At 42.0% G+C, this 461373-nt stretch carries 325 protein-coding genes, 4 tRNA genes, 5 pseudogenes and 1 riboswitch (1 of these 335 cut by a window edge); of the genes and pseudogenes, 203 read left to right on the top strand and 131 right to left on the bottom strand.

Annotated features, from left to right (window positions below; genetic code table 11):
* Positions 1 to 826, bottom strand: the beginning of a protein-coding gene (locus Bovatus_RS09175; RefSeq protein WP_032843878.1) for a thiamine pyrophosphate-dependent enzyme. Its footprint begins 914 nt before the window's first position; the window shows 826 of its 1740 coding nt (coding positions 1–826); it begins with the start codon at positions 824 to 826; its stop codon lies off the left edge, out of view.
* 236 nt (positions 827 to 1062) lie between these two features.
* Here Bovatus_RS09175 and Bovatus_RS09170 point away from each other — a divergent pair, with 236 nt between their 5' ends.
* The 5 genes from Bovatus_RS09170 to Bovatus_RS09150 all read left to right on the top strand — a co-directional run bounded on the left by Bovatus_RS09170 (position 1063) and on the right by Bovatus_RS09150 (position 7532).
* A complete protein-coding gene (locus tag Bovatus_RS09170) occupies positions 1063 to 1281 on the top strand; it encodes a winged helix-turn-helix domain-containing protein (protein ID WP_004301053.1) in 219 nt (72 codons plus the stop codon).
* 171 nt (positions 1282 to 1452) lie between these two features.
* Positions 1453 to 2478 carry a threonine aldolase family protein gene (locus tag Bovatus_RS09165; RefSeq protein ID WP_052588011.1) on the top strand — a complete coding sequence of 342 codons (1026 nt, stop codon included), beginning with the start codon at positions 1453 to 1455 and terminating at the stop codon, positions 2476 to 2478.
* Between the two features lie 136 nt (positions 2479 to 2614).
* Positions 2615 to 5773 (top strand): ligand-binding sensor domain-containing protein, encoded by a 3159-nt coding sequence (locus Bovatus_RS09160; protein WP_004301051.1) that lies wholly within the window; start codon positions 2615 to 2617, stop codon positions 5771 to 5773.
* A 422-nt stretch (positions 5774 to 6195) separates the two neighbouring features.
* Entirely contained in the window at positions 6196 to 6576 is a 381-nt protein-coding gene (locus tag Bovatus_RS09155; RefSeq protein WP_052588007.1) for a transposase, read from the top strand.
* 35 nt (positions 6577 to 6611) lie between these two features.
* Entirely contained in the window at positions 6612 to 7532 is a 921-nt protein-coding gene (locus Bovatus_RS09150) for an IS3 family transposase (protein WP_004301048.1), read from the top strand.
* Here Bovatus_RS09150 and Bovatus_RS09145 read toward each other — a convergent pair.
* Positions 7514 to 8521 (bottom strand): IS110 family RNA-guided transposase, encoded by a 1008-nt coding sequence (locus tag Bovatus_RS09145; protein WP_004307071.1) that lies wholly within the window; start codon positions 8519 to 8521, stop codon positions 7514 to 7516. The two genes, Bovatus_RS09150 and Bovatus_RS09145, sit on opposite strands and share 19 nt — an antisense overlap.
* A gap of 1292 nt (positions 8522 to 9813) precedes the next feature.
* On the opposite strand from Bovatus_RS09145, the gene Bovatus_RS09140 reads away from it, so the two are divergent.
* From Bovatus_RS09140 to Bovatus_RS09095, 10 genes are all read left to right on the top strand, one after another.
* Positions 9814 to 10389, top strand: coding sequence for a hypothetical protein (locus tag Bovatus_RS09140; RefSeq protein WP_138301332.1), 576 nt, complete (start codon positions 9814 to 9816; stop codon positions 10387 to 10389).
* Positions 10390 to 10690: 301 nt separating this feature from the next.
* Complete coding sequence (locus Bovatus_RS09135; protein WP_105096219.1) at positions 10691 to 11020, top strand: hypothetical protein; 330 nt, start codon at positions 10691 to 10693, stop codon at positions 11018 to 11020.
* A gap of 45 nt (positions 11021 to 11065) precedes the next feature.
* Complete coding sequence (locus Bovatus_RS09130) at positions 11066 to 11566, top strand: hypothetical protein (protein ID WP_004301043.1); 501 nt, start codon at positions 11066 to 11068, stop codon at positions 11564 to 11566.
* Positions 11567 to 11587: 21 nt separating this feature from the next.
* Positions 11588 to 12553, top strand: a complete 966-nt coding sequence (locus Bovatus_RS09125; protein WP_004301042.1) for a TonB family protein — start codon at positions 11588 to 11590, stop codon at positions 12551 to 12553.
* A gap of 169 nt (positions 12554 to 12722) precedes the next feature.
* The gene (locus Bovatus_RS09120) at positions 12723 to 13733 is read left to right on the top strand and encodes a hypothetical protein (protein ID WP_004301040.1); all 1011 of its coding nucleotides are present in this window, start codon (positions 12723 to 12725) and stop codon (positions 13731 to 13733) included.
* 10 nt (positions 13734 to 13743) lie between these two features.
* Complete coding sequence (locus Bovatus_RS09115) at positions 13744 to 14652, top strand: hypothetical protein (RefSeq protein WP_004301039.1); 909 nt, start codon at positions 13744 to 13746, stop codon at positions 14650 to 14652.
* Between the two features lie 148 nt (positions 14653 to 14800).
* Positions 14801 to 16000, top strand: coding sequence for a BamA/TamA family outer membrane protein (locus Bovatus_RS09110; protein ID WP_004301038.1), 1200 nt, complete (start codon positions 14801 to 14803; stop codon positions 15998 to 16000).
* On the top strand, positions 15987 to 17690 hold the full coding sequence (locus tag Bovatus_RS09105; protein ID WP_004301037.1) for a phosphoethanolamine transferase: 1704 nt from the start codon (positions 15987 to 15989) through the stop codon (positions 17688 to 17690). Before Bovatus_RS09110 ends, Bovatus_RS09105 begins: the two co-directional genes overlap by 14 nt.
* Positions 17691 to 17784: 94 nt before the next feature.
* Positions 17785 to 18750 carry a DnaJ C-terminal domain-containing protein gene (locus tag Bovatus_RS09100; protein WP_004301036.1) on the top strand — a complete coding sequence of 322 codons (966 nt, stop codon included), beginning with the start codon at positions 17785 to 17787 and terminating at the stop codon, positions 18748 to 18750.
* A 14-nt stretch (positions 18751 to 18764) separates the two neighbouring features.
* The gene (locus Bovatus_RS09095) at positions 18765 to 19079 is read left to right on the top strand and encodes a chaperone modulator CbpM (RefSeq protein WP_004307142.1); all 315 of its coding nucleotides are present in this window, start codon (positions 18765 to 18767) and stop codon (positions 19077 to 19079) included.
* A gap of 109 nt (positions 19080 to 19188) precedes the next feature.
* On the opposite strand, the gene Bovatus_RS09090 is transcribed toward Bovatus_RS09095, so the two are convergent.
* From Bovatus_RS09090 to Bovatus_RS09015, 16 genes are all read right to left on the bottom strand, one after another.
* Positions 19189 to 19662 (bottom strand): GAF domain-containing protein, encoded by a 474-nt coding sequence (locus tag Bovatus_RS09090; protein ID WP_004301034.1) that lies wholly within the window; start codon positions 19660 to 19662, stop codon positions 19189 to 19191.
* A 7-nt stretch (positions 19663 to 19669) separates the two neighbouring features.
* Complete coding sequence (locus Bovatus_RS09085) at positions 19670 to 24730, bottom strand: DUF4132 domain-containing protein (protein WP_004301033.1); 5061 nt, start codon at positions 24728 to 24730, stop codon at positions 19670 to 19672.
* Positions 24731 to 24768: 38 nt separating this feature from the next.
* Entirely contained in the window at positions 24769 to 25188 is a 420-nt protein-coding gene (locus Bovatus_RS09080) for a hypothetical protein (RefSeq protein ID WP_004301032.1), read from the bottom strand.
* Between the two features lie 7 nt (positions 25189 to 25195).
* A complete protein-coding gene (locus tag Bovatus_RS09075; protein ID WP_044918781.1) occupies positions 25196 to 26950 on the bottom strand; it encodes a rhomboid family intramembrane serine protease in 1755 nt (584 codons plus the stop codon).
* 153 nt (positions 26951 to 27103) lie between these two features.
* Positions 27104 to 28810 (bottom strand): acyl-CoA dehydrogenase family protein, encoded by a 1707-nt coding sequence (locus Bovatus_RS09070; protein WP_004301030.1) that lies wholly within the window; start codon positions 28808 to 28810, stop codon positions 27104 to 27106.
* 6 nt (positions 28811 to 28816) lie between these two features.
* Positions 28817 to 29836, bottom strand: coding sequence for an electron transfer flavoprotein subunit alpha/FixB family protein (locus tag Bovatus_RS09065; RefSeq protein ID WP_004301029.1), 1020 nt, complete (start codon positions 29834 to 29836; stop codon positions 28817 to 28819).
* A 2-nt stretch (positions 29837 to 29838) separates the two neighbouring features.
* Positions 29839 to 30711, bottom strand: coding sequence for an electron transfer flavoprotein subunit beta/FixA family protein (locus Bovatus_RS09060; RefSeq protein ID WP_004301028.1), 873 nt, complete (start codon positions 30709 to 30711; stop codon positions 29839 to 29841).
* A 262-nt stretch (positions 30712 to 30973) separates the two neighbouring features.
* The gene (locus Bovatus_RS09055) at positions 30974 to 31504 is read right to left on the bottom strand and encodes a GNAT family N-acetyltransferase (protein WP_004301027.1); all 531 of its coding nucleotides are present in this window, start codon (positions 31502 to 31504) and stop codon (positions 30974 to 30976) included.
* 8 nt (positions 31505 to 31512) lie between these two features.
* Positions 31513 to 33387 carry an alpha-L-fucosidase gene (locus tag Bovatus_RS09050; protein ID WP_004301026.1) on the bottom strand — a complete coding sequence of 625 codons (1875 nt, stop codon included), beginning with the start codon at positions 33385 to 33387 and terminating at the stop codon, positions 31513 to 31515.
* A gap of 39 nt (positions 33388 to 33426) precedes the next feature.
* A complete protein-coding gene (locus Bovatus_RS09045; protein WP_004301025.1) occupies positions 33427 to 34107 on the bottom strand; it encodes a hypothetical protein in 681 nt (226 codons plus the stop codon).
* Positions 34108 to 34243: 136 nt separating this feature from the next.
* Positions 34244 to 37090, bottom strand: coding sequence for a TonB-dependent receptor (locus Bovatus_RS09040; RefSeq protein ID WP_004301024.1), 2847 nt, complete (start codon positions 37088 to 37090; stop codon positions 34244 to 34246).
* A 23-nt stretch (positions 37091 to 37113) separates the two neighbouring features.
* Positions 37114 to 38472, bottom strand: a complete 1359-nt coding sequence (locus Bovatus_RS09035; RefSeq protein WP_052588005.1) for a DUF4925 domain-containing protein — start codon at positions 38470 to 38472, stop codon at positions 37114 to 37116.
* A 28-nt stretch (positions 38473 to 38500) separates the two neighbouring features.
* Complete coding sequence (locus tag Bovatus_RS09030) at positions 38501 to 39754, bottom strand: DUF4925 domain-containing protein (protein ID WP_004301022.1); 1254 nt, start codon at positions 39752 to 39754, stop codon at positions 38501 to 38503.
* A gap of 296 nt (positions 39755 to 40050) precedes the next feature.
* Complete coding sequence (locus Bovatus_RS09025; RefSeq protein ID WP_004301021.1) at positions 40051 to 42897, bottom strand: TonB-dependent receptor; 2847 nt, start codon at positions 42895 to 42897, stop codon at positions 40051 to 40053.
* A gap of 39 nt (positions 42898 to 42936) precedes the next feature.
* Positions 42937 to 44313, bottom strand: coding sequence for a DUF4925 domain-containing protein (locus Bovatus_RS09020; RefSeq protein WP_224440854.1), 1377 nt, complete (start codon positions 44311 to 44313; stop codon positions 42937 to 42939).
* 33 nt (positions 44314 to 44346) lie between these two features.
* Positions 44347 to 45711 (bottom strand): DUF4925 domain-containing protein, encoded by a 1365-nt coding sequence (locus Bovatus_RS09015; RefSeq protein ID WP_004301019.1) that lies wholly within the window; start codon positions 45709 to 45711, stop codon positions 44347 to 44349.
* A 237-nt stretch (positions 45712 to 45948) separates the two neighbouring features.
* Here Bovatus_RS09015 and Bovatus_RS09010 point away from each other — a divergent pair, with 237 nt between their 5' ends.
* From Bovatus_RS09010 to Bovatus_RS08975, 7 genes are all read left to right on the top strand, one after another.
* On the top strand, positions 45949 to 46800 hold the full coding sequence (locus Bovatus_RS09010) for a helix-turn-helix domain-containing protein (RefSeq protein WP_004301017.1): 852 nt from the start codon (positions 45949 to 45951) through the stop codon (positions 46798 to 46800).
* Between the two features lie 667 nt (positions 46801 to 47467).
* Entirely contained in the window at positions 47468 to 48247 is a 780-nt protein-coding gene (locus Bovatus_RS09000) for a polyphosphate polymerase domain-containing protein (protein WP_004307130.1), read from the top strand.
* Positions 48248 to 48264: 17 nt separating this feature from the next.
* Positions 48265 to 48939, top strand: coding sequence for a DUF4956 domain-containing protein (locus Bovatus_RS08995; RefSeq protein ID WP_004301013.1), 675 nt, complete (start codon positions 48265 to 48267; stop codon positions 48937 to 48939).
* A 4-nt stretch (positions 48940 to 48943) separates the two neighbouring features.
* Positions 48944 to 49723: a DUF2490 domain-containing protein gene (locus Bovatus_RS08990; protein ID WP_004307129.1), complete on the top strand. Its 780-nt coding sequence runs from the start codon at positions 48944 to 48946 to the stop codon at positions 49721 to 49723.
* A gap of 18 nt (positions 49724 to 49741) precedes the next feature.
* Entirely contained in the window at positions 49742 to 51736 is a 1995-nt protein-coding gene (locus Bovatus_RS08985) for a carbohydrate-binding domain-containing protein (protein ID WP_004301011.1), read from the top strand.
* Between the two features lie 98 nt (positions 51737 to 51834).
* Positions 51835 to 53049: a sensor histidine kinase gene (locus Bovatus_RS08980; RefSeq protein WP_004301009.1), complete on the top strand. Its 1215-nt coding sequence runs from the start codon at positions 51835 to 51837 to the stop codon at positions 53047 to 53049.
* A complete protein-coding gene (locus Bovatus_RS08975) occupies positions 53046 to 53774 on the top strand; it encodes a LytR/AlgR family response regulator transcription factor (protein ID WP_004301008.1) in 729 nt (242 codons plus the stop codon). The genes Bovatus_RS08980 and Bovatus_RS08975 overlap by 4 nt, the downstream gene beginning before the upstream one ends.
* A 4-nt stretch (positions 53775 to 53778) precedes the next feature.
* Here the strand turns inward: Bovatus_RS08975 and Bovatus_RS08970 are convergent, their stop codons facing one another.
* The 3 genes from Bovatus_RS08970 to Bovatus_RS08960 form a co-directional block, all read right to left on the bottom strand.
* Positions 53779 to 54963 carry a C1 family peptidase gene (locus Bovatus_RS08970; protein ID WP_004301007.1) on the bottom strand — a complete coding sequence of 395 codons (1185 nt, stop codon included), beginning with the start codon at positions 54961 to 54963 and terminating at the stop codon, positions 53779 to 53781.
* Between the two features lie 134 nt (positions 54964 to 55097).
* Positions 55098 to 56303, bottom strand: a complete 1206-nt coding sequence (locus tag Bovatus_RS08965; protein WP_004301006.1) for a hypothetical protein — start codon at positions 56301 to 56303, stop codon at positions 55098 to 55100.
* Positions 56300 to 57625: a DUF4270 family protein gene (locus tag Bovatus_RS08960; RefSeq protein ID WP_004301005.1), complete on the bottom strand. Its 1326-nt coding sequence runs from the start codon at positions 57623 to 57625 to the stop codon at positions 56300 to 56302. The genes Bovatus_RS08965 and Bovatus_RS08960 overlap by 4 nt, the downstream gene beginning before the upstream one ends.
* A gap of 191 nt (positions 57626 to 57816) precedes the next feature.
* Here Bovatus_RS08960 and Bovatus_RS08955 point away from each other — a divergent pair, with 191 nt between their 5' ends.
* Both Bovatus_RS08955 and Bovatus_RS08950 read left to right on the top strand, forming a co-directional pair.
* Complete coding sequence (locus tag Bovatus_RS08955; RefSeq protein WP_004301004.1) at positions 57817 to 58875, top strand: Kelch repeat-containing protein; 1059 nt, start codon at positions 57817 to 57819, stop codon at positions 58873 to 58875.
* Positions 58856 to 59185, top strand: a complete 330-nt coding sequence (locus tag Bovatus_RS08950; RefSeq protein ID WP_004301003.1) for a DUF4907 domain-containing protein — start codon at positions 58856 to 58858, stop codon at positions 59183 to 59185. Before Bovatus_RS08955 ends, Bovatus_RS08950 begins: the two co-directional genes overlap by 20 nt.
* A gap of 105 nt (positions 59186 to 59290) precedes the next feature.
* Here Bovatus_RS08950 and Bovatus_RS08945 read toward each other — a convergent pair whose 3' ends face one another.
* Complete coding sequence (locus Bovatus_RS08945; RefSeq protein ID WP_004301002.1) at positions 59291 to 59818, bottom strand: hypothetical protein; 528 nt, start codon at positions 59816 to 59818, stop codon at positions 59291 to 59293.
* 184 nt (positions 59819 to 60002) lie between these two features.
* Here Bovatus_RS08945 and Bovatus_RS08940 point away from each other — a divergent pair, with 184 nt between their 5' ends.
* A complete protein-coding gene (locus Bovatus_RS08940) occupies positions 60003 to 62225 on the top strand; it encodes a cation:proton antiporter (protein ID WP_004301001.1) in 2223 nt (740 codons plus the stop codon).
* On the top strand, positions 62206 to 63051 hold the full coding sequence (locus Bovatus_RS08935) for a patatin-like phospholipase family protein (RefSeq protein WP_004301000.1): 846 nt from the start codon (positions 62206 to 62208) through the stop codon (positions 63049 to 63051). The genes Bovatus_RS08940 and Bovatus_RS08935 overlap by 20 nt, the downstream gene beginning before the upstream one ends.
* A gap of 90 nt (positions 63052 to 63141) precedes the next feature.
* Here Bovatus_RS08935 and Bovatus_RS08930 read toward each other — a convergent pair whose 3' ends face one another.
* On the bottom strand, positions 63142 to 64164 hold the full coding sequence (locus Bovatus_RS08930) for a helix-turn-helix transcriptional regulator (protein ID WP_004300999.1): 1023 nt from the start codon (positions 64162 to 64164) through the stop codon (positions 63142 to 63144).
* Positions 64165 to 64388: 224 nt separating this feature from the next.
* Between Bovatus_RS08930 and Bovatus_RS08925 the strand changes: the two genes are divergently transcribed.
* The gene (locus Bovatus_RS08925; protein WP_004300998.1) at positions 64389 to 66269 is read left to right on the top strand and encodes a DUF4980 domain-containing protein; all 1881 of its coding nucleotides are present in this window, start codon (positions 64389 to 64391) and stop codon (positions 66267 to 66269) included.
* Between the two features lie 170 nt (positions 66270 to 66439).
* Here Bovatus_RS08925 and Bovatus_RS08920 read toward each other — a convergent pair whose 3' ends face one another.
* Complete coding sequence (locus Bovatus_RS08920) at positions 66440 to 67312, bottom strand: aldose 1-epimerase family protein (RefSeq protein ID WP_004300997.1); 873 nt, start codon at positions 67310 to 67312, stop codon at positions 66440 to 66442.
* 276 nt (positions 67313 to 67588) lie between these two features.
* Between Bovatus_RS08920 and Bovatus_RS08915 the strand changes: the two genes are divergently transcribed.
* The 8 genes from Bovatus_RS08915 to Bovatus_RS08880 all read left to right on the top strand — a co-directional run bounded on the left by Bovatus_RS08915 (position 67589) and on the right by Bovatus_RS08880 (position 83480).
* Positions 67589 to 70672 (top strand): SusC/RagA family TonB-linked outer membrane protein, encoded by a 3084-nt coding sequence (locus Bovatus_RS08915; RefSeq protein WP_004300996.1) that lies wholly within the window; start codon positions 67589 to 67591, stop codon positions 70670 to 70672.
* A gap of 24 nt (positions 70673 to 70696) precedes the next feature.
* Positions 70697 to 72454, top strand: a complete 1758-nt coding sequence (locus tag Bovatus_RS08910) for a RagB/SusD family nutrient uptake outer membrane protein (RefSeq protein WP_004300995.1) — start codon at positions 70697 to 70699, stop codon at positions 72452 to 72454.
* Positions 72455 to 72476: 22 nt separating this feature from the next.
* Positions 72477 to 73607 (top strand): glycosyl hydrolase family 28-related protein, encoded by a 1131-nt coding sequence (locus tag Bovatus_RS08905; protein WP_004300994.1) that lies wholly within the window; start codon positions 72477 to 72479, stop codon positions 73605 to 73607.
* Positions 73608 to 73644: 37 nt separating this feature from the next.
* Positions 73645 to 75597, top strand: coding sequence for a DUF4960 domain-containing protein (locus Bovatus_RS08900; RefSeq protein WP_004300993.1), 1953 nt, complete (start codon positions 73645 to 73647; stop codon positions 75595 to 75597).
* A gap of 125 nt (positions 75598 to 75722) precedes the next feature.
* On the top strand, positions 75723 to 77570 hold the full coding sequence (locus tag Bovatus_RS08895) for a DUF4980 domain-containing protein (protein ID WP_004300992.1): 1848 nt from the start codon (positions 75723 to 75725) through the stop codon (positions 77568 to 77570).
* A 559-nt stretch (positions 77571 to 78129) separates the two neighbouring features.
* On the top strand, positions 78130 to 79296 hold the full coding sequence (locus Bovatus_RS08890; RefSeq protein ID WP_004300990.1) for an MFS transporter: 1167 nt from the start codon (positions 78130 to 78132) through the stop codon (positions 79294 to 79296).
* A gap of 35 nt (positions 79297 to 79331) precedes the next feature.
* Positions 79332 to 80219, top strand: a complete 888-nt coding sequence (locus tag Bovatus_RS08885) for a carbohydrate kinase family protein (RefSeq protein WP_004300989.1) — start codon at positions 79332 to 79334, stop codon at positions 80217 to 80219.
* A gap of 435 nt (positions 80220 to 80654) precedes the next feature.
* Positions 80655 to 83480, top strand: a complete 2826-nt coding sequence (locus Bovatus_RS08880; protein WP_316929427.1) for a substrate-binding domain-containing protein — start codon at positions 80655 to 80657, stop codon at positions 83478 to 83480.
* 80 nt (positions 83481 to 83560) lie between these two features.
* Here the strand turns inward: Bovatus_RS08880 and Bovatus_RS08875 are convergent.
* Positions 83561 to 84949: pseudogene (locus Bovatus_RS08875) on the bottom strand (LruC domain-containing protein).
* A gap of 83 nt (positions 84950 to 85032) precedes the next feature.
* Between Bovatus_RS08875 and Bovatus_RS08870 the strand changes: the two are divergent.
* From Bovatus_RS08870 to Bovatus_RS08855, 4 genes are all read left to right on the top strand, one after another.
* A complete protein-coding gene (locus Bovatus_RS08870; protein WP_004300985.1) occupies positions 85033 to 85371 on the top strand; it encodes an MGMT family protein in 339 nt (112 codons plus the stop codon).
* A gap of 297 nt (positions 85372 to 85668) precedes the next feature.
* Positions 85669 to 86895 carry a quaternary amine ABC transporter ATP-binding protein gene (locus tag Bovatus_RS08865; protein WP_004300984.1) on the top strand — a complete coding sequence of 409 codons (1227 nt, stop codon included), beginning with the start codon at positions 85669 to 85671 and terminating at the stop codon, positions 86893 to 86895.
* The gene (locus tag Bovatus_RS08860) at positions 86892 to 87716 is read left to right on the top strand and encodes an ABC transporter permease (RefSeq protein ID WP_004300983.1); all 825 of its coding nucleotides are present in this window, start codon (positions 86892 to 86894) and stop codon (positions 87714 to 87716) included. The genes Bovatus_RS08865 and Bovatus_RS08860 overlap by 4 nt, the downstream gene beginning before the upstream one ends.
* Before the next feature lie 23 nt (positions 87717 to 87739).
* A complete protein-coding gene (locus Bovatus_RS08855) occupies positions 87740 to 88606 on the top strand; it encodes a glycine betaine ABC transporter substrate-binding protein (protein WP_032852209.1) in 867 nt (288 codons plus the stop codon).
* A 151-nt stretch (positions 88607 to 88757) separates the two neighbouring features.
* Here Bovatus_RS08855 and nifJ read toward each other — a convergent pair whose 3' ends face one another.
* Complete coding sequence (gene nifJ, locus Bovatus_RS08850; RefSeq protein WP_004300981.1) at positions 88758 to 92306, bottom strand: pyruvate:ferredoxin (flavodoxin) oxidoreductase; 3549 nt, start codon at positions 92304 to 92306, stop codon at positions 88758 to 88760.
* Positions 92307 to 92338: 32 nt separating this feature from the next.
* Positions 92339 to 93517, bottom strand: coding sequence for an ATP-binding protein (locus Bovatus_RS08845; protein ID WP_004311727.1), 1179 nt, complete (start codon positions 93515 to 93517; stop codon positions 92339 to 92341).
* A gap of 162 nt (positions 93518 to 93679) precedes the next feature.
* Between Bovatus_RS08845 and Bovatus_RS08840 the strand changes: the two genes are divergently transcribed.
* The gene (locus Bovatus_RS08840; RefSeq protein WP_004300978.1) at positions 93680 to 94882 is read left to right on the top strand and encodes a hypothetical protein; all 1203 of its coding nucleotides are present in this window, start codon (positions 93680 to 93682) and stop codon (positions 94880 to 94882) included.
* Between the two features lie 10 nt (positions 94883 to 94892).
* On the opposite strand, the gene Bovatus_RS08835 is transcribed toward Bovatus_RS08840, so the two are convergent.
* Positions 94893 to 96449: an ATP-binding protein gene (locus Bovatus_RS08835; RefSeq protein WP_004300977.1), complete on the bottom strand. Its 1557-nt coding sequence runs from the start codon at positions 96447 to 96449 to the stop codon at positions 94893 to 94895.
* Between the two features lie 531 nt (positions 96450 to 96980).
* Here Bovatus_RS08835 and Bovatus_RS08830 point away from each other — a divergent pair.
* The 9 genes from Bovatus_RS08830 to Bovatus_RS08790 all read left to right on the top strand — a co-directional run bounded on the left by Bovatus_RS08830 (position 96981) and on the right by Bovatus_RS08790 (position 118485).
* Positions 96981 to 98180: an AGE family epimerase/isomerase gene (locus Bovatus_RS08830; protein WP_004300975.1), complete on the top strand. Its 1200-nt coding sequence runs from the start codon at positions 96981 to 96983 to the stop codon at positions 98178 to 98180.
* 129 nt (positions 98181 to 98309) lie between these two features.
* Positions 98310 to 102398 carry a hybrid sensor histidine kinase/response regulator transcription factor gene (locus tag Bovatus_RS08825; RefSeq protein WP_004300974.1) on the top strand — a complete coding sequence of 1363 codons (4089 nt, stop codon included), beginning with the start codon at positions 98310 to 98312 and terminating at the stop codon, positions 102396 to 102398.
* 159 nt (positions 102399 to 102557) lie between these two features.
* Positions 102558 to 103976, top strand: coding sequence for an alpha-L-fucosidase (locus Bovatus_RS08820; RefSeq protein ID WP_004300973.1), 1419 nt, complete (start codon positions 102558 to 102560; stop codon positions 103974 to 103976).
* 37 nt (positions 103977 to 104013) lie between these two features.
* On the top strand, positions 104014 to 107256 hold the full coding sequence (locus Bovatus_RS08815) for a SusC/RagA family TonB-linked outer membrane protein (protein WP_004300972.1): 3243 nt from the start codon (positions 104014 to 104016) through the stop codon (positions 107254 to 107256).
* Positions 107257 to 107266: 10 nt separating this feature from the next.
* Positions 107267 to 109039 carry a RagB/SusD family nutrient uptake outer membrane protein gene (locus tag Bovatus_RS08810; protein WP_004321551.1) on the top strand — a complete coding sequence of 591 codons (1773 nt, stop codon included), beginning with the start codon at positions 107267 to 107269 and terminating at the stop codon, positions 109037 to 109039.
* 24 nt (positions 109040 to 109063) lie between these two features.
* On the top strand, positions 109064 to 112045 hold the full coding sequence (locus Bovatus_RS08805; RefSeq protein ID WP_004300970.1) for a SusC/RagA family TonB-linked outer membrane protein: 2982 nt from the start codon (positions 109064 to 109066) through the stop codon (positions 112043 to 112045).
* 12 nt (positions 112046 to 112057) lie between these two features.
* Complete coding sequence (locus Bovatus_RS08800) at positions 112058 to 113746, top strand: RagB/SusD family nutrient uptake outer membrane protein (protein WP_004300969.1); 1689 nt, start codon at positions 112058 to 112060, stop codon at positions 113744 to 113746.
* 16 nt (positions 113747 to 113762) lie between these two features.
* Positions 113763 to 115889 (top strand): heparin-sulfate lyase HepC, encoded by a 2127-nt coding sequence (gene hepC, locus Bovatus_RS08795; RefSeq protein ID WP_004300968.1) that lies wholly within the window; start codon positions 113763 to 113765, stop codon positions 115887 to 115889.
* Between the two features lie 235 nt (positions 115890 to 116124).
* Positions 116125 to 118485: a right-handed parallel beta-helix repeat-containing protein gene (locus tag Bovatus_RS08790; protein WP_004321548.1), complete on the top strand. Its 2361-nt coding sequence runs from the start codon at positions 116125 to 116127 to the stop codon at positions 118483 to 118485.
* 570 nt (positions 118486 to 119055) lie between these two features.
* On the opposite strand, the gene Bovatus_RS08785 is transcribed toward Bovatus_RS08790, so the two are convergent.
* Positions 119056 to 120507, bottom strand: a complete 1452-nt coding sequence (locus Bovatus_RS08785) for a glycoside hydrolase family 10 protein (RefSeq protein ID WP_004300964.1) — start codon at positions 120505 to 120507, stop codon at positions 119056 to 119058.
* 109 nt (positions 120508 to 120616) lie between these two features.
* On the opposite strand from Bovatus_RS08785, the gene Bovatus_RS08780 reads away from it, so the two are divergent.
* Genes Bovatus_RS08780 through Bovatus_RS08770 form a run of 3 tightly spaced genes read left to right on the top strand, consistent with a single transcriptional unit; the run spans position 120617 to position 122764 of the window.
* Positions 120617 to 122047 (top strand): carbon starvation CstA family protein, encoded by a 1431-nt coding sequence (locus tag Bovatus_RS08780; protein ID WP_004300963.1) that lies wholly within the window; start codon positions 120617 to 120619, stop codon positions 122045 to 122047.
* Positions 122044 to 122274 carry a hypothetical protein gene (locus tag Bovatus_RS08775; RefSeq protein ID WP_004300962.1) on the top strand — a complete coding sequence of 77 codons (231 nt, stop codon included), beginning with the start codon at positions 122044 to 122046 and terminating at the stop codon, positions 122272 to 122274. Before Bovatus_RS08780 ends, Bovatus_RS08775 begins: the two co-directional genes overlap by 4 nt.
* 4 nt (positions 122275 to 122278) lie before the next feature.
* Positions 122279 to 122764, top strand: coding sequence for an outer membrane beta-barrel protein (locus Bovatus_RS08770; RefSeq protein ID WP_004300961.1), 486 nt, complete (start codon positions 122279 to 122281; stop codon positions 122762 to 122764).
* Between the two features lie 97 nt (positions 122765 to 122861).
* Here the strand turns inward: Bovatus_RS08770 and uvrA are convergent, their stop codons facing one another.
* Positions 122862 to 125633, bottom strand: a complete 2772-nt coding sequence (gene uvrA, locus Bovatus_RS08765; RefSeq protein WP_004300960.1) for an excinuclease ABC subunit UvrA — start codon at positions 125631 to 125633, stop codon at positions 122862 to 122864.
* A gap of 16 nt (positions 125634 to 125649) precedes the next feature.
* On the opposite strand from uvrA, the gene Bovatus_RS08760 reads away from it, so the two are divergent.
* Positions 125650 to 127236 carry a glycoside hydrolase family 10 protein gene (locus Bovatus_RS08760; protein WP_004300959.1) on the top strand — a complete coding sequence of 529 codons (1587 nt, stop codon included), beginning with the start codon at positions 125650 to 125652 and terminating at the stop codon, positions 127234 to 127236.
* Positions 127237 to 127347: 111 nt separating this feature from the next.
* On the opposite strand, the gene Bovatus_RS08755 is transcribed toward Bovatus_RS08760, so the two are convergent.
* The 4 genes from Bovatus_RS08755 to purL form a co-directional block, all read right to left on the bottom strand.
* A complete protein-coding gene (locus Bovatus_RS08755; RefSeq protein WP_004300958.1) occupies positions 127348 to 127896 on the bottom strand; it encodes a chromate transporter in 549 nt (182 codons plus the stop codon).
* A 118-nt stretch (positions 127897 to 128014) separates the two neighbouring features.
* The gene (locus tag Bovatus_RS08750) at positions 128015 to 128557 is read right to left on the bottom strand and encodes a chromate transporter (protein WP_004300957.1); all 543 of its coding nucleotides are present in this window, start codon (positions 128555 to 128557) and stop codon (positions 128015 to 128017) included.
* Positions 128554 to 132567 (bottom strand): hybrid sensor histidine kinase/response regulator transcription factor, encoded by a 4014-nt coding sequence (locus tag Bovatus_RS08745; protein ID WP_004300956.1) that lies wholly within the window; start codon positions 132565 to 132567, stop codon positions 128554 to 128556. Before Bovatus_RS08745 ends, Bovatus_RS08750 begins: the two co-directional genes overlap by 4 nt.
* 268 nt (positions 132568 to 132835) lie before the next feature.
* On the bottom strand, positions 132836 to 136540 hold the full coding sequence (gene purL, locus Bovatus_RS08740; protein ID WP_004300954.1) for a phosphoribosylformylglycinamidine synthase: 3705 nt from the start codon (positions 136538 to 136540) through the stop codon (positions 132836 to 132838).
* 258 nt (positions 136541 to 136798) lie between these two features.
* Between purL and Bovatus_RS08735 the strand changes: the two genes are divergently transcribed.
* The 11 genes from Bovatus_RS08735 (at position 136799) to Bovatus_RS08685 (ending at position 147069) form a co-directional block, all read left to right on the top strand.
* Entirely contained in the window at positions 136799 to 137452 is a 654-nt protein-coding gene (locus Bovatus_RS08735; protein ID WP_008774798.1) for a LysE family translocator, read from the top strand.
* A 10-nt stretch (positions 137453 to 137462) separates the two neighbouring features.
* On the top strand, positions 137463 to 138008 hold the full coding sequence (locus tag Bovatus_RS08730; protein WP_004300951.1) for a DUF4924 family protein: 546 nt from the start codon (positions 137463 to 137465) through the stop codon (positions 138006 to 138008).
* The gene (rfbD, locus tag Bovatus_RS08725) at positions 138009 to 138869 is read left to right on the top strand and encodes a dTDP-4-dehydrorhamnose reductase (protein WP_004300950.1); all 861 of its coding nucleotides are present in this window, start codon (positions 138009 to 138011) and stop codon (positions 138867 to 138869) included.
* Between the two features lie 76 nt (positions 138870 to 138945).
* Entirely contained in the window at positions 138946 to 140520 is a 1575-nt protein-coding gene (locus Bovatus_RS08720; protein WP_004300949.1) for a peptide chain release factor 3, read from the top strand.
* A 77-nt stretch (positions 140521 to 140597) separates the two neighbouring features.
* Positions 140598 to 141188, top strand: coding sequence for an RNA polymerase sigma factor (locus Bovatus_RS08715; protein ID WP_004300948.1), 591 nt, complete (start codon positions 140598 to 140600; stop codon positions 141186 to 141188).
* Between the two features lie 10 nt (positions 141189 to 141198).
* Entirely contained in the window at positions 141199 to 142038 is an 840-nt protein-coding gene (locus Bovatus_RS08710; protein ID WP_004300945.1) for a FecR family protein, read from the top strand.
* A 975-nt stretch (positions 142039 to 143013) separates the two neighbouring features.
* Positions 143014 to 143274 (top strand): OadG family protein, encoded by a 261-nt coding sequence (locus tag Bovatus_RS08705; protein ID WP_004300941.1) that lies wholly within the window; start codon positions 143014 to 143016, stop codon positions 143272 to 143274.
* A gap of 26 nt (positions 143275 to 143300) precedes the next feature.
* The gene (locus Bovatus_RS08700; protein WP_004300939.1) at positions 143301 to 145136 is read left to right on the top strand and encodes a biotin/lipoyl-containing protein; all 1836 of its coding nucleotides are present in this window, start codon (positions 143301 to 143303) and stop codon (positions 145134 to 145136) included.
* A complete protein-coding gene (locus Bovatus_RS08695; RefSeq protein ID WP_004300937.1) occupies positions 145136 to 146371 on the top strand; it encodes a sodium ion-translocating decarboxylase subunit beta in 1236 nt (411 codons plus the stop codon). Before Bovatus_RS08700 ends, Bovatus_RS08695 begins: the two co-directional genes overlap by 1 nt.
* 103 nt (positions 146372 to 146474) lie before the next feature.
* Positions 146475 to 146738 carry a hypothetical protein gene (locus Bovatus_RS08690; RefSeq protein ID WP_004304421.1) on the top strand — a complete coding sequence of 88 codons (264 nt, stop codon included), beginning with the start codon at positions 146475 to 146477 and terminating at the stop codon, positions 146736 to 146738.
* Positions 146728 to 147069, top strand: a complete 342-nt coding sequence (locus Bovatus_RS08685) for a type II toxin-antitoxin system RelE/ParE family toxin (protein WP_004300933.1) — start codon at positions 146728 to 146730, stop codon at positions 147067 to 147069. Before Bovatus_RS08690 ends, Bovatus_RS08685 begins: the two co-directional genes overlap by 11 nt.
* Positions 147070 to 147176: 107 nt before the next feature.
* Here Bovatus_RS08685 and Bovatus_RS08680 read toward each other — a convergent pair whose 3' ends face one another.
* The 5 genes from Bovatus_RS08680 to Bovatus_RS08660 form a co-directional block, all read right to left on the bottom strand.
* A complete protein-coding gene (locus Bovatus_RS08680) occupies positions 147177 to 148448 on the bottom strand; it encodes a TolC family protein (RefSeq protein WP_004300930.1) in 1272 nt (423 codons plus the stop codon).
* 48 nt (positions 148449 to 148496) lie between these two features.
* A complete protein-coding gene (locus Bovatus_RS08675; protein WP_004300928.1) occupies positions 148497 to 151529 on the bottom strand; it encodes an efflux RND transporter permease subunit in 3033 nt (1010 codons plus the stop codon).
* A gap of 65 nt (positions 151530 to 151594) precedes the next feature.
* On the bottom strand, positions 151595 to 152650 hold the full coding sequence (locus tag Bovatus_RS08670; RefSeq protein WP_004300926.1) for an efflux RND transporter periplasmic adaptor subunit: 1056 nt from the start codon (positions 152648 to 152650) through the stop codon (positions 151595 to 151597).
* 1094 nt (positions 152651 to 153744) lie between these two features.
* Entirely contained in the window at positions 153745 to 154176 is a 432-nt protein-coding gene (locus Bovatus_RS08665; RefSeq protein ID WP_004300918.1) for a hypothetical protein, read from the bottom strand.
* Between the two features lie 733 nt (positions 154177 to 154909).
* The gene (locus Bovatus_RS08660; RefSeq protein WP_004300910.1) at positions 154910 to 155317 is read right to left on the bottom strand and encodes a hypothetical protein; all 408 of its coding nucleotides are present in this window, start codon (positions 155315 to 155317) and stop codon (positions 154910 to 154912) included.
* Positions 155318 to 155510: 193 nt separating this feature from the next.
* Between Bovatus_RS08660 and Bovatus_RS08655 the strand changes: the two genes are divergently transcribed.
* On the top strand, positions 155511 to 156725 hold the full coding sequence (locus tag Bovatus_RS08655) for an ATP-binding protein (RefSeq protein WP_004300908.1): 1215 nt from the start codon (positions 155511 to 155513) through the stop codon (positions 156723 to 156725).
* Positions 156726 to 156805: 80 nt separating this feature from the next.
* On the opposite strand, the gene Bovatus_RS08650 is transcribed toward Bovatus_RS08655, so the two are convergent.
* Positions 156806 to 157060 carry a type B 50S ribosomal protein L31 gene (locus Bovatus_RS08650; RefSeq protein ID WP_004300906.1) on the bottom strand — a complete coding sequence of 85 codons (255 nt, stop codon included), beginning with the start codon at positions 157058 to 157060 and terminating at the stop codon, positions 156806 to 156808.
* A 433-nt stretch (positions 157061 to 157493) separates the two neighbouring features.
* Between Bovatus_RS08650 and Bovatus_RS08645 the strand changes: the two genes are divergently transcribed.
* A complete protein-coding gene (locus Bovatus_RS08645; RefSeq protein ID WP_004300904.1) occupies positions 157494 to 158498 on the top strand; it encodes a class II fructose-bisphosphate aldolase in 1005 nt (334 codons plus the stop codon).
* Positions 158499 to 158682: 184 nt separating this feature from the next.
* Here the strand turns inward: Bovatus_RS08645 and Bovatus_RS08640 are convergent, their stop codons facing one another.
* The 6 genes from Bovatus_RS08640 to Bovatus_RS08615 form a co-directional block, all read right to left on the bottom strand.
* Positions 158683 to 159843 (bottom strand): sodium ion-translocating decarboxylase subunit beta, encoded by a 1161-nt coding sequence (locus Bovatus_RS08640; RefSeq protein ID WP_004300899.1) that lies wholly within the window; start codon positions 159841 to 159843, stop codon positions 158683 to 158685.
* A 1-nt stretch (position 159844) separates the two neighbouring features.
* Positions 159845 to 160276, bottom strand: a complete 432-nt coding sequence (locus tag Bovatus_RS08635) for an acetyl-CoA carboxylase biotin carboxyl carrier protein (protein WP_004300895.1) — start codon at positions 160274 to 160276, stop codon at positions 159845 to 159847.
* 24 nt (positions 160277 to 160300) lie between these two features.
* A complete protein-coding gene (locus Bovatus_RS08630; RefSeq protein WP_032851526.1) occupies positions 160301 to 161221 on the bottom strand; it encodes an OadG family transporter subunit in 921 nt (306 codons plus the stop codon).
* Positions 161222 to 161252: 31 nt separating this feature from the next.
* Positions 161253 to 162806, bottom strand: a complete 1554-nt coding sequence (locus Bovatus_RS08625) for an acyl-CoA carboxylase subunit beta (protein WP_004300890.1) — start codon at positions 162804 to 162806, stop codon at positions 161253 to 161255.
* Between the two features lie 28 nt (positions 162807 to 162834).
* Complete coding sequence (mce, locus tag Bovatus_RS08620) at positions 162835 to 163239, bottom strand: methylmalonyl-CoA epimerase (protein WP_002561104.1); 405 nt, start codon at positions 163237 to 163239, stop codon at positions 162835 to 162837.
* A gap of 175 nt (positions 163240 to 163414) precedes the next feature.
* Positions 163415 to 164413, bottom strand: a complete 999-nt coding sequence (locus Bovatus_RS08615; protein WP_004300880.1) for a GNAT family N-acetyltransferase — start codon at positions 164411 to 164413, stop codon at positions 163415 to 163417.
* A 239-nt stretch (positions 164414 to 164652) separates the two neighbouring features.
* On the opposite strand from Bovatus_RS08615, the gene Bovatus_RS08610 reads away from it, so the two are divergent.
* The 3 genes from Bovatus_RS08610 to Bovatus_RS08600 all read left to right on the top strand — a co-directional run bounded on the left by Bovatus_RS08610 (position 164653) and on the right by Bovatus_RS08600 (position 170590).
* Entirely contained in the window at positions 164653 to 167892 is a 3240-nt protein-coding gene (locus Bovatus_RS08610) for a SusC/RagA family TonB-linked outer membrane protein (protein ID WP_004300879.1), read from the top strand.
* A gap of 24 nt (positions 167893 to 167916) precedes the next feature.
* A complete protein-coding gene (locus Bovatus_RS08605) occupies positions 167917 to 169941 on the top strand; it encodes a RagB/SusD family nutrient uptake outer membrane protein (protein ID WP_004300878.1) in 2025 nt (674 codons plus the stop codon).
* A gap of 106 nt (positions 169942 to 170047) precedes the next feature.
* A complete protein-coding gene (locus Bovatus_RS08600) occupies positions 170048 to 170590 on the top strand; it encodes a beta-class carbonic anhydrase (RefSeq protein WP_004300877.1) in 543 nt (180 codons plus the stop codon).
* Positions 170591 to 170678: 88 nt separating this feature from the next.
* Here the strand turns inward: Bovatus_RS08600 and Bovatus_RS08595 are convergent, their stop codons facing one another.
* Entirely contained in the window at positions 170679 to 170903 is a 225-nt protein-coding gene (locus Bovatus_RS08595; protein WP_004300876.1) for a hypothetical protein, read from the bottom strand.
* A gap of 122 nt (positions 170904 to 171025) precedes the next feature.
* Here Bovatus_RS08595 and Bovatus_RS08590 point away from each other — a divergent pair, with 122 nt between their 5' ends.
* From Bovatus_RS08590 to Bovatus_RS08570, 5 genes are read left to right on the top strand one after another with little or no spacing between them, the layout of a single operon-like run.
* A complete protein-coding gene (locus Bovatus_RS08590) occupies positions 171026 to 171562 on the top strand; it encodes a nitroreductase family protein (protein WP_004300875.1) in 537 nt (178 codons plus the stop codon).
* A 2-nt stretch (positions 171563 to 171564) separates the two neighbouring features.
* On the top strand, positions 171565 to 171900 hold the full coding sequence (locus Bovatus_RS08585) for a hypothetical protein (RefSeq protein ID WP_004300874.1): 336 nt from the start codon (positions 171565 to 171567) through the stop codon (positions 171898 to 171900).
* Positions 171901 to 171907: 7 nt separating this feature from the next.
* Complete coding sequence (locus tag Bovatus_RS08580; RefSeq protein WP_004311403.1) at positions 171908 to 172702, top strand: Rossmann-like and DUF2520 domain-containing protein; 795 nt, start codon at positions 171908 to 171910, stop codon at positions 172700 to 172702.
* Positions 172683 to 173204, top strand: a complete 522-nt coding sequence (locus tag Bovatus_RS08575) for a KdsC family phosphatase (RefSeq protein ID WP_004300872.1) — start codon at positions 172683 to 172685, stop codon at positions 173202 to 173204. Before Bovatus_RS08580 ends, Bovatus_RS08575 begins: the two co-directional genes overlap by 20 nt.
* A gap of 40 nt (positions 173205 to 173244) precedes the next feature.
* Positions 173245 to 173826, top strand: coding sequence for a Maf-like protein (locus Bovatus_RS08570; protein ID WP_004300871.1), 582 nt, complete (start codon positions 173245 to 173247; stop codon positions 173824 to 173826).
* Between the two features lie 183 nt (positions 173827 to 174009).
* On the opposite strand, the gene Bovatus_RS08565 is transcribed toward Bovatus_RS08570, so the two are convergent.
* The 8 genes from Bovatus_RS08565 to pheS all read right to left on the bottom strand — a co-directional run bounded on the left by Bovatus_RS08565 (position 174010) and on the right by pheS (position 184142).
* On the bottom strand, positions 174010 to 176217 hold the full coding sequence (locus Bovatus_RS08565) for a tetratricopeptide repeat protein (RefSeq protein ID WP_004300870.1): 2208 nt from the start codon (positions 176215 to 176217) through the stop codon (positions 174010 to 174012).
* A 7-nt stretch (positions 176218 to 176224) separates the two neighbouring features.
* Positions 176225 to 177409 carry a DUF418 domain-containing protein gene (locus Bovatus_RS08560; protein WP_004300869.1) on the bottom strand — a complete coding sequence of 395 codons (1185 nt, stop codon included), beginning with the start codon at positions 177407 to 177409 and terminating at the stop codon, positions 176225 to 176227.
* A gap of 186 nt (positions 177410 to 177595) precedes the next feature.
* Positions 177596 to 178639, bottom strand: a complete 1044-nt coding sequence (locus tag Bovatus_RS08555; protein ID WP_032856151.1) for a porin family protein — start codon at positions 178637 to 178639, stop codon at positions 177596 to 177598.
* Between the two features lie 24 nt (positions 178640 to 178663).
* Positions 178664 to 179641 (bottom strand): ABC transporter substrate-binding protein, encoded by a 978-nt coding sequence (locus tag Bovatus_RS08550; protein ID WP_004300867.1) that lies wholly within the window; start codon positions 179639 to 179641, stop codon positions 178664 to 178666.
* A 106-nt stretch (positions 179642 to 179747) separates the two neighbouring features.
* Entirely contained in the window at positions 179748 to 181007 is a 1260-nt protein-coding gene (locus Bovatus_RS08545; RefSeq protein ID WP_004300866.1) for a phosphoglycerate kinase, read from the bottom strand.
* A 93-nt stretch (positions 181008 to 181100) separates the two neighbouring features.
* Entirely contained in the window at positions 181101 to 181778 is a 678-nt protein-coding gene (gene nth, locus Bovatus_RS08540; protein ID WP_004300865.1) for an endonuclease III, read from the bottom strand.
* Positions 181775 to 182974, bottom strand: a complete 1200-nt coding sequence (locus tag Bovatus_RS08535; protein ID WP_004300864.1) for an MFS transporter — start codon at positions 182972 to 182974, stop codon at positions 181775 to 181777. The genes nth and Bovatus_RS08535 overlap by 4 nt, the downstream gene beginning before the upstream one ends.
* Before the next feature lie 148 nt (positions 182975 to 183122).
* Entirely contained in the window at positions 183123 to 184142 is a 1020-nt protein-coding gene (gene pheS, locus Bovatus_RS08530) for a phenylalanine--tRNA ligase subunit alpha (RefSeq protein ID WP_004300862.1), read from the bottom strand.
* 120 nt (positions 184143 to 184262) lie between these two features.
* Here pheS and Bovatus_RS08525 point away from each other — a divergent pair, with 120 nt between their 5' ends.
* The 3 genes from Bovatus_RS08525 (at position 184263) to Bovatus_RS08515 (ending at position 187377) form a co-directional block, all read left to right on the top strand.
* Complete coding sequence (locus Bovatus_RS08525; RefSeq protein WP_004300861.1) at positions 184263 to 185279, top strand: energy transducer TonB; 1017 nt, start codon at positions 184263 to 184265, stop codon at positions 185277 to 185279.
* A gap of 890 nt (positions 185280 to 186169) precedes the next feature.
* A complete protein-coding gene (locus tag Bovatus_RS08520) occupies positions 186170 to 187036 on the top strand; it encodes a DNA-directed RNA polymerase subunit alpha C-terminal domain-containing protein (protein WP_004300860.1) in 867 nt (288 codons plus the stop codon).
* A 128-nt stretch (positions 187037 to 187164) separates the two neighbouring features.
* Entirely contained in the window at positions 187165 to 187377 is a 213-nt protein-coding gene (locus Bovatus_RS08515) for a hypothetical protein (RefSeq protein ID WP_004321504.1), read from the top strand.
* 73 nt (positions 187378 to 187450) lie between these two features.
* Here the strand turns inward: Bovatus_RS08515 and Bovatus_RS08510 are convergent, their stop codons facing one another.
* The 9 genes from Bovatus_RS08510 to Bovatus_RS08470 form a co-directional block, all read right to left on the bottom strand.
* Positions 187451 to 188020, bottom strand: a complete 570-nt coding sequence (locus Bovatus_RS08510) for a PepSY-associated TM helix domain-containing protein (RefSeq protein ID WP_004321502.1) — start codon at positions 188018 to 188020, stop codon at positions 187451 to 187453.
* Positions 188021 to 188041: 21 nt separating this feature from the next.
* Positions 188042 to 190249: a S46 family peptidase gene (locus Bovatus_RS08505; protein ID WP_004300857.1), complete on the bottom strand. Its 2208-nt coding sequence runs from the start codon at positions 190247 to 190249 to the stop codon at positions 188042 to 188044.
* Positions 190246 to 192435 carry a zinc-dependent metalloprotease gene (locus Bovatus_RS08500; protein WP_004300856.1) on the bottom strand — a complete coding sequence of 730 codons (2190 nt, stop codon included), beginning with the start codon at positions 192433 to 192435 and terminating at the stop codon, positions 190246 to 190248. Before Bovatus_RS08500 ends, Bovatus_RS08505 begins: the two co-directional genes overlap by 4 nt.
* 44 nt (positions 192436 to 192479) lie before the next feature.
* Positions 192480 to 194045, bottom strand: coding sequence for a DUF6850 family outer membrane beta-barrel protein (locus Bovatus_RS08495; protein WP_004300855.1), 1566 nt, complete (start codon positions 194043 to 194045; stop codon positions 192480 to 192482).
* Positions 194046 to 194136: 91 nt separating this feature from the next.
* Positions 194137 to 195324, bottom strand: coding sequence for a DUF4876 domain-containing protein (locus tag Bovatus_RS08490; RefSeq protein WP_004300854.1), 1188 nt, complete (start codon positions 195322 to 195324; stop codon positions 194137 to 194139).
* Positions 195325 to 195332: 8 nt separating this feature from the next.
* Positions 195333 to 198311 (bottom strand): TonB-dependent receptor, encoded by a 2979-nt coding sequence (locus tag Bovatus_RS08485; protein WP_004300853.1) that lies wholly within the window; start codon positions 198309 to 198311, stop codon positions 195333 to 195335.
* A gap of 23 nt (positions 198312 to 198334) precedes the next feature.
* Positions 198335 to 199405, bottom strand: coding sequence for a FecR family protein (locus Bovatus_RS08480; protein WP_004300852.1), 1071 nt, complete (start codon positions 199403 to 199405; stop codon positions 198335 to 198337).
* Between the two features lie 79 nt (positions 199406 to 199484).
* Complete coding sequence (locus Bovatus_RS08475; RefSeq protein ID WP_004321495.1) at positions 199485 to 200057, bottom strand: sigma-70 family RNA polymerase sigma factor; 573 nt, start codon at positions 200055 to 200057, stop codon at positions 199485 to 199487.
* A 283-nt stretch (positions 200058 to 200340) separates the two neighbouring features.
* A tRNA-Ala gene (locus Bovatus_RS08470) sits at positions 200341 to 200414 on the bottom strand.
* A gap of 115 nt (positions 200415 to 200529) precedes the next feature.
* Between Bovatus_RS08470 and Bovatus_RS08465 the strand changes: the two genes are divergently transcribed.
* The 3 genes from Bovatus_RS08465 to pulA are packed head-to-tail and all read left to right on the top strand — an operon-like array spanning position 200530 to position 203453.
* Entirely contained in the window at positions 200530 to 200832 is a 303-nt protein-coding gene (locus Bovatus_RS08465) for a DUF4286 family protein (protein WP_004300849.1), read from the top strand.
* On the top strand, positions 200829 to 201395 hold the full coding sequence (gene ruvC, locus Bovatus_RS08460) for a crossover junction endodeoxyribonuclease RuvC (protein WP_004300848.1): 567 nt from the start codon (positions 200829 to 200831) through the stop codon (positions 201393 to 201395). Before Bovatus_RS08465 ends, ruvC begins: the two co-directional genes overlap by 4 nt.
* A gap of 51 nt (positions 201396 to 201446) precedes the next feature.
* Entirely contained in the window at positions 201447 to 203453 is a 2007-nt protein-coding gene (pulA, locus tag Bovatus_RS08455) for a type I pullulanase (RefSeq protein WP_004300847.1), read from the top strand.
* 80 nt (positions 203454 to 203533) lie between these two features.
* On the opposite strand, the gene Bovatus_RS08450 is transcribed toward pulA, so the two are convergent.
* Positions 203534 to 207667 carry a hybrid sensor histidine kinase/response regulator transcription factor gene (locus Bovatus_RS08450; RefSeq protein WP_004300846.1) on the bottom strand — a complete coding sequence of 1378 codons (4134 nt, stop codon included), beginning with the start codon at positions 207665 to 207667 and terminating at the stop codon, positions 203534 to 203536.
* A gap of 395 nt (positions 207668 to 208062) precedes the next feature.
* Between Bovatus_RS08450 and Bovatus_RS08445 the strand changes: the two genes are divergently transcribed.
* The 10 genes from Bovatus_RS08445 (at position 208063) to Bovatus_RS08400 (ending at position 226027) form a co-directional block, all read left to right on the top strand.
* Positions 208063 to 211236 (top strand): SusC/RagA family TonB-linked outer membrane protein, encoded by a 3174-nt coding sequence (locus tag Bovatus_RS08445; RefSeq protein ID WP_004300845.1) that lies wholly within the window; start codon positions 208063 to 208065, stop codon positions 211234 to 211236.
* Positions 211237 to 211255: 19 nt separating this feature from the next.
* A complete protein-coding gene (locus Bovatus_RS08440) occupies positions 211256 to 212902 on the top strand; it encodes a RagB/SusD family nutrient uptake outer membrane protein (RefSeq protein WP_004300844.1) in 1647 nt (548 codons plus the stop codon).
* A 41-nt stretch (positions 212903 to 212943) separates the two neighbouring features.
* Positions 212944 to 214320: a glycan-binding surface protein gene (locus tag Bovatus_RS08435; RefSeq protein ID WP_224440855.1), complete on the top strand. Its 1377-nt coding sequence runs from the start codon at positions 212944 to 212946 to the stop codon at positions 214318 to 214320.
* A 24-nt stretch (positions 214321 to 214344) separates the two neighbouring features.
* A complete protein-coding gene (locus Bovatus_RS08430; protein WP_004300842.1) occupies positions 214345 to 216567 on the top strand; it encodes an endo-1,4-beta-xylanase in 2223 nt (740 codons plus the stop codon).
* 332 nt (positions 216568 to 216899) lie between these two features.
* The gene (locus Bovatus_RS08425; protein WP_004304379.1) at positions 216900 to 218558 is read left to right on the top strand and encodes a sialate O-acetylesterase; all 1659 of its coding nucleotides are present in this window, start codon (positions 216900 to 216902) and stop codon (positions 218556 to 218558) included.
* A gap of 16 nt (positions 218559 to 218574) precedes the next feature.
* Complete coding sequence (locus tag Bovatus_RS08420) at positions 218575 to 219990, top strand: MFS transporter (RefSeq protein WP_004300840.1); 1416 nt, start codon at positions 218575 to 218577, stop codon at positions 219988 to 219990.
* A gap of 39 nt (positions 219991 to 220029) precedes the next feature.
* Positions 220030 to 221160, top strand: coding sequence for an endo-1,4-beta-xylanase (locus Bovatus_RS08415; RefSeq protein ID WP_004300839.1), 1131 nt, complete (start codon positions 220030 to 220032; stop codon positions 221158 to 221160).
* Positions 221161 to 221186: 26 nt separating this feature from the next.
* Positions 221187 to 222164: a glycoside hydrolase family 43 protein gene (locus Bovatus_RS08410; protein WP_004300838.1), complete on the top strand. Its 978-nt coding sequence runs from the start codon at positions 221187 to 221189 to the stop codon at positions 222162 to 222164.
* Between the two features lie 165 nt (positions 222165 to 222329).
* Positions 222330 to 224465: an alpha-glucuronidase family glycosyl hydrolase gene (locus Bovatus_RS08405; protein WP_004300837.1), complete on the top strand. Its 2136-nt coding sequence runs from the start codon at positions 222330 to 222332 to the stop codon at positions 224463 to 224465.
* A 107-nt stretch (positions 224466 to 224572) separates the two neighbouring features.
* The gene (locus Bovatus_RS08400; RefSeq protein ID WP_004304375.1) at positions 224573 to 226027 is read left to right on the top strand and encodes an ATP-binding cassette domain-containing protein; all 1455 of its coding nucleotides are present in this window, start codon (positions 224573 to 224575) and stop codon (positions 226025 to 226027) included.
* Between the two features lie 35 nt (positions 226028 to 226062).
* Here the strand turns inward: Bovatus_RS08400 and Bovatus_RS08395 are convergent, their stop codons facing one another.
* A complete protein-coding gene (locus Bovatus_RS08395) occupies positions 226063 to 227883 on the bottom strand; it encodes a PAS domain-containing sensor histidine kinase (protein WP_004311422.1) in 1821 nt (606 codons plus the stop codon).
* Between the two features lie 492 nt (positions 227884 to 228375).
* Between Bovatus_RS08395 and Bovatus_RS08390 the strand changes: the two genes are divergently transcribed.
* The 8 genes from Bovatus_RS08390 to fsa all read left to right on the top strand — a co-directional run bounded on the left by Bovatus_RS08390 (position 228376) and on the right by fsa (position 240459).
* Entirely contained in the window at positions 228376 to 228879 is a 504-nt protein-coding gene (locus Bovatus_RS08390; RefSeq protein ID WP_004300832.1) for an RNA polymerase sigma factor, read from the top strand.
* A gap of 66 nt (positions 228880 to 228945) precedes the next feature.
* Positions 228946 to 230013, top strand: coding sequence for a FecR family protein (locus Bovatus_RS08385; protein WP_004321485.1), 1068 nt, complete (start codon positions 228946 to 228948; stop codon positions 230011 to 230013).
* A 19-nt stretch (positions 230014 to 230032) separates the two neighbouring features.
* Entirely contained in the window at positions 230033 to 233629 is a 3597-nt protein-coding gene (locus tag Bovatus_RS08380) for a SusC/RagA family TonB-linked outer membrane protein (RefSeq protein WP_004300830.1), read from the top strand.
* A gap of 20 nt (positions 233630 to 233649) precedes the next feature.
* Positions 233650 to 235077: a RagB/SusD family nutrient uptake outer membrane protein gene (locus tag Bovatus_RS08375; protein WP_004300829.1), complete on the top strand. Its 1428-nt coding sequence runs from the start codon at positions 233650 to 233652 to the stop codon at positions 235075 to 235077.
* A gap of 19 nt (positions 235078 to 235096) precedes the next feature.
* Entirely contained in the window at positions 235097 to 237601 is a 2505-nt protein-coding gene (locus Bovatus_RS08370) for a zinc-dependent metalloprotease (RefSeq protein WP_004300828.1), read from the top strand.
* Positions 237602 to 237908: 307 nt separating this feature from the next.
* Positions 237909 to 238655 (top strand): 2,3-diphosphoglycerate-dependent phosphoglycerate mutase, encoded by a 747-nt coding sequence (gene gpmA, locus Bovatus_RS25185; protein WP_004300826.1) that lies wholly within the window; start codon positions 237909 to 237911, stop codon positions 238653 to 238655.
* 27 nt (positions 238656 to 238682) lie between these two features.
* Positions 238683 to 239735, top strand: coding sequence for a class I fructose-bisphosphate aldolase (locus Bovatus_RS25180; protein ID WP_004300825.1), 1053 nt, complete (start codon positions 238683 to 238685; stop codon positions 239733 to 239735).
* Positions 239736 to 239802: 67 nt separating this feature from the next.
* Positions 239803 to 240459 carry a fructose-6-phosphate aldolase gene (gene fsa / locus Bovatus_RS08355; protein WP_004300824.1) on the top strand — a complete coding sequence of 219 codons (657 nt, stop codon included), beginning with the start codon at positions 239803 to 239805 and terminating at the stop codon, positions 240457 to 240459.
* Positions 240460 to 240566: 107 nt separating this feature from the next.
* Here the strand turns inward: fsa and Bovatus_RS08350 are convergent, their stop codons facing one another.
* Positions 240567 to 244514, bottom strand: coding sequence for a hybrid sensor histidine kinase/response regulator transcription factor (locus Bovatus_RS08350; protein ID WP_004300823.1), 3948 nt, complete (start codon positions 244512 to 244514; stop codon positions 240567 to 240569).
* 508 nt (positions 244515 to 245022) lie between these two features.
* Between Bovatus_RS08350 and Bovatus_RS08345 the strand changes: the two genes are divergently transcribed.
* The 12 genes and pseudogenes from Bovatus_RS08345 to Bovatus_RS08285 all read left to right on the top strand — a co-directional run bounded on the left by Bovatus_RS08345 (position 245023) and on the right by Bovatus_RS08285 (position 267392).
* Positions 245023 to 246453: a RapZ C-terminal domain-containing protein gene (locus Bovatus_RS08345; RefSeq protein ID WP_004300822.1), complete on the top strand. Its 1431-nt coding sequence runs from the start codon at positions 245023 to 245025 to the stop codon at positions 246451 to 246453.
* Positions 246454 to 246489: 36 nt separating this feature from the next.
* Positions 246490 to 247239 carry a nucleotidyltransferase family protein gene (locus Bovatus_RS08340; protein WP_004300821.1) on the top strand — a complete coding sequence of 250 codons (750 nt, stop codon included), beginning with the start codon at positions 246490 to 246492 and terminating at the stop codon, positions 247237 to 247239.
* Positions 247240 to 247347: 108 nt separating this feature from the next.
* The gene (locus Bovatus_RS08335) at positions 247348 to 249330 is read left to right on the top strand and encodes a hybrid sensor histidine kinase/response regulator (RefSeq protein WP_004300820.1); all 1983 of its coding nucleotides are present in this window, start codon (positions 247348 to 247350) and stop codon (positions 249328 to 249330) included.
* Between the two features lie 808 nt (positions 249331 to 250138).
* Positions 250139 to 250759 (top strand): hypothetical protein, encoded by a 621-nt coding sequence (locus tag Bovatus_RS08325; RefSeq protein ID WP_004300816.1) that lies wholly within the window; start codon positions 250139 to 250141, stop codon positions 250757 to 250759.
* Positions 250755 to 251315, top strand: a pseudogene (locus Bovatus_RS08320) (PD-(D/E)XK nuclease family transposase); the annotation flags it as partial. The gene Bovatus_RS08325 and the pseudogene Bovatus_RS08320, both read left to right, overlap by 5 nt.
* 298 nt (positions 251316 to 251613) lie before the next feature.
* A complete protein-coding gene (locus tag Bovatus_RS08315) occupies positions 251614 to 254820 on the top strand; it encodes a SusC/RagA family TonB-linked outer membrane protein (protein WP_004300814.1) in 3207 nt (1068 codons plus the stop codon).
* 22 nt (positions 254821 to 254842) lie between these two features.
* Positions 254843 to 256657: a RagB/SusD family nutrient uptake outer membrane protein gene (locus Bovatus_RS08310; protein WP_004321470.1), complete on the top strand. Its 1815-nt coding sequence runs from the start codon at positions 254843 to 254845 to the stop codon at positions 256655 to 256657.
* 274 nt (positions 256658 to 256931) lie between these two features.
* Complete coding sequence (locus Bovatus_RS08305) at positions 256932 to 258515, top strand: sulfatase family protein (protein ID WP_004300812.1); 1584 nt, start codon at positions 256932 to 256934, stop codon at positions 258513 to 258515.
* A gap of 18 nt (positions 258516 to 258533) precedes the next feature.
* Complete coding sequence (locus Bovatus_RS08300; protein WP_004300811.1) at positions 258534 to 260858, top strand: glycoside hydrolase family 20 protein; 2325 nt, start codon at positions 258534 to 258536, stop codon at positions 260856 to 260858.
* A 167-nt stretch (positions 260859 to 261025) separates the two neighbouring features.
* Entirely contained in the window at positions 261026 to 264112 is a 3087-nt protein-coding gene (locus Bovatus_RS08295; protein WP_004300810.1) for a glycoside hydrolase family 2 TIM barrel-domain containing protein, read from the top strand.
* A 144-nt stretch (positions 264113 to 264256) separates the two neighbouring features.
* Positions 264257 to 266074: an alpha-L-fucosidase gene (locus Bovatus_RS08290; protein ID WP_004300809.1), complete on the top strand. Its 1818-nt coding sequence runs from the start codon at positions 264257 to 264259 to the stop codon at positions 266072 to 266074.
* 142 nt (positions 266075 to 266216) lie between these two features.
* Positions 266217 to 267392 (top strand): mechanosensitive ion channel family protein, encoded by a 1176-nt coding sequence (locus tag Bovatus_RS08285; RefSeq protein ID WP_004311434.1) that lies wholly within the window; start codon positions 266217 to 266219, stop codon positions 267390 to 267392.
* A 295-nt stretch (positions 267393 to 267687) separates the two neighbouring features.
* On the opposite strand, the gene Bovatus_RS08280 is transcribed toward Bovatus_RS08285, so the two are convergent.
* Entirely contained in the window at positions 267688 to 268887 is a 1200-nt protein-coding gene (locus Bovatus_RS08280; RefSeq protein WP_004300807.1) for an endonuclease/exonuclease/phosphatase family protein, read from the bottom strand.
* Positions 268868 to 270328, bottom strand: coding sequence for an aminoacyl-histidine dipeptidase (locus tag Bovatus_RS08275; RefSeq protein ID WP_004300806.1), 1461 nt, complete (start codon positions 270326 to 270328; stop codon positions 268868 to 268870). The genes Bovatus_RS08280 and Bovatus_RS08275 overlap by 20 nt, the downstream gene beginning before the upstream one ends.
* Before the next feature lie 133 nt (positions 270329 to 270461).
* Here Bovatus_RS08275 and Bovatus_RS08270 point away from each other — a divergent pair, with 133 nt between their 5' ends.
* Together Bovatus_RS08270 and Bovatus_RS08265 are read left to right on the top strand one after the other, a co-directional pair.
* Entirely contained in the window at positions 270462 to 270695 is a 234-nt protein-coding gene (locus tag Bovatus_RS08270) for a hypothetical protein (RefSeq protein WP_004300805.1), read from the top strand.
* 27 nt (positions 270696 to 270722) lie between these two features.
* Positions 270723 to 271325: an OmpH/Skp family outer membrane protein gene (locus Bovatus_RS08265; RefSeq protein ID WP_004300804.1), complete on the top strand. Its 603-nt coding sequence runs from the start codon at positions 270723 to 270725 to the stop codon at positions 271323 to 271325.
* A 100-nt stretch (positions 271326 to 271425) separates the two neighbouring features.
* Here Bovatus_RS08265 and Bovatus_RS08260 read toward each other — a convergent pair whose 3' ends face one another.
* The gene (locus Bovatus_RS08260; protein ID WP_004300803.1) at positions 271426 to 271767 is read right to left on the bottom strand and encodes a hypothetical protein; all 342 of its coding nucleotides are present in this window, start codon (positions 271765 to 271767) and stop codon (positions 271426 to 271428) included.
* A 3-nt stretch (positions 271768 to 271770) separates the two neighbouring features.
* Entirely contained in the window at positions 271771 to 272067 is a 297-nt protein-coding gene (locus Bovatus_RS08255) for an FtsB family cell division protein (protein WP_004300802.1), read from the bottom strand.
* Between the two features lie 156 nt (positions 272068 to 272223).
* On the opposite strand from Bovatus_RS08255, the gene Bovatus_RS08250 reads away from it, so the two are divergent.
* Entirely contained in the window at positions 272224 to 274089 is a 1866-nt protein-coding gene (locus Bovatus_RS08250; RefSeq protein WP_004300801.1) for a DNA polymerase III subunit gamma/tau, read from the top strand.
* On the opposite strand, the gene Bovatus_RS08245 is transcribed toward Bovatus_RS08250, so the two are convergent.
* The 11 genes from Bovatus_RS08245 to rho form a co-directional block, all read right to left on the bottom strand.
* Complete coding sequence (locus tag Bovatus_RS08245; RefSeq protein WP_004300800.1) at positions 274081 to 274458, bottom strand: VOC family protein; 378 nt, start codon at positions 274456 to 274458, stop codon at positions 274081 to 274083. The genes Bovatus_RS08250 and Bovatus_RS08245 overlap by 9 nt on opposite strands.
* Before the next feature lies 1 nt (position 274459).
* Positions 274460 to 274693 carry a PspC domain-containing protein gene (locus tag Bovatus_RS08240; RefSeq protein WP_004300799.1) on the bottom strand — a complete coding sequence of 78 codons (234 nt, stop codon included), beginning with the start codon at positions 274691 to 274693 and terminating at the stop codon, positions 274460 to 274462.
* Positions 274694 to 274932: 239 nt separating this feature from the next.
* Positions 274933 to 275008, bottom strand: a tRNA-His gene (locus tag Bovatus_RS08235).
* A gap of 64 nt (positions 275009 to 275072) precedes the next feature.
* A complete protein-coding gene (locus tag Bovatus_RS08230; RefSeq protein ID WP_004300798.1) occupies positions 275073 to 276221 on the bottom strand; it encodes a CapA family protein in 1149 nt (382 codons plus the stop codon).
* Complete coding sequence (gene folD, locus Bovatus_RS08225) at positions 276218 to 277099, bottom strand: bifunctional methylenetetrahydrofolate dehydrogenase/methenyltetrahydrofolate cyclohydrolase FolD (protein WP_004300797.1); 882 nt, start codon at positions 277097 to 277099, stop codon at positions 276218 to 276220. Before folD ends, Bovatus_RS08230 begins: the two co-directional genes overlap by 4 nt.
* A gap of 156 nt (positions 277100 to 277255) precedes the next feature.
* Positions 277256 to 278578 carry a signal recognition particle protein gene (gene ffh, locus Bovatus_RS08220; RefSeq protein ID WP_004300796.1) on the bottom strand — a complete coding sequence of 441 codons (1323 nt, stop codon included), beginning with the start codon at positions 278576 to 278578 and terminating at the stop codon, positions 277256 to 277258.
* Positions 278579 to 278682: 104 nt separating this feature from the next.
* Positions 278683 to 280005 (bottom strand): MATE family efflux transporter, encoded by a 1323-nt coding sequence (locus Bovatus_RS08215; RefSeq protein WP_004300795.1) that lies wholly within the window; start codon positions 280003 to 280005, stop codon positions 278683 to 278685.
* Between the two features lie 39 nt (positions 280006 to 280044).
* A complete protein-coding gene (locus Bovatus_RS08210) occupies positions 280045 to 282000 on the bottom strand; it encodes a tetratricopeptide repeat-containing sensor histidine kinase (protein WP_004300794.1) in 1956 nt (651 codons plus the stop codon).
* A complete protein-coding gene (locus tag Bovatus_RS08205) occupies positions 281997 to 283847 on the bottom strand; it encodes an ATP-binding protein (RefSeq protein ID WP_004300793.1) in 1851 nt (616 codons plus the stop codon). The genes Bovatus_RS08210 and Bovatus_RS08205 overlap by 4 nt, the downstream gene beginning before the upstream one ends.
* 90 nt (positions 283848 to 283937) lie before the next feature.
* The gene (locus tag Bovatus_RS08200) at positions 283938 to 285404 is read right to left on the bottom strand and encodes a sulfatase family protein (RefSeq protein ID WP_004300792.1); all 1467 of its coding nucleotides are present in this window, start codon (positions 285402 to 285404) and stop codon (positions 283938 to 283940) included.
* 284 nt (positions 285405 to 285688) lie between these two features.
* The gene (gene rho / locus Bovatus_RS08195) at positions 285689 to 287986 is read right to left on the bottom strand and encodes a transcription termination factor Rho (protein WP_004300791.1); all 2298 of its coding nucleotides are present in this window, start codon (positions 287984 to 287986) and stop codon (positions 285689 to 285691) included.
* 236 nt (positions 287987 to 288222) lie between these two features.
* Here rho and Bovatus_RS08190 point away from each other — a divergent pair, with 236 nt between their 5' ends.
* Positions 288223 to 289059 carry a 4Fe-4S binding protein gene (locus Bovatus_RS08190; protein WP_032843782.1) on the top strand — a complete coding sequence of 279 codons (837 nt, stop codon included), beginning with the start codon at positions 288223 to 288225 and terminating at the stop codon, positions 289057 to 289059.
* Here the strand turns inward: Bovatus_RS08190 and tilS are convergent.
* On the bottom strand, positions 289044 to 290324 hold the full coding sequence (tilS, locus tag Bovatus_RS08185; RefSeq protein WP_004300789.1) for a tRNA lysidine(34) synthetase TilS: 1281 nt from the start codon (positions 290322 to 290324) through the stop codon (positions 289044 to 289046). The two genes, Bovatus_RS08190 and tilS, sit on opposite strands and share 16 nt — an antisense overlap.
* Before the next feature lie 145 nt (positions 290325 to 290469).
* On the opposite strand from tilS, the gene feoB reads away from it, so the two are divergent.
* The 7 genes and pseudogenes from feoB (at position 290470) to Bovatus_RS25170 (ending at position 300127) form a co-directional block, all read left to right on the top strand.
* Positions 290470 to 292956, top strand: a complete 2487-nt coding sequence (feoB, locus tag Bovatus_RS08180; RefSeq protein ID WP_004300787.1) for a ferrous iron transport protein B — start codon at positions 290470 to 290472, stop codon at positions 292954 to 292956.
* Positions 292953 to 293168, top strand: a complete 216-nt coding sequence (locus Bovatus_RS08175) for a hypothetical protein (protein ID WP_004300786.1) — start codon at positions 292953 to 292955, stop codon at positions 293166 to 293168. The genes feoB and Bovatus_RS08175 overlap by 4 nt, the downstream gene beginning before the upstream one ends.
* Positions 293169 to 293219: 51 nt before the next feature.
* Positions 293220 to 293291 (top strand) — tRNA-Cys (locus tag Bovatus_RS08170).
* 134 nt (positions 293292 to 293425) lie between these two features.
* Positions 293426 to 295087 carry an IS1182-like element ISBf3 family transposase gene (locus tag Bovatus_RS08165; RefSeq protein ID WP_004296258.1) on the top strand — a complete coding sequence of 554 codons (1662 nt, stop codon included), beginning with the start codon at positions 293426 to 293428 and terminating at the stop codon, positions 295085 to 295087.
* A gap of 242 nt (positions 295088 to 295329) precedes the next feature.
* A complete protein-coding gene (locus tag Bovatus_RS08160; RefSeq protein WP_004300785.1) occupies positions 295330 to 295983 on the top strand; it encodes a hypothetical protein in 654 nt (217 codons plus the stop codon).
* Between the two features lie 200 nt (positions 295984 to 296183).
* Positions 296184 to 299207: a PAS domain-containing hybrid sensor histidine kinase/response regulator gene (locus Bovatus_RS08155; RefSeq protein ID WP_004300784.1), complete on the top strand. Its 3024-nt coding sequence runs from the start codon at positions 296184 to 296186 to the stop codon at positions 299205 to 299207.
* Between the two features lie 40 nt (positions 299208 to 299247).
* Positions 299248 to 300127: pseudogene (locus tag Bovatus_RS25170) on the top strand (DMT family transporter).
* Positions 300128 to 300186: 59 nt separating this feature from the next.
* On the opposite strand, the gene Bovatus_RS08140 reads toward Bovatus_RS25170, so the two are convergent.
* Positions 300187 to 300260 (bottom strand) — tRNA-Thr (locus tag Bovatus_RS08140).
* Between the two features lie 94 nt (positions 300261 to 300354).
* Here Bovatus_RS08140 and Bovatus_RS08135 point away from each other — a divergent pair.
* Positions 300355 to 300957: a TlpA family protein disulfide reductase gene (locus Bovatus_RS08135; RefSeq protein ID WP_004300781.1), complete on the top strand. Its 603-nt coding sequence runs from the start codon at positions 300355 to 300357 to the stop codon at positions 300955 to 300957.
* Positions 300958 to 301101: 144 nt separating this feature from the next.
* Here Bovatus_RS08135 and Bovatus_RS08130 read toward each other — a convergent pair whose 3' ends face one another.
* On the bottom strand, positions 301102 to 301833 hold the full coding sequence (locus Bovatus_RS08130) for a class I SAM-dependent methyltransferase (RefSeq protein WP_004300780.1): 732 nt from the start codon (positions 301831 to 301833) through the stop codon (positions 301102 to 301104).
* Positions 301834 to 301928: 95 nt separating this feature from the next.
* On the opposite strand from Bovatus_RS08130, the gene Bovatus_RS08125 reads away from it, so the two are divergent.
* Positions 301929 to 302114: a hypothetical protein gene (locus tag Bovatus_RS08125; RefSeq protein WP_004300779.1), complete on the top strand. Its 186-nt coding sequence runs from the start codon at positions 301929 to 301931 to the stop codon at positions 302112 to 302114.
* 218 nt (positions 302115 to 302332) lie between these two features.
* Here Bovatus_RS08125 and Bovatus_RS08120 read toward each other — a convergent pair whose 3' ends face one another.
* From Bovatus_RS08120 to Bovatus_RS08095, 6 genes are all read right to left on the bottom strand, one after another.
* The gene (locus Bovatus_RS08120) at positions 302333 to 302710 is read right to left on the bottom strand and encodes a VOC family protein (RefSeq protein ID WP_004304308.1); all 378 of its coding nucleotides are present in this window, start codon (positions 302708 to 302710) and stop codon (positions 302333 to 302335) included.
* A 14-nt stretch (positions 302711 to 302724) separates the two neighbouring features.
* Positions 302725 to 303870, bottom strand: coding sequence for a DUF4468 domain-containing protein (locus Bovatus_RS08115; RefSeq protein ID WP_052588002.1), 1146 nt, complete (start codon positions 303868 to 303870; stop codon positions 302725 to 302727).
* Positions 303871 to 303883: 13 nt separating this feature from the next.
* Complete coding sequence (locus Bovatus_RS08110) at positions 303884 to 304615, bottom strand: MBL fold metallo-hydrolase (protein ID WP_004300775.1); 732 nt, start codon at positions 304613 to 304615, stop codon at positions 303884 to 303886.
* 67 nt (positions 304616 to 304682) lie between these two features.
* Positions 304683 to 305330 carry a pyridoxamine 5'-phosphate oxidase gene (gene pdxH, locus Bovatus_RS08105; RefSeq protein WP_004300774.1) on the bottom strand — a complete coding sequence of 216 codons (648 nt, stop codon included), beginning with the start codon at positions 305328 to 305330 and terminating at the stop codon, positions 304683 to 304685.
* Positions 305331 to 305373: 43 nt separating this feature from the next.
* Positions 305374 to 306078: a pirin family protein gene (locus Bovatus_RS08100; RefSeq protein ID WP_004300773.1), complete on the bottom strand. Its 705-nt coding sequence runs from the start codon at positions 306076 to 306078 to the stop codon at positions 305374 to 305376.
* A 63-nt stretch (positions 306079 to 306141) separates the two neighbouring features.
* A complete protein-coding gene (locus Bovatus_RS08095) occupies positions 306142 to 307143 on the bottom strand; it encodes a 2-hydroxyacid dehydrogenase (protein ID WP_004300772.1) in 1002 nt (333 codons plus the stop codon).
* 209 nt (positions 307144 to 307352) lie between these two features.
* On the opposite strand from Bovatus_RS08095, the gene Bovatus_RS08090 reads away from it, so the two are divergent.
* The gene (locus tag Bovatus_RS08090; protein WP_004300771.1) at positions 307353 to 308723 is read left to right on the top strand and encodes an OmpP1/FadL family transporter; all 1371 of its coding nucleotides are present in this window, start codon (positions 307353 to 307355) and stop codon (positions 308721 to 308723) included.
* A gap of 117 nt (positions 308724 to 308840) precedes the next feature.
* On the opposite strand, the gene Bovatus_RS08085 is transcribed toward Bovatus_RS08090, so the two are convergent.
* Positions 308841 to 310130, bottom strand: coding sequence for a DcaP family trimeric outer membrane transporter (locus Bovatus_RS08085; protein ID WP_004300770.1), 1290 nt, complete (start codon positions 310128 to 310130; stop codon positions 308841 to 308843).
* 163 nt (positions 310131 to 310293) lie between these two features.
* On the opposite strand from Bovatus_RS08085, the gene Bovatus_RS08080 reads away from it, so the two are divergent.
* The 5 genes from Bovatus_RS08080 to Bovatus_RS08060 all read left to right on the top strand — a co-directional run bounded on the left by Bovatus_RS08080 (position 310294) and on the right by Bovatus_RS08060 (position 314075).
* Positions 310294 to 310800 (top strand): RNA polymerase sigma factor, encoded by a 507-nt coding sequence (locus Bovatus_RS08080; protein WP_004300768.1) that lies wholly within the window; start codon positions 310294 to 310296, stop codon positions 310798 to 310800.
* 239 nt (positions 310801 to 311039) lie between these two features.
* Entirely contained in the window at positions 311040 to 311720 is a 681-nt protein-coding gene (locus Bovatus_RS08075; protein ID WP_004300766.1) for a queuosine precursor transporter, read from the top strand.
* Between the two features lie 8 nt (positions 311721 to 311728).
* Positions 311729 to 312388, top strand: coding sequence for a 7-cyano-7-deazaguanine synthase QueC (gene queC / locus Bovatus_RS08070; protein ID WP_004300765.1), 660 nt, complete (start codon positions 311729 to 311731; stop codon positions 312386 to 312388).
* Between the two features lie 558 nt (positions 312389 to 312946).
* Positions 312947 to 313402: a preQ(1) synthase gene (queF, locus tag Bovatus_RS08065; RefSeq protein ID WP_004304260.1), complete on the top strand. Its 456-nt coding sequence runs from the start codon at positions 312947 to 312949 to the stop codon at positions 313400 to 313402.
* A 37-nt stretch (positions 313403 to 313439) separates the two neighbouring features.
* Positions 313440 to 314075 (top strand): HD domain-containing protein, encoded by a 636-nt coding sequence (locus Bovatus_RS08060; protein ID WP_004300762.1) that lies wholly within the window; start codon positions 313440 to 313442, stop codon positions 314073 to 314075.
* Between the two features lie 60 nt (positions 314076 to 314135).
* On the opposite strand, the gene rlmH is transcribed toward Bovatus_RS08060, so the two are convergent.
* Positions 314136 to 314609: a 23S rRNA (pseudouridine(1915)-N(3))-methyltransferase RlmH gene (gene rlmH, locus Bovatus_RS08055; RefSeq protein ID WP_004300761.1), complete on the bottom strand. Its 474-nt coding sequence runs from the start codon at positions 314607 to 314609 to the stop codon at positions 314136 to 314138.
* Between the two features lie 127 nt (positions 314610 to 314736).
* Between rlmH and Bovatus_RS08050 the strand changes: the two genes are divergently transcribed.
* From Bovatus_RS08050 to Bovatus_RS08020, 7 genes are all read left to right on the top strand, one after another.
* On the top strand, positions 314737 to 315129 hold the full coding sequence (locus Bovatus_RS08050) for a DUF4783 domain-containing protein (RefSeq protein ID WP_004300760.1): 393 nt from the start codon (positions 314737 to 314739) through the stop codon (positions 315127 to 315129).
* Entirely contained in the window at positions 315122 to 315970 is an 849-nt protein-coding gene (gene nadC / locus Bovatus_RS08045; protein WP_004300759.1) for a carboxylating nicotinate-nucleotide diphosphorylase, read from the top strand. Before Bovatus_RS08050 ends, nadC begins: the two co-directional genes overlap by 8 nt.
* Before the next feature lie 249 nt (positions 315971 to 316219).
* On the top strand, positions 316220 to 316771 hold the full coding sequence (locus tag Bovatus_RS08040) for an RNA polymerase sigma factor (RefSeq protein WP_004300758.1): 552 nt from the start codon (positions 316220 to 316222) through the stop codon (positions 316769 to 316771).
* A complete protein-coding gene (locus Bovatus_RS08035) occupies positions 316755 to 317804 on the top strand; it encodes a porin family protein (protein WP_004300757.1) in 1050 nt (349 codons plus the stop codon). The genes Bovatus_RS08040 and Bovatus_RS08035 overlap by 17 nt, the downstream gene beginning before the upstream one ends.
* An 11-nt stretch (positions 317805 to 317815) precedes the next feature.
* Positions 317816 to 318340 (top strand): DUF4943 family protein, encoded by a 525-nt coding sequence (locus Bovatus_RS08030; protein ID WP_004304253.1) that lies wholly within the window; start codon positions 317816 to 317818, stop codon positions 318338 to 318340.
* Positions 318341 to 318517: 177 nt separating this feature from the next.
* Positions 318518 to 319243, top strand: a complete 726-nt coding sequence (locus Bovatus_RS08025; RefSeq protein ID WP_004300755.1) for a DUF4858 domain-containing protein — start codon at positions 318518 to 318520, stop codon at positions 319241 to 319243.
* A gap of 169 nt (positions 319244 to 319412) precedes the next feature.
* Positions 319413 to 320351 (top strand): NAD(P)H-dependent flavin oxidoreductase, encoded by a 939-nt coding sequence (locus tag Bovatus_RS08020; RefSeq protein ID WP_004300754.1) that lies wholly within the window; start codon positions 319413 to 319415, stop codon positions 320349 to 320351.
* Between the two features lie 148 nt (positions 320352 to 320499).
* On the opposite strand, the gene ald is transcribed toward Bovatus_RS08020, so the two are convergent.
* The 5 genes from ald to Bovatus_RS07995 all read right to left on the bottom strand — a co-directional run bounded on the left by ald (position 320500) and on the right by Bovatus_RS07995 (position 330220).
* The gene (gene ald, locus Bovatus_RS08015; RefSeq protein ID WP_004300753.1) at positions 320500 to 321606 is read right to left on the bottom strand and encodes an alanine dehydrogenase; all 1107 of its coding nucleotides are present in this window, start codon (positions 321604 to 321606) and stop codon (positions 320500 to 320502) included.
* 130 nt (positions 321607 to 321736) lie between these two features.
* Complete coding sequence (locus tag Bovatus_RS08010) at positions 321737 to 322420, bottom strand: WG repeat-containing protein (RefSeq protein ID WP_004300751.1); 684 nt, start codon at positions 322418 to 322420, stop codon at positions 321737 to 321739.
* Positions 322421 to 322860: 440 nt separating this feature from the next.
* The gene (locus Bovatus_RS08005) at positions 322861 to 324198 is read right to left on the bottom strand and encodes a RagB/SusD family nutrient uptake outer membrane protein (RefSeq protein WP_004300747.1); all 1338 of its coding nucleotides are present in this window, start codon (positions 324196 to 324198) and stop codon (positions 322861 to 322863) included.
* 10 nt (positions 324199 to 324208) lie between these two features.
* Positions 324209 to 327556 (bottom strand): SusC/RagA family TonB-linked outer membrane protein, encoded by a 3348-nt coding sequence (locus Bovatus_RS08000; protein ID WP_004300745.1) that lies wholly within the window; start codon positions 327554 to 327556, stop codon positions 324209 to 324211.
* A 30-nt stretch (positions 327557 to 327586) separates the two neighbouring features.
* Entirely contained in the window at positions 327587 to 330220 is a 2634-nt protein-coding gene (locus tag Bovatus_RS07995) for a zinc-dependent metalloprotease (RefSeq protein ID WP_004300744.1), read from the bottom strand.
* Positions 330221 to 330418: 198 nt separating this feature from the next.
* On the opposite strand from Bovatus_RS07995, the gene Bovatus_RS07990 reads away from it, so the two are divergent.
* The 3 genes from Bovatus_RS07990 (at position 330419) to Bovatus_RS07980 (ending at position 335648) form a co-directional block, all read left to right on the top strand.
* Positions 330419 to 332071 carry a M23 family metallopeptidase gene (locus tag Bovatus_RS07990; protein WP_052588010.1) on the top strand — a complete coding sequence of 551 codons (1653 nt, stop codon included), beginning with the start codon at positions 330419 to 330421 and terminating at the stop codon, positions 332069 to 332071.
* A gap of 28 nt (positions 332072 to 332099) precedes the next feature.
* On the top strand, positions 332100 to 333743 hold the full coding sequence (locus Bovatus_RS07985) for a C69 family dipeptidase (RefSeq protein ID WP_032849015.1): 1644 nt from the start codon (positions 332100 to 332102) through the stop codon (positions 333741 to 333743).
* A gap of 159 nt (positions 333744 to 333902) precedes the next feature.
* Positions 333903 to 335648, top strand: coding sequence for a phospho-sugar mutase (locus Bovatus_RS07980; RefSeq protein ID WP_004300737.1), 1746 nt, complete (start codon positions 333903 to 333905; stop codon positions 335646 to 335648).
* Positions 335649 to 336037: 389 nt separating this feature from the next.
* On the opposite strand, the gene Bovatus_RS07975 is transcribed toward Bovatus_RS07980, so the two are convergent.
* From Bovatus_RS07975 to cdd, 9 genes and pseudogenes are all read right to left on the bottom strand, one after another.
* Positions 336038 to 337213 (bottom strand): DUF418 domain-containing protein, encoded by a 1176-nt coding sequence (locus Bovatus_RS07975; protein ID WP_004300735.1) that lies wholly within the window; start codon positions 337211 to 337213, stop codon positions 336038 to 336040.
* Between the two features lie 9 nt (positions 337214 to 337222).
* The gene (locus Bovatus_RS07970; protein ID WP_004321432.1) at positions 337223 to 338272 is read right to left on the bottom strand and encodes an acyltransferase family protein; all 1050 of its coding nucleotides are present in this window, start codon (positions 338270 to 338272) and stop codon (positions 337223 to 337225) included.
* Positions 338273 to 338358: 86 nt separating this feature from the next.
* Positions 338359 to 338922 (bottom strand): annotated as a pseudogene (locus Bovatus_RS07965) (Crp/Fnr family transcriptional regulator).
* A 7-nt stretch (positions 338923 to 338929) separates the two neighbouring features.
* Positions 338930 to 339718, bottom strand: coding sequence for an NAD(+) diphosphatase (gene nudC / locus Bovatus_RS07960; protein WP_004300728.1), 789 nt, complete (start codon positions 339716 to 339718; stop codon positions 338930 to 338932).
* Between the two features lie 732 nt (positions 339719 to 340450).
* Positions 340451 to 342085: an ABC-F family ATP-binding cassette domain-containing protein gene (locus tag Bovatus_RS07955; protein ID WP_004300722.1), complete on the bottom strand. Its 1635-nt coding sequence runs from the start codon at positions 342083 to 342085 to the stop codon at positions 340451 to 340453.
* 376 nt (positions 342086 to 342461) lie between these two features.
* Positions 342462 to 343835: an FAD-dependent oxidoreductase gene (locus tag Bovatus_RS07950; protein ID WP_004300720.1), complete on the bottom strand. Its 1374-nt coding sequence runs from the start codon at positions 343833 to 343835 to the stop codon at positions 342462 to 342464.
* Between the two features lie 99 nt (positions 343836 to 343934).
* Positions 343935 to 344516 (bottom strand): DUF417 family protein, encoded by a 582-nt coding sequence (locus Bovatus_RS07945; RefSeq protein WP_004300718.1) that lies wholly within the window; start codon positions 344514 to 344516, stop codon positions 343935 to 343937.
* A gap of 88 nt (positions 344517 to 344604) precedes the next feature.
* Entirely contained in the window at positions 344605 to 345444 is an 840-nt protein-coding gene (locus tag Bovatus_RS07940; protein WP_004300715.1) for an AraC family transcriptional regulator, read from the bottom strand.
* Between the two features lie 2 nt (positions 345445 to 345446).
* Entirely contained in the window at positions 345447 to 345929 is a 483-nt protein-coding gene (cdd, locus tag Bovatus_RS07935; protein WP_004300713.1) for a cytidine deaminase, read from the bottom strand.
* Positions 345930 to 346039: 110 nt separating this feature from the next.
* On the opposite strand from cdd, the gene Bovatus_RS07930 reads away from it, so the two are divergent.
* The 28 genes from Bovatus_RS07930 (at position 346040) to Bovatus_RS24640 (ending at position 384756) form a co-directional block, all read left to right on the top strand.
* The gene (locus Bovatus_RS07930; RefSeq protein ID WP_004300711.1) at positions 346040 to 346945 is read left to right on the top strand and encodes a glucosaminidase domain-containing protein; all 906 of its coding nucleotides are present in this window, start codon (positions 346040 to 346042) and stop codon (positions 346943 to 346945) included.
* 81 nt (positions 346946 to 347026) lie between these two features.
* Positions 347027 to 348403 (top strand): NAD(P)/FAD-dependent oxidoreductase, encoded by a 1377-nt coding sequence (locus Bovatus_RS07925; RefSeq protein ID WP_004300709.1) that lies wholly within the window; start codon positions 347027 to 347029, stop codon positions 348401 to 348403.
* A 181-nt stretch (positions 348404 to 348584) separates the two neighbouring features.
* Positions 348585 to 349832, top strand: a complete 1248-nt coding sequence (locus tag Bovatus_RS07920) for an efflux RND transporter periplasmic adaptor subunit (RefSeq protein ID WP_004300706.1) — start codon at positions 348585 to 348587, stop codon at positions 349830 to 349832.
* A gap of 17 nt (positions 349833 to 349849) precedes the next feature.
* Positions 349850 to 350515 (top strand): ABC transporter ATP-binding protein, encoded by a 666-nt coding sequence (locus Bovatus_RS07915; RefSeq protein WP_004300704.1) that lies wholly within the window; start codon positions 349850 to 349852, stop codon positions 350513 to 350515.
* 67 nt (positions 350516 to 350582) lie between these two features.
* Complete coding sequence (locus Bovatus_RS07910; RefSeq protein WP_004300703.1) at positions 350583 to 351209, top strand: GIN domain-containing protein; 627 nt, start codon at positions 350583 to 350585, stop codon at positions 351207 to 351209.
* A 56-nt stretch (positions 351210 to 351265) separates the two neighbouring features.
* A complete protein-coding gene (locus Bovatus_RS07905) occupies positions 351266 to 352543 on the top strand; it encodes an ABC transporter permease (RefSeq protein ID WP_004300701.1) in 1278 nt (425 codons plus the stop codon).
* Between the two features lies 1 nt (position 352544).
* Positions 352545 to 353813, top strand: a complete 1269-nt coding sequence (locus Bovatus_RS07900) for an ABC transporter permease (RefSeq protein WP_004300700.1) — start codon at positions 352545 to 352547, stop codon at positions 353811 to 353813.
* Positions 353814 to 353845: 32 nt separating this feature from the next.
* The gene (locus Bovatus_RS07895; RefSeq protein WP_004300698.1) at positions 353846 to 355135 is read left to right on the top strand and encodes an ABC transporter permease; all 1290 of its coding nucleotides are present in this window, start codon (positions 353846 to 353848) and stop codon (positions 355133 to 355135) included.
* A gap of 29 nt (positions 355136 to 355164) precedes the next feature.
* The gene (locus tag Bovatus_RS07890; RefSeq protein WP_004300696.1) at positions 355165 to 356418 is read left to right on the top strand and encodes an ABC transporter permease; all 1254 of its coding nucleotides are present in this window, start codon (positions 355165 to 355167) and stop codon (positions 356416 to 356418) included.
* A gap of 84 nt (positions 356419 to 356502) precedes the next feature.
* Positions 356503 to 359112, top strand: coding sequence for a sensor histidine kinase (locus Bovatus_RS07885; protein ID WP_004300694.1), 2610 nt, complete (start codon positions 356503 to 356505; stop codon positions 359110 to 359112).
* A gap of 129 nt (positions 359113 to 359241) precedes the next feature.
* On the top strand, positions 359242 to 360720 hold the full coding sequence (locus tag Bovatus_RS07880; RefSeq protein WP_004300692.1) for a TolC family protein: 1479 nt from the start codon (positions 359242 to 359244) through the stop codon (positions 360718 to 360720).
* A 443-nt stretch (positions 360721 to 361163) separates the two neighbouring features.
* Positions 361164 to 362513, top strand: a complete 1350-nt coding sequence (locus Bovatus_RS07875; protein WP_004300687.1) for a sigma-54-dependent transcriptional regulator — start codon at positions 361164 to 361166, stop codon at positions 362511 to 362513.
* 54 nt (positions 362514 to 362567) lie between these two features.
* A complete protein-coding gene (locus tag Bovatus_RS07870; RefSeq protein WP_004300685.1) occupies positions 362568 to 363860 on the top strand; it encodes a sensor histidine kinase in 1293 nt (430 codons plus the stop codon).
* A 97-nt stretch (positions 363861 to 363957) separates the two neighbouring features.
* Positions 363958 to 366510, top strand: coding sequence for a DUF5686 and carboxypeptidase-like regulatory domain-containing protein (locus tag Bovatus_RS07865; protein WP_044918747.1), 2553 nt, complete (start codon positions 363958 to 363960; stop codon positions 366508 to 366510).
* Positions 366511 to 366618: 108 nt separating this feature from the next.
* On the top strand, positions 366619 to 367908 hold the full coding sequence (locus Bovatus_RS07860) for an inositol-3-phosphate synthase (RefSeq protein WP_004300682.1): 1290 nt from the start codon (positions 366619 to 366621) through the stop codon (positions 367906 to 367908).
* A 161-nt stretch (positions 367909 to 368069) separates the two neighbouring features.
* Complete coding sequence (locus Bovatus_RS07855) at positions 368070 to 368549, top strand: phosphatidylglycerophosphatase A family protein (protein WP_004300680.1); 480 nt, start codon at positions 368070 to 368072, stop codon at positions 368547 to 368549.
* A 14-nt stretch (positions 368550 to 368563) separates the two neighbouring features.
* Entirely contained in the window at positions 368564 to 369031 is a 468-nt protein-coding gene (locus Bovatus_RS07850; RefSeq protein WP_004321425.1) for a GtrA family protein, read from the top strand.
* 94 nt (positions 369032 to 369125) lie between these two features.
* The gene (locus Bovatus_RS07845; protein ID WP_004300676.1) at positions 369126 to 369776 is read left to right on the top strand and encodes a CDP-alcohol phosphatidyltransferase family protein; all 651 of its coding nucleotides are present in this window, start codon (positions 369126 to 369128) and stop codon (positions 369774 to 369776) included.
* Between the two features lie 123 nt (positions 369777 to 369899).
* Positions 369900 to 370817 (top strand): phosphoinositol dihydroceramide synthase, encoded by a 918-nt coding sequence (locus tag Bovatus_RS07840; protein WP_004321424.1) that lies wholly within the window; start codon positions 369900 to 369902, stop codon positions 370815 to 370817.
* A 127-nt stretch (positions 370818 to 370944) separates the two neighbouring features.
* Entirely contained in the window at positions 370945 to 371955 is a 1011-nt protein-coding gene (locus tag Bovatus_RS07835; RefSeq protein WP_004300672.1) for a lysylphosphatidylglycerol synthase transmembrane domain-containing protein, read from the top strand.
* Positions 371956 to 372094: 139 nt separating this feature from the next.
* Positions 372095 to 373267 (top strand): iron-containing alcohol dehydrogenase, encoded by a 1173-nt coding sequence (locus Bovatus_RS07830; protein ID WP_004300670.1) that lies wholly within the window; start codon positions 372095 to 372097, stop codon positions 373265 to 373267.
* A 220-nt stretch (positions 373268 to 373487) separates the two neighbouring features.
* Positions 373488 to 376625: a SusC/RagA family TonB-linked outer membrane protein gene (locus tag Bovatus_RS07825; RefSeq protein ID WP_004300669.1), complete on the top strand. Its 3138-nt coding sequence runs from the start codon at positions 373488 to 373490 to the stop codon at positions 376623 to 376625.
* A gap of 8 nt (positions 376626 to 376633) precedes the next feature.
* Positions 376634 to 378193 carry a RagB/SusD family nutrient uptake outer membrane protein gene (locus Bovatus_RS07820; protein ID WP_004300668.1) on the top strand — a complete coding sequence of 520 codons (1560 nt, stop codon included), beginning with the start codon at positions 376634 to 376636 and terminating at the stop codon, positions 378191 to 378193.
* Positions 378194 to 378205: 12 nt separating this feature from the next.
* Positions 378206 to 378931, top strand: coding sequence for a DUF4843 domain-containing protein (locus Bovatus_RS07815; RefSeq protein ID WP_004300667.1), 726 nt, complete (start codon positions 378206 to 378208; stop codon positions 378929 to 378931).
* 9 nt (positions 378932 to 378940) lie between these two features.
* Complete coding sequence (locus Bovatus_RS07810; protein ID WP_004300666.1) at positions 378941 to 380581, top strand: PKD-like family lipoprotein; 1641 nt, start codon at positions 378941 to 378943, stop codon at positions 380579 to 380581.
* A gap of 94 nt (positions 380582 to 380675) precedes the next feature.
* A complete protein-coding gene (locus Bovatus_RS07805; protein ID WP_004300665.1) occupies positions 380676 to 381647 on the top strand; it encodes a fimbrillin family protein in 972 nt (323 codons plus the stop codon).
* A 42-nt stretch (positions 381648 to 381689) separates the two neighbouring features.
* Entirely contained in the window at positions 381690 to 384257 is a 2568-nt protein-coding gene (locus Bovatus_RS07800; protein ID WP_004300664.1) for a zinc-dependent metalloprotease, read from the top strand.
* A 268-nt stretch (positions 384258 to 384525) separates the two neighbouring features.
* Positions 384526 to 384756: an AAA family ATPase gene (locus Bovatus_RS24640; protein WP_004321419.1), complete on the top strand. Its 231-nt coding sequence runs from the start codon at positions 384526 to 384528 to the stop codon at positions 384754 to 384756.
* Here the strand turns inward: Bovatus_RS24640 and Bovatus_RS07795 are convergent.
* From Bovatus_RS07795 to Bovatus_RS07775, 5 genes are all read right to left on the bottom strand, one after another.
* Positions 384725 to 385174 carry an N-acetylmuramoyl-L-alanine amidase gene (locus Bovatus_RS07795; RefSeq protein WP_004300662.1) on the bottom strand — a complete coding sequence of 150 codons (450 nt, stop codon included), beginning with the start codon at positions 385172 to 385174 and terminating at the stop codon, positions 384725 to 384727. The genes Bovatus_RS24640 and Bovatus_RS07795 overlap by 32 nt on opposite strands.
* Before the next feature lie 27 nt (positions 385175 to 385201).
* Positions 385202 to 385495, bottom strand: a complete 294-nt coding sequence (locus tag Bovatus_RS07790; RefSeq protein WP_004300661.1) for a hypothetical protein — start codon at positions 385493 to 385495, stop codon at positions 385202 to 385204.
* A gap of 121 nt (positions 385496 to 385616) precedes the next feature.
* The gene (locus Bovatus_RS07785; RefSeq protein ID WP_004300660.1) at positions 385617 to 386123 is read right to left on the bottom strand and encodes an HU family DNA-binding protein; all 507 of its coding nucleotides are present in this window, start codon (positions 386121 to 386123) and stop codon (positions 385617 to 385619) included.
* A gap of 188 nt (positions 386124 to 386311) precedes the next feature.
* Positions 386312 to 387691 (bottom strand): replicative DNA helicase, encoded by a 1380-nt coding sequence (dnaB, locus tag Bovatus_RS07780; protein WP_004300659.1) that lies wholly within the window; start codon positions 387689 to 387691, stop codon positions 386312 to 386314.
* Positions 387692 to 387738: 47 nt separating this feature from the next.
* A complete protein-coding gene (locus tag Bovatus_RS07775) occupies positions 387739 to 388362 on the bottom strand; it encodes a hypothetical protein (protein ID WP_004300658.1) in 624 nt (207 codons plus the stop codon).
* A 133-nt stretch (positions 388363 to 388495) separates the two neighbouring features.
* On the opposite strand from Bovatus_RS07775, the gene Bovatus_RS07770 reads away from it, so the two are divergent.
* Entirely contained in the window at positions 388496 to 388651 is a 156-nt protein-coding gene (locus Bovatus_RS07770; RefSeq protein WP_224440856.1) for a hypothetical protein, read from the top strand.
* A 237-nt stretch (positions 388652 to 388888) separates the two neighbouring features.
* Here the strand turns inward: Bovatus_RS07770 and Bovatus_RS07765 are convergent, their stop codons facing one another.
* Positions 388889 to 389158, bottom strand: a complete 270-nt coding sequence (locus Bovatus_RS07765; protein WP_004300655.1) for a DUF4248 domain-containing protein — start codon at positions 389156 to 389158, stop codon at positions 388889 to 388891.
* 202 nt (positions 389159 to 389360) lie between these two features.
* Here Bovatus_RS07765 and Bovatus_RS07760 point away from each other — a divergent pair, with 202 nt between their 5' ends.
* The 5 genes from Bovatus_RS07760 (at position 389361) to Bovatus_RS07740 (ending at position 400158) form a co-directional block, all read left to right on the top strand.
* Positions 389361 to 390305 (top strand): tyrosine-type recombinase/integrase, encoded by a 945-nt coding sequence (locus tag Bovatus_RS07760; protein WP_004300654.1) that lies wholly within the window; start codon positions 389361 to 389363, stop codon positions 390303 to 390305.
* A 372-nt stretch (positions 390306 to 390677) separates the two neighbouring features.
* Positions 390678 to 393695: a hypothetical protein gene (locus Bovatus_RS07755; protein ID WP_004300653.1), complete on the top strand. Its 3018-nt coding sequence runs from the start codon at positions 390678 to 390680 to the stop codon at positions 393693 to 393695.
* A 470-nt stretch (positions 393696 to 394165) separates the two neighbouring features.
* On the top strand, positions 394166 to 395104 hold the full coding sequence (locus Bovatus_RS07750) for a tyrosine-type recombinase/integrase (RefSeq protein WP_004300650.1): 939 nt from the start codon (positions 394166 to 394168) through the stop codon (positions 395102 to 395104).
* A 374-nt stretch (positions 395105 to 395478) separates the two neighbouring features.
* Complete coding sequence (locus Bovatus_RS07745; protein ID WP_004300649.1) at positions 395479 to 398064, top strand: collagen-like triple helix repeat-containing protein; 2586 nt, start codon at positions 395479 to 395481, stop codon at positions 398062 to 398064.
* Positions 398065 to 398601: 537 nt separating this feature from the next.
* Positions 398602 to 400158 (top strand): ATP-binding protein, encoded by a 1557-nt coding sequence (locus Bovatus_RS07740; RefSeq protein WP_004300648.1) that lies wholly within the window; start codon positions 398602 to 398604, stop codon positions 400156 to 400158.
* A gap of 43 nt (positions 400159 to 400201) precedes the next feature.
* Here Bovatus_RS07740 and Bovatus_RS07735 read toward each other — a convergent pair whose 3' ends face one another.
* Both Bovatus_RS07735 and Bovatus_RS07730 read right to left on the bottom strand, forming a co-directional pair.
* A complete protein-coding gene (locus Bovatus_RS07735) occupies positions 400202 to 401776 on the bottom strand; it encodes an Rne/Rng family ribonuclease (RefSeq protein ID WP_004300647.1) in 1575 nt (524 codons plus the stop codon).
* A 283-nt stretch (positions 401777 to 402059) separates the two neighbouring features.
* Entirely contained in the window at positions 402060 to 402335 is a 276-nt protein-coding gene (locus Bovatus_RS07730; RefSeq protein WP_004300646.1) for an HU family DNA-binding protein, read from the bottom strand.
* Positions 402336 to 402546: 211 nt separating this feature from the next.
* Between Bovatus_RS07730 and mutY the strand changes: the two genes are divergently transcribed.
* The 4 genes from mutY to Bovatus_RS07710 all read left to right on the top strand — a co-directional run bounded on the left by mutY (position 402547) and on the right by Bovatus_RS07710 (position 406210).
* Positions 402547 to 403596, top strand: a complete 1050-nt coding sequence (gene mutY / locus Bovatus_RS07725; RefSeq protein WP_004300644.1) for an A/G-specific adenine glycosylase — start codon at positions 402547 to 402549, stop codon at positions 403594 to 403596.
* Between the two features lie 91 nt (positions 403597 to 403687).
* The gene (locus Bovatus_RS07720) at positions 403688 to 404167 is read left to right on the top strand and encodes a single-stranded DNA-binding protein (protein WP_004304191.1); all 480 of its coding nucleotides are present in this window, start codon (positions 403688 to 403690) and stop codon (positions 404165 to 404167) included.
* Positions 404168 to 404244: 77 nt separating this feature from the next.
* Positions 404245 to 405600, top strand: a complete 1356-nt coding sequence (locus Bovatus_RS07715) for a gliding motility-associated protein GldE (RefSeq protein WP_004300642.1) — start codon at positions 404245 to 404247, stop codon at positions 405598 to 405600.
* Positions 405578 to 406210, top strand: coding sequence for a 4'-phosphopantetheinyl transferase family protein (locus tag Bovatus_RS07710; RefSeq protein WP_004300641.1), 633 nt, complete (start codon positions 405578 to 405580; stop codon positions 406208 to 406210). Before Bovatus_RS07715 ends, Bovatus_RS07710 begins: the two co-directional genes overlap by 23 nt.
* Before the next feature lie 161 nt (positions 406211 to 406371).
* Here Bovatus_RS07710 and Bovatus_RS07705 read toward each other — a convergent pair whose 3' ends face one another.
* The 9 genes from Bovatus_RS07705 to Bovatus_RS07665 all read right to left on the bottom strand — a co-directional run bounded on the left by Bovatus_RS07705 (position 406372) and on the right by Bovatus_RS07665 (position 418158).
* The gene (locus Bovatus_RS07705; RefSeq protein WP_004300640.1) at positions 406372 to 406596 is read right to left on the bottom strand and encodes a (4Fe-4S)-binding protein; all 225 of its coding nucleotides are present in this window, start codon (positions 406594 to 406596) and stop codon (positions 406372 to 406374) included.
* 8 nt (positions 406597 to 406604) lie between these two features.
* Positions 406605 to 406907 (bottom strand): GNAT family N-acetyltransferase, encoded by a 303-nt coding sequence (locus Bovatus_RS07700; protein ID WP_004300639.1) that lies wholly within the window; start codon positions 406905 to 406907, stop codon positions 406605 to 406607.
* A gap of 80 nt (positions 406908 to 406987) precedes the next feature.
* Positions 406988 to 408361, bottom strand: a complete 1374-nt coding sequence (locus tag Bovatus_RS07695; RefSeq protein ID WP_004300638.1) for a tryptophanase — start codon at positions 408359 to 408361, stop codon at positions 406988 to 406990.
* Positions 408362 to 408649: 288 nt separating this feature from the next.
* A complete protein-coding gene (locus Bovatus_RS07690) occupies positions 408650 to 409435 on the bottom strand; it encodes a DUF4465 domain-containing protein (RefSeq protein ID WP_004300637.1) in 786 nt (261 codons plus the stop codon).
* Positions 409436 to 409471: 36 nt separating this feature from the next.
* Entirely contained in the window at positions 409472 to 411445 is a 1974-nt protein-coding gene (locus Bovatus_RS07685; protein ID WP_004321384.1) for a YncE family protein, read from the bottom strand.
* Between the two features lie 23 nt (positions 411446 to 411468).
* On the bottom strand, positions 411469 to 413511 hold the full coding sequence (locus Bovatus_RS07680; protein WP_004300635.1) for a TonB-dependent receptor plug domain-containing protein: 2043 nt from the start codon (positions 413509 to 413511) through the stop codon (positions 411469 to 411471).
* A gap of 183 nt (positions 413512 to 413694) precedes the next feature.
* Positions 413695 to 413894: riboswitch (cobalamin riboswitch) on the bottom strand.
* A gap of 662 nt (positions 413895 to 414556) precedes the next feature.
* Positions 414557 to 415501, bottom strand: a complete 945-nt coding sequence (locus Bovatus_RS07675; RefSeq protein ID WP_004300633.1) for a DUF5106 domain-containing protein — start codon at positions 415499 to 415501, stop codon at positions 414557 to 414559.
* 158 nt (positions 415502 to 415659) lie between these two features.
* Positions 415660 to 417441 carry a sensor histidine kinase gene (locus tag Bovatus_RS07670; RefSeq protein ID WP_004300632.1) on the bottom strand — a complete coding sequence of 594 codons (1782 nt, stop codon included), beginning with the start codon at positions 417439 to 417441 and terminating at the stop codon, positions 415660 to 415662.
* A 27-nt stretch (positions 417442 to 417468) separates the two neighbouring features.
* Positions 417469 to 418158: a response regulator transcription factor gene (locus Bovatus_RS07665; RefSeq protein ID WP_004300631.1), complete on the bottom strand. Its 690-nt coding sequence runs from the start codon at positions 418156 to 418158 to the stop codon at positions 417469 to 417471.
* A gap of 241 nt (positions 418159 to 418399) precedes the next feature.
* Between Bovatus_RS07665 and Bovatus_RS07660 the strand changes: the two genes are divergently transcribed.
* The 4 genes from Bovatus_RS07660 to Bovatus_RS07645 all read left to right on the top strand — a co-directional run bounded on the left by Bovatus_RS07660 (position 418400) and on the right by Bovatus_RS07645 (position 423318).
* The gene (locus Bovatus_RS07660; protein ID WP_004300629.1) at positions 418400 to 419593 is read left to right on the top strand and encodes a hypothetical protein; all 1194 of its coding nucleotides are present in this window, start codon (positions 418400 to 418402) and stop codon (positions 419591 to 419593) included.
* A 59-nt stretch (positions 419594 to 419652) separates the two neighbouring features.
* Complete coding sequence (locus Bovatus_RS07655) at positions 419653 to 420453, top strand: DUF3805 domain-containing protein (protein ID WP_004300628.1); 801 nt, start codon at positions 419653 to 419655, stop codon at positions 420451 to 420453.
* 1 nt (position 420454) lies between these two features.
* Positions 420455 to 422323, top strand: coding sequence for an ABC-F family ATP-binding cassette domain-containing protein (locus Bovatus_RS07650; RefSeq protein ID WP_004300627.1), 1869 nt, complete (start codon positions 420455 to 420457; stop codon positions 422321 to 422323).
* 155 nt (positions 422324 to 422478) lie between these two features.
* On the top strand, positions 422479 to 423318 hold the full coding sequence (locus Bovatus_RS07645; protein WP_004304183.1) for a histidinol-phosphatase: 840 nt from the start codon (positions 422479 to 422481) through the stop codon (positions 423316 to 423318).
* 1 nt (position 423319) lies between these two features.
* On the opposite strand, the gene Bovatus_RS07640 is transcribed toward Bovatus_RS07645, so the two are convergent.
* Both Bovatus_RS07640 and Bovatus_RS07635 read right to left on the bottom strand, forming a co-directional pair.
* Positions 423320 to 423535, bottom strand: a complete 216-nt coding sequence (locus Bovatus_RS07640; protein WP_004321362.1) for a hypothetical protein — start codon at positions 423533 to 423535, stop codon at positions 423320 to 423322.
* 26 nt (positions 423536 to 423561) lie between these two features.
* Positions 423562 to 424797 carry a hypothetical protein gene (locus Bovatus_RS07635; RefSeq protein WP_004300624.1) on the bottom strand — a complete coding sequence of 412 codons (1236 nt, stop codon included), beginning with the start codon at positions 424795 to 424797 and terminating at the stop codon, positions 423562 to 423564.
* A gap of 180 nt (positions 424798 to 424977) precedes the next feature.
* Here Bovatus_RS07635 and Bovatus_RS07630 point away from each other — a divergent pair, with 180 nt between their 5' ends.
* From Bovatus_RS07630 to rimI, 4 genes are all read left to right on the top strand, one after another.
* Positions 424978 to 426177 (top strand): pyridoxal phosphate-dependent aminotransferase, encoded by a 1200-nt coding sequence (locus tag Bovatus_RS07630; RefSeq protein ID WP_004300623.1) that lies wholly within the window; start codon positions 424978 to 424980, stop codon positions 426175 to 426177.
* A gap of 82 nt (positions 426178 to 426259) precedes the next feature.
* Complete coding sequence (locus Bovatus_RS07625) at positions 426260 to 427504, top strand: ABC transporter permease (RefSeq protein WP_004300622.1); 1245 nt, start codon at positions 426260 to 426262, stop codon at positions 427502 to 427504.
* A gap of 130 nt (positions 427505 to 427634) precedes the next feature.
* Positions 427635 to 429101: a RimK family protein gene (locus tag Bovatus_RS07620; RefSeq protein ID WP_004300621.1), complete on the top strand. Its 1467-nt coding sequence runs from the start codon at positions 427635 to 427637 to the stop codon at positions 429099 to 429101.
* A 2-nt stretch (positions 429102 to 429103) separates the two neighbouring features.
* Positions 429104 to 429553 carry a ribosomal protein S18-alanine N-acetyltransferase gene (rimI, locus tag Bovatus_RS07615; protein WP_004300620.1) on the top strand — a complete coding sequence of 150 codons (450 nt, stop codon included), beginning with the start codon at positions 429104 to 429106 and terminating at the stop codon, positions 429551 to 429553.
* A 30-nt stretch (positions 429554 to 429583) separates the two neighbouring features.
* Here rimI and Bovatus_RS07610 read toward each other — a convergent pair whose 3' ends face one another.
* Genes Bovatus_RS07610 through Bovatus_RS07595 form a run of 4 tightly spaced genes read right to left on the bottom strand, consistent with a single transcriptional unit; the run spans position 429584 to position 434519 of the window.
* On the bottom strand, positions 429584 to 430756 hold the full coding sequence (locus Bovatus_RS07610) for a glycosyltransferase (protein ID WP_004300619.1): 1173 nt from the start codon (positions 430754 to 430756) through the stop codon (positions 429584 to 429586).
* Between the two features lie 56 nt (positions 430757 to 430812).
* Positions 430813 to 431838 (bottom strand): AI-2E family transporter, encoded by a 1026-nt coding sequence (locus Bovatus_RS07605; protein WP_004300618.1) that lies wholly within the window; start codon positions 431836 to 431838, stop codon positions 430813 to 430815.
* A 57-nt stretch (positions 431839 to 431895) separates the two neighbouring features.
* Complete coding sequence (locus Bovatus_RS07600; protein ID WP_004300617.1) at positions 431896 to 433149, bottom strand: sensor histidine kinase; 1254 nt, start codon at positions 433147 to 433149, stop codon at positions 431896 to 431898.
* A gap of 5 nt (positions 433150 to 433154) precedes the next feature.
* A complete protein-coding gene (locus Bovatus_RS07595) occupies positions 433155 to 434519 on the bottom strand; it encodes a sigma-54-dependent transcriptional regulator (RefSeq protein WP_004300616.1) in 1365 nt (454 codons plus the stop codon).
* A 326-nt stretch (positions 434520 to 434845) separates the two neighbouring features.
* Here Bovatus_RS07595 and Bovatus_RS07590 point away from each other — a divergent pair, with 326 nt between their 5' ends.
* From Bovatus_RS07590 to Bovatus_RS07575, 4 genes are read left to right on the top strand one after another with little or no spacing between them, the layout of a single operon-like run.
* Positions 434846 to 436147 carry a TolC family protein gene (locus Bovatus_RS07590; protein WP_004300613.1) on the top strand — a complete coding sequence of 434 codons (1302 nt, stop codon included), beginning with the start codon at positions 434846 to 434848 and terminating at the stop codon, positions 436145 to 436147.
* A gap of 6 nt (positions 436148 to 436153) precedes the next feature.
* Complete coding sequence (locus Bovatus_RS07585; RefSeq protein ID WP_004300612.1) at positions 436154 to 437401, top strand: efflux RND transporter periplasmic adaptor subunit; 1248 nt, start codon at positions 436154 to 436156, stop codon at positions 437399 to 437401.
* Between the two features lie 12 nt (positions 437402 to 437413).
* Positions 437414 to 438130: an ABC transporter ATP-binding protein gene (locus tag Bovatus_RS07580; RefSeq protein WP_004300611.1), complete on the top strand. Its 717-nt coding sequence runs from the start codon at positions 437414 to 437416 to the stop codon at positions 438128 to 438130.
* Entirely contained in the window at positions 438127 to 440547 is a 2421-nt protein-coding gene (locus tag Bovatus_RS07575) for an ABC transporter permease (protein ID WP_004300610.1), read from the top strand. The genes Bovatus_RS07580 and Bovatus_RS07575 overlap by 4 nt, the downstream gene beginning before the upstream one ends.
* Positions 440548 to 441173: 626 nt before the next feature.
* Here Bovatus_RS07575 and Bovatus_RS07570 read toward each other — a convergent pair.
* On the bottom strand, positions 441174 to 441737 hold the full coding sequence (locus Bovatus_RS07570; protein ID WP_004300608.1) for a prolyl-tRNA synthetase associated domain-containing protein: 564 nt from the start codon (positions 441735 to 441737) through the stop codon (positions 441174 to 441176).
* Between the two features lie 295 nt (positions 441738 to 442032).
* Here Bovatus_RS07570 and Bovatus_RS07565 point away from each other — a divergent pair, with 295 nt between their 5' ends.
* The 14 genes and pseudogenes from Bovatus_RS07565 (at position 442033) to Bovatus_RS07500 (ending at position 461342) form a co-directional block, all read left to right on the top strand.
* Entirely contained in the window at positions 442033 to 442785 is a 753-nt protein-coding gene (locus tag Bovatus_RS07565; protein WP_004304171.1) for a FadR/GntR family transcriptional regulator, read from the top strand.
* Positions 442782 to 443849, top strand: coding sequence for a hypothetical protein (locus Bovatus_RS07560; protein ID WP_004300606.1), 1068 nt, complete (start codon positions 442782 to 442784; stop codon positions 443847 to 443849). Before Bovatus_RS07565 ends, Bovatus_RS07560 begins: the two co-directional genes overlap by 4 nt.
* Positions 443850 to 443884: 35 nt before the next feature.
* Positions 443885 to 444796, top strand: coding sequence for a dihydrodipicolinate synthase family protein (locus Bovatus_RS07555; protein ID WP_004300605.1), 912 nt, complete (start codon positions 443885 to 443887; stop codon positions 444794 to 444796).
* A 116-nt stretch (positions 444797 to 444912) separates the two neighbouring features.
* On the top strand, positions 444913 to 446553 hold the full coding sequence (locus Bovatus_RS07550; RefSeq protein WP_004300604.1) for a sialidase family protein: 1641 nt from the start codon (positions 444913 to 444915) through the stop codon (positions 446551 to 446553).
* Positions 446554 to 446559: 6 nt separating this feature from the next.
* Entirely contained in the window at positions 446560 to 447792 is a 1233-nt protein-coding gene (locus Bovatus_RS07545; RefSeq protein WP_004300603.1) for an MFS transporter, read from the top strand.
* Between the two features lie 36 nt (positions 447793 to 447828).
* A complete protein-coding gene (locus tag Bovatus_RS07540; protein WP_004300602.1) occupies positions 447829 to 451119 on the top strand; it encodes a SusC/RagA family TonB-linked outer membrane protein in 3291 nt (1096 codons plus the stop codon).
* 19 nt (positions 451120 to 451138) lie between these two features.
* Entirely contained in the window at positions 451139 to 452593 is a 1455-nt protein-coding gene (locus Bovatus_RS07535) for a RagB/SusD family nutrient uptake outer membrane protein (RefSeq protein WP_004300601.1), read from the top strand.
* Entirely contained in the window at positions 452580 to 453740 is a 1161-nt protein-coding gene (locus Bovatus_RS07530) for a sialidase family protein (protein WP_004300600.1), read from the top strand. The genes Bovatus_RS07535 and Bovatus_RS07530 overlap by 14 nt, the downstream gene beginning before the upstream one ends.
* Positions 453741 to 454038: 298 nt before the next feature.
* Complete coding sequence (locus tag Bovatus_RS07525) at positions 454039 to 455610, top strand: PKD domain-containing protein (RefSeq protein WP_004300598.1); 1572 nt, start codon at positions 454039 to 454041, stop codon at positions 455608 to 455610.
* Positions 455611 to 455672: 62 nt separating this feature from the next.
* Entirely contained in the window at positions 455673 to 457754 is a 2082-nt protein-coding gene (locus Bovatus_RS07520) for a beta-glucosidase (protein ID WP_004300597.1), read from the top strand.
* 191 nt (positions 457755 to 457945) lie between these two features.
* Positions 457946 to 458491: a DUF2500 family protein gene (locus tag Bovatus_RS07515; protein WP_004300596.1), complete on the top strand. Its 546-nt coding sequence runs from the start codon at positions 457946 to 457948 to the stop codon at positions 458489 to 458491.
* Positions 458492 to 458511: 20 nt separating this feature from the next.
* Entirely contained in the window at positions 458512 to 459102 is a 591-nt protein-coding gene (locus tag Bovatus_RS07510) for a sugar O-acetyltransferase (RefSeq protein ID WP_004300595.1), read from the top strand.
* A 233-nt stretch (positions 459103 to 459335) separates the two neighbouring features.
* Positions 459336 to 460409: pseudogene (locus tag Bovatus_RS07505) on the top strand (carboxypeptidase-like regulatory domain-containing protein); the annotation flags it as partial.
* A gap of 612 nt (positions 460410 to 461021) precedes the next feature.
* Positions 461022 to 461342 carry a helix-turn-helix domain-containing protein gene (locus Bovatus_RS07500; protein WP_004300590.1) on the top strand — a complete coding sequence of 107 codons (321 nt, stop codon included), beginning with the start codon at positions 461022 to 461024 and terminating at the stop codon, positions 461340 to 461342.
* The last annotated feature ends 31 nt before the right edge of the window (positions 461343 to 461373 follow it).

Below are 461373 nucleotides of genomic sequence, written 5' to 3'. Positions count from 1 at the left end.
AGTCTGTGCCGAGCATGAGAAGCACTTCGGCTTCATGCATACTGTAATAGCCCGACGGCATTCCCAGCAATCCGGTCATACCCACTTCATACGGATTTTCATATTGCACCTCCATCTTTCCTTTGAAAGTATATACCACCGGAGCGTTCAGCTTCTCGGAAAGAGCAATCACTTCCTCGTGAGCTCCCCGGCAACCGATGCCGCAGAAAAGAGTGATACGCGTATGTTTGTTTAACATGTCAGCTAATTGAGCCAGATCTTCTTCCGACGGACAAACTTCCGGTGGGGCAGGATAGTTGATAACCGACGAGTCGACAGCAACGGCAGAAGCCTTTGCCAAGTCACCCGGAAGCCCGATAACGGACACCCCTTTGCGGGTGACAGCCGTTTGTATGGCCGACTGGAGCATACGTGGAAATTGTGTGGGAGTAGTGGCTACTTCATTATAATAACTGCAATCGTTAAAAAGTTTGATGGTATTCGTCTCCTGAAAATATTCCGTACCGAACTCTCCGGTAGGAATTGTAGAGGCGATGGCGATTACCGGTGCGCCGGATCGGTGTGCGTCATACAAGCCGTTAATCAGATGAACATGTCCCGGCCCGCTACTTCCCGCGCAGCATCCCGGGCGACCGGTCAGTTGTGCTTCTGCCGCAGCGGCATACGCCCCTGTTTCTTCGTGGCGCACATGTATCCATTTTATTTGATCGTTTTTTCTGACTGCTTCGTTTACTTCATTCAGACTGTCGCCTGTTACGGCGTAGATGCGTTCAACTCCGGATTTTACCAGAGTATCTATCAACTGTTCTGCTATTTTTTTTGCCATAGCTGTAATTGGTTTAGGATTGATTTTTATGTAATAACAGATGGCTGCAAAGAAAAGTTCTAATTTAACATATGCTAATAACGCCTTTGTGTCGGGACACATCACCGCTTTTATGTTAAAATTAATTCTGTAACAACTTTTTAGTAAAGATGTATAAACAATTGCAATATCCTTTTGTTATCTTTATAGGCGAAATCTTAACCTAATGTATTAAACCTCTTAATTACTCTAGAAAAATGAACAGAAATGAAATCGGTGTGAATGCCGGTAAGGTTTGGCAACTGCTTAGCAATAATGAGAAGTGGAGCTATGGACTTTTGAAGAGAAAATCCGGGCTGAAAGATAAAGAGCTGGGTGCCGCTTTGGGGTGGTTGTCAAGAGAGAGCAAAATAGAGTTCGATCAGTGCGATGAAGAGCTTTATGTATATCTCTGTGTGAATGTTTATATTGGCTGAAAGAGTTTGACGCTTTAACGAGAACAGAAGAATCTCCGGAGGAATGACAGCATAGTCAGCACTTCGGAGATTCTCGTTTTTTATCCTTTTTCTGCTTTATGTATCTTCCTTTCAATGGATTTCCGGAAATAATTCTGTTACTTTGCATCACGAATTAAAATGCAAGAAACAATGAGAAGTTTTGCCTCCGACAATAATTCCGGTGTGCATCCGTTGGTAATGGAAGCATTGAACCGGGCTAATATAGACCATTCTTTAGGATATGGCAATGATAAATGGACAGAAGAAGCCGTAGCGAAAATAAAGGAAACCTTTACGCCCAACTGTGTCCCCTTGTTTGTATTTAACGGAACAGGTAGCAACGTGGTAGCATTGCAGCTGATGACCCGTCCGTATCATTCTATCTTTTGTGCGGAAACGGCTCATATCTATGTAGATGAATGCGGCTCTCCTGTGAAAATGACAGGTTGTCAGATTCGTCCGATTGCTACTCCCGACGGTAAGCTTACCCCGGAATTGATGCAACCCTATCTGCATGGTTTCGGCGATCAGCACCATTCGCAACCCAGAGCTCTCTATATTTCCCAATGTACCGAACTTGGCACCATCTATACTCCCGAAGAGTTAAAACGTCTGACTGACTTTGCCCATCTGAATGGTATGTATGTACACATGGATGGAGCCAGAATAGCCAATGCCTGTGCCGCCCTGAATCTTTCCCTTAAAGAACTGACAGTAGACTGCGGAGTCGATATTCTTAGTTTTGGCGGAACGAAGAACGGACTGATGATGGGAGAGTGCGTGATTGTATTTAATAAAGACCTGCAACCGGAAGCCCGTTTCATTCGTAAGCAATCCGCCCAGCTCGCTTCGAAGATGCGTTACCTCTCTTGCCAGTTTACAGCATACCTCACAGATAACCTCTGGCTGAAGAATGCCAACCATGCCAATGCAATGACTACCAAACTTTATGCTGAATTGAAGAAACTGCCCGAAGTAACTTTCACTCAAAAAGCCGAAAGTAACCAGTTATTCCTCACCATGCCCCGCCCGGTTATCGACCGCATGCTGGAGTCTTATTTCTTTTATTTCTGGAACGAAGAGAGGAATGAAATCCGTCTGGTAACTTCTTTTGATACGACAGAAGAAGATGTAGACGAGTTTATAAGAGTTCTAAGGTCATTGATCATCTCTTAACATTTCCGGTAGACTGTCTTGGATGGTATTTGGATTATCTAATTACACAAAATTAGTTCATACGTTTTTATAGCTAACTCTATGAATATAAAGATTATTGTGTATTTTTGCCAAAGAACCTTTTATCTTGATAGATATGAAAAACATTTTCATCGTTATAGCAGGGGGCATCATTTTGTTGTCAGCATGTGGTAAAGTCACAAATGATGTTGTAGAAATAGAACTGGCATGCACTATCAATACATTTGAAGCACCTGTCCATGCCATTTCTAAATCGGTGGGTAACTCCGGCAGATTATATGTCGGTTTGGAAAATGGTTCTATAGTGAAGATGGAAGGAGATAAACGGCACGTTTATTCAGGAGGAGACAAACGAATCATATACGATATTTGGGAACATAATAAGGACTCGTTGTTTATAGGGACAAGAGACGGTGGCTTAAAATTGATAACACTCAAAAATGATTCGTGTGTTAAATCGGAAGACTTCAATATCGAAAGTAAAGATTTGAATTATTCTGTGTATAGTATTGCCGAGGATAGTATCAACCGGATTCTTTATTTCGGAACCAGTAACGGATTATTCAAGATGGATCTGAAAAACAACCCCGGTTTGGTAATGCTCGAACGTGTGGAATTAGGAGATAAAAAACAGGATGGTATTCATAAAGTTTTATTTAGGGATAGCACCTTGTATGTGGCCGGAGATCCGGGGCTTTTTATCAGCAAATCCCCTTCTCGATTTTTTAATCCTATAAAAGGCGTCAGAGTCAATAATGTAATACTGGATAATGATACGATATATGCATTAACTCAAAATTCTATCGTCAAGATAGACAATCCTTACCAAACAAACGACTCTGTATATAAGACCATCGCTTCAGGAGAGTTCTACTCTTACAGTAAAACACCGGACAATGAAGAATGGCTTCTTTCCGGACGGAATGTATTTTTAAAGAAAAAAGGAATAACATATAAACATAAACTTCCTTCCGGCATAACTCCAAGTAGCAAACAGGTTGGTTTAATGGATAATGATTTCTATTATATTGCTTACAGGGAATTGTTGTTGGCATTTCCATTGAGACAAAATACACAGGGATTGGCAAGTAGTGTCATCGCAGTGAGCGACAGAACCGGCGGTGACGATAGGATCTATTTTATCACCAGCGATTTTAAATTGCATAAATATCGTTTCGATAATACCTCAAAAGACAAGTATAATTCCGAACCCATGGGACAACTAAAGGGATTGAATGTGCACGATGAAATAGTGAAATTTATACATACAGGTAGTAACGTTTTCTTTTTAGCAACGAAAAAGAATCTTTATAAGATAAAAGGGAATACTGCCGAGTGCATTGTGGATTTTAATAAAATGGACAATGATAATGATTTCAGTGCATTGTATTTCTCCCCTGATGAGCAGAAACTGTATATAGGGACGAGGCGATATCTGGGGAGCATTGCTTGTGGCAGTGGAAGAAAAGTACCATCTGAATACACCATTGAATCCATAGCCGATATGGATACCACCGATTTGTATGTAGTTGATATTTCAGGCAGGGATGACGGCATATATGTGGCTACATTGAATAAAGGGTTATTTCAGAAGACAGGAAAACAGGGAAAATTTGAGAAAATTTGGCATTCTGAAAAATATGGTAGCACATACGGGTTGGCAATAACTGGTAAAGAGGATTTGCTGTTGAATACATCGGAAGGCATTATTTATAACGATGACATCAAGACTTTGAGCTTTCTTGATAAAGCGGATATTAAGGCGATTTACAGAGTACATGAGGATAATTCCAGCGACGGAATCTTTATTCTGTATTATCATGGCATCCATTATCAAGGCCTGACACATAGCTTGATTGAAAAACGAGTTAGCCCCTTTCCTTTGTTCAGTGACATAGCTTTCAGTAAGGCCTGTATCGCAGTCAAAGGGGAAAGTTGTGTTTTGGGCAGTCGGTTAGGACTGTTCTTGTTTGACCAGTCTGCGTTATCTCCTATTACGATACAAGAAGAAAAAGACTATACTACCTTATATATTTTTATCATGGGGCTTTTGTTGCTTATTGGCGGAGCAGTAATATATTGTTTTTATATAAAGAAAAAGAAACAGCAATACAGAAGCAATAAGCTGATTGAATATATGGATGAAGTTAATGCGTTAAAGTCGCAAGTATCTCTTTTAGTGAAGAAAGAAGACAGAGAAGCACTTTTGATGAAATTTGATGATCTTATAGGCAAACTGCTCCTGCGAAAGCAAGGGGAATATATATCCGGTATTTTTGTCAGGGAAATGAAAGAGAATGTAAATGAGTTGAGAACCGAATTTTTCAAAAAGGCTTTGACCTTAAATGAATATATCGAAATGAGTTTGGAAGAAGTAGCTCAACGAATAGAAATAATGAAGAATCTGCCTAAAATAGAGAAAGAGGAACAGGAGAATTTATTGGAAGAAATCATCGAATATCAAAAAAGGATAAGTGTTGATGCCGAATATAAAACGATAAAGCATATTAACTCACTCAAACAGAAACTGTTGATATTGGAAAGAGATCTGGCGGACAATATGGTTTCTTGTCGCAATCGTATGGACGGAATGACAACAGCCGACATCGAGAAGGGTCTTGCAGAAGTAGAGCAACGTATAAAAAATATAATGAGCCTGCCTAAAATAAGAACAAATGAGCTTGAAAAATCATTGAAAAAGATTATTGAAGATAAAGACAAGATAAGAACAGATATCGAATATCAAACGACAACACAAATAGATAAACTCAAAGAGAAGCTATTAAAATTAGAAAATGGTTTGGCGGATTGCATAGCTCCCTATAGCCAAACTTTTTACGAACAGTATGCAGCTGTTGGGCATGAAGAGAAAATAAAATCCTTGAAGGAGAAAGTTGATGGAAGGCAATCCTCCAGGATGGTCAAAAAAGGATGCGATGACTTTGTCAATGCATATTCTCAACTAAGAAAATTGTCCTTTATGCAAAAAAAGAGAAGTGATATCCGCTTTTATGCTGCTGTATTATACTTTATACCAGATATAAAGGCTAGTACTATTTGTGCATCTTTGGGGCTGCAGGGTAAACAAAAAATCAACAATATACAAAAATTTAAAAATTGTGCACGTAAATGTATTGAAGAATTGTATAAGCAAGAACCTGTAATGCGAGAAGACAAAATTATAGGCTTATTGTATAGTCGGCTGGGAGGAGATAAAAAGTCAGATGATACCTCGTCCCTTAGTAACAATGCTCCGAAATCTGACAACGATTAGTAGTGAACTGCGCTAATTTGTCTCCTATTGCTAACTTTGACTACTTTGTTTCTGCACAGATTTGATTCTTTTCACCACAGAGGACACGGAGGGCACAGAGGTGAATTTGTTTTATGACTTATGGTTGTGAGCATAATTTTGATGCGTAATCCTCCTACCATAAAGTTGAAAAAACATGAAAACATCTGCCACCTGCAACGAAAAGCGTGTAATGCACTAGTTGATAAATAGTTGGAGCGTTGCAGATACCTGCGGCAGATAAGTTGCAGATAAAGTATCTGCAACACAGTATAAACCTTACATAAGCTAATTCTCCATGAGTGCAAAAGTTTATTGTATACATTAACTTCCCGTTTCCAGGCGGGGAACTGTCGTTTTGTAGTGTACTGAATAAGTTGACACTTCTTAAATTCGAAATTCACATGGAAGAATTAAAAAAGAAGTACACTCCTTACACAGAATCTGAACGAATGTCGTATATTCGTGAGTATTTATCGACTTCCGAAACGAAGTATCAGTTTGCCAAGCGTACGGGTATTTGCCGTCGTTTGCTGATTCTTTGGCTTGATAAGTATCATATAAATGATAAAGTTATGAGTACAGAACAACCCTCTTTAAGCAAAGCCTCTGATGAGTCTCTCAATGAACTGGAGAAAGAACTCGCTGCATTGCGTGCCGAAAATCGCAAGCTTCAACGTGCTCTTCAGGAAGAAAGTCTTCGTCATGAAGCTTGTGAGGAATTGATTAATCTTGCGGAGTCAACCTATCACATCAAGGTTCGAAAAAACTCCGATGCCAAGTAATCGACACCTTGTCACAGGGGAACTCTGCCCTTCATATGCGCGGCAGTCTGCAGTTCCTCTGTGATTACTTCGGCATAACCAGACAAGGTTATTATAAGCATGTCAACAGAAAAATGGAAATAGACATCCTCACATCAAGCATTGTGTTGTATTGTAATGAGTTACGTAAACTTATGCCCAAGGCTGGTATGCGTGAACTCTATGCATGCTGCCTTCGCAAGTTTGGTGTCAGGATGGTCATTGGACGTGATCAATGCTATAATATTTTTCGTGCCAATGGCCTTTGTCAACGTGTCAGACGTGTGAGGCCAAAGCCAACAAATTCCAATCATAATTATTACATTTATCCAGACCTGCTGAATGTCACGCCTAAATTTGTAGCTGACACATTCGGTTCAATGGTTGTAGCGGACATAACCTATGTTGCCACGTGCCAGGGATGGGCTTACCTGTCCCTTCTTACCGATGCGGGCAGTCGGGCCATAGTCGGATATGCCCTGTGCAAAACACTCGAAGCGGAAGGTCCTTTAAAGGCACTTAGGATGGCTATGGACTTTTACAACAGATACAATGTTGATTTGAATAATCTGATACACCATTCTGACCGGGGAGTGCAATACTGCTCAAACCTGTATGTAGGTATGCTCAAGAAACATCATATTAATATCAGTATGACTCAGTGTGGGGATCCGCTACATAATGCTCTGGCTGAACGGATGAATAACACGATCAAGAATGGGTGGCTTTTTGACTGTACAGATGACAGCTTTGAACAATTGGATAAACGTATAGCCGATGCCATATATGCATACAATTATGTTAGACCGCATCAAGGCATACAAATGAGAACTCCGATGGAATATATTCGTAAATGCAGTGGAAAGGTAGCTGAAGTCCCGCTCGTCGGGACGGGTGCTCCCGCCCCTATTCTTATGGATTACGCAAGCGAATTTTGATAATTTCTCGAAAAAAAAGCATCCGTCCTAATTACAGCGAACATAATCGTAACTAATTTCGCTCTAACTGCATTCAGAACCGACATCTTATTTTTTCCCTCTTCGACCTTTCTGTCATAATATTTCTTCAATGGACTATTTTTCACTTGTGAAACAGATAGTGCCGCCATATGTAGCAAATGCTTGATGCTCTTGTCAGCCCTATTAGATACTCTATTTTTAGAACGTTGGCTACTTCCTGACACATAGACGAACGGAACAACTCCTGCATGACAGCAAAACTTCCTGGGATCAGTAAAAGAAGTGAAAGCATCTGTTTCCATGATCATCTTCAGTGCAACACGTTCCCCAACTCCATCCACAGACATGAGTAAATCCATTTGATGAGCAATGACAGGTGCCTGATTTATAAGTTCTTTTATTTCAAGGTCTATTTGTGCTATGTAATCCGTAAATGTATTGATAATCCCTTCAACTCTATTGCATTTAGCAATATATATTGAGTGTTCCATATAGTCTACCTGATCTTTTAGCTGGGATTGATATTTAGCCCTATCTGCAACAAGCATACTGCGTTCTGTTGATAAGTTTTTGAGTTTTTGTATTATAAGCTCTGATGCGGTATACGGTTGTAGGCAATCATTATATCTTTCTGCATACATTGCTATTCGGCAGGCATCTATTTTATCATTTTTGCCACGAGGTATTCCATGACAATATTTTATTTTAGCTGCATCTTCCAAACATAAGTAGACTCCTATACTTTTTGTTGCACAGACCAAAGGATAGGTATATTGCCCTGTATGTTCCGCACAGACAACCAAACTGTCCTCAGAGAGGAAAAATTTCTCAAACGTTCTTGTTAACCAAGATTTAATAGAGGATAGATCATTAGGAATAACATCATAAAGGATGTCCTTACCGTTACTCCTTAAACATAAATCCAATTTTTTCTTACTCACATCAACTCCTAAATAAAAAACTTTCATACTTTTGTTTTTGAACATTAAACAAAAAAGAAAGGACCTGAACTTGACCTAATAACCTTAAACAGGTTTACTGAAATTCTTATATGGGTTTGAGTTCAAGGAAGGAGCAAAAGGACCGAATAGGGACTTAGACTTGACTTCTATTGCCGCTGATGGTTTTCCTTTTGCTTTCCTTTCAATATCAATTCAAAGATAAATATTTTGATGCTGCAAATCTAAGGTTGCCGCTAGGGCGATCCCCGAGCGAAGAGTTTTTGTTGTTTAATGAAAGTTTACAGCCCGAAGTCTTGCACTTATAAGAGAAGATACATAATTTTGCAAAATATCTAAAATGACAACTTATACAGGAATTACAAAGGGACAAGTAAACTTATTTAGGTTTTAAAAAATATTGAGTAAACGAACTTAGGTATAACAAGCGAAGTTGTCAACTAAATCCAGTACAGTACATTGTATACATTAACTTCCCGTTTCCAGGCGGGGAACTGTCGTTTCCGGCATTAGAAATTACAGTTTCCACGGCAGGAAACGAGAGTTTCTAAGGCGGGATACTACAGTTTCTACGTAAGGATACTGTCGTTTCCCCGTAGAGACACCACCATTTCTCCATAGAGTCACCCCCAATTATCCCATAGCTTTGTACAAAGGAATCAAGGCTTTTTCTTTGATTATATAACGTGTTGCAGATAAAGTATCTGCAACCTATCTGCCACAGGTATCTGCAACGCTCCAACTATTTATTAACTAGTGTATTACACGCTTTTCGTTGCAGGTGGCAGATGTTTTTATGTTTTTCAACTTTATAGTAGGAAAAACTTTCATTCATTTCTGCACCGTTTCATTCATTTTCGTACCGAAATGAATATAACTCCTACCCCTTTTCGGTTTTATCTTACCCAATTTTACCTGTTGAAATTTTATGATATAAATAAGCTTTTAGCCTTTTAATTCACTTTGTATATAATTTTAAATAATTATTTGTATGTATTTAAAATGTGTAATTTTCTTCAGATAAGAGAAGTAAAGAGAATTAAAGAGAACTAAAGGGAAAAATGATAAACTCTTTTTGTTGTTGATATTTTATTGGTATATAAAGTGTTATATTTATTTTTTTGTTCTTACTATATAGAGGATAGTAATAATTTTATATATTGGTTGTAGCCTGTCAAATATGGAAATAATGGTAGCGTTTAAGGGAAGTAGGGGGAAATGCTATGATGTAAATGTTGAAAAAAAGTTTGTTATCTTTGCGATGAATCCAAATGGAAAATTACTTTAAAAACATAAATAACATGGAAGCAACTATCAATTATCAAACAACTATTTTCCTTGAAAAAATTAAGGAAATGGAAGATCGCAATTTATTATTGGCGTATAGTAACAAGGCTGACTATAACTCCTTGTTTAATCAGTTGGCGGAAGAGGAACTGGCACTTAGGGGATATGTACCTTCAGAAGTGGAAGAAAATAATATTGATTTTCTTATTATCCGAAAAAAAGAGATTGATGAACTTGTGGAGATTTATACTAATGACTCTGATTACGTAAAAAGCTGGAAAGAACTGGCGGAAAATGAGCTTAAAAGACGAGGATTCGATATCTCTTCCTTGTACGGAATAAAGAGTCGCAATAAACAATTCCTCAAAGAGGGAATGCAAGGCCGATACATCGTTCTGGGATATATATTCTCATTTCTCGGTGGCCTGGTCGGTTTAGCCTTTGCTATTAATTATGCATTTACTTCCCAGACCGCTGTTAATGGAGAGAAATTTCCTAAATATAACAGAAGTACCCGAAGCCACGGAAAAGCTATGCTGATATTAGCTATTGGCTCTATAATTATGCAATTAATCATGAGATTATCATAGATATACACAATTAATCATTAATGCCATGAAAAGAAATTATGTGTATTTCGGGATTGTACAATCCGAATTCCATCAGACCATTACCCTGTTAAGGTAGTTATAAAGTTTCCTATTGGCCACTGATGTTGTTCATAGACACTCCTGACACCTGTATCTCTGCACCATAGAAGATAACGATATTAAAGAACAGTCTTTATCAGCGTGAATATTTCTAACGCATGTGATTGGACTATTCACGCGAAATGGCTTGAAGTGTTTGTAAAAGTTAGTTTCTTTGCTAATAGTTAAGATGAGGTTTATTATGGAAACAAAGCAAGGACGTATGCATATTGGGGCACAGATTCAAAAGCGTGTAAAGGAATTAGGTCTTACGAACAGTCAGTTTGCCAATCTGATAAATTGTCATCGAACTAATGTGAATAATATTTATAAAAGTGAGACGCTTGATACGTTAAAACTACAACGTATTTCCGAGGTACTTCGTTTTGATTTCTTTCAATATTATGTATCGGACTATTCTTCTTCATCCGCAGATGAAGTTATTTCAAAACGAATAGAGTTTTCATCAGAAGAGATGGCAAAAATAGCAAAAAATATTCCTGTGATAGTGGAGGTCATAGTGAAAAAGTAGTGAGATAATGAAACAAAAGTATGTAAACTTTAATGTGATTGGCTTATGTATATGAGATGTTTGTTTACGTGCATTTTTGCGTTTTGCCTTTGTAGCGGGTATGCGCAGGGTTGGAAAGGAGCAGCTATAGAGGGAACACGGAGAGCTGCCAAGGCAGCTCAATCTAAAGACGTTAGAATTCCAAAGGTGGATGATGCAGTTGTACAAAAGATAGCAAATGTAGTTCGAAAAGAAATGCTGTTTAGAGATTCTATGCTGTCTATTGCCAAAACTGATACATTCGGAATCGTTTGTCAGGTTATTAGTAAGAGGATGAAAGTGCCTGGATTGAGATTATCCGATATGCAAAAACGTCAATACGCTACTTGCGTCAATTTTCTTATTAAACAGTTAATTATGCGTGAAAGTGCATATCCGGAATTTCTCAAAGAAGGTATCTCAAAACAAACTGTAGAAGTCGTATATCAGATGGCTGTTGAGCGGAAAGAAAAAATGAAAGAATTGAACGTTGACAGTCAATGTCTGAAGTATATAAAAGATTATTAATGAACATAATAAATTAAGATTATGAAAAGTACAATTATTACATTAATTATGTTGATGTGTGGGTTTACTGTTGTAAGAGCACAAAAAGTTATTATTACGGAAGAAGAAATAAATGATGCAATATTTGAGGTAACAGGAATAAATTTCAATAGTAGTTCTTCTTCAAACTCAAATTCAAACTCAAAAGGAGAGGAAACGGATAATCAGATTTATGTTGTTGCTGAAAAAATAGCGGAGTTTCCTGGAGGAATGAATGCTCAAATTGATTTTATTAATAAAAATTTGATATATCCGGAAGAATGTATATCGAACAATATTGAAGGAACTATTATGCTGGAGGTTGTTATTGAAAAGGATGGACGGATTTCTAGTGCGAAAGTATTGGGAAGTTCGAAAAATAAACATCGGGCATTGATTCGTGAAGCCTTGAGGCTCGTTTCTATTATGCCTAGGTGGACTCCGGCAGAGTATCGTGATAATAATAGAAAATTGAGAAATGTACGTTTTCAAGCTTATCTTCCTGTTTTTTTTCGATTACGTGATGGAAAATATTCACCATTCGTGATGCCTTCTGAAAATTCTACCTCTAAAAATTCTACTCAAAACAAACCTTTGCATAGACCAGAGTCGTTTATTTCTACAAAGACTTTCAAAGAACAGATATTACCCAATATGAATAAAGCTATAATTTTATCTTTTTATGCGGATTGGGCAGGACCTTGTAACGAGTTAAATAGAGATTGGGATACTTTATTTGGTACTTTCAATGGTAAATATAGACTATGTCATATTGATGTTGATAACCACGAAGAGAGCGATGGATTAGTGGATAGATATGAAGTTAGTGCAATTCCGACTTTGATACTAATATATAATCGAAATGGAGATTTTGTGAAATGGATAGGATCTGGAAAGGGACGTGAATCCGCTATCAAAAGTTGGTTTGAAGATGGTATCAGAAAGGCGGAATCCTGCTTTGGACGATAGCTGATGAGAGATTGATATATTTCTCCTAACAGGAAGGAGTATTGTTCGACCGGGTACCTTATGCAGCTATCAGGCACGCAAAAGACGATTTCCCAAATGTTAAAGTCGAAATACTGGACAAACGTTTACAGTATGAGAATGTGAAGTACTCAATTTAAAACGGAATGTTATGAATATCAGTAAAATTATATTTTTCCTTGTAGTTTGTATTGTAAATGCAAATACGCATGTTTGGGCGCAAAATGATGCCTTGAAGGTGTATGACCTGAAAGGAAATCCTTCGATGCTTCGTTTTCGCTCATTCAAGTTGTCTTTAGATTCATTGACCGGTAAATTGAAAGTAGGGGAAGAAATGGATCAGGTTTCAACGGACTCTTATAGAGTCCATTTTACTAAAAGTGGAAAAGAAACTGTCTGGCATTATATAAATAATGGCAAATCATCTACTTCCATGCAATATGGCACGGATGGAATGGGAAAGTATTATACTTATCAGATGCATAATAATGAGATAGAGAAGTATATTGTCGAACAGATTTATGAGCCGGAAAAGCGCTGTGGCGATTGTATGATTCGTTCAAAGCTGAAAAAGATATATGAGTTCTCTTTCAATAATATGACTGATACTATTTCTTCCGTAGTTGCCGATACTGTAATGGAAATGATGAAAAATGATCTCTTGTTGGCAAGTTATCAAAGTGATGGGAAGGTACTCGTCGAATATTATAACGAAGTCCATAAGGAAGACAGTTTTGTCAGAACGAACTTATTTAAAGATATTATGCCGCAGTTGCGCATTGTGCGGGTTTATCAGAATGAGAAACTGGATTCGGAACATCGTTATGACGCCAAAGGTGAGGAAACTTCCCGAAAGCGATTTACTTATGATAAATTAGGCCGGCTTGTGATGGAAAGAGAGGACTTTCAGAGAGTGGAGGTGAGTAGCGGGGAGTATATGCTTATTGACAGCCTGTCAACTAACGAAGTTCCTGCTATGCCTAAAGAAGGTTATTGGCAATATCGCTATGAATATGATTCTCCGATGGATGAAAAAGGAAACTGGTTATCACGCAATGTGTTTTGGCAGACGGATGAGCATCCGAAAGAGCAACCGGTCTGGCGTGAAGAGAGAAAGATTTGTTATTATCAGTCGGAAAAAATGTTACGTGGGTATAGATGATTTATAGCTTATGTTTGATATACGACGTAAAATAAAGGCATGGATAGCGGACTTTTCCATATCAGATTGTAACAACACGGCATTTGATATGGTTTATTGTGGGCGCAGGCGTGTGGCTGCCATTACAGATGCGGACCTCCTGCTAAAGATAGTACAGAATAATGCCCGGAGCCGGGTCCGTAATCTGGCACTGAAAAGAATAGCTTCCGATGTACATCTGCAAAGAATCATCAATGATTGCAACTATGCGGATATAAAGGTTAAGGCTATATCCAGGCTCGGCACCGGGCATGATGAATTTTATAAAGAGTTTATAGCTGCCAAAGGTCGGTTTGAGGGGCAGACTGTATTAACGCAAGTTGCAATGAATATGCTGTCGCTTGATGGTATGTTGGAGATTTGCTTTTTGCTTAGGGCATCTTCTATGGAGAAACTGATTAATTTCCTGCTCAAACTGTACACTCTTGAGACTTTGACCGAAGTTCTAATACTACCTTTATTGACAGGAAAAGAAGTAAGCCGGCAGGTGAAACAACTTTTATGGAACCGCGTTGATAGTAATGATTTCTATTTGTCATATCACAAAAATGATTTTGTGTCTCATTTGTTAGATTTAAAATACGGGAAAAGTGTGTGTATGGAAGAACTGCATCAACTGATAAATCTTTCTATAACCTTAGAACTCCCTATTGATAAAATGGAATATATTCTCAAACAAATACATCGCAATTCATTCATTGAGGTGAAGGACATGAAACTCTTCTTGATTCTTAATGTGCCGGACGAATTGGTTGACGATATGTTGAATTGTTCAGATAGAAGACTGGTGAAGGCTGCAGAGCATTGGTGTAATGCCCGTAATTATACTATTAAGCATCATACAACCCGATATCCTCGGAAAGATTTTCTTTCCGAATAATTGTTCTATACTTTGAGTACTATATAAACAGAAGAAAAATCGGAATTTTGAAACGTTAAAAAGGAAATTCAGGACAACAAAAGCCTCTGAAACTCTGTTGTAATAGGAAGTTTGAAACTAACTTTGTCCGCAAAGTTTTCTACTTCTTATGATTATGAATACTAGACAGAACAGGCTAATCATATTCGCGCTTTTGTTGTTGACACAAACCCCGTTGGGCGCACAGCTGCATTCTACTAAAATTGAACTGCCGGAGGATTCTATATCTGCAACCATGGAAGATTCCATTCCGGCAAAGCGCAGTTTCTTTAAAAAGTTTCTTGATTACTTCAATGACGCCAATAAGGAAAAAAAGAATAAAAAGTTTGATTTCAGTGTGATAGGCGGCCCACATTATTCCAGTGACACCAAGTTCGGACTCGGACTGGTGGCAGCCGGACTATATCGAACCGATCGGATTGATACGCTTCTTCCTCCCTCCAATGTCTCTCTTTACGGAGATGTGTCGACTGTCGGCTTCTATCTGTTGGGAGTCCGCGGAAATCATCTGTTTCCAAAAGATAAATACCGCTTGAATTACAATCTCTATTTCTATTCTTTTCCCAGTCTGTATTGGGGACGGGGATATGACAATGGAGCGAACTCTGATAACGAAAGCGATTATAAACGTTTTCAGGCACAGGTGAAAGTCGATTTTATGTTTCGGCTGGCAAAGAACTTCTACATCGGCCCGATGGCCGTATTCGATTATATCGACGGACGGAACTTTGAGAAACCGGAACTATGGGAAGGAATGGCCGCGCGAACCACTAATACCAGTCTGGGACTTTCCCTCCTTTACGATTCACGTGATTTCCTGACAAATGCATATCATGGCTATTATTTGCGGATAGACCAGCGGTTCAGTCCGGCTTTTCTCGGCAATAAATATGCGTTTAGCAGTACAGAACTGACTACCAGTTATTATCAGCCGGTATGGAAAGGTGGAGTGCTGGCAGGGCAATTCCACACATTGCTTACCTATGGCGATACCCCTTGGGGATTGATGGCAACGTTGGGAAGTTCTTACTCCATGCGCGGATATTACGAAGGACGCTATCGGGACAAGGGAGCAATGGACGCGCAAATAGAACTCCGGCAACACGTCTGGAAACGGAATGGAGTAGCTGTATGGGTAGGAGCGGGAACGATTTTTCCACGACTTTCCGAGTTCACCCCGAAACACATTCTGCCTAATTATGGCTTCGGGTATCGTTGGGAATTTAAGAAGAGAGTAAATGTACGTTTGGATTTAGGGTTTGGCAAACACCAGACCGGATTTATTTTTAACATCAATGAAGCTTTTTAAAAATATAAAGAATTGGTTGGAAAATCAGGAACATCTGTTTTATCTGTTCCTGTTTATCTTGATAGTACCTAATATGGTACTCTGTTTTACAGAACCTTTACCATTTATGGCAAAAGTCGCCAATGTGTTGTTACCTTTCGGTTGCTATTACCTGTTGATGACTTTGTCGAGGAATTGCGGCAAGATGCTGTGGATTTTATTCCTGTTCCTGTTCTTCGGAGCCTTTCAGATCGTGTTGCTTTATTTATTCGGCCAGTCCATTATCGCTGTCGATATGTTTTTGAATCTGGTCACCACCAATTCGAGTGAGGCATTGGAACTGCTCGATAATCTCACACCTGCCATTATTGCTGTAATCATACTCTATGTACCTGCCCTGATATTAGGGATGATTTCAATTATACGTAAACGGAAACTTACGGTAGAGTTCATTCGCAGGGAACGGAAGAGAGCCTTCCTGGTCTTTGGAATCTCCCTCCTTAGTCTTGTCGGAGCCTATGTGCAGGATTCGGGATATGAGTTGAAATCTGATTTATACCCGCTAAACGTATGCTACAACGTAGGTCTTGCCTTTCAAAGAACAGCTCTGACACAGGATTACCACCGTACATCCAAAGACTTTACTTTCCATGCCCGGCCTACTCATCCGGAGGGAAAACGGGAAGTATATGTAATGGTCATAGGAGAAACCTCTCGTGCCCTAAACTGGCAATTGTATGGTTACGAACGTGAAACGAACCCGCTCTTATCCCGGCAAACGGGTCTGATTGCTTTCCCAAAAGTGTTGACAGAGTCGAATACGACACATAAAAGTGTCCCCATGCTGATGTCGGATGCTACTGCCTGCAACTACGACTCTATCTACCATCAAAAAGGAATCATCACCGCTTTCAAAGAGGCAGGATTCCGGACGGCTTTTTTCTCCAACCAACGTTACAACCATTCATTTATCGACTTCTTCGGAATGGAAGCCGATACGTATGATTTTATAAAAGAAGATTCGGTCAGTTCTACCTATAATCCTTCTGACGACGAACTTCTGAAATTGGTGGAGGAGGAACTGGCGAAAGGTGCAACGAAACAATTCATCGTACTTCACACCTACGGTTCCCACTTTAACTATCGCGAACGTTACCCGTCGGAAGATGCTTTCTTTACGCCCGATTATCCGATGGAAGCAGAGAGAAAATACCGGGATAACCTGGTGAATGCCTATGACAACTCTATTCGTTACACGGATGATTTTCTGTCACGACTTATCCGTATGTTGGAAAAACAGCAGGTAGATGCCGCCATGCTCTACACTTCCGATCATGGAGAGGACATTTTCGACGATTCCCGTCATCTGTTCCTCCACGCTTCTCCCGTACCTTCTTATTATCAGCTTCATGTGCCATTCCTGATTTGGATGTCCGATGACTACCGCGAAACGTATCCCGAACGTTGGAATACCGCTATTGAAAATAAGGATAAGAATGTTTCTTCCAGCAGCTCTTTCTTCCCGACCATGCTGTCTTTAGGCGGAATAGAAACTCCTTACCGGGATGATTCGCAGGCTGTGACGGCTTCGCACTACGTCCTGAAACCGAGGGTTTATCTGAACGATCACAATGATCCCCGTCCGTTGGATGATTTGGGCATGAAGAAGCAAGACTTCCAGATGCTGGAAAAGAGGAATATCAAGTATTAAGTATTAGGTATTAATCCTTGTTAATTTTTGCATCCAAAAATGGGATTGGCGTGTTATTTGCCGTATGATGTATGAACGATTAAATTCATAAAACATGGCCTATATAGATTATTACAAGATTCTTGGAGTAGACAAAAGTGCTTCTCAGGATGATATCAAAAAGGCTTTTCGTAAGTTGGCCCGGAAATATCACCCTGATTTGAATCCTAATGACCCTAGTGCAAAGGATAAATTTCAGGAAATCAACGAAGCCAATGAAGTACTGAGTGACCCCGAGAAACGTAAAAAGTATGATGAGTACGGAGAACATTGGAAGCATGCCGATGAATTCGAAGCGCAGAAACGTGCACAGCAACAAGCCGGAGGCTTTGGCGGTGCAGGAGGTTTCGGCGGATTCGGCGGTGCGGGTCAGGGTTTCTCCGACGGTAACGGAACCTATTGGTATAGTTCCGATGGAGAAGGATTTTCCGGTGGCAACGCTAGTGGATTTTCTGATTTCTTCGAATCAATGTTCGGACATCGGGGAGGAAGAGGACAAGGTTCTGCGGGATTCCGCGGACAGGACTTTAATGCCGAACTTCATCTTTCCCTTCGTGATGCTGCTCAAACGCATAAGCAGATATTGACTGTAAATGGTAAACAGGTACGTATCACTATCCCTGCCGGTGTAGCCGACGGACAGGTTATTAAACTGAAAGGCTACGGAGCCGAAGGTGTCAACGGAGGACCTGCGGGGGACTTGTACATTACGTTCGTTATAGCCGAAGACCCGGTGTTCAAACGCCTGGGCGACGATCTGTACATAGATGTGGAGGTAGATCTTTACTCTGCCGTATTGGGAGGCGAGAAAGTAGTCGACACGCTGGACGGTAAAGTGAAACTGAAGATAAAACCGGAAACGCAGAACGGTACGAAAGTCCGTCTGAAAGGTAAAGGATTCCCGGTTTATAAGAAGGAAGGACAATTCGGTGACTTGATTGTGACCTATTCTGTCAAGATTCCTACGAACTTGACCGACAAACAGAAAGAGTTGTTCCGTCAATTACAGAGTATGAACTAAAATGAATGAGTACTATGCAGACCGAATTAATAATTGTCAGTGAATACTGTCACAAATGTCATATTGAGCCTTCATTCATCGAAATGTTGGAAGAGGGCGGTTTGATTAACGTGCATACCGAAGGCGGTGAACATTATCTGCTTTTGTCGGAACTCCCGAACGTGGAACGTTATAGCAGAATGTACTATGACTTATCCATCAACATGGAAGGTATCGATGCCATTCATCATTTGCTGGAAAGGATGGAAGATATGAGGCACGAAATGCGTTCGCTTCGCAAACAACTTTTGCTGTACCGGGAACGGGAAATAGAAGATATGGACTGGTAAAAAAATAGAGCCTCTGTTTGATTCGAACAGAGGCTCTATTTATAGTAAACGGAGGCTCTGATTCATTCAATCAGAGCCTCCGTTTTTTCAGGATGTTTATGCCGTTATTTTATAATACAATATACGTGCAAATCTCTTCCAGATAGCGTGCGTCGATAGTGTCGAAGCTATCCAATGTATCACTGTCGATATCCAGCACCCCGACAACTTTCCCCTGCTTGAGGATTGGTACTACTATTTCCGATTTCGAGTCCGAACTACAGGCTATGTGTCCGGGAAACTGCTCTACATCAGGAACAATCAGTGTACGGGCTTCTTTCCAAGCGGTTCCGCAAACTCCTCTGCCAAAGCGGATGCGAGTGCAGGCAATGGGGCCTTGAAACGGACCCAGTACGAGTTCTTCTTCTTTCACAAGGTAAAAGCCTACCCAGAAGAAACCGAAAGTCTGCTTTAAGGCTGCTACCATGTTGGCAAGATTGGCAATGAGATCTGCTTCCGTACTTACCAAAGCATGCAGTTGCGGAAGTAACTCCCGATACTTTTCTTCCTTGCTTCCTGTGTGGATGATTAAATTTTCTGCCATCTCTTTACTATTTGATTTGGTTCAGGATGCTCGGATCTTTTATCTTATCGTCTTCTGCAAAGAAGATAATCTTAGTCAGTATCTCGGCAGTCTTCGGATCTTCATCTACGAAAGGCAGGAACAGGCGTCCGCGATTTTGCGAATGTACCGGAAGAACGGCTATCTGTGCACCACCTTCCTGATGGATCACACCGCTGCCCAGATGAATATTGTACTTACCCAGTTTACCTTCGATGTGAGCAAAACTTCCTTTTATTGTCACGTTCTTGAAATGAAACAACGGCATCGTCAGTTCCACCAGTACGCTGCGCATCTCGATGGTAGAGTGGCTGGTTTCCGGGGCAACGCTTCCGGCATGGGCTACGCTTACTGCCAGGTCTACGTCTCTCATTACTTCGGAGAAGATGACAGGAGGAATCTCCGAGATTTTCATCAACTTGTAGTCTTTGCGGCTATGGAAGCAGACATATTCCAATGTCGGAGCTTCGATATCGGCAGGAGAGAACCAGTCTGCCATGGCATAGATGGTGGCGATGATATTCTCTTTGTAATATATCTTTTGAAGGCCGTCTTCATAATCGGCTACCCAACGGCGCCCTTTCAGTACGGCAACCGTTTTCTGCGGTTGAATCTGATTGCCGGCATAGCGGCGGGATTGAGTGGCTTCTATTTCTTCCGGAGTCGGAACGTAAAGTTCGCGGAATACCTGTTTGAAAGGTTGGCGGATTGATTTATCGAACAGGAATTTTTGATAAGCATGCCAGTCTCCGCTTGTATACAGGTCTGTGGGGTGCGCGATGCGTAACTCGTCTTTCGGTTTTAACGGGAGGCAAACGGCATTCACTGTAATCAGCAATCCATCGGTGTAGAAGCCCGTCTGTCCGTTGCAGATGAAGACGAGATGTTTCAGTAATGGCCAGATAACAGGATTCTGCATCAGCTTGCGCAATTCGTTTTCTTCAAAATGGGTGCAGTCTTCCATCGCCTGTTCCAGCATGATGCGCGAACGGGTGTACTGGTCTTTCAGCTTTTTGTGTACTGCTTTCAGTTCTTCTATATACGGATGCTTTTTCAGCTTGGCACGCATGCTGTTGAGCTCTTTGCCGTCTTTGATTTGCTTAATCTCCGATTTACCTTCCTCGTTGATTTGTACATACACTTCTACGCCGTCTATCTCTTTGGGGGACAGGTAGGGAAGAAGTTCTTTAATCAGTTCGGTTTCCATGCTCCAGGTCAGGCGGGTAACGTCTCCGTAACCGGAGTTGCGTGCCAGGTTTTGCAGAGCGATGTTTACCGCTTTCTTTTCGCTTTCCTGTCTTTGAGCACCGAATTCCTTGCTCTCTTTCAGGAACTTTTGCAGGTATTGATAACGATCCAGCAGTTCTTTATCCGGCTTCCGTCCCAATGGGATGAGGCCGTAGCTCATCAATAAGTCTTTGTTGCGCTTGGCTATTATTTCTTTCTTTATATCTGCCGCCTTCACTGCACCGTTGGTAGCATCGGCAAACTTACGGGCACGGGTATGGCTGTTGCTGCATGAAATATATTTGGCGGCATTGTAGACCACTTCGAAGCGTTGCTTGCCAATTGTCTTAAATGCATCTTTGAACCAGTCGATGTCAAAAGCACCTTCCCGCAGGTCATCTACGTCGATGGGGGTGTAGCGGGCGATAATCGCTTTCTTCTTGTCGTCACACGTTTCATTGGTGTGGGCGTGGAAATAATAGGCTGCACTTGTCAGTCCTTTCCAGCCTATTGCCTTTTCAGTCAGTTCAATCCATTGTGGGGCGAACATGGCGGCTTCTACCAGTCGCTCGTCGCTGATTTCGGCTTGTTTCGCCAGTTTCTTCAGATTCTCGCTGGTGTCCGTAGGCAGGGGATGACAAGCATGGAGCAGACTGCTCAATACACCCCGTTTGGTGCTGCCCCAGTTGTAACTGTCACGTATGAAAGTATCTTTGCCGAATGCTTGCAGAATACGGATAAATGTTTCAGCTCCATAGACGTAGCTTAGTTCTTCTGCAAGGGAGGTGACTTGTGTCTCGGAGTCTCCACGTTTTAATTCAATTTCAAGAATCCGGTCTACCACCTTTTGGGCGAGGGAACGGAAGAGGGAGAAGTCGATGTTTTTGATATCGGCGTATCTTTCTTTTTCCTTGTTGAAACGAACGTTGTCGTTCAATACCATGGTGATTGCTTTGATCTGGCTGGGAGAGCTGATGCGTCCCATCATTTCACGGTATACTTCCTCTGTCGGGATGATTCCCAGCATCCAGGCACGGGCGAAGTCTGTGGCATGAAGATAAGAGTCTGTTTCCTCTAGTTCGGGGGTGTGCTCCATGTAGTTGGTGAGCTTATAAAGCTGATAGCGCACTGTGAAGTAACGGATAAATAGATCATCATTCATGGGCTTTTGAGGCATTTCGAGCCAGAAGTTCACGAATTTGTTGTTATGTATCGGATAAACGACCTGTTTTTCTCCGTATTCCAGTTTGTCCCGAAGCCATGCATGCTTACTGGTGTACTGGCGGAAGATGTTTTTGGTATTTAGCAAAGGCAATAGTTGGAGCAGCATATTGACGGCCAGGCGTTGATAGACGGCTTCATCTTTGTATTCGTATGCCAGTGCTTCGATGATGTCACTCATCTGTTCATAGTACGGCATCTTGCGGAGGTCTTTCTGCAATCCGCGGTAAGTGATGCCGGCATACATCCGGTTGACAAGCGGCTCAAAAGTATTACTTGATTTCTGGTCTGCCTTGATGTCTTCTTCATCTTCCTCGTCGGAGTCGTCTTCGTCTTTAGCGGTACCTGTCGATGCAAGCATGAAACTCATCATCAGCAATTTGTCGTAGCTTCCTATTTCTTCTTCGTAGAAGGCTTTCCACAATTCCGGGAATCCGAGTCCGCTCAATCCTCCGTAGTTGCTCCAGTTTATCAGGACACTGTTACCTACCAGACGTGCTTCTCCGTAACCATTTTTGAATTCTTCATTCTTGTAGGTTTCGATGTATTTGCTTAGTTTTTTGAAAACGAGTTTGGCCCTTCCAAAGCAGATGAATTCGAATGCTTTTTTAACGTTGAATCCTTTGTCCTGGGTAATTTCCGGCAGACTGACTTCAAGAGACGGATCGTACAGACCGAAACCGTTATCTTTGGTATAATGTTGTGTGACGCTCTCTTCTGTTCCATCGCCAATCAGAGATTCTATCAATACTTTTTCTTTCGGGTTCGGCTTCTGAATCTCTTTGACTGTCGGGATCAATTCCTGATAGATATCTTGCAGGAATTCTACATTGTGTATGGTCTTCATCATGTCCAATCCTGCCAGGCGGCGTTCGGCAACCTTGTCTGTTAGCAAGCGGCGGATGCTGTCGGCTAGCTGTTCTTTGGGCTGTTTCATCAGCAGATTGATAGCATGGATACGCATTTCGCTGTATTTGAAGCGCAGTAACTCTTCTACTTTCTGGTTTTGTTCGGGCGATAAGGTCATCTCGGACAATGCTTTATATGCTTCTTCACGCACATCTTGCGAACGGTCTCCCAGTGATTGCAGTACATATTCTTCCTGTAGCGGACTGGTCGGTGGAGCTAATACAACACCGATATAGCCTGCCCGCATATAAGTATCCAGAGAGGGCAGATAGCTGCAAAGATCGTCTTTCAATGCAGAATTATTAGTCATCCAGGTGATATATGCCATTTTGAGAACGATTTCCGAACGGGTGAGTTCTGTGCTTTCCCAAGGGAATACATAAGGAGAATAAATCTCTTTGGCAGAGATGGACTGATAGATTTGCTTCAGATATTCATAATGGCGGACCGCCTCTTCTTTGCTATCAAAATAGTCGTGGAGTGACGGGGCGTCTTTGTGCCCTCCGTACCGGCTAAGATAGAGACCGGACAGATACAACGGTAAGATAGCCGCCACCACCGACGGTTCCTTATACCATCTTTCAAAGGCATTTTTACTGATGCGGTGGTTCATGCCGGAGTATTGCGTACAGCGTAAGAAATAAAGTAATGTCTGTACCTGGTATTTAGCACCTTTCTTGATAATTTCCGGTACGAGCGTCTGAATCTCTTCCGTATTATAGAATCCGATGCTCCATAAAGCCAGATAGAGTTCGACTGTATCTTTGCTTTGAAGAGCACTGTGTGCTTGTTTCCGGTCGTTCAGAAAACGATGGATCAGTTCTACATATTTATTGGTGATACGTTCGCTGCTGTCTTGTTCTCCGATACCCGTACTGACTGCAATACCGCGTTTCACGGAAGCAAATCGTTGCAGGCCGTTGTCGCAGATGACCGAGAAAAGATGGAGATAACTTTCGGGACAACCTTCGTCCATCGTTTCCACGATAGCTTGGCGGAGACCCTCCTGTAACTTGGCTGCCAGAAGTAACTTCCCTTCCAGTTCCAGCAAGGGGCGGTATCCACTTACTGCGATAGCCTGGAGATGTCCCTGGTTGAGGCGGTTGGCGTTATTCTCACTGGTCAGCACATTGTTGAGGTATTCAATGACAGTCTGGTTGCCTTCTGCTATTTGGGCGGCCATCCAGTTTTGGCAGTTCATCGAATCCTTGTATGCTTCTATTTCTTCCGGAGTGTTTCCTCCGTTCAGTATGGCTTGAACCGTAAATCCGGTGGCGCGCAGTTTCAGAAACTGGGTCAGTGCATCTATAACGTGGCCGATATGCAGAAGAGGATTTGCCGACCGTTGTGACCGGCGCGAGTATCCGTGAGTGTACGGGCACCGTGCTTTGAGCTTCAGATAGGTGTGGAACAGGTGGGCGTACTCGTCTCCCAATAGATAGCGGAGTAGCTTGTTCAATTTACCATCGAAAAGATTGGCAACGCTTTTAATCTTCTCTTCTTGGATAATATAGATGATGCAAGGCTCTAATTTATCGCTGTATGCACCATACCGGGTATCCATGTTGAAGTATTGCATAAATACATCCAACAGTGCCATTGTCTCTTTGTCTAAACTGGTTCTCTTTTTCGTTAACCTTTCCAGGTACGGAGCAATCCGTTTATTTAATGCGTCATTGTAAATCAGTCTCATGATTCTTTTCGTTTTAAATGTGTTTTATAGGATAATGATTACCATAATCTTCCCGACAGCATAGCGAGCCGGATGAAGGTTAAGGTAGATTCTTCTTTAAGTTGGATGGGAGAGGATAGGTCTCCGGTTTCCGTATCATCCATGAAGATACGGAAAATTCCGTCCTCATAGGATTGCAAAGCATTGGTGATGGCTTCGACTTCTGCGGCAGGTTTGCCATTATAGTTTACTGCAAACCCTACTTTGCCGGAAGCTGTTTTATTTTCCACTTCTTCCTGTGTGAGGTATTTCAGCACTTCGCTCTGTTGCAAGCGTTCATTGTATTCGCAGACTTGCCAACTGACGATGGCTTCGATCAACCCCTGTACATTGACAGGCGGAACAGGAAAATCGATAGGAATCTTTTCGATACTACACTTTCGCTTTCCTAACTGTTTGATTTGGATATATACTCTCATATTCTCTTTATTGGGTGATCTGGATACTTGATGTAATGGCATTCAGATCGGTTTCAGCTTCTTCGTCATAGACAAGCATGACAATAGCAAAAGATCGTTTCTTGCTCTCTTGAAAGTAATGCAACGCTATTTGTTTTACATCCTCTCCCGGTTCATCAGGAGCCCCGATGTGCAGGGGATTCGTGATCTTTGTCATGGGGAGTCCGTTGATATTGACATTGCTTAGTTGGTAATCTTCTGACGGTTCCCCTTGTGCATTTCTTGGGAGAGTGAGTGATAACTCTTTCATGTGTTCAAACTCCTTCTGCGTGTCGTAGGTGAGGGCGGTAATCGTTAATTGATTCCCTCCGTTGACCAGCATGAGTAATGGAGGTTCCGCACCATCAATAATTCCTTTTGCTCCTGCTATTTTTATCCAGTTGGTAGGATACTGGCAACTGAATTTGGTGGCTGCATCATAATAAGATAGCCACGTATCGTCATTGCCGGCAGGCGTATATGCCGGAACTTTCCTGCTGGAAAGATTGTCCGTAGCATTCACAGTGGAATGATTACTGTTCTCGTTTTCCTCTTCCAGTTCACCATTCAGATAGGCTTCCACAATGCCGCTTTCCCATTCATTGCGTATCTCCGGGTAAAGAGGAGGAACGTTTTTGCACAGGATCATGAAGCTGAACAGGAATATACAGAATATACCAAGCTCCCCGATGATGGAGACAGTCCGCTGTGCATCGGGTTTCTCGAACTTGTAGCCGACCACATATATAATTCCCAGAACAAACCCGCTTAACAACCCGCCAATATGGGCGGCATTATCAATGCCGGCTTTCATCCCGTAAACCAGATTATACCCCACAAAAATGAGGATGCTGGCTAACAATGCCTTTCGTTGTTCTTTGGCGATGCGATGAAAGAGGAGGAATGCAAGGAATATACCGTAAAGTCCGAAGATAGATCCGGAAGCTCCGGCGCTGATTGTCTCACCGTGCATATACAGGCTGAATGCAGCCGAACATAATCCGGTTAGCAGGTATGAAACGAACATACGGCGTCCTCCTATCAGTTCTTCCAACAGAAGTCCTACATACATGAAAGCATACATGTTCATCAGGAGATGGAAAGCTCCGATATGTATGAAGTTGCAAGTCACTGTGCGCCACCAGTCACCGGTCAGAGTCAGCGGTCCGAAGTCGGCTCCCCATTTCAGTAGTGACAGAGTGGAAGGAGACATAATACCCACTCCGGAAGCAATCATTACAATGAATACAAGAATATTGATGTCTATCAGGATGGGAGTTGCTATAAATCCTTTGCGGGGAATGAAGAAAGACAGGAAAGAGTTCCTCTTCTTTTCTTCCTCTATGTAGGCTTTTTCTTCTTCTGTGAGCGGGCGGTTGAACTCTTCTTCGAAATCTTTGGCCCTTTGGGCTAGTTCTTCCGGAGTGAGTGAGGCTTTTATTTCTTCCATTGTTTCCCGTAACTTCTGGATATTTTTTCTGTTCTTTCCATAATCAACAAATTGTACGGAAGAAGACTGACTGCGAACGGATACTTCCCCGTCACTTCCCTTTTCTATGGTAAAGGTTATTGCCTCTCCATGGGAGCGTATACTGAACGGGACTTCAAACCGGATTCCTTCCGGAGTTACTTCCTCGATATTCCACTCAAGTTTTTGAGAGGCTTCGAGAGCCAATATAAGGATTTCCGTGTTTGATAAACCTGGCAAATACAGTTTGGCATTATATGAAGGTTTGAGTGCCATATTTCTATCTCTATCTACATTCATCAATTAAAAAATTACTTATCTCACTGACAAATGTATAGAATAATAATGGAAAATAATAGAATATGACAAATAAAAAAAGCATCCATTTCGTAAGAAAGGATGCTTTTATCAGATTTAGTCGATTATTTGTTACTTTTTGTAGAACGCCAAATCTTCTTTGTCGAAGTTTTCGATGAAATTTGTATGCTTTTCTACTTCCGCTTCTGCATAGTTCAAATATACGTGTGCAGATTTGGAGAACAGTTCAGAAGACTTGCTGGCATCTTGAATCAGTAAGTGACACATGATAATATCAGCAGCCATTTCCACCAGTTTGCGAGCGGTGAAGTCAAGCAATTCCTGATCCTGTACTTCTTTCACAGCGTTGGTACTTGCTTCAAATTTGTCAGCCATCTTCTTCAGGCGAGACATCAGCGGTTCCATTTCCGGTGAACAAGGAATGGCCTCAAACTCGCGGATAGTAGCGATGTAAGAACCATTAGTCACGTAACGGATAGCGGCTACAGTCTGCAACTGGGTAGTTCCTTCGTAGATGCTGGTGATACGTGCGTCGCGATAGATGCGTTGGCAAGCATATTCCATCATGAATCCTGAACCACCGTGAATCTGGATACAGTCATAAGCGTTCTGGTTAGCATATTCAGAGTTCATACCCTTAGCCAGCGGAGTAAAGCTGTCTGCTAGTTTGGCGTATTTTTTCTGTTCCTGACGTTCTTCCGGAGTCAGTTTACGTTCGCGGGAAATATCATCCAATGCTTTGTAAATGTCTACGTAGCGAGCTGTTTGATACAGCAAAGCACGTCCGGCATCCAACTTACCTTTCATGATAGCCAGCATATCGTATACTGCCGGGAATTCGATGATTGCTTTACCGAATTGCTTACGGTCTTTAGCATAAGCCAATCCCTCATTGTAAGCAGCTTGGCTCAATCCTACGGACTGCGCAGCAATACCCAGACGGGCACCGTTCATTAAAGCCATAACGTATTTAATCAAACCGAGTTTGCGGTCACCGCAAAGTTCAGCTTTAGCATTCTTATACACCAGTTCGCAAGTAGGAGAACCGTGGATACCGAGTTTGTTTTCGATACGACGTACGTTCACACCACCCTCATTCTTGTCATAGATGAACATAGAAAGACCACGACCGTCTCTTGTACCTTCTTCCGAACGAGCCAATACCAAGTGAAGATTAGCATCACCGTTTGTAATAAAACGTTTTACACCGTTCAGCAACCAGCAACCGTCTTTTTCGCTATAAGTTGCTTTCAGCATAACTGCCTGTAAGTCGGAACCTGCATCCGGTTCGGTCAAGTCCATAGACATCGTTTCACCTTGGCATACGCGAGGAATGAAACGGCTGTGTTGGTCAGCGTTACCGAATTCGTACAGTGTTTCAATACAGTCCTGCAAAGACCAGATATTTCCGAAACCGGCGTCGGCAGCAGCCACGATTTCTGCACACATGGTGTACGGAGTGATCGGGAAGTTCAAACCGCCGAATCTGCGTGGCATGGTCATACCGTTCAGGCCGGCTTTCACCATAGCGTCCAGGTTCTGTTTGGTTCCGGAAGCATATTCTACGCGACCGTTAGCACAGTGAGGACCTTCTTCGTCTACACCTTCTGCGTTAGCAGCAATGATTTCTCCTGTGATTTCTCCTGTAATCTCCAATACTTTGTCGTAAGAGTCTACAGCATCTTCGAAGTCCAGCGGAGCGTAGTCGAATTCATCTTTATCTCTGTAATTGCGTTCTTTGAGTTCGCAAATACGTTTCATCATCGGATTGTTCAAGTGAAACTTGAGTTCCGGTATGTCTGTATAATAATTAGCCATCTTTCCTTACTTGCTATTTTGTTTATAATACTTAATCATCTTCGGCACAACTTCTTCGATACTTCCGTTGATTACGTAATCGGCAATCGTATTGATCGGAGCATCCGGATCGTTGTTAATGGAGATGATGATACCACTTTCCTGCATACCGGCGATATGCTGAATCTGTCCGGAGATACCGCAAGCGATGTAGAGTTTTGGACGAACCGTAACACCAGTCTGACCGATCTGACGATCATGGTCTGCGAAACCAGCGTCAACAGCAGCACGGCTGGCACCTACTTCTGCGTGAAGTTCTTTAGCGAGGTCGAACAATAGGTTGAAGTTTTCTTTCGAACCTACACCGTAACCACCGGCTATGATGATCGGAGAACCTTTCAGGTTGTTCTTTGCCTTTTCTACATGGCGTTCGATGACTTTCACTACATAGTCCGTGTCGGCTACATACTTTTTCACGTCGTGACGGATTACTTCTCCCTGATAAGTCGGAGAGAGGATTTCTTTCTTCATCACACCTTCGCGAACGGTTGCCATCTGCGGGCGGTGTTCCGGGTTCACAATCGTAGCAACGATGTTACCACCGAATGCCGGACGGATTTGATATAACAGGTTCTTATAAGTCTTACCTTCTTTTTTGTCTTCGTGGTCACCGATTTCAAGTGAAGTACAGTCGGCAGTCAATCCGCTGGTCAGAGCAGAAGAAACGCGCGGACCGAGGTCACGACCGATAACGGTAGCACCCATCAAACAGATTTGCGGTTGCTCTTCTTTGAAGAGGTTCACCAGGATAGCTGTGTGAGGAAGTGATGTATAAGGGTAAAGGCCTTCACCGTCGAAAACGTGAAGTTTATCTACTCCGTAAGGAAGGATTTGTTTTTCAATATCTTTGAGGCCGCTTCCGGCAACTACAGCTTCGAGCTGACAGTTCAACTGGTTGGCTAACGAACGACCTTTGGTCAGAAGTTCGAGGCTAACGTCTGCAACGTTACCTTCTTCTATTTCGCAATATACAAATAAGTTATTCATGATTATCCGATGGTGTGGTTAGCTAATAGTTCAACAATCAGGTCTTCCACGTCACGGTCGCTGCCGCTGATGGTTTTGCTCTCTTTAGCCTGGAACACGATGTTCTGGATGGCTTTCACTTTTGTCGGCGAACCGGACAGACCGCATTGTGCAAGGTCACCGTTTACGTCGGCTACACTCCATTCTACCAGATTCAAATAATCACGCTTGTCATACAAATCGGTATAATCAAGGTTACCTTGTTGTTTTTCGGTAACTGTTTTGGCGTGTTTGTATTTCTGAACCAGTTTCGCATTGCGCGGACGGCAAGGAGCGGCAGAACCGTTTACGGTAATCACGATAGGCAGCGGACCCTCTACAGTTTCTACACCACCGTCGATATGACGTTTCACCTTGATTTTACCATCGCCCACTTCCAGAATTTCTTCTGCGTATGTGATTTGCGTCAATCCTAGCTTCTCTGCTACCTGCGGACCTACTTGCGCCGTGTCACCGTCGATAGCCTGACGACCACCAATGATAATGTCGCAATCACCGATTTTGCGGATGGCAGTAGCCAATGCGTAAGACGTAGCCAGTGTATCTGCACCAGCGAAAGCACGGTCGGTCAGCAAGTAACCGTTATCTGCGCCACGGAAAAGTCCTTCACGAATAATGTCGGCTGCCCGTCCCGGTCCCATGGTCAGGATGGTTACGGTAGAGCCTGGATGAGCATCTTTCAGTCGAAGAGCTTGCTCGAGAGCATTCAGGTCTTCGGGGTTGAAGATAGCGGGAAGTGCCGCGCGGTTAATCGTCCCGTCGGCTTTCATGGCATCTTTCCCAACATTACGTGTGTCAGGAACTTGTTTTGCCAATACAACAATTTTCAAACTCATGCTATAAATTTTAGTATTAGTATTTCTACAAGTTAGCAGCCAGTAGTCAAGTAGTAATATCTTGCTATCCAAACTATCCGGTTAACTATCAGCGTGCAAATTTACTCAAACGCTTGGTTCTGACAAGAAATCCGAGTAAAAAATGCACAGGTTTAAGATTTTTGAGCAAAAGAGGAGGGTTTTTATAGATTTAATTCAGGGTTGACAAAGCGTTTATGGGCAGTCTGCCGGATTGTCCGGCAGACTGTTGATGAATTCCGGATTATTTGATAAGTTCGTAATAATGTGCATTCGTGAAATTATCATTCTTGAAAATAGCCTTTTGCATAATTCCTACTTTCGTGAATCCCACTTTCTCTAATACCCGCATGGATGGGGAGTTATGCTCAAATACGACTGCGAATACACGTACCTTATCAGTGTGTTCGAAATAATAGTTGATGGCTTCTTTCAGGGCGTCAGTAACGATTCCCTGGTTCCAGAAAGGTTCTCCAATCCAGTAGCCTACTTCTGTACTAAAACGTTCTACATCCGTAGCGGGTACAAAACCGATACTTCCAACTGCTTCTCCGTTTACCTCAATGCAGAAATCTTGAATGTTTTCTTTCGCTTGTACCATAGAGAGAAAAACGTTAGCATCTTCCTGACTATAAGGATAGGGGAGACCGTCACGACAGTTATCCCAAATATTCTTGTTATTGAGATATTGGGCTAATGATGCTACATCTTCGGTTTGCCAGGTACGGAGAGTATAGTTTTTCTTCTGCACAATAATTCCTGTTTTTTGTACCATATCATCTATTATTGTATCCCAATTTCAGCTAACCCCATCGGTTCACCGTCATGTATCATCCGTGTTGCTTTCAACTGAATGTAGCGAGCCTTGACCGGAGTAAAGTAAACCGATTGCAAAATCGGATTGCTCTTTATATTGGAAAATTCATCTTTGGCTACTACCTGGTTGACCGCATTACTGTCCGTACCTACAGATATTTCGTAGGCTGCGATCAACCCTTTATTATATTCACTTTGGTCGGGGAGATAGTGGAATGAGGTAATCGTGCGTTCTTCTCCCAAGTCAATCAATAGTGTATTTCCATTGATGAAACAGGTGGTCTGGTCGTTTTTATCCATGCCTTTCTGTGCTTCCTCTACATCTACTCCAACAAGAGTGAACGGGTAACTTTTCAGTTCTGCAGCTTTCGCTGTGTATGTATCCGAAGTCTCTCCTGCATAATATGCTTCAATGTTATTAATACAGAGACAAGCCCGTGAATCCGTGAAGCGGACACGAATCTTATCCGTAGTGATTGTTTCGAAACGAAGGAGCCGTTTATATCCGATAGTGGTAGTCTCCTCATTGAGCTTTACTGGGAGCCATTCGCCTGCCTGGTTATATTCTACAACGAATGATTTGACACGTTGTCCGAGAGGAATATATTCCTGCAACATCATACGGTTGATCTTCTCTGCCTGAGGTAAATCGAATTCGATAGTGGCTGAAGTGACATCATCATTGGTAGCCCAATAAGTATCATAATCACCGTCGGTCACAGCTTTGGCGGAGAATGTTCTTCCACGTTCGTCCGATGCTTTGGGAGAGAGTCCCGCCAGCAGATTGTGTGCCAGTTGTTTTTGTACATTCTGGTGGAAGTTTACGGCATTGGCAGAGTCAGTAGGGTGAATCAATCCGTCACGGTCTACCGGGAAGTTTAATAATAGCGTTGCGTTATGTCCTACGCTGCGGTAATATAAATCAGTCAGTTCGTCTACTGTTTTCACACGGTCGTCTTCTTCCGGATGATAAAACCATCCCGGACGGATGGAAACATCACACTCGGCAGCTACCCATAGGTTACCATCGGCATGACCATATTGCAGTTCACGATACTTGGGATAGCCCGGATAAACTTCTCCTGCACGAAGAAAAGACCAGTTAGTAGCTCCGGCAAATCCGTGTTCGTTGCCTACCCAACGACAGCCCGGACCTCCATCCGAGAAGATAACAGCTTGTGGCTGTAACTCATCAATCATCTTGTAAGCTCGCGGATAGTTATAATAAGTCTTGCGGTCGATTGTACGGCTGTCTTTTGCTCCGCCATACCAGCCGTCTCCACCGTTGGCACCATCAAACCAGATTTCAAATACGTCACCGTAGTTGGTCAGCAGTTCGTTGAGTTGTTTATAGAAGTATTCTACATATTCGGGAGAACCATAATTGGCCTGATGCCTGTCCCAGGGCGAGAGATAGACTGCGAATTTAATGCCATACTTTTTGCAGGCATCCGACAGTTCGCGGACAATGTCTCCTTTTCCGTCTTTGTACGGAGTGTTGCGGATACAGTACTCTGTCAGTTGCGTAGGCCACAGACAGAATCCATCGTGATGTTTCGCTGTCAGGATCACTCCTTTCATGCCGGATTTGACAAATGTCTGTACCCATTGCTCACAGTCCAGACGGGTAGGGTTGAATGTTTTAGGATCGGAGTCTCCATATCCCCATTCACGGTCGTTGAATGTGTTAAGTCCGAAGTGTACAAATGCATACGTTTCCATTTTTTGCCATTCCACCTGTTTGGCTTCGGGAATGGGTAAGATAGCTTCCGGTGCTTTTACCGAATTACAGGCACTTAGTAGAAAAAGACCTGTTGCGAAGATAAGAAAGTGTTTTTTCATGGGGGTGTTTATTAGTTAATAATTGAATGTAAGAATCATCTACAATGTAATTCCAACTACAAAATAAAGTTGCTCTTCATAAGGGTTGGCTATTAGCTTTCCGAAGATGGGTAAAGAGAAATTGGACGTTATTTTAATATCTTTTGTTGCAGATAATCCGATATTGACTACATTGAATTTGTCGGAGTACATACTTTCCCAAGGAGTGAAACCTGCTTCGATATTCATATTTACATCCTTCACGCTGAACGGGTAACTCAACTCGCAGTAACTGGACCAGGCACGTTTCCCGTTTTCCCGGTAATCGTTTCCGGCAAAGGTCGTGTACCAGCTTACTGACAATGGGAACTTTTCGCTAAGCATATAGCCGGCTCCTACCTCGAAAGTGTGCCCGGTAGAGTGCGAACTGTAATTGAAGTATTTAAAAGGTTCCTCTTCTGTCTGGGTAAAATAGTTATTGGCGTAAAGAGTCAGGTTTTTGTATTCGTACTCTAGTGATAAATCTATTTCATTGTTCTTTTCGCGAAATTCGGTAGAACCCCATGCGTAAACGGTCAGTCCTTTCCAGTTGAGGCCGAGTGAAGGCTGTACACTTGCATTGCCGCTATCCATACCGCGCCAGATATAACTGCTTACAAAATCAGCAGTTACAAAAACTTCTTGTGCCTGTGTAAAGGCCGTACAAAACAGGATGGCAATAAGTAGGATTTGTTTTTTCATTTTATCGGTTATTTCTTCTCGTTTTCGGGGGGTAAAGATACGCAATATATAGATAAATGATGACAGATGAGGAGAAAAAAGAAAACGGCTGCATTGAGCAGCCGTTTCTTAAGTAATTGTGAATCTTGAAAGTTAGTTAGAAAGTGACGTCCATTTTCAGTACGAAAGTACGTGGAGCGGCAACTGCCATTGGGCGGTAGCTGTATTCTTTATTCAACAGGTTGTTCACCATAAACTGGAAAGCTACTTCTTTTGTGGCTTTTACTCCGAAGCGCACGTCAACAGTGGCATAGTCCGTATTATGTTTTTTCCAGTAAGTAGCCAGTGTCTCTCCTTTTGAATAACCGAAAAGGATACCACGTACATAATCCATCAGGTCTTTCTGCTGTTTCTCGCGTTCGTCCAACATCAGATAGTCAACTGCCAGAATTTTGCTCTTCCATGCTACATTGGCACCGACATTGATACGTTTCCACTGGAAATCTACCGTAGCTTTAAAACTGTGCTTCGGGCGATATTTAAGGTACTTACCTGTGTTCGATTTCTCTTTCATCTGAAGAGGATCGGTATAAAGCCCCTCTACTGCATTACGTTCCTGATAGTCAGCATCGCGTGGCTCCGTGTATACATATCCCAAGTTATAGAACAATTTCGTGTTCTTATTGAAATTATACACGCCGTTCGTTGAGATTTCTACTCCGTAAATCTGGGCTTTCGATACATTGTGGAACTGGGCTCCGATACCGAACCCTTTGCCATCTGTCAGCATCTGGAATGCATCGCCTATGCTATTAATCATCGTGTAATTGGCATTGTTGAACAGCCCGAACTGGAATTCAACCATGTCTTTATATTGTGTATAGAATCCTGCAACATCCACAAAACCCTGGAAATTACCAACTTTATATCCTTGCTTAATTCCTAATTCCGCATTAAATCCTTTCTCCGGTTTGATGTCCAGATTAGGATAAACGCCAACTCCACCAATATCCTTGCGCAGGTATTTTTCATTGATAGACGGATTACGGTAACCCTGTCCGAAGCTGGCACGGATAAAACTGTAATCAGCCAACTGATAATTTAACCCTGCACGGAAGACCGGACGGAACGGAACTTTGGTTCCGAAGATTTTAGTTTCGGCTTCACGGTGATGATTATTCACCCGATAATATTCGGCACGTACACCGGCAGATACACTCAAACGATCCCAGAAGCGCTGATCGTATTGGAAGAAAGCAGCTATATTATCACTTTTGTATACCTCATCCATTACAGCGGAGTCATAGCGGATATGTTCCAGGGTTACTCCGGTAGTGATTTGTGCACCGCCTTCCCATTTCTTATTGAACTGGTAGTCGAGGTAGTAATCGAAGTTCTTATCAGTCTGTGTTTTTGGAGTGTTTCGTGACGGATTGATAACATTTGATAACCACGGAATCAGATCACTCGGTAACTGTCCGTTCGTAAGTCCCCCTAAGTCACTCGGCACTCCGTTGTCCATTACCCAAGAGATCAGATCGCAATAATCGGCAGTCGTCGCATTCGGGAAAATATTGCCTAATGAGGTGAACACTCCGTTCATGGCATCTTCCAGATTTCCGTTGATAAGTCCGGAACCTATACCTACCAATGCAGGATAAAGTGAACTGTAATCGCCACCGGCTATATTCTGTATCGTTTTGGCATCAGTTCCCATATTTCCCAGAATATCAGTGATGGAAGTTCCTTGGGTAGGGCGTACGATATTATCGGCACTGTAATAGAAACGTCCTTTAATCTTATGTGACGTACCGTTTTCCGGATTCACATAGTTGATGAACGGATCGATATGGAAATTATTCTCTTCACGTCCCATGTTGGTGAAAGGAGACGGTTTGTACACTTCCGTTGGTGAACGCCAGATAAAGAAGTCACCATATTGATTGGAAAGGAAATCGACATTGAAACCATAATTCAACAGTTTCATTCCCATATCAGGCTGATGATAAGTGAGGCTCCCTCCCATACGGAAACGTTTGTTGTATCCCTGTTGGCGGTATCCTTCGTCAGTGAAAAGATTGATTCCTCCGCTGACATCGAAATTGCCGATACGACGGGAGTGGGAGAGGTCGAATCCTTCGTAAATAGGATTCCGTATACCGCTAAGAAGACTTCCGCGCAAGATTGGTTTAACAGAATATTTATCATCTTTCCAGAAACTCTTGTCGCTCCATTGGTATTCGTCGTTTTCCGCATCACCATATACTCCCACATAAGCACTGAAACGTGTTTTCGGAGTCAGTCCCGGACGTGCAGTACGGATGTTGATAATGCCGTTCAAGGCTGATGACCCGTACAACACGGAGGAAGCTCCTTTAATAACTTCCACCTGTTCTACATTTTCCAAAGGTATGGTGTTCCAATTGATTTCACCGGTTTTTGGATTCAGGGTACTCATGCCGTCTATCAGAATCTGGCTGCGTGCACCTACACCGTAAGTCCATCCGCTGCCACCGCGCATAGAGGGCTGTTTGTCTACAATGTCTACACCGGGTAATGTACGGAGTGTGGAAGAAATATCTGTCGGTGCCTGACGGGCAATATCTCCGGCTTTCACCACATCCATGGAAACAGTAACGTCACTCAACTTCTGTTCAAAGCGTCCGGCACTAACCACCACTTCTTCCAGTAGCTTTGTGCTTTCTTTCATATAAACGTCTTTCGTGATGACTTCACGCTTATTGATAACAATTGGCATCAATACATCTTCATAGCCTACATAACTGAATACAAGATCGACTCCTCCCTCGGGCAGTTTGATTTCATATTCTCCATTGATGTTGGACACTGCTCCCTGATTGCCATGGAGTTTGTATGTGACGGCTGCGCCTACCAATGGCTCATTGGTTCTGGCGTCGTATATATGTCCTTTCAAGGTTTGGGCAAAGCTACTTCCGAAACCGGTTAGGGATAAAAGGATTATCAAAGTATATAATTTCTTCATTGTTCTTATTCTTTAATAGTATATTAATTTTGAGGTACGAGATCGAGTCCCAAGTCAAAACTTTGAACTAGCAATGCACATTCCGGCCAAGTGATAAATAGCATATCTATTAGCGGTTCGAGAAATCCGGCAAGTCCGGCCATTTCCGGTGGTAATAAACTTGGCAGCATTTTTAATACTATGGGATGAAAATCTCCAAGAAGCTTTAATATCGGAGCTATTCCTTCTTTATCAAGGTAAATGTATGAGTGACCATTTTGTATCTTGATGTGCATAGGTATTCCGTTTGATAACCAATCAAAGAACGTTGCAAAAGATTGATCGTTCATGCTAACGATAAAACCTAGAATCTCATTTTGCAATTGACCGTTTACTGTTTTCAGAAGACTCTTAAGTTGTAAGGCATCCATGCTGAAGATGGCATCCGAGATGGAGCTTATGATGTTTTTGTCGATCACTTTTCCACTGCCGGAAGCAACCTGTGAAATGATTGCCGGCAGATCGAGCTTTATAACAATCTTGCCATCCCTTTGAAACCAGTATGCCAATCCTTTGGGAGAAGTCGTATATTGATAATCTTTAATGGCATCCGTAATCATATCCTGGTCCTCTATATCCATATTTAAAAAGGCAGTCAGAACATTACCGATAAATAAATCCTTGTTTTCCTCGTTAAAAGCATCTCCCGAATAATTGGCAATGATATTTCCATCCGGTTCCAATGTTATATCTTTCAGGATGCAAGGCAACAAGTATCCTAATAATCCCTGCAGAACACTTCCCATGTTTTGACCGTTGTAGCTGGTTTCTGTGGCTTCTTCTGTTTCCGGAAATCTGAAGTAAATGGCACATGAAGTCATCTTGTCATCTTTTTCTTCCCATTGATATCCATTTCCCTCATCTGCAATAACCTTTCCTGTTCCATGCTCTACATCTGCGAAACGATAGTTCTTAGCCCATAAATTAGCATTTGCCATCGTTACGTCAGCCAGATTTAATATAAGTCTGCCTTTCACTACGCGTCCCTCATAATTAAAGGTGCTTTGGGTGGTAGTACCGATGCCTTTGCCTTGAAAAGAGTATCCCTCTGCATCTCCTGTGAGAGGTATATGAGTCAGCTTTAATGCCTTTTCTCCCGGAAGAATATCATAAAAAGTAAGATTAGCTGTCTCACCCTTTACTGTGCTGAAATCCACCGATTTCCCAGTCATATTTTCGCCGTTGTATGCCAAAGTCAAGGTAGGATTCGGATTCGAAAATTTATTGGAATAATTGGCCGTTACGTCTACAGGATCGGGGCCTGGATAATCTTCACTACAAGAAGTCAGTATTCCTGTTACACTCGTGAATATAAGCGATATTATAAGTGAAATCTTTTTCATTATCATTCTCTTTTATAGTGATTGGTAATTATTTGGTCGATGGAACTAAGTCCAATCCTAAATTGAATAATTGCATGAGTTTCCATTGTTCAGCAATCATAGCCAAATCCAATGAAAGTCCTCCTAAATCGACTTTAATTCCGGATAGTATGTTGATGACAGGAGTTAATGTCTGATAGTCCAGGTATAGATAGGTATGTCCATCTTTGGTATGGGTTATATTCATGGGAATACCATTTTTGATGCAATTGAATAAAGCGGTAAAAGAGGCATCGTCCACCATTACCAAGTAACCTAATATATCATTATTCACAATTGCATTAAGAGTGGAAAGCAGACTTTTGAGGCGAATGGGGTCCGTTTTGAGAATGGCTTCAGTAATCCCGTTGATAAGCTCACCATCTATCTGTTGCTGGCTATTCTTAATGATTTCTGTAATGATTGCGGGAATATTTAGTTTTAATATTAACTTGTTATTGGCTTGTCCCCAATAAGCTAGTCCATTAGGAGATTTCTCATAAGTACGGTTTTCTATAACGGTTTGAATTTGTTTTTGAACAACTTCTGCTTCATCGCCATTCAAAGGTAAGAACAGTAACTCTTCATTTATTGGATCTGAAGAGTAATATGCTGTAATAGTACCATCCTTTTCCAGTTTGATATCTTTTATTAATTGAGGTATGAGCGTCTGAAGAATACCCGGGGCAAGGTTACCTAAGAGATACATTAATGAAGCTTCGTCAGTTCCTATCCCTTCTTTAGGTTTCATATCGAAATAACAGGCACCTTTGTACTGTACAGGATGAAATTCATTCGTAAGATCCTGAACCATTTTATAAAGAGCGAAGTCGTATTTGTTAACCAGCTTTTGGGGATCAGCCATTACCACATTCAAATCCAGCTTCATCGTTTTCGGAGTAATGCTACCGCTGTATTTCACTGTAGCTCCTCCCATCGTGATATTTGTTCCGCTGAAAGTGTAATACCCTTTCTCTTCATTCTCATACAGTTGGATATGACTGATAGGAGTTTCCTTTTCTCCGGGAATCACATCATTCAGTGTCAGTGTTCCCGTTTCACTATCTCCTGTCTTGAAACTGACAGTTTTTCCAACGAGTTTCTCTCCACTGTAGGTTAGGTCTAGCGTATATGGTTTAATATACGAGCCATATTCCTGACTAATTTCTCCCGGCCAAAATAGCTTGTCATTGTAAGTCTCTTCGCATGATGTAAAGAAAAATACCGCGCAAGCTACATAAAATAGTTTTCGTAAGTTTCTCATTTTGCTTTTTGTTTTTATTGCGTATTTAATAAAACTTTGCAAAGTTCGACTAACAATTCTTTATTGTCAAGGTCTGTTTTTTTATTTTAATGTTCTATTTTTAATTGTGTATGGCGAAAGTGCTTAAAATGAGAAAATAAGTGTGCTCTATTTTTAATATTGATTGTTCTTCTTTTAAGAATGGCTGTAAAAAGAGAATGAAGAGAGCTCTAAAAAAGCAAACGGTTTCCCACCTGTTTTTCACAGGTGAGAAACCGTTCGTTTTTTCTTCTCTATTTCCGACTCTTGCGGAAAGTTTAGAATGTAATATCCATCTTTACAACAAAAGTACGTGGAGCGGCAACTGCCATCGGGCGATAGCTATATTCCTTATTCAGCAAGTTGTTTACCATAAACTGGAAAGCAACCTCTTTCGTGGCTTTTACTCCAAGACGCATGTCAACGGTGGCATAGTCCGTATTGTGCTTTTTCCAGTAGCTCGCCAGACTTTCTCCTTTGGAATAGCCGAAAGCAACGCCACGAACATAATCCATCAGGTCAAGTTGTGTTTTCGGACGTTCATCCATCATCAGGTAGTCCACAGCGAGGATTTTACTTTTCCAGGCAACGTTAGCACCCAGATTGATACGTTTCCACTGGAAATCTACCGTGGCTTTGAAGCTATGCTTCGGACGATATTTGAGATACTTACCTGTGTTCGATTTCTCTTTCATCTGAAGAGGATCGGTATAAAGTCCTTCTACCGCATTGCGCTCCTGATAATCAGCATCGCGTGGTTCAGTATATACATATCCTAAATTATAGAACAACTTCGTGTTCTTATTAAAGTTATAAACACCGTTTGTCGAGATTTCCACTCCGTAGATCTGGGCTTTCGATACGTTATGGAACTGTGCTCCAATACCGAAACCTTGACCGTCAGTTAACATTCGGACAGCATCGCCGATACTGTTAATCATCGTATAATCGGCATTATTGAAGAGGCCGAACTGGAATTCAACCATATCTTTATACTGTGTATAGAATCCGGCAACATCTACAAATCCCTGGAAATTACCGATTTTGTATCCTTGCTTAATCCCCAATTCCGCATTAAATCCTTTTTCCGGCTTAATGTCCAGATTCGGATAAACACCGACTCCACCGATATCCTTGCGCAGGTATTTTTCATTGATGGACGGATTACGGTAACCTTGACCGAAGCTGGCACGGATAAAGCTGTAATCGGCCAACTGATAATTTAATCCTGCACGGAACACCGGACGGAATGGAACCTTGGTTCCGAAGATCTTTGTTTCCGCTTCACGATGATGATTGTTCACCCGATAATATTCGGCACGTACACCGGCAGATACACTTAAGCGATCCCAGAAACGCTGGTCATACTGGAAGAAAGCGGCTATGTTATCGCTTTTATAGACCTCGTCCATGATGGCGGAATCATAACGTACATGCTCATAAGTGGCTCCCGTAGTGATTTGCGCACCACTGTCCCATTTCTTGTTGAATTGATAGTCGAGATAGTAGTTCGTACTTTTGTCAGTCTGCGTTTTCGGAGTGTTTCGTGTTGGGTTGAGCATACCGGATACCCAGGGGATCAGATCACTCGGTAATTGTCCGTTCGCAAGTCCGCCCAAATCACCGGGTACCCCGTTGTCCATCACCCAGGAGATCAGATCGCAATAATCGGCAGTTGTTGCATTCGGGAAAATATTGCCCAATGAGGTAAATACTCCATTCATGGCATCTTCCAGATTTCCGTTGATAAGTCCCGAACCGATACCGACCAAGGCCGGATAGAGCGAACTGTAATCACCGCCTGCAATATTCTGAATAGTCTGGGCGTCTGTTCCCATATTTCCCAGAATATCACCGATGGATGCTCCCTGGCTGGGGCGCACGATATTGTCGGCACTATAATAGAAACGGCCTTTAATCTTATGTGACGTACCATTCTCCGGATTTACGTAGTTGATAAACGGATCGATATGGAAGTTGTTGTCCTCCCGTCCCATATTGGTAAAAGGAGAGGGCTTGTACACTTCTGTCGGCGAACGCCAGATAAAGAAGTCTCCATATTGATTGGAAAGGAAATCAATATTGAAACCATAGTTCAACAGTTTCATTCCCATGTCCGGTTGATGATAGGTAAGGTTACCTCCCATACGGAAACGCTTGTTGTATCCCTGCTGACGGTATCCTTCATCGGTGAAAAGATTCATGCTCCCGCTGACATCAAAATTACCTATACGACGGGAGTGGGAGAGATCGAATCCTTCGTAAATTGGGTTTCGGACACCACTAAAAAGACTTCCGCGTAAAATAGGTTTGACCGAATATTTATCCTCTTTCCAGAAACTCTTGTCACTCCATTGGTATTCGTCATTTTCCGCATCACCATAGATACCTACGTATGCGCTGAAACGTGTTTTCGGAGTCAATCCCGGACGTGCGGTACGGATATTGATAATACCGTTCAGAGCCGACGAACCGTACAGTACGGAGGAAGCTCCTTTGATAACTTCAATCTGCTCGATATTCTCCAAAGGCACGGTGTTCCAGTTGATTTCTCCTGTTTTGGGATTTAGCGTACTCATTCCATCCACCAGAATCTGGCTGCGTGCACCCACTCCGTAAGTCCATCCGCTGCCGCCACGTATAGACGGTTGTTTGTCTACGATGTCTACGCCGGGCAATGTACGGAGCGTGGAAGAAATGTCCGTTGGTGCCTGACGGGCAATATCACCGGCTTTCACTACATCCATAGAAACGGTAACGTTACTGAGTTTCTGTTCAAAACGTCCGGCACTGACCACTACTTCTTCCAGTAGTTTGGTGCTTTCTCTCATGTAAACGTCTTTGGTCACTACTTCACGTCTGTCGATCACAATAGGCATCAGCACATCTTCGTAGCCCACATAACTGAAGACCAGATCGACTCCGCCCTCGGGCAGTTTGATTTCATAAGCCCCGTTGATGTCCGACACGACTCCCTGATTACCTTGTAATTTGTACGTAACGGCTGCTCCTACTAATGGCTCATTGGTTTTAGCGTCATATATATGTCCTTTCAGCGTTTGAGCAAAACTGTTCCCAAAGCTGATGAAGCATAGTAGCAAAGTTAGAATATATATTTTCTTCATTGTTCTTGTATTTTCTTGTTTATAGAAAGGTGCTTCTTATTAGTTGTTGACTGTAAGGTCTATACCTATATGCAGTTTGGTGATGGTAGACCAACCCTTATAAAGCGGCATGATATAACTGTCGAACAGCATCGGACCAAAATTGGGAATACCTGCCATCAAAGGTTCCAGACTGGGGAGGAAAGGAATGAACGGAGTCAATGCATCTTTGGTTACGTACAGATAAGTGTGTCCGTCTTTCTTCTCCATTTGCATGGGGATTCCCTCTTTTATCCAGCCGAACAGCATTTGGAAAGTGGCGTTATCCAGACCTGCCAGCATGGATAATATGGAATTATCCAGTTGACCGCTGATAGTACTTAATATATTCTTGAGTTGAACCGGATCTGAATTCAGGATAGCGTCTGTCAATAAAGCCATCAGATTCTGATCGATACTTTTCCCCTGCGATTTCATGACTTGAATGATAATTGCCGGAAGATCCAGTTTCAGATAGAAATGATCGTTCTTCATATACCAGTAGGCCAGTCCTTTGGGAGATGGAGCATAAATCCGGTTTACCCCCTCCGTGGCATTGATAATATCCTGTTGCTGGAAACCTCCCATCGGATAAGGTAAGAATAACTTATACATAACGAATGTAGCGACTTTATTCATAGATTCGGGATCTTCCATGTTTATTTCACTGAACTTCTGCTCTCCCAGCATCATTTCATCCGTTGTATAATTGGCTGTGATGTATCCGTTAGGTTGTAAGGTGACGTTATCGAGAAGCTGTGCCAGAAGATAACCACCCATTCCTTTCACCAGCCCTGTCATGACCGCATAAAGGAAACTGCCATCACTGCTTAGTTCAATATCCATGTCTACATAAAGAGGTGCGGCAATCATTTTACCATCGGATTCCCCCCATTCGTACAGGCCGGTATCCGAATTGCGGATCATATCCTTTCCTCTGCCGTATATGATGTCGCTAAGTGCATAAGTGTTGGCCATTTGTGCGCTGTTCACCATCTTTATATTGGTCAGGTTCACTGTCAACTGGCCGTTTTCTACACGTCCGCTATAATTAAAGGTACTGCCGGTTAAATTTCCCGTGCCGTTGCCGGAAAAAGAGTAACCGTTAGCATCTCCGGAAATAGGTATATCAGTCAGTTTGAGTGTTTCTTCTCCGGGAAATACATTATAAAAAGTAACATTAGCCGTTTCTCCTTTCACTGTACTGAAGTCGACTGCTTTGCCAGTCATTTCATCCCCATCATAAGTTAATGTCAGGTTGGATTTGCTCAAGTATTTATTCGAGTAATTCGCTGTTACGTCCACCGGGTCCGGTCCTGGATAGTCTTCACTACATGAAGTCATCAAACCTGCCGTTCCGATGAGGCTGCTTATAAATAGTATAGATAATTTCTTCATATTCTTTATTTCTTTCATATTCATGGTTGATGTTTATTTCGGGGGTAAAAGGCCTAGTCCCAAATCAATCGTATTGGCAGAATTCCATAGGTAAGGCAATCCATTCTCGTCATTTGCCATGAGGTATCCGAGTAGATTCTTGAAGGTCGCATTGCTCGCCATGCTTTCCGGAAGCAATCCTTCCACTATCGGCTGCAATCCGGGTAATAACTGAATGAAAGCCGTGGTCGATTCTTTGGCCAGATAAAGATTGGTATGCCCGTTCTCTTCTTCCATTATGTTAAAGACAATGCCCTCGGTCAGCAAGTAGAATACTTGCCGGAAACTAGCATCATCCATATTAGCAATGATGCCGAGGAACTGATTGTCGAGTATGGCATTTAAAGTTCCAAGCAACTTTTTCAATTGAATAGGGTTCGACTTGGCAAGAGCTTCCGTAATGCCTGAAATCAGTCCCGGATCTATGGGAGTCTCACCGTCCTGGGTAGTCAGACCGATGATGGCCGGCAGATTGAGGTTCATCTTAATCTGTCCGTTGTTTGCTGCCCAGGTAATCAGATTGATGGGGGAAGCCGCCCATGTGCGATCTGCCAGCACACTGGTAATGTCGCTCTCTTTTAATGTACCAAGCATGAACTTGATGACAAATAGGGCAATCGTCCCCGTATCTTTATCGGGATCTATGTTACTGATAGGGATACTGCCAATATATACCGGACTGGTAGTGTAATTGGCGATCACGTTACCGTCGGGTTGCAAGGTGACTGATTGAAGAAGTTGCGGGATGAAATAGCAAAGCGCATTCTGAACCAGTTTCATTCTCATGAACAGTGTGCTGCCCGATTTGGTTAATTCTACATCGTCCAGATGGACATAGAATGCTCCGGTCAATATTTCACTCGATGATTCTTTCCATACGTATTGTCCTCCACTGGTTCCGACAATCATTTTCTTGCCTTTCGTAAAGCCGGATAAACCGTAACTTTTTCCCCATTTACTTTGTGGCATTGCTACATTCAAATCCAGTTTCATCGTTTTCGGAGTGAGGGTTCCGCTGTATGTCACCGTTGCCCCTTTCATTGTGATATTCTTTCCACTGAATGTATAGGAATCTCCCTGTTCGCATAAATCGATTTGGATAGGAGTTGTTTTTTCTCCCGGAATAATGTCGTTCAGTGTGATGGTTCCTTTTTCACTGTCGTCTGTTTTGAAATCGACAGTTTTTCCAACAAGTTTTTCTCCGCTGTAGGTCAGGTCTAAAGTGGCTGGTTTGATGTATGAGCCATACTCCTGGTTGAGCTCTCCCGGCCAGAATAGCTTGTCATTATAGGTTTCCTCGCAAGATGTAAGGAGGGAAGCTGTACAAGCTACATAAAGAAGTTTTTTCAAAGTTCTCATTCTCTTTTAGGTTTTATTTTAATGTATTATTTAAAACAGTGCAAAGTACGGTGAATAGGTGACTGCCGTCAAGCTCCATTCTTGGGATTCAATGTTCTATCTTTGTTATTTTCTAAAAAACACTCCTAATAAAGAAGAAAACAATGTTCTGTTTGTAAGATATAAGATACCATTTTTGAACTCTTTGTTTGGAATTCGGATGGAATGGATATTTTTGATAAACTAAAAAACTAGACGATGATAATAAACGACTCCTTTCCCAAATTTGACCTTCCGATTGATTTTATAGCAGATGATAGTATCACTGGAGATATTTTAAACTATTACAGTAATTTCCCATGCAAAATAAAAGCCGGTGTCTTTGTACTCTGTACCGAAGGGATGGTGAAAGCTACCATTAATTTGTTGGAGGTTGTCATTCGTAAGAATGATTTTGTAATTGTCCTTCCTAATTCGTTTATTCAGATACACGAAGTTTCGTCTGATACCCGCATTTCTTTTGCCGGTTTTTCATCCGATTTTATGCTTTCCGGCAACTATGTGGAAATCCTGCTAGACTCTATGCCTATGATCTTAAATAGCCCTGTCATTTCTCTGCAAGACGATATTGCCGGCTTGTATCGAAATGTATATCTTTTGCTGATTCGTGCTTATACACTTCCACATTCATTGGAAAATAAAGACATAATACGCTCCATACTGGCTATTTTCTTACAGGGAACGAAAGAACTGTATAAACGCTATGGCAGGAAGCTTGACGAACCTTTGAGAAGAGAGCAGGAGTTGTACAGGCAGTTTATACAGCTGCTGATGGCTCATTATACCAGTGAGCATGAAGTGGCATTTTATGCAGAAAAGTGTGGAGTTACTGCAGCGCATTTCTCTAGTGCAATTCGGAGAGCAAGCGGATACAGTCCGTTGGCAATCATCACGGAGATTATTATCATGAACGCGAAAGCACAACTGAAAACCACCCGGTTGCCGGTAAAAGAAATAGCATTCTCTTTGGGCTTTAACAATCATTCCTTTTTCAATAAATACTTCCGTAAACAGGTGAAGATGACTCCGCTGGAATATCGCGAGAAATAAATCTTTGTTTGCTTAAAATTGGGCTATACATAAAAACAGGATGTTTTATACATTTTCCCTGCTTTAATTAGAACCGGTGTGAGGGCAGCAATTCAAAAGGAGCTTAAATGTTTGTTTGAAGAATGTGAAAAGGTAGCACTTTGCTGATAAATCATTCTTTTTGCACTAATCTTACGTCAGAATCGGAATAAATGAATCTCTCTTTTTCTGATGTATAGCTATTTGCCAGATCAGCAATCAGCGAAGTTAGAAGTGAAATAGCTTGGAAACGACTCTTATTTCAATCTACAAATCCTTGCTCACCGATGAACGGTAGCTTGGTCGGTGAGCAAGGAGGCGTTCCTCACCGACCAAGGATACCTTTCATTAAAAGAACGGACGTTTTCATACAATGAAAAACGGTCTGTTTATCCTTTATTTATGCATAATAAGGGGGGTGATGTGCATATTCTTGCACTAAATTAGGCATTTTATTTTCTATTTGATTCGATTCATGGCCATTGCTGAATAATAGAATCTTAAAAATAGAACAGAACTGTTTATTGCTGTAATACAGTCGATTCACCGATAAGAATCCCCCGTTCATTGATTTTTTTTCCTTTTTCTGCTTCTCTGTCATACATTTGTTACAGTATTGTAACATTTGCTACTCTAATCCCCTATGAATATGAACGAGACATGTAATGTGACCACCGCACTTTCCGCTTTCTCCTCCATTTCTTTGGAAGAGATGAGTACCATCCGTTTGATGAACCGTACCGACACAAAGTATATCGTTTCACTCTCTGCCCTGATGGACGTATTGCAACGGGCAAGTAACTGTTATCGTGTGCAGGAGGTGCAGGGAGAACGGAATATAGTTTATCACACTACCTATCTCGACACTCCCGATTACGCCATGTATCTGGCTCATCAAAACGGAAGAGTGATCCGTGAGAAAATCCGTGTAAGGACGTATGTCTCTTCCGGTCTGACTTTCCTGGAAGTGAAAAATAAGAATAATAAAGGGAGGACAGATAAAAAGCGGATCCGGGTACAAGGAGTAAACTCGTTGCGTCAGGATGGAGGAGAAGAGTTTCTTCGCAATTATGCCTGGTATGAGTTGTCTACCTTGAAACTTCTACTGGAAAATCATTTTCATCGTATTACATTGGTGAATAAGGCAATGACAGAACGGCTGACCATCGATACCGGTGTGCATTTCCATCATCTCATAACCGGAACAGAAGCTAGATTGGAAAATCTTGCCATCATAGAACTGAAGCGCGACGGGAGAACTTATTCACCCATCGGTGAAATACTGCGCGAACTGCATGTGCGGCCTTCGGGAATTAGTAAATATTGTGTGGGAACCGTACTCACAGCCGGGAACTTAAAATATAATCGGTTTAAACCCAAGTTGAGAATGGCACAGAAGATAGCAAAGAAGCAACTAATGAATATTTAATATAAAACCTGAATAATATGTTTGATGAACTAAGTGATATTACATTAATAGAAACACCATTGATGGATAGCGCAGGTTTCCTGGAATTGTTGTTGCGATTCTGCTTCAATTTACTGGTGGTATCCTGCATTATTCATCTGTTTTATTACCCCAAGAGCAAACGGCGTGATTATTATTTCACCTTTACGCTGATAAGCATCAGCATTTTCCTGATGATTTTCTTATTGGGAAGTGTCAAACTGAAAATAGGTTTTGCGCTCGGTTTATTTGCCATTTTCGGTATCATTCGCTATCGGACCGAGTCAATGCCCGTGCGTGAGATGACTTATCTTTTTGTTATCATTGCCATTTCGGTAATCAATGCTCTTGCCGTAGAAATCAGTTATGCCGAACTGGTATGTACCAACTTGCTTTTCATTGTCAGTATATGGCTTTGCGAAAGCAATCGCTGGCTGAAACATATCTCCTGTAAATTGATTCAATATGACAGGATAGAACTGATAAAACCCGAAAGAGAATTGGACTTATTGCGCGATCTCCGAGAACGGACAGGACTTGACATTGTTCGTGTGGAAGTGGGACATATCGATTTTTTACGGGATACAGCCATGCTGAAAATCTACTATGAACCGCTGAAAGATGAGATAAATACGATTGATACGTTGACCCGCTTACCTAAAGAAAATGAATAAGGAAATGGAAGATAAGTCAGGCAGAGAAAGTAAGAAGAGACTCTGGGATACAGGCAGATACCTGGTTGGTTGCCTGTTATTGTTGTGTATGGCAGGGAAGAGTTATGCACAGGGAGATGATTTCGGCGTGTGGACCAGTGCGGAAGTGAAGAAAAAGATATTCTCCGGTTTCGATGCTTCTCTGGAAGGTGAATTCCGTACAAGAGACGGATTGCAGACGGTGGAACGCTGGTCGGGTTCGGCAGGTGTTTCCTATAAGATGTTTCGTTGGCTGAAAGCATCCGCAGGATATACGTTTATTCATTATTACCATCCGATGGAAGTCACTAAAAAAGGAAACTATATCCCCGAATATTGGCAGCCGAAACATCGTGTAAACTTGTCATTAACAGGAAAGGTGGACTGGCGCCGCTTCACGTTTTCCCTTCGTGAACGGTGGCAATATACTTATCGTCCCAGTCAGTCGGTCCCCAAATTCGATGGTGATGACGGGAGTGTGAAGAATGATGAATATATCAGTGGAAAAGGAAAAAATGTGCTTCGTTCCCGTCTTCAGGTGGAATATAATATACGTAAATGTGCTTTTACGCCTTATACTTCATGTGAACTTTCATATTCGTTGAATGAGATCGGTGCTTTTGAAAAGTTGCGATGGACATTGGGGACGGAATGGAAACTAAGTAAGAAACATGCTCTCGATTTTTATTATCTGTATCAGAATAAGGCAGACGACGATGAGGCAAACGGGCATGTGATCGGTGCAGGATATTCATTTAAGTTTTAATATATAAAACGGGAAATTATGAAAAGAATAGTGTTGTTTTGGATACCGCTTTTATTGCTGTTGTTGGTGAATTGTACGACGGAATCATTCGATTTCGGCGATCAGGAAGGAATATTGGTCGAAGGTTCGGGAGGTGGAGGAAGCAGTCAGCCCAACCCGACGATTCCCGAGGGATCGGAAGACTTATTGGGATTTACAATCGCTTTTGATGAAAGTGATAGGACGACGTATGGAAGCATGTCGGAAACGGTCACTTCCGATGATGATTTTATAGAGAACTCCCAATTTGCCTCCGTGGTGACGATTACCTATAATGGAACGACTGCCACGGTAGGTAATGGAGTTTCCGGAGTGGAAGTATCTTCCAATGGGGCGCATATTGTGGTCAATTCTACGGTCAGCGGAGTAGAGTATGTGTTGAACGGGACTACTACGAACGGCTCGTTCAAGGTATACAGCGAAAAGAAATTCAAATTATCACTGGCGGGGGTGTCTATACTCAATCCGGTAGGTGCTGCCATTAATATCCAGTCTTCCAAACGTGTGTTTGTGGTATGCGCGGATGAAACAACGAATGTGTTGACAGATGGGTCTTCTTATACGGCAACTACTGATGGAGAGGATATGAAAGCCTGTCTGTTCAGTGAGGGGCAGCTCATTTTCAGTGGAGGCGGTTCACTCACAGTTACCGGAAATTATAAACATGCCATCACAAGCGATGATTATGTGCGTTTCCGTAGCGGGTGTAATATTACGGTAGTTTCGGCCAAAAAAGATGGAATCCATACCAATGAATCTGTGATTATCGGCGGCGGAATACTGAATATATCTTCAGACGGCGATGCTATTCAGTGTGAAGAGGGAGGAATTACGATGACCGGAGGCTTTGCAAAACTCTCTACAACGGATAATAAAGCGCATGGGTTGAAATCCTGTCTGGATGTGGTAATCAGTGGCGGTGCTATTCAGGCACAAGTGGCGGGAGCAGCCTCCAAAGGAATATCCTGTGATGGTAACCTGACCATCTCCGGAGGAAAGCTGACTGCATTCACTTCTCAAACCGCTCTTTATGAAGATAATGATTTAAGTTCGTGTGCAGGAATTAAATGTGACGGAAATATCCTGATTACAGGAGGGGAAATCGCTATTCAGAGTACAGGTGGAGCCGGTAAAGGTATCAACTGTGACGGTTCGATTACCATCAATGACGGCACGGTGAAAGTGATAACTACCGGTACGCAGTGTGTATATGGCAAGCTCGATTCGTCGGCAAAAGGAATCAAAGCGGACGGTGCGTTGACAATCAATGGAGGAACGGTGCTTGTGAAGGCTACCGGTGGGGAAGGCAGTGAGGGTATCGAGAGTAAAAGTGTGTTGACTGTCAATGAGGGTACAGTTGCCGTGCTTTGTTACGATGACTGTATGAATGCAAGTAACAGCATTGTTCTTAATGGTGGCAATATTTATTGTTATAGTTCCGGAAATGACGGCATTGACTCTAATGGTACGTTGACCATTACGGGGGGAGTGATCGTATCGTCGGGTACTACTTCTCCCGAAGACGGATTCGATTGCGATCAGAATACCTTTAAGATTACCGGGGGGATTGTTCTGGGTATTGGAGGAGGAACAAGTACACCTACATCAAGTGTATGTACGCAACGCACTGTGATCTATGGCGGTTCGGGAAGTAACGGAGAAATACTGAATATCCAGTCGGCCGACGGAACCAGCGTACTGACCTATCAGATTCCCCGTGCTTATTCTCAAATGACGGTATTATTCAGTAGTCCGAATCTGACCTCGGGCGGTAGTTATACTATCTCAAAAGGAGGAACGGTTTCCGGTGGTTCCGAGTTCTTCGGGTTATATTCGGGAGCCACTTATTCCGGTGGCACGCAGGCGGCAACATTTACTGCCAGTTCGATGGTGACACAAGTCGGCAGCACTTCCGGCGGTGGCCAGCCCGGTGGTGGAGGCGGTGGACATGGACCTGGTGGATGGGGATGGTAAACAGCAGTTTACCGTCGAAATCCGTTCTTTGGTCGATTCTATTTGTGATAAAACAGGTTCGGTTTTATCTTTGTTTCGATAATCAGAAGCAATGAGGCATGAAAAGACTGCGTAAACAACACGTGCTGGAGCAGAGTATTTACGGAGCTATCTGGATCGTAATATTTCTTCTTCCGCTGATAGGCGGATACTTTGCCATGAGTGGAGGACTTGAACGGGAGGAAACCCGTATGGTGATCCGCGAATCATGGTTGAGTATCCTTCCTTTTTTCGTGCTTTTCCTGTTGAATAATTATGGGCTGGTTCCCTATTTTCTTTTTAAGAAAAGGTACTGGCAATATACTGTTTCGTTGATTTTTGTAATAGGAATGATTTGTTGGCTTTCTCCGTTTCCTTCTGCCAATCATTTCCCCAAAGATTTCAAGCGAGGAGAGTTGCCTCTTCGTATGAAGGAGAACCGGAGGGACCAGATTATTAAGACGAGAGAAAAGGCGAGGGAGGAAGGGGATGTGCATTGGCATGAATCCAATCCCGAACAACGTCCTAGGGGAATGGGAGATCCAAATGGTCCCGGAAGATTTCCAAAACCGACTCCTTTTCCTTATCCTCCTTTTGTGCTCCGCTATCTTATTCATTTCATCATTGCCTTTTTGATGGTAGGGTTCAATATCGCCATCAAACTTTTCTTTAAATCTTTCCGTGATGAAGAAATGCTGAAGGAACTGGAACATCAACGTTTGCAGTCGGAACTGCAGTATTTGAAATATCAGATTAATCCTCATTTCTTCATGAATACGCTCAATAATATTCATGCGTTGGTGGATATTGATACGGGGAAAGCGAAAAGTACGATTGTGGAACTCTCTAAACTGATGCGTTATGTGCTTTATGAAGCGAGTAATAAAACGATTTTGCTTTCACGTGAGGTTCAGTTTCTTAAAAATTACATTGCCCTGATGAGTTTGCGCTATACCAACAAAGTATCTATTCAGATGGATTTTCCGGCCGAAGTGCCCGAAGTGCAGATTCCTCCTTTGCTTTTTGTCTCTTTTGTGGAAAATGCTTTTAAGCATGGAGTCAGTTATCGGAGCGAGTCTTTTATTCATGTCTTGATGCAGTTGGATGAGGGCAACCGGCTTTCATTCCGTTGTTCCAACAGCAATAATGGTTCGGCTGACGAACAGCATCATGGCATCGGACTCGAGAATATCCGTAAGCGGTTGAGGCTTTTATTTGGCAATGATTATACGCTTTCCATTACCGAAGAGGAACATAAATTTGATGTCTTACTTATTATACCTTTATTAGAATGAAATGTATAGCAATAGATGATGAGCCGTTAGCATTGACGCAGTTGTCGGATTATATATCCCAGGTACCTTTTTTGTCTTTGGTAAAGTCATGCCAGGATGCGTTCGAGGCAATGAAGATATTGTCCGAAGAGGAGGTTGATTTGATCTTTGTGGATATTAATATGCCCGATTTGAACGGATTGGATTTCATACGTTCTTTGGTGAACCGTCCGTTGGTGATTTTCACTACTGCTTATTCTGAATATGCGGTAGAGGGTTTCAAACTGGATGCCGTAGATTATCTGCTGAAACCGTTTGAGTTCCAGGATTTATTGAAAGCGGCGGATAAAGCCCGCAGGCAATTTGAATATCGTTTGTTGGAACAACAGGGTGAAATAGGAAATGCTTCGCAGATAAAAGGAGATTCATTATTCGTGAAGAGCGATTACAGAGTGGTTCGCATCGATGTGAAGAATATCCGCTATATTGAGGGGATGAGTGAGTATGTGCGTATCTTTGTGGAAGGAGAGGACAAGCCTGTAATAACGCTTGCCAGCCTCCAGAAAATGGAAGAACGGCTTCCCACGCATTTCATGCGGGTCCACCGTTCTTATATTGTCAATCTTCGCAAGATTACCGAAGTTTCCCGTCTTCGCATTATCTTTGATAAGAATACTTATATTCCTGTCGGTGATAATTATAAGGAGAAATTTACGGAATACATTGGGAAATTAAGCCTTTCTTAAATAATTATTTAATTCCCAGTTTTTTGGCAATTTCTTTAGGAAGTGCATCTTTATGCACCAGGATATTCATTGTCTTGTAGGCAACGAATGCTTTGGAAGCATACCAGATACCATCATATTTGCCTGATTTACCCCAAGAGTTTTTCACCATGAAGTATTCTTTTCCGTTCTGGTCTTTAGCGATACCATAGATTACCATTCCGTGGTCGTCTGTTGTTTCCCAGTTGTCAAAAGCAACTTGACGCATTTCCTGGGTAATATCCTTTTCAGGGAAAGGTTTGGTGAATAGTTCTCTGCGTTTGTCGGCGGCAGTCAATCCTGTCCAACGGGCCATGTCTGAACCGGACAGTTCAGATTCTTTGGCTGCATCTGGCATTACGGCGATACCGTCACGTGAGAATCCTTGTTCGCTGACATCGCTACCCCATGCAAAGGTATAGCCTTTCTTTACAGCATTGTCCATAACAGCCATCAGTTCTTCGATAGGCAGGTTGTAAGACAGACCATTACGCCAGTTATCCTGAATTTCGATGGCGAATTGAGAATAGAACGGATGGTGTGTATAAGAAGTCAGTGATACATAGTCGTTATAGTTCAATCCCAGTGATTCGGCAAAAGTTTTTGGAGTATATTCTTTGCCTTTGTAGGTGAACTTCTCCGGACATGCTCCTAGGTAAGTGTCATAAATGGCACTTAGTCCGTTTTTCCATACCGGAGTCAGTTTGCTTAATTTACCTTTTGCAATCGCATTGATATAACCGGAAGCAACAGCATCCAGCTCATTATGTACCGGCAGCGTATCACCATACATAATACCCGGCATCACTTCTTGCGGAACGATACCATAATTCTTGATGCAATACATTACATCATAAAAACTTCCACCCGGAGAGAAAGAACTGTCACCGTGATAACGTACATAGTTTACTCCGCGATCCTGCATCGTTTTGTGTACAACAAACATTTCAGACAGGTCGTATTCACCTTTACCTAAACGAAGTAGTTCTGATTCAACAAATCCGAGAGTTGAGAAACTCCAGCAAGTACTCGAACGATTTTGGTTCTTGATAGAAGTTATCGGATTTTCTTTCACTGTCGTGAAAACAAAACCTTCTTCAGGTTTTGCATCTTGTGCCATAACACTTAGGCTGAACAGGCCTAAAGCAGCAATAAGGATTGTCTTTTTCATTCCTATGAAATTAATATTAAATTGTTTTGGCTACAAATATAGGAAAGTTTCACCACAGAGTAACACAGAGTTTCACAAAGTTTTCTCTTTTTTCAAATGGACAGCTATCTTAATGACTTCCGTTTAATGACATTTTATTGTATCTTGGCGCGGTAAGTTCGCTCGGAGAAAGTAATATTCAGGAACAGGGAAAGGCTGTTTTCTTTTTGCATACCGTTAGGAATTTTCATCTGGCCTTTATATTTCAATCCGATAGAAAGGACGTTGTTATTGCGCAATCCGAAGTTAAGTCCGGTACTGACGTAATATTCGGTTGCCTTTTTCTTTTGAATGACGATATAGGAATTATTAATACCTGTTCCCAATAGGATGCTGACCGGATTACGATAGACATTGCCCAATGTATATCTTCCACCGACTGATAACCGGTGTTGATTCTCAAAACTGACATTGGATTGGGAAGATTGCATCCGGCTCCAGTCCACATATTTGTAGTCGATGGTTGCCATCCAACGTAGAGTGTTGTAGGAAGCTCCGAGCCCAAAGAATTGAGGAAGACATTGGCGATAGCGTTTCAGGCTTTTTTCAATATCATCTCCTCCCGAACTGCTACTAACGTATAAGTTATTATCCTGCTTAAAATCCTGCGAGTAACCATATACGGCACCGGCAACGAAAGAACGTTCGCGGTCTATAGCCCATTTATACTGTACACCGAAATCCGCATAAAAAGTATGTTTGTAGGAGCTGGTTTCTTCTGTGGCAGTACCTTGCGTCTCCGTTTGTGTGATGGTCCCCGTCACATAAGAAAGATTGGTGCCGACAGAAAATCTTTTTCCGAAAAGGTAAGCCGTGCTGATACCCATCTTAGAAAGTCCTCCTTCACCCTGAAAGAGAGAAGAGATAGTACCTCCATTGGTGCCTGCCACTCCTTCATCCAGCGTGATGGCATATCCCACACTGCTGACGGGAACCATGAAAATTGCTCCATACCAGCGTGGCATAATCCGGCAGCCGATACTTAGGTTATTCAGATTTCCGGTGATGGAACGGTTACTTGCTCCTCGTTGCGAATAAATCTGGTATGCTCCCATGATACCGGCATCGATCTGGAAGCGTTGTTCGGTCAACTCTGTGAGTGAAGCCGGATTGGCATTGTTAAGGAAATTATTTCCTCGCAATGCAATGCCTGTGCCGCCCAGTCCGGCATATTGCCCGCCTTCCCCGGTAGAAAGTTCTCCTAGTCCGAACATGGAAGTAGGGGAGTTCGTTGTATTTTGTGCAATAACTATAGAGACAGGAGTATAGAATGCCAGAAGGCAAAACAAAATCTTTTTCATTGTTGATAAGTTTTGTAAAGTATGATAAGTTTGGTATTCTTTTTATTGGCGGTATGTTCTCCGTCGCCGAAAATAACGCCTTGAAGTGTGGTATAGAACAAGTTGTCCGGAAGAAATAATTGTAGTTTCTGACGATCATATCCGGTAGTTCCCAGGTTTGTTTGCAGGAAAGAGGTGATGTCAAAAGAGTAATAAGTCTCCTCATAAGACATCTCGTCGACTACTAGATTTCCGCTTTGTACGGAACTCCCGGTGAGGTCGGTGATTACACTTTGCGTCACATTTTCATTGTTGGCGGTGTAGAGAGCCAGGCTTTTGGGCAACGGGTACATGCCGTCATAAGTTCCTTTTACCGGATATAACTGTAACGTTGCGCTCTCGATAGTCACAAGCTCTCCTTTTTCGCAGAGATTATTTAAATGTGGGAAGTCGATGGTGACATACATACCTGTCATTCCCTGCAGGTAGACCTGATGCTCGCTTTTTCCGGAAGAGTATTCATTGCCGTCCCCACTTTGCAGGTTGGCTATCGGGATGTTTGAGCGGTCTTGTTCTATTTTGTTGTAAGTCAGCGTGTTGCTTGTATTGAAAACCAGTGTTTTTTCGTTCAGTGTTTCCGTAATCTGGTGATAGTAGACCGTGATGCACATACTGGAGTCGTTGACTTGAAATCCGCTGATACAAGCGTCATTTGCATCGGGTATAAAAGCAATTCCCTTGAAATAATCATGGAAGAAATCCTGGGATTGCACCCATCGGCCATCATTCAGCATCAAGTTGAACCATTCTTCTCCCCATGCATCCGGCAATCGTATTTCCAGTTCTTCGCTCGGTGAGCCCGGAGTAGGACGAAAGTCGAAAGATGCCAGTGGAGTTTCGTTGTAATAGGCAGTAGTAGTGTTGTATAGGTACCCTCTATCGTCCAGTTCTATATTCTTTGTCAGTTCATGCAGATGAATGCGTTGGGTTTTTAGTGTATCTCCCAGGTAATTGCCCGAAGAATACAGGCGTATGGTGATCGAGTCGAACTCATATTGGATGTTTTCATCAAAAGAATAGGAAGGTACTTCATACTCTGCGTAAAAAGAGGCGGTAATTTTCCCCCATAAGTTGTCGTCACGGTATCCTATCTGGCAAACCGTATCTCCCGAAGTGGCTATGGAGTCGCTTAATACTGTACTAAGTAATACCGTACAAGTATCCATCTGTTCGTTGAGGAATGAACTTTGTACCCATTTCGCTCCTATGGACGATGAATCGTCTACACAAGCGAAAAAAGAAAGAGATATAAAGAATGAAAAAAGTAGTATGATTGACTTCATGTAGTAAAATGAAATTGGTTTTGTACCGGCAAAAGAAGAGGTTTTAAATAGTCCTCCAAAAAACTATCGACTAAATCTCTGTATTTGTCGACCTGAATTTTGTTGGTAGATAGAATGTCTTTATTTGTCGATAGTTTTTTTATGCGTGCCCGTTGCCGCCTACATTTGCGGTTGTAATCAACGACATATTTATGAATACGAAAATGAATAAATTACTTTGCATGATGGTGGTGCTGCTTTCATTGGCGGCATGTACGGATGATACTGAATATACGGCAGGTGTGTGGTATCGCCGTTCTGATTTTGATGGTGTGGCGCGTACGGACGCAGCTGGTTTTACGATTGGTAACGTAGGGTACCTCTGCACCGGATACCGGGGGAGTACCAAAGACCGTTTGAAAGATTGCTGGGCGTATGACATCGAGGCTAATTCGTGGACACAGTGTACATCAATGCCCGATGCGGCTCCTGCCCGAAATGCGGCTACAGGTTTTGCAGTAGGTACCAAAGGATATATTGCTACCGGTTACGATGCGACAAAAAAGGATTATCTGAATGATTGCTGGCAGTATGATCCTGCCACAAATTCCTGGAAGGAGATGGCTTCTATCCCGGATGGAACTGATGGGACTAATATCTATGGTAAACGGTATTATGCACTTTCTTTCGGCATTGGTCAGTATGGGTATCTGGGTACAGGTTACAACGATAATTATCAAAAGGATTTCTGGAAGTTCGACCCGTCGGTGGGAGATAAAGGAGAATGGACAGCCATGAGTGGATTTGGCGGACAGAAGAGAATGGGCGGTATGGCCTTCGTCATAGATGATATAGCTTATATCTGCGGCGGTGAAAATAACGGTTCGGATGTGACGGATTTCTGGTGTTTTAATCCGGCAACGGGTACTTGGAAAGAATTGCGCGAACTTTACGATAAGAGTGATGATGATTATGACGACGATTACACTTCTATCGTCCGTTCTTATGCTTGTGCTTTCGTGATCGACGGTAAAGGATACATTGCTGCGGGGCAGACTGCTGGTGGTAGTTATCGTTCCAATTATTGGATTTACGACCCTCTGACAGACCTCTGGGATGGGGAAGATTTGACAGATTTCGAAGGAAGTACACGCTCGAAAGCCGTATGCTTTTCTACTGGAAAACGGGGAATTATAGCTACGGGAGGAGCTTCTACTTATTATTACGATGATACTTGGGAGTTGAAGCCTTATGAATATGAAGAGAAATAAAAAAATAATAGGTATTAGTTGCTTTGTCTTGCTGCTTTTAGTGGGAATCATGTATGTGTATGTGCATCCGGTAAATAGATACCGTTTGGAAGTGACCCGGGTTGGAGGTAGTGGGTACGGCTATAAAATTTATGAGAGAGAGCGTTTGATAATTGTTCAACCTTTTATCCCGGTTGTTTCCGGGAAAAGAGCTTTTCAATCGGAACAGGATGCCCGATGTATAGGAAACTTAGTGCTGGAGCGAGTGAAAGCCGGGGATGAATTTGCCATATCAAAGGACGACTTGGATAATTTAGGAGTTGTTTATTAATGCCACCTTATTGGCACAATCATGCCACCTTACTGGCACGACTGTGTCAATGTGGTGGCACTGTTGTGCCAATACGATGGCACAAGGTAAAGCATTAAGTACAGATTATTTTTTCTCTTCTTCTTTGGATGCTACTACATAATCTTCTTTGATAAACTCATCATACACACGCTTGGGATGATCGAATGGTGCGGTTCCATTCTTTTGTTCATTGAAGTTTTCCCGGCGGAATTGTTTCAGTTTCAGGTTATCTTCCGCATACTCTCTCAATTTCCTATGCTCATTTCCGTAGAGCGAACTTTCGGTCACATCAGAATTGAGTAGGTTTTCTTTAGGAGTAATAGTAGGTAGGAGCACTTGTTCCAACAGACCACGATAGGCACCGTTATATTCGCACCATACGATATCGTTGGTTACAAATATACGATAGGAGTACTTTGACCATGCGGTTTTGATTTCAATAGATGTAGCATAAATTTCAATGGTAGCTTCTGAACCATACGCTTGGTCACGGATCACAACGGTCGTCCGACCGCTCAGTTCTTCCTTCACGGAAGTTTGCCACTTATCAGAGTGTAAGATTTCTTCGATAATTTCCGGCAAATTTTCTTTAATCTCAAACTGTATTCTCATGGTGCTTGCCTGCGGGCAGGACTTTTTTGATTTTTTCCTCCTTAAACAATTAAGCTAGCCTAAAGTTACATAGATTGAAGCAAAAAAACAAGATTTTATTTGAGAATTTGTTATTTTCGCCAAACTATCTGCCTTTTTCGTTTGTTTTTACCATAAATATGCACAAATCGTAAAAATAAAGTTTATGCGGAACAGGGCCCGGAAGAATTATGTCATTTATGTACTGATGTTACTCCTGTTTGGAGGGTTGATTTATGTTGCTATTGAAGAGGGTGACCGGTTTTCGCACTATGCGGTAAATGCGCAGAACATGGTACAGGGGAATCCATTCACTATGTTTCTCCAGTTTATACAGGATAATCTTCATCATCCGCTCACTACCTTGTTGATTCAGATTATAGCCGTACTGCTGATGGTGCGTCTTTTTGGCTATTTGTTCAGTCTGATCGGGCAACCGGGAGTGATTGGAGAGATTGTTGCCGGTATTGTGTTAGGACCTTCCGTACTCGGCTTTTTCTTTCCGGATGCTTTTCATTTCCTTTTTCCGGCACACTCGCTTACCAATCTTGAACTGTTGAGTCAGGTGGGACTGATCCTTTTTATGTTTGTCATCGGTATGGAGCTGGATTTCAGTGTACTGAAAAATAAAATCAATGAAACGCTGGTGATTAGCCATGCCGGAATCCTAGTACCCTTCTTCCTGGGTATCTTGTCTTCTTACTGGGTGTACGAAGAATATGCAGCTGCCCAAACTCCGTTTCTTCCATTTGCCTTGTTTATAGGTATTTCTATGAGTATCACCGCTTTTCCGGTATTGGCACGCATCATTCAGGAGCGGAATATGACGAAGACCCCTTTAGGAACGCTGACCATTGCTTCCGCTGCCAATGATGATGTGACAGCCTGGTGTCTGTTGGCTGTGGTGATTGCTATCTCCAAAGCAGGAAGTTTTGCCGGCGCACTTTATTCAGTGGGGCTGGCAGTTGTCTATATTGCGGTCATGTTTTTGGTCGTTCGCCCATTTCTGAAGAAAGTGGGAGAAGTATATGCCAACCGGGAAGCAATCAATAAAACATTTGTGGCATTTATTCTGCTCATTCTTATTATTTCCTCTTGTCTGACCGAAATTATTGGTATTCATGCACTGTTCGGAGCCTTTATGGCAGGGGTAGTGATGCCGTCCAATCTGGGTTTCCGAAAGGTGATGATGGAGAAGGTGGAAGATATTTCATTAGTCTTCTTTTTACCTCTGTTCTTTGCCTTTACCGGATTACGTACGGAAATCGGTTTGATAAACAGTCCGGAGTTGTGGATGGTATGTTTACTGTTGGTGACGGTTGCTGTTGTCGGCAAACTGGGTGGATGTGCCATTGCCGCCCGTTTGGTGGGTGAGTCGTGGAAGGATAGTTTGACGATAGGGACATTGATGAATACACGGGGATTAATGGAGCTTGTCGCTTTGAATATCGGTTATGAAATGGGAGTTCTTCCTCCCTCTATATTCGTAATTTTGGTCATTATGGCGCTAGTTACGACCTTTATGACTACTCCTTTGCTTCATTTGGTGGAACATATTTTCGTACGTCGGGAAGAAAAATTATCTTTGAAGCACAAATTGATATTTTGTTTCGGGCGTCCGGAATCCGGGCGTGTGTTGCTGTCCATTTATGATTTGTTATTTGGGAAGCAGTTGAAGAAAAATCATTTGATTGCAGCACACTATACGGTGGGTACGGATCTGAATCCGTTGAATGCCGAACATTATGCCAGCGAGAGTTTTGCTTTGCTCAATCAACAGGCAGCGAAATTAAATATCCAAGTAGATAACCATTATCGGGTGACAGACAAACTTGTACAGGAAATCATCCACTTTGTCCGTAACGAACATCCTGATATGCTGCTTTTGGGAGCCGGGAGTCATTATCGTTCGGATATGCCGGGAACTCCGGGAGCAATTTTATGGTTAACGCTCTTCCGGGATAAGATTGATGAGATTATGGAGCAGGTGAAGTGTCCGGTGGCCGTATTTGTCAATCGTCAGTATCGGGAAGGCACGACGGTCAGTTTCGTACTTGGCGGAATGATTGATCTGTTTCTTTTTTCCTATTTGGATAAGATGTTGCAGAACGGACATTCGGTACGTCTTTTTCTTTTTGATACGGACGATGAAGAGTTCCGTGGACGCATTGACGATTTGCAGGTGCGTTATCCGGAACAAACGATGATAGTGTGGTTTGAGGGAGTAGAAGATTTAGTGACTGAAGAGAAAGACGGATTATTGATAATGAGCCATCTTTCTTATACGAAATTATCCGAGGATGAGGCTGTGATGCGTGAATTGTCATCTTTGCTGGTAATCCGCCGGAATAAGAATACGGGAGATAAAAATGAAGGACTTGAAAATTGATGAATCTACAGGATTAGTGTTGGAAGGCGGGGGAATGCGTGGAGTATTCACCTGCGGTGTGCTTGATTATTTTATGGATCACGATATCCGGTTTCCCTATGCGATAGGAGTGTCTGCCGGTGCGTGCAACGGGTTGTCGTATGCATCACGGCAGCGGGGACGTGCCAAGTACAGCAACATTGACTTGTTGGAGAAGTATGATTATATCGGTCTGAAACATTTGCTCAAAAAACGTAATATACTGGACTTTGATCTATTATTCAATGAGTTCCCCGAACATATTCTTCCTTACGATTATGAAACATATTTTGCTTCACCGGAGCGTTTTGTGATGGTGACTACGAATTGCATCACGGGAGAAGCCAACTATTTCGAAGAGAAAAAAGACAGTCGCAGGGTGATTGATATTGTCCGCGCATCCAGCAGTCTCCCTTTTGTATGTCCTATTACTTATGTAGACGGGGTTCCCATGCTCGATGGAGGAATTGTAGATTCCATACCTTTGCAAAGAGCCATTAAGGATGGCTGCACGAGAAATGTTGTGGTACTCACCCGTAACCGGGGGTATCGGAAAGATTCGAAAGACATTCGTATCCCTTCGTTTGTATATCGGAAATATCCGAAGTTGCGCGAAGCGTTAAGTCGGCGGTGTGCTGTTTATAATGAGCAGTTGGAAATGGTAGAGCGCATGGAGGATGAAGGACAGATTATCGTTATTCGCCCGTTAAAACCTGTAGCCGTAGACCGCATCGAGAAAGATGTGCAAAAGCTGACAGAGTTTTATCAGGAAGGGTACGAATGTGCGAGAGCCTTACTTGAAGAATAAACAAGTCTCCATAGTTGAACAACAGACAGGCTCTCCATGCTTTTTTGTTTTTCTTGAATGTCAGATAGGATAATTGGACGTGTTCCCTTTTCATTTTGAATGGGTATATTGTTCGGCAGCCTTTTTTAGTTTCCTACCCATCAATTCTACCAGAGTCTTCGGATAAAGAACTTGTATTCCCTCGGCATATCCGAAGAATACTCGTTCTAACTCATGGTTGATGACGACTTCAATTTCCAGTATGACACTTCCGTCAGCCAATCTTTCCACCACTTGCTGGCTGCGGTGTATAGGCTTGGTTATGATGTAAGGTGCTTCGGCAGCGGCTACCTTGAAACCGATTTTCTCCGCTACGCTTCCGGAGTTTTTAGTGACTCCTACCAGATCATCGAAGAACGTGTTCGGATCGAAGAACGTATTTTTTATGTAATGTTCTTGTGGCAGAACTTCCAATGATTGTATTCTGTCCAAAGCTAAATTTTGCAAGATCCGTCCGTTTCCTCTGACACCATAAACGAACCACCGGTTACGATACTCTTTTAATAGATAAGGATAAAAAATAAAGTTGTTGGCCGAACGTGCCTTGAATGAACGATATTTGAGCTGTATCGGATGCTCGTTTACAATCGCGTGATAGATCGTATCCAGATAATCCAGTCCTTTCAATGATTCATTCTTTTCAAAGTCAATGACAGGAGTGGTTTTCATCCGGGCAGAAGCGACATGGTCTTCCAGGCGGTTGATAATATCACTCATTTCCGTGAAATAGGAGAAACCTTTAAACTGCCTCAACACTTCCACGGCTTCCGACATCGTTTTCAGGTCTTGTTCGTTCAGCGGAGTTTGTGTAATGCTGTATTCCGGATCTTCGTATTTATAGTATTTATTTTCGTACACCACAATCGGAGCGTTATAACCCAGCTTCTCGCTGCGCATCATCTGTATATCCATCTGTACCGTACGTTTGCTTATGCCTTTATCGATGCCTTCGTATTCATAAAGGGCATCCGAGCAAGCATCTACCAAATCTTCCAACGTCCAGCGTCGATAAGGATTACGCAGACAGTTATCAATTGTTTTATAACGGATTAAGGCATTTCTATTTGCTGGCATAAGTAGAAGAATAAAGATTGGCTTCAAAAGTAGAAAAATAAATTCAGGAAAACAAAGAGGTTGCAGGTCTTTATTCTTGGATGATAAAAGAAAATTCTTAGGATTTGTATCAAATTTGATACCCTTTGAAACAAAGTTTATAGACGAAGGCGAAGATACCCCCTATCTTTGCCTTCGTCTATTTTGGATTAAAAGCTTGTATAAACTAGGAATACTTTGTTGCCATGAAAACAAACCCTTGGATGAAACTATGTAAAGGTGCAATACTTGCATTGGCAGTCTCTTACGGACTGACTTATTGCCACACCACTAAAAGCAAGTTGACCTTGGAACAGAAAGGGGATAGCCTGACTGTCATCCACATTACCAATCCGACTAATTATATATTGCTTCCTATAGAAGAGGAAGCTGCGGAAAGTCAGGTTCTGCTTGATACCGGAGAGGCTGCGGATACCGATATGGGTATTCGTCTGGCACAGACTCAAGTGGACTATTTCGTACCATTTGCCTTGCCTGTCGGAGCGAAGACAGCCACCGTGCGTATTCGTAATAAATCAAAGGAGGCACTTTGCTGGAAAGAAATCAAGTTATCTGATACATTTGATACTACCAATACAGAAAAGTTCCGTCCTGTTTATCATCATACTCCTCTCTATGGCTGGATGAATGATGCCAACGGATTGGTGTATAAAGATGGAGAATATCATTTGTATTTTCAATATAATCCTTACGGCTCTAAATGGGGAAATATGCATTGGGGACATTCTGTCAGTAAGGACCTTGTACATTGGGAACATTTGGCCCCAGCTATTGCCCGTGATACATTGGGACATATCTTTTCCGGCAGCTCTATTGTCGATCAGGAGAATATAGCGGGTTACGGAGCAGGGAGTATCCTGGCTTTTTATACTTCTGCCAGTGACAAAAACGGGCAGATCCAATGTCTTGCTTTTAGCAAGGATAACGGACGGACATTTACTAAATACGAGAAGAACCCCATCTTGTGCCCTGCTGATGGTTTGAAAGATTTTCGTGATCCGAAAGTGTTTCGGTATGAACCGGAAGATAAATGGGTGATGATTGTCTCCGCCGATAAAGAAATGCGTTTCTATGACTCTAAGAATCTGAAGGACTGGAACTATATGAGCAGCTTCGGAGAAGGATACGGAGTGCAACCTTGTCAATTTGAATGTCCGGACATGGTGGAACTTCCGGTGGATGGAGATCTGAACCGTAAGAAATGGGCATTGATAGTGAACGTCAATCCGGGATGTTATTTCGGAGGAAGTGCCACTCAATACTTTACAGGAGACTTTGATGGAAAGAAATTCAGTTGTGACAATCAGCCAAATGTCACCAAATGGTTGGATTGGGGCAAAGATCACTATGCTACCGTTTGTTTCTCAAACACTGGAGAACGGACGATTGCTGTTCCTTGGATGAGTAACTGGCAATATTGTAATATTGTCCCGACAAAGCAATTTCGTAGTGCTAACGCTTTGCCGCGTGAGTTAAGCCTTTATACACAAGATGGTGAAATTTATCTTTCAGCAGCTCCGGTACTGGAGATAAAGACTCTGCGAAAAGAAAAGAAAGAGACTCCGGCATTTACGGTTGCCAATGATTATCATATTGATTCTTTATTGGCTGATAATGATGGTGCTTATGAACTGGCATTGGAAATTACCGCCGGGGAAGCGGAGATTATGGGATTCAGCCTCTTTAATGATAAAGGTGAAAAGGTGGATATCTACTTCAATCTTCCGGAAAAGAGATTGGTTATGGACCGGACGAAAAGTGGTATCGTGGATTTCGGAAAGAAGAGTGTACCTCATGAAATAGAGGTTCACGACCGTAGAAAGACGACTTCCATCAATTATATAGATGATTTCGCATTAGCTACCTGGGCACCGATAAAGAAAGAGAATAAATATACGTTGGATGTCTTTGTTGATAAATGTTCTGTAGAAATATTCCTGAATGGAGGAAAGGTAGCAATGACTAATCTTATCTTTCCATCGGCACCATACAACCGTATGTGTTTTTATAGCAAAGGAGGTTCATTTCAAGTAGATTCATTCAATGCGTATCGGTTGGGTTTATAATAGAAATAGAAGTTACACAATAGATGTTTGCATAGATTCAGTAAAAGCAACAAGTATTGATTGCTTTTTAAGGACTCATAGGTTAGATTTATAAGTTAGGTTTTGTAGATTAGAATTAGGTATTTGGTAGCTGTCAGATGTGAAATCCGGCAGCTACTTTTATTCATCAATTATTCATCAATTTCAATTGTATATCCTCCTTGGAATATCTCTTTCGGTTGTAAGTGCTGCATCCAGTCCTTATCTTTATATTCACCAGTATAATGTGCGCGGTCGCAACGTCCGTACCAAGGTTCGATGCAGACGAAAGGAGCATTCTTTGCAGGTGGAGACCAAAGACCGACTACCGGAGCGTTAAAATGTAAACTAAGATAAGCTTGTTTCTCCTTATTATATAAGGTAACTTTACGAACCTGTTCATTTTCCAGTATCAAAGCATCTTTATCAAAGGTATGCGTGTCCAGTGGTAATAATCCGTCTGTTAGTTCTAAGGAATATTCAGTAGAAGGATCAGCGCATCCTTTTTCTGAAATGAGAATATATTTCAAACCGTTTTCCTTGTCAAATCCGAAGAACCCTCTTTCAGAATTGCTTGCATCGAACTCCGGCCAATAGAAAGCTGGATGTGCCCCAATCTGAAAGTACATTTCCTTGTTGGCGGTATTCTTTACTTCCCACATAACTTCAATTTGCTTTCCCTGAATGCGATAGCCTATTTCCAGACAGAATGGAAAAGGGTATTTCTGCAAAGTCTCTTCATTGCTGACAAGACGGTAACGCACTTCATCCTCTTTTTCAGTAACAAGTGTGAACTCCATATCACGGGCAAAACCATGTTGAGTAAGTGTATAAGGAATCCCCTCGTTACGATACTCATTTTCCCATACGCTCCCAACAATGGGGAATAGGACAGGAGAGTGACGTTTCCAAAAAGCAGGATCGGCTTGCCACAGATATTCTTTTCCATTGGCGACGATACTGCAGAGTTCAGCTCCGTGAGGAGATACTTGAATCGTGAGTTGTTTGTTGGAGATTGTTTTCATATCGTTGATTTTTTCAGTTGACTACAACCAGTAGTTAACTCTATTTTTAAGTTCTTATCACCTGCAAAGGTAATATTTTCCATACTTACTGGAGAATAGATATTCTATAATTCTTCTATTTCGAAGAATAATGTATAAAACCCTATAAAATAGCGTTCTATGCAACAAATGTTATAGCCTTTGAAACATTTTTTTCAGTCGTTTGATATAAATCAACCGTAATTTGCATCATCGATATAGTAAAATTCGTACTTTTAATTTAATAACATCAAACTAATGCTTAGTATTATGAAGAACAAAAAACTTCTTTGTAGCGTTTGTTTCCTGTTTACTTTCATGTCAGTCCTTTGGGGGCAAAACATAACAGTGAAAGGAAACGTTACTTCAAAGACTGATGGTCAACCAATTATTGGTGCTTCCGTAGTGCAAAATGATTCTAAATCAACTGGAACTATCACAGATTTGGATGGTAACTTTACTCTTAGTGTACCAACGAATGCATTATTGGCAATTTCTTATATAGGATATAAAGAAGTAATTATTGCCGCTAAACCTTCATTGAAGATAGTGATGGAAGAGGATGCTAAGATGATTGACGAAGTGGTTGTGACAGGTTATATGGCTGAAAAGAAAGCCAGTCTGACAGGTTCGGTAGCTGTAGTGAAGATGAAAGAGGTGGCTGACATACCTACTGGTAATGTGATGTCAGGTTTGCAGGGACGTGTAGCCGGTATGAACGTAACAACTGATGGTAAACCCGGAGGTGGTAACACAGATACTAAGTTACGTGGTATTACTACCATCAACAATTCTTCTCCTCTTTATGTAATAGACGGTGTTCAGACACATGATAATGTGGCTTCTATTATCTCATCCAATGATGTTGAATCCATTCAGGTGTTGAAAGATGCAGCTTCGGCTGCCATTTATGGTGCGCAAGCTGCCAATGGTGTCATTATTATCACCACAAAACGTGCTAAGGAAGGCGATGTAAAAGTAAGTTTTGATATGTCGCTCACTGCCCAGACTTTTACTGGTGGTATTGATATGCTTGACGCTTACCAATGGGGTGATGTGTATTGGCAGGCTTATAAAAATACTTTTGGAACCAATCCCAATAGTGTAGTATATGGAAATGGAGAAAAGGCCCAACTGCAAGAATATTATTTTGACCAGAATGGAGTGAAAATAAAGTCGGGCAACACTGATTGGGCAAAGGAAATATTTGGTACGGCTTTAATGCAAAATTATAATCTTTCTCTTTCTAAAGGGTTTAAGGATGGGAATGTGGCTCTTACCTTAAATTATATGAATCAGGATGGTCTTTGCCGTAATACAGACTACGAACGTTTTAATTCGCGTTTAGCCTCTAATTTTCGCTTTGTAGATGGTAAAGTGCGTGTGGGTGAAAGTATTTCGGTGAATCACTGGTTGGAGCATCTTAATCCTGCCGGTATAGAAGAATTGGTTATTGCCCAGCATCCGGCCATTCCTGTGTATGATGAAAATGGAGGGTATGCCGGTGGCTATGTGGATATATTGGGGGATAAGCCGAATGCCATTCGCTTGACAGACAATGAAGCCAATAATCGTCACAAAAGTTGGCGTATCTTTGGCAATGTTTATTTGGAAGTGGAACCCATTAAAAATCTAGTGTTGAAGAGTCAATTTGGTTTGAACTATACTACCGGTTTCAACTCAACTTTCGTCCCCAAATGGAGTGAAGCCGATCGTAAGGTAGATGTAAATGAACTGACCGTACGACAAGATAATAGCGTGCAATGGGTATGGTCGAACACTGCCAATTATAGTATAGACTTTGGGAAGAACAATATCAGTGCAGTGATAGGAACTGAAGCTAAGAAAGAGAATGGTGAACATTTACAGGGATATGGTCGCGGATTGGTGATAGAAGATCTCGATTATCGTTACTTAGACACTGTAACTGAAGGAAAAAGTGTGAGTAACAATGCTTCTACCTATGCTATGGTCTCTTACTTTGGTAAGGTGAACTATGCGTTTGATGATAAATACCTTATATCAGGAACAGTGCGTCGTGATGCTTCTTCACGTTTCGGTAAAGGGAATAATTCTGCTATCTTTCCTTCAGTATCTGCCGGTTGGAGAGTATCGCGTGAAAAATTTATGGAATGTACGCAAAACTGGCTTTCAGATCTTAAATTGCGTGCATCGTGGGGGATCAATGGTAATGATCAGATTGATAACAATGCTACTTACAACCTCTATTACACTAACATGTCCAATGGCTCATACAATTTCAATGGGGATGGTACAACGGTATTGCCCGGAGTACAGAAAGACCGTTCGGGTAACAACGACCTGAAATGGGAAGAGACCAAACAACTGAACTTTGGTATTGATGCTGCTTTCTTTGACAACCGTTTGGGACTGACACTGGATTATTTTCAAAAAAAGACTACTGGTATGTTAATCCAGAAACCTTATATAGGAGTGATCGGTGAAGGTGGATATAAATGGTACAATGCTGCCAGTATGGATAATAGCGGTGTGGAAGCAACCTTTACTTGGCGAGATGAAATAAAGGATTTCAAGTATGATATTTCGTTCAACCTTTCCTATTATAAAAATGAAATTACCGAACTTCCGGATGTAATCAAATATACTTGGGGAGGTGGTAATGGTGTGGACAAAACTATTGTAGGTCAACCTTACGGATCATGGATGTCCTATAAAGCTGATGGTGTATTCAAAACAAAACAGGAGGTATATGAATACCTAAGCAAATATGATGTACAGATTGGTGCTCCCGGCGTAGGACGTATTCGCTACAAAGACCTTAACGGTGATAACATTATCAATACTGCTGATATGGATTGGCAAGGGAGTGACCAACCTAGATTTATTGGTGGATTGAACATCGGTGCATCTTACAAAGGATTTGACCTTTCTGTATTCTTCAATGGTATGATTCGCGATGCATGGAACAATTCCAAGTTTTATACCGACCTTTTTCAAGGTTGGACAGGTAATCACTCTGTACGTTTGATGGATGCAATGCATGCTTGGAATGCTTATGAGCAAACGGGAGTTTATAATTGTGATATCCCTGCATTGACTGTAGTTGATAATAATGTAGAAACACGCAGTTCCACTTTCTTTATTGAAGATGGTTCTTATGTGAAGTTGAAAACTCTAACTGTGGGTTATACTTTCCCGGATAAGTGGATTAAGAAAGCGCATCTTTCCAATTTGCGTTTGTATCTGCAAGCACAGAACGTTTTTACGCTGACTAATTATACGGGTGCCGACCCGGAAGGATTGGGCTATCCATATCCCCAACCTCGTACCTATACATTCGGTCTATCACTTGGTTTTTAATTTTTATCCTAAATACAGAACATTATGAAATTGAAATATATCTTTGCAGTAGGTGTGATGGCACTATTGGCAAGTTGCGATGAGAGTCGTTTTCTAGATATTAAACCTCAGGGTACACTCAATGACGATTTGTTATCATCGGCCGATGGTGTAGAGCTTTTGGTTACTTCAGCTTATGCAGGATTGAAAGGTCCTAATCGTGATATGCACTGGGTGCCGATGACCAATTGGACGTATGGTGAAGTACGTTCGGATAATGCCTACAAAGGTGGTGGCGGTGTAAATGATGGAGACTTTTGTACGCTGCTTGAAACCTTTAAAATAGATGCTACATGGGGCAATGCCGACGAAAAATGGTTTCAACTTTATTGTTGCTTGCAACGTTGTAACAGCGCATTGCGGGTAATGAATACGCTTGATGAGAACGCTTTGCCGATGATTAAAAGTCGTAAAGCCGAAATGAAAGTGATTCGTGCACACTTCTTCTTTGAACTGGTTCGCCTTTTCAAGCAAGTACCTTATTTTGATGAGAATGTGGAAAATGATGACTATAAGTACATTCCCAACAATCAGTTTACCCGTGAAGAACTTCTGGGTAAAATAGCACAAGAATTTCTTGATGCTGCTAACGATTTGCCTGATACTCAATCTCAAGTAGGGCGTGTCACTAAGAACATTGCTTATGCTTATGCTGCCAAAGCTAGACTTTATCAGGCTTACCGACAAGATGATAATAACCAAGTGGTTGCTATTGATAAACAATTGTTAGCTGAAGTGGTGACTCTTTGCGACAAAGTAGGTGCGCAAGGAAAGGCATATACTCTTTTGAACGATTTTCAGAAACTTGATCAATTGGAATATGAAAATGGGGTAGAGTCTGTGTTTGCTGTACAATATTCGATGGATGATGAAACCGATGGTGCCGGGAATATAAACTGGAGTAATCTGTTGAATGCTCCTAAAGGTCCTTATGGTGGCGACGGATTTTTCTTACCCAGTCAGAACTTGATCAATGCCTATAAGACAGATAACTATGGATTGCCTTTGTTTGATACTTTCAACGCCGATGACTATGGAATATACGAAGGAAGTGAGCTCACCAACATTGATGCAACTGTGGATCCTCGTTTGGATTTCGTTACCGGTCGTCCTGGTATCACTTGGAAAACATATACCGTTGAGCCTTGTAAAGCAAACTGGATACGTAACAGCGGTGAATATGGCTTTAATTGTACAAAGCGCTTCTACATCTCGCCTGAAAGTGAAGATATGTTCCAAGGTTGGCCTTGGGGAGCTTCTCATCTCAACTGGCAGATAATTCGCTATGCTGATGTGTTGTTATGGAAGGCTGAAGCCTTGATAGAGATTGGCGAAGCTACCGGACTGGAAGAGGCTCGCAAAATTATTAACCGTATTCGTCTGCGTGCCAAAAATAGTCCTTATGTAAAAGACTTTGAACATTCCGAACAGGATGCAGCTAATTATCTGATAGGCGAATATCCTGCTGAGGGCTGGAGTCAGGACTTTGCCCGCAAGGCATTACGTTGGGAACGCCGTATGGAGTTTGCTATGGAAGGTGACCGTTTCTTCGACTTGGTACGTTGGGGGATTGCTGCGGAAACCATGAACAGCTACATTAGTGTGGAGCAGAATAAGCGCGTTTATTATCGTGGTGCTCGCTTTGTTCGTGGCAGAGATGAATATTTGCCTATTCCCAATGCACAATATAACTTCTCTGAAGGCAATTATGTGCAGAATCCCGGATACGGTAAGTTTAACTAGTATAAATTCCTTAAATATAAATATGATGAAAATAAAAAGATATTTGCTTAGCACTTTCTGTCTGTGTTTGTTCACGGCTTGCGATAGTGATGATAATCTGTTGTGTTACGGCACTCATACTGAAATCGAAGGCGATGTTACCACATTCGGAGCTGTTGGCGATGGAAAGACGGATTGTTCGAAAGCCATTAATAGTGCTATTGCTTCCTTGCCTTCCGAAGGGGGAGTAGTGGTTATTCCTGAAGGTGATTTTGTGCTCGACGCTCCCATTGTGATTAATAAGCACAATGTGACATTCAAAGGGTTGAATCCCGGTATGCGTAGCAATATTGATGTGAATGGAATAAATGAGTTGTTGGGTCCTGGTGGCGGAAGTAAATTGGTGGCGCGTAATGCCGAAGCTGCTATAAAAGTAGAGACAGGCGTGAAGGGTGTAAAGATTATGAACCTGATGGTGTCCGGTGGTACGGAAGCTAAGAACATCGGCATACACTTTGCCGGTACGAGTGATGATGGAATGCTTTCTAATATTATTGGTATAAATTTGCATACAGGCGTCAAGATAGAACAAGCGAAAAACATGCAGATAATCAATTGCTGGGTATGTGAGCTTCCCAATAGTATGGTGCTGATTGGTGGCGAGAATATTAATATCAAGAATTGCCAACTGGGTGCTCAGCCCACTGGCATAACCTGTAAGGCGCAGGGAGTGAACAAACTTTCGTTTGTAAATAATCAGGTCTATCCTGACGGACGTGAAAATTTAGTGCTTGATGGTTGTAATAACTGTATTGTTGAAGGTAATAATTTCAAAAGCTACTACAATGGTATTCTCGTGTTGAGTGGTAATGATAATCGGGTAAATAAGAATATTTTTTGGCTTACCGGAGCTCTTCAAAATCAGATGCTCGACCATGGTGATGACTTTGGCATAATCAATGTAAAGGGTAACAACAATATGTTTGTATCCAACAGTTTGTCATGTGAATGGGCTTATACTGATGCTGTGGCCGTAAATGCTACTCAAGGAACAGGAAATGTGTTCAAAAACTGCTTTATAGATAATTTGGAGAGTTATCGGGTATTCCTGGTGAACGCAGGAACTGAAGTCTCTAATTGTGTATCATCTGATAAGGTGAGCATAGTAGAATAACCTCCTCAACATACACCATTATTAATATAGTAACACCATGAAGATAAATAAATTCTTAATAAGCGGAATGCTCCTGATGTTGGGCACATCTTGCAGCAATGACGATACCTATACTCTCTGTGATGAATGTAACGGTCAGAAGATTATAGACATAACCCAATTCGGACTTCCAACCGATGGGGCCACTGATTGTGCTGATCTTATAAATGCTATTATAGCCGATCTTCCGCCCGAGGGAGGAACGATACTTATTCCCGAAGGTACTTTTCGTTTGGATAGTCCCATTCAACTTACGCGTAATTTCGTAACATTGAAAGGTGTGAATGATGAAGCGGTTACTACTGCTGCCGATACGAGGGAAAGTCGTCTGGTGCTTGGAAATGCCGAATATGCGTTACACGTTGCCCCTGTTGCCGATATAGACGGACGCAAAAACCGTATTAGCGGTGTGGAGGTAAACGGACTTACGCTTGTGGGGAAGGGTGACCATCAGGGAACCGGAATTTATGTAGAACATGATAATGACCGCCTGCACTTCTTCAATATTAAAATGGAAAATATGTACCAGGGCATTAAACTCCAAGGGTGTGACGCCATAACATTAGCTCGGATAGATGCAACCGATGTAGTGAATGGCATTGATATGAATGGTGGCATACAGAATATGGTAACCAATTCTGTATTCGGCTCAACACAGGGCGGTGTAACGGCACGTATTTCCGGAGAAAGTAATCTGATATTTTCTCACAACAAACTAACGGCAAATGATGATCGCTGTGCTAATTTTATAGGTTGTAACCGGGTGAATATCTCGGATAATGAATTTACTGGAAACAAAATGACTTTCTTTGATATAAGCGGACAAAACAATCTGATAAGCGATAACTTGTTCACTGTAAACAGAAGCGAAAATCAACTCAATGGCAAAGAAGCAGACTATGGCGTGATTCATGTGAAAGGCGAATATAATCATTTCACATCGAACACCATTCAGGTGGCTTGGAGTGACAATATAGAAAACCCTGTGACTGTGAATGCTGCGGAAGGTGAAAATAATCGTTTCGCAAGTTTCACGATAGAGAATACGAGCAGCAATCAGGTATTTTATATCAGCGAGTCGTCCGAAGTGATAGATTGCGGAGTGACGGAAGAAAATATAAAGGTGAAACCTTCCGAAGCGCAGGATTTGACAAATGCAGCTTACGTGATAACGTATGATACTCCCGAAGAGATAGAAGATGATGATGAAAAAGCTTCCTATGCGTGGTTCAAGAAGCAATTTGTAAATGGTAAAGTCATTACTTCCGCTACATTGACTGATGAGGACCTTTCTGCTTATGATGTTATTTGGGTACATATAGACCGTGTCGGCATTGGAGCAGGATGGGATAAATTACCTTTGTCTGCTGATGCAATTGCCGCGTTGGCTACTTATTATAAGAATGGCGGAAACCTGTTCTTAAGCAATCATGCGACTCAATTGGTTGTACCATTTGGACGTACCGAACGCGCTCCCGGAATATTTGCAGATGGTGAAGGAGGAGATGGGGCAGACATTTGGACAATTAATGCCAATATCGGAATGGAGTATGATCATCGGGCTCATCCGGTTTTTGCTGGTATGGTTACTTCTTCCCAATTCCCCCATGAAACATTCCCGTTGATCGGGCCTGGACGGCGTGAAGACCATAACTGTATGTGGGACTTGAATGCTTATGGCTTCCCCGCTCTTTATCCCAATGCAGGAAATGTGGTGAAAGCGTTTGAAGAAGAAAATAAAGCTACCGTTTTGGCGACTTGGGGACACGTAACGGATTATTGTTGTGCCGGAATGGTAGAGTTTGCTCCGACAGCGGAATATCAAGGTACATGTATAGCTCTCGGTCTGGCTGCTTACGAATGGAATCAGAATAGTAATATAAACGTTTATCAAGATAATATTGTGCTCATGACGAAGAATATATTACATTATCTAAGCGCTAAGAAATAGATCGGTAACATTTTTTTTATCTTTTGAAACAAAAGTGATAGGTGTAACTATCCGTTGCACCTATCTTTGCATGGTGACAAATAGAAGACATTGAATATTAATAATTAACTCTAATACCATCTGACATGAATGTATTATTCTCGTTTAAACAAGTACAGACCTTTTTGACTATCCTGGTTATGATGATTTTCTCATTTTTGGATGCTTCGGCCGATACTTCTTCCTTATTAATAAAAGATTTGGGTGAAGGACATTGCCTGGTACAGATAAATACAAATCAACGTTATTTGCTTTTACCTGTAGAGGAGGTAATGCCTGATGTACGTGTCAGCATGATCGTTAATAATAAAGAGGTGAATGTTGCGGATGTTCGTCTGGCAGTGAACAGAGTGGACTATTTTGTTCCGCTGGATCTTTCGGCTTATGCTGGTAAAAACATACTGTTGAAATTTAAATTAGGCTCGAATGATCCTATACGGGGGAAACTTTCTGCTGTTTGTTGCAAGGAAATGAAATTGTCCGACACGTTCGATACGGGCAACCGTGAAAAGTTCCGTCCTACTTATCATTTCTCACCTCTTTATGGGTGGATGAATGATCCTAATGGAATGGTATATAAAGACGGTGAATACCACCTTTTCTATCAATACAATCCTTATGGTTCCAAATGGGGAAATATGAGTTGGGGACATGCTATCAGCCAAGATCTTGTAAACTGGAAACATCTTCCTGTAGCTATTGCTCCCGATGCATTGGGGACAATTTTCAGTGGCTCGGCAGTTGTCGATTTTGATAATACAGCCGGTTTTGGTGCAGGTGCCATTATCGCCATCTATACACAAAACAGTGACCGACAAGTACAAAGCATTGCTTACAGTACTGACAACGGACGTACTTTCACCAAATATGAGAATAATCCGGTACTGACGTCCGAAGCGCGTGACTTCCGCGACCCGAAAGTATTTTGGTATGAAAACACCAAACGCTGGATCATGGTATTAGCAGTAGGGCAGGAGATGCAGATATTCTCTTCTCCTAATCTGAAAGATTGGACCTTTGAAAGTCGTTTCGGTGAAGGGCAAGGTGCACATGGTGGTGTTTGGGAATGTCCCGATTTGTTTGAACTTCCAGTAGAAGGTACCAATGATAAGAAATGGGTGCTGCTTTGTAATTTGAATCCCGGAGGTCCTTTCGGAGGAAGTGCTACTCAATATTTTGTAGGCTCCTTCAACGGAAAAGAGTTTGTAAACGAATTCCCTTCCAAAACCAAATGGATGGACTGGGGAAAAGACCATTACGCCACCGTAACTTGGAGCGATGCTCCCGACAACCGCCGTATCGCTATCGCATGGATGAGCAACTGGCAATACGCAAACGATGTTCCTACCTCCCAATACCGTAGCCCGAATTCCGTTCCCCGTGACTTGAGCCTGTTTACCGTAGATGGTGAGACTTACCTCCAATCAGCTCCCTCTCCCGAACTGCTGGCTTTGCGTGATGCTTCCAAGAAACGCTCGTTCAAAGTAAACGGAACACGCACAATCAAAGAAATGATTCCCGGCAATGACGGTGCATACGAAATAGAATTGACAATCGAAAATCAACGTGCAGACGTAATCGGCTTCCGTCTCTACAATGACAAAGGCGAAGAAGTGGATATGCAGTATGACATGAAAGAAAAGAAATTCTCAATGGATCGTCGCAAGAGCGGAGAGGTCAGCTTCAATGAGAATTTCCCGATGTTGACCTGGACAGCAATTGAGCAAGGTGGAAACGAGGAACAAGGCGGCAAAGAGGCATTGAAACTCCGTCTGTTTGTGGATAAATCCAGTGTGGAAGCCTTTGGAAATGGTGGACGTTTTGTGATGACCAATCAGGTATTCCCTTCGGAACCTTACAATCATATCAACTTTTACAGTAAAGGAGGAGCTTATAAAGTAGATTCGTTTGTGGTTCATAAGTTGAAGCCATAAATATCTCTTGTTCGCCCTATGCGCTCTTTATTTGTTTCCCTATGGATGAATACATCTTTCCTTAAGGGATAGTAGGTGGATAGTAGGGATATACTTGTGTTAAACCTACGGTATTACTGATTCGTCACGGCCGTGACGAGTTCCTACCATGGCCGTGGAAAGATCTTCCCACAGCCATGACGAATTCCTACCACGGCCGTGGTAAGTTAGTAATACCGTAGCTTCAAGGTTACTATGCCGTAGGTTTAAGATAAAGATACCGTAGGCTTGAGGTATTGATGCAATAAGGAGAGCGTGATTCATATAGGCGACGAACAGATAACTAACGGTAAGTACCCACACGACTAACAGCAGATTGTAAATTGAATCATATAACTGCATGATATAAATAGAATAAGTACTCATGCAAAATATAATTTTATATTATTAGGCACGGATTACGCGGATTAGACGGTTGCTATCTGATAGCCATCATTCAAGAAGCCGTGTAATCCGCCTAATCCGTGCCTAAATTTATGATATAAACAAATGATGATAACATATTTAGATAAAAAAAACAATGGAAAACAGTAAAAACTCTTCCCTTTCCAAACTAATCCCGGTGATGCTTTGCTTCTTTGCCATGGGATTTGTTGACCTGGTAGGCATTGCCTCCAATTATGTAAAGGCAGACCTCGGTCTGTCGGACTCGCAGGCGAATATCTTCCCTTCACTGGTATTCTTCTGGTTTCTGATTTTCTCCGTACCCACAGGCATGTTGATGAGCCGCATCGGTCAGAAGAAAACCGTATTGCTTAGTTTGCTTGTGACTTTTGCTTCTTTGTTATTGCCGGTTTTCGGAGACAGCTATATGCTGATGCTGATTTCTTTCTCCCTTCTGGGCATCGGAAACGCGTTGATGCAGACTTCCCTGAATCCGTTGCTTTCTAACATCGTACGTGGCGACCGTTTGGCAAGTAGCCTGACTTTCGGCCAGTTTGTGAAAGCCATTGCCTCTTTCCTTGCTCCTTATATTGCCATGTGGGGAGCGACACAAGCCATTCCGACTTTCGATTTAGGCTGGCGCATCCTGTTCCCGATTTACATGATTGTAGCCGTTATTGCTATCCTGTTGCTCAATGTCACACAGATTAAAGAAGAAAAAGAAGAAGGCAAACCGTCTACTTTCGGACAATGTCTCGCTTTGCTTGGCAAACCGTTTATCCTGCTTTCTTTCATCGGTATCATGTGTCACGTTGGAATTGATGTGGGAACAAATACCACTGCCCCCAAGATTTTGATGGAACGTCTCGGCATGGGCCTTGATGATGCGGCTTTTGCAACAAGCCTTTATTTCATCTTCCGTACGGCAGGCTGCTTCCTCGGTTCTTTCATTTTACGTAAGATGTCACCGAAGTCTTTCTTCGGGATTAGCGTTGTGATGATGCTGATAGCGATGGCAGGTTTGTTTATATTCCATGACAAGACAATGATTTATGTATGCATCGGTCTGATTGGTTTCGGTAACTCCAATGTGTTCTCCGTAGTCTTCTCGCAGGCATTGCTTTACCTGCCGGGTAAGAAAAATGAAGTTTCCGGTCTGATGATTATGGGACTGTTTGGCGGCACGGTATTTCCGTTGGCTATGGGAGTAGCATCCGATGCCATGGGACAGAGTGGGGCAGTAGCCGTAATGACAGTGGGCGTGCTTTATCTCTTGTTCTATACGTTCCGTATTAAAAAATAATTTTATAACTTTGGAAACAATAAAATCCGTAGATCATGAATAATATAATCGTAGGAATGGGCGAGGCACTTTGGGATGTGTTGCCCGAAGGAAAGAAAATAGGTGGTGCTCCGGCAAACTTTGCCTATCATGTATCACAGTTTGGTTTTGACAGTCGCGTGGTGAGTGCCGTAGGCAAGGATGAGTTGGGAGACGAGATTCTGAACGTATTCAACGAGAAGAAACTGAAAACGCAGATTGAACAAGTGGATTATCCTACCGGTACGGTACAGGTGACACTGGATAACGAGGGAGTGCCTTGTTACGAAATCAAAGAAGGCGTGGCATGGGATAACATACCTTTTACGGATGAACTGAAACGTTTGGCATTGAGTACGCGCGCCGTTTGCTTCGGTTCCCTGGCTCAACGTAATGAAGTGAGCCGTGCCACTATCAACCGTTTTCTGGATACGATGCCCGACATAGACGGACAACTGAAAATCTTTGATATTAATCTCCGCCAGGACTTCTACACCAAAGAGGTATTGCGCGAATCTTTCCGCCGTTGCAACATTCTGAAGATAAACGACGAAGAACTGGTGACCATCAGCCGTATGTTTGGCTATCCCGGCATCGACTTACAGGATAAATGTTGGATTCTGTTGGCAAAATACAACCTGAAGATGCTGATTCTGACTTGCGGAATTAATGGTAGTTATGTGTTTACTCCGGGTGTTGTCTCTTTCCAAGAGACGCCGAGAGTTCCGGTTGCCGATACGGTGGGAGCAGGTGATTCTTTTACCGCTGCTTTCTGTGCTTCTATTCTCAATGGAAAACCGGTTCCTGAAGCTCATAAACTTGCCGTTGAAGTTTCTGCTTATGTCTGCACGCAAAGCGGTGCAATGCCCGAACTTCCGCAGGTTTTGAAAGACAAACTAATGTAATTGTTTGATGGAAAGTAAGTATAGAGGTATATCTCAGTCTGTGGGAATATACCTCTTGTTCTTTTTGCATGATTCGTATGATATGAGAGGTATAGACATAAAAAAAGGAGCAACGCCTTGCTCCAACCTTTGTTAACCTTAAATCTAATACTATGAAAAACACATTGCAAAGATACGGACTTCTGCTAAATCTGCAAATAATCCAAATAAAAAGAGATGTTTTATAACATTTATTGAGTGTTTGTCTTACGCTTTATACTTTTGTTAATAATTTCCGGTTGAATATTGGGAACTGTTTTGCATTTCTTTGGAGGGTAATGATGAGAATAATTGGATGATAGATAGCATACTCACAGTTTTATTTCTTATTTTTGTTCTCAATCGTCCATTTGGGTCATAGAAAGAAATACGAAAAAAATGAGAATGATTAGAATGATGGGATATACGAAGTGGATAGCAGTCTTGCTCTGTCTTCTTGGCATGACGGCTTGTCGGCAGGATGCACCGCGTTTCCGTATCGGGGTGGCGCAATGCAGCGATGACTCCTGGCGGCATAAGATGAATGATGAAATTCTTCGCGAAGCAATGTTTTATGATGGAGTATCGGTTGAAATCCGGTCGGCTGCGGATGATAATCGCAAACAGGCGGAAGACGTTCATTATTTTATAGATGAAGGGGTTGACTTATTGATTATCTCTGCCAACGAAGCGGCCCCCATGACTCCGATTGTAGAGGAAGCCTATCAAAAGGGAATACCTGTCATCCTGGTAGACCGGAAGATTCTTTCTGATAAATATACTGCCTATATCGGTGCCGACAATTATGAAATAGGACGTGCGGTAGGCAATTATATTGCGTCAAGCTTGAAAGGAAAAGGGAATGTGGTGGAACTTACCGGACTGGGTGGCTCAACTCCTGCCATGGAACGCCATCAAGGATTTATGGCTGCTATCAGTAACTTTCCGGATATCAAACTGATTGATAAAGCGGATGCTGCGTGGGAGCGTGAACCGGCGGAAGTGGAAATGGATAGTATGCTCCGTCGGCATCCGAAGATAGACGCCGTGTATGCGCATAATGACCGTATTGCTCCGGGAGCTTATCAGGCTGCAAAGAAAGTGGGACGGGAGAAGGAAATGATTTTTGTCGGTATCGATGCTCTCCCCGGCAAAGGTAACGGATTGGAAATGGTGCTCGACAGTGTGTTGAATGCTACTTTTATTTATCCGACCAATGGCGACAAAGTGATGCAACTGGCAATGAATATCCTTGAGAAAAAGCCTTATCCCCGGGAAACGGTCATGAACACTGCGGTGGTCGACCGTACGAATGCGCATGTCATGCAACTTCAGACGACTCATATCTCGGAACTGGATCAGAAGATTGAAACATTGAACGGACGTATCGGCGGATATCTGTCTCGGGTTGCTACACAGCAGGTGGTGATGTATGGTGGTTTGGTTATTCTTCTATTGGTGGCAGGTTTATTATTGGTAGTCTATAAATCTCTCCGTGCTAAAAATCGTCTGAATAAGGAACTTTCCGAGCAGAAGAAACAGTTGGAAGAGCAGCGGGACAAGTTAGAGGAACAACGCGACCAATTAGAAGAACAGCGGGACAAACTGGAAGAGCAACGGGATCAGCTCATCCAGCTTTCTCATCAACTGGAAGAGGCAACGCATGCCAAACTGGTGTTCTTCACAAATATATCTCACGATTTCCGTACTCCGCTTACATTGGTTGCCGATCCGGTAGAACATTTATTGGCCGATCATACACTAAGTGGAGATCAGCATCGAATGTTGATGCTGATTCAACGAAACGTGAATATCCTCTTACGTCTTGTCAATCAGATTCTGGATTTCCGTAAATACGAGAACGGTAAGATGGAATATACACCTGTTCAGATAGATGTTCTTTCCTCTTTTGAGGGCTGGAACGAATCATTCCTTGCAGCGGCCCGGAAGAAACACATTCATTTCTCTTTTGATAATATGCCGGATACGGATTACCATACATTGGCGGATATGGAAAAGTTGGAACGTATTTATTTTAATCTGCTTTCCAACGCGTTCAAGTTCACACCGGAAAATGGAAAGATAACGGTTCGTTTATCTTCCTTAACGAAAGAGGATACTCGCTGGATTCGTTTTACTGTTGCCAATACCGGTTCAATGATTTCCGCCGAACATATTCGGAGCATTTTCGATCGTTTTTATAAAATAGATATGCACCATGCCGGTTCGGGAATCGGACTTGCATTGGTCAAAGCTTTCGTTGAATTGCATAAAGGTACAATTTCTGTGGAAAGTGATGAAAAGCAGGGCACTGTCTTTACCGTTGATTTACCGGTACAGACTTGTGAAACTATTCTGGCCGAAGATTCTCTAAAGTCATCAATCTCTGCAGTTCCTTTAAATCCTGCTTCTCCCGGATCTCCCGCCTCTTCCGACCTGAATGAAACTTTAGCTGCCGAAGAAGAGGAACTGGAAAAAGGCTATGATTCTTCCAATCCTTCCGTTTTGGTAATTGATGATAATGCAGATATCCGTTCGTATGTACGCGGATTACTCCATACCGATTATACTGTAATTGAAGCAGCAGACGGTTCGGAGGGTATCCGCAAAGCAATGAAATATGTTCCGGACTTGATAATCTCTGATGTGATGATGCCTGGTATTGATGGAATAGAGTGTTGCCGTCGGCTGAAAAGCGAACTGCAAACCTGCCATATCCCTGTCATCCTATTGACAGCCTGTTCTTTGGATGAACAACGGATTCAGGGATATGACGGAGGTGCGGATTCTTATATCTCCAAGCCCTTCAGTTCGCAATTGCTGTTGGCACGCGTTCGTAATCTGATAGATTCACATCGCCGCCTGAAACAGTTCTTTGGTGACGGACAAACGTTGGCGAAAGAGGATGTCTGTGATATGGATAAAGACTTTGTGGAAAAATTCAAGGCTTTAATTGAAGCAAAGATGGGAGATTCAAATTTGAATGTAGAGGATTTGGGTAAGGATATGGGATTAAGTCGTGTGCAACTCTATCGCAAAATAAAATCCCTGACTAATTATTCTCCGAATGAATTGCTTCGCATCGCTCGCTTGAAGAAGGCTGCTTCCCTGCTTGCTTCGTCAGATATGACAGTGGCGGAGATTGGTTATGAAGTCGGTTTTAGTTCTCCTTCTTATTTTACCAAATGTTATAGAGAGCAGTTTGGTGAAAGTCCGACAGATTTGCTGAAAAGGAAAGGATAGAATCAAAACTATTCACGTCAGAATACAATAAATCCCGGTAACTTGAATTTTCAATGTTTACCGGGATTTATTGATATGTGTTAGTTATGAATCAATAAACTTTTATCTGCGTTTCCTTGATTATACCAGTTTTGTTCGTTTTTGCCACTACTTTGCGCTCATTTTGCGAATCCTTTATAGGCTTCCAAGAAATTAGCTTTTTCAATAGCATGTGCTGCGTTGCCTGGTACTCTTAATCCCCAAATCAGGCGTCCTGCACTAAAATAATAATTATCATCTTCTTCGTCCCCGTTTGTATATACCGGTAGCAGATTTTTATCATTGAATGGATATTGGTAAGTGATCGGTTCAATACCATTCATATGGATTTCTGTTCCGCTATCATTACGTTTTAAATACAAGTCGAATTCATCGCCTTCTAATATTTCCTTTACTTCTTTTCTCTTCTTTAGGGTGATCAGAATATTGATCTCCGGTAAATCACTTGTTGCTACCAAAGCATTCTTTTCTGTATTATAATATTGGCTGCCTGCAGGTTTAGCCAGATTCTTAATTAAAGGGCTGTAATCAATGATAAGATGTTTATTGGGGACAAGTTCTACTCCGTCGATCGCAGGAATCACGTTTTTAGTTTCATAAACTTCTATACTTTCCACTTCGTCAGAATCTATTTCTTTCAGTCTTAAATAAGGGGAATAAGGGAATATTCCTCCGATAGCTTTTAGACGTAACCCTATTTGTATATACTGCGCAGTGTATTTTTTGTCAACCTTTCTAATACCTTGGAACTGCACCTTATAATTGACTACAAAATCATTAAAGTCATAATCTCCTAATGATGGAAATTGGTCTTCAAACATGATTGTTCCCCAACCATCTTTGGGATGAAAAATGACTCCTTTTGCCAATTGGATGTCATCTTCTATATCATGCCCACGAGTGATTGACGGGGTGGTGTTAGATTTGGATTTGGCATCATTAGCAATGTTCAGTGAGAAACTTCTATCTGCATTTACAGGTATGGCTACTTTTTTGGTTTCATTGGTGCTGGTTTTGTACTGGGCATACAATGTATTTACGTAGGTTGGGATGCTCAAAGGGAGACTTGAAATTTCTGTATCTACAGGAATGTCGGCTATTTTCTCTTCTTTACTACATGCTTCATCCAAAAAGAAGGAAACCATAGTGGGGGTAGTAGCAGCTACTGTTCCTGCGGCTACTTGAGTTAATTTCCATTGAAAGCCTGCGGGTATATCCAGGTCTTTTACTTGAATTTCTTTTTCAGGTTGCTTGCTTTCATCATAAAGGTTCTTCTCACAGGAGCTGAAAGCGAATACTCCAAATAAACAAGAAGCGAATAGAATTGTCTTCTTTTTCATAACAGCAGTGCTTGTTTTGTTAATAATAGGGTTGCTTTTAATGGGTACAAAGGTCGGGATTATTTGTAAATAAAGCAAATAAAGTTGCATATTTTATTTGAAATGCTTTTATTATTTGCAAATTCTTTTCTTTTTATCTAGTTTTGGAACTGAAATAAAGTAATGTTTGGGTGATGAAAGATTATAAAGTAGACAAAGCGAGTCTCTCCGCATCCTTTTGTCAAGAGGTGTATCAGGTTGTTCGGGAAATTCCGGTAGGTAAAGTTTCTACCTATGGGGGAATTGCCGCATTATTGGGAATGCCTCAATGTTCCCGTATGGTGGGGCGTGCTTTGAAACAGATTCCGGATGATTTATCTGTGCCTTGTCACCGGGTTGTCAATGCATCGGGACGCCTTGTTCCGGGGTGGACAGAGCAGAAACAACTCTTGTTGGAAGAAGGGATCTCTTTCAAGCAAAATGGATGCGTAGACTTGAAAAAGCATCTTTGGAATTACTCCGTATCTGAATGAAATTTGCATATTTAATCTATTTTCCTTACCTTTGTGCCAACAATATGCAAGAACAGACTGTTATTTATTTATGAAAATACTGTTTTCTACTGTTCATTGAGAGGATAATCTTATCAAATTCTATTCCTTTTAAACTACTTAGTCTGTTTTCTTTAACCATTTAAAAACGTCGGATCGTCATGTTACCATGTGACATGACTGAACCATGCGAACATTCAACTTGTTTATCGTAAGTGAGAATGAGGAACGCGGCAGTTGAAAACAAAACAAATATTATAATCTAAACCAATATATTATATGAGTAAAATAGAAATAAAGGATTTGTACCTTATCTTTGGTCACGAGAAGCAGAAAGCACTCAAGATGTTGAAAAAAGATAAGAGTAAAGAGGAAATTCTGAAAGATACCGGTTGTACGGTAGGAGTGAAAGATGCCAATCTTTCAATTAATGAAGGAGAGTTTTTTGTGATAATGGGACTCTCGGGAAGTGGAAAATCGACATTACTGCGTTGTATCAATCGTCTGATACGTCCTACTGCCGGACAAGTGCTTGTAAACGGAGTAGATATATCTAAAATATCCGAAAAAGAGTTATTGCAGGTTCGCCGGAAAGAACTGGCGATGGTTTTCCAGAATTTCGGTCTGTTACCTCACCGTTCCGTATTGAGCAATATCGCGTTCGGCCTCGAACTTCAAGGAGTGAAGAAAGAGGAACGTGAGAAGAAAGCGATGGAAAGTATGATGCTTGTCGGATTGAAAGGATATGAAAATCAGATGGTGGGCGAGCTTTCCGGTGGAATGCAACAGCGTGTCGGACTGGCCCGCGCTCTGGCTAATAATCCCGAAGTACTTTTAATGGATGAGGCTTTCTCTGCGCTCGATCCCTTGATTCGCGTGCAAATGCAGGATGAACTGTTGGCTTTGCAGTCGAAGATGAAAAAAACAATTGTCTTTATTACCCATGACTTGAGTGAAGCGATTAAACTGGGCGACCGTATTGCGATTATGAAAGACGGAGAGGTGGTGCAGGTAGGTACTTCAGAAGAAATACTGACCGAACCGGCTAACGATTATGTAGCCCGTTTTGTTGAAAACGTGGACAGGAGTAAAATTATCACCGCTTCTTCTTTAATGATTGACAAACCACTGGTGGCCCGTCTGAAGAAAGAGGGACCTGAAGTATTGATTCGTAAGATGCGTGCGAAGAATATCACCGTATTACCTGTCATAGACGCCGATGATAAACTGGTCGGAGAAGTACGTCTGAACGACCTGCTTAAGTTACGTAGCAGACAGGAAAAATCCATTGAAACGATTGTGCGTACAGAAGTACATTCTGTATTGGAGGATACAGTGTTGGAGGATATACTTCCTTTAATGACAAAGAGCAATTCGCCGGTATGGGTGATTGATGAGACGCATGAGTTTTTAGGAACAATCCCGCTTTCCTCCTTAATCATCGAAGTGACGGGGAAAGATAAAGAAGAAATAAACGAAATAATTCAAAACGCAATAGATTTATGATAAATATAGGACAATATATAGAGATGGCCATCAATTGGATGATGGTACATTTTTCCACTTTCTTTGATGCCGTGAATGCGGGCATCGGTAGTTTTATTATAGGATTCCAACACGTACTTTTTGGAATACCTTTTTATATAACCATTCTAGTGCTTGCTGCACTCGCATGGATGAAGGCAGGACGTGGTACGGCAATTTTCACCGCATTGGGATTATTACTGATTTATGGAATGGGATTTTGGGAGGCTACCATGCAAACTCTGGCTCTCGTTTTTTCATCTACCTGTCTGGCTCTGATTATTGGTGTACCTTTAGGAGTGTGGACGGCAAACAGTCCGCGTGCAGAGAAAATACTCCGTCCTGTTCTCGACTTGATGCAGACGATGCCTGCTTTTGTTTATCTGATTCCTGCCGTTTTATTTTTCGGATTGGGAGCAGTGCCGGGAGTGTTTGCCACCATTATCTTTGCTATGCCTCCTGTGGTCCGTCTTACCGGATTGGGAATACGGCAAGTTCCTAAAAATGTAGTGGAAGCTTCCCGTTCGTTCGGGGCTACCCGTTGGCAGTTATTGTATAAAGTGCAGCTTCCTTTGGCGTTGCCCACCATTCTGACAGGTGTCAACCAGACAATTATGATGTCGCTTTCTATGGTTGTCATTGCTGCCATGATTGCTGCCGGTGGTCTGGGAGAAATTGTATTGAAAGGTATTACCCAAATGAAAATCGGACTTGGGTTTGAAGGTGGTATAGCTGTTGTTATTTTAGCTATCATCTTAGACCGTATCACACAAGGAATGGCAGGACGAAAAAATAAGAACTAAAACGGAAAGGAATAAAAATGCATGTGAGAATATATAAAATAGTAGGAATAGTGCTTTCGGCTATGCTTTTGCTAGCTTCCTGTACTAATTCAGACTTAGAGAAAAAGAAAGTAAAAATAGCCTATGCCAATTGGCTGGAAGGTATTGCCATGAGTCATTTGGCTAAGGTGGTATTGGAAGAGCATGGATATGAGGTTGAATTGCAAAATGCTGATCTTGCCCCTATTTTTGTATCTATGTCAGGAAAGAAATCAGATGTGTTTCTGGATGCCTGGTTACCAATAACGATGAAAGATTATATGGATCAGTATGGAGACAGCATCGAATTTTTGGGGGAGGTATACGGAGAAGCTCGCGTCGGACTGGTTGTTCCTCAATATGTTACGATCCAGTCTATTAATGAGCTGGAAGCTAATAAAGACCGTTTTTCTTCTGAAATAGTAGGAATTGATGCGGGAGCAGGGATAATGAAGACGACCGATAAGGCCATTGCTGCTTACGGACTTGATGGGTATACCCTCATGACTTCAAGTAGTTCCACCATGCTGGCTTCTTTGAAAAAAGCGATGGACAAAGGAGAATGGATTGTCATTACGGGGTGGACACCGCATTGGATGTTCGACCAGTTTGACTTGAAATTCTTGGATGATCCGAAGAAAGTATATGGAGACTTGGAAGAAATACATGCTATTGCATGGAAAGGATTCAGTGAGAAAGATCCGTTTGCTGCCGAGTTCTTTGGCAACATCAAACTAACGACAGAAGAACTTAGCTCTTTTATGACAGCTATGAAGGATGCCAGGATGGATGAAGAAGAAATAGCCCGTAAATGGAGGGATGAGCATCGGCTGTTGGTGGATAGTTGGATTCCGAAGTCAGAGAATAAATAGATTGGAGCATTGTTATTCTTAATTTTAAATATAAAATAGACATGAACTCTAGTGGGAAAAAGGTAGTACTGTTTATGTTGGACAGAGTTCATACAATAAAAAACGGTAATCTTCTACAAGATTACCGTTTTTTATTTATAGGGTATTACTATTATTCAGCACCCCAGTTTTCTCTAGCCAAACGTTTGTAGCTGTTGTAACGCCATTTAGCGTTTTCTTCGGCAGCTTTGAATAGTTCTTCAGCTTCAGCAGGATATTGTTTCATTACAGAAGCGTAACGAACTTCACCTTTCAAGAAACCTTGGAAATCTTCCCAGTTCGGTTCTTTGCTATCCAATTGGAATGGATTCTTGCCTTCTTCTTCCAGAGCCGGGTTGTAACGCCACAAGTGCCAGTAACCGCACTTAACAGCCTTTTCTTCTTCTTCCTGGCTCTTACCCATACCTGCTTTCAGACCGTGGTTGATACATGGAGCGTAAGCGATAATCAAAGATGGTCCCGGATATGCTTCAGCTTCACGGATAGCTTTCAGAGTTTGAGCTTGGTCAGCACCCATAGCGATCTGTGCAACATATACATAACCGTAAGTAGTAGCCATCAGACCGAGGTCTTTCTTACGTACGCGCTTACCAGCAGCAGCGAACTTAGCGATAGCACCTACCGGAGTAGCTTTAGAAGACTGACCACCTGTGTTAGAGTAAACTTCAGTATCCAGAACGAGGATGTTAACGTCCTTACCGGAAGCGATTACATGGTCAAGACCACCGTAACCGATATCGTAAGAAGCACCGTCACCACCAATGATCCACTGGCTGCGTTTTACAAGATATTGTTGCAGTTCAGCGATTTGTTTGCAGTGGTTACATTTATCCTTGTTAGCTTCAACAACCGGAATGATCTTAGCAGCCAATTCCTTAGTCTTGTCCGCATCCAGCATATTGTTGATCCATTCAGCGAACAGTTCTTTTACTTCAGCAGGAGTGCAATCAGCAGCAATAGCCTCGTTCATCACTTTCACGAGACGAGCACGCATCTTTTCGTTAGCCAGTTCCATACCCAAACCGAATTCACAGAAGTCTTCGAACAGTGAGTTAGCCCAAGCAGGACCGTGTCCGTTTTCGTTTGTAGTATACGGAGTAGAAGGAACAGAACCAGAGTAGATAGAAGAACATCCGGTAGCGTTAGCAACCATTTCACGGTCACCGAACAATTGAGAAATCAATTTCACGTATGGAGTTTCACCACAACCAGAGCAAGCGCCGGAGAACTCAAACAACGGAGTAGCGAACTGTGAGTTCTTCACGTTAGCCTTGATATCAACAAGATGTTGTTTAGTCTTCACGTTTTCAGCACAGTAAGTCCAGTTTTCAGCTTGAGCCAATTGGCTTTCGAGGTGTTTCATTGTCAATGCTTTGCCACCCTTCTTCGGATTACCCGGACAGATGTCGGCACAGTTACCGCAACCCAGACAGTCGAGAACGTCCACCTGGATACGGAATGTCATACCGTCGAATGCTTTACCTACAGCTTTCAGTTGTTCGAACTTAGCACCCTTCTGCTCTTCAGCGTCGAGTACGAACGGACGGATAGAAGCGTGAGGACAAACGTATGCACACTTGTTACACTGGATACAGTTTTCCGGATTCCATTCAGGAACGAATGCAGCTACACCACGTTTTTCGTATTTAGCAGTACCTTGATACCAAGTACCGTCTTCGATACCCTTGAATGCAGATACCGGCAACAAGTCACCGTCTTGTGCATTGATCGGACGAACTACTTCGTTGATGAATGCAGGATCGTTGTTTTCAGCTTTTGCGTCATCCGGAAGGTTAGCCCAAGCAGGATCAACAGCCAAAGTCTTGTATTCACCACCACGGTCAACGGCAGCATAGTTCTTGTTAACAACGTCTTCACCCTTCTTGCCGTAAGACTTAACGATGAATTTCTTCATCTGCTCAACAGCTTGTTCTACAGGAATAACGCCTGTGATACGGAAGAATGCAGATTGAAGGATTGTGTTGGTACGGTTACCCAAACCAATTTCCAGTGCAATCTGTGTTGCGTTGATATAGTATACAGAAATGTTGTTCTGTGCGAAATATTTCTTAACCTTGTTAGGCAGGTTCTTAGCCAGTTCTTCACCTTCCCAAATTGTGTTTAATAAGAAAGAACCGTTCTTACGCAAACCACGAGTTACATCGTACATGTGCAGGTAAGCCTGAACGTGACAAGCAACGAAGTTCGGAGTATTTACCAGATAAGTAGAACGGATTGGATTGTCACCGAAACGCAAGTGAGAACAAGTGAAACCGCCCGACTTCTTAGAGTCATAAGAGAAGTAAGCCTGGCAGTGTTTGTCAGTGTTGTCACCGATAATCTTTACAGAGTTCTTGTTAGCACCTACTGTACCGTCAGCACCCAAACCGTAGAATTTAGCTTCGAACATACCTTCGCCGCCTAAAGCGATTTCTTCTTTTTGAGGAAGAGAAGTGAAAGTAACGTCGTCTACGATACCGATAGTGAAGTGGTTCTTCGGCATTGGCATAGCCAAGTTTTCGAATACTGAAAGGATTTGAGCAGGAGTAGTATCTTTTGAACCCAAACCGTAGCGACCGCCAACGATAACCGGAGCATTTTCTGCACCGTAGAAGCAGTCTTTAACGTCAAGGTAAAGAGGTTCGCCGTTAGCACCCGGTTCTTTAGTACGGTCAAGAACTGCGATAGTTTTAGCAGTCTTAGGTACAGCAGCCAAGAAGTGTTTAGCAGAGAACGGACGATATAGGTGTACGGCAACCATACCCACTTTTTCGCCGTTTGCTACCAGGTAGTCGATAGCTTCGCGGGCAGCTTCTGTTACAGAACCCATAGCGATAATTACGCGTTCTGCATCTTCTGCACCATAGTAATCGAACAAACCGTATTTACGACCTGTGATCTTAGAAATTTCATTCATGTATTCTTCTACGATAGCAGGAACTGCTTCATAGTAGTTGTTGCATGATTCACGATGTTGGAAGAAATGGTCAGGATTTTCAGCCATACCACGAGCTACCGGTTTCATCGGGTTCAGTGCGCGGGCACGGAATTCAGCCAAAGCTTCCTGGTCGATCAGCGGAGCAAGATCATCATTTTCCAACATTTCAATCTTTTGGATTTCGTGAGATGTACGGAAACCATCGAAGAAGTTCATGAACGGAACGCGAGATTTGATGGTAGCCAAGTGAGCAACACCAGCCAAATCCATAACTTCCTGTACAGAGCCTTCAGCCAACATAGCAAAGCCAGTCTGACGAGCTGACATTACGTCTTGGTGGTCACCGAAGATACACAATGCGTGAGAAGCCAATGTACGAGCAGACACATGGAATACGCAAGGCAAGAACTCACCGGCAATTTTGTACATGTTAGGGATCATCAGGAGAAGACCCTGGGAAGCAGTGTAAGTAGTAGTCAACGCACCAGCCTGAAGAGAACCGTGAACTGCACCGGCAGCACCACCTTCAGATTGCATTTCCTGTACTAATACTGTTTCGCCGAAGATGTTCTTACGTCCTGCGGCAGCCCATTCGTCTACGTACTCAGCCATAGTCGAAGAAGGAGTGATGGGGTAGATAGCTGCTACTTCAGAGAACATATACGAGATATGCGCTGCAGCTTGGTTACCATCACAAGTGATGAATTTCTTCTGTTTAGTCATAACTAAATTAAATATTTAAGTAAATAAATCTTTTAATATAAAAAGCCGAACATCCAGAGAGGTATCTGGTTGCCCCGACCTATTTCAGCCTTATGCAACGCGTACGTTACATTCGGATTGTTCTTGATCTTTGCGCCTTCCTGGCAAATTTTGAACGGCATTACTTCGTCTACCATAAAAGAGACGTTTTTATCTCCTTTATGTACCTTATGGTCTTTCCATAAAGAATTTGCAAAGAATGTGTCGAGCACATCCTGCTCTTCCACTTTCACCGGATAGATGGAATACATCAGGTTGGAGTTGTGCATCATTATCTTTGAAGGTTTTTTAGGGAATTCTTCCCCTTTCGGATAAACCAGATTAATGAGTCGCGCATCTGCCAGATACTTGATATAGTTCATCACCGTGGCGCGAGATGTCTGTATGTCGCTTGCCAGTTGGCTCACATTTGGAGCTTTCGGCCCGTCGACAGCGAGCAAATATAGCAATTTTTTTATCTTTGAAAGATATTTCAGTTCAATTTGTTTGATGAGAAGTATATCTACTTCCACCATCATGTTCATCGTTTTCAGCAGATTCTCCGAAAAGTTACGTTTTTCAAGGAAGAACGGATAGAATCCGTGGTGCAGATAATCCTGAAAATAATCCAACGGACGGACTTTGGAGAGTACTCCTTTGGCAATCTGTTCGTGAGTGCTAAGAATTTCTTCGAGGCTATATGCCCTGAATTTCATGCCTGTTTGCAAGTTTAGGAATTCACGGAAAGAGAATCCACGCAGGTTATAGCTCTTGGCGATATCACGTAATTCAAGATTTTCTTCTTTCAGTCGCATCACGGACGAGCCGGTGAAGACAATTTTCAGGTTAGGAAAACGGTCGTAACACATGCGTAACTCTTTGCTCCATTCCGGATGTTTGAACACCTGGTCGATCAACAATACTTTTCCGCCACGTTTCTGAAATTCGTTGGCGAAGTCTACAATGCTGTGGCCCGAGAAATAGAAGTTGTTCATGTTGATGAACAGACAGGAACGGTCGTTCCCGAATTTCTCTTTGGCGTATTGGAGAAGGAAAGTGGTTTTTCCTACGCCACGTGTCCCTTTGATACCAATCAGGCGGTCGCTCCAGTCGATCTCGTCCATAAGATCGCGGCGAACGGGGGCATTGGTGTGCTCAACGAGGTAGGCGTGTGTGCGGTAGAATGATTCCATTTCAGTTCTTTGTTTTTCGGGTGGCAAATATACTGCTTTTTTTAGGATTTGCAAAGTAGAGATGGCAAAATTGTGTGTTTAATTCCAACTTTCTGTTTATTGTAGTCATTCCTGACTATTTCCTGTATATATTTGCAGAATAAAGTGTTGAATTCATTTGAAATGACAAAAAGGGCTCTTTATATATTCAATCCGGAACATGACTTGGCGTTGGCCAGCGGTGAAACTAATTATATGGCTCCGGCTTCGGCCAGACGTATGGCTTCCGAGTTGGCTTTGCTTCCGATGTGGTATGCAGAGGAGGGGAGTGCTGTATTAGCTCCTTCCGCTTATAATCTGGATTATTTGAAGCAAATGCAGGAATTGCTGGGAGTTTCGATTCATTTGATGACTGAACCGGAACTTGCTGTCGGACCGGATTTGGATATTCGTCCTTGGGGATGGGATTTAGCTTTGCGGAAGCGGCTTTCAGGGCTGGGCGTGGATGAAGCCCTGCTTCCTTCTATGGAGCAATTAAACGGTTTGCGGGAATACTCCCATCGTTCTAAAGCCGTCTCATTGCTTCCGGAATTACAACTGAATGAATATTTCTGCGGAGAATCTTATTATTTGAAGACACAGGAAGAATGGAAAACCTTTGTGGAAGAGCGGGAATGCTGCCTGTTGAAAGCTCCGCTTTCGGGAAGCGGTAAAGGCTTGAACTGGTGTAAAGGCATATTTACTCCTTTTATTTCCGGTTGGTGTACGCGTGTGGCTGCTTCGCAGGGTGGAATCATTGCGGAACCTATATATAATAAGGTAGAGGATTTTGCCATGGAGTTTTATTCCGATGGTACAGGTGAAGTGACATTTATGGGATATTCCCTCTTCCATACCGGAAAGAGTGGAATGTATGAAGGGAATCGTTTGTTTTCTAATGAGGCAATCTGGAAACAACTTTCGCAATATATCCCTTCAAAGGTTTTGACGGATTTGGAGAACTGCTTGAAATATAGGCTTTCTGCGTTGGTAGGAACCGTTTATAAAGGTTATCTTGGAGTTGATATGATGATTTGTCGGTTTCCGGAAAATGAAAAGCCGGTTTTTCGGATTCATCCCTGTGTGGAAATTAATCTGCGCATGAATATGGGAGTTGTTGCGCGTTTTTTATATGACCGTTATGTACATCCTGGTTCAATAGGGCGTTTTGTGATTGATTATCATCCTTCGGAAGGTGAAGCCTTGCAGGAACATGAACGAATGTCCGCAACTTATCCGTTGAAAATCAGGGAAGGTAGAGTGTACTCCGGTTATTTACCTTTGGTTCCTGTTCATAGGAGAAGTTGTTATCGGGCGTGGATATGGGTAACTCCTGATAATATTTAACTTTATCTGTTCACACCAGCCAGCGACTGATATTGCGTTTTTCCGCACTGAACTCTACCCCGATCTTTATCACTTCACGTCCGTCTGCCTGATACGGTATCAGATAGCCTTTATCGTCGATCTGCTTCAATGCCGCTTCTGCCGTGTCATGCAGCTTGAATTCGAAGACATAGATATATTTAGGTGTTTTCACTACGGCATCTGCACGACCGCGGGCGCTGCGTACTTCGGCATCGGTGAACTGTCCCATAAGTTTGAAGACAATATAGAAAACCACTTGGTAGTGACGCTCTGTCTGCTCGTTCAATTCGTAGTTGAAATCGGCAAAGAAGGCTTGCAGGCGGGTGAGAAAGGCATCGTAGTCTCCCGAACGAAGTTCTTGTACAAACTTGCCGATGTAAAATCCTTGGTCACTGTTTCTCACTCCGGTGTAAAATGGAACCAGGAAATTAATGAAGCCGTAGCGGACTTCATCATTAGGAAATTGCAATAGATAGTTACCAAATTCCCTATCGAAATCTTTTATCGTCAGATAGCCACTTTGGTAAATTAACGGAATCGGATTATTGGAATCTACACGATATTCGGAGAACATGGAAGACGGTGCTTCGATCCCGTCAAGCAAAGTACGCAGGTCGTATTCGGTTTCTTGCAGCATCTCGACGAGGAAAGTCGGTGTGCCGGTCTGGAACCAGTAATTGTCGAACACTTTTGATTTCAGGACATTCAGTACACTGAACGGGTTGAAGATACCTACTGAATTAATGCAAAAATGATAGCCATCGTAGAGACGTGTCATTCGTTGTACCGCGTCATCATAAGAAATGGAATTATTGGCTGCCAGTATCTTGATTTCCGGCTGGAAGGTATCCAATAATTCTTGAAGAGTGATGCCGCAAAGGGTTCCGTAATCGGGCCATAAAGTGATGTCCTGCAATTGGTTGAGGTCACTGAATACACTTACTTGTGAGAATTTCGTTACTCCTGTGAGGAAGACGAAACGTAGGTAGCGGTCGGCACTTTTCAATACTCCGTAAAAGGCTTTCAGAGTTTTACGGTATTCATCCAGTAAGACATCATTGCCTAAAGCTTGCAATAGAGGTTTGTCGTATTCGTCTACCAGAACTACGACGCTGCTACCGGTTTGTTCGTAGGCACGACGGATGACGCCGGAGAAACGACCGGAAAGAGTGTTCTCGTCTATTCCTTTGCCATATTGGATTTCCCATAAGGTGAGTTGACGGCTGAGGATATCATAAAGTCTTTCTGGGGAATCGTACTTCTCGGCATTTAAATCCAGATGCAGCACAGGATGCTTTTCCCATTTCGTTTCCAGTTTTTCAATGGCAAGCCCTTCGAAGAGTTCTTTCTTTCCTTCAAAGTAGGCTTCAAAGGTAGAGAGAAGAAGACTTTTACCAAAACGGCGTGGACGGCTCAGGAAGTATGGAGTAGATGTATAAGCTATTTTCCATACAAGCTCTGTTTTATCTACATATAGATAATCGCCCTTACGAAGTTTCTCAAAGGTCTGTATCCCGATAGGGAGTTTACGAAGCAGGTCATTCATTGTTATTTTCCTTTTAGTGGTTCAAAGATAATCATTATTTTCGTAATATTTCGTTTTCAATATCTCAAAGAACGAGCGTTATAATTTTGTTTAACTGGAAAATTATTATTTAGCTCATTCTTGCACTGTTTTGAATAGATATTAGATGCATCGGAATTTTATTTACTCTAGTAACAAAGAAAAAACGCTTAGTAGTAGAGTTCTATCTGACACCCGGGTCTCAATGGTACTGACACCCGGGTGTTGGCATACCTGAGACCCGGGTGTCATAGATGCTGAGACCCGGGTCTCAGATAGATTGTTTATACAGTGGAGAAAAATCTAAACTATATTATTTAATTTCTTTCCGTGCGGATCAGTTCGTTTCTGCACCATTATGAATATCTGAAAGCAGACAACTTTTGTACAAAATCAAACATTACTAATATGGAAACGGACATAAAAAAAGAGTTTTGTAAAACCGATGTCTGTAAGTTAGTTTACCTTTGTTGCTAATATATGGAGAAGTAATAACAGAAATAGATTGAAACAATGAATAGCAAACTTCTAATGGTGGCAACAGGAATTATTTTTCTGGCTGCTTGTAATGTTCCGAAAGAAAATGAGATGAAATGGTTTGACCGTGCGGTGAGTACATCCGGACATCAATTGCTCTATATGGCAGAAAAGTTGAAAAACGAATCGGATACCCTTTGTTTTCCACGTTCCTTGAAAGATGGAAAATATCGCTTGGAAAAACCTTCGGATTGGACTTCCGGTTTTTTCCCGGGCTCCTTGTGGCTGGCGTATGAACTTACAGCTAAGGAAGAATTGGCAAAACAGGCACGTTTGTACACTGACCGTCTGGAAGCGATGCAGTATTATACGAAAAATCACGATTTGGGGTTTATGATGTTTTGTAGTTACGGTCAGGGCATCCGTCTAAAACCGGAACCAGCGGACAGCCTGATTCTCGTTCGCGCTGCCGAAAGCCTTTGTACGCGCTTTGAACCGAAAGTCGGATTGATTCGTTCCTGGGACTTTGGCAATTGGAGTTATCCTGTCATTATTGATAACATGATGAATCTGGAGATGCTTTTCTGGGCATCGGAACAGACCGGTAATCCGAAGTATCGGGAAATTGCCATAGCACATGCCGACAAAACACTGAAGAATCATTTTCGGGAAGATATGACATCTTATCATGTAGTCAGTTATTTGCCGGAAGATGGTACAGTCGAGTCGAAAGGTACTTACCAGGGATATGATGATGAATCGTCTTGGGCACGTGGTCAGGCTTGGGCCGTATATGGATATACCATGTGTTATCGTTTCACCAAACAACAAACTTATCTGAAAGCGGCTTATAAGATCGCTGAATTTATAATGAGCCATTGCCCGTCCGAAAAAGACTTTATTCCTTATTGGGATTATAATGCTCCGAACATTCCCAATGAACCTCGCGATGCTTCGGCGGCTGCCGTCACAGCTTCCGCCTTGTTGGAATTAAGCGGTTATGGGGACAAAAAACAAGGGCGGAAATACTTCCGTTATGCAGAGCGAATCTTGAAGCAACTTTCCTCGGAAACATACCTGGCAAGGGAAAGAGAAAATCACGGGTTTATTCTCATGCATTCGGTGGGTAGCTTTCCGCATAATAGTGAAGTCGACACCCCGTTGATTTATGCCGATTATTATTATCTGGAGGCTTTGAAACGATATAAAGAAATTAAAGCTAACGGATATATGTGATAAAAGTGGCTGGAAATACATATCTTTCCTCTAAAGAAAAAAATGATTTCTTTATTATGCCGGTGTAAAAAGCTCATGCTTTTTATGTACTTTTGTTTGAGTTAAAATGTTCTTGAACCGTGATTACTTATGAAAGACCGATATATACAAATTTGTTATTTGATTGTTTTATCTATTTGTTTCCAATTTATTCCGATATCTACTTTATTGGCAGATGAGGCTCCGGTTCGTTTTAAACGTTTGTCTGTAGATGATGGATTGTCGTACAATACAGTGCTTGCTTTAACCCAGGACCATAACAATAAGATATGGGTGGGCACTACTGAAGGATTGAACTGGCATGACGGTTTCCGCTTTGCGTCCTTTTATAAATCTTTGGTCGATACCGCCAGTTTGGGAAATAACTACATCTATTCTCTTTATACTGACCGAAAGGGAACGGTGTGGGCAGGGACAATGGTCGGACTTTCCCGGTATAATATTATAGGTAATGATTTTACAAATTACTCATTACCGGGCAATCAGTCGGTTCAGGTGTTTGCGATGGAAGAGCCGGCAGACAGGGAACAGTTGTTGTTAGGAACCAATCGGGGATTGGTTCTTTTTGAGAAAACGGATGGCAAGATGAAAATGCTCCCCCAGTTAGAAGGGAAGAATGTTTATTCCGTTCGTGCTATAGGAGACGGGGCATTACTTGGAACTTCAAAAGGTATTTATTTCTATTATTTCCGTAATGGTAATATTGTTCAATTGCTTCCTGAATTGAAAAATGAAGTAATCTCCAGTATCATTTATGATGATAAGACCCGGAATTGCTGGTTGGCGTCATTGACGAACGGAGTATATTTGATAGATGACAAATTTCAGGTTCGAGAACATTATAACCGGAAAAATTATCCGAAACAGTTTATTTCGGATGCTGTCCGGGCTTTGCAGCTGGATGACCGGGGAAGATTATGGATTGGAACGGTAGAAGGACTGCTGATTCTCCAACCGGATACAAAAAGTATTTCGCAATATCGCTTTTCCTATGAAGACCCTTCTTCTTTGGGACATAATTCTGTACGTTCTCTTCTAAGGGATCATCAGGGAGGAATGTGGGTAGGCACTTACCACGGAGGGCTTAATTATTATCATGTATTAGCACCTGATTTTCGTGTCCTGCAACATTCTGTCTACCGTAATTCATTGAGTGACAATACTGTCAGTTGCATAGCGGAAGACCCTTTCAATAATAATCTTTGGATTGGTACCAATGACGGAGGATTGAATCATTATGACAGGACAACCGGGCATTTCACTTGTTATTCCGATGAAGGCAACAAAGCCGGCTCCTTACGTTCGAATAACATTAAATGTGTGTTTCCCGAGAAAAATGGTTCTGTTTATATCGGTATGCATAGCGGCGGGTTGAGTCATTTGAACGTCAAGACCGGACATCTAAGTAATTATGATATTCCCGGTGCCGCATCCTTGGAAAATAGTTGCTATTCACTGTTGGATGGAGACGATGGTACACTTTGGATTGGTTCGATGGCTGGTTTGTATCGTTTTGATTATCAAACAAGGCAAATCTCCTTGCATCCTTTGGCAGTCAGATATCCTCAATTGAAAGATGTGCTTGTCTCTACCTTGTTCCGTGATTCAAGACGGCGTGTCTGGATTGGTACGGAAGAAAGCTTGTACATGTGTGCTGACGGAGAAATGCGAGTGATGGCTGATTCGGCAGGGGCTTATTCTCTTGGCCTGATACAGGCGTTGTGTGTATATGAAGACAGTAGCCATGCCATTTGGGTAGGCACTTCTTCCGGATTGTACCGCTATAAAGAAGGAACCTCTCTTTCATGGGAGCGTTATTCTATGAGCGACGGTTTGCCCGATGACTGTATCAGCGGTATTTTGGAAGATAAAAAAGGGCGGTTGTGGCTCACAACGAGCAGGGGACTTTCCTGTTTTGATTTGCATAAAAAGAATTTCTGCAACTATATCAAACAAGATGGTTTGCCGAACAATCAGTTTATGCAGTCGGCTGTATGCAGTTCAAAAGACGGCACTTTCTTTTTAGGAACTTTGAATGGGGTCGTCTTTTTTAATCCCGAACACTTCTCCGGCACTCCTTTTACGCCTAACGCAGTGATAACCGGATTGTCCATACAGAATCTTCCCATAAGGCAAGCTAAAGACGGAGATGTCGATTTTTATCAGGCTGACAACGGGAAGTTGCTGGGAGTCTCTTTTCCTTCGGAACTCAAAATGTTCAGAATCACTTTTTCTGTAATCAACTACCTGTCAAACAGCCGTAACAGGTTTGCCTATAAGCTGGAAGGTTACGATTCGGATTGGATTTATGCTACTTGGGCAGGAAGTCGTGGAGTGAACTATTGGAATTTGTCTCCGGGTAGATATGTTTTTAAAGTAAAGGCATGCAGTGACAGTGGACAATGGTCAGAAACCCCTGCAGAATTTTTTATTGATATTATTCCGATGTGGTATCAGACGTGGTGGGCAAAAACGTTGTTTTTCCTCTTTATCATCGGTATTTTAGCTTTTGTATTTTATTTCTTTATTGTTCGTGCCAAGATGAGGATGCAGGTACAGATTGAGCATATCGAACGGAATAAGATAGAAGAAATCAGTCAGGAGAAAGTCCGTTTTTATATTAATATGTCTCATGAATTGCGCACACCTTTAAGTCTGATATTAGCTCCGTTAGAGGAATTGTTGGGCGAAAAGAACTCTTTCGATCCCGCTGTGCAACAAAAATTGTCTTATGTCTATAAGAATGGACAGAAATTATTGCATATTGTCAATCAGCTACTTGACTTCAGGAAGGCAGAATCGGGAACATTACCTATCAATATCGTTTCAGGGCCGGTTGAGAGTATGGCAATGAATGTATTCAATTTATTTATAGAGAATGCACGGAAACGAAATATTAATTTCCATTTCCGTTCGGATTTGAAAGATGAATTATTTCCTGTTGACAGGATGTATTTGGAAACGATATTGATGAATTTGCTTTCCAATGCGTTTAAGTTTACTCCTGACGGCGGAGAAATCTCATTATCATTGTGGAAGAAGGAGTCTGTCTACGGATTTACGATACGTGATAACGGTATAGGTATTCCGGAAGAGAAACTTTCCCGCATTTTCGAACGCTTTTACCAAGTGGACGATAATCAGAAAGGTTCCGGCATTGGCTTGTCTTTGGTGAAATTGTTGATAGACAAGCATAGGGGTAGGATAGAGGTCGCTAGTGAAATCGGGAAATTCACAGAATTCAGGGTGATTTTGCCGGCAGACGTCCACATATTTCCGGCTGAAGAACAAAAACAGGACACGGAAACGACCTTCACTTTATCAAAATCTATGTATTCTCCTATGGATATTTCCTACCTGGAAGAGGTTGCGGTTAATACCACTGACATAGAGAAACCGGATGGTAGGGAAGAAGAGGGGAGAGCGACTATCCTGCTGGTGGATGATAATAAGGAAATGGTTGATTATTTGAAGGATAATTTTAAATCGGAGTATATCACGTTGATAGCCGGAAACGGGGAAGAAGCACTGGAAATGATGAAGGAACAGAAAGTGGATTTAATTCTTTCTGATGTGATGATGCCGGGAATAGATGGTATTAAGTTATGTGAGATTGTGAAGAAGAACATGCAAACCTGCCATATTCCGGTTATTTTGTTGTCAGCGAAAGGTAGTCTTGAGGCACAGACTGCGGGTATTCAGGCAGGTGCGGACGATTATATCCCCAAACCATTTTCTATTAATCTTCTGAAAGGGAAGATTAATAATATCCTGAAAGCCAGGCAGCGTTTGAGATATTATTATTCCAGTACGATTGATATTGATGCGGCAAAAATGACTTCGAATAAGCTGGATGAGGAATTTATAACCAAAGCCATTCAGACTGTGGAAGAAAACATCTCTGATGAAGACTTTACAGCCGATGATCTTGCGGAGAAGCTTTTTATGAGTCGCTCGTCATTATACTACAAAATGAATTCCATATCGGGTGAACCGCCGGCAAATTTTATTCGGCGGATACGTTTCAATATGGCGTGCAAATTACTGTTGGACGGGCGTTACTCCATATCTGAAGTGAGTGCCATGGTAGGTTTTTCATCCCGATCTTATTTCTCTACCAGTTTTAAGAAATATATGGGATGTATGCCTTCTGATTATGTGAAAAAACAGAGAAAATAGTGCCTGGGAAGCTCTTTTGAATAAAATCGAAAATGTTCTGATAGTTTTTAGCACTCTTTTGACAGTTATCGGACAAACTAAAAATAATAGAAAACACCCTTTCATTTCAATCCTCATATCTTAGCGGTGAAATTTAAAACCTCTAAAACAACGGTAAGTATGAGAAAAATGAAAAGCATGAAAGTGGTATTAGCTGCTTTGTTCGGACTCTCTTTTTCCTGGAATGTATGTGCACAGCAAAGTGATATTAAAGATCAAGGGTATGTGCACAAATCATCCACCTCTTATGAATATCCGACAGACCCGGCAGTACTGCAGAAATTAGATCAATGGCGAGACTTGAAATTCGGTGTACTGTTCCACTGGGGACTTTATTCCGTACCGGGTACTTTCGAGTCGTGGCTGTTGTGTTCGGAAGAAAAATTTATTCCGCGCCGAACTAAAATCTTCGGTGATATGCCTTATGATGATTTTAAAAAATGGTATTGGGGATTAAGCGAGTCTTTCAATCCAACGAAGTTTGCTCCGGAAGTATGGGCGGACATTATGAAAGATGCCGGTATGAAATATATGATTTTCACTACCAAACATCACGACGGTTTTTGTATGTTTGATACGAAGGAAACCGATTTCTCGATTGCTAAAGGGCCTTTTAAAAACAATCCTTTAAAAGATGTGACCTATCAAGTGTTTGATGCCTTCCGTCAGAAAGACTTTATGATAGGTGCTTACTTCTCCAAGCCCGACTGGCATTGCAATGATTACTGGAGTAGAGACAGGGCAACGCCCACTCGGAATGTGAATTATGATATCAAGCTGAATCCGGATAAATGGAAACGTTTTCAAGAATATACGGCTAATCAGATCAATGAACTCATGACGCGTTATGGTCGGGTAGACCTTCTTTGGCTGGACGGAGGCTGGGTAAGAGCTCCCAAGGAAGACATCAAAATGGATCAAATCATAGATAAGGCACGCGAATATCAACCCGGATTGATAGCCGTAGACCGGACTGTGCCCGGACGGAACGAAAATTACCAAACACCGGAACTGACTATTCCCAAGCGGCAACTGGATCATCCTTGGGAAAGTTGCATCACACTGACCAATCATTGGGGATGGTGGAAAGACGCTCCTTACAAGTCGGCAGCTCAAGTAATCAATATTCTCACGGAGATTGTAGCCAAAGGCGGTTCTTTGGTTTTGGGCGTGGGACCTACACCGGAAGGTACTATCGAGGAAGAGGGAATACAGCGTTTGAAAGAGATAGGGCAATGGCTGAAAATAAATGGTGAAGCAATTTACAACACACGCACTACTCCTGTCTATCAAAGTGAGAATATCTGGTTCACGGCTAACAAAGATGGAAAGACGCTGTATGCTATCTATGCACTGCCGGACAATGTGGAATTGCCGCAGGAAATTGTATGGGAAGGAAATGAACCTGCCGGCAAGATGGTATTGCTTCAAAACGGTCGTAGCGTGAAGTATCGGACAAAAGACGGCAAAGTGACAGTAACTCTGCCGAAAGGATTGAAGAATGAATCGCTGGTTTTCAAATTTAAGCAGAAATTATAATGATGCTTTTTGTTTAACTATTTAATATAATCAAAGTATGAAAAACATCTTAACAGGTCGCATGCGGAAGGTTTTATTTATCGCCGTATGTATCAGGTCGTCTTTGTGGGGCGAGATTTGTTATTCCGCAGAGACGGGTAGGATTTTGTCGGGCAGTGACACCGGCAAAGAGTGGGTCAGTTCCGCTTTACAACAGAACAAAAGTATAATAGTTACAGGGGTTGTTACGAGTGAGGGTGGCGAACCTATTATTGGTGCTACTGTACAAGTGAAAGGGACTTCCACAGGAGTTATTACGGATATTGACGGCCGTTATACAATTACGGTACCTGATGGAAATTCAATTTTATCGGTTTCATTTATTGGCTACCAGTCACAAGAAATAAAGGTGAACTCCCGAAGGGGGATTAATGTATGTTTGCAGGAAAATGTACAAAGTCTGGATGAAGTAATGGTTGTTGCATACGGTGTGCAGAAAAAAGCGACATTGACCGGTGCTATATCAAGTGTCGGCACGGAGGCTTTACTGAAATCACCTAGTGCCAGTGTCACTAACTCTTTGGCAGGGCAGTTGCCGGGAGTTTCTTCCATGCAGGCAAGTGGACAACCGGGAGCTGACAATGCGAAAATATTTGTACGTGGTGTAGGTTCATTGACGGAAGGGGGAGCTGCTCCGCTTATTCTTGTGGATGGTGTGGAGCGTTCTTTTTATCAAATGGATCCTAACGAGATAGAATCTATTAATGTATTAAAAGATGCTTCGGCTACGGCTGTATTTGGAGTGCGCGGTGCGAACGGAGTCATATTGGTCACTACCCGCCGGGGAGAAGAAGGAAAGGCCAAAATTTCGATTAGCTCGAATGTCGGCATTCAGATGCCTACCCGTATATTGGATGTGGCAGACAGCTATACAACGGCTTCTTTATTCAGAGAAGCTCAACGTAACGATGGAGCGGCAGATGACTTGCTGGCTTTCTCGGACTATGATATGGAACGTTTTCGTTTGGGGGATTCTCCTATTCTGTATCCCAATGTGAACTGGTATGATTATTTGATGAATAAGGCTGCTGTTCAAACCCAACATAATGTAAGTATTTCCGGAGGAACAAAAGATATCCGTTATTTTGTATCGTTAGGCTTTTTGTTTCAGAATGGTTTGTTTAAACAACTGGACGGGCTTGATTATGATAACAATTACAGCTATACCCGTTATAACTATCGTGCCAATCTCGATGTAAATCTCACACGCACCACTACGTTAAAGTTCGGCATGGGCGGAATTGTAGGCAACCAGCGTGACCCGGGAGGCAGTGGTAATGTATGGAAACAGCTTACGTGGTCGTTGCCATTCTCATCTCCGGGAATTATCGACGGAAAAAAAGTGGTGACACAGAGTACACGTTTTCCCGGAGTTAAAATGGAGAATCAAGTAATTAATGGATTTTATGGCTATGGTTATGACCGCAAAGTCTCGAATAATATGACATTCGATTTGAACTTGTCTCAAAATCTGGATTTTATAACCAAGGGGCTTTCCATCGAAGTGAAAGGGGCATATAATACGGATTATTCTTACATCAAAACCGTACGGGGACATGTGGAAACATATACTCCTTTTTATAAATCCGAAATAGACGGATCGGGACTTGATGTTGGAGACCCTGATTTTGATAAGAGTCTTGTGTATCGGATAACGGGGGAAAATATGATGAAAACGTATGGAACCGGAGATAAAAAACGTGCCCGTGACTGGTATGTGGAAGGAAGCATTCGTTATAATCGCAAATTCGGAGAACATAATGTCGGTGCCTTATTGCTGTACAACCAAAGTAAAAAGTATTATCCTAATTATCCTAACAAGTTTTGGGATGTCCCGACTGCTTATGTTGGCTTGGTAGGCCGTTTGACTTATGATTATAAGTCGAAATATATAGCAGAATTTAATATTGGCTATAATGGTTCCGAGAACTTTGCGCCGGACAAACGTTTTGGTACATTCCCTGCAGGTTCTATCGGCTATGTGATTACAGAAGAGAAATTCATTCCTAAAAATGACTTCTTAACCTATCTGAAAGTGCGTGCTTCTGTTGGATTGGTCGGTAATGACAACATGTCCAGTAATCGCTTCCTTTATTTGCCGGACTCTTATTCAATAAATAATTCCGACTGGCTGCAGAAAGCCTATCAGGATAAGAACGGGTATATTTTCGGATTGACAAATACGGTCTATCAGACAGCAGCGAAAGAACTTATGCTGGGAAATTCGAATGTAACCTGGGAAACTGCCTTAAAGCAGAATTACGGTATAGATGCTTATTTCTTCAGTGACCGTTTGAAGTTGACAGTCGATTATTTCCGGGAAAATCGTCGTGATATTCTGATACAACGCAGCACCGTTCCTTCCTTGATTGCAATGAATGGCATATTGCCTGTGGTTAACATGGGTAAAGTAAATAATCAAGGATATGAAGTTGATTTAAAATGGAATGATCGTATTAAGGACTTTTCATATTATATAAATGCAAATGTCTCTTATTCTAAAAATAAAATTATTTATCAAGATGAAGTAGAACCGAACGAACCTTATATGTGGCGTACCGGACACGAGGTGGGAGCCCGCTTCGGATATCTGGCACAAGGGTTCTATAATGAGAATGACTTTGATGCGGATGGTAATGTTCGTGGGGATTTGCCGCAACCGCAAGGGAAAAAATATCCCGGTGATATTAAGTTTGCAGATTTGAACGGTGATAATATAATTGATAATGACGACCAGACCAAAATAGGGAACCCCAAACGCCCGGCTTATACGTTCGGTTTAAATTTGGGTGGAGAATATAAAGGTTTTTTTGCTTCCATGAACTGGACGGGAGTAGCACAGTGTGATATTGAGATGGCAAATGCTTATAAACGTCCTTTTTATGAGGGGCAGGTACTTTATCAATATATGGCTGACGGGCGTTGGACACCTGAAACAGCAGCAACGGCTGTGTATCCCCGTTTGTCCATCTCAAGTTCGACTAACCAAGAGACGTCGAGCGTATGGCTGAAAGATGCTTCATACATCAAATTGAAAAATCTGACGATTGGATATAATATCACTCAACAGAAGATTTTAAAAGCTATCGGCGCCTCTAAGTTGACGGTTCAATTTACCGGTTATAATCTCTTGACATTTGACAAACTGAAAGTTTTTGATCCCGAAGGAGAATTGACACGTGATACGAATACGTATCCAATTATGAAAATCTTCAGCTTGGGAGTGAATGTAACTTTTTAAAATGATTATTATGAAAAACAAAAGTTTAATTATTCTATGCGGACTTCTGGCTAGCTTATTCATCGGATGTGAAGACTTGAAGTTCGGTGATAATTTTTTGGAGAAACCCAATAGTGACGATGTATCTATTGATACGGTGTTTTCTTCCAAGAAATATGCAGACCAGGCCCTAAACCAGTTTTATAAGAGTTTGTGGGATTTTATGCCTACCTTGAGAGGGTGTCATCCGGAGGGGCTTATTTTGGATGGATATACTGATATAGGATATGCACAACCAATCTCATGGACACGCGGAGACTTTAATTCTTCTTCCAGTTGTATCAACTTTCCTTATTTTCCTTTTCATTCACAGATTACTGAAGTGACGGGAAATCCCTCTTTTGGTATAAGGAAGGCTTATATTTATATTGAAAATGTAGATAAAGTTCCCGATATGACTGATGACGAAAAGCGTATTCGAAAAGCGGAAGCTAAAGTAGTCATTGCTTTTCACTATACTCAAATGATTCGTTTCTATGGTGGTATGCCTTGGATAGACCACGCGTATGCGGCAGATGAGATTTTCCAGTTTCCTCGTCTGACGTTGGAGGAAACAGTCAATAAAACAGTTGCGTTGTTGGATGAGGCGGCAACCGATTTGCCTTGGTCTACCACCGCTGAAGAATATGGACATATGACAGCAGCCGCTGCTAAAGCGTTGAAGTTCCGTTTACTCTTATTTGTTGCCAGTCCATTATTTAATAATAAAGCACCCTATTATGACGGACAGGCGGCTACTGAACTTCTGACTTGGTATGGAAATCAGCAGGATAGCCGTTGGGAGGCTGCTTTGGAGGCAGGAAGAGAGTTCTTGCGTCTGAACATGCAGAATGGTGATTATTATCGGATTGAAAATACAGGGAATCCCAGAGAGGACTATGTAAACGGCTATTTTACGAAAGGCAATCAGGAGGTTGTGATGGCTTCTTTCCGTTGGGGAACTTATGATGGCGTAGATAAACCGTTCCGTATGTATGAATCCGGTTATGGTATCCCGCGTGGAAATTATGCGGATATGTTCCAATGGAAGGATGGTTCTACATTCGATTGGAATAATCAGACACACCGTGCGCATCCGTTTTTTGATGAAAAAGGACAGCCGAACCGTGATGTGCGTTTATATGAGAACTTGCTTGTAAATGGTGATAAATGGCAGGGACGGACAGCAGAAGTTTATCAAGGTGGACGCGAAGGATATGGTTCGGGAAGTTCTGTGCAGAAGAAAACTCAATTTGGCTATGGATTCCGCAAGTTTATTCGTGATAAGAAGAATGAGATGAAAGGTAAGCCTTACTCTTGTCCCATGATTCGTATGCCTGAGATTTATTTGAGTATAGCCGAAGCTATGAACCAATTGGGGAAGGCTAACGTGCCCGATGAATTTGAGAAGACCGCTTATGATTATCTGAACCTCGTGCACGAACGTGCAGGGTTGCCGGGGGTAACTTCCGCTAAGGTGCCGCAAGGTGATGCATTGTTGAACTACTTATTGGATGAACGTGCCCGTGAATTCGGACAGGAAGATGTTCGCTACTTTGATATGATGCGTCATAAAAAGGGTGCGGAATGGGCTACACGTCCCATGGAAATGCTGGAAACGACGAAGGTCGGAAGTGACTTCGAGTATGCAGTGAGTACGCGTGACGATATTAAATATTATTGGAATGAATATTGGTATTTATTGCCATTTCCTGTAAGCGAAATCAATAAGAAATATGGATTGATTCAAAATCCCGGCTGGTAATAAGGTTAATTAAACGATTTGATTATGAATAAATTATTATTTACGATAGGCATGTTATTCATCTCTTCGGTAAGTCTGGTGGCGCAGGAGATGATGAATGGCATTGTGAAAGATGGCTCCGGTAAACCTCTTTCGGGTGTAAAGGTATCAAAGGTAGGAGAATACAGAAATAACAATGTCACTGATGAAGACGGTTTGTTTTCACTCCTGTTGAAGAAAGGTGATTATATTGAACTGAATTATGCAGATGTAGCAACCAAGCGGATTAAAATCACAGGGGATACCCTGAATTTGGTGTTTGATATCAAGAAAGACGCGGTTGTTGATTTGGGATTTCTAAAGCGGACAGAAGACACCCAAACCCAGTCTGTGACTGCTATTTATGCTGACTTGCTGGAAAAGAACGCGACTTCTCCCGACCGGGTGAATAACGCGCTTTTTGGATTGATATCAGGGCTTCATCTCAGTCAAACGGTTGGTTGGGATGCTAATGCCGGCATGAATATACGTGGTCGTGGTGGTTTGGGTAGCGGAGCTCCCTTGGTTTTGGTGGATGGATTTGAACGGGGACTGACGAATATGACAATAGAAGAAATAGAGTCCGTTCAAGTCTTGAAAGATGGTGCTGCTACGGCTTTGATGGGTGCCAGAGGGGCTAACGGAGTCATTTTGGTGAATACCAAAAGAGGTATTTATAATTCGTTTGATGTGGATGTGAATTATCGTCATGGTTTCGATTTTCCTGTCAACCGGCCGGAAATGGCGGATGCTTATACGTATGCTATGGCGCAGAACGAAGCGCTGTATTATGATGGTTTGCCGTTACAATACACGAAAAGGGACTTGGAACGGTTTAAGGATGGTACGAATCCGAATTATTATCCGAACGTCAACTGGTATAAAGAGGGTACAAGGAATTTCAGCGAAAACAATCAGTTTAATGTAATGATGCGTGGTGGCGGAAAAAGAGTACGGTATATGGCGTTGTTGGATTATAAGAATAAGTTTGGTTTGTTGAATGAAGATTATACTCACTATTCGGATCGTTATAATTCTCAGATACGGACTTATGAGTTAGGACTGCGTATGAATTTGGATGTGGATATCACTTCCAGCACCCGAATGAAGTTTGGCTTATATGGCATTATTGGAGAAGATAAGCGACCGAATACGGATATTAATACCATCTTCCAGAATTTTTATAAAGTACCTGCCGCTGCATTTCCGGTGAAGACGCTGAATAATAATTGGGGGAGTAATACGCTTTTTAAGATGAATCCGATTGCGGCTATTGCAGATGTGGGATATGTACAGGAAAATCGTCGTATGTTGGAAACAGATATGCGGATTACTCAGGATTTCTCTATGTTCCTGAAGGGGTTGAGTGCGGAAGTGGCTGTCGCTTATGATAATACTGCCACTTTTCAGGATATAGGTAGTAAGACCTATAAGTATGAAGTCGGTTATCTGTCGGAAGAGGGACTCCCGGTAAGTGAAACTTATGGTACGGATAGCAAGGTGCAGATAACCAAGTCTGTATTGTCTGCCCAATTGATACGTGCCAGTGTTGAGGCTAAATTGAATTATGACTATACATCCGGTAAGCATCAATTGTCGGCTTCGGCTGTCTATCGGCAGGATATGAAAGAACCGTTAGAAAATAACGCCTCTTATTATCGGCAGAATATCATGGGATTTGTCGGTTATAATTATGGCAACCGTTATATGGTAGATGTTGTCGGCAACTATTATGGTACAAGTGTTCTGTTGAAAGGTGATAAGTTTCGTTTCTATCCGGCTGTTTCTGCTGGTTGGAATTTGGCTAACGAAGATTTCCTGAAAGGGGCTTCTAACCTGGACTTGTTGAAACTTCGGGCTTCTTGGGGACGTTCTGCGGTAGATGAACTTGATTATGGATTGGGGAATTATTTCTGGACAGGGGGGACAGGATATCCTTTTGGAGATGGTATGACAGTAGTCAATGGTTTGAAAGAACAAAGGTTACCTGTATATGGCTTGAATCTGGAGACTGCAGACAAATATAATGTGGGGGTAGACCTGCGTTTATGGAAGAACTTCACGGCAACGGCAGAGGTGTACTATGACCATCGTACTAATATTTTAGTTGCTAATAATAATGTGTCCGGCATACTAGGCATCGACCCGCCGAAAGCCTGCATAGGTGAAGTAAAGAGCCGTGGTGTAGAATTGAGTTTGGGATGGAGTGGACAACATAAGGATTTCAATTATTTTGTAAATGCGAATTGGGCATTGAATGATAGTGAGATTGTTGAAAACGGACAAGCCTATCAGCCTTACGACTATTTATATACACGTGGACATAAAGTCGGGCAACTGTTTGGATTGGAAGCCGTCGGTTATTTCCGTGATGAAGAGGATATTGCCAAGAGCCCGGAACAAACATTTTCGGTGGTTCGTCCGGGAGATGTGAAATATAAAGACCAGAATGGAGATGGAAGGATAGATAGTGAGGATAGGATAGCAATCGGCAAGTCTACAACGGTGCCCGAAATGGTGTTCGGCTTGAATCTGGGCTTCGAATATAAAGGCTTTGGAATAGATATGGTCTTTAATGGAGTGAGTGGGCTGACCAAACAATTGAATGTGGCAAATGTACATCAGCCCTTACGTAATGGCAATACCAATATCGCGACTTGGTATTTGAAAGATAAGATTCGTTGGACGGAAGCTATGAAAGATGTCGCCAATGTACCCCGTCTTTCTACATTGTCGAATGAAAATAATTATCAGACTAGTACACAATGGATTGAAGATGGTTCATTCTTGAAATTACGTAATCTGAATGTCTATTATAATCTGCCGCAGAAATGGGTGAAAAAGATAAAATTGGATAAACTTCAGATTTATGCTAAAGCACAGAATGTATTTTCTATAGATAAGATTGATTATTTCAATTGTGAAGATCTGACATTGGGGTATCCGGATTTATTCTCTGTATGTCTGGGTCTGAATATTAACTTTTAAATAAAGATAGTTATGCGAAATATAAAGAACTATGTAGTAGCGGCTTTCGCTCTGTTTTTATTGGACGGATGTGATTTCCTCGATTACGATGAAACTAGCGGAAAAACCAAGGAAGAAGCCTACAGCTATTTTAATAATATGAACTCATCGGTAGCTTATATATATGGTTTCTTGCCGACTGATTTTGGGAGGGTGAGTGATGCGATGATGGAATCTGCTACCGATAACTCTGTTTATACTTGGGAAAATAATAGTATCTATTATATAACCAATGGTATTTGGAGCCCGCTAAAGCGTGTCGATGACGGTTGGGGCTTTTGGGACGGAGTGCGTAGCGCCAATTTATTCCTGGAGAACTTTGATCCGAAAGTGCTTGAACGTTTTCAGTACAATGAAGATTATGATGAAATGATAGACAAGGCTTCTAAATTTTCTTTGGAAGTCCGCTTCTTGCGCGCGTTCTATTTATTCGAACTGGCTAAACGCTATGGGGATATTCCTTTGATAACACGTACTTATACGCAGGAAGAGATTAATTCTGTACGAAAGACTTCATTTGCGGATGTGATAGATTTCATAGCAAAGGAATGTACGGAGATAACCCGGGAAGGAGGACTGCCGGAAGATGGTGTCAGAGGCGAGACAGGCAGGGTGACCAAAGGTGCGGCACTGGCTTTAAAATCAAGGGCTTTACTGTATGCGGCAAGTGATTTGCATAATCCTGCTCATGACTTGACAAAGTGGGAAGCGGCAGCTAAAGCAGCTTATGAGGTTATAAAAATGAATAAATATCAATTGCCTAACGTTTCTACTGACCCGTTGTATTCGGATTTGGGTGGTAATGAGGTCTTGAAGTCCAAACAGTTGATTTTTGAGCGTCGTGCCATTGCAACTACCAGTGATTTTGAATCACGCAATGAACCGATGGGATATGAAGGTGCGGAAGGAGGAAATACGCCTACACAGAATTTGGTAGATGCTTATGAAATGAAGGACGGGACTCCTTTTGACTGGAATAATCCTACTCATGTGGCAAATATGTATTATGATGCTTCCAATAAGGAAACACGTGATCCGCGTTTATACAAAAATGTACTGACCAATGGTTCTATATGGCAGAAACAAAAGGTGGAGATTTTCGAAGGTGGCAAAAACAAGATCTTGGATGGTTCAACGAAAACAGGATATTATCTGCGTAAATATATGAATCCGTCCGTATCACTCGACCCAGACAAACCGAATAAACTGTATCATCACTATGTCTTGTTCCGTTATGCCGAGATATTGTTGAATTATGCGGAGGCTATGAATGAGTGGAAAGGTCCGGATGCTACGGCAGAAGGATGTCCATTGACGGCACGTGCAGCCTTGAATCAGGTTCGTGATTGTGCCGATATGAAACATGTGACTGAAAATGGAGCGGACTTTACAGCAAAGGTTCGCAATGAACGCCGCATTGAGCTGGCTTTTGAAGGGCATCGCTTCTATGATATTCGCCGTTGGAAGATAGCGGGGTTGGATGAAGTTAGGAATATCTATGGGGTAAAGATAACAAAGAGCGGCACTTCCCTCTCTTATGAAAAGGTGTTGTTACAGCAAATGTACTGGAATGATAAGATGTATTTATTCCCTTATCCCCAGAATGAAATTTATATGAATCCGGATTTGGGGCAAAACCCGGGATGGAGTAATGGTAATTAATTAAATTTGAAACAATATGAATTCAAAAATATTTAGTTTGCTTTTTTTGCTGGCTCTGTTCATGACTGCCTGCAATGATGATAAGATTATTTTCTTTGAGAATCATGTCAAGGAAGAGGATAATGGTGGAAGTGAAACAACAGTTCCGAGACTTTTTGAAGTAATCAATCTTGATTATCCCGGTTTGGAAAAAGTGAAAGCATATTATGATAAGAAAGATTACGTCTCGGCTACTTCCGAATTGTTGGAATACTACCGGAATAGAGAGGATGTTACCAATCCTAATATAAATCTGGGTCAGACCTCTATTGGCGATTTCAATAAAAATATTGCTGACCAAGCTTTAGAATATCGTTTTTATATAAAAGATAAATATGAGTCTAAAGATGCATCTGGGAAAGAAACGTATGTCCTGTTTAAACAAGATGATGAAATAAACTGGAATTATGTCCCTGACAAGTATAAGGGAGATGCGGAATTTGTTTATCAGTTGCATCGCCATCAGTGGATGATATACCAGGCTAATGCATATACGGTTACTCATGATGAAAAATATGTCAAATCATGGATAGAGGTTTATGGCGATTGGCTGAAAACGTTTCCTTGCCCTGAAGGGAAAGTCGATAAAAACAAAAATGTGGAATGGTATGGACTTCAACCTGCTCATCGAGTACAGGCACAACTTGATATAATGTCTTATTTTATTCAATCGGAGAACTTTACTCCTGAATGGCTTTCTACATTTCTCGTTGCCCTGTCGGATGGAGTGGAATGTATCCGTAAGAATTATTATAAAGAGACTAATATTCTTATTACTCAAGTGGAGAGTGTTGTTTCTGCCGGAATATTAATGCCGGAATTTAAGAAAGCAGGAGAATGGTTGAATGAAGGTACAGCAAAAATCACTGAACAGGTGGAAGCACAATTCTTAGGTGATGGGGTACATGTAGAACTGACTCCCGGTTATCATATAGAAGCTGTTTATGCTTGCAATAAGCTCTATAATATGGCACAAGTCAACAATAAAGTCGGATACTTCCCGACCAATTATGTCGGATTATTGAAGAAAGCTGCCCGTTTCGTAATGGATATTACGTATCCCGATTATTCTTTTGATAATTTTAATGATACAGGTGCCAGTTCATGGACTAAAAGTGTACTGTTAGGTAATTTCCGTCGATATATGGCCATGTTCCCTGATGATAAAGAAATCGCATGGATGGCAACCGAAGGGAAACAAGGTAAGACTCCTGAAGAATTAATCCAGCTCTATAAGGATGGCGGTTATTATATGTTGCGCAGTAAGTGGGCATCAGATGCAATAATGATGGTAGTGAAAAATAACAATAATCCCAAGAATTATGTGCACTGCCAGCCAGATAACGGAACTTTCAGTTTATATCGTGACGGACGTAATTTCTTACCGGATGCAGGTTTCTTTACTTATGGAGGAGATAAAGAAAGTGATAATCTGCGCAAATCATATCGGGCAACCACCATGCACAATACAATGACCAAGAACTCTGCCACTATAGCAGATGGTTATATGAATGGAAAATTCTTGTTGCAAGAAAGCAAAGGCAATATCGATGTGCTTGTAACGGAAAATAAGTCCTATGGTGACTTGACACATCGTCGTGCCATATTTTTTGTGAACAAGACATTCTTTGTTTTGGTGGACGAGGGCTATGATGCCGGTAAAACTACCCCGGTGGTGGATGTGACTTTCAATTTGGGTAATGCGCCTAAGGTTGTTGTTGATGAAGCTGATAAGGAGAACTTTCAGTATGGTGCTTACACAAAATTTGACGATAATAATAACATGCAGTTTAAGACATTTGTTGAAACTAATTCCGGATATGTAGCTAAATGGAGTACTAATTGGTCCTCTAGTAAGCAGAATGAGAAAACACTTCAACGCAAATGGTATCGAGTGAGTATAACCAAACCGATGGGAGGTGCGGCACGTTTTATTACGGTAATCCACCCGTTTACGAATGAGGCTGATCGTGCAAAATTGAATATTAGTGCTAAATTTACAGATAATACAGGTGCGACTCCTGGCACATTCCATGCCGATGGTGCTTCTGTAGAAGTTTCCGTAGGTGGTACAAAATACGATTTATCTTATAAATTAAAATAGATTTTTTTTATTTTGATATTTGTATCATAGGTAAAAGTTTTGATATAGAGATGAATTTGTAATTTGGCTCTTTTTTCAGGTAACTGAAATGGTATGGGATTGATTGTTTTTTGATGTAACTCCCATACCATTTCTTTTATGGTACGTAAAGTTATTAAAATTTTATTTTTTGTTAATTAAGTATTTTATTTAGTCTATCTTTGCTCATACATATAGCCCAAATAATCATATCATAATGAAAACACGAAGAATAAAAACAATCCTTCTTTTTTTATCAACAATGCCATTTATAGGCATTTATGCCCAATCGATATATTACGTTTCTCCTCATGCATCATCCGGTGGAGATGGCAGTCCGGCAACTCCTTTTCATATCATTCATGAAGCAGTGGAAAAAGCTCGAAAGGATAAGAACTGTACTACAATTTATTTGAGGGAAGGGGAATATATTTTAGATACCCCCTTGGTGCTGACCTCTGCTGATGGAAATGATTCGAAAGAATTAATAATAAGGAATTATCCAGGTGAGAAAGCTATAATATCGAGCGGAATTACCTTGGACTTGAAATGGGAAAAGTACAAGAATGGTATCATGCGGGCTGCTGTGAAAGGGAATCCGGTTATGGATATGCTTATTGTAAACGGAGATTTGAGGTCTATGGCACGTTATCCTGATTATGATAAAACAGCTGTTCGTTTTAATGGTACATCTGCTTTGGCAACAGCCCCGGAACGAGTGAAAAAATGGAAGAATCCGGAAGGTGGTTACTTTCATGCCATGCATAGTCATGATTGGGGTGATTTTCATTATCGTATTACAGGCAAGAATGAAAAGGGAGAGTTGCAACTGGAAGGTGGCTGGCAGAATAATCGTCCAATGGGAATCCATCCTGAAAACAGGATGGTAGAGAATATCTTTGAAGAACTGGATGCTCCGGGAGAATGGTACTATGATAAACAAGAAGGCTGGTTGTATTATTATCCTTTGTCTGATGAAAATATAAACGAGCTGGTGTTTGAAACTCCGCAACTTAAAAACTTGATTGAAATTGCAGGAACTTCATCCCATCCGGTGAAAAACATAACTATTGAAGGAATAGAACTGACGCAAACGATACGGACATTTATGGAACATTATGAGCCTTTGCTCCGTTCGGACTGGACGATATATCGGGGAGGAGCCGTTATTTTCAGGGGAACGGAAAAATGTACCCTGCGTGATTGCTATATCCATCATGTAGGTGGAAACGGTGTCTTTTTTGATAAATATAATCGCAATTCTGCGGTGACCGGTTCTTACCTGACTTCTATTGGAGCCAGTGCCATCTGCTTTGTCGGAGATGTGGCGGGAGTACGTTCACCGAGTTTTAGGTACGGGGAATTTGTTCCTTTGGATAAAATGGATACTGCTAAAGGTTCGCAGAATGACAATCATCCAGCTTATTGTGAAGTCTACGATAATTTAATCTGTACTATCGGTTTGTTTGAAAAGCAGATTACAGGAGTGGAACTTTCCATGTGCCGTAATATTACAGTAAGTCATAACAGTATTTACGATACTCCCCGTGCCGGAATTAATATCAGTGAAGGTACTTGGGGAGGACATATTATCGAATACAACGATATTTTTAACACCGTGAAAGAAACAGGCGACCATGGAACTATCAACTCTTGGGGACGTGACCGTTTTTGGCATCCGAATTATAATGTAATGACACAAATTACGGATGAAAACCCTGCGTTGATTCTAGCAGATGTAGTTGAACCTATTATTATCCGTCATAATCGGTTGCGTTGTGATAGAGGATGGGATATTGATTTGGACGATGGTTCCAGTAATTATCAAATCTACAATAATCTTTGTTTGAATGGCGGCATAAAATTACGTGAAGGCTTTTATCGAACTGTTGAAAATAATATCATTGTCAATAACACGCTCCATCCGCATTTATGGTTTAAAAACAGCGGAGATGTTTTTTCACGTAATATTGTAATGACCAAATATAAACCTATAAGAGTGTATGGCTGGGGCAGGGAAGTAGACTATAATATCTTTACAGACAGTTTATCGTATCTTGCAGCTCGCCAACTTGGTGGAGATGCTCATTCTATAGTAGCTGCGATCAGGTTTATAGATGCTGCGAAAGGTGATTTTAATGTAGCGGACGATTCTGAAGCGATAATTAAAGGAGGTTTTCGTAATTTTCCGATGAATAATTTCGGAGTGTTGTCTTTTCATTTGAAACAGTTGGCTGAAAGTCCTGTTATGCCCGTTCCGCTTGTGGCAGGTCATGTTACGGATACCAAGACGATGCTTTGGAAAGGAGTGACGTTTAAGAATCTGGACACATTGGAAGAACGCTCCGCTACCGGTATGGATACGGAACGGGGAGTTTATGTTGTTTCAGTAGATGCCCTAGGCAGTCCTGTCAGAGATTTTATTGCTCCGAATGATGTTGTGCTTGGAATAAATAGAAAATCTGTCAATAAATTAAGTGATATGAAAGAGGCATTGAAACGCGCGGATACACAAAAAGAAGTCGAGTTCATTATTTTTAGAAACCAGAAGGAGCATAAAGTTGTTATTCCTCTTTGATTTTTATCTATGTCTCTCACTTGATACTGCTATCAACATTACATAATGAAATAAATATCTATCATTGATAAAACAGTCGAATAAAGGTTGCATGGGTGTGAGATGGCTTGTTTTTGTTGCAATGAACCCGTATGAATCCGACTATCATAGCTTAATAATCCGACTTGAATGGCGCTAATTTTATAGCCCACACATGTGTGCCGTACAGCCTACGTATGTGGGCTGTACGGTTTGCATACGTGGGCTGTACAGCCTGCCTATGTGGGCTATAAAAAGACTGATATTCTAACTGGATTATTAAGTTGCCAAATACGGATTATCATCCTGTAAAGTGTGCATTCTTATGCCTTTAAATGGGCATTTTACCTATATGCTACGCCCAAATAGACAAAGTATAGGAATGATAGATGCCCATTTTTTGCAATAAAAGTATGATAGATACCTTTCTTTCAAGGCATCTATCATACTTATTCCACTGACAATTAGGATGATATGGGAATTGATGATAGTATGATAGATGTTTTTTTCTCTATGTAGTATTTAGTTCGGTTTTACTCCTTGGGAATGAAATTATTCTTGTATCGCTACGCTTTCATTTCCGTAACGGTCTACGGCCGTAACAGCGAAATGCTTTTTAGCATTCCAAGGCAGGATAGGGGCATAGATATAACTTGTCTCCCTGATATTCTGCGCTACGATATTTACCGGTCGGCTGGTGTCTACCGGATACTCATTGGAAGCATAAATAACATACATAGGTTTGTTACGTTCGTCATTATCCGTAGCAGCCTGCCATTTTAGTTCCGTATATCCATTCTCGATATTTGTTATTTTCAACTCCGACGGAGCCGTAGGCGGAACATTGTCCAGCCAAGGCATCGGGGGCTGTAAAGCTGGATATGCGTAGAAGTTTTCGGCTAGCTCATCATAAATGCCTTGTGTGTTCTCCATGAGATATTTCACCCGATAGTGCCCTTCACCTGCCATATCATGATTGCGGATGAAGTTTATTTGGCGGTCTATCTCGTCGCGTGTCCATTTGCCTTCATCGGGATGGAGAAAATAAATGCCGAGTCCCGGAATCACCTGCCGTCCGTTGCTCTGTTCCTGCCAGTCGAGGGCAAAAGGGTAGAAATTGTTTCCCTGGAAATACATCATCGGATAAATTTGATCCATAATACCTTCTCCCATCCAACCTTGCGAGTCCTGATAAACGGTAAAGAAAGCATTCCATCCCCGGGAGGGGTAACGAGAAGTATCACGGTATTTACCTACCGGGCAGGTACTTACTTTCACCCAAGGCTTCATAGCTTTTACACCTATATATATATAACGTACAATTTCGGAGATATTATCCCGGCGCCACTGATCCAGTGTGCGTCCTTTATTGTATCGGCGGAAATCATATTTATCAGGAAAAAGAGGAGCATTCTCCGGATAACGCAGATAGTCGAAATGCACTCCGTCCACATCATAACCGCTAACGACTTCCCGCACCAGTTTCATCAAATACTCCTTCGTTGCCGGATGTCCCGGATTGAGGAAATATTCGCGCTTGTAAGGAACGCATATTTCTTTCATCCGCTTGGTGACAGACTGACTGCCGAGCGAAGCAACATGCTTCTTATTCCCTAGTGGGATAGTTACCATCCAGGCATGACATTCCATCCCTCGCTTATGACATTCTTCAATGGCAAAAGCCAGTGGATCATATCCTGGATTTCCTCCTGTTTTTCCGGTCAGGATCGAATTGAAAGGTTCGATTGCTGAAGGATATAATACATCTCCACGAGTACGGGTTTGAAATAGGACAGTGTTGAAGTTGGCAGCCTTCAACTTATCAAGAATATCTATTAACTCTTCTTTCTGCTTGCGGATTGTTTGAGGGGTTGTTGCACGTGTGCGAGGCCAATCCAGTCCGTACACCGCTGTCACCCATGCGGCACGAACTTCGTGCTTGGGTTGCGCAACAATTGAGAGGAAAGGAAACAAAAGTGAAAGAATGAAAATAGTATAGCGCATATCCTTTATTTTTTGTTTTAAATCCCTGCAAAGTTAGTAAAAGTGTCGGTATTGTTGGGCTGTTTCGTGAGATTATGTTACATTTGCCAAGTTAAAAAAACGACACGCTATGATTACATTTACTCTATGCCTGCTGGCGTTGATAGTAGGCTATTTTACGTATGGACGCCTGATGGAACGCGTCTTTGGTCCTGACGACCGTAAAACACCGGCTCTTACCAAGGCGGATGGAGTGGACTATATTCCATTGCCCACCTGGAAGATTTTCATGATTCAATTTCTCAATATTGCCGGATTAGGTCCTATTTTCGGAGCAATCATGGGAGCGAAATTTGGTAGCTCTTCATACTTGTGGATTGTGCTGGGAAGTATTTTTGCGGGGGCAGTGCATGATTATTTTGCCGGAATGCTTTCTTTGCGTAATGGAGGTGAAAGCCTGCCGGAAATAATAGGGCGTTATTTGGGACTGACTACCAAGCAGGTGATGAGAGGATTCACTGTCATTTTAATGATTCTGGTGGGTTCGGTTTTTGTTGCAGGTCCTGCCGGATTGTTGGCTAAACTGACACCGGAAAGTTTGGATGCTACGTTTTGGATTATCGTTGTATTTGCATATTATATTCTGGCTACTTTGCTGCCTGTTGATAAAATAATAGGTAAAATCTACCCATTGTTTGCGGTTGCCTTGTTGTTTATGGCAGTAGGCATTTTGGTGATGCTCTATGTTAACCATCCGGCTTTGCCGGAGTTATGGGACGGATTGCAAAATACGAACCCGGAAGCGAGCGAACTTCCTATCTTCCCGATTATGTTTGTGAGTATTGCTTGTGGTGCCATTTCAGGTTTCCATGCTACGCAAAGCCCATTGATGGCCCGTTGTATGACTTCGGAACGGCATGGACGTCCGGTATTTTACGGTGCAATGATTACCGAGGGCATTGTTGCTCTTATTTGGGCTGCTGCCGCTACTTATTTTTTCCATGAAAACGGAATGGAAGAAAGCAATGCTTCTGTTATCGTTGATGCTATTACAAAAGAATGGTTGGGAGCAATCGGCGGAGTACTTGCCATTTTGGGAGTGATTGCAGCTCCGATAACTTCGGGTGATACGGCTTTCCGTTCGGCACGTCTGATTGTGGCAGACTTTCTGGGAATGGAACAAAAAAGTATGCGCCGTCGTTTGTACATTTGTATTCCGATGTTTATAGTGGCTATTGGTTTGCTTTTGTATAGTTTGCGTGATGCAAACGGATTTAATATGATATGGCGTTATTTTGCCTGGGCAAATCAGACATTGGCTGTGTTTACCTTGTGGGCTATAACAGTTTTTCTGGCGGTATCCAAGAAACCTTATATCATTACTTTGGTACCGGCACTGTTTATGACATGTGTATGTTCTACTTATATATGTATTGCTCCTGAAGGATTAGGACTCTCGCATACAGTCTCCTATGGCGTTGGTATAGCGTGTGTAATGGTTGCGACTGTTTGGTTCTATATCTGGATAAATAAGCAAAAAACAAGAAAATTATCAGAATGAAGAAAATAAGAAAATCAACAGGAGTGGCGCTTGCATTCCTTATTTATGTATCTGTAACAGCGGCTTATTTGTTGCCTCGTAATACGGAAGTCAGCCTGACAGAGAAAATAATTACGGTGGCAGTTTCTTATGTCATCGTCCTCCTTCTTTGGCTGGTGCTTCGGAAAAAGGAACAAATGCGCGAACGCCGCAAAAAAGACGAACAATCTATTCACTTAAAAAAGTAAGTTTATGAAGAAATTAGCTTTGGCTCTTTGCTTATTGGCAGTCTCTTTTACTGCACAAGCGCAATTTGAGAAAGGAACTACGATTATTAATCCTTCATTGTCGGGGTTGGACTTTTCGTATAGTAAAAACGATAAAGCAAAGTTTGGAGTTGGTGCACAGGTCGGTACATTCTTTGCCGAGGGTATTGCCTTGATGGTAAATGCCGGAGCCGACTGGTCGAAACCGGTAGATGAGTATACACTGGGCACAGGAGTACGCTTCTACTTCAATAAAACCGGTATCTATCTGGGTGGTGGACTCGACTGGAACCGCTTCCGTTGGAGTGGTGGAAAACATCAGACAGACTGGGGACTGGGTATCGAAGCCGGATACGCTTACTTTCTTTCGCGTACGGTAACCATTGAACCTGCCGTTTATTATAAATGGCGTTTCAATGATGGAGATATGTCACGTTTCGGTGTGAAGATTGGATTCGGTTTCTACTTGTAAGAGAGATTGATTTTTTTCATATATTAAGCCCTTGCAGATATAGAACTTCTGCAAGGGCTTAATTACATAAATGTATTATTATAGTTTTGACGATTGCTTATCCTAGTTTTTCTTTCAGAAACTGCCCTGTATAGCTTGCTCCGCAGGCAGCAACTTCTTCCGGGGTACCCACTGCTACGATATTTCCGCCTTTATCTCCACCTTCCGGTCCGAGATCGATTACATAATCGGCACATTTGATGACGTCCATGTTATGCTCGATGATAACGATGCTGTGTCCCCGGCGAATCAATGCGTCGAAAGCATCCAGCAGTTTGCGGATATCATGAAAGTGTAATCCTGTAGTCGGTTCGTCAAAGATAAACATCGTTGGGTCAGCTTTCTCCTGACTTAAATAAAATGCGAGTTTGACACGTTGGTTTTCACCACCGGAAAGGGTAGAAGAAGCCTGTCCTAATTTGATATATCCCAGTCCTACATCCTGCAAAGGAAGCAACTTCTTCACAATTTTCTTCTGTCCATGTTCGTTGAAGAACTCAATCGCTTGGTTGACGGTCATCTCCAATACATCGTAGATACTTTTATCGTTGAATTTCACTTCCAGCGTGTCGGATTTGAAGCGTTTTCCATGACAAGATTCACACTCCAATACCAAGTCTGCCATAAATTGCATTTCTACAGTAATGGTTCCTTCTCCTTTACACTCTTCGCAACGTCCGCCTTCGCTATTGAAACTGAAGAATCCGGGGGTATATCCCATTTGCTTCGCCAAAGGTTGTTCGGACCATAGTTTACGGATTTCGTCGTAAGCCTTGATGTAAGTCACCGGATTTGAGCGCGATGATTTGCCAATCGGGTTCTGGTCTACAAATTCTACATTCCGCAGGTCACGCAAACTTCCTCCGATTGAAGAGAATTCTCCCGGTCGGTCGCTACATTCGTCTAATTCACGTTTCAATGCCCGGAAGAAAATATCTCTCACCAATGTACTCTTCCCGGAACCGGAAACACCCGTAACAACTGTCATTACATTGAGAGGGATACGTACGTTTACTCCTTTCAGATTATTCTCACGTGCGCCTTTCAATTCTATATAATTATTCCACGGGCGGCGATGCTCCGGAACAGGTATTTCATCTTCTCCTAAAAGATAACGTACCGTATAGCTGTTGCTTCCCTTCTTTAAATCCTTCATATCTCCCTGGTAAACAACTTCTCCACCCAGACGTCCGGCATTGGGACCTATGTCGATAATGTAATCCGCTGCACGGATAATCTCTTCATCGTGCTCTACCACTACTACCGTATTTCCTAATTGTTGCAGTTGACGCAACACATGGAGCAGGCGGTCTGTATCACGGCTATGCAGTCCGATGCTTGGCTCGTCGAGAATATAAAGACTGCCCACAAGGCTACTTCCCAGCGAGGTTGCCAGATTGATACGCTGGCTTTCTCCACCCGATAAGGAATTACTAAGTCGGTTCAACGTCAGATAGCCCAAACCTACATCGATTAAAAAGCGAATCCGGCTATTTATTTCAATCAGAATACGTCGGGACACATTGCTGTCGTGCTCATCCAGTTCCAGATGGTCGAAGAATTGCTTCAGTTCTGTGATGGGCAAATCCACCAGTTCGGAAATATTCTTTCCGCCCACCCGTACATATCCGGCTTCCGGTTTCAGGCGGGTGCCGTGGCATTTCGGGCAAAGCGTCTTTCCCCGGTAACGCGCCAGCATCACCCGGTATTGTATCTTATATTGATTTTCTTCCAGCATCTTGAAAAAATCATTGATGCCGTGGAAATATTGGTTGCCTTCCCAAAGTAACCTGCGTTGCGCGTCTGTCAACTCATAATAAGGAGTGAAAATGGGGAAGTCGAATTTCTCCGCATTATGAATTAATTCTTCTTTCCATTCACCCATCTTTTCGCCACGCCAGCATACGATAGCTCCTTCATATACCGATAATGAACGATCCGGAACGACTAAGTGCTCGTCAATGCCGATTACTTTGCCGAATCCTTCGCACGCCGGACAAGCGCCGATAGGCGAGTTGAATGAAAACATCTGGTCGTTCGGTTCTTCAAAGATGATGCCGTCCGCTTCGAATTTAGTGCTGAAAGTATGAAGTTTCGTAGTTCCATCCGATAGAAAAAAACGCAGCATACAGGTTCCGTCGCCTTCATACATGGCTGTTTCGGCAGAATCTGTCAGTCGGCTGATGGCGTCTTTGCTGGTGGCAACCGCCATACGGTCGACCAGCAGATAGACTTCATCACCTGCCACAGGCGTATATTCATCGATTCGTTTCATTTCACCGTTCACTTCGATACGGTTGAATCCTTGTTTCAGGTCTATCTCCAATTGCTGTTGTAATGTGCGGTCTTCACGCAGGCGGATAGGCGTCAGTACCGTATATCTTGTGCCTTCCGGATAGGAAAGCATACAGTTGACGATGTCCTCTGTGGAGTGCTTCTTCACTTCTTGCCTGCTGATGGGACTATACGTTTTTCCCACCCGTGAATATAACAGGCGTAGATATTCGTAAATTTCAGTCGAGGTGCCCACGGTGGAACGGGGATTACGGCTGTTCACTTTTTGTTCGATGGCAATGGCGGGAGGAATTCCTTTGATAAAGTCACACTCCGGTTTGCTCATTCTCCCCAGGAACTGACGCGCGTAGCTGCTTAAGCTTTCTACGTAGCGGCGTTGTCCCTCTGCATAAAGGGTATCAAAAGCAAGTGATGATTTTCCCGAACCCGACAATCCGGTGATAACAACAAGTTTGTTGCGGGGAATATCTACATCGATGTTTTTTAGGTTGTTGACTCGTGCGCCTTTGATCGAAATATAGTTGTTTTCTGACATAAAATACTCCTTTTTTATGGTAGTCGGCAAAGTTAGCGAATTTATCGGGAGTTTGTATTATCTTTGCGTCACATTATTACGATTTAAGAATATTATGAAGCTGAAAAACTATCTTTTACTTTTAGCTCTTCTTCTGGTGGTAGGAGTGAGGGCACAGGTGCCATCAGGCAATAAATATCCTAAACGTGAATTCCGTGGAGCATGGATACAGGCTGTCAATGGCCAGTTTCGTGGCATTCCTACAGAGCGACTGAAGCAAATATTGATTAGCCAGTTGAATTCTCTTCAGGAAGCCGGAATTAATGCGATCATCTTTCAGGTGCGCCCTGAAGCGGATGCATTATACGCTTCCCAATATGAACCGTGGAGCCGTTTCCTGACAGGAACGCAAGGGCAGACGCCTTCTCCTATGTGGGACCCGATGCAGTTTATGATTGAAGAATGTCAGAAACGTAATATGGAGTTTCATGCCTGGATCAATCCTTACCGTGTGAAGACTTCATTAAAGAATAAGTTGGCACCGGAACATATTTATCACCAGCATCCGGAATGGTTTGTTACTTATGGCGATCAGCTATACTTCGACCCGGCACTTCCTGAAAGTCGGGAGTATATCTGCAAAATTGTGACCGACATTGTGTCCCGTTATGACGTGGACGCTATCCACATGGATGATTATTTCTATCCTTATCCGGTTAATGGATTAGATTTTCCGGATGATGCAAGTTTCGCCCGTTATGGTGGAGGTTTCACCAATAAGGCAGATTGGCGTCGTAGTAATGTGAATGTGTTGATAAAGAAGCTTCACGAAACGATTCGTGGCATCAAGCCTTGGGTGAAGTTTGGTATCAGTCCGTTCGGTATTTATCGTAATCAGAAGAGCGATCCATTGGGAAGCAACACCAATGGTTTGCAGAACTATGATGATCTTTATGCCGATGTACTCCTTTGGGCACGTGAAGGATGGATTGATTATAATATTCCGCAAATTTACTGGGAGATTGGCCACAAAGCTGCCGACTATGAGACACTGGTGAAATGGTGGGCTACTCATTCGGAAAACCGGCCGTTGTTCATTGGTCAGTCGGTGCCAAAGACAGTTCAGTTTGCCGATCCGCAGAATTCTTCTATCAATCAGCTTCCCCGCAAGATGGCTTTGCAACGTGCTTACCAAACAATCGGAGGTAGCTGTCAATGGTATGCAGCAGCTGTTGTTGAGAACCAGGGTAGATATCGCGATGCTTTAATCAGTGAATATCATAAATATCCTGCTTTGATTCCAGTCTTTGATTTTATGGATGATAAAGCTCCGGGCAAGGTACGTAAAATGAAAAAGGTATGGACGGAAGATGGCTATATCCTTTTTTGGACAGCTCCGAAAGCTGATACAGAGATGGATAAGGCAGTTCAATATGTAGTCTATCGTTTTGACAGTAAAGAAAAGGTGAATTTGGACGATCCTTCTCATATTGTAGCTATCACGCGCAATCCATTCTATAGACTTCCTTATGAAACAGGAAAAACAAAATGCCGTTATGTAGTGACAGCTTTAGATCGTTTACATAATGAATCGAAATCCGTAAGTAAGAAGTTAAAACTGTAAAGGTATAGAATAAACAACGATAAAACGGTGAACACTCTGCTGAATGATAACGCAGTTTATTCACCGTTTTTTTGTTTACTGTTTTTTTGTTTACTGTTCAGCCGCTCGTTATTAATAGAGCAGCAAACCTGCAATACCACAGGCGATAATCATTAATATCGGATTGGCTTTATATTTTCTTGTTCCGATGAATGCAATCAGAAAGATAATGATACTGATAACGAATGAATAAGTATCTTCCGTAGGCGAACCGAAGTTTTCTGCGTTCATTAATACCAACGCGGCGGAGGCGAGTAATCCGACTACTGCCGGGCGTAATCCATTAAAAATAGATTCTACTATCGGATGTTTCTGGTATTTTAGGAAGAATTTACTGATGGTCAACATCAAGATGAAAGAGGGAAGGACTACGGCAAAGGTAGCAATGATGGAACCCCATACGCTACCCGTAGAAGTAAACCCTACATAAGTAGCTGCGTTGATACCAATAGGTCCTGGAGTCATTTGGCTGATTGCGACAATATCCGTGAACTCCTGCGAACTCACCCATCCATAGCGGGTTACCACTTCGCCTTGAATCATGGAAAGCATGGCATAACCGCCACCGAAGCCAAAGAGCCCGATCTTGAAAAATGTATAGAATAACTGTAGGTAAATCATGTGATTAATAATTTATTATATAATAATTTTAGGCATGGATTACACGGATTTCCCGGCTTTTAGAATTATGAATCTGTAAAACAACAGCGTTAATCCGCGCCTTCTCAACTCTCCATTCTCAACTCTCAACTTTTCTAAATTTCCCCCACAGGAAACCTCCTACACCGGCCGCAATAATAATCCAGATAGGGGAGAAGCCCAACAGCCAGATTAATATTGCCGAGACAACAGGAATCCACAGATTGTAGCGGTTGATTTTTGCGGATCGTCCCATGGTAAAGGTCGGCGCCGCGATGAGTGCCACCACTGCCGGGCGAATTCCTTTAAAAATACGTTCCACTATCGGATTGTCTTTGAAACTATGAAAGAACAGGGCGATAGCCAATATAATAATGAAAGACGGCAAAATTGTTCCCAATGCTGTGATAATACTTCCCCGGATTCCACGCAGCTTATATCCTATAAAGATAGAAATATTGACTGCCAAAATTCCCGGTGCGGATTGGGAGATAGCCAGCAGATCGATAAAATCTTCCTGCGCAATCCATTTCCGTTTGGTGACAATTTCATTTTCAATCAGTGGCACCATTGCATATCCTCCTCCAATAGTAAAGGCGCCTATTTTAAAAAAGATTCCAAATGCTTCGAGATAAATGTTCATTCTTTCTTTTCTCCTCCTTCCTTACTAACTGCTTTTTTCTCTTTGCCATATTGACTGGGACTTACATTATAATGCTTCTTAAATACTTCGCGGAAGTACTTGGCGTCACTGAATCCCGTCATTTCTGCAATTTCTGTTATGCTATGTGTGTCTTCTTTTAGTAATTGTACGGCACGTTTCAGACGAATCAGCCGGATATAATCTCCCGGTGCCTGATCGGTTAATGCCCTTAATTTATTGTAAAAACTTGTGCGACTCATTCCCATCAGGCTGCATAATACATCTACCGTGAGAGCAGGATTGTCAATGTTATCTTCCACGTTCTTTTTGACGTTTGCTATGAATTTCCAGTCAATGTCTTGCGAACAGTTGATGCAGTCTTCATCATTTTCCTCATCATTCAGATCTAAATTTGCGAATTTGCTGCGCAATAGTGCACGGTTAGCCAGCAGATTGGCAACATTAGCTTTCAATATACCAATATTGAATGGCTTCACAACGTATTCATCCGCACCAATCTGAAGTCCCGAGAGAATATCTTTCTCATTATTCAAAGCAGTCAGCAGGATAACAGGAATGTGGGAGGTTTCGATATTATTCTTGATAGCTTGGCATAATTCATCCCCCCCCCGCATTTCAGGCATCATAATGTCTGAAATAACCAGCTCTGGTTTGTACTCGGGAATAATCGTCAATGCTTCTTTTCCATTGGAGCAAACCTGTACGAAATACTCCTCGGATAACGTTTGCGACAGATAGTTGCGCAACTCATCATTATCTTCCACAATCAAGATGCGACGATGATTAATGTTCTCTTTCTTTTGTGCATTTTCGTAAATTTCAGGTGATGGAGGCGGAACGTTATCAATCGTATTTTCTATACGCTGTTTGCTCGGAGTTGCCAGATGTGCTTTCCGGAAGCGCTTGCTGTCTTTAGGGAATGTTATTTTGATAACCGATCCCTGGTTTTCGATGCTTGACAGATTAATCTTTCCTTTATGCAGGCGGACTAGCTTCCATACAAGCATCAGTCCGATACCACTTCCTGTTACTTTGGAATTAATAGCATTGCTGCCACGGAAATGAAGTTTGAACAATTTCTTTTGTTCATTGGCCGGGATGCCGATTCCTGTGTCTCTGACTTCCACGCTCCATGAGTCAGATGTTTCTGAAACGAAAACCTGTACATTTCCATTTTCCGGAGTATATTTCAGTGCGTTCGAAATGATGTTCTTAAAGATAGATTCCATCTTTTCTTTATCAAACCATACGTTCATATACCTGAAATTACTTTCATAAGTGAAGTTGATATGTTTGATGTTGGCGTACTGCTGGAACGCGTTGAATATTTCATTCATAAACGTGTTTAGCTCATGCTCTGAAATATATAATTCGGAAGAATATACGTCCGCTCTTTCAAAGTTGATAAGATTGGTGGTAAGACGTAATAGGGCATTTACGTTTCGTAATGCCGTATTCATGTTCGAAATACCTTCTTTACTCAACTCCTCTTTCTCGCGTAGTTCTTCCAAAGGTGCTTTGATAAGCGTCAATGGGGTACGGATATCATGTGCCGTATTGATAAAGAAGTGTATTTTCTCATCGGAGACTTTGCGTTGCTTCCTCAAAATCAGTATACGCAATAGGACGATGGCAATGAGACAAAGGATAGCTGTATAAACCAGCATGGCCCAGAATGTCAGCCAGAAAGGTTGGGCTATGATAATATCCATACTTCTTTCTTCAAGCATGATGCGTTTGTCTTCATTGGAGATGGCACGTACCCTTAGCGTATATTTGCCCGGGGCAAGATTGGTGTAACGAATCGTGTTCTCTGTTCCGGGTTTGCTCCATTTATCATAGAAACCTTCTAGCCTCCAAGAGTAAAGAATATTGGAAGGATAGTCATAGTTGATGGAAGAAACCTGCAAAGAGAATCTGTTTTGATTGTATTTTAACTTTAGTACCTTTGTATCATTGATGCTTGCTTTCAACGGAGAATCCTCATCACCCGGATAGATTGTTTGATAAAAAAGCTTGAAATCGCTGAAAATCATTTTAGAAGAATAACTTCTGGGCAATTTCATATCCTTGTCAAATTCCACTGCTCCGTCAGAACTGCCTAAAATGAATTTATTGTTTTTCCGTAACGTACCTGATAGCGCATTGAAATGGGTGGTCATCAATCCCATATCTTTGGTCCAGTTATAGAATTTTTTCTCATTGGGATAAAAACTTGTCAATCCGCTTTCTGTACTCATGATTATATCTTTGTCCGCATCCGATAATATGGTATAGATATTATTGGATATCAAAGCACAGTTTTCCGTGTGGTAATGAGTGAACAGTTTTTTATTAATATCGTAAATCAATAGTCCCGACCCGCTGGTACCTATATACAATGAACCGTTTTTTGCTTGGTACAGGGAATAGATATAGTTCGACTCTACCGGAAGTTTTATGCGCTCGAATTTTCCGGATTCTTTATCTAAAAGACATAGGCCGGTGGCACTACCGATCCACATACTTTTTTCATCTTTCTCAACGATGGCGGTAATGGAATTTAATCCATCATAAAACCGTACTTCCTGCGTCTTCAGATTAATACGCTTGAGGTTGTAGAATCCTCCCGACCAGATATAACCCTGCATATCTGTACGAATATCACGTATATATTTATCCGGTCGCTTGTTTGTATGAGTGTACAAAGGCGGCATGAAATAGCTGACACTGAACGTTTTCTTATCTATCTGGTAAGCACCGGAAGAGTACCCGCCTGCCCAGATAATTCCGGGAGCCACTTCGCATATAGTAAGAAAGATATGGCTTTTATTACCTTGCGACTCTTCAAAAGCACTAAGCACCGATCGCCATTGTCCGGTCTTTGAATTAAAAAAACTGATGCCATTGTTCGTTGCAAACCATAAATCTCCCTCTCTGTCTTCAATAATGGCATTTACTTGATCGTTGATTAAAGACTGTTTGTTACCGATGGAGTGCTTAATCCATTTGTAGCTCGTATAACGGTTGTTTTGTATCGTGATTCCGATGGGATAATTAGCCAGCCATATCCGTTCTTCATCATCCACAAAAATGTCATTGATACTGTTACCGTTCATGCCACAATTACTGTTATAATCAGCCACAATTTCGGGTACTATTTGATAAGTATCCATATTTATTTTGTGTACTCCTCCGCCATCGGTAGCTATTAATAACTCTTTGTCATTTAGCGGCTTGAACCGTGTGATACTGATATCTTTCAGGTTATAATCCGGTCGTATGACGGATTTGGTATTCATATCATAAACCATAATTCCCCGCAAGAAAGTGCCGATGAATAGTTTCCGAATCTTTTTGTCGAAGTGTAAATCGCTTACTTGGGCTTTCACGCTCTCCAACTTATCGCAATTGATAAGTTTCAATGCGTTGTTTTCTAATTGGGCATAATGAATCCCCATTTCCGTACCGATGAAGAAATGCGATTCGTCTATTTGTTCAATATCAGTGATTTCTTCACTTATATCATTCTTTATATGGGTGACTTGTTTGGTGTCCGTATTATAGAGAAAGATAGTATCTTTATTGCATAGCCAGATGTGTTTGTTCTGGTCGAGCCAGGCATAAGTGACCGGGTCCGGCTGTTCGCTGAAACTTTCCATCGGTAATTTATATACAAGACTGAAGCAGTCGTGAATCTGGTCATACCGGAATACTTTTCCTTTTTTCCCGATTTCCCATAAGACTCCTTCCTGATCAATATAAAGCCAGTTTAGATTTAACAGAGAGTTCACTTCTGCGTCACCATCCATTAACTTATATCGTTTAAACTCTTTTCCATTGTATCGATCAATACCTTCGTGCGTGAGGAACCACATGTATCCGGTTTTATCTTTTTGAATGCAGTAAACCCGCCGGTTACTTAACCCATCCTCCACTCCGAGATATCGATACGTCTGCGCGACACAAATTAGAGGAAACAATAAGATTAGAAAAAGCCATTTTTTCATACAAATAGGACTTTTAAGGGTTATTGAATCTTTTATGAGGGGGAAAGTTTGACAAAATTAAGAAGATTTTTTGATATTACAAAATTTTGATGAAAGATAACAGCGCTCCAAAAATGAAGAAAATAGACTATTTTATAACTATTTGTATATACTGTTTGTTTTCGGTATTTTGGTATCTATCAGAAGTCTTCCGGTAGAATGGAAAGTTCCGTAAAATAAGAGGCTGGCACTATTTAAAGTACCAGCCTCTGTAAAATATGGAAATGATTTATTTCATTTTCGCTTCCACCCACTTGCGGGCATTGACAAACGCTTCTATCCATGGAGTAACCTGATCGCTGTTCTTGCGGTCGGCCGGATAGCAACCGTTCTGCCATGGGAAGATGGAACGTTCCAAGTGAGGCATGATAGCCAAGTGGCGTCCGTCTGCGCTGGCCAGTGCTGCGATAGAATAATCGGAACCGTTCGGATTGCCCGGATATTCATCATAGCTATACTTCGCTACTACATTATATTTATCTTCGTCATATGGCAAAGAGAATTTTCCTTCTCCGTGAGCTACCCAGATACCCAGTTTGCTTCCACTTAAAGAGCCGAACATCACACTGCGGTTAGTCGGGATAGTAAGACCAAGGAAGCGTGATTCGAATTTGTGTGAATTGTTATGTAGCATTTTTCCTTTCTTCTTCAGTTCCGGGTTGATAAGATTGAGTTCCATCATCAGCTGGCAACCGTTGCAGACACCCAATGACAATGTATCTTCGCGTGCATAAAATTTATCCAATGCTTCTTTAGCTTTCGGGTTGAACAGGAATGCGCCTGCCCATCCTTTAGCAGAACCCAGTACATCGGAGTTAGAGAAACCACCGCAGTAAACGATCATGTTTACGTCTTCCAGTGTTTCGCGTCCGCTGATGAGGTCGGTCATTGTAACGTCTTTTACGTCGAAACCTGCCAAATAGAGTGAGTAAGCCATTTCGCGCTCACCGTTTGTACCCTTCTCACGGATGATAGCCGCACGGATACCGCTTGGGGTACGACGATCCGGAGTGATACCGTATTGAGAAAGCTTACCTTTGAATTCCGGCATGAAAGCGAATTCAACAGGTTGCATCTTATAGTTTTCAAAACGTGCTTTTGCGCAACCGTTCATAGATTGTTTGCGGTCGAGCAGGTAAGAAGAAGAATACCATACGTCACGCATATAATCGATACCAAACTGGTAAGTAGCACCGTCTTTAGATACCAAAATGTGGCGTTCGTCAGTCGGTTTACCCAGCTTTATATAGCCTACGCCTGCATCTTCCAGAATCTTCTTCACTTCATCCTTATGCTTGTCGCTGATCTGGATAACGATACCCGGATTTTCAGCAAACAGAATCTTAACGATATCCTGTTCTTTCATCTTGTCGAGGCTGATTTCCATACCGCCTTCTACATTAGAGAAGCACATTTCGAGCAATGTAGTGATCAAACCACCGGCAGAGATATCGTGTCCTGCAAGAATCAATCCTTTGTTGACAAGTTCCTGTACGGCAAGGAAAGCATCACGGAAATATTCGGCATCTTGTACGCAAGGTACTTCGTCACCAACTTTACCCAGAGATTGTGCAAAAGCCGAACCACCCAGTTTCAGTTCATCGAAGCTGAAGTCAATATGATAAAGCGTAGTCTTTTCATTGTTAACCAATACCGGAGATACCACTTTCTTCACGTCGGAAACTTCACCACCGGCAGAAACAATCACAGTTCCCGGAGAAATCACTTTCTCGCCGTTCGGATACTTCTGTGTCATAGATAGAGAGTCTTTTCCGGTAGGAACATTGATCTGCAGCGCGCAACAGAAATCGCTTAAAGCTTTTACAGCTGTGTAAAGACGGGCATCTTCACCTTCTTGAGAGCGGCAAGGCCACATCCAGTTGGCAGACAGTGAAATGCTATCCATACCTTCCGCCATTGGAGCCCAAACAAGATTGGTCAGCGCTTCGGATACAGAAAGAATAGAGCCGGCAGCCGGATCAGCCAATGCTGCTTGCGGAGCATGTCCGATAGAGGTAGCGATACCTTTCTCGCCACGGTAGTCGAGTGCTACGACACCGCAGTCGCTCAACGGTAACTGAAGTTCACCCTGGCATTGCTGACGAGCCACTTTACCTGTTACTGAACGGTCTACCTTATTCGTCAACCAGTCTTTGCAGGCTACAGCTTCAAGCTGCAATACATTCGTCAGATATTCATGTAATTTAGACAATTCGTATTTCGGCATTTCGTAATGACGTTCCACGGTTTTGTCTACCATATATGTCTTGGGAGAAGAACCGAACATCTGCTCTACAGCAAGATCAAACGGACGTACACCGTCAGCCTGTTGGAAGGCGAAACGATGATCGCCGGTTGTTTCACCGACTACGTACATCGGAGCGCGTTCGCGTTCGGCAATCTTACGTACATGTTCGATGGCTTCTTCTTTAATCAATAGCCCCATACGTTCCTGGCTCTCGTTGGCGATGATTTCTTTTGCCGACAAAGTCTTATCGCCGATAGGCAATTTGCTCATATCGATTAAACCACCACATTCTTCCACTAGTTCGGACAGACAGTTTACGTGTCCGGCAGAGCCGTGATCGTGGATAGAAACCACCGGATTCACCTCTTCTTCACAAAGAGCACGTACTACGTTGTTGGCACGTTTCTGCATTTCAGCATTAGCACGTTGTACGGCATTCAACTCGATACCACTGCTGTAACGACCGGTATCTACAGAAGATACAGAACCGCCACCTAGTCCGATACGATAGTTGTCACCACCGATTACCACCACTTTGTTTCCTGCTTCCGGTGTGCCTTTCAGACAGTCACGTTGTGTGCCGTAACCCACACCGCCGGCAAGCATGATTACTTTGTCGTAACCATAAACTTCTTTGTTTTCTGTATGTTCGAAAGTCAGTACCGAACCGCAGATCAGCGGCTGGCCGAACTTGTTACCGAAGTCGGAAGCACCGTTGGATGCTTTGATAAGAATCTGTTCCGGAGTCTGGTACAACCATTTGCGTACCGGAAGTATTTCTTCCCATTCACGTCCTTCATCGGTGCGCGGATAAGAAGTCATGTAGACTGCAGTACCTGCAATCGGCCATGAACCTTTACCACCACCCATACGGTCGCGGATTTCACCGCCGGTACCGGTAGAAGCACCATTGAATGGCTCAACAGTAGTAGGGAAGTTATGAGTTTCCGCTTTCAGTGAGATAACACTCTTGATGTCCTTTACTTGGAAGAAATCAGGTTTTGAATGATCTGCCGGAGCAAATTGTTCCACAACCGGACCTTCAGCGAAGGCTACGTTATCTTTATAAGCAGAGATTATTTTATTCGGATTTTCCTGTGTAGTCTTTTTAATCATCTGGAACAGGGAAGATTCCTGCTCTACACCGTCGATGATAAACGTTCCGCCGAAAATTTTGTGGCGGCAGTGTTCGGAGTTGATTTGTGCGAAACCGAATACTTCAGAGTCGGTCAGCTTCCGTCCGAGGTCCTTTTCTACTTTCTTCAGGTAGTCCATTTCTTCTTTGGAAAGAGCCAAACCTTCTTTTTCGTTGTACACTTCGAGATCTTCAATGTAGATGATTGGTTCCGGCTGACGGTTTGTCGTGAATACGTTTTGGTCGAGTCCTTTGTACATGCGTTGGAGCATCGGGTCGTAATCGGCATTTTCGTCCTTAACAGGGAAGTACTCCTCGATGCGGCTTATGTCTTCGAGCCCCATGTTTTGGGTGATTTCTACTGCGTTTGTACTCCAGGGAGTGATCATTTCGCGGCGTGGGCCAACGAAACAGCCTTTCAGGTTTTCTTCACTTTCCATCACGGCTTCGCCAAAAAGCCAGCAGAGTTTATTACTTTCGTCAGGGGTGAGCTGATGGTTGCTCTCTACGGCAATCACGCTCTTGGAAGGGGTTCTGAAAAAAAGAATCATGTTGTATATTTACGATTTTACGATTTACGATTTTACGATTGAAGTTCCTGCAGGAGAAACTCTTCTCTTTTTCTGTGGCGCAAAGATAATCAATTTCGTTGGTGGTAGGAAAAAAATAGAGAATAAATTCCTATACCTTATTTAATATGTTTATTTTCGATGTACGTTTTACTTATTATCGCTATATATAGTGATTCTTGTGTGGAAAAAACGTTAATATACTATCCCCATATCACAAAAAAGTGCGATATTTGCGACATGATTCAGATAGAGACAATATTCGATATATTAGTGAAAGGCTTTATTATTGGCGTTGTTGTGTCCGCACCCCTCGGTCCGGTGGGCGTATTATGCATCCAGAGGACTTTGAATAAGGGGCGTTGGTATGGATTTGTAACAGGTCTGGGAGCCTCTTTGAGCGATATAGCATACGCTTTGCTCACCGGCTACGGGATGAGCTTTGTGTTCGATTATATTAATAAGAATATTTTCTATCTGCAATTATTGGGGAGCATCATGCTACTCCTTTTTGGTATATATACCTTTCGTAGCAACCCGGTGCAGTCCATTCGTCCGGCTTCCTCCAGCAAAGGTTCTTATTTCCATAACTTTATTACCGCATTTTTCGTCACTCTCTCCAATCCCTTGATAATCTTTCTGTTTATCGGACTTTTCGCCCGTTTTGCCTTTGTGCAGCCGGGGGTTCTGGTGTTCGAAGAGATTACAGGATATGTTGCTATTGCTATAGGGGCATTGACCTGGTGGTTGGGGATTACTTACTTTGTGAACAAAGTGCGCACTAAATTCAACTTGCGTGGTATCTGGATACTGAATCGTGTTGTAGGAAGTATTGTAATGCTGGTATCCCTTGCCGGACTGATTTTTACTTTGTTGGGAGAATCACTTTATTAAGAGATAACTTATGAATCAGATAGCACAACAACTGAAAGAGAAGAATATTGCCGAGTACCTTATATATATGTGGCAAGAGGAAGACTTGATCCGCGCCAATCATTGTGAACCGGAAGAGATGGAGGTAAATGTAATTGCCCGTTATCCGGCAGATCAGCAGCCTGCCATGAGAGAATGGTATACCAACCTGATTACGATGATGAGTGAGGAAGGAGTACGGGAAAAAGGTCATTTGCAGATTAATAAGAATGTGATTATCAATCTGACAGAATTGCATAACGCATTGGCTTCTTCTCCTAAATTTCCTTTTTACAGTGCCGCCTATTTCAAGGCATTGCCGTTTATAGTAGAATTACGGAATAAAAACGGCAAGAAAGACGAGCCCGAATTGGAGACCTGTTTTGAGGCGTTGTATGGAGTGCTCCTGCTTCGTCTTCAAAAAAAGCCTATCAGTGAAGGTACTGCTAAGGCAGTGGAAGCTATCACTAGTTTCCTTTCTATGTTGGCAAACTATTATGATAAAGACCGTAAAGGTGAATTAAAACTGGATGAATAAATGAGAATTTTGGTAACGGGTGCCAACGGTCAGCTTGGCAATGAGATGCAGGTGCTTGCAAAAGAGAACCCGCAACATACGTATTATTTCACGGATGTAGAGGAGCTTAACATCTGTGACAAGCAAGCCGTTTGGGCTTATATCGCAGAGAAGCGGATTGAGCTTGTCGTGAACTGTGCCGCATATACGGCCGTAGATAAAGCGGAAGATAATTCGGAACTAGCCTATCAATTGAATTGCGAAGCACCGAAACAATTGGCAAGTGCGGCACAATTCAACGGAGCCGCCATGATACAGGTATCTACCGATTATGTCTTTGACGGTACTGCACACACTCCGTATACGGAGGATTGCGACCCTTGTCCGGACTCCGTATACGGCACCACCAAACTGGAAGGAGAATATGACGTGATGAATTATTGCGAGAAAGCAGTCGTAATCCGTACTGCATGGCTTTATTCCACTTTCGGCAATAATTTTGTGAAGACAATGATCCGTCTTGGAAAAGAGCGTGACAGTCTGGGAGTTGTTTTCGACCAGATCGGAACCCCGACTTATGCTAATGACCTGGCACGTGCCATCTATACCATTATAAATAAAGGTATAGTCCGCGGCATCTACCATTTCAGCAATGAAGGCGTTTGTTCCTGGTATGATTTCACAGTGGCTATTCATCGCTTGGCAGGAATAACCTCCTGCAAAGTGAAACCTCTGCATACAGCCGAATATCCTGCAAAGGCCAACCGTCCGGCATACTCTGTACTTGATAAAACAAAAATAAAAACAACATTTGGCATCGAAATCCCCCATTGGGAGGAAAGTCTCCAACGATGCCTGGAGAAATTGGAAATTAAAAATTGAGAGTTGAGAAATAAAAAAGAAACCACTTTGAGTATCATTTTTTAATTTCCAATTTTCAATTCTCAATTTAATAACTATGGCAGATAATACAGAAATTTTGAGACGGCGAACGTTCGCCATTATTGCGCATCCGGATGCCGGTAAGACATCATTGACGGAAAAGCTATTGCTTTTCGGTGGTCAGATACAGGTAGCAGGTGCTGTAAAGAGTAATAAGATAAAAAAGACGGCTACGTCCGACTGGATGGAAATCGAGAAACAACGTGGTATTTCGGTAACGACTTCCGTGATGGAGTTCGACTATCGGGATTATAAAATCAACATTCTCGATACTCCGGGTCACCAGGACTTTGCTGAAGATACATACCGCACACTGACTGCTGTAGACAGTGTTATCATCGTTGTAGACGGTGCGAAGGGGGTGGAAACGCAGACGCGTAAACTGATGGAGGTATGCCGCATGAGAAAGACTCCGGTAATAATCTTCGTCAACAAAATGGACCGTGAAGGAAAAGATCCGTTCGACTTGCTCGATGAACTCGAAGAAGAACTGATGATTCAGGTTCGTCCCTTGTCCTGGCCGATAGAGCAGGGAGCACGTTTCAAAGGAGTATACAACATCTACGAACAGAAACTGGACTTGTACCAGCCATCCAAACAGATGGTAACGGAAAAAGTGGCAGTCGATATTCATACGGAAGAACTGGATCAGCAGATTGGCAAGCCATTGGCAGACAAGCTGCGTGGTGATCTGGAACTGATCGAAGGTGTTTATCCCGAATTTGATTCGGAATCCTATCTCGCAGGAGACTGTGCACCTGTATTCTTCGGATCAGCGTTGAACAACTTCGGTGTGCAAGAGCTGCTGAACTGTTTCGTGGAGATAGCTCCCAGTCCTCGTCCCGTACAGGCAGAAGAGCGTGAAGTGAATCCCGACGAACCGAAATTCACCGGATTCATCTTTAAGATCACAGCCAATATTGATCCCAATCACCGTTCTTGTGTGGCATTCTGTAAGATTTGCTCCGGCAAGTTTGTCCGCAATGCTCCCTATGTGCACGTTCGTCATGGAAAGACCATGCGTTTTTCATCGCCCACCCAATTTATGGCACAGCGTAAAACAACGATTGACGAAGCCTATGCAGGAGATATTATCGGTCTGCCGGATAATGGTACCTTTAAGATTGGCGATACGCTGACAGAAGGTGAAATGCTTCATTTCCGCGGATTGCCGAGCTTCTCGCCGGAGATGTTCAAGTATATTGAAAATGCCGATCCGATGAAGCAGAAACAGTTGGCGAAAGGTATCGATCAGTTGATGGATGAAGGTGTGGCACAGTTGTTTGTCAATCAGTTCAATGGCCGTAAGATTATCGGTACGGTGGGACAGTTGCAGTTTGAGGTCATTCAGTACCGTTTGTTGAATGAATACAATGCGTCCTGTCGCTGGGAACCGGTAAGTCTTTATAAAGCCTGTTGGGTAGAAAGCGATGATCCCACAGAACTGGAAGCCTTCAAGAAACGTAAATACCAGTATATGGCAAAGGATAGAGAAGGGCGCGATGTGTTCCTGGCAGACTCCGGTTATGTACTTCAGATGGCGCAGATGGACTTTAAACACATCAAATTCCACTTTACAAGTGAGTTTTAAAACATATTCCGTTGATTTTAACTAAAAAATCAGGTAAAAAAAGGAAAAACATATCTCATATAAATGAGTGAATAGAAATGAAGACACTATCCTGGGATAAAATTCAGCAAGGGGATGAAGAGGCATTCCGGCAGCTTTATGAGCAATATGCAGATTTACTGTATGGATATGGCATGAAGATAGCCGGTGATGATACGCTGGTGACCGAGGCGATACAGTCGTTGTTTGTTTACATCTTTGAGAAAAGAGAAACTTGCGCGGCACCTCAATCCATACCCGCTTACTTGTGTGTTTCGTTGAGACACATGATAGTGAACGAACTGAAAAAAGAGAATAGTGGATCATTCAAATCACTGGATGAAGTAGGCACAAACGAATATCAGTTTGATCTGGAGATCGATATTGAAACTGCTATTATCCATTCAGAGTTGGAAAAAGAACAGCTGGAAGTTTTGCAGAAAGAGCTGAACAATTTGACAAAGCAACAGCGGGAGGTATTGTATCTTAAGTATTATAAGAAGATGAGTCCGGAAGAAATAGCCCAGGTGATGGGACTCACTTCACGTACGGTTTACAATACTACTCATATGGCTATCTCCAGTTTGCGGGAGCGTATGAGCAAATCTTTCTTGTTGTTGGTAGCAGCTAATTTGTGGATTTTTAATTGAGGTGTGAGATATGGAAAAGTGGACAGAATCTTTAGATAAATACTTAGAAGAAGGAAAACTTCCTCTGGTTGGCGAAATCTTTTCTCGTAAAAAAGAAATAGGTGATAAGCTGAAGTTGCAACGTGAGGAGAGCCATAAGATCGCCTTAAGCCGGAGAAGAAAGCAAGGTGCGGGGAGAAGTTTCTCTTTCTCATGGGGAGTGGCAGCGGCAGTTGTCCTTCTTTTGGGGATAGGCGGTTACTTCCTGGCAGAAGAAAAGGTGGTGACTGATAACACTGCTATGAACTATGAATTGCCGGATGGCAGTACTGTGCAGGTGATGGAAAATTCCCGCCTGACTTACAATCATATCACATGGCTTTGGGAGCGCAAATTGCAACTATTGGGTAAAGCCTCTTTTAACGTAACCAAAGGCAAGACATTCACGGTCCGTACAGAAGCCGGCGACGTAACCGTACTGGGAACGAAATTCCTCATCGATCAGCAAGGAAAGAAGATGACCGTCAACTGTGAGGAAGGAAGTGTGAAAGTTGAGACTGCCGTAGGTAAGCGTACATTGCTTGCCGGTGAAAGTGTGCGTTGCGATGAAACCAAGATTGTGCCAGTAGAAAAAAAGGCGGAAGAATCAGAGTTCCCCGAAGTGTTGGGATATGAAGATGACCCGCTGATAAATGTAGTGGCAGATATTGAGCATATATTTGAGGTGACAGTCGTCGGGCATGAGAAATGCGAGGGGCTGACCTACAACGGGACGGTCTTAACGAAAGACCTGAACGCCACACTGGAAAAAGTCTTTGGTTCGTGTGGAATCAGTTATCAAATTCGAGGGAAAGAAATTATTTTAAAATAAAAAAAGCCTCTTCTGGATAGTCAGAAGAGGCTTTTTTGTTTTTCTTCAAATTTTCTTCATTTTTTCTTGGTAAAAAAACAACGGATGCTTCTCTTTCTAATATAAGAGCTATTTAATGATATTTGAAGAAAACGGTAGAATTGATTAGAAGATTAAATGTTGTAGAAGAAATTAGAAATTATCCGGCAGAAATAAGGCCGGGATTCAGAACAAACAATAGATGTTTTATAGAGAATTACAAGCTAAACTCAAAACAAACAATAGATGCTTTTTATAAAATTTAAATTTAACCCAAAACAAACAATGTTTTAAAAGAAATGCAAACTAGGGCTCAAAGCAAACAATAGACAGCGGCAGATGAATTATTCCTGCCACAAACGTAAGCCGGAAAGATTCCCTCATCGGACGTGATATGAGCTTTAGAAGCTTGTTTTTTCCGATTAAACAGACTTAGTTGGCTTAAAAAAAGGGTTTTTCAACTAGACTGCTACGCTAATTAAAAGAATGAAAGCCGTGATGGCCCATGAGAGGTTTAACAAGACCGGTTTTATCTGGTAGTTTAATAGTAGGTTAAGAGAGTCTGAAACCAGAAAAGGGCTGAACCGGTCTATCATTGAGTATTTTTATTTAATAATTGTTTTATCAGAATGTGAGAGAAAGTTGAGGGGCTTTCTCTCACATTTTTTTTGTAGGAACGATAGATAGGACGATTTACTATTGGACTATTTACCATTTACTATTTGGGTTGTGCAATAGAAGCAGATAGTAAATAAGATAAATAGGAATTTAGTTTAGATGTGGATGGCACGCTAAATCATAAATCATAAATTATAAATCATAAACTTCCCCAGTTTTCCAATCAGAGAAATGACGTTTTTATACATTATATTCCTTTCTTAATTTATTTTATAATAAAAATTTGGTATTTTCGGACGCTTTTTAGACGAACAACTTAAAATACTAATAGTTTATTATATGGAAAATATCGAAACAGCGATCCTGCTGATGGTGGTCGGAATGGCTACCGTGTTTGTTATTCTGCTGATTGTGATTTATTTAGGTAAGTTGTTGATTACATTAGTCAACAAGTATGCTCCTGAAGAAGTGGTTCCTGTGAAGCGGGAAGCATCGCAAGGTCCTGCCCCTGTTCCGGGAAACATCTTAGCCGCCATTACAGCTGCTGTAAATGTGGTGACACAAGGTAAAGGAAAAATCACAAAAGTAGAAAAATTATAAATCTATAAAGAATATCACTGAAAGACATGAAAAGAGAAGTAAAGTTTAGTTTGGTTTTCCGAGATATGTGGCAATCTGCCGGAAAATACGTACCTCGTGTAGACCAACTCGTAAAGGTAGCTCCTGCCATCATTGAAATGGGCTGTTTTGCCCGCGTAGAAACAAACGGCGGAGGTTTTGAACAGGTAAATTTATTGTTTGGTGAAAACCCGAATAAAGCGGTACGCGAATGGACAAAACCGTTCCACGAAGCCGGTATTCAAACCCACATGCTCGACCGCGCACTGAACGGACTCCGTATGAGCCCCGTTCCGGCAGACGTCCGCAAATTATTCTACAAAGTAAAGAAAGCACAAGGAACAGACATTACCCGTACGTTCTGCGGATTGAACGACGTGCGTAACATCGCTCCTTCCATCACATACGCAAAGGAAGCAGGCATGATTTCGCAATGCTCGCTTTGCATCACTCATTCGCCTATCCATACCGTAGAGTATTACACCAATATGGCGCTGGAACTCATCAAACTGGGAGCAGACGAAATCTGTATCAAAGACATGGCAGGTATCGGTCGTCCCGTATCGTTAGGTAAGATTGTAGCAAATATCAAGGCGGCACATCCCGAAATCCCCGTTCAGTATCACAGTCATGCAGGTCCCGGATTCAATATGGCAAGCATCCTCGAAGTATGTGAAGCCGGTTGTGACTACATCGACGTAGGCATGGAACCGCTATCCTGGGGAACAGGCCACGCTGACTTGCTTAGCGTGCAGGCAATGCTGAAAGACGCCGGATATCAAGTGCCCGAAATCAATATGGAAGCCTACATGAAAGTGCGCGGCATGATTCAGGAATTTATGGACGACTTCCTCGGCTTGTATATCAGCCCGAAAAACCGCCTGATGAACTCCTTGCTGATTGCTCCCGGACTTCCCGGCGGTATGATGGGTAGTTTGATGGCCGATCTCGAATCCAATCTGGAATCAATCAATAAATATAAGGCAAAACACAATCTGCCGTTTATGACGCAAGACCAGTTGCTCATCAAGCTCTTTGATGAAGTAGCTTACGTATGGCCTCGTGTCGGTTATCCTCCATTGGTGACTCCGTTCAGCCAATACGTGAAGAACCTCGCCATGATGAATGTGATGGCTATGGAAAAAGGAAAAGAACGTTGGGGAATGATTGCCGATGATATCTGGGATATGATTCTGGGTAAAGCCGGACGTCTGCCGGGCAAACTTGCTCCCGAAATCATTGAAAAGGCAGAACGTGAAGGCCGTAAGTTCTTCGAAGGTGATCCGCAGAATAACTATCCCGATGCCCTCGACAAATATCGCAAACTGATGAAAGAGAACAAATGGGAAGTAGGACAGGACGACGAAGAACTCTTCGAATATGCTATGCACCCGGCTCAATATGAGGCTTACAAGAGTGGCAAAGCAAAAGAAGACTTCCTGGAAGACGTGGTCAAACGTCGTGCCGAAAAAGATAAATCTCCGGAAGAAGATGCCAAACCGAAGACACTGACCGTACAAGTGGACGGACAGGCCTATCGTGTGACGGTAGCATACGGTGATACCGAACTACCTGCTGCTCCTGCGGGTGCTGCCGCTGCTCCGGCAGGAGAGGGTAAAGAAGTACTTTCTCCGTTGGAAGGCAAGTTCTTCTTAGTGAAAGGTGCGCAGGAAACTCCTTTGCAAGTAGGTGACACTGTGAAAGAAGGTGATGTAATCTGCTATGTAGAAGCGATGAAGACCTACAATGCCATCCGTGCAGAGTTTGGCGGTACAGTGACTGCTATCTGTGTCAACCCGGGAGATGCTGTTTCAGAAGATGACGTATTAATGAAGATAGGATAATGAACGAAATATTTGAGAACTTATATGACATGACTGCGTTCAGCAATATCATTGCCGAACCGCAGTTCCTGATAATGTATGCCATCGCGTTCGTTCTGCTCTATTTGGGTATTAAGAAACAGTACGAGCCGTTGCTGCTTGTCCCCATCGCTTTCGGTGTGTTGCTAGCCAACTTCCCCGGAGGAGATATGGGCGTGATTCAGGCCGACGAAAATGGTATGGTGATGGTAAACGGAGTGTTGAAGAACATCTGGGAAATGCCTTTGCATGACATTGCCCACGAACTGGGAATCATGAACTTCATCTACTATATGTTGATTAAAACTGGTTTCCTGCCTCCGATCATCTTTATGGGTGTCGGTGCGCTGACGGACTTCGGGCCGATGTTGCGTAACCTGCATCTTTCTATATTCGGTGCAGCTGCACAGTTGGGTATCTTTACCGTATTGCTGGTAGCCATCCTGATGGGATTCACCCCACAGGAAGCCGCTTCTCTGGGCATTATCGGTGGCGCGGATGGTCCGACAGCTATCTTTACCACCATCAAACTGGCGCCGCATTTGCTGGGCCCGATTGCCATTGCCGCTTATTCGTATATGGCGCTCGTTCCGGTGATTATTCCGCTGGTAGTGAAACTGTTCTGTACGAAGAAAGAGTTGAGCATCAACATGAAAGAACAGGAAAAGAAGTACCCTTCGAAGACTGAAATCAAGAACCTGCGTGTGTTGAAGATTATCTTCCCGATCGTGGTAACTACTATTGTTGCCCTCTTCGTGCCAAGTGCAGTGCCTTTGGTGGGTATGTTGATGTTTGGTAATCTGGTGAAAGAAATCGGAACCAACACATTCCGCTTGTTCGATGCCGCTTCCAATAGTATCATGAATGCTGCCACCATCTTCCTCGGACTGTCCGTAGGAGCAACGATGACAGCCGAAGCATTCCTCAACTGGACAACAATCGGTATTGTGATCGGTGGATTCCTTGCATTTGCACTTTCTATAACCGGTGGTATTTTCTTTGTGAAGCTGGTAAATCTCTTCTCGAAGAAAAAAATCAATCCGCTTATCGGCGCCACTGGTTTGAGTGCCGTTCCGATGGCGAGCCGTGTAGCCAATGAGATTGCTTTGAAATACGATCCGAAGAATCACGTATTGCAGTATTGCATGGCAAGCAACATCTCTGGAGTAATCGGTTCTGCCGTAGCTGCGGGTGTGTTGATCTCCTTCCTTGCGTAAGATAATTCCTGCCTGAAAAAGACTTTTTATACATTCACACTTGGAAGATTCGTTTGATAGCGTTATCTTTGTGTGAATGTATAACAGTAAAAATAGCAAGCGTATGAGTGCAATGTCATTGGAAGCCGAAAAGAACGAACTGATTCGGCGGATTCTGGATGTGGATGATGTCGCTATTCTGCGGAGAGTGAAATCGATGTTGAGTTGTGAAGAAGAGCAAACGAATGTTGTCGCAGAGGAAGCAGCTCCCTACCAGACAAAGGCGGAGATTCTGGCAAGCTTAGATCAGGCGTGTAAGGAACTGAAACTGAATCTGGAGGGTAAGTTGGAGTTTAAGTCATTAGATGATGCCCTTAATGAAATATAGAATAAGCGTTACCCTCGAATTTTTAAGGGAAATGAAGCATTTGTCAAAACGGTATAAATCGTTGAAAGAAGATCTTAGGAATTTTGGAAATGATTTGTTATTAAATCCTGAACAAGGAGTCAGTTTGGGCAATAATCTTCGTAAAATACGTATAGCGATAACTTCGAAAAATAAAGGTAAAAGTGGAGGTGCACGGGTGATAACCTATACGATAATCTGGACAGAAATAGATACAGAGATAAAATTGCTCACTATTTATGATAAGTCAGAACGTGCAAATATCACAGATAAGGAAATAGAAGATATCCTGAAGCAAAACGGTATTTTGTAGTCCTTATGATATAAAAAGAAATCGTCCTGTTTCACGGTTACGTGATAACAGGACGATTTCTTTTATAAGACTAAGACTTTGTGAACAAGTTTCTTTTGTTTCTAAATTTATTCACTGATAACCTTTCTGTATTCCGCTACCGCCATCTTTTCCGACAGATACGCATTAATCAGATTAGTGTGCGCCTGTGTCCATGACAATTGCGCGGAGAGCACATCCACCATATTTGCCTTTCCCTCATTATACGAGAAAGAAACCAAATCAAGATTTTCATTAGCCAGACTCATAGTCTCTTTGGCGGTTTTCACTTGATATTCCGTTTCCGTCAGTTTGGTCAGGGCGGCAGAAAGTTCCTCGTTGATATTATCCGTCACATAACTTTGTTGCAGTTTCTGTATGCCGATATACGCTTTCTGCTGACGGTTTGTTTTGAACCGGGCTCCCCAACGGAAGATCGGTATATTCAGGTTAATGCCGACGATGGGATTGAAAGAAACATCATAACCGAGGTTAGGTGTTGCTGTAGCCCATCCGCCGCTGAAATACATATTCAATTGCGGGTTGAACTGGCTAAGAGCCGCTTTGCGTTGCGCCTGACCTTTCATGATATTCACCTCCGTACTTTCATAATCCGCGCGACGTTGCAGTACATTCTCCAGAGAAAGGATCTGCACCGGAGCGGAAGCCGTGTCAATCGTGTACAGACTGTCTACGGGATTGTTCGGATCTTCTCCCATCAGGATATTCAGCTTTTGCAGCGCCAGCGTATAGTTCTGACGCGCCTTGATATATTGCAATTCCGCTTCTTTCAACCGGGTGGAAATCATTAATAAGTCCGTGCGACTAATCATACCGTCGTTAAAACGATCCTGAATGATGTCATACTGTTGCTTCACAATACTTTGATACTTGTCCGCCGCCTGCAACATAGCCTGTGAAGCAGAAGCATTCCAGTAAACCGCATCGCTCTGATAATGAATCTGGTCGATGGTAAGCTCCTCATTTAGTTGATTCAGCCTTTCATCCGCTTTGGCAATCTTGTGTTGGGCGTTGAGTGCTCCGCCCGTGTACAACGGTTGCGAGACGATAAATACACCTTGATAGGTATGGTTGCGGTATTCGCCTACCGGTTCGTTCCATGCGCTAAGGTCGCTCATGTTGAGGGTCCCGTCCGCATTGATATCAATTTTGGGCAAGAATCCCGTGTGAGCAATCTTCCGTGCTTCCGTACTTGCCATCGTCTTTAGTTTCTGTTGCTTCAGAATTTGACTGTAAGCTTCCACTTTATCCCGGTAAGCTTCCCGGCTAAGATAGGGCTGCTGTGCCCCGGCAGTGAGACCGAGGAACAGCAGAGACAGAGTTATAAGTTGAGTTTTCATTTTATTCAATCTATACAATAAATTCAAGTTTCATATAAGAGAAGGCAATTAGCCTTTGATTCTCTGAATGGCACAATAAGCTACCGGAAGAACAAACAATGTCAGAGCCGAAGCCACCAACAGACCTCCCATAATCGTAGCCGCCATACCGCCGAACATCGCGTCGAACAACAATGGCAACATACCCAGAATGGTAGTGCCGGACGCCATTGCTACGGGGACAATACGACTCGTTGTAGCACTGACAACAGCATCCAACGGCTTTTTGCCCGTTTTAGCCTCTAGATCAATCTGTTCCACCAGTACAATCGCATTTTTGATATTCATCCCAATTAGTCCGAGCAAACCAAGGATGGAGAAGAAGTCGAACGACTTGCCTAGCAACACCAATCCCAAAACGATACCGATAAAAATAAGCGGTAACATCAACAAGATCACTGTCGGCTTACGATACGTCCTGAACAGGAACAACAGCGTGACGAACATCAGGAAGAACGTCAACGGTAAATTCTTGGCCAACGCCTCGTTAGACTCCACCTGACTTTCCTGTTCCCCGAAATACTTCATCGTATACCCCTCCGGCACTTTAATCTCTTTCTGCACCAGCGGCCAAACCTCATTGAAAGCAGCAATCGCATTCACTCCGCGACGCGGATCGCATTGCGCCATCATCACCATTTGCCGGTTGTAATCCTTCACATTCGAGAAACGATATTGGAAATCAAATTCCGATACCACCTGTTCCAGACTGGTCGTTTCATTCCCCGTGCCGAACACGGGCAACGTGCGCAGGTCATTGATGCGGAACGAATCCACCGTGTTATCCTTCAATAAGATAGGAAGCACCTGATCGCCCTGCCGGTACTCTCCAAGCGTCATACCTGTGGTTCCGATCTGGATACTTTGTGCCATTCCCTGACGCGATACCCCTAACGGTTGCGCCCGTTCGGGACTATATACAGGCTTCCATACAGGAACTTTATTTCCCCACGAATTGCGCACATTGATTAAATCCGGATTCCGGTGCATAATCTCTAAAGCCTGGTTGGTGAGCGCCACAAGCGTGTCCACATTCGGACCGATAAACCCGATTTCGATAGCGGCATCCACCGCAGGCGACAGTTTAAACAGACTGGTGCGGGTAATCGCATTCGGATAATTCGCCTTCATGTACGCGTCGAAATCTTCTTCATACTCTTTTGTATATTTACTGTCCGTCAATTCAACCAATACATTGGCAAAATTCGGTTTCGGCCCCACCGAAGTAGAAGCCAGATAATACCTTAACGGCGTGCTGCCGAAGGTGATCGATACTTTCTTCACTTCCGGCTGCTTTGCCAGATGCTCTTCCACGGATTTCATCTCTTTCACTACATCATTGATGCTATACCCGTCGGGATAAAACACGTCCGCCCGGAAATAAGGCTTATCGAGAGAAGGGAAGAAGTTTTGCGGCATCATTCCCATGATAACCAGCGAAGCAACAAAGAGCACTACCATCGAACCCAGTGTCAATGTTTTTCTGCGAATCAGCGTGCGGAGGATGGAGGCGAATTTGTGATAGAACGGTTTGTCATACGGGTCTTTCGTGCCGTCCTTTGCCTTCGCTTTCAGAATGAAATTACCGAAAACGGTGGTCTGCGTCAGCGCGAGCACCCAGCTCAATCCCAGCGAGATGGCAAGCACCACAAAAAGCGGTTTCACGATTTCCGCCACGGCAGAAGGAGCAAGGTAGAGCGGGAGGAACGAACAGATAGCGATGAACGTAGCTCCGAGCAATCCCCATTGCGGACCGGTTGCTCCGTCTATCAGCGCTTTCCGCCGGTCTACTCCGCGGGCGATGGCAATCTGTGCATTGTCTGTCACCACGATGGCGTTATCCACCAGCATCCCCATGGCGATGATAAATCCCGCCAACGAAGTACGGTTCAGCCCGACACCGAAGAAAGACATGATAAGCAATGTGCCGCCAATAGAGAAAATCAGTGACGAGCCGATCAGCATACCTGCGCGCAAACCCATCACCAACATGATAATCACAATAACAATCAGAATCGATTCGATCAGATTGATGATAAATCCGTTGTTGGCTTCGTTGGCAATTTCGTTCTCTAGATACAGGCTTTGCAGTTCCAGTCCCACAGGCATCAGTGGCAACAATTCGTCCAGTTTGGCTTTCACGTTCTTGCCCGTCTGCACCACGTCCCGTTGCGGGTCGGTGGAGACGCCGATGCCGATGGCACGTTTGCCGTTCACGTGCATGATGTTGGATGGAGGGTCCATGTACCCTTTTTCGATGACGGCGATATCGCCCAGTTTCACCTGTCCGGCTTGGGTGGTAATCACCTGGTTACGGATATCGTCTACGGTGGTATACATACCGTTGGCAGTCACCCGGAGCTGTTGTTCGCCGGTACGGATTTCTCCGGTATTAATAATCTGGTTCTGCGATTGCAACAGACTGGCAAGCTGTTTCGGGTCGATGCCCATACCTACGAGCTTATTGGTGGAAATAAAAATATTGACTACCTCCGTCTGCGTCCCGAATAGGGCGACTTTCATCACCCCGTCCGCCGTCACTACCTGCGTCTTGATCCGTTCCGCCCAGTTGCGCATCTCTTCGTATGTGTAACCGTCGTCCGCCGTCAGACCGTAATAGATACCGAACACGTCGCCGAAATCATCGGAAACCGTCGGTGCGGAAGCACCGCTCGGCAACTGTGGCTGTATATTTAGCACCTTCCGTCGCAACTCATCCCACTTCTGCGGAATGGAGCTTGCCGACAAGGAAGGTTGCAACTCGAATGTGATTTTTGAGAGCCCGTACATCGATTCCGATTTTATCTTGTACACACCGCTCATACTTTGAATCTCACGAGAGATAGGCTCGGTAATCAACCGCTCCACTTCTGCCGGTTCGGCACCCGGATAGCGGGTCATAATAACCGCCGACTTTATGACGAAAGGAGCATCCTCTTTCTTACCCAGCTTGCCGAAGGAAGTGATTCCCCCAATCAGCAATACAGCAAGAAAGAAATAGATGATTTTCGTATTATCTAATGAATATTTGGCTAAACTCATAATAAATGATCGTTGATAATTGATGAATGACAGCGGATAAATGATACTTAATCATTTATCAACTATCACCTGTCAACAGTTGTGATAGATTCTCCTTCTACTAGTTGGTATACGCCTGCTATGACGATTTTTTCACCGGGTTTCAAACCTTCCGAGATGAGCGCCTGTGCTTCTCCGGTCGGGGCGTTGACGGTCACTTCCCGTTTGTGGACTTTGTTGTCTTCTACCACCCAGACATACATTTTATTCCCTTCGCTTTCGCCGAATACGGCACTAAGCGGTACGATCGTCCAGCTATCCTGCACCAACGGACCTACATCTGCCGTGAAACGGATGCTGCACGTGAAACCGGGTTTCACAGCATACAGATCGCGGTCGAATGACGGATCGTCAATCGTGATGCTGACCGGAATTCCTGTGCCATCCGTAGAAATATCAAGATATTCTTCCAGTTTCGCTTGAAACACGTGTCCTTTAAATGTGTCGAACTCTACAAGGAAACGCGGGTCTTTGGCGCGCAACAAATAAAGATACGCATCCGGAATGGTGAATTTGATACGCAGATTGTGTGTATTGACAAGCTGCACGATACCCTCACCGGAGTTGACACGCTGATAGTTTTCCACCAGTCGTTTTTCGATAGAACCGTCGAAAGGAGCTGTCAGCTTGGTGTCGCGCATATTGTTGGCAGACAGTTCGTATTCAGACTTCGCCTTCTGGAAGTTGGCGAGGCTGATTTCATATTCCTGCACGGAGATCGCTTGCCGGGAGAGGAGCCGTTTGTTGCGTTCCACTTGTGCCGAAGCCGTTTCGTATGCCGATTTCGTGGCGGCATATTGCAACGCGATGTCTCTGGGGTCGATAGCCGCGATGAGTTGTCCTTTTTTCACTTTCTGTCCTTCGATGACAGGAAGCTGGATGATTTGTCCGTTGACCCGGAAAGCCAGCTTCACATATTCCACCGCTTCCACGATTCCCGAGAAATCTTTTCTGATAATCGATCTTGACTCGACAATCGTAGTCTTTACAGGACGTGCAGTTGTCGTTGTCGTTTCTTTTTTCTGTCCGCAGCCAGCCAGCAAGATTGCAGCCGCCAGGACGAATCCAAATTCCTTTTTCATATACCACGTTGATGTTTAGAGGTTTTGCGTTGATAAATAGCGAATAATATACTAAAACAACTCCTGTTTATTTATGTTCAACATTCCTGTCTTTTCATATCCTGCCTCTTAACCTTTATATGGAACACAAAAAAAACGGGAACTTTACGAGTTCACCACAGAGGACACAGAGTTCTTCTCTCTCTTTCCGTAAGCAAAACAGAGCGATAAATACGATTACTCTGTATTACTCTATAGTGAATAAAAAATAGTTAACCTCTGTGTCCTCCGTGTCCTCTGTAGTGAAATATAAATTCCCATTTAGCAAAGAAGTGTGCAGAAATAAACTAAAATCGCACTATTTTGCTCATTTCAGTGCAAAAATGAATGAAACGGTGCAGAAATGAATGAAATTTTTTCCTACTATAAAGTTGAAAAACATAAAAACATCTGCCACCTGCAACGAAAAGCGTGTAATACACTAGTTAATAAATAGTTGGAACGTTGCAGATACCTGTGGCAGATAGGTTGCAGATAAAGTATCTGCAACACGTTATATAATCAAAGAAAAAGCCTTGATTCCTTTGTGCAAAGCTATGGGATAATTGGGGTGACTCTATGGAGAAATGGTGGTGTCTCTACGGGGAAACGACAGTATCCTTACGTGGAAACTGTAGTGTCTCGCCTTAGAAACTTTCGTTTCCTGCCGTGGAAATTGTAATTTCTAATTCCGGGAACGACAGTTCCCCGCCTGGAAACGGGAAGTTTATGTATACAATAAACTTTTGCCCTCCTGGAGAATTAGCTTATGTAAGGTTTATACTGTGTTGCAGATACTTTATCTGCAACCTATCTGCCGCAGGTATCTGCAACGCTCTAACTATTTATCAACTAGTGCATTACACGCGTTTGGTTGCAGGTGGCAGATGTTTTCATGTTTTTTCAACTTTATAGAAGAGGATTACGCATCAAAATTAGGGTCACAACCGTAAGTCATAAAACAAATTCACCTCTGTGTCCTCTGTGTCCTCTGTGGTAAAAACCGTGCAATAATGTGCCAATATGCTAATTGTTTACGTTGTGTCCCACATGGTAATTGGTACGCTGATAATTATTCACCATTGAAACCTTTTGCGCAGCCTTTTTATCCAACTGTCGCTACGTATAACATTATTATTCTGTCCAATCGCTTTTTTCAAATCCCGGATTCGTTCGTTTTGTCTCTTCATTGCTGCCTGTATTTCGTTTATCAACGTATTTATTTCCTTCTGCAGCTGAATTTCCTTTTCTTTCAATTGAATAATGTGGGCGTATTTCTCGCAGACCATTGTTTTGTCTATGCACAGTTGTTCCAGCGTATCAATATATTCTGCTGTAATGCCGGCTTTACTTCGGCGAAAGAGTTCCAGAATACATTCTTCGTCAACGTTCGGAACATTGTCTATGTATAACATAGGGAATTGTCCCATTTCCACCCAAAGCAGGATTGCTTCTTTTTCGATGTGATACTTAATCACTGCTTTTTCTACACTAATCCATTTTGGCATATTGCTTTTGTTTTAATGTGTTATAAAAAAAGGAGTAAATAATGTATTGTCCGGAGAGGTGCAACGAACACCCACGATTTTTATGATTTCGGTCGGGTGGGGAATTGGTTGGGGTATAAGGATTGTTGAAACCGACCGGATACAATAAAAGCGTGAGTGCTGTTGTACCATTATCTAAACTTAAGGCTTAGCAATACCCTTCACCAGATAATGATAAACAACAGACACCCACGCCAAACGTTTATATATAACAAATCTCTAATCGATATGTTGATATACGACTATCTACGTGGAGTATCTGTTGTATCATCTCTCGGTGTGAAAAAACTGCTAATTTTTAAGTTTGAGAGACAATACGTTATTTACTCCATTAAGGAATAAAAACCGCTTTTGCCTGTTTCATCACGCTGATGGGCAGAAAGCGTGTGACAAAGATATATGTTTTTTTCGGAATAGGATGGAAAAGAGGAAATAAATGCAGGAAATATGGTATGAGAATAGAGAGTATGGTATAAAGATGGTAAATATGCTATACGGGTGGCAAATATAATGTGATGATAAAAAGGAGGGAGCCAAAAGTAAAACCATCTATTAGATTGATATTATTTAGGTACGGATTACACGGATTTCGCGGTTTTAGTCTAATGGAACCGTGAAACCCGTGTAATCCGTGCCTAAATGAAAGCCATAAAAGTCTTTTGACCTCGTATTGTCTTTCCGTGCAATTCTTTTTTTAGCTGCGATTTCTTTTGGGCTTTCCGGAGAAGATAGTCAGTTCAAGAATTGCAAAGATGATTTCCGTTGTGGTATATCCGGTAAATGAATATTCTAAATTTTCATTTTCGGAGAAGTATTTGAGATAAACGGTTGGAGTGCCATTGTGGAAGTCGAGAAAAAGGTAAGAAGTATAATCATAGATGCCAAGATCGGCAAACTCGTTCAGAATCGCTGTGTTGAAAATCGTGCATTGGCCTGTCTTTGATTCATTTCCGGACATTTCGAATCTGCGATGTTCTTTTGCGAGATCGTCTTTATTCACATGCCTGAATTGTTCTTGCAGTTCTTTACTGAAAGAAAGGCGTTGTCTGATGAAATTAAAAACTTCTTCCTTTGTCATTTGTTTTAAATCGGTTATTTCCATTTTTTATTAATTAGTCGGGTAAAGGTACTTTCTTTATTTGGTAATAAATCGGATTTAGTCATATTTCTTTTATTTATTTTTCGGCTTATAACCCTAAAAGAATCTGAATTTATGGATTTATTTAGGGTTATAACCCTAAAAACTTTCCGAAAATAGTATATCTTTGTGCTTATAACCCTAAAAACTTTTGAATATGATTAATCGTGAACAGTATATGGAACAAATTGTTCCTTTTATAGATAAGCCGTTTGTAAAAGTGATAACGGGTATTCGTCGCAGTGGAAAGTCGGTAGTGCTGCGTCTGATTCGTGACGAACTGTTGAGGAGGGGAGTTCGTGAAGAACGTATCATCTATCTGAATTTTGAAAGTTTTCAGTGGATAGATTTGAAAGAGGCGAAGGCTTTGTATGCTTATATTCGGGGACAGGCGGGAGATGCGGGTAAATATTATATTCTCTTGGATGAAATTCAGGAAGTGGACGGTTGGGAAAAAGTGGTCAACTCACTTCTGGTAGATTTGGATACGGATATTTATGTGACCGGCTCCAACTCACGTATGTTATCGTCCGAACTGGCAACTTATTTAACGGGACGGTATGTCGCTTTCCATGTCATGACCTTGTCTTTTAGAGAATATCTGACTTTCCATGACTTGCAGGCCAATGATCCGACACTCAACCGGAAGGAGGAATTTCAGAAATATCTCCGTATGGGAGGATTCCCAGCCATACATACTGCCGATTATGGATATGAGGCTATCTATAAAATTGTTTACGACATCTATTCTTCTGTCATTCTTCGTGACACGGTGCAGCGTCACAATATCCGGAATGTGGAACTGCTCGAACGGGTAGTGAAGTTTGTTTTCGATAATATAGGCAATAAGCTGAACGCTAAAAATATAGCCGATTACTTCAAAAGTCAGCAACGGAAGGTGGATATGAATACCATCTATAATTATCTGAATGCATTGGAAAGTGCTTTTATCATTCAACGTATTCCCCGATATGATATTAAAGGAAAGGAAATTCTGCAGACGAATGAGAAGTATTTTGTAAGTGACCTTTCTTTGATTTATTCCGTGATGGGCTATCGTGACCGGTTGATTGCAGGTATGTTGGAGAATCTGGTCTGTCTGGAGTTGAAAAGAAGGGGTTATGAAGTGTATGTAGGCAAACAGGATGATAAAGAAGTGGATTTTGTAGCCATCCGTCGGGAAGAAAAGATTTATGTGCAAGTAACATATCAGTTAGCTTCACAGGCCACTGTTGAGAGGGAGTTTGCTCCTTTGCTCGCCATTAACGACCATTATCCTAAATATGTAGTTAGCATGGACAGCTTGTGGCAGGATAATGTGGAGGGTGTCAGGCATCGTCATATAGCCGATTTCTTGTTGGATGATGCTTGATGTTAAGGAATATAGAAAACGAAAAAGAGGAAATTCTCTGCGAGAATCTCCTCTTTTTTCATCTTTCACGAAAGATCGAATTATTTCTTCTTACGGTCACCGTAACGGCTCATGAACTTATCAACACGACCTGCAGTATCTACCAATGTAGATTTACCTGTATAGAACGGGTGAGAAGTGTTTGAGATTTCAATCTTCAGCAACGGATAAGTTTCACCTTCGAATTCGATGGTTTCTTTAGTTGCTACAGTTGATCTAGACAAAAACATGTCACCATTTGACATATCTTTAAATACTACCGGACGGTATGATTCTGGATGAAGGCCTTTTTTCATTTCAGTATCTGTTTTTTTAATTTATATTCTGTTACTATTTTGGTAAGAAATAGTGTAATGGTCATTTTCAGAGCGCAAAGATAATGCTTTTCTGTGAAATAGAAAAAGGTTTTCTAAAATTTCTGATTTCTAATTTATGATTTCTGATTTGCTATGCAGATTTTGGTGATTAAATGAATGAAAAATGAGGTATAAATAAGGTATAAATAAGGAGATATAAATCCGAAGGCATCAATCAGAATTCAGAAATCATAAATCCCAAAGTTTGCAAGGTGGACATTACAATCTAATGTCACACTCGTATTCCTGCTAAATTTTGCAGTCTGATTTAAACCTTTTTCTACTATATTTTTCTTTCCGATGTTCGTTATTCGATGGATAATGCTTACTTTTGCGTAGAATTTTTATTCACTAACAATAAACTTTAAACAAAATGGTAAATTACAAAGATTTAGGATTGGTAAACACAAGAGAAATGTTTGCTAAGGCTATCAAAGGTGGATATGCTATCCCAGCATTCAACTTCAACAATATGGAACAAATGCAGGCTATCATCAAGGCTGCTGTTGAAACTAAATCTCCTGTGATTCTTCAGGTTTCTAAAGGTGCTCGTCAGTATGCTAACGCTACTTTGTTGCGTTACATGGCACAGGGTGCTGTAGAATATGCTAAAGAATTAGGCTGCGCACATCCGGAAATCGTTCTTCACCTTGACCACGGAGATACATTCGAAACTTGCAAATCTTGTATCGATTCTGGTTTCTCTTCAGTAATGATCGATGGTTCTCACCTTCCTTACGAAGAAAACGTAGCATTGACTAAGAAAGTTGTTGAATACGCTCACCAGTTTGACGTAACTGTAGAAGGTGAACTTGGCGTATTGGCTGGTGTAGAAGATGAAGTTTCTTCCGACCATCACACATATACTGACCCTGAAGAAGTAATCGACTTCGCTACTCGCACTGGTTGCGACTCTTTGGCTATCTCAATCGGTACTTCTCACGGTGCTTACAAGTTTACTCCGGAACAATGCCACATCGACCCGAAGACTGGCCGTATGGTTCCTCCTCCATTGGCTTTCGAAGTATTGGACGCTGTAATGGAAAAACTTCCGGGATTCCCTATCGTTCTTCACGGATCATCTTCAGTTCCGGAAGAAGAAGTGGAAACTATCAACAAATATGGTGGTGCACTGAAAGCTGCTATCGGCATTCCGGAAGAAGAATTGCGTAAAGCTGCTAAGTCTGCTGTTTGCAAAATCAACATCGACTCTGACTCTCGTCTGGCTATGACTGCTGCTATACGTAAGGTATTCGCTGAAAAACCGGCTGAATTCGACCCACGTAAGTATCTTGGTCCGGCTCGTGACAACATGGAAAAACTGTACAAGCACAAAATCATCAACGTGCTCGGTTCTGACAACAAATTGGCACAGTAATAATCTCCGGATTATTCCATAAATAAAAGAAAGAGGCTGCTCCGGTTTGAACACTGGTAGCAGCCTTTTTTATGACGTTTAATCGTTTCAGAACGGAGAGAAGATAACACTATGGCTGTAATAAAGAACACCCGTGTCACAACTGAATGTAACACGGGTGTTCTTATCTATTATATAATGTTTCTTACATCAAGAATCCAAGCAGAATACCGGCAGCAACAGCTGAACCGATCACTCCGGCAACGTTCGGACCCATAGCGTGCATCAGCAAATAGTTGGTCGAATCATATTCCAAACCAATCACTTGTGAGATACGTGCAGAGTCGGGAACAGCAGAAACACCTGCATTACCGATCAACGGATTGATCTTATTACCCTTCTTCAGGAAGATATTGAAGATCTTAACGAAGATGACACCAGATGCCGTTGCAATAACAAATGACAATGCACCGAGGGCAAAGATCTTGATAGAGTCAAGCGTCAGGAATTCGGATGCTTGTGTAGAAGCACCTACTGTCAGACCCAACAGGATAGTGATTGTATCAATCAACGGACCACTGGCAGTATTAGCCAAACGGCGGGTTACACCACTTTCTTTCAACAGGTTACCGAAGAACAGCATACCCAGCAAAGGCAGACCGGAAGGAACCAGGAAACAAGTCAGCAACAAACCGATGATCGGGAAAATCACCTTCTCCGTGTGAGAAACGGCACGCGGCGGTTTCATGCGGATGACACGTTCGTTCTTGGTGGTGAGCAGACGCATGATAGGCGGCTGTATCACCGGAACCAACGCCATATAGGAGTAGGCGGACACCGCAATGGCTCCCATCAGGTTAGGTGCTAGCTTGGAAGAAAGGAAGATGGCCGTCGGGCCGTCTGCTCCACCAATGATACCGATAGCACCGGCTTGCATTGGGTCGAAACCCATTTCCAATGCGATCATATATGCACCGAAGATACCGAACTGTGCAGCTGCACCAATCAGCATCAATTTTGGATTAGAGATAAGTGCCGAGAAGTCCGTCATGGCACCGATACCCAAAAAGATGAGTGGCGGATACCAGCCGGAGGTCACTCCCTGATACAATATATTCAATACAGAACCTTCTTCATAAATACCGACTTTCAGCCCGGCATCCATATTAAAAGGTATGTTACCGATCAATATACCGAAACCGATAGGAATCAGCAGCATCGGTTCGAACTCTTTGGCTATTGCCAAATAGATGAATACCAAGCCAACGAGAATCATGACTACATGCCCTACCGTAGCATTGGCAAAGCCTGTGTATGTCCAGAAGTCGGCTAGGTTATTTCCTAAAAAGTTTATAAAGTCTCCCATATTATTCAATAATTACGAGGTCATTACCTTCAAGAACAGAGTCTCCCTTGTTGACGTTGATGGCAGTAATCTTACCGTCCTTATCCGCATTGATATTGTTTTCCATCTTCATGGCTTCCAATATGATAATGGTCTGTCCTTTCTTTACAGTATCGCCTACATTCACTTTGATGTCGAGGATCACACCCGGCAGCGGAGATTTTACTCCTGATTTTCCGGTAGACGGAGCGGTCGGTTTCACTACTTGAGTAGGAGCAGCAGGAGCATTAGGCATCGGGCGTACTGTCACGGGTTTCGCAACAGGCTTCGGCTGTTTCTCCATTTCTACTTTATAGTGTGTACCGTTCACTTCTACATGAGCGATGTTGTCTTCAATATCTCCGATGGTTACTTTATATGAGTTACCGTTGATTTTATATTTATATTCTTTCATCGTTTTTACTTTTTAAAAGGTGACTTACTTTCTGGGAGGAGTTTCACGCAAAGTGTAAATCTTCGAACTCCATGGTGAGTAGCTGCGTTTTACGCGGGTGATGGTCAGCACCGTTTCTTCTACGTCGTGCACCTCATCCTGCATTTCGTGTAATGCCATAGAAATAGCAGCGTATACTTCGCCCGGAGCCTGTGACAGTTCCTTAGCTTCATGCTTGTCAATGCCTTTAGATTTCATAGCGTTGCGCTTGCTCAAATTAACAGCTACTTTTCCTACAATCTTAAAAGCAATAAAGAGAAGAATCAATCCGCAGAATACTACGCTCATGGCAGAAATGGACATTCCAACGCCATCAGCATCGTGTTCTTCAAACTTTTCCATCTTGGAATTGCTGTCAAGAGTCTTGTTGTTGGTGCTCGGAGTCACGTATTTGTCACCGCTTCCACTTTTTACTTCCCATTCAGCTGCCCCGTCGCTTACACGAGCGTATGATTGATTGGGACCGAGAGTGCCTGCGGGCACTACAATCTGGTCGAGCAACTTTTTGCCGGAGTCGAACAGACCCACCCAATTAGCTGTTTCCGGATTCAGCTTGAAGCTGGTATGGAAAGTACCACGGTTAGGTTCGCCATCTGCCCAGAATAGTGCATGTTGGCGTGGTTTCACTAAGGTGAGTATATCACCTTTCGGGATAAAATAAGTAACTGTATCGCCCGGTTGGCTGCTTACTTTCAGCAAGCAAGCTGCCAGGTCGGCGCTACCGAATGATTTATTGAATATTTCAATCCATGCGCTGTGCAATCCGTAATCGTCCTGAAAATTACTCTGATTGTCTATCAGGATTTCGTTTAGCACCAGCTTATTGTTCGACTTTTGCTCTCCACAAGAAGTCAGACCAATCAGCAACAGCAAAGAAAGGAATATTCCGATTTTGGTTTTGTTCATAATCGTTCTTGTTTTAATGTGAAAAGTAGGATTACAACGGAATATTACCATGCTTCTTAGCCGGATTACTCAATTTCTTAGTCTGCAACTGCTGCAAAGCTCGGATCACACGGAAACGTGTGTTGCGTGGTTCAATCACATCGTCAATGTAGCCATATTTAGCTGCATTGTAAGGATTGGCGAACAGTTTCGTGTATTCTGCTTCTTTCTCTGCAAGGAATTGAGCAGGGTTTTCCTGATCTTTGGCTTCGCGTGCGTACAATACTTCTACTGCTCCTGCACCACCCATTACTGCGATTTCGGCAGTAGGCCATGCGTAGTTCATGTCACCGCGAAGTTGCTTACAGCTCATTACGATGTGAGAACCACCGTAAGATTTACGCAATGTGATAGTAACCTTAGGCACAGTAGCTTCACCGTAAGCATACAACAGTTTAGCACCATGAAGGATAACGCCATTGTATTCCTGACCTGTTCCCGGAAGGAATCCCGGTACGTCTACCAACGATACGATAGGAATATTGAATGCATCGCAGAAACGAACAAAACGTGCGCCTTTACGAGATGCGTTGCTGTCGAGCACACCAGCCAGATACTTAGGCTGATTAGCAACGATACCTACCGATTGGCCGTTGAAGCGGGCGAAACCGATGATGATATTCTTTGCATAATCTTTCTGGATTTCAAGGAATTCACCGTTGTCCACAATAGCGCCGATCACTTCGTACATGTCATACGGTTTAGTAGGGCTGTCGGGGATAATATCGTTCAAAGAATCTTCCAGACGGTCGATTGGGTCTGTGCAATCTACATAAGGAGCTTCTTCGAGGTTGTTTTGAGGAATATAGCTCAACAGTTTGCGAATCAGTTCGAAACCTTCTTCTTCTGTTTGGGCGGTGAAATGAGTCACACCCGATTTAGTGGAGTGAACGCTTGCGCCACCGAGGTTTTCCTGGCTAACGTCTTCACCTGTAACGGTCTTCACCACTTTCGGTCCGGTGAGGAACATATAAGAAGTGCCTTCCATCATCAGTGTAAAGTCGGTCAGAGCCGGAGAATAAACAGCACCACCGGCACAAGGACCGAAGATACCGGAAATCTGCGGAATAACACCTGAAGCAAGGATGTTGCGTTGGAAGATTTCTGCATAACCTGCCAAAGCGTTGATACCTTCCTGGATACGTGCACCACCCGAGTCGTTGATACCGATACAAGGAGCACCCATCTTCATGGCCTGATCCATAATTTTACAAATCTTCAATGACATTGTTTCTGACAGTGAACCGGCAGAAACAGTGAAGTCCTGTGCGAACACATATACCAGACGTCCTTCGATTGTACCGCAGCCGGTTACTACACCGTCTCCCGGATAATGTTTTTTCTCCATTCCGAAGTTCGTGCATCTGTGCTCAACGAACATGTCCATTTCTTCGAAGCTACCCTCGTCAAGCAGCATAGCCAAACGCTCGCGTGCTGTGTATTTCCCTTTTTCATGTTGCTTCGCAATTGCTTTTTCGCCGCCTCCGATACGTGCTACGGCACGGCGTTCAATAAGCTCTTTAATTTTTTCAAGTTGATTACTCATGAGTTCTTGTTGGTTTTAGAGTTTATGATTAATGTTCGCAGAGTTCTGTCAACACGCCCAAAGTTGATTTCGGGTGAAGGAAAGCAATATTCAAACCTTCGGCACCTTTGCGGGGAGCTTTGTCGATAAGGCGGATTTCTTTGCTTTCTGCTTCTGCCAAAGCATTGGCTACGCCATCTTCTACAGCAAAGGCTACATGATGAACACCTGCACCTTTGTTTTCAATGAATTTGGCAATAGTACTCTCCGGGCAAGTCGGCTCCAACAGTTCAATTTTGGTTTCGCCTACTTTTAAAAAAGCAGTTCTTACTTTCTGATCTTCCACTGTTTCAATGTTGTAACACTTCAGACCTAATACATTTTCGTAGTAAGGAAGGGCTTCTTCGATGCTTTTTACAGCAATGCCCAGATGTTCAATGTGTGAAATCTTCATAACTATACTTTTTTTATTTGGTTTTAATCATGTGCTTATATGGCATAAAACAGCACAAAGAAAGACATTTCTTACCTAATAAAGAAATATTTCTGCATTTAATTATTGGATTATTAAACAGAAAAAATGGTAGGGAAGGAGCATGAAGAGTCGTTTTGCAATCTTGAGATTACATTTAGACATAAAATTTGACTAAGAGTTTGTTCAGCCAATTCCAATTGACACGGAACCAGCGGCGGGTACTGCTTTGCTTTCCTCCAAATCGGAGAACGAAATCACGATAACCGTGTTTGCGGAACGGAAGTCCTACATCCATAAATTCCATGTGACGGAATCCCCGTTGGTGGGCGTCTTCCAATGCCTTCCAAACGGCCAGCACTCCCGGATACTGAAGTGCGTATGTCTTTTTCATTCCTCCGGAAAACCAAAGGTACGCGTCATCTCCCGAGTAGATACAGACGGAACCGCCAATGATTTTCTCTTTGTATTTTACTACGAATATTTTTGCCTGTTGTCCTTTGATTAGCATATCGTTCATGTGACGGAAAAAGTCGTTGGCAGGGAAATATCTGCGTATGCGGGAGGAATAAACCTTGTGCAGCATCCGTGAGAAATCGTGTATTTCTTCCACGGTATGTGCTTCCTCTACTTTGGCTCCATTCTTGAGTCCTTTTTTTATCTGACGGATGCGTGACGGGCTGAACCGGTCTTCCGTCTTTTTCATACTGTGCAGCGAATTGCGTACCCGCAGCCAGTTGACAGGGAAATAATCATTGGCACGGAAAACCCGGTAACCGAACATCGAATTATTGAGGTTCCGGAATTCGATCAGGACACAGCTACGCGATGCTTCTTGTGTGAGATGTTCGAGCATATCGCCAAAGACTTCTTCTGCCTTTTCTTTGTTGGTCGAAAGCGACTCATCTAGAAATTCACCTTCGCTATATACTACGCAATGTTTCACTAAAGAGGAGGGAAGCCACTTTTTCGCTTTGCGGATGGCAGCAAGCAGGCGTGCCACAGGTCTGCCGTCTTCTGTTGCCACTATTAATAAAGGAGTATACCCAGGAGTTGCTTCATAAATCAGAAATAACTCTTTGGAATGGAAGGTATTTTTTCCCGGCAATTCAGGAATATCCTTCCCATGATAATATGTTGTTAGTTTCAGTGGCATCTAGGTACAAATTTACACTTTTTATTCTTTATTCAACAACAAAACAAAGAATTTGTTGGAGCTGCTTGAAGTAAAGTATAATATATAGTTGCGTATTTAATGGAGAAAATATATTTTATAGAAGAAATATGGTATGAAAAGTGAGTACGTATTAAAATTAGATTCGTCTTTAATTAAGATTATAATCGAATAGTTTTTGCAAAACAACGAGAATTAATATTAACTTTAAATTAGAACGAATGAGATGTAATGCATTTGTTGAAGCATGGAAGAATCATCATAGACGCGCTTCCATGATTTTAGGGTTGTCTTTATTGGCTGCCCCTCTGTCATACGCTGTTTATGCAGAAGATGGAGTTTCTAATACTATGGTGCAAGTTGTCACACAAACGAAAACTGTGAAAGGAACTATCATCGATGAAAGCGGGGAGCCGCTGATTGGAGTTTCTATCGTTGTGAAAGGAACAAGTACAGGTACGATTACCGATTTTAACGGTAACTTCTCTATCGATCTTCCGGCGGGAAGAAAAGAACTGGTCATTTCTTATATCGGTTACAAAGAACAAACGGTGACTGTGACGGGCAACGGACCGGTCAATGTGAAAATGGTTTCGGACACACAGGCATTGGATGAAGTAGTTGTTGTGGGTTACGGTACGATGAAAAAACGCGATTTGACAGGAGCTATCACTTCTGTAAAAAGTGAAGATGTAGTGATGAATCCAAGTTCAAATCCGATGCAGGCTTTACAAGGTAAGGTGGCAGGATTGGATATTACGCGTGAATCGGGACAGGCCGGTTCGGGAGTAAAGATGCAGTTGCGTGGTAACCGGTCATTCCAGAAGGATTCCGGAAATCCTTTATTTATAATTGATGGTATGCCGGGGGATTATTCTACATTGAATCCGAATGATATTGAAAGCATTGAAGTTTTAAAAGATGCTTCTTCGACAGCTATTTATGGTTCAAGTGGTGCGAACGGTGTTATTTTAATTACTACTAAAGGTGGTAAGGAAGGCAAAGCAATTGTTAATTTTAATGCATACGTAGGTGTAAACGGCTGGTCAAGGACTCCGGAGATGCGTAGTGGAGAAAGTTATATACAAACCTTGAGAGATGCATCTGTTGGTGCTGGCGATGGACGTTGGAGCTCGGTTGCTGATGATAAAAATCTGTTTACTACTGATGCTGAATGGAATGCACATCAAAATGGCCAATATATAGATTGGGTGGATGCTTTGTTGAAAACCAGTGTAACACAGAATTATTCTGTTTCTGTGGCTGGTGGAACGGAAAAGACAAAGGCATATTTTTCTCTGAACTTCTCTAATGAGGATGGGCAGTTTGCACAAGATAGTTATAAACTTTATTCATCTAAAATCCGGGTAGATCATAAGATTAAAAAGTGGATGAAGGTGGGCATTGATGCTCAACTGTCTTATGTACATCAAAATAAAGCTGATTCTGATTTACAGACTTTGATGGCGTCAAATCCTCTTGGATCCTTGTATAATGAAGATGGAAGCATCAATCCGCAACCTGTTGCCGATCCTTCATCTACAGTATATAATTATCTTTTAAATGAGGATAAAAGTTTGTACCGCAATCAGGCTCAAAACCTTAAGGTTTATTTTAATCCTTACTTGGAAATCACTCCTCTTAAAGGGCTGACTTTTATTACTCGTGCTGGTGCTAATTTGGGATATTCACGTAGTAACACTTTCACAGGAGAGGGGTCTGTTCAATGGTATAAGGCAAATCAAACGGCAGACGGCATTAAGGCACAAGTTAAGGACAACCGTTCGTATAATTATAAGTGGGAAAATATACTTACTTATAATTTCCAGATTAAGAAAGTGCATGATATAACTCTTACTGCAGTTACATCGTGGAACCACAATCGTAGCGATGTCACTACTTTGTATCAAAAAGGTGTTTCTGATAATAAATTCTTATGGCATAATATTCTTGATGGTAATTCCTCAACTTCGGGAAGTACTTCTTATAGTATGTCTAAGGGGATGGGATATGTCGGCCGTTTGAACTATTCATATATGGGTAGGTATTTATTTGCTGCATCTGTCCGCCATGACGGCTCTTCCAGACTGGCAGAAGGTAATAAATGGGATACTTTCCCGGCTTTTTCTTTGGGATGGAGAATCTCTGATGAAAAATTTATGGAGAGTACGACTAACTGGTTGAGTAATCTGAAAATTCGCTTCGGATATGGTGTTACGGGTAGTACAGCGGGGATTGATCCGTATTCGTCTGCTGCATCATTGGATGCTACTGCTGTAAATATGATATTAGGAGGTGTTCTGACACCGATTTATAAATTCTCACAGAATATTCCGAACTATTTGCTTACATGGGAAAAGTCGTATAACACGAATATTGGTATTGACGCTGCATTCTTAAATAATCGCATTGATGTCAGTATGGAATATTATAATACAAAAACAAAAGATGTTATATGGAACAAGGCACTTCCTGTTATTAATGGAGCATTCTCCCCGGATGGCGGACCTAAAGCGAATTATACTACTAATTTAAATATGTGTGAGACTAGCAATAAAGGTTTTGAGTTGGCTCTTAATACACGTAATATTATAACAAAGAACTTTACTTGGAGTTCAAGTGTAACTTTCAATCATAATAAAGAGAAAATAACCAAATTGTCCGGTGGAGACTCAGATGTGCTTAATAATGGTGACACCGGTTATGCATTGGCATTGGGAGAAGCTATTAACTCTTATTATCATTATAAGTTGGATGGTGTATGGCAAAAAGGTGAGGAAACTGATGCGGCGGTATTTGGTGCTGCACCTGGTGATTTGAAAATCAATATACCTAATTTAGTAAAAGAATCTGATGGTAGATTCTATAAAATAGATGAAGAAACGGGTAGTGCTGCTGTGGATGAAAATGGTAATGTTATTTATTACACTTCTGATAATAAATATACTCCAAGTGATGCAGATTATCAAATTCTGGGTCACAACTCTCCGGATTGGTCTTTAGGATTCCAGAATAATTTTACCTGGAAGGACTTTGATTTAAGTGTGTTTGTTTATGCACGTTACGGACAGATGTTTGCTTATGATATGTTGACGTCTTATGACCCGAAGGGTATACGTAACTTCCCGACCTATTTCAATTATTGGACTGAAAACAACCCTTCAAATGATTTTCCTGCCGCCAATGCTAATAAAGGTCTCGAACAATATACGGGATATTACGCATTACGCTATGTAGACGGTTCGTTTATAAAGATTAAGAACATTACATTGGGATATAGTCTGCCGAAATCTATCTTAAAATCAGCCGGTATAGAGAAGTGTCGTTTCTATGCTACCATTACAAATCCGTTTGTATTTGCGAAAAGCCATTTGCTGAAAGACTATGATCCGGAAATGAATGGTTCTCTGAAGTACCCATTGACCAAACAATTTGTATTTGGTGTAAATGTTACATTCTAGTTTTTCACTAAAAAAAGTATTGAAATGAAAAGTACAATCTATAAAATAGCAGCGCTTACATTCGCTGTGGCTTCAATGTCTGCCTGCTCGCTTGATGAGTATAATCCAAGCCAAAAAACAGGAGATGAAATTCTTGCAACGTTCGATGGGCTTAAAGGATTACAGTCTTATTGTTATTCATCACTTTACGGGCAGTTATTCAGTGTCTATGATTTCTTGTCTGTGGCTGAAGGTGGTACGGACTGCTGGATAACTCCTGCCGGTAATCCGGATTATGCCAAGCAGGTGATTTATTATGATGGTTTAGCTACGAATACGAATGCTACAAATAAATTATTCGGTCAGGCTTATTCTATGATCGGTAATTGTAATGCAGTAGTAAACAGGGCTGAATTACTAACGGATGGCAATGAAAAAGATATAACGACTTTAGTGGCTGAAGCCCGCTGTCTTCGTGCGTTTTATTATTCCATATTGGTGAATACGTATGGGAATGTAACGTTAACATTGGAAGAATCGTCTCAAGATCCTATTTTGACTCCGCAGCGTAACTCTATTGAAGAACTATATACGCAGATAATTGATGATTTGAAATTTGCGGCCAATAATCTTGAAGATACTCCTTATGATAATAATCGTGCGCGTGTGACTAAGAAAACCGCGTTAGGACTTTTGGCTCGCGTTTATGCTCAAGGTGGTGGCGAATATGGGCTGACAGAAGAGGGAGTATCTTATTGGCAACGTGCTAAAGAAGTGGCAGAGGACATGATTTTAGCGTATGGTGACTGTCTGTATGATGATGTGGAAGATGTTTGGGCTCCGGCAAATAATCGAAATAATAAAGAAGCTTTATTTATTGCTGCCGGTCCGGATGCTACGAATTTGGAGAACTGGAATGCTGGAACACAATGTAATAACAACTTTACTTATATGTATCCAAAGCCAAATACTCTCACTATTTATCCTACTCCGGATAATCAAAATTATTGGTATGGACGTACTAATAATAATACGTTGGCACCTTCCAAATATTTGCTGGATTGTTTTGATGCTGATTATGATAAGCGGTGGGAAGTAACCTTTACTACGGCTTTTGTACAGTTTTCTGCCGTACAGTCAGGAGGTAGTTATTTATTTACTAATAAGAAGCAGACATTGGATGATGGTACAAAACCAAAAATTGGAACAAAACATGGCGTAAATGATAATATTAGTTCATTTACAATTCTTACTCAAAATATAATCGATACTTATGGATTGGATGCAAAATTCCATAATGAGTATATTTATCCTTATGGTGATTTGAATTATACATATTATGATGGAACTTGGGCGCCCAAAATGATAGCCAAGGTTTGGCCGAAAGGTGAAAATAGCGGTGATCCTTCCAAATTGCAGGAAGTGAAGAACCCCTATGTGATACCTTACCCTGTAGCTGAAGATGATGATAGAATCTGTTTCTACTTATCAAAGGAAAGACTTTCGGATGCGGAGAAAGCGAAACGTAGATATTATGTAATCAATATTGATGATTTGTTTGATAACGGACAATATCGTAAAACAGATATAAAAGTTACTAATGACAAAAATATGTACCCTGGTTTCAACAAATACAATTGGTTGTCGGAAGATTCATATAGTAGCAATTTGCAACGTAAGACAGGTGATGTGTTCATTATGCGTATGGCTGAAGTATATCTGATTGCAGCTGAAGCTAACCAACAATTAGGAAATGGCGGAAAAGCTGCTGAATATTTAAATGTACTGAAAAAGCGTGCCGCTCGCAATGATGCATCTTACAATGCTATGAAATTGAGTAATGCTACACAGAATGATGTTATGGACGAATATGCTCGTGAATTATGTGGAGAATATCAACGTTGGGTATTGATGAAGCGTCACAAAGATTCTTTCAAACAACGTCTTGCTGTTGGTAATCCTCGTGCAGCTGAAAATTTTGATGAAAACAAGCATTATTTGCGTCCGATTTCTTTTAACTTCTTGAGTCAGATTGATAATGCAGAAGAATATGGAAACAATGGGTATTAGTACTCTTACAGATTAAATTTAGATTAAAGAGGGGATATGTCGTGATGATATGTCCCTTTTTTCTATATCTTTGTGTAATCGAACAGAACTTTTAAAAAGCGGAACTATGTTAGAAGAAATTTTAGCTTACAACAAGCAATTTGTTGAGAACAAGGGATACGAATCGTATATTACCAATAAATATCCCGATAAGAAAATAGCTATTCTTTCCTGTATGGATACCCGACTGACTGCTTTGCTGCCAGCAGCATTAGGAATTAAGAATGGCGATGTGAAAATGATAAAAAATGCAGGTGGCGTTATTTCCCATCCTTTCGGTAGCGTGATACGTAGTTTACTTGTAGCTATTTTTGAGTTGGGGGTAGAGGAAATAATGGTGATTGCTCATTCTGACTGTGGAGCTTGCCACATGCACAGTGAAGTAATGCTCGAAAAAATGAAAGCACGCGGAATCAATCCGGATTATATTGATATGATGCGTTTCTGCGGAGTTGACTTTCATTCGTGGCTGGATGGTTTCGAAGATACAGAAAAGTCGGTGAGAGGAACGGTAGATTTTATTGTGCGTCATCCTTTGATCCCTTCAGATGTGACAGTCTACGGGTTTATTATTGATTCTACGACCGGAGAATTAACTCGGATTGTATAGATTATTAGATAGATAGGTAAATAGATAAACTTCTTTTTTAATCCCCTAAATATAGTGACGCTATCCTATCATGATAGTGACGCCATTTCTATTGTATAGTGTCGCTATGTCTGGAGGATAGTGACGCTATTTTGAAGACAAAAAAATAAGGCAGCTTTTTGTCGGCTGCCTTTATCTTTCTGCGGTTATATACTTTCTTTGACTGGTGCACTCGTTTGTGACAAATAGGGTGTCCGTACATCTCAATTTCTGCCTCACGGCTAGCTTTACGATTCGCTTTAACGTAATCGTCCTGTGTAATTCGCTTTTTCATAATGAAATTATTTCTCTGTGCAAAGATACAATATATTCTTCATTTAGTATAAACTTTTATTTCCTATTACGCTCGGTTTGCATTATCTTTGCATACATTAATCAAATGAAACCGGAAATAATATGGAAAATTTCAGTGAATTGATAAAGAACCGTCGTAGTATGCGGAAGTTCACCGATGAAGAGTTGACACAAGATCAGGTCGTTACGTTGATGAAAGCAGCTTTGATGTCCCCTTCTTCCAAACGTAGTAATAGTTGGCAGTTTGTAGTGGTTGATGATAAAGAGGTATTGAAAGAATTGTCTCATTGCAAAGAACAGGCTTCTTCGTTCATTGCCGATGCAGCTTTGGCAATTGTGGTAATGGCCGATCCGTTGGCCAGTGATGTTTGGATTGAAGACGCTTCCATTGCTTCCATCATGATACAGTTGCAGGCCGAAGATCTCGGCTTGGGAAGCTGCTGGGTGCAGGTTCGTGAACGTTTCACTGCCACCGGAATGCCTTCCGATGAATTTGTCCATGGAATTTTGGATATTCCCTTGCAACTTCAGATTCTTTCTGTCATTGCTATCGGACATAAAGGGATGGAACGTAAACCTTTCAATGAAGAACATCTTCAATGGGAGAAAATTCATATTAACAAGTTCGGAGGAAAATAAGTATGGGAGCTGCTAAAGCGAATAATAGTAAAGATACCTATCTGGCTACTGCTGTTACCTTTATTGTAATCGGAGCACTTTTTCTGATCGATAAGCTGATTCATTTTTCTTCCATTGGGCTACCCTGGGTGATGAATAAGGACAATATGCTATTGTACGCCTCGATCTGTTTCCTTATTTTCAAACGCGATAAATCAATTGGTTTTGTGTTGCTTGGGCTTTGGCTAGTGATGAATATCGGTTTGGTCATGTCCTTATTGGGTTCGTTATCCGGATATCTGTTGCCATTGACACTGCTCATCATCGGAATCGTTTTATTCTGGTTTGCAAAACGATAAGAGAATAATGAAAAGAAGTATAGAAGATACACCGATCGTGTTTATCGGTGCAGGTAACTTGGCTACTAATCTGGCGAAAGCTCTTTATCGTAAAGGTTTCCGCATTGTACAGGTATATAGCCGGACTATGGAATCTGCCCGTACCTTAGCCGAGAAAGTAGAAGCTGAATATACAACAGATTTACAGGCAGTCTCCAAAGATGCAAAATTGTATATCGTATCGTTGAAAGATGATGCTTTAGTAGATTTGTTACCGCAGATAACAGAAGGAAAGCAAGCGTCTTTGTTGGTGCATACGGCAGGAAGCATTCCGATGAGCGTTTGGGAAGGGCATGCAGAACGTTACGGAGTATTTTATCCGATGCAGACATTCAGCAAACAACGTGAAGTTAAATTTCAGGAAGTGCCTTTCTTTGTTGAAGCGAAAAGGCCGGAAGACGTGGAATTGTTGAAGGCTGTTGCCGCCACACTTTCGGAAAAGGTCTACGAGGCTTCTTCCGAGCAACGTAAAAGCCTACATTTGGCTGCTGTTTTTATCTGTAACTTCACCAATCACATGTATGCATTAGCAGCTGATTTACTTGAAAAATACAACTTGCCTTTCGATGTCATGCTTCCGCTGATAGATGAAACAGCACGTAAAGTACACGAACTGGCGCCACGTGATGCACAGACCGGACCCGCTGTTCGTTACGATGAGAATGTGATGAGTAATCATCTTGCCATGTTGGTAGATTCTCCGGCATTGCAGGAAATATATAAACTAATGAGCAAAAGTATCCATGAGCACCATCAATTATGATTTATCCCGTATCAAAGCTTTAGCTTTTGATGTGGACGGAGTATTGAGTTCGACTACCGTACCTTTGCATCCTTCCGGGGAACCAATGCGTACCGTGAATATCAAAGATGGGTATGCCATCCAGTTGGCTGTGAAAAAAGGACTTCACATAGCTATCATCACCGGTGGCCGGACAGAAGCGGTACGTATCCGTTTTGAGGGACTGGGAGTGAAGGATTTATACATGGGTTCTGCTGTGAAGATACATGATTATCGTGCTTTTCGTGATAAGTACGGATTGACCGATGATGAAATTCTATATATGGGTGATGACGTACCGGATATTGAAGTGATGTGTGAGTGCGGACTGCCATGCTGCCCGAAAGATGCCGTGCCGGAAGTGAAATCCGTTGCAAAGTATATTTCTTATGCAGACGGTGGTCGTGGATGCGGACGTGATGTAGTGGAGCAGGTGCTGAAAGCTCACGGTCTATGGATGGTGGAAGACGCCTTCGGTTGGTAACTTAATCATAAATAATCGTTGTTTAATAACGAATAAAACCATGCTTGATAACTTAAATAAATATCAGATTATATTAGCTTCCAATTCTCCCCGTCGGAAAGAACTGATGTCGGGACTAGGAGTAGACTATGTAGTCAGAACATTGCCGGATGTAGACGAGTCATACCCGGATACATTGGTAGGTGCTGAAATACCTGAATATATTGCCCGTGAAAAGGCGGATGCCTACCGTACCATGATGAAGCCGGGAGAATTATTGATTACGGCAGATACCATAGTCTGGTTAGATGGGAAAGTACTTGGGAAACCGGAGGGTAGGGAAGGAGCCATTGAAATGCTTCGCGCTCTCTCGGGAAAATCTCATCAGGTTTTCACAGGGGTTTGCCTGACTACTACTGAGTGGCAAAAAAGCTTTACCGCTTCCTCCGAAGTGCTGTTTGATGTCTTGTCGGAAGATGAAATCCTGTATTACGTAGATCGTTATCAGCCAATGGATAAGGCAGGAGCTTATGGCGTTCAGGAGTGGATCGGGTATATCGGGGTTAAATCAATTTCCGGTAGTTTCTATAATATTATGGGGCTTCCCATACAGAAACTGTACGGAGAGTTGAAAAAGCTGTAGTAAGTATCTTGAATATATCTGAATATATCAGTGTAATAAACTCATTGATTACATGAAATACATAAGATATACTTAGTCCAATAATGCACAAAGGCTACCTCAAAATAGAAAATGAGGCAGCCTTTTTCTGTATTTTTAAGCAGGAACATTTACTGAATATCCCAAACTGAAAGATGTGGAAGACTATAATAAATCCAACATCAGAGGAATATCTTCTTCCCGAATTCCTTGTGTGAGAAGAGCTTCTTCATCTTTATGGAACATTTCCAGGAATCGTTCCCGGTTTCCACTAGCCGTAATGGCTTTTCCATAGAAAACGGAAGCTTTCTGAATATCTCCCATCACCCAGGCGACATGTCCTGCATTCATATAGTCAATAGCCAGAGGCTTTTGTTCTATTATTTTTTCATAATACTTCATCGCTTGTTCATGTTTCTGGCTGATAAATGAACACCATCCGATACCACGCCATGCCTTAATACAGTTGTTCTCGATGAAATCCAGTTTGAAGAAATAATTCAGTGCTTCTTCATATTGCCCCAATTCGGCCAGACAGCTACCGATATGGAAAGTCACATTGGTATCTTCCGGAGCAGCTTCTTCTACCTTCTTATAATAGGTGATTGCTACCTGGTAATTTCTGTTCAACCGATAACAAATAGCCAGATGGCGATTGTTCCAGATATTATCCGGTTTCAACGTGTCTGCTTTCAGGTAAGCCTGGATAGCTTCTGCATATTTCTTTCTTTTCTGCAATGCATAGCCAAACTTCTGGTAATATTCAGCACTCTCTCCTTCGAATCCGCCAATCGTTTCCAACTCTTCATAAATTTCAATAGCCTCGTCCCAACGTTCCTTTGACAGGTAGAAATCGGCAATGGGGAATAATACATCTTCCCAGTGCAATATATTGTCGAGTGCAGGGACATGATGAAGATCGAGCTTCTCTTTAAAAATATCTCTGAATTCACTCTTGCGCACACTAAGTTTGAAGAAACGATACAAATCGTGCAGGTACTGGTTGCTGACCGTTCCCGGACGTTCATTGAATTTCTTCATCGTCTCAACATTCGATTTCTCCGCCAATTCTGCAACCTGTTGTTCATTCAGTTGGCTCAACATCATATCCTGTTGTGACTGTGGCAATTGATGGATCGTGAAAAAGAGAGAGTACTTATCACTGTTACTGAAGAATCCCGATTGAAGAATTAAATCCAGTAGACTGCCTCCCTGATTTCCTGCCTGCTTCATTGCCTTGAGCACATTAGACTGTTGCTTGCTGAATGGATAAAACCAGTTATGCACCTCGCGGAAGAACGGATAGTTTTTCAAAGCCGCAAAAGTACTCATATATACATCTGCACCCTCCAACTGCAATTCGTTCATTTCACGCAATTTATCCCCCAGTCCGGATTTCTCGAATGCATCTTCCCAATCCGGATTCATGTCGTTGTTCTCTTCATCGCTTTCTTCAAAACCGAACCGCATATTTTTCATGGAGGAAACATTCTTCAGCATTTCGGGAATAATCTCCTCCCTCATCTTTTTGTCAATCTTTTCCGTTTCCTGACATAATAGCATTTGGCGGTAAATGCGAGCGACATCTTCTCTGAATGAAGGAATTTCTTCCATGAGATCCACCCTTTTTATCAGTTCCGGATAGAAAGTAAGGCGGCTTCTGTAAATGTGGAAAATAATCATCGCACCAACCAATGCCCGTTGGCTGACGTTGACGTTGGGATGCTCGTAAGCATCAAGCAACCACATTATTTTTCGTAAGTCGAAACATTCCATCAAGCTCAATGTGAGGGCACTGACAAATAAGCATAAATCGTCTCCCGGAAGTAATTCCGAGGCAAGCATGGCTTTTGCATCTTCCTCGTCTTCGGGAGTCCAGGCACTGTTCGTCCATGTTCTTATAAACATAAACTTGAGCGTGTCCTCATGCCGCTTTAATACTTCATCCATCTTTTCGTCAGACAGTAATCCGCTGACTGCCAAGTCGTCATTAAAAGACTCCAGTATGTGTAATATGGTTTTAAGACCATAGTTTGACAAATCTGGCGATTTGGGAGTACGTCGTACTTCATGATAGTATCTTGATGAAGCGTTATCCAATATGAGCAAACGTGATTGGTCGGCAATTCCCCACGTGTCTGATACCATTTTCTGATACAGATTCCATCGTTCAGGGTCATTTGCTCCCTGTTTCATGTATTCCAGCATATATTTGTAGGAAGTCTGCAATTGTTCCAGGCGAGTGCGTAGATCCCAGTCAGGACACTGCCACAGCAGAGATTCCAACTGCATCAGAGCTTCCTTGAGCCTTTTCTCTTCAAGTAAGGTACGTATATATGCGTATTGTTCATTAATCGTTTTTTCGTTCATCATTATTTAATTATTTATTTTTTCCAATCCAGGTCAAATGTTTCCAGAGACCCTCAAAAGGACCATGTTTATGGTGTCGGAGCCACCACGAACAGAATACCATTTGTAATAGAACAAAAAGGATGCCAAAAAGGAAGCTATATGTGATTCCTAAATATCGTCCCAATTCGAATCCCCAATGATAGAACAAAAGAGAACCGAAAATGGATTGCCCGAGATAATTCGTTAAACTCATTTTACCATAAGATGTGAAACGCATAAAGAAACTGCGGTCTTTCACACGGTAGAAAGTCAACAGTAATCCTGCCACCAGTAATACCATGAAACTAAGGCTGCTGAATGAACTTAATATCAACTGTAGAGGAACAAGGACGGCACTCCGTTCGATGAATTCCGGCAACATATTGTTCAATCCGTAGATGGGGAAGAAGCAGAGAAGCGAAATGGCTAATGCTTTTAACCACAAGCGTTCGTTCTGTTCGCTATACAGGAAATATTTGCGGCGGCCAACCAGCATTCCGAATAGGAATAATCCCGGTGTTTGTAAGATACGTCCATGTTCCAAAGCCCAGGTCATGTTAGCCATTTGTCCTTCCCACATATTCATGCGGACTGTTTCAAGGAAGTTGCCATGTTTTTGTACGTCGAAAGCGATGCTGAAATAATAACCTGCCAAACTTTTACCTGCCACATAGTCAGGATTGCACAAGGCATAGATCAGTTTTGCCCAGTCGATAGGTTGAAGGATTAATAAAGTAGCAAAGATGGCAACTGTACGGTCACTCATCCGGCAGAATATCGGCAGGATAATTCCTAAAATCGCATACATGGTTAATATTTCGCCGGTAAAGAAAGCGGCATTGAATTGTCCTATAATGAATAGGATGAATAATCTCCATAAAAAACGCAGGCGGAAATCTTTCCCTCTCCGTTGTTGGTTATTGTCCTGAATATAGAAACTGAAACCGAAGAGCAAAGCAAATACAGCGTATGCTTTATTACTGAATGTGAAGAATAATCCTCTCCAGATAGCCTGATCGGTAAATTTCATCCATTCAAAAGGGACTTCTTCCGGGAAAGAATAGAAATTAAAGTGTTCGATGCTGTGCAAGAGGATGATCCCCATTACTGCCAATCCTCTTAATACGTCGGCCACGTCTATTCGGGCGTTGGTTTCGGCGATTTTACTTTCCATGTTTTTTGTTCTGTTATTAATAAGATTTATATTTTATAATTATTTGATTCGGCTGCTTCAACTCTACTGCTTTAATCCTATTGTTAAGGTACTACTTACTATAGCCTTGATACTTTACCTTGGAACTTAACCCTGATACTTCGGCTCTAATACTTAATACCTAATACTTAAATTTAGTCCTTGAATTTAAAACCTCACTTGTACCTGTGCTTGTATCAGGTTGGAATCTTTTTGTCCATCTCCTTTCTTATTACAAAAGGTGTATTGTGCCTGTAACCGGCATCTGGGATAAAACCAGTATTGTACGCCTGCAATATAGTTATTTTGTTTGAAATCTGCACTCTTGTTAGGGTTGAAATAATCGTACGAAGCGATGAAATCGAAATTCCGGGCAAAACGCACGCTTCCTGTTGCATAGAAACCTTCGCTTTTCACACTCCGATCTTTTCCGGCAAGATATTCCGTACGCAGATTAAAAGTGGAAGTGGTGACAACCCCTCCTGCACTCCAGCGTCTCTTGGCGTAATTTTCTCCTGCTTTGATTCCGGTATATTCAGAGTCAGCTATGGCGTGTCCTGTTCCGCGGATAAACGAACCACCTACGGACAACCATTTCAGCGGATTAACCATCAGATTACCGACCACATCTTTTTGACTGTTTTTGTCTTTGGTATTCAGTCCCTGTCCGTTCATTACAGCTACTTTATATTGTAGGAAGTCACGAAATAATTTCCCGTGAAGCATCATACCGATATCCCGTCCGGAAGTCATTCCGTAACACTTATCGCTACCGCTTACTCCTGCCAGATAGCAGACAGACTGTGAATAGCAATTGATAAGTTCTACTGTAGTAGGAGACAATTCGTTTTCTATGGTATAAGGAACCTTGAATTCACCGATACGTGCCGTAAGTCCGGGGAGAAACTGATAATCGGTATACACTTCGAGTAACATGCCCCCGTTGTAGAAGTCGTACATAAAATCACAAGTCCACCGTTTGGTGATCTTTCCGTGTGCCATGAAAATGATTCGTTTGATGTCGAATGTGTTATCCGGATTCGCTGCATCGTCATAAGTGTATCCCAGTTGGGCATATCCGGAGAGACTAATCCGTTCTTTCAGTGTGTTGACAACTTGATTTAATGGTGTCTGCTCTTGTGCCAAGAGAGGATTTTGCATATTTGTAATGCATAATACAAAGGTTAAGAGTTGGAGTAGTGTTTTTCGCATGAGTTAGTTGTTATTTGATTTTGATTATGGTTGATACTGTATTATGGTTGATACTGTGGGAATAAATGTAGTGTCAATCAGATTCTTTTCAGAGTAGGTTTGGGGTATTCGGTGATTTTCTTTCAGCCAGTGTATAGCCTTGTCTATCGCTTCAGCGGAGGGACGTTTTGCTTTTTGATAACCGGGGAGGGCAACGAGTCCTGTCAGATTTTCGGGTACACCTATTTCTATCAATACTTGCTCCCATTCTTTCTGCGGGTGCATTTTTATGTAATCTACTCCCAGGTTATATCCTGTGATGAGTAGCTCGATTTCTTCTCTCTTCTCGTTGAGCGCTTTTCGTGAAAAAGCGGTAGCAGTGAAATCGATACCCAACTCTTGCGTACTTACCAATGAACGATGTTTACTGTTCATGGCGATGGATGCGGCAGGGTCGGGTAGGAAAGAGGCATCAATTTGATTGTACTGCAACATTTGCAGACGGAGAGGAAGCTGGCCGATTTCCGGCATGTTTATTTCCGTATGCTTGATTCCGGCTTTGCTTAATAGCTGGTCGGTAGCATATTCGATAACTGTGTTGCGCGACACGGCGATATTCTTTTCCTTGAGCTGTTCCAGTTGGTTGATGTTACTTTCTTTGGAGACAATGAAGCAGAAATAACCATCATTCTTCAGGATGAATCCTAAATCAGTATGATGAATAGCTTGTAATGCTACCGCACTGGGATAGTCAGTAATCATGCCATCTATTTTCCGGGTTTGGAAAGCAGCGTCCCGGTCGTTGGCAGAGTTGAATGAAAGAATGGTCAAATCCAGTCCTAATGAGTCGTAAATGCCTTGCGTTTTGGCTATATGAAAAGGAAGTCCGTCCAGTGTAGGCATCATGCCCAGGGTAAGTGGTTGCAGTTCGGTTAGAGGTAAAAAAGAGCTATCTCCTTTCTTACTCTGACAAGAGTAAAGGAAGAAAAGGATGAACCAAAAGAATAGTATCGGTCTTTTCATACCTCGTTTTTATAAATAAGAGGAATTCTGTTTTTATAAATAAGGGCAACTCTTTTCACAAAGAACTGCCCTTCTAATAATTAACTATGTGATTTTAACAATTATCTTATTCTTGAATAGCAGCGATACCCGGAAGAACTTTTCCTTCGATTGCTTCGAGCAATGCGCCACCACCAGTTGAAACATAAGATACACCGCTAGCCAAACCAAACTTGTTAACACAAGCTACAGAGTCGCCACCACCAACAAGTGAGAATGCGCCGTTCTTAGTTGCTTCAACGATTGCTTCACCTACTGCACGTGAGCCGTGAGTGAAGTTGTCAAATTCGAATACGCCTGTAGGACCGTTCCAAAGAATAGTCTTAGATTCTTTGATAACGTTAGCGAAGATTTCTTCAGTCTTAGGACCGATATCAAGACCTTCCCATCCGTCAGGAATTTCGTCAACAGCACAGAATTTAGTATTTGCATCGTTAGAGAATGCGTCAGCAATCTTAGCGTCAACAGCCAATACCAGGTTTACACCTTTTTCTTTTGCTTTTTTCATCAAATCCAAAGCCAGGTCAAGTTTGTCGTCCTCACAGATAGAGATACCGATTTTGCCGCCCATAGCTTTAGTAAATGTATAAGTCATACCACCGGCGATAATCAGGTTGTCTACCTTGCTCAACAGGTTTTCGATGATTTCGATTTTAGAAGAAACTTTAGAACCGCCCATAATAGCAGTGAACGGACGTTTGATATCGTTCAATACTTTATCAACAGCTTTCACTTCTTTTTCCATCAAGTAACCGAACATCTTGTTGTTTACATCGAAATATTTAGCGATCAATGCTGTAGAAGCGTGTGCACGGTGAGCAGTACCGAATGCGTCGTTTACGTAGCAGTCAGCGTAAGAAGCCAATTTCTTGGTAAATTCTTTCTGGCTTTCTTTTACTGCTTTCTTAGCAGCAGCTTTTTCTTCGTCAGTTGCATCTTCTGCCAAACCTCTTGGTTTACCTTCTTCTTCAGCGTAGAAACGAAGGTTTTCGAGCAACAGCACTTCTCCCGGTTGCAGAGCAGCAGCTTTTACAGCAGCTTCTTCGCCCATGCAGTCGTTAGCGAACTGAACTTCAACGCCCAGCAATTCAGACAGATGCTTGATGATATGTTTCAAAGAGAATTTATCGGCAACGCCTTTCGGACGGCCCAGGTGAGAGCCAATGATGATGCTTCCGCCGTCTGCCAGAATCTTCTTCAAAGTAGGAAGAGCTGCACGCATACGAGTGTCATCTGTAATGTTGAAGTTTTCGTCCAGGGGTACATTGAAGTCCACGCGAACAAATGCCTTTTTACCGGCAAAATTGAATTTGTCAATTGTCTGCATAATACTCTATTTTTATTTAAAAGTGTTTTTAAAATTCTTCTTTTAGAACGACCGCAAAGTTACTATTTATTTCGGTTCCTTGCTATTAAATCGTTATTTATTCTTGGCTTTTGGTTCCTCTTTTGTAACTTTATAGGTGTTACAGAAATATTTGCACATCATTTGCAAACCACAGGTGTCACATTTGGGAGTACGTGCCTGACAAACGTAACGGCCGTGCAGGATGAGCCAGTGATGGGCAATCGGTATGAGCTTTTCCGGAATATTCTTCACCAGTTCTTTTTCCACGCTGAACGGGGTGGTGCAACTGTCCGGCACCAGTCCGATACGGTGGCTGACACGGAACACGTGTGTATCTACCGCCATTGCCGCTTTTTTGAATACCACCGACTGGATCACATTGGCAGTCTTTCTTCCTACACCGGGCAACTTTATCAGATCTTCCAGATTATCCGGCACCTCGCTATTGAAGTCATTCACCAGCATCTTTGCCATACCGACCAGATGTTTGGCTTTGTTGTTGGGATAAGACACGCTTCGTATATATTCGAAAATCACTTCCGGCGTAGTGGCAGCCAATGCTTCCGGAGTCGGAAAATCTTTATACAAAGGAGGAGTGATGATATTCACCCGTTTGTCCGTACATTGTGCAGAAAGAATAACAGCGATCAGCAACTCATACGGATTGTTGTAATGCAGTTCGGTTTCGGCCACAGGTATGTTGTCCTGAAACCAGGCGATTACTTTCTCATAACGTTCTTTCTTTCTCATCGTAGCTTGTTTTTATGGTAATGAGGCGTCACTTTTAGTCTGAAATAGAGGGCGGAAACTACCGTCAGGCAGGCTCCGAAAAGATAGGCCTTATCAAATGTACTTATTTCTGCGATATATCCTCCCGTCAGCATACCGATGCCGATTCCTACATCCCAGGAAGTGAGGTAGGTGGAAGTCGCTGTTCCCCGCTGACTGTTGGGGGCGAGGTTGACAAACAGCGTGTTAAATGCCGGAAACATAATTCCAAACCCGACACCCATTAATAATGCGATGCCAAAAAACAGCAGAGTACAGGCAGTATCATTCCATTGAATCAGATATACACAAGTTGAAAGCAGGAAGAAGCTGAAAACAACCAGGTATAATCCGGCAGCTATTACTTGCGTTATTTTTCCGCGATCCACCAGTTTTCCTGAAAAGATACGCGAGATGGCCATACCGACTGCCATAAAGGTGAAGAAGAATCCGGTTTGTGTGTTCAATCCTATTTGGCGGGCGTACATGGCAACATAGTTGGTCGTCATTCCGTAAGGGATGGAAAGCAGCAGCAGACTAAGTCCGGCAGGCAGTCCTTTCATCAGGATAAAGCGGTCGAGCGAGATCGGTTCCCGTTTCACAGGAGGCTTGTAGGGCGTTTTAACCAGACTTGCGCATAGAAAACCTAAAATACAGGAACCGAATGCATAGCAGAATATCGTAGCAAAAGAAACTCCCGCATCATGCAGAAACAGTCCGAACATCGGTCCGATGGACATGGCTGTGTTGTTGGTAAGTCCGTAATAACCTAAGCCTTCCCCTCGCCGGGAAGAGGGCATAATGTCTATTACTACCGTGTTTCCGCCTACTGTGACCATTCCGAAAGAGACGCCGTGAATGATTCGGAATATAATAAATAAGGTAAGGGAACCGGCAATTAAATATCCGCCGAACATCATCATAAAGATGAAGTAAGCAAACAGATAAAGAGGTTTTCGGGCAAACGTGTCGAGCAGATAACCGGAAAATGGACGGATACAGAGAGCTGCCACCGTGTAGCAGGAGAGGACAATGCCGATAGTGGAATTTCCAGCCTGGAAGAATTCGGATAAATAGAACGGCAAAACAGGAATCAGCAACCAGAAACCGAAGTATAGCAGGAAGTTGGCTGCCAAGATGAAACAATAACTGGGAGTAATGAGTCTATCCTTTGCCATAATGAATGATCGTTCAATCGACCGATTCGCGTTGATTGGAAACCAACGCCGTTGGCCTGATTGGTCTGTTGATGAATATGCCAATGTCCCGATCACCGTCCGACGGTTTCATTGGGAACATTGGCATACTGGTAAATTTAGCACATTATTAATATGCCGCTTCGAATTCTTTTAGGAAGCGTGTATCGTTTTCAGAGAACATACGGAGGTCTTTCACCTGATATTTCAGGTTTGTGATACGCTCGATGCCCATACCGAGGGCATAACCGCTGTATATTTTGCTGTCTATACCATTTGATTCAAGTACGTTCGGGTCTACCATACCGCAACCGAGGATTTCTACCCAGCCGGTGTGTTTACAGAACGGACATCCTTTACCGCCGCAGATATTACAGCTGATATCCATTTCCGCACTTGGTTCGGTAAACGGGAAGTAAGACGGACGCAGACGGATCTTTGTATCAGCACCGAACATTTCTTTGGCGAAGAGCAGCAATACCTGCTTCAAGTCGGTGAATGATACGTTTTTATCTACATACAGCGCTTCTACCTGATGGAAGAAACAGTGTGCGCGATAGCTGATAGCTTCGTTACGATATACACGTCCCGGACAGATGATGCGGATAGGAGGCTGTGAAGTTTCCATCACACGAGTCTGTACAGAAGAAGTATGTGTACGCAATACTACGTCCGGGTGAGCTTCGATAAAGAAAGTATCCTGCATATCGCGTGCCGGATGGTCTTCGGCAAAGTTCAGTGCCGAGAACACGTGCCAGTCATCTTCAATTTCCGGACCTTCGGCAATGCTGAATCCCAGACGGGCAAAGATATCAATGATTTCGTTCTTTACAATGGTGAGCGGGTGGCGTGTACCGAGTTCCACAGGATAAGCCGAACGCGTCAAATCCAGTCCGTCACAATCGTTGTCCTGACTTTCAAACATTTCTTTCAGCGCGTTGATTTTGTCCTGCGCTTTTGTTTTCAGTTCATTCAGTCTCATGCCGACTTCTTTTTTCTGTTCGGCAGCTACATTACGGAAATCTGCCATTAAGTCGTTAATGGCTCCCTTCTTACTTAGGTATTTGATGCGGAGAGCTTCGAGTTCTTCGGCATTGGAGGCGTGTAAGGCTTCCACCTCTTTCAGAAGTTGTTCAATCTTAGCTATCATATTTTTGATGTATTGTTATTCAGTTTCTTAGTAAAAACCGTGCAAAGATATAATTTTATCACGAACCATCGAAATAATTTGTATCTTTGTTGCCGATATATACCGAAAATCCGGCAACTTATGAAAAAGATTGTTTTCTGTCTTCTGCTTTTAACCTTTTCTTTTCGCCTTGCGGCCCAGATTGACTATTTGGAGCCGGTGAAACCTTTTTCCACTTATACAGGCGAGTTAGGCGAATATTATCGTAGTGTGTTTTCTTTACTTAATACGGGCTTCCAGAAACAGCCTTATGCGCGTTTTGCAGCTATCCCTTCCTTTTCGCCGGAGTATGCAATGTCGGTAGAGAAGAGGAATGGACGTTATACCCTGGTTTCGAACACATTATCGCGTACTTATTGGCAGGCAGAGAAGGGGACGGTGACGGTGGATACTAAATCGGTTGTCATTAGTGCCTCCCTATATCAGTCTTTAGGGGCTATCTTTCGTTTGGTGACAGAGCAGGTACAGGATTTGGACGGTTCTACGGCTGGTTTGGATGGAATTGTTTATTTTTTCTCTTCTACGGATGCTAAAGGTAAAGAGCAGATGGGACGTAAATGGTCGCCGGAAAAGGGAACGTTGATGGAACGTCTCGTGTTGGTTTGTCAGTCGGCTTATATGTTATCCCGAGGGGAAAATATTTCTGAACAGACGTTGGCAGTGGAGGCTGCTGCTTTATTAAAAGCATTGCAACAGCGCACCAAGGAAGAGCCGGATGCTTATAAGCGGCCGATGTATATCGGAATTTATCCGGTGGGTCCCCGTTCAAAGACACTTTCCGGAAGACAGGTGGAGGAACCTGCTCATTTCTCTGCGATGACTCCGGAAGAATATATTGCCAGTGAAATGGTTTATCCGTCAGGGCTTTTGGAGAAGAATGTTTCGGGTTATGCTTTATGTGAGTTTACTATTGATAAAGAAGGGGTTATCCTTCGTCCTCATATTCTACGTTCCACTCATCCGGAATTTGCAGAGGAGGCTCTCCGCATTGTCAAAGGAATGCCGAAATGGTCACCTGCATTGGTGGGAGGAAAGCCGGCGGATAGTAATTACACTCTTTATGTTCCTTTCCGTCCGCAACTCTATCGGAATAAATAAGCAACTTTGCATCTAAAGTCCGATTAATAAAAAAGAAATATTGCATTTATAAGTTGAACTTATACTCTCTCCAATAAATAAAAAAAATAAATTTGCTGTCATCTGTCACAGATTGTAACTTAACTGTTTGATTATGAAAAGTTAATGGCGTGACAGCAGCATGGTGATAGCACTGTGACGGCAATAATGCTGTCACTGCAAAGCTAAGAAGAGATAAACGCACTGCAAAGACGGTATGGTAGAGATGCATACCCAAATCAAGTAAAAATCACAGATGAAGTTTCATTGCCTGAATAGTATTAACCACAGGCAGATAAGCTATTTTATTTATTACCCCTGTACTTACGGGGCGGGACCTGCCTTGTAACCGATAGTTTCAAGCCTTGAAACTATTGGTTTTGCGGTTCGAAACTACAGTTTCATCGCTTTGAAACTTTAGTTTCTCTTGCTTGGAACTATTAGTTTCTTACTGATGAAACTATAGTTTCACACTGATGGAACTTTAGTTTCTCACCGATGAAACTATTCTCCCGTGTAGTTGTTTACTTATTTGTCTTATATAAAATTCTATTGTAACTAAAAAGCTTGTCATTTATTATCTTTCTTTTCAGAAAAAAGAAGTATATTTGCAATCAAGGACCGGACCTTTGACAGCCGGACTTGTATTTATAGGACATTTAATTTATCTAACAGGAAACTAGCAATTTTCAAACAGATGATAAATCAAATGTCCGTGCCAAGCTTATATCCCTATCGATATATAAGTTCTGGTGCGGGCATACTGTATTTTCATCTGTCGGTTTTGCTAGTACCGCTGTTGGGAAATATATGTATCGTTCGCACCTTTTTTATATCCGGTTGCGACGTATACATCTAAAAACAAACGAGTTATGGCAACAAAACAATGGATTGGTATTGAAGAAGCGGCAACCAAGTATCAGGTATCTACCAGACGTATTATTACTTGGTGTAAAAGGCAAGAGATTATTTATTCAGAAGTCGGCGATTATCTAATGCTTGATGAAAACAGTCTGACGGATTGTCTTGAACGAAATATCCGGTTCAGTCTTTCCGAAGAAGAACACAAACGCCGGATGGATGAGAAGATGAAGGAAAATGAAGAGGAATTTTTTCTACTTCAATCGCTGAAAGAGTTGACCCCATTGATCCGGTTAATAATAAAAGAGCTTGCCGGAATGATAAGGAATGATGAAAGACGACAACTATTTCTTTATACCGTCTTACAAGGAAATATTAAGGATTTTAGTGTCCGGAAACATATGAAATATCGTCAAGCACAGAAGGCATTTGAGGGACTTGTACAGGAAATAAAATCTCAAGCGGGATTCCTTAGGACTTATAAGGAAGAAAATATCCGTCTTAGAGCAACAGTACGGATGTATGAAATGAAATCCCGCCAAAATGGCTTTGATAATGATATGCTCATGAGAGAGGCGGAAGAAACGAATCCGGAAATTTTTATTCCCGAAGATATAAAAGCGGCAAAGGCTTTACTTGATACTCCTATCACAGAATTGAAATTCGATATTCGGTCGCAGCGGATCATTTCTGAAGCTGATATAAAAACACTTCGGGAACTGCTACAAATCACTTCTCAATATGGGTTTAGGAAGTTGCGTGATATGTTACGGAATTTCGGGCTGGTTTCACAAAAGAAAGTGGAAAAACGCTTGAAAGAGCTGAATGTACTGGACGTTGCCGGCAACTGCAATTTATATAGGTATCTGGATGAATGACACAGATTGGGCTGGAGTGTTTCTTTGATAGTATAATAACATGGCTGATTTCTTCAAAAATCATTAAAATAGAAAACTTTTCTTCGTTTGTATTGTCTTATAGCCATAAACTTTTAAAACGAAAACTTATGGATGATATGATTAACAGGCATGATTCGATAGCCGAGGAAAATATCGAGCCGAATGGTCGTCCGGCTAAGGACCAGTTTGAAGAATGGAGCGGCGAGGTTGCCGACCGTGCCGATGACGTATTCAAGAATGACAAGAAAGACGGTCCTATTAAAAACCGTGAGAAACGTATAAAAGAAATGGACGAAGTGATTAAAAAGGACCTTGAATAAAGGTCCTTTTTTGTTTTCTGCGATACGGAAAGAAAGTACAGAAAGATGCATACGGATGAATAAAAATAAGAAATTATACTATCATCCAGTAAATCAATATAGGTATTAAAATTCCTATTATCGTTAGAATTCCGCCGATGCCCCACAATCCCTTTTTCCCGGGAACAATCAGTAACCCGGTGATGAGCAAAATAAACATGAGTAAGAGGAATGCATCGGAGGTTATTGTCCATAAAGAACCCGGATTGCGATGTAGCTTATTCAATGCGGTTAGGAAAGCAGGACGATGCATTTCTTTAATAAATGCTTGCTGGCTGGTTGCATCCAACTTGATTACCAATTGTTCTTTGCCAAAGATGGTCAGTTTGTTTTTACTGAGGCTGAAACGGTTATACAGGTCGGGATTGCATGAGAGATCGGAGATAATCTTTCGTGCATCGGCTTCTGTAAAATCGTCTTTATTGGCAGGGAGCTGGAATATATAGTCCACCGTACGTTCCTTTTTCTGATTCATGAATGTAAATTCTTTCCGGTGGTTGAGCAGGAAGCCGGAAAGGAGATAGACAAACAGGATGCCTGCACAAATGAAAGATACATAACGGTGCGTTAAACGTAAGTATTTGAGCGTTTTGGGAGATAACATTTTTATATAGAATTTACTAAGTTAGTGAATGTCCAATTCGTCTAATATGTATTGGGAACGTGAATATTGCTCCAAAGTCCATAACACATAGCGGATATCTACTGCGATGTTACGACTTTTCTCATTTCCTACAGTTTCGTAGTCGGAACTAAGTCCCTGCCAGATACGGTCGAAGTTGATACCCACCACTTCTCCTTTGGCATTCAATACCGGACTGCCCGAACTACCAGAAGTGGTATGTGCATCTGTCAGGAAACAACAGGTGGGTGTCACTTTCTGGCTAAAGTAGTTACTGGGTTGGCGGTGTTCGATGAGTTTGACGAAACGTGCCGGCAGATTGAAGTCCTTGTTTCCGGCATAAAGGCGATGACGGCTGAGCATTCCGTCAACAGTTGTAAATGGAGTATAGATGACTCCTTCGCTGGGAACGGCTGCCTTTACTTTTCCCGTAGAATAACGCAGGGTGCGGTTGGCGTCAAATGCAATTTGTGTCCCCTTGTTCTTTTCAGCGTATGCTTGCAGATACAAAGAGTAGAGTTTCATGTTTTTATTCTGATACGCTTGTTTCAAACGGTTTATTTTTTCTACATACACCAGATAGAAACCGAGTGACAACTGATACAGCCCATCTTGTGACAGTGCAGCTGTTCCTTGTGTCGGTACACTGTCCAGAAGTGCGAGCATACTTTCTTGATTACGCAGGGGGGAATGATCGTACAGGCTGTCTATATAGGCAGAAAGATGTTGAGGGTAATGCTTTTCTACCTTTTTCAATGCTGTGGAGTAGAAAATAGAATCTACGTGATCCAGATAATAAGCCAACATCTTTTTCATGATATATTTGTCGTCTTCAGGTCTGAAATCACGATAGAATGCTACGGTAAGCGGTTTCAGTTTGCGGATTTCTCCTTTCATGGCAGTCTTTACATTCTTGCTTTTTCTTTGTTCCATTTGCACCAGTTTTTCAAATTTTCCGGCAAAAGGAATGACGTTGGCACCATAAAGTGCGACTTCGCGAAACATCTGGTCTGTGAAGTTCAGTTGGGTAAGACGTTCGTAGTTTGCTTTCATATCATCGAGCAATGTTGCCCCGTAGCGTTGCGTACGGGTGTCATCAGACAGAATCCATCCTGTCATCGCCTGTTCCTCCTGCTGTTTCCGGGCAATGATGCCGGATTCTTTCACACCACTGATCTCACCAATTGATTTTAGATAGACATTAGCAGCGCTTCCGGCCTTAATGTTATAGTAGGAATAAAGCGAGTCGGCAGCCGTTTCTTTACGTTGTGTGTAGAAGTCGAGCTTGATTTTGGCAATATCTGCTTCTGCTTGCGTGTCTTTGAATACAATTTTCTCAAGGGCAAACGAAGGGACATATTGCCTTGTTTGTGCAGGATAGCCGGCAACCATTACAAAATCATCGGGTTTCACTCCTTTGGTAGAGATAGACAAATGAGCGTCGGGTTGATAGGGGCGGTTCTGCTTGTTGTAGGCTGCCGGTTGATTTTTATCGTTGGCATAAACGCGCAAGATGGCGAAATCGGCAGAGTAACGGGGCCATTGCCAGTTGTCTGTGTCGCCTCCGAATTTCCCTATCGAGATGGGGGGAGCGGCTACGATACGCACATCCTTGAAGCAGCGGAAGACAGCCAGGATGTATTGTCTGCCACCAAATAAGGAGTAGATTTTTCCTTCTACACCACGACCTTTGGCTTGGGATTTGACAATTTTATTCCCGTTCTCGTTGATCTTTTGGGTAAGTGCCTGATCGGTAAGATTTCCGGTATCTTGTGTTATTTCCGTCGTTACGTCTTTGATAGTGATTAATTGATTGACCTGTAAATTCGGAAGATAAGTCTCTTCGCTGCGTTGGGTAGCCCAGCAGCCATGCTTCACGTAATCGTGGTTTGCATCGGAGATATGTTCGAGATAACGTGCGACACAGTGGAAGTTGGTCAATACCAGTCCTTCACCGGAGATGAAAGAGGCACTGGCAGAGGGAGAAAATGTACTGTTGTCATAACTTAATGAAAGGGTAGCATTCGACAGACACGACTGGTTGATGTCGTAAATATCTTTTTCACTAAGGCGCAATCCCTGTTTTTTCATTGCCTGATGTACTTTTCCTTGTATTTGAGTAGGCAGCCAGAAGCCTCCATCGGCATGCACGGGCTGTATGCACAACAGGCAGAGGAGGTAGAAGGCGGAAATAATGGTAGTTAGCTTCATTGTATTTTGTTTTTTAAATAATTATTCCAGGTAGAAGGATTAGTTGTTAACTGTTCGCGGATGCGGGTAAGATGCTCGCTGACCGTAGGGGAGAAGAGTACACTGAAAGAGGAGGTACGTGCTTCTGTTAGCAATGATTGCAAGGTCTGGAGATAGCTTTCCTGCAAATGTCGTGTGAATATGTCCGGTGTCTTGTCCGTAAAAAGATAGTTGGCAGAGACTTCCAGATAATGGGCGTAGGTAAATCCTGCTGGTGTTTCGTTCGAAGAGATTCGTTCGGCAATGATTCTGCCAAACATCTTTTCAATAATTGTCTTTTGTGCTTTTATGATGGCTTCGGTTGGGTTGCCGGCATATTTGCATACGGCATCCGTCCGTAGGAAGTTGTATCCGCCAAGCAGTTCTTTCCAAAGAAATTCGACAGCTTTTCCGGATACTTCATCGGAGAAACCAATAAAAGGAATCACACGTTCCAGATGGTCGAAATAGGCTTGCTGCAAATCGGTATAGGTGGCGGGCATCTCCTCAAACGGGTTATCTGTCAGACGTTTTTTGTTCCATTCCGGCAATTGCGTCAATATTTGTTGAAGGTTGCGGATTCCGTAGGTTGCCGATGCGACGGGGTCATTACCGAGATCGGAGGTTTGAACGGTAGGATCAGTGGGAATGGTGCTCGGTGCCATGCGTCCGCAATGATACATGGGGTCGTTTTGTTTTTCATCTATCCATCCGGCTACAGTTCGGGTGTTCTCGCGGGAGAGATAGGCGTATCCGATACGGATGGCGTATCGGTCGTATACTCCCAACAGGGGAGGTAATACGTAACGGACGCCGTCTCCCGGTTGGGCGACATAATTGAACCGGGCATAATCCATGATGGACGGGGTGGTGCCGTAACGTTCTGTAAATTCCGGACGACGCAGGTCTTCTGTATTATGGGCATACGAGGCTTTGAAATTATGTTCCAGTCCGAGGCAGTGACCTATCTCATGGGCGGCGGCGTAACGGATTAATTGTGCCGTTATGTCATCCGGTAGTGTTTTCGTGCGTGCCGCAGGATGGTAGGCTGATGTTTGCAGGAAATACCATTTGCGTAGCAGGGCTATGACATTACTGTGAAACAATACGTCTGCTTGCAGAATTTCTCCTGAACGCGGGTCTACCCAGTGTTTTCCCATTGCGTTCGGGAAATCGCTGACTACATATCGGAAACAGTTGAAACGTATATCGTTCGGATCGAACTCCGGTCCGGCTTCGGCGTATGTCTTTGCTTGCATAACTTCTTTAAAGCCAATCTCTTCGAATGCTTTGTTCCAATCCAGTATTCCTTTGCGTATGGCTTTTTTCCAAAGAGGAGGGAAGGCATCGTCTATATAAAAAACGATGGGTTGTTGAGGCTTCACTTGTTTGCCTTGCAAATAACTGCGTACATCTTTAGGAGAGGGGACAATCCGGAAGCGGGTGATGTAGTTTTCCGCTGCGATTGAGGGAGTATCGAAGTTGAATTTCCGTTTAGGGATATTGTCATATCCTACCCGGGCATCGTGTATACGTGGTTGCATAGGTTGCTCAGGCAGTAGTAACAGCGATTTCCGTATGGTAGTGAGGAAAGGTTGGGTGGTTCCTTCAAAACCATACTGTACGCTGACTTCCAGGTTCTTTTCGTGGACGTCTACCTGAAGTATTTTATTGAGTTGGGGCAGGGAGCGTCCTGGTGACGTTTTCCCTCCAAAGGGGTCTACACCTTCTATGGGCTCACTAAGAAATTTGCTCCAGTTTACAACAATCGAGCTGTCTGTCTCCTGTTCTATTTTCCAGGATTCCGCTATGGGAGTGATAGCATTGCGCGCATAGGCCGGATATGAAAGATGAGTTGTGTCCTCACATAAGTTTTTGGAGTCGGGACGTAATAGATATAACTGTTCTTTGTCATATTTCAAACGTATCCATACCGGATCATAAAGTCGCTGGCCTGCATAAAGTTTAACTTTATTATTGGGAGAACTGACGGTCATCACACGGGCTGCTAACAGAAAATCCCGGTTTATCAACCGTTTGGGTATTTCTACAAAACATCCTTTAGCGTTTTGCCGGATGTGAAACATGGGGGCAGAGTTACCCCAAAGGAGGGTGGGAAAGAGCAGCAGGAGTAGCAACCGAAGTTTGTTATTGGCAATTCTCATCATGATTGGTGTAAATTATCTGGTTGGTTTTTGTGGGGTGAGGAAGGTTAATGGTACAATCCGAGACTTATTCCGAACATTTTGGAATCGGTTTTCTTGTCGGTCTTCAGATATGCTCCTGTGGCTTTGACGAACCACACGTTGGTGTGTTTCTTTATAGTTACAGGCATTTGATATTGTATTTGAAGTTTTCCGTGCGCATACGATGCTCCATAATAGGTCATGTCGGGTAAAAGCACACTTTGGGCGTATTCAGTGGACGGATCGTTGAGTGACAGGTCCGATGATAGCGAAATGTGATATCCGGCTTCTGCTTCTATCCATAATGAACGGTTGTTTTTGCGCAGGAATGAATATCCGCCCTCCATGCAGATAGTTGCCTGTCGGACTGTAAGCGATGAAGACGGAAGATTGTATTGATCTTCTACCGATTGAAAATAGGCGCGTGCGCCTGCGTAGGCTGTGGCTTCTCCGGTGTGATGATTACTCCACAACAGGCGGTAGTGCAGATTGGCATTGAGTAAATCGACGGTGTAACGTTCGTCGTACGTGAGAAGTGTGTTCCAGTAGGAAGATTCGATACCTGTTACCGGATCTTTTTCTATTATTTTTTCCTGACGGTATTCGTCGGCTTTTCCGGTCTGATAGTTAATGGAAATGTCGATGATGTGTTCTGTGCGTCCGGATTTGATCCGGTTCATAGAAAGCAAGTTGTAGGTGGTGGTGTGATATTTTCCCGGTGAATATTTGATGTCTCCCCATACGTCTTCGTTGCCTTTGGCGTATGAAAGGGTAGTAAGTGTTTGAATCCGTTCGTTTTTATATTGATAAGACAATTCACCGCCAAATTCATGGTTGACGAATTCACGTTCAAAACCGGAGTAACCACCAGTGGTACCATCAGTATTTTCCATTCCGGTGAAGGTGTAGTATTTGAGGTTCGGATCGGTTTGTACGGTGGTGATGTTAGGGATTTTTTCTTTTCTGCGATGGTAATAACCGCTAAGACCCAGCGAGTGTTTGTTCCACGTGTAGGTGACGGCAGGAGTCAGTTGATAGTCTGCCAGATTGGTGCGTGAACGGGGGTCTTTCAGTCGGGAAAGATCTCCTACTTTATAATCCAGTCGTGCGCCGAAAGTGAAGTTTTTGATAGGCAGAGTGGCTAACGCTGCCGAGAGGTCGAAGTTCTGGAAGTCGTACTTTCCTTTGATGGAGCTTCCTGAAAAGTAAGGATTGGAGTGGTGGCTACGCAATACGTCGCTCCATGAACGGTTGAATTGCCGTCCCATGTCAAAGGTAAAACGCCCGTATCCGTAGAGATATTTTCCAATTTTTTGGTATCGTTCCGAAGTGAACAATAATTTGTTTTGCTCATCACCGTCCTGAACCCGATAGTGTGTGCCTTGCTGATGAGAGAATTCGAAATAACTGATTCCCCGGTTGGTCAGCGTATCCAAAGAGAGCCCGGCAGGATTCAGGGTACGTCTCCATAACTGGGTAGCATCGGCGTACTCGTATTTTTCTTTTGTCTGTAATTCGATATCTTGGGCATGTATGCACAGTGCAGTTACCATCAGACCGGTAAAGAGTATATATCGATGGTTCATCATCATTTCTGAATTGGTTTAATTATTTCGTGAAGTAGTTGAAGAGACTGTACCGGAAGGTTATATGTTCTTGGGGCACAGTCTCTTTTATTTTCTATTATTTGTATTCCCTCGGTTTGATTTCAGTTGATACGGCAAAATCGTTACTGCTGTTATTGGTATCAGCAAGAATGGTGCGCCCGTTTTCTGTCTTGGCTGTTTTGCGGTAGACTACTTCTCCGGTATATCCGGTGGTAGCCTCCGTGTATTGATAGCCTGCATCAATGTAGTTGTAAAGACGTTTGGAATTTTTATCTACTCCCGTACTTTTGTTTTTCAAACATTCTACACCATCCATTATGTATTTTACAGGGGTTTTGACAAACTTGCTTCCTTTATCTTTACCGTCAACGTATACAGTTTCCCATGAGGTTACATCTTCATCCGTACTGAATAATACAACAGAACAGGGACCACCTTGTACCAGATTCATATTACTGATTGTGGGAAATGTTGTATATATCAGTTCTACAGCCGGGGTTGCAGGATTGTTGGTTGTTTTCCCTTGCGTATCTTTAGCTTCAAAGTCGGCTTTGGATAAATCTACTTCATTATTTCCTGTATGGTCGATGGCACTATTGGCAACGATTATCGAGGCTCCCGGTGCAACTTCTGTGACTCCATTAGATGGGAAACGATAAATCTGTTTTAGGTAGATATATTCCGGTGTGGAGCCAAGCGTATATGCAGGAGTACTTTCCGACTCTACCAGTCCGAAATAAAGTCCGGCTATATCAACGGTTTGGTCCGAGTTATTAAAGAACTCAATGTACTTTCCTGCCAGATAATTTTTATTATTGTTGTCTTTGGTTCCTGCATAGTAAACTTTGCTGATAACAATTGATTGTTTGGCAGAAATACTTGTTTGAAGTTCGATGGTTGTTGACGAGCCGACAGTATATTTCAATAGACTGCCGGAAATCACATAATTTTCATTTTGCGGATCGTTGCCTGTCATTTCTTCATATTCTTCTGCAGTGATTTCGCAGGAAGTAGAGATGTCATACAAATCGGGAATCACTCCTTCGAAAGTGGCTATACCTTTTTCGTTTGTAATGGCAGTGTATTTACCCATTGTAACAGTGTGCCCTGTATATAGAATGTCGGACTTGAATCCTTCGGGCATGGATACTTTCACTTGTACGGTCAATGCTTGTGTGGCATTGTCGTCAGAGGAACATGCAGCCATGATAACTGTGACAGCCGCAAACATCATTTTTGTAATAAAAGAAATTGTTCTATTCATATTGTGATTTATAAATTAAAGAATAATTCGACACCAAAACTGAAATTACCTGTATTACGCTGTACTAGCGTGTTGGAGGTAGAGTTTTTGAGAAAAGGTTCGTAAAAGAGTATGTTGTTGGCATAGAATGAAATGCCGCCTATATTGCCCAGCTCCTTGGTGAGGCGTCCCGCCATTAACCATGTAATAGGGGCTTTGCTTGGCACATTGTCTTTAGGATTCTTGCGTTGGCTTTTCAATGATACCCCTTTTATTTTGTAGTTCTCATCTGCCAGCATATCTGCTGTTATTTCATGATAAGAGAGGTCTGTGTCTATCCATCCGATGGGGTCCATCGGAGGATTGTTGCTCTTGGAATAATTGTACCAGATGGCTTGTGTTGAGAACGAAGCTACCATACGCAGTGCCGGGATATTGGTCACAATCCGCAGAGTGTTCGTAAAGCGGCGGTAAGTGCTATAGTTTAGCCCGGATGGATATACAATTTTGAATGGAATGGTATTGGTTACCTGATATTCAGTAGGTAGATCGGTAGGATTGCTACTGTTGATGTCTGTAGAGTAAGTCTTGGATTCCATATATGCTCCTGACAGATAGAATGAAGTGTGCAGTGCCGGAATCTCGCCGAAGTCAAAGTCCATTTCTATCCCTTTATTGATAGAGACATTCGTGTTTCCTATTTTACCGGTCGTACTGAGTACAAGGTCCGTGCGTTCTGGATTATCCCAATCTATTTTTGTGGCTTGTCCAGGAGTGATAATCAGTCCTTTTTCCGCAGAATAATAGTTGGCTGTATACGTAAAATATTCTGTGGCCGATCCGAATCCGTTAGCGGTTTTATCATGATAACCGATGAGGCTTAATTTATGCTTGTCCGATAACTTTATGTCGAACCCTGCCTCCCATTTGCGATTGGTCGCATTCTTCAATCCTTTAGTTCGTTGCACGTTGTACACTTGGGTGTGGTACATTAATATTTGTCCGACTTTGTCGTCTTGAGGCATATAATTGGCAGCTACACGGTCGATGTACTTTTTGTCGGGATAGAGATAATCCAAACCGGGAGTTTTTGAGTTGAGTCCGAATCCTCCACGGATATTTAGCCATTTGTTGACGGAGAATGAAGCATTTACACGAGGAGAGAAAGAAAAGGTTGCTTCATCCGCCCACGGCTGTAAAGTGGTGAAACGTCCGCCTAACTGTATTTTCAGAAATCTGTTTTCTGATATATCCCAACGGAAGTTATCTTCTATGTAAGCGGCCATCTGATGGATGCTCGGAATATCGGAGAAAGGACGGGGACGTCCGTTACTGTTGGGTTGCAATGGGTAACGGTCGTCATCATTATAATATCCGCGGGCATTATTCCAGTCGTAGTGGTATTCCACTCCCATTTTGAAGTTCTGATATGTTTTCTTTGATTTTACGAAGAACGTGTTGCTGACTTTGGCATATACATTTCCGGGACGGCTAAGGGAACCTCCGCTTGCCTGATAGGAGCTTTGCTCGAAAGGCACATTATAATACCCTGTTTCTGTGGCAGTAAGTATCGGTAGCAACCCGGACGAATTGGCAACAATGGCGCTCTTTTCCATCTCTGTTTGAGTATAGCTGACACCTAATGTGTAATTAACAGTACGTGAGAATGGTTTATTAATTGATAGTTTGCCATTATGGCTTAGTGAGAACAGCTGGTTGCGATTCTTTTGAAAAGTGCCGTCGTCAATGGCATCCGGGTCTTTTCCATTCCAGTCTTTGCCCATCATGTAACGTACCTTTGTGTCTGTATGCCAGATACGTGAAAAATCTTTGCTGTATCCCAAGCTAAAGGTGTAACGGTCGAATGACTTTGTTTTCTGGCGTGGATCTCCCCATGCTTGTGCATAGTCGAGATTGAAATTCAGGATACCGGCATCTTTGTTTAAACGTAATCCTTTACCGAGCGAGTAATTCATTGTTCCGGGATTTATCTTTCCCTTGATCTGCCAGGGAGTTTGTCCGATTTTGGAATGAACAACTACAAGTCCGGAGGTTAAATCACCGTATTCGGCAGAAGGAATACCACGGATTATTTCTACGGATTCAATATCGTCCGCACTAATTTGGCGTAAGTCTGTTCCGACAAATGCGGTACTTGAAAATCCTCCTTGCGATAGTGTACCATTGTTGGACATGGGAACTCCGTCCATTATGATACTCGAACCGAAGGCATTGGTGTTATTGTTAACAAGAGTACGGAGCTGTACATTGGAACGGGATGTCAGATCTGTATTTTTCATTAAGTGCCCCGGTATGAGTTGCATCACGTCATCAAGGCTCATAGCCTGTAAATGGTCTATCGCTTGTCTGCCTATAATGGAGCTGGTAGATTCTCCGGCCGCATTTTGTTTTGCTACCACTACTACCTCTTTCAAAGCTAGCGAAGTGGGAGACATGCGGATCGTCAGATCCAGGTTTTGTTCAACGTTGATTTCCCGTTGCACAGTCTCGAAGCCTACATACGAAATATTTAATATGTATTTTCCTGTGGGGACGTTTTTTAGTACTGCCTTTCCCTCCATGTCGGTTGCGGCATAAGCTCCTAGCGGATTGAGAACGCAGGTTGCCATTGGTAGCGGCTGTTTGTTTCCCCTTTCCAACAACAGGATATGGATGTCATGAGTGGTGGTTTGCTTTTGAGCAGGATAGAGTAGAATAACGGATTCATTGATTTCGTACGTCAGTCCTATTTGCTTGCAAAGGTTGTTGAGTAAAGTGCTCAATGATGTCCCTTGCGGATAATTGAGTGTTACAGTCTGTTGGCTATTAATATTCTTCTCTTCATAGACAAAATGTACATTGGCAGCTTGCCGAATCTGGGTCAGTGTGGTACGTACCGGGATATTCCGTACTGATATGACCACATTTTGGTTTTGTGCCGATACATTGGCGGCAAACAGGATAATGGCTACTGTTTGCATCATCCGGATTAAAAGATATTTTTTCATATTTGAACAACGCTTTTTCCTGTTTAATATTGGGGACGGTTCTCTGTTATCTCAATAACATTTCCTTTCTGTCTGAAGTGTACATTAGAAACTTTGGATAATATATCTACTGCTTTTTGTAATGGTTGGTCGCGGAAGATGACTCCTGCAAACTTTCGTTCACGCAATTGCGGGTCGGCAAAGGTCATGTTAACGTTATACCAGCGCGAAAGTTGTTGCACAATAGTTTCCAGTGACGTATCGGTATATTCGTATATACCGTTTGCCCAGGAAGTATATTCCTGTACCTGAACTGTTTGTGTATTAATTGTTTTTGATTGTATGACAGCTTGTTCACCGGGTGAAAGAGATTTTTGTTCTGTCCCTTTCTTTTCCTCGCAGTATACTTTTACGGCTCCTTCTTCCAAGGTTACGGTAGTTTGATTCTTCTCGTAAGTATTGACATTAAACCGTGTTCCTACTACTTCTACTATACCGTACGGGGTATGTACAATGAAAGGATGGAGCGTATCTTTGGCAACTTCAAAGAGAGCTTCTCCTGTGAGGTAGACTTCTCTTTTATTACCGGTAAAAGAAACGGGATAAGTAAGACGGCTTTCGGCATTGGCGTGTACGCGTGTACCGTCTGAAAGCACGAGTTTATATTCTCCTCCTCTGGGTACATTTAAAATATGCTTTTCTGCATTCTTTTGTATACTCGTTTGAGTGTCGTATCTTAATTCTTTTTCTGTATTTTGAGCAACTTGCATGCCGTTTGCATTGAATATGGATTTATCTTGCGACAGCAGGTCGTAAGATTCTCCGTTATTTACAAACAGGGTTGCTTTCTGTTCCCCTCTGTGTGCAAATAGAGATTGGTCATATTCTGTGAGTGTGTAAAAACTGAAAGCTGCTATTAACAGGCAGGCAGCGGCAGTGCTGCTCCAATAGGTGTACATTCGTATCCGTTTACGGTGGCGGATGCGTTGCTGGATTGATTCCCATGCTTGTGCTTCATCGCATTGTGCCGCAAATTCATTTACCCGTTTCAACCGGTACCAGTTGAGCAAAGTAATCAGATTTTTCTCCGTTTTATTATGGTCTTCTTGATTCATCTTTTCTCTCGTTTTATTATATGATCCGGAATTGTGTAAAATGGGTGTCAAAAACGAGAGACTTTTTTTCTTGGAAGATTTATGATAGGTTTATCAAGAATAAAGATACTAGAAGTAATTTCTCGTTTTTACGCAGTTTCTTCATCGCTCTGGCAAGATAAGTCTTTAATGTATTGACGCTGATATGCAGTTCACTGGCTACTGCTTTATAGCTTTTGTTTTCAATAACGACACCATAGAGTGCTTTCTTTTCTTGTTCGGGCAATGCTGCTAAAGCTTTTTCCAACTCCTTTTCTTTTTGTTCACGTTCATTCTCTTCAAGGCTTTCACATATATATAGGTATTCTTCTTCGTTGAGAAGAATATCGCTGGAGTCTATCTTTTCTCGTTTTTCAATGAATTTCAGTGATGCATTGCGAATACAGAGATAGGCATATCCTTTCAGATTGTCAGTAATGGTTTTATAGAGCTTCTTTTCCCAAAATGAAATAAAAAAACTTTGAACGATATCTTCGGATTCGGAAAAGTCATCCGTAATCTGTACTGCATACATACATAAACGGATATAGTAACGCTGAAAGAAAAGGTTGAAGGCCCTCTCTTTATCCGTACTGAATAGACTTACTAATTCTTTATCCGTTAAATGATTCATTTTTATAATAGAATTATGCAATGCAAAATAACATAAAAATATTAAGATATAATACTTCTTGTTTATGTTTTTATGATAAAACGTCATTGAAATACCTATTTGTAGGTATTCGATATCTTTTTGAAAGTGTAGATGTTCAGTCGGAAATGCAGCTGTAAGGCCGGAAACATGGGAGATTTAGGCGTTTTTTTCTATGAGTTTTTCTTTTGAAGGGAATAGAGGGATGGAATAGTTATAAAAAAAGAAAAAAGAGTTCTGTTTTAGAACCCTTCTGCGATGTTTGTGGAGCGTATCGGACTCGAACCGATCACCTTAACACTGCCAGTGTTACGCTCTAGCCAGATGAGCTAACGCCCCTTTTTTGTCTTATATGATAACGTTTGTAAACGAATCTTTTTTGTTGCCGCAAATATAATGCATTATTCTGAAATAATTGCTATGTTTGCGGTAAATAATAGTATGAAATTAAGATATGCTGATTTATAATACAACTTTTCAAGTGGACGAGGATGTTCACGACAATTTCATGATTTGGATAAAAGAAAGTTATATCCCTGAAGTACAGAAACACGGTACGTTGAAGGCACCGCGCATTTGCAGGATATTAAGTCATCGGGAAGAAGGAAGTGCGTATTCTTTGCAATGGGAGGTGGAAAGCAGTGGGTTACTGCATCGTTGGCATTTGGAACAGGGAGTACGTTTGAATGACGAACTGGCAAAAATATTTAAAGATAAAGTGATCGGGTTTCCGACCTTGATGGAGGTGATAGAGTGATTCAACCGGTAAAAGAAAAGATAATCCTGGGGATTGACCCCGGTACGACAATCATGGGATACGGTGTTCTAAGAGTGAAAGGAACCAAGCCTGAAATGATTGCGATGGGGATTATCGACTTGCGTAAATTTGCCAACCACTATCTGAAACTTCGCCATATCCATGAACGGGTATTGAGTATTATTGAAAGTTATCTGCCTGATGAGCTGGCTATTGAAGCGCCTTTCTTCGGTAAAAATGTACAATCGATGTTGAAGTTGGGCCGTGCACAGGGGGTAGCGATGGCAGTGGCGTTGAGCCGGGACATTCCGATTACGGAATATGCTCCTTTGAAGATAAAGATGGCTATCACCGGAAACGGGCAGGCATCCAAAGAACAGGTAGCGGATATGTTGCAGCGGATGTTGCGCTTTCCCAAAGAGGATATGCCTACTTTTATGGATGCAACAGACGGATTGGCAGCAGCCTATTGTCATTTCCTGCAAATGGGGCGGCCGACCATGGAAAAAGGTTATAATAGCTGGAAGGATTTTATAGCGAAGAATCCGGATAAGGTGAAGTAAAGCGACTGATTATAGGGATAGATATAAAGGAAATATCTAGGGGAGGTTTAAATGAAGATGGGAAGTAATTATTTAGCAATATTAGGGGTGACTACAGTGACAACAGTAATGAGCTGCTCCCCTGCGAAAAAGGAATATGCTTCTTTTGAGCTGTATCCGGTTCGTACGGGAAGTCTTACGGAAATGGAATATACGCCGTTGGCAACCAAATTTTATCTTTGGTCACCAACTGCAGAAGAAGTACGCCTGATGCTATATGATGCCGGTGAAGGCGGACATGCTTATGAAACAGTAAAGATGGAGCCCACAGAAGATGGAACCTGGACAACTTCAGTAGATGAGAACCTGCTTGGCAAATTCTATGCCTTCAATGTAAAAATCAATGATAAATGGCAGGGAGACACGCCGGGAATCAATGCCCATGCTGTCGGAGTGAATGGGAAACGTGCTGCCATTATTGACTGGAAGACTACAAATCCCGAGGGATGGGAGAGTGACAGGCGTCCTTCTCTGAAATCTCCTGCTGATATGATTATCTATGAAATGCATCATCGTGACTTCTCGGTTGATTCTACTTCGGGAATTAAGAATAAAGGTAAATACCTCGCATTGACTGAACACGGGACCATGAATTCAGATAAGTTATTGACCGGTATCGATCACTTGATAGAACTGGGAGTGACACATGTACATCTTCTTCCTTCCTCTGATTATGCTTCTATCGACGAAACAAAACTGGAAGAAAACCACTATAACTGGGGATATGATCCGGCGAATTATAATGTGCCGGATGGCTCTTATTCAACTGACCCTTATCAACCTGCCACTCGTGTGAAAGAGTTCAAACAAATGGTACAAGCACTGCATAGAGCTGGTATCCGTGTGATAATGGATATGGTTTATAATCATACTTTTAATACCGTTGAAAGTAATTTTGAACGTACTGTTCCCGGTTATTTTTATCGTCAGAAAGAAGACGGGACATTGGCAAATGGTTCCGGATGCGGTAATGAGACGGCAAGTGAACGCCCTATGATGCGCAAGTTTATGATAGAGTCCGTTCTTTATTGGATAAAAGAATATCATATTGACGGTTTCCGTTTTGACTTGATGGGAGTGCATGATATTGAAACCATGAATGAGATCCGGAAAGCGGTGAACAAGGTTGATCCTACCATTTGTATTTATGGAGAAGGTTGGGCAGCCGACACTCCCCAATATCCGGCAGATTCGTTGGCAATGAAAGGGAATGTTTCCCACATGCCGGGAATTGCCGTATTCTCGGATGAATTGCGTGATGGGCTTTGCGGACCTGTGTGGAAAAAGGAGAAAGGGGCTTTCCTCGCCGGAGTTCCGGGAGCAGAAATGAGTGTTAAATTCGGTATTGTGGGTGCTATTGAGCATCCGCAAGTACGGTGTGATTCTGTTAATTACAGTCAGAAACCGTGGGCGGAGCAGCCTACCCAGATGATTAGCTACGTTTCCTGCCATGACGGTTTGTGTCTTGTTGATCGCTTGAAAGCAAGTATGCCGGGAGCTACTCCCGAGCAACAGGTTCGACTTGATAAGCTTGCGCAGACGGTAGTCTTCACTTCGCAAGGTATTCCTTTTATCTATGCAGGAGAAGAAGTGATGCGCGATAAACAAGGGGTGGACAATAGTTATAAGAGTCCGGATGCAGTCAATGCTATCGATTGGCGACGTAAAACGACGAACGGAGATGTTTTCATGTATTATAAGCGACTCATAGATCTGCGTAAGTCCCATCCCGCTTTCCGTATGGGAGATGCGGAAAAGGTTCGGAAGCATCTGGAGTTTCTTCCGGTGGAAGGACAAAACCTGATTGCATTCCGCCTGAAGGATCATGCGAACGGAGATAGTTGGGAAGATATTATCGTGGCTTTTAATTCCCGTATGACTCCTGCGCGTTTGGAAGTGCCTGTTGGTAAATATACAGTGGTATGCAAAGATGGTGTGATAGATGTGCGTGGATTAGGTACGCAGATCGGACCGGAAGTAATTATTCCCGGACAGTCTGCATTGATTATGTATAAGTAGCTTTAGTCATTATTTGTCATATCAATAACGGCTTTCTTTCTAATTTAGATTCTTGTTTGTAACAAGTCTAATTCTGTTTGTTACATCTGTTGTTCTTTATATTCACTCGGTGAAATTCCGTAAAAGTCTCTGAATGTATTGGAAAAATGAGAGAGGTTGGAGAAGCCTGTAGCGTATGCAACTTCCGAAACGCTTAGATTCTTCTCACGTAGCAGATTGGCAGCTTGTTTCAGTCTGATAGAACGAATGAAATCTCGTGCTGACTGATTAGTCAACTCCTTTAATTTGCGGTGCATATGTACGCGGCTCATTCCAACGTTGGCTGCCAGCATCTCTACATTAAGGGTAGGGTCGGCAAGATGGTCATTGATGGTTTTCATTACTTTACTCATCAAGATCTCATCATTGGACTTCATTTCTATCTTTGTTATTTTTTCTTCTACTTGTTGTTCACCTACCAGTTTGCCACGCAGTCTTTCCCGATTGGCTATCAGATTACTGATAGTAGTTCGTAATAATTCAGTGTTGAATGGTTTTACGATATAAGCATCTGCTCCAATTTCAAGTCCTTCGATTTGGTCTTCGGCTTTCGATTTGGCGGTTAATAATATAATAGGTATATGATTGATATTGATATTCTGTTTTATTTTCCGGCAGAGAGTGATTCCATCCATTTCGGGCATCATAACATCACTGATGACGAGATCGGGTTTCTCCTTCAAAATGGTTTCCAGTCCTTCCCGTCCATTTGTACATTCGTAGATACGGAAATCACTATCCAGTTCGCTACGTATGTAGCGACGTATTTCTTCATCATCTTCTACGATTAAGACGCGATAACGTGTTTTTGCTTTGGGTTTCCTGTACTCGTTAGTTTTGTTTTCTTCTTCCGTTTCATAGATGGAATCTTTGGGAAGTTGGGAGATTGTTGGTTCGCTTCCGGTTTCTTCAGGATTTTCCAGTTCCTCTGCTTTCAAGTGATTACTACCTAACGGCAGGCGGATGACGAAACGGGTTCCTTGTCCGTCTTCGCGGTTTTCTGCTTTGATGATGCCGTGGTGCAGTTCCACTAACGACCGTGAAAGATGCAGTCCGATTCCTGTACCGAAATTAGATTGTGTCATGTCGTTGTCAATCTGATAGAAACGCTCGAATATTTGTTCTATTTTGTTTTTGTCAATACCGATTCCGTTATCGGTGATATCTATCTCGAAATAATCTTTCAAAGCACCCCGGTAGGCATCGTTGTGACCGGTTTTCAATGACACTTCGATATTTCCTCCCTCATGTGTATATTTGAAAGCATTGGAAAGGACATTCATCAATACTTTGTCAAAGTTATTTAGATCAATCCATACTTTCAGAGAATCAGCACCTTCCAGTTCTTTTTCGAAAGTAAATGTGATGTTCTTTTTTTGCGCTTGATAATTGAATGTTTGCATCAAGTCATTGATAAATCCTACGATGTCTGTTTCCCGGAATTTCAGATGCATTTGTCCTTTGTCCAGTTTTCGTATGTCCATCAGTTGATTGATCAGACGTAGAATACGTTGGGCATTCCGGTAAATCATGAGATAAACCGGTTGTTTCTCGGAATGTTCGGCTAACAGTTTCTCTAACGGGCTGATGATAAGAGTCATCGGGGTACGTATTTCATGTGAGATATTAATGAAGAATTGTAATTTGGCTTCGTTAATCTGTTCCATGTGTTTTTGTCGCATCACTTCTTGCCGGTGGCGGATACGTGACAGAATATACATGGTAAGAGCATAGATTAGTAATGCTCCGAGGCATCCCCAGATTACTTTTGCCCACCAGGTCTGGTACCAGGGTGGAGTGATGGCAATAGTAACTGTGCGGATATTAGAGAAATTATTATGGTCGCGTGCCTGTACGGAGAAAGTGTATTTCCCCGGTTTCAGACTGCTATAAGTCACCCGGTTTGTTCCCGGTTGCGTACTGATCCATTCATCGCCTAATTCTTTTATCTTATATTGATAACTAATCCGGTCGGGATTGCTGAATTCCAAAACAGAAAAATCAATGCTGAATGTATTTTCATTATATGCCAGTGTAAATTGCTCGGTATCCATGACAGCAGTATCAGTGATGACATTGTTGCCGGATTTATCCCCTTTTTTCACAGGGCGGTTAGCAACGTGAAAGCCGGTAATCAATACATTCATTTCTTTTTTGATTTCGGTGATATCCTGGGGGTAGAAAGCAGTTACTCCATTGGTACCTCCAAAAAATATCTTGCCGCGTTTATCTTTAAATACAGCAGTGCGTGTAAACTCATTTCCTTGCAGACCGTCGCCTGCATAATAGTTGATAAACTTCTTTTCCGGAGGATTCAGTTTGGAGATTCCCTGATGGGTACTGATCCATATATTTTTTTTCTCGTCTTCAGCCAGGCCGCAAATAATATCACTGGGGAGCCCATCGGCAGTAGTGAAAAGTACAGGTGTTAGTCTGTCTTTATTCAGGCAGACCAATCCTTCGGAAGTACCAGCCCAGATCTCTCCATTACTACTTTCCAATAAACTGTAAACGACATACCCGGGGAGGAGATTGTTTTGCTTTTTATAATTGATAAAATTGTCCGTTTGAGGATTGAGTACGGCCAGACCTTTATAAGTGCCGATCCATATCATTCCCTCTTTATCTTCCAGTAGGTAGCTGATCCAATCGTTCGGAAGACGGTTGATACTCCAGTCATCGTTTTCGTTGCGGGTAGATTCGTAATAGGTGACATGTTGAGTTGGTAAATTGATTTTGTATAAGCCCGAACCATAAGTACCCACCCAGAGATTCTTGTTTTTGTCTTCAATGATGCAGGAAACTTTGGGCTTGCCTGCGTTAAGATTTCCTTGTAAAAGCGAGGTGGCATCTTGACATGTTCCGGTTTGTTTGTTCATCCGTGCCAGACCATCGAAGTAAGATCCTAGCCAAAGTTCCTGATTGGAATCTTCATAGAGACATAGGATAGTGCCGGGGACAGATTGGGGATTACCTGCCTGATGGGTGTAATGGCGTAATTGTTTTCCCTGATCGTTTATGGCATATAATCCGTCGTTATCCGTACCTATCCAGATTGTAGCTTGTTCATCTGTATGAATAGCCATAACACAGCTGGAACCAATGGTGTTGTTGTGTATTGATTTGTAGCCGTAGTAGTCGAATTTATTTGAAATGCCGGGCACTAGTATCAAACCTTTCTGAAAAATGCCCAGCCATAAATTGTGATCTTTATCTTCGATTAACGAGTGAACCTTGGATTTGGAGAAGTCAAAGGGACCCGCATTAATCTCACTGTCCACAATAATATCTTGTTGAGGCTGATATTCTTTTACTCCTTCACCGTCTGTTCCTATGATAAGTTTTCCACGGGTATCAATGATGAGAGTCCGGATATTCAAATTCATCCGGTTTTGGTAGAGGACAGGTTCGAAGTTTCCTTCCTGTCGGGATGATAGTCTGAAAAGACCTTTTGTCAAGGTTCCTACGAAAATTTGTCCGTGTGCATCCTCACAAATGGCAGAAACGTCATCACCTGCTATATGATAAGGTGCTTTATAGCTTTTAAGCTCTTTACTTTCCGGAGAATAACGGTAAAGTCCTTTTTCTTCTGTAGCAATCCATAAATTTTGCCGGGAATCTTCGAAAATGACATTCAGGTAGTTACTACCTATCCGGTCTGTCAGTTCGGTTTCGATATGGAAGGAGGCGGGATTGCTGTTCTTTTTTAGGGATATGGCGCCTTGTCCGGAAGTTGCTATCCAAAGATCTCCGTTCCGGCGTTCAATAATGGAAGTGATATGAGGATTCTTTCGTCCGTCTTTCCGAGAGATGAATAATTCGTGAAAGTTGTCTGTGGCGCGGTCATATCGCTGTAAGCCATTGATGCATCCGATCCAGAAATTACCGCGACTGTCTTCGAATAATGTCCGTACATAGTTGTTTTTCAAACTGGTGCTATCCGTAGCATTATGTCGATAGATCGAGAAACGTGTCCCGTCGAATTTATTAAGTCCGTTTTCGGTAGCTATCCAGATAAATCCTTTCCGGTCCTGATATACGGCATTGATCAGACTGTTGGAAAGTTCTTTGTCTGTTGAATAGAATTTGCCGGTCTGTGCTTTCATAACAGGAGTGCTTCCTATCAGGAAACAGTATATGGAAAAAAGGAATAGGATTTGTGCTTTCATACTCATTAATATAAGCAGGGTTTATTGGTGCTTTTTATATAGACAAAGATACTATATTAAATTAAAATAGCATTAGCTTTGTTACTTTTCCTTTTACTGATGTTACGTGCAAACCCTTTAGGGATGCTTCTGGGAGGGGTATGTAACGGGTGTGCAATAGCTTGTAACGTACATGCAAGTGTATGTAACCGCCTGTCAATTGCTTGAAACAAAATCTCCACCTATGCTTGATATATTATCCATAAATTTGCATTAACCAAAAAAATGAATTGTCGGACACCTTAAAATAATAACTGCTTATGGAAACATGAATTCCTTACTCTATTCCTTATTATAAATAAGAAGAGAAAAACCTATAACTTGGATTAACCACTATCATTATTAATTAAAAAAATGATTTTATGGAAAGCACAAATCATTATTTTCGACCGTTAGGTCTTATCATTCTTTTCTGCCTCTTTCCTGTATGGGTATTGGCACAGACTGTTTCCGTGACGGGAGTGGTCAAAGATGCATCGGGCGAACCGATTATCGGAGCCAGTGTAGTAGAAGCTGGCACTACCAATGGTATAGTTACCGATTTGGATGGTAATTTTAAGTTGAATGTATCAGCCAAAGGTAGCTTGAAGATTTCTTTTATCGGATATCAGACACAAACGATTCCTGTAGCCGGGAAAAAGCAGTTTGATATTACCCTCAAAGAAGATGCAAAAGTATTAGACGAAGTAGTTGTAGTTGGATATGGTCAGATGAAACGTAGTGACCTGACCGGTTCTGTTGTATCGGTCAACGATGAAGCCATTAAGAAATCTGTAGTGACTTCCGTTGACCAGGTACTGCAAGGACGTGCTGCTGGTGTGCAGGTACAGGCTAATAGCGGTATGCCCGGTGGTAGTTCTTCCATCCGTATTCGTGGTATCAACTCTTTGAATGCCTCCAATGAACCTATCTTTGTCATTGACGGTGTTATCATCGACGGTTCCACAGGTTCGGGAAGTGATAATGCACTGGCATCTATCAATCCTTCGGACATCGTCTCTATGGACGTATTAAAGGATGCTTCCGCCACTGCTATTTATGGTGCGCGAGCTGCAAACGGTGTGATTATGATTACTACCAAACGTGGACAGAAGGGTGAGGCGCAAATAACTTATGACGGATATATAGGATGGCAGGAAATGCCTAAAAAACTGGATATGCTGAATCTGCGTGAATATGCGGAGCATAAGAATGTTCGTTCAGGAAAAGACTATTCGGGAAATGATTGGGGAATAGTGAACAAGGATAATAACTTTGTTCGTCCGGATTTACTAGGTGAGGGTACAGACTGGCAGGATGAGATGTTCTCTAAAGCTATGATGACCAGTCATAATCTTTCTGTGACCGGAGGTACTGATAAAAGTAACTATGCATTGGGAGCAGGTTACCTCAATCAGGATGGTATTGCTGTTGGTTCAGGGTTCAGGCGTCTGAACTTACGAGGTAGTTTTGATGCCCAGGTGAAGAGCTATTTAAAAATGGGTATTAACTTTGCGTTTAGTAATTCCCGTCAGAAATTGACTGTATCTGACGAGTCGTTGATTAGAACTGCTTTATTGCAGAGTCCGAGTGTGGCTGTTCGTAATGCTGAAGGCACATTTGACGGACCGGATACGGACGAATGGGTACAAACGAATCCGGTGGGTCTTGCCATGATTAAGGATAACCGCAATGAGAAAATGGGTATTCGGGCAAACACCTATGCTGAAGCTACTATCATTGACGGACTGACGTTTAAAACGGAATTGTCTTTCGATTATGGGGTAACTAATACTTATAAATTTGATCCCTCATATACTTTTGGTGCGATTGAAAATACGGACCGTCAGGGGACTTTCTCCAAATCATATAATAAGTTCTGGAGTTGGAGAAATATCGTGAATTACATGAAAACTTTTGGAGTGCACAATGTGAATGCAATGATTGGTCAGGAAATGCAGGAGAGCAAATGGGAATATCTGATGGGAAGCCGTATGGGATATTTGTCCAATGCCGCAACCGACCTGACATTGGGAGATGCCGCAACAGCCAAGAATAATGGTAATAGTGGAGAAAGTTCGATTTTATCTTATTTCGGCCGTCTGTTCTATTCATACGATGACAAATATCTGTTGACATTTACTCTTCGTCGCGACGGTTCTTCCAAATTCTACAAAGATAATCGTTGGGGATGGTTCCCGTCGGCTGCTTTGGCTTGGAAGGTTTCCAATGAATCTTTTTTGAAAGACAACAATATTATTAATAATCTGAAATTGCGTTTAGGATGGGGTGTTGTAGGTAATCAGAATGTGCCTAATAATGCATATAAAGCCATTTATTCATCTGTTGCTACCGTTTGGGGAACAGGGTTGCTGGCTGGCAATACTCCGAATCCCGAATTGAAATGGGAGTCTACTTATTCAAGTAATCTGGGACTTGATATTAATCTTTTCCAGAACAGGATTGAATTGATAGCCGATATTTATTATAAGAAAACAAATGATTTGTTGTTGCAAGTGCCTCTTCCTGCTTACGTGGGAACTTCAGGTCAGGGCTCTACTTCCGCACCCTGGAAGAATGTGGGTTCTTTGGAGAATAAAGGACTTGAGTTGACTTTAAATACAGTGAATATTGATAAAGGCGGATTTCAATGGAGAAGTAACGTGGTATTCTCTATGAACCGTAATAAAGTAAAATCGCTGGATACGGCAACCAGCCTGATAGATAAGAGTAATCAGACAGGCGAAACAATAACCGTACTGACACGTACATCAGTAGGAAACCCTATCGGACAGTTTTATGGTTATAAAGTGATTGGCCGCTTTGAAAAGGCTACTGACTTTTACTATAGAGATGCTTCTGGAGCAATTAAGCCGGTAGCATTGCCTGAAGGTATGTCGATTTCCAAGAATAGTATCTGGATTGGTGATTATATTTTTGAAGATGTAAACAAAGACGGTGTTATCAATGAACAGGACCGTACTTATATCGGTAATCCTGAACCGGACTTTACTTTCGGCTTCGGTAACTCTTTCTCTTATAAAGGCTTCGACTTGAGCATTAACCTGACCGGATCGGTGGGAAATGAAGTTGTAAACTGGGGGCGTCGTGAACTTGAAAATCCACGGGGCAATAATAATATCCTGAAATCGGCGTTGGATTATGCACAACTGGCTTTGATTGATCCGAATGGTCCGGATGATTATCGGAATATACAGATTGTAGGCGGTGACCCTTATGCTTGCCGTATGGCTATTGCCAAAGGGACAGATGATTCCAATTATCGTTTCAGTGACCGCTTTGTGGAAGATGGTTCTTTCCTGCGTATTCAGTCTATCTCTTTCGGCTATACGTTCCCGCGTAAATGGTTGGCACCGATTGGTATTCAGAATCTGAAACTTTATTGTAACCTGCAGAATGTATATACATTCACAAAATACAAAGGGATGGACCCGGAAATAGGTTCTGCCAATCAGGACGCTTTGCTTACAGGCTTTGATAACTATCGTTATCCTTCTCCGCGAATTTATACATTCGGTCTGAATTTAACCTTTTAATCATTTAAAGTGACTAAATATGAAAACAAGTAAATATATATACTCTTTCATGTTGGCTGTAGCTTTGGCGTTTGCAGGATGCAGTGACTTCCTCGATTCTGAAGATAACTCCAATATCGCAGGAGATAACTTTTATCAAACGGAAGATGATTTCCGGGCAGCAACAGCTCCTTTGTATAATAAGGTGTGGTTCGACTTTAACGATAAGTTCTATTATGGACTGGGTGATGGACGCGGATTCAACCTTTGTGCGACAACCTCTAATTATATCTATCCTTTTGCCGATTTGACCGAAACCGGATTGACGGGGCCGTTAGTTTCGGCTTGGGGCTCATTATACAATATAGTACAGCAAACTAATAAGATTATTAACGGGATCAAAGGTAACTCATCCAATAGCGAAGAAGTGAAGAACCCATATATTGCTGAAGCACGGTTCATGCGTGGAGTTGCTTATTCCTATCTGGCGATGTTATGGGGAAATGTTATTATAAATGAGGATACGGATGAACTGGTGGCTAATCCAATTGTCAATACTAGCCCGGTAAGTGATGTCTATGAATTTGCGATGCGTGACTTGGAATTTGCGGCAAAATATTTGCCGGAGGTTTCTTCTGCTGCCGGACGTGTCAATAAATACAGTGCCTTTGGCATGTTGTCGCGTGTTTATCTGACGTATGCCGGTTATAGTAGTAACCCTAATAGTGCGACCCGTAATCAGGACTATCTGGATTTGGCAAAGAAAGCGGCTTTAAAAGTGATAGAAAACAGAAATTTTGAACTGATGACTGATTATGCCGATTTGTTTATGATTGATAAAAATAACAACTCGGAAACACTGTTTGCTTTACAATGGGTTAGTAATGGTACGTATGGGGAATGTAATACGATACAGGATTATTTTGCTTGTGAGTCGGCTATTACCGGTAATGACCGTGCATGGGGCGGTTATGTTTTTGCACAACCGGACGTGATTTGGGAGTATGAAAAAGGAGATAAACGGCGTCAGCCGACTTGGATGGCTTATGGCGATCATTATCCTGAAATACAGAAAGCAAACGGAGGATATACTTGTGAGAAGAAAGCATCGGGTACTGTTTCCGGAATTTATTGTAAGAAATATGTTTGTGGTTCTAGCAAAGATAATGCGAAGATCACTTCCGGAAGTACTCCTATCAATACTTACATGTTGCGTCTGGCAGAAGTATATCTGATTTATGCAGAAGCTATATTGGGAAATAATCCTTCAACAGATGATGCCGATGCAATGGAATACTTTAACAAAGTGCGCAAGCGTGCCGGTTTGGAACCCCAAAATTCGATTACTTACGAAGATATTCGTCGTGAGCGTAGACTGGAACTTTGTCTGGAAGGACAGTATTGGTATGACTTGGTACGTAGAGCTTATTATAAACAACAGGAAGTACTCAATTATATCACCGGACAGGATAGGGGTACTGCTATTCCTGTAGTATGGGATGCGGATACACAGACTTTGAAGAGAGACGAGGATTCGGATGAAACGAAGCGTGCCATAGGTGACGTCGATTCCAGTATATTCCTTCTTCCTTATCCGGAATCGGAGACTGTGCAAAATCCTTTGTTGAAAGCGGATCCTATGCCTTATGCATTTAAGGAAGACAGAATAACCGATTTGTTTAACTAAAAACGAGAATACGAATGAAAAGCTTGATATATAAAAATAGTATGAAAGCATTTGGCTTATTGGTGAGTCTGCTCATCTGCTCTTGTTCATTTGTTTCGTGCGACGACGATGACGATAATGGCGGAAGTTCTGTGATGAACATAACAGGGATCTATCTGGAAGACGCGAAGTCGAATGTTCCTGACCGTTTGGTTGATTTTGCCCGTTTGGGACAACTGATCCGAATTGAAGGTGAAGGATTCAACGGATTGAAGAAAGTGTATATTAATGGATATAACTGTTATTTTAATCCGGTATTTGTTTCGAATAAATCTTTTCTGGTTAGTGTGAACAGTAAAGTTCCGACTACAGAAGCAGACGAGAATGTACGTAATACAATTCGTTTGGTAAAAGATGGTGGTGAATACGTTTATGATTTCCAGATTCGTGCTGCTGCACCGTCTATAACGAAAATCTCCAACTGTATGCCGAATGTAGGTGAACCTATCATTGTTTATGGAAGTGGATTGACGGAAATAGCAAAAGTCGTTTTCCCCGGAAATGTGGTGGTGACAGAAGGTATTATTTCTGATCTTGACGGTGAATATTTTATGGTGGATATGCCTGCCGGAGTTTCTGAAGAGGGCGGTTCTATTTTCGTAGAAGGTTCGAATGGTGGTGCTTATTCTCCTGCCTATTTCAATTATAAGAAAGGCTTGTTGTTGAACTTCGACGGAGTGGGTGCACAAGGGGCATGGGGCGATTCTGAAAGTATGATTCAAACAACCGAACTGGAATCAGCTTCGATTGGTGAAGGTAATGTGTCGCAAGGTGCTTACTGTCGTTTGCCATTAGAAAGACAGTTGCCGGTGGCAGCAGCGAAGAATCGTTGTGCTGAAGTTTGGACAGCTGGTAATGGCACTGATCCTGACTGGTTGACGCTGGGTGTCCCTGCTGAAACTCCTGTTGCCGAATGTGCTATTCAGTTTGAAATTTATGTGCCCGAACCTTGGTCTGAATCCGGATTCCTGAAGATTTGTGGTCAGAACGGATTCAACGGTGGAGAATGGGAGAGAGACTGTTATAATTACGTACCGTGGCTTGTAGACGGAAAGATTGTTCCTTTCCAGACAACCGGTTGGCAGACTGTAACTGTTCCGTTTAGTGAATTCTACAAATCGAAAGCATCCAGCGGAGCTTGGACCACTTTTGCCGATGTGACCGCTACCCGTGCATCTGCTTCTTATGCCAACTTCGGTTTCTATTTTGAGAACTCTGATATTACATTGGATAAGATCACAGGTGCGAGCTCGGATAAAGAAACAGAGTTTCTATCCAAAGCAACTTCCGTGAAGATTTATATTGATAACTGGCGTGTCGTACCTTTGACGAAGCCGGAATATACCGATTTCCCGGACGAAGAAGAGGATGCAGAATAATAATGACTTTAAATTGAAAAGATTATGAAATACAGAAATATGCTTCCGTTTGTTGCCTTGTCGGTGCTGATATTGACATCGTGTGACGATAATAAGATGGAGTGGTATAAAGACCCTACACATGGAGCGGTTACTTCTTCCGAACTGCCTTTACAGTTGGCTGAAAAGATTTCCCGTTACAAGCCGTTGAAAGAATATTTATCCGATCCCAACTTTAAGTTGGGTATCGGAGTGGGGATGGATGAATATCTTGGTGACGAGACAACGACTACCATTGTGAATGAGAACTTTAATGATCTGACGATAGGATATGCCATGAAGCACGGTCCTATGGTCGATTCTAAAGGGAATTTGAAATTTGATAAGGTAGATCAATTGTTTACAAAGACTACAGAAGCGGGTATAAGCATTTATGGACACTGTCTGATTTGGCACACTAATCAGAATGCGAGTTATCTGAATAGTCTGATTGCACCGGAAGTTATTCCGGGACCGGCGGGCAGTAATTTGTTGGATCTGTCAGGCATTGAAGATGGAACCTTTGATGGCTGGAATCGTAAAAATGGAAGTGATGCGATGTCCATTGTGGAAGGGGAAGGACTGACAACTACTTCCAAAGCATTGAAATTTACAGTAGGATCTTCTGTAACGGCTGCTCATTCTGTGCAATTATATACTCCTGACATTTCAGCAGTAAGTGGGCATAATTATGAAATTTCATTTTTTGTCCGTTCGGATAATCCCGGTAAAGCCCGGTTGACTTTTGATGGGTTAGGAAATAATTATCCATATAAGGATTGGTATGCTACAGGTGGCAGTTGGACGGAAGCTTTTGAGACGACGTCTCAATGGCAGCAGGTGAAGATTACGGTGAATGATTTTGTTAGTACTACATTTCAGATTGCATTTGAGTTTGGTTATTTGCCGGATGTGACTTATTATGTAGATAATATTGTTGTGACAGACAAAGATGCGGAGCCTACTGTGGTTAATCTGATTTCTAACGGAGATTTTGAAAGCAAAGCTATTACTCCTTGGGGAGCTTGGAGTAGTGGAAAGGCCGCGATTTCGGAAGAAGGTGAAGGATATGGAAGTTCATATTCGATGAAGCTGACTAGTTCTGTTGACGGAGGGGCGGGCAATGCATATAAGGCACAGGCTGGATATGGCTTTGATACTCCTTTGGAAGTCGGCAAGACCTATGAGTTCTCTGCTATGATTAAAGCAAGTGTCTCAACTACTTTCCAAATTCAAATTCAGAACTCAACGAGTTATGCAGGTGAATGCTATGTAGATGGAAATGTGAGTACGACTTGGACAGAATTTAAGAAAGAATTTACAGTGTCTAAAGAGGATATGAATCGATTCTGTATCAATTTCGGAGTTAGTGCGGGTGATTATTATATAGATAATATCGTATTGTCGGAGAAAGTGGTGGAGACACGTGCTGTCACTCGTGCTTCCGGTCCTACTATCATTGAGAAGACCGACGAAGAAAAAGCCGAGATTATCAGAGATGCTATGGAAGACTGGATTTCAAAGATGGTTACCCATTGCAAACCTTATGTTCATGCATGGGACGTAGTCAATGAACCAATGGATGACGGAAAAACATCAGACATTAAGACTGGTAAAGGCAAAACTGATCTGGCTTCTGATGAATTCTACTGGCAAGATTATTTCCTGACTCCGAAAGACTATGCAGTAGAAGCTTTCAAACTTGCCCGTCAGTATGGAAATCCGGATGATAAACTATTCATCAATGATTATAATCTGGAATATAACCTCAATAAGTGTGACGGTCTGATTAAATATGTGGAATACATCGAAAGCAAAGGGGCCACAGTGGATGGTATTGGTACACAAATGCATATTGCTATTGATTCCAATAAAGACAATATTGCTCAAATGTTCCAGAAACTGGGTGCTACCGGCAAGTTGATTAAAGTATCCGAGTTGGATATTAAGGTTAACACTTCGTCGCCTACTACTGAAAATCTGGCACAACAGGCAGAAATGTATCAGTATGTCATTGATATGTACAAGAAGTATATCCCAGCGGACAAACAATATGGTATTACCATCTGGGGAGTATCGGACAATGAAAAAGAACATGTGAATTGGATACCGAATGATGCTCCGAACCTTTGGGATGCTAATTATGCACGTAAACATGCTTATAAGGGAGTGGCCGATGGTTTGGCTGGTAAAGATGTCAGCGGAGACTTTACCGGAGATTTGGAATAAATGATTTTATAACGATTAAAGAAGGGGAGAGTGAGGGTTACAGTAGTTGTTATTATCTTGGAGTGGATCAAATGAATAACAATAACTACTGTAATCCGCTCGTTCTAAAACTTTCCCTTTCCTCTTGTTTATCGGTGGTTTCAGCTTGAATGTAACATTGCAACAAGTTTTTGTAACATACGTAAACGATGATGTAACAAGCGAGTAATGATTTGAATCAGAATTTCTGGGTAAGTGGGAAGAAACTTCCTAAGTTTGCAAAGTGGAATCCCGATGGATTTCTTCTCTTGCTAAATTATCATGAAATAAAGACATATAAAAGAAAAGACAGAATGAATAAGTATTGGTTTTATAAGGTAGGGTTAGTAGTTGTGTTCCTTTGCTTCGCCTTGTTGGGCGGAGCAAAGGTTAAACTTCCGACTCTTGTTTCCGACGGAATGGTACTTCAGCGTGGGGAACCTGTCAATATCTGGGGAACGGCTGATCCTGATGAAACCGTTGATATAACTTTCCTGAAAAAGAAATATAAGACTGTTGCTGATGTACAAGGTAACTGGAAAGTGACTTTGCCTATATTGAAAGCTGGCGGACCTTATACGATGGCCATTAATGATATCGAATTAAAGGATATTCTTATTGGTGATGTTTGGGTATGTTCGGGACAGTCGAATATGGAATTGCCTGTTTCACGGGTTACAGATCGTTTTCGCGATGAAATATCTACGGACAGTAACTATCCGATGGTACGCTATATAAAAACACCTCTGCTCTATAATTTTCATGCTCCGCAGGCAGATATTCCGGGAATTTCCTGGCAAGCGATGACTCCTGAAAATGTGATGCCTTTCTCTGCTTTGGCCTATTTCTTCGCTAAAGATGTCTATCAAAAGACAAAGGTTCCGGTAGGAATCATAAATTCCAGTGTCGGAGGTTCACCGGTAGAAGCGTGGATCAGTGAGGGAGGGTTGAAGCCTTTTCCATTTTATTTGAATGAAAAGCGTATCTATGAGTCAGACGATTTGATGGAGTCGATGAAAAAAGAGGAGAGGAAGAAAAGTCATGCCTGGAATGTGGCGTTGTTTCAGGGAGATAAAGGGATGCATGAGGCTACCCCTTGGTATGCTGCCGATTATGATGATAGCAATTGGACAGAAACAGATTTGTTTACTTCCGGCTGGGCAACAAACGGACTGAATACCGTCAATGGCTCCCACTGGTTCCGTAAAGACTTTCAGGTGTCTGCACAACAGGCGGGAGAGAAAGCGACTCTTCGTTTGGGATGCATCGTAGATGCAGATTCGGTCTATGTAAATGGCACATTTGTGGGGACTGTCTCTTATCAGTATCCTCCCCGTATCTACACCATTCCTGCCGGATTGTTGAAAGCCGGAAAAAATACAATAACCATACGCCTTTTCAGTTATGGCGGTCGTCCTCAATTTGTAAAGGAAAAGCCTTATAAAATCCTTTTCGGAAAAGGTCAGCCGGAAAAAGGAGAATCGGAGATCAATTTGGAGGGGAGTTGGAAATATCATCTCGGTGCTCCTATGCCCGCTGCTCCGGGACAAACGGCTTTTCATTATAAACCCACAGGACTGTATAATGCAATGATTGCTCCTTTGCTGAACTATACGGTATCTGGTGTTATCTGGTATCAGGGAGAATCGAATGTCTCACGCAGAAATGAGTATAAAGACTTGTTGACGGCTATGATTAGCGATTGGAGACAACGATGGAATAAGTCGGATATGCCTTTCTATATCATTGAGCTGGCGGATTTCCTTTCACCCACAGATAAAGGAGGACGCACTGCCTGGGCGGAATTCCGGAAAGCGCAGGCGGAAGTAGCCGATACAAATAAAAATGTTACTCTGATTAAAAATAGTGATTTAGGAGAATGGAATGATATTCATCCATTGGATAAAAAGACGCTAGGGCAACGAGTGGCAGCAGCTATCTTGATAGAAATGAATACGAAAAACAGAAAATGACCAATTTATCTATTTTATGGAGAATACAATAAAGACCAATGAAGCGAAAGGTTTCTATAAACTCTCTTGGCTTCAACGTATAGGATTCGGTTCCGGTGATTTGGCGCAAAACCTTATTTACCAGACCGTATGTATGTATCTGCTGATTTTTTATACCAATGTATATGGACTTAAACCGGAAGTGGCAGCCGTGATGTTTCTTATTGTCAGGATAGTGGATGTCCTTTGGGATCCTCTGGTGGGTGCTTTCGTCGATAAACACAATCCTAAACTAGGTAAATACCGTTCATATCTTATTTGGGGAGGAATTCCGCTGACTGGTTTTGCTATTCTTTGTTTTTGGAACGGCTTTTCGGGTTCACTGTTCTATGCCTATTTCACTTACGTTGGATTATCCATGTGTTATACATTGATTAATGTGCCTTATGGAGCACTGAATGCGTCACTTACCCGCGATACGAATGAAATCACGGTGTTGACGTCAGTGCGTATGTTTCTTGCCAATTTGGGTGGTTTGGCTGTGGCATACGGTATTCCGATACTGGTGAAGGTGTTGTCTCCCGATGGTAAAATCAATACTACTGCATCTGCTAACGCATGGTTTATTACGATGACTATTTATGCTGTTATCGGATTGGCGTTATTGATGTTCTGCTTTAACCAGACGAAGGAGCGTGTGGTTATGGATCAGGAGGAGACATCTAAAGTAAAAGTGTCCGACTTGTGGGTAGAATTTTGTAGAAATAAACCTTTGCGTATTTTGGCGTTCTTTTTCATTACTGCTTTTGCAATGATGGCGATTGGTAATTCTGCCGGTTCATATTATATGATTTATAATGTACGTGCACCGGAGATGTTACCTTATTTCATGGCCTTGGGCTCGATACCCGCATTCATTTTCATGCCGATGGTACCTGCCATTAAACGTGCCATTGGAAAAAAGCAAATGTTTTATGTATTCCTTTCAGTCGCTATATTGGGTATGGCATTGCTGTATATTATTTCTGTGGTTCCGGTACTCAAAACGCAGATATGGTTGGTCTTTGTGGCGCAGTTCATAAAATCGACGGGAGTCATTATTGCGACAGGGTATATGTGGGCTTTGGTTCCCGAAGTAATTTCGTATGGCGAATATACTCATGGTAAACGTATTTCGGGTATAGTCAATGCTTTGACTGGTATTTTCTATAAAGCGGGAATGGCTCTTGGAGGAGTTGTACCGGGACTTGTTATGGCTTTTGTCGGATTCGACCAGACAAATGAAGTGTCACAATCGCCTTTTGCCGAACAGGGAATACTGTGGCTCGTAGCCGTTATTCCGGCGTTGTTGCTTTTGGTCGCTATGTTCATTATTTCTAAATATGAATTGGAAGATAATGTGATTGACAATATAAATGAGGAGATAGAATCGCGCTGTAAAAAAGGCGAATAGATAAGATAGTAGAATGTTTATTACTCAAAAATATAACGTATGAAACTCAAACGAATAATTCTGTTGTTATTGACAGTGATGTTTTCTTTTTCTTATGGAGAAGTTTTTGCGAAAGATGGAAGTTCGCTGAAAAAGGCTTTGAAAAACAAGTTTTTGATTGGCGTGTCAGTGAACACACATCAAAGTTCCGGTAAGGATGTCGCAGCTGTTGAAATTGTAAAGAAGAATTTTAATTCCATCGTGGCGGAAAACTGCATGAAGTCTTCTGTCATTCATCCGAAAGAAAATAAGTATAATTTTGCGCAGGCAGATGAATTTGTCAGTTTTGGTGAGAGCAATCAAATGGCTATCATTGGTCACTGCCTGATTTGGCATTCACAATTGGCTCCTTGGTTTTGCGTAGATAAGGACGGGAATAATGTTTCTCCGGAAGTCCTGAAGAAACGGATGAAAGACCATATCACTACCATCGTGAAACGCTATAAAGGCCGTATCAAAGGCTGGGATGTAGTAAATGAAGCGATTGAAGATAATGGAGCATATCGCAAGACAAAGTTTTATGAGATTCTGGGGGAAGAATATATCCCATTGGCTTTCCAGTATGCACACGAGGCTGATCCGGATGCCGAACTTTACTACAATGACTACTCAATGGCCCAACCGGGCAGAAGAGAAGCCGTCGTGAAAATGGTGAACGATTTGAAAAAACGTGGAATCCGTATTGATGCCATAGGTATGCAAGGACACATCGGCATGGACTACCCGAAAATCAGTGAATTTGAGAAGAGTATGCTGGCCTTTGCCGGAACAGGAGTGAAGATAATGATAACAGAACTGGATTTGACGGTGATACCATCACCGAATCCCAATGTAGGTGCAGAAGTTTCCGCTTCCTTTGAATATAAGAAAGAGATGAATCCTTATCCGGATGGATTACCGGAAGAGGTATCGAAAGCATGGACTGAAAGAATGAATGACTTTTTCCGTCTGTTCCTGAAACATCATAACCTTATCACCAGGGTTACTCTTTGGGGAGTAGCCGATCAGAACTCTTGGCGTAATGACTGGCCGATGAGAGGCCGCACGGATTATCCGTTACTTTTTGATCGCAATTATCAGCCGAAGCCGGTAGTCGGCCTGATTATCAAAGAGGCTGAAAAAACAAAATAAGTTTCTAACAGAAAAACCGAAAAAGCATGAAAACAGAAAAAAGATATTTAGTTCCCGGTGATTATATGGCTGACCCTGCCGTACATGTATTTGATGGCAAACTGTATATTTATCCCTCGCACGATTGGGAAAGTGGTATTGCTGAAAATGATAATGGCGATCATTTCAATATGAAAGATTATCACGTGTATTCTATGGATGATGTGATGAACGGTGAAATAAAAGATCATGGAGTGGTGCTTTCCACAGAGGATATTCCTTGGGCGGGCCGTCAACTATGGGATTGTGATGTGGTTTGTAAAGATGGTAAGTACTATATGTATTTTCCATTGAAAGATCAGAATGATATATTTCGTATCGGGGTAGCTGTGAGTGATAAACCTTATGGTCCTTTTATACCGGAAGCTAATCCGATGAAAGGAAGTTACAGCATCGATCCGGCTGTATGGGATGACGGAGATGGTAACTATTATATATATTTCGGTGGATTGTGGGGTGGACAACTTCAACGTTACCGTAATAATAAAGCCTTGGAATCTGCCATTTTGCCGGAAGGAGAGGAGGAGGCAATCCCGTCGCGTGTTGCTCGTTTGAGTGAAGACATGATGGAGTTTGCCGAAGAACCCCGTGCAGTGGTAATTCTGGATGAAGACGGTAAGCCATTGACAGCAGGGGATACGGAACGCCGTTTCTTCGAAGCTTCGTGGATGCATAAATATAATGGTAAATACTATTTTTCCTATTCTACGGGAGACACTCATTTGCTCTGCTATGCAACAGGTGATAACCCTTATGGTCCGTTTACTTATCAGGGAGTCATTCTGACTCCGGTGGTAGGATGGACTACTCACCATGCTATTGTAGAGTTTAAAGGTAAGTGGTATCTGTTTCATCACGATTGTGTACCATCAGAGGGAAAGACTTGGCTCCGTAGCTTGAAAGTCTGTGAACTTCAGTATGATGCAGACGGGCGAATCATTACTATCGAGGGAAAAGATGAATAATAGGATACATTAAAACAACCGCCTCTATTTGAAAAACATACCTACTTTTACCAGAATATTAGGTAATAGGGATTTTTCAGGTAGAGGCGGTTATTATTAACTATGAATGCTTAATTTACTTATGCTATCATACTGTAAATTAATTGTGATAACATACTTTGTACTATGAGAAATATATTTGCATTGACATTCACTTTGTTTTTTTGCTTTTCTTCTATTTGGGCAGAAGATGGAAGTGCCTTGTGGCTTCGTTATGCATCGGGAGCGAAAGCGGAAATTACCAGCAAGAAACAATCACCTACATTACGTATTGCGGTTTCCGAATTACAGAACTTCTGGCAGGGAGGAATCCCGGTTACTTTGGAGGTCCGGAACAATAAAGAACTTCGTGCACTTGGAAATGAGGGATATACGATTCAGACCTCCAAAGGTGGCAATCAAATAACGATAGCTTCTTCCGGTGAACAAGGAGTACTTTATGGAACGTATCATTTACTCCGTCTGCAAGCTACCGGACAACTACCGGAATCAGCTTTGCAATCCCTCAATATCTCCGAACGACCTGATTATCGAATTCGTATCCTGAATCATTGGGATAACTTGGATGGTACAATCGAACGCGGATATGCCGGACATTCACTTTGGAAATGGGACGAACTTCCGTCTGTTGTCTCTCCCCGTTATGAAGCCTACGCTCGTGCCAATGCTTCTATCGGCATTAATGCCACTGTAATAAACAATGTCAATGCAAGTCCTAAGATACTATCTAATGATTATTTGCAGAAAGTCAAAGTCTTGGCCGACGTTTTCCGCCCTTATGGCTTGAAAATATATCTTTCTATCAATTTCTCTTCTCCCGCAGCTTTAGGCGGTTTATCCACTTCCGATCCGTTAAATAAAGAAGTGATAGACTGGTGGAAGCAGAAAGCCAAAGAGATTTATTCCCTGATTCCCGATTTCGGAGGTTTCCTGGTGAAAGCTAATTCCGAAGGACAGCCCGGTCCATGTGACTACGGACGCACTCATGCCGAAGGAGCCAATATGCTTGCCGATGTGTTGAGGCCCTATCATGGCATTGTGATGTGGCGCGCTTTCGTTTATTCTCCTACCGACAGCGACCGTGCCAAACAAGCCTATCTTGAATTTGAACCTTTGGATGGTAAGTTTCGGGATAATGTTATTGTGCAGATCAAGAACGGTCCGATAGATTTCCAACCCCGTGAACCATTCAGCCCGTTGTTCGGAGCCATGAAAAAGACGGCAGTTATGCCCGAATTTCAAATCACACAAGAGTATCTTGGTTTTTCCAATCATCTTGCATTCCTTGCTCCTATGTGGAAAGAGTGTTTAGACAGTGATACTTATCTGCAAGGCAAAGGCTCTACCGTTGCCCGTGTGACAGATGGTTCTTTATTCTCTCATCCGCTCACGGCTATTTCCGGAGTGGCAAACATCGGTGATGATACTAATTGGTGTGGACATCCTTTTGCTCAAGCCAACTGGTATGCTTTCGGACGATTGGCATGGAAACATTCGCTCTCTTCCGAACAGATAGGAGAAGAATGGTTGAAACAGACTTTTCTTCCCGTTACCGGTGCGCAAACCGATACTCCGGCAGGAGAAGTCATTCAAAAAGAGCAAATCGACGCTCAACTCTCCCTTCTCAACTCCCAGGTGCTTCAGAAATCGAGAGAAGCAGTAGTAGACTACATGATGCCTCTCGGCTTGCATCATATCTTTGCATGGGGACATCATTACGGACCGGAACCCTGGTGTGATATTCCCGATGCCCGCCCGGATTGGCTGCCTCCTTATTACCACCGTGCCGACAACACGGGAATAGGTTTCGACCGCAGCAGTACAGGAAGTAATGCTACCGGACAATACCATTCTCCATTATGCGAGCAACTGGACAATGTGAATACCTGTCCGGAGAATCTGCTCCTTTGGTTTCACCATGTCCCTTGGAATCATCAGATGAAGAGCGGATGTACACTTTGGGCAGAACTGTGCTACGCGTATGATCGTGGTGTAAACGAAGTGAGAAACTTTCAAAAAGTGTGGGACAGGATGGAACCGTATATTGATTCCGAACGATTTCGTGATGTGCAACACCGCCTGAAGATTCAGGCACGGGATGCTGTCTGGTGGCGGGATGCTTGTTTGCTTTACTTCCAGCAATTCAGCAGACAATCGATACCTTACGAATTGGAACGTCCCATACACGAGTTGAAAGATATGATGGAATACAAATTGGATATTACCAATTTTGAATGTCCACCTTATGGGTTTAGTAAGTAAATAAAGATATTCCTTCTACGGAACGAATAAGAATATGTTTGCAATTTGGCGTCTTTTATGATAAAATTGTTACCTTTGCGGGCAATAATAAAACAGAATAAAAGAATATGAACCAAAATACATTCTGCATGGCGGGGGGCGTAGCACGCAACCCGCTTGTGCGTTTAGCCAAACCCATCACGGCAACTATCGGAGCGAATGAACACATAGCTATTGTAGGTCCCAATGGTGGCGGTAAAAGTCTTTTTGTAGATACCCTGATCGGAAAATATCCATTGCGTGAAGGAACCGTACAATATGATTTTTCCCCCTCTGCCACCCAGACTCTTTATGATAATGTGAAATACATTGCTTTCCGTGATACCTATGGAGCTGCCGATGCCAATTACTACTACCAGCAGCGTTGGAATGCTCACGATCAGGATGAAGCTCCTGATGTTCGTGAGATGTTGGGAGAAATCAAGGACGAGCAACTACAACGCGAACTGTTTGAACTCTTCCGTATCGAACCGTTGCTCGACAAGAAAATTATTCTCCTTTCCAGCGGTGAATTACGTAAATTCCAGCTAACCAAAACCCTGTTGACTGCTCCCCGCGTGTTGATTATGGATAATCCGTTTATCGGACTGGATGCTCCTACGCGTGAACTGTTGTTTTCTTTGCTCGAACGTCTGACAAAAATGTCGTCCGTACAGATCATTCTGGTACTTTCCATGCTCGATGATATACCTTCATTCATCACTCATGTCATTCCTGTGGACAAAATGGAGGTCTTTCCTAAAATGGAACGTGAAGCCTATCTGGAAGCTTTCCGCAGTAGAGATGTGGTTACCGCTTTGGATGATTTGCAGCAACGGATTATAGATTTGCCATCTGATGGCAACAATTACGATTCGGAGGAAGTAGTAAAACTTAATAAGGTCAGTATCCGTTATGGCGACCGAACTATTCTGAAAGAACTGGACTGGACAGTCCGTCGTGGTGAGAAGTGGGCGTTGAGTGGTGAGAACGGTGCTGGGAAATCGACTCTGTTGAGCCTTGTCTGTGCAGACAATCCGCAATCGTATGCCTGTGACATCAGTCTCTTCGGACGGAAAAGAGGGACGGGAGAAAGTATTTGGGAAATCAAGAAACATATTGGTTACGTAAGTCCGGAGATGCACCGTGCTTATCTTAAAAATCTGCCCGCTATTGAGATTGTAGCCAGTGGTTTGCATGACAGTATCGGTCTGTATAAACGTCCTCAACCGGAACAGATGGCTATCTGTGAGTGGTGGATGGATATATTTGGCATTGCAGATTTGAAAGATAAACCATTCCTGCAACTATCCAGTGGAGAACAACGTTTGTCCTTGTTGGCAAGAGCTTTCGTCAAAGACCCGGAACTGCTGATTCTGGATGAACCGCTTCATGGCTTGGATACTTATAATCGTCGACGGGTAAAGAAAGTGATTGAGGCTTTCTGCCGACGCAAAGATAAGACGATGATTATGGTGACACATTATGAATCGGAACTTCCCAACACTATAACAGATCGTATTTTCTTAAAGAGAAACCGGTAAACATTGTTTTCTGATATTTATTTTGAATTTAGATTTTAGTTAATCGGATGCGTAAACCAGAAACAAGAACCTTTCCCCGGTTCTGATTCCACTCCGATTTTGCCGCCTAACTGTGTGACGATACTTTGACAGATAGGGAGTCCCAGCCCTGTGCCGGCAATAAAATTATTCAATTTCACGAATCGGGTAAAGATAGCTTCCTGCTTTTCCGGTTCGATGCCCATTCCCGTATCTTGAACCGAGAATCTGACTTCATTTCCGTTGATTCGGTAATCAATAACAATACTGCCCTCGGAAGTAAATTTCAGAGCATTCGTTACAAAATTCAGCAATACCTGATACAACCTGTTTTTGTCGCTGGTAAAAGTAAGCTCGGGCAGTTCCGGTGCTAAGAGAATCTCTACTTGCTCTGTAGCCCTTACCTGCATAGATTGTAGCAGTTCGTTGCAAAGTTGTTGTGCATCCACTTGTTCCGGGATAATGTCGAAAGTCCCTGCCTCAATCTTTGACAAGTCAAGAATATCCGAGATCAGTTGTAACAAGAGCTTGTTGTTTTCTTCAATAATCGTTGCATACAGATGTTTTTCTTCTGCATCCTCCGCTTCCTCAAGCAAACTGGAAAAGCCTACTATCGCATTGAGCGGGGTACGTATCTCATGACTCATATTCGCAAGAAAAGCAGATTTTAGCCGGTCGGCTTCTTCAGCTTTCTCTTTGGCGCCAATCAGCATCCGCTCTGTCTCTTTCAGTTCGGTAATATCAAAGTTGATACACAGCATTTCGATGATATTGTCCTGGGGCTGGTAATTCCTTACTAATACGTTAACCCGTGTCCAAGTGTAATTTCCATCTGCTCTGCGAATCCGGACATCGCGGGATAGCTTGGAACTTTCTCCTTTTATCACTTTATCCAGGAAGTCGATCATCACAGCCCGATCTTCTGGATGGAAATGGGAATGAATGCCGATGATTTCCGGCAATGGGGTACCCTCTTCTTCACCTACATTCCTGTACCAGCTTCTCAAAGCATACCCATCCCGACTCAAAGCATCGAAGTGCGCGTAACCTACTTTGGCATAATCTCCTACCAGGTCGAAAAAACTCTCGAATTCCTGAATCTTATTATAAGCAATTGTATCTTCGGTCTTGTCTACATTAATTAAGAGGTAGTTGATAGGTTCGTGATTGTGATCGTATAGAGTGGTGACTTTGGTTGTTAAGTCAATGAAACCGGTTGTACTGTTAGGCTGATAATATTTGTTGATTTTGGAAAAGTCATACCGGAATGTAAAATCTGCGTTCTCATTGTCTTTTATTTTCTGTTTTATCTCTTCCGGCAATATAGGATTCTCGAAAATGTTGACTCCCAAAATATCTTCTTTATTGGAAATTCGGAACATTTCCATATCTTTTTTATTCAGGTCGACCATTTGACCGTCCTTATCATATAATTCGATGCCTACCGGAAGATTCTTATATATATTATGAAGGATCCGCTCGCTATTTTGTAGAGCCTGGTGTGCAGATGCTATATGAATTCCCTCTTGGGTTTCGGCAATTCCATATACTTTGGTGTTACCATTTTCGTCTGTTTCCTGGAAGCATGCCTTACTACGAATCCATACATGACCTTTGGGAGTATCAAACAAGTATATTTCTTCTACAGTCTGTTGTACTTTGTCAAAAGACGGAAAAGTTGCGTATCCCTGATCTTCTTTTAGAATACGCTTGTTGAAATCTTCGAAACTGATGAGCCCGTCTTCTCCTATTCCGAGTAGTTGGGAGATAAGTTCCGAACACTTGTAAGTCTCTGCTTTCAAGTCAGCTTCCCACCATCCTATATTCGCTTTGTTCATAAGCTTTTGTAGGAATTCGCTTTCGTTTTGTTCGTTTATTTTCAAGGTATGTCTGTATTATCAGGTAGTTAGACAATAATTTGCTCGTAAAAATAATCATTTTTGTTGAATTCCACCTTAAAAAAGTAAAAGATAGTATGATTGTATCACAAGGAAAGTATGTATTACAAAGAAAATGGGCATATATGAGCAGAGTATCAATAAATTATCTTCGTGTAAAAAAAGTAATCGAAGCATTCTGTACGCGTAAAGATAAAGCGAAGATTAAATCAACGTCCAGATGAATGGAAACGGCCGGATATAGTTGTGAATCGTATCTTTCTGGAGAGAAACATAGTGTCAAAATATTAAGAGTCAGACGATGGGAATAGAATATGTCTATAACAACAAATGTATTTATATGAATTATAATCTTTTTTAATAAATAGAGTGTTTTTTGCTCCAATTGGTTATCTTTGCGCTCTATGAAACGCAAAAAGTAACTATAAATACATGAATAATAGTCAAAATGCTATAACTGTTATATACAGGGAACATTGGCAAAAACTCTATATTCATGCATATAATCTGCTGAATGATGAGGAAAGCGCAAAAGATGTGGTGAACGATGTCTTTTGTTCGGTGCTTGAGAGCAACGAACGGTTGACAACGGAAGAGGATCTGCTGCCGTTATTCTTCGTCATGGTGCGAAATCGTTGTATTGACCAAATACGTCATCAGAACGTGGTGCATAAAAATGCGGAAAGATATCTGGAAGAACTTTACAGTGGCTGGACTGTGAAAGAATACCGTGAGTATGAAGACAAGATAAACCGGATGCAGGAGAGTATTCGCCAGATGGCTCCACAAATGCGAACCGTAGTGGAAGAATTCTTCTTAAATGAAAAGAAATGTGCGGAAATCAGTGAAAAGTTACGTATTAGTGATAATACCGTTAGAACGCACATTGCCAGAGCTTTAAAGATACTCCGAAAACAATTAACCATCTTTTTTTAAAAAAAATCCTATCGGGGTGTCATCAGTTTCAGTAACCTTTACGTGTTTAATGAAACTATTGACACTATGATAGACCATTCAGATAAAAAATTAGATTATGCACTTCGTGCCATACAACATCCACAATTAAGAGAAACTGATGAATTTCTTCAGTGGATAGGTATACCTGAAAATAAAGAACTTTTCTTGGAATTAATGGCTTGTAAGGAAGCTGTGATACGTGAGAATCTGCAACGGAAACGCAAGTACAGAAAGAAAATGCGTATCTTGGCAATTGCTTCTTCTGTTGCAGCTGTCTTGATACTGGCTTTTCTGATTCCTTCTTTGCTTCCTTCCACTTCTTTACCTGCAGAACAGCCGATACGTTTTTTTGCTGCGAACAACAATGATGAACATGTGGTCCTACAAATGGATGGTCGTAGTGAACAGCAGTTATTGACAGACAGTGTGATGGATGTGAAAGACTGGAAAACTGTCTCGGCAGACACTGTATGCTGTCAGACTTTGACTACACCACGTGGAAAAGATTTTCTGCTGGTACTGGCTGATGGGACTAAGGTATGGCTCAATGCTGAAAGTCGTTTGCGCTACCCTGTGGCATTTCATGGAAAAGAACGACGTGTGGAACTAGAAGGGGAGGCTTGCTTTGAAGTGGCAAAAGATGCCGAACATCCGTTTATTGTATGTGCTAATGGCATGAATACCATGGTGCTGGGAACTAAATTCAACGTGCGTTCCTATAGTGTTGAAGATCGTCATGTAACTTTGGTGAATGGTAAGGTGCAGGTCACAAACACAGTTAACAATAAGTCGGTAACATTACGTCCGGGACAGGATTTGACCTATACGGAAACCGGAGAGGAAAAAGTATCAGAAGTGAATATCGCTACATATACAGCCTGGACAGAGGGAATGTTCTACTTTGAGGATGTGCCGTTGGAAGAAATCATGGGTGCTTTGGGAAGATGGTATAATGTGAATATCGATTTTGAGCGGTGCGAACTGTACCATATCAGGTTGAACTTCTGGGCTAATAAAAATACCCATTTGGATGAAGCATTGGAACTGCTGAATAAGTTGGAGAAAGTGCAGGTGGACTATCAGGACGGGACCATTACAATCAAGCAGATTTAACTATACAAATACAACTCTTATGAAAAAGCAACAAATTACATTATTAGAAAAAAGAACTAAAAAAAAGCTTGTGTGGATGAGAACTGCCTTTCTATTGCTGGTGTTTACAGCAACAGCCTTGCAAGGATGGGCGCAGAATGCAGAAAACAGGCAGATTTCTTTAGAGATGAAAAACGAACCGCTCGGTTCGGCCTTGAAACAGTTCAGCAATGTATCTGGTTATAAGGTGAATTTTCCCAGTGAAGACGTTGCACCCTATCGTGTAACTGTGAGTATATATCAGATGTCTCCTTTTGCAGCACTTCAGAAGATGCTGGAAGGAAAGCCTTTTGAGTATGATGTGAAACAAAATTTCATCACTGTCCGTAAAGTGAAAGCTACCTCGACAACTGCTTCAGGCAAGTTCAGAAATGTTGGAGGTCAGGTAGTGGATGAAAGTGGTGATCCCTTGCCGGGAGCAAATGTAAAGGTGCTTAACAGTCCCTTTGGTGCTATTACGGACGCAGAGGGAAACTTTACTTGTAGAGTTCCGGTCGATGTACATACATTGGAAGTGTCTTTCGTTGGTATGCAGTCGGAAAAGGTTTCTGTTAAAGACCGTAACAACGTCAGGGTGATAATGCATGAGGACAAGCAACAGTTGGGTGATGTTATTGTGACGGGTTATCAGCGTATTAGCCGTGAACGTTCTACTGCCGCTTTCGGTTTCGTTGATTCCGAGCAACTGAACAGACAGATGCACAGTGATCTGGCCTCATCTCTGGAAGGGCAAGTAGCTGGTTTGCGTATGAATATCAATTCGAATACGGGTGATATGAGTCCTATTCTTCGTGGGGTAGGTACATTCTCGCATGATGTGGGAACAGAACCACTGATTGTTGTGGACGATATGCCAACCAATTTGAGATTGAGCGAGATAAATCCGTATAATGTAGAGAGTATCACTGTACTGAAAGATGCTGCCGCTGCCAGTATTTATGGTGCTTTGGCAGCCAATGGCGTTATTGTGGTAGCCACGATGCGGGCTAAAAAAGAAGGTGCGCACGTGAGCATTAATGCAGACTGGTTTATCACTACCAAACCAAATTTCAAGAGTTTGAATTTAGCTTCAACAAGTGATATTATTGATTATCAGACAGCTGTTTTTGATGCCAATGTAGCGGAAAAAGGAAGTGCGGCGAATTTTTTATCTTCTTTTGAGTATAATTATTACAATCCCTTGTTTCAGCTTTATCTGGATCAGGCCAATGGGGATATTACCAGTGGTGAAGTAAATGCTACGTTGAGGCAATGGTGCAATAATGATTATTATAAAGAATATCGTGATAACGCTTGGCGTACGGCTATAACCCAGCGCTATAATGTAACCGTATCACAGAAAGCCGGAAATAGCAACCATCTCCTTTCTTTCAATTATGAAAAGGATAGTCAGCGCGTTATCAGTGGCAAAAGTAATAAAATTTCTTTATACTATAAATCGAATTATGCGGTTACAAACTGGCTGAACCTGAATGCCGGAGTGGATGTACGTATGGGACGTAGTTATACCCCGAATAGCGGTTATACTAGCTACACCCTGCAACAGCGATATGAACGGATATTGGATGCCGATGGTAACCATTATACTTCTCCTTACGTGAATGTGGATACATCTCCTTCCTATAATGGGAGTGTTGTAAGAAAAGCTGAAGGTGTCTCACCTTATAGAACGTTTGGTTTCAATGTACTTGATGCATTGGAGGAAAGCATAACAAAGTCACATGATGTTAGTATTCGTCCGTTTGTAAGTTTACAGGCTCGTTTCCTGAAAATGTTCAAATACAACTTCATGTATCAGTATGAATGGAATAAAGGTAAGAGTGAACTATTTGAGTCGGAAAATACTTATGTAATGCGTATGCTATATAACAGTATGGTTGATACAAATGGAAAAGCACAATTGCCGCAAGGGGGACGTTTTAATCAGACAGAAGTAGAAAGTAAGCGTTACACGGTACGAAACCAGATTGACTTTGACAAAACTTGGAAAGACCATGCAGTAACTGCCATTGCCGGTCTGGAATTTCGTGAAAACAAGATTCCGACACCTGCCCGCCAATTGTTGTATGGCTACGATCCGCAGACATTAACTTCTGATTTTATGAACTGGCAGACCTATCGTGACGGTGTAGGAACAAGTGCTCTTTCTGGCAGAACAATTACTTTATCGGGGCTGTCTGCTACTTTGCACGAGTCACGCCATCGTTATGCGTCTTTTTATGCAAATGCAGGATACTCTTATCTGTCACGTTATAATCTTTCCGGAAGTATACGTTGGGATCAAGCTGACTTGTTCGGGCTCGATATACGCAATCAGCGCCATCCTTTGTGGTCAATCGGTGCTTCTTGGATTTTATCGGAAGAATCGTTCATAAAAGAGATTTCCTGGCTGGATTACCTTAAACTACGTATGACATACGGTATCAACGGTAATGTCGATCAAAGCTCAACTACCTATTTTGTTGTAAAGAAAAAAACGCAAAGTAATCCTATTAAAACGACCTATCTGACTTATGAGGATGATGATTTGCCAAATCCGAAGCTTCGTTGGGAGAAAACAGCCACCTACAATATAGGATTAGATTTCCGTCTTTTCAAGAATCTGATAAGCGGTAGTCTGGAATATTACAATCGTCACTCATCTGATTTGCTGGTACGCCGATATATGGACCCTACTTTAGGAGCCGGTTCACGTGTGGTGAATAATGGTGAGATGCGTAATCGTGGCGTAGAACTTTCCCTTACAACCAATATCATACGTAAGAAAGACTGGAACTTCGCTGTAGATTTTAACTTTGACTATAATAAGAACAAAATGTTGAAAGTCGATCATAGTGAATCTGATAATGCAAGAGTCTTTATCGCAAGTCCGCAGGTTTATTTTATGGAAGGTACTAGTTATAATACGTTATGGGCTTACCGTATACATCGTATCGAGAATGGATATCCGGTAGCAGTGGATAAAGATGGAAATGATCTGGTGAAATTTAATGAAGACGGCACGGTAGCCAGTATCACTTCTGGTTCTTCGCTCAAAGGTACTGATGACTTGGTGAACCTTGGTTCGCTGACTCCGAAATTCAGCGGGTCAGTGGGGTTAAGATTCAACTATAAGAATTTTGATTTGAATGCATTCTTTGTGTATGCTGGTGGTAATAAGCTGCGTAACAGTGTATTAAAAATGGATGACCAGTTAGGTACTCAAACCTTGAAAGGAATTGCCAACCGTTGGACTGCGGATGATTCGAATGCACAGGTACGTATGTACCTCGATATACCGGCACAGGTAAAAACTTATGCCAGCACTTTCCAAGATTGGTGGCAATACGGTGACATCAATGTGAAAGATGCAGGTTATGTAAAATTGCGTAGCTTGAGTGTAGGATATAACTTGCCGTTTACGGTTTGCCAACACCTCCGCCTCTCTTCTCTGAAAGTGAAAGTGCAGGTAAATAATCTGTTTACCTGGTGTAAGGCAGGAAGTGATATTGATCCGGAAAGCTATGGAATGAATGACGGTACACGTGGCATCGCTTCTCCCAAGACTTACTCCATCGGATTATCAACAAGTTTCTAACCATTTTAAAAATATAAGATATGCGTAAATTACTTTATATATTGCCAGTTATTCTCATATTGGGTTTTGCAGCCTGTGAAAACTATGTGGATATTACTCCTACAGGCAAGAAAACGGTGGATTCTACTGATACTTATTATGAATTGATAGCCCTGCCCAACCGGGCCTACCATCCGGCAGCTTTTGCCTTGTTGAGCGATAATGTCTGGTCGAAAGAATCGAATATCATAGGTAATGAATTTATTTCATGGGATGGTATTAACATGACTTTTAATGAGGCAGCTAACCGGAAAGAGCTAAGTGATAACAATTTATATGAAAATTGTTATACATATATCCTACGGTCAAATATCGTAATTTCATTGGTTGATGCTAGTCTGGGTGATAAAGATGTTAAGGAATTGGCAAAAGCGGAAGCAAAGATCATGCGTGCCTGGGATCACTTTATTCTGATAAATACATTTGCGAAAGCATATAATCCGGAAACTGCAGCCACTGACGGTGGAGTTGCTATCATTGATAAATATGATTTGGAGGCTACTCCAACCAAATCTACGGTTGCTCAAGTATACGATTTTATTATTAAGGATATAGAAGAAGCGCTTCCTTATTTACAGGAAGAGCCGGTGAATGTATATCATCCGTCAAAAGCTTTTGGATATGCGTTGGCTGCCCGTGTTTATCTGTTCCATCGAGATTGGAAAAAAGCGAAAGAAGCTGCCGAAGAATCATTGAAGTTGAATAATACCCTGATTGATTATATTGATTTGGGAGCTAAAGGAGGTCCGACTAAGGTTACTACTTATGCCAAAGGCGGTAACCCGGAAGTGCTGAACTATGCTTATATGGGTGGTCCTACTGAAGTTTTGGCCTTTTGTTATGGTATGCTTAGCCCGGAGATGGTACAACTTTTCGGGCAGAATGATGAACGTTTGAACCAATTCTTTAAAACGAGTGACAACAGTGTATACTACTTTGACGAAGGTTCAGGAGCTGCTTTGTGGAATACTTCGATTACTTATTCTAAGTTTCAGCCTATGTCTGTGGGAATGCGTACTGCCGAAGTTTACCTGATTCTGGCAGAAGCGAAAGCACGGCTGAAAGATATACCGGGAGCTGTCCAAACATTGAATCAGTTGCGTGAAAAACGAATCAAGAGAGCCGAAGCTGTATTGCCGGAACCTGCTACCGAACGTGCGATGGTGCAGGCAGTCATTGATGAGCGCCGTAAGGAGTTAATCTCCGGATTTAGTCGCTTCTGGGATTTGAAACGATACAATACGGAAGCTGATTACGCAAAGACAATCACCCGTACTTTCCCGCTGGTATCTACGGATGTCGAGAAAAAGACATATACGTTGAAGCCGGATTCACGGTTGTATATCATTCCATTCCCGTTGGCTGCCCGTGAAAAAAATCCGAACCTGACAATGAACACTAACGAATGAAAAAAATAAAGAGAAAACTATGCGAAAGATTTTGATGATGGCTGTGTTGGCGTTCCTGTCCTTGCAAGGTGTGGGAGCTCGTGCCAGTGGTATATCTCTTCTGGAAAGTGGAAAGAAGAAACTGGTAGCACAGGAAGATACGGTCAAGAAAGACACTGTTAAGAAAGTAACGGCTTATGAAAAACTGTTGAAAGATGGAGGAAGTGAATGTGAGGGTATGTTTACGGTACGCCACATCAAAGATAACTGGTATTTTGAAGTGCCGGATACTCTTTTAGGACGGTTGTTGTTGGCTGTGACCCGGTTTAAAGCAGTGCCACAGGGTTTCAAAATGCTTAGCGGAGAAGAGGTGAACCGGAGTGTTGTTTATTGGGAACAGCATGATGATAAGACTCTCTTTTTACGCGAATATGTGCAATCACAGTTTGCCCGTCCGGGTGATAACATTGCCGAGGCATTGAAACAATCGACTGTAGATCCTGTAATCTATAAATTTGATGTAATCGGTAGAAATCCGGAGACTCAGGCACAGCTCATTGATGTATCAAAACTCTTTTTAGGTGATAATAAATTGTGTGGCTTTACCTCAAGCGACCGTTCCATTCTTGGCATTGGTACTTTAGCCCAGGACCGCACATTTATGGATACGATAAAAACCTATCCTATCAACGTGGAGGCAGTGACTTTGCGTACTTATAGTATTAGTGCTGGTAGACTACCGGCTGCACAGACTGGTTCGGTGACTGTGAAACTGAATACAAGCATCGTGATGTTACCCAAAGAACCGATGCAGCCACGGTTTGCCGATGACCGGGTGGGATTTTTCCAAAACTCGTTGACCGAATTTTCGGACGACCAGCAGACTACCGATCGTGGAGCCATCATCCAGCGCTATCGGTTGGAACCGAAAGATCCGGAACGTTACCGTCGGGGACAACTCTCCGAACCGAAAAATCCCATTATCTACTACATTGATCCGGCAACACCGAAGAAGTGGATACCTTATCTTAAAGCAGGTGTCGAAGACTGGAATACAGCATTTGAAGCTGCCGGATTCAAGAACGCTATAATAGCTAAAGAATGGCCGAACGATCCCAATATGAGTTTGGACGATGCGCGTTATAGTGTGATACGTTATCTACCCTCCGAAACGGAGAATGCTTACGGTCCGCGTATTGTCGATCCGCGTAGTGGAGAAATTATGGAAAGTCATATTTGTTGGTATCACAACGTAATGAACTTACTCAAAAAGTGGTATATGGTGCAGTGCGGGCCACTGGATAAGCGCGCACGCACGATGACTTTTGACGACAAATTAATGGGCAGTCTGATTCAGTTTGTCTCTTCACATGAAGTGGGGCATAGTATCGGCTTACGGCACAATATGGCAGCCAGTTCGGCTACTCCGGTAGAGAAACTGCGTGATAAAGCTTGGGTAGAAGCCAATGGTCATACGGTATCAATCATGGATTATGCGCGGTTCAATTATGTAGCCCAACCGGAAGATCGGATTTCCGAAAAAGGATTGTTCCCTCGTATCGGTGTTTATGACAAATGGGCTATCCAATGGGGATATCGCTATCGTCCGGAATTTAAGGATCCTTATAAAGAAAAAGACGTATTACGTGCCGAAGTAACCAAAAAACTGCGGGGAGATCATCGCTTGTGGTTTGTTGGTGATGAAGGAAAGGGATTTGATCCCCGTAGCCAGAGTGAGGACTTGGGCGACAATAATATGAAAGCCAATGAATACGGTATAAAGAACCTGAAAAGAGTGATGGAAAACATACTGACCTGGACAGCACAGCCTGACGGAGAGTACACTGACTTAACCACCATTTATAATTCGGTTCGTGCCCAACATCTGAAGTATACCCTGCAAGTGCAGAAGAACATAGGAGGACGCTATACCAATAATTTGCCGGATCTCAAAGTGCATGATTATCTGCCACGCAGTTTGCAGAAAGAAGCTGTTGAATGGTTGGGACGCAATTTGTTTGTAGCTCCACTCTGGCTCTACCCTGATGAAGTGGTGAGTCGTACCGGAGTCAAACCGGTGGATGAGATTCGTGACCGCCAAAGCTCTGTTGTAGCTTTGCTACTTGCACCGGGAATGTTGTATAATATTTACTCAACCTCATTGTGTTCTTCGGAATCGTATGCACTCGATGATTATTTGAACGATGTATTTACTGCAATATGGAAACCGTTGAATGATCCCAATGAACTGGAGAATAATTTCCGCCGTCAGTTGCACCGGACTTATCTGGGGTTTGTCGAAGGAATGATTAAACCTAGTAGCAAAGATGGTGCCAATGCAAATCTGGCAATCAGCCGTTCTGATATTCAGCTTTTTGTAGAACAGCATTTAGATAAGATTGAAGAGTCAGTAAAAGAGCAACTTGCTGCTTCTAAGGAGGGAGATCTCAATTACCGGCATTATGCGGCATTGCTGCGCAACGTTCAGAAAATAAAAGAAGGATATTATGGAAAAGATGCTGATACGCGGTCTTCTGATAAATAGCTTTGAGGAAAACGAAGAATAGAAAAAAATAGAAAAGTAGAACAGATTTTCTTGTATATATAAACTCTCTCTTTTTACTTTTACAGACTTACTCTTCTCTAATGATAACCTTGCTTTGATGAATCATCATCCATAATGCAAGCTTAGAATTAGAGGAGGGTATTTTTTTATATCCCTGATTACTGCATCCCGCTTCTTTGTAGAAAGAATCATTATTTCTGGGTATTGACAACTATTTATTTTCTAGTGAACTTTGTGAAGAAACAATCTGTTGTATATATAAAAAGAAGAAAGGAGAATTTTAGAAATGAAAAAGATAGTATTACTTCGTCACGGAGAGAGTGCATGGAATAAAGAAAATCGTTTTACGGGCTGGACAGATGTAGATCTGACAGAAAAGGGAGTTGCCGAAGCTGAAAAAGCCGGAGAGACATTGAAAGAATATGGTTTCAATTTTGATAAGGCTTATACTTCCTATTTGAAGCGTGCGGTGAAAACCTTGAACTGTGTTCTCGATAAGATGAATCTGGACTGGATACCTGTAGAGAAAAGCTGGCGCTTGAATGAAAAGCATTATGGTGAATTGCAGGGATTGAATAAAGCCGAGACTGCCGAGAAATATGGAGAAGAACAAGTGCTAGTGTGGCGTCGTAGCTATGATATAGCTCCCCATCCTCTTTCAGAAAGTGATTTGAGAAATCCCCGTTTTGATTACCGTTATCATGAAGTACCCGATGCGGAGTTGCCTCGTACTGAATCATTGAAAGATACCATTGAACGTATTATGCCTTATTGGGAAAGTGATATATTTCCTAGTCTGAAAACAGCTCATACGCTGTTGGTGGTCGCTCATGGCAATAGTTTGAGAGGCATCATCAAGCATCTAAAAAACATCTCCGATGAAGATATTGTCAAGCTGAATCTACCTACGGCTGTGCCTTACGTATTTGAGTTTGATGAAAACCTGAACGTTGCTAATGACTATTTCCTGGGAAACCCGGAAGAGATCAAAAAACTGATGGAAGCAGTAGCCAATCAGGGAAAGAAAAAATAGAAAAGTTACACATTAAAAAAAGAAGTTATGAGTAAAGTAGTAGAATTATTAAGAGATAAGGCCTGTTATTACCTGGACCACACTTGCGAAACCATTGATAAATCATTGATTCATGTTCCGTCTCCCGATACAATAGATAAAATCTGGATTGATTCGGACCGGAGCATCAGAGTATTGAACAGTCTGCAAACGTTGTTGGGACATGGCCGCCTGGCAAATACCGGTTATGTGTCTATACTTCCTGTCGATCAGGACATCGAACATACTGCCGGAGCATCGTTTGCCCCCAATCCGATCTATTTCGATCCGGAAAATATCGTAAAACTGGCTATTGAAGGAGGCTGTAATGGAGTAGCTTCTACCTTTGGGATTCTTGGATCCGTAGCACGTAAATATGCCCATAAAATACCTTTTATCGTTAAGTTGAATCACAATGAATTACTTTCTTATCCTAACAGTTTCGACCAAGTATTGTTTGGTACCGTTAAAGAAGCCTGGAATATGGGAGCAGTAGCGGTAGGCGCCACTATCTATTTCGGTTCGGAACAGAGTCGCCGTCAGCTCGTGGAGATAGCCGAAGCTTTTGAATATGCTCACGAACTGGGGATGGCAACCATTCTTTGGTGTTACCTGCGCAATAATGATTTCAAGAAAGGTGCTGTCGATTATCATGCTGCCGCCGACCTGACAGGACAGGCCGACCGTTTGGGAGTGACTATCAAAGCTGATATTGTGAAACAGAAACTTCCGACTAATAATGGTGGCTTCAAAGCTATCGGTTTCGGAAAGATCGACGAGCGTATGTATACCGAACTTGCTTCCGAACATCCGATTGACCTTTGCCGCTACCAGGTAGCCAACGGCTATATGGGACGCGTTGGTTTGATTAACTCCGGTGGAGAATCTCACGGTTCTTCCGATTTGCGTGATGCAGTCATTACAGCTGTAGTCAACAAACGTGCAGGAGGTATGGGATTGATTAGCGGACGTAAAGCGTTCCAGAAACCAATGAACGAAGGGGTGGAATTATTGAATACTATTCAGGATGTATATCTTGATTCGTCAATAACGATTGCATAATCAGAGATGAATGGAAATAAATTATTATCTTTGACTATTAGATCGTTAACCATTAAAAATTAAGAGTATGAAATTTTTTATTGACACAGCTAATTTGGAGCAAATTCAGGAGGCTTATGACCTCGGAGTACTTGACGGAGTGACTACCAACCCTTCGCTGATGGCGAAAGAAGGTATCAAAGGAACGCAGAATCAGCGTGAACATTATATCAAGATATGTAAGATTGTCAACGGAGATGTCAGTGCCGAAGTGATAGCAACCGATTATGAAGGAATGATTCGTGAAGGTGAAGAACTTGCCGCGCTCAATCCGCATATTGTAGTAAAAGTCCCCTGTATTGCCGATGGCATTAAAGCGATCAAACATTTCACGGAAAAGGGAATCCGTACTAACTGTACATTAGTCTTTTCAGTAGGACAGGCATTACTGGCAGCTAAAGCCGGAGCTACCTATGTTTCGCCTTTTGTCGGTCGTCTGGACGATATTTGTGAAGATGGAGTAGGGCTTGTGGGAGATATTGTACGTATGTATCGTACCTATGATTACAAGACACAAGTGCTCGCTGCTTCTATCCGCAATACGAAACATATTATCGAATGTGTGGAAGTGGGAGCAGACGTTGCTACTTGTCCGTTGAGTGCTATCAAGGGTTTATTGAATCATCCGTTGACGGATTCGGGATTGAAGAAGTTTCTGGAAGACTATAAAAAAGTCAATGGTTAAGTAAGTAATGAAACTTGCAGTATATTAAAATTTTTAGGCACGGATTATTTGCTCAGGTCTTAGAATTCCGTGCCTAAAGAATATTTGTTTTTTCGGGTAGCTGCTCATTACTCTTTTTTCCGTTCCTGTTTTCTCTTCTCCTTATATTGAGTTGGCGTTTCTCCTGTATATTGTTTGAAAGCCGTACTGAAATAGCGTGAAGTAGTGAAGCCGACCTTCTCGGCAATTTCCGTGAACGACATGTCCGTACTGGTGATTAATGTGATCGCTTTCTCCATCCGGAATTTATTAATGTAATCATTGGCTCCCATATCGGTCAGAGCTTTTAGCTTATTGTAAAGGGAAGCCCGGCTCATACCTATCTCCTTGCAGATAAAAGTGACGTCCAGATTGCTGCTATCCAGATGTTCCTGAATAATTTTATTCAGTTTCAGCAGAAATGTTTCATCTGCTTGGCTGAAAGTGCTCTCTTCCGGCGCAGGGACTAATCCTGTATTCAAATATCTTTTCTTGATAGATTCGCGGTTTTTCAATCGGTTGCGAATGATTTCCATTAGCATTTCTATCTCAAAGGGCTTAGTCAGATAAGCGTCCGCCCCGTTCTTGTAGCCACTCAACTGACTTTGTTTATCATCTCTTGCTGTCAGCAGAATGATAGGAATGTGACTGATCGTAATATCTTCCTTTATATTTTTGCAAAGTTCATATCCATTCATTCTCGGCATCATCACGTCACTGACGATAATATCCGGAGCATGATTTCTGGTCAGTTGAAGGGCTTCCACACCATCGGAAGCAATCACTACCCGTTTGAAATATTCTCCCAGTGACTTTTTCAGAAAATCCGTCAAATCCGGATTGTCATCCACCACTAGAATACTGTAAGGACTCGTATCGAACGTATTTTCCTCCGGTAACTGTTCTTTGCTATCATCGTTCATCAATTCGTTCAGATATGCCTTCGGCTGACAGACGATCTCTTCCGATTGTTGTCTCAAGGGTAGTTCAAAGAAGAATGTTGCACCAGCTTCCTGATTATCCCGTGCACCGATGGAGCCTCCGTGTAGTTCTACCAGAATCCTGGAATAAGATAATCCGATACCTGTGCCGCTTTGCTCTCCTGTACCTTGATAGAAACGGGTGAAGAGTTTTTGTGTATTTACTTGTTTCAATCCGTTTCCCCGGTCAATGATGGAGATACGTACGCTATTTTTCTCGGAAAGCAACTCCGATGTAATTGTTATTTCTGCATCTTGTGGACTGTGTTTCAAGGCATTGATAAGCAGATTGCTTAGAATAATCTCACACTTATCTTTATCGAAACTTACAGTATTGACCTGTGGGTCAAGCTGATAGCGGATACGGACGTTTTTAGCTTCACCTTCGCTGACGAAATCTTGGGATACATGTTCAATCCATTGATTGAGAGCATACGGCTGTATCTGCAATTTACTTTCCCCAACCTCCATTTTGCGTACATCGAGTACCATATTAATAAGGTTTTTCATTCGCTGTGACTGGCGATAGATTGCTTTTATAGGTAAATATTGTGTATCTTCGGCAGAAAGCGATTTCAGTATCCGGCTAAGCGGTGCGTGTATGAGCGTTAAAGGTGTGCGCAGCTCATGACTGATATTAATAAGGAAACGTACTTTTTCTTCATATACCTGTTGTTCATGTTCCTTCATTGCCCATTTCAGTTTTTCTTCCTTACGCTTTAGAGTTCTTCGGAAAGTTTCAATAATAGCGGCAGCAGTAAGAACGGTACAGCTAAGAATAAACCACCATGTCCGATACCAGGGAGGGAGAATGGTTAGTTCCAGTACTTCCTGACTGGGAATCCAACTGCCATCTTTAGCTGTACATGAAGCCATAATCTTATAACTTCCCGGAGGAAGTGAACGTATAGCCAGTTCGGGATTGTACGATTCGATTTGCTGGTCATTCAGTCCTTCTATCTGGTATCTGTACACTTTCTGTCGGAAAATGTCCTTCTCTTTCGACATGATCCGGATAGTGATATTACTGTTCCAGGGAGCGGAGATCCCTGTTGGTCGATTGGTTAATTCGTTATTCACGGATTCTCCATTGATGATGACATCAGATAATTGGAGTTGGGGAAGTTCAGAAGTTGTTAATGGTATTTTGCAGTTAATGTGCAGTAAACCTTTTACTCCACCCATATAGACGTCTCCCTGCATACTTAACAGGCGGGGTTTGGAAAGATATTCGTTCTGGATTACGCCGTCTGATTCGCCGAATAGAACGAACTTTTTTTCTTTGATAAGCCAAGCGAAAAGCATGCTGTCAGCTCCTATCCATACTTTTCCTTGCTGGTCGCATACGATCAAAGTGATTTCACTAAATAGAGAGGTCGGGATCGGAGTCTGTATTTTGGTGGCGGGATTGTAGTGTACCAATCCGTAATTGTTCCCAATCCAGAAGTTTCCCTCTTCGTCTCTTGAAACGGAGTTGATGGTCGTGTCTTTCCAGCATCTGTATAGGGCTTTCAGCCGGTTTGTATGGTTGTCCAGTTCATATATGTGCTTCGTATCATTTAGATAAGTGGTGTTCCTATAATTGCCGATTGGCAGGAGAGCACCGATAATATCTTGTTCTTCCTGTTCTATAGCGGTACTGAAAGTACGTGTATTCAAATCATATATATAGATATGTTCTCCAAGGAACAGAATGCTGTGATGAGTGTTCCGGAGTAGATTTACAGCCTTGCCTCGATTGCATAAGAGTGCTGTTGTTTCAGCGTCGACAATGGTGAAAGGTTGTTTTTCTCCAGTTGCCGGATTGAAAATAAATACTCCTTGTGAGAAAATAGAAATTAATAATTTACCGGGAGTAAACTGACAGATAGAGGCAACTTTGTCTTCCCAGGTGGAAGGGTAATGAGTAAATTTCTCTGTGAGCGGATTAAAGTTGTTGATACCTCCTCCGTCCGTACCTACCCAGATTTGATCTTGAGATTCCTGGAAAAGACTTAGAACGGTATTGTTGCTAAGTCCCCGGTCGTTGCCGGGTGGTACGTCTGTATATGTTTTCATGGAAACTTCCCGGATGCTGATTAGTCCGTTGCGGATGCTGCCTGCCCATATATTGTTGTTGTAGTCGTTGTATAGGCATAAGATAGAGTTGGCGGGAAGTGAATAGTTGTCACTTCCGGGCACATGTTCCAGCAGAGAAAAATGTCCGGTTTCCGGGTCGAGAATATTAATGCCTCCTCCGTCTGTTCCAATCCAGATTTCTCCTTCCCGTTCGGCGAGACTTAGTACAACATTGTTACTTAGAGAAGAGTTGTGGGTAGTATATGTAGCCAGTAGTTTACCGTCATGTGTCAGGCAGTTCAGCCCTCCGTTGTAAGGGGCTACCCAGATTCTTTTTTGTGAGTCTATGAGTACGTTCATTATTTCCTTTCCGCAATCGAAAGGAGGACGGCGGCATTTTCCGGTATTCAGGTCGAGCAGGAGTAGTCCTTGCCAGCGACTACAACAAAGTAATGTTCGTTTATCCCATAGACTTAGCAGAGTCACATTATAATTGGGCTCTAGGTCAAACGTTTGCAGGAGGCGGAAAGTGGCATCCTGATAATTATAGAAAAAGATTTTATTTTTCGAACCGAATAACACTCCATCATCAGTCAGGCAGACGGAATAGGCGATGATATTATTTCCTGTTTCATCAGTCGGTATAAGAAAGTCATCGCTTTGCCGCTGATAACGTGCCACTCCCTTATCTGTCAGAATCCATATATTGTTTTGTACATCTTCTATCAGCTGGTAGATTAAATTGTGAGGAATGGAATGAGGGTTGTTTGACTGATGGACATACTTTTTAAGTTCATGTCCGTCATATCGTCCCAGTCCGGAGCGGGTTCCAATCCATACAAAACCTTGTTCATCCGTTAAGATGCATCGTACGGTAGAAGGCAGTCCGTCTTTTAGTGAGATTTGCTTATAGTAATAATGACCGGCTTGAAGAGGGGAGATGCCGATAAACAGTGCGATAAATGCGATGCATAGTAGTAAAAAGGTCTTTCTTCTCATGAGATTAGGTCAGTTAAACTAAAACAAAGATAATACATTCGGATGAATGTTTGTTGAAAAGCAAACTTATTTTGTATTCCTTCAGGTAAAAGAGTTATATATAGTTGCTTTTCTCTATTTAATTTTGTATCTTTAAAGCTTTCCGTCCTTTTAAGAATAGTTTGTCCCCTTGCAATGGGATAATAGTCATCTTATAGGGTGCTATTTATCACTTTACAAAATGATTATTGTCACCTTATAAGGGGATGACTACTCGACTGCATAAACTATTATAAATTTCTGTACTGAAAATCTTTAATCTCTGCACTGAAAATCCTTGAATACAATGAGAATTGCTAATTCTTCATCTTATATTCATAGGGAGCCATTCCAACAACTTTTTTAAATAACCGGCTTATTGGAAGTAAAGGCCTGTACACAGCAGATTAGGTAAAGTAGCCGGTTTTTATCAGTGGGAAGATAGTATTATTTAGCTAGATTCTCTATCTTTGCTCGAAAATATACGACTATGATTACCGAAGAACTACAGAAACTTTATCAGTCATATACGGGCGTTCCCGCTGAAAACATAACAGAATTACCGTCTTCCGGTTCCAACCGCCGTTATTTTCGGCTGACGGGTATAGAAACATTGATTGGAGTTTACGGAGCTTCTATCGATGAGAATGAAGCATTTCTTTATATGGCAGGACACTTCCACAAATGTGGACTGCCTGTTCCCGAAGTGCGCATCGTTTCGGAAGATAAGACCTATTATTTGCAGGAGGATTTGGGCGATACTCTGTTGTTCCATGCCATAGAGAAAGGACGTGCTACCAGCGTCTTTTCAGAAGAGGAAAAAGAGTTGCTTCGCAAAACGATTCGTTTGCTTCCTGCCATTCAGTTTGCCGGGGCCGATGGATTTGATTTTTCCCGTTGTTATCCTCAACCGGAGTTCAATCAACGCTCCATTCTGTGGGATTTGAATTACTTTAAATATTGCTTCCTGAAAGCTACCGGTATGGAGTTTCAGGAAGATAAACTGGAAGATGATTTCCAGAAAATGAGCGATGTCTTGCTTCGCAGTTCTTCCGCTACTTTCATGTATCGTGATTTTCAGAGCCGTAATGTGATGATAAAAGACGGCGAACCGTGGTTTATCGACTTTCAGGGCGGACGCAAAGGCCCGTTCTATTATGACATAGCCTCTTTCCTGTGGCAAGCGAAAGCGAAATATCCCGATAGTCTTCGTAAAGAACTGCTGCAAGAGTATATGGAAGCTCTTCGCAAATACCAACCGATTGACGAATCCTATTTTTATAGCCAGCTTCGTCACTTTGTCCTTTTCCGTACGCTGCAAGTGTTGGGAGCTTATGGTTTCCGTGGTTACTTTGAAAAGAAACCGCATTTTATCCAAAGTGTTCCTTATGCCATCGAAAACCTGCGTGAATTGTTGAAAGAAGAATATCCGGAATATCCGTATCTCTGTAACGTTTTGCGAGAGCTTACCGGACTGAAACAATTTACGGACGATCTGAAAAAGCGGCAGTTAACCGTCAAAGTAATGAGTTTTGCCTATAAGAAAGGAATTCCTGATGACTCTACCGGCAATGGAGGAGGTTATGTATTCGACTGTCGCGCCGTGAATAATCCCGGTAAGTATGAGCGTTACAAACCTTTCACCGGACTGGATGAACCTGTAATCACTTTCTTGGAAGAAGATGGAGAAATACTCCGTTTCCTCGATCATGTCTATGCTTTGGTGGATGCCTCCGTGCAACGTTATATGGAACGCGGATTCAGCAATTTGTCCGTCTGCTTCGGTTGCACCGGCGGACAGCATCGTTCTGTTTATTCTGCCCAGCATCTGGCAGAGCACCTGAATCAGAAATTTGGTGTGAAAGTCGAACTGGTGCATCGGGAACAGAATATCGAACATACGTTTGAGGCAACAATCTAAGAAGAGTAAATATTAAAGAAGAAAGTAACCGAAAGAATGAAAGCAATGATATTTGCAGCCGGTTTGGGTAGCCGGCTGAAGCCGCTCACCGATACCATGCCGAAGGCTTTGGTTCCCATAGCCGGACATCCGATGTTGGAACATGTGATCTTAAAACTGAAAGCTGCCGGATTCACAGAAATAGTGATTAATATCCATCATTTTGGCGAACAAATACTTGATTTCTTAGAAGCCAATGAGAATTTTGGGCTTATCATACATATTTCCGATGAACGCGATCTGTTGCTCGACACCGGTGGGGGAATTAAGAAAGCCCGTTCTTTCTTTGAAAACTCCGATGAGCCTTTCCTGATACACAATGTCGATATTCTTTCAGACGTGAATCTGAAAGAATTATATGACTACCATTTACGAAGCGGTGCTGTTGCCACTTTACTGGCCAGCCAACGTAAAACCTCCCGCTATCTTCTTTTTGATACAGATAAGAGACTTTGCGGATGGATAAACAAGGATACGGAACAAGTGAAACCGGAAGGTTTTCAGTATGATTCTTCCCTTTATCAAGAATATGCATTCAGTGGCATCCATGTACTTTCGCCCGCCATTTTTCAATGGATGACCTCTCCCTCATGGGATGGAAAATTCTCTATCATGGATTTCTATCTTGCCACTTGCCGGCAAGTAAACTATGGTGGTTACTTGACAGAAAAGTTGCATCTGATTGATATAGGCAAACCGGAAACATTAGCGAAAGCAGAAGGCTTCTTATACCAAAATGCGAAATAAAGATACTGAAAGAGGCTAAAAGGCCTCTTTCTTTCTATGTAACAAAATATTAAAGTAACTTTGCTTGGATAAACAATCAATATTGTAATACTATACAAATTTTGCTGCATGGAACAGACTTTGGTAAATGGGATAGCTGATAACTTATTGCATAATATCTTTAATGACTTGTCTGTAGGCTTGGAATTGTATGATAAGGACGGTCTCATGATAGATGTCAATTATTCACGGTTGAGATCAATGGGGATAAAAGACAAAAAGGATATTTTGGGCTATAATCTATTCAACTACACCAGTTTCTCTGATGAAATCAAGGAACAGATCAGAAAAGGAGAAACAGTGCGTTTCATGGCAAAATATGATTTTGATGACTTGTGCCGTCTTTTTCCTACTAATCTGTCCGGTATAAAATTCTTCGAGATTACCGTTTCTTTTGTACATAATGATAAGTCTGAAATTACCAATTATATGGTGATAACTCAAGATATCACCGAACGTGTTTTGTGGCAAAACAAATATGACAATCTTTACGAAGAGGTTGTGCGTTCGAAAAAAGAACTTCTTGAGAGCGAACAAAGAATGATCCATTTGATTCGTCAGAATGAATTGGTATTGAACAATATTAATTCGGGATTGGCATATATTGCGAACGACTATATCGTACAATGGGAGAATATCTCGCTTTGTAGTAAAAGCCTTTCTTATGAGGCTTACAAAAAAGGAGAACCTTGCTATCTGACAGCCCATAATCGCACCACTCCTTGTGAGAATTGTGTGATGCAACGTGCCCGGAAATCCGGTCAGGTAGAGTCTATCTTGTTTAATCTGGATAACAAGCATGTCATAGAAGTCTTTGCTACTCCCATATTTAATGAACAGGGAGATGTTGACGGTGTCGTGATTCGTGTAGATGATGTTACCGAGCGGCAGCACATGATTGGTGAACTTGAAAAGGCAAGGAGCCGCGCTGAACAATCCGATAAGTTGAAATCCGCCTTTCTGGCAAATATGAGCCATGAAATTCGTACACCGTTAAATGCTATCGTTGGTTTTTCCGACTTATTGATGGTGACGGAAGATCAAGAAGAAAAAGAAGAATTTATTCAGATTATCAATGCCAACAATGAGTTGCTTTTGAAGCTGATTAACGACATACTGGATCTTTCGAAAATAGAAGCCGGCTCGGTAGAACTGAAATACGAAAATTTTGATTTGGCTGTTTATTTCAACGAATTAGCTGCTTCGATGCATCGTCGTGTAGTAAATCCGCAGGTTCGGTTAGTTCCCGTGAATCCTTATGAAACTTGTACCGTTCGTTTGGATAAAAACCGGTTAGCGCAGATTCTCACTAACTTTGTAACTAATGCTATCAAATATACCTCCAAAGGAACTATTGAAATGGGGTATGAGAAGATAGACGAAAATATTCGTCTTTACGTTCGCGATACAGGTATCGGCATACCGGAGGATAAAAAAGATAAAGTATTTCATCGTTTTGAGAAACTGGATGAATTTGCACAGGGAACCGGATTGGGATTGTCCATTTGTAAAGCCATTGTTGAGGCTTGCAGAGGAGAGATAGGCTTTGAGTCAGAATTTGATAAAGGGTCTTTATTTTGGGCGGTTTTGCCATGCCAGTTCGAATCGGTTAACAGCGAACCGACTTCTTCACGTCGGAACAATGAGAAGGATGCGAATAAAGAAAATATTCTTGACTCCGAAGAAACAAAAAAAGTACCTAAAAGAGTACTGGTCGTTGAAGATATACAAAGTAACTTCTTTTTGGTATCTTCTATCTTGAAAAACAAATGCCAGTTGTTACACGCACCGAATGGACTGGAGGCAGTTGAGATTGTCCGTACCCAACCGGTGGATTTGGTACTGATGGATATGAAGATGCCTGTTATGGACGGACGTACTGCAACCTCGGAGATCCGGAAGTTCAATGCTGAAATTCCAATTATCGCCCTGACTGCTCATGCCTTTGATGCTGACCGGGTAGCTGCGTTGAAAGCCGGTTGTGATGATTATCTGGTGAAGCCGATCAATGGCGCGAAGTTGATGCAGACTCTGAAAGAGTATGGTTGTTGAAAGGATGGGATTAGAAATGTGCTGATCTGAAAAAGGGTATATTCTATTCTTTCTGTTTTTAATATATCAGTCACTTGTTTGTGGTGAAGGAAAAAACGCTCTGCATTTTGGATGAAAGAATGTAGGATTGTTTGTTATCCTGGATAATTCCTGTCTAAAAATAAATAATTCCTCTGTATTGCTATCTATATGCTTACTGTTTGCCCGTATGTAGTTTGTTTTATCATTCTTTTTTGGTGCGTATATGATGATGAACTAGCCTATAAACGGGCTTTTCCAAGGGCTTTTATAACTTGGTCGGTGAGTATGGAAGGCTTTCTCGGTGAGGAAGGATGTGTTCCTCACCGAGGAATGGCTTATTGCTCACCGAGGAAAATCATTTATTTCTTTAAAGAAAACGCATATTATCTGAAAATATATGCTGTATTGTGGCAGTAATATGCATATATATGTGATAATATGGATGCTTTTAATTCCGGATTCCCATCTTCAACAGTTTTGTTTTCTTTCTTAATCTGAAAAAAAGAACATTTCTCTTGTTTGTTTGGAGGAATTGAAAGGGAGACGGCTTACTTAAAAGGCTATAAATCCGTAAAGTTTGGGATTGTTTTTTATGTTTATGGATTTAAATAGTTATCTTTGTACAAGAAAGGAGGTATATAATGACTGCTACAAAGAAAATAAAAACTCGGGAAGAACTTAGAGTTGAGGTAGTGAAGAAAATTACAGCTAATAAAAGGAATGCCCAATCTTTTCTAAAAAAAGCTGGAATAGTCTCTAAATCAGGTGAACTTACCAAAATTTATAGATGAAAGAAACATTATACTCACGTCGTTCTAATCTTGTTGTTGGCTTTCATGGTTGTGATCAATCAATTGCAAATAAGATAATTGAAGGTAAAGATGATCTAATTGCAAGTACTAATGATTATGATTGGCTGGGACATGGAATCTATTTTTGGGAAAACAACGAGCTTCGTGCATTGCAATATGCAAATGATATGATGGGTAGAGCTCATTCATCTGTTAAATGCCCAGCTGTAATTGGTGCTATTATTGATTTGGGATACTGCATGGACTTGACAGATTCATTGTATTTAGGTGAATTGAAGGAATCTTATAATGTACTTGTGGAAACATGTCGTGTAACAGGGATTTCTCTTCCTACAAATTCTACAATAGGAATATCTGAAGATAAGCTATTGCGCAGATTGGATTGTGCAGTTATTGAAACGGCACATCAGATTAACAGAGAAGTATCAGGAAGAGAATTTGATTCAGTGAAAGGTGTATTTTGGGAAGGTGTTGAACTCTATCCAGACGCAGGGTTTAGAGAAAAGAATCATATTCAGATATGTGTGCGTAATCCTAATTGTATAAAGGGGTTCTTTTTGCCTCGTAAATTAGATATGAACTATATAAACCCGTAAGGAAAATTTGGAGGCTAAATTCCGTACGGATACGGTTCTTTCCGGCCGTGATACTGGGAAGATTGTAAATCTGCATCTCCGGCAGATTTATTTGCAATTTCCTTATTTTACAAAGGACTTGTCGGACTGCCATACATTATATGATAAATTGATTTATGCACTGAAGAATATGAGCAATTGGAATAGAATGCCGGATGCTTTGAAAGAACAAGTGTTTGAACATCTGGCGAGATTGGTAGCAGTTGCCGATCTTTCGGAAGAAAATCGTATCGCTTATGATAAGGCATTAGATCGATATAGAGTCAATCAAATCGTAGAGGAGGATGAACGGCGTAAAAACGAAGAGATGCGGAGAAAAGCGGCTGAAGAAGGGATGAAAGAAGGGCTAAAGGAAGGGATAAGAGAAGGAATAAAGGAAGGAATGGAGAAAGGGATGGAGAAAGGAGAGCAAAAGAAGCAAATTGAAATTGCTCGAAAGATGAGGGAGGACGGAATATCCATTGATACAATTATCAAATACACGGGTCTTCAATCTTCTGATATAGAAAACCTATAATATATCTTCGTAGGAAAATTGTTGTAGTTATATTAGGATAAAATATAAAAGAGGCGGGAATATTCAGGAATGAATACTTCCGCTTTCTTTTTTTGATTCGTAAGATGTCCAACAATGTCTATAATACCGCAATTTGTCGATGAAATGGATGATTTTAGATAAAAATGGAAGAATTATAGTAAAAATAGAACATACATATTTAGTAACCACATCTATATTTGCGTATGGATTTCAGCAAATAAAGTCTGGAATGAGCTTTTTAATCTTTAAAATTTAATAATTTATAAAAATGACTTCTATGAAGAACCTATTAAAAGTTTTTCTGCTATGTTTCATCGCCTTGTTTGCGTTTGCTGCGCAATCTATGGGACAAGGAAAGACCATTACCGGACAGGTAGTGGATGCTCTAAATGAAAGTATGCCTGGTGTCAATGTACAAGTAAAAGGTACTACTAATGGGACAATTACCAACATTGATGGAAAATTCTCCATTTCCGTTCCAAACTCAAAATCAGTGTTGATCTTTACTTTTATCGGTTATTCCAAACAAGAAATAGTGGTTGGAAATCAGGCTAAAATTAATGTTCAATTAAAAGAGGATGCACAAAATTTGGATGAAGTAGTCGTTGTCGGTTATGGAACAGCTAAAAAGAGCGATTTAACAGGTGCTACTGCCAGTCTTCGTCCTGATGCGAATGATGCTTCAAAAGCTGTGTCTATTGATGGACTATTACAAGGTAAGATTGCAGGTTTAAATGTAACAGCCTCAATGTCTACTCCGGGGGCTGCTTCTTCTGTTACTATTCGTGGTGCTAATTCATTACGTGGAGATAATCAGCCATTATATGTGATTGATAATGTACCGCAAGCATCTACTGGTGAATTTGCCGAGTCAGCTGTAGGAAGTGGTGACTTCCAGATAGCTCAAGATCCGTTGAGTGCAATAAATCCTAATGATATTGAAGATATTACCGTCTTGAAAGACGCTTCTGCTACTGCGATTTATGGTTCTCGTGGTGCTAATGGTGTAATTCTTATTACAACAAAAAAAGGAAAGGCCGGAAAGGCAAAAGTAAATGTTACAGCAAACTTTACGATAGCTAATGCACGTAACTTGCACGATATGTTAAATTTGGAAGAGTATGCCGATTACACTAATTCTAAATTGGACCAACCGCGATATTATTTGCAACCTAATGGTGAAATGCGTTACGTATTTAGTGGTAATGAATCCGCTTATCAGGCAGATCCGAATAATCCGGAATTATATAAGGTCATTACCTATCGTAACTGGCAAAAAGAGGCATATACATCAGCTTTCTCACAAATTTACTCGGCTTCTGTCAGTGGAGGAACTGCCGGTATGAAATATTATATCTCCGGTAATTTTAAAGATATTAATGGTATTGTAGAAAATACAGGAATAAAACAAGGTGACTTACGTGCTAATTTAACTGCTGAATTATCTAAGAAAGTAACTTTAAATTTGATATTGAGCGGTTCATTGAAGCAGAATGACATGATGACAGGTGGCAATACAACCGGAGGCGTTGCCGGATCTTTGGCTCGTACGGTTCTTGATACAGCTCCTTATATTGTTCCTGATGATGATCCGGGTGCTTTGGAATCAAAAATGAATGTCTTTAGTTGGGTGAATGATTACGATGATATTACGAATGATAAAACATTTAACGGAAGTTTGAATCTGAATTGGAACATCAATAAATATTTCTCGTATAGTCTGCGTGCAGGAGGAAATATTGTAGTAAATGACCGTAAACGTTGGTACGGGATTCAGTTGCCTCCAGGAGAAAATGTAAAAGGTCTGTTGGCAATCAGTAATGTCAATAAGTCTAATTATACGGTGGAAAACCTGTTAAACTTTAATATGGATTTGACTAAGGACTTTCGTCTGTCGGCAACAGCGGGTATCACTTATGATGAATATCATTTTCTGACAGAGAATGTTTCAGGTAATACTTTTTCTATCTATGACTTACGTACAAAAGGATTGTCTAATGCAGGAAAAGTGGATGTGAAACAGCCTATACAAAAAGATTATCAACTGCTTTCATATTTAGGGCGTGTTAATTTATCAGCTTATGATAAGTACTTGTTAACTGCTTCATTGCGTGCTGACGGATCCAGTAAATTTAAAAAAGGTAATCGTTGGGCATATTTCCCGTCTTTTTCATTAGCATGGCGTATGGAACAGGAAGCTTATATGAAGAACATCGACTGGTTAAGTCAGTTGAAGGTACGTGTGGGCTATGGTGAGACAGGCAATCAAGGTATTGATCCATATCAGTCGTTATCTATTTATGAGAATAAGGTGGACTATGCTGACGGAGATGGGAATAAACTGACGTCTATGCAAATCAAAAGTTTGCAAAATGAGGGCTTGAAGTGGGAACGTACTTCTTCGTGGAATGCTGGTCTTGACTTTGGTTTCTTTAATGGCCGTCTGAATGGTGCATTTGACTATTACCGTAAAAACACAAAAGATTTGTTGGTTGAACGTGCTTTGCCATATTCCAGTGGATTTGCAACAGTGATGATCAATGAAGGATCGTTATTGAATAAAGGTTTTGAGTTTAGTTTAAATGCTGATATCATTCGTAGTAACGGGTGGAAATGGAATGTAGGCGGAAATATCGGTTTCAATAAGACTACGATTGAAAATTTGGGTTTGGAAGTTTCCGATATAGGCTCTTTGAAAGGAGTACGTGGCTATTTAGGTAAGACGATTGGCGATCATTTTGGACCTGCAAATATTTTTATTGAAGGTGAAGCTCCTGGACTATTTTTCGGTTATAAGACACAGGGAATTATTCAGGAAGAAGATGTAGTTGATGGCAAAGTAGGATATATCTCGTCGGATGGTTCTACAAAATATTACACTTCATCTGTTGGAAATGATATGGCAGCTGGTAATATTAAATGTGTGGATGTGAATGAAGATGGTGTCGTAGATGCTAATGATATGGCTGTAATTGGTGATCCGAATCCTGATTTCACCTACGGTTTCCAAACACGTCTGGAATGGAAGAATATCTCTCTTTCTGCTTCCTTTACAGGTGTTTATGGTAATGATATTCTAAATACAAATATTCGTTATGAACAGACTCCTTCCAGGCAGGCTGGAAACTTGAGAAAAGATGCTTATTATAATGCATGGACTCCGGAGAATCGTTCTAATTTATATCCGTCGTCTACTTCAAATGTAAAAGGAGTTGTTTATGATCGTTATATAGAAGATGGAAGTTATTTGCGTTGCTCAGATATTACGTTGAATTATATTTTGCCTAAAGCGTGGATGACTAAGATCGGGTTCCAGAATACCAGCATTTTTGCTTCAGTGAAGAATGCATTTGTTATTACCAATTATAGTGGATATGATCCGGAAGTAAATAGCTTTGCATTTGATGGTCTGCGTCGGGGTGTTGATATGAATGCTTTTCCAAATATGCGTTCTTTTGTGTTTGGCTTGAATGTAACTTTTTAATTTACAATAAATGATTATGAAAATGAAAAAATTAACCTATATATTATTATTGGCAAGCTGCTTATTGTTGGCTTCTTGTGAATCGTGGTTAGATGAAGATCCGCAATATACTTTGAATACACAAATTCAGTTTTCTACTTCTGAAAAGGCGCGTGCAGCATTATATGGATGCTATGGTTATTTTGCATTGACTAGTGGAGGATATGGTCAGCATTGGCAAGAAGTTCCTGTACGATATAGTGGTTTCGGATGGGCTCAAACTAATGGAAATACAAATGATATGTGTGGATGGCTGCAATGTGACTATACAGATGATTTGTTGACAAATGCATGGTATGTAATGTATAAAGTGATTAATGAAACGAATGCATTTATAGCCAATGTGGAAAGCACTTCTTTAGAGGATAAAGACGAAATGGCTGCAGAGGCTCGTTTCTTGCGTGCTTTATCTTATTATAACCTTGCAATATGTTGGGGAGATGTACCCTTGAAGACAACCCCTTCTTCTCATGACGGCGTAGCTGTACCTCGTTCCCCGCGTTCAGAGGTGCTGGATGTGGTACGGACTGACTTGGAATTTGCTGCGAAATATTTGCCGGAAACAAATTCTGACGGATTTCCAACCAAATGGGCTGCAGAAGCATATTTAGGTAAGTTATATCACACTTTAGGCTGTTTGGGTGATGCTACGGCTTGGGAAAAGGCAAAGACCTATTTTGAAGGAGTGAAAGGTAAATATGATCTGGAATCGAAATTTTCTAATTTATTTGTTGATAAGATTAAAGGTTCTAAAGAGTCTATATTTCAACTGGGATTTCAAGTGAATGGTGACTTGTCTTCTTTTAACAGAGGATCTTGGGTGTTTAATCCTGCTGCATCATCGTATGGTAAGAGCTTTCATAGAGTGAAGTGTACGAAAGCATTTTATGATTTCTTTGCGGGAACCTATTGGGGAGATCCTCGTATTGAGACTACATTTATGGCAAAATGGAGAAAATGTACAAACAATGTCGGACCTGTAGCTCAAGTAGAGCCTGTACCGTCTGCCCGTGACTCTACTTATGAATATCCTTATTTCACTTATGATAGCGGTATAAAACCTGCAGGTTGGAAAAATAACAAGTTGTTAGTTGGTAGAATTCCTTATGAGTTATTGACTAATAAAGAGAATCCGAGTGCGGATGAAATTTTGGCTATCACAAATGATGAAACCAAATTTGATGAGAAATATCGCAAAGGATTGAAGGATTTTTTGAATGTATGTACTGCGGCGGGTAGGACAGGAGAAAGAGCAGCATGGCCTCATTTTGCAAAAGCTTTTGATATGAATATGGCCGGTATTGCCAGTCATAAGAATCTAATTTTATATCGTTATGCAGATTTATTATTGATGTTGGCTGATGTCTATAATGAATTGGATAGAAAAGACGATGCAATTAATACAGCAGATATCGTGTTGGCACGTGCACGTAAGTCAGGAATTAAGGTTTCGGCACAACCAGCCAAATGGGAATCAACATTAACAAAGGAGCAAGTACGTGAAAAGATATTCTTTGAAAGACTTTTTGAAGGTGCCGGTGAAACTGAAATGTATCAAATGATGCGTTTACGTGGAACTGAATATTTGAAAAAAGCACTTACTGTGAATAATAATCACTCAATAACTAAAAAGTGGCAGGAAAATAATCCTAATGCAACGGGAGTTTGGGGAGAACGCATTTATAATAATGGAAATTTGAATGATGAGACTTTTTTGAAAAAGAATCTGTTGTTCCCCATTCCGCGTGATGAAATGAATACTAATATAGCTATTACGGAAAATAACTTCGGCTATTAAAAATAGTAGTTATAATAGGTTGTTTTAGATTTCCCGAATGCAGAGGAGGAGTGTTTCTGCTCTTCATTCGGGTTTTCTTTTATAAATAGAAATCGTTGTATATATTTTCTTGGATTTGCAGGATTGGGAATGAGCTGTAAATCGTGTTTTTACCATTTTTCTTTCTGAAACAGGTAGAAATGGAGAATATTGGAAATTAATTGGTTATTTGTGAACATGGATTTTGTTGACGGGGCTCTACCTTTGTCACTACAATCTAATATAAAGTTGTTTTATGGAAAAATTGCAACCAAACTTATTCTTTCCTTTTGCAGGAGTAGCAGCTGTAGCTTCCTTTGCTTCCTGTTCAAACAAGCAAAAGCCTGTGGAACAGAAACCTTTGAATATCGTCTACATTATGACAGACGACCACACAGCTCAAATGATGAGCTGTTATGACACACGCTACATGGAAACACCCAATCTCGACCGTATTGCTGCCGATGGTGTACGCTTTACTCAAAGTTTTGTAGCCAATTCATTAAGCGGTCCTAGTCGTGCCTGCATGATAACAGGTAAACATAGTTGTGCTAATAAATTCTATGATAATACCACTTGCGTATTCGACAGTTCGCAACAGACTTTTCCGAAGCTGTTGCAGAAAATCGGTTATCAGACAGCACTGGTAGGTAAATGGCATCTTGAAAGTTTGCCTTCCGGTTTTGATTACTGGCAGATTGTCCCCGGACAAGGCGACTACTACAATCCGGATTTCATCACACAGAACAATGACACTATCCAAAAACATGGATATATCACGAACCTTATCACTGACGACGCCATTGACTGGATAGAAAACAAACGCAATCCGGAGAAACCTTTCTGTCTTTTGATTCACCATAAGGCTATTCACCGTAATTGGTTGGCAGATACTTGCAACCTGGCTTTGTACGAAGATAAAACCTTCCCGCTACCGGACAATTTCTTTGACGATTACGAAGGACGCCCTGCCGCTGCCGCACAAGAGATGAGTATTATGAAAGACATGGACATGATTTATGACCTCAAAATGCTTCGTCCCGACAAAAAGACCCGTCTGAAATCCTTATATGAGAAATATATTGGTCGTATGGATGAAGCACAACGTGCTGCATGGGACAAATTCTACACCCCAATAATAGACGACTTCTATAAACAGAACCTGCAAGGCAAGGAACTAGCCAACTGGAAATTTCAGCGTTATATGCGCGATTATATGAAGACGGTGAAGTCGCTGGACGACAATGTTGGTCGTGTACTCGACTACCTGAAAGAGAAAGGATTACTGGATAACACACTTGTTGTCTATACTTCCGACCAAGGATTCTACATGGGCGAACACGGTTGGTTCGACAAACGTTTCATGTACGAAGAATCCATGCGTACACCACTCATCATGCGTCTGCCGAAAGGATTCGACCGTAGGGGCGACATCACCGAAATGGTTCAGAACATCGATTATGCACCTACCTTCCTCGAATTGGCAGGAGCAGAGATTCCTTCAGACATACAAGGTGTATCCCTCGTCCCCTTGCTGAAAGGCGAACATCCGAAAGATTGGCGGAAGGCTCTCTACTATCATTTCTACGAATATCCCGCTGAACACATGGTGAAACGTCATTATGGTGTACGTACGGAACGCTATAAACTGGTTCATTTCTATAATGACATTAACTGGTGGGAACTCTACGACCTGCAGGCAGACCCGTCGGAAATGCACAACCTCTACGGACAACCTGAATATGAACCGGTAGTGAAAGAACTAAAAGAAGAAATGCTGAAACTTCAGGAGCAATACAATGATCCTGTCCGCTTCTCACCGGAGAGAGACAAGGAATAATACCAATGTACATACGCCATGAAAAAATACATCTTAATCATTCTCATACTGCTTTCGCCACTGACAGCGTTTTTGCAGGCTGATAACTTAACATCCCCTTTAATTTCAATAGTACCACGCCCGACACAGATTGTGCCGGGCCGTGGCAACTTCACCTTTTCAGCCCAAACGGTGTTTGCGGTAGAAAGTCAGGAACAAGCCGTGATTGCTCGCAATTTTATTGACTTGTTTACTCGTGCTGCCGGAATAACTCCTGCTTTGAATGTCGGGCGTGAAGAGGGACAAGTCCGTTTTGTGACGGATTCTTCTTTAAAAAGTGAAGCCTACTTACTGGAGATTACGCCGGAACAGATACTCATTAAAGCTTCGGATACAAAAGGCTTTTTCTATGCCCTGCAATCTATCCGCCAACTTCTGCCGGCTGCCATAGAATCGGAACAACCGGTCCGGAATGTCGATTGGAGAGTTCCGGCAATGACGGTTCAGGATGAACCCCGTTTCGGTTTCCGCGGATTACTGTTGGATCCGGTACGTTGTTTTATCCCTAAAAAGAATGTACTGCGAATCATTGACTGTATGGCGATGCTGAAAATAAACAAACTTCATTTTCATCTGACAGACGATAACGGCTGGCGGATTGAAATAAAGAAATACCCCCGTTTGACGGAAATAGGAGCGTGGAGAGTAGACCGTACAGATGTGCCTTTCCACTCACGTCGTAACCCGGAACGGGGAGAACCTACTCCGATAGGCGGTTTCTACACGCAGGAGGACATCCGGGAAATTGTAGCTTATGCAGCCGACAGACAGATAGAAGTCATTCCCGAAATAGATGTACCGGCACACAGTAACTCTGCTCTGGCTGCTTATCCCCAGCTTGCCTGTCCGGTTGTGAAAGACTTTGTCGGTGTACTTCCCGGACTGGGAGGACGAAATTCCGAGATTATCTACTGTGCGGGAAATGATAGCGTATTTACATTCTTGCAAGATGTTTTTGACGAAATTCTAGAGCTTTTCCCTTCTCGCTATATTCATGTTGGTGGAGATGAGGCGCGAAAGACAAACTGGGAGAAATGCCCGCTTTGCCAAAAACGGATGAAAAAACAGCGTTTGGCCAATGAAGAAGATTTGCAGGGTTACTTCATGAAACGTATCAGTGATTATCTGCGTAAGAAAGGTCGTGAAGTGATTGGCTGGGATGAGTTGACAAACAGCTCTTTTCTTCCTGAAGAATCTATTATCCTAGGCTGGCAGGGAATGGGTACGGCTGCTCTGAAAGCTGCCGAAAAGGGACATCGTTTTATCATGACTCCGGCGCGTGTCTTATACTTGATTCGTTATCAGGGACCGCAATGGTTTGAACCGGTAACCTATTTTGGCAACAATACCCTGAAAGATGTTTTCGATTACGAACCTGTACAGAAGGATTGGAAACCGGAATATGAGTCTTTGTTAATGGGAGTACAGGCTTGTATGTGGACAGAGTTCTGTAATAAACCCGAAGATGTGGATTATCTTTTGTTTCCCCGCCTGGCCGCTTTAGCAGAAGTGGCATGGACGCCCGCAGGAACGAAGGACTGGTCTGGATTCTTGAAGCGGATGGACGCATACAACGCGCATATTGCGGAAAAAGGAATTGTCTATGCCCGTTCAATGTATAACATACAACAGACGGTGACATCAGTGGACGGACATTTGGAAGTGAATTTGGAATGTATCCGCCCGGATGTAGAGATTCATTATACACTGAACGGAAGTAATCCGGCAATGTCTTCTCATCGTTACGACGGACCTATCCGTGTGACGAAGACACAAATGGTGAAAGCCGCTACCTTTATGAACGGCAAGCAAATGGGAGAAACTTTAGACTTGCAACTCACATGGAACAAAGCTACGGCAAAACCTTTGCTTGGCAATAAGAAGAACGAAATGTTGTTAGTCAACGGATTGCGGGGAAGCCTGAAATATACTGATTTTGAATGGTGTAACTGGAATCAAAATGATTCTATATCTTTCACGATAGATTTGCAGGGGCGGGAGATTTTGAATAAATTTGCCATCGGTTGCATTACGAATTATGGAATGGGAGCACATAAACCGAAGATGATTCGCGTAGAAGTTTCCGATGACAATCGAACCTACCATACTATGGGAGAATTGAACTTCTCTCCGGAAGAAATCTATCTGGAAGGAACTTTTAGAAATGACTATTCGATAGATATGGGCGGAGTATCTGCCCGTTATGTCCGAGTGACGGCGGAAGGTGCGGGGATATGTCCCGACGAGCATGTCCGTCCCGGTCAGGAAGCGAGAGTCTATTTTGATGAAGTGATTATAGAATAGTAATCAAATAGTTAAAAACAGCAATTAAGTGTTCTTGCAGAATAATCTTATATTATTAGAGACGGATTACACGAATTTCACGGTTTTTAGAATGATGAGTATATAAAATAATAGCGTCAATCAGCTTAATCTGTGCCTAATTTATTATATAAACCAATTATGATGACATGCTTATGAATATTAGCTTAAAGAAACGAACTCTTTTAGTTCTATTGTCAGGACTGACTGCTACTTTCACTTTAGCGCAACAACAACCGTTGCCCGAATGGCAAAGCCAGTATGCGGTGGGACTGAACAAACTCGCTCCTCACACATACGTATGGCCTTACGCCAACGCTTCCGACATTGAAAAGCCGGGAGGGTATGAACAGTCTCCTTTTTATATGAGTCTCAATGGAAAGTGGAAATTCCATTGGGTGAAGAATCCCGATAATCGTCCGAAGGACTTTTACCAACCTTCTTATTATACAGGAGGATGGGCGGATATCAATGTGCCCGGTAACTGGGAACGCCAGGGGTATGGCACGGCTATCTATGTCAACGAAACGTATGAGTTTGATGATAAAATGTTCAACTTCAAGAAGAATCCGCCGCTGGTGCCTTATGCAGAGAATGAAGTCGGCTCCTACCGACGTACCTTCAAAGTGCCTGCCGACTGGAAAGGACGCAGGGTAGTACTGTGTTGTGAAGGAGTCATTTCTTTCTATTATGTATGGGTGAATGGAAAATTACTTGGCTATAATCAGGGATCAAAGACGGCTGCCGAATGGGATATTACAGATGTCCTCAATGAAGGCGAAAATGTGGTTGCTTTGGAAGTGTATCGCTGGAGTTCGGGTGCTTATCTGGAATGTCAGGATATGTGGCGTTTGAGTGGTATCGAACGTGACGTGTATCTTTACAGTACTCCCAAACAGTACATTGCGGATTATAAACTGAATGCTTCTTTAGAAAAAGAGAAATACAAAGATGGTATTTTCGGACTTGAAGTGACCGTAGAGGGACATTCTGCTATATCTGGAGCTACTTCTATTGCTTATACCCTGAAAGACGCCGATGGCAAAACTGTCCTGCAGGATGCTATCCGGATAAAATCCCGCGGATTGAGCAATTTTATCACGTTTGATGAAAAGAATATTCCCGATGTAAAGGCTTGGAGTGCAGAGCATCCTCATCTTTACACATTAATACTCGAACTGAAGGATGAACAAGGCAAGGTAACCGAACTGACTGGTTGTGAAGTCGGCTTCCGTACCTCGGAAATCAAAGACGGACGTTTCTGCATCAACGGCGTTCCGGTATTGGTGAAGGGAACCAACCGACACGAGCATTCTCAACTGGGACGTACCGTGAGCAAGGAGCTGATGGAACTGGACATCAAACTGATGAAGCAGCACAATATCAACATGGTGCGTAACTCGCATTATCCTACACATCCTTACTGGTATCAACTTTGCGACCGTTACGGTTTGTACATGATTGATGAGGCAAACATCGAATCTCACGGAATGGGATATGGTCCTGCTTCCCTAGCCAAGGATAGTACCTGGCTGACTGCACACATGGATCGCACTCACCGGATGTATGAACGTTCTAAGAATCACCCGGCTATCGTTATCTGGTCATTGGGAAATGAAGCAGGAAACGGAATTAACTTCGAACGTACTTATGACTGGCTGAAATCGGTAGAGAAAACTCGCCCTGTACAGTATGAACGTGCCGAATTGAACTATAATACGGATATTTACTGTCGTATGTACCGCAGTGTAGACGATATCAAAGCATACGTAAAAGAGAAAGACATCTACCGCCCTTTCATTCTTTGTGAATATCTTCATGCGATGGGCAACAGTTGCGGCGGACTGAAAGAATACTGGGACGTATTTGAAAACAATCCGATGGCACAAGGTGGCTGCGTTTGGGACTGGGTGGATCAGTCATTCCGCGAAATAGACAAGAATGGTAAATGGTACTGGACGTATGGCGGTGATTACGGACCGGAAGGAATTCCAAGTTTCGGAAACTTCTGCTGTAACGGTTTGGTGGGCGCCAACCGTGAACCGCACCCGCATTTGCTCGAAGTAAAGAAAGTATATCAGAACATAAAAGTAACGCTGGCGAATCAGAAGAATCTGACTATCCGTGTCAAGAACTGGTATGATTTCTCTAACTTGAATGAGTATGTACTGAACTGGAATGTGACGGCAGATAATGGCAAGATTTTGGCGGAAGGTACAAAAACGGTTGATTGTGCACCACACGCTACTGTTGATGTTACTTTGGGGGCTGTAAAACTTCCGAATACAGTCCGTGAGGCTTATTTGAATATCAGCTGGACCCGTCGTGAAGCTTCTTCAATGATAGATAAGGATTGGGAGGTGGCATACGACCAGTTTGTATTTGCCGGTAATAAGAACTACACAGGCTACCGTCCGCAAAAAGCAGGTGAAACGACTTTCACCGTTGATAAGCAAACAGGCGCGCTGACTTCATTGAACTTGAACGGCAAAGAATTATTGGCTACTCCGCTGACATTGAGCCTTTACCGCCCGGCAACGGATAATGACAACCGGGATAAGAACGGCGCACGCTTGTGGCGTGATGCGGGATTGGATTGTCTGACCCAGAAAGTAGTGTCATTGAAGGAAAGTAAGACTTCGACCACTGCCCGTGTAGAAATTCTAAATGCAAAAACGCAAAGGGTAGGAATTGCTGACTTTGTTTATTCACTGGATAGAAACGGTGCACTGAAAGTACATACAACTTTCCAACCCGACACGACCATCGTGAAATCAATGGCACGCTTGGGATTGACGTTCCGTGTGTCGAACGCCTACGATCAGGTTTCTTACTTGGGACGTGGAGATAATGAAACCTATATTGACCGCAATCAGTCCGGTAAAATCGGTGTATATCAGACCACACCGGAACGGATGTTCCACTATTATGTTGCTCCGCAATCTACAAGCAACCGCACCGATGTACGTTGGGTGAAGTTGGCAGATACTTCCGGCGAAGGTATCTTTGTTGAGTCGGATCGTGCTTTCCAGTTTAGTATCATTCCTTTCTCGGATGTATTATTAGAGAAGGCCCGCCATATCAATGAACTGGAACGCGATGGATTGCTGACAGTGCATCTGGATGCTGAACAGGCAGGTGTGGGAACGGCTACTTGTGGTCCCGGAGTATTACCGCAATACTTGGTTCCATTAAAGAAACAGAGTTTTGAATTTACCCTTTATCCGGTGAAATAGATACTAAATCAATAGGTTATTTAGATTATATATAAAGGTGGGGGTTACACTGAATGGATGGAATGTCGTAAGAAAATATTCCATGAGGATCGTGAAATCTGCACCTTTATTTTATCTTTGTACGATTGCAATAATTAATAGACCATGAATAAACTACTAACCTCTCTTTTATTGTCTGTTACTCTCATGAGTGGAGCGCAGGCGCAGAAAAAAGAAAATTACTATGTGAAGCATGTTGAATTTCCTCAAAGTGCAACTATCGAACAGAAGGTTGATATGGCAGCGCGTCTGGTACCTACTCCACAGCAATACGCTTGGCAACAAATGGAATTAACAGCTTTCCTTCATTTTGGTATCAACACCTTTACCGGACGTGAATGGGGGGACGGGAAAGAAGATCCCGCGCTCTTTAATCCTTCGGAACTGGATGCTGAACAATGGGTACGTACCCTCAAGGAAGCCGGCTTTAAAATGGTGCTTCTGACTGCAAAACATCACGACGGTTTCTGCCTTTGGCCAACGGCTACTACCAAACATTCCGTGGCCTCTTCTCCTTGGAAAAACGGACAAGGCGATGTAGTGAAAGAACTTCGTGCTGCCTGTGACAAATATGATATGAAGTTTGGAGTATATCTTTCTCCCTGGGACCGGAATGCGGAATGTTATGGAGACTCTCCCCGTTACAATGATTTTTTTATTCGGCAATTGACGGAATTGCTCACCAATTATGGTGAAGTACATGAAGTCTGGTTCGACGGGGCGAATGGAGAAGGTCCGAACGGAAAGAAGCAAGTGTATGACTGGGACGCTTTTTACCAAACCATCCAACGCCTCCAACCCAAAGCTGTGATGGCAATTATGGGGGATGATGTCCGCTGGGTCGGAAACGAGAAAGGAGTAGGCCGTGAAACGGAATGGAACGCAACTGTGTTGACTCCCGGTATATATGCCCGTTCACAAGAGAACAACAAACGTTTGGGTGTTTTCAGTAAAGCAGAGGATTTGGGAAGTCGTAAGATATTGGAGAAAGCTACGGAATTATTCTGGTATCCTTCGGAAGTCGACGTATCTATCCGTCCGGGATGGTTCTATCATGCGGAGGAAGATGGTAAAGTGAAATCTTTGAAGCATTTATCAGATATTTATTTCCAGTCGGTAGGATATAATTCAGTGCTTCTACTGAATATTCCACCTGACCGGAGGGGACTGATTCATGAAGCTGATATCAAGCGGTTGAAAGAGTTTGCTGATTATCGGCAACAAACGTTTGCTGACAACCGGGTGAAAAACGGAAGAAAATACTGGAGCACTACTTCGGGCGGTGAGGCTGTCTATGCCTTGAAGTCCAAATCGGAAATCAATCTGGTCATGTTGCAGGAAGATATAACGAAAGGGCAGAGGGTAGAGGCTTTTACTGTGGAAGCCTTGACGGATAATGGCTGGAAAGAAGTAGGAAAAGGTACGACGATAGGATATAAACGTATGTTGCGCTTTCCGGCAGTTAATGCCAATAAGCTCCGGGTGAGAATAGACGAGTGCCGGTTGACTGCTTACGTTAGTCAGGTTGCCGCTTATTATGCAGAACCTTTGCAGGAAGAAACAACGAAAGAAGACTGGAATAATTTGCCGCGTTCCGGATGGAAACAGGTTGCTGCTTCTCCATTAACGATTGATTTGGGGAAGACGGTAACATTGAGCAGTTTCACGTACGCGCCTTCAAAAGCGGAGGTAAAGCCGACGATGGCATTCCGTTATCAATTCTTTGTAAGCATGGATGGTAAGAGCTGGAAAGAAGTGCCTGCCAGTGGAGAGTTCAGCAATATTATGCATAATCCGTTGCCACAGACGGTTGCTTTCAGTCAGAAAGTACAGGCACGTTTCATTAAACTGGAGGCCACTACACCTGATGCTACCGTTGCTAAAGTAAATATGAATGAAATAGGGGTGATGGTGATTCCCTGATGGAGCCCTCATCGAAAAATGATATGCTTAGAGAGTAGCAGTGGAGACCGGTGTCTTGATTCTTGATAAATCGGATACTAGTCTCTTTTTTTCTAAACCAAATGAATATTTTACTGTTATTTATAAAAAAAAGACAGAAGTTATGTTAGTAGTAGATTTAGGAAAATGGATGAATAAAACCCTCATTAATTGGGGAATAGATCCGGCAGTTGCCGATCGTTTTGATGAGACTATTATGGCTTTACTGATGATAGTGGTTGCTATCGTTTTGAATTATCTTTGCCAGGCAATTCTTATTGGAGGTATGAAACAGTATACGAGACGTAAACCTCATCAATGGAATACATTGTTGATGAAGCGTAGGGTATTTCATAATTTGATTCATACCATCCCGGCTTTTCTGGTTTATTCGTTGTTGCCGATGGCTTTTATCCGTGGAAAAGAGCTGTTGCTGATTTCCCAGAAGGCGTGCGTCATTTATATTATTTTCTCTTTACTATTGGCTATAAATGGGATTCTGTTGATGATAATGGATATCTATGACGGAAGAGAGTCGATGAAAGACCGCCCGATGAAAGGTTTTATCCAAGTGTTGCAGGTGCTTCTTTTCTTTGTTGGCGGGATTGTAATCATTGCTATTATCGTGAATAAGTCTCCGGCTACTTTGTTTGCGGGCTTGGGCGCTTCAGCGGCTATTTTAATGTTAGTATTCAAAGATTCCATATTAGGTTTTGTGGCGGGTATCCAGCTTTCTGCCAACGATATGGTTCGTCCGGGGGACTGGGTGACGCTTCCTTCCGGTGACGCAAATGGCATTGTACAGGAAATAACGCTGAATACAGTCAAGATCCAGAATTTTGATAATACCATTTCCACTATTCCTCCTTATACATTAGTGAGCAGTCCTTTTCAGAATTGGCGGGGAATGACACAGTCGGGAGGACGACGGGTGATGAAGAGTATAACTTTGGATTTGACTACACTTCAATTCTGTACTCCGGAAATGTTGGACCGTTACCGGAAAGAAATTCCATTAATGGCGGATTATCAGCCGGAAGAAGGAGTCGTTCCTACCAATTCTCAAGTGTACAGGGTATATATTGAACGCTATTTGTGTAGTCTGCCTGTGGTCAATCAGGAGTTGGATTTGATTATCAGTCAGAAAGAAGCTACGATGTACGGAGTACCTATTCAGGTTTATTTCTTCTCCCGCAATAAGGTCTGGAAAGAATACGAGCGTATTCAGTCGGATATCTTCGACCATTTGCTGGCAATGGTTCCGAAGTTCGATTTGAAGGTTTATCAGTATTCGGACTAATTCATCATTTGCATCATAGAGGACATGGAGAAATAGAAGTTCGGAACTCTTGTTTGATAATTTAATTTATGAAGCTATGATGAGGCGTTATATTTCTCAAGTATTCTCACTACGATGAGAAAAGATTCTCATTATAATGAGAAATTTTTCTCATGGCGATGAGTATTTTTTCTCATCGTAGTGAGAATAGTCTCTTGTCAGAGTATGCTGTAGCGGCGTTTGTACTTCTCTGATAATGGTTGACTATCTTTATTTGTAATAACCTGATAATATTGGCTACTATCGTTTGCCATAATTAATATACAATCAATTCAAAGTCTGTGTAGATAGGAAGATGGTCACTGATGCCTCCTTGATATTTCATTCCCTTATAAGTGCGGAAAGGTTCTTTGTCACCATATTTTTCGTCGTCTTTCAGTAAAAAAGGGAGAAGGCATACATTTGCTTTTTCTTCGCTAGTGAAAAAGTGATTTGATTGATTTAATAGCGTGCCTGATACAATCAAGTGGTCGAGTAATCCCCATTCACCACGAAATTTGTAAGAACCGAAGTTTTTTGATTTTGCTTTTCGGGCAAGTAGATGATATAGTTTTAGTGAGGAGGGGGTAACTGTTGAGGCGTTGGCGGAGTCGGTTGTTGAAGCTAGGTCATTGGTTTTAACAGGAGGCGCTTCGGCTTTCAGTATTTTCAGAATGGACTGATTCGTCGGGTAATCGTTGAAATCCCCCATGATAATGGCTTGCGGATGAGAACGAATATTCATAATGCTATCGACTTCCGTACGCAGTATGTGAGCTACATATAAACGATAAGGTTCCGATTCTTTGGCTCCACCCGAACGGCTGGGGAAGTGGCAGACAAATACGTCGAGTGTATCTCCCGCCAGTAGAAGCCCGCTGACGTGTAGCAAATCTCTTGTCGGACGGTGCTGCTTAAACGGAGGAATGGAGATGGAACGGGAAGATAATAGTTTGAATAGATCCCGTTGATAAAGCAAGGCTACGTCAATTCCTCTTAAATCAGGGGAGTTGGTCATTACATAACGATAGCTGAGCTCTTTTAAAGGAGAACGACGGGTAAGGTCACGAAGCACTGTATCATTTTCTACTTCACATAATCCAACTAATGCGGGAGGATTCCATTCGCCAATAGCAGTAATTACACGGGCAACATCAGCCAGTTTTTTCTTATATCTGCTATAATTCCAATGACGTATCGCATCGGGAAGATATTCATGATCGTTCTTCAGACTGTCGTGGTGTGTGTCGAACAGGTTTTCTATGTTCCAACTTACAACACGGAAAGAGATTCTTTCTTGTTGAGAGGAGGCTTGTCTGCCGTGAACCTCTTGTGCAATGATATTGGAAGGAGCGAGGAAACTTACACCTGATAATATCATAGTAAAAAAGAGTACGATAACAGCTATTCTTTTTTGACTGTTACCATACTCTTCTTTATGTTGACTTATTTGCCCGCTACTTCTTGGCAGGTACATGTGCCAGGATGTCCAACAGGTGTTTCCAGAACTTTTCTACAGTAGGAATAAGCATTCGTTCGTCAGGAGAATGAACACCTGTCAGTGTCGGTCCGAAAGAGATCATATCCAGCGTTGGATATTTATCAAGGAACAGACCACATTCCAATCCTGCATGGATGGCTTTAACTTTCGCATCTACACCAAATAAGCGTTTGTATGATTCAACTGCTACTTCGAGGATGGCCGAATGTGGATTCGGTTTCCATCCCGGATAACCTTCACCGAACGTAACATTAGCTCCTGCCAGTTGGAATACGGCCCTAACCGTGTTCGCCATATCGTTGCGTGCGGATAGTATCGAGCTTCGCTGACTGGTTTCAATACGGATGATATGATTCGGTTTCATCTTGACAGATGCCAGATTGGTAGACGTTTCCACCAGTCCGGGAATATCCTGGCTCATAGCATATACACCGTGAGGAGCTGCATACAGAGCTTTTAATAAGCGGGTAGTGGTATCCTGGTCGATAGCTATCTTACGGGGAGCTTCCGATTCGAGTACCAACTTTAAGTCAGGTTCTACAACAGATAATTCGTCTTCCATTTCGCTGGTGAAAATATTCAGTTCGGTGCGGACATCATGCTTGGCATCTTCGGGAACTGCACAAATTGCATAAGCCTCGCGGGGAATAGCGTTACGCAGATTACCTCCGTTGATTTCACAAAGGTACAGATCATGTCTGCCAGCCATGCGTGAAAGAAAACGGTTCAGTATTTTGTTGGCATTGCCCCGTCCCAAATGAATGTCACCACCGGAGTGACCGCCTTTCAAACCTTTCACTTCCACCTTGAAGAAGAAATATCCGGCGGGAACTTCTACCTCTTTATACGTAAATTCTGCAACGGAGTCAATACCTCCGGCACATCCGATAAAGATTTCTCCTTCATCTTCCGAATCGAGGTTCAGAAGGATGTCACCGCTCATAAAACCTTCTTGTAGGGCAAAAGCTCCGGTAAGCCCCGTTTCTTCGTCTACAGTAAACAGACATTCCAACGGACCATGTTCGATGCTGTCGTCAGCCAGGATAGCCAGTTCGGTGGCTACACCGATACCGTTGTCGGCTCCGAGGGTTGTGCCTTTGGCTTTCAGCCATTCACCGTCAATTTCAGTTTCGATGGGATCGGTGAGGAAGTCATGTTGAACATCGTTATTCTTTTCGCACACCATGTCGATATGCGATTGCAGAACGACGGTTTGAAGATTTTCTTTTCCCGGAGTAGCGGGCTTTTTAATCAATACATTACCGGCTTCGTCCACCTTGGTTTCGAGATTATGTTTTGCTCCGAATGCCTTCAGGTAGGCAATCATTTTCTCTTCCTTCTTCGAAGGGCGTGGCACTTGGCAGATTTCTTCGAAATACTTGAATACGCCAGCCGGCTTTAAGTCTTTTTTTTCCATGCTGTTTCTATTTTATAATAGGAATAGAAGGGTTGTTTTCGCTTCTTCTATTGCTAAATATGGTTAATTTGATTGACTTATCTGAACTCATATCTCATTAAAGCCTATCTTTGCACTCACAAAATTAATAGAAATGGTTGAGACTATACTGATAACTTTGTTAATAGTTGCTATTTCCCTGGTATTATTAGGGGTGAAAGTATTCTTTACGAAGGGTGGGAAGTTCCCGAATGGTCACGTAAGCGGGAATAAAGCGTTGCGTCAGAAAGGAATCGGATGCGCGCAGTCGCAGGATCGCGAAGCACAAAAGAAACCGCGTTTTTCTATTAACGAGTTGGAAAAAGCCTTGAACGATAGTATGAATTAAATTTATTAAAAACAATACTTATTAATTATGAATAGAATGAACTACCTCATGAACGGTTTGGCTGCTCTTGCGTTTATCGTTTTATTTTCACAATGTGCTGGCAAAACTGACAATCAAACTACCAATGCTCCGGCGCAGGCTAATGCCGAACTGTCAGGAATGAAAATTGCCTATGTTGAAATAGATACGCTGCTTGCCAAATACAATTTCTGTATTGACTTGAATGAGGCGATGGTAAAGAAGAGCGAAAACGTTCGTATGACATTGAATCAGAAGGCTACCTCTTTGAACAAGGAAAAGCAAGATTTTCAGAAGAAAGTTGAAAACAATGCTTTCCTGTCACAAGATAGAGCGCAGCAAGAGTACAACCGTCTGGTGAAGTTGGAACAAGATTTGCAAGAGTTGAGCAACAAACTTCAGAATGGTTTGATGGAAGAGAACAACAAGAATAGCTTGCAGTTCCGCGATTCTATCAACGCTTTCCTGAAAGAATATAATAAGACTCACGGATATAGCCTGATCTTCAGCAACACTGGTTTCGATAACCTGCTTTATGCTGACAGCACTTTCAATATTACAAAAGAAATTGTTGACGGGTTGAATGCAAGATATTCACCAGTGAAGAAATAAATGATATAAAACTGTTCCGTTCTTTATAAAAGGACGGAACATTATCGAATTAAAAAAAGTGATGCCTGTTCAAGACTGAAAAGCTATGAACGGGCTTTTTTTATGACCTTTCTTTTTCTTCTTCCTGTGGAATACGGAAAGCGGTGTAAAGTTCGAGGATGGCAGCAACTGTGAGGCAGGCAATCCATTCATTGCCTCGTGTGGTAAACATAAAGGCTCCGGTCAGGATAAGTGCCAGTGCGCCGAATATCTGCTGAACACGCAGGCGTTTCAATGTTTTGCTCTTTCCTTTGACGGGTGTGTTCACTTGTGCCAATGCGATACATCCGGCTCCAACAGTATATATGTAAGGAGCGTATATCCATCCGGTAATAAACACAGCTGCTCCGGTGAGAGCCATTATGGCGCCTGCGGTGAAAAGGGCGGGTACTAATTGTTTCATTCTTTAATCTTCAAAAACGTAAATATCTTCGTTGGGTTTCTTCATCAGATACTTTTCACGGGCGATCTGTTCGATGGCGTCCGGATTGGTACTTATTTCGTTGAGACGTTTGGTGTTCTCTTCGTAATCTGCCCGGTACTTTTCTATCTCTTCTTTCAACTGGCTGATTTCCCGTTCATATCCGAAACGACGAACCAGGCTGTTCTCGTCCAGAAAGCCAATGATAACAGCAAATGCAACGACCGTAATGAGGTACTTGCGTCTGCATATGAAACTCCAGATACTGATTAGTTTACCCATAATTTCTCCTTTTAATATCTGCAAAGATAAAACTAATAACTTAAAAACTTATCGCTTCGGCTTCAAAACTTCTCTCTTTATCCCTTATTACTTATCACTTTTTTTGTGTACATTTGCAGAATAAGCGAAATTTCAAAAACAGAGAGAATCCCGGATATGGAAAACTATATTGTTTCAGCCCGTAAATACCGTCCGTCCACGTTCGAATCGGTGGTGGGGCAGCGGGCGTTGACTACTACGCTGAAAAATGCAATTGCTACCCAAAAACTGGCTCATGCTTATTTGTTTTGCGGACCGCGCGGGGTAGGAAAAACGACTTGCGCGCGTATCTTTGCCAAAACCATTAATTGTATGACGCCTACCGCTGACGGAGAGGCTTGCAATCAGTGTGAGTCATGTGTAGCTTTCAACGAACAGCGGTCATATAATATTCACGAACTCGATGCTGCTTCTAATAACTCGGTGGATGACATTCGCCAGTTGGTGGAGCAAGTGCGTATCCCGCCACAGATTGGTAAGTATAAGGTATATATCATCGACGAGGTGCACATGCTCTCGGCATCTGCTTTCAATGCGTTCCTGAAAACGCTGGAAGAACCTCCCCGTCATGCGATTTTTATTCTGGCTACGACGGAGAAGCATAAGATTCTTCCTACCATTCTTTCACGTTGTCAGATTTATGACTTTAACCGGATAAGCGTGGAAGATACGGTGAATCATCTGTCGTATGTTGCTTCGAAAGAAGGAATCACGGCAGAGCCGGAAGCGCTGAACGTGATAGCCATGAAGGCGGACGGTGGTATGCGTGATGCATTGTCTATCTTCGATCAGGTGGTTAGTTTCACCGGAGGAAATATCACCTATAAGAGTGTGATTGATAATCTGAACGTACTTGATTATGAATATTATTTCCGTCTGACGGATTGCTTCCTCGAAAACAAGGTGAGCGACGCATTGTTGCTTTTCAATGATATATTGAATAAAGGTTTTGACGGAAGTCACTTTATTACCGGATTGTCGTCTCATTTCCGTGACTTGTTGGTCGGGAAAGACCCGGTGACATTGCCTTTACTGGAAGTGGGAGCGAGCATACGCCAACGTTATCAGGAACAGGCGCAGAAATGTCCGTTACCTTTCTTGTACCGGGCTATGAAGCTGTGTAATGAGTGCGATTTGAATTACCGCATCAGCAAAAATAAGCGTTTGCTGGTAGAACTGACCTTGATACAGGTTGCACAGCTTACCACCGAGGGGGATGACGTGAGTGGTGGGCGTGGCCCTAAGAAGACTATAAAACCCGTATTCACTCAGCCTGCCGCAGCACAGCAGCCGCAGGTAGCTTCTGCCACTCAGGTTCAGCAGGCTCCAGTTCATTCGTCTCCGTCTTCAGTTACAACACAGGCTGCTAATGGCACTACTGCCCAGCATCCGCAGGCTTCTGCGGCTGTGCAACCGGGAGCACCGGCTTCTCCTGGTGCGGCTTCGTCTGCTCCGTCACAAGGAGCGGGAGTTGCTCAGACTGCCAAGGAAGAACGAAAAATTCCCGTGATGAAGATGTCCAGCTTGGGGGTATCTATCAAGAATCCGCAGCGTGACCAAGTATCGCAGAATGCGACTACAACTTATGTTCCTAAGGTGCAACAACCGGAAGAGGATTTTATGTTCAATGACCGGGATTTGAATTATTATTGGCAGGAGTATGCCGGCCAGTTGCCGAAAGAACAGGATGCTCTTGCAAAACGTATGCAGATGCTCCGTCCGGCGTTGCTTAACAACTCAACGACTTTTGAAGTGGTGGTTGATAATGAGTTTGCTGCAAAGGATTTTACAGCTTTGATTCCCGAATTGCAGGATTATCTTCGCGGCAGACTGAAGAACAGTAAAGTGATGATGACAGTGCGGGTAAGTGAGGCAACAGAAACAGTACGTCCTGTGGGACGTGTCGAGAAATTCCAGATGATGGCTCAAAAGAATCAGGCATTGATGCAACTGAAAGATGAGTTCGGGCTGGAATTATATTAATGTACTTACTTCTATCAGATTACCATCCGGATCTCTGAAATAAATACTCCGGATGGCACCCTGCGCACCTCGACGCTGGACTATACCGACTTCTATTTCTATTCCTTTGGATTCTACTTCGACTTTTATTTCCTCTATGTTTCCTTCTGTCAGTAGACAGATGTCCGCACTTCCGAAAGCAGGATGCTTAGCAGCAGGAAGGAACTGTGCTTTTCCTACGTGAAGATTGATTTTCTGATTACCGAACTTGACGGCAAAGCGTTGGTTGCTTGTATCGGCTTCCATTCCCAGGACTTCTGTGTAGAAATGTAGGCTTTTATCTATATCGGACACCGGTATGACGATATGGTCGATATTCTTGATTTTCATATCAATGTAGGCGTTGATTCATGCGGTCTTCATATCCGTCTGAAGGTTTTCTTCCCGGCATGACAATCCACAAGATAATATATATAATCACTCCGGCGAAAGCAGTGAAGAATGTAGCCAATATATATACTATTCTCAATAAAGTAGCATCCCATCCGAAATATTCGGCTATTCCGGCACATACACCTGCAATCATTCGATTGGAAGAGCGGGTTAATTTCTTTTCATTTTCCATGATATACTATGTTCTTTTAATGCAAATGCTACACAAATATAGAGAATATATTTGGTTTATGGGTTAAACGGAAAGATTTATGTATTATTTGTTAGCATTTTAACTTACTTAATTGGGGGTCAACAATAGACCAACAACAAGGAATATTAGGTAGGATTTAGCATGATTTGCTCTCTAAGATGCCTATTTCCTGAAAGCAGAAAACCCTCATAAGTATTTAACTTACAAGGGTTTTTGTTGGGTGGAAGACCGGACTCGAACCGGCGACATTCAGAACCACAATCTGACGCTCTAACCAACTGAACTACATCCACCATGTTTGCGTTTCTCTAACGCGGTGCAAAGATAGATATTATCTTCTAATTTCCAAAAGATTCTGCTATTTTTTTTCGAAAAAAGTATATTCTTTTATTCCCCGATTGTGCTTGCTGAAAAGGGTTCGCGCATCATTTACAAAGATTTTCAGAGAGTTACGTGCTTGTAAAGGAATTGAATCAATCGGCAAATTGACTGGGAGCAATTGATGATTTTTTTTTCCTGATTGAATGGGACGGGCTGTCCATACCAAACTATAATCACAATTATTGAGGCGGACAGTGCTGTCTTTTACTAATTCCATTCTTACCATCAGTCCTCCGTCAGTGCGGCGGGCGGACATATTGGAAATATAATTTCCCAGCGAATAGACTACGAGATGTTTGTCATTCGTCAGGCTGTCTGTGCGAACTTCGATGGGCTGAACTACGTGAGGATGGGAGCCGATGATATGGTTTACTCCTTTTTCAATCAGCCAGTCGGCGAGGAATTTTTGCTCTTTGTCCGGGAGTGACTGGTATTCGATTCCCCAATGCATACAAGCTATGATGGCATCCGGCTTCATTGCTTTACTCTCTTCAATATCTTTGGCGATGATGGCTGTATCGATATAGTTCACGATATTAGGAGGGGTAACGGGGATGCCGTTTGTTCCATACGTGTAGTTGAGCAGGGCGATGCGGAATCCGTTCTTTTCTAATAAAAGAGGATATTTCTTTTCGCGTTCATCAGCGTTGATATACGTGCCTGCGTGTGGAACCTTTAAAGAGTCTATTAATTGAATGGTTCTCTCCAGTCCGGATTTACCACGATCGAGACTGTGGTTGTTGGCAGTCACTAAAACATTGAAACCTGCATCGTGAATTGCGGTCAGAAATTCGTCCGGCGCGCTGAAAGCAGGATAACCTTTGTAAGGTTTGCCTCCTAATGTCACTTCCAGGTTGGCGATGGAGAGGTCGGCTTTCTTTATTTCTTCTTTGACATACGCAAAGCATGTGGAGTAATCATAGCCGGTTGATGTTCGTGCAGCGTTGATTTGTCCCTGATGTTGCATGAGGTCACCTACGAAAAGGAGGCGTAGGGTGTCGGTGGGGAAGATGCTGTCGGAAAGGCTGTCCGACAGGGTGTCAATGATAGAATCTCTCTTTGCCTGCGACCGGGAGGTGCAGGACAAAGAGAGAAGCAAAATCATCAGAAACAGGGTATGTCTCATTGATAAATAGCTTTCTTACCAGCTAAGAGTGTATTTTTCATTAACGATACAATCGTCATTGGTCCAACACCGCCCGGTACGGGAGTGATGAATGAGCATTTCGGTGCAACTTCGTCAAACTTCACGTCGCCGGTCAGTTTAAAACCTGATTTCTTGGTTGCATCCGGCACACGGGTAGTACCTACGTCAATAACTGCCGCGCCTTCTTTCACCATTTCGGCTTTTACAAAGTTCGGTTGTCCCAAAGCAGCGATAATAATATCAGCTTCCTGACATTCTTTTATCAGGTCTCTGCTACGGCTGTGGCATACGGTTACTGTGGCATCGCCCGGATAGGCTTTCTGCATCATCAGGGCAGCCATCGGTTTGCCGACAATATTGCTGCGTCCGAGTACGACGCACTTTTTTCCGGAAGTTTCTATGTTATAACGTTTCAACAATTCGAGGATGCCGTTGGGAGTAGCGGATACATAACACGGAAGCCCGATGGACATACGGCCTACGTTGATCGGATGGAAACCGTCTACGTCTTTACGGTAATCAATTGTTTCGATTACTTTCTGTTCGGAGATATGCTTGGGTAAGGGAAGTTGTACGATAAAGCCGTCCACGTCGTTGTCTTCGTTTAGTTCACGTACTTTGGCAAGCAGTTCTTCTTCGGTCACGTCACTTTCATAACGGATGAGGGAAGACTTGAATCCACATACTTCACAGGCTTTTACTTTGGCAGCTACATAAGTCTCGCTACCACCATCGTGTCCTACAAGAATAGCGGCCAGGTGCGGGCGTTTTTCGCCATGAGCCACCATTTCGGCTACTTCGGCTGCAATCTCTTGTTTTACTTGTTCGGAAATTGCTTTTCCGTCTATCAGAGTCATATTTTCAGAGTATTTATTGGTGATGGACAAAAGTAAAATAAATAACTGAACTCTCCAAAGGGATTGGAATTTTTGTCAAGAGATGGGGGGGATAAAAAAAGAGGGAGCCGAAACTTCCTCTTTTTACTTATCATTAGATTTGGATCTACAGAATGATTACTTTTTCATCTTAGGCATCATCTTACCCATTTTGCTGCTAGTCACCATTTTCATCATTTTGCGTGTCTGGTCGAACTGTTTCAATAGGCGATTCACTTCTTGGATAGTCGTTCCGCTACCTTTGGCGATACGCGTACGGCGTGAACCGTTCAGTATTTCCGGATTGGAACGTTCTGCCGGAGTCATGGAATAAATGATGGCTTCGATGCTCTTGAAAGCATTGTCGTCAATATCAATATCTTTGATTGCTTTTCCTACTCCCGGAATCATGGAAGCGAGGTCTTTCAGATTACCCATTTTCTTGATTTGTGCAATCTGGCTAAGGAAGTCGTTGAAGTCGAATTGGTTTTTGGCAATTTTCTTCTGTAAGCGTTTGGCTTCTTCTTCATCGTATTGTTCCTGTGCGCGTTCTACCAATGAAACGATGTCACCCATACCGAGAATACGGTCGGCCATACGGGCAGGGTGGAACTGATCGATTGCTTCCAGCTTTTCACCTGTACCTACGAATTTAATCGGTTTGTTCACTACCGAACGGATAGAAAGAGCCGCACCACCGCGGGTATCACCATCGAGTTTGGTCAGTACCACACCGTTGAAGTCCAGACGTTCATTGAATTCTTTAGCTGTGTTTACAGCGTCCTGACCGGTCATGGAGTCTACCACGAACAGAATTTCGTCCGGGTTGATTGCTTTTTTGATAGCGGCGATCTCGTTCATCATCTGCTCGTCTACTGCCAGACGTCCGGCTGTATCGACGATAACGAGGTCGTATCCTTTGGCTTTGGCTTCCTGAATGGCGTGTTGTGCGATTTCTACCGGATTCTTGCTGTCCAGTTCGCAGTACATCGGTACTTCAATCTGTTCTGCCAATACACGTAACTGTTCGATAGCTGCCGGACGGTAAACGTCACAAGCCACCAATAATGGCTTACGGTTCTTCTTGGTTTTCAGCATCCGTGCCAGTTTACCGGAGAAGGTGGTCTTACCCGAACCCTGCAAACCTGACATCAGGATAACTGCCGGACGGGCGTCAATGTTGATCTCGGCTGTCTCTCCACCCATCAATTGTGTAAGTTCATCATGCACGATTTTCACCATCAATTGGCTTGGCTTCACAGCCGTAAGAACGTTCTGGCCAAGCGCTTTTTCTTTCACTGTATCCGTGAAATTCTTTGCCACCTTGTAGTTTACGTCGGCGTCGAGAAGTGCTTTACGTACGTCTTTCAGCGTCTCCGCCACGTTGATTTCGGTGATTTTGCCTTCACCTTTCAGAATCTTGAATGACCGTTCTAGTCTTTCACTTAAATTATCGAACATAGTTATTTAATTACGAATTACTAATTACAATTTACTTGGCCGAAAGAGGGACTTTTCCGTCTACTCTTTATTTGAGCTTGCAAATGTACAAAAATCTCTTGTATTTATATCTTTTTATTCTGCCATTTTGCTTTTTTGAGATAAATATAACTTGTTATCAACAGCAAGCTATAATACACAATCTCAATCGTAAAGCAAATTTCGATCGGTGCTTTCAGCCACATTCCGATGAAAATGATGTATGATCCGTAGATGATAATTGTAATCGTTTCGAGCAACAGGGCTGCCTGTGTATTTCCTGTTCCGGAGATACCGTTAAACACCACGTTGGCTACGGATGCGATAAGCATGGCGCAACAAATTACATATACCGAGGGGACGGATTCCGTAATGAGCGCAGCTTCACTAGTGTAAATGGAGAGCAGGAATTGCGGAAACAGTGCCGATACCGCTACTAACCCCAGCATGATGAAAAAGGAGAAACGCGCAATTTTATTAATGAGCGGCATCACGTGCTGGATGCCTCCTGCACCAATAGCATTGCTGACAAGACTGTTGGTAGTCGTAGCCAGTGCGTTGACCGGAATCAGCAATACGACATAAATACTCCGGACGATATTGGCAATCGCCAGTTCCCGTTGTCCCAACCGTTCTACGGCTACGAAGAAAACGAACCAGGTAGCCATCGACAGGAAATATTGCAGCATGGTGAAGCAGGAGATACTAAGAATCCGCATCAGCAATGCTGGGTCGAATGTGCGCAGGCGGTTCATACCGTATTTCTTTAAATCGACCGTGGCATACGTATAGATGACGAAAAAGAGAATGGAGGAGGCTTCTGCCAATACGGAAGCAATAGCAGCCCCTTTGATACCCATTTCCGGCAAACCGAACTTTCCGAAAATTAATGCATAGTCCAGTACGACATTAGTTAATGCCATGACAATAGCATTGATGGTTAGCACTTTAGTGCGTGTAATGCCGATGTACAATGCCCGGAACATGACATTGATAAAAGAGAAAAAGAATCCGTAAATACGCCAGTTCAGAAACTCCATTGTTCCTTCGTAGATGGATTCTGAAGAAACCAGCAAACGCATGATGTTTCCACCGAATGCTTTGGTGAATCCGAATAGCAGCAGGGCCATGACGAACAGGAACATGATTCCTTGAATCATGACGGGACCGACATCCGAATAGCGTCCTTCGCCATTGCGTCGTGCGATGACTATCTGCGAACCGGTACTGAATCCGAATGCGATGGTGAATACGCATATATAGAATAACCCGCCCATAGCTGATGCTCCAAGGGCTACTTCACTCACGTGTCCGAGGAATGCTGTGTCGGTGACATTGATGACATTTTGTGCCAGCAAGCTTAGTAGTATCGGATAACTGACACTCCAAATCTGTTTGTTGGTGTACATAATTAAGTGTTTAAGTTTACACTTTGCAAAGATAGTGCTTTATTTCGATTCGGAAACGATGGGGTAGATGAAAACAATTTCCGGACCTTCGGGAGTTTTATCGTTGACGAGATAGTTTCCTCCGAAATGTTTTAGTAACAATAGGTTGATATCATGCCGGATGATGGTTTCCTGTGATACGAATGCATGGTCTGCCAAAGGTGAATTAGTGATCCGGAAACAAAGCATGTTTTCATTCTGGCTTAATGTGAACCGGATGATTCGTGCTTGCCGGTGTTCTTGTGGGTACACCAGTACGCTAATCAAGGCCTGTGTCAGTCGCATTATATCGGTATGAATTTGGGCGTCCGTTTCGCTGGAAAATTCAATCTGGATACCTGTTTCTTCGTTCCTCATCTGCGCCATGCTGCATGCTTCCTTGCATAGGGTAGTGGCATCATAGTCTTGCAACTGGAACTTCATCATCTGAGCTTCCAAACGGGATAAGTCGAGAACGTCATTGACAAGTCTCATTAACTTCTCCGAACTTTTGTGGATGATGTTTGAGTATTCTTGCCTTATTTCCTTGTCTATATTGGGTTCGCTGGCTATGAGTTGTGAGAAACCGACCACATTGTTGAGTGGGGTACGGATGTTATAGCTCATGTTGGACAGGAAGCGATTTTTTATTTCATTGGTCTTCCGCACGTTTTCTGTTGTTTTCCGGATTTCGTTTTCCGCGTATTTGAGTGCCTTCCGTACCATAAAGAGTCGTGCCATAAAGATAAAAAGCAGAATCAGGATAACAAATATAAAGATCAGATAGGTGAGCTGGATCCGGTTGTTTTCCCTTTTTTGATCCAGTTCTGTTTTTTCGATATTGTATTTGCTTTGTATCTGTGCCATCTGATTGTTTGAGAGTACAGTGGCTGTCGAGTCTTTGATGGCAAGTGCCTGCTCATACAGGGGGATGGCTTTTCCGCTTTGCCCTGCCTGTTTCCATATTCTGGCCTTTTCGAGTAGCTGTTCGGCATAGTCGCTTGTGAAGTCTTTCTTCAACATCGTCAGTGTCGTGTCGATATAATCCGATGCCTGTTGGTAGGCTCCAATTGCCTGGTAATATTTGGCAAATGTGTCGAAATAGAGTACTTTATACATGAAATAAGTATTCTCGTCCAGATATTCTTTAGATTTTACGAGATGTTCATAGGCTTGTTGCGGCTGATGGGTATTCAGGTAATAATAGCTGTAGAACAGTTCATTGAACAGGTATACATCGGCAAATCCCGCTTTTAAGGATGGGTTTGCACTGATGTGGTTATGAAGAGTGTTTTCCAGTTCCTGCAAATATTTGAGTAGTTTTTTATTATCCTTCTTTTCTTTGACAACGGATACTAACTGTGACAATACCGAGATACGGACCACCGGATTTTCTGTCGGAGTGAGTAGCTGGTAGGCAGCCTCCAGTGCTTCTATTCCTTTATCCCAGCGCTGGCTGCCGATATATGCATTACTCAAGCATTGATAGGCAGCCATACTACCCCGGTTACTATTCATTTGGGAGGCTTGCTGTTGCATCTTTTGAGATTCGTTGATAGCAAGTTCGTATTGTTCGTTGAATGTGTACAGGTCTATCTGGAAACGTTTGGCATCAAAGAAGTAATTCCATAAATCTGATTTCCGGGCATGAGGCTCCATTATGGTGAGCCATTTGGCTACACTGTCTTGATTATTACGATTGTAATAGTATAAAATATGGTAGTAAGCAGCCAGACCGGCATATTTGTCATTTCCCAGTTGCAATGCTTCTTTCATTAATGCATCCGAATATTGGATACATTGCTGGTTGTTTTGTTCTATTCTGATGATTTGATTGAGAACATTCAGCCGTGTCGTATCGTACGGTAATGTTTCCAACACCTTTATCAGGCTGTCGGATTCCAAAACAATCTCGGTGCTGGCTTTTCCGGTGAGGGTGCAGCATAATAGAAGGATCAGGAGCAGGACTTGTTTCATTCGGCTTCCTCCTTTCCTTGTTGCTCATGGTAAATGGGGTGTGTGAACAGGAAACGGGCTCCTTCCTCATAATTGGAGTCAATCCATATTTTGCCGCCCAGCTGCTCGATAATGAGTTGGCAGATAGACAGACCGAGTCCTGTCCCTTGAGCATTTTCATTCAGTTTCTCAAAACGGTTGAATATTTTATTCTGATTCTCCGGAGAGATACCGCAACCGGTGTCGGTCACGGAAAACAGTGCTATGTCTTCTGTCTGTTTTTCCAGTTCCATGGTGATGGAACCTTGCGGAGTAAATTTGGTTGCATTGATGAGAAGGTTGATTAATAATTGTTGTAACCTTGCATTGTCTGTCGTCAATTCTAATGAATGGAGAGAGGTCGAAAAACGGACGTTAGCATTCGTTTGTTTTATTTTCTCAACCATGTCGATAACGTTTCTGCATATTGCCACTGCATCACATCGCTCATATTTGAATTTCATCTTGCCTACTTCGAGACTGGACAAGTCGATTACGTCGTTAATCAGCTTGAGTAACAGTTCTGAATTTTGCTGAATAATATCGCTACACTGTTTCCGGGTCTCGTTGTCGATGGATTCTTCCGTCAGGATGGAGGAGAAGCCGGACAACGCATTGAGCGGCGTGCGAATTTCATGGCTCATGTTGGAAAGGAAAAGGCTCTTTGTCCGGATGGAATTTTCTTCTTGCTTTTTCACTTTTTCCAGTTCCTGCTGTGATTGGCGCAGTTTTTTATTTCCTCGTCTGACCAAAAGGATGAAAAATACAATCAGTATGACTATGAATAGGATGGTGAACCAGCTCCAGTAGAGGATTGTCTTCTGTCTGTTTAAGTTGTCCAGTTCATTTTTATCTATTTGGTAGAGGGTGTGCAATTCATTGATTTGGCGAATATAATTCATTGCGTCCAAAGAGTCTTTGTACGTATTGAATATTTCATAAGCTTCACATGCTTCCTTGCTGTTTCCCATTAGTGTAAGTATGTGTGCACGATCTTTCAGTACTTGCAGGGATCTGTATGAGTTGGCTGCTTTGGTATGCGAAAGTAATTCGTCAAGTGTGGTTAGTGCCTGCGTGTATTCTTTGGATTCAGTGTAGTAGCGTGAATACAGGTATTTAATCATTAAATGAAAATATGGGTACTGGTGTTGCCGGCTGATTTGTTCGGTTTGTCGTATATAGTTTAATGCTTCCGGAAGATGATGCATCTGGATGCGATAGAATGCCTGACAATAAACAAGGTGGAAATCGTCTTGGGGATTCGTATCCTTGTTGATAACAGATTCGAGTTCCCGGATATTGTCTTCTATATCTGTCATTTGGTGATAGTTGAGCTTCGTCAGGATAAATTGGGACAAGATCGTTTTGATATATTGGTTGGCATGAGGGAGTTTCTGAATGATTTCTAATGCTTCCTTATACGATTTGATGGCAACTTGTGGTGTTGACGAACTTAAATAGGTATTTCCAATGGCGTGTAATGCGAGTGCTGTTCCCAAAGGATAGTCCATTTCTCTGGCTTTCTGGTATATCTGATTGGCCTGGTTGATGGCGAGACTGATGTTGCCTTCTGTGATTAAGGCTTGAACGGTCAGCAGATTTATCTGGAATAGGAGTGGGTATTGTTGTTCCTTTTGTAATTCCGGTTCTAAAAGTTTTTCCCAGGCAATGATGCTGTCGACAGGGGCGTCCGGACTAAATGGATGATTGTATTCAAGTAAAGGTTGTAATAAAGAAAGACGATCTGAATTTGTACGTGCAGCATATAAGGTGACCGATATTAATGCGGTTACGACTATTGCAATTATATGACGTCTGTGTTTTTTCACCTGATATAAGAATTGCTTGCTTGTAAGTTTATCTGCAAAAGAACTAAAAAGAGTGAAGATTACAAAGAAATCTTCACTCTTTTTTATAATTTATTTTCTTTTGAGTATCTCTCGTACCCCAGGGCCCTCGTGGTTGGGGTAGCCGGGAGTATGGTTTCTGCATCGTGGATCGGCATCTACTTTCAAACTCCGGTAATCGTCTTTGGTGCGGGCGATGTAATCATCAAGCATGGCACGGTGTTCGGCGAGGACTTTACTGTATTTAGGGTCTTTGGCGAGATTCTTGCGTTCTCCCGGATCCTTTTTCATATCATATAGCTCTTCTCCGTTACCTTCCAGATAGTGAGTGTACTTGTATCTCGGTCCGCGTACCATACGTCCGGGAGTAACGACATATTCATATTCGCTATGCCATTCGGAAACGACATAAGGGTGAGTTTTTTTCTGTTTCTCTCCTTTTAATATAGGTGCAAGGCTGATTCCCGGTTTTTCGGCCGGAACAGGAATTCCTGCCAAATCACAAAGGGTAGGCAGAAGATCCAGTGTAGGCTGTGTCAATACTTGGTCTATGGGCTTTTTCTGTTGTTTGATGCCGGGACCTGCAAAGATAAACGGTACGTTGGTCATTTCATCGTAGAAGCTGATGTGTTTGGTCACCATGCGGTGTGAAGCCATCCCATCACCATGGTCAGCCATGATAATAACGATTGTGTTTTTTCCGGCAGGAGTGGAGTAAAGTGCTTTCAATACGCTGTCTACTTGCTTGGAAACCATCTTGGTATAGTGTTGGAAAGCAGCAATGTAATGACGGTAATTCTCTTCATTCCAATGAGAGGCCTGGGTCATGCGGCGATGACTGCAGCAGATGTATTGTACAGGTTTAGGGATATTGCTCCAGTCTTCTACATCGAAATTGGCTGGTAGTTCCGGAAGGGTTCCGCTAATGGGGCGGTCGGTATGTACTCCTTCGTTCGCTCCTACAAATCCACAGATATTGTGAGGGTTCTGAAAATCTGCGATACAGATGAATGGTTCTTCCGGCGGATTACTTAGATAAGCAACAGCGTCTTCGCATGTTCCTACATCCAGGAAGCTGTCGTTATTGACCGGGAATTCCGGATCAGTGAATGGCTTGGCTACTGGTTCTTTATGCTTGAATCCTCTAAGTGAACCCATGTCATGCGTTTTTCCGAAGTGTACGGCTTCGTAACCGTTTTCAGAAAAAAGACTTCCTAATGTCGGTACATTTTCGGGAATACGTGGGTTGATAGGTTCGCTGGAGTTGGAACGTACATTGGTTTGATGAGGCATCATGCCACTCCATAAAGCAGCGCGTGAGGGTTGGCTGAGAGGGCAGCCTACATAAGCATTGGAGAAGATAACTCCTCGTGAAGCGACTTCGTCAATAGGGAGGGTGCAGCCTTGTGTTTGTCCGTAAGCTCCCACAACGCGTTGTGTCAGATGGTCGCACTGGATAATCAGGAAATTGGGCTTTTCTTGGGCCTGCGCTGTCACGCTGCACAGGGCTAATCCCATGAATGGATAAATAGTTTTCATTACTGGTTAGAATTAAGTAATATTTGATTTGGAAGCAAAAGTAGGAAAAAAGGAAACGTAAAAAAGGGCGAGGTAGTAGTTTTGGACGCAAATGAAAGTATTTTGTACAAAAATGAAAGGTGTGGCAAGCGGTTAGGGGTAACTATCGGTGATGGGAGTTGAATGATAAGTGATAAACGGCAGGTGATAAGTCATAAAATGGGTTACCGAAAAAGAAAACGGTGAATAAACTGCACTTGTTATGGCGCAGTTTGTTCACCGTTCATTTATAAGTTTGCTGTTGATTAGCTGTTCATGCTCATCAGGAATTCGTCGTTGTCTCTGGTTTTTTCCAGACGGTCTTTAACAAAGTCCATTGCTTCGATCGGATTCATGTCGGCAAGATATTTGCGCAATATCCACATGCGGTCAAGGGTTGTTTTATCAAGCAACAGGTCGTCGCGACGAGTGCTGGATGCGGTAATGTTGACTGCCGGGAAGATGCGTTTGTTGGACAGGTTGCGGTCGAGCTGCAACTCCATGTTACCTGTACCCTTGAATTCTTCGAAGATAACTTCGTCCATTTTAGAACCGGTATCGATCAATGCGGTAGCAATAATAGTCAGTGAACCACCGTTTTCAATATTACGGGCAGCACCGAAGAAGCGTTTAGGTTTATGAAGTGCATTTGCATCCACACCACCGGAAAGAACTTTACCGGATGCAGGAGATACTGTATTGTATGCACGAGCCAGACGAGTAATAGAATCAAGGAAGATAACTACGTCGTGACCACATTCTACCAGACGTTTTGCCTTTTCCAATACGATACCTGCAATTTTTACGTGGCGTTCTGCCGGTTCGTCGAAAGTAGAAGCAATTACTTCTGCATTAACGCTGCGCGCCATGTCTGTTACTTCTTCCGGGCGTTCGTCAATCAGCAGCATAATCATGTAAACTTCCGGGTGGTTGGCTGCGATAGCGTTTGCGATATCTTTCATTAAGATGGTCTTACCTGTCTTTGGCTGGGCAACGATCAATGCACGCTGGCCTTTACCGATAGGAGCGAAAAGATCGACGACACGGGCAGACATAGAGTCTGAATAACCGCCTTTGCAAAGTTTAAACTTTTCATCCGGGAAGAGAGGTGTCAGATGTTCGAAAGGAACACGGTCGCGAACGAAAGCTGCATCACGTCCGTTGATCTTCGAAACCTTTACCAATGGGAAATATTTTTCTCCTTCTTTGGGTGGACGGATAACTCCTTCTACTACATCACCGGTTTTCAGACCAAATAGTTTGATTTGAGATTGTGATACATAAATATCATCCGGAGAAGAAAGGTAGTTATAGTCGGAAGAACGGAGGAATCCGTATCCATCCTGCATAATTTCCAGAACACCTACTCCGTTGAGAATATCGTCGAATTCATAAGGCTTTTCGCGTTCAATAACCTTACGTTCCTGCTGCTGTTGTACCGGAAGATTTTCACCCGCATTGTTCTGCTGAGCGGCACGTGGCATCGGTGAGCGTTGTTGGTTTTGGTTCTGGTTCTGATTTTGATTTGGGTTCTGAACCTGATTCTGGTTATTGTTGTTACGCTGGAAATTATTATTGGTGTTATTGCCATTATTTCCATTGTTGTTAGCATTGTTATTACCGTTGTTATTGTCGCGTGAGCGAACAATACGCGGACGTTGCTGCTGGGACTGCTGCTGTTGAGATTGTTGTTGCTGTTGAGGATGAGATGGCTGTTCCGGTGCTGTCTGTGCTGATTCTGTTTTAGTAGCTTCGAATTTTCCGAATAATTCGGTAGGAAGCTCTATTTTTTCAGAAGGCAGATCTTCGATTGGAATAAAATCATCGTCGTCAACGCTGGATAAGATATTACTTTCCTCGTCGATAACGGGTGCAGCTTTCTTTTGTGGTTTATCTATTACCTTTTTCTCTACAACAGGTTTGTTAGGTTCAGTAGCCGGTTTATTTGTTTCTGCAACAGGCTTATTTGCTTCTGCAGCTGGTTTGTTTTTTGCTTTCTTCTCAGCTGTTTGCTGTTGTACCGGAGCTGGCTTTTCCGTAGCACCAGTAGCTTTCTCTGCAACAACAGGTTTAGGTTCCACTACTTTGGGTGCTGCCGGTTTTGCATTTTCTACTTCTTTTTTCTCTTCTGCATCAGAGCTCTTACGAGGACGGCCTACTTTACGCTTGGGAGTAGCAGTGTTTTCCGCTTTAGCTTCTACAACAACAGTTTCTTTTTCTTTGTTTGTACTTTCTTCTTTCTTGGAAGGTTGTGGTGCAGCTTTTACAGGAGCGGTCTCTTTTGTCTTGTTAGCCTCTTCACTCTTTGTTGCGGAAACCACTTTGTCTTCTTTTTTGGTAGGAGCTACCCGTGAACGCTTTTTCTTTTGTTCTTCATTTTTGCGTTCTTCTTTTAGCTTATCTGCGGCTACTTTCTTTGTAGCTCCTACAATGGCCTGTTCATCGAGTATTTTATAAACAAGGTCTTCTTTTTTGTATGAGTCTGCTTTTTTTATGCCTAACTCTTTGGCAATAACTTGAAGTTCCGACAGATTTTTGTCGTTTAATTGGATAATGTTATACATATAGTATGGTAAGTTATTAATATTTCTTTTTTTGCTGAATTATGGACAGCATTACTACAGCTCATGGCTACAGATATGCGAGCATACGTTTTGTTTTTTATTCTGAATTAGGGATGTATATGTTGAATCGTAGAATGTTTCAACGGGGCAAAGATAATAATTTTTTTTGGTTTCATGAACAATCAAACATTTTTTTCCACGTAAAAGTGTATCTTTGCTACATAAAAGAAAATAGTATGACAGTAAATGAAGCTCATTTAATTTATTTTTCGCCTACACACACATCTAAACAAGTTGCGGAGGCGATTGTTCACGGGACGGGCATAAAAAATATTTTTCCTATTAATGTGACGCAGCAGATTGCGGATGAAATTGTGATTCCTACATCTTCTTTGGCTATTATTGTAGTGCCTGTGTATGGAGGACATGTCGCTCCTTTGGCAATGGAACGTTTACAGTATATCCGTGGAGTGGATACTCCTACCGTTTTGGTAGTGGTTTACGGAAATCGCGCTTATGAAAAAGCTTTAATGGAACTGGATGCTTTTGCTATTCCTCACGGATTTAAAGTAATTGCCGGGGCAACTTTTATTGGAGAACATTCATATAGTACCGACAAATACCCGATTGCAGTGGGACGTCCTGATGAATCGGATTTAGCCTTTGCTGCGGAGTTTGGGAAGAAAATCATGGAAAAAATACAGACAGCTGATAGTATGGATACCCTTTATCCGGTGGATGTACGTACTATCAAACGTCCGAGTCAACCATTCTTTCCTTTGTTCCGTTTTTTGAGGAAAGTCATCAAGTTACGTAAAAGTGGTACACCGCTTCCCCGCGTTCCTTGGGTGGAAGATGAGGATTTGTGTACCCATTGCGGGTTATGTGTGGTCCGTTGTCCGGCAGGGGCTATAACGAAAGGGGATGAGCTACATACGGATGAGGCTAAATGTATCAAATGTTGCGCTTGTGTAAAAGCTTGCGTTAGGAAAGCAAGGGTGTATGAAACTCCTTTTGCAGCTTTGTTATCAGATTGTTTCAAGAAACAGAAGTTGCCTCAGACTATTTTGTAAATCACGACGCGCTTAGTCGTTTCATCAATACGAAAGCGGTTGTCTGTTCGTTCGCCTATCAGCCATGCGATGTGTTCTCCACAGCAGAGTACCCATTGGCGTTCTTTTTGGCTGATAGAAAATTTGCGGTCGGTCAGATAATCGCTTATTTTTTTCTTTCCTTTCATTCCAAAAGGAATAAAAGTGTCTCCCGGCTGCCATTTCCGGTAATGAATTTCTCCATTCAGTTTGTCGGCATCAAAACAGGCAATTTCCTTTTCACGTGGAATGAGAAAATCCGGGGTGTATTCTTTTTCTTCTTTGATAATTTGAAAAGGAGGAAGAGTCTCATTTTCAGATTCAGCTGTTTCTATTAATAGGAATTCTCTGTCTTTTATCACTCTCCATTCTTTGCTACAGAATTGCTTGCCCGGTTGGCTATGAAGCGAATGGGTGATATCTTTGATTTGTGCGGAATTGAATCCTAGAGGATGCAGGACTTCGAATAAGATGGCTTCGGGTGCCGGTTCCTTTACCAAATCACAGATTCTGATACCTTCTGCCGTAATGATTTTCTTTTTAGTTTCCTCTATACATTTATTATATATAGTGGCTACATCATTCAGATAATTACTCGTATCTATCAGAGTGTTTTTGACTGACGGATTAATTTCCTGCATGAGGGGAAGGAGGTTGAGTCGGATTTTATTACGGGTATATTCGTCTTCCAGATTGGTGCTGTCTGTCACATAATCTTGTCCGATGTTTTGCAGGTAACGAATTATCTCTTCCCGGTTGATACAAAGCAGAGGGCGTACGATGGTTCCATTACGGGGGCGGATTCCTAACAGACCGGTAATTCCTGTTCCCCGAATCAGGTTAAGTAGTATAGTTTCTATGCTATCATCCTGGTGATGGGCCACAGCGACAACATCTGCCTGACATTCTTTTCTAATTTTCTCGAACCATTGGTAGCGGAGTTCCCGTGCGGCCATTTCAATCGAAATATGTTTTTCCGTTGCATATTGGGTCGTGTTGAAATCAATGGTATGTAAATGGATTTCCATTCTTTCGCAAAGTTGGCGGACAAATAACTCGTCCCGGTCTGACTCTTTGCCTCGCAGGTGGAAATTACAATGTGCGGCTTCGCAATGATAGCCTGCTGTATGCAGAATATATAGTAATGCCACCGAGTCGGCACCACCACTCAATGCGACCAGGATTTTATCATCCGGTGAGAATAAATGTTCCTTTTCTATATATTTTGTAACGCGTTGTTGTATCATACCTGCAAAGATACGAGTTTATCAATAAGTTTTTTTATTTTTTCTGAATCTTTTAGAGGATGAAAAAAGCTGCTATTTAAAAACATTCTAAATAATTTGCATGCTCCGAAGTTATGAATTATCTTTGCCAAAAATTTTGAGAGTTATGCGTTTGTCCGAATTAAAAACAGGAGAAAAAGGTGTTATTGTAAAGGTATTGGGGCACGGTGGTTTTCGTAAACGTATTGTGGAGATGGGCTTCATTAAAGGTAAAACGGTTGAAGTGCTGTTGAATGCTCCGCTAAAAGATCCCATAAAATATAAAGTTTTAGGTTATGAAATTTCTCTTCGTCGTCAGGAAGCTGAAATGATCGAAGTTATCAGCGAAGAGGAAGCAAAGAAACTGGCCGAGAAGACCGTTTATCATGAAGGATTGCCTGAAGACCTTTCAGTAAAAGAAGAAGATATGAAACGGTTGGCGTTAGGTAAACGCCGTACCATTAATGTTGCTTTGGTCGGAAACCCGAACAGTGGCAAGACTTCTTTATTTAATCTTGCATCCGGTGCTCATGAGCATGTTGGAAACTACAGCGGCGTAACCGTGGATGCCAAAGAAGGTTATTTTGATTTCGAAGGCTATCATTTCCGTATTGTCGATTTGCCGGGAACTTATTCTTTGTCTGCTTATACGCCGGAAGAAATCTATGTGCGTCGTCATATTATCGATGAAACTCCGGACGTGATTATTAATGTAGTCGATTCCTCTAATCTGGAGCGAAACTTATATCTGACTACTCAATTGATAGATATGAATGTCCGCATGGTGGTAGCTCTGAATATTTATGATGAGTTGGAAGCCAGTGGAAATACATTGGATTATCATCTGTTGAGTAAGTTGTTCGGGGTGCCGATGTTGCCTACTGTCAGTAAGAAAAATCGTGGATTGGATACCTTGTTTCATGTTGTTATCAATCTGTATGAAGGAGTAGACTTCTTTGATAAACAGGGAAATATGAATCCGGAAGTTCTTAAGGATTTGACCGAATGGCATGATTCTCTGGAAGATCGTAAGAACCACGAGGAAGAGCATTTGGAAGATTATGTACGTGAACATAAAAAGACGGGGCGTGTCTTCCGGCATATTCATATCAATCATGGTCCTGATATCGAAAAAGCGATTGAAGCTGTAAAAAGTGAAGTGTCCAAAAACGAATTTATCCGTCATAAATATTCTACCCGTTTCCTATCCATTAAATTGTTGGAGAATGATCCTGACATTGAGCGCATTGTGCGGACATTACCAAATGCGGATGAGATATTCCATGTCCGTGATAAGATGTCGAAGCGTGTTCAGGACACAATGAATGAGGATTGTGAATCGGCTATTACGGATGCTAAATATGGATTTATCAGTGGTGCACTGAAGGAGACATTCACAGATAATCACTTGGAGCAGGCGCAGACAACAAAAGTGCTGGATTCGATCGTAACTCACCGTGTCTGGGGATTTCCTATTTTCTTCCTTTTTATGTATCTGATGTTTGAGGGTACGTTTGTCATTGGAGAATATCCGATGATGGGGATTGAATGGCTTGTCGAGCAGATTGGTGACTTGTTACGCAATAATATGGCGGAAGGTCCATTTAAAGATTTGCTGATTGATGGAATTATTGGTGGGGTAGGAGCGGTTATTGTCTTTTTGCCGAATATCTTGATTTTGTATTTCTGCATTTCTCTTATGGAAGATTCGGGTTATATGGCTCGTGCAGCTTTTATCATGGATAAAATCATGCATAAAATGGGATTGCACGGAAAATCATTCATTCCTTTGATTATGGGATTTGGATGCAATGTACCTGCTATTATAGCTTCCCGTACTATTGAGAACCGGAAGAGCCGTCTTATTACAATGTTGGTAAATCCTTTGATGTCTTGCAGTGCGCGTCTGCCAATTTATTTATTGTTGGTGGGTGCTTTCTTCCCGAACAATGCAAGTCTGGTGTTGTTAAGTATTTATGTGATTGGTATTGTACTGGCTGTGGTAATGGCCCGCTTGTTTAGCAAGTTTCTGGTGAAGGGTGATGATACTCCATTTGTGATGGAACTTCCACCTTACCGGATGCCGACAGCAAAATCGATCTTCCGTCACACATGGGAAAAGGGAGCGCAGTATTTGAAAAAGATGGGAGGCATTATTATGATTGCTTCTATTATAATCTGGTTCTTGGGGTATTATCCGAATCATGATGCTTATGAAACAGTTGCCGAGCAGCAGGAAAATTCTTATATCGGCCAGTTGGGACGTGGTATAGAGCCAGTTATAAAACCACTGGGATTTGATTGGAAACTAGGTATTGGCTTGCTTTCCGGTGTGGGAGCGAAAGAATTGGTAGTAAGTACATTAGGTGTCTTATATGCAGATGATCCGGATGCTGATTCAGTAAGTTTGGCAGAACGAATTCCGATTACTCCATTGGTTGCTTTCTGTTATATGTTGTTTGTATTGATTTACTTCCCGTGTATTGCGGCGATAGCGGCTATAAAACAGGAATCGGGTAGTTGGAAATGGACGCTTTTTGCTGCTTGTTACACAACGGGATTGGCTTGGCTTGTATCATTTGCTGTTTATCAGATTGGAGGATTGTTTGTATGAATAATTGGCAAGATTGGGTAGTCGGAGTACTGGTTGTACTCTGCATTGCCCGCGTCATATATGGAATATTTCGTTTTTTTCGTCGTACGCGAGAAAATCAGAATCCTTGTGACAGCTGTGTAAGTGGCTGTGAACTAAAGGATATGATGGATAAGAAACGCGGAGAGTGCGATGTAAAGAAAAAAAGTACAAAGAAAAATTGCTGCGGATAGTTGGTAGTTTCAAAATTTGTACTACCTTTGCAACCGCAAACGAGAAATAATGGTTCCTTGGATGAGTGGCTTAGTCAGCGGTCTGCAAAACCGTGTACGGCGGTTCGAATCCGCCAGGAACCTCAAGTAACACTTTGAATGAGGTTGTGTCAAAACGCTGACACAGCCTTTTTTTATGCGCAAAGCCCAGACTTTCTCAAGCCCGGGCTTTGTTATTACCCAAAGTTTTCGTATCTTTAGGTATAAAGTTTTTCGTTATGGCAAAGTTACATTTTCGTCCTTACATTCCCAACCAAACCGTTCTTTTTCCACAAAGAATTGATGAAAACATAGCTGCGACCGACCCGGTCCGCATCGTGAATGCTGTTATTGACAATCTCAATCTTGAGAGTTTCAAGAAGCTTTATAAGGAAACGGGCCGTTGTCCTTATCATCCTAAAATGATGCTTAAGGTGATAATCTACGCCTACATGAATAATATCTATTCTTGCCGTAAAATAGAGAAGCACCTCCTTCGTGACATTCATTATATTTGGCTTGCCGGTAATGAGCATCCGGATTTTATCACGATCAACCGTTTTCGTAACCGTGTAAAGGAGGAAATAAATAATGTATTTACCCAGTTGGTTCTTGTCCTTGCCGATAAAGGTTTCATCAGCCTTGATGTGGAGTATATCGACGGCACCAAGATTGAATCCAAAGCCAACAAATATACTTTTGTCTGGCGCAAGACAGTCGAACGGAACCGTACGAGACTAATGGATAAAATCCGTATTCTCTTGGAACAGGTGGATGAAGCCATTGCACAGGAGAACTCTATAAAAGACACATCCGTGGAGTTTACTCCCTGCAGGCTCTCTGACATAGTGGATGAACTTAAAGAAGCCCTGGAACGCCAGCCTGCAACAAAGGATAAGGAAGAAAAGAAAGCCCTGCGCAAAAAGAAGAAGCAGGTCATGGAACTTGAAGGGTATCGTGACAAGCTGATAGAATACGACAATCACCTTGATACCCTTGGAGAACGTAACTCCTATTCCAAGACCGATCCTGGTGCCACATTCATGCGCATGAAAGAAGATGCCATGAAGAACGGGCAGACCAAACCCGGATATAATCTGCAAATAGGTACTGAAAACCAATTCATCACAGACTTCCGTCTGTTTCCCAACCCTACCGATACACTGACCCTCATACCTTTTTTCCACTCTTTCCAGTACCGCTATAACCGTTTACCGAATATCTGTGTGGCAGACTCCGGTTACGGTTCGGAAGAAAATTACCGGTTCATGCAGGAGAATGGGATAGAAGCCTTCATCAAGTATAATTACTTCCATAAAGAACAGCGTCCTCGTTATACTCCCAACCCATTCCATGCCGAAAGTCTCCATTACAATGCCCAAGAGGATTATTACGTTTGTCCTATGGGACAGCACATGAACCGTATAGGAACCAAACGTGACAAGACAGCGAGCGGATACATCATCGAAAGTGCCCGGTATAAAGCAAAAAGATGCGAAGGTTGCCCTTTGCGTGGCAGTTGTTTTAAAGCTCGGGGGAACCGTATTATAGAAGTCAACCACCGATTAAATCAATACAAACGGCAGGCACGGGAAAGGTTGCTCTCAGAAGAAGGTATCAAGCATAGAGGCAGGAGGTGTATAGAACCAGAGGCTGTGTTTGGACAAATGAAATACAACATGGCATACAGAAGATTCCGGCATGTGGGAGAAGACAAGGTTACAATGGACTTTGCTTTCTTTGCTATAGCCTTTAATATCAAAAAAATGTGTGCTAAACTGATAAAAGAAGGAAAGGGGCTCATTACAGTTGCCAAATATATGTTTATGGGACTATTTATAACCCGATATAATTGGAATATAGCAACTTGTTGCCAAATGCATGAGGAAAAAGCAGCATAGCCAAAAGAAAATATAGCAGAACTGTAAAATATAAAAGAGGTTGTGCCAACGTTTTGACACAACCTCATTTCTTTTTGGGGGGACCATTCTGGGGACCAATTAGGTAGTATATTATGGATATACCGTTACTGCATGCGCTAATCCTTTTTATTTTAGGTTTTTCCCTACTGACAATTATGGAATTCACTTATTAATTCTGATTTTCCTGCGTTACTTTTGTTCTAAACCAAAAGAAAAACGCCATGAAAAAGATTTTATTTATCCTGTTTGTTGCCCAGTTTATTTTGGCTCCTTATATAATAAAGGGCTATGGTGCAAATCTTGTTGAAGATAATTATGAGTATTCGGGAGTTGACCAAGGGAGAGAGACTGTTGAAAAGGATATTTTAGGTAATATCATTATCCGTGATGATAATGGTAATAGAAAGACTATTGAAAAGGATATCTTAGGGAATATCATCATTCGTGATGATAAAGGCAATAGAAAGACTATTGAAAAGGATATTTTGGGGAACATCATTATCCGTGATGATAGAGGCAATAGAACGACTATCGAAGAGGATATTTTAGGAAATTTCATTGTTCGTGATGATAAAGGTAATAGAAAGACTATTGAAGAAGATATTCTAGGAAATACCATTATCCGGGACGATAAGGGTAATAGAAAAACTATAGAGAAAGATATTCTGGGAAATACTATTATTCGCGATGACAAAGGTAATAGAAAGACGATTACAAAAGATATCTTTGGGAATACTATTATCGAGGATGATAAGGGGAATAGAACAACTATTAAAAAAGATATTTTTGGAAACGAAATAATTGAATATGGTAACGGTCATGGGAAAATTATTAAAAAGGATATTTTTGGAAATACAGTCATTGAGGAGTATTAAAATGTACTTTTTAAAATGATAATATATGGGATGTCATTTGAGATAGGGGTTATTCACAATATCGTGGATAGCCCCTTATTGTATGTTATAACCTGGCAATAATATGTTCGCTATAAAATCATATTATAATCGTAAAAGTGTATATATTTGCATAGTGCGGAGATAAAATATTTATTTCTAAGTTATTCAAGGATAAAGAAATGGAACACAAACAATTACTAACTGTATTTAATTCACTTCCTGTTGGAATAGGTTTCTTCACAGCCGATGGCACTCTGGTAAGATGCAATGAAAGCTTCTGCCGAATTTTTGGCGCTGACTCGCAAACGCTTCTTGGTAATAAACTCAACATAAATGAAAATTCTGTGGTTCCTGACGTGGTGAAGGAAGCAGTTCGTCGTTGTGTTCCGGTACAGATGAGTTTTTTGTATGATTTCGATAAACAGAGAACCGATAAACGTTTTTTCTCTACGCGTACCCGGACCTGCTATTTGAAATGTAATGGTAATCCTCTTTATGATAATGATGGCAAGTTTGTTAATTACATTTTTATCTTTGAAGATATTACAGAAACGGTGAAAAGTGAAGAGGTACTCCGTCAAAGTCGCCGGAAAACGGAGCTTGCTATGAAGGCAGCCAACATCATGTTTTGGGAATTTGATGCAGTGCCCAAATTATTTTATAGTGATAATGAACCGCTGAATGGATACGATCAGTCTAAGCCAGTTAGTATGGCACTATATCTGGAGACTTTGCATCCGGATGACCGTAGTCAGGTTACTGAAGTAATGGAAAGAATGAGCAATGGGGAAGATTTTTCTTTTTCTTTTGATAGCAGGGTTATGTTACCGGATAGCTCAACCTGGCAATTTTGTACGATAAGCGGTGCTCCTTATGAATTTGATTCTAATAAGAAGGTATTGAAATATGTTGGTACCCGAAAGAATAATACGGAGGTGCAGAAAAAGGAGCAGTTCTTCTATAATATATTAAATAATCTTCCGTTATCTGTTCATATCAAAGATGTAGAGAATGATTTCCGCTATGTTTTTTGCAATGAAGAGAGTAAGCTCATGTTTGGTACCAGCGAAGATAAAACTACTTATGATGTGCTGAGTGAAGAAGAAGTAGAGCGTATTCAGAAGACTGATTTAGAGGTATACAATACTGGGAACCCTTATTTCGGCATGGAACGTATTATACTGAAGGATGGACGCAGCTATGATACTATTGTTCGCAAAAGTATAATTGAAGATGATGGCAAACGCTTTCTGTTAAATACCCGCTGGGATCAGAGTTTACAAAATGAACTGAAGCGTCGTGCACAGCTGTTAACTGTCACTATGGAAGCGATGAATGCCTTCACCTGGTTTTTTGAGCCGGCTAAGAACAGGGTGAGTTTCGGTGAAGGTTTTGATAAAAATGGGAAGAAGGCATCAGAAATTAATTCGGTCGAGAAATATCTGACTCTCGTACATCCTGATGACCGACAAAAGTTTGCTGAAACTTTGCAAAAGGCGGTAGAACTAGGAAGCGGTGTATGGGATGTGGAATATCGCATTGACTTTAAAGGAGATGGCATGTATCAATGGTGGGAAACGCGTGGCCTTGTTGAAACCACAACTTTGAACGATGCTCCTTATAAGTATTTGTTCGGTATGACGCAAAATATCGATTCCTATAAGCAGACTGAATTGACCTTACTAAAGAATAAAGAAATACAGGACGCTTTGGTACGACAGAATGAACTGGTTCTTAACAATACGAATTCAGGGTTGGCCTACATCACGAAGGAATATATGGTTCAATGGGAAAATATTTCGTTATGTTCAAAAAGTCTTTCTTTTGAAGCCTACAAAAAAGGTGAACTTTGCTATAAAAGTACATATAATCGTACTTCTCCCTGTGAAAATTGTGTGATGCAACGTGCTTTTGTTTCATTACAGACGGAACAGATGAAGTTTTCGTTGGACAGTGCGCATACCGTTGAAGTGTTTGCCACTCCCGTAGTTCTTGAAGATGGATCTGTGGATGGTGTTGTAATTCGCGTGGATGATGTAACGGAGCGTGAAAAAATGATTAAGGAATTGCAGGAAGCCAAACATCAGGCAGAGCAGTCTGATAAATTGAAATCTGCGTTCCTGGCGAATATGAGTCATGAAATCCGTACTCCCTTGAATGCTATTGTAGGTTTTTCGGAGTTGATGGCTTATGCCGGAGAAGAAGAAAAGGCGGACTATATCCAGATTATTAATAGTAATAATGAGTTATTGCTAAAACTGATAAATGATATACTTGATTTATCCAAGCTGGAAGCCGGTTCGGTAGAACTGAAATACGAACCGTTCGACTTATCCGAACATTTTGAAAACATGTTTACTTCCATGAAGCAGCGCCTGAAGAATCCGGATATCGTGTTAACTGAAATCAATCCTTATCACTGTTGTCAGGTAACTCTGGACCGTAATCGCGTGGCACAAATTATAACGAATTATGTCACTAATGCTATCAAATATACTTCAAAAGGTTCTATTAAAATGGGATATGCATGTAAGGATGGAGGCGTCTATTTTTATGTGAAAGATACCGGTATTGGTATAGCTGATGATAAAAAAGGAAAAGTATTCCAGCGTTTTGAGAAACTTGATGAGTTTGCCCAAGGTACCGGACTTGGACTTTCTATTTGCAAGGCAATTGCAGAAGCTATGGGAGGTAAAGTCGGCTTTGAATCGGTACACAATGAAGGATCGCTGTTTTGGGCATTTTTACCTTGTGAAGTCGATACACTTTCTATGGTAGAAGAGAAGAAAGAAGAGAATATCTCCGGAGGAGAGTTTGATGCGAATGACGAAGTGATGGAGAAGAGTGCCGGTCGGAAAACAATTCTCATAGCTGAAGATATACAAAGTAATTATCAGCTGGTGTCTACTATCCTGAAGGATCATTATGATTTACTGCATGCGGAGAATGGGCAAAAGGCAGTGGAAATAGCGCGTAGCCAACATGTCGATTTGTTGTTGATGGATATGAAAATGCCTGTACTGGATGGATTGAAGGCTACAGCTGAAATACGTAAGTTTAATGCTAGCTTACCTATCGTCGCACTTACCGCCCATGCTTTCGATTCTGACCGGATTGCTGCAATAAAGGTCGGCTGTAATGAATATCTGGTTAAGCCGCTTGAAAAAATGAAATTAATGGTGGCATTAAAGAAATATTTATAATCTTTGCATTGTGAATATCTGGAATTAGTTGAATATATCGATGAATCGTATTAAAGGTATACTTTATGCGGCGGTATCCTCCTCCACTTTTGGGCTGGCTCCGTTTTTTTCTATAACTCTGTTGTTAGCTGGTTTTTCGGCTTTCGAGGTGCTTTCTTATCGTTGGGGAGTGGCTGCTATTGTATTGACACTGTTTGGATGGTGTTCGGGATGTAATTTCCGGCTGGCAAAGAAAGATTTGTTAGTCGTTTTTTTTATTAAGTTTGTTGCGGGCAACCACCTCATTCAGTTTGCTCATTGCCTATCAGAATATAGCCACGGGGGTAGCATCGACTATTCATTTTATGTATCCGTTGGCTGTATCATTGGCAATGATGTTTTTCTTTCATGAAAAGAAATCTCTTTTGGTGATGCTTGCTGTTTTAATGTCTTTGTTTGGTGCTGCTTTACTGTCATCGGGAGAGTTGGAGGCGAAAAGTTGTGATACAATAGTAGGATTGGTGGCGGCTTGTATTTCTGTCTTTTCTTACGGAGGATACATCATTGGGGTTCGAACAACACGAGCCGCTCAAATCAATTCCACTGTACTGACATGTTATGTTATGGGGATGGGAGCTGTTCTCTATCTGATAGGAGCTATGGCAACTTTCGGGCTTCATCTGGTGACAGACGGTTATATATGGCTGATTATTTTAGGACTTGCATTGCCGGCTACGGCTATTTCCAATATAACTTTGGTACGGGCAATTAAGTATGCGGGACCTACACTGACTTCTATTTTAGGTGCGATGGAACCACTGACAGCCGTTGTGATCGGTGTCTTTGTTTTTAAAGAACTGTTTACCCTGAATAGTGTTATTGGAATTCTTTTGATTTTGTTGGCTGTGGGTATGGTAGTATTTCGTAAGCAAAAATCTTAAAGAAGATATTAATAAAAAATGCTGCTTATCTGATGTGATAAACAGCATTCATTCTGGAGAGCCTCTTGTCGGATTCGAACCAACGACCCCGAGATTACAAATCACGTGCTCTGGCCAACTGAGCTAAAGAGGCGTTTTTCTTTTGCGGGTGCAAAGGTATGAATTTCTTTTAAAAATGCAAATACATCGCATACTTTTTTTATATTTGCAAAGTTACCAATGATTAGATGAAAATGAAAATTATGAATGTATGTAGTGTGGCGCTTTTAGCCATAGGTATATGGGCTTGTTCCGGACAGAAGAAAGGAACGGCGAATGTTGAAGTTGCAACAGATAGTGTAGAAGTAACTGCGGATGCAAAATCAGTTCAGGCAGATAGTACAGGATATATTGTTCGGGTAGGAGAGATGGCTCCGGATTTCACAATTACCTTGACAGATGGGAAGCAAGTGAGTTTATCTTCCCTTCGTGGTAAAGTTGTCATGTTGCAGTTCACTGCAAGCTGGTGTGGAGTTTGCCGTAAAGAAATGCCGTTTATCGAGAAGGATATTTGGTTGAAGCATAAAAATAATGCAGACTTTGCTCTGATTGGCATTGACCGTGACGAACCGCTTGACAAAGTACTGGCTTTTGCAAAATCTACCGGAGTCACTTATCCGTTAGGACTGGATCCGGGAGCTGATATCTTTGCGAAATATGCATTACGTGAATCCGGAATAACGAGAAACGTGTTGATTGATAAGGAAGGAAAAATTGTAAAGCTGACTCGTTTATATAATGAGGAAGAGTTTGCTTCTCTTGTGCAGGCAATTAATGAAATGCTGAAATAAAAGAGAACCTTCATCAGATGTTTCCAACGGAACATATATGAGTATATAAAAATAGTAACGCTATCCTGATGTGATGGCGTTACTATTTTGGTTATATAGTGACGCTATCCGGAGTACATACCGTCACTATATGATGATGCATTTTCAAGCAATGCTAAGTTTGACCAGGTAATCGTAATGCTTTCCTTCTTTTATCAATTCTGCCTTAAAACCACATTCGGAAGCATATAAGCTAAGAGTCTGGAAATCTACATATAACCAGTCGAATGTGTCTCCTTTTACATCTTTATATTGCATTTGGAAGTCGATCTCTCCGTAGTAATCTCCGGCCAGATCGATGACTATGCTACCGTCTTCCTCTTCAAAAAGATAACGCAAATCACTGGAATCCATAAATATGCATCCACCGGGGCGGAGAATACGTTTCATCCGTTGGAAAAATTCGGGCATATTATTCAGCCGTCCGATGATTCCGGAACCATTCATGAGCATTAGGATCGTATCGAATGTTTCGGAAAATGTTTCATCAAAAAGGTTGATGAGACGAGGATCGTTCACTCCACGTTGTTTCATTACTTCGACAGATAAAGGAGAAATATCAATGGCGCATACGTCTTTTCCCATTTCCTGAAGTGCGAGCGCATGGCAACCACTTCCGGCACCTACATCCAAAATCCGTCCAGTAGCCATTTGCAGGGCGGTACGCTCTAGTATAGGCATAGACTGTATACTACGAAACAGTTCTTTGACGGGAATTTCATCTTCTTCGAATTGAGAAGAAAATACCCGCAAACGATCAGCTCTATGATGGTTGAAATAGTCAGAAATAGCGGCTCCCATCGGGTCCTTTTCTGCAGAAAGAATTGTTGTTGCCATTGGTGGTTACGATTGTTAACTTTGCAAAGATAAATAAATCCGTAGAAAAGGGTTATCTTTGCCATCGGAAATGTTGAATACTAATAAATGATTATATGAGTATAGAAGAAGCAATCATGGGTGGTATCGTTTTTAAAGGTAAGAAAGATAAGCCCAAAGAAGAGGAAAAGGTGAAAACGAAAGCGAAAAAAGCGACGTATATTCGTGGACAACATGGTTCGGGTGCAGCGAAGATGAAAGCAGATATCCGGAAGAAAAGAGCTAGCCGACATAAAAAATAAAGGCTGTAGCAATAAACGGATCATCAATCCGGTTGCCTTTTAGTCATTGAGGAGTGGCTTTTTTCTGATTAAGCAACTGGCAAGGTGGTGTTTATTTTCGGATACATATTTATAGTATTTGTTGTTTTAGGTATATATACTATGTGTTTGATAGATCATATATTCTACATAAAAAGTGGGGGCAGGATAATTATCCTGCCCCCACTTTTTATATAAAATCACTTCTGTGGGAGTATTTCAATCCAGTAATCATCCGGGTCATTAATGAAATAAAGCCCCATGGCAGTGTTCTCAAAACATACACAATTCATTTCTTTGTGATAGGCCCTGATTGCATCGTAATCACCGGCTACACGAAAACATAGGTGACTTTCGTTTTCCCCCAGTTCGTATGGAGCAGTATGATCTTTGAGCCATGTCAATTCCAATAGGAAACCAGTTTCATTATCTGTCAGGTAAACCAGTGTGAATGAACCGTCGGATGCTTCTTTCCGATGATGTTCTTTTAAGCCGAGTGCTTTCTCATAAAAAGCGATACTCCGCTCCAGATTTGTAACGTTGATATTAAAATGGTCAAATTTACTTTTTATTTCCATTGTTGCAATTTTCCTTATTTTTTCATTAAGAGTTTCACAATTTCTCCAACATAGGTACGGGGTTGTCCGGCTTGCGGAGTTGTCTGTGAAGGCATTTTCTTACATTCGATAACAGCTGAAGGAGTTGTCTGGTTCGGGGCATACAATTTCAGTGTATAGCTGTCTGCCTTTTCTATTGCCTCATAAGGTTGGTCGGGTGAAAGTGTGCAATATGCAACAGCTTTTCCTGATTGATAACCTAATGCACCACCTGCATTTGCAGTCATATTGGTCATGTTGAACTCATCTTTTCCAATACTGATTACTAATTTACCACTTCCCATTAAGGCATATACTTCGCCCGGAATTTGTTTCAAATCAATTTCTGTATAACCCGGCATATCTGTGGAAGCTTTGCCTACTGGAGTAGCAGGAGTGAGAGTCGCAGCAGGAACTGTAGTTTGAACGGGTTCGGCGGTCGTCACTTTAATATCAGTCTTTTTATCTGTGCCACCAATGATAATCGGGCCTGCGGCTGCAACGATTGATGGAGTTTGTTGCTCTTCTTCTTTCTTCTTTTTCTCTGTCTTCGGACGAGTATCAGGTGCTCCGAAAGCTACTGCTACATCCATAAACATATCATCTGCGAAGTCTACAGTTTTTCTACGCCATTTAGCCAGGCCGCGCACTAATTTGGTCTTTGCTTTATTGAGCGCATATTTATCAGTAATCCATTCTTCCGCTTTGTATTTCTCTGTTTCGCGATAAGTGAAACGGATTTTCTCAAGCTCTACTAGGCAGTTGCCGGGTTTACAGGTAACGGTAATCTGATAGTTGACCAGTGTACGGTCTAATGACAGAGCACTGGAACTGAAAACAATCCATTCTTCTCCAACACCGGCAATTGTTCCCTTTGCTTCGTCAGAGAAAACAATGCGGCTATCAATATTTTTATTTTCTTTCAGACGTTCGTCCATCCACTTTGTCATTGTGTCGTAGATTTGTGCCTGACTCATTCCGGGAATCTGGAACTCTTTGGAAAATACTACTTTACCATCTACTTCAGGAACAGCTCCTACAAGGTACCTGGTGTCATCTTTCTTCTCTTTTGCAGAATCTGCCTTCATCGCCATCGGCAATGCAAGGAACAGGGTAAGAAACAGAATCGTAAATTTATTCATAATTATCATGTGTTTATTTGGTAATCTCAAAACTTTCGCCCCGATGGGTGATGCTGATAAAACGGCATCCGGCATTTTCAGCAAAACTACGAAGCGCATTTCCCCCCTCATAATCTTCACTGAAGTGCATGGGCGCAAATATAGTAGTTTTTATTTGTTCGATGAACTGTTTTGCCCCTTTCATGTAATCTTTTCCCATTCTCCGATCCACCGGGAATAGTATTAAATCGATGTTTGGCGCTTTTTCTTTTAAATATTTAACTTCTGCAAGGAAATCACCATTGGCTTTTCGGATCTCTTCTTCAGTAGATTCCTCACTCCAATGCCAGTTGTTCAAGTCGCCGGCATGGAAAATACTCCAATCTTGCAGGTGAAGCAGGAACGAACTGCCGACATCCGTTGAGCCGAAAGCATCGATACGAATTGTCTCGTCTTCGTATGTTTCTCCTTTTTTAATATAGAAAGCATCTTCGGCTTTGGCACGATGGGATTTCAAGATATCTTTGGAGAAAATATATTGAATGTCGGGGCGTTGTTCTTTCCAGGTCAATATCTCACGGTTAAAGTGGTCGGGATGGAAATGGGTGGCCAATACATATAGTTTACCCGGCCTTTGCAGGAGATAATCATGTACGATTCCCCGGTTATGTTCCGTTTCGGAAGAATCTTTGTAGTAATCGATGATAACGGTTACACCTTCCATTTCGATGGCGAAACCGCTGTGATAAATATAATCCAGTGTCATAAGCTGACTATTTTATAGTTGCAATATTACGTATTCTAGTTGGAGTTGCCAAGAAAAATCGACGAAATCAAGGAGCAAGACGACTGATTTTCCATTCCCCGTCCGGTTGCAGGGTATATAAAAAACGGTCATGCAGACGGTTGGGGCGTCCTTGCCAGAATTCAATCCTTGTAGGGGTAACGGCATATCCGCCCCAATTATCGGGCCTCTCCACTTCTTTTCCGATCCACCGGGCTGCCTCCCTGACAAAAGACCGTATTAATTGCATTCGGCTTGTTATAGGTTGACTTTGGGGAGAAATTCGTGCACCGACCCGACTTTTATAAGGACGTTTCCGGAAATATTCATCCGATTCTTCCGGAGGAACTTTCGTCGCTATTCCCTCTATATGTATTTGTCTTTCGAGGGCGTGCCACACAAAAGAGAGGGAGATATACGGATTTTGTGCCAATTGCCTGCCTTTACGGCTTTCATAATTGGTATAGAAGACAAATTTTCCATCATGGAGCCCTTTTAATAATACGGTACGCGTGGACGGTCTCCCTTCAGGGGATACGGTTCCTACAATGACAGCAGTTGGTTCATCCACCTCTGCGTCAATTGCTTCTTGTAGCCAACGGTTGAAAAGCGAAAGCGGGTCGCCCGGAAGTTCATTTTCCCGCAACCCGCCTTTCGTATATTCCTGTCGGATATCTGCTATGTTTAATTTCGCCATAAGATTATCTGGCAGTTTTAGTTCTTAATTTCTAATGATGGAATCACATAGGTACTTCTATTAATAGAATATGTGAATCTTTCAGTGTCTCCAGTTCGAAACTGTTGGTATCGTAAACACCCATACCGTCCCGGCGTTTCAACACTTCGCCATCTACTACAATTTCTCCTTCAATGAGGAAAATATAGACGCCTGCATGACTTTGATGCATGTGATAACCCAGTTTCTTTCCGGCTTCTACTTTACCGATTGAGAACCAGGTGTCTTGCAAAAGGGAAGCAGGTGTACTGCCGTCGGGAGATACGATGACTGCCAGTTCATTCGGACGTTCCAACTCTGTGATACTGAAATCCTGATAAACGGGACGGGTGTTCCGTTCTCTTGGCATAATCCAGATTTGCAGGAATTCTACCGGTTCTACAGGGCTTGCATTCACTTCACTGTGGAAGATTCCCGTTCCGGCACTCATTGTCTGAATTTCTCCAACAGTAATGATGCGGCTGTTCTTCTTGCTGTCTCCATGTTGCAGATGTCCTTTCAGAGGGATGGAGATGATTTCCATATTCTTATGCGGGTGAGTCTGAAAACCTTCTCCGGGTGCAACTTTGTCATCATTCAATACGCGAAGGGCACCAAAGTTGATACGATTGGAGTCGAAGTATTCGTCAAAACTAAAAGTATGGTAACTATCCAACCAATCGTACTGGGAATGTCCTCTTGTATCTGCTTTATGTATTACTTTTTTCATAAAATCTGTCCTTTCTCTTATTTGTTTATATGTTTTGTAAACAAAGAAAGGAGCTTAAAAGTTTTATTTCTTCACTTCATTTAGCAAAGGCTTATGATTGATAAAATCTTTTATGTTTTGCAGGGTGGTCACCGCAATATTCTCCATCGCTTCATGTGTGAAAAAAGCTTGATGAGAAGTGACTATCACATTGTTGAATGAAAGTAAGCGGGCGAGTACATCATCGTCGATGATGCGGTCGGATTGATCTTCATAAAAGTATTCGCTTTCTTCCTCATATACGTCCAGTCCTGCGGAACCTATTTTCTTGTTCTTCAACCCTTCAATCAATGCATTGGTATGAATCAGCTGTCCACGGCCGGTATTGATAATCATAACTCCGTCTTTCATTTTGCTGATAGAGTAGTCGTTAATCAGATACTTGGTCGCTTCGGTGAGCGGGCAATGCAAAGAGATGATATCCGAATTGTGATATAGTTCGTCCAGTGAAGTATAAACTATTTGTTCTTCACGGGCGAAGTTATGGTCCGGATAGAGGTCGTAAGCCAATATGTTCATTCCAAACCCTTTTAAGATGTGAATCAGTATTTTCGCGATTTTTCCTGTACCGATGATGCCTGCTGTTTTTCCGTGCATATCGAATCCCATCAGACCGTGCAGGGAGAAATTACCATCTTTGGTACGCCAGGAAGCACGGGGAATTTTCCGGTTTAGCGATAGCATAAGAGCTACGGTGTACTCTGCAACGGCATAAGGAGAGTAGGCAGGAACCCGTACTACGGTAATTCCGGCAGCGGCGGCAGCATCTAAATCTACATTATTAAATCCGGCACAGCGTAGTGCCAATAGTTTTACTCCGTTGGCTGCCATCACACGGATTACTTCTGCGTCGGCAACGTCGTTCACAAAGATGCAGACAGCATCCACTCCTTGTGTCAGTAGTACGTTGTTCTTATTCAGATGCCCTTTGTAGTAGCGTATCTCAAATCCGAACTCTTTGTTTTTGTCATTGAAAGAGGACTCATCATAAGGCTTTGTGCCGAAAAATGCAATTGTATAGGCCATAATATTATTCTATAAATTATATAATATTAAACGTTGGAGCAGGTGAATTTGTTTAATCAATCCATTGCTTGTGAAATAGATTGTTTCATTAGAAACAGTTTATTTTTTCAATTAAAATAGGAGGCTAAATGAAAATAAATGCACAAACGTATCTTTCGTGTGCAATAATATCGTATCTTTGCGCCCGAAATAATTAAAAAAAGATTTAGATGAGAAAAATTTCCTTGATTGGATTTGTAATGCTAATCGTTTCAATTCCAACTTTTGCCGGAGGTCTTCTGACAAATACTAATCAACACGCTGCTTTTCTTCGTATGCTATCTCGTGGTGCTACCTTTGAAATAGACGGAGCTTTGTCCAATCCTGCCGGTTTGGCTTTTTTGCCGAATGACGGTTTCCATGTGGGATTGAGCATTCAGAGTGCTTTTCAGACGAGAAATATTGATGCTAGCTTTATGACATATAGTGGTCTTGATTTAACAAATCCTACCGCTCCTGTTCCTACCGTTTCCGATAAGCCTTATAGTAAATATTATAAAGGAAAAGCTGCTGCGCCGGTTATTCCCAGTGTGTTTGCCGCATATAAGAAAGGAGATTGGACTATTTCCGGTTTCTTCGCTATAACTGCCGGAGGTGGAAAGGCTTCGTTTGATGACGGTTTACCTATATTTGAGTCGGCTGCTATGGCAAAAATATTCCAAAAGAGTTTGGACGGAGTAGCGCAAGGGGGGCCGATAATGACCCCGGACAAATATATCATCAATAGTGCTATGGATGGCAGACAATACATCTATTCCTTGCAGTTGGGCTTATCTTATAAAATAACTGATTGGCTTTCGGCTTTTGCCGGTGCCCGTATGAATTATTTTTCAGGAGGTTATGAGGGATTCCTGGATGCTAAAGTGGGAGATACAGACTTAATGAATTTGGCTTTGGACTGTGACCAGACAGGTTGGGGATTAACTCCGGTGATAGGCGTGGATGTAAAATGGGACAAGTTGAACATTGGAGCTAAGTATGAGTTCAAGGCTAACATGAATATTGAAAATAAAACTCATAAATTGGACTATCCTGCCGAAGCGGAAGCTTTGATAGGCAACTATAAAAACGGTGTCAATACTCCGAATGATATTCCTTCCATGCTTTCGGTAGCAGTGGCTTATGAGTTTCTTCCAGTACTGCGTGCATCTGTAGAATATCACTTTTATGATGATAAGAAAGCAGGTATGGCAGATGGAAAGCAGAAGTTCTTGACTAAGGGGACTAACGAATATCTGGCAGGTATTGAATGGGATGTGACCAAACAATTGTCGTTAAGTTGTGGTGGGCAAATTACGGATTACGGATTGTCCGATAACTTTCAGAGCGATACTAGTTTCTCTTGTGACTCTTACACATTGGGCTTTGGAGCGAAGGTGAAGTTGAGTGAAAGAGCAGCTTTAAATGTTGGCTATATGTGGACTACTTACGAAGATTATACGAAAGATTTTTCCAATTATAATGGTACAGGATTGCCTGGTACCAATGTATATAGCCGTACCAACAAAGTATTTGGTCTTAGCATTGACTACAGATTCTAAATAAATTAGAACTCAATAAAATACGAAGTTAATAATGATGTGAGGGAGATAGCGTTTCAATGGCTGTCTCCCTCTTCAATTTTATACAATGAAATAATCTTTTATGTATATGCTGATTTAGAAAGAATACTGCACCAGCATATTCAACCGGTTGGCATGACGGGTTGCGGAACTGAAATCAGTACGCCATCCTCTTAAATATTCTACGCCCACTTGCAAATTACTGCTTACATTCCAGAAAGCATTAGCCACTAAATACTGTCCTTTACGATAGGATTCCGGATTTTCACTTGGGTATCCGTTTTCAGAATAAAGTCTGGATAAACTATATGTACCAGATATAAAAATGCTCGGACAAAGGTTGTATTGCAGCCCTGCATACCATCCCAGCATTGGGAGAACCTGCATTTTTCCCTCATTATCAGGATCGGGAACGATATCTACGTTCAGATTACTTAAATCGTTCAGGTAAGATCCGATACCTTTTCCATAATTAAACTGTCCGAATGCCTGTAATTTCTTCGTAATATTGAAAGTTGTAGATGCTTGCAGACCGAAGCCGGTGGCGGAATAGGCTTTCTCATGAACGTTACTTGAGTAAGTCATACTACGGACAATAGCACCTAATTTAACGTGACTGCTACTATTCCAGTTATACTGTACGGAAGTGGCAAAGTCCGGCATTCGTTGGGTGTTGATAGACAAGTCATTGTTGGTTGTACCGTCTACTGAAGGCATTTCCATTGAAACACCGAATTTCCAGTTTTTCAACTTATCGCACATATAGCTCAATTGCGTAGTGCGGTAAAAGGCTGATCCGTTAGGACCTGCAAAGTCGATGGTAGGAGGCAGTGCGGAGAGGTCCATGAACGAACCGTAGCTGTATCCGATCGTGAAACCGAGGAATTGCGCATAAGCATTCTGCAATTCAAAGGTTTTTCCGTCACCCCGGAAGTTTCCGGCTGTGTAGACAACGAAGTCTCCCAGATGTTTCGTACGTCCTACCAGTTTGAGGAATAGGGTAGAAGTGGAGATGTCCATCTGGAATTGATTCTTGGCAATATTGCCGCTTCCGCGTTGTGGAATCAATGCCGGATAGAAATCGACATCATTTACGATACCGTTAAAGTCATACTCTGCTGTTGCACGAACATATCCTCCGATACCCAGGGCAAATTTCCCTTTCTGGTCGGTTAGCAGGAAACGGGGAGCATTCGGGTCGTGGAAACGCATCTGCGAACGGTCGTTCATGATTCGGATGATTTCATCTCCTGCTTTGTTTTTCGAAACAAACATGATAGAATTCGGTTCTTCATCTTCGATGACTACCTTCTGTTGTGCATAGGCACAGAGGGGGAAAATTCCTATCCCCAGTAGCATAGCTACCATTTTAAAGCTTGTTTTCATTATCAGTTAAGTTTTAGGTGAATGCCCAATGAACAACTAAAAAAAGAAATGGTTGAGAGGGGCAAAGGAAAAATTGCCAAACTAATCGGAAGAATTGCTATTTATAATGATTCTAAAAAAACGGACCTTTGTATCGTACTAATTAGATAAAGGAAATACGACGATGGAAAAAGTTGATTTTACTCAAGGAATATTAGCGATACAACCGGATTTGCATCGCTTCGCATATAAATTGACGGCAGACCGCGAATCTGCTAATGATTTGGTTCAGGATTGTTTGTTGCAGGCATTAGATAATCAGGAGAAGTTTACGTATAGCAAAAATCTGAAGGGATGGATGTATACGCTTATGCGTAATATTTTCGTGAACAACTACCGTCGCACAGTTCGTGAAATGAACCTGATTGATGATAGTTACTCCATCAATCAACAACATCTGATAGAAGATGAAGATGCTGATAGATTCGAGTTTACGTATGATATGAAACAGTTGTACCGGGTGATACATTCCATACCGGAAGAGATGAAAGTGCCTTTTCAGATGTTTGTAGCCGGATTTAAGTATAGAGAAATTGCCGAAAAATTAGGATTGCCGATGGGAACGGTAAAGAGCCGTTTGTTTTTCATCCGTAAGCGGTTGAAAGAGGAATTGAAAGACTTCTCCTCTTGATGCGGATGCCTGATTGAGTGATGTGTTTTTAAGGTCAAAGTGATGAGCCTTCCTGTCAGAATACGACGACTGACAGGGAGGCTTATTTTTTCTTCAATTATCGGGAAGACAGATTCTGGTAAGATGAATGTGATAATTCCAGTTTTATTTTTTACCTTTGCACTCCGAAAGAATAAAAAATGTATGATGCCGTGAATAGCGGTCGTGTATTCTAGAACACCACGTAAAAAACAGGAATTATGAAAGAAAAAGTATCTGTACCCTTTATGCTGCTGGGCATTCTGTTTAATGTCTGTCTCATTGCAGCCAATCTTCTTGAAACAAAAGTAATCCAGGTAGGTAGTCTGACCGTGACAGCCGGATTATTGGTTTTTCCTATTTCTTATATTATTAATGATTGTATCGCCGAGGTTTGGGGATTCAAGAAAGCGCGGCTCATCATTTGGAGCGGTTTTGCCATGAACTTCTTCGTGGTTGCTCTTGGGTTGATAGCTGCTGCCATTCCGGCTGCTCCTTTCTGGGAGGGCGAGGAACATTTCAATTTTGTGTTCGGTATGGCTCCCCGTATTGTGGCTGCCAGTCTGATGGCTTTTCTGGTAGGCTCATTTCTCAATGCGTATGTGATGAGTAAGATGAAAGTAGCCAGTCAGGGGCGTAACTTTTCGGCCCGTGCCATCTGGTCGACTGTTGTAGGTGAGACTGCCGATTCATTGATTTTCTTCCCGGTAGCTTTTGGTGGAGTTATTGCCTGGAAAGAACTGCTTATCATGATGGGGATTCAGATTGTGCTGAAATCCATGTATGAAGTTATTATCCTTCCGGTGACAATTCGTGTGGTGAAAGCAATCAAGAAAATAGACGGTAGCGATGTTTACGATACCAATATCTCTTATAATGTATTGAAAGTCAAAGATATTTAATATAGAATATGAATAGAGAAGCAGCATTGGTTGTGTTTAGTGGTGGGCAGGATTCTACCACTTGTTTGTTTTGGGCAAAACGCAACTTTAAGAAAGTATATGCCTTGAGTTTTCTTTATGGTCAGAAGCATCAGAAAGAAGTGGAGCTTGCACGGGAGATAGCCCGGAAAGCGGAAGTGGAATTTGATGTGATGGATGTTTCCTTTATCGGACAGTTAGGTCATAATTCATTGACCGATACTACGATGGTGATGGATCAGGAAAAACCTGCAGATAGCGTTCCTAATACCTTTGTTCCGGGACGTAATCTGTTTTTTCTAAGTATCGCAGCAGTATATGCCCGTGAACGTGGTATTAATCATTTGGTAACGGGAGTTTCTCAAACAGATTTCAGCGGTTATCCCGATTGCCGTGATGCCTTTATCAAATCTCTTAATGTAACTCTCAATCTGGCTATGGATGAACAATTTGTGATTCATACCCCTTTGATGTGGATTGATAAGGCAGAAACATGGGCATTGGCCGACGAACTGGGGGTATTGGAACTGATTCGCACCGAGACTTTGACCTGTTATAATGGCGTTCAGGGAGATGGTTGCGGACATTGCCCGGCTTGTACATTGCGTCGGGAAGGATTGGAAAAGTATTTAAAAAGTAAGAATCAATAATATCTCTACATAGAGATTAAAATGCGTTTTTTTGCTGTCATCTGTCACATTGTTGTAGATAAATGTTTGATTATAAGATTTCTAGTTTGTGACAGCAAGTAGTGACAGCAGCTAAATTTGACATTTTGCCGTCACATCTATTGTCACCGGTAAGTTCTAATTAATAAATGATAGTAGTTTCTGTCCGGAATGTATTGGCTTAGATTAGTTTCAACAGCTTGAAACTGTTGTTTCATCAGTGAGAAACTAAAGTTTCAACGGTAGGAAACTAAAGTTTCTAACGCTTGAAACTATAAGTTCCAAGTAATGAAACACTTTGTTTCAAGGCGGGAAACACATTGTTTCAGGCAATGAAACACACCGTAACAAGTAAGATGAGGAGAAAGCAAACGTAGGATAAGAGTTGATGGTGATAGGTGATAGATGCGGTGATAGGTTATAAAATGAATCCTTCACCACTAAAACCTTGATGAATAAGGCGTTTGAGGCAGGACGGTGATAGGTGAAAGAAGAAATGCGTTTTTTTGTTTAGAGTAGAGGTTGTAGTTAATGAGTGCAATGACAGAATTAAAAGACCAACTTTCCTTATTAGGAAGAAAAACCGAGTATAAACAAGATTATGCTCCTGAAGTACTGGAAGCCTTTGATAATAAGCATCCTGAAAATGATTACTGGGTACGTTTCAACTGCCCGGAGTTCACAAGTCTGTGTCCTATTACCGGACAGCCGGACTTTGCCGAAATACGTATCAGCTACATTCCTGATATAAAAATGGTAGAAAGTAAGAGTTTGAAACTCTATCTTTTCAGTTTCCGCAGTCATGGAGCCTTTCATGAAGATTGTGTGAATATCATAATGAAAGATCTTATCCGATTGATGAATCCCAAATACATAGAAGTAACGGGAATATTTACTCCTCGTGGTGGTATTTCCATTTATCCGTATGCCAATTATGGTCGTCCGGGAACAAAGTTCGAACAGATGGCAGAACATCGTTTGATGAATCGGGAATAATATAAATAAAAGAATTCATTAGCTAAAAAGATCGAATATGACTCATCATGTGCCTGCTGAATTGCAAAACTATGTTCGGCAAAGTATTATCCCTCAATACACTAACTTTGATAAAGCGCATCAAATTGACCATGTAGAAAAGGTTATTGAGGAAAGTCTGAAATTAGCGACTCATTATGAAGTCGATTATTCGATGGTTTATGTCATCGCTGCTTATCATGACCTGGGGTTGTATGAAGGACGTGAATTTCATCATATAACCTCCGGCAAAGTGTTGTTAGCCGACGAAACTTTGCGGCGTTGGTTTACGGATGAGCAGCTGTTGCAGATGAAAGAGGCGATAGAAGATCATCGGGCTTCCAATAAACAGGCTCCCAGAACAATCTATGGAATGATTGTTGCCGAGGCTGACCGAATTATTGATCCCGAAGTTACTTTACGTCGTACCGTACAATATGGGCTGTCTCATTATCCGGAGATGGATAAAGAAGAGCAATATGCCCGTTTTCGGAAACATCTAACTGAAAAATATGCAGCAGGAGGGTATCTGAAGTTATGGATACCCCAATCGGATAATGCCGGACGGTTGGCAGAACTTCGGAATTTGATTACTAATGAAGACGAACTCCGGCAGGTATTTAATAAACTTTATATAGAAGAGAAGAATGGATAATGATATCCATCTTCTTTATTGTATAATTCATTTTTCACGGTGCATCTTTGTGGATGTAGTTTATTCATGATGATACGGCCCTCCATTCAATATAGTCATCGCCCGATAAATCTGCTCAACGAATATCAGCCGGATCATCTGATGAGAGAAAGTCATCTTCGACATTGAAATCTTTTCGTGTGCCACTTGATAAACCTTTTCTGAAAAGCCATAAGGTCCTCCGATAATGAATACCAGTCGTTTATTGACCGTGTTCATTTTTCGCTTCATATATTCGGCAAACTCCAGAGAACGCATTTCTTTTCCGTGCTCATCGAGCAATACCACCACGTCGCCCGGTTGGAGAGCTTTCAATATCAGTTCCCCTTCCTTTTCTTTCTGCACTTCCATTGAAAGACTCTTCGTGTTTTTCAGTTCGGGAATCACTTCCATATCAAAAGTGATATAGCGTTTGGTGCGCTGGATATAGTCATTGATGGCAGTTATATAGTGTTGTTTTACGGTTCGTCCTACGACGAGCAAGGTTGTTTTCATACGTCTACAATTCTGATTATTGCACAAAAATAGGCATTTTTTATGTTATTCTGCAATTAATGCTTACCTTTGCCTATCATTAGTTGAAAGTTTAAGCCTTTAAACTTCAACTTAAAAGCTTGTAATTATGAAAAAACGAGTGCTCGTAGGAATGACCGCATTGCTTCTTTCCCTCTCGTTGCTAATGGCGCAAGAGATACCGGCAGGAGTGATTACGGCATTTAAAAGAGGAAGCTCGCAAGAGCTAAGTAAGTATATGGGGGACAAGGTAAACCTGGTGTTCCAAGGTCGCTCGACAAACGTTGACAAACAGAAAGCAACAGCTGCGATGCAGGAATTCTTTACGAAGAATAAAGTCAGCGGATTTAACGTGAACCATCAGGGAAAACGGGACGAATCAAGTTTCGTTATCGGTACGTTGGCTACTACTAATGGGAACTTTCGTGTGAACTGCTTCCTGAAGAAAGTGCAGAATCAATATTTAATACATCAAATAAGAATTGACAAGATCAATGAATAAGGAAAAAGAACTGATCGACAAGTTGATCGATCTTGCTTTTGCAGAAGATATAGGTGATGGCGATCATACCACCCTTTCATGTATTCCCGCTACGGCAATGGGAAAATCAAAATTGCTTATCAAAGAAGCCGGTGTGTTGGCTGGCATCGAAGTAGCTAAAGAAATCTTCAACCGTTTTGATCCTACCATGAAAGTGGAAGTGTTTATCAATGACGGAACAGAAGTGAAACCGGGTGATGTAGCAATGGTAGTGGAAGGAAAAGTGCAATCTTTACTTCAAACCGAACGCCTGATGTTGAACGTGATGCAGCGTATGAGCGGCATTGCAACAATGACCCGTAAATATGCAAAGGTATTGGAAGGTACAAATACCCGTGTGCTTGATACCCGCAAAACAACTCCCGGTATGCGTATCCTCGAAAAAATGGCAGTGAAAATCGGTGGCGGAGTAAACCATCGTATTGGTCTGTTCGACATGATTCTTCTGAAAGACAATCATGTGGACTTTGCCGGAGGTATCGACAAAGCAATCACTCGTGCCAAAGAATATTGCAAGGAAAAAGGTAAAGACCTGAAAATAGAAATAGAAGTCCGCAGCTTCGACGAACTGCAACAAGTTCTTGATCTCGGCGGAGTAGACCGTATCATGTTTGATAACTTCACTCCCGAAATGACAAAGAAAGCAGTAGAGATGGTAGCAGGCAAATACGAAACCGAATCTTCGGGCGGTATCACCTTTGATACTCTTCGTGAGTATGCCGAATGTGGCGTAGACTTCATCTCTGTAGGAGCTTTGACTCATTCAGTGAAAGGGCTGGACATGAGTTTCAAAGCATGCTGATAGTATATAATAAGCGGTGAACTGTAAGCGGTGAACGATAAACAGTAAACGGTGGATATTTTGTAGCATGATTATGCGCAGCTTTGTTCATCATTTACCGTTTATCGTTCATCGTTTTTTTCTTTCCCGTTTATTATTATCTATCCTTTAACTTCTTTTAGCAATATCCATTGCAGCATTCCTCAAACTCTCGCGTCTAATGAGCAAACGACGCAGACATACGTTCGATTTTAAAAAAAGTAATTGACTTTGGAAAACGAGATAGAACTGATAAAGGGCTGTCGGGCAGGAAAGGATTCAGCCCGAAAGGAACTTTACACTCTCTATTCCAAGCAGATGCTGGCGGTATGTTTCCGCTATACGGGCGATATGGATGCGGCGCACGATGTACTGCATGACGGTTTCATCAAGATTTTTACCAACTTTTCGTTCCGGGGTGAGTCTTCACTTTGTACATGGATTACCCGGGTGATGGTTACTCAATCACTCGATTTCCTGCGACGGGAGAAGCGAGTCAGCCAGTTGGTAGTGCATGAAGAGCAGCTTCCCGATATACCGGATATATCGGATTCGGGAGGAGGGGCTGGAATCTCCGAAGAGCAGTTGATGGCTTTTATTGCCGAATTGCCGGATGGTTGCCGAACCGTTTTCAACCTTTATGTGTTTGAAGAGAAATCGCACAAGGAGATAGCCAAGATGCTTCATATTAAAGAGCATTCATCTACTTCGCAGCTGCACCGGGCCAAATATTTGTTAGCAAAAAGAATTAAAGAGTATAGAAATCATGAAGAAAGAAAATGATGAAATAACCGATCTGTTTCGCACGCGTCTCGCTGATGCCGGGATGAGTGTACGGGATGGCTTTTGGGAAGAGCTCTCGCAGGAAATTCCTGTGGCTTGCCAGCATCGTCGTCGGATTCTGCTCTTCCGTGTAGCGGCTGCGGCATCTGTATTGCTTGTTTTGGCAGCCTCGTCGGCTACTTTCTTGTATTTCTCTCCAAAGGAGGAAATGGAAGAAGCATTTACAAAGATAGCCGTGACGAATGGAGGACAGATGGATGGAGATGGAATACGCGTCAATCAGTTGCCGTTGCCGGTAGAACCGGTGTTGCCGAAACCGGCTCCGAAATCTTACGGTATGCTGTCGCAATATACGGAGGAAGAAGATTCTCTTTCAATCACTTTCTCTATGTCGTTTTCTTTTTCTTCCACTACTTCTACGGGAAATGGCAACCGATATGGTAATCAGGGGCATAATGGTTATTGGCAGGCAACAAACGGTAATACAGAATCATCTGTCGCTTCGGAAGAACAGTCGAATGTCGATATGTCTCAACCCAAAGCAGTGAAAAAGCATCGCTGGGCGATGAAAGTTCAAGTGGGTACAGCACTTCCGGCAGATAACGGTACTTATAAAATGCCGGTTTCCGCAGGGGTGACGGTAGAGCGTAAGTTGAACGATTTTCTTGGCATAGAAACCGGATTGCTCTATTCGAACCTCCGTTCTGCAGGGCAGCACTTGCACTATCTGGGAATCCCCGTTAAAGTGAACGTGACATTGGTAGATACGAAAAAAATCGACCTTTACGCTACTGTAGGAGGAATAGCCGATAAATGTATTGCCGGTGCACCGGACAACAGTTTTAAAGAAGAACCTATCCAGCTGGCAGTGACTGCCGGTATTGGAATCAACTATAAGATTAATGACCGACTTGCTGTTTTTGCCGAACCCGGAGTTTCGCATCATTTTAAGACAGATTCGAAATTGGCTACGGTACGAACAAAACGGCCGACTAATTTTAATTTACTTTGCGGACTCCGCATGACGTATTAATCCTTATGAAAATGAAAAAAACACTACTAATGCTGTGGATGGCTGTTTGCCTGATCGTATCCTTTACAGGATGCACCAGCGAAGAAATGGATTATAACAATCCGGATGTTGCTCTTTTTGTGAAGCAATTGAAGTCGGGTACGTACAAGATGAAGAATGAAAAAGGGGTGGTGGAGGTTCCTCATTTCACGGAAGAGGATATCCCCGAACTTTTAAAATATGCAGAAGATCTGACTATTATCCCTTCTTTTCCGTCGGTTTATAATATGAACAACGGTAAGATTCGGTTGGGTGAGTGTATGCTTTGGGTGATTGAATCTATCCGTCAGGGCACACCTCCGTCATTAGGTTGCAAAATGGTATTGGCGAATGCTGAAAATTATGAAGCAATCTATTTCCTGACCGATGAGGAAGTACTCGATGCAGCCGCTTGTTATCGTAGTTGGTGGGAAGAACGCCAATATCCGAAAACGAGATGGACAATTGATCCGTGCTACGATGAGCCGCTTTGCGGATCGGGTTATCGTTGGTGGTAATAAAGGGGGAGGAGCCTTCGGAAAGTAAAAAATAGGAAACATTCATGTGGGAATATTTGTTTGTATCAGTAGTCTTTTGCTGCTGACAGGGGGATTATTACGCTCAAAAGATAGCCTCTTATACGTACAAATGTATATGAAGTGCTCCGAAATATAGGTAATGAAAGAGTAAAAAGAATGGATGGATTAAAACGGGTTATAACAACGATGGCACTGTGCCTGACCGCTGTATTTGCATATTCGCAAGTATGGACGGCGCAAGATTCTTTGCATTTGAAGAAATTGCTGGAGAGTGACCAGGAGTTGCATTTAAATATGGATGCTGTGAAGTCGATTGATTTCGGAAGCGCAGTGGGTACTCCCCGGATGTCGGAGGAGAAAAGCTGGATGATGCCTGACGAATCGCTTCCTGAAGCGTTGCCTAAACCGAAAGTGATGTTGACTCTGATGCCATATAAAGCGAATACCCGCTATAACTGGGATCCCATCTATCAGAAGAAGATAAAGATCGATAAAAATACCTGGCGGGGTGATCCTTTCTACGAGATACGCCATCAAAGATCTTATTCAAACTGGGCACGCAATCCGATGGCAAAAGGAATGCGTAAGTCGTTGGATGAGATACAGGCGAGTGGGGTGCGTTTCCGTCAGTTGGGTGAACGTGCTAACGGAATGATGGTGAACACGGTAGTGATGGATGCACCTATTCCCTTGTTTAGTGGGAGTGGAGTGTATATCAATGGTGGAACTATCGGCGGACTTGACCTGATGGCTGTCTTTACAAAAGATTTCTGGAATAAGACGGGACGGGATAACCGTGCCCGCACATTGGAAGTGTTGAGAACTTATGGAGATTCTACCACTGTGTTGATAAATAAACCAATCGAACAGATTGCCCGTTGAAGGCGTTATAATGATGTGTTGATGTAGCAATGCGCTAATGTACTGACTAGAGAATGTTTGTAATTGAATAATTAGTATATTTGTGTGTTGTTATGTTGGCGCATTGTTATATAGCTCTGTCGCTATTATTGGTATCTTAGTATATTAACTCATAGATAAATTATTGGTTATGAATAGAATTACTTCTCTTCTGGGTATTCAGTATCCTATTATTCAAGGTGGTATGGTGTGGTGCAGCGGTTGGCGTCTTGCTTCTGCTGTGAGCAATGCCGGTGGACTGGGATTGATAGGTGCCGGTTCCATGCATCCGGACACTTTACGCGAGCATATCCGTAAATGTAATGCGGCCACAAAATTGCCTTTTGGTGTAAACATTCCTTTGATGTATCCCCAGATAGAAGAGATTATGAATATTGTGGTGGAAGAGGGAGTGAAGATTGTTTTTACCTCTGCCGGAAATCCGAAAACGTGGACTGGGTGGTTGAAAGAGCGTGGAATAACGGTTGTTCATGTTGTTTCTTCTTCCCGTTTTGCTGTAAAATGTGAGGAGGCTGGAGTAGATGCGGTAGTGGCAGAAGGGTTCGAAGCCGGAGGGCATAATGGACGCGAAGAAACAACGACTTTCTGTTTGATTCCGGCTGTACGTGAGGCAACAACATTACCTTTGATAGCTGCAGGAGGTGTCGGCACAGGGGAAGGAGTATTGGCTGCTATGGTGTTGGGAGCCGAAGGGGTGCAGATAGGAACCCGTTTTGCTCTTACTGAAGAGAGTTCAGCGAGTTCGGTATTTAAAGATTATTGCTTGAGTCTCAGAGAAGGGGATACTAAGTTGTTGTTGAAAAAGCTGGCTCCGACACGTTTGGTAAAGAATGCTTTCCGCGAAGCGGTGGAGAAGGCTGAAGATAGTGGAGCTAGTGCTGAAGATTTGAGAACTTTATTAGGACGGGGGCGTGCTAAAAAAGGAATCTTCGAAGGTGATCTGGAAGAAGGGGAATTGGAGATCGGACAAGTTTCGGCAATCATATCCCGTCGGCAGTCTGTGGCAGAAGTAATGAACGAATTGGTAGCGGCTTATCAACGGGCGGCAAAGAAAGATTATTTATTTTAAAGATATAGCTCACCACAGAGTAATACAAAGTCTTGCAGAGTTTTTTTAAAAGATCATCAATCGAAGGCGTAAGACATTGAGATGGCCTTATTTGGAAAAAGAAAAAACTCTGCAAGGCTTTGTGTTACTGTATGGTGAAAATGCATAGTTATAGGCTGATAGGATCGTACTTTAAACCAAATACGTCGGCTACGGCCTTATAAACGATTTTTCCTTCTACGATATTTAATCCGAGTGCTAATGCTGTATTTTCTTTGCAGGCTTTTTTCCATCCCTTATTTGCTAAAGCGATCACATAGGGGAGGGTAGCATTGGTCAGTGCAAGGGTGGAAGTGTAAGGTACAGCTCCCGGAATGTTAGCTACTGCATAATGAACGATTCCATCTACAATATAGGTCGGTGCACTGTGAGTGGTCGGGTGAGAGGTTTCAAAACATCCTCCCTGATCGATTGCTACATCTACTAATACTGTGCCGGGCTGCATCATTGAAAGCATCTCTTTGGTAATCAAATGTGGTGCTTTATCACCGGGAATCAGTACAGAGCCGACAACTAAATCTACATCCGGCAATTCTTTTCTGATTCTTAGTTCGGATGCGTATAATGTCTTTACATTCTTCGGCAGTGTCTCGCTCAAATAGCGCAGACGTGCCAGATTTATATCTGTAATAGTGACATCTGCCCCCATTCCAGCAGCCATTTGTGCGGCATTGCTACCTACAACTCCACCTCCTAAAATTAATACTTTAGCCGGTTTAACACCTGGTACACCTCCCAAAAGGATACCTTTTCCGCCTTGCGGTTTTTCCAGAAAACGGGCGCCTTCCTGGATAGACATACGTCCGGCAACTTCACTCATGGGAATTAATAAAAGTAATGAGTGGTCTGCTTCTTCTACAGTTTCATAAGCCAGGCATATTGATTTGTTGGAGAGCATGGCGAGGGTTAACTCCCGGTCGGAAGCAAAATGGAAATAAGTGAATAGTAACTGTCCTTTTCTGATTAAGTTATATTCGGTGACTATCGGTTCTTTCACCTTTACGATCATCTCGGCAGTGGCGTAAATATCTTCTATTGTTGGCAGGATATGTGCGCCGACAGCTTGATATGCTTCATCCGGAAAACCGCTATTTATTCCCGCTGTATGTTGGATAAATACCCGATGCCCTTGTTTTACCACTTCAGCCACTCCCGAAGGTGTCATGCCTACACGGTTCTCATTGTTTTTGATTTCCTTTGGTACTCCGATAATCATAATGTTGCGTATTAAAGATTTAACATGTTCGAAAGTACGAAAAATCCCCTTACGTTGTTGTTCGTAAGGGGATGTTTTAGAACAGAATGTCTTCGCGTGTTGAGATGAATAAATGCGTAGAGTGGTTGTTTTATAGACATTCACTGCCCTGCTTGTTGATTTTCATGCTTTTTCCATAGAGACCCACTCGAGCTATGTTGTTATAAAAGGGTTCTGCAATATCGTACTTAAAAGGAAGTACTTCTTCATTATCTTTGTTTATGTATCCCCACTTGGATGACTGGCTTTCAATGCAAACAGCAGCCAATCCTTCGGAAAAAGAGCATCCGTTATCATATTCCAGCGGAATGACAACTTCTCCTTTCTTATTAATGAATCCTACTTTGTTGTGTAGTGAGACGAGGGCTAATCCTTCCGCGAATTGCTCCATTTGACTGTAAGTCGGTGGAAGAATGTAGTTTCCTTGTCTGTCAATCAGTCCCCATAATCCATCGTGACATACTCGTGCACATTCTTGCTCAAACGAGTGAGCGGCTGCGTATTTAAACGGAATCCGTATTTGTCCGGTATGGTCGATGAATCCGTATTGAGAATTGAGTACTACCATCCCTAATCCTTCTTTAAACGAGAAAGCCCGTTCATACATTAGAGGAATGACAATGTCATACTCTTTATTAATGTATCCCCATTGGATTTTTCCTTTTACCGGAGCCAATCCTTCGGAGAAACGGCCAATTGCCGAGAAGCGCTTTTTCTTATTAGCTACCCCATAAGCTAAAAAAGAAGCGAAGAACTTTGTAATAGTGCTGCTCATTACCTTTATTGTTTGTGTGGTAAGCGTCCGGATACCATATATATACAAGAGAAGCGTGGACGTCGTTAGTTCATTCTATTCAAGGCTCTGGTAAACCTATTGGGAAATGAACAACAGAGTCCACGCCCTTGCATATAACAAAGACGTGAACGCTTAGTTGCCATTATCTCCCCAATTAAAGAATTTACCAGATTCTGAATAGAGATAATATTCTAAACGCTTCTACGTTATTAATCGTAATAAGTCGCTACAAAGATACGGATTTCTTGTTAAAGAACAATGCTTTTAGGGGATAAAGATTTAATGGTGAATGAGGTAGGTGTACAAAATGAGAAATGGCTAGTAGATAGATTAAAAAAAGCTCCTTTTACGCTTTAGGTAAAGGGAGCTTTTTAGTCTATGATGTCAGGCGGTTTGTTTCTATGAAAAATGCTTGGTTATTAGTTTAAAAGTCCGGGATTAGCATCAATTGCATCTTGTGGAATACGCAATGTGTAACGGGAATCATCTTGTACAAGTGTGTAGGTTACATCTTCAATTTCTTTTTTGATTTCCGGTCGGGTAGTTCGGCGTAAATCAAACCAGCGATGGCCTTCAAAAGCAAGCTCGCGAGCACGTTCTTTCAGAATTTCTGTGACTAGCTTTTCTTGGCTCATCGCATTTATTTCATTCTTTTTCTGCTCATAACCTTCTGATGTATAACGATTCTCTATTAGTTTCAAGAGCCGGGTACGTGCTTCAGGTAATTTGTTTAAATGTGCAGCAGCTTCTGCTGAATTTAAATAAAGCTCTCCGGTGCGGAAAGTACATTTGAATTTAGATTCACCACTTTTGATGGAAGTATAATTTCCATTTTTATTTGCTTGATAATACTTGTTTGGACGTAGATCTTTTCCTTCCTCATATTCTTGTAAAAATGAAGGGTAAAGTAAGAGTGATCCGGCATAATCGCTATTTGGAAAAACTTCATAGGCAGTGATCATTTCTACAGATGTAAATTCATTAGGAAGTTTGCCTCCTTCATCATTTAGGTTTACCAATGTCGATTTTCCGGCTAATATACGTTCCGAAGCTTCATAAGATTTGCTCCATTCACCCATGTATAAATATACCCGTGATTCCATAGCATCTACTGATAATGTTGAAAAACGGTATGAATATTGAATTTCCCATTCTTTTTTATTAATCAGTTTCCGTGCTGTTTCTATATCAGATAAAATAGAGGTATATATTTCCTTTACAGTATTTCTTGATGGTATTTCTTCTAAATCAGTATTGAGTTTTAGAGGAACTGCTTTGGTTTCTAATGCTCCGGTAGCTGTATAAGGTTGTCCATAAAGATTGACCAATATGAAATGCATATATGCTCTCATGAGGTAAGCTTCTCCAACTAATTGATTAATATCTTCTTGGCTTCCTTCTGATATTTCATCTTTTTTATCGATGATTGCGTTGGCATAATAGATATTGGTATAATAGGCCGCCCATCCAAATTGTCTCGTACTTGCATTCGGATTAACATCATTCCATTTTTCAACATCTCCTAAAGAATTTTTGGAAGTGGCATCAGACTGTAATATGGTTGCGATATCTGTTCTGATTTCGCATATTCCTCTGTCATTGAGTGCTGTATTGTAAGCTGTTGTGAATAAAGCTCTGTATTCAGCTAGCGTATTGGGAATTACTTGGCCTACTGGTTGTATGTCCAAATAACTATCACAGGAAGATAATAACAGGCTTCCTATTAATGTGAATATATAATATATTTTCTTTGTCATAATATATTTTTTAAAAGTTAAGACTTAGATTGAAGGTAATGGATTTGGGAACTGGGGTAGAGTATAAGTTGCCCATTGACTCCGGATCCATATAATTATCATAATTAGAGCTGATAACGAATAGGTTACGAGCCTCTAATCCTACAGTTGCTCCGCCGATACTTAGTTTATGAAGCCATTCGGATGGAACCCGGTAAGCAAGACGTATATTTTGTAGACGTACAAAGCTTAGCTTTTTTACCCAGATATCCAGTGATCTGTAAATGTCATTTCGAGTACTGAACAAGTAGTAGTCGGCCGGATTGTAATTGTACGTTGCTAATGCAGGGAACTTTCCTGTTGTATTTTCCGGTGTCCATCTATCCAGTATGTCTCTATTCATATTGCGCCCTGGGTCTAAGTCGGATACATTATAACTTGGAGTTGTTTTTACGTGTGCTCCAAAATTATATGAAAAATTCAGATTCAGTTCCCAATTTCGGTAATTGAACGTATTTAGAAAACCGCCCGTGTAGGGAGCATCTGACGTTCCAACATAGCTGTAAAAGTCTCTTTGTTCTTCAGTACTTGGTCCTATTTGGTAAGTGCCAAGACCATCTTCATTCGATGTCATTCTGAATAACTCTTCTACAGTGACAGCTTTTCCCTCTTTATTCTCAAGATAGATTTGTCCTGTATCAGGATTTATACCTTTTGTTTTTAGTGCAAAGATTGCACCTACAGGATATCCTTCCAGACTAGGAGTCACTTGGCTTTTATCTGTAAGTACTTTTAGTACTTTATTTTGATTATATGCGAAGTTGAAAGTAGTGTACCAAGAGAAATTTTTAGTGGTGATATTACGTGTCTGCAGGTTTATTTCTACACCTTTATTTTCCATACTAGCCCAGTTTATAGACATATTAGTGAATCCATTTTCTAAAGCTAATGCTTTAGAACCAATTAAGTCTGTTCCTTTTCTATAGTAGTAATCTACACTAAGATTGATGGCTTGATTGAGTACAGAAAAATCTATTCCTAGATTGTAAGATGCAGTTTTTTCCCAGCGTAATTTACTGTTGGGAGCACTATTGATAATAATATTTTCTTCACTGTAACCAGGTAAAATATTCACATTATCATATTTTCCGACTAGGAATGGAGAGGTTCCCTTATCAATATTTCCTTGTAAACCATAAGAAAGGCGAAGAGCTAAATTATCAATCCATTTGTATTGTCTAATGAACGACTCATTTGATAAACGCCATAGACCACTTACCGAATAGATTGGTAAGAAACGGTATTTCTTATCTACTCCGAATAAATCAGAACCATCCATGCGCACACTTCCTCCCAATGTATAACGATTCATTAAAGTATATGAACCATTGGCAAAGAAAGAAGCAAAAGCGTTTTCCTTGTACGATTTAGTTTTTAGATTCCAATCATTGGCTTGTGCTTCATCTTTAAATATGAGATTCTGGAATGTTAGTTTCTTGGGATCATATCCGTATCCGGTTGAGGCTTGGTTGTCTACCCAGTTTTTGCGAATTTCCGAACCAGCCATTATTTGTATGTCATGTATATCCCCAAATGTGTTTTTGTATTCTCCTTGGATTTTCCATGTGAGTTGTGAGGTTGTACTATTAGTTGTTTTAAGCATGCCTCCTTCTGGTATAAGATAGGTTTGTACACCATTTTTCCAATATTTATTGGTTTCACGTATATTCCTAATATTATATGAATTTATCCCGGCATATTCTTCTTGCGACAATTGATCCCATTGCACACCAATCTGTGAATAAACTTTCCACTGATCGTTAAAACGTAGCTGAACATCAAAGATAGAATTGATGGCTGTGGTGACAGATTCTTTATTGGTGTTTGCTCGTTCTTCGAATATATTAAAGCCTTGCTTTTCATCTGTTTCATTACTTCTGACTACGTCGTAATCGTAAAGGTAGTTTCCTTGTTCGTCAAACGGAGCAAAGTAAGGGTTGGCGATACGTGAATAATATATAGGGTTAATAAGTCCGTAAGTATCAGTCATAAATGTGTTATTCTTGCGTCTGTTGGCAAAAATAGACATTCCAATTTTTAATATTTTGTTGATTTGGTAAGACGTTTTACTGGTCAGATTAAAACGGCTCATGCTTACACCTGGTACATTTCCGTTTTCTTTGACATAACCAAGTGAGTTGTAATAAGTAACCTTTTCGCTACCACCGGAAATGCTAAAGTTATATTCTTGCGTGAAAGCATCTCTGAATAATATATCATTCCAGTCTGTATTGATTGTTTTCAGTTTGTTTATAGCATTTTGGGCTTCAGGTGTCAGTCCGTTCCACCCCTGTTCTTTATAGATGTCTATTAAGTTATATTGTTTCATGATAGCAGCAACTTTTCCTTTTTCAGGAAATACCGGTATCGGATCTGTTAATCCCCATAATATGTCAAACCGTGCTTCTTTTAATAATTGAAGTTCCAAATCGACTTTCTCTTCCGAGTTTAGTAAGTTGAGTCGTGAAGTATTGAGATTTGGAGTATAAGTCAATTTAGTATTGAAGTTAATAACAGGTTTTCCGGTTTTTCCTCTTTTGGTTGTTACCACAATTACACCATTTGCAGCACGTGCGCCATAAATGGCAGTAGCAGCTGCATCTTTTAATATCGTAATGCTTTCAATGTCGTTTGGGCTCAAACCTGCGATAGAAGATTGTGACATATTTACAATGTCATTATCGTTATCTTTGTTAATCTCTGGAATATCTGTCCCCTCCAAAGGTATTCCATCCAATACCCATAATGGGTCTTGTGTTCCATTTAATGAAGCCGTACCACGAATACGAATACGTGCTGGAGCTCCCGGTGCACCAGAAGTTGTCGTAACAGCTACACCGGCGATTTGTCCTGCTAACGCCTGATCGATACTTTTTGCAGCACCTACCATTCCATCTGTAACATCTACTTTGGCAATGGCAGCAGTCAGTTTACGACGTTCCAGTTCTTGATAACCAGTTACTACTACGTCTCCTAATGTGTGTGATGAAGCTTGAAGTACAATACGATAAGTATCTTTTCCTGCTTGCAAAACGATGTCTTGTTCTTCAAATCCTATATAACTACAATGTAACCTAGTCACCTTTTCCGGAATGGAAATGGAGAATTTACCATCCATATCAGTGATAGTACCTAGAGAAGTCTGTGATGCTCCGGCCTTTTTCAAGTCATCTGCGTTAACATATACGGAAGCACCGATCAGAGGTTCATTATCTTCACCGGATATAACGACTCCGGTGATTGTACGATTAGCAGCGCTGGCAAAGGCCAGCGCATTTGCAAAGAGGCATATAAGAATGCACAAGTATTTTTTTCTCATTAATGTAGATAGTTAAAGTAATAAGTGGTTTTATTTGATTCCTAAAGCAGTATTAATACGTAGAATCATGTCCTCATAATGATAGCGTGCAGCAGTATCGGAAGTTCCGAGACGGTTCTGCAACAACTTCTTGATACGTAATAATTCACCGCGTTTCACAGAGATAGCATCTGAAATACGGTTGAGCTGACTGCCATAGAAATTGAGCACACGTGGAGCACCCATCCGGTCTTCCTGACGAAGTGCACGTTGTTCGGCAGCGTAACAGCTACAGAAAGGAGTAGCGTGGTCAAGCAAGAAATGCTCGTTTGCAATCTTCTTGTTGATTTTAACGGCTTCCGGTTCTGCAGCGGCTGTAAGTAATGCATCGAGGAAGTTTTTCTGCAAAGAACGTTCCATAACATTAGGGATACCACCGCGTTCGGTAACACCGAAAATATTCTTATGAAGTCCGTCCATAAGTTCCACTACTGTAAAGGCTTTCTTTCCGTTGACAGATTCATTCTCTATCATACGCATCAAACGAGTATTGCCAAGTAAATCCCAAAGGATATAGGCTTGGGCGTTCTTTAAGATTTGTGTAGGAGCATTTTCCTGTTTTCCGATGGGAGTATTGCGAAGTAGATAAGTATATTGCCCCACTTCCGTGTCAAACAGCCATTTAGGGTATGTCAAAACTTCATCCATCAGAAATTTCAGTGAAGCTTGTTGTTTCTCTTTCTCTACGAATGTATAAGTTTTAACGCCGTCTCCTACAATTGTATTTTCAATGTAGATGCCGCCAATATTGGCAAGGACATGATATAAATAGTTGTTCCATTGGTTGATTACAGCGTAGTAGAGGCGAGATGCTTCTTCATAAGTTTGTCCCTTCTCACCGGTAGTAGTCCATTGAAGAATTTGTGGAACGATACGTTTCAGATTCTCAATGCCAAGTAAAGAAGAGCGAACCGGATCATCACCTAAATCTTCGTTCTGTGCACGTGGATCTACCGCATCGCGGACATCCTGTGCTTCACTATATTTATAAAGCCGATCAGTATGTTTGCTCAAGAAATCGAATAAAATATCCTTTTCTTCTTCCGGAGTACTCTTTCCGTACCAACGATATCCATATTCGATAGCGAACATATCGTATGGACCGATATGCGGAGAAAGAACTTTCACGCCATCTCCAGGCTGTGCGATATAATTGAATCGTGCATAATCCATGATAGATGAAGCGGTAGAGTTCATTCTGGAAGTGAATGCTTCGGAACGTAATGAATCTGTCGGGAAAGCCCATGAACCCATCATATTGTGGCGGAGTCCCAGAGAGTGGCCTACCTCATGACAGGCAACGAATCGAATGGCATCTCCCATCAAAGCATCAGGCAATTGTACATTACGTGCTTCCGGACACACTGTTCCGGTCTGGACAGTAATCCATTCACGTACCATAGAAAGCACATTGTGCCACCACATAATATCAGCTTCCAGAATTTCTCCGGAACGTGGATCTAACAGAGAAGGTCCCATTGCATTTTTCTTTTCTGAAGCTGCATAAGTCAGTACGGAGTAGTTGACATCGTCCATATCTACATGCATACTGTCCGTGATTTCCTTGGCGATAATCGCATTCTTGAAACCAGCCTTTTCAAAAGCAATCTGCCAGTCCTCAATACCTTTCTTAATGTACGTACGCCATTGGTAAGGCGTTGAATTATCAATGTAGAAGACAATCGGTTTGGCAGGTTCCACCATCTGACCTTTCAGATAAGCCTCCCGATCTTCCGGTTTGGGTTCCATACGCCAGCGGGTGATATACTGTGTCTTATCCGTACGCTGCTGCGCATCACTAAAACTTAATAACGGATTCGTGAAATAACCGACCTTCTGATTGTCGAACCGTCCCATCATCGGCTTTTCGGGTAATAAGAGAATAGAAGAACTAACTTCCACCGTTACATAAACAGTAGTAGTACCTTCCGTTACCCGGGTAGTCAACTCGGAAGTTGCCACGACATTGTTTGAAAAGGATTTGATGGATAGAATACGTGATAAATTCTTGATAGCCGAAGTACCCAGATTAATATTGGTAAATACGTTATTGATACTGGTTTCCGTACCATCATAAATATCATTCACCTTGATTACTAATGCCGTAGAATCTGCATTGACTGCTTCGATCTTGAATGCGGCAATCAGCGGAGAGATAAAATTATCCTTTACCGAACGGAAGATAGCGTCCGTTTGGGGGGCCAGAGGTAATGGACGTTGTTGGCGTAACATTAGTTTGCCCGTCGCTTTGTCCCATTCCATGCAAACCATCTGGTTTTCATAGTTTACTCCGCGGTTTACACCCGCATCATTAAGTTCGGCAGGAACTCGTTGCAGCTTATTGACAACTAATAAGTCACGTCCCAAAAGTGAGGTGGGAATTTCAAAATAATAATCATTCTTCTTTTGATGTACAGCAAACATCCCTTTGGTCGTTTTACTGTCTTCCACTAATTTCTCGTAGTCGCTTTTACTCTTCTCTTCTTTCTCTTCTGGTTTTTTCTTTTTCTTTTTAAACCAACTCAGATTTTCTGTAGCGGGGGTAGTTGCAAATGCCGAGAGCGCTTCTCCACTCAGCAATATACATGCAATGACCGCTGCCATTACTTTTACATACATTCTCATTGAGTTTCTAACTTTTAATTATAATTAAAAAACGGCTACAAAAGTACTAATATAAATAACATAATGACTACTAATTTGCAATGAATATAACATTAAAAAGAAATATTAACTAGTATCTACGGTCATCATTCTCCTCGGATATTTCATAGTTTAGTGGGAATAGTGTACATTTGCGGGAGTAAAAAAGTGAACGGAATGATGAGACGATATATCACTGCTTTGATGCTGGCTTGCTGCATCGGAGGGTATGGACAAGAGAAGAAGCAAGTAACCTTTGTACCTCCTTTTGACTTTCCTCTTACATTGAGTGGGAACTTTGGAGAAATCCGCTCCAATCACTTCCACGGCGGACTGGATTTTAAGACAGGCGGAGTTATCGGTAAACCCGTTCGTGCTCTCGCTGATGGCTATATTTCGCGTATTCGCGTCACGAATGGTTCGGGATATGTACTTGATGTCTGTTATCACAATGGCTATTCAACGATCAACCGCCATTTGAGTGGTTTTGTTTCTCCCATTGCCGAAAGGGTGGAGAAACTTCAATATGAAGAAGAAAGCTGGGAAGTAGAGATTGTTCCCGAACCGGGAGAATATCCGGTAAAAGGAGGCCAGCAGATCGCATGGAGCGGAAACACCGGATATTCGTTCGGTCCGCATCTTCACCTGGATGTATTTGAAACGGAATCGGGAGATTATATTGACCCTATGCCTTTCTTTCAATCGAAAATAAAAGATACGCGTGCTCCGAAAGCGGATGGTATCCTATTTTTTCCACAACTGGGTAAAGGAGTAGTGGATGGAAAGCAAGAGAATAAAACCATCCTTCCCAATAGTGAGCGTCCGGTGGAAGCATGGGGAGTGATAGGCGTGGGGATCAAAGCATACGATTACATGGATGGAGTGAATAACCATTATGGAGTTTATTCGGTTGTGCTTACAGTAGATGGCAATGAAATATTTCGTAGCACCGTAGATCGCTTCTCGCAGGAAGAGAACCGGATGATTAATTCCTGGACTTATGGGCAATATATGAAATCATTCATTGATCCGGGCAACACTTTGCGTCTGCTAAAAGCATCGAATGATAACCGTGGCTTGGTGACGATTGATGAGGAACGGGACTATCAGTTCTTATATACATTAAAAGATGCTTTTGGAAACACTTCCAAATATAGTTTCACCGTACGGGGGCGGAAACTGCCGATTGAACCGTTGAATCATCGGGAGAAATATTATTTTACCTGGAATAAGACTAATTATCTGCAAGAACCGGGATTGAACTTGGTTGTTCCGAAAGGAATGTTGTATGATGATGTTCCCCTCAATTATCAGGTGAAGGCGGATAGTGGTGCCGTTGCTTTTACTTATCAACTGAATGATAAGGCGGTTCCGCTGCATGCAGCTTGTGAACTGTGTATCGGGTTGCGTAGAAAACCAATTGCCGATACGACGAAATATTATGTGGCCCGCATAACTCCAAAAGGAGGAAAGTACAGCGTAGGCGGAAAGTATGAAGACGGATACATGAAAGCATCTATCCGGGAGTTGGGAACTTACACTGTTGCCATCGATACCATCCCGCCGGAGATTATCCCTGTCAACAAGAATCAGTGGGGAAGAAACGGAAAAATTGTCTATCGTTTGAAAGATCAGGGCGCGGGAATTGCTTCCTATCGTGGAACGATTGACGGAAAGTATGCGCTTTTCGGACGTCCCAATATTGTGAAATCATACTGGGAATGTACGTTGGACCCCAAACGCGTAAAGAAAGGAGGCAAGCATACTGTTGAATTTACAGTGACCGACTATTGTGGGAATGAAACAGTGGCCCGTGAAAGCTTTGTTTGGTAAATTATTAAAAGTGAATCATATATTTATTATGAAGAGAAGAATTATTCTTTGTGCCGCCGTATTGATGGCGGCTGTGGCGAACACCTTCGCCTGCACCAACCTGATTGTCGGAAAAAATGCGTCTGCCGATGGCTCGACGATTGTTTCCTATTCTGCCGACTCGTATGGCTTATTCGGAGAACTTTATCATTATCCGGCTGCTACCTATCCAAAAGGTACGATGCTGAAAGTTTATGAATGGGATACCGGCAAGTATCTGGGAGAAATAGAGCAGGCACGCCAGACTTACAATGTAGTCGGTAATATGAATGAATATCAGGTTACCATTGGTGAGACAACTTTTGGCGGACGTCCGGAATTGGCCGATTCTACAGGGATTATCGATTACGGAAGTCTGATTTATATCGGTTTGCAACGTTCGCGCACTGCCCGTGAAGCAATTAAGATCATGACCGACTTAGTGCAGCAATACGGCTATTATAGCGAAGGAGAATCCTTTACTATTGCCGATCCGAACGAAATATGGATTATGGAAATGATTGGTAAAGGTCCCGGCATCCGTGGAGCAGTTTGGGTAGCTGTACGTGTGCCCGATGATTGCATTTCGGCCCATGCCAACCAGTCACGTATCCACCAGTTTGATATGAACGACAAGGAAAACTGCATGTACTCTCCGGATGTCGTTTCTTTTGCCCGCGAGAAGGGATATTTTAATGGAGTAAACAAAGACTTTAGCTTCTCATTAGCCTATGCGCCTCTTGATTTTGGTGCCCGCCGTTTCTGTGAGGCTCGTGTGTGGAGCTATTTTAATAAGTTCACAGATAACGGAAAAGATTATCTTCCTTACATTGAGGGAAAGACCAATACGCCGATGCCTCTTTTTGTGAAACCGAAACATAAGTTATCCGTGCAAGATGTGAAAGATATGATGCGCGACCATTATGAAGGAACGCCCCTTGACATCTCCAATGATTTTGGAGCCGGACCTTATAAGACACCTTACCGTCTTTCTCCTCTGAACTTCAAGGTAGATGGCCAGGAATATTTCAACGAACGTCCGATTTCCACTCAACAAAGCGGGTTTGTATTTGTTGCACAAATGCGGGCTCATAAGCCGGACCCGATAGGCGGTGTACTTTGGTTTGGTGTGGATGATGCGAACATGGCTGTATTTACCCCGGTTTATTGTTGTGCTACTAAAGTGCCGGTATGTTATACCCGTGTAGATGGGGCCGATTATATTACTTTCTCCTGGAATTCTGCTTTCTGGATTTTCAACTGGGTATCTAATATGGTCTATCCGCGTTATGATTTGATGATCGGTGATGTACGGGAAGCGCAGAAAGAAATGGAAACTACTTTCAACAATGCACAGGAAGGCATTGAAGAAATGGCTGCCAAACTGCTGGCAAAAGATAAGAACGCAGCGGTTGACTTTCTGACAAACTATACAAATATGACCGCACAGAGCACTTTCGATACTTGGAAACAATTGGGTACATTCTTGATTGTGAAGTACAATGATGGAGTGGTGAAACGTGTTAAAGACGGTCAGTTTGAGCGTAATTCTATTGGACAACCTGCCGGAGTGATGCGTCCCGGATATCCGAAAGAATTCTTGCAGGAATATGTCAAGCAGACTGGTGACAGATATAAAGTGCCACAAGAATAGATATTAAGTATGAGATATTAGGTATTAAGTATATCGCTTTTTAATTCTTAATTCTCAAATTTCAATTAAAAGAATAGGAATTATAAACTTATTATTTTACATTTGTGTGCTCAAGAAATTGATAATAAATAATTCATTAACCAATAAATAACAATCGAAATGGAAAATCAGGAACTTATTAAACAGGTCACTGAAAAAGCCGAAAAATGGCTAACCCCGGCTTATGATGCTGAAACCCAGGCTGAAGTGAAGCGTATGTTGGAAAACGATGATAAAACCGAACTAATTGAAGCTTTCTACAAAGATCTTGAATTTGGTACTGGTGGTCTGCGTGGTATTATGGGTGTAGGTAGCAATCGTATGAATATCTATACGGTAGGTGCTGCCACTCAAGGACTTTCCAACTATCTGAAAAAGAACTTCAAAGACCTGCCGCAGATTTCTGTAGTAGTAGGTCACGATTGCCGCAACAACAGCCGTTTGTTTGCGGAGACTTCTGCTAATATTTTCTCTGCCAATGGTATCAAAGTATATCTGTTTGACGACATGCGTCCGACACCGGAAATGTCTTTCGCCATCCGTCACCTCGGTTGCCAGAGCGGTATCATTCTGACTGCTTCTCACAATCCGAAAGAATACAACGGTTACAAGGCATATTGGGACGATGGTGCACAGGTATTGGCTCCACACGATAAAGGTATCATCGACGAAGTGAATGCAATTGCTTCTGCTGCCGATATTAAATTCCAGGGAAATCCGGATTTGATTCAGATTATCGGTGAAGACATCGATAAGATTTATTTGGATATGGTGAAAACTGTTTCTATTGATCCGGCAGCTATCGCCCGTCACAAAGACATGAAGATTGTCTATACTCCGATCCACGGTACAGGTATGATGTTGATTCCTCGTGCATTGAAAATGTGGGGATTTGAAAACGTATTTACTGTGCCCGAACAGATGATTAAGGACGGTAACTTCCCGACTGTCGTATCTCCGAACCCGGAAAACGCGGAAGCTCTTTCTATGGCTGTAAACCTTGCCAAAGAAATTGATGCTGACCTCGTTATGGCTTCCGACCCGGATGCTGACCGTGTGGGTATTGCTTGTAAGGATGATAAAGGCGAATGGGTACTGATTAACGGTAACCAGACTTGTATGATGTACCTTTATTATATTCTGACACAGTACAAACAACTGGGTAAGATTAAAGGTGGCGAGTTCTGCGTGAAGACAATCGTTACAACTGAACTAATCAAGAAAATCGCAGATAAGAACAATATCGAAATGCTTGACTGCTACACCGGATTTAAATGGATTGCCCGTGAAATCCGTCTGCGTGAAGGCAAACAGAAATATATCGGTGGCGGTGAAGAAAGCTACGGATTCCTTGCCGAAGATTTCGTTCGCGATAAAGATGCCGTATCAGCTTGCTGTTTGATTGCTGAAGTTGCTGCATGGGCAAAAGATAATGGAAAATCCTTGTATCAGTTGTTGCTGGATATCTACGTAGAATACGGATTCTCTAAAGAGTTTACTGTAAACGTAGTGAAACCGGGTAAGAGTGGTGCAGAAGAAATCAAAGCTATGATGGAGAACTTCCGTGCCAATCCTCCGAAAGAATTGGGTGGCTCTAAAGTGATCTTGAGCAAAGATTATAAGACACTGAAACAGACAGATGATAAAGGTAACGTAACTGCAATCGATATGCCGGAACCATCTAACGTACTTCAATATTTCACTGAAGACGGTAGCAAAGTTTCCGTTCGTCCTTCAGGTACAGAACCTAAGATTAAGTTCTATATGGAAGTTCAGGGTGAAATGGGTTGCCGCAATTGTTATGCTTCTGCCGAATCTGCCGCAATGGAAAAGATTGAAGCAGTGAAGAAATCATTGGGTATCTGATTTTGTTTCTTCTGAAATTTCAGATATAGATAACGAAAGATAAATAATAAATAGCGCCTCCATGGTCTTTTCGAAGATTATGGAGGCGCTTCTTTTTCTCTATACATAGCCCTGATTCTGCCTATTTTCGGGCTTTTTCCCCAACTTGGCACAGTTCTTTCATTTCCTTTGCATTCTTTAAGTCCACTTGCTAATCCTTCTTGCGAGAATCTTGTTGTATTGACATCATCTCAATTTCAACCCGCAGGCTGCGGATACACATGTTTTGTTGATGCTTTAGAGTGATACGTTCAGTTTCATATTCGTAAGTTGTTCGTTTGTAGTTATGTGTATTTCGTGGCCTGCTTTCTTAGTCTATTTTTCAGTCAGTGCTATTTCTTTTTTTTCTGTTATTTCTTCGTGCCTATCCAAGTCCATTTATGCCATATTGTTTCCAATGGTCCTTGTTTATGTTTAGACAGCCACCATTTGCAGAACCTAACTTGCGCCAGGAAAAGAATAATACCGATAATCAGGCTAAGAGTATATCCACAGTAAGGAGCAAGATAGAATCCGAATGGGAAATAGATAATGGCTCCCAAAATAGATTGAGAAATATAATTGGTCAAGCTCATTTTTCCGTAGAATCGCAGATTAGATACAGTTTTCTTGAACTGATCCTTCTGATAAAGCAACACGAAAGAAGCAACAAGTACAATCGTAAATGCAAATTTCTGCCACATATCAAAGGCAGTACCTACCGTTTGCTGAATTAAACTGCTGTCACTTTGCATGATCTGTTCTTTCAGAGAATACAGTGGCGCGAAACTGATAGCTGCAATAATAAGTGCTTTCATCCAGAACTTCAAATGAGATTCGGTAGTAACGAACAATTCTTTGCGTCCGATATATAAGCCAAACAGGAAAAGTCCGGCAGTCTGCAAGAAACGTCCGGCACCGATAGCCCAAAACAGACTTGCTTTCTGTCCCAGCGTAACATTACCTATCAGAAAATCCCAAAAGCTTCCGGCTTTGGTGTATTCCGCTACTTCAGCATACATGGCTCCGACATTCAAATCGGGTAGGGTATAGGCAGGATTGAAAAGGCTCATTATATAATGAAACCATTCAATCGGTTGCAGTGAAAACAAGATGGCGGTGATTAGAATCGCTTTGTCACTCCATTTACGTACGATAAATAGTACAAGACTGACTACAACAAACAGAAGCAGGACATCTCCTGCCGGGAAGAAAGCGGCATTCAGAGTGGCGAATCCTGCCAGCAATATCATTCTCCATAAAAAGCGGTAACCAAAATCTTTTCCTTTCAACTGCTGGTTGTGCGACTGGATATAGAAAGTGAATCCGAAAAGCAGAGCGAATATGGCATAAGACTTTCCGGCAAGCAGTGAAAATGTCGCATTAAATACTCCGGCATCCAAAATGGTAAGCCATTCAGGAGAACTTTCCGGATATACGGGGAAAATGAAATGCTCCAGGTTATGAACCAGAAGGATGGCCATTACAGCAAATCCTCTAAGAGCATCTACTACTTCAATTCGGGGTGTTTTTGTTGATAATTCCATGGGGCTAATTTATGATTGTTTTTTAGTTAGTATTCGTTTTACCCATCTATTGGCAGGCTTTTCAAAATAATAATAAGAAAGTAAGCTAAGCGCAATAGTGATGCAAAAAATGACGGGGACACTTATCATCCAATGTATGTGCCATTGATACAGAGTAGCCATTTGGAGGTATGTGAGTATAATAAATAAATGTATCAGATAGAAACTATAACTGATTTCTCCTCCTATCACTAAGACCCGATTGGATAGTAACCGGGATATATACCCTCTTTGTAAGGCAAAGATAAGTATCACCAAAGAAACGGGTAGCCAGTAGTAACAAGAATAGCGGTATACTTTGGGAATGTCTGCGGCACAAAAATAGAAAACAAAAAATAAAATGACTATTCCTATTTCTAATAGTGTTCCGGTGGAATAAGAAATCTTTTTGTTGAATATCGACCGATAAAACTGATAAAGTAAAACACCTACAAAAAAGTCCGGCAGGCGGGTGATTGGATTTACATACCAGTATGCTTTAATTTGTTCTTCAGCAGTCAGATGCATACCTGTCAGCATAATCAGCAGGCAGATGAAAAGAGTGATACATAGATTCCGTTTACTATTTAAGAAAGGAATGATGAGGGGGAAACAGAAATAAAATAACTGTTCGCAGCCCAGACTCCACGAAGGACTATTGAATGAGAAAAAATAATCTGCAGAAGGGAAGAATGGTTGCAATAAAAAAGTGGAAGCGGCGAAGTGTTTTATCCAGTCTGTCGTATCGTTGTATTGAACATACCCTCCTATACATGCGGCAATTAATAGAGTAAGTAGATGGAGGGGGTAAATGCGGGCAATGCGTGCTACCCAAAAGGTACGTTTGGTGGTGGTCGTTTCCAATAACTTTTCTTCATAATTATAGGCAATAATGAAGCCACTAAGGATGAAAAAAAAGCTGACTCCAACAAATCCTTCTTTAAAGAAGTGAGTGTCGAAGCTCGGATCCAGAACATAACAATGTGCCCCGAATACCATCAAGGCAAATAATATTCGTAAAGAAGTTAATGTGTTAATCACGATACTTATCCTTATCAGTTTTTTTGTATTCGCTGACAAAAGTACTGCTTTCTTGTGATATAAAAATTCACATAGATTAAAAAGATTCAAGATTCGGAGCGTAGGCGGCTAAGATGTTGGGGAGTCATGCCTAGAAAGGAGGCTATATATCCCAATTGGGCACGGTGAATGACATCGGGTTGCTCACGTAAAAGTTGTTCATAACGTTCTTTAGCCGGAAGATACAATCGGTTGATATGGTGAATATCCATGTACTACAAACATTCCTGATGAATGACACGTCCCCAGTTGGCAATTTCTATATTAGTTTCATAAATCTGATTTAAATCTTCAATACGTATGGCATATAATTCACAATCTTCCAGTAATTCTACATATTCGTATCCTGGTTGATTATGATATAAATCTTTCATGGCAAAGGTTATATCACCTTCGCGTGAAAACCAGATCGTGATTTCTTCTCCGTCACGTAAACAATAGGACCTGCAAAATCCTTTTTCAATAAAGTAGACGTGGCGGTCTAGTACTCCACCGTGTATCAGTAAATGTTTTTTGGGAAGCTCCATTTTCTTCATATAACTGAAGAGTACTTCCAAAGAACTGTCGGATACCGGATAATACTGACGGATTCCTTTGATGATATTTTCCATGTTTGATTTATTCATTTGGATGCTCTATCCACCAATCAATCATCTTTCGGGCAAGACTAAGTTTTCTGGGAAGTTCGGGTAAATTGTCTCTTGTATAAAAGTCTCCCGAACTCAATTCTTCATCTTGGAGGTTGATTTCTCCTCCGGCATAATCGGCAATAAAGCCGACCATTAGTCCGCTGGGATAAGGCCAGGGCTGATTACCGAAATAAGTGATATTTTTTACCTCCAGTCCGGTTTCTTCTTTCACTTCACGTGCTACACATTCTTCTAGCGTTTCTCCGGTTTCCAGAAATCCGGCAACGAGACTGTTGAATGTTCCTTTAAAATTGCGGGCATGCACTAAGAGTAGTGAATCTTTTTTTCTCACTAATACAAGAATCGCTGTGGAAATGGAAGGATATACTTCCCGGCCACATTTCGGACAACGCTTCATGATAGATTCTTTCTGTTCCATAGGCGTGCCGCAGGCGGAACAAAAGCGGCTGTTTCTATCCCAATGCAGAATCTCATGTGCTTTTCCTGCTGTCTGATAATGAGACAAAGGAAGATATTCATAGGAGGCACGAAGCCCTGTCATGATCCATTGCTCCGATTCTTCAATGGGAGAGGAGAGGGAGAAAGTCTTGCAGTTTCTCCCTTCTAGTGTAGTGATATTGTGTACGGTTGTTTTTTCTTTAATAACAATAGGAGAGCTTTCTTCACACGGGATGGCATATATGCCATCCTCTTTTTTCTCAAGAAGCAGTTGGTCTTTGTAAAAGATAAACCACCATGATTGTGCTGTCTGATTCATTTTAATTCTAATTCTTGATCTTCGCGCTGCGAAGTTATAAAAAAACTAGATTGATATTTAGACTTATCAGATAAAATACAGGGCAACTGCACCAAAATTTGATTCATAACCGTGCAGAAATGAGCTAAATGATAATTTTGCGGAGTGCCCTGAAAGGGCTTAATTATATAGCGTAGGGCAACGCCCTACGTAAAAACGACAATCTGAATTTGCGCCCTGAAAGGGCATAATTGTATACGGTTCCGCCCTTTCAGGGCTTGTGGCTGGTGTGTTTTTTTCGTAGGGCGTTGCCCTACGCTATATAATTAAGCCCTTTCAGGGCACCCCAATAAATATATAATTGTAAGGCTTTCAGCCTAACTGCAAAATTCCCATTTAACCGATAAATTCCCATTTAATTAAGAACTGTACTGAAACGAGTTAAACGGTGCGCTAATGAATGGGTCAAGGGTGAGGGTTGGTGAGGGTAGATTTATAACTTTCGTATTTTTTTTTATAAATAAAAAAGGAGATAGTATAGAAAATAATAAAATAAAAGGTTATAAATCTACCCTCACCAACCCTCACCTTTGACCCATATCTTATAATAAAAAGATAACGGGGAATCTTAAAAACTCAATCATCTTTTTCAGATTTACCACAACGTTTCCAGAATACTCCATTATTTTATTCAAAACTGTGCGGATATGAATTAAATATTGGTGCGGTTGCCCTGGATAAAATATCAATAGACTAACTCAATAAAATGCATTGTTCGACACCAATTTCCTGAATAAAATAATTGTCGTGTGAGATTGCTATCACAGTACCTGCATAATTTTTTATAGTAGCAGTGATAATTTCAATACTTTGTATGTCCAAATTGTTGGTAGGTTCATCCAGGATAAACATATCAGGGGTATTGTTACTAATCATCAGACAGCAGAAAGCGAGACGCATTTTCTCACCACCACTAAGTTTCCGGCAGGATTTGTCCCATTCGGATGCAGGAAACAAGTAACGGTTTAGAATAATCTTTATTTCATGCTCCGGCAGATTCCGGCTGTTGAAAGCGTAAGCCTGTTCAAGAATACTGTTCCGGTCGTCAATGATCGAATACTCTTGATTCAAATAGACATAGCTAAAGTCCGTTCGTGTCAGGGTTCCTTCCTGTGGTTGAAGTTGGCCAGTGATTAATTTCAATAGAGTTGTTTTTCCGCTACCGTTGGCTCCTTCTATACGGAGGCGGTCTCCGCTCTTTAGCTGAAAGCTGACAGGAGCTTGCCAAAGCTGTTGTTTTGAGATGCTATTTTCCTGAATATCATTGTTAATCGAATTGGAATGATAACTGAAGTTAATCTCTTTTGCTGTCACTAATATCTTCCCGGTATGAAGCGAGGAACTGTTGAAATCGGTTTTTAATGCCGCAGTCGGAGAGAGCGAACCTCGAAGCTGGTTACGTTCATTTGTTAACTTCTCGGCTTTTTCCTGATGGACGCCAGTCAGTTTACTAGTGCTCTTCTCGGATTTCCCTTGGAGTGCGTTCAATACAATGCGTGGAACTCCTTTTCTTATATTACTCTTTTCGCCGCGTACATTCTGTTTGTCCCTGCGTTCGGCCGTTTCGCGAGCCACTTTACGGGCAATACCTAGTGCCTTTTCTTTTTCTTCAATACGTTGTTGCAATGCTTCCTGCATCAGCGTTTTTTGTTCTTTGTAGAATTCGTAATTTCCGCCATAATAATTGATTTGATGCTTCTCCAATTCGCAAATCTCGGGGAGAAGATTGAGCAGGGTACGGTCATGACTTACCACCAACAGGGTGGAACGATATTTTTCTACCCAGTCATATAAACGTTGTCTGCCGGAAGAATCGAGATGATTGGTCGGTTCATCCATAAGTATGACAGATGGATGATGAATGTCCATACCTGCCAGGAATACGCGGGTCTTTTCGCCGCCACTAAGCAGATTCATCGGGTAGGATAGCGTAAACTGTCCTAATCCCCATAAATCGAGAGCGGCAATGGAACGTTCTTCGATATTCCAGTCATCATTTAGAATGGTGAAATTCTCGTTTGAGACATCTCCTGCCAGGATAGCGTGCAGAGCTTGCTGTTTACGCTCTATTTGAAGAGCTTGTGCGATGGTCAGTGAATCATATTGCCCGAAATGTTGCGGGATATAATATAGGTCGTCCGGGCGGACAATGACACCGGAAGAGGGTGATAACTGTCCGGCAATAATTTGTAGCAAAGTAGACTTGCCACAACCATTGTTACCGACTAATCCTAGTTTCTGCCCTTTACTGATGGCGAAATTGAGGTCACTGAATAATACTTCTTTATCCGGATGGATATAGCTGATTTGTTGGATACTGATAGACATGATGATCTATTGGGTTTGAGGTTGAAAATAGAGTGAAAAAAATCACAGGATAGGGGAACGACAAACACAATACTGGCTAAACAACACGGATTTCGTGATGCTTAACAAAATAGAAAAAGCATATAAGAAAAGTGATGTTTACTTAGAAGTGTTGTCTTACTTAGTAATTCTCATTGTGGTAGGTATATAGTTTAACTTGGCTGCAAAGATAACACTTTCTATTAGATTTCACTCTATTAAGACTGAAAAAGAATGAATTTCATTTATTTAGAGGCTCCGTTTACCTCATTCAGAGCCTCCGATTACTCCAAATAGAGCCTCTGTTTACCCTATTCAGAGGCTCTGTTTTAGAAGTGAGTTATACTCTTTCTTATTCTTATACATCAAACAGTTGATTTAATCCCTCACTCATACTGGGATGCGTGAAGATAAAATCGCGCAAGAATGTAGAGGTTTGCCCTGTTTTTATCGCCATAGCTACGATATTGATGATTTCTGAAGCATCGGCGCAGAATAGAGTACAGCCCATAATCTTCCCGTTATGATTATTGATGATAGCTTTTAGCATACCATCAGTCTGCCTCAATGTACGGGTACGGACGATGGAGGATGCCGGCAACCGGGAAACCTTAAATGAATATCCTCTTTTCAGAGCTTCTTCTTCACTGATTCCGATATGCGCCAATGGCGGATCAATAAACACTGCATATTGCACAGGATCACGGTCTCCGATATCACGTTTCTTGTCGCCGAAGAGCTGGTCACGGATAATCCGGAAATCATCCAGTGAGAGATATGTAAATTGCGATCCGCCTTTCACATCTCCCATTGCCCATATATGAGGAACAGTAGTGCGTAACTGATCGTTTACGATGATAGCTCCGTGAGCATCAACTCCTACACCCGCTGCTTGCAGATTCAATCCTTCAATCATCGGTTTACGTCCCGTTGCGATAAGAATGGCATCTCCATCTACATAATAAGGAGTACCGTCGGATACGTCCGAGTAAGTCAGTGTCACTCCGTCATTCGTGTCATGGATAGACTGCGCACGAGCGTTCAGATGGATTTCAATACCTTTCTTCTCCATCACTTCTTTGACGCTGTTTGCAATATCCCGATCTTCACGAGGCATAAATTTGTTTCCTCCTTCGAGTATCGTCACTTTACTGCCGAAACCGGCATACATAGAAGCGAGCTCCAGTCCGATATATCCTCCACCTATGATAATCAGGTGATGAGGAAGTACGCTTAGATCCAGAAGCGTGCTACTGGTATATACATGCTGACTTTGCTGAATGCCATCTATTGCCGGGATAATAGGAGTAGACCCCGTATTGATAAAAATCTCTTTTCCTTGCAGCTCGATATATCCTTCAGGTAGTGTTACCTTTATAGTATTCGCGGATATAAAAGAACCCATCCCGGTGTAGATAGTCACATTAGGACGTTTACTTAGTCTTTCGTAATTATCATTCCTAAGAAAGGAAGTGAGGCGGTTCTTTCGGCCGATGGCCTGTTTGTACATATTCGTCTGCTTCGGAAAATCATCGTGGTAAAGCAAAGCGGAAACCTCGGCTTCATGCACCAGCGTCTTTGTTGGGATACAGGCTACATTCGGACAGCTTCCTCCATACATCATGTTGGAACGTTCTACGATGGCCACTTGCCATCCGCGGTTGGAAAGTTCGGCAGCCAGGGTTTTCCCTGCCTTGCCGAATCCTATAATAATTGCATCATATTGTTTCATAACTTCTTGTATTAACGATTCGTATGAGACTATATAACAGTCTGAAAATACGATTTGTTCCGCAATGGCAAGAAGTCAGAATCCTCTTTAGTGGTTGTCTTAGTCTTTTTTAAGTGTTTTGAGTACGCGTTGTGACGAGTCGGATAATAACACTACGGCACTGGCCAGGATCACAATGTCTTTAATCACCAACCGCCCTGCACCGGATAGTAATGGGAAACCGAATTCTCCGCTTCCCAAGTCGGGAACCCAGACTTCCGGGGTGGTGACAAGAAAAGAAAGTGTGCCGAGCGTCATGATAATGGCGAGGGTGTCGCCTGCCAATCCCACTTTTGGGAAAAAGATTCCCAGAAATACCAGTATGCCGATGCTCATAATAAGAGCTCCCAGTCCGTAAGAGAAAGTATAAGTGCGGTTTGCTTCGTGCCATGCACGATTTTCCGGGACAAAAGCACCTTCCGCATTTTTATGTTCTTTGTATTCGGGTGCACCTTTAGCATAGAAGAAACTCATAAAAGGACTGTTGGCAACAAACGGAACAATCCCGTCGGCTTCATAATGGAAATACTTCAATCCGCCTATCCATACAAATACTACCAGGATGGCAACGCGGATAAATTTCATACCAAAACTTTTCAGACTTGAAGTGAAGGTCAGTAAAGCGATCAATTTCTCTTTCATTTTGTTGGGGTTTTAATTGGTTTATCTTATGTTGCAAAGGTCGTCCATTTCCACTACCCCCCAAATAGCAATACTTCCGTATGCCTTGTCAATTTTTCCCTTCCTGTGTGTTTCTGAATTGTACGGCACTCTGTCCGGTCATATTTTTGAAGAAACGGCTGAAAGAGGCCTGGTCTTCAAATCCAAGAATATCGGCAATTTCTTTAGCACTTTTGTTGCTGTAAAGCAAAAGGCGTTTGGCTTCCGCTTCCACCCGTTCGTGGATTACCCGGAGTGGCGAAGGCAGTTTACAGGTTGAAAAGATGTTCGATAGTGTCTTGGGAGATTTGTGTAGCATATCGGCATAGTCCTGTACCTGCTTCTTTGTCCGATAATGCTCGTCAACCAAGTTATAGTATTGGCGGACAATCTCGAAACCGGATTCTTTTTCACGGGTGATATTCATGCGATGACGTGCAATACGGGTACATTGAATGATGAAGCGTTTCAGCAGGATGCGTAGCATCTCCTCCTGCAGGCTGTCGGAAACGGTAAACTCGTTTTCCAGTGCTTCGGTAATGGTGTCGAGCTCTTTACGTTCTTTTTCATTCAGGGTAAAACGGATCAGGTGAGAAGAACCGTTGAACAGGAAACCGCTGCACGACACTTCATGGTCATTGCCATAAATGCAATAGAAATTGCTGTTGAACAGCAAAGTCAGGTATTCGCCGTCAATCGATTTAAATTCGAGGTGTTGCAGATGGGTGAGTGAAATCACTTCATCCTTGGTAAGCATCATTTCCTGATGATCGATTTCTACTGTAATGCTTCCGCTGCGTACCCATATAAATTTATAAAGCCCTTTTTCTTTTTGCAGTGCTTTTTCTGTCAGATAAGAGTCTGTAAGTGCGAGTGTTCCTTTTAGTTTCGTGTGATATTGTTGTAACATAATTAATCCTCCATTGCTGATGCGTCAAATGATAATGGCAGTAGATCGCCTATACTTTTTACTTCGTAGATACATTCTTTGCCATATAATAGGATGCGGATGGGTTGTTTGTAACGCTTTTCCGTTTCCAGAATCACTTGCCGGCAAGCGCCGCAGGGAGGAATCGGTTGGTCGATGAAATCTTTTTCCGTTCGTGCCGCGATGGCAAGAGTGACAACCGGTTGGTCGGGATATTGGGAGTTGGCATAGAATAGGGTAGTACGTTCTGCACAAAGCCCCGACGGATAGGCCGCATTTTCCTGATTGGTTCCTGTCACTACTGTCCCGTTGCCCAATAGCGCAGCGGCACCTACGGAGAAATGGGAGTACGGAGAATAACTACGAGCTGTTGCCTCCATGGCAGTCTGCATAAGTGCCCGATCGGCCTCATTCAACTCATCATATTGATATACTTTAATAATAGCGGTAATTGTGAGGTCTCTCATATACGTTAGGGTATTGGTTTCTACAATTAATGTTACAAAGTTAGGAAAGAGATTGATAATCCCAATTATTTTTCAGATTTTTGTGCCATCTAATTCACATCTGAATAAAAATGGAGAATAAACTGCATAGACTTATCTTTTTAACCGTTATTTTTTTCTTTGCCGTAGGAGTGCAGGCACAGAAACGGAATGCCCGTTACGTCGAGTATATAAATAAGTATAGTGATTTGGCTGTTGAACAGATGAAGCTTCATAAGATTCCGGCGAGTATTACATTGGCGCAAGGATTGTTGGAAAGCGGTGCCGGATACAGCCAGTTGGCACGAAAGAGTAATAACCACTTTGGTATTAAATGTGGTGGCAGTTGGCGGGGACGTACGGTTCGTCATGATGATGATGCGCGCAACGAATGTTTCCGTGCTTATAAGCATCCGCGTGACTCTTACGAAGATCATTCCGACTTCCTTAGAAGAGGTGCCCGTTACGCTTTTCTTTTCAAACTGGATATCACCGATTATAAAGGATGGGCGCGTGGACTGAAAAAAGCAGGCTATGCTACCGATCCTTCTTATGCTAATCGTCTGATTACAATTATCGAAGATTATGACTTGTATAAATACGACCGTAAGGGGGTATATTCGGAACGGAAACTGAAAAAGAATCCTTGGTTGATGAGCCCGCATCAGGTGTATATCGCTAATGATATTGCTTATGTGGTAGCCCGCAACGGTGATACCTTTAAAGATTTAGGTAACGAATTTGATATTAGTTGGAAGAAACTTGTGAAGTACAACGACTTGCAGCGTGATTATACCTTGATGGAAGGAGATATCATCTATCTGAAGAGCAAGAAGAAAAAGGCTTCCAAACCTTATACTGTATATGTTGTGAAAGATGGAGATTCCATGCATGGCATCTCTCAAAAATATGGTATCCGCCTCAAAAATCTGTATAAGATGAATCGTAAGGATGGTGAGTATGTTCCGGAAATCGGAGATAGATTGCGTCTGCGGTAGAGACTTCTCTCAAAAGTTTCGAATTTCGGAAACTTAATGACTCATTCATGTGTTATTATCTTGATAAAACATGATTAGAATATGAGTCTAAACATTGCAAAAAGTAATAAGAAACGTGTCGTCATAGTAGGCGGTGGTTTCGGTGGCTTGAAACTGGCTAACAAGCTGAAAAAGTCAGGCTTTCAAGTCGTATTGATAGATAAAAACAACTATCATCAGTTTCCTCCTTTGATTTATCAGGTGGCTTCGGCTGGTATGGAGCCAACTTCCATATCCTTCCCCTTCCGTAAAATATTCCAGCATCGGAAAGATTTCTATTTCCGTATGGCGGAAGTACGTGCCATTTTCCCGGAAAAGAATATGATACAGACTTCCATCGGAAAAGCAGAATATGACTATCTGGTGTTAGCAGCAGGTACTACAACCAACTATTTCGGTAATAAACATATCGAAGAGGAAGCCATGCCGATGAAAAATGTGTCAGAAGCGATGGGATTGCGAAACGCTCTTCTGGCTAATCTGGAACGAGCGCTGACCTGTTCAACGAAGCAGGAACAACAAGAGTTATTGAATATTGTAATTGTGGGAGGTGGAGCTACCGGGATAGAAGTAGCCGGAATACTTTCCGAGATGAAGAAATTTGTCTTGCCGAATGATTATCCTGATATGCCCAGCAGTCTGATGCACATCTATTTGATTGAAGCCGGGCCGCGATTGCTTGCCGGAATGTCGGAAGAATCATCTGCACATGCTGAACAGTTTCTCCGTGAAATGGGAGTAAATATCCTGTTGAATAAACGTGTTGTGGATTATCGTGACCATAAAGTAGTACTTGAAGATGGTACAGAGATTGCCACGCGTACTTTTATTTGGGTGAGTGGTGTCACCGGTGTGACTATCGGAAATCTGGATGCCTCTCTGATTGGGCGTGGAGGCCGTATTAAGGTCGATTCATTTAACCGTGTAGAGGGGATGAATAATGTGTTTGCTATTGGCGACCAATGTATTCAGGTTGCTGATGAAGATTACCCGAACGGACATCCTCAATTAGCGCAAGTGGCTATCCAGCAAGGGGAATTGCTGGCAAAGAATCTAGTACGTATGGAGAAAGGACGGGAGATGAAACCTTTCCATTACCGTAATTTGGGTTCGATGGCGACTGTAGGACGTAATCGTGCCGTGGCAGAGTTTAGTAAAGTAAAGATGCAGGGATGGTTTGCCTGGGTGATGTGGCTGGTTGTTCATCTGCGCTCTATTCTTGGGGTACGCAATAAGGTTATTGTACTCTTGAATTGGGTATGGAATTATTTCACTTACGATCAGTCTATGCGTATGATTGTCTATGCCCGTAAAGCAAAAGAGATTCGTGATCGTGAAAAGGTGGAGGAAACTACCCATTGGGGGAAAGAACTGGTACAAGAGGAAAAGAACCCCTCAATTACATCATCATCCAAGTAGACAGGCTTCCTGTCGACAGGATGATAGATGCTATTCTGAACGGTAAATTCGTACAGGGTGTCCGATATCGGACACCCTTTGTTTTTTGTTATCTTCTATTTATCAACCATTTACGATTTTGGCACAGATTTGGTATATAAAGTACCGAATTGATACATCATAAAATAGTAAATGATCGGATATGGACAGAGAAATTCCTAAAGAGGTACGTCAAAAAGAACGTAATAAGAAGATAATTCGTTATTCATCCATTGGAGTGGCAAGTATTATTGCCATCGGTGTACTTATATCTGTATTAAGGGCAGGAGTGGAGGCAAAGGATCTTGTCTTTTCCACAGTCGATAAAGGGGTGATTGAGGTAAGTGTCAGTGCTTCCGGTAAGGTTGTCCCTGCTTTTGAAGAAATTATCAATTCTCCGATCAACAGTCGTATTATTGAAGTCTATAAAAAAGGGGGAGATAGCGTAGACGTAGGTACTCCGATTCTGAAACTGGACCTTCAGAGTACGGAAATTGAATATAAGAAGTTGCTGGACGAGGAACAAATGCGCCAGTATAAGCTTGATCAGCTTCGCGTCAATAATCAGACGAAACTTTCCGATATGGCAATGCAGATTAAAGTGTCGGCAATGAAATTGAGTCGGATGAAAGTGGAGTTGAGAAATGAACACTATCTGGACAGCCTCGGTGCAGGAACAACAGATAAAGTACGCCAGGCCGAATTGAGCTATAATGTGGCTCAATTAGAGTACGAACAACTTCAGCAACAATATAAAAATGAGAAGGAAGTAGCTGCTGCCGAATTGAAAGTTCAGGAGCTTGATTTTAATATCTTTCGCAAGAGCCTTTCCGAAAAGAAACGTACGTTGGATGATGCACAAATCCGTTCCCCGCGTAAAGCTATTCTTACCTATATTAATAACCAAATTGGTGCACAGATTTCCGAAGGCGGACAGGTAGCTATCATTTCTGATTTGAGCCATTTTAAAGTGGAAGGCGAGATTGCGGATACGTACGGTGATCGTGTAGCAGCCGGAGGAAAAGCAATTGTTAAGATAGGGAGCGACAAACTGGAAGGGACAGTTAGCAGTGTTACACCACTATCCAAGAATGGTGTGATATCATTTACCGTTCAGTTGAAAGAAGATAATCACCGCCGCTTACGTTCCGGACTAAAGACAGATGTTTATGTGATGAATGCTGTGAAGGAAGATGTAATGCGCATAGCCAATGGCTCTTTCTATGTGGGACGCGGTGAATATGAACTTTTTGTCTGCAATTCGGATAATGAACTGGTAAAACGTAAAATACAGTTAGGAGATTCTAATTTTGAATATGTAGAAGTGTTGAGCGGATTGCAACCGGGTGATAAAGTAGTAGTAAGCGATATGAGTGCTTATAAGAACAAGAATAAGTTGAAAATTAAATAAACTAAATACTAGAAGTTATGATAACATTGAACTCTCTTTCTAAGATTTATCGTACGGACGAGATTGAGACGGTAGCATTGGAGAATGTAAATCTGACGGTAGAACGTGGAGAATTTCTAAGTATAATGGGACCTTCCGGATGCGGAAAATCCACCCTGCTGAACATAATGGGATTGCTTGATGCACCTACAATGGGAATGGTGGAAATCAACGGAATACGTACCGAAGGAATGAAAGACAAGGAACTGGCGGTTTTTCGTAATAAAACGCTCGGTTTTGTATTTCAGTCTTTTCATTTGATTAATTCGTTGAATGTGATGGATAATGTAGAACTCCCCTTGCTTTATCGACGTATGGCTGGTAGTGAACGAAAACGGTTGGCACAAGAGGTATTGGAAAAAGTAGGATTAAGCCATCGTATGAGACATTTTCCTACACAACTTTCCGGTGGGCAGTGCCAACGTGTAGCTATTGCCCGTGCGATTATTGGTAATCCCGAAATAATCCTTGCCGATGAGCCGACAGGTAACTTGGATTCAAAGATGGGAGCTGAAGTAATGGAACTGCTTCATCGGTTGAATAAGGAAGACGGACGTACTATCGTGATGGTTACCCATAATGAAGAACAGGCGAAGCAGACTTCGCGCACTATTCGTTTCTTCGATGGACGCCAGGTACAATAGAAACGGCCTCTTACGATTAGAACTAAATGGAAAAATTGATTAATGTATCTCTAAATTAAAAATCATCATGACAAAGAATATTTTCATCGTTGCGATAGCTGTCCTGTTAAGTGTTGCTTTCTGTTCGCTATCGGCACAAAATGTGAGTAAAGATTATAATGTAGACGAGTTTTCTGCCATAAACCTGCAATCTGTCGGGAATATTATTTTTACTCAATCGGCAGGATGCTCCTGCCGTTTGGAAGGTCCTTCTGAATTTGTAGAAAAAACAAGGGTGACAGTGAAAAACGGAACTTTGGTTATCTCGTATAAAGATAGGAATGCGAGGAATATCAAGAACCTTATTTGCTATATTACTGCTCCCGATTTGAGTAAAGTGAAAATTGATGGAGTAGGGAACTTCGATGCAAAAGAAGAACTAAAACTTAAAAATATAGCTTTCGAACTTGATGGAGTAGGCAACTGTAACGTGAAAAGTCTATATTGCGATGAGTTGAAACTAGATGTTGACGGAGTAGGCAATATGAAGTTGAATGTTGATTGCAGCACTATCAAAGCTAAAGTGGATGGAGTAGGAAATATCACTGTATCCGGTAAAGCGGATGCAGCTTTCTTTAAGCGGGATGGCGTTGGTAAAATCAACTCCAAAAACCTGAAGTGTAAAGACGTAACAAAGAAAGGTTGGAATATCTAATGTAGAACATTCTTCTGTGAACTCCTGTAGAATCAAATCAAAAAAAGAATAAGAAGATGTGGAAGCAATACATAAAGCAAGCTCTTTACCAGTTGAAAGAGAACCGGCTTATTAGTATTGTCTGTATGGTAGGTACAGCTTTGGCTATTTGCATGATAATGGTGATCGTGCTGACATTGCAGATACGGATAAAAGACTGCGTGCCGGAAGTTAACCGTTCACGATCATTGTATGTCAAGGCAATGACGTCCCGGCATAAAGAGCAACACAATAATGCTGCCAGCAGCCAGATGTCCGTCACGACTGCCCGTGAATGCTTTAAGACGTTGACAATACCTGAAGCGGTTACCATTACTTCCGTTAATAATAAGATGCGTGCTTCTCTTCCCGGAGGAGGCAGGATGAGTGTAGATGAAATGGAAACGGATGAAGCGTTCTGGCAAGTCTTTTGCTTTGAATTCTTGTGTGGCAAACCATATACGAAAGCCGATTTTGAGAGTGGGCTGTCCAAGGCAGTGGTTTCTGCCAGTGTGGCACGCCACCTGTTCGGTACAACTGACGTGGTAGGGCGTACCATCCAATTAAATAAAGCGGATTATACCATTACAGGAGTAGTGAAAGACGTATCAAAGTTGGCGACAGCTTCTTATGCACAGGTCTGGATTCCCTATACATCAACTGATTTGGCTTCTTTCTCGTGGAGAGAAAATCTGATGGGACCTATGCGGGCGGTCATCCTTGCACGTTCGTCCGACGATTTTCCGGCTATTCGTGCTGAAGTCGAAAAATATCGTCAGGTCTACAATAGTAAGCTGAAGGATATGGAATTGATTTATCGTGGTCAGCCGGATACTCAATTTGCCTACCTTTACCGCCATTGGGGGACAGACTTGGATATGAAACACATTGTCAGGCGATTCATTCTTATCATTGTGATTCTCCTCTTGGTTCCAGCTATCAACCTAAGTAGTATGACTTTATCCCGCATGCGGAAGCGTATGACGGAAATCGGTGTCCGGAAAGCATTCGGTGCTACTGCCAACGAATTGTTGCGACAGGTATTCTGGGAGAATCTGATATTGACACTGCTTGCGGGAATACTGGGACTGATATTGAGCTATTCAGCTACTTTCCTGTTAAACTCATTCCTTTTTGATAACAGTGAGAATGCAGGTCTTGCCGGGGAAACTTCTCTTTCCACTGATATGCTGTTCAGTCCGTTGACGTTTCTCGTTGCATTCTGTTTCTGCCTGTTATTAAATCTATTGAGTGCCGGAATTCCGGCTTGGAGAGTGTCGAGAATGAACATTGTAGATGCAATAAACCAAAGATGAAATGATGAAACAGTTATTGAAACAAATATATAATGAGCGCCGGAGCAATGCTTTTCTATGGATTGAGCTATTGTTGGTGTTTGTCGTATTGTGGTATATCATTGATTTGGTTTATGTCACTTTGCATATCTATTATCAGCCAATGGGCTTTAATATAGAAAATACGTATGTATTACGTATGAACCGTCTTACCGATAAATCTACCGATTTCAATCCGGAGCTGACTGTTAAAGATGATATGACTGCTTTAAGGGAAATAGCCGGACGTTTGTCCCGTCATCCGGAAGTTGAATCTGTCTGTATCTCTCAAAACAGTATTCCATACAATGAAGGGTGCAGTGGAGCGAGTTTCCGTTTTCCGGATAACGACACGGTTTGGATAAGTACGATGGATCGTTGGACGACTCCTGAATATTATAAGGTGTTTCGTTTCCGGAATATCGATGGTTCCGGTCATGAAAGTCTGGTGAAAGCTTTGGAGAAAAATACAATAATCGTTCCTGTCGATGTTGCAGACTATTATCCGGATGCTACTTTCCACGGAAAAGACCTTTTGGGTAAAGAAGTTCGCATGAGTGATACCAACTTTCGTATTGCAGCTTTAACAGAGCCCGTTCGCTACGATCGTTATAACATTGCCGGAAAACCTTTTACCGGAACCTATATCGGCACTTACCTTTCTGACGAACAAATGGAAACAGTCGAAAACGTAGCCTATCTCGAATTAAGTCTGCGTGTCCGCGAAGGTGTAGACGATGGCTTTGTGGAACGTCTTATGAATGATGCCGACCGTATCTATCAGGTAGGGAATATTTATATACTTGATGTCACTCCATTAAGCAAAGTCCGGACAGCCAGTGAGATAGACAATGATAATGAATTACGTACCCAGTTCTGTATTCTCTTTTTCCTGTTGTTGAATATCTTTCTGGGAGTGATCGGCACTTTCTGGTTCCGTACCCAGCAACGCCGGGGAGAAGTTGCTTTACGCATGGCAATGGGAGCTAACCGGAAAAACATATTCTATCGTTTGATTACGGAAGGTTTGTTACTGTTAAGCATGTCGGCTCTTCCTGCCGTATTGATTGCATTCAATATTGGATATACTGAACTAGTGGATATATCACAAATGGCATTTACAGTACCCCGTTTCCTGATAGCCATTTTACTGACATATCTCTTGATGGCGATAATGATTATTCTTGGCGTGTTGTATCCGGCTCTGCAATCAATGAAAGTGCAACCGGCCGAAGCACTAAGAGACGAGTAAGAAATATACTGAACTTTATACTGGTAACGATCATGATAAAACTCTATTTTAAACAAGCATTCCATCTGTTGGGAGAAAATAAACTGCTTTCTTCTATTTCCATTATTGGTACAGCTTTGGCTATTGCTATGATAATGGTAATTGTGATTACTTTACGTGCGACTATTGCTCCCTTTGCACCGGAAACCCATCGTGACCGGATGCTTATTTTCCGGTTTGCCGGACTTCAAAGTAAGTCCAACGTGAATTGGCAAAGCAATGGCCCTATCGGATACAATACGGCAAAGGCTTGTTTCAAAGCAATGACAATTCCCGAAGTTGTTTCCATAACCAATATCTGGCAGGAAACAATGCTGGCTGCTAAACCGGCAGGTGAGATGGAAAGTTGTAGTGTGTTGCAAACAGACGATGCTTTCTGGAAAATATTTGAATTTGAGTTTCTATCTGGTAAACCGTATGATAATGCCGATTTTGATGCCGGAGCAGCAAAAGCTGTGATTTCCGAAGATATGGCTCGCCGTTTGTTCGGAACATCAGAAGTGGTTGGAAAAACATTCCTTCTGAATCATTCGGCTTATATTGTTTGCGGAGTGGTACGTCCGGTCTCTAAACTGGCGAAATACGCCTATGCGCAAGTTTGGATTCCTTTGAGTTCAACAAGTGCCTTCACAGCCACTTGGGGCGATGACAATATCATGGGTATGACTGCCGTCTATATACTGGCTAAATCGAGAGACGATTTTCCGGCTATTCGTCAGGAGGCAGACCGCTTGCGGGCTATCTTTATGGCAGGGCATCCCAATTTCGATTTACTCTATCGCGGACAGCCTGATACTTATTTCGTAGCCGCGCAACGCTATTCCGCCAACAATCCTCCTGCTGTGAAAGAAGCAGTACGGCAATACATACTGACATTACTTGTCTTATTGATTGTTCCTGCCGTCAACTTATCCGGACTTACTTTGTCACGCATGCGTAAGCGTATCTCCGAAATAGGAGTGCGAAAAGCCTTTGGTGCCCCCAGACGGGAGCTTATGATGCAGGTACTATCCGAAAATATGCTTTATTCCCTGTTCGGAGGAATTCTCGGACTGGTATTAAGTTATGTCGCCGCTTTCCTTTTGGGAGGAATGCTTTTCTCCGTAGACTTTGTATCCAATGGGGTGGAAGATTTGCGGACCATGTGTGTCGACTTACTGTTCGATCCTACCGTATTCCTGCTGGCATTTCTGGCTTGCTTCCTACTCAATTTATTAAGTGCCGCCATTCCGGCATGGAGAGTAACTCGCACCAATATTGTGGATGCCATCAACGAAAGATAATTCTTCAACTCATCTAAATTCTAAAGAAAATGCAACTATTAAAACAAATATGGAACGAGCGCCGGTCAAACGGATGGTTGTGGTCAGAACTATTAATTGTTTTTGTGGTCCTGTGGTATGTGGTCGACTGGACGTATGTGACAGCGCGTACTTATTACGAACCGGTAGGATTTGATATTACCGATACGTATTATTTGGAGCTAAGCCTGAAAAACGACAAGAGTAATTCTTATCTTTCGAAAGAGCAAAAGAGTACATCTTTAGGACAAGATATTATCGAGTTGACCAATCGTCTCCGGAGATTGCCGGAAGTGGAGGCCGTTTCAATATCCAATAATGCGCGTCCCTATATCGGGAGTAATTCCGGTAGTATGTTGCGTATCGATACATTGGTTAGTAGTCCGCTACGACGTTCGGTAACCCCTGACTTTTTTCAGGTCTTCCGTTATCAAAGTGCTGATGGGCGTGGTTATCAGCCGTTGGTGCAAGCTTTAAAGAATGGCAATGTAGTTGTTGGTGAAAATTTCTGGCCCAAAGATTATAAAGGCGATCGTACGCTGTTGGGTAAAGAAATGGTCGATGTGGATGATTCTACGAAAGTGTACAAGATAGGGGGAGTTTCGAAGAAAGTGCGTTACAATGACTTTTGGCCTAACTACAGTGACCGGTATGTAGCCATTGAACTTACTGAAAAGATAATGGTCGAACTTGACGATGAACTTTATCCTTCGAGTGTAGAAGTTTGTCTGCGGGTGAAACCGGGGACTTCCAGAGACTTTGCGGAACATTTGATGAAATTGTCCGCCAACCAGTTGAGTGTCGGTAACTTATTCATCCTGAAAGTGCATGATTATGAAGATCTGCGGAATGACTTCCAGCAAGGAAGTTATAATCAGGTACAGGTACGTTTCTGGATGATGGGCTTCTTATTGCTTAATATCCTGTTGGGCATTGTCGGCACCTTCTGGTTCCGTACGCAGCACCGTCGTGCCGAGTCTGCGCTTCGTATAGCAGTCGGGGCCAGCCGGATGCAGCTTTGGCAACGTTTAAATAAAGAAGGATTGCTATTATTGACTCTGGCTGCTTTGCCTGCCGCCGTCATCTGTTATAATATCGGCCATCTGGAGTTGACTGAAGGGTATATGGAGTGGGGAGTAGTGCGTTTTCTTATTACATTTGTCATAACCTATTTCCTGATGTCTTTAATGATTCTCGTTGGCATTTGGTTTCCTGCTCGTCAGGTAATTCGCATACACCCTGCCGAGGCGTTGCGCGAAGAATAAAAAACTTGGGCTATCTGTTTGTTTTCAATAGATTTAACGTATCTTTGTCGGCATAATATTGAAAACACCGCAGGCTTTAATTATATGAATCGACGCTACTATTGTTTGCTTATCGTTCTGTTTTTTGCTGTTCTTATTCAGGCGGCAGCAGCGGAACGTACATACAATATCCTGTTTATACAGTCATACACCTCACAGACTCCTTGGCATAGCGACCTTAATCAGGGGTTGGTCAAAGGATTTAAAGAAAGTGGCCTGAAGGTGAATATAACAACGGAGTATCTTGATGCCGATTTTTGGGCATTCAACTCCGAGAAAGTAATTATGCGTCGTTTTTGTCAGCGTGCCCGTGACAGGCAGACCGATTTGATTATAACAGCAAGTGATGAAGCTTTCTATACTCTTTTTGCCTGTGGAGATTCGTTGCCTTTGCAGATACCGGTCGTGTTTTTCGGCATTAAGTATCCTGATATGGAGCTGATTGCTACTCATCCCAATGTTTGCGGGTTCACTGCCAATCCGGATTTTGATGTCATATTGCGTCAGGCGCAAAAGATATTTCCCCAGCGGAAAGAAGTGGTATGTGTGATAGATAACAGCTTTTTGAGTAACAAAGGCCTTGAAGATTTTGAAGAAGAGTGGAAAATCTTTCAAAAAGACAATCCGGATTATAGAATGAAAGTCTATAATACCCAAAATCATACAACGAGTCACATCATTGCTGCTATTTGTTACCCTCGTAACAGCTACGAACGTCTGGTGGTTGCTCCTAAATGGTCGCCTTTCCTTTCATTCGTTGGCAAAAACTCAAAAGCTCCCGTATTTTCGAGTCAGAATGTGGGGTTAACTAATGGCGTATTCTGTGCATACGATTCCGATAGTTATGCTTCAGCATTATCGGCAGCTCAAAGGGCTGCTTTAGTCTTAAAAGGTACATCTCCCCAAGAAATAGGAGTGACAGAAATCACGCAGGGATTCATCTATGACTATAAACAGTTGGATTATTTTCATATTGACCCTGATAAAGTATCCTCTAGCGGAACCATCGTCAACGAACCGTATTGGGAAAAATATAAATACCTTTTTATACTGCTCTATCCGTCTATCCTGGCGTTGCTGATAGCTTCTATCGTGTGGTTGATGCGTGCCAACCGGCGTGAGTCCAAACGACGGATTCAGGCACAGACCCGTCTGCTCGTGCAGAATAAACTTGTGGAACAGCGTAATGAGTTTGATAATGTATTTCATTCCATCCGTGATGGTGTGATAACGTATGATACCGATTTGCACATTCATTTCACAAACCGCTCCTTATTACAAATGCTGCATTTGCCGTATGAGTCAGGGGGCCGTTTTTATGAAGGAATGATGGCAGGCAGCATCTTCAAGATATATTATAACGGTCAGGATATTCTTCATTCTATGCTGAAGCAGGTAGCTTCAAAAGGAGAAAGTGTGAAGATACCCCAGGGAGCTTTCATGAAAGAAGTGCATAGTGATAAATACTTCCCGGTGTCGGGGGAAATAGTCCCGATCCGTTCAAAGGATACGATTACCGGTATGGCACTTTCCGCACGGAATATTTCGAATGAAGAAATGCAGAAGCGTTTCTTTGATATGGCAGTAGACGAAAGCTCCATCTATCCGTGGCAGTTTGATATGGAAACCAACTGTTTCATTTTCCCGCAAGGTTTCTTGAAACGTCTTGGATACGATGAATCGGTTACTACCATCTCCCGTGATGAAATGGATCGCACTATCCATCCTGATGATTTGAAGGAAATAAGTCCGTTATTTAATAGAGCATTGACAGGAGAAGATTCTAATACCCGTCTGAATTTCCGTCAGCGGAATGTCAACGGAGAGTATGAATGGTGGGAATATCGTTCTTCCGTAATCACGGGATTGACACAAGATTCATTGTACAATATATTAGGTGTTTGCCAGAGTATCCAGCGATATAAGACTGCCGAGCAGGAGATGAGAGAGGCTCGTGATAAAGCCCTCCAGGCTGACAAACTGAAATCGGCGTTCCTTGCCAACATGAGTCACGAGATTCGGACTCCGTTGAATGCGATTGTAGGTTTCTCCGATTTGCTAAGCGATACGAGTGGTTTTACAAGCGAAGAGATTGCCCAGTTTATCGGAACCATTAATAAAAATTGCGGCCTGTTACTGGCTTTGATTAATGATATTCTTGATTTGTCACGTATCGAATCGGGAACCATGGAATTTATGTTCGCCGAGCATAACCTGCCGCTGTTATTAAAGACCGTCCATGATTCTCAACGCTTGAATATGCCACCGGGAGTAGAACTGGTGTTGCGTATGCCCGAAAGTGATAAGAAATATCTCACGACAGATAATGTACGCTTGCAGCAAGTCGTGAATAATCTGATAAATAACGCTGCTAAATTTACGAGTAGCGGTTTCATTACTTTCGGCTATGAAGACGATGAGGTTCCCGGCTACACCCGCATCTTTGTGGAGGATACCGGAGTCGGTATTTCTGAAGAAGGTATCCGTCATATATTCGAACGATTCTATAAAGTCGATAATTTCACCCAAGGAGCAGGTTTGGGATTAAGTATTTGTCAGACCATCATCGAACGTCTGAATGGTACCATCTCCGTCACCTCCGAAGTAGGTAAAGGCACTCGTTTCACTGTGCGCCTTCCTAACTACTGCGAATAATCGAACGTTCACTTTTGGGCATAGTGTCCGAAAATGGACACTTTTCTTATTTTCTAATCTGTTGATAATAAAAACTTTACTTTTTTGGCACATCGTTTGATTCTCTCATAGTGGAAAATACTGTGTATAATGAAAAAGAAAAGTATATTGTTTGCTCTTGCTGCCGTTTGCCTGCCGTTGGCATTGTCGGCACAGAAGGAAAGGGAAATAACCTTGAATGAAGCTATTGCTATGGCGCGTATTCAATCTGTTGACGCTGCTGTTGCCTTGAATGAATTGAAAACGGCCTATTGGGAATTTCGTACCTTTCGTGCTGATCTTCTGCCGGAAGTCAACTTGACCGGAACCCTGCCCAATTATAACAAATCGTATAGTTCCTATCAAAATTCGGACGGTTCTTACGGTTTCGTCCGTAATAACACATTGGGGCTTACCGGTGATCTTTCTATCGATCAAAACATCTGGCTTACCGGTGGTAAACTTTCGCTGACTTCCTCTCTCGACTATATCAAGCAATTGGGAGCCGGAGGAGACCGGCATTTTATGTCGGTTCCTGTCACATTACAACTTACACAACCCATCTTTGGAGTCAATAATATAAAGTGGAACAGACGCATCGAACCGGTTCGTTATGCCGAAGCGAAAGCAGCTTTTATCACTGCTACCGAAGAAGTGACGATGCGTGCCATCACTTATTACTTTAATCTTTTGTTGGCAAAAGAAAATCTTGGCACGGCGAAACAGAACCAGACAAACGCCGACCACCTTTATGAAGTAGCCCTTGCCAAACGCAAAATGGGGCAGATTTCCGAGAATGAACTCTTGCAGTTGAAACTCTCCGCTTTGAATGCGAAAGCAGCATTGACGGAAGCAGAGAGTGATCTCAATGCCAAGATGTTCCAGCTCCGTGCTTTTTTGGGAGTGGGAGAGGATGAAGTACTAAACCCGGTTCTTCCCGAAGCTGTGGATGGCCCGAGGATGGAGTACAATCAGGTGTTAAATAAAGCATTGGAACGTAATTCTTTTGCACAGAATATCCGTCGCCGCCAGTTGGAAGCCGATTATGAAGTAGCTACTGCACGCGGAAATTTGCGTAGTGTCGATTTGTTTGCAAGCGTAGGATATACGGGTGAGAACCGGAATTTTCCGGCCGTTTACAGGAACTTGCAGGACAATCAGATTGTTCAGGTAGGCGTTAAGATTCCGATTCTCGATTGGGGAAAACGCCGTGGGAAAGTCCGGGTAGCCAAGAGCAACCGGGATGTAGTGCTTTCAAAGATTCGTCAGGAACAGATAAACTTCAATCAGGACATTTTTCTGTTGGTGGAGCATTTCAATAATCAGGCACAACAGTTGGACATAGCCAAAGAAGCCGATGCGATAGCCCAGCAACGATATAAAACAAGTATTGAAACTTTCCTGATAGGCAAAATTAATACCTTAGACCTGAATGATGCGCAGAACTCTAAAGATGAGGCAAGACAGAAACATATTTCCGAACTCTATTATTATTGGTATTACTATTATCAGATTCGCAGTCTGACGCTATGGGATTTTCGTACCAATACCGAACTTGAAGCTGATTTTGATGAAATTATCCGGCAATAGAAAGGGTAGGAAAAAGCTTTTGAATCTTATGGAGGAACTTGCTGTAAATAGTATTATTTTCTATTCCGTTCTTGCTTTTTACGAATTAATTTCGTATCTTAAGAGTTTTAATCCTTTCGGAGACAGGTGGTCATATTATAAAGTGACAATAGTCATCTTATAAGATGATATTTATCACTCTATAAGGTGACTATTGTCCCGTTATAACGGGATAATTACTCGACTGCATAAACAATTATAAATTACTGTACTGAAAATCTTTATTTAGTGCAGTGGAAAATCTTAAATACAATAATAAGAAAACAGCTTTATTACGTAACTTGTATTATTGAAGCGTGCATTCCGTGATTTATATATCAATCATTTGGTAGCAAACTATTTATTAGTACCTTTGGAGTGTGAGACAAAGTTGTTAATTGACTGGGTAAAACTCAAATATAACTATGATTCTGATAATTGATGACGACAGCGCAGTGCGTTCTTCGCTTAGCTTCATGTTGAAGCGGGCAGGATATGAAGCACAGACCGTTCCCGGTCCACGGGAAGCTATGGAAGTAGTACGTTCCGTAGCTCCGGATTTAATCCTGATGGATATGAACTTCACTCTTTCTACAACGGGTGAGGAGGGTTTGACCCTACTCAAACAAGTAAAAATATTCCGTCCCGAAACACCGGTGATATTGATGACCGCTTGGGGAAGTATCCAACTTGCCGTGCAAGGAATGCAGGCGGGAGCTTTTGATTTCATAACGAAGCCCTGGAATAATGCCGCCTTGTTGCAACGCATTGAAACGGCACTCCAACTTTCGGGCACTCCACAGGAACCAACGCAGGAACAGAGCGATTCTTTCGACCGCAGCCACATCATCGGACGTAGCCAGGGATTGATGGATGTGTTGAACACGATTGCCCGCATAGCAAAGACCAATGCCTCTGTCCTCATTACAGGGGAAAGCGGAACAGGTAAGGAATTGATAGCCGAGGCCATTCATATCAACAGTCAGCGAGCCAAACACCCCTTTGTGAAAGTGAATCTTGGAGGTATTTCTCAAAGCCTGTTCGAAAGTGAAATGTTCGGGCACAAGAAAGGAGCTTTTACCGATGCTTCCGCAGACCGTATCGGACGTTTCGAAATGGCAAACAAAGGGACGATTTTCCTGGATGAAATAGGTGATCTCGACCTTTCGTGCCAGGTGAAGTTACTGCGTGTATTGCAGGATCAGACATTTGAAGTGCTCGGCGACAGCCGTCCTCGAAAAACGGATATCCGGGTAGTATCAGCCACCAATGCCGATTTGCGCAAAATGGTAGGCGAACGTACTTTTCGTGAAGACCTCTTCTATCGTATCAATCTGATAACAGTGAAACTGCCGGCCTTGCGCGAACGTCGCGAAGATATTCCCTTGCTGGCACGTCATTTTGCCGACCGTCAGGCGGTAACCAACGGATTGCCCCGTACGGAGTTCTCTGCCGATGCCCTGCAATTCTTGAGCCGTTTGCCCTATCCGGGGAATATTCGTGAATTGAAGAACTTGGTGGAACGTACCATTCTGGTAAGTGGTAAACCGCTGCTTGATGCTTCCGATTTTGATGCGCAGTATATTCGCCACGATGACGCAAGAGTGACCGAAGGCGCAGCTCTGGCTGGTATGACTTTGGATGAAATAGAACGCCAGACCATTCTCCAGGCGTTGGACCGTTACAAAGGAAATTTGAGTCAGGTAGCTACGGCATTGGGTATCAGCCGTGCAGCACTCTATCGCCGTCTCGAAAAATATAATATAACAATGTGATAAATTTAGGCACGTGCCTAATAATATTAAGATTAACCGTTAACCACAGATAACGTGCGTATAAAAGGATTCTTTTACATACTAGTCTTTCTGCTGCTGGCATTAGGTAGTGTATTGCTGTTCCTTTCCAGTCAACTGAATACAATCTTTTTCTACATAGGGGAGGGGCTGATACTTTTCATCCTCATTTATCTGACCTTTTTCTATCGTAAGATTGTGAAGCCGTTGAATACAATCGGAAGCGGTATGGAACTGTTGCGTGAGCAGGATTTCAGTAGCCGTCTTAGCCCTATAGGTCAATATGAGGCCGATCGTGTGGTGAATATCTTCAACCGCATGATGGAACAGCTCAAGAATGAACGTCTCCGCCTGCGTGAACAGAATAATTTTCTTGATTTGCTGATTAAAGCTTCTCCGATGGGAGTGATTATAACTTCCCTTGATGAAGACCTTTCGGAATTGAATCCGATGGCTTTGAAAATGCTGGGTGTTCGTTTGGAAGACGTACAAGGCAAGAAGATGAAAGAGATCGATTCTCCGTTAGCGGTGGAATTGGCTAACCTCCCGAAAGGAGAGAAGGTAACCGTCCGTCTGAACGACTCGAATATCTACCGGTGTACTCATTCTTCTTTCATTGATCGTGGATTTCAGCATCCTTTCTACTTGGTAGAAACTCTCACCGACGAAGTGATGAAAGCGGAAAAGAAAGCATACGAGAAAGTGATTCGCATGATTGCCCACGAAGTGAACAACACGACTGCCGGCATTACTTCCACACTGGATACGGTAGAACAAGCCCTTTCCAGCGAAGAAGGAATGGAAGACATCTGCGACGTGATGCGTGTATGTACCGACCGTTGTTTCTCGATGAGTCGTTTCATCACCCGTTTTGCCGATGTGGTGAAAATCCCCGAACCGACACTCTCTTCTGTCAATCTGAATGATTTGGTTTTCACCTGCAAGCGGTTTATGGAAGGAATGTGTAATGACCGTCGCATTACACTCCGCATGGAAATAGACGAAAGTCTGAAAGATGTGATGCTGGATGCCGCTTTGTTTGAGCAAGTACTCGTAAATATCATCAAAAATGCAGCGGAAAGCATTGAAGCCGATGGGGAAATAATAGTCCGCACCCTCGCTCCGGCCACTGTTGAAGTGATAGATAACGGTCAGGGAATCAGCAAAGAAACAGAAGCTAAACTGTTCAGTCCTTTCTTCTCTACCAAACCGAACGGTCAGGGAATCGGACTCATCTTTATTCGCGAAGTACTGATGCGTCATGGGTGCACATTCTCTTTGCGAACCTATGCCGACGGACTGACCCGATTTCGTATTACTTTCCCCTAATTGTGTCAAATAAGAACATTTCTTCCGTCAAATAGACCTTTTTTTGTCTTGAAATCACTCCTACCTTTGCCCCGCTCAATTCAATAGGATTTAAGGTATGAGATTAATGAAAAAAGGCACATTGACGCTCTTTCTTTTATTGGCTATCAGTATTCCGCTCAGTGCGCAGTATGTGGTACAAGGGGTGGTGACTGATTCTCTGACCAAAGAACCTTTGCCTTATGCATCTGTACGCTTAAAAGACACGACCGAAGGAACTACTACCGGAAGCGACGGACGCTTTTACTTCAAAACCCACCGCTCCGAAGCAGTGCTTGTAATCTCTGTAATCGGATATAATGACTATGTCCGCACCATTCGCCCTGCCCGTAATGCATCCTATAAAGTAGCACTTGCGCCTACCGAATACGCGCTTGGTGAAGTGGTAGTCAAACCCAAACGTGAGCACTACCGGAAGAAAGATAATCCCGCCGTAGAATTTGTCCGCCGTATGATTGAAAGCCGTGACAACTACTCTCCCTACGAGAAAGACTTCTGGCAACGCGAACGTTATGAAAAGACCACCTTTGCGTTGAATAACTTCGATGAAGAGAAACAGAAAAAATGGCTATATCGTAAATTTGATTTCCTGACGGAATATGTAGATACTTCTGCTGTTACCGGTAAACCGATTCTGACGGTATCAGCCCGTGAACTGCTTGCCACAGACTATTACCGGAAATCTCCCCGTTCCGAGAAGCAATGGGTGAAAGGGCGCAAACAGGCCGGTGTCGATGAGTTTCTTTCTAAACAAGGGATGCAGGCAGCCATCAATGAAGTCTTTAAAGACGTCGATATCTACGAAAACAACATTTCCCTGTTTACAAATAAGTTTGTCAGTCCCTTGTCCCGTATCGGCACAGGCTTTTATAAATATTACCTGATGGACACGTTGCAGATTGCTGGAGAGCCTTGTGCAGACCTTGCTTTCACACCTTTTAATTCCGAGTCTTTCGGTTTCAACGGACACCTGTATGTGACGCTCGACTCTACTTACTTTGTTAAACGTGCCGTATTCAACTTTTCCAAAAAGATAAACCTGAACTTTGTAGACTACATGTTGCTCGAACAGGAATTTAAGCGCGCTGAAGACGGCACACGTCTGCTCGATCATGAAAGTATCACTGTTGAGTTTAAACTGACCGAAGGACAGGACGGTATTTTTGCCCGCCGTGTAGCGGATTACAGCAACTACACCTTTACGCCGACTGCCGAAGCCGACAAAGCCTTCACCAAACCCGAACGTATTATTGAAGAGACGGAAGCCCTGTCGCGTCCCGAAACATTCTGGGCGGAGAATCGTCCGCAAGCCGCTATCTCCCAGCAGGAAAACTCGGTAGACCGCCTGATGACACAATTACGCAGTTATCCGGTATATTACTGGACGGAGAAAGTACTCTCCATTCTCTTTACGGGATATATTCCTACCTCCAAAGAAGCGCCGCTTTTCTATATCGGCCCGATGAATGCCACTATCAGCGGTAACACATTGGAAGGTCCCCGTATCCGTGCCGGAGGTATGACTACCGCCTGGCTCAATCCGCACCTGTTTGGCAAAGGATATGTGGCTTACGGGTTTAAAGATGAAAGAGTGAAAGGATTGGCGGAACTGGAATATTCTTTCAAGAAGAAGAAAGAATACGCCAACGAATTTCCCATCCATTCATTGAAATTGCGTTACGAATCAGATGTGAACCAGTACGGACAAAATTACCTGTATACAAGCAAAGACAATGTGTTTCTGGCCTTGAAACGTGAGAAGGACGACCGTATCGGCTATTTCCGGCAGGCGGAGATGACCTATACCAATGAGTTTTATTCCGGCTTTTCTTTCCAGTTGACAGCACGTACACGGAAAGATGAGTCCTCCTACCTGATTCCTTTTTTAAAGAAAGAAGGAGATACCTACACCCCGGTAAAAGATTTCTCTATCAGTGCCGCAGAGTTGAAGTTGCGTTATGCTTCGAATGAGAAATTCTTCCAGACCCAATGGAACCGTTTTCCCGTATCGTTGGATGCACCGGTGTTTACCTTGTCGCATACCATTGCCGGAAAAGGAGTGTTGGGCAGCGATTACACTTACAATCATACCGAAGCCGGTATTCAGAAACGCTTCTGGTTTTCCGCGTTCGGCTATACGGACGTTATACTAAAAGCAGGTAAAGTGTGGGATAAAGTACCTTTTCCGTTGCTTATCATGCCTAATGCCAACCTTTCTTATACCATCCAACCGGAATCTTACTCGTTGATGAATGCGATGGAGTTTATGAACGATGAATATTTCTCGTGGGATGTTACTTATTTCCTCAACGGATGGCTGTTCAACCGGGTACCGTTGTTGAAAAAACTTAAATGGAGAGAAATAGTTTCCTGTCGTGGATTATATGGACATTTGAGCGATAAAAACAACCCGGCTTTGAGCGACGGTTTGTTCGCTTTTCCGATAGAGAACACACAAACAATGGGAAAAACACCTTATGTGGAGGCGGGTGTCGGTATTGAAAACATTTTCAAGGTGTTACGTTTGGACTATATCTGGAGGCTCACTTATCGTGATTCGCCCGGGATTGACAGATCAGGCTTGAGAATAAGTCTCCACATGACCTTTTAAAAGTTAAATCCTGCTAATTGCAATGTTTATATGACAAATAAAGACCGTATTAGTAATTAATTAATCTTATTTTTGCATCAATTTTAGTTTAATTTTAATAGAATAGAAATGAAACAAGAAATTAAACCCGCTACCGGGCGTCTTGGCGTACTGGTAGTTGGAGTGGGTGGTGCGGTAGCTACCACGATGATTGTAGGTACACTAGCCTCTCGCAAGGGACTGGCAAAACCGATAGGATCTATTACACAGTTAGCCACAATGCGCATGGAGAACAACGAAGAAAAACTCATCAAGGACGTTGTGCCTTTGACGAATTTGGAAGACATTGTTTTCGGAGGATGGGATATTTTCCCGGACAACGCATACGAAGCTGCTATGTACGCCGAGGTTTTGAAAGAAAAAGACCTGAATGGAGTAAAAGAAGAGTTGGAAGCTATCAAACCGATGCCGGCTGCTTTCGATCACAACTGGGCAAAACGTCTGAACGGTACACACGTGAAGAAGGCCGCTACCCGTTGGGAAATGGTAGAACAACTTCGTCAGGATATCCGCGACTTCAAGGCTGCTAACAACTGCGAACGCGTAGTGGTGCTTTGGGCTGCAAGTACTGAAATTTACATTCCGCTGTCTGACGAACACATGTCACTCGCTGCTTTAGAGAAAGCAATGAAGGAAAACAATACAGACGTGATTTCTCCGAGTATGTGTTACGCGTATGCTGCGATTGCAGAAGACGCTCCGTTCGTAATGGGTGCTCCTAACTTGTGTGTGGATACTCCTGCTATGTGGGAATTCTCTAAACAAAAGAATGTACCTATCTCCGGTAAAGACTTCAAGAGTGGTCAGACATTGATGAAAACCGTATTGGCTCCGATGTTCAAAACCCGTATGCTGGGTGTGAACGGTTGGTTCTCTACCAATATCCTCGGTAACCGCGACGGTGAAGTGCTTGATGATCCGGACAACTTCAAGACAAAAGAAGTCAGCAAGCTGTCTGTAATCGACACTATCTTCGAACCAGAAAAATATCCGGATCTCTACGGAGATGTTTATCATAAAGTACGTATCAACTACTATCCTCCCCGCAAAGACAACAAAGAAGCATGGGACAACATCGACATCTTCGGATGGATGGGCTACCCGATGGAAATCAAGGTGAACTTCCTTTGCCGCGACTCTATCCTTGCAGCTCCTATCGCTCTTGACCTTGTGTTGTTCAGCGACTTGGCAATGCGTGCAGGTATGTGTGGCATCCAGACTTGGTTGTCATTCTTCTGCAAGAGCCCGATGCACGATTTCGAACATCAGCCCGAACACGACTTGTTTACACAATGGAGAATGGTAAAACAGACATTGCGTAACATGATTGGTGAAAAAGAACCTGATTACTTAGCTTAATCAGTAACCCCAAATAATAAGTTGAGATTGAGATTTACCATCCTATAAAGACTGGTGGATGCTCAACCTCAACTTTTACTTTTTTATTGTACAAATTCCCCATTCGTTGGGGGACTCGTGACACAACCGACTCGTAGTTTGTAATTAGTAATTAGTAATAAATGAAGCGTCCTCCCTTTCTACCTGTTTTTATAGGCACGGGCTTTGGCTCCGGTTTTTCTCCTTTTGCTCCCGGCACGGCTGGGGCGTTACTGGCTTCTATCATTTGGATTGCACTTTATTTTCTCCTTCCTTTCTCTTGGGTATTATGGCTGACTGCCGCTTTGGTGATTGTATTTACATTCGCCGGCATTTGGGCTGCCAATAAACTGGAAACTTATTGGGGGGAAGATCCTTCGCGTGTGGTAGTGGACGAGATGGTGGGAGTGTGGATACCGTTGTTGGCTGTTCCCAATGACGATCGTTGGTTCTGGTATGTGATTGCGGCTTTTGCCCTGTTCCGTATCTTTGATATAGCCAAGCCGTTGGGCATACGCCGTATGGAAAGCCTGAAAGGTGGAGTAGGTGTGATGATGGACGATGTTTTGGCGGGAGTGTATAGTTTTATTTTGTTAGTGGGAGCGAGATGGGTGATTGGCTGAAAAAAGTTGCACGGATGATTTCCCAGAAAGGCGGCATCTTCATGTTCTTGAGGGCGCAGCTTTCTGCTCAAATGGCAACTATTGCAGACTTTCTCGTTACGATTCTTCTAGTCAGGCTGTTTGATGTCTACTATGTATATGCCACCCTGGCGGGGGCTATCTATGGAGGAATCGTTAATTGTGTTATCAACTATAAATGGACTTTTAAATCGAAAGGAAAGAAAACACACGTTGCCGTAAAATTTGTCCTTGTATGGGTTTGCAGCGTTTGGCTCAATACGTGGGGAACGTATGCACTGACGGAATCATTGGCGAAGATTCCCTGGGTACGCAACACACTTAGCCTGTATTTCGGAGATTTCTTCATTATCCCTAAAGTGGTAGTGGCAATCATCGTGGCACTGTTTTGGAATTATAATATGCAGCGCTTTTTTGTTTACCGGAATATAGATATCAGAAGTTTATTCGGAAAAAGAAACTGAAAAAACGGATTGAAAAGACTGATGAAAAAACGAAAGAATTAGATATATACAGATTGAAAAAACAGAAGATTTAGATATAAACAGATTTAAACAGATGAATTACAGAGATTATTTACAACAGCTGATTTATAAGATTATCAATCCCCTGATACGCGGAATGATTAAAATAGGGATCACTCCCAACTTTATCACCACTACCGGATTTGTGCTCAATGTAGTAGCGGCAGGTATGTTTGTGTATGCCGGCATTTATGGCGGACAAAACGATCTGGCCATTATCGGCTGGGCAGGAGGTGTGATTCTGTTTGCCGGATTGTTCGATATGATGGATGGGCGTGTGGCTCGCCTGGGCAATATGAGTTCCAAGTTCGGTGCGCTTTACGATTCGGTACTCGACCGTTACAGTGAATTGATGACTTTCTTCGGTATCTGTTACTATTTATCAATGAAAGATTATTTCCTTTATGCACTCATTGCTTTCGTGGCACTCATCGGTTCGCTGATGGTAAGCTACGTGCGTGCCCGTGCCGAAGGCTTGGGAATCGAATGTAAAGTAGGATTCATGCAGCGCCCGGAGCGTGTAGTACTGACCAGTCTCGGAGCTTTGTTCTGTGGTGTTTTTAAAGATATTACCGCTTTCGAACCAATCCTGATTCTGATTGTTCCTCTGGCTTTTGTTGCTGTATTTGCCAATATCACGGCTTTTGCACGAGTGAGACATTGCTATAAAGCGATGAAAGAATGAATTAATTTACTATTGGACGATTTACTATTTACATCGTACATCCTAAATAGTACATCGTAAATAGTCCAATAGTAAATAGTCTAATCGTCTAATCAAAACGTTATAATGATAAAGAACATTCAAATGCCGTCGAAAAGAGAAACCCTGACTGTGGTAGTCATTATGGCTCTTTTCCTTTTATTGACAGGTATCTTCATCGGACTTCGTTCCGAGCATCTGTTGATGGCGGTACTCTATTTAGTTTTATTCTTTGCCGGATTGCCTACTCGTAAGCTGGCAGTAGCCCTGCTACCTTTCGCCATTTTTGGAATTTCGTATGACTGGATGCGTATTTGCCCTAACTACGAGGTGAACCCGATTGACGTGGCCGGACTGTATCATCTCGAAAAGTCCCTTTTCGGAGTAATGGATAATGGTCTTCTGGTTACTCCTTGCGAATACTTCGCTGCACACAACTGGCCGATAGCGGACGTTTTTGCCGGAATCTTCTACCTTTGTTGGGTTCCCGTTCCTATCCTGTTCGGTCTTTGCCTGTATTTTAAGAAGGAAAGAAAAACCTACCTTCGTTTTGCGTTGGTATTTTTGTTCGTCAATCTGATTGGCTTTGCCGGTTATTACATTCATCCGGCTGCTCCGCCCTGGTATGCCATCAACTACGGCTTCGAACCGATATTGAACACACCGGGCAATGTTGCAGGATTGGGTCGCTTTGATGCATTCTTTGGAGTGACTATCTTTGATTCAATCTACGGGCGTAATGCAAATGTATTTGCGGCAGTGCCTTCACTGCACGCGGCCTATATGGTAGTTGCATTAGTGTATGCCATTATTGGTAAATGCAGATGGTATGTGATTACCCTCTTCTCCATTATCATGGTCGGCATTTGGGGAACAGCTATTTATTCCTGCCATCATTATATCATTGATGTATTACTTGGCATCTCTTGCGCATTAATCGGCTGGCTGGTATTTGAGTATGTATTGATGAGAATCCCGGCGTTCAAAAGATTTTTCGAAAGATATTATGCGTATATAAAGTGAGGTTATATGTGAATAGAGTGATATATATCCATCAAGAAGTAAGCATATACTCATCTAAGAAGTAACTATATACTCATATAAAAGCAGATATATACCTATATAAAATAGATATAAGTCCTACAAAATAGTGAAGAACAAGTACCGAAATATATTCCTCGCCTTTGGTATTATCGCCGTCCTGATAATGATATTCACTTTCGATATGGATTATCAGGAGCTTTGGGCGAATCTGAAGCGTGCAGGGGTATATTTGCCTTTGGTTTTGTTGCTGTGGCTATTTGTCTATCTTATCAATACAGTATCGTGGTACATAATCATCCGCAGTAGTGGCAAGACCGGTTTTTCATTTGCTCGGCTCTATAAATTCACAGTAACAGGTTTTGCACTTAATTACGTGACTCCTGTCGGGTTGATGGGTGGCGAGCCATACCGCATTATGGAGTTGAAACCCTATATCGGAATAGAGCGTGCCACTTCTTCCGTGATTCTTTATGTGATGATGCATATCTTTTCCCACTTTTGCTTTTGGTTAAGTTCGGTGTTACTTTACGTTTGTCTGTATCCGGTGGGGTGGGTGATGGGAATCATTCTGGGAGCCATTACTGTCTTTTGCCTGCTGATTGCTACTCTTTTTATAAAAGGTTATCGGCATGGGATGGCTGTGGCTGTTGTCCGTATGGGTAGTCGCATCCCTTTTCTGAAAAAGAAAGTCCTTCACTTTGCAAGCGTGCATAAAGAGAAGTTGGAAAATATAGACAAACAAATCGCCCTTCTCCACCAACAAAAGAAACAAACCTTTTATAGTGCCCTTTTGTTGGAATATACCGCCCGTGTAGTCAGTTGTCTTGAAATATGGCTGATACTGAACGTACTGACTACTAATGTCAGCTTTGCCGACTGCTGTCTGATTGCGGCTTTTTCTTCTTTACTTGCCAATCTTCTGTTTTTTTTACCCATGCAATTGGGAGGTCGTGAAGGAGGTTTTGCCCTCGCTGTGGGAGGTCTTTCCCTTTCCGGAGCTTACGGAGTCTATGCCGCTTTGATTACCCGGGTACGCGAGATGGTCTGGATTGTAATCGGCCTTGCACTTATGAAAGTAGGAAATTTTAAACAATCAAAAGAAAAATATTCTGCTTAAATTTATAACTTTGTCTGACCTATAAGTCCTTCTATGAAAGAATCCATCAAAGGATTTATAGAAAGGCTCGTTTGCAAAAGGAGTTATATTTGGATCTATATAGAAAAGACTTACGAAAAGACCTATAAAGAAAACGATAATGAATAATTTTATCTTTTACAGCCCTACCGAATTTGTGTTCGGTCGGGATACGGAAGCGCAGACTGGTGCATTAGTACAGAAATACGGTGCACGTAAAGTCATGATTGTTTATGGTGGCGGTTCTGTGATACGTAGCGGCTTGTTGGCTCGTGTAGAGAAATCATTGCAGGAAGTAGGCATTCCCTATTGTATGCTGGGCGGTGTACAGCCTAATCCGATAGATACGAAAGTGTACGAAGGAATCGACCTTTGCCGGAAAGAAAGTGTAGACATGATGCTTGCCGTGGGTGGTGGCTCCGTAATCGATACGGCAAAAGCCATTGCAGCCGGAGTTCCTTATGACGGAGATTTTTGGGACTTCTACATCGGAAAAGCCGTTGTTGCGGAAGCACTGAAAGTAGCTGTTGTATTGACGATTCCTGCAGCCGGAAGCGAGGGCTCCGGTAACACTGTAATCACCAAAGTCGATGGATTGCAGAAATTAAGTCTCCGTGCTCCCTCTGTATTGCGTCCCGTTTTCGCCGTGATGAACCCGGAACTGACCTACACACTTCCTCCTTTTCAAACCGCTTGCGGCGTTGCCGATATGATGGCGCACATCATGGAACGCTATTTCACCAATACCAAAGAAGTAGAAATAGGCGACCGCCTGTGCGAAGGTACCCTGCTTGCCATCATCAAAGAGGCAACCACCGTCATGAAAGACCCTGAAAACTACGGAGCCCGTGCCAATCTGATGTGGTGCGGAACGATTGCCCATAACGGAACCTGTGGCGTAGGCTGTGAAGAAGACTGGGCTTCTCACTTCCTTGAACATGAAATCAGTGCGATTTACAATGTAACTCATGGTGCGGGACTTTCCGTTATCTTCCCTGCCTGGATGACATGGATGACAGAACATAATGTAGATAAGATAGCCCAATATGCAATCCGCGTGTGGGGAGTGGCAGATTCAGCTGATAAAAAGGCGGTGGCCCTTGAAGGAATTTCCCGCCTGAAGACCTTCTTTACTTCCATCGGTCTACCTGTTACTTTCAAGGAACTCGGTATTGAAAATCCGGATATCGACCGTCTTGCGGATAGCCTTCACCGGAATAAAGGCGAGTTGGTTGGCAACTATGTCAAATTAACGAAAAAGGATAGTAAAGAGATTTACCGTCTGGCATTATAAGGAAAACAGATATAACGAGCAACTGCATCATTTGTCTTCTGATAGAGGATAAATGATGCAGTTGTTTGTTTTGCTATTAGTTAATACCTAAACGGAAGCAAAAAATATCCGCTTTAATAATGTATTGGTATAATAGTTGTATAAAATACCTAAAATCCGTGATTGTCCAGTCTATTCTATAAAGATACTTTTGCAGATGTAATAACTATATATATCCGTTATGCAAAAGCTAAATTCCGGGGCTTTGAATAGAATCTTACTATTTGTATATATTTTATCACTATCTACGAATGCAATAGCCCAAAACAAAAAGAATTTAAAAGAAACATACAATCTTCCTCCGCAGGGAAATTATGTTTATGGCCGGGTGATTGAGAAACTCTCCAATGAACCGATGGTAGGGGTGACGATTCGTCTGGATGGTCATTCCAATGGTGTAATTACCGATATAAACGGTTGCTACGTGTTGACCCTGCCCGAAGAGGGCGGTTTGGTCATCTATTCCTATATCGGTTTCGAAACCCGTAAAATCAAAACCACTTCCAGGCAGAAAGTCGATGTACTAATGGTAGAAGCCACTGAAAGTATTCAGGAAGTGATTGTGACCGGCTACAACTCCATACAGAAAGAAAGCTTCACTGGAAATACGACAAAGATAGAAAAAGAAGACCTGTTGAGAGTGAATCCTAACAACCTGATTTCAGCTATTCAAACCTTCGATCCCTCTTTCAGGATACAGGAGAATCTGGCAGCGGGGTCCGATCCCAACAGCCTGCCCCAGTTTGTCTTGCGTGGTCAGACCGGTATCGGACAAACGACACTGGGACAGACTTCTACCTCCTCCATCTCCCGGGAAGTCTTGAGCGGTAACTCCAATCTGCCTATCTTTATCCTGGATGGTTTTGAAGTCGATGTAGAAAAGATATACGACCTCGATATGAATAGCATCCACAGTATCAATATTTTGAAAGATGCTGCCGCTACTGCCATGTATGGTTCGCGTGCGGCTAACGGAGTCATTGTAGTTGAACGGCGTGCACCGGAAGCCGGAAAGTTTCGCGTACAGTACTCCGGAGTACTGTCTGCCGAACTGCCGGATTTATCTTCTTACAATCTGATGAATGCCCGTGAGAAATTAGAAACAGAACGTTTGGCAGGACTATATGACAGTAACACGCCGGAAATAGCCCCCTATACCAACGGTTACTATCAACGCCTCAATAATGTACTGACGGGTGTCGATACATACTGGCTTTCTCAAGGACTGCGCACAGCTTTAAACAACAAACACTCCGTCTTCATAGACGGTGGAGAAAACGATGTGCGTTGGGGCGTGGAACTGGGATTCAGAGGAACAGAAGGAGTGATGAAACACTCTTCCCGTAAAAATGCCAATGCCGCTTTTTATGTAGACTACCGTATTGGCGGATTACAAATAAAGAACAAAGTGACCTATACTTATAATAAAAGTACAGATGTCCCCTTCAATTCATTCAGCGACTATTCCCATTTACTTCCCTATATGCGCCTGTATGATGAGAATGGCGATTATGTCCGTCGTCTCGAAAAGTTCGACGGTGCCAGCAGTACACAAGTAAATCCACTGTACGAAATCAATTTCTACAACAGCTTCGATCGTTCCGGTTATAACGAAGTAACCGATGACCTTAGTCTGAACTGGCGCATCACTGACGGTTTGCGTCTGCGCGGACAGTTCTCTGTCCTGATGAGAAACTCGACCGGTGATTTATACAAAGATCCCGCTTCTGCCAGTTATTCAGCCAGTACAGGCAGCATTAACGGTGAAAAAACGGAATCCACGCAAAAGCGGACAGTGATAGACGGAAGCCTGTCACTCATGTACAACAATACTTTCAGGGGACACAACCTGAACATCTGCTTATCCTCTAGCATGAGACAGACGCAGAGCACAGCTTCCGAAACACATTACCGGGGATTTCCGGGTGGCGATCTTGTCTCATCAAACTATGCGGCAGAAGTGTATGGCAAGCCCAGCAGTTCAGACAATACCACCCGTCTGGTAGGAGCCTTATTTACTTCCAACTATACTTATAACAATATCTATCTGGCAGACCTTACAGGACGTATCGACGGCTCTTCCGAGTTCGGTTCCGATAAAAGATGGTCTATGTTCTGGTCGACAGGAGCAGGAATCAATATTCATAATTATGATTTTATGAAGTCGAACGAACTCTTCTCCATGCTGAAGTTCCGTGCCTCCTACGGGCTGACCGGAAAGACCAACTTCTCCCTCTATTCGGCTAAAGATATGTATCAGTTGCAGACAGACAGCTGGTACCCCACAGGGTACGGCGTATTCCTCTATCAGATGGGAAATCCGAACCTGAAATGGGAACGCAAATACACGCTCGATTACGGAATTGAAATCGGGCTATGGCATGATAAAGTCTATCTGAAAGCCTCTGCCTATGATGAACGTACTATCGACCTGATAACCGATTACACCATCCCTTCTTCTACCGGATTCACCTCCTACAAAGAGAATATGGGAAAAGTGAAAAATACCGGTGTCGAACTGGAACTGCGGATGAGGCTTTACAGCGATAGAAACTGGCTCTTGCAACTCTACGGCAGCTTTGCAAGAAACAAAGATACGATTGTCGAAATCTCCCAGGCAATGCGTGACTATAATAAAAGGGTAGAAGAACTGTTCAGCGGATATAACCCCGAAAGCAGCTCTGATTCGAAATACGCTCAAACATATCTGAAGTATTATGAAGGAGCTTCTCTGACCTCCATCTACGGAATGAAGTCATTGGGAATCAGCCCCACAAATGGCAAAGAAATCTATCTTCGCCGTAATGGTGATGTTACCGATGTATGGTCTGCCGACGAATGGACCATCATTGGCGATACAGCCCCCAAAGGACAAGGCTCGTTCGGTTACACCCTGTCTTATAAACAGTTGTCCATGTTTGCCTCTTTCCTTTATACCTTTGGCGGCGATGCTTACAACAATACCCTCGTCTCTTATGTAGAAAATGCTGATATTAAGAATGACAATGTAGATAAGCGGGTACTGCTCGACCGTTGGCAGAGGCCGGGAGATATAACTACGATGAAAGATATTCGTGACCGTAATGTCACTACCGGTGCTTCTTCGCGTTTTGTACAGAAGAACAATACCCTGCAATGGAGTTCATTGACAATGAGCTACAATTTCCGTCCGGAACAATTGAGGAAACTACGTCTGTCCGGCCTGCGCTTTTCGTTCACGATGAACGACTTGTTCTATTGGTCTACCATCCGCCAGGAGCGGGGACTGGATTATCCTTACTCACGTTCATTCAATCTGACTACTAACATCATATTCTAGCAATACCAATGAAGAAACGAATCAACCATATACTAATAGCCCTGGCAGGAATATTAACAGTCTCCTGCAATGCCTGGCTGGACGTAACGCCCGACAATGCGATTGCCGACGACGATCTGTTTTCCACCGGTTTCGGCTACCGGAACGCGCTAAACGGCATTTACACCAACTTGGCGTCCGACGAACTCTACGGTAAGCAACTTAGTTGGGGATTTCTAAGCGCCATCTCCCAACAATACAATCAAAAAGTGGGAACCATCTCTCCGATGTATGCCGATGCTTCCGAACTTATCTATAACACGGTCGACACCGAACCCGTCGTGACCGCTATTTGGGAGAAAGGTTATAAAGTAATAGCCAACCTGAACAAGCTCATCGAGAACATTCTGCCGACGGACATTTCTTTGTTCGAATATGGTGAAGAAGAGAAAAAACTCATTTATGCGGAAGCTTTGTCATTAAGGGCGATGATGCATTTTGACCTGCTCCGCCTGTTTGCTCCTGCGCCGGCAACCAACCCTTCCGGCACTTATCTTCCTTACCGTGATAAATATGAAGCCGCTGTGATAGAAAAGAGCACCGTTACCGATTTTATCGAGAAAATCCTGAAAGACCTGCTGGAAGCGGAAGACATTCTGCGTAAGTTTGACACCGAATACCATCCCGAAGCAATGTATGCTTCACAAATGTACGAACCTACTCCCGAATGGAATTCCCGTTACCGCTTCAATTCCGGTTCCTATATAGACGATATGGGCGCATTTTTCTGGTATCGCGGCATCCGTATCAACTATCTGGCATTGTTGGGGTTGAAAGCCCGTGTCTGCATCTATGCCGGCCCTGCCTACTACAGAAATGCAGAAACAGCCGCCAAAGAACTCTACAACACCTATTATTTGCAGAAGCGATGGATAGGCTTTACAGAAGGAGAAAACATCACTTGCAATCTCAATTCCCGATACACGAAAGTCTCCCATGACATCTTGTTCGGATTGTACAAGAAACAGTTGGCAACGGATTATGAACAGGCTGTATGGGGTTCTTCCTCCTCTTCGTCTACCACCCGTCTGCCGTTGGCGAACATCCCTTCCCTGTTTGCTTCGGACAACACTGGGGTATATACCGACTACCGGCTGACTTACCTGATTGGGACCACCAATGAAACCCAGTCTAAGTACTACACCCTCAAGTATAACCCTTCGGTAGAATCGGTGGTAGAAGCGATGGAGAATCCGATGATTCCCGTGATCCGGTTTAGCGAAATCTGCCATATCCTGGCGGAAATAAGCAGCTATAATGGCAAAATAACCGACGGCATCAACTACCTCGAAACAGTCAGGAAAGCCCGTGGAGCCGAGCGTACCCTTAGTCTGACAGTCAGTACCCGTGAACAACTGGATGCCGAGATACTGCTCGATATACGAAAAGAAATGATAGGTGAAGGCGGCACCTTTTACACCTACAAACGGATGAACCTCTCCACCGTACCCGACTCTGACGAGGAAGGAGAAATCAACATGGCCGGTTCCTATGTACTTCCATTGCCTGCAAGTGAAACAACGAACTAATCCCCGGATAATATGAAACGAATATTGACATATACCACCTTCTGCCTGCTGCTTGTTTTCGCCTCCTGCAGCGAAGAGCAACTGGAAGTTTATCATGGAGACAACTACGTCTATTTTACTTACATGAACGATAAGTCTCCCCAGAAAATAACATTCAATTTTGCTACGGATGCACCCTTGCTTCGGGAAGGAACCGTGAAAGTGAAAATGACACTTCTTGGCTACCTGCTCGAAGAAAATGCTACCTGTGATATTTCCGCAGTGGGAGAGAAGAGCACCGCCCGTTCCGGCATCGATTATGCCCCTTTGACTTCCGGCATCTTCCATAAAGGACTGGCAGAAGACACCTACGAAGTCACCGTCTATCGTAATGAAGCACTGCTCAACACAGAATATACACTTACCCTTTCGCTGGATGCAGTGGAAAACTGTCTGGTAGGCCCGGCAGAATATCAATACGTCACGATTCAAGTGACCGACCGGATTTCCTGCCCTGTGTGGTGGAGCCAGAGTTCAGCGGCCAATCTGGGAGTATACTCGGATATGAAATACCGCGTTTTTATCATTTTCATGGATGGCGAGATACTCGAATCATTGGATAAATACACCGGTCTTGAGTTTATCAACCTGATAGCCGACTTCAAGACCTGGTGGAAAAACCAGTGGCAGCAAGGTAATTACCAGTATTATGATGCAGACGGAGTGACACCCCTGTATGAAACAATTCTCGATAACTGACAATAAACTATGAAGCGAAAAACAATATTATTCATTTCAATCCTGCAGCTTCTCGTGATAACCGGCTGCTATGACGATTTGGGAAACTATGACTATACCGACTCTGCCAAAGTCTCCTTTGTGAATTCCGCTTCGTCGGATTACACATTTATGGTAGGAACCCTTTTCGAGATGGATGCTCCCATCAATTTCTCAACGGACATCGGCAATGTAGATGAACTATTTACCGTTCAATGGTATCTGAACCGTGAACTGATTTACACTGGTTATCATCTGAAATACCAGTTCGAGAAAGGCGGAACGTACGAACTGATACTGAAAGTCATCAATAAAGAAACGAATGAAACTTATATCAGCAATAAATATACCCTGACGGGAAAGAACAGTTTCGACTGGGGATGGATGATTCTTTCCGACAAAGGAGACGGAAAATCCTCCCTATCTTTCATCAATCCCAGCCTCCGGGCTACGCACGATGTAGAAAGCACCATCGAAGACGGCTTGGGCACAGACCCGCGCGGAATCTATTACTATTATGTATTAGGCTCCATCTCCGGTTCCTACGTATCAGGTTTACCGAAAATCCTGATTAATCAGGGCAGTGGAAGTGTCACGCTGGATGGCAATTCGTTGCAAAAGGATATGTGGCTTGCCGACGAATTCGAGAACCGTAAAGAGCCGGAAGATTTGCGGATGATGAACTTCGCGTTCAAAAAAGAATATTACGTGATTTGTTCCGAACAGGGAGACGTGTATATCCGTGCCGTAGGCAGTGACAATAAAGAAATTCCATATTATGGAAAGTATAGTGCCATGCCGTATGAGTTTGAGGGAGGCAGTCGCATTACCTGTTTCGCACCGTTTCATAACGTTACTTATTGGTGTGCCGATGAAGAACGCTGTATCTTGTATGATGAGCAGAACGCCCGTTTTATCGGTATCACGGACTATACGCAGTGGGGAACAGCTTATACCCCCGCCATTGTCTACTTCGAAACATACGATCAGGATTTGGAAGTGCCTTCCGGTGTGTTGCGGGTGAACGACATGGGAGCGGGAACCCGCTGTCTGGCAATCGGTGCTTACGAAAAGATAGATGTAGCCTCCAACGGCGGAGTGACTTTCTGGGCAAACTATGTATCGTTGATCGACGTGCAGGGCACCGGGAATTATAATTTGCATGAGTTTGCCGTCAAAGGAATGGATAATAATTCTCACCTGATAACCGGTACAGAACAATACGGATTTAGTGGCGGCTCCTTATTGACCTCGCAAAGTGTCATCAAGATGTCCTCCAACTTTGAAAAGAATCCTTATTTCTACTTTACCGATGGAGACAAAAATCTCTATATATACAGTATGCAGATGCGCAGCCACATGCTAGCTTATACAGCCGGCAGTCGTATCATCGGTATCAGTGGAAGCCCCGTCGTTTGCGAGTTCTATGGCTATGGAGGAAATAGTACTGATCCGAACTTCCGGCTGGCACTTTCGCAGGAAAATGGAGAGATCGCCATAATCGACGTAAACAGGAGTCAGATGGTACGCCTCTTCGAAGGTTTTGCTCCCGATCTGGAATTGCAGACGTTCAGCGGGTTTGGCGATGTGAAAGGCGTGGTGTGGTGCACGAACTATGAAGGAGAATATTAGGAACAGGAAGGAAAAGGTAAGAAATGAAAAGAAGAATATTAGAAACAAGAAAATAATCTATCAGTAAATAATTAATCATTTAAACGAGAAAAGTATGAAAAATAGACTTTTTTATTTTGCCGCTTGTGTGGCTTTGGCGTTATCTTCAGTTAGTTGCAGTAGTGATGATGGTGAAGATGAAGATGTAGACATTCCCGTGGTGGGGAAAATTGCCGTTTCCGGTGCTTATAATGTGTACTCCCATGGAAGTCAGGGATGGATTGAAGCGGACAAGATAGGAATATATGTGTTGTCCGATGGCAAATCGCAGGATAACTTGCCGTACGCCCCGTCGGAAGTAGCCAAAGCTACTGTGATGGAATATGAAGGTAAGACATATATCACCTATGACAATGAAGATCATGTGACCGACGAAGTGACCTTGAATCCCTCTTCGGAACTATCCGCAGGATTTAAAAGCGGCGATCATACCATTTACGCATACACCCCTTATAGTGCCGCCTCGCAGGATTACAAAACAGTAGCCCTTCCAAACATTTCGGTGCAGGAACACTATGCATCGGAATTTGTGCCCAATCGTAAATATGGCTTCGCATACGCTTCGGCCACCACTTCCAGTTATTCGGCAGCTACGGTTTCTTTAGGAGAATTCAAACCTTTGTTTTCCCAGCTCACCTTGCCCGCGTTGGAATGTCCGGATGCTTTGGCCAACAAAACCTGTACTAAAATTGTAGTAACTTGTGACGAACATCCCCTGTCTTATGCAGACGGAGCCACCGTTAACCTGGCAACGGGTGAAATCAGCGGTACCCCTTTGAATAGCATCACTTACAACATTCCCGACGGACTGGTAGTAAATGCCGGAATGCCGGCTTTCGGACTTCCGTCTTCACTGGAAACCGCTTATATGATGGTTGCCGTTCCTTTTGAAAAAGGAATGAATTATACCTATAAATTTACGCTGACAATCGACGGACGGGAATATACGACTTCAGGCAAACCCAAAACAGGCTTCTGGTCAACGGATAACAACCTGAATATGAAAGATATTACCGCTATCGAATAATTATTATCTTTGTATCTGTATATAAATATTAAAAAAGAAAAAATGAAGAAATTAGTTTCAATTCTGATGATTCTGGCAATGATCGTTCCATTGGCCGGAGCGCAATCGACGGACATCTTCAAGAAAAAGAAGAAAAAGAAAAGCAAGACGGAAGCAGTGGATAAGGCAAAAGCTGACTCCATCGCCAAGAGCAAGAAAGATGCGCTGCAACCTTATGCAAAAGTAATCACCGGCAAAGCCAAAACAATGGACGGCTTTTTCAAGGTACACTACGTAGAGGGTAAATATTTCTTTGAAATAGCCGACTCTCTTTTCGGGCGTGATGTACTGATTGTCAACCGGGTGGTAAAAGCACCGGTAGACGCGCAGAAACGTAAAGTCGGCTATCCGGGCGATTACATCAGCGACGAAGTCATCCGTTTCGAGAAAGGACGTGGCGACAAACTGTTCGTGCGTGAGATTTCCTATCTGGAACATTCGGCCGATACGCTGGGGTTGTATCAGGCAGTGTTGAACTCCAATGTTCAGCCCATTGTGGCCACGTTCCCTCTGAAGACCATCCGTAAGGAAGGAGAAACTACCAACTATGTAATCGACATGACCGACTATATCCGTAAGGATAACGAAATGTTTTCATTCACCAGCCGTGTGAAAGATAACATCGGAGCAAGCAGCATGGTAGACGACGCAAGTTACATCGACACGCTGAAAGCCTTCCCGCAGAATATCGAAATACGTACTGTCCGCACCTTCCAACGGAAGAAAGGAGGAGGTAGCGGACTGGAAAAACTGCTGGCAGCTTTCTTTGCCACTTCTACCACTCCGTTGACTTACGAACTGAACAGTTCCCTGTTGCTGCTCCCCAAAGAACCGATGAAACCGAGACTGCATGACGACCGGGTAGGTTACTTTGCCGTGAGCTACAAGGACTTTGATGAGAACCCACAGGGCGTGAAGTACAAAGCAAATATCACCCGTTGGCGTCTCGAACCCAAAGAGGAAGACCGCGAGAAATACCTTCGTGGCGAATTGGTGGAACCGAAGAAACCGATTATCATCTACATCGACCCCGCCACTCCCAAAAAATGGGTGCCTTACCTCATTCAAGGTGTGAACGACTGGCAAGCAGCTTTCGAAAAAGCGGGATTCAAAAACGCGATCTTCGGCAAAGAAGCGCCGACGGACGATCCTTCTTGGAGCCTGGAAGACGCCCGCCATTCGGCTATCGTGTACAAACCTTCCGATATACCCAACGCAAGCGGACCTCACGTGCACGACCCTCGCAGCGGTGAAATCCTTGAAACGCATATCAACTGGTATCACAACGTGATGAGCCTGCTCTACAACTGGTACATCGTGCAGGCGGGAGCCATTGATCCGGGAGCACGCAAACCGATGTTCGACGATGAACTGATGGGCGAACTGATACGCTTTGTCTCCTCCCACGAGGTGGGACACACGTTAGGACTGCGTCATAACTTCGGCTCTTCCAATACCGTCCCGGTAGAGAAACTAAGAGACAAAATATGGGTGGAAGCTAACGGGCACACGCCGTCTATCATGGACTATGCCCGTTTCAACTATGTGGCGCAGCCGGAAGACAACATCTCACGTTCGGGAATATTCCCCCGTATCGGTATCTACGACAAATGGGCGATTGAGTGGGGCTACCGCTGGATGCCCGAATATGAAACGGCGGAAGCCGAAATACCTCACCTGAATAAGTGGATCATCGGGAAGTTGCGCGAAGACAAACGTTACACGTTCGGAACGGAACTCGACAGAAACGATCCCCGCAACCAGAGTGAGGATTTGGGAGACGATGCCATGTTGGCAAGTTCGTATGGCATCAAAAACCTGAAACGCGTGATGCCTGAAATCATGAACTGGACTTATGAACCGAATGAAGGTTATATGAAGGCCGTCCGCTTGTATCAGAATGTGGTGGGACAATTCAGCTTGTACGTGGGGCATGTGACTACCAATGTTGCCGGTATCTACCACAATCCGATTTCTGTGGAACAGACAGACATGAAAGCGGTAGAATACGTACCGAAAGATATTCAGAAGAAAGCGGTCGACTTCTTGAACAAAGAACTGTTCACCACACCGACTTGGCTGATGGATGATAAACTGACCGAAAGAACAGGTATCAATACTTTCAATTCGATCTACCGTGTACAGAGCAGTACATTGAAACAACTGCTTAGTAGCCGCACGCTCGACAAAATGACGGATAACGAACTGGTCAACGGAGCGAAAGCATACACGGCCAACGATTTGTTCCGTGATTTGAAGAAGAGTATCTGGAGCGATCTGCAAGGAGGAAAGAAACCGGATGCTTCCCAGCGTAGCTTGCAGAAGACTTATGTCAATGCGTTGATCGGAATGCTTGATAAACCGAAGAACAGTTCCGGCTCGCTCGGAAGTCTGGGTGGTTATTCGCTTGTGGCTTTCGATTTCCCTTCCGAGGCACCGACCATTGCACGCGGACAGTTGACTGATCTTAAAAGAGACCTGACTAATGCGGCAAATGCTTCCAGCGGAATATACAGAAGTCATTATCTGAACTTGAAAGCACTGATTGAAGCTGCATTCGACGTGAAATAATAGACGAACTTATTAGACGATTAGACGATTTACGATGTACGATTGGAGTCGGTACATAGTAAATCGTCTAATTTGTAAATCAGCTGATTGTAACTATATAAATTCTGTTTTGACCCATTTTTGTAACAGTATTAGTGTGGCTTGCCCCATCTTTAAAACAAAATCACTGGCATCTTGCCCCATCTTTGGAACAAAATCAATGATGTTTTGCCCCATCTTTGGAAACTTTTTATAAATTTGTTGCTGAAAATCAATAAGTTTATTGCTTATGTTTAAAAGAGATATATTATTTCATTTGGAAAGATGGAAAGTCGATACGCACAGGAAGCCTTTGATATTGCGTGGAGCAAGGCAAGTCGGTAAGACAACGGTAGTTAATGAATTTGGAAAACAGTTTGACAATTACCTGTATTTGAATTTGGAGAAACGGGAGGCGGCATCTTTATTTGAGTTGAATGTATCTTCTTTCAGACTTTTCCCCAGTCCGTTTCAGCATTAAAACAGGGACAGGCCTTGATCCATTCTTCCGGTTCTATCTCGCCGTTTCCGTTCAGGTCGGGACTTAGATCCCGGTGTCCACATATCCGGCAATTCGGGTAATCTTTCAATAAAGCGAGAATCAATACCCGGAGCGAATGTTTCTGCCATTCGGTACGGGTATCTTTCGGTTGTCCTTTGCAGTCGAGTCCACCCTCATAGCAAATCCCTATACTTTCCTTGTTGAAACCGCGGCTGTGTGCACCGATCCGTTCTATCGGACGGGTAGATTTTATGTCCCCGTTCTTGCGGATATAGAAATGATACCCCGCTCCGTTGAATCCCCGTCTGCGATGACAGACGTCCAGGTCATATTCTGTGAAACTCTTATCTTCGCGCGTAGCGGAGCAATGGATTACTATCAGATTTATAGTTCTCATGGATGGATTAAATAGACTGAATCACTATCATGCCTCTGTCACACTACGTTGTGGACACTCTTTATTGATACATTGCAAGGCAGCAGCCTGTGCCAGTTGACCTCTTAGCGAGAAGATTTCTGTATGCATCTCTTTCACTCTCGAGCTAAGGTCGAAATAATCCTTCAACACTTTTTCCAACTGCTGCATCAGAAATGTATATTGGTCTTTCACCAGTTCACTGAACTCTTTTACTTCTTGCGCCATTGCTTTGCGCTTCTTGCGATTACTACCCAGAAAGGGCAGGATCGTCATAATGATCTCTATGATTTTATCGAGCATTTTAATAAATTGAGAATTGAAAATTGAGAATTAAAAAATAAACGTAGAAGAAAACAGAAACCACATGGAGAGCAATTGTAGAAATCACTCTGTAATACCCATGCGGCACTGTTTTTAATGATTAGGCTGCCGGGTCCGGAGCTTCTCCGCTTCCGCCGCTACCGCTGTTTCCACCACCGTTGCCGCCATCCGCGTCTTCTCCGTCACCCTTTCCGGCCAGGATGAAATCGACATTATTCTCGCCTCGGGTAGTGGCATGACTCGTATTCACCAACTGAAGTGCCTTGTCTGCCACAAAACGAACATTTACTCTGCGGATATTGCGCACCGTGCAATCCTTCTCCTTTTCCGCCCCTTCGCTGCTCAACGTGATATGGAACGTGCCCAATCCGTCAATCTTCACCTTGTCGCCCTGGGTAAGCGACAGGCGCAACTGCTCAACAAAAGCCTCGATGGAATGCTTCACATCTCCTGCTGTAAGCGATGAGTTCGCTTCGATGGCATCGGCCAGCTTGTTGATGTCCATCACTCTCACTGTGCCCGATTTCTGGCGTACATAATACAACATCTGTGAATCCGGCTGATTCACATACTTTCTGCGCTGATAGCGCTCCACTAATACATTCATACAATTAAAAAAGTTAAGGTTTAAGTAATAATATTTTCTGTCCTTGTTGACATTACAAATATACGAAATTTGAAAGGGAAAGTCAAGTATTTTGCTATTTATTTTATATCAATAATGAACTAAAAAAGAAATTCCATACAGCTATATATTGTAATATAAAATTGTATGGAATCGGGATGAATCTGTATCTATTTAGCATGTTTCAGCATGTATTCCAGCGGTGGGACGTATTCGGTGATTTTTGTCATTGCCGAATTATGCCTGAAGTATACGTTTCCCGTCTCTCCGTTGCGTTGTTTGGCTATGATTGCTATGCCTAGTTCTTCGGTAGGGTAACCGCTTTCGCGGTCGGTTGTTATTCGTGCGAGGGCGGGGCGGTAGAGTAATATCACGACGTCCGCATCCTGCTCGATTGCGCCACTTTCGCGGAGATGTGCCAGTTCGGGGCGGCCTGCGGGGCGGTTTTCCGATTCGCGGTTTAGCTGGCTAAGCAGTACCACCGGTACGTTTAGCTCTTTGGCTAGCAACTTCGCTTTGCGGGTGGCTTGCGCCACTTCCTGTTCGCGGTTGCGGTTGTTTTGGCCGGTTGTCATGTCGCAGAGTTGCAGGTAGTCTATAATGATCGCGTCGCACGCATGTTGGCTTTGCAGCAGTCGCGCGCTGGATCGTACGTGTTCCATGTTGACCGAGGTGCTGTCGTCTACGTGTATCGGCAGGCGTTTGAGGTCGGCGGCTGCTGTGCGTGCCTCTGCAAGCTCTTGCGGGCTGACGGTTCCTGACCGCCAATGGCGGGCACTGACTTCGCTGGCTGCTGTCAGCCATCGGTCGGCCAGTCTTTCTCCTTGCATTTCGAGGCTGTAGACGGCTACGGCATGTCCTGCCATGGCTGCGTTTCGTGCCAGGTGTAGTGCGAATGCCGTTTTTCCTACGCCGGGACGGGCGGCAATTACCACTAGTTCGCCGTTTTGGAGTCCGGACGTCATGCGGTCCAGGTCTGCCAGTCCGGTAGGGATGCCGGTTACTCCGTTTATGTTGTTGGCAATACGTCCTTCGGCTTCGGTCATGGTGGCGGTCATCAGTTCATCCATGTCCCGCATGTGGTTGTTGTGGCCGAATTCGCCTTCCAGACGGTCGAGCAGGTTGTGCGCGTCCATCAGCGAGTCGTCGATGTCCATCGTTTCGTCTAGCGAGCAGGCGAGTAGTTTGTTGAATCCCAAGATCATTTCGCGTCGTAGATATTTCTCGTGTACGATCTGCGCGTGATATTCGAGGTGGGCGGAAGTCGCCACTTTGCTGCTCAACTGGGTGATGCCGAACGCTCCGCCCGCCTCTTCGAGCTTTCCGCGGTGGGAAAGCTCTTCTTTTACGGTGAGGATGTCTATCTTCATTCCGGCGTGGTACATAGCCAGTATGGCGGCGTAGATCAGTTGGTGGCGCAGGACATAGAACATTTCGGGGCGCAGCTTGTCGGCTATCAGTGGTATAGCTCTCTGCTCTATCAGGCAGGCGCCGATGATGGCTTCTTCTATTTCGGGAGCCTGTGGTGAAACTCTGTTTTCGGTATTCATAATCAGTGTTTGTTTAATCAGTCTTCGTTTAATTGGGATTCGTTTTATCAGTATTCGTTTAGGAAAGCTTTGTTGGATAAATAGCTGGCAGCGTGGAGCAGGTAGTTGATGTTTGTTTGGTGGAAATAATAATCTTCTACCTTGTCGATGGCGAGTTGCTGTTCCTTGTCGCTTAATTTTTTCCATTCGCGTTGCGCTTTGGCGATGTTTTCTTTGGGAAGCTGCGTGATGCTGTGAAACTCATTCCAAAACAGGCGGAACTTCTCGTTGACGGCTTTCTTTTTCTGCTTGCCGCTGTCGGGGGCTCCTACCCATTTGTCGTATTCGACGACACGGATATGCAGGGACGGGTTGTTGGGATGGGGGACGATTTCGATGATCCCCAGGATGGCAAGGGCGTGTATGAACCGGAAGGTTTTTCCGACAGACCAGCGGAAAATGCGGCTCCAGTCGCGGTAGCTGAACATGCTTTCGCCTCTTTTGCACAGGTAGTCTTTGTGCTGCCGGTCGCTGTATAACGTGTCCGAATAGTTGACTTTCATCAGGATTTTCAGGAGCGCTTCTATTTCTCCGGCTTCTATGTTCGGGTCTTCTATCTGTTGTTGTAGCAGGGCTTTGGGGATAATGAGAAAACCATGTTCCATCATGGCTTGAAAGTTGAAATTGTTCATTGGGTTATCGTTTTAAATTTCTGTAAAGGTACGCCGTTCCTGTGCGATGCGCAAGGGGGGTGGTTCCGTGCGGACGGGTGTGGATGAATAAAGGGTGCCGCGATGCGCAAATCGCTGTTTTTTTTCTTCTTTCATGAAGCCGGGGAAGGAGTGGGGATGGAACGGATGCTCTGTTGGTGGTTGGCGGAGCTTCTGTTGGTGGTTGGCGGAGCTTTTGTTGGTGGTTGGTGGAGCTTCTGTTGGTGACTGGTGGAGCTTCTGTTGGAGAAAAAACAAAGCCTTCGTTTAGGGGGATTCGAAGGTCTTGTTTGTAGTGAAAAAACGGTCATTTTTGCCGAACGCTTTGTGGAACGCTTTTTTCTTTCTGTAAATAGCTATATGATTGGTAGTTATCTTTGTTTTGAAAAAAAGTGGTGAACGCAAAGTGGAATACATAATAAACAATAAAAGATAAATGATATATTTAAAAATATATAGATCGATTTTCCTTTTATTTCTTGTCCGTGTTTTCGTTTTCTGTTACGCGCTAAACGTTTGTCGGCAAGTCAATGTGGGGAGGTCCCCAGTGTCGGTAGATGATTAGCTGCATTTCAGGACTGACATCGATTGTTTGGCTGGTGTAATATGCAGCAACCAGTTGTTCGTTCAATGTCTTGTTTGCTTTAATGCGTTTGCGCATTTTTTTGCTGGCGGAAGAAGCGTTTGCCAGATCGGGAAAATACTCCTTCGCCAATTCGGAGAAATACTTGAATCCATTAATGCTGTAGCGTTCGGCAGCTGGTTCATTGTTGTTCATAATTTTTTTATACTTTAAATGGTTAAAATAATATGTTGTTTGAAAAATTGTGCAAATGTATGAAATTTACTTTGATGATTAATGTAAATGTTTTGGTTTTTATTTTTTAGATTTTATGTATGTAAATTTTTGAAGATATATTTTTGTATTTTACTAAAGTAAAATGTGGGAAAAGTAAATATTAATTATTAATTTATTTTTAATGAAAAAGGAAAGTTTTACTTTGTTTATGAAACAAGTGGCTGTTGATTTGCAGCAGAGTGGAAATTTAGGGACTGCTCATGTATACAGAAGTACGTTGAATGCGATTCTTACTTTTCAGGGTTCCGATCGTTTGTCGTTTTGGGAAATCACTCCGGAGTGGCTGAAGCATTTTGAGGGTAGTCTTCGTGCACGTGGGTGTAGTTGGAATACGGTGTCTACGTATCTTCGCACGTTGCGTGCGGTTTACAATCGCGCTGTCGATCTTCGGAAGGCATCATACGTGCCGCATCTTTTTCGCTCCGTATATACAGGTACGCGGGCAGACCGCCGCCGGGCACTGGATATGGAGGATATGAAGAAGGTGTTTGCCCGTCTGTTGCAGTCGGACGCCATCACTCCTGCCATGAAGGGTGCGCAGGAGTTGTTCATTCTTATGTTCCTGCTTCGGGGATTGCCTTTTGTCGACCTGGCTTATTTGCGTAAGAGTGATCTGCGGGGAAATGTGATTAGTTATCGTCGTCGTAAAACGGGGCGTCCGTTGTCTGTGACGTTGACGACGGAAGCGATGTTTCTTTTGCAAAAGTATATGAATCGGGAGGAACAGTCGCCTTATTTGTTCCCGATTCTTCATAGTGACGAAGGTTCGCCAAAGGCGTATAGGGAATATCAACTGGCATTGCGCAATTTTAATTATCAGTTGGAATTATTAGGAAAGGCATTGGGACTCAAAGACCGGTTGAGCTCGTACACCGCCCGCCATACCTGGGCTACGACTGCGTATTATTGCGAAATTCATCCGGGTATTATCTCCGAAGCGATGGGACATTCGTCTATCACCGTGACGGAAACTTATTTGAAGCCTTTCCGAAATAAGAAAATTGATGAAGCAAATATACAGGTACTTGATTTTATAAAACGAACTGTGGTAGGTGTAAGTGCTTGACTTTTACTCTGTTACTTCGTAGGTAACGGGTTGAAATATCGGTGCAAATATGAGCATATTTCTTAAAACAACCAAACGAAATCATACATTTTTTCTAATAAACTACTCAAAACAGGAATTAACCAAATAAAACACGCGGATTCTTTGTATTAGGGCTTTGTTAACTTCTAAATTTTGCAAAAGGTCTCCCGCCCCTCTGCCGCTTCTAAGAAGCAGGGGTAAAGAATGTAATCGTATATTGTCTCATTTTTCCGTATTGACTACTCCCGAAGAGCAGGCACAAAGGTTTCTCTGTTACCTACGAAGTAACGGGCGGCTATTATTGAAACTTAGTGTTTAATAATATATTATTAATGTAATTTTTAAGTAGTTATGAAGAAAAAATTTGTTAGGGTAATGCTTTTTGGGGCATTGACGCTTACAGTCAGTACAGTGGTGACAAGCTGTAAGGACTATGATGATGATATTAAAGGCTTGCAGGAGCAGGTTGATAAGATCACATCGACCAGTCCGGTAAGTACAGAAGACATGAAGAGCGCAGTTGAAAAGGCAAAACAAGATTTGCAGACACAACTGAACGACTTGAGTGCACTTGTGAAAAATCCGGATGGTGAAGAAACTTTGAAACAAAAAATCGCTGCATTGGAAAAAGCTTTGGCAGATGCTACAGGCGATAAAGCTAAAGATTTGGCAGCAAGATTGACAGACCTTCAAAATCAACTGACCTCTTTGCAAAAGATTCTCAAAGGTGAGGATGGAGTCAGTGGCTTGGAAAAGAAGATTACAGAACTTGAAGATGCCAAAACCGTATTATCTGAACTGATTGCAGCAGAACAGGCATACATCACATCCGGCAAAAAAAATGTAAGTGCTTACGAAAGTACCAGCTTCGGTGCTTATGTAAATCAAGCTATCATCGATGCTCTTAAGCATGATGGAACCGATCAGGATAAGTGGGGAGAGATTGCTAAGTATGTAACAGGAGCTGTTCAAAGCGGAATCACAACAGAACTCGGTAACATCAATGCTGTACTTACTGAAAAATATGGAGTGTCTACAACGCTGGCTACTTTTGTAGGAAATGTGTACGATAAACTTTTCAGTGATGATGCTAAAGCACAGCAGGCACAATTAAATGAATTGCTGACTGCCATCAATGCTTATGTAGCAAAAACAGAAGGCGCAGATTATGAAAACTATGCAGCTCTTATCAAACAGATTGTTGACGCACAGAAAGCTGTTGCTGCTCTCAATATGCCGGAAGGGACTGCCACATTGGATGAAGGTGTAAAAGCGCTGATTGCTGATGAGAAATCAGCTGTCAATCAAGCGATCAAAGATTTGACCGATCATCTTCAGAAAGAAATCGACGCTATCAAAGGCATGATTCAGAGTATCGTGTATGTGCCGACTTATGCAGACGGACAGGTTCAGTTTAATACATACTATGTGGACTTTGCTACGGGTGGTGGTCACGACTGGAAATCGGTAGTCAATGTCAACGAAGTGGCAGTGAGATTCCGTGTATCTCCGGCTGATGTAATAAAAGATTTGGTTGCTTGTTATGGTGAGAATGGTGAAGTAAGTGAGAATGCGAAATATGTTATTTCTGTAGATTGCCAGAAAGTGAAGACGCGTTCTCTAAACGATCCGTTCAAGATAAAAGGAATCAAAGTGGTAGATGCTGAACCTAACTTGATTGAAGTAACATTGGATGCTAGCGCAGTGAAAAATAGTTATGCTGTGGCTCTGACTGTAACAGACAAAGTTGCTGCCGATAAGAAGACTTTGAATGATGTCTCCTCCAACTATTTTGCCGCTGTGAAGAGTAATCTGTATATCAGTAAGGTGGAATGGGCATCTGCAAATGCAGGAGTAGCAACAGTGAAGAAAGGTGCTAGTATTGACTATAAGGAAAATGATGGAGATGCCAAGGTATCTGATTATAACGTAACTGTGAATACAGCAATAAAAGCTAATGGAGATGTAGACGGTACTCCTGATACAAAGACATTGAGCGAACTCGGTATCTCTGATAAGTATTTCAGTGTAGCATTTTCAACGACAGCAAATGTTGCTGCTAACTTTGATTTGAATGCAGAGACTGGTGTATTGAAAGCTAAAGGAGATGCAGGAAGCCAAGCTACTGTACAATCTATTGTAACAGTGACAGATCCTGCAACAGCCGGAGAGGAACATCCTACGACAAAAGTTTATGATGCCAAGGAATATACGGAAGTTAAAATTGTCAGCGAAGGACAGGCACAAACGGCTACACTGGCTTCAACAGATCCTATTTTGTGGAATGCTGCAGAAAAGATGTATAACATCGCTACTACTGGTGACGCTGTTGCTGTTATAACTGCAATAAAAACTGCATTGGGAAATGCTAGTATGAGTGATTTCTCCGGTTGTACCTTTGAAGGTGTTTCACAAGATCAGACTATTAAGTTAGGTTTGAACGGCAGCGATCAACTAGCCTTGGTCGTTCCTGCAAATACAACTTGTGAGGCTACTGATATTACTACGAAGATTACGAAGGGTGATTACACTGTTGATGTAACAGTGAAGGGCGTAACCGTAACTCTTCCTAAAGAAACTGATGCGGCATTTAAACTGGAAGCTATTACTCAAACGGACGGAACTTTGCTAACTAACTTTGCTAAAGATGTTAGCAGCAAGATAACAGCAGTAACAGCATCCAGAAGCTTGAAAGAACTTTATTCTAATTATGATGCCGTGTATGGCAAATTAGTTACGGATATGGGCGGTACTATGAAGTTTGCTCTTGCTGCTAATACTCAAAAAGCTGCTCCGGCGAGTCGTGGTGTAACTGTTAATGAAAATGACGGTACTGTAACAGTGACTAACCAATACGATGGCGAACCAATCAATGTTACGCTGCAGGGAAAATGTGATGAGAACGTAATATTCACCGAAACTATTCCGGTAATCATTCCTGCCGCTAACTTGAACGGAACATTTAGCTATAAAGATGCAGAAACGACTGAATTTGACTATGATGTGACAGATGAGAATGCAAGAAAAGCCGGTTTTGATTTGACAACAGCATTTATCTGGAAAGATAAAAATAGCAAAGATGTATGGCCTACTTTTGCTACTGACACCTATGCAAGTGATGCTATGACTATCTACGGTTTCTCTATCGAGTATTCTCTTTCAGGAAATGATGCGTCTTCTTTTGTGAAGCCTACTATTTCTGATAATAAACTCAAATTGACTGATGCAATGGCTAAATTGAGTATGAACAATGCTAACTTGGTAGTTACCGTGAAAGCTACTCCTACTTCTCCTTGGGGTAGCATGGTTGGTCAGGCTAAGACTATTACAGTCAAAGTTTCAACTTGGGTAGACGATACTACTAATTAATTAGATGATGATATATCTCCTGTGACGTATGGGGTCTTCCTGTCGGGAGCAGGAGATATTTATCTCCATAAAGATAAAACCCTTCTTCACCTATGTGTGAAAAAGATATTTTTACCCCAGAACAAAGCGAAGGACACAGCTTGTGAAAGTCCATCCTTCTATCTTTGTTCTTCTATTTAGAAAAGGGATGCCACCCTAATTTCCCACTGGCATCCCTTTTATCTTTATTCTTGGAGCGTCTTTTTTGTTGTACTAGAATCAATTGCTAGTCACCCATTTCCCTATAGGTAAAGGAGACGTCCCCAAGATATAGAAAGCTCGAGCTTGCGAAAGTCCGGGCTTTTGTTATAAATCGACTTTGATAGCTTTCTCTATAAAACATCTTTGTTTTCAGTTTTGTTCGTATGATGAGTTTTTAGATGAAAGAATACTTGTATCTTTATTGTCGAATAAATTAATAAATTGAGAAAATGTTGAAAGTAGTAACATTTATGAAGCAAGTAGCCACGGGGCTACAGGTGGAGGGAAACTTCGGTACTGCGCACGTTTATCGTAGCAGTCTGAATGCCATCATTGCTTATTGTGGGAAAGCGGACTTCACCTTTGAAGAAGTGAGTCCGGAGTGGTTAAAAGGATTTGAAATACATCTTCGTAGTCGTGGTTGTAGTTGGAACACCGTTTCCACTTATTTGCGTACGTTTCGTGCAGTTTACAATCGTGCCGTCGATCTTCGTAAGGCACCTTATGTTCCTCACTTGTTCCGTTCTGTTTATACCGGTACTCGCGCCGATCATAAACGTGCGTTGGGCGATGAAGATATGAAAAAGGTGTTTGTTAAATTGTCCCGTACATCGGGTGTTTCATTGGCTGTATATCAGGCACAAGAGTTGTTTATTTTGATGTTCTTGTTACGTGGTATGCCATTTGTCGATCTTGCTTATTTGCGTAAGAGCGATTTGCGTGATAACGTAATAACGTATCGCAGACGTAAGACAGGTCGTCCTCTATCTGTGACGTTGACTGCGGAAGCGATGATCCTGGTAAAGAAGTACATCAATCGTGATCCTACTTCCCCTTATTTGTTTCCATTGTTGAAAAGCCGTGAAGGAACTAAAGAGGCGTATCGCGAATATCAGTTGGCATTGCGCAGCTTTAACCAACAGTTGATGTTGTTAGGTGAATTATTGGGATTATCCGATAAATTGAGTTCGTACACCGCCCGCCATACCTGGGCTACGACGGCTTATTATTGTGAAATTCATCCGGGCATTATCTCCGAAGCGATGGGACATTCATCTATCACTGTGACCGAGACTTACCTGAAACCTTTCCGGAGTAAGAAAATTGATGAAGCAAATAAACAAGTTCTTGACTTTGTGAAACGCTCTGTGATAGGTGTAAATACTTGAAAATTACTCTGTTACTTTCTAGGTAACGGGAATGAATATCGGTGCAAATATGAGCATATTTCTTAAAACAACCAAACGAAATCATACATTTTTTCCAATAAACCACTCAAAACAGGAATTATATAAATAAAACACGCGGATTCTTTGTATTAGGACTTTGTTAACTTCTAAATTTTTGCAAAAAATCTCCTTCCCTCTACTGCCTTTCAGAAGCAGGGGTAAAAAAGTTTCATTGCATATTGTATTATTTTTCAGTATTAACTACTCCCGAAGAGCAGGCACAAAGGTTTCTCCGTTACCTAGAAAGTAACAGAGGGGTTATTGTTGAAACTTAGTGTTTAATAATATATTATTAATGTAATTTTTAAGTAGTTATGAAGAAAAATTTTGTTAGGGTAATGCTTTTCGGGGCATTGGCACTTGCTACTGTCACTTACGTAGGCTGTAAAGACTATGATGATGACATTGACAATCTGCAAACGCAAATTGATGCGAATAAGGCAGGCATTGCCACATTGCAGGCAAAGGTCGACGACGGTAAATGGGTGACTGACGTGACCGATATTGAAGGTGGATTTAAAATTACTTTCAATAATGGAGATTCTTATTCTATTGTAGACGGTAAAAAAGGAGATCCTGGAACGAAGGTTACTATTGATCCAACCACTAACCACTGGTTGTTTGACGGTATCGACAGTGGACATAGTGCCGTAGGTCCTGCCGGTCCGAAGGGAGAAACTGGGGCAACTGGTCCTGACGGTCCAAAGGGAGAAACTGGGGCAACAGGTCCTGCCGGCCCGAAGGGAGAAACTGGGGCAACAGGTCCTGCCGGTCATTCACCTTTTATCGGTAACGGAACCGGTGACTATGAAAAAGGCTTCTGGTATTTTTATGATGACGCATCAAGTAAATGGGTGAAGGGTGATTCTGCTGAATCCAATATCTATCTTGTACAAGGTGACGGCACTCCTAGTCTGACTTTGCATGTGAAGGATCAGGAAACCGGTAAGTTTGTGGATGTTGTTCTGCCGACTGGTAAATTGATTACTAGTATTCAGGGAGTAGCAATTAACAACGGCAAAATCACTACTGACGGAACGAAAGATGTTACATTAAAATACGGTAAATGTGCAGCAGCTTTCACGTTCCATGGGGTTGAATATAAAGAAAATCAACTATTGTTTGCTGCAGACAATGTAGTGAACGCTTTGATTAATCCGGTGAATATCGACTTTAGTGATGTTAGCAAATACACTATTCTTTTGAAGGACTCAAAAGGGGACGCACCATACATTATCTCTAAAATGGCGCAGAACAAGACAGTTGGCCCTTTGACTCGTACTGCAGAACCTACTAAAAATCGTGGTATCTATGACCTGACTATCAATCCAAAAGGTGATCTAGCCACAGCACCTGCCGAAGCTGCGTATGCACTCTGCACATACGACGCATGGGGTAATGAGATTATCTCTGCTTATGATGTGAAGATTAAAGCGGAAGCAGTTTCTGGTTCTACTGTAACACTGGCGGATGCAGCAGTGTCTGCAGAAGTAGGTAAGGAGCTTGTTTTGGATGACTTGGCTGCTGCAGCTACCACTACTCCTATGGATTTGAGTACTGTCTACGCATATTATTATCAATTAGCGGACGGTGCTCCTGCAGATGTGAAATTAGGAACGAAAGATGGTAAACAGACTATTATTTCTCCCACAGGACAAGAAGCAGAGGTAGAAGTCTGCTATCTGACTACAGATGGTAAACCTTATGATGGAGTAGAGCGTGCGAGTGTAACCAATGCTGCAGCTAAACTGACTGTCACCTTCAAGCAAGTAGAAACAGTTACTTTGGCAGCACAGGATGTAACTTGGAACTCTGGCGAAAAGAGTGATATTGAGGTGTCAGCTGCTAATATTAAAGCAATCAAAGATGCTATTACTACTGCTAAAATTAGCAGTTCGAGTGCTACGGCCAACGCAACTGATAAAGTGAAGTTCAGTGGCATTGGTACTAGCAACACTAAATACGACGCCCTGAAACTGACAGTAGGCGCTGCATACTTGGGTTCTATGGATGCTGTATTGACAGTCGACGTTGATAATACGAAGCAAATTATATTCAAATTGCCGGTAACTGTCGGTTATCTCGTGCCTGTGTTTACACCTGCTCCAGGTATGTGGACTGAAGATGATAAAGTATCTCTCGTAATTAATGAAACAACGACTACCGTTACTTCTGCTTCAGGTTCAGTTACTAAAATTCAGAGCATCAAACTTGAAAGAGATATGAGTGCAATCTTTACTGGCTGGAGCGATATTACTGACGGAGTTACTGCAGGGAAATACACTAGTGTTACATACGCTATAGACAAGAATGGCGACGATCCTGTAGGAAGTGTAGCTAACGGTAAGTTCACAGTAGACATGGATCACGCTAAAGACAATATGGCATTGACCGTAAATGTAAATTGTAAACCTGATGGTGCTACTGATCTTTCTGTAATTGGTAACAAAAAGGTTCAATTCATATCATTGTCAGAACTGCTTAAATCAGAATTTGGTGCGGCAGTAGCAAAAACTGGCATTATAAAAGAGTATACGGCTAAAGCTAAAAATGAAGAGATCGATGTATTAACTGACCTCGTATGGAAAGACAGAAAAGGCAAGGCTATGTGGCCGACTGCAGATGAAAATACTTATGACACTAGTACTTTGACTTCTGCTGACGATGTTCTTGCTCTTTATGGATATTCTATTAAGGTAGAACTAAGTGATAAAGTTAACTTCGAGTTTGATTCTACTGGAAAGAAAGTGAAGCTTACATCTGCTGGTCTGGCACTGCAAGGCCTTGTGAAAGATTTGGTAGTGACGGTTACTATTACTCCTTCAATCAGCTGGAGCGCGACATCTCCTGCAGCTGTAGTGAAGACAGTAACATTCCCTACTGCTCTCTTTGCAGATTAATTTGAAATCATTCAATGTTTTATCAGATAGCTCCTCTATGTTTATCCCTAATGGGATTGGGAGCTGTCTCTTGAACGGATGATAAAATAGATAAACCCTTCTTCGCCGTTATGGTGAAGAATACGCCGAGAAGTAACAGATGGAAGGTATTAGCTTGTGAAAGTCAATCCTTCCCTATCTGTACTTCTTTTAGAAAGGGATGCCTCCCTAATTTCCCACTGGCATCCCTTTTTCTTTACTCTAAGTGCATCTCTTTACAAGAATACTAGTATACTCTAAATGTTTTGCTAGTTCCCCATTTCCCTATAGATTAAGGAGATGTCTTGAGAGAATATAGAAAGCCCGAGCTTGCGAAAGTCCGGGCTTTTCAATCTTTTTGTGTAGTCATCCTCCTCTTACTTTGTCGTCCTTAAATTATTTCCTGGTAAATGTGTAGAATGAATTGTTGAAAAGAATCTTTTAACTTGCCATGACAAAGAGTTCTATTAAAAATATATATCTTTGCAAGAAAGGCATTGATTTATAAAAGAAGAGAATATGAGCCATAAAATTTATCCGATCGGCATTCAGAATTTCGAAAAAATTCGTAATGACGGTTATTTCTATATTGATAAGACAGCACTGATGTATCAAATGGTAAAGACCGGAAGTTATTACTTCTTGAGTCGTCCGCGCCGTTTCGGAAAGAGTCTGCTCGTCTCCACCTTAGAGGCCTATTTTCAAGGAAAGAAAGAACTGTTTGAAGGGTTGGCTGTGGAAAAACTGGAAAAGGACTGGATAAAATATCCTATACTGCATCTGGACCTTAATATCGAGAAATATGATACATCCGAAAGTCTGGATAATATACTTGATAAATCGCTGACAGCATGGGAAAAACTATATGGTGCCGAGCCGTCCGAACGTTCGTTTTCTTTGCGTTTTGCCGGTATCATAGAGCGTGCCTGTAAGTTGGCGGGGCAACGTGTGGTTATTCTTGTCGATGAATATGACAAACCCATGTTGCAAGCCATCGGTAATGAAGAATTGCAAAAGCAATTTCGGAATACATTAAAGCCTTTTTATGGAGCGCTTAAAACAATGGACGGTTGCATCAAGTTTGCATTCCTTACCGGTGTGACAAAGTTTGGCAAAGTCAGTGTGTTTAGTGACTTGAACAACTTGGACGATATATCCATGCGAAAAGATTATGTTGAAATCTGTGGGGTTAGCGATCAGGAACTTCATGATACTTTGGATGCCGAGCTTCATGAATTTGCTGATGTTCGAGGTGTGACGTATGATAAACTCTGTGCAGAATTGAAAGAATGTTATGACGGCTATCACTTTACGCACCATTCAATCGGTATGTATAATCCGTTTAGTTTGCTCAATGCTTTTAAGTATAGAGAATTTGGCAGCTACTGGTTTGAAACAGGTACACCCACTTATCTGGTGAAATTACTGCAAAAACATCATTATGACTTGGAGCGGATGACACACGAAGAAACCGATGCCCAAGTATTGAATAGTATAGACTCCGAATCGACTAATCCTATTCCGGTGATTTATCAGAGTGGCTACCTCACCATTAAAGGGTATGACGAACGTTTTGGAATATACCGCTTAGGTTTCCCGAATCGTGAAGTAGAAGAGGGGTTTGTCCGTTTTCTGCTTCCTTATTATGCGAATGTGAATAAGGTAGAATCTCCTTTTGAAATTCAGAAGTTTGTTCGTGAAGTGGAATCCGGCGATTACGACTCTTTCTTCCGTCGCCTGCAAAGTTTCTTTGCAGATACCACCTACGAAGTGATTCGCGACCAGGAACTGCATTACGAGAATGTACTTTTCATCGTCTTTAAACTGGTTGGCTTCTATGCCAAAGTGGAATATCATACAAGCGAAGGGCGCATCGATCTTGTCTTGCAGACAGACAATTTCATCTATATCATGGAATTTAAACTGAACGGTACGGCAGAAGAGGCTTTACAACAGATAAACGACAAGCACTATGCTCTTCCTTTCGAGATGGATGGACGGAAGCTTTTTAAAATAGGAGTAAATTTCAGTGCGGAAACCCGCAATATTGAAAAGTGGATAGTGGAAGAGAAATAGATCAAACAAAAAGGCGACCCGTACCTAACGAGCCGCCTTTTGTCTATTTGATTTCGATTTCTTCCTTCATATCGATTTCCTCTCCATGTGTATCATAGAACACATATTGCAGGAATGCGAGTTTCTGACTTGGAATAATCTTAATACCGAATCCATATTTCATTTGCCACTTCCGTTTCAGGGAAACGAGTCCCTGATTGATGTAGGCGGCAACATACGGATGGACGTGTAACGAGAATTTCTTAACCTTCAGTTTATTGACCAGGTAATCAATTTTACTCTCCAAAGTGTCCGTAAAGAGAATGGACGATTTGATGGTGCCTTTGCCGAAGCAAGTAGGACAGATTTCGGTCGTGTTGACGTCCATTGCCGGACGCACACGTTGGCGTGTAATCTGCATTAGCCCAAATTTGCTAAGCGGCAGAATATTATGCCGTGCCCTGTCTTTCTGCATATTGGCACACATTCGTTCATAAAGCTTTTGACGGTTTTCGGCTTCATTCATATCGATGAAGTCGACGACAATGATACCACCCATGTCTCTTAATCGCAGTTGGCGGGCCAGCTCGTCGGCGGCTCCCAGATTTACTTCGAGTGCGTTACCTTCCTGCCCGTTGGCATTCTTGGTGCGATTACCGCTGTTCACGTCTACTACGTGAAGCGCCTCAGTGTGCTCAATAATCAGATAGGCACCACTCTTGTAAGAGACTGTTTTACCAAACGATGATTTAATCTGCTTGGTGATACCGAAATTGTCGTAAATGGGAAGTTGGCCTTTGTACAGTTTCACGATATTAGCCCGGTCGGGCGCAATCAGTGATACGTAATCCCTAATTTCATTGTACACAGCCTCGTCGTTGACGTGAATATTCTCAAATGATGGGTTGAAGAGGTCGCGCAACAAACCTACGGCGCGGCTGGTTTCTTCATAAATCAACGTCGGGTACTTGGTGGCTTTTTGTACTTTTACCATCGCATCTTCCCAATGCTTAACCAAAACTTTAAGCTCTCCGTCGAGTTCGGCTACGCGTTTGCCTTCGGCTACCGTGCGGACAATGACACCAAAGTTTTTAGGCTTGATGCTCATCAGCAGTTGTTTAAGGCGGGCGCGCTCTTCGCTCGATTTAATTTTTTGTGAAACAGAAACCTTATCATTGAAAGGGATCAGTACGAGATAGCGTCCGGCAAACGAAATTTCGGACGTCAGTCGCGGTCCCTTAGTGGAGATCGGTTCCTTAACGATTTGCACCACTACTTCTTGTCCTACTTTGAGGGTGTTGGATACAGTTCCATCCTTGTCAAGGTCGGGAAGCAGGGTTGCTTTGCTGATGGAGGTCAGCTTCTTTTTGTCGCTTAAAGTCTGCTTTACAAACTTTTCGAGTGAGTTAAATTGAGGACCCAAGTCTAAATAATGAAGGAAAGCGTCTTTCTCGTAACCGACGTCTACAAAGCATGCATTCAGTCCGGGCATCAATTTCTTGATACGTCCCAAATACATATTGCCCACAGAGAAAGAAATATTTCTTCCTTCGCTTTGAAGTTCCACCAGGCTCTTATCTTCGAGAAGGGCGATGGAGACCTCTTTGGGCTGTACGTCAACTACTAGTTCATTTGTCACTGTTTTGTTTCCTTATTATTGATTGAATCTCGTTTATATGAACAACTTTTTTGACAAATTGTTCATTTAGGGTTAGCTACTTAAACAAAGAACAAACTTGAAAGACATTAGCTTCGCAAGTTTGTTCTTTATTTCTGTGTGATCCAGACTTAAAAATTATTTTTTGCTTTTATGTCTGTTCTTTCTTAGTCTTTTTTTACGCTTGTGCGTAGACATTTTATGTCTTTTTTTCTTTTTTCCGCTTGGCATAGCTTCACATTTTATGGGTTAATACTCTTGTTTATTATTTCTTTACTGAAATTGTAAATGTCTTAGCCGGTTTGAAAGCCGGAATGTTGTGCTCCGGAATAATGATCGTAGTGTTTTTAGAAATGTTACGAGCAGTTTTCTGTGCTCTTTTCTTTACTACGAAACTACCAAACCCACGCAGGTATACGTTCTCATCGTTAGACAGTGAATCCTTTACTGCATCCATAAATGCCTCAACTGTTGTAAGAACTGTCTGCTTATCAATCCCAGTTTTCTTTGTAATCTCGTTTACAATATCTGCTTTAGTCATTTTTCCTTAAAAAAAATATTATTACTATGTTATTGCTAATTTTTTGGACTGCAAATATATAGCTTTTTAAGCTCCTAAAAAAATATATTCTGCACATTTTTCTAAAAAAATAGTGGCATAGGGTTTTCTTAGAGCTAAAAGAGTTACTTTTGTGTGCCTTTTGAGTAGGATATACAAGATAAATGTTAGATAATACATTAGGAATGAGGATATGAACGAGTTTACGAAAACGATTGTAGAGTGGTATGAAGAGAATAAACGTGAACTGCCCTGGAGGGAGTCTGCCGATCCGTATCTGATCTGGATTTCGGAGATTATTCTTCAACAGACGCGGGTGGCGCAGGGGTATGATTATTTTCTTCGCTTTATCAAGCGTTTTCCCGATGTACAGACTTTGGCTGCTGCGGATGAGGACGAGGTGATGAAGTATTGGCAGGGGTTGGGGTATTATTCGCGTGCCCGCAATCTTCATGCTGCCGCCAAAAGCATGAATGGTGTTTTCCCGAAAACATATCCGGAAGTGCTGGCTCTGAAAGGAGTGGGGGAGTACACGGCGGCAGCTATCTGTTCGTTTGCTTACGGTATGCCTTATGCGGTGGTGGATGGTAATGTGTATCGGGTGCTTTCACGTTATTTCGGTATAGATACTCCGATTGATTCGACGGAAGGAAAGAAACTTTTTGCAGCATTGGCAGATGAGATGTTGGATAAGAAGCATCCGGCTGTTTACAATCAGGGGATAATGGATTTCGGAGCGATTCAGTGTACTCCGCAGTCGCCCAACTGTTTGTTTTGTCCCTTGGCAGGCGGTTGCTCGGCACTTTCGAAGGGGTTAGTGACAAAGCTTCCGGTGAAACAGCATAAAACAAAGACTACCAACCGTTACTTCAATTATATTTATGTACGTGCGGGCGCGTATACCTTTATAAATAAACGAACAGGAAATGATATTTGGAAGAATCTGTTCGAATTGCCATTGATAGAGACTCCGACGGCTCTTTCGGAAGAAGAGTTTCTTGCTTTGCCAGAATTCCGTGCATTCTTTGCATCAGGGGAAGTGCCGGTGGTGCGTTCTGTTTGCAGGGAAGTGAAGCATGTGTTGTCTCACCGGGTGATTTATGCTAATCTGTATGAAGTAACATTATCTGAAAATTTGACTTCTTTCGGTGATTTCCAGAAAATAAAAGTGGAGGAACTGGAGCAGTACGCTATTTCAAGGCTGGTGCAAACTCTGCTGCAAGCACTAAATGGCAAGTATTAAGTTTTAATACTTAAAATTCTTGCATCCTATTGTTATTCTGTTTAATTTTGGCAGCAGATTTAATTTTAAGAATCATAAACTTGATACAGATATGTCAGTAAATAGAGTGATATTGGTAGGAAATGTAGGACAAGATCCTCGGGTGAAATACTTCGATACAGGTTCGGCAGTGGCAACTTTCCCATTGGCTACGACGGATCGTGGATATACGTTGGCTAATGGAACCCAGATTCCCGAAAGAACAGAGTGGCATAATATCGTTGCATCTAACCGTTTGGCAGAGATTGTAGATAAATATGTGCACAAAGGTGACAAGCTGTATCTGGAAGGGAAAATAAGAACGCGTTCTTACAGCGATCAGTCGGGTGCTATGCGCTATATCACCGAAATTTATGTGGATAATATGGAAATGTTGTCTCCGAAAGGAGCCAACCCGGGTGCGGGAGCTTCTGCTTCCGGACAGCCTGCTATGGGACAGCAGCAACAACCGGTTGCCGGCCAGCCGCAACAAACGCAGCAGTCGCAGGCGCAACCTGTACAAGATAATCCGGCAGATGATTTGCCGTTCTAAATAATGTGATAGTGTGCCAATCGATTTTTTCTAACTCATTGGCACATTATCTTTTGTTTAACTAAAATATAAACTCTTTGGACTCAGATGGTTATTTAAGCCAATTGGCTGACATTTTCAACGGTATTACCGTAAACACTCCTTCTATCTCTGCTATTATTGCCATAGCGCTGGCAGGTGTGCTCCTGCTTGCTTCCGGCTTTGCTTCGGCTTCCGAAATAGCTTTTTTCTCGCTATCTCCTTCTGATCGGAATGATATTGATGAGCGCAATCATCCTTCCGACGATAAAATAAGTGCTCTTCTTGGGGACACCGAACGTCTCTTGGCAACGATATTGATTACGAACAATTTTGTGAATGTGACCATTATCATGCTCTGCAATTTCTTCTTTATGAATGTGTTTGTTTTCCATTCTCCGTTGGCAGAGTTCCTGATACTGACCGTCATCCTGACCTTCCTCCTGTTGTTGTTCGGTGAAATTATGCCTAAGATTTATTCGGCACAGAAAACATTGGCCTTTTGCCGTTTTTCGGCACCGGGAATTTACTTTCTGGAAAAGGTATTCCGTCCGATAGCTACTGTGCTTGTGCGTTCGACAACTTTTCTGAATAAGCATTTTGTGAAGAAGAGTCACAATATTTCTGTGGATGAACTGTCGCACGCGTTGGAATTGACGGATAAAGCGGAGCTTTCTGAAGAGAACAATATTCTGGAGGGAATTATCCGTTTCGGTGGGGAAACCGTGAAGGAGGTGATGACATCACGTCTGGATATGGTCGATCTGGATATCCGTACCTCTTTCAAGGAGGTGATGCAATGTATCATTGAAAATGCTTATTCACGTATTCCTATCTATTCCGGTTCACGGGACAATATTAAAGGGGTGCTGTATATTAAAGACCTTCTGCCTCATGTCAATAAGGGGGATAATTTCCGTTGGCAGTCATTGATTCGTCCGGCTTATTTTGTGCCGGAGACGAAGATGATTGATGATTTGCTGCGTGACTTCCAGGCGAATAAGATTCATATTGCTATTGTTGTGGATGAGTTTGGAGGAACTTCCGGGCTGGTAACGATGGAGGATATTATCGAAGAGATTGTAGGTGAGATTCACGACGAATACGATGATGAAGAGCGTACATACGTTGTTTTGAATGACCATACCTGGATATTTGAAGCGAAAACGCAGTTGACGGATTTCTATAAGATTGCAAAAGTAGACGAAGACGAATTTGAAAAGGTGGTGGGAGATGCAGATACATTGGCAGGTATGTTGCTCGAAATTAAAGGTGAATTCCCGGCGCTGCATGAGAAAGTGACGTATCACAATTATGAGTTTGAAGTGCTCGAAATGGATAGTCGCCGTATATTGAAAGTTAAGTTTACAATTCTGCCGAAAGAAATGGAAGATGGCGTCGTTTCTGCAGTATAAGACGAATGGCATACAGTGGGCTGTCTGGAAGATGGAAGAGTCTTTGGATGCTTTATTGCTTCTTTTGCCCGGTGCGCGAAGAGCTTTCTGTGAGCAGGAATTGAATCGCTTTGTCTCCGAACGTCGTAAGATGGAATGGTTGTCGGTTCGTGTTCTGCTGTATTCCATGTTGCAGGAGGATAAGGAAATCGGTTACTCTCTCGAGGGGAAACCTTATCTCACAGATCATTCTTTTTTTATCAGTATTTCTCATACGAAAGGTTATGTGGCGGTGATGCTTGCTTCTTCGGTTCCGGTAGGCATTGACATTGAACAATATGCCCAACGGGTTCACAAGGTATGCGACCGCTATGTCCGTCCTGACGAGCAAGTAGAATCTTATCAGGGAGATATAACTTGGGGGCTGTTATTGCATTGGTCGGCAAAGGAAGCTGTTTTCAAGCGGATGGAAAATGCGGATGCTGATCTTCGTAAACTCCGGCTGACGCATTTTATTCCTCAAGAGGAGGGGACGTTTCAGGTTCAGGAGTTAGTTACGGCGCAGCAAGAACTTTATTCTGTCGGTTATCGTATTTGTCCGGACTTTGTATTGACGTGGACATTGAATTGAACGGACGAGGAAATGTGTGAGGCTCTTTTCTCGGTGTGTTATCATTGTCCGAATGTAGTGTCTTTCTAAAACGAAAAATGAGACTGCCTCATTTTTTTATTTTGAAGCAATCTCATTTTTATGAATTCAAAGCCTTTCAAGCGAAGTCTTTCACTATTGGGTTATTTCTCTTTTTTATTAAGTCGATAGCTCAATGCTCCTGACGGACATTTGCCGATTTGTGCAATTAATTCTTCTGTTGTCGCATTTTCAATCTGCACCCAGGGTCTTTCTTTGGGATGATAAACATTGGGTAGCATCTTTACACATATTCCGGCGTGCTGACATAATTCAGGCTGCCACACAATGGTCAGTTCACCATTGGTATATTCAATTTTTTTTCCCATATATGTATTTATTTAATATGAATACCACGCATTACAATTCGCTTCCATTCCGGATGTTTGTGAATATATCCGGCTACAAACGGGCAAAGCGGTACCAGGCGTAGACCTTGTCGCTCGATGTCTGCCAATGCTTTTTCCGCAAGTTGTGAGCCTACTCCCTTGCCGCCTAATGAGGCGGGTACTTCGGTATGTACAAGGTATATTTCTCCATTGTTTGATTTGATATAGTCTATTTCAGCTATTTTGCCATCGATCTGAAACTCATACCGATGTTTTTCTTCGTTGTCTATTAATTTATAATCTTCTGCCATAATTTTTACGTATTAAGTTCGATTATAATATAAACACTTGGGGAACACTTTTGTTTTACGCGAACAAATATTCTCCAAGTTTATAATCTTTCCAATTGAACTGTGAAGTGTCTCATTAAGGGAGCTTCCCAGGCGATACGTACTCCATGAGTGATGCTTTCTCTGCGTTCATATACATTTTTGAGGGCGGCAGCTATTACATTCATGTGATTGTCGGTATATACTCTGCGGGGGATTGCGAGGCGAAGTAGGTCAAGGCCGTTAAAGCGATTTTCATGGGTCACCGGATCACGGTCGGCAAGGATATAACCGATTTCGCATCCACGGATACCGGCTTCCAGGTAGAGCTCTACGGTTAGCGTCTGCGCCGGGAATTCTTCTTGAGGAACATGTGTCAGCACTTTAGGCGCATCAATGAAGATGGCGTGTCCTCCGGCTGGGCGTTGGTAAGGGATTCCGTATTCATCCAGTTTCTTTGCCAGGTATTCCACTTGTTTAATACGTGTTTCGAGGTTGTCGAATTCGGTGTTTTCGTCCAGTCCGATGGCGAGGGCGTTCATATCCCGTCCGTTCATGCCTCCGTAGGTGAGATAGCCTTCGTATTGTACACAGAAGCCTTTTGCACCTTCATACCAGTCTGCACGTCGCGTGGCAATAAATCCGCCCATATTGACGATTCCGTCTTTCTTGGCGCTCATTGTCATGCCATCGGCAAGAGAGAACATTTCCCGTGTGATTTCTTTGATAGTTTTGTCTCGGTAACCTTCTTCGCGCATTTTGATGAAGTAGGCATTCTCGGCAAAACGTGCAGAGTCGAAAAGTACGGGTTTGCCATATTTGTCGGCGATGGCACGTACTTCGTACAGGTTTTGCATAGAGACGGGTTGTCCTCCGGCTGTATTGTTGGTGATGGTGACGATGATAAAAGGAATCCGTTCAGCGTATTCTGTGAGGGCTTTCTGTAATTTATCAGGGTCTACATTTCCTTTAAACGGTATTTCTAGTTGGGTTTGTTTGGCTGCATCGATGGTGCAGTCTAATGCGATGGCATGACGTCCCTCGATGTGCCCTTTGGTGGTGTCAAAATGTGAGTTGCCGGGCACAATGTCTCCTTCATGTACCAAATAAGAGAAAAGAACATTTTCAGCGGCACGTCCCTGATGGGTTGGTATGATGTATTCAAATCCTGTTAGTTTCGTAATCATCTCTTTCAACTTGAAGAATGAGGTCGCTCCGGCATAGCTTTCATCACCTAGCATCATTCCCGCCCATTGACGGTCACTCATCGCTCCGGTGCCGGAGTCGGTGATGAGATCGATATAAACTTGTTCTGATTTGAGTTGAAAGACATTATAATGTGCTTCTTTAATCCATTGCTCACGCTCTTCACGTGTGCTTTTCCGGATGGGTTCTACCATCTTGATTTTCCATGATTCAGCAAAAGGTAATTCCATTGTTGTAGATTTATAGTTTAGGTCGACGAATGTAGCTAAAATCTGCGTGATTAACAAATATATGATGACTTTTTGTAAGTTGTGGCTGATGGAATTATTTCTCCGTAGGCTAGTGATATATCAATTTGTGGTAAGAAGATATAAAGAGAGCCGGATCCCTTAAAAGGATATCCGGCTCTTTAAAATTATGCATTCGATTGAGTATGATTATAAGTTTGATTATTGGTAATCAATAGGCTGATTAAAAATAAATATATAATAGGTTGAGGTCAATCGAGCAGTGGTTATTTAGTCTTCGATAGTGATACCGTCAAGACAGAAGTAGGTCGGTGTCAATGGACCGTATTCATTCTTTTTGGTAGATGTTAATGAGAATTTTAGTCCTTTCGTTTCTCCCAATGAAGTTAGATCTACCCATTTCCATTGATCGAGGAGATTGGTTCCTTCTGCCAAATAACAATCTACGTGCATTGTTTTATCATAATTGTAGATAGTAAGTTTGAATGAGTCGTTGCTTCCGAATATTTCTTCTTCACCATAATATCCAGTTCCTTCTTTCATACTGCTATAAGCATAGACACTGTTTGTTACATATAGTCCTTTTACTCTATAGTCTTCCAGTTCATTAGGGTTGTCGTGATCTCTGAATCGTATTGCGGCTTCTTTATCAGAATTCTTTCCGATTTTATATCCGGCAGCTCCAACGATAACGTATGTATTATTGATTACCCCTTTTTTGGTGATAGCGCGATAATCATAGCTTGCGAAGTCTGGACAATCTTCTACTGTACAATTCGTAAATGCAAAGCTATCTGAATAGAAACCGTATGTTGAAGATACACAGTCAAATTCAAAGATTCCACTTGCGTCAGTTAACAGATTGTATTTATAGTTAGTTGTTCCCCACTCACTACTTACTGACCATGAATCATCCGGATTTTCTTGATCGCCCATGTCGAGTGTATGAGTTTCGTAATTAGGCAAGCTAAGTATGTATGTTTTTGTATCGTCATCATCGCTACAGCCACAAAATATAAATACTGATAATAGTAATAATAAGGATAATTTTTTCATGTTCTTTTCTAATTTTAGTTATTAATAAATTGTTGATTATTTTTTGAAATGTAAGTTTTCAACGGTTGTGACTTCGGTTGATATTTCACCCATTTGTCCTGCGTCTTGGTTAACTGCAGTCATAATCTTAACGAAATCTATTTGATCCAAGTCGGCTGGTGTGCCGTTACTGTCCACAGCCCAATCTATCTTGAAATTACTGCCTTCCTTGGTGTTGGGATGGTTGTCTGCATATCCCCATGGATAACAATATCCTACCCATAATCCATTTTCTAAGACAGCATTATCTTTTAGGCGTGTTCCCTGAAATGTGATTTCATCATCTTCTATCCAAAGTGGATAATAGGATTCCTGATTATGGTAACTGTTGCGGAGAATATATCCTTCGTTTTTTTTATTATCCTTCCAGAAAACATTTTGGTTGGCTAGGTTCGGACGGTAATAGGTTATTTCATATTCTCGGGTTTCTGTATCTTTCCCGTATTCGCTGCCTTTCAGTTCATACCATTCGTCATCAGGTTTTCCATTACCGTTTGCATCTTTGGATACGAATACAATTCCCGGTTCGGCACTTCCTCCCAGTTTTCCTGTTCCGGTTTTGGAATTGTAGTAAGCATTACCTCTTACTTTGAAGTCATATTCTCCCGTTACATTCGGAATGGGCTGTGGGAATCCTAAAACAATGTAGCCACCGAATCCTCCTAATGTAATAAGCGATTTTTGCTGGATTCTGCGGGTTGCTTCTTCCAATATTTCATCGTAGGTAAATCCATCCTTGTATGCTGATGTGGTAGTATTGATAAATTGTCCGGGAGCAGGGCGGTATTCCCATACTTTATTGGCGAAAGCTAGAGGGTTTTCCGTGTCATCGTCATTGTCGTCAATATTGCTTTGTGAGGCTTTGTCACTGAATACGATGGTATTCGGGTTAAGTCCGATGTTGTTTAGGCGAAACATGAGTTGTCCTTGTTGGTTGAAACAAAGTAAGTCGCCGTAAGTGGTGTAATCGCGTGCTTCGGTGATATATACATTGTTGCTGTAAGGGTTGATATTGATACCGTAAGGTGTCTTTATCACAGTTCCATCGGTTATGAAATTCTCACGGATTGTTTCTTCTGTTTTCAGATTGAACATCTTGATAGAAGAAGTCTGTGTGGTGTAGTTGTAATTATATAGGTAGGCTATGTCTCCGTCGATGGCGAAGTTTTGCACTTTCTCGTTACATTGAGTGACTTTGTTTGTCCGGCAGTCTATCTTGACGAAATTATAATCTCCGGCTTCTATATCTTCGCCACGGGTGGCTACATAGACGGTTTCATCCGGACCTGCTATTATTTTACCGGGATTCGGGCCTACTATAATTTTGCTACTCTCTTTGAATGTGGCAATATCGACAACGGATACTGTATTATCTACACCCAGCCCTGATGAATAATCCAATCCGCCGGAATTGGAAATATATAGCTTTTCGTTTTGTACACAAATGCCGTCAGGGTTACGTCCCACTGTTGTGATAGCATCTATGGAGAGGGAAGTTGTGTCTATACGCGCAACGGTTCCGTCATAGGAACATACGTATGCTTTTTCTTTATGAAAAGTGATATAGCGTGGTTGGCGGGAACTCCCATTTTCTGCCTGCATCTGAATTTGTTTCAATGAGGTTCCTGTACGAAAATCTATCACTTCTACTGTACTGGAGATGTTGACTACGACATACACCTTGCTTCCATAAATAGCCATATCGTTGGCTGTATCTCCTAATCCTCGGTGGTTGACTGCTTTGAAGTAATCACGAACCATTTGTTGATTACCGAAAGAGAAACGTGCCAATGAGCTGTTATTCTGGTTGAACAGTCCTTCACATAATACATATAATTCGGCGGTACCTGTTTCTGTCGGATCACCTATAATGCCTGATGTGAAAGGTTTGTCTTCCATGTCATCACATGCCATGAATAACAAGATCGATGACAGCCAGCACCAGAATATATATATTAATTTCCTTTTCACGTCAATATCTTATTTTATAATATTTAATATCTTATTTTTATTGTTGCTCTTACAGATCGTCCGGGCATTGGGAAGTATTTCACAATCTCGTAATTCTTGTCCATCAGGTTCAGTACTTCCAAGCTGAAAGAGGTGGTGGCTTTTCTTATCAGGAAATCACGGCTTGCAGAAATACTGTGGTCGCTATAACTATCTAATCTGTTTTCGGCAATGTTTTGTCCCAACGCATAGCGCTTTCCTGAAAATAGGAATGAGTAAGACAGATTGATCCATGGTGTTTCGATACCTGCCTGCCCCGAAGCGGAGACGCGGGGAGTGTAGGCTATCTGGTGTTTGTATGTTGATTCATACGTGTTTGGATCGGGTGGGGTAACGTCTAATGCTCGTTGGTATGTATAGTTACCCGAGAGGTTGATGCGGATTTTTTCCCCGGGTTGGAGGGAGAGGCTTCCTGTAACATCAATACCTTTGATGTCAACTTGTCCCAGGTTTTTCATGCTCCATACTGCAAGGTTCTTGGTAGGATAAGCGATGATTTTATCTGTTACCTTATTATAATAAGCGTCGATGGTTGCTGACAAATAGGGTAGGAACGAGCATACATTTTTGTTGTATGTCAGTCCGATGTTGTATTGTTTGGCTTTTTCCGGCTTTAGTTGTGTGTTTCCTACTTCTTCGTAATATAAGTCGTTGAAACTTGCCAGACGGAAAATGTCTTTATAGAAGAAGCGTACACGGAATTCTTCATTATGAAAAGGTTTGAATGCAGCACTTACATAAGGGGTTAATTTACGGTGATTGCCGGCACTGCCGCCTTTCTTTACATCTTCATTGATAATGGTTGCTAATGCGGATGCGGAGATTGTTAACCAGTCATTCACGTATTTGCCGGCGAATGCCGTTAGCCATGAATAGCGCGTGGGGTGTACAAAGTTGTTTAGATCGGCGTTCATGGTGTTGATGCTTCCGTCGGTGGAAAGAGAGAATGAGAGGTTGCTCAACAGTCTGTATAGTACAGAAGCGGAAAGGTAATATTCTTGCTGGTAGTAGCTGTTTTCTGTTTTCTTTAATGAGTTCTTTGTATCGGGGTCTAGGTAACGTTGATAGCTCCAATTCCACTTGGCAGAGGTTTGGAATACCCATTGTTGGCTGAATTCTTTCTTGTATTGACTTTGTATGAAAGTGTTTTTATCCCACAGGTGTTGGGTAGAATGGTCGTTGTAGAAAGTGGTAGCTTTGGGTAGTCCCCGGGAGGATTGGAAGTAATAGGCTTTCAACCGCCATTGTTCTTTATCGGAGAAGTTACCGTAAAGTCCGGCTTCAGCACGGAATGTTTGTACGTCTGTATTCTTCCGTTTCTCACGTGAGGACAGATCTCCTTCTGCACTTCCATAGCGCAGTGTATATGGATAATGTCCGTCAGAAGACATCCATTCGCCATTGACTGACATGCTCCATGTTTTATTGAATTGTTGTTCCAGCAGGAGGGAGGGATTGACTAATCCCCAGGAACCTGTTTTGAAAGCTCCTGCTATGTTGGTTTTTTTGTCTTTTGTGAACTGTGGAGTAAGTGTCTGGATATTCAAGATGCCTGCTGACGCAAAGAAGCGGGCAGGTTGGAAGATGTTATCGCTTTGTCCGTTGTTTAGAGAAAGTCTGTCTACGTTATCAAGTGAGAAACGCCCGATGTCGATTTGTCCCGTTTGGCAATCGGTTAGGGTGATCCCGTCATAGCCAACAGCGGTATGTTGTGCTCCCAGGCTTCGTATGGATACAGTTTTTAGTCCGCCAATACCTCCGTAGTCTTTTACGGTCACTCCGGCAAAGTGTTTCACTGCGTCGGATACTTGCAGGGCGTGCAGGTTTTTCAGGGCGTCTTTGGAGAATACTTGCAGGGGAGCGGTAGAACGTACTTCGCGAGTCTGATAGATATCTGATACTGTTATTTCAGGAATAGAATATGTATGTGTCGTATCTACCTTTTGCTGTTGTGCAAAAAGTGGTATGGATAAGAATTGGCAGTAAAATACTGCAAAGATCATTTTCTTAAATGTTCTCTCTTTCATTTAGTTCTTTTTCTGTCTGTTGCTATTTAAAAGTGTCCGGGCGAAATCCCTTCGACCGGACACGCATAAATAAACTTGGCAGAGTTTATTCGTTTTAACACACTTTCTCTGAATTAGAGTGATGAATGAAATGATAGACGACTTGTCCGGTTCATTAGACTCAACGCTTTTTCCTCGAAAGCAGTGAAACATAATTGCATGGTAGGTCTTCTGACTTATTCCTGTTACAAACGCCTTCCCAGATTAGTCTCCAGTGGCAATGAGTGAATTGCTTGTAACATGCATGGAACTTACAGCAGCGGGACTGTTCAGGATTTACACCTGATTCCCTTTTAATTGCTTCCCCCGCATGGGAGTCGCAAACCAATGCGCGACAAAGATAGGGAGTTTATTTGTTTTTTCCAAGTTGGGGGATGTTCTTTTTCTTTCGTCTTGATACGAAAAAAAAGAACCAAAAAGAACGAGATTGGAGGAGCCGTGCAAGGACCGATTATTTGTTGCTTCTTACTTGTTTTCTTCGATATTTTTTGTATTTTTGTAAATGAGACTGCCACTTATTACAAAATTTACCAAATTAGCGGATTTTAGAGACGGGTATTGAGTTGCCCGCCTTTGACATAAGATTAGCTTTTAAAAAGTATCCTTGTCTATGTCCAACGTTGGACGTATGAAACAGATTTATTGAAACATAATTGGTAGTTTTTTATAGGTGGATGCAGCGGTATCCACCTATTTTGTTCCTTACTGCACCGATATGAATCAAATGTTTTAGACAAGGAATTCAAGTACTAAATTTACATTCCAATTCTGTAGAAAATAATATCTCTATATGCATATATTAATTCGTCGAACTATAGTCTACCTTTCGTTGGACTATAGTGCTTCGAAAGAAAGACTATAGTCAACTTTACGTCGGACTATAGTCCGACGAATAAATATATGTATCCAGAGTGATTATATTTAGTATAACTCCGGAATAATTATAGCACATAAAGGGAATAGCTACAATCAGTGAGAAATAAATTAGTTCATTTCTGCACCGTTTTTACTTTAATTCAATATTAGTTAGGTGTTCTTCGATAGCTTGTGCGGTGGCATCTTTTAGGAGCACGGTCTTTTCCTTGTTTAAAAGGTAGAGGGTGGGGATAGCCTTCAAATCATATAGTTGTTGTTCTTTGATGGCAAATTTCTTGTCGTATCCGTTGATCCATTCTTTGGGGAATTCATTCAGGTGTTTTCTCCATTCGTCCAACTCTTCGTCAGGGTAGATAGAGAGGACTGTTAGTTTCTTTTGTCCCAAAAGTCGGTTGATGATAGGTGCGTTTTTCAGGGCATCTATTGTTTCTGTGCAGGCATGACAGCCGGGGTTGTTGATGAATAGGAGGATATAGTCGGCTTGCTGTTGATAGAGGGAGCCTTGTGCGCCGGAAGCTAATGTGTAGCTGAAGTTCAGGGCTTTGGTTCCGATACGGTTTTTCTGTGCTAATTCCCGGCGGGCTTTAGGACGTACTTTCTCAATTTCCTCTAACAAGGGAGAAGCTAACATGGCGTCTAATACGGGAATATAGAATTCTTCGTTACGCATGGGGGAGTTGGGGTCGTATAAATATTTATCCGCCAGGTCGGTGATGTAGGTGAATACTTTTTTGTCTACATTCGTTTGTTCGATTGTTTTCCGCATGGCTTCTTGTGCAGTTTCCAACGGGACGTGATTCAGTATGTCACAATAATCCGCCCAAGCTTGTTCGGTCACTTCGGGGTGGTGGATGTAATTAGTGTCGGCGAAGTTGACGTTATCCCAATAGTGTTTTACCAGAAAGTCTGCCCGTTGTTCCGGGGCTGTCATCATTGGGGGGATGGCAGGCAATGTAAAGGTTTTAATGGTGTCTTGTCTTACATCATTTTTGTTCAGACTGGAAGCGTTGCCGCTTTTGCAGGCACAAAGGCAAAGGATGCATATAGCTGGAAGAATATGGATGTTTGTTTTCATAACTAACAATTATTACATTGAACTTATGTAGATTACATTGGTGACAAAGATAATGTCCTTTCTACTTTATTCAAAGAATTTTTCTTCCTTTTATTTTGCTGCGTTCTCTTCTGTTAGTTTTTTTTGATTAGACAAGTTTTGCAGGATAACTCCTGATTTTACTTCTCCTTTGCCAATGTAAATACAAATTCCAGCCCGCCTCCCTGATTGTTCTTGGCGGAGATGCTGCCACCGTGGATGATGACGGCATTCTTCACAATAGCTAGTCCCAGTCCTGTTCCACCTACTTTCCGTGAACGACCTTTGTCTACCCGGTAGAAACGTTCGAAGAGACGATTCAGATGTTCGGGAGATACTCCAATACCTGTGTCGGCAAAGCTGAAATAGTAGAAATTCTCATCTTCACGGAAACAGTTGATATTGATCTGGATATTACTTCCGGCGTATGCGATGGCATTGTCCATTAGATTACGGAAGATGGAATAAAGTAGTGAGTAATTTCCTTTGATTTGTATACTCTTCTTTAAGGAGTTGACGACTGTAATATGTTTTTCGTCAAGCTCCAACGATACTTCGTTGATGATGTTACCTACCAACACACTGATGTCTACCCGTTCCATGTCGATCATGTTGGCGGCTTCATCCATGCGGGTGAGTACGGAGATGTCGCGTAATAACCGACTTAAACGGTTGCTTTGTGCATAACAACGTTCGAGGAATACGTTGATCTTCTCGCGTGGAATATTTTCATTGCTGACAATGGTTTCCAAATACCCTTGGATACTGCTGACGGGAGTTTTCAACTCATGGGCGATATTCTGGGTCAGTTGGCGTTTGAGTCTAACCTGTTCTTCTTCCTGGGTAACGTCGTTGATGGAAATCTCGAAGCTGGCATCCTGGAAGATGATACATTCTACGATAAATGTCCGTCCATTCTTATTGATGGTGACAGACATTCGTTTTTCACCTTTTCCTCTCGAACGTTCTTGCTGATTCTTATTGATAAAATGAATGATCTCTTGCAGTTCGCTGATGGCAAAGACTTCTTCTGTTGTTTCCAGGTTGGAGTCTGAAATCAGGTTGCTGTATTGGGTGAAAAGATTGTTGACAAGAATCTCTTTTTTGTCTTTAGTAAATATACCTAGTCCTTCGTGTGAGATTTGAAGGTGGGTGATTAGCTTTTCACGTTCAATGTAGAGAGCTTCTTTGGTTTCGTGCAGTCGTTTGTAGATTTGAATGATGTGCTGTGATATTTCTCCCAGTTCGTTGTGCGGGAAGGCGGATTGCATAGCCATTTCGATAGGCTCGTTCCGGTCGGCGCGCATCGCAAATTCACGGAGCTGGCTGATGGAAGTCCCCAGTTTGTTGGTGAATTTGTAGAAGATAATCATTAATAATAAGGTCACGATTACGGTAAACCATAAATAGTGCGGGTCTGCTTGCAGGTTGTTGATGAGGCTGACATTGTAAGGTAAAGCCGAACGGACAATATAATCTTTATAATGAGTGGCCGAATAGAAATAGGGAACTCCGGTTGTCTCGGAAGTACGGCGTACATCATATCCGTTGCCATGTTTTATGGCTTTCTGTACTTCCGGACGGTTCAGGTGGTTCTCCATCTGGTTATTATGACTTGGATAGCTGTCGTAAACAACATTTCCTTGAGCATCAATAAGGGTTACACGCAAGTCTTCCAGGATATGGTTATTGATATAACCGTTGATGATTTCACTGTCAAGAGGTTGATTCTCCAGTTGTTCGTAGAGCCTGCTGTTGTAATCTTGCAGTTTGGTGTTTAGCAGTTCTATTTTATATTCCCGTTCACGTTGATACTGGTACGCAATAAAACAAATGGCAAATACCAGGAATAGTGAAATAACCGAAAGGAAAAGTTTTCGGCTAAAAGAAAGAAAATGCTTTTGAGTTACAGGCAGGTTCATAATAACTATTTAATTCGGCATAATTATTTATTCAGCTTCAAAACAGTATCCATATCCGAGACGGGTGACAATGCATTTGCCGTATACCCCAATCTTTTTACGCAGACGGGTGATGTTTACGTCGATAGTACGGTCGAGCACGTACACTTCGTCACTCCAGATGCGGGCCAGGATGTCTTCACGGGAAAATACACGTCCTTTATTCTGTACCAGCAGAAGCAAGATCTCAAATTCTTTTTTGGTCAATGGCACTTCTTCATCGTCGATACTTACTTTTTTCTTTGTGATGTCAATAACGAGCGACTGATAAGTAAGACGTTCGGGGACTCTTTCCGTTTCCGTTGTTACTGTGCGTCTTAATACGGCTTTCACACGGGCGATGACTTCACGCAGCGAGAAAGGTTTTGAAATATAATCGTCTGCTCCCAGGTTGAATCCGGTCACAGTATCGTTTTCGGTATCTTTTGCTGTGATAAAGATAATAGGCACTTTAGCTGTTTTCTTGTCTTTTTTCAGGATGTTCGCCATTTTGAATCCGGAGATTTCTCCCATCATCACATCGAGGAGAATCAAGTGATAGCTGCTGATGTCCATCTTCATTGCTTCTTCAGCAGAGTTTGCAGTATCAACTTCATAACCTTCGTTTTCAAGATTGAATTTCAGAATCTCACAGAGGTCTTCTTCATCGTCGACAACTAGAATACGGTAATCGTTCATAAGATGTATGTATTAATGTGATATGACAAAGTTACGTTTTTATTTTATCCTTTGCAAAGATGAGGAGACTTTGTTACGGGCAGATGAAACAGACGTTACAATCGTGTTACATTCCGGGAATTCCGAGAATTGATGAGGTATATGGAAGTTTTTGTTGATTGTAAGAGGAAAAACCGCTCACTATTTGTTATCTTTGTTAGCGAGATACAATAGAAACGTTTGATTATAGAAACTACAAATAATGATAAAAATTGACTTAAAACGGCATCGGAAGGAAATAATAGGATCGGTGGTGGTACTGTTAATTCTCCTTGGCGGTATGTCTGTGTTTAAATATACTTCATTCAATTCCGGTTTTGAAATTGTGGATGATCTGGGCGGAAATATATTTCCTTCAGCGATTTTGTCTGTTGCCACTACTGATGCGCAGGTGATTGTTCCGTCGGATTCTAATTATTTGGGGAATCCGAAATCGTGTATTGCTGTTCGGGTGAAGTCGAAGACAGCCTATAGCCGGGTACGGATTGAAGTGGCTGAAACGCCTTTTTTCTCCCGTTCGGTGTCGGAATTTGTACTAAACAAGCCTCGAACGGAATATACGATTTATCCTGATATCATCTGGAACTATGAAGCTCTGAAAAATGAGGTGCAGGCAGAACCGGTAAGTGTGGCTATTACTGTCGAGATGAATGGAAAAGATCTGGGGCAACGGGTGCGTACATTCTCTGTGCGCAGTATCAATGAATGTCTGTTGGGGTATGTATCGAATGGAACCAAATTCCATGATACAAGTATTTTCTTTGCTGCCTATGTCAATGAAGAGAATCCGATGATTGACCAGTTGCTTCGCGAAGCACTGAATACTCGTATTGTCAATCGCTTCTTAGGCTATCAGAGTAAGGCTAAAGGGGCGGTGGACAAGCAGGTGTATGCTCTCTGGAATATATTGCAGAAACGCAAATTCCGTTACAGTTCTGTTTCCAACACCAGCCTTTCGAGCAATGTTGTTTTCTCGCAACGGGTTCGTACGTTTGATGATGCACTGGAATCTTCGCAGATTAATTGTGTGGACGGTAGCGTACTGTTTGCATCACTGCTTCGGGCTATAAATATCGATCCTATTCTGGTACGTACGCCGGGACACATGTTTGTGGGGTATTATACCGATAATTCACATACTGATAAGAACTTCCTGGAAACAACAATGATTGGTGATGTCGATCTGGATGACTTTTTCCCGGATGAACAGCTGGACTCCACAATGGTAGGCAAGTCGCAGAATGAAATGTCGCTATTGACTTTCGAGAAATCGAAGCAATATGCTAATAAGAAGTATAAGGAGAACGAAGAAGGTATTCATTCCGGGAAATTGAATTATATGTTTCTGGAGATTTCTAAAGATGTGCGGAGGAAAATACAGCCAATAGGGAAATGATGTTTTGTAATTCGTATTTAATTCGTACTTTTGCCAAGTAATCATTTTAAAATAAAAGGATGCAAGGCAAGAAATTTATCTCTCCCGGAGCATGGTTTTCTATGAACTATCCATCAGACTGGAATGAGTTTGAAGATGGCGAAGGCTCTTTTCTTTTCTATAATCCCGATGTATGGACGGGGAATTTTCGTATATCCGCATTTAAAGGAAAAGCCGGTTATGGCAAAGATGCCATCCGGCAGGAACTGAAAGAGAACGATTCGGCTTCATTGGTGAAAGTCGGAACGTGGGAATGTGCGTATAGCAAAGAAATGTTTCAGGAGGAGGGAACTTATTATACTTCCCATTTGTGGATTACAGGCGTTGACGATATTGCTTTTGAATGTTCTTTCACCGTGCCTAAAGGTGGAGTTGTGAAGGAGGCGGAAGATGTAATCGCTACTTTGGAGGTACGTAAAGAAGGGCAGAAGTATCCTGCTGAATTGATTCCTGTACGTCTTTCTGAAATTTATTTGATTAATGAGGGATATGAATGGGTGGTATCTACTGTGAAGCAGGAACTGAAAAAGGATTTTCAAGGAATAGAAGAGGACTTGGAGAAACTTCAACAAGTGATTGACAGCGGTAAGATTGGTTCGAAAAAGAAAGAAGAATGGTTGGCTATTGGTATCACTGTTTGTGCAATTCTGGCAAATGAAGTGGATGGCATGGAATGGAAAACGTTGATTGACGGCAACCGGGAAGCTCCTGTTCTCCAATATAAAGATCGGACCATCGACCCGATGAAGCTCGTTTGGAGTAAAGTAAAGGCGGGAGAGCCTTGCAATGTAATAGAAGAATATAAGAAGTGTTTGGATTAAAATGGCAGTACCTTATTTACAGATAGATAACCTGACCAAGTCTTTCGGTGACTTGGTTCTTTTTGAAAATGTATCTTTGGGCATTGCCGAAGGTCAGCGGGTAGGATTAATAGCAAAGAACGGTAGTGGAAAGACTACCTTACTGAATATCATTGCCGGAAAGGAAGGTTATGATAGCGGTAATATTGTTTTTCGTCGTGATCTTCGGGTGGATTACCTGGAACAGGATCCGCAATATCCCGAAGAACTGACAGTGCTCGAAGCCTGTTTCCATCATGGTAACAGCACGGTGGAATTGATAAAGGAGTACGAACGCTGCATGGAAACCGAAGGTCATCCGGGATTGGAAAACCTCTTGGCACGTATGGATCAGGAGAAAGCTTGGGAGTATGAACAGAAAGCCAAGCAAATCCTTTCACAACTTAAAATCCGTAATTTCGATCAGAAAGTGAAGCAACTGTCCGGCGGACAGCTGAAGCGTGTTGCTTTGGCAAACGCTTTGATTACCGAACCGGATCTGTTAATCCTTGATGAGCCGACCAACCATCTGGACTTGGATATGACCGAATGGTTGGAAGATTACCTGCGTCGTACCAACCTTAGCCTGCTGATGGTGACTCACGACCGTTACTTCCTTGATCGTGTTTGCTCCGAGATTATCGAAATAGACAATCAACAAATCTACCAATATAAAGGTAACTACAGCTATTATCTCGAAAAGCGTCAGGAACGTATTGAATCTAAGAGCGTGGAAATAGAGCGTGCCAATAATCTGTATCGTACAGAACTCGACTGGATGCGCCGGATGCCGCAGGCACGCGGACATAAGGCTCGTTACCGGGAAGATGCTTTCTACGAATTGGAAAAGGTTGCGAAGCAGCGTTTTAATACTGATAATGTAAAGCTGGAAGTGAAAGCATCGTATATCGGAAGCAAGATATTCGAAGCCGACCATCTTTTCAAGAGTTTCGGAGATCTGAAGATTCTGGATGATTTCTCTTATATCTTCTCTCGTTATGAGAAGATGGGAATTGTAGGAAATAACGGAACCGGAAAATCTACTTTTATCAAGATATTGATGGGACAAGTCAAGCCTGATAGCGGAACAGTGGATATTGGCGAAACAGTTCGTTTCGGTTATTATTCGCAGGACGGACTTCAGTTTGACGAACAGATGAAAGTGATTGATGTGATACAGGATATTGCCGAAGTCATCGAATTGGGCAATGGAAAGAAGCTGACTGCTTCTCAATTTCTGCAGCATTTCCTGTTTACTCCTGAAACCCAGCATAGCTATGTCTATAAATTGAGTGGGGGAGAGCGTCGCCGTCTTTACCTTTGTACCATCCTGATGCGTAATCCTAACTTCCTGGTATTGGACGAGCCTACCAATGACCTCGATATTATCACGCTGAATGTGCTCGAAGAATATCTCCAAAACTTCAAAGGCTGTGTGATTGTCGTTTCCCATGACCGTTACTTTATGGATAAAGTAGTAGATCACCTGATGGTATTCAACGGACAGGGAGATATTCGTGACTTCCCCGGAAATTATAGTGATTATCGTAACTGGAAAGAAGCAAAGGAACAAAAAGAGAAAGAAGCAGAGAAGCCGCAGGAAGAAAAGACCGCCCGTGTCCGTCTGAACGACAAGCGTAAGATGAGCTTTAAAGAAAAGCGTGAATTCGAGCAACTGGAAAAAGAAATCGCCGAACTGGAAGCTGAAAAAACACAAATTGAGGAACTTCTTTGTAGCGGCACACTTTCCGTTGACGAATTGACTGAAAAGTCAAAACGTTTGCCCGAAGTCAATGATATGATTGACGAAAAGACAATGCGTTGGTTGGAACTTAGCGAAATAGAAGGCTGATTCGTGCCACTATATTGGCACCTTTGTGCCACCTCTTTGGCGTAGCAGTGCCAACATGCTGGCACAGTTGTGCCACTTCGATGGCACAAGTATAGTTTATTATATTCCCGGATAACCAAATAATGATAATATACCCCCAGACAATATAACCTAGTATGACAAACCTAACCAATTATCATAGCCACTGCCTGTATTGCGACGGACGAGCCAATATGGACGATTTTATTCGTTTTGCTATCAGCGAAGGGTTTACTTCTTATGGCATTTCTTCTCATGCTCCACTACCATTTTCTACCGCATGGACGATGGAGTGGGATAGAATGGAAGATTACCTTTCCGAATTCTCTCGTCTGAAAAAGAAATATGCAGGTAAGATAGAGCTTGCCATCGGTCTCGAAATTGACTACCTGAATGAAGAAAACAATCCCTCTTTGCCTTGTTTTCAAAAACTACCACTTGACTACCGGATAGGTTCTGTGCATATGTTGTATTCTCCGGAAGGGAAAATCGTAGATATTGATACCCCGGCAGATCTTTTCCGTCAATTGGTAGACAGGCACTTCGATGGTGACTTGGATTCTGTTGTCCACCTTTATTATAAGAACCTGCTCCGTATGGTAGAGCTGGGAGGATTTGATATTGTCGGCCATGCTGACAAGATGCATTATAACGCTTCCTGTTATCGTCCGGGTTTGCTTGATGAAGCATGGTATGACACGTTGGTCCGCGATTACTTCGCGGTGATTGCTGCACGTGGTTATATGGTGGAAATCAATACCAAGTCTTATCATGAGCTGGGTACATTCTATCCGAATGAACGTTATTTCCCTTTCCTGAAAGAATTGGGTATTCGGGTACAGGTGAATAGTGATGCGCACTACCCTGAAAGAATAAACAATGCCCGCTTCGAAGGATTAGCCGCTTTGAAGAAAGCAGGTTTTACTTCGGTGGTAGAATGGCATGGGGGGAAATGGGAAGATATTCCCATAGGATAAGTTATTCCATATCCAGAATCTCTTGTTTCTCTTCATTCAACGAAACCAATGTCTTTTTTAGCTCGTCTATTCGTGAATCAATTTCAGCCAACTTCTTCAGATACATAGTTCTAGGTAGCACATCTTCATTGGCCATGATAAACTCCTCTTTCTCGTCAAAGAGTTGCTCTATTTGCTCTTCAACTCTATTTATAGCACATGAAATTTCTCCTATCATAAATCTTTCTTTTTTTATAGATGCCTTTATTCCGTCCTCTTGCAAGCATTTGCCTGGAAAAACTCGTTCAACGTATCTTCATAGTTACCATGAAGCATAATATGATGATTTCCCAGTGGATTCTTTAAGAAGTATTCGGCCGGAGTATTCATGTGGATGCGCACTTGTGTACGGCACATATTAATATAATTAGTGTTTTCAGTCAATGTTCCTGTAGACAAGTAATATTCATCCAGACATTCACCGCCACATTTTATGATCGTTACATCCCCCGTCGGAAGTAGCCCTTGTATGGCAATTCCTTTTTCTGTTTCAAAGTGATTGCGGATAATATATCTCTCCGTTTGTTTGAGACCTACGGTGCAATGTGCCAATATCAGTTCATTCGTACGGGAATTAATCATGGAAGGATTTGCCATAAATCCGTCTTTACCCGTAAGTGCTTTAACTGCTAATAGCGTAAATACAGATTGAAGATCTCCTTCACAACCTGCTATTATCCCGTCATCATTCAATAAAGATAATGCCACGCATCCGGTAGTGTCGATTTGTTCAATCAGTTTAAAACAGCTTAATGTCAGCGCTTCCAGATTTTCTTCCTGACAGACCTTTTTGATTGCCCGGTACAGCCGCATGGATTTGATTAAATCTTCAGGAGTTCCTTCGCGGCAGGCAAGAGCTTGTGATGCTACAGCTGCGCATGATGCTCCAACTTGGTCATCCGTAATGTGTTTAAATTGTTCATAAATCCGTTCCAATGGAATATCTACATATTCGATTCCCCAACGACGTTTTGCCAACAAGTAGTCTACGTTACTGGCAACTAACCAGGAAGAAGGACTTCCAATGACTCCGATACGTTTGCCAAACAAAGAACGTTGTGCCTGAAAATTATTATAAAGTGTATGAATACGTAAGATGATAGCCGATAATTCACCGTGCAGAATTTCACTTTTCATTCCGCGTCCCCGTAGCCAGGTGGAAATTTCCAGTGCGGCAGCAAGAGAATTCTGCATACCGTCTGCCAGTAAAATGGCAGGGCGGGGAAGATTCTCAAAGTGCTGTATGACCAGTCTTTCCACCCCACCGGTAGCGACGAAAATGATTTTGAAATCGTCACTACTAAGTTTGTCCATATCTTGATGGTCGACGAACTTTACAGTATAATATTTTTCAATCTCGCTCAAAATAGCTTCGTGCGAGCTACGTAGCGAGACTTGTTTGTGAAGTATTGAAGCGAATGAGATAAGGTGTATGGTCATTATGATATTGTTTTAAGTTTTCTGTATGACAAATGTATAGCTTTCTTTTCAATTTACCATAACGATTTTAACCTTGCTAAGGTTTTTAAAGTTTTTATGTCTCTGTATTCAAATTATTGCGTACATTTGCAGCTCCAAGTAGAAAAAGTAAATAGTAATTAGTAATTTGTAGTTAAAATTATGCCAACCATATCCATTCGCGGAAACGAGATGCCTGCATCTCCTATCAGAAAACTGGCTCCTTTGGCAGACGCTGCCAAGCAACGCGGAGTCCATGTGTTTCACCTGAACATCGGACAGCCTGATCTGCCCACTCCTCAGGCCGCGATTGACGCGATACGCAATATTGATCGTAAAGTGCTGGAATATAGCCCCAGTGCAGGTTATCGTAGCTATCGCGAAAAATTAGTGGGATATTATGCAAAGTTCAATATCAACCTTACAGCAGACGATATAATCATTACATCGGGAGGTTCGGAAGCCGTACTTTTTTCCTTCCTTTCCTGCCTGAATCCGGGAGATGAAATTATCGTTCCGGAACCTGCATACGCTAACTATATGGCATTTGCAATCTCTGCCGGAGCAAAGATTCGCACTATTGCTACGACCATTGAAGAAGGCTTTTCCCTTCCGAAAGTAGAGAAGTTTGAAGAACTGATTAATGAGCGTACGAAAGCGATTCTTATTTGTAATCCAAACAATCCTACCGGTTATTTGTATACACGTCGTGAAATGAATCAGATTCGTGACTTGGTAAAGAAGTACGATTTATTCCTTTTCTCTGATGAAGTATATCGTGAGTTTATATATACCGGTTCTCCATATATTTCTGCCTGCCATCTGGAAGGTATTGAAAATAATGTAGTACTGATTGATTCGGTATCAAAACGATATTCCGAATGTGGTATCCGCATTGGTGCGTTGATTACCAAAAACAAGGAGATACGCGATGCTGTCATGAAGTTCTGTCAGGCTCGTTTAAGTCCTCCGTTGATTGGACAGATTGCTGCAGAAGCTTCTTTGGATGCTCCGGAAGAATATTCACGCGAAACGTATGATGAGTATGTAGAACGTCGTAAATGTCTGATTGACGGTTTGAACCGTATTCCCGGTGTTTATTCGCCCATTCCGATGGGAGCTTTCTATACAGTGGCCAAACTTCCGGTAGATGACTCCGATAAGTTCTGCGCATGGTGTCTTTCTGATTTTGAGTATGAAGGTCAGACTGTATTCATGGCTCCGGCTTCCGGTTTCTATACCACTCCGGGATCTGGAATCAATGAGGTTCGTATTGCTTACGTATTGAAAAAAGAAGATTTAACCCGTGCACTTTTTGTCTTGCAGAAGGCTTTGGAAGTGTATCCGGGAAGAACGGAATAAATTCTAGTATTAAGTATTAACCGTAGTTTCTGGGGTGTTTGTTGCTGCTACACTTAATACTTAATACCTAATACTTAAACAAATGTCTTTATCACTTTTCATAGCCCGGCGTATCTATCGTGAAAGCGATGGCGGAAAGCAGGTGTCACGTCCTGCGGTCCTCATTGCCATGGCGGGTATTGCTATTGGTTTGGCCGTAATGATTATTGCAGTGGCGGTAGTCATCGGGTTTAAAAGTGAAGTGAGAAATAAAGTTATAGGATTCGGGTCGCATATCCAGATAACTAATTTGGATGCGGTCAGTTCTTACGAAACCCATCCCATTGTGGTAGGAGACAGTATGATGACTGCTCTTGCTGATTATCCGGAGATAAGCCATGTGCAGCGTTTCTCTACCAAACCGGGTATGATTAAGACCGATGACGCTTTTCAAGGAATGGTGTTGAAAGGTGTAGGTCCGGAGTTTGACCCCCATTTTATAAAAGAGTATTTGGTAGAAGGGGAGATTCCTGTTTTCAGTGATTCAGTTTCTACCAATCAAGTACTTATCTCGAAAGCGTTGGCAACTAAAATGAAGTTGAAACTGGGAGATAAGATATATACCTATTATATACAGGATGATATTCGCGCTCGTCGCCTGACGATTGCCGGAATTTATCAGACGAATTTCTCCGAATACGACAACCTCTTTTTACTGACGGATCTTAATCTGGTGAATCGTTTGAACGGTTGGCAACCGGAACAGGTGACCGGTGTGGAATTACAGGTGAAAGATTATGATAGACTGGAAGATATAACCTATGAGATCGCAACTGATATTGACAACAGGCAAGATGAGTTGGGAGGTGTGTATTATGTGCGTAACATCGAACAACTGAATCCTCAAATCTTTGCTTGGCTTGATTTATTGGATTTGAACGTATGGGTGATTCTGATTTTGATGATAGGAGTTGCTGGCTTCACCATGATTTCCGGTTTATTGATTATTATCATCGAACGTACCAATATGATTGGGATTTTAAAAGCATTGGGAGCCAATAATTTCACGATTCGCAGAACCTTTCTTTGGTTTGCAGTCTTTTTGATTGGCAAAGGAATGTTTTGGGGCAATGCCATTGGCTTGGCATTCTGTATCCTTCAGTCTCAATTCGGATTCTTTAAACTTGATCCGGCGACTTATTATGTAGATACTGTTCCAGTTTCTTTTAATGTTTTACTTTTTATCTTGATTAATTTGGGCACTTTGTGTGCATCTGTATTGATGTTGATTGGTCCTTCATTTCTTATCACTAAGATCAATCCGGCAAGCTCCATGAGATACGAATAATCCTCTTTTTTCCTATCTGATTTTTACTGCAAAAATAATTTGGTCCATTGCGTGATGTGGAGTGAATAATATGTCTATATTTGCGCCCAATTTACTTAATATCCTCTTGTAGGTTTAATTTTTAACCATTATGAATAATGTGTTAATTCTGTTGGATAATCTGGATGACTGGAAACCGTATTATGAGACAAGTAGTGTCCTGACTGTTTCCGACTATCTAAAAAACAAGCCGGTGGAGAAAGACCGGAAGTTAGTTATTAATCTTAGCAATGATTACAGCTATAACTCTGAAGGGTATTACTGTTCGCTGCTAGCCCAAACGAGAGGACAGAAAGTCATTCCGGATGTTGATATCATCAACAAAATGGAGGCTGGAACGGGGGTGCGGATGGACCGTAGTCTGCAAGCCCTTTGTTATCAATGGATACAGAAGAATGACATCAAGGATGATATCTGGTACCTGAATATCTACTTTGGCAAATGCCGGGAAAAAGGTATGGAACGGATTGCGCGTTTTATTTTCGAGAATTACCCTTGCCCATTGTTAAGAGTGGCTTTGAATACTCATCCCAGAAATCAGATCGAGGGCATTCATTTTCTTCCCCTGAATCAGCTTAATGATGCAGAGCAGGATTTCTTTGCCAATACGCTGGATAACTTTAACAAGAAAATATGGCGTGCACCGAAGTCGGCAAAGGCTTCCCGTTACAGTCTCGCTGTATTGGTCGATCCACAGGAGAAATTTCCTCCCAGCAATAAAGGTGCTCTGCACAAATTGACGGAGGTAGCTAAGAAAATGAACATCCATGTGGAGATGATAACCGAAGATGATGCTATCCGTTTGCTCGAATTTGATGCCTTGTTTATTCGTACTACAACGTCGCTCAATCATTATACATTCCATTTGTCACAGTTGGCTGCACAAAACGGAATGGCTGTTATTGACGATCCGTTGTCTATCATTCGGTGTACGAACAAAGTGTATCTGAAAGAACTTTTTGAGAAGGAAAAGATATCTGCTCCTAAGTCTACATTGATTTTTCAATCCAACCATCATTCGTTTGAACAGATAAGCGAACTGGTAGGTGCTCCTTTTATCCTGAAAATACCGGATGGCTCTTATTCCATTGGTATGAAAAAAGTGTCGAACGAAGAGGAACTGCAAGCCAGTCTGAAGATACTGTTTGAAAAATCGGCTATCTTGCTGGCACAGGCATTTACTCCAACGGAGTTTGACTGGCGTGTCGGTCTATTGAACGGTGTACCGCTCTATGCCTGCAAATATTATATGGCGAAAGGACACTGGCAGATTTACTGTCACTATGATTCGGGCAGAAGCCGTTGTGGATTGGTAGATACGATTCCTATTTATCAGGTGCCTCGTGTGGTATTGGATACAGCTGTAAAGGCTGCCAATCTGATAGGAAAAGGGTTGTATGGAGTCGATCTGAAAATGGTGGATGATAAGGCTTATGTGATTGAAATCAATGACAATCCGAGCATCGAGCATGGACTGGAAGATGCCATTATCGGTGATGAAATGTATTACCGTTTGTTGAATCACTTTGAACAAGTGCTAGAAACAAAACATTATTGATTATGGAGCCGATAATCGTCCGTAAAGCACAGCAGGCAGACATTCCCGCTATTTTGGAAATAGAGTGGGAGTGTTTCCGGGAAGACAGTTTTTCAAAAGAGCAGTTTGCCTATCTGATAAGCCGTTCGAAAGGAATTTTCTATGTGATGATGGAGGCGGATAGGGTGATCGCTTATGTCTCCCTGTTATTTCATGGGGGAACTCGCTATTTAAGAATCTATTCGATAGCTGTTCATCCGGATTATAGAGGAAGAGAACTGGGGCAGGTATTGATGGACCAGACGATTCAGACGGCCGGTGAATGTAAGGCTGCAAAGATTACGCTTGAAGTGAAAGTGACCAATACTTCCGCTATCGGGCTATATATGAAAAATGGCTTTATTCCTGTTGGAATAAAGCCATGCTATTATCACGATGGTTCGGATGCTATTTATATGCAGCGATTGATTTAACAATAAGTCTGTCTTCTCACGAAATCCGGTTTATCTTCTCATGAAATCTCCTTTTCCCCGGAAGAAACGGCAGAGTTTGAACTTCAATGACTGTACAGGTTGGATAAGGTCGAAAACAGGTAACGAGAAATAGTATTTTCGTCCTCCACCCATTTCTTTTGCCGTGCGGTTGATAATGACAGCTTGTACTGTAAAGCGCAGTAACCACATCAGGAATGCGATGCCTGCTACCAGCCAGTGGAAATTAAGTATCCCGAATACGATACCTGCTATACAGGCAATATAGAATAACAAACGGGAGAATGTCTCAAATCCCAGGAGGTAACGCTGTATTCCGTGGTAGAATCTGGCAGTAGCCATATAACTAACCTTTTCTTCTTTCCAATCTTTGTAGCGATATACGGGCTGTATCCGTGTGGTAGCGTTGAAGTCTGTTTCAACACGGGTGTTGGAGGAGGTAGCTAGCTCATTAATGAATAAATCATCTTCTCCACGTTGCAGATTCAGGTATTTGGAGAAACCTTTCTGTTGAAAGAATAGTTCTTTCCGGTAAGCCAGGTTGCGTCCGATACCGATATAAGGTTTTCCGGCCAGCGCGAATCCCAGATAGCGCAAAGACTGGAACAAAGTATCGAATGCAGTACGTTTGTGCAACCATCCTTTTGTGCGGTCGTATCCGCTATATCCCAACACAATTTGGGTCTGCGGAGTGAAATTACGTGCCATCAGTTTTAGCCACTGGTTGCTGGCGGGCATACAGTTTGTTTCCGTAAATACGAGCCAGTCATGTTTGCTGGCTTTGATGCCTAACGTTAGAGCCAGTTTCTTATGACTGATATAGCGTGCACTTTCGGGCGTAAAACTATGGTAAAGATGAGGATATTTTTCTTCCATCACTCCCAGTATATCCTCGGTATCATCTGTGGAAGCATCATTGATGACAATCACTTCAAATTGTGGATAGTCCTGTTCCAGAATGGCAGGTAGAATTTTACGAAGATTTTCAGCCTCATTGCGTGCACAGAGAATCACGGAAAGTGGAGGCAGTTCTCGTATGAAATGCACCTCTTCTTTGCCTACAGCTTTATTGTGGACATGTATTCGATTGTACAGGCCGAAATAATAAATGAGCTGGATGATAAAAAGAATACCTGCCACCGATAAAAGAATCAGTTCGACAGTATTGAATGTAAATGTTTCCATCAAATTTTAGTGTCGTTTTTACAGCCGCAAAAGTACACAATTTTTCGGTAGTTTCGTCATCTCGATGGGAGGTTATTTCGCAAGTCGAGATATTCTTTCTTGAACATATCCACAAAAAGAAAGAATAATGAAAGCAGCAACGGACCGAAGATGACTCCCATAAACCCGAATATCGGCAGGCCGATGACTACTCCGAAAATAGTGATAAGCGGATGTGTATCCGCCATCTTCTTTTGAAGGATGAACCGGATAAGGTTGTCCGATTGCGATACGACGATAGCTCCATAGCCAAAAAGCCCGATGGCGTTGAACCAGTCTCCGCTGATGGCAAGATAAGCGGCTACAGGAAACCATACCAATGCCGTACCTACCATCGGAATGATGGTTGCAAAGCAGGTCAGGAATCCCAGCATCAGTATGTTGGGTGCTCCGAAAAGCAGATAGCCTATCATAGCCACGCCTCCCTGAATGATAGCCAGTAAGGGAATGCCGATAGCATTGGAACGGACAATCATATTGATTTCGTGAATGACTTCCTGCGTATTGGTTTCATTAAATGGCAGAATGTCATTGACATAAGCTTCCATCTTTTTTCCTCCAATCAGCATGAAGTAAAGCACAAAGATCATGACGAACAGGTTGATGGCAAGGCTGCTGATGCTTTCCATTATAATTTGTCCGATACGGGGAAGTATGGACATGATGAATGACAGCGTATCTTTTCCCAATACATCGTATCCTGTTTTCTCTTTGATGAATTCTGCTACCTGTTGAATAGGTGCAATATAGGTCTGTGGATCCAGATTGATATCCTGTAACTTGTTTGCCACCATCCAGACAGTCAATCCCAAAGGGATAAGAAAGACGAAAATCGTTTCTGCGGTAATCAACAGTGCGCTGATGCTTCGTTTCAGCTTTCGTTTTTCTACCAGATGATTCATCTGTCCGCGTACAAGAATGTAGATGGTGAGTGCTCCCAGCAATCCCCCCAGAAAAGGAGTGATTTGGCGGAAGATGATGACTCCCATAAACAGGATGATGACAATGAGGGAATATTTCCAGTATTGTTCTTTGGTGCTCATATCGTGTAAAATTCGTTTATATGATAATAAACACTCGAAGGCCGTGAAAGGTTTGTTTTACAGTGAAATGTCGATATGAAAAATTGTTTTACCGGGACGGCTTTCCAAAATAGACAAATGACCGTTGTGGTTACGGATGATTTGTCGGCAGAGACTTAATCCGATACCGGTTCCTTCGGATTTGGTGGTGAAGAACGGAATGAATATTTTTTCCTGCAGTTCATCGGGGATACCGGGACCATTGTCTGTGACGTCGATAGATATATGCTCGTCCCGATATGCATAAATTTCGATTGCTCCGTCTGTTCTTCCGTCTAACGCCTGAATGGAGTTTCTAAGGAGATTGAGCAGGACTTGGGATAGCTGGTTCTCGTCTCCATCCATATCGATGAATTCCGGCTGACAGGTAAGTGTGAAATGAATCTGATTTTCCTGAAAATCGGTAGACAGGAGTTCTTGCAGATTTTGCAGGAGGGCTGTTAGTGAAAACCGTTTCCTTTCCGGTTGGGGCAGATAGGAGAGACGACGGAAAGATTCGGTAAATTCCAGCAGGCGTTCACTTTGTGCCTGGATGATATGAAGTCCGCGAAGTGTTTTTTCGCTGTTGTCCGGATATGCGGATAATGTTTGCGACAGGGAGATGATGGGAGCAATGGTGTTCATGATTTCGTGGGTAAGCACGTGGCTTAGCTTGTTCCATGATTCACTCTCTTTATCATTCAGTTCATTGCTGATATCCTTGATGGATAAGATGGTAATAGTTTCGTTCTGTAATTTCATCTGGTTTTGAGACAGACTAAGTCGTTCTTTCTTCTCTTTTTCCTGCAGGATAGGTTTCAGTTGGTCGTATTGGGCTAGTTGCTGGCATCCCAATAAAGTCAGTGCGGCACTGTTGGCCATCATTATTTTTCCGGAAGAATCCCATGCCAACACACCGCTAGGGACTTCTTCCAATAGCGAACGGTAGAAATGTTCCTGCTTTGAATATTCAGCTTGAGTTCGGATGAGCAGGGCATTGATACGGTTGAGTGAACGATTCAGCATTTCCTGTTCCCGGCTGACATTGTTTTCGGGGAAATAGAGCATATTGTCTTTGTCTTCTATCGCATCGAAGAAAAGGCGTAATTTTTGGTTGAAAGAGTTTAGCTTATTCACTAATCTTCCAATCTGAAACAAGGAGCAGATAACCAGTAATATCCCTATTACCACTCCTTGTTGGGAAATAATGAGCCATAGACCTGTTCCTGCGGTAGCAAGAATAAATAGGATATGTCCTAATGTGGTCCAATATATATGTCGGCTGAATAGCATACGGCTTAGGGCTTAAATCGTTTCAGTTTATTGTAGAGCGTTTGTCGGCTGATACCAAGTTGTTCGGCCGCAGCAGTCAGGTTTCCATTATTTTGCAAGATGGCCGTCTCGATGGCTTGTCGTTCCACTTCTTCCAGATTGGGCACCGCTTGGACTGTCTGTGGTTTCCAAGTCTGTTTCACCAGAATATCTTTAGGACGTATCACGTTGCTTTCGCATAAAATAACCGCCTTTTCGATGGTGTGTTGCAGTTCCCGGATATTGCCCGGCCAATGATAGGAGCGTAGCTTTTCAATCGTTTGCTCATGCATTCGCATTTCCGGTCGTTGATATTTGGAAGCGAAGCGATGAAGAAAAGCATCGATGAATAATAATAGATCATCTCCCCGTTCTCTCAAAGGGGGAATTTCCAGATGGATGGTATTGATGCGATAGAATAAGTCTTCGCGGAACAAACCTTCTTTAATCATCTCCGGTATGTCTTTGTTGGTGGCGGAGATGAGTCGGATATCAACGGGAATCACTTTGTTGCTTCCGATTCGGGTGATATTTCGGTTTTGTAGTACAGTCAGTAGTTTGGCCTGCAATGCAAGAGGGAGATTTCCGATTTCATCCATAAAAAGCGAACCACCATTGGCGGCTTCGAATTTACCCGGACGGCTTTCATAAGCATCAGTAAACGCTCCACGTTCGTGTCCGAAGAGTTCACTCTCAAAGAGCGATTCGCTGATAGCCCCCATATCGACACTAAGTAACTGACGGGTGTTTCGTGAAGATAAGCGATGTATTTCCCTGGCTAACATCTCTTTTCCTGTTCCGTTTTCTCCGGTTATCAGGATATTGGCATCGGTTTTGGCGACTTTAGTAACTACCTTAATTAGCTGTAGCATTGCAGGGGAATGACCGATCAACATTTCTGACTTATTCAGATTTTCATCACCGGATGCTTTCTGGGTTGATTTGGGAGAGTTTTTATGATGGGTTGGACGATTGTTTTGATAGGCTTCCTTTATTTTCTGTATCAGTATGTGGTTATCCCATGGTTTTAGTAGAAAATCTGTTGCACCATTCTTCAGTGCTTTAACGGCTAATTCTACATCACCGTAGGCGGTTAGCATAATAACGGGCAGTGAAGGGCGGATTTCATGGATATGTTTCAGCCAGTACAGTCCCTCGTTACCATTGTTGATTCCTGCTGAAAAGTTCATATCCAGAATCACAATATCAATCGGAGTGGTAGATAAGATGGTCGTGATTTGATTAGGATTGGCAGCTGTGCGGACTGTGCTGAACACATTCTCGAGTAATAACTCCAGTGAGGCTAATACACTCTTATTGTCGTCTACAATTAAAATCGTTCCTGTTTCCATACGCAAGATTGGGGGCTCTGTCCGTTGAATGTTCCTTTTAAGTTTCCGGGTAAAGGTATCTGTTTTTGATTTTCTTTGCAAGGGAGTGTCCAATAATTAGACGTTTTCATACAAAGTTTATGCTGGAATGAGTCAGAACGAGTTAGAATGGGGTAGAATAGAGGGATTCTCTCGGTAATGTCCAATTATTGGACGTTAGGGCGTTTAATTTTTGGACGGTGGAAGAATTATGTAATTTCTATTTGTTTTATAATCAATTATTTATGATTTGTGGCATTGCATTTGCTTTTATCATCCTGCTATCACACAATCATATATTATAAAGGATGAAAAGATTTCTTTTACTACTATTGCTTTCAGTGCCGGTTTTCCTGCTAGCCCAATCCGCTATGAGTTTGGACGATTGCATTCGTTTGGCTTATAAACAGAATCCGGCTGTACGTAACGGAGTTATCGGCATAAAGGAAACGAAAGCGGATTATATAGCTTCTGTCGGTGCTTTCCTGCCGCACATAGTGGTTAATGCGGAAACAGGCAAACGATTCGGACGTTCGCTGGATCCTGACACCAATGGGTATACCAGTGAATCTTTTGAAGAGGGAACGGTGGGACTTGATATGACACTTTCCTTATTTGAAGGCTTTTCGCGTATCAATCAGGTGCGTTTCCGGAAAATGAACAAAGAACGTAGTGAATGGGAGCTGAAAGAGAAACAGAATGAACTGGCCTATCAGGTGACGGATGCTTATTACAAACTGATTCTGGAGAGAAAATTGCTCGATCTTGCTTTGGAACAAAGCCGGTTGAGCGAAAGGTATTTGAAACAGACAGAGGTCTTCGTGGAACTGGGATTGAAATCAGCTTCCGATTTACAGGAGGTGAAAGCACGCCGGGAGGGAGATATTTATCGTTATCAGTCGCGCGGAAATAGCAGTCGGATCGCTTTATTGCATCTGAAACAATTAATGAATATCCAGCCGGGCGACACACTCGCTATTCTGGATACGATTACAGCATCCCAATTACCACCATATTCTGTTTCGACTGTGGAAACTCTATACGCACAATCTATCGAAATATTGCCCTCCATACGTATGATTGATTTGAAACAAAAAGCAGCTCATAAAGAGTATGCGATAGCGGGAGGAGCTTTCTCACCCTCTGTCTTTGCTCGTTTCACCGTCGGTTCCAATTATTATAATACAGCTTTCTCGGCCAGACAATTGCGTGATAATATAGGAAAATATGTGGGTGTTGGCATCTCCTTTCCCCTGCTAAGCGGTTTGCAACGTTTGACCAATCAGCGCAAGCTGAAATTGAATATGTATCGGCTCAAAAACGAAGAAGAACTTGAAAAACAACAATTATATACGGATATTGAGCAAACACTCCTTTCTCTTCACACCGGATATAGTGAACATCAGCAGGCATTATCACAACTTGACGCTGAAACACTGGTACTGAAAGAATCCGAACGGAAATGGGAAGAGGGATTGATTTCCGTCTTTCAACTGATGGAAGCCCGTAACCGGTTTATTGCTGCCAAAGCAGAACTGGTTCGTGTACGCTTGCAAATAGAAATGATGATGAAACTAGAAAAATATTATCGACAAGGAACTTTTTTATAAACCATTATGGATACACTTATTGAACGAAAACCCGGCATCAATCGCAAACGTCTTTATTGGGTCGGTGGGGTAATGCTCGGACTTGCTGTGATTGCCTATTTTATTTTCAGAGATACAGCTTCTTCTATGGCAGTGGAGAAAGACCGGCTGACAATTGCTACTGTCGAGCAGGCCGAGTTCAGTGATTATATCCGTGTGATTGGTCAGGTCATGCCTAGCCGGATTATCTATATGGATGCCATCGAGGGCGGTCGTGTGGAAGAGCGCCTGAAAGAAGAGGGAGCTATGGTAAAGGCCGGTGATGTGATTCTGCGTCTTAGCAACCCATTGCTCAATATCGGTATCATGCAGAGTGAAGCCGATCTTGCTTATCAGGAAAACGAGTTGCGTAATACCCGGATTAGTATGGAGCAGGAACGACTGCAACTGAAACAAGAACGTATCGGCCTGAATAAAGAGCTTATCGGGAAGCAACGCCGTTATGAGCAGTATAAACGTTTGGTAAACGAACAACTGATAGCACGTGAAGACTATCGCCAGGCAGAGGAAGAATATATAGCAGCCAAAGAGCAACTGGCTGTTATTGACGAACGTATCCGGCAGGATCATATTTTTCGGGAAAGTCAGATAGGCAGTCTTGACGAGAATATACGTAATATGAAACGGAGCTTGGCATTGGTTCGTGAGCGTTTGGAAAACCTGAAAGTGAAAGCTCCGATTGACGGACAGGTAGGAAACCTGAATGCGCAAATCGGGCAATCTATTTCTGCCGGCGAACATATCGGGCAAATCATCACTTCCGACCTTAAAGTACAGGCACAGATAGACGAGCACTACGTAGAACGGGTACTTCCCGGACTTCCTGCCGACTTTACCCGTGACGGAGGAACCTATAAACTGGAAGTGACTAAACCTTATCCTGAAGTGAAAGACGGTCAGTTTCGTACAGACCTCAATTTTATATCCGAACGACCGGAGAATATCCGTGCCGGACAGACTTATCACATAAACCTGCAATTGGGTGATCCGGCACAAGCTATTCTGGTTCCCCGTGGCGGATTCTTTCAAATTACCGGGGGCCGATGGATGTACGTTGTCGATGAAAGTGGTACATTTGCCACGCGGCGCCCTGTGAAGATAGGACGGCAGAATCCACTGTATTACGAGGTGACAGACGGTTTGTCTCCGGGTGAGAAAGTAATCATATCCGGGTATGAATTATTTGGAGACAATGAGAAACTAATACTAAAATAATGAATAATTATTATGATTAAAACAGAAAAACTATCTATGCTTTTCACCACAGAAGAGGTGCAGACAAAAGCATTGAATGATGTCACCTTACAGGTGGAACAAGGAGAATTTGTAGCGATAATGGGACCGTCAGGATGCGGCAAATCCACCTTGCTGAATATTCTCGGTACATTGGATTCTCCGACTTCCGGTTCTTACTTTTTTGAGGGGAAGCAAGTCGATAAAATGACTGAAAACCAGTTGACTGCTTTGCGGAAAGGTAATCTGGGCTTTATCTTTCAGAGTTTCAACCTGATTGACGAACTGACCGTGTATGAGAATGTGGAACTGCCACTTGTCTATCTGGGTATGAAGACTCTCCAACGGAAAGAACGAGTCAATAAAGTGCTCGAAAAAGTCAACCTGTTACATCGTGCGAATCATTATCCCCAGCAGTTATCCGGCGGACAGCAACAGCGTGTAGCCATTGTCCGTGCCGTAGTGACCGAATGTAAACTACTGCTGGCCGACGAACCTACCGGAAATCTGGATTCGGTGAATGGCATCGAAGTGATGGAACTGTTGAGCGAACTCAACCGTCAGGGAACCACAATCATTATCGTCACCCACTCACAGCGGGATGCGAAGTATGCACACCGGGTCATCCAACTATTGGACGGACAGATTGTAGCCGAAAACATCAACCGTCCGCTGGAAAAGAAAACGTCATCTAAAAACGAAACCGTATGATAGGGAATTACTGGAATAGTGCCTATCGGAATCTGATGAAGCGGAAGAAGTTCAGTTTCATCAATATCTTTGGATTGGCAATCGGAATGGCATCGGCATTACTGATGCTAACCTATGTCACTTTTGAGTTCAGCTTTGATAAAATGCACACGAAATATGCCCATATCTATCGGGTGCAAAGTACTTTTCATGAAGGGGAAGTCCTGACCGATTACTGGGCGACCAGCTCTTTCGGATATGCCTCGGCCATGAAAGAGAATCTTGCCGGAATCGAAGATTATACCCGTATCGCTACCCATCTCCAACCGGAGCAGATTGTGAAATATGGCGAACTGACATTACGGGAGAATCAGATAGCCTATGCCGATCCGGGCTTCTTCCGTCTTTTTGATTTCGAACTTCTGAAAGGGGATAAAAAGACTTGTCTCTCCATGCCCCGGCAAGTGGTAATCACCGAACGTATTGCCCGTAAGTATTTCAAAGATGAAGACCCTATCGGCAAAATTCTGATCTTTACCGGAACGTATGATAAAGTATCGTGCGAAGTGACCGGAGTCATGAAAGAAATGCCCTCCAACTCACACATTCATTATAATTTTCTGATTTCCTATGCCTCTCTGCCTCAATATATGCAGGAATACTGGTATAAGCATGAAGCCTATACGTATGTTTTGCTCGATTCACCGGAAAGAAAAGCGGAGATAGAAAAAGAATTTCCTGTGATGGCGGAGAAATACAAGACAGAGGAAGCACTGAAAAATAAGACGTGGGGCGTGTCTTTAATTCCCTTGGCAGATATACATCTCACCCCACAGATAGGCTATGAGACGGAAACCAAAGGAAATCGTTCTGCTATGATCGCCCTGATTTTTGCGGCTGTCGCTATTCTGGTTATTGCCTGGATTAACTATATCAATCTGACCGTAGCACGTTCGATGGAGCGTGCTAAAGAAGTGGGAGTGCGCAGGGTAGTGGGAGCTTTCCGCCAACAGTTGATTTATCAATTCCTGTTTGAGGCCTTGGTTATGAATCTGATAGCTTTCATATTAGCTGTGGGATTAATAGAACTGGTTCTTCCACATTTCAACCAATTGGTAGGACGTACAGTTACGTTTTCTGTCTGGTTCATGGATTACTGGTGGATTTTGCTGGTTCTCGTTTTTATAGCCGGAATATTTATTTCCGGGTATTATCCGGCATTGGCTTTGTTGAATCGCAAACCTATAACCTTGTTGAAAGGGAAGTTTTTGCATAGCAAGTCAGGCGACCGAACCCGTCAGGTACTGGTGGTTGTCCAGTATACAGCTTCCATGATTTTACTTTGTGTTACATTGATTGTTTTTGCACAGCTGAATTTTATGCGCAATCAATCTTTGGGAGTGAAAACCAGCCAGACATTAGTGGTTAAGTTTCCGGGACATACAGAGGGGCAGAATATCAAGTTGGAAGCAATGAAAAAAGCAATCGCGCGTCTTCCTCTGGTCCATCGGGTTACTTTTTCCGGTGCCGTGCCGGGCGAAGAAGTGGCCACATTCCTTTCCAATCGTCGCACCAATGACGCTTTGAAGCAGAACCGTCTTTATGAGATGCTGGCTTGTGATCCTGATTATGCGGATGCATACGGTTTGCAGATAGTAGCCGGAAGAAGTTTCTCCGAAGAATATGGTGATGATGTCGATAAACTGGTGATTAATGAAACAGCTGTACGTAATCTGGGATTTGCTTCCAATGATGAGGCGATAGGCGAGTTGGTAACAGTGGAATGTACTGATGCGCCGATGCAGATTATCGGAGTGGTGAAAGATTATCATCAGCAGGCGTTGAGCAAGAACTATACACCTATCATGCTGATTCATAAAGATAAAATTGATTGGTTGCCCCAGCGTTATATCTCTGTTGTGATGGCTTCCGGAAATCCCCGTGAACTGGTATCTCAAGTGCAAGAGATCTGGAATCAGTATTTTGCGGATTCCAGCTTTGATTATTTCTTCCTCGATCAGTTCTTCGACCACCAATATCGGCAAGACGAGGTTTTCGGAGCGATGATCGGTTCGTTCACCGGATTGGCAATCTTTATTTCCTGTCTCGGACTTTGGGTATTAGTCATGTTTTCCTGTTCCACCCGCACCAAAGAGATGGGAATACGTAAAGTGTTGGGAGCTTCCCGCTGGAATCTTTTCTATCAGTTGGTCAAAGGATTTTTCCAGTTGATTTTGATTGCAGTTGTTATAGCTCTTCCGGTAGCTTGGTTTAGTATGAATGCCTGGTTAAGCCATTATGCTTTCCGTACCGATCTCAAAGCGTGGTTCTTTATAGTACCTGTATTGCTGATGCTGTTTATCTCATTTGTGACAGTGGCTTTCCAGACAATGAAAATAATAATGAGCAAACCTGCTCGTTCATTGCGATATGAGTAATCTCTGAATCTACTCCATCGGATATTTGTTAATATCCGATGGATTTATGTTAAATGTTAACGAAACTGTTACTTCTATTAAACCATGTTATAAGATACGCTACTTGAGCCTGAAAATTTGGAGATATGCAGAAAGTCCGTATCTTTGCAATGTGTTTTTCATAGTATTAGATTTAAGGTTAACAAAAGATTGGCTGTCTGGGATAGATAGCCTTTTTTTATGCTCTTTTCCCAGCAAAAACATAGCGTCACTATCCGGTCGGGATGGTTACCCTATCCCACGAATATACCGTCACTATCATAAGTGGATACCGTCACCATGTTTAAAATGAATTTTTCTATCCTTTCTGTTATTCTATCATTCCCATCCTATCGTAAGTTGTCAATAAAATTCCAATATGCTTATTAGTTGGAATAGCAATCTGATAATACGCTGATATTTAGCTGATTATATGGCTTGTTTTTTGGTTTAAAACCAAAGCCCCGTTCCTTTAAAAGGAACGACCCGTTTCTCGGTGTGCAACGATGTGTTTCTCACCGAGGAACAAGACATGTACTTTAATTAAGTCGTGAAACTAGCTTAAATGTTCGTTTTTTTTGCAGAATGTACGACTTTGTAATTTCGGATTATAACTCCACGATATTAAAATTCTGATGACTGATTTTGGGCAATAGTATTTTAAGAATGTCCTCCAACCTGATTTTTAGACTGCATGTGTTTACGCATGGATGACATCCTATATATGTTGATTCAAGAATTTCTTTATCAATCAGGAGCTGTACTTTGTTCTCTTTATCGTAGATAAGACCTAGAATACTGACAGCCCCCGGAAAAGTACACAAGAGATTTTCCATTGCCTTTTCGGAAGCGAAAGAGAGATGGGAACTACCTATCTGCCCGGCAAGTTCTTTTGTTTTCAATTTTTTATTTGCAGGCAATAAGAGCATGAAGTATTCTTGCTGTTTATTAGTCAGAAACAGACTTTTGCATGAAGTACAACCTAGCTTTTGGGCTATTTCTGCTCCTTCCTCCATAGTCATTATGGCTGGGTGGTGTAGACTTTGATACGCTATTCCCAGTTTGTCAAGAGTGGCATAGATTTTATTCTCATGTGTTTCTGTATATTCTGAATCAGGACTCATATAATCGCTTTTTTTGATTGTTGCAAAGATAAAAGATACAATAGACATAACCTAGATTTTTATATGTGATTTTGTCTGTATCTTTAATTGCTTATTTTTTGGGTATCCTATCTTATGAATTTATGCCTTCACTATAATAAGTAGATATCGCTACTATGTTTAAAATGAGTATCTCTGCTCTTGCTATTGTTCTAAATGAGAGCTCAATATGTACTAAAAGTATGTTTTTCAACATAAATGTGCATTTTCTTATTATAATGCCCTTGTATTCTAAAAAAAATCTCTTAATATTGCATTTGTATTATTTGTCAGACAAATACTACAAATGGTAAAATCTAATAATATGAAGATAGAAATTAATCAAACAACATTGATCGATCAGGTAGAAGACAGCTTACTTACCTACTTTAAAAAGAATGATTTGAGATGTGGAGATTCTATTCCCAATGAGAATAATCTGGCCGCAGAATTAGGAGTTGCAAGAAGTGTTGTCAGAGAAGCTTTGAGCCGTTTGAAAATGATGGGACTGATTCATGCGCGCCCTCGTAAGGGAATGGTTTTGACTGAACCTTCCATTTTAGGTGGAATGAAAAGAGTGATAGATCCTCGTGTTTTGAGTGAAGAAACAATTTTGGATTTATTGGATTTCAGAATCGCACTTGAAATAGGAATATCAAGTGATATTTTCCGTAAGATAACTCCTAAAGATATTGAGGAATTGAGCGAGATTGTGAAAATGGGAATTGTTTTCGAGAATAACGAGTATGCGTTAATCAGCGAATCGGCTTTTCATACAAAACTATACAAAATTACGGGAAATAAAATAATATCTGAATTTCAGGAAATCATTCATCCTATACTTGTCTATGTGAAAGAAAAGTTCAAAGACTACTTAAAACCTATAAATATAGAGATGAGTAAAAGCGGCAGAATAGCTACTCATGCTGATTTATTGGATTTTATAAGAAAAGGAGATGAGAAAGGCTATCGTGATGCCATTGAAAGACATTTTGAGGTTTATAAGATTTTTAAAGTGAACCGGAGTCTGGAATTGATGGCAGAGAAAAACGAAGAAGAAAGGATAGATAGTATATGAGAAAACAGTATTTTTTTATTTTATATTTATCTTTAATTTTATCATATATGAATACGGCTTGTTCGAGAAAAGGAGAAAATAAGATAGTAATGCAATGGGAAAACTCATTGTTACTTCCGGGATGTACCGGTATGCTGAAAAACGTTGGATTGGCTGGTGCATACTCAGGAATAGTAGAGGATAAATTACTAGTGCTGGGAGGAGCCAACTTTCCTGATAAATATCCTTGGGAGGGAGGAGTTAAAACTTGGTGGTCTACTTTATATAGTTATGATCTGCACATGGATAAGTGGACTGTTTATGATGATTTCCTTAACAGCCCATTAGCTTATGGAGTTTCGATATGCTTGCCGGAAGGGTTATTATGTATTGGAGGATGCGATCGTATGCAATGTAGCGATAAAGTTTTTCTCATAAAAAAAGAGGGCGTTTCATTTGTAGTAGATTCTGTTAGTTATCCGGCTTTACCGGTTCCGTTGGCAAATGCAACGGGGGCTATTGGGGATAACTGTATTTATATTGCTGGGGGGCAGGAAACTATGACAAATGAACAGTCGACCAATCATTTTTATATGCTTGATTTATTGCATAAAGAAAAAGGATGGCAGAAGATGCCCGGTTGGGAGGGACCATCGCTCGCCTATGCGGTGAGTGTAGTTCAGGGAGGACGATTCTATCTTTTTAGTGGAAGGAGTTATGCTCCGAATGAAGTGATGGTAGAATATACGGAGGGGTACGTATATGAACCAGGTAGCAGGAAATGGAGCAAAATAGCTGGTAATTTTCCTGTAATGGCGGGGACTGCTATTCCATATGAAAAAGACAAGATAATACTACTGGGAGGAGTTGAAGAAATACTACCTACATCTCCCGAGCATCCGGGATTTAGCCGTAAGCTACGAGTCATCAGTACAGAAACAAATTCTTTGGTGGATTCTTTAGACTGCCCTTATCCTATTCCTGTTACGACAAATGCGGTTTATATGGGGAATGACGTTTACGTGGTAAGCGGTGAAATACAACCTGGTATACGAACTCCCTTAATTTTGAAAGGAACTTTCTGAAAATAAAGTAAAATAACAATCTAATTAAATGCACTATGAACAATTATGAAAAACTGGAAGGTATGGTTGCGGCCACCTTCACCCCATTGGATGAGAATGGGGACGTAAATTTATCTGTTATTGATAAATATGCTGATTGGATAGCATCGACTCCTATCAAAGGGGTATTTGTGTGCGGCACAACCGGTGAATTTTCTTCATTGACGATCGATGAGCGTAAATTAATTCTTGAAAAATGGCTCGTTTCTGCCCGTAAGCGATTCAAGGTCATAGCTCATGTAGGCTCAAACTGTCAACGAAGTGCAATGGAACTGGCACGTCATGCTGCACAAGTAGGGGCCGATGCTATTGCTTCAATTGCTCCCTCTTTTTTTAAACCGGGAACAGTAGATGAATTAGTTGATTTTTTTGCACCTATTTGCCACTCTGCTGCTGGCTTACCTTTCTATTATTATAATATGCCATCGATTACAGGGGTTAATTTGCCGGTGGATAAGTTTTTGGTAGAAGGGAAAAAGAAAATACCTAATCTGGTGGGTACTAAGTTTACTCATAATAACCTGATGGAGATGGGAGTTTGCATAGAGTTGGAGCAACATCGGTTTGAAGTATTGCATGGTTATGATGAAATTCTTATTTCCGGCTTGGCTATGGGAGCTGTAGCAGGAGTTGGAAGTACGTATAATTATATACCTAATGTCTATCAGGCTATTTTTGATTCAATGAAAATGAACGATTTGGAAACGGCTCGCCACAATCAGATAAAATCCATACGTACCGTGGAGGTTATTATTAAATATGGTGGCGGAGTGCGCGGTGGCAAAGCGATTATGAAGCTGATAGGTATTGATTGCGGTTCTTGCCGGTTGCCGATAAAACCTTTTTCTGTTGATGAATATGAAAAACTAAGAGGTGATTTGGACGCTATAAAATTCTTTGAATTCTGAAAATAATAAAGAGGAGATGACAGTAAAAGTGTATTGCTGGGGTAAGCTACTTTACTTTCTGTCTATCCCCTCCAATCTAGTTAAATGCGTTCAAAATTACCTAAAATAAAGATACTATGAAAGTAAGTAAGAAAATATTTATCATATTTTCGATGATTTTGTTATTGGTGTCACCAGTCACATCTTTAGGTAAAGACATAAAATGGATACTGGAGAGACCTGTTATTCCTGTGTTGGTAAAGAAACCGGCAAATCCTGTAATGAAGATAACTTTAATCAGGACAGATAATCAACCTTATGTTATCCGGCAAATAGATCTGGATTTATTGGGGAGCACGAATGTGGCAGATATTGTTTCTGTTGCCATATATGGTGCGAAGAAGAATGGACTGATAGATACGTCTCGTTTACTTTGTAATGCACTTCCCGCTACACAAAAAATGTCATTTACTAATGAAGTGCAGGTTAATCAGGATTCTTTGTCTTTTTGGGTAGCCGTAACATTGAAAGATACGGTTTCACTGGATCATCGTGTTCAGGTTAATTGTAACCGGGTGAAAACCACGAAAGGCAATCTGAAAATTTTGGATAAAACAAGTAAACCTTTACGAGTAGGAGTAGCTGTACGACAGAAAGGACAGGATGGATGTATCTCATCACGTATTCCAGGATTAGCTACTAGTAATAAAGGCACTTTATTGGCCATTTTTGATGCCCGCTATGATTATCCTCGTGATTTGCAGGGAAATATAGATATTGCTCTTCATCGTAGTACAGATAAGGGAGTAACTTGGCAACCCATTCAAACTGTTTTGGATATGAGGGAATGGGGAGGTTTACCACAGAAATACAATGGAGTGAGTGATGCCTGTATTTTAGTAGATAAAAATACTGGTGATATTTATGTAGCCGGATTATGGATGCACGGTCTGCTGGATAAAGACGGAAAGTGGATAGAAGGTCTGAATGAAAACAGTACGAACTGGACACATCAATGGAAAGGTAGAGGTTCTCAACCAGGAACAGGGCTAAAAGAAACTTCCCAGTTTATGATAGCAAAAAGTACGGATGATGGTCTTAGCTGGGGCTTTCCGGATAATATAACCTCAAAGACGAAACGCCCTGAATGGTGGTTATTTGCACCTGCACCCGGACAGGGAATTACGTTGACAGACGGAACGTTGGTATTTCCTACACAAGGACGTGACGAAAACGGGCTTCCTTTCTCGAATATTACGTATAGTAAAGATCATGGAAAGACGTGGGTGACCAGTAATCCTGCATATCAGGATGTTACGGAATGTAGTGTCGTACAATTGGGTGACGGCGCCTTGATGTTGAACATGCGTGATAACCGGAACAGAGGAAATAAAGACGTGAACGGTCGTAGAATCTGCACAACTATTGATCTGGGAGAAAGTTGGAAAGAACATCCAACTTCACGGAGAGCACTCGTAGAACCTACTTGTATGGCAAGTCTGCATCGACATGAGTATATGGAAGAAGGAAAGAAGAAAAGCATGCTTCTGTTTGTAAATCCGAATAATTATGGGACAAGAGATAATCTGACTTTAAAAGTTAGTTTTGATGATGGAATGACTTGGCCGGAAGAACATTGGATTCTTTTCGACCAATATCGTAGTACTGGATATTCCTGCATTACATCCATAGATGAAAATTCAATAGGTATATTATATGAGAGTAGTCAGTCGGATTTAGCTTTTATAAAAATCAATTTAATAGAGATTTTAAAGTAAACGGACATGAATAATAAAACTTCAAATATATATCCTTGGGTAGTGGTTGGGCTGCTGTGGGGTGTTGCCTTGTTGAATTATATGGACAGGCAAATGCTTTCCACTATGCGAATTCCAATGATGGAGGATGTGCGGGAATTGGAATCAGCAGCCAATTTCGGTCGCCTGATGGCTGTATTCTTGTGGGTATACGGACTGATGAGTCCTTTATCGGGGATTGTCGGTGATCGTATGAGCCGCAAATGGTTGATTGTAGGTAGTCTGTGTGTGTGGTCAGGAGTTACTTACTTGATGGGATATGCCACCACTTTCAATCAACTCTACTGGTTGCGTGGAATTATGGGAATTAGTGAAGCGTTGTATTTACCTGCTGCTTTGTCATTGATTGCCGATTTTCATAAAGATAAGACTCGTTCGTTGGCTGTGGGAATACATATGACAGGGTTGTATGTGGGACAGGCTATCGGTGGATTTGGAGCTACTTTTGCAGCAATCTATTCCTGGCATACAACATTCCATTGGTTTGGTATTATAGGTGTGGGTTATGGTGTTATTCTGGCATTTCTTCTGCGTGATAAAGAGAGAGGAAGTGTATCTGAAAATCAGAAGATGAAAAAGATTCCTGTATTGAAGAGTTTGGGAATGTTATTTTCCAATGTCTTTTTCTGGATTATCTTATTTTATTTCTGTGTACCGGGCACCCCGGGATGGGCGGCAAAGAACTGGTTACCGACTCTTTTCTCTGACAGCTTATCTATTGATATTTCGGTAGCAGGTCCTATGTCTACTATTTCTATAGCTTTGTCCTCATTATTCGGTGTGTTGGCAGGTGGATATATATCCGACCGTTGGGTATTAAAAAATGTACGTGGAAGAGTATATACTGGTGCTATGGGTTTGGGGCTTATCATACCTTCCTTGTTGTTTATCGGATATGGTCATTCTATTTTCGCACTGGTGATGGGGGCTATGCTGTTTGGGATAGGTTTTGGTATGTTTGACGCAAATAATATGCCTATTCTCTGTCAGTTTGTGTCTGCACGTTACAGGGCAACTGCCTATGGTATTATGAATATGTGTGGTGTATTTGCCGGAGCTATTATTACGAGCCTTCTGGGTGAGTCGATGGATGCCGGACATTTGGGACGCGATTTTGCGTTGCTTGCTATACTGGTATTTGTTATGCTGGTCATTTTGGTCACTTGTCTGCGACCTAAAACGATTGATATGAAAGATTAATCCTTATATAATTTATTCATTCTAATTTTATTTTTTATGAAAAACTCAATAAAGCATACTAAAGATTTATTAATATTATCGATGGTATTTATCTTATCATCTGTATTTTCAAATATTCAAGCAAATAATATTAATTCTGAAGATATAAAGGTCTCTGGTGTAGTACAAGACCAGACAGGAGTTGAATTACCAGGAGTTTCAATATCCGTAAAAGGTATGGATAAAGGTACTATCACCAATGCTTCCGGTGAATTTTCTATAATGGTTCCTCCTAATGCAACTCTGATTGTCTCTTTTGTCGGAATGGAAACAAAAGAGGTTGATATTAAGGGACGGAGAAATATTGTGATTGTTTTGGAAGAGAGTTCTGTGTTACTTGATGAAGTCGTTGCCATTGGTTATGGTAAACAGTCAAGAGCATTAATAACAAATTCTATTTCTAAGATAAATAAAGAGGAATTTCAAAAAGCACCAGGACAGAATCCGTTATTACAATTACAAGGCAAAGTTCCAGGTTTATCCTTACAAATATCTAATGGACAACCGGGGGCAGACCCTCAAATATTTATTCGTGGAGGTAGTTCTACTTCACCTGAAAGTGATACTCCCTTAATAATTATTGATGGTATAATATCACAAGGATTTAGAAATATATCAGATATGAATCCTGCAGATATAGAATCGATAGAAGTTCTGAAAGATGCTGCTTCTACTGCTATTTATGGTTCCAGAGCTGCTAATGGTATAATCTTGGTTAAAACCAAAGCTGGTCAGAAAGGGAAACCTACTGTCAGTTTAAGGTATACGTATGGAGTGGAACAACAACCGCAGAGAATTCCACTATTGAATGCACGGGATTATATAACATTATCCCGTTCTAATATTGCGAAATTTAATCAGGCTGATTTGACATATAATGGAAAGGAAGATCAGGCAAAATTCTTAAGTGGTTCTTTTGGTATGTCAACAGGAAATCCGAGAAACTCTAAAAATACACTTGAATTTTTGGATGTTTATTTGCAAAAGTATGGTCAAGGTTATGTGAGTAATCTGCTGGAACATGAGGGCTGGCAAACCATGGCGGACCCTGTTACGGGAAAACAGCTCATCTTCCAGGATAATGACTTTCAGAAAGCAACTTTCACAACAGGACAAAAGCATGAGGTTGATCTTAGTATTAGTGGAGGAACAGAGGCGATTAACTATTATGTAGGTTTAAGATATTTGAATCAGGATGGTATACTTAGAGGTACAAATTATAAAAATTATAGTGTCTTATTTAATGGAAATTATAAATTAAGTGAGGCATGGAGTTTGTCTACTAAAGCTAGTCTGCAGGTTAGAGATGCTGTGGGAGGTGGAAATACAGTCAATACTATATCTCGAAGTATATTAACACCACCGACCTACAGATTGTACTATGAAGATGGAACTCCAGCCCCCGGAGAAGGTATTTCTTCTTTCAGAAGTAGATTGCATGAGATTTATTATAAAACAAATTATGATGATACTAGTGTGTATAGGACAACTTTTCAGTTGGGTGCAATCTGGAATATTTTACCTGGGCTAGTTTTAAAACCAACAGCCTATTATTTTGGAACTGAAGGTATTGAGAATTATTTTCAGGCAGATAATGAGACGACTGGAAATACAATCCGTCCTGCTTCAGCTAAGCATAACTATGACAGACATTTGCAGGGAGATTTGGTTCTTTCGTATGATAAGAAAATCAAGGAGCATAATATAGGAGCTGTAGCAGGTGCCAGTTATACTCATGATTATAGTTACAGACTTTCGGCAAGCGGTAGTGGATCTTCTATAGATTTAATTCCAACATTAAATGCAACGGCAGATAGTACACAAAGAGCAAGTTCTACTAAGACAATGGAAGCTACTTTAAGTTATTTTGGACGTGTAAACTATGATTATAAAGGTAAATATATAGTTTCTGTCAGTATGCGTGCAGATGGTTCTTCACGGTTTGCAGAAGATAATAAATGGGGATTTTTCCCTGGAGTATCAGCTGGATGGAATATGCATAGGGAAAATTTCTTCAAGCCATTAGAAAGTATTATGAGTCGTTGGAAATGGCGTGCAAGTTGGGGGCGTACGGGTAATAACAATTTGAGTGTTGCCAATTCAAGAGGTGAGTACAAAATTACAGATACTAATTATCAAGGATCAGTAGGTATACTAAATACAACATTAAAAAATTCTCAATTACGATGGGAAACGACGGAATCGTATGATATCGGAGTCGATCTCGGATTTTTTAATAATAGATTGGGATTATTAATTGACTACTATAATAAACTGACATTTGATAGATTGTATGATGAACCTTTATGGAATTCTACGGGCTTTAGTTCGATTAAGAGTAATTATGGTTCAGTAAGAAACTCCGGAATAGAAATAGAGTTGAATGCTACTCCTATTCAAACCAAAGATTTTTCATGGGATTTATCATTGACGTTTGCTTACAATAAAGGAATCGTAGTAGATTTACCGGATAATGGAGAAGAGAAAAATCGGGTAGGAGGTAATTTTATTTATGATCCTGCTACAGGAGGTACTAAAAAGGTTGGGGGAATTGCTGAGGGCGAAAAGTTTGGTGGAAGATGGGCGTTTCATTATTTAGGAACCTATCAAACGGAAGAAGAAGCAGCTAAAGCCCCTAATGATCCTAATGCGCAAGGTAGAAAGAAACATGCAGGAGATGCCATATTTGAAGACGTGAACAATGATGGGCAATTGGACTCTAAAGATATGAAATTCATGGGATATATCCGACCGGATAAGGTAGGAGGTATTGTCAACTCTTTCAAATATAAAGGACTTACTGTACGAGTTGTAATGGACTGGGCTATGGGACATGTGATAGATAATGGTTTTAAAGGACAGATAATGGGTAGTTCACGTAATAACAATAATGCCATAAAAGACGCAATGACCAATTCCTGGCAAAGTGCGAATGATGGAACGAAATATCCTAAATATACAGTTCAAAGTGATTACGATTATCAATATCGAAATCATATGAGATGGGATAATCAAATAGGCAGTTCTGAAAGTGGGAGTACCAACAATAGCCTGTATTTTAGTAAAGGAGATTATCTGGCATTTAGAGAAGTGTCTTTAAGCTATATGCTACCATCAACTTGGGTTAGAAAAATAAGATTGAGTGGAGTGGAAGTTTTTGCTGGAGCATATAACATAGGTTATATAAAGAAATATGATGGTATGTTTCCTGAAATATATACCGGAGTGGATTATGGGGTATACCCAAGGCCAAGACAATATAATATGGGAGTAAAAATTAATTTCTAATTAAATAAGACTTGTAATTATGAAACAAATTAAATCAATATTATTAGGAATTTCATTGTTTTTGTTACATTCATGCAATTTGTTGGATGTAGATACAGTTTCAAGTATAACGGGAGACGGGTACTGGAATACAAAGGGGGATGTAGAAAGCTATTTGATAGGTATTTATACTAAGTTACGTGATACTTCTAATTCAACTCTTCATTTTGAAGATAGAGGAGATGCTTTTACAACAGGTCTGGAAGGTGGTCCATCGAATTTGTGGGCGCAGAATCTGACTTCACAAAACGGATATGGTTGGTCAAGTTATTATTCGGTAATTCAGCATTGTAATATGTTATTAAAGTATACTCCTGGAATAAGTTTTGGAGTGGAATCTGATAAAAACAGGCTGTTGGCAGAAGCATATTGCATAAGGGGATATATGTATTTCTGTGTAGCTCGTATATGGGGAGATGCTCCTATAGAACTGGAACCGACAGAAAGTTCCAATAAGCCTAAATTAGCAAGGGAGCCGGCAGAGCAAGTTTTAGAACGGGCTCTAAGTGATGTGAATGCAGCAATCAATCTCTTCCCGGAAGAAAGTTATACGAATGGAAAAGGAAGAGCCTCAAAACCGGCATGTTATGCACTGAAAGCCGATATTTTGTTATGGAAAGCGAAAGTCTTGAATGGTTCTGAGCAGGATTTGAAAGATGTTATCACTTATGCTGATTTAGCAAGTAAAGGTCTTTCTTTTGAAGACAATTTTGCCGATATTTATGGTACTAAATATGGAAAAGAAGTGATATGGACTATTCACTTTGAGATTTATGAAAAGGAAGCCCAATATAGTCAAAGTTTGAAGCCAAGAGATGTATTTGTGGAAAAGGCAGTAAATAAAGATGAAATACCTTATGCAAAAGGTGGGGCTCGCAGTACTTATGCACCAAGCTCTTTTTTAATAGATCTTTTTTATGCTAATCCCACTGATATTAGAACAAAAGAGTCTTTTATAATAGCTAAGGATGCGGGAGGAAATGAGATCGGTATTTTCGATAATAAGATGAAGGGGACAAAAACAGAAGGTGATCGTACCTATGATTCGGATATTATCATTTATCGACTTGCAGAGATGTATTTGTTCAAGGCCGAAGCTTATGCAGCATTGAATCAGACACCGCAGGCTATCATTGAGTTAAATAAAGTCAGGGATCGTGCTAAGATAGGTATTTATAATGGAAGTACGGATAAAAAAGTAGTGGAAAAGGAGATTCTGAATGAGCGTGCAAGAGAATTATATCTTGAAAGGAAAAGATGGCCTGATCTTCTCAGATTCCATTTTGGTGGAACAATAGATGTCTATCAGGAAGTTCCGAACTTGAAAAAGAAAGCTATTGATAATATTATTATTCCATTATATCTCGCAATTCCACTAAGTGATATGAATATTAATCCTAATCTGAAACAAACCCAAGGATATGAAAACTTATAAGATTCTGACATGTATATTTCTTATGACGAGCCTATTTACACAGGCTTGTCAAAAAGATGATGATTCACAAGATACTCCGGTTCCACCTTCACCTGAAGAGGAAGTTCCAGCATCCCAATTCGATTATGTCTATAGTCAGGGAGTAGACGGATATGAAGTCTATAGAATACCTGCTATTGTTAAAACGCAGAGTAATACCTTATTGGCATTTGCAGAGGCTAGAAAAGCTAGAAGTAATGGAGACAGTGGAGATATAGATCTTGTTGTTAAGCGTTCGTCTGATAATGGAAAAACATGGAGTAAACAAATAATGATATGGGATGATGGGCAGAATACTTGTGGAAATCCTGTTCCGATTGTTGATGATAAAGGTAGAATACATTTGTTAATGACATGGAATTATCAAACAGATAAGTGGGGAACAATAACCAATGGAACCGGAGAAAACACTCGGCGTCCGTATTATACCTATTCGGATGATGACGGTGTCACTTGGGCATCTCCTGTTGAGATAACTTCTGCTGTGAAAAAAGAAAAATGGGATTGGTACGCTACTGGACCTTGTCATGGTATTCAAATTCAGAAAGGGACCAATAGGGGACGTTTAATTGCTCCAAACTATTTTACTACTAGGGAAAATGGAAAAGTAAAAAGTTATTCGCATATTATTTATTCTGATGATTACGGAAAGACATGGAAACCAGGTGAACCAACTCCGGTTAGTGGTGTTGGCGAATGTTCTGTTGCTGAAATAGGAGAGGGAACTTTAATGTTGAATATGAGAGCGGATGAAGGATTCTACCGAAAAAATAGTATTAGTCAGGATGGTGGTATAACGTGGTCTAATCCTCAAGCTAGCAACGATCAAATAGATTGTAAATGTCAGGGTAGTATACTATCAATAGGACAATCTGTTTTTCTCTCAAATGCAGCTTCTGCTACAGAACGTATTAATATGACTATTAAGAAAAGCTCTGATGGTGGAAAAAGTTGGAAAGGGCAATATATTGTGTATGAAGGAAACTCTGGTTATTCGGATTTGGTTGAACTCTCTGATTCACAGATTGCTCTTATATATGAAGGTGGAGAAAAAAGATATACAGATGGATTGGCTTTTAAAGTTGTCAATATAAAATCGATACAATGAATTGGTGTCAATACATATTGTTCAGACTGTTTTTATTTTCCTGTTCTGATGTGCAGGAGAATACAGATATAAGTTTAACACGCATAAATATGAGTATAAAGAAAAGTGCGGATAATGGTAAAACATGGTCGGCAGGATATGTCGTATATAGTGGGGCTTCGCCTATTCTGATATCGTAATGTTCTCTGATAATGAAATAGGAATTTTATATGAAAATGGCAGCTCAAAGCTATACGAAAAGATTAGTTTTGAGAGAATTAGAATTAATAAAATACAATGAATTTAATATATCACTGATATGAAAAGAAAAGTTTTATATTTATTACAGTGTGTCGTTATGATAGTATTGTCTGCTTGTTCTGAAGATGATTTGCAATCATTACAGGCAGCATTTGAATCGAATGTTCAGGAAGTCACAATGGGTGAAAGTGTCACTTTCAAAGATGCTTCTATCGGTGAACCGACTAAGTGGAACTGGCATTTTGATGGAGGAGAACCGGAGACTTCGGTCTTATTCAGTCCTAGTGTTGTGTACAATAAACCTGGAGTTTATTCTGTCATTTTGTCTGTTGGACGAGGAAGCAATGTTAATGAAATTGTGAAAGAACAATATATTACTGTCAACTACCCATCTCAGATAACAGCCAACTTCTCTGCAGATAAGACTACTGCAACAAATGAAGATATTATATCTTTCAAAGATTTATCTAAAGGCTATCCTAATGAATGGTTGTGGAGTTTTACTCCTAAAGAAGGTGGAGAAATTATTACTTCAACAGAACAAAATCCACAAATGATGTTCTCTCCGGGAATTTATACGGTTAAATTAGTGGCAAAAAATCCGAAAGCATCTTCTGATAAAGTAATGGTGGATTATATCACTGTTATTGATAAGAATGCGATTGCCGCAGATTTTGGAGCACAATGCCGGAATACATATGCCGGAGGATATATTCACTTTTTAGATAAAACATTGGGAATGGTGGAAGACTGGAAATGGACTTTTGAAGGAGGTAATCCTTCTGTTTCAACAGATCAGAATCCTGTGGTGCAGTATGTAAATCCTGGAAAATATAAAGTGACGTTAACGGTCAAAAACTCGGTGAACAGTTCCGTAAAAGAGAAAGAAGGATACGTATATGTCATTTCTGCAGAAAAACTAGTGTTATATTTACCATTCGATGGTGATAATAAAGATATAGGTCCCAATCAATTGAACCCTGAAGAACTTATAGGAGGAACTGGGGCAAATGTCTATAATGCTCCGGCACGTTTTTCTGGCGAAAGTGCTGAATGTAGATTCGCTGCTCATTTCCAGGGAGATAAAGAAAATTATTCAATATTGTCTATTCCTGAAGAAGGGTTAAAGAGCCACTATACGGAGAGTGAGTTTACTGTTGCATTCTGGGTGAAGACTTCAAATATGACTGGAAAGAATGCTATATTCCATCAAGGTGTTGGTCCTGGTGCTACATATACTGATCCTGTCCCAAGACAAAGTTGGTTCAGACTTGATACTAGTGGTAAAACTGTTGTGTTCTGCGTAGAATATAAAGGTAAGGCTGGAAACTGGGCTGAATATGAAGGAAAACGGATGGATGATGGTGAATGGCATCATTATGTTTGTGTTTATCAAAAAGTTGATGGCAAAAGGGATAGTTATCTTTATATAGACGGAGAAAAAGTTATTGAAAAGAAAGGGGTTATTGACAAAGTAGTTGATAATTGGCCATATTACATTGGTTGTAATTATCGCTTTACTAATGGAGCATTTGCCCCTGAAAACTTTTTAAATGGTTATCTGGATGATTTTATTTTGTACGAAAGAATATTATCAGAAAGTGAAATAAAAGAATTATATAATAATTAAATATTAATAGGTAGAACTTCTCTATTATAAAGAGGAGTTCTACATTAAAGAGTTTTCATAATATGAAAAAAATTATCTCACTTGTTTTTATGTTTATTAGTTGCATTGGGATATATGCTCAACAAATAATGGACGCAACTGCGGCATATAAAAAGGCGAATGACTTATTGGAACGATTGACGATAGAAGAGAAGGCACTTATGGTCAGAGGATATAATAAATTCTTTATTAAAGGATTCGAAGAGAAAGGGATACTTCCCATTTACTTGTCGGATGCAACACAAGGAGTAAATATCCGAAATAATTTGCCTGATCCTAATGTGGTGAAACAATTGGAACGCTCAACAGCTTTTCCTTCTCCTATATTGTTAGCCTCTACATTTTCTCCAGATCTATCTTACCAATATGCAAAAGCTATTGGTGAGGAATGTAGAGCCGGAGGTATCGAAGTTTTGTTGGGTCCTGGATTAAATATTTATCGACAATCTCAATGTGCAAGAAACTTTGAATATTTTGGAGAAGATCCTTATTTAGTATCTCAAATGGTAAGTCAATATGTAACGGGACTTCAAAGTACAGGCACAGCGGCTTGTTTGAAGCATTTCTATGGGAACAACACCGAATTTTATCGTAAACGGAGTAATTCTATCATTAGCGAACGAGCTATGAATGAAATCTATTTACCTGGTTTTAAGGCAGGAATAGATGCAGGTGCTATGTCTGTAATGACCTCGTATAACCAAATTGATGGAGAGTGGGCTGGGCAAAGTTCATATGTTATTAAGAATATTCTTAGAGAAAAATTGGGATTTAAATGGTTGGTAATGAGTGATTGGAATTCGGTGTGGAATTTGGAGAAAGTTATTAAATCAGGACAGAATTTGGAGATGCCTGGTTCATATAATTTTGGAGAATCTGTGTTGGGTTTATACCATCAGAAAAAAATCACAGAAAAAGATTTAGATGATATGGTGCGTCCTATTTTGGCTACTTGTATTGCAATGGGATTTTATGATAGGTCCAAATATGACTTGTCTTTGCTTGATAAGTATCAGGAGCATGAAAAAATTGCACGACAAGTGGCAGAAGAAGGAATTGTTTTACTTAAAAACAGAGATAATATTTTGCCACTTGATCCAACAAAGAATAGAAAAATATTATTGACAGGTAAGTTTATATATGAAATACCTCGTGGCTATGGAGCTGCAGAAGTAATCGGCTACAATAATGTAAGTCTGATTGAAGCATTACAGAGAGCTTTTGGCAGAACAGTGTATTATATAGAAAAGCCTACTGTAGCTGATATAAAAGAGGCTGACATCGTTTTGCTAAGTATGGGTACGCGAGATAAAGAAGCAATAGAACGTCCATTTGCTTTGCCAAAAGAAGATGAATCATTAATGCGATATGTCACTAAAAATAATCCTAATACTATTGCTATCCTCAATACGGGATCAGCTATTGATATGTCTGCATGGAATGATCGATTGGCGGGTTTGATTTACGGGTGGTATGGAGGACAATCGGGTTTTGAAGCACTTACAGATATTATCACAGGTAAGGTAACTCCTTCTGGTAAGTTACCAATGACTATAGAAAAAACATTTGAGGACTCACCGGCATGGGGATACTTACCTAAAGGGGCGTCACTCTATAATGAACTTAAAAATGAGCATCTTATCAATGTGTATGATGTGAATTATGGAGAAAGTGTATTAGTGGGATATAGATGGTATGATACAAAAAATATAGAACCACTTTATCCTTTTGGGTATGGGCTTTCTTATACAACTTTTACATTGATTAAACCACGTTTGTCATCTAAAAAAATGAATGACCAAATGATAAGATGTTCGGTGACTATTACAAATACAGGAAGTCAGAAAGGAGCTGAAGTTATACAGCTATATCTCAAAGAAAATCAACCATCTGTGTCGCGTCCCGAGAAAGAACTGAAAAGGTTTAAGAAGATATTTTTAAATTCAGGAGAGAATCAAACTGTAGAATTTGAAATAACGCCAGAGGATTTGGCTTTCTGGGATGATGAAACGCATGATTGGAAAGTGAATTCCGGTCAATATTCTATTTTATTAGGAACATCCTCCAGACATATTAGTCATATTCTTTCTTTCACAAAAGAATGATTGTATAGCTGTCATTTTATTAGGAGATACAATAAGCATGAATTTCAGTTATGATGGAAAATCAAAAGGTCTTGATATATCGGCAAAAGGCTTTTGATTAATCATGAATTAGTAGGTTGAATCAAGTATTTTTCTTAATAATCAGTGTTTTCAGTAGCTTATTTTTATATTTGCGTATAAATGAAAGAAATATGATGAAAACTCTATTTATTAGGATACTTCGCTTTTTGATGCTTCTGATATTTATTGCTTCGTGTGGCATTGGATATGTTATCTACGAAGATACACTGACTGCCTGGTGGATACCTCTTGGAATGGCGCTTTTGATTGCTCTTGTTACTATCCCATTCTATAAGAAATGGATATGGCTGACAACCATGGATGGTAAAGTAATTAATTGTTTGTGTCATTTGGCTTGCATCGGTGCCATCAGTTATGTCTTGTTTCTTGGCGGTAATTATTGGTTTGCCGATCCTGCTTCCACACACGAAGAAACAGTGATGGTACAGAAAAAATATGTAGAAACACACAAGAAGACCCGTAGAGTAGGCAGGCATCGTTATGTTTCGGATGGCATACGTAAGGAATACTATTTGCAGGTAGCTTTTGAGAATGGAGCTGTGGAAGAGCTGCATGTGTCACTTTCCACTTATAATAAGGCCAAGGCAGGTGCATCGAAGATACTGACTTTACAAAAAGGCTTTTTCGGATTACCGGTGATTACAAAAGGACTTTAATCAATCATTATGATATAGATATGGAAAATAGAGAATTGTATGAAAGAATGTTGTCGGGGACTATGTATAATGATTTGTCTACAGAACTGGTTCAGAGAAGAGAACAAGTCGTTTTTCTGACTAATGATTATAACTCTACTTATGGAAAACCCAAAGAGGTTCGTGAAGCATTATTACGCAATTTGTTGAAAGGCATTGGGGAGAATGTTCACTTCGAACCCAATTTCCGGTGTGAGTTTGGATTTAATATCACTATAGGAAACAACTTCTTTGCTAATTTTGATTGCATCATGTTGGATGGGAATCTTATTACAATAGGGGATAATGTATTGTTGGGGCCACGTGTAGGATTGTACACAGCAAATCATGCACTTGATGCCCGGGAACGCATTATGGGAGGTTGCTATGCACATCCGATTGTAATAGAGGATAATGTCTGGATTGGTGCAGGCGTTCATATTATGGGTGGTGTTACCATTGGGAGAAATTCGGTAATCGGAGCAGGAAGTGTAGTGACTAAGGATGTGCCGGAAAATGTAATCGCTGCGGGAGTGCCATGTAAAGTAATTCGGGAGATCACGGATAAAGATAAGACCGACTTTTTAGGGTAGGTTGGCGTGTGCTATTAAAAAAAGTCACATCACTTTTAGAGGATATAAATCGTTCTGAAAGTGATGTGTCTTTTAAAAAGAGGTTCTTCTTTAAGTGAAATTCCATAGTTCGGACGATTTTTCGTCTTATCAATTTTGTGTTTTGTCTACGAACGGGATGCATTCGTCTCATTTCAAAAATCGGCAATCTTCTATACTCTATCTTCGTGACGAAATAAAAACAGAATAAAATCATGAAGATGAATAAAACTAGATTATTAGAAAAAATATCTATTCAGTCAGGTATCTCCGCAGATGAATGCAGCGCAGTACTCAAAACCTTTGAAAGAGTTCTTAGTGAAGAGTTAACCCGGAAAATACATCGTTATGGCGGGTGGATACTTTTGTTGGTTGCTTTGTTGGTATCCGCAGTGGCGTTTAGTCAGACACCGCAGAGAAAAGGACGGCCGGTACAGACAATCCGGGGAATGGTTATTGACGGGGATTCAAAACACCCGATACCGTATGCAACGGTGAGATTATCCGAAAAAGAGGGAACAGGTACGATAACAGACAGTCTCGGGCGTTTCAGCATACCACAGGTTCCTGTTGGACGGCATACGGTAGAGGCAGCCTTTATGGGATATGAGCCGGGTATTTTCAGAGAGATACTGGTAACTTCCGCCAAGGAGGTTTATCTGGAAATTCCTTTGAAAGAAAGTGTAAACGAACTCAATGAAGTAGTGATTCGTGCCAGAACCAATAAAGAGGAGGCGATGAATAAGATGGCTACTACCGGAGCCCGTATGTTGAGTGTGGAAGAAGCGAGCCGCTATGCCGGAGGTTTTGACGACCCTGCCCGTTTGGTATCCTCCTTTGCCGGAGTGGCCCCCAGTGTATCTTCCAATGGAATATCCATTCATGGCAATGCTCCCCATTTGTTGCAATGGCGATTGGAAGACGTTGAAATTCCCAACCCGAATCACTTTGCGGATATTGCCACATTGGGTGGAGGAATACTTTCATCTCTTAGTTCGCAGGTATTGGGTAATTCCGATTTCTTTACCGGAGCTTTTCCGGCAGAATATGGAAATGCGGTATCCGGTGTGTTTGATATGAAATTGCGCAATGGCAATAACCAGAAGAATGAGAATACGCTTCAAGTGGGCATCATGGGAATTGATGTAGCTTCCGAAGGACCGTTAAGCAAGAAGCACAAAGCGTCCTATATTTTCAATTATCGGTATTCCACAACAGGACTTCTGAACTTGGAGGGCGGAAAGATGGACTATCAGGACTTGAACTTCAAACTGAATTTCCCGACACAGCATATTATGCTAATTGATTGTCAATAGTTTATGGTTTAAAAGATAGAAGCCTCAAAAATTTACTTGTTTTTTTGCCGAAAATCGAAGATTTAACACTTTTAACCTTAGTTTGTTTTCAAACGAAGGGAAAAAGAGAAAAATGACTCTATTTTGCTCTTAAATCTCCGTTTCGCAAAGATAGGGCATGTCTGTGATTATTTCGCTGATTATGGATGCAAAATCATAAATGAGTTCACGGATTTTTTAGCTTATAATTGGGGTGGTCTTCGATTTTGGTATAGCTATTTCTTTCTTCCCTCTTTTAGTTTTACTTTAATGCGTGTATATATGAATACAGGGATAAAGTAAAGTTACTTTTCGTTTGAATGGTCAAACTAATATTAAACAGACATAGCAAGGAGGGGTTGTTTACGCCTGTATAACGAATAGTATTTTATTTGTTAGTAGATGTATACTGTGCTTATGAATAATATGATGGCATTTAATTTTGAAATTCTATTCCAAATGATTATGTCTATGACTGATTATATGGCTTTGATGCGATTTTTTATGTGTAATGTATCATTAAATAAGTAAAAAGTAGTATCTTTGTATATTATATGATGAGTTAACATGGCAAAGAATACAATGGGGACTAAGTTGCCCCGAAAATTAGAACAAAAGATGTCCGTTGTGGGAGAACAGATTAAACTGGCTCGCTTGCGCAGGAATCTGAGTGTAGCTCAAGTGGCGGAACGTGCCACCTGTTCTCCGTTGACCGTGTCCCGAATAGAGAAAGGTGTGCCGACAGTGGCAATCGGAATATATTTGCGCGTGTTGTATGCTTTACAGCTTGACGATGATATTCTGTGGTTGGCCAAAGAAGACAAACTAGGGAAAACATTACAGGATTTGAGTTTGAAGACAAGGAAAAGAGCTTCGAAAAAGAGATAAAACTCACTTTTTTCTGCATATAAGTCGATAA

Source organism: Bacteroides ovatus (assembly GCF_001314995.1).
In the GTDB taxonomy this organism is placed as follows: Bacteria; Bacteroidota; Bacteroidia; order Bacteroidales; family Bacteroidaceae; genus Bacteroides; species Bacteroides ovatus.
Note: the sequence above shows the minus strand (reverse complement) of the source record. Positions and strands in the feature narration are given on the sequence as shown.

What these genes read in the sequence shown, in the direction of transcription:
- Bovatus_RS08120 (WP_004304308.1), bottom strand. Translation starts at nt 302,710, where the DNA reads ATGGAAATAAAAAGTAAATTTGACCATTTTAATATCAACGTTACAAAT.
- Bovatus_RS08655 (WP_004300908.1), top strand. Translation starts at nt 155,511, where the DNA reads ATGATTAATCGTGAACAGTATATGGAACAAATTGTTCCTTTTATAGAT.
- Bovatus_RS08245 (WP_004300800.1), bottom strand. Translation starts at nt 274,458, where the DNA reads ATGAAAATCAAGAATATCGACCATATCGTCATACCGGTGTCCGATATA.
- Bovatus_RS08210 (WP_004300794.1), bottom strand. Translation starts at nt 282,000, where the DNA reads ATGAAACAAGTCCTGCTCCTGATCCTTCTATTATGCTGCACCCTCACC.
- Bovatus_RS07985 (WP_032849015.1), top strand. Translation starts at nt 332,100, where the DNA reads ATGAAGAGAAGAATTATTCTTTGTGCCGCCGTATTGATGGCGGCTGTG.
- Bovatus_RS07540 (WP_004300602.1), top strand. Translation starts at nt 447,829, where the DNA reads ATGAAAAACTCAATAAAGCATACTAAAGATTTATTAATATTATCGATG.
- Bovatus_RS08700 (WP_004300939.1), top strand. Translation starts at nt 143,301, where the DNA reads ATGAAAAGAGAAGTAAAGTTTAGTTTGGTTTTCCGAGATATGTGGCAA.
- Bovatus_RS08020 (WP_004300754.1), top strand. Translation starts at nt 319,413, where the DNA reads ATGAATAGAATTACTTCTCTTCTGGGTATTCAGTATCCTATTATTCAA.
- Bovatus_RS08255 (WP_004300802.1), bottom strand. Translation starts at nt 272,067, where the DNA reads ATGGGTAAACTAATCAGTATCTGGAGTTTCATATGCAGACGCAAGTAC.
- Bovatus_RS07840 (WP_004321424.1), top strand. Translation starts at nt 369,900, where the DNA reads ATGCCGTCGAAAAGAGAAACCCTGACTGTGGTAGTCATTATGGCTCTT.
- Bovatus_RS07760 (WP_004300654.1), top strand. Translation starts at nt 389,361, where the DNA reads ATGAAAAAGGAAAGTTTTACTTTGTTTATGAAACAAGTGGCTGTTGAT.
- Bovatus_RS08860 (WP_004300983.1), top strand. Translation starts at nt 86,892, where the DNA reads ATGATAAATATAGGACAATATATAGAGATGGCCATCAATTGGATGATG.
- Bovatus_RS07830 (WP_004300670.1), top strand. Translation starts at nt 372,095, where the DNA reads ATGAATAATTTTATCTTTTACAGCCCTACCGAATTTGTGTTCGGTCGG.
- Bovatus_RS09010 (WP_004301017.1), top strand. Translation starts at nt 45,949, where the DNA reads ATGATAATAAACGACTCCTTTCCCAAATTTGACCTTCCGATTGATTTT.
- Bovatus_RS08395 (WP_004311422.1), bottom strand. Translation starts at nt 227,883, where the DNA reads ATGAACAAAGCGAATATAGGATGGTGGGAAGCTGACTTGAAAGCAGAG.
- Bovatus_RS09030 (WP_004301022.1), bottom strand. Translation starts at nt 39,754, where the DNA reads ATGAGAAACTTACGAAAACTATTTTATGTAGCTTGCGCGGTATTTTTC.
- Bovatus_RS07805 (WP_004300665.1), top strand. Translation starts at nt 380,676, where the DNA reads ATGAAAAATAGACTTTTTTATTTTGCCGCTTGTGTGGCTTTGGCGTTA.
- Bovatus_RS07595 (WP_004300616.1), bottom strand. Translation starts at nt 434,519, where the DNA reads ATGGAAACAGGAACGATTTTAATTGTAGACGACAATAAGAGTGTATTA.
- Bovatus_RS08175 (WP_004300786.1), top strand. Translation starts at nt 292,953, where the DNA reads ATGAATAATTGGCAAGATTGGGTAGTCGGAGTACTGGTTGTACTCTGC.
- Bovatus_RS09040 (WP_004301024.1), bottom strand. Translation starts at nt 37,090, where the DNA reads ATGAAGAAATTATATACTTTGATAATCCTTTTATCCCTAACCGGTTTC.
- Bovatus_RS08250 (WP_004300801.1), top strand. Translation starts at nt 272,224, where the DNA reads ATGGAAAACTATATTGTTTCAGCCCGTAAATACCGTCCGTCCACGTTC.
- Bovatus_RS09080 (WP_004301032.1), bottom strand. Translation starts at nt 25,188, where the DNA reads ATGAGAGTATATATCCAAATCAAACAGTTAGGAAAGCGAAAGTGTAGT.
- Bovatus_RS07730 (WP_004300646.1), bottom strand. Translation starts at nt 402,335, where the DNA reads ATGACTAAAGCAGATATTGTAAACGAGATTACAAAGAAAACTGGGATT.
- Bovatus_RS08560 (WP_004300869.1), bottom strand. Translation starts at nt 177,409, where the DNA reads ATGGAAAGTAAAATCGCCGAAACCAACGCCCGAATAGACGTGGCCGAC.
- Bovatus_RS08590 (WP_004300875.1), top strand. Translation starts at nt 171,026, where the DNA reads ATGGAAAATTTCAGTGAATTGATAAAGAACCGTCGTAGTATGCGGAAG.
- Bovatus_RS08605 (WP_004300878.1), top strand. Translation starts at nt 167,917, where the DNA reads ATGAAAAGTACAATCTATAAAATAGCAGCGCTTACATTCGCTGTGGCT.
- Bovatus_RS08985 (WP_004301011.1), top strand. Translation starts at nt 49,742, where the DNA reads ATGAAAAGAATAGTGTTGTTTTGGATACCGCTTTTATTGCTGTTGTTG.
- Bovatus_RS08805 (WP_004300970.1), top strand. Translation starts at nt 109,064, where the DNA reads ATGAATAAATTATTATTTACGATAGGCATGTTATTCATCTCTTCGGTA.
- Bovatus_RS08870 (WP_004300985.1), top strand. Translation starts at nt 85,033, where the DNA reads ATGAAAGATTATAAAGTAGACAAAGCGAGTCTCTCCGCATCCTTTTGT.
- Bovatus_RS07745 (WP_004300649.1), top strand. Translation starts at nt 395,479, where the DNA reads ATGAAGAAAAATTTTGTTAGGGTAATGCTTTTCGGGGCATTGGCACTT.
- Bovatus_RS07650 (WP_004300627.1), top strand. Translation starts at nt 420,455, where the DNA reads ATGGCAGTACCTTATTTACAGATAGATAACCTGACCAAGTCTTTCGGT.
- Bovatus_RS08475 (WP_004321495.1), bottom strand. Translation starts at nt 200,057, where the DNA reads ATGAATCATTTAACGGATAAAGAATTAGTAAGTCTATTCAGTACGGAT.
- Bovatus_RS07525 (WP_004300598.1), top strand. Translation starts at nt 454,039, where the DNA reads ATGAAAAGAAAAGTTTTATATTTATTACAGTGTGTCGTTATGATAGTA.
- Bovatus_RS07550 (WP_004300604.1), top strand. Translation starts at nt 444,913, where the DNA reads ATGAAAGTAAGTAAGAAAATATTTATCATATTTTCGATGATTTTGTTA.
- Bovatus_RS09050 (WP_004301026.1), bottom strand. Translation starts at nt 33,387, where the DNA reads ATGAAAAAACACTTTCTTATCTTCGCAACAGGTCTTTTTCTACTAAGT.
- Bovatus_RS09075 (WP_044918781.1), bottom strand. Translation starts at nt 26,950, where the DNA reads ATGGCACTCAAACCTTCATATAATGCCAAACTGTATTTGCCAGGTTTA.
- Bovatus_RS08615 (WP_004300880.1), bottom strand. Translation starts at nt 164,413, where the DNA reads ATGCCACTGAAACTAACAACATATTATCATGGGAAGGATATTCCTGAA.
- Bovatus_RS07700 (WP_004300639.1), bottom strand. Translation starts at nt 406,907, where the DNA reads ATGGCAGAAGATTATAAATTAATAGACAACGAAGAAAAACATCGGTAT.
- Bovatus_RS08100 (WP_004300773.1), bottom strand. Translation starts at nt 306,078, where the DNA reads ATGAAAAAAGTAATACATAAAGCAGATACAAGAGGACATTCCCAGTAC.
- nudC (WP_004300728.1), bottom strand. Translation starts at nt 339,718, where the DNA reads ATGAATCAGACAGCACAATCATGGTGGTTTATCTTTTACAAAGACCAA.
- Bovatus_RS07645 (WP_004304183.1), top strand. Translation starts at nt 422,479, where the DNA reads ATGACAAACCTAACCAATTATCATAGCCACTGCCTGTATTGCGACGGA.
- Bovatus_RS08810 (WP_004321551.1), top strand. Translation starts at nt 107,267, where the DNA reads ATGAAAAACAAAAGTTTAATTATTCTATGCGGACTTCTGGCTAGCTTA.
- Bovatus_RS09110 (WP_004301038.1), top strand. Translation starts at nt 14,801, where the DNA reads ATGATTATGAATACTAGACAGAACAGGCTAATCATATTCGCGCTTTTG.
- fsa (WP_004300824.1), top strand. Translation starts at nt 239,803, where the DNA reads ATGAAATTTTTTATTGACACAGCTAATTTGGAGCAAATTCAGGAGGCT.
- Bovatus_RS08625 (WP_004300890.1), bottom strand. Translation starts at nt 162,806, where the DNA reads ATGAGTAATCAACTTGAAAAAATTAAAGAGCTTATTGAACGCCGTGCC.
- Bovatus_RS08345 (WP_004300822.1), top strand. Translation starts at nt 245,023, where the DNA reads ATGATTACCGAAGAACTACAGAAACTTTATCAGTCATATACGGGCGTT.
- queF (WP_004304260.1), top strand. Translation starts at nt 312,947, where the DNA reads ATGACAGAATTAAAAGACCAACTTTCCTTATTAGGAAGAAAAACCGAG.
- Bovatus_RS08295 (WP_004300810.1), top strand. Translation starts at nt 261,026, where the DNA reads ATGCTTATGAATATTAGCTTAAAGAAACGAACTCTTTTAGTTCTATTG.
- Bovatus_RS08555 (WP_032856151.1), bottom strand. Translation starts at nt 178,639, where the DNA reads ATGCGAAAAACACTACTCCAACTCTTAACCTTTGTATTATGCATTACA.
- nth (WP_004300865.1), bottom strand. Translation starts at nt 181,778, where the DNA reads ATGAGAAAGAAAGAACGTTATGAGAAAGTAATCGCCTGGTTTCAGGAC.
- Bovatus_RS08820 (WP_004300973.1), top strand. Translation starts at nt 102,558, where the DNA reads ATGAGAAAAATGAAAAGCATGAAAGTGGTATTAGCTGCTTTGTTCGGA.
- Bovatus_RS08010 (WP_004300751.1), bottom strand. Translation starts at nt 322,420, where the DNA reads ATGAGCAGCACTATTACAAAGTTCTTCGCTTCTTTTTTAGCTTATGGG.
- Bovatus_RS08300 (WP_004300811.1), top strand. Translation starts at nt 258,534, where the DNA reads ATGAAAAAATACATCTTAATCATTCTCATACTGCTTTCGCCACTGACA.
- Bovatus_RS07925 (WP_004300709.1), top strand. Translation starts at nt 347,027, where the DNA reads ATGAGTCTAAACATTGCAAAAAGTAATAAGAAACGTGTCGTCATAGTA.
- Bovatus_RS07795 (WP_004300662.1), bottom strand. Translation starts at nt 385,174, where the DNA reads ATGAGAACTATAAATCTGATAGTAATCCATTGCTCCGCTACGCGCGAA.
- Bovatus_RS08695 (WP_004300937.1), top strand. Translation starts at nt 145,136, where the DNA reads ATGAACGAAATATTTGAGAACTTATATGACATGACTGCGTTCAGCAAT.
- Bovatus_RS07695 (WP_004300638.1), bottom strand. Translation starts at nt 408,361, where the DNA reads ATGGAATTACCTTTTGCTGAATCATGGAAAATCAAGATGGTAGAACCC.
- Bovatus_RS07855 (WP_004300680.1), top strand. Translation starts at nt 368,070, where the DNA reads ATGAAGCGTCCTCCCTTTCTACCTGTTTTTATAGGCACGGGCTTTGGC.
- Bovatus_RS09055 (WP_004301027.1), bottom strand. Translation starts at nt 31,504, where the DNA reads ATGGTACAAAAAACAGGAATTATTGTGCAGAAGAAAAACTATACTCTC.
- Bovatus_RS08375 (WP_004300829.1), top strand. Translation starts at nt 233,650, where the DNA reads ATGCGTAAATTACTTTATATATTGCCAGTTATTCTCATATTGGGTTTT.
- Bovatus_RS08495 (WP_004300855.1), bottom strand. Translation starts at nt 194,045, where the DNA reads ATGATGATGAACCATCGATATATACTCTTTACCGGTCTGATGGTAACT.
- Bovatus_RS09155 (WP_052588007.1), top strand. Translation starts at nt 6,196, where the DNA reads ATGGAAGAATTAAAAAAGAAGTACACTCCTTACACAGAATCTGAACGA.
- Bovatus_RS08215 (WP_004300795.1), bottom strand. Translation starts at nt 280,005, where the DNA reads ATGTACACCAACAAACAGATTTGGAGTGTCAGTTATCCGATACTACTA.
- rimI (WP_004300620.1), top strand. Translation starts at nt 429,104, where the DNA reads ATGGAGCCGATAATCGTCCGTAAAGCACAGCAGGCAGACATTCCCGCT.
- Bovatus_RS07675 (WP_004300633.1), bottom strand. Translation starts at nt 415,501, where the DNA reads ATGAAAACAAACATCCATATTCTTCCAGCTATATGCATCCTTTGCCTT.
- Bovatus_RS09120 (WP_004301040.1), top strand. Translation starts at nt 12,723, where the DNA reads ATGAATATCAGTAAAATTATATTTTTCCTTGTAGTTTGTATTGTAAAT.
- cdd (WP_004300713.1), bottom strand. Translation starts at nt 345,929, where the DNA reads ATGAGAGACCTCACAATTACCGCTATTATTAAAGTATATCAATATGAT.
- Bovatus_RS08265 (WP_004300804.1), top strand. Translation starts at nt 270,723, where the DNA reads ATGAATAGAATGAACTACCTCATGAACGGTTTGGCTGCTCTTGCGTTT.
- Bovatus_RS08755 (WP_004300958.1), bottom strand. Translation starts at nt 127,896, where the DNA reads ATGATTTACCTACAGTTATTCTATACATTTTTCAAGATCGGGCTCTTT.
- Bovatus_RS08240 (WP_004300799.1), bottom strand. Translation starts at nt 274,693, where the DNA reads ATGGAAAATGAAAAGAAATTAACCCGCTCTTCCAATCGAATGATTGCA.
- Bovatus_RS08670 (WP_004300926.1), bottom strand. Translation starts at nt 152,650, where the DNA reads ATGAAAAAGGAATTTGGATTCGTCCTGGCGGCTGCAATCTTGCTGGCT.
- Bovatus_RS07720 (WP_004304191.1), top strand. Translation starts at nt 403,688, where the DNA reads ATGTCAGTAAATAGAGTGATATTGGTAGGAAATGTAGGACAAGATCCT.
- Bovatus_RS08425 (WP_004304379.1), top strand. Translation starts at nt 216,900, where the DNA reads ATGAATAAGTATTGGTTTTATAAGGTAGGGTTAGTAGTTGTGTTCCTT.
- Bovatus_RS08950 (WP_004301003.1), top strand. Translation starts at nt 58,856, where the DNA reads ATGAATATGAAGAGAAATAAAAAAATAATAGGTATTAGTTGCTTTGTC.
- Bovatus_RS08305 (WP_004300812.1), top strand. Translation starts at nt 256,932, where the DNA reads ATGGAAAAATTGCAACCAAACTTATTCTTTCCTTTTGCAGGAGTAGCA.
- Bovatus_RS07690 (WP_004300637.1), bottom strand. Translation starts at nt 409,435, where the DNA reads ATGAAAAAATTATCCTTATTATTACTATTATCAGTATTTATATTTTGT.
- Bovatus_RS07545 (WP_004300603.1), top strand. Translation starts at nt 446,560, where the DNA reads ATGAATAATAAAACTTCAAATATATATCCTTGGGTAGTGGTTGGGCTG.
- dnaB (WP_004300659.1), bottom strand. Translation starts at nt 387,691, where the DNA reads ATGAATACCGAAAACAGAGTTTCACCACAGGCTCCCGAAATAGAAGAA.
- Bovatus_RS08790 (WP_004321548.1), top strand. Translation starts at nt 116,125, where the DNA reads ATGAAAACACGAAGAATAAAAACAATCCTTCTTTTTTTATCAACAATG.
- Bovatus_RS09140 (WP_138301332.1), top strand. Translation starts at nt 9,814, where the DNA reads ATGGAAGCAACTATCAATTATCAAACAACTATTTTCCTTGAAAAAATT.
- pdxH (WP_004300774.1), bottom strand. Translation starts at nt 305,330, where the DNA reads ATGGCGAAATTAAACATAGCAGATATCCGACAGGAATATACGAAAGGC.
- Bovatus_RS08845 (WP_004311727.1), bottom strand. Translation starts at nt 93,517, where the DNA reads ATGGAATCATTCTACCGCACACACGCCTACCTCGTTGAGCACACCAAT.
- Bovatus_RS08885 (WP_004300989.1), top strand. Translation starts at nt 79,332, where the DNA reads ATGAATAATATAATCGTAGGAATGGGCGAGGCACTTTGGGATGTGTTG.
- Bovatus_RS08270 (WP_004300805.1), top strand. Translation starts at nt 270,462, where the DNA reads ATGGTTGAGACTATACTGATAACTTTGTTAATAGTTGCTATTTCCCTG.
- Bovatus_RS08400 (WP_004304375.1), top strand. Translation starts at nt 224,573, where the DNA reads ATGAACCAAAATACATTCTGCATGGCGGGGGGCGTAGCACGCAACCCG.
- rfbD (WP_004300950.1), top strand. Translation starts at nt 138,009, where the DNA reads ATGAGAATTTTGGTAACGGGTGCCAACGGTCAGCTTGGCAATGAGATG.
- Bovatus_RS08840 (WP_004300978.1), top strand. Translation starts at nt 93,680, where the DNA reads ATGACAAAAAGGGCTCTTTATATATTCAATCCGGAACATGACTTGGCG.
- Bovatus_RS07705 (WP_004300640.1), bottom strand. Translation starts at nt 406,596, where the DNA reads ATGGGAAAAAAAATTGAATATACCAATGGTGAACTGACCATTGTGTGG.
- Bovatus_RS08520 (WP_004300860.1), top strand. Translation starts at nt 186,170, where the DNA reads ATGGCAACAAAACAATGGATTGGTATTGAAGAAGCGGCAACCAAGTAT.
- Bovatus_RS08580 (WP_004311403.1), top strand. Translation starts at nt 171,908, where the DNA reads ATGAAAAGAAGTATAGAAGATACACCGATCGTGTTTATCGGTGCAGGT.
- Bovatus_RS08630 (WP_032851526.1), bottom strand. Translation starts at nt 161,221, where the DNA reads ATGAACAAAACCAAAATCGGAATATTCCTTTCTTTGCTGTTGCTGATT.
- nadC (WP_004300759.1), top strand. Translation starts at nt 315,122, where the DNA reads ATGAATAAGGAAAAAGAACTGATCGACAAGTTGATCGATCTTGCTTTT.
- Bovatus_RS08970 (WP_004301007.1), bottom strand. Translation starts at nt 54,963, where the DNA reads ATGAAAAAGACAATCCTTATTGCTGCTTTAGGCCTGTTCAGCCTAAGT.
- folD (WP_004300797.1), bottom strand. Translation starts at nt 277,099, where the DNA reads ATGACTCTGATAGACGGAAAAGCAATTTCCGAACAAGTAAAACAAGAG.
- Bovatus_RS08115 (WP_052588002.1), bottom strand. Translation starts at nt 303,870, where the DNA reads ATGAATAAATTTACGATTCTGTTTCTTACCCTGTTCCTTGCATTGCCG.
- Bovatus_RS08570 (WP_004300871.1), top strand. Translation starts at nt 173,245, where the DNA reads ATGCTTGATAACTTAAATAAATATCAGATTATATTAGCTTCCAATTCT.
- Bovatus_RS08430 (WP_004300842.1), top strand. Translation starts at nt 214,345, where the DNA reads ATGAAATACAGAAATATGCTTCCGTTTGTTGCCTTGTCGGTGCTGATA.
- Bovatus_RS09095 (WP_004307142.1), top strand. Translation starts at nt 18,765, where the DNA reads ATGCAGACCGAATTAATAATTGTCAGTGAATACTGTCACAAATGTCAT.
- Bovatus_RS07620 (WP_004300621.1), top strand. Translation starts at nt 427,635, where the DNA reads ATGAATAATGTGTTAATTCTGTTGGATAATCTGGATGACTGGAAACCG.
- Bovatus_RS08405 (WP_004300837.1), top strand. Translation starts at nt 222,330, where the DNA reads ATGAGAAATATATTTGCATTGACATTCACTTTGTTTTTTTGCTTTTCT.
- Bovatus_RS24640 (WP_004321419.1), top strand. Translation starts at nt 384,526, where the DNA reads ATGTTTAAAAGAGATATATTATTTCATTTGGAAAGATGGAAAGTCGAT.
- Bovatus_RS08000 (WP_004300745.1), bottom strand. Translation starts at nt 327,556, where the DNA reads ATGAGAAAAAAATACTTGTGCATTCTTATATGCCTCTTTGCAAATGCG.
- Bovatus_RS08485 (WP_004300853.1), bottom strand. Translation starts at nt 198,311, where the DNA reads ATGAAAAAATATCTTTTAATCCGGATGATGCAAACAGTAGCCATTATC.
- Bovatus_RS09070 (WP_004301030.1), bottom strand. Translation starts at nt 28,810, where the DNA reads ATGGCTAATTATTATACAGACATACCGGAACTCAAGTTTCACTTGAAC.
- Bovatus_RS07785 (WP_004300660.1), bottom strand. Translation starts at nt 386,123, where the DNA reads ATGAATGTATTAGTGGAGCGCTATCAGCGCAGAAAGTATGTGAATCAG.
- Bovatus_RS08825 (WP_004300974.1), top strand. Translation starts at nt 98,310, where the DNA reads ATGAAAGACCGATATATACAAATTTGTTATTTGATTGTTTTATCTATT.
- Bovatus_RS08525 (WP_004300861.1), top strand. Translation starts at nt 184,263, where the DNA reads ATGAAAAAGATTGTTTTCTGTCTTCTGCTTTTAACCTTTTCTTTTCGC.
- Bovatus_RS08955 (WP_004301004.1), top strand. Translation starts at nt 57,817, where the DNA reads ATGAATACGAAAATGAATAAATTACTTTGCATGATGGTGGTGCTGCTT.
- Bovatus_RS08595 (WP_004300876.1), bottom strand. Translation starts at nt 170,903, where the DNA reads ATGAAAAAGCGAATTACACAGGACGATTACGTTAAAGCGAATCGTAAA.
- Bovatus_RS08930 (WP_004300999.1), bottom strand. Translation starts at nt 64,164, where the DNA reads ATGCCAGCAAATAGAAATGCCTTAATCCGTTATAAAACAATTGATAAC.
- Bovatus_RS07610 (WP_004300619.1), bottom strand. Translation starts at nt 430,756, where the DNA reads ATGGAAACATTTACATTCAATACTGTCGAACTGATTCTTTTATCGGTG.
- Bovatus_RS08410 (WP_004300838.1), top strand. Translation starts at nt 221,187, where the DNA reads ATGAAAACAGAAAAAAGATATTTAGTTCCCGGTGATTATATGGCTGAC.
- Bovatus_RS09130 (WP_004301043.1), top strand. Translation starts at nt 11,066, where the DNA reads ATGTATATGAGATGTTTGTTTACGTGCATTTTTGCGTTTTGCCTTTGT.
- Bovatus_RS07655 (WP_004300628.1), top strand. Translation starts at nt 419,653, where the DNA reads ATGCAAGGCAAGAAATTTATCTCTCCCGGAGCATGGTTTTCTATGAAC.
- Bovatus_RS08510 (WP_004321502.1), bottom strand. Translation starts at nt 188,020, where the DNA reads ATGTTATCTCCCAAAACGCTCAAATACTTACGTTTAACGCACCGTTAT.
- Bovatus_RS08815 (WP_004300972.1), top strand. Translation starts at nt 104,014, where the DNA reads ATGAAAAACATCTTAACAGGTCGCATGCGGAAGGTTTTATTTATCGCC.
- Bovatus_RS09100 (WP_004301036.1), top strand. Translation starts at nt 17,785, where the DNA reads ATGGCCTATATAGATTATTACAAGATTCTTGGAGTAGACAAAAGTGCT.
- Bovatus_RS07665 (WP_004300631.1), bottom strand. Translation starts at nt 418,158, where the DNA reads ATGAACGATTACCGTATTCTAGTTGTCGACGATGAAGAAGACCTCTGT.
- Bovatus_RS08130 (WP_004300780.1), bottom strand. Translation starts at nt 301,833, where the DNA reads ATGGCAACAACAATTCTTTCTGCAGAAAAGGACCCGATGGGAGCCGCT.
- Bovatus_RS08710 (WP_004300945.1), top strand. Translation starts at nt 141,199, where the DNA reads ATGGAAAAGTGGACAGAATCTTTAGATAAATACTTAGAAGAAGGAAAA.
- Bovatus_RS07755 (WP_004300653.1), top strand. Translation starts at nt 390,678, where the DNA reads ATGAAGAAAAAATTTGTTAGGGTAATGCTTTTTGGGGCATTGACGCTT.
- Bovatus_RS07975 (WP_004300735.1), bottom strand. Translation starts at nt 337,213, where the DNA reads ATGGAATTATCAACAAAAACACCCCGAATTGAAGTAGTAGATGCTCTT.
- Bovatus_RS08280 (WP_004300807.1), bottom strand. Translation starts at nt 268,887, where the DNA reads ATGTACCTGCCAAGAAGTAGCGGGCAAATAAGTCAACATAAAGAAGAG.
- Bovatus_RS08990 (WP_004307129.1), top strand. Translation starts at nt 48,944, where the DNA reads ATGGAAGATAAGTCAGGCAGAGAAAGTAAGAAGAGACTCTGGGATACA.
- Bovatus_RS08445 (WP_004300845.1), top strand. Translation starts at nt 208,063, where the DNA reads ATGGAAAGCACAAATCATTATTTTCGACCGTTAGGTCTTATCATTCTT.
- Bovatus_RS08515 (WP_004321504.1), top strand. Translation starts at nt 187,165, where the DNA reads ATGGATGATATGATTAACAGGCATGATTCGATAGCCGAGGAAAATATC.
- Bovatus_RS08715 (WP_004300948.1), top strand. Translation starts at nt 140,598, where the DNA reads ATGAAGACACTATCCTGGGATAAAATTCAGCAAGGGGATGAAGAGGCA.
- Bovatus_RS08830 (WP_004300975.1), top strand. Translation starts at nt 96,981, where the DNA reads ATGAATAGCAAACTTCTAATGGTGGCAACAGGAATTATTTTTCTGGCT.
- Bovatus_RS08660 (WP_004300910.1), bottom strand. Translation starts at nt 155,317, where the DNA reads ATGGAAATAACCGATTTAAAACAAATGACAAAGGAAGAAGTTTTTAAT.
- Bovatus_RS08125 (WP_004300779.1), top strand. Translation starts at nt 301,929, where the DNA reads ATGAGTATAGAAGAAGCAATCATGGGTGGTATCGTTTTTAAAGGTAAG.
- Bovatus_RS08780 (WP_004300963.1), top strand. Translation starts at nt 120,617, where the DNA reads ATGATTACATTTACTCTATGCCTGCTGGCGTTGATAGTAGGCTATTTT.
- Bovatus_RS08075 (WP_004300766.1), top strand. Translation starts at nt 311,040, where the DNA reads ATGAAAGAAAAAGTATCTGTACCCTTTATGCTGCTGGGCATTCTGTTT.
- Bovatus_RS08480 (WP_004300852.1), bottom strand. Translation starts at nt 199,405, where the DNA reads ATGAATCAAGAAGACCATAATAAAACGGAGAAAAATCTGATTACTTTG.
- Bovatus_RS07845 (WP_004300676.1), top strand. Translation starts at nt 369,126, where the DNA reads ATGAATTACAGAGATTATTTACAACAGCTGATTTATAAGATTATCAAT.
- uvrA (WP_004300960.1), bottom strand. Translation starts at nt 125,633, where the DNA reads ATGTCAGAAAACAACTATATTTCGATCAAAGGCGCACGAGTCAACAAC.
- Bovatus_RS07635 (WP_004300624.1), bottom strand. Translation starts at nt 424,797, where the DNA reads ATGACCATACACCTTATCTCATTCGCTTCAATACTTCACAAACAAGTC.
- Bovatus_RS08545 (WP_004300866.1), bottom strand. Translation starts at nt 181,007, where the DNA reads ATGCAGACAATTGACAAATTCAATTTTGCCGGTAAAAAGGCATTTGTT.
- Bovatus_RS08865 (WP_004300984.1), top strand. Translation starts at nt 85,669, where the DNA reads ATGAGTAAAATAGAAATAAAGGATTTGTACCTTATCTTTGGTCACGAG.
- Bovatus_RS25180 (WP_004300825.1), top strand. Translation starts at nt 238,683, where the DNA reads ATGAGTAAAGTAGTAGAATTATTAAGAGATAAGGCCTGTTATTACCTG.
- Bovatus_RS07530 (WP_004300600.1), top strand. Translation starts at nt 452,580, where the DNA reads ATGAAAACTTATAAGATTCTGACATGTATATTTCTTATGACGAGCCTA.
- Bovatus_RS08505 (WP_004300857.1), bottom strand. Translation starts at nt 190,249, where the DNA reads ATGAAGCTAACTACCATTATTTCCGCCTTCTACCTCCTCTGCCTGTTG.
- Bovatus_RS09085 (WP_004301033.1), bottom strand. Translation starts at nt 24,730, where the DNA reads ATGAGACTGATTTACAATGACGCATTAAATAAACGGATTGCTCCGTAC.
- Bovatus_RS08160 (WP_004300785.1), top strand. Translation starts at nt 295,330, where the DNA reads ATGAAAAAGATTTTATTTATCCTGTTTGTTGCCCAGTTTATTTTGGCT.
- Bovatus_RS07990 (WP_052588010.1), top strand. Translation starts at nt 330,419, where the DNA reads ATGAGACGATATATCACTGCTTTGATGCTGGCTTGCTGCATCGGAGGG.
- Bovatus_RS07915 (WP_004300704.1), top strand. Translation starts at nt 349,850, where the DNA reads ATGATAACATTGAACTCTCTTTCTAAGATTTATCGTACGGACGAGATT.
- Bovatus_RS08190 (WP_032843782.1), top strand. Translation starts at nt 288,223, where the DNA reads ATGACAGTAAATGAAGCTCATTTAATTTATTTTTCGCCTACACACACA.
- Bovatus_RS07850 (WP_004321425.1), top strand. Translation starts at nt 368,564, where the DNA reads ATGATTTCCCAGAAAGGCGGCATCTTCATGTTCTTGAGGGCGCAGCTT.
- Bovatus_RS08835 (WP_004300977.1), bottom strand. Translation starts at nt 96,449, where the DNA reads ATGAATGACCTGCTTCGTAAACTCCCTATCGGGATACAGACCTTTGAG.
- Bovatus_RS07800 (WP_004300664.1), top strand. Translation starts at nt 381,690, where the DNA reads ATGAAGAAATTAGTTTCAATTCTGATGATTCTGGCAATGATCGTTCCA.
- Bovatus_RS07510 (WP_004300595.1), top strand. Translation starts at nt 458,512, where the DNA reads ATGGAAAATAGAGAATTGTATGAAAGAATGTTGTCGGGGACTATGTAT.
- Bovatus_RS08880 (WP_316929427.1), top strand. Translation starts at nt 80,655, where the DNA reads ATGGGATATACGAAGTGGATAGCAGTCTTGCTCTGTCTTCTTGGCATG.
- Bovatus_RS08960 (WP_004301005.1), bottom strand. Translation starts at nt 57,625, where the DNA reads ATGAAGTCAATCATACTACTTTTTTCATTCTTTATATCTCTTTCTTTT.
- Bovatus_RS07940 (WP_004300715.1), bottom strand. Translation starts at nt 345,444, where the DNA reads ATGTTACAACAATATCACACGAAACTAAAAGGAACACTCGCACTTACA.
- Bovatus_RS07660 (WP_004300629.1), top strand. Translation starts at nt 418,400, where the DNA reads ATGATAAAAATTGACTTAAAACGGCATCGGAAGGAAATAATAGGATCG.
- Bovatus_RS07515 (WP_004300596.1), top strand. Translation starts at nt 457,946, where the DNA reads ATGATGAAAACTCTATTTATTAGGATACTTCGCTTTTTGATGCTTCTG.
- ffh (WP_004300796.1), bottom strand. Translation starts at nt 278,578, where the DNA reads ATGTTCGATAATTTAAGTGAAAGACTAGAACGGTCATTCAAGATTCTG.
- Bovatus_RS08385 (WP_004321485.1), top strand. Translation starts at nt 228,946, where the DNA reads ATGATAGACCATTCAGATAAAAAATTAGATTATGCACTTCGTGCCATA.
- Bovatus_RS07900 (WP_004300700.1), top strand. Translation starts at nt 352,545, where the DNA reads ATGATGAAACAGTTATTGAAACAAATATATAATGAGCGCCGGAGCAAT.
- Bovatus_RS08635 (WP_004300895.1), bottom strand. Translation starts at nt 160,276, where the DNA reads ATGAAAGAATATAAATATAAAATCAACGGTAACTCATATAAAGTAACC.
- Bovatus_RS08050 (WP_004300760.1), top strand. Translation starts at nt 314,737, where the DNA reads ATGAAAAAACGAGTGCTCGTAGGAATGACCGCATTGCTTCTTTCCCTC.
- Bovatus_RS07710 (WP_004300641.1), top strand. Translation starts at nt 405,578, where the DNA reads ATGGCGTCGTTTCTGCAGTATAAGACGAATGGCATACAGTGGGCTGTC.
- Bovatus_RS08680 (WP_004300930.1), bottom strand. Translation starts at nt 148,448, where the DNA reads ATGAAAACTCAACTTATAACTCTGTCTCTGCTGTTCCTCGGTCTCACT.
- mce (WP_002561104.1), bottom strand. Translation starts at nt 163,239, where the DNA reads ATGAAGATTTCACACATTGAACATCTGGGCATTGCTGTAAAAAGCATC.
- Bovatus_RS09000 (WP_004307130.1), top strand. Translation starts at nt 47,468, where the DNA reads ATGAACGAGACATGTAATGTGACCACCGCACTTTCCGCTTTCTCCTCC.
- Bovatus_RS08745 (WP_004300956.1), bottom strand. Translation starts at nt 132,567, where the DNA reads ATGAAAAAATGGCTTTTTCTAATCTTATTGTTTCCTCTAATTTGTGTC.
- rlmH (WP_004300761.1), bottom strand. Translation starts at nt 314,609, where the DNA reads ATGAAAACAACCTTGCTCGTCGTAGGACGAACCGTAAAACAACACTAT.
- Bovatus_RS08585 (WP_004300874.1), top strand. Translation starts at nt 171,565, where the DNA reads ATGGGAGCTGCTAAAGCGAATAATAGTAAAGATACCTATCTGGCTACT.
- Bovatus_RS09165 (WP_052588011.1), top strand. Translation starts at nt 1,453, where the DNA reads ATGAGAAGTTTTGCCTCCGACAATAATTCCGGTGTGCATCCGTTGGTA.
- Bovatus_RS08415 (WP_004300839.1), top strand. Translation starts at nt 220,030, where the DNA reads ATGAAACTCAAACGAATAATTCTGTTGTTATTGACAGTGATGTTTTCT.
- Bovatus_RS07825 (WP_004300669.1), top strand. Translation starts at nt 373,488, where the DNA reads ATGCAAAAGCTAAATTCCGGGGCTTTGAATAGAATCTTACTATTTGTA.
- Bovatus_RS08965 (WP_004301006.1), bottom strand. Translation starts at nt 56,303, where the DNA reads ATGAAAAAGATTTTGTTTTGCCTTCTGGCATTCTATACTCCTGTCTCT.
- Bovatus_RS08200 (WP_004300792.1), bottom strand. Translation starts at nt 285,404, where the DNA reads ATGAAAACTATTTATCCATTCATGGGATTAGCCCTGTGCAGCGTGACA.
- Bovatus_RS08900 (WP_004300993.1), top strand. Translation starts at nt 73,645, where the DNA reads ATGAAGATAAATAAATTCTTAATAAGCGGAATGCTCCTGATGTTGGGC.
- Bovatus_RS08465 (WP_004300849.1), top strand. Translation starts at nt 200,530, where the DNA reads ATGCTGATTTATAATACAACTTTTCAAGTGGACGAGGATGTTCACGAC.
- Bovatus_RS08665 (WP_004300918.1), bottom strand. Translation starts at nt 154,176, where the DNA reads ATGCCAAAATGGATTAGTGTAGAAAAAGCAGTGATTAAGTATCACATC.
- Bovatus_RS07815 (WP_004300667.1), top strand. Translation starts at nt 378,206, where the DNA reads ATGAAACGAATATTGACATATACCACCTTCTGCCTGCTGCTTGTTTTC.
- Bovatus_RS08750 (WP_004300957.1), bottom strand. Translation starts at nt 128,557, where the DNA reads ATGAACATTTATCTCGAAGCATTTGGAATCTTTTTTAAAATAGGCGCC.
- Bovatus_RS07790 (WP_004300661.1), bottom strand. Translation starts at nt 385,495, where the DNA reads ATGCTCGATAAAATCATAGAGATCATTATGACGATCCTGCCCTTTCTG.
- Bovatus_RS08705 (WP_004300941.1), top strand. Translation starts at nt 143,014, where the DNA reads ATGGAAAATATCGAAACAGCGATCCTGCTGATGGTGGTCGGAATGGCT.
- Bovatus_RS07520 (WP_004300597.1), top strand. Translation starts at nt 455,673, where the DNA reads ATGAAAAAAATTATCTCACTTGTTTTTATGTTTATTAGTTGCATTGGG.
- feoB (WP_004300787.1), top strand. Translation starts at nt 290,470, where the DNA reads ATGCGTTTGTCCGAATTAAAAACAGGAGAAAAAGGTGTTATTGTAAAG.
- queC (WP_004300765.1), top strand. Translation starts at nt 311,729, where the DNA reads ATGAATAGAGAAGCAGCATTGGTTGTGTTTAGTGGTGGGCAGGATTCT.
- Bovatus_RS08690 (WP_004304421.1), top strand. Translation starts at nt 146,475, where the DNA reads ATGAGTGCAATGTCATTGGAAGCCGAAAAGAACGAACTGATTCGGCGG.
- Bovatus_RS08090 (WP_004300771.1), top strand. Translation starts at nt 307,353, where the DNA reads ATGAGAAAAATTTCCTTGATTGGATTTGTAATGCTAATCGTTTCAATT.
- Bovatus_RS08735 (WP_008774798.1), top strand. Translation starts at nt 136,799, where the DNA reads ATGATTCAGATAGAGACAATATTCGATATATTAGTGAAAGGCTTTATT.
- tilS (WP_004300789.1), bottom strand. Translation starts at nt 290,324, where the DNA reads ATGATACAACAACGCGTTACAAAATATATAGAAAAGGAACATTTATTC.
- Bovatus_RS07570 (WP_004300608.1), bottom strand. Translation starts at nt 441,737, where the DNA reads ATGTCTATTGTATCTTTTATCTTTGCAACAATCAAAAAAAGCGATTAT.
- Bovatus_RS08490 (WP_004300854.1), bottom strand. Translation starts at nt 195,324, where the DNA reads ATGAATAGAACAATTTCTTTTATTACAAAAATGATGTTTGCGGCTGTC.
- Bovatus_RS08895 (WP_004300992.1), top strand. Translation starts at nt 75,723, where the DNA reads ATGAATGTATTATTCTCGTTTAAACAAGTACAGACCTTTTTGACTATC.
- Bovatus_RS07680 (WP_004300635.1), bottom strand. Translation starts at nt 413,511, where the DNA reads ATGAAAGAGAGAACATTTAAGAAAATGATCTTTGCAGTATTTTACTGC.
- Bovatus_RS08775 (WP_004300962.1), top strand. Translation starts at nt 122,044, where the DNA reads ATGAAGAAAATAAGAAAATCAACAGGAGTGGCGCTTGCATTCCTTATT.
- Bovatus_RS07955 (WP_004300722.1), bottom strand. Translation starts at nt 342,085, where the DNA reads ATGTCTATCAGTATCCAACAAATCAGCTATATCCATCCGGATAAAGAA.
- Bovatus_RS07820 (WP_004300668.1), top strand. Translation starts at nt 376,634, where the DNA reads ATGAAGAAACGAATCAACCATATACTAATAGCCCTGGCAGGAATATTA.
- Bovatus_RS08925 (WP_004300998.1), top strand. Translation starts at nt 64,389, where the DNA reads ATGAAAACAAACCCTTGGATGAAACTATGTAAAGGTGCAATACTTGCA.
- Bovatus_RS07625 (WP_004300622.1), top strand. Translation starts at nt 426,260, where the DNA reads ATGTCTTTATCACTTTTCATAGCCCGGCGTATCTATCGTGAAAGCGAT.
- Bovatus_RS07555 (WP_004300605.1), top strand. Translation starts at nt 443,885, where the DNA reads ATGAACAATTATGAAAAACTGGAAGGTATGGTTGCGGCCACCTTCACC.
- Bovatus_RS09025 (WP_004301021.1), bottom strand. Translation starts at nt 42,897, where the DNA reads ATGAAGAAAATATATATTCTAACTTTGCTACTATGCTTCATCAGCTTT.
- Bovatus_RS09170 (WP_004301053.1), top strand. Translation starts at nt 1,063, where the DNA reads ATGAACAGAAATGAAATCGGTGTGAATGCCGGTAAGGTTTGGCAACTG.
- Bovatus_RS08165 (WP_004296258.1), top strand. Translation starts at nt 293,426, where the DNA reads ATGGCAAAGTTACATTTTCGTCCTTACATTCCCAACCAAACCGTTCTT.
- Bovatus_RS07565 (WP_004304171.1), top strand. Translation starts at nt 442,033, where the DNA reads ATGAAGATAGAAATTAATCAAACAACATTGATCGATCAGGTAGAAGAC.
- Bovatus_RS07880 (WP_004300692.1), top strand. Translation starts at nt 359,242, where the DNA reads ATGAAAAAGAAAAGTATATTGTTTGCTCTTGCTGCCGTTTGCCTGCCG.
- pheS (WP_004300862.1), bottom strand. Translation starts at nt 184,142, where the DNA reads ATGATAGCTAAGATTGAACAACTTCTGAAAGAGGTGGAAGCCTTACAC.
- Bovatus_RS07905 (WP_004300701.1), top strand. Translation starts at nt 351,266, where the DNA reads ATGTGGAAGCAATACATAAAGCAAGCTCTTTACCAGTTGAAAGAGAAC.
- Bovatus_RS08230 (WP_004300798.1), bottom strand. Translation starts at nt 276,221, where the DNA reads ATGAGACATACCCTGTTTCTGATGATTTTGCTTCTCTCTTTGTCCTGC.
- ald (WP_004300753.1), bottom strand. Translation starts at nt 321,606, where the DNA reads ATGATTATCGGAGTACCAAAGGAAATCAAAAACAATGAGAACCGTGTA.
- Bovatus_RS08440 (WP_004300844.1), top strand. Translation starts at nt 211,256, where the DNA reads ATGAAAACAAGTAAATATATATACTCTTTCATGTTGGCTGTAGCTTTG.
- Bovatus_RS07740 (WP_004300648.1), top strand. Translation starts at nt 398,602, where the DNA reads ATGAGCCATAAAATTTATCCGATCGGCATTCAGAATTTCGAAAAAATT.
- Bovatus_RS08080 (WP_004300768.1), top strand. Translation starts at nt 310,294, where the DNA reads ATGGAAAAAGTTGATTTTACTCAAGGAATATTAGCGATACAACCGGAT.
- Bovatus_RS07500 (WP_004300590.1), top strand. Translation starts at nt 461,022, where the DNA reads ATGGCAAAGAATACAATGGGGACTAAGTTGCCCCGAAAATTAGAACAA.
- Bovatus_RS08550 (WP_004300867.1), bottom strand. Translation starts at nt 179,641, where the DNA reads ATGAAAAGACCGATACTATTCTTTTGGTTCATCCTTTTCTTCCTTTAC.
- Bovatus_RS08980 (WP_004301009.1), top strand. Translation starts at nt 51,835, where the DNA reads ATGAAAAGACTGCGTAAACAACACGTGCTGGAGCAGAGTATTTACGGA.
- Bovatus_RS08095 (WP_004300772.1), bottom strand. Translation starts at nt 307,143, where the DNA reads ATGGCCTATACAATTGCATTTTTCGGCACAAAGCCTTATGATGAGTCC.
- Bovatus_RS07920 (WP_004300706.1), top strand. Translation starts at nt 348,585, where the DNA reads ATGGACAGAGAAATTCCTAAAGAGGTACGTCAAAAAGAACGTAATAAG.
- Bovatus_RS08350 (WP_004300823.1), bottom strand. Translation starts at nt 244,514, where the DNA reads ATGAGAAGAAAGACCTTTTTACTACTATGCATCGCATTTATCGCACTG.
- Bovatus_RS07875 (WP_004300687.1), top strand. Translation starts at nt 361,164, where the DNA reads ATGATTCTGATAATTGATGACGACAGCGCAGTGCGTTCTTCGCTTAGC.
- Bovatus_RS08685 (WP_004300933.1), top strand. Translation starts at nt 146,728, where the DNA reads ATGAAATATAGAATAAGCGTTACCCTCGAATTTTTAAGGGAAATGAAG.
- Bovatus_RS07640 (WP_004321362.1), bottom strand. Translation starts at nt 423,535, where the DNA reads ATGATAGGAGAAATTTCATGTGCTATAAATAGAGTTGAAGAGCAAATA.
- Bovatus_RS08535 (WP_004300864.1), bottom strand. Translation starts at nt 182,974, where the DNA reads ATGGCAAAGGATAGACTCATTACTCCCAGTTATTGTTTCATCTTGGCA.
- Bovatus_RS07950 (WP_004300720.1), bottom strand. Translation starts at nt 343,835, where the DNA reads ATGAAACAATATGATGCAATTATTATAGGATTCGGCAAGGCAGGGAAA.
- Bovatus_RS08905 (WP_004300994.1), top strand. Translation starts at nt 72,477, where the DNA reads ATGATGAAAATAAAAAGATATTTGCTTAGCACTTTCTGTCTGTGTTTG.
- Bovatus_RS08390 (WP_004300832.1), top strand. Translation starts at nt 228,376, where the DNA reads ATGAATAATAGTCAAAATGCTATAACTGTTATATACAGGGAACATTGG.
- Bovatus_RS08995 (WP_004301013.1), top strand. Translation starts at nt 48,265, where the DNA reads ATGTTTGATGAACTAAGTGATATTACATTAATAGAAACACCATTGATG.
- Bovatus_RS08770 (WP_004300961.1), top strand. Translation starts at nt 122,279, where the DNA reads ATGAAGAAATTAGCTTTGGCTCTTTGCTTATTGGCAGTCTCTTTTACT.
- Bovatus_RS07995 (WP_004300744.1), bottom strand. Translation starts at nt 330,220, where the DNA reads ATGAGAATGTATGTAAAAGTAATGGCAGCGGTCATTGCATGTATATTG.
- Bovatus_RS08785 (WP_004300964.1), bottom strand. Translation starts at nt 120,507, where the DNA reads ATGCGCTATACTATTTTCATTCTTTCACTTTTGTTTCCTTTCCTCTCA.
- Bovatus_RS08285 (WP_004311434.1), top strand. Translation starts at nt 266,217, where the DNA reads ATGTTAGTAGTAGATTTAGGAAAATGGATGAATAAAACCCTCATTAAT.
- Bovatus_RS07560 (WP_004300606.1), top strand. Translation starts at nt 442,782, where the DNA reads ATGAGAAAACAGTATTTTTTTATTTTATATTTATCTTTAATTTTATCA.
- Bovatus_RS07585 (WP_004300612.1), top strand. Translation starts at nt 436,154, where the DNA reads ATGGATACACTTATTGAACGAAAACCCGGCATCAATCGCAAACGTCTT.
- hepC (WP_004300968.1), top strand. Translation starts at nt 113,763, where the DNA reads ATGAATTCAAAAATATTTAGTTTGCTTTTTTTGCTGGCTCTGTTCATG.
- Bovatus_RS07765 (WP_004300655.1), bottom strand. Translation starts at nt 389,158, where the DNA reads ATGAACAACAATGAACCAGCTGCCGAACGCTACAGCATTAATGGATTC.
- Bovatus_RS08575 (WP_004300872.1), top strand. Translation starts at nt 172,683, where the DNA reads ATGAGCACCATCAATTATGATTTATCCCGTATCAAAGCTTTAGCTTTT.
- Bovatus_RS07775 (WP_004300658.1), bottom strand. Translation starts at nt 388,362, where the DNA reads ATGAACAATTTCAACTTTCAAGCCATGATGGAACATGGTTTTCTCATT.
- Bovatus_RS08310 (WP_004321470.1), top strand. Translation starts at nt 254,843, where the DNA reads ATGAAAAAATTAACCTATATATTATTATTGGCAAGCTGCTTATTGTTG.
- mutY (WP_004300644.1), top strand. Translation starts at nt 402,547, where the DNA reads ATGAACGAGTTTACGAAAACGATTGTAGAGTGGTATGAAGAGAATAAA.
- Bovatus_RS08645 (WP_004300904.1), top strand. Translation starts at nt 157,494, where the DNA reads ATGGTAAATTACAAAGATTTAGGATTGGTAAACACAAGAGAAATGTTT.
- Bovatus_RS08085 (WP_004300770.1), bottom strand. Translation starts at nt 310,130, where the DNA reads ATGAAAACAAGCTTTAAAATGGTAGCTATGCTACTGGGGATAGGAATT.
- Bovatus_RS09160 (WP_004301051.1), top strand. Translation starts at nt 2,615, where the DNA reads ATGAAAAACATTTTCATCGTTATAGCAGGGGGCATCATTTTGTTGTCA.
- Bovatus_RS07885 (WP_004300694.1), top strand. Translation starts at nt 356,503, where the DNA reads ATGAATCGACGCTACTATTGTTTGCTTATCGTTCTGTTTTTTGCTGTT.
- Bovatus_RS07670 (WP_004300632.1), bottom strand. Translation starts at nt 417,441, where the DNA reads ATGAACCTGCCTGTAACTCAAAAGCATTTTCTTTCTTTTAGCCGAAAA.
- Bovatus_RS08435 (WP_224440855.1), top strand. Translation starts at nt 212,944, where the DNA reads ATGAAAGCATTTGGCTTATTGGTGAGTCTGCTCATCTGCTCTTGTTCA.
- Bovatus_RS08500 (WP_004300856.1), bottom strand. Translation starts at nt 192,435, where the DNA reads ATGATGAGAATTGCCAATAACAAACTTCGGTTGCTACTCCTGCTGCTC.
- Bovatus_RS07600 (WP_004300617.1), bottom strand. Translation starts at nt 433,149, where the DNA reads ATGCTATTCAGCCGACATATATATTGGACCACATTAGGACATATCCTA.
- Bovatus_RS07865 (WP_044918747.1), top strand. Translation starts at nt 363,958, where the DNA reads ATGAGATTAATGAAAAAAGGCACATTGACGCTCTTTCTTTTATTGGCT.
- Bovatus_RS07605 (WP_004300618.1), bottom strand. Translation starts at nt 431,838, where the DNA reads ATGAGCACCAAAGAACAATACTGGAAATATTCCCTCATTGTCATCATC.
- Bovatus_RS07750 (WP_004300650.1), top strand. Translation starts at nt 394,166, where the DNA reads ATGTTGAAAGTAGTAACATTTATGAAGCAAGTAGCCACGGGGCTACAG.
- Bovatus_RS07890 (WP_004300696.1), top strand. Translation starts at nt 355,165, where the DNA reads ATGCAACTATTAAAACAAATATGGAACGAGCGCCGGTCAAACGGATGG.
- Bovatus_RS08935 (WP_004301000.1), top strand. Translation starts at nt 62,206, where the DNA reads ATGAAGGACTTGAAAATTGATGAATCTACAGGATTAGTGTTGGAAGGC.
- Bovatus_RS08640 (WP_004300899.1), bottom strand. Translation starts at nt 159,843, where the DNA reads ATGGGAGACTTTATAAACTTTTTAGGAAATAACCTAGCCGACTTCTGG.
- Bovatus_RS07910 (WP_004300703.1), top strand. Translation starts at nt 350,583, where the DNA reads ATGACAAAGAATATTTTCATCGTTGCGATAGCTGTCCTGTTAAGTGTT.
- Bovatus_RS09015 (WP_004301019.1), bottom strand. Translation starts at nt 45,711, where the DNA reads ATGAGAACTTTGAAAAAACTTCTTTATGTAGCTTGTACAGCTTCCCTC.
- Bovatus_RS09125 (WP_004301042.1), top strand. Translation starts at nt 11,588, where the DNA reads ATGAAAAGTACAATTATTACATTAATTATGTTGATGTGTGGGTTTACT.
- Bovatus_RS08760 (WP_004300959.1), top strand. Translation starts at nt 125,650, where the DNA reads ATGGTAGTCGGCAAAGTTAGCGAATTTATCGGGAGTTTGTATTATCTT.
- gpmA (WP_004300826.1), top strand. Translation starts at nt 237,909, where the DNA reads ATGAAAAAGATAGTATTACTTCGTCACGGAGAGAGTGCATGGAATAAA.
- Bovatus_RS08380 (WP_004300830.1), top strand. Translation starts at nt 230,033, where the DNA reads ATGAAAAAGCAACAAATTACATTATTAGAAAAAAGAACTAAAAAAAAG.
- Bovatus_RS08155 (WP_004300784.1), top strand. Translation starts at nt 296,184, where the DNA reads ATGGAACACAAACAATTACTAACTGTATTTAATTCACTTCCTGTTGGA.
- Bovatus_RS08135 (WP_004300781.1), top strand. Translation starts at nt 300,355, where the DNA reads ATGAAAATGAAAATTATGAATGTATGTAGTGTGGCGCTTTTAGCCATA.
- Bovatus_RS08600 (WP_004300877.1), top strand. Translation starts at nt 170,048, where the DNA reads ATGTTAGAAGAAATTTTAGCTTACAACAAGCAATTTGTTGAGAACAAG.
- pulA (WP_004300847.1), top strand. Translation starts at nt 201,447, where the DNA reads ATGAAGATGGGAAGTAATTATTTAGCAATATTAGGGGTGACTACAGTG.
- Bovatus_RS09035 (WP_052588005.1), bottom strand. Translation starts at nt 38,472, where the DNA reads ATGAAAAAGATTTCACTTATAATATCGCTTATATTCACGAGTGTAACA.
- Bovatus_RS08920 (WP_004300997.1), bottom strand. Translation starts at nt 67,312, where the DNA reads ATGAAAACAATCTCCAACAAACAACTCACGATTCAAGTATCTCCTCAC.
- Bovatus_RS09065 (WP_004301029.1), bottom strand. Translation starts at nt 29,836, where the DNA reads ATGAATAACTTATTTGTATATTGCGAAATAGAAGAAGGTAACGTTGCA.
- Bovatus_RS09090 (WP_004301034.1), bottom strand. Translation starts at nt 19,662, where the DNA reads ATGGCAGAAAATTTAATCATCCACACAGGAAGCAAGGAAGAAAAGTAT.
- Bovatus_RS08340 (WP_004300821.1), top strand. Translation starts at nt 246,490, where the DNA reads ATGAAAGCAATGATATTTGCAGCCGGTTTGGGTAGCCGGCTGAAGCCG.
- Bovatus_RS08675 (WP_004300928.1), bottom strand. Translation starts at nt 151,529, where the DNA reads ATGAGTTTAGCCAAATATTCATTAGATAATACGAAAATCATCTATTTC.
- Bovatus_RS08315 (WP_004300814.1), top strand. Translation starts at nt 251,614, where the DNA reads ATGAAGAACCTATTAAAAGTTTTTCTGCTATGTTTCATCGCCTTGTTT.
- Bovatus_RS09045 (WP_004301025.1), bottom strand. Translation starts at nt 34,107, where the DNA reads ATGAAAAAACAAATCCTACTTATTGCCATCCTGTTTTGTACGGCCTTT.
- Bovatus_RS08275 (WP_004300806.1), bottom strand. Translation starts at nt 270,328, where the DNA reads ATGGAAAAAAAAGACTTAAAGCCGGCTGGCGTATTCAAGTATTTCGAA.
- Bovatus_RS08260 (WP_004300803.1), bottom strand. Translation starts at nt 271,767, where the DNA reads ATGAAACAATTAGTACCCGCCCTTTTCACCGCAGGCGCCATAATGGCT.
- Bovatus_RS08370 (WP_004300828.1), top strand. Translation starts at nt 235,097, where the DNA reads ATGCGAAAGATTTTGATGATGGCTGTGTTGGCGTTCCTGTCCTTGCAA.
- Bovatus_RS08060 (WP_004300762.1), top strand. Translation starts at nt 313,440, where the DNA reads ATGACTCATCATGTGCCTGCTGAATTGCAAAACTATGTTCGGCAAAGT.
- Bovatus_RS07770 (WP_224440856.1), top strand. Translation starts at nt 388,496, where the DNA reads ATGAAGCCGGGGAAGGAGTGGGGATGGAACGGATGCTCTGTTGGTGGT.
- rho (WP_004300791.1), bottom strand. Translation starts at nt 287,986, where the DNA reads ATGTATAACATTATCCAATTAAACGACAAAAATCTGTCGGAACTTCAA.
- purL (WP_004300954.1), bottom strand. Translation starts at nt 136,540, where the DNA reads ATGATTCTTTTTTTCAGAACCCCTTCCAAGAGCGTGATTGCCGTAGAG.
- Bovatus_RS09020 (WP_224440854.1), bottom strand. Translation starts at nt 44,313, where the DNA reads ATGAAGAAATTATCTATACTATTTATAAGCAGCCTCATCGGAACGGCA.
- Bovatus_RS08450 (WP_004300846.1), bottom strand. Translation starts at nt 207,667, where the DNA reads ATGAGTATGAAAGCACAAATCCTATTCCTTTTTTCCATATACTGTTTC.
- Bovatus_RS08035 (WP_004300757.1), top strand. Translation starts at nt 316,755, where the DNA reads ATGAAGAAAGAAAATGATGAAATAACCGATCTGTTTCGCACGCGTCTC.
- Bovatus_RS07630 (WP_004300623.1), top strand. Translation starts at nt 424,978, where the DNA reads ATGCCAACCATATCCATTCGCGGAAACGAGATGCCTGCATCTCCTATC.
- Bovatus_RS08800 (WP_004300969.1), top strand. Translation starts at nt 112,058, where the DNA reads ATGCGAAATATAAAGAACTATGTAGTAGCGGCTTTCGCTCTGTTTTTA.
- Bovatus_RS07590 (WP_004300613.1), top strand. Translation starts at nt 434,846, where the DNA reads ATGAAAAGATTTCTTTTACTACTATTGCTTTCAGTGCCGGTTTTCCTG.
- Bovatus_RS08975 (WP_004301008.1), top strand. Translation starts at nt 53,046, where the DNA reads ATGAAATGTATAGCAATAGATGATGAGCCGTTAGCATTGACGCAGTTG.
- Bovatus_RS08610 (WP_004300879.1), top strand. Translation starts at nt 164,653, where the DNA reads ATGAGATGTAATGCATTTGTTGAAGCATGGAAGAATCATCATAGACGC.
- Bovatus_RS09115 (WP_004301039.1), top strand. Translation starts at nt 13,744, where the DNA reads ATGTTTGATATACGACGTAAAATAAAGGCATGGATAGCGGACTTTTCC.
- Bovatus_RS08650 (WP_004300906.1), bottom strand. Translation starts at nt 157,060, where the DNA reads ATGAAAAAAGGCCTTCATCCAGAATCATACCGTCCGGTAGTATTTAAA.
- Bovatus_RS07945 (WP_004300718.1), bottom strand. Translation starts at nt 344,516, where the DNA reads ATGAAAGAGAAATTGATCGCTTTACTGACCTTCACTTCAAGTCTGAAA.
- Bovatus_RS07575 (WP_004300610.1), top strand. Translation starts at nt 438,127, where the DNA reads ATGATAGGGAATTACTGGAATAGTGCCTATCGGAATCTGATGAAGCGG.
- Bovatus_RS09135 (WP_105096219.1), top strand. Translation starts at nt 10,691, where the DNA reads ATGGAAACAAAGCAAGGACGTATGCATATTGGGGCACAGATTCAAAAG.
- Bovatus_RS07895 (WP_004300698.1), top strand. Translation starts at nt 353,846, where the DNA reads ATGATAAAACTCTATTTTAAACAAGCATTCCATCTGTTGGGAGAAAAT.
- Bovatus_RS09145 (WP_004307071.1), bottom strand. Translation starts at nt 8,521, where the DNA reads ATGAAAGTTTTTTATTTAGGAGTTGATGTGAGTAAGAAAAAATTGGAT.
- Bovatus_RS08030 (WP_004304253.1), top strand. Translation starts at nt 317,816, where the DNA reads ATGAAAAAAACACTACTAATGCTGTGGATGGCTGTTTGCCTGATCGTA.
- Bovatus_RS09150 (WP_004301048.1), top strand. Translation starts at nt 6,612, where the DNA reads ATGCGCGGCAGTCTGCAGTTCCTCTGTGATTACTTCGGCATAACCAGA.
- Bovatus_RS07860 (WP_004300682.1), top strand. Translation starts at nt 366,619, where the DNA reads ATGAAACAAGAAATTAAACCCGCTACCGGGCGTCTTGGCGTACTGGTA.
- Bovatus_RS08730 (WP_004300951.1), top strand. Translation starts at nt 137,463, where the DNA reads ATGAATCAGATAGCACAACAACTGAAAGAGAAGAATATTGCCGAGTAC.
- Bovatus_RS08940 (WP_004301001.1), top strand. Translation starts at nt 60,003, where the DNA reads ATGCGGAACAGGGCCCGGAAGAATTATGTCATTTATGTACTGATGTTA.
- Bovatus_RS09060 (WP_004301028.1), bottom strand. Translation starts at nt 30,711, where the DNA reads ATGAGTTTGAAAATTGTTGTATTGGCAAAACAAGTTCCTGACACACGT.
- Bovatus_RS09105 (WP_004301037.1), top strand. Translation starts at nt 15,987, where the DNA reads ATGAAGCTTTTTAAAAATATAAAGAATTGGTTGGAAAATCAGGAACAT.
- Bovatus_RS08945 (WP_004301002.1), bottom strand. Translation starts at nt 59,818, where the DNA reads ATGAGAATACAGTTTGAGATTAAAGAAAATTTGCCGGAAATTATCGAA.
- Bovatus_RS07580 (WP_004300611.1), top strand. Translation starts at nt 437,414, where the DNA reads ATGATTAAAACAGAAAAACTATCTATGCTTTTCACCACAGAAGAGGTG.
- Bovatus_RS07930 (WP_004300711.1), top strand. Translation starts at nt 346,040, where the DNA reads ATGGAGAATAAACTGCATAGACTTATCTTTTTAACCGTTATTTTTTTC.
- Bovatus_RS08420 (WP_004300840.1), top strand. Translation starts at nt 218,575, where the DNA reads ATGGAGAATACAATAAAGACCAATGAAGCGAAAGGTTTCTATAAACTC.
- Bovatus_RS08005 (WP_004300747.1), bottom strand. Translation starts at nt 324,198, where the DNA reads ATGACAAAGAAAATATATTATATATTCACATTAATAGGAAGCCTGTTA.
- nifJ (WP_004300981.1), bottom strand. Translation starts at nt 92,306, where the DNA reads ATGACTAAACAGAAGAAATTCATCACTTGTGATGGTAACCAAGCTGCA.
- Bovatus_RS08025 (WP_004300755.1), top strand. Translation starts at nt 318,518, where the DNA reads ATGGATGGATTAAAACGGGTTATAACAACGATGGCACTGTGCCTGACC.
- Bovatus_RS08910 (WP_004300995.1), top strand. Translation starts at nt 70,697, where the DNA reads ATGAAATTGAAATATATCTTTGCAGTAGGTGTGATGGCACTATTGGCA.
- Bovatus_RS08335 (WP_004300820.1), top strand. Translation starts at nt 247,348, where the DNA reads ATGGAACAGACTTTGGTAAATGGGATAGCTGATAACTTATTGCATAAT.
- Bovatus_RS08565 (WP_004300870.1), bottom strand. Translation starts at nt 176,217, where the DNA reads ATGATGAACGAAAAAACGATTAATGAACAATACGCATATATACGTACC.
- Bovatus_RS08890 (WP_004300990.1), top strand. Translation starts at nt 78,130, where the DNA reads ATGGAAAACAGTAAAAACTCTTCCCTTTCCAAACTAATCCCGGTGATG.
- Bovatus_RS08110 (WP_004300775.1), bottom strand. Translation starts at nt 304,615, where the DNA reads ATGACACTGGATTATATTTATCACAGCGGTTTCGCCATCGAAATGGAA.
- Bovatus_RS08720 (WP_004300949.1), top strand. Translation starts at nt 138,946, where the DNA reads ATGGCAGATAATACAGAAATTTTGAGACGGCGAACGTTCGCCATTATT.
- Bovatus_RS08915 (WP_004300996.1), top strand. Translation starts at nt 67,589, where the DNA reads ATGCTTAGTATTATGAAGAACAAAAAACTTCTTTGTAGCGTTTGTTTC.
- Bovatus_RS08325 (WP_004300816.1), top strand. Translation starts at nt 250,139, where the DNA reads ATGAAAGAAACATTATACTCACGTCGTTCTAATCTTGTTGTTGGCTTT.
- Bovatus_RS08290 (WP_004300809.1), top strand. Translation starts at nt 264,257, where the DNA reads ATGAATAAACTACTAACCTCTCTTTTATTGTCTGTTACTCTCATGAGT.
- Bovatus_RS07980 (WP_004300737.1), top strand. Translation starts at nt 333,903, where the DNA reads ATGGAAAATCAGGAACTTATTAAACAGGTCACTGAAAAAGCCGAAAAA.
- Bovatus_RS07535 (WP_004300601.1), top strand. Translation starts at nt 451,139, where the DNA reads ATGAAACAAATTAAATCAATATTATTAGGAATTTCATTGTTTTTGTTA.
- Bovatus_RS07810 (WP_004300666.1), top strand. Translation starts at nt 378,941, where the DNA reads ATGAAGCGAAAAACAATATTATTCATTTCAATCCTGCAGCTTCTCGTG.